Origin of the sequence: Maribacter sp. HTCC2170 (assembly GCF_000153165.2) — a bacterium.
Taxonomy (GTDB): Bacteria; Bacteroidota; Bacteroidia; order Flavobacteriales; family Flavobacteriaceae; genus Maribacter_A.
In genome coordinates this window covers 3,385,758-3,847,130 of the sequence record NC_014472.1, presented here as the reverse complement: position 1 = coordinate 3,847,130, position 461,373 = coordinate 3,385,758, and the positions used below count along the sequence as shown (strand labels likewise).

Below are 461,373 nucleotides of genomic sequence, written 5' to 3'. Positions count from 1 at the left end.
TTTTTTATTTTAAATATTTTTCCAGTCTTTTCTTTTTGTATTCAGGTAGCGCCAGATTATTGATTGCAAGTTTTATAGTATCATAATCTTTTTGTTTGGCATAGAGCAGTTCATAGAATTGCTTTACCGTAAGTGCATTATCAGATTTTTTAACCACTACTAATTCATCCCCTTTTCTTACCTCACCTTCTTCTAAAATTCTTATATAGGTGCCAGGAAAGCCATGATCAATAAATTGTTTGAGGATATTTTGGTTTTCGAAGCGAACTCCTAGTTTATAGCATGGTTCCCTTGGTAGTGAAACCTGAATCAATGCGCTTCCGATTTTATAAATATCACCAATACGCATTTCAGACTCATCAAGTCCCTCAACGGTTAGGTTCTCACCGAACATGCCCCAATCCCAAATCAGTTCAGGGTATAATTCTTTCCAGTATGGATATTGGTTTGCAGAGAATAGGTAACATGCTTTGTGTTCACCCCCATGATGTTTTCTATTTACAACAATATCTTTTAATACATCTGTCTTTCCAAGGAACAAAGGTTCATTTGTTGGGTATTTGTAAATTCCCGTTCGTTCTTCTTTTCCGTTCCAAACGATGGTAGTCGATTTTCCTATGTTTGTAGAAATTACCTTCATTTCATAAAAATATAAAACCACTGTCATTGGGCAGTGGTTTTATACATAATTTTTAATGAAAAGTTGACTTATTCCTCTTTGTCAATTTTTTTGGTCAAGAAGAAACCGACCAATAAACCTGTTCCTGCCATAAGAAATATTGAGCCCGGCATAGCGATTTCCCAATCTACATGTAAATTTGTTCCTAAAATACCCCCAATCATAATTCCTGCTCCAATACCCATTAATAATAAAGCTAGGTTTAAGACCAATACCTTCCAAACCGGTGCGGTTTTTTCACGTTTTCCTTTGACGAATATACTGGCTTCGGCTCCTTTTTCTATTAGTGCTAAACGTTCTTTGTTTCTGGTTGAAAAATGTAAATATGAAATACCAAAAATAACGATGAATAAGCTAATGAAAACAAATACTGTTCCTACCATGATGTGATTCTTTTTTTTAATTGATTAATAAACTCGTTCAAATGGTATGACGACAATAAATTTGTTTAGGTTACACGTTTTACCTTTTTTTTATATTTTATGTAACCAAGTACTTTAATTGTGCGTCATATGTAGCAGATGAACCTTGAACAAGACCAACCTTATATTGAGAGGGCATTAAAAGGAGACATGAATGCCTTTGCTAAGCTAGTGGACCGTTATAAGTTTATGGTCTTTACTTTGGCAATGCGTATGGTCAAAAATAGAGAAGAGGCTGAGGAAATTTCGCAGGATACGTTTTTAAAGGTTTACAATGCTCTGGGAACTTTTAAAGGGGATTCGAAGTTTTCTACATGGGTATACAAGATCGCCTATTACCGGAGTTTGGACTACATTAAAAAAATAGGAAGAACTCCAAATTTGAGCCCGATTGAGGGTTTTGTCGAAAACAGTGTTGTTGATGGGCGGGATGTTATTGATCAATTGGAACAGAATGAAAAAAGAGGAGCTATAAAAGAAGCGTTACAGTTATTGCCAGGCGATGACGGAATATTAATTACTTTGCATTATTTTGAAGAACTTTCACTGAATGAAATCTCTGTGATTATGGGAATCAAAGTAAATAATGTGAAAGTAAAATTGTTTAGGGCCAGAAAACGACTGCACCATATTTTATTGAGTAAACTTGAACCTGAAATAATCAGTAGTTATGCAAGAAGATAGTCAAACAAAATACGACGAGTTTATACTTAAAAGGATAAAAGAGGAAGGATTGGAAAAGCCATCATTGCATTTTACAAATGCAGTTATTTCTAAAATTGAAGCACAAAAGGTTTTCAACGTGGAGTTTGATAATAAGCCTTTAATACCTAAATACTTTTGGTACACAGGTGCGGCAATCGTTGTCTTACTTTTTTCTTACTTGATTTACGGCAAAGTGGATATGGGGATCAATTGGATTCCTGAAGAGCGGATTGAGCAATTGGAGCACTTACGCCTTTTGGAAAGATTACCAAGTATAGATGTATCCAATAGTTATGTTTATGCCTTTATCGGGTTGGCTTTTTTTGTAGGTGTTCAGGTTTATATGCTCAAGACCCACTTTGATAAGCGATATTTTATTAATTGATCAGCAATTTAAACTACTTGAACAAGAATACGAGCCAATAGGTTAAGTAATATTGTCTATTTTAGAGCAATGGCTCTTTTTACATTTCTAATATTTACTGGTTTTGTAGCAATTTATTCCACTTGGAAGTTAAGGAGGGATAAACTCAATTCACAGGATGGGTATTTTCTCGGAGGCAGATCGTTGACGGGTATTGTTATTGCAGGATCTTTGTTACTAACCAATATATCTACAGAGCATCTAGTAGGCATGAATGGTTCGGCGTACAGAAATGGTGCAATCATTATCGCGTGGGAAGTAACATCTGCTTTGGCTTTGGTTATTGCTGCCCTTTATTTTGCTCCAAAGTATCTTAAAATGGGACTCACCACCATTCCGGAATTTTTGGAACAACGATTTGATGGACTGACTCGTACATTAGTCGCTTTGTTACTGATAATATCTTTTGTAGCGACTTTGCTTCCCATTGTTCTTTATACAGGGGCCTTGAATATTGAAGCTATTTTTGAAATTTCTGGACTTCTGAGTGTAACTCAAAAAGAGGGCATTTGGATTACGATTTTAGTAGTGGGCAGTATTGGGGCTGTATATGCCATTTTTGGGGGACTTAAAATGGTGGCTTATACTGATACCATAAACGGATTTGGTTTATTGGTGGCAGGTTTGTTAGTGCCGATTTTGGCCTTATTAAGTATTGGGGACAATAACCTATTGGATGGTATTGTCAAGGTATTTGAGCATAGCCCAGAAAAATTCAATGTTGTGAGCAAGGAGTCTGGCATAGGAGAAGGAGCTAGGACTGCAATTTTACCTTTTGAAGTGTTGTTTACTGGTTTAATGGTGAATCAAATCTATTTTTGGACGATGCACCAATCTATAATCCAAAGGGTCTTAGGTGCGGTAAATTTAAAAGAGGCCCAAAAAGGCCTTTTGTTTACAGGACTCCTTAAGATTTTAGTGCCCTTGGTAATTGTTCTGCCCGGTCTTATCGGATTCTATTATTTTGGTGAGAGTTTGTACGATAATCCAGATAGTGTATATCCATTACTAGTGAAGAAAGTACTTCCACTTTGGTTGACCGGATTTTTTGTTGCAGTTATGATGGGAGCTATACTCAGTACCTTCAATAGTGCTTTGAACAGTGCAGCCACCGTTTTTAGTTTAGGTATTTACAAAAGGTATATCAATAAAACATCCACCGAAAGGAAATTGGTGAAAATTGGTAAATGGACATCAGCCTTGTTGGCGATTTTTGCGATAGGCATTGCCCCATATGTTGCCAATGCGCCGGAAGGCCTTTATCAATTATTACAGCAGCTGAACGGTATATTCTTTATTCCAATTGCAAGCGTTATTATAGCAGGATTCTTATTTCCAAAAGTATCGGCCTTTGGGGCCAAGACAGGACTAGTGTTTGGGCTTATTTTTTACGTCATAACCTACTACGTACTACAATTGAATCTTCATTTTGTACATATATGGGGCATTGAGTTTGTTTTAAATATCGCTGTAATGCATTTGGCATCTGCCTTATTTCCAAAAAGCGAAAAGTACATTATGAAAGATGCTGGTATATTGGATTTAAAGCCTTGGAAATATGCAAAGCCCTTTAGTGTAGGATTAATAACCGTTACCGTTATTTTGTATCTTTGGTTAGGAAACGTTTAGCTGTGCTGATCGTTTGTTATTGTTAGAATTATGGAAGAAAAAACGTTTAGAAATTATGAAGCACCAGATGTTTCGGTCGCCGTAAAAGAGCATTACAGAAAAATGCGCAAAAACCAAACGTTGGATTACGTGCAAAAAATGCATAAAAAGTACTTAAGGTTTGACAAACCAATGGATTTATGGGAAGCTATGCGACATCTTAATAAATTGATTGATGTAAGTGATCCGGATTTGGATATGCCCAATATACAACATTTGATTCAGAGTGCTGAGGGGATACGGGAAGATGACCGACCGGATTGGATGCAGTTAACAGGCTTGATACATGATCTGGGTAAGGTTATGTTTTTATGGGGCAGTGATGAGGATGGCACTAGTCAAGCAGAACAATGGGGCATGGTTGGCGATGTTTTTGTTGTAGGTTGTAAACTACCTGATAGTTGTGTGTATCCTGAATTCAATAATCTGAATGTTGATATGGATAATGATAAATACAATACTGATTTGGGTATTTATGATAAAGGTTGTGGATTAGACAATGTTGATTTGGCTTGGGGTCATGATGAATATCTATATCAGGTTCTAAATAATCATAAAAGCAATAAACTCCCTGAAGAAGCAATGGTCATGATTCGATACCATTCTTTTTATCCTTGGCATACGGGAGGTAGCTATGGTGAATTACTGAGTGAAAAAGATGGGCAATATCTTGAATGGATACGTGACTTCAATAAGTATGACCTCTATACAAAAAGTCAAAAAATATATGATCTTGAGGATGTAATCGATTACTACAGACCTATTGCTGACAAGTATTTAGGAAGTGGTCCTATCTATTGGTAGCCTTGATTTAGCCTAAAAAGACCTTTTTGCCGCTTTCAGCTGACTTATAGATTGCTTCAAGTATTCGTAAATCTTTTTGTCCCTCTCCTCCTGAAATATGGTCAGGAAGTTGTCTGTTTTCGAGAATTACCTTTGCTATCCCATCCATTTGAGTTGCTTGCTGGTTGATTACGGGAAAATTAAATTCACCTTGGCTTGATCGACCTCGAAATGGGCCATAACTAACAGCTGGGCTCAATTCAAAAAAACCATTATCGGCAGAGGCATAAAACCGGTCTACACCACAATTGTTCGTACTTGTTGAATTGCAGATAGCTCCACTTGAAAAATTTAATTGCCATGTTATCGATTCCTCTACCTCTTTGTACAGATCCGGTCTGGTTATGGGACCAAACTGAGCGGTAACCGATATTGGTTCTTCCCCAAGTACATATCTAGAGGCTTGAACACAATACACACCAAGGTTCATCAAAGGTCCACCTCCAGACATAGACTTTTTTAGGTGCCAATCATTTGGGTCTCCACCAATTCTGTATCCTAGCGAAACCTCTATTAGGCGAACCTGTCCAAAAACCTTTTCTTGCCCCAATCTTTTAATTTCAATATGATGGGGTTCGTAATGTAAGCGATAACCAACGGCTAACTGTACTTCTGCTTTTTTACAGACATCTATCATTTCTTGGCAATCTTTCGCGGTAATGGCCATGGGCTTTTCTACAATCACATGCTTACCAGCTCTTGCCGCACGAATGGTAAACTCCTTATGCATTGAATTGGGTAAGACAACATAAACCAGATCAATGCTCATATTGTACTTAATTGCATCAAAATTCTCATAGTTATAAACATTGGTATCAGGGATTCCATAACGTCTTTTCCAGTCAACAGCTTTTGATGGTGTTCCAGTAACGATTCCGGCAAGATTGCAATATTCAGAATCCGCAAAACTCCGAGCCAGAATATTGGCATATCTTCCAAGGCCACATAAAGCGATGTTCAGTTTTTTTCCTGTGTAATTTTTCTTGATCGTTTTAAATGGCAGTTCAAATGAAACAAGGGATGGTAAAATGGCAGTGGAACCCAAACCAAGGCTTAGGCTTTTGACAAAAGTGCGTCTTGTATTGTTCTTCATGGTTAATTTGTTTACATCAACATATTGATATCTATCCAAATTAATAGAAGTTAGAATGGAAAGTTATTTTTTAAGAATGATTTAACGAATATAAAGTCAATTAAATAGGAAAGCGCTCTGATAAGCATTATCAGAGCGCTTTTAATTTGAAAAGGCAGTACATACTAATACTACATATACCAAAGTTCAATAACAATTGATTTATCTTCAATTAATTTGAAAACAGACTTTTTATAACTAGGAATGCCTTTATGGTTATTTGAGTTGCCAACCCCTTCTTTTGGCATGCCGATCCAATTGGTTTTTAATTCATCGTTGTCATCTTCATCATGAAATACCATTATAGCATACTCTCCTTTTGGGAGATCTATTTCAATTGAGGCCCCACCATTTTCAATGAGAATTTTTCCACTTTTAATCGCCTTATCCACATCATTTGGAAATCCTTCTTTGCCAGAAAAAATGGTATAAAGAATTTTTCCTTCATTCGAATTAATACCATTTATTTGGGCACTTAAATGCTGTTCTTGTGCATTGACAAAGCATACAAAGAATATAAAAAGAGCAAAGAAAATATTATTCAAACCTAAAGATATTGGCAGGTTATAAGGCTAATTATTTAACCATATCGTAGCTGCGTTTTATGAAATTGGTTAAATCTTCACCTTTTAACAACCCTTTGGAAAGTTTTGCTAAATCAAGTGATTGACTGATTAATCGCTTGCGTTTCTTTTCGGTTTTGGTATTCAAGATTTCTCCGACCAATTCATGATTGGTATTAACAATAAGATTGTACATTTCTGGCATGCCGCCCATACCGAACATACCACCGCCACCGCCAGTCTGCTGCATTTCTTTCATTCTACGCATAAATTCCGGTTCGGTAATAATGAAAGGTGAGGCATTACTATCCATTGCTTCCATCTGTATGGTATAGCTGCTTTTTTCGCCAAATACAGTCTCTAAATTCGCCTTGAGGCGGTCTTTTTCTTCATCTGAGAGTTTTGAAATCTGTGTATCTTCTTTTTTGATAAGATTATCCAAGTGATCAGCATCAACTCTTGCAAATGATATGTTTTCTTTTGAAGTTTCCAACTTTTGCATCAAATGTCCAATAATGGGAGAATCCATCAATAAGACTTCATACCCTTTATCTTTAGCTGCTTCAATATAACTATGTTGGGCTTCTTTGTCTGAAGCATACAACACTACCAATTTGTCGTCTTTATCAGTTTGCTTCTCTTTTAAGTTTTCCTGTAATTCTTCAAAAGTGAAGAATTTGCCATCTATGGTTGGGTATAATGCAAATTTGTCAGCTTTTTCAAAGAATTTATCTTCTGATAGCATGCCATATTCAATAACTATTTTTATATCGTTCCACTTGGCTTCGAATTCTTCCCTATTGTTTTTGAAAATGGAATTCAATTTATCGGCCACCTTTCTGGTGATGTAAGACGATATTTTTTTAACAGCTCCATCTGCTTGCAAGTACGAACGTGATACGTTCAAAGGAATATCTGGTGAGTCGATCACCCCACGTAACATGGTTAGGAATTCAGGAACAATACCTTCAACATTATCAGTTACAAAAACCTGATTTTGAAAAAGCTGTATTTTGTCTTTTTGCATGTTGAGGTCGTTGCTCAATTTTGGAAAGTAAAGAATACCTGTAAGGTTAAAAGGATAATCAACGTTCAAATGAATATTGAATAAAGGTTCCTCAAACTGCATAGGGTAAAGTTCTCTGTAGAAGCTCTTATAATCCTCATCTTCTAAGTCAGATGGCTGTTTTGTCCACGCCGGGTTCGGATTGTTTATAATATTGTCAATTTCCTGTGTGGGCGCTGGATCCTCCTCTTTTGCATCTTCTGGTTTTGGAAGGGTCTCGGTCTTCATGCCAAATTTTATAGGAATTGGCATAAACTTGTTATACTTGTTTAAAAGCTCTGTTATCCTTCCCTCTTCCAAGAATTCTTGCTCATCTTCCGAGATGTGTAAAATTATCTCAGTACCACGATCTTCTTTTTTTGCTTTCTTTAAAGTAAACTTTGGGGAACCATCGCAAGACCAATGGGCCGCTGGCTCATCTTTAAAACTTTTCGTAATTATTTCTACTTTATCTGCCACCATGAAGGATGAATAAAAACCAAGACCGAAGTGTCCTATGATTCCAGCATCTTTTTCTGCATCCTTATATTTGTCAATAAATTCTTCAGCTCCAGAAAAGGCTACTTCATTGATGTACTTTTTTACTTCATCCTCGGTCATACCAAGACCTTGGTCAATAATATGAAGCTTTTTGCCCTCCTTGTCGATTTTGACCTCAATCATTGGGTTGCCATATTCAACCTTGGCCTCACCAATTGAAGTCAAATGCTTTAACTTCAAAGTGGCATCGGTTGCATTTGAAATCAATTCCCGAAGAAAAATCTCGTGATCACTGTAAAGGAATTTTTTGATTAATGGGAATATATTATCTACTGATACATTTATTTTGCCTGTGGCCATTTTATTTCTTTTTAAGAATTACAACTCATGTCATTCAAAAAAAATACCATACTTTAATACCGTGACAAACTGGCACGCTTTGATGTTATTTAATTAAAAAATCCTGTGGGAATGAATATTGGTCTTGATCAGGTAATTTTTTTATATTAGTTAAATGGTTTTTAAAATTGAAAATAAAAGCCCAATTTGTACCTTTCAAAATAAATTAACCCATATATGTATAACTCGAAAATAACCGGACTCGGGTATTTTGTTCCCGAAAATGTAGTGACAAATGATGATCTATCAAAAGTGATGGATACCAATGATGAATGGATTCAAGAACGAACAGGGATTAAGGAGCGCCGACATGTGATCAAAGGTGAAGATACGACCACCACAATGGGTGTCAAAGCCGCCAAAATTGCCATAGAACGTTCTGGAATTGATAAGGATGAAATAGATTTTATCGTTTTTGCGACTTTAAGTCCAGATTATTATTTTCCTGGCCCTGGCGTATTGGTGCAAAGAGATTTAGGTATAAAAACTGTTGGCGCATTGGATGTAAGAAACCAATGTTCTGGATTTGTTTATGGTATCTCAGTGGCAGACCAATACATTAAATCTGGCATGTACAAAAATGTGTTGGTGATTGGCTCAGAGGTTCACTCTACAGGTCTTGATTTTACTACACGGGGAAGAGGTGTTACGGTTATTTTTGGTGATGGAGCAGGAGCTGCGGTTCTTTCAAGGGAAGAAGACACGACTAAAGGAATTCTTTCTACCCATTTACATTCTGAAGGGCAACATGCGGAAGAGCTCTCTTTGATCGCTCCAGGAATGGGTAAAAGATGGATTACAGATATCATTGAAGAAAATGATCCGGACGATGCCTCATACTATCCTTATATGAACGGCCAATTTGTGTTTAAAAATGCAGTAGTGCGATTTAGTGAGGTGATTATGGAAGGTTTAATGACCAACGATTTAAAAAAAGAGGATATAGACCTACTGGTACCGCATCAAGCTAACTTACGAATATCGCAGTTCATCCAAAGAAAATTTGGTCTGACAGATGATAAAGTCTTCAATAATATAATGAAATATGGTAATACAACGGCCGCTTCGATTCCAATTGCTTTGACTGAAGCATGGGAGCAAGGTCGAGTAAAAGATGGTGATTTGGTTGTTCTTGCGGCTTTTGGCAGTGGCTTTACTTGGGGTAGTGTCATGATTAGATGGTAAAACAACTTAAATTTAAAAAAATAAAACCCTGACGAAATTCGTCAGGGTTTCTTAATTGTCAATGTTTGTGTTGAGACCAACCAACCATTATCCCAACAAATTATGACAATTAATTCTTAAAGAATTCCACCGCCACCTTGCTTGGTGTTGTTGTCTCTTCGCTTTCTTTGAGCTGCTCTATTTTTTCCGCTTCCGAAACGGTATGACAATCCTGCATATAGAGACTGACTTTCCCAATTAAACCTTCCCTCTTGTGCAATTGGGTTTACAGATGTAAATGCGAATCGCATGGTATTGAACACATCATTGAAGTTTAAACTAAAAGTTCCTTTACCTTGTGCAAAACTGTATCGGGCACCTGTATTAACAAAGTACATCGGTTTAACATCAAATTGTATGTTCTCATTGGCTCCTCTATAAAATCCAAATATTTGAAGTGATAATTTCTTGTTCACTTTTATACTGTTGTTCATTCGCATATTCCAAGCCAGATTATCAACCTCTACGTTCTCAATAGTGATGTCATCTATTGTTGCGGCGGAGTTGTCACCAGCCAATCGTTCGGTGATTCCCTGCTGTGTTTGCGAATACAAGTCAAAGCTACCGTTTATACTCCACCATTTTGTGGGCTTATAGTTTCCTGAAATTTCTAAGCCATAAGATGAGGTGTCATCAAAATTGTCAAAGGTTAAAATCGTTTTGTTCAGATCTAGTCTATCTATATATACCGCTCTGCTTATGTCATCTTTTATTGCTCTATAGAAAACCCCAGCGGTAATACTACCTTTTTCCAATCTTCTGGTGTAATTGAGTTCAAATGAGTTGGTAAATTGAGGTGATAGACTTTCGTTGCCTAAAGAAGATATCAAGGGAGTAGACCATTCTCTTATAGGGTTTACTTGGGAAAGCCCGGGTCTGTCAACCCTTCTACTAAAACTCAATTGAAATTGATTTTTATCCGAAGGAGAATAAGTGATAAAGGATGAAGGGTATAACTCGGTATAATCATCAGTGTATGATCGTGTGTCATCTGTATCAGCTGTCACTTCAACATCTTCAACGCGCAGCCCAACTTGATAAGACCATTTTTTGTAATTCTGACCGAAAGTTGCATATGCAGAATAAATATCCATTCCATAAACAAAACCTTTGTCTGGTGTTGGGAGCAAATTGCCAATTTCATTGAACGAAAGACCAGTTGAAGCATAATCAACATTTGTTTCAAATACTCTTGCTTCAACACCAAATTCCAATTTTGATATTGAATCCAAAGGGTTGACGTAATCTAAATTGGCAATTATCTGTGTTCTTTCTGTATCTACAAAATCTTGATAGTTTGGAAAAACTACATTGCCCGAATTCTTAAAATCGGCAATTTCGTCCTCTTCGAACTCATTGTAATCCACTTCAAGTTCCAAATTATGACCCTCCTTGTTGAAATCTAACTTATAGTCAAAATTGTATTGTGAACTTATATTCTCGTTGTCACTTGTAAAGTCTTGGGTTCCATTTAATGAGGGGTTATTATAGTACTGTATGTCAGTCAATCCCCTAAATTTCCCATCATGATTGTTCTGATTTGTAAAGACTGAGATTGTATTCTTGTCATTTAAATAGAAATCTACACCTACTTTGTAAAGATGTGATTTGTCATTCGAAAGAAAATCGAACAACTGTTCTGAATTTTCTGTGGTCCTTAATATTGAGCCATCATTTACATATTTTCCCACGTTTACACCGTAATTGCCGTAAAGATTGAATTTTCCATTTCGGTAATTCAAATCTAGTGAGCTGTTGAATTTTGCCTCTTTAGCCACAGTCAACCCTGTATTTATGTTACCGTTAAATCCGATATTGGCATTTTTGTGCAATACAATATTGATCATACCACTCATGCCTTCAGGGTTATATTTTGCTGATGGATTGGTAATCAGTTCTATTGATTTGATTGAGGTGGATGGAATCTGCCTTAATAATTGTGCCACGGGTACATTAGATAGTTTGCCATCGACCATTACCCTTACATTGGTGTTTCCACGTAAAGATAATTCACCAGATTGGGAATCAACGTTTAATGAGGGAATGTTGTTCATTATGTCTGCTGCAGTAGCACCAGCCGTTGTAAGGTCTTTACCCACATTTATTACTTTCCTATCTATTTTCTGCTCTATTGTTGTTCTTTCGGCAACTACCTCAACACCTTCAAGTTGTTCTGATTCTTCAGTAATGGAGATTGTTCCCAAGTCTATTTTTTTCTTTCTTTTAGATATGGATAAACTTTGTGTATGCGTTTTATATCCAATAAACTGTACTTCCAGTATCAAGTCTCCTTCTGGAAGATCTCTAATCTCAAACGAGCCATCTTCTTGGGTGATTCCTCCTGTTAAATTGGCGCCATCGAGTTGAGATTTAATGACTATGGCCGCGTAGGCCACTGGCTCTTTTAAAGAAGCGTCGATGACCTTGCCATAAATGCTTCCATTCTTTAAGTCTGATGGATCTGTAGGATGGTTTGCTGTAATTGCACCATAGATTAATAGTGCAAAAAGTAGTACTACTTTTTTCATGTTGTTCGTTTTTTGATTTTGCCCTGAGGCAGATTGATTGTTGATTGATGTTTTATACTGGACGAGGAAATGGGAAGAATGTTACCAAATAGTTTGATTTTAACATTCTTTAACTCAAACTCCAGATTGGTTCAAGCGGTAAAATGACAATTTGGACTCTAAACGGAATATATAAAACATAAAACCCTGACGTTACCGCCAGGGTTTCTTTCGCTGATAGGCTATACTAAACACTAACCATTAACTATAAACATATAGCGTTATCAACGACCTTTATTTTGCTTCAGTAAAGATGAACCTAATCTATATTATTATAAAGACGTCTTTTTTATGAAAAAGTTACATTTGTTAAATATATTTAACAAATGAAAGACACTCTTGTTTTTGGGGCTTCTTTGAAACCAGACCGCTACAGTAATATCGCAATAAATCGTTTAGTTGACAAAGGAATTGTAACTAAGGCATACGGATTACAAGTAGGAGTAATTCACGGCGTCCAAATTAATACCAATTTAGATGATATCCAAAATATACATACGATTACTTTGTATTTAAATCCAAAAAGACAAGAAGCATATTATAATGACATTATAAACCTACAACCATCAAGGGTAATTTTTAACCCTGGAACTGAAAACCCTGAATTTTACAGGCTTTTGGAGAAAAACAACATAAAGTTCGATGTGGCCTGCACTTTGGTGCTTTTGGCAACCAATCAATATTAAGAGATACAGATTTAGTTTAAACTAAACAATCGCTTAGATTGTCGACTTTATGGGAATCTACATGGTTGGAGATATATCCAATTTAGATATAGGGTAAATCTTACCCTGAAGTAGTCTAATAGTTGTAATATAAATGAGTATGAAATTTTACATGAGTCCTCAAATACGTCTTATACCTATTTTTTTCGAATAATCATTAAACCTACAAATGTAATCAACCCATTTATGGGTAGGAGCTCATAACCAAAAACATAACCCCCAATACTTTCTGGAGGTAATTTCCCCAGTATATAACTTATTGAAACCGATAGGATGGCCACAATCCAGACATAGTTGTCTTTGACCTTAAACTTTGTGAAGATACCAAAGGCAAAAAGACCCAACAAAGGCCCATAAGTATAGGAAGCTACTTTTAATAAACCGTCAATTACATTGGTATCTAAAATATGCTTGAAAGCAACCACCACAAGAATCAATAATAAGCTCATGCCTATATGTGTTGCTTTGCGAATTTTCTTCTTGCTGTTTTCTGGTTTTTTGTCAATCCCTAAAAAGTCAACACAAAATGAAGTAGTCAATGAAGTAAGTGCACTATCTGCACTACTATAAGCGGCGGCGATAAGACCAAGCATAAAAGTAACAGCAACGGTCATCCCCAATCCGCTGTTCAAGGCAATTTCGGGGAATAGTAAATCTGTTTTTGGCTTACCATCCATTAGCGGGATACCAATTTGAAATTTTTCGGCATAGATAAAGAGTAGTGCTCCCAAAAGCATAAAAACAAAAGTTACAAAGACCAAAACCACACTAAAGGAGACCATATTCTTCTGGGCCTCTTTTAAATTCTTACAAGTTAGATTCTTCTGCATCATATCTTGGTCCAGTCCTGTCATACAAATGGTGACGAACATTCCTCCAAGAAAAGATTTGATCAAATGGTTTTTATCCATAAAATCATCAACGAACAAGGTCTTGCTGTACTTACTAAACTCCTCCGACGCCATAAAATCCATAAAACTCCAGTTCAATTCTTCTAATATGAAATAGATCGAAAGCCCTACAGATATAAGCATAAATAGTGTCTGTAGTGTATCTGTCCAAACAATGGTTTTAATTCCTCCTCTGAAGGTATAAATCCAAATTAATAGGATTGAAAGAGTTACAGTAATTTCAAAAGGAACGTTCCAAGCATCAAAAACAAATTGCTGCAACACAATTGCAACTAAAAAGAGACGGAAAGAAGCCCCAAGAACCCTTGAAACAAAGAAAGAAACAGCGCCAACTTTATAGCTCACAAATCCAAATCGGTCATCTAAATATTCGTAAATCGATGTTACATTTTGCTTATAATATATAGGTAGCAAAACATATGCAGTTACTAAATACCCCAGAAAATACCCAAAAACCACCTGCATATAACTGAATTGAGAGGCGTCAACCCAACCAGGTACAGAAATAAACGTGACCCCTGAGAGCGAGGCACCAACCATTCCGAATGCAACCAAATACCAGGGACTCTGTTTGCCAGCTTTAAAGAAATCGATATTGGAATCATTTTTCCCAGTAAAATAGGATATCAGTAAAAGTAAAATAAAATATGCGCCGATAAGGAGCAAAATATGGGTGGCTGTCATGTAAATAAATTTCAGATGCAAAGTACAAAAAGAAAAAATAGTGTGTAATTTTGTCGTTATGGATTTTTCATCAAAGCTATTGGAGAACGCGGTTTATGAGATGTCTCAATTGCCTGGTATAGGTAAGCGCACCGCATTGCGATTGGTGTTGCATTTGCTGAAACAGCCAACCGAGCAGACCATGAAGTTGTCAGTAGCGTTACAAGACCTTAGAAACACCGTTAAGTTCTGTGCCAATTGTCATAATATATCCGATGTTGAGTTATGTGAAATATGTGCCAACCCAAAAAGGGATGAAAGTATTGTATGTGTGGTAGAGGATATTCGAGATGTTATGGCGATCGAAAATACAGGACAATTCAAAGGGCTTTATCATGTTCTTGGTGGAAAAATATCACCTATGGAAGGTGTGGGGCCGCAAGAATTGACTATCTCATCATTAGTGAGCAAAGCCAAAGAGGGTAAAATAAAAGAAATGATTTTTGCCTTAAGTTCGACCATGGAAGGGGATACTACCAATTTTTACATTTATAAACAGCTGCAAGGATTAGATATTGCAACTTCTACCATTGCCCGTGGGATTGCCATTGGGGATGAATTGGAGTATGCAGATGAAGTTACTTTAGGTCGTAGTATTTTAAATAGAATACCGTTTGAGGGTTCTCTTAAAGCAAACTAGAGTTGCAATTAATTTAGTAAATAGGTGGTTATTTTATTAATTTTGCAAATAGTATAACTAAAAAAGCATTCAAATTAGCAATATGTCAAAGTTTGAACTCAAATTGCCACGTATGGGAGAAAGTGTTGCGGAAGCAACATTGACTACTTGGTTAAAAGAAGTTGGTGATACCATTGAAATGGATGAAGCTGTTTTTGAAATAGCCACAGATAAGGTTGATTCTGAGGTCCCGAGTGAAGTTGAAGGGGTTTTGCTTGAAAGGCTTTTTGAAGTTGATGATGTTGTAAAGGTTGGCGATACAGTGGCCATTATCGAGATGGAAGGAGAAGCCACAGACGAGGTTGATTCAACCACTGAGGTTGAAGAAATTGAGGTTGATGATGAGATAGTTGCCGAGCTAACTTCTACTGTAGAAGTAGCAAAGGAGGCAATTGCCAGTGCACCTCAAGATTTTGGTCTATCCGAACGGTTTTACTCGCCTCTAGTGAGGAATATCGCCAAAAAAGAAGGAATTTCTATAGCTGAGTTGGATGGCATAAAAGGAACAGGAAAAGACAATAGGGTCTCTAAGAACGATATTTTGTCATATATAGCAGAGAAGGGTAATTCTGTTGCCCCGATGGTTGCAACTCCAGCCAAAAAGCTTGAGTCTGAAATTTCCGAACCTAAAATTGAAACCCCTGTAGAGCAAAAACCAGTATCCACGATATCAGCAACAGTTGGCGATGAGGTGATAGAAATGACCAGAATGGGCAAATTAATTGCCAAGCATATGGTAAATAGTATTTCTACCTCGGCTCACGTTCAAAGTTTTATTGAGGTTGACGTAACCAATATTGTGAATTGGAGAAATAAGATGAAGGATTCTTTCTTTAAGACTGAGGGAGAGAAATTAACTTTTACCCCAATTTTCATGGAGGCGGTGGCTAAGGCTTTGAAAAAGTATCCCATGATGAACATTTCGGTTGATGGGGATGCCGTTATTAAAAAGAAAAACATAAATATAGGAATGGCCGCTGCATTGCCCGATGGTAATTTGATTGTTCCTGTTATTAAAAATGCAGATCAATTAAACTTGGTCGGAATGGCAAAGGTTGTGAATGATTTGGCTAACAGGTCAAGAAACAATCAGCTGAAACCTGATGAAGTACAGGATGGTACATATACCGTGACCAATGTGGGTACGTTTGGGAGTGTTTTTGGAACCCCCATCATCAATCAACCTCAAGTAGGTATTCTTGCACTTGGGGCAATTCGAAAGATTCCTTCTGTGATTGAAACAAATGAAGGCGATTTTATTGGTATTCGGAGTAAAATGTATATCTCTCATAGTTATGACCATAGGGTTGTTAATGGTGCTTTAGGCAGTATGTTTGCAAAAGCGGTGGCCGATTATCTTGAGGCGTGGGATATTAATAGAGAAGTTTAGCAAACTCTTTGAATTAGCCTATAGTAAAATAAAAAGCTAGCGAAATCTATTTTTTCGACATACTAAATCACATTGGTCGTTCTATCTGTGTTATTTATCGCAGTACTTTCTTTTCTTGAAGCGGTCAGATTATATTTGTTGGTTTAAACCAACCTAAACTTTTAGTATGATTCGTAACCTTGTAATTACAAGGAATCTCCTGTTTTTCTTAGTGTTTTTGACTATAATTCCATTTTATTCACAAGAAAAACCCACGAATAAGGAATCCATTAAACTTTTTATAGACTGTCGTTGCGAAAAGAGTTATCTACGGCAAGAAATCAATTTTGTTAATCACGTTCGGGATCAAAAATTGGCGAATGTTATTTTAATGATTTATGATATAGCAAACGGAAGTGGCGGAAGAACATATAAACTTGTGTTCAATGGTAGTGGGGTATATCAGGAAATTAAGGATGAGCAATCGTTCGACTCGAACATGAACATGACTTCGGATGAAGTGCGTAAAGGCTTATTGTCAACGGTGAAAAAGGGTCTTTTAAAATATGTGATGGAGTCTGATTTGGCCGATAGTATTGTTTACAAAATTTCAGATTCTGGGTTAGCCGAAAGGCAGGACATTGACTTTGATGACCCATGGAACAATTGGATTTTCGAGGTTTACGGTGAAGCCGAATTGGACAAGGAGGCAAGTAGAAAGGAATTTGAATATGAAGTAGGGTTTGAAAGTGATAAGGTAACTGAAAAGTGGCGTGTGCGGGTCGATTTACAAATGAACCTGGCAAATAACAAATACATACGGGACAATGAAGAATTCACAAGTAAACGCGAAAGGTATTTTGGTTATGGGAGTGTAGTTCGTAGTTTGTCTGATCACTGGTCCTTAGGTGTGTTCGCGGGTGCCAGACATGATACGTATACCAATATAAACTTGGCAACAAGTTTTACACCCGCAATTGAATACAACATTTTCCCTTACCGAGAGGTTTTACGCCGAGAAATTGTTTTTGCCTATAAAATTGGTTATGCACATAATGATTATATAGAAACCACAATTTTTGGCCAGGAAGAAGAAACTATTTTCAATCATTCATTGGACATACAGACAAGATTTAGACAACCTTGGGGTAATTTATATTCACGACTACGTACGTCTACATTTCTTAATGATTTTTCGAAAAATCGGGTGCAATTCAATGGGAGTGTTTCCGTGAGGGTGTTTAAGGGAATGGCAGTAAGATTTTCTGGTTCACTTCAATTAATTCGTGACCAGATTAACCTTCCCGCCGGTTCGGCATCACTTGAGGATGTTTTACTTCAACAAAAACAAATCGCTACCGACTTTGAAACAGGTTTTAGGGTTGGTGTTAGTTACACTTTTGGCTCTGCTTTTAATAACATAATCAATACGCGGTTATAATTGTCATAAGAGCTTTTGTTCATGTTCTTGAATGTAATAAATAGGATTATTCATGCTGTGGAAACTAATCATAAGTTATCTTTGCTCAAACCTTATGAATAATGGAGTTAAAGTTGACTAGACCTATTTGTTTTTTTGATTTGGAAACCACAGGTACCAATGTTGCTCACGATCGGATTGTTGAAATATCAATCTTAAAAGTATTTCCGAACGGAAACAAGGAAAGCAAGACATGGCTTGTGAATCCAGAAAAGGATATTCCGGCAGAAGTGATTGCAATTCATGGGATTTCAAATGAAAAAGTGGCAAATGAACCAACGTTCAAAGAACTTTCAAAAGAGGTTTATCTAATGATCAAGGATTGTGATCTCGGAGGATTCAATTCCAATCGTTTCGATATTCCGCTACTGGCCGAGGAGATGTTGCGCGCCGATGTTGATTTTGATATGAAGAATATGGTTTCTGTGGATGTTCAGACCATTTTTCATAAGATGGAAAAGAGAACATTGGAAGCTGCCTATAAGTTTTACTGCGATAAGGATTTGACCGATGCGCATAGTGCAGAAGCAGACACAAATGCGACTTATGAGGTTTTACTTTCCCAATTAGATCGTTATCCAGAGTTAGAAAACAATGTGAAAAAATTGGCAGAGTTTTCAACACATAAAAAATTGGTTGATTTTGCTGGTTTTATCGCCATGGATGATAATGAGGAAGAGGTTTTTGCCTTTGGCAAGCATAATGGAAAGAAGGTTTTGGATGTGTTGGACAAGGAGCCAGGATATTTTGGCTGGATTTTGAATGCAGATTTCCCACTGTACACAAAGAAAGTATTGACACAGATTAAATTAAGCAGATTGAACAATAAGCTTGGTTGAATGCGATTCTTAGTTCTATTTTTTTCATTTATTGCCATTAATTCAGCGGCTCAGGAGGTTCTTTTTGAAGGTCATGTATATGACCATAAAACAAAAACCCCCATTCCTTATGTGAATCTTAGTTTTTTGAACACCTTGAAAGGTACTTCAACTGATGAAAAAGGTCATTTTTATTTAGATATTCACACACCATATTTAGAAAAACAAGTACATATTTCTTCCTTGGGTTTTAAAGATACCATTGTAAGTGCGAAGACTGTTTTTAAATCCAAACGATTTGAAATGGTGGCTGAGTCATTTGAGTTGGAAGAGGTTGTGGTATCAGGTTCTTCGGGCAACTCAACAGTACTCAATCCGATTGGAAGTTATGATCTTACAAGTGGTTTTTCATCTTCAGCTACACCTTGGATCATGGCGTTATATTTTCCAAATATTGGGGCACAGGATAAGTTTGTGGAGAAGGTGACAGTTTTTTTTCAAAAGAACAAGGATTTCAAAAGACCTTCAGCTAAATTCAGACTTCGTTTTTATGGTGTTGATTCCAATTCAAAAAAACCAGATAAGGATCTTCTTAGGAAAAGTATAGTCCTTGAATCAGAAGTTAAAGAAGCGTTTGTGTCAATTGATTTAAGTGCTCTGCATCTTAAAATACCCAAAGATGGCATATATATTGGAGTGGAGTGGTTGTTTGTCCCCTATAATTGGTATAAGAATTCGTATGAACACCAACTAACCAAAAAGAAAGTAATAGAGGATAGATTCGCCCCTACCTTTGGTGCGGTGTACAACAAGAATCAAAACTTTAAGGCGATGGTTTATGGAATGGGGGAGTGGACTGACTTTAAAGTTAGATCCAGGGATAATTTAAAATACTTGGTACCGGCAATAAGTCTAAAAATATCAAAAGATTAAAAAATGAAAATTATTTGCGTAGGCAGGAATTATACAGACCATATAAAAGAGCTTTCAAACGAACGTCCCGATGAACCTGTTGTATTCATAAAACCGGATTCTGCCATACTCCCCAAAGAGCAAAATTTTTATATTCCAGAGTTTAGTGAGGATGTTCATTATGAAGTGGAAGTCTTGGTAAAAATCTGCAAGGTAGGTAAACATGTTGATGAGCGTTTTGCGCATAAGTATTATGAGGAGGTAGGTTTAGGAATTGATTTTACAGCTCGCGACTTACAATCAGAATTAAAGCAAAAAGGTCTGCCCTGGGAAAAAGCAAAAGGTTTTGACGGTTCGGCCGTAGTTGGTAAATGGTTGTCAAAATTGCAATTTGAAGATCTGAACAATCTTAACTTTAGTCTAATAAAGAATAACAAACCAGTTCAAAAAGGAAATACAGGTTTAATGCTTTGGAAAATAGATGAGCTAATTGCTTATGTTTCAAAATACTTCACATTAAAAAAGGGTGATATAATATTTACAGGAACTCCAGCTGGTGTTGGTAAGATTGCTGCAAATGATTACCTTTCGGGTCAGTTAGAAGGGCAGGAGCTCTTTTCGTTAAAAATAAAATAATGATTTACAATCTTGATAAAATAAATGAAATGGCGGAAGGTGATATGGATTTCATCAATTCTGTAATTTCTGTTTTTTTGGATGAAGTGCCACAGGATCTGGAAGGTCTTGAGGCTGCTTTAGGTCAGCAAAATTATGAACAGGTATATCAACTCGCACATAAAATAAAGCCTAATGTAGATTTATTGGGAATGGAACAAACGCGAGCAGTTGCACTTCAAATAGAAACTTTAGGAAAAAATGAAGCTAATATGAATGAGATTCAGGCAGTTTTCCCTGTATTAAAAAAGGATATTCATCAAGTTGTTTCTGAGCTCAAAAAGGATTTTAATCTATAATGTTTGCCGAAATCATCACTATTGGCGATGAAATTCTCATTGGTCAAATCGTTGATACTAATTCTACCTTTATTGCCAAAGAGCTAAACAAAATAGGTATATCGGTTCATCAAATAACATCGATTCAAGATGAACATGACCATATTCTTACGGCTTTAAACGAAGCTAAATCACGAGCTAACATTGTAATTGTCACCGGAGGTCTTGGGCCGACAAAAGATGATATAACCAAACACACGTTTTGTGAGTTTTTGAATGATGCCTTGGTGAAAAATGAAGAGGTGCTACAGCATATAGAACAGTTGTTTTCCACCTTTACTTCTACACCAATTTCTGAAGTCAATAGACAACAAGCTATGGTCCCTTCAAGGGCAACAGTATTACATAATGCCAATGGTACAGCGCCTGGTATGTGGATGAAATCTGATGATGTGGTTTTTATATCGCTTCCCGGTGTTCCTTTTGAAATGAAGGCATTGATCAGCAATATGGTTATTCCTAAAATAATCAAGGATTTTGACCGACCCCATATTCTTCACAAAACTTTGATTACTTATGGTTTAGGGGAAAGTGCAATTGCTGCAAAAATCGAGGAATGGGAAGATAATTTGCCAAAGTTTATTAAACTGGCGTATCTGCCTAATTTGGGCAAAGTGAGATTACGATTAACAGCAAAAGGACCCGATAGAAAAGTACTGCATGATTCAGTTGAGACAGAAATACAAAAGTTGCAACCATTAATTGGGGATTTGATTTATGGTTATGAAAATGATGAGTCATTAGAAGAGTTGGTTGCAAAATCGTTTACAGCAAAGAAAATGACATTAGCAACTGCCGAAAGTTGCACTGGAGGTAAAATTGCCCAGAAGATAACTGCCTTATCAGGGGCTTCGGCCTATTTCAAAGGAAGTATTGTGAGTTATGCCACAGAAATAAAAGTAGATGTTTTGGGAGTTTCTACTGCAATGATAAACAAGTATACAGTCGTTAGTGCTGAGGTCGCGGAGGCAATGGCTCTTAATGTGAAAAAACTTATGAATACCGATTTTGCAGTTGCCACAACAGGTAATGCAGGGCCAACAAAAGGTGATTCAGATGCTGAAATAGGCACGGTCTATATTGCAATTGCCACCCCCGAGAAGGTGTTTGTGAACAAATTTATGATGGGAAATCATCGGGTAAGGGTAGTGCAAAAGACTGTAAATAAGGCGTTTGAGTTGCTTCAAAAAGAAATCGTAAAAATCTGAGATAGAATTTTGTCCGTCCAATAAAAATGAATTAAATTTGCAGCCTGTTTAAAATGAAAAATTAGGCGCAATGTCAAAAGTTTGTGAAATTACGGGAAAGAGAGCGATGTTCGGAAACAACGTTTCGTTTTCTATCAATAAGACAAGAAGAAGATTTAATGTAAATCTTTCCAAAAAACGTTTTTATATTCCTGAAGAAGATCGTTGGGTAACCCTTAAGGTATCTGCAAAGGCATTGAAAAGCATTAACAAGAAAGGCATTTCAGCTGTTTTAAAGGAGGCTAAAGCACAAGGATTGGTAAAATAATCCTAAAAAGATAGATTACAATGGCAAAAAAAGGGAACAGAGTTCAAGTTATATTGGAGTGTACTGAGCATAAAGCTTCAGGTCAGCCAGGAACTTCTAGATATATAACCACAAAGAATAAGAAGAACACTCCAGAAAGGATGGAAATCAAAAAATTCAATCCTATTCTGAAGAAGATGACAGTTCATAAAGAAATAAAGTAAATTTCCTTAATTGGAAAGACAATAATTAACGCATTAAGTCATGGCAAAGAAGACGGTAGCAAGTTTACAAACAAGTTCAAAAAGATTAACCAAGGCGATTAAAATGGTAAAGTCACCTAAGACAGGTGCTTATGTTTTTCAAGAGTCTGTAATGGCGCCAGAAGCCGTAAATGAGTGGTTGTCTAAATAAAGGATAATTGACCAAATCAATTCTAAAAGCTCCTTTTTACAAGAAAGGAGCTTTTTTATTTTCATATATTTGGTGAAAGTATATCAGGTAGTATGAGTTTATTCAAAAAGATATTTTCTTCCCAAAAGAAGGAGTCCTTGGACAAAGGTCTAGAGAAATCAAAAACCTCTTTTTTCTCTAAATTAAGTAAGGCGGTTGCAGGTAAATCAAAAGTAGATGATGATGTACTTGACAATTTAGAAGAAGTCTTGGTCACTTCTGATGTTGGTGTGGATACTACCTTGAAAATTATTGAGCGCATAGAAGCCCGTGTCTCTGAGGATAAGTATATGGGTACTGATGAACTCAATAAAATCTTAAGAGAGGAAATTGCCGGATTACTTTCTGAAACCAATATAGGTGAAGAAACCGAATATAGTATACCTGCGGATAAAAAACCATATGTGATTATGGTGGTTGGTGTTAACGGTGTGGGTAAAACTACAACTATTGGTAAGTTGGCTTACCAGTTCAAGAAACAGGGACTAAAAGTGGTTTTAGGTGCTGCAGATACTTTTAGAGCCGCCGCCATAGACCAATTGCAAGTTTGGGCCGATCGTGTAGATGTACCAATTGTTAAACAAAAAATGGGAAGCGACCCCGCCTCTGTGGCATTTGATACTTTAAGTTCTGCGGTAACACAAGATGCTGATGTGGTCATAATAGATACTGCTGGGAGATTGCACAATAAAGTGAATTTAATGAACGAGCTTACCAAAGTTAAGCGTGTAATGCAAAAGGTTGTAGACGATACACCTCATGATGTTCTATTGGTGCTGGATGGTTCAACCGGGCAGAATGCTTTTGAACAAGCGAAACAGTTTACAAAAGCTACCGAGGTGACTTCTTTGGCAGTTACAAAGTTGGATGGAACGGCAAAAGGTGGTGTTGTTATAGGTATTTCTGATCAGTTTCAAATTCCGGTAAAGTATATTGGGGTAGGTGAGGGCATTGAGGATCTTCAGGTTTTCAATAAGTATGAGTTTGTAGATTCCTTTTTTAATATTTAAAATTGAAGAAAGTACTTCTCATTACGAGCTTTTTATTTGTGTCAGTTCTAACAGCGCAAATAAATCACCCCAAGGCAAGTCCTTCTTCCACAATTATTCAAGAGGTTGGTTTAACATCAATCCAGGTTGAATATTCCAGACCTGCAGTTCGGGGACGAAAAATTTTTGGTGGTCTTGTTCCCTATGGTAGAATTTGGAGGGCCGGAGCTAATGCCTCAACCAAAATCACATTTGAAAGTGATGTTACTGTAGGATCAGGTTTCCTTCAAAAAGGAACATATGCCCTATACGCTTTTCCAGAAGAAAGTGAATGTCAAATTATTTTTCATAACAACACAACACATTGGGGTGATGGCAGGAATAATTATGACCCAAATGAAGATGCACTCAGAATTAAAATTGTTCCAACTAAAACAAAGTCTTTCCAGGAAAATTTCTTGATTTCTTTTGATGAAATTCAACATAACTCAATTGACTTGATATTGTCATGGGAAAACACCAAAATCTGCATTCCAATCAAGATTGACACCCATAGCCTTATGGAAGCTGAAATTGAAAATAAGCTGGCCGATAACCCTACACCTCAAACTTATTACGAAGCTGCAAGATATTACCAAGAACAAAACATTAAAAAGGAAACTGCTTTGGCTTACTTGAAAACGGCTATTGAAAAAGGAGGCGACACTTACTATTTTCATCGTGTAAAATCTCTGGTAGAGGCCGATTTACAGGATTATAAATCGGCAATTGCCTCTGCGCAAAAATCATTGGAACTGGCAAACTTGGAAGGTAAAGATGAGTTCGTTCGAATGAATCAAAAAAATATTGATTTTTGGAACCAAATCCTTTTGGAAAAAGGGTAGACTAGTTAATCACATCATTTATCTTGCCCCAAAGCTCATTGTCATAGCTAGAAGGCCCCAATTGCATTTCTCCTGCACTTTCTCCGCAGCGAACAATAACTAAACCTTTGCTGGGAACAACATAGATCTTTTGGTCATTTGCTCCAAGTGCAGCGAACATATCGTTGGGAGCATTTGGTACTAGAGGGCCAGGCAAAGAGATGGTAGTAGTGGTTCCCACAACATTTTCCTTACCATTTAACCACCATAGGTATCCGTATGATGTATTAATATCCTGCGAAGTATTGGTCATCTCATTGAAGAAATTTTCACTAACGACTGCACTTCCATCCCAGGTACCTTGGTTTAGCATTAATAATCCAAAACGGGCCATGCTACGGGTACTACTGTTGTATATATTCAATCCCAGACTACTCGTCCAGTTGCCATTCATTCCAATTTTATCGGCAATCTTTATCTTGCTATATTCTTGAAAAGACATACCTGAACTTTGGGTTATCATTTCCTGAAGTAGCATAAAAGCTCCTTGATGATAGGCCCAAATTGTACCAGCATCAGCGGTATATTCCAAACAAATTGGTAATGTACAGACCCAAGGGGCAAATTCTCCAAGATGGGGAGTGAGACCCGTAGTCATAGTCATGTGGTGTTTTACTGTTATCAAATCTTGTTTCTCTGTTGTTAATTGACTCCAATTCTGACCTAAATAGTCTGAGGTTTTATTGTTGATATTTAGTAATCCTTCGTCCTGTGCTATGCCGACAAATGTTGCCGTAAGACTTTTGGCAGCTGAAAACCAGGTCCAGCTTGCATTTTGATTATGCCCGTTAAAGTATTTTTCAATAACGATTCTGCCATTTTTCAAAACAATGAACCCTTTCGTATCTGTAGACTCCAGATAATCATATAGTTCTTCTTCTTTATCAATGTTCCACTCTAATTGTGATGGTGTTACTACTTCCCAATCGTTACCATCTATTTGGGGAAAGAACATTCCCGTTGGCGCTGGAATATCATTTTCATTCGTATCAGAATCATTACTACAACCACAAATCAATAAAAGAACAATTGAAAAGTTAAAGAAAGATCTAGGTTTCATGATGATAATATTTAAACGTTTGGTGATAAAATACATTTATGGTTTAACGTAAAAATCCAAGAAATCGTCTTAAATGGCTATTGTTCCTACATCAAGTTGTATTTTTGCGCTCCATTAAAAAGCTATGCGAACAAAATCTCTTAAGAAGAACAAAATTAATGTAGTTACTTTAGGCTGCTCTAAAAATGTGTACGATTCAGAAGTGCTCATGGGACAGTTAAAAGCCAATAATAAGGAGGTTGTTCACGAAGAAGAAGGTAATGTGGTTGTCATCAACACATGCGGCTTTATAGACAATGCCAAAGAAGAAAGTGTAAATACCATATTGCAATTTGTTGAAAAGAAGGAAGCAGGAGAGGTAGATAAGGTTTTTGTTACAGGATGTTTAAGTGAGCGTTACAAGCCAGATTTACAAAAGGAAATTCCCAATGTTGATGAATATTTTGGGACAAGTGAATTACCCAATTTACTAAAGGCACTTGGTGCTGATTATAAGCATGAATTGATTGGTGAAAGATTAACTACGACACCAAAGAATTATGCTTATCTAAAAATTGCCGAGGGTTGTGATAGACCTTGTTCGTTTTGTGCAATCCCTCTTATGCGCGGGAAACATAAAAGCAAGCCAATAGAGGAATTGGTAACCGAATCCAAGAAATTAGCGGCTAAAGGAGTCAAGGAATTGATTTTGATAGCTCAGGATCTTACTTATTACGGTTTAGATTTATATAAGAAGAGGAACTTGGCTGTACTACTTCAGAAATTGGTAAAAGTAGATGGTATTGAATGGATTCGTTTGCATTATGCCTTTCCTACTGGTTTTCCGATGGATGTGTTGGATGTTATGAATGATGAGCCGAAAATATGTAATTACCTTGATATTCCTTTGCAGCACATTTCAGATGATATTTTGAAGAGTATGCGTAGGGGTACAACCCAAGAGAAGACCACTAGATTGATTCAGGAATTTAGAAACCACGTTCCTAGCATGGCAATAAGGACAACTTTAATTGTAGGCTATCCTGGTGAAACCGAGGCCCATTTTCAAAATTTAAAGAAATGGGTGGGCGAAATGCGTTTTGAGCGTTTGGGCTGTTTTACCTACAGCCATGAAGAAAATACCCATGCATATAACTTGGTAGATGACGTTCCACAAGAAGTGAAACAGGAACGTGCCAATGAAATCATGGAACTACAATCACAGATTTCATGGGAGTTGAATCAGGAGAAAATAGGTAAAACATTCAATTGTATCATTGATCGTAAAGAAGGGAATCATTTTGTGGGAAGAACCGAATTTGACTCTCCTGATGTTGATAATGAGGTGCTCATTGATGCTGCGAAGTTCTATTTGAAACAGGGGGAGTTCGCTCAAATAAAAATTGTTGATGCAGCCGACTTTGATTTGTACGGTGAGCCTGTTTAAGACTAATTTTCCAAAAGAACACTCAATAATTACATTGGTTTCCAAATAGTATTATTTGGTTAATGATATTTTTAATTCCTATTTTTAGGAATACAAATATTGCTTTCCAAACCAGCGATTATGATGTTCATTTTAGCCCTGATTCTATCTTTGGCCTTTATTATTTTAGGTATTGTAAAATGGAAAATTCATCCATTTTTTGTGCTTTTAATTGCTGCCATAGGTTACGGTTTTATTACGGGAATGGAAATCCCCGGAATAATCGACTCTATAAACAATGGCTTTGGCAGCATAATGGGTAAGATTGGCTTGATTATTTTCTTTGGGGTTGTTATCGGTACAGTTTTAGAGAAATCAGGAGGGGCAATGGTGATTGCATCAAAGATGATTCAGGTTATCGGTGAAAAATCAATTCATCTGGCGATGTTGTTGACGGGCTATTTGATGTCTATACCGGTGTTTTGTGATAGCGCATTTATTATGATGAACTCACTCAACAAAGCTTTATCACACAAGGCTAAAAAATCATATGCGGGAACTTCTGTTGCCTTGGCTTTGGGTTTATTGGCCACCCATGTCATGGTTCCACCTACCCCGGGGCCAATAGCTGCCGCTGGTATCTTAAAGGCAGACTTAGGGAATGTAATACTTTGGGGTTTGATAGTGAGTGTATTGGCTTTGATTCCCTGTTATTTTTTTTCAACTAAAATTGCATCTAAAACTACTATTCCAATAAAATTGGATACCATTAAGGAATCGGGATATCAACCTAAATTATGGATTTCTTTATTGTCGATTATTGTTCCCATTATTCTGATTATAATAAAATCAATCTTTGATTATCCAGAGTTTCAGATGAAATCAGGGGCATTGTTTTCACTGGTTTCATTTCTTGGAAGTCCAGTAATCGCCTTACTGATAGGAGTGTTACTTTCCTTATTGATTCCAAAAAAACTGGATGAAAAGGTATTTTCTGCCACAGGCTGGTTTGGGGAGGCTCTAAAAAATGCAGCGCCGATTATTCTTATAACTGGAGCAGGTGGTATTTATGGCGCGATGTTGCAAAATTCGGGAATCGCAGACTTTATAACAGCGAATTTTTCAGGATTGAGTATTGGGTTATTATTACCTTTCTTGTTGGCAGCTTGTCTAAAAACAACGCAGGGATCCTCAACTGTTGCATTGATTACTACTGCATCGATAATAGCGCCCATTTTACCAGCATTAGGACTTGACGGATCATTTATGACAACAATGACAGTTCTGGCCATCGGTGCTGGTTCTGTAGTGGTATCGCATGCCAATGATAGTTTTTTCTGGGTGGTAACCCAATTAACAGGTATGGATGTTAAACAAGGAAATCAAACTTTGACTCTTGGGACCTTGGTGTTTGGGGTATCTGCCATCTTGATAATATATGCTATCACCACGTTGATAGGTTGAAAGTACCCATGATTCTTTCGAATTTTTAATTAAATTTATTTGATGTCTACGACCGAGAAGTGTAAAAATTGTGAAAAATCATTTGATGTATCATTTGATTATTGTCCGTTTTGTGGACAAGAAACAGCGGATAACCTGACTTTTGGAGTATTGTTCAGTAATACGATCAGTAATTATTTTTCAATCGATGCCCGTTTCTTAAAGAGTTTCATTCCACTTATGCTCAAACCTGGAGTATTGGCCAGAAGATTCGTGGACGGTAAGCGCCTATCTTATTTGCACCCTGCACAGTTTTATCTTTTCATTTCGGTAATATTCTTTTTCATTTTTTCATTTAATGTGCGTAAGGCCGACAATGAAGTGACAATGGCTTTAAAAAAGGGTTTTGACAAAGACCTGACCATAGATTCATTGCAACTGAATAAAGATTCCCTGAATCTGGAATTGGCGAAAGATGCTATTAAAAATAATGGTGTTATAGCAGGGATTTCTGACGAAGATTTTATTAAGATGGATTCGACATTCATAGCTGAGCAAAAAGCTTCCAATGAGTCATTCATTAAAAAACGTAAAGCATTGGATTCTTTAATTGCGATAGATGCATCAATGGCCAGTAAGTTAAAAGCGATAGGAATTGACGATGATGAGAGTGCTATTACTCATAAGTTTTTTGAACAAATGCTAAAATTTTATGAGCAAAAGGGCGAAGGGATTCTGAATACTTTATATGATATAATCCCCATTGCCATGTTCTTTATGCTTCCTTTATTTGCTTTTTTATTGAAGCTTTTTTATTGGGGACGGGGCACATTCGCCCATCATATGGTCTTTAGCTTTTATTTTTTCACTTACCTTTTTACCTCATTTTGTTTGTTGATTTTGGTAAATCTGATAATAGAAATACCGCTTTGGATAGAAGTAATCTTCTTTTTTTCCTTTATTTTTTATTTAATATTAGCTCTGCATAATTTTTACAAAAGTGGATGGGTGGGAGCATTTTTCAAAGCTAATGCGATTTCTTTCCTGTATATTATATTTATTGTACCAATAGCGATTTCAGGCATTATCATGGTTTCGTTTATGTTGTATTGAATATGGTTCTCAATTCACCATGAATAGAGCATTTGAAAACAATAATTTTCCATTTTCCCAGAATCCCCTGAACAATGGGTTATCTACCATGTAAATAACTTGTCCCGAGCCGTGGTTAGATACTCCAAACACTAAACTTTTTTCAATTTTACTTTGTGCTTCACTTCCTGCAAAACCGGCTATAGGCTTGTTGTTACCTTCTTCTAAATACACAACAGAACCAGAATCAAGGTAATCGTAAGCATCAGCACCTAATTTTAGGGAAAAATAGCTGTTGTCATAGCCATAGGCCAATGGATGGGTATTATCTACTTTGGTCTTAAAAATGGCACCTGAAATGGTTTGTTTAATATATTCGCGTTGACCTTCATCAAATATTTGCATATTTTCAGAAGTATCTTTTATAACTTCTTTAGTTTTGATTCCAAAACCATCTTCACCTGTCAAACCATTAATAGCATCTCCCATGGCAATAAGCTTGCCTCCATTGGAAACCCAATCTTTCAATCCATCTAATTTATCCTCTTTAAGGAATCCCTTATAGCCGAAACCACCAGGGAGTATGATTATATCATATTTTGAAAGATCTACACCTGCCATGTATTCCGAATCAATAACTGACATGGGGTAATTTAGTTGTTGCTCAAAAAAGTACCAAATTTCTCCAAATCTTAGAGTCGAGGTCGGTTCACCGGAAAGTACAGCTATTTTAGGGGCATTTATCATTTGAACATACCTGGATCCAAAGTCCTTGCCAGAATCAACAAAACCAGTCGAGGTTGGGGTCAATTCAATTTGATGTTTGTTTGCGATTTTCACCAAGGTTTTCAAAAACCCATCATTGTTTTTATTATCACCCTTGGTAATAATCAATGTTCCTCTTTTATGCGATTTTCCTTCAAGCGTAAATGGCTTGTATGAATGGCGCACCTTTATTTTGTTCTGGATTAATTCAGCCAAGAATTTTGCATCTTTCATACTGTTCCATTCAGTCATAAATGCGTAAGCTTTGGAGCTCAATGACCCGTTTGAAATCGATTTTTTGCTTTTCGCAGTGCTTGTGATCAAACTCTGTGAAGCCATAGCGTCCAAACCATAGGCATAAGGTAAAGACCATGCTGTGATGTCATATGTGACCGAATCGCTTAACTTGGCATTGGGTTCAAATAAAACCTTGACTAAGGTACTTTTGGTTTGATCTGTTGAAACCACTAAACTGTTCTCAGAAGTTCTTAAACTTCCTGTTTTACCTGTACTGTATTTAAAACCTTTAATCGTTGCGGACTTACCCCATCCATATTCAATTTCATGTTTGTCCAACAATTGGGTTAATGCATCAATTCTATCTTCATCACCATTCATCACATAACTCTTGTACTTATAGTTCTTGTTTCGGTAAAACTTTTGGAATTCTTGGTTCAATTTGCTTGCATTAGAAGCTGCTACTTCCACAGTTGATAATCCTGTGGTTCTGTGATGATCCAATCGATCTTTTAATGTAAGTGTGTCGCCTATACTAGTTATGATTCCAAGTCCGGCCCTACCGCTTCCGCCTTGTTCGTATGTCATGCCAATTCCTCCATTATATATGGGATAGGTGTCACCATAACTTGGATATAATAAATCGAAGACTTCCTTTGTGAAATAAAACCAGCCATTGGCATCAAAGTATTTTGCATGGTTTTTTCCGATTGTAGTTTGAAATTCTCTTTGAAAAGGAGTAATTACTTCATGGTATGGTTCAGATGCCGGAGCAAAATAATAAGGACTATCTACACCTTGTTCATGAAAATCAACGTGAACATGTGGCATCCATTTGTTGTACACTTTTAACCTGTTTTGACTTTCAATCTGCGTTAACCAAGCCCAATCCCGATTCAAATCGAACATATAATGATTACTTCTCCCGCTCCACCATCCCTCATGGTGTTCCTTGCTATTTGGGTCAATATTATTCGGTGTGTTTTTATATTGGTTATACCAGTTTACATAACGATCACGTCCATCAGGATTAATACATGGATCCATGATAACAACGGTATTCTCCAAATAATTGCTTTTTGTTGTCAATAATTCGTAAATGGTTTGCATTGAAGCTTCAGTACTCACACTTTCATTACCGTGTACGTTGTAGCTTAACCAAACAATGGATTTTGATGCACTACTTTCTCCAGTGGTGCTCTTTAAATGTTCGGTTCTAATATTTTCTAGATTTTTAATGTTGGCGGCAGAAGAAACATAGGCCAATAAAAGGGGTCTTCGTTCATTGGTTTTTCCGTACTCCTTCAATTGAACACGGTCAGAAGCATTTTTCGCCAAATACTCATAATAATCCACTACTTCATGATGTCTTGTAAACTGACTTCCCAATTCGTATCCAAGAAACTCAGATGGTGATTTTAGTTGCTGGGCATTTAAGCTAATGGTTAGAAGTATCGTTGATAAGAATAAAAATTGCTTCATTGTGAAAATTTTGATTTTAAGGTTGCCCAATGTAATAATTAATAGGGACAATCAGGACAATAAACCCTATCAGATACCTAATTAAGCGATAAGAAGAATAAAGTAATTAACGTATTTTTAGGAACAAGAAAATACTAGTGTTATATATTTACTTCGTTTTTTGATTTTTATATGGATATTGACTGTTTACCCTTTAAGCAAACTGGCTATTTTTCGGATTTGATCTGTGATTATATTGATGGTAAGGAAACCCTCAACGCATTTTATAATAGGTTCCCCAGTCTTGAGAATTTTAAGGAACAAATAAATTCAAAAGCAGTTAACTACCCTGAAGAAAACAGAGCAGTCCTTTACGATTCACTTCAAGAGCAATATAAAGGTTTTGCAATTTCAAAAAAAACCAAAGCCAATCTCATACAATTAAAAGAACCCATAACTTTTACCGTTGCAACTGGCCATCAGTTAAATCTTTTTACAGGACCACTGTACTTTTTATATAAGATAATTTCAACCATTAACTTAACAGTTGAATTAAAAAAGGCCTATCCAAAGTTCAATTTTGTTCCTGTTTATTGGATGGCGACTGAGGACCATGATTTTGAGGAAATTAATTATTTCAACTTTAATAACAAGAAACTACAGTGGGACAATGAGGCTACAGGGGGAGTGGGACGTCTTAATACAAAAGACCTCGAAAGTGTTCTCGAAGCTTTTGCAAGCTCACTCGGCAAAGGTAAAAACGCAGAATATTTAATAAAACTATTTGTGGACTCCTATCTTGAACATGAAAATTTGGCCCAGGCAACCCGGTTTTTGGCCAATTCACTATTTGGGTCATACGGTTTGGTGATTGTTGATGGCGATGATCATAAACTTAAAAGGTTATTGGCACCATATGCTAAGAAAGATATTCTTGAAAGTATTTCCTTCTCAAAAGTTTCTGATACCATTTCAAAATTCAGACAACTGCCAGAAAAGTATAATGTACAGGTAAATCCCCGTGAAATAAATTATTTCTATTTAAAAGATAATATACGGGAACGCATTATAAAAGAAGGTGAGGGCTTTAAAGTAAATGATACTGATATTTACTTCACCAAAGAAGAATTATTGATTGAGTTGGACACTTATCCAGAGCGGTTTTCGCCAAATGTTATAACCCGTCCTTTATATCAGGAAATCATCTTGCCTAACCTATGTTATATAGGTGGTGGAGGTGAGCTTGCCTATTGGTTAGAGCTAAAAGAATCTTTCGAAGCCTTTGAAATAGATTTCCCTATTATATTGCTTCGGAATTCTGCATTGGTCGTATCCTCAAAACAAAAGTCCAAATTGGAGCATATGAACTTAGCTGCGCCGGACCTATTTATGGGACAGCACAGTTTCATAAATAAAAAGATCAGGGAAATTTCAAATATCGAAATTGATTTTTCAGAACAAAAAAAACACTTATCTGAACAGTTCAAAGCGTTGTATACTATCGCTGAAAAAACTGATAAATCGTTTTACGGAGCTGTTAAGGCTCAAGAATCAAAACAATTAAAAGGATTGGACAATCTTGAAAAAAGGTTGCTTAAGGCCCAAAAGCGAAAGTTAAAGGATCATGTGCAGCGAATGACTGAAATCCAGAATGAGCTTTTTCCCAATGGGTCTTTGCAAGAACGAAGTTTAAATTTCTCCGAGCTTTATTTAGAGTATGGCGATGAATTGATTCCAATGTTGATGAAAGAACTACTTCCCTTGAAAGCTGAGTTTTCAATTTTGTATCAATAGCAAGATTCTAGTCCTTTTAACGTACGATCACCTATTTTTGCTAAAACTTTTATTCAATGCATAATATTGATATAGAACTGGTGGAAATGACATTGGATGTCATGAAATATGCCATAAATCGTATAACAAAAACATCTCCTGAGTTAGGACAACCCAAGAAAGAAGAAGAATTGCGCGAATTGGTTGGGGAAACTATTACCGACAAAGGTATTGGCGGTGAAAATGCTTTTCAATTGTTCAAAGATGTTTTGGTAAAGGCAACAGTTCCAATTGATCATCCTAGACACCTTGCCTTTGTTCCCGCTGCACCGACGAGGGCAGCGATTATGTTCGATTTGGTTACTTCGGCCTCTAGTATTCATGGTGCGTATTGGATGGAGGGCGCTGGAGGAATTTTCTGTGAAAATGAGGCTATGAAATGGTTGGTTTCCCTAACGGGTTTACCAGAAGGTGCATTTGGAGTATTTACAAGCGGTGGTACGGCTGCAAATCTTTCTGCGATGGTTACCGCCAGGGAATACTGGAGAAGAAACCCGGAAAACAGAGGTGAAAAGGCCTTGGTAATAACCTCTGCAGGAGCCCATTCTTCAATCAAGGCAATGGCAAAAGTGATTGATGCCGATGTATTGCTGGTAGAAGCAGAGGATTTAATGTCTGGCGCAGATTTAGAGAAGAAAATAAAAGAGCTGGATGACCATCAGCGAAAACGACTTTTTGCGGTAGTCGGAACGGGTGGTACAACAAATGCAGGTATCATTGATGATCTAGAAGGTATTGCCCATGTATGTGATAAAGAACAACTTTGGTTTCATGTTGATGCTGCATACGGCGGCGGGGCATTGGCTGCTGATTCAGTTCGCCATTTATTTAATGGAATAGAGAAAGCGGACAGTATTACAATCGACCCTCATAAATGGTTGTTCTCACCTTATGATTGTGGCGCTGTAATTTATAAGAATCCCGAGTTGGCAAAAGCGGCTCATTCCCAAGAAGGTTCGTATTTGGACATTTTCAAAGATGAGGGCGCTAAGGGCTTTAATCCTGCAGACTACCAAATTCAATTGACAAGAAGAGTTAGGGGGTTGCCTTTATGGTTTTCATTGGCAATGCACGGTACAGACCGATATAAATGGGCAGTTGAAATGGGAATAAAATTGGCAAATTTAGCCGGGGAGTTAATTAATGACAGGGGACATGTGGAATTGGTTCGTGAACCAAGCCTTTCCTGTGTGCTTTTTCGTCGCAAAGGATGGTCTCCCGATGATTATAGAAATTGGACCTATAAAAATCACCGTGATGGATTTGCGTTGGTTACTCCTACAAAATGGATTAATGATAAGGTTACCGAGACCGTTGCTCGTTTTTGCTTCATAAATCCTGATACTACAATTGAAGATATAGTAGCGGTTTTGGAAACAATGGAATAGTTGATTAAGGCACTAGGTACTCGCTGGACCAACCTTTATCTGTTTTATCGAATTTGATTTTGGAATGACCATTTTTTTTGAGTTTTAAATACTCGATTCTAAATGGTTCTATCTCAACAATAGAGAAGAAATCACCCTCTTTAAGATATTCCAGATTTTCAGGACTTTTGATTGACGTTCCCGGAGCTTTTTTTGTCAAGTAGTCTTTTTTGGATTCTGCACCTACTTCGGCCCAATTTTTTTTGATTTCAAATTGATCATTATTGATTTTAGCCAGACCTTCTATTCGAAGCTGAACCAATTTTTTGTGATGGTAGAAGAGAAGGCTCACCTTATTGTTCTCCTTTATATGCAACACTTTTTTGGAGCGTTTATCGGTAAAAAATGTCAATTTTAAATCTTCAGAAACATTTCGTAATGCTACTAACCTAAGTCTTGCATATTTATCAACCCCTAAAGTTGCCAGAGTAAAATACTTAAAATAATGCCCTTTTTTAAATGCGCCTTTTTTTAACTCCTGTTTTATTTTTTCAAAAATTCTGTCCGCCATTCCTTTTAATTTATTGAATATAAAGATAGGCATTTGTTATGTTCTTATGGGAATAGATAGCCGCTTAAAAGGGTATTTCAACCTGTAAAAATGGGTGTCTGTATAAATAATTTTCTTTTTTTTTCAAAAAAAACGAAAAACGAGGTAGGGTATTTTAAGGTTAGGTTGTTATATATACAAATTGCTATGAATTAGAAAATTAAGTTTAGTTATTAATTAGTTCATGTGTTTAGGTTGGTTTTTTGATTTTGATTTAGAAAAGCCTCGATGTAGGGTCGAGGCTTTTTCTTTTTTAAATTTTGTTCTTAATCACATGCTACAGCGATCTTAAAAAGAAGTCCATTATTGCTTCTTTGAAATTATAATGTAATTTGATGTAATGTTTTAAATCTTCATAAAGCGAGCGTTTCTCATATTGTATTTTGCCATCAATGTTCTTGTAGTAATCTGCACTGTGAAGATTTCCTAATTTAGCTCTGCAACGATGTAATAATTTTCCAATAGCATCGCGTTCTATCATTATTTTGTTCTGAAAACTTTCAATCTCAATAGAAGATTTGTCAATGCCTTCCCTGGTAATGATTTCCTCAAGTTTTTGTTGAAACATATCCAGTTCGGACATATGAAACTTAAGTTCTCTTTTCCAGATTTCCAAATTAAAGGTCAGGTCACTTGAATATACTGTTTCTGTGTGCATATTGTGTGGTTTTATGTGTAAAATGTATATATCTATTAGTCCTATAAAAATAAGGAATTTATCAGAAAAATCCTTGTGAATTGATGTCAAATATAGTCATGGACGGTATGGTTGATTTTAATTATTTTGGAATAATTAAAACCTTGTTTTAGTCTTGTACTAATGTAAATATCTTCGTTTCCACTTTTCATGTTTATAAGTTTCATGATAGTTGGATAAATATCTTCTTCAGATGCTTTTTTGGTTTTTTCAATTTGCTATTTTTGCGCATGCAAAACAACGTCCTTATTCTTGACTTCGGTTCGCAGTACACACAACTCATCGCTAGAAGGGTTCGCGAATTGAATATTTTCTGTGAAATAAAACCATTCAATAAAGTGCCTAAAGATATGTCGGCCTATAAAGCCGTTATACTATCGGGCTCCCCATTTTCTGTCAGAGCAGATGATGCGCCACATCCAGATCTTTCGCAAATTAAGGGTAAAATGCCTTTACTGGGAGTATGTTACGGCGCTCAATATTTGGCCCATTTCAACGGGGGTAATGTGGCCCCTTCAAATACTAGGGAGTACGGCCGCGCAAGGTTAACATCAATAAAGAGTGACGAACGCTTCTTTTATGAGATTACTGATGGGTCACAGGTTTGGATGAGCCACAGCGACACGATACAGGAGTTGCCTGAAAATGCGGTTATTTTGGCGAGCACGGGAGATGTGAAAAATGCCGCATATAGAATTGACGGAGAAGATACCTATGCTATTCAATTTCATCCAGAAGTGTATCATACCACTCAAGGAAAAATGATTTTGGAAAACTTTTTGGTACATATCGCTGGTGTTAAACAATCCTGGACACCAGATGCTTTCGTAGATAGTACAGTTGCCGAATTGAAAAAGAAGATCGGAGATGATAAGGTCATCCTCGGATTATCTGGAGGAGTAGATTCCACTGTTGCCGCGATTTTGTTGCACAAAGCAATTGGAAAACACTTGCATTGCATCTTCGTAAACAATGGGTTATTGAGGAAAAATGAATTCCAAGATGTATTGGATCAGTATGAGCACATGGGGCTTAATGTAAAAGGGGTTGATGCTTCGGCACGCTTTTTGGATGCATTGGCTGGTGAAAGTGATCCAGAGAAAAAACGAAAAATCATAGGCAAGGTGTTTATTGATGTTTTTGACGATGAGTCACATATGGTTGAAGATGCAAAATGGTTGGCGCAAGGAACCATTTATCCCGATGTTATTGAATCGGTTTCAGCGACGGGAGGCCCCTCGGCGACAATTAAAAGTCACCACAATGTTGGAGGTTTGCCCGATTTTATGAAATTGAAAGTAGTAGAGCCTTTAAAAATGTTGTTTAAAGATGAGGTGCGTAGAGTTGGGGCCAGTATGAATATTGATGACGAGCGATTGGGTAGACACCCTTTCCCAGGACCAGGACTGGCAATTCGAATTTTAGGAGATATCACCCGGGATAAAGTTGCTATTTTACAAGAAGTTGATGCCATTTTTATCAATGGATTAAGGGAATGGGGACTTTATGATAAGGTTTGGCAGGCCGGAGCCATGCTTTTACCCGTAAATAGTGTAGGGGTAATGGGAGATGAAAGAACATATGAAAAATGTGTAGCTTTACGTGCGGTCGAAAGTACAGACGGAATGACGGCTGATTGGGTAGATTTGCCCTATGAGTTTTTGCAGAAAACATCTAATGAAATAATAAATAAAGTACCCGGGGTCAATAGGGTTGTTTATGATATAAGTTCTAAACCTCCGGCTACTATAGAATGGGAATAGTTATGAACCAATTTTTAAAGAATATTGTAGTATTGCTCGTATTTACATTGATAGGATGCAAGGCAACTGCTCAAAAGTTTACTACCCACGCGGTAAAGAAAGGGGAAACCTTAGAAAGTATTGCAAAACATTATAAGGTGACACCTTATAACATTCTCACTTATAACAAAGAAATTAAACAAGGAGATGATGTTACTCCCAATACCATCTTGGTAATCCCTGTTGGTGCGAAAGTTTCTGAAATCAAGGTTGATAAAGATAAAGTAGAAACTGTACGTGTGGCAAATGAAAAACCTGAGCAGGAAGAGCCCATTGGTTTTACTACGCATAAAGTTAGAAAGCGAGAAACATTGTTTGGCATTTCCCAACGATATCACATTACTGAAGATGATATAAAGAAATATAATACGGAGCTATATTCTTCATTGCTTAAAAAAGGGATGCGATTAAAAATTCCTAAATACAAAAGAGTAAGGCCAGACGAAAATGCAATCAATGAAGACGATTTTGAAATTTACAAAGTAGCACCAAAAGAAACCCGTTGGAGTATTGCTCATAAATACGGCATTACGATTGATAGTATGCTTGTGTTAAATCCGGATTTATCCAAAACAACAGATTACTTGGCGGAAGGTCAGGAGCTTAGAATGCCAAAACCCTTGGGCAGCTCATTGGAAAACCAAGAAACGCAATTGTATATATCCTATACCGTACCTGCTAAAATGAACTTTTACCGTTTGGAAAAAGAATTCAATGTGAAGTCAGATGAAATTGTTCGTTTAAATCCTGAGATAGCAGAAAGAGGAGGATTGAAAGAAGGGATGGTGATTCGTATTCCAGAGATGAAAGCCGACCCAGGTGAGGTGAACACAGATAATTTTATTTTTTACGAAGTTAAGCCCAAACAAACAGAGTTCTCTTTAACCCGTAAATTGGGTATTTCTTATGTTGACTTGTTGAAATTGAACCCTGACCTTAGGGATGGTTTAAAAGCGGGAATGGTATTGAAATTGCCGGTGGATCAGACTGGTGATTTTGAAGTTAGAAATTCGTTGGTTTTGGACAAGTTGAACTTATTGGATAGTATTAATCCCATGAATAGGCCAAAATTGGTTTTCATGTTTCCTTTTAGATTAAATCGCTTAGATTTAAATGATAAGGAATCTGTAAAAGAAACCATAGAAAACAAGAATTATCTTAAGTACAGTTTGGGACTTTATTCTGGCGCTTTAATGGCAGTTGACTCCATTGCTAAATTAGGCGTTTCTGTAGATGTAAAAACGTACGACAATCAATTGGACCAAACAAAGACCAAGGAAATTTTGATGCGTGAAAGCCTAACAGATGTCAGTGCCATTGTTGGCCCTTTGGACTTACCTTCCTTAAAGGAGGTCGCGATACAAGCATCACAATACCAAGTGCCTGTTATTGCTCCAATTCCTGCCAAAAGTGATTTGAGTCTAAGTAATGTTTATTTTTCTTATTCATCAGATGAAGTGTTGAGAGAAAGAATGCTGAAATATGTAGAGGAAAAAATCACTGAGGAAAATATTATCATAATAGCTGACGAAAAGAGTAAGTCCGGGAAGGAGTTTATTTTATCAAGATTCCCTGATGCAAAAGTTCTTAACGTAACAGAAGAGGAGAAGAACATTGGTATAAATAGGGAAAAGTTGGCAACCCTACTATCAGAAGAATTTGAAAATTGGGTTTTCGTAGAAACTGATAACTTTAAATTAATTTCAAGCGTTGTGTCCATTTTGAATTCTTTTGAAGATGCACTTTTAGATCCTGAAACCAGTAAGGTTAAAGTTCAAGTGAGAATGTTCACTACCAATAAGAATAAATCATTCGACAACGATATTATATCAAGTACACATTTGTCGAACCTACGTTTTACATACCCTTCAGTGTATAGAGAAGCTAGCAATAGTGCGTTTGTTGAAGCTTATCAAAAACGTTTTGGAGATATTCCCGATCGTTATGCTGTCCGTGGTTTTGATTTGACTTATGATCTATTATTGAAATTGGCTTATAAGAATAATTTGATGGAAGTGTCAAAAATCATAGGAGAAACGGAATACACGGGAAACAAGTTTTCCTATGAAAAAGATATGACCTCAGGATATTTTAATCAGGCATCCTATATAATGGCAATTGATGACCTTAGGGTTGTGGAATTAAAGGATTGATCATGATTTCATAAGTAATAACTTATCCATTGAAAACTTTAGGAAACATTCTTCTTTTTATTGGTCTGTCTGTTGCAGGTGTATGTCAAATGTTTGGGCAAGAAGAAATTTCTTGGGAATCAGATAAAAAGCTTTATTGGAAAGATTTTAAAGGAAAGGTACCTGGTGGATCTAGAGCGGCTGCAACGACTGCAAGTGGTATTAGTTATGAGTTCTCAACTTCATATGAGGGCAATAGAATGTTGGTTGACTATACTGTGAGTACTTTTTTTTATCCAACAAAATCTTGGTATAAACCTGAAAAATGTAATGATGTTACCTTGGCGCATGAACAGTTGCATTTTGATATCTCTGAACTTTTCTCCCGTAAAATGCGCAAGAGAATGGATAATGCCACCTTCACCAAAAATATTAAATCAGAGGTACGTAAAATTTATAAAGAGATTCTAATTGAGTTAAGTGATTATCAAAATAGATATGATGATGAAACTGACTTTTCCAGAAATATTGAACAGCAAAAAGTCTGGATAAAAAAAATCGAAGAGGCTTTAAAAAAGTAAAACCCCTTTTGTTCTAAAGGGGTTTTGTTTTACTGATAAGCTTTATAATTTAAACATCGCAAATAGCTACACCTTGTTTTAAAGCAGCTATTTTATCCTCCCAAGTAGGTACGAATTCTTGAGCTACGTGTCCTTTGAATCCGGTTTCAATAATGGCTTTCATTATAGCAGGATAATATAATTCTTGCGTTTCGTCTATTTCATTTCGCCCAGGATTTCCCCCTGTGTGGTAGTGTCCAAAGTATTGGTGATGTTCCTGAATAGTACGAATGACATCACCTTCCATAATCTGCATATGGTAAATATCATATAAAAGTTTAAAATTATCCGACCCCAACTGTTTGCAAAGCTCCACACCCCATTCAGAATGATCGCACATGTAATCTGGGTGATTCACTTTACTATTTAATAATTCCATCTGAATCATAACTCCATGCTTTTCCGCCAATGGCATAATCTGCTTAAGGCCTTCAACACAGTTTTTAAGGCCAACAGCATCGTCCATACCTCTTCGGTTTCCACTAAAACAAATTAGATTTGTATACCCAGCCTCTGCAACCACGGGAATCATCTTCGTGTAATTCTTAATCAAGGTGTCATGATATTCTGGTTCGCACCATCCTTCAGTAAGACTGATTTCTGCTCCATTGCACATCGAATTATGTATTCCATATTTTTTAAGCAGTGGGTAGTCCTTTGGGCCAATAAGATCAATTGCTGTTACACCCAATTCATTCAAAGACTTTAGAAAATCTTCTAGCGGAATACTGCCATAACACCATTGGCAAACACTATGGTTGATATTATTTTTAAGTTTCATATTGTTTTCGTTTTGGGAAGGCGCGGCATTTACTTGATTACTGGTAATCATTCCAACAGATGCAGCCGCTGATGTCCCTATAAAAGTTCTTCTTTTCATGAATCCTGGAATTAAAAATCTAATTGCTATTAAAGATAATTCATTTAGTTTTATGAAATGGAAATCACTCCTGATTATAAGAAATTAATTGAACTGGCACATTATAAAATGCCAATAGGGAAATTCAAGAACCGATATTTGGTCGATTTGCCAGAACCATATTTAATATGGTTTCAACAAAAAGGATTTCCAGACGGAAAGTTAGGTGATTTGTTAAGATCTATGCTTGAGATCAAAATCAATGGATTAGAACCACTTATTCGGAAAATTCAAAAAGAATTTCCCAAGTAATCCCTGTAAATTGTTAATGCAATTTGTATTTTTGCCTGCGTTACGAACTCAATCGAGCGCTTCATGTCACAGACTAAATACATTTTTGTAACCGGTGGGGTTACTTCTTCCCTTGGAAAAGGGATTATTGCCGCATCTTTGGCCAAATTACTTCAGGCTAGAGGTTACAAAACGACCATACAAAAATTAGACCCGTACATAAATGTTGACCCAGGAACCTTGAATCCTTATGAGCATGGGGAATGTTATGTTACTGATGATGGCGCCGAGACCGATTTGGATTTGGGTCATTACGAACGTTTTTTAAATGTTAAAACTTCTCAGGCAAACAATGTGACAACGGGTAGAATTTATCAAAGCGTAATTGAAAAAGAACGCCGAGGTGAGTTTTTGGGTAAAACCGTTCAAGTGGTTCCACATATTACCAATGAAATTAAAGAACGTGTTCAGATTCTGGGTAAAAGTGGTGAATATGATATAGTCATTACTGAGATAGGTGGTACTGTTGGTGATATTGAATCCTTGCCATATATAGAAGCGGTTCGTCAATTATTATGGGAACTGGGTGATAATAATGGTATCGTTATTCATTTGACACTAGTACCTTATTTATCTGCGGCAGGTGAACTCAAGACAAAACCCACGCAGCATTCTGTCAAAACTTTGATGGAAAGTGGTATAAAGGCTGATATTCTTGTTTGTAGAACGGAACATGAGATTTCCGACGAAATAAAAAACAAACTTGCCTTATTTTGCAACGTTAAGAGAGAGGCAGTTATTCAATCTATAGATGCCTCAACCATATATGATGTTCCAATTCTTATGCAAGAAGAAGGGTTAGACACAGTTACACTTCAAAAATTGGAGCTTCCTGACAATACTATCCCAGATTTAAAGCAATGGGATGAATTTTTGCGTAAGCATAAGAACCCAAAACATGAAGTTACTATAGGGTTGGTAGGAAAATATGTTGAATTGCAGGACTCTTATAAATCAATATTAGAATCGTTTATACACGCAGGTGCTACAAATGAAGTACGTGTAAATGTAAGGTTTATCCATTCTGAGCATATTTCGAAAAAGAACATCGAGAAGAACTTGCATGGGCTTGACGGAGTTTTGGTAGCTCCAGGATTTGGAGAAAGAGGTATTGAAGGCAAAATTGAAGCTGTTCGTCATGCTCGTGAAAACAAAATCCCGTTTTTGGGCATATGTTTGGGAATGCAAATGGCAGTGATAGAGTATGCAAGGAATATTTTAGGACTTACCAAAGCCAACTCTACAGAGATGGATGGCAGCACTACGGATCCGGTAATAAGTCTAATGGAAGAACAAAAGACCATTACCAATAAGGGTGGTACAATGCGTTTAGGTGCTTGGGATTGCCATTTGAATGATGCTACATTGGTACAAGAAGTTTATAACGGCACAAAAGATATATCGGAAAGGCATCGTCATCGTTATGAGTTCAATAATGATTATAAAGAACAATTGGAAAAAGCCGGACTAAAGGCTTCAGGTATAAACAAAGAAACCGGATTGGTCGAAATTGTTGAATTGCCTGACCATCCATGGTTCATAGGTGTGCAATACCATCCTGAATATAAGAGTACAGTGGCAAACCCTCACCCTTTATTTGTTGGTTTGGTAAAAGCGGCATTAAGGCACAAAAAAGAACATTCTAATGCCAGTATGGCATAGTCTGCACATTTGGACATATATTTGCTGACTGTTTAAAACCTTCCCGATAGGCGAGTGGGTTAAAATCATTTTTAAATGGAAGAAAAGAAATTCGATATTAATTCTATCATAGGCTTTGTGCTCATATTTGGTATCCTCATTTTTATGTTTTACCAAAATAAGCCAACAGCTGAGGAGATAGAGGCTAAAAAAGCGGAGCAAGAACAGGTAGAGGCTGCAGCAAAGCAGGATGAGGTTCAAGAAGTGAAGATTGCCGAGCCCGAGACAATAAACTTCCAGGATTCAACTGCGATTGCCAATTACAAAAGTACTATTGGGGCTTTTGGTTATACAGCACCTTCTGAAGCTGTCACCACTTTGGAGAATGAATTGGTTACTTTGAAAATAAGCAACAAAGGAGGGCAGATTGTTGAGGCCACAATGCGAAATTTCGTGACCTACGATTCAGTACCGGTATATTTAGTGAAAGATGGCAATGCTTCTTTTGGATTGAATTTTTCCACTTCCGATAATCGCGTTTTGAACACTAAAGATTTATTCTTTGAGCCATCAATGAGTAACAATGACAACAATCAAGTGCTTTCAATGAAAGCTAAAGTTGCACCAGATAAATATTTGGAATACAGGTATGAAATGAAACCAAATGATTATTTGGTTGATTTCACTATTCGTTCCCAAGGATTGAATGGCGTTATTAATAGTGGTAACCCTATTCATTTAGAATGGAAGTTAAAGGGAATTCGTCAGTCAAAAAGTATTCAATACGAGAATAGGTATACGCGATTGACCTATAATCATGAAGACGGAAAAATAAGTAAGCTCTCTGAGGGCAGTGATGATGAAGAGACCGAGGAAGATATTAAATGGTTGTCGTATAGACAGCATTTTTTCAGTTCAATACTAGCGACTAAAGAAAATTTCAAGAAAGCGGATTTATCTTCAGTAAACCATGTTGAGGAAGAAAGTAGAACCGCTGGTTTTACTAAATCGTATGATTCCAAAATTGAATTGGAATTGAACGGTGGAGAGCTTTCCCAAAATATGCATTGGTATTATGGGCCAACTGATGTTGATGTATTGAGTGATTATGATGAATTAGGTTTGGCCGATTCAATACCTTTTGGTTGGGGTATTTTTGGATGGATAAACCGATATATTTTCACACCTTTTTATTCATTGCTTAGTACATATTTCCCTTACGGTATTGCCATTGTTATTATGACCATACTGGTTCGATTGGCGATGTCTCCAGTAACATATAAGTCATATTTATCACAAGCAAAAATGAAGGTGTTGAAGCCTGAAATTTCTGAATTGGGTGAAAAATATAAGGACAATGCCATGAAAAAGCAACAGGAAACCATGAAGCTTTATAATAAAGCTGGCGTGAGTCCTATGAGTGGTTGTGTGCCGGCATTTTTGCAAATGCCTATATTCTATGCCCTGTTCATGTTCTTCCCAACATCATTTGCTTTACGACAAAAGGCTTTTTTATGGGCAGATGATTTATCCTCTTTTGATACAATTTATCAATTCCCTGAAGGTTTTTCAATTCCTTTTTATGGTGACCATATAAGTTTGTTCCCGATTTTGGCTTCTGTCGCTATCTTCTTTTATATGATGATGACCACTGGTCAGAACATGCCACAACAACCTGGAATGCCTAACATGAAATTCATTATGTACCTAATGCCATTCATGATGTTGTTTTTCTTTAACAACTATGCGAGTGGTTTAAGTTTGTACTACTTTGTTTCTAACCTAATTACAATTGGAATCATGCTGGTCATCAAACGATTTATATTGGACGATGATAAGATACATGCCCAAATTCAGGAGAATAAACAAAAACCTAAAAAGGAGAATAAGTTCCAAAAGAAAATGCGCCAAATGATGGAGCAGGCCGAAGAACAGAAGAAAACAGGAAAAAGATAAGTTGTTGAAAATAAAAATAAAAAAGCCTCCAGTCTTGGGGGCTTTTTTCATTTTATGGGAGATTTCGTGCATTTCATCGATAAGATGAGAAAAATGCAAAATTTATGTTAAAATAGTGTGAACTTCACTTTCAACAATTTAAACGAAGATTGTTATACTTTAAACTTTTTAGTGCTTATGAATTAGAATTTTACTTTTAAAATCCCCCTTTATATTCATTCTAAATTTAGTTTTTAGAACTACAATTTTTGTTCATTGTTGATTAATTAGGCCCCACACTTACTTAATCCTTTGGATAAACAGCTTTGTGCTATGGTATAGACATTAACCAATAAACACTATACCATGGGGAACTCTACTCTCTTTTCTTTTAAGAAATCAATTATTTCATTATCTATTTTTCTGTTTACAGCATTGGGTTTATTCGCCCAAACTGTAACTACGGATAAATTGGATTACATACCTGGACAGACTGCCTATGCTTCTGGTTCCGGTTGGGCACCAAACGAGGCGATTATACTTAATGTTCATGAAGAGCCCGTTTATCATCCAGATGTGGTTACCAATATTACGGCTGATGCTTTTGGTGGTTTTTCAAATGTAGCTATCTACGATTTTGAGGCCCATGATTATGGTTCTAGTTTTACTTTAACGGCCACTGGTCAATCTTCTGGAAATGTTGCTTATGCTTATTTTACAGATGGTGGTAGAGATATTTGGGCTTGGAGAAATCAACCAGGTCCTACACTAGATTCATGGGATGCAAATACTACCATTCAACAAGCAAATTCTGTATACGCCGAAGGTGAGGTTATTCCATTTGTTTGGACTATTCAATCTGGAAACCCCGCACCTCAATTGCAAGAAGGAGTATCCTATACAGTCGAATTGGACTGGGCCTATGCAGGAGGAACTACAAGCCCTGAAAAACTCTTTTTCGATTATCTTACTTCATTCAATGCTACTGAGCCAGCAGATTCTCCATTTGGACCAGGTTCCGACTTAGGGACTGGTTTTACAGGAACATATGTTACAACTGTACCAATACCAAATGACAATGGGGATGGAGCACCTAATCCAGCCACGGTCCCACACCCAGCAGGAGATTTCACACTTTATAATATTGATCCTACTTCAGTGACGTTCAGCTCTTATATAACTGATCCTGAAAATGCAAATCAAGAAGATCGAAAGTTACAAATTACATTTACGCCTTCAGATAATGATGGAATTCCAGGTGAAAATCTTAATGTTGGTATTGCTTGGGGAGGACACTTGGCAAGTCAGATAGATTACGGTTTCGAAAATGGTGCAGCTGATTTTCCTGGGGCATCGCCACAATTTGTTGTCTTTTTAGACCCGGATTTAAGCAATACTCTTAATCCAGAGCAAGAAAATCAACAATCAAATATAAATATCAATCCTAACGCAATTGTTTCACAAGGTCAACTTATCATTGTAAAAGATGCTAGCCCTGACAGTGCTCAGGATTTTGGCTTCACTATAACTGGTCCAACGGGGGCTAATATTACATCCCCTTTTACTCTGGATGATGATGCGGATGGAACTCTTTCAAACCAAGAAACATTTTTCGGATTAATAGAAGGCGAATATATTATCACGGAAAATTCTATATCTGGATGGACACTTGCAAGTATCACGCCAGTTGAAAATGGTGCTGAAGATACAACCACGGCGGATATCTCGAGTACAGATATTGGTGCCAGGACAGCTACTATTACTGTTGCGAATGGAGAGGATTGGGTAGTTACATTTGTTAATGAAGAAGATCAATGTGTCCCACCCGTTATTGATACACAGCCATCTGATGCATCTGTATGTGAAGGATCCCCAGTGCAGTTTTCAGTGATTGCTTCGGGAACTTCCCTTACATATCAATGGAAAGAGAATGGAGTGGATCTTACGGATACTGGAGTTTATAGTGGCACCCAAACAGCTACCTTATCCATTAGCGACGGAACGGGACTTAATGGAAAAACGTATGAGGTGGTGATAACCGAAAGCCTTGATTGTTCAACAACCAGTGAAACGGTTACGCTTACAGTTAACCCTGAATCCACGGCGGATGCAGGAGCAGATCAGACGGTCTGTGGCGATGGTTCGGTCGACATAGCAGCCACGGCAAGTGGAGCGGGCATGTGGAGCGGAGGCGCTGGCACGTTCGGTGATGCTACTTCCGCAACTACGACCTATACGCCTGATGCTACGGAGCTTGGGACGATGGTTACCCTTACCTGGACGACTACGGACCCTGATGGGGACGGACCTTGTGTAGAGGCTTCCGATATGGTCGATATTACCTTTAATGAAGAATCCACGGCGGATGCAGGAGCAGATCAGACGGTCTGTGGCGATGGTTCGGTCGACATAGCAGCCACGGCAAGTGGAGCGGGCATGTGGAGCGGAGGCGCTGGCACGTTCGGTGATGCTACTTCCGCAACTACGACCTATACGCCTGATGCTACGGAGCTTGGGACGATGGTTACCCTTACCTGGACGACTACGGACCCTGATGGGGACGGACCTTGTGTAGAGGCTTCCGATATGGTCGATATTACCTTTAATGAAGAATCCACGGCGGATGCAGGAGCAGATCAGACGGTCTGTGGCGATGGTTCGGTCGACATAGCAGCCACGGCAAGTGGAGCGGGCATGTGGAGCGGAGGCGCTGGCACGTTCGGTGATGCTACTTCCGCAACTACGACCTATACGCCTGATGCTACGGAGCTTGGGACGATGGTTACCCTTACCTGGACGACTACGGACCCTGATGGGGACGGACCTTGTGTAGAGGCTTCCGATATGGTCGATATTACCTTTAATGAAGAATCCACGGCGGATGCAGGAGCAGATCAGACGGTCTGTGGCGATGGTTCGGTCGACATAGCAGCCACGGCAAGTGGAGCGGGCATGTGGAGCGGAGGCGCTGGCACGTTCGGTGATGCTACTTCCGCAACTACGACCTATACGCCTGATGCTACGGAGCTTGGGACGATGGTTACCCTTACCTGGACGACTACGGACCCTGATGGGGACGGACCTTGTGTAGAGGCTTCCGATATGGTCGATATTACCTTTAATGAAGAATCCACGGCGGATGCAGGAGCAGATCAGACGGTCTGTGGCGATGGTTCGGTCGACATAGCAGCCACGGCAAGTGGAGCGGGCATGTGGAGCGGAGGCGCTGGCACGTTCGGTGATGCTACTTCCGCAACTACGACCTATACGCCTGATGCTACGGAGCTTGGGACGATGGTTACCCTTACCTGGACGACTACGGACCCTGATGGGGACGGACCTTGTGTAGAGGCTTCCGATATGGTCGATATTACCTTTAATGAAGAATCCACGGCGGATGCAGGAGCAGATCAGACGGTCTGTGGCGATGGTTCGGTCGACATAGCAGCCACGGCAAGTGGAGCGGGCATGTGGAGCGGAGGCGCTGGCACGTTCGGTGATGCTACTTCCGCAACTACGACCTATACGCCTGATGCTACGGAGCTTGGGACGATGGTTACCCTTACCTGGACGACTACGGACCCTGATGGGGACGGACCTTGTGTAGAGGCTTCCGATATGGTCGATATTACCTTTAATGAAGAATCCACGGCGGATGCAGGAGCAGATCAGACGGTCTGTGGCGATGGTTCGGTCGACATAGCAGCCACGGCAAGTGGAGCGGGCATGTGGAGCGGAGGCGCTGGCACGTTCGGTGATGCTACTTCCGCAACTACGACCTATACGCCTGATGCTACGGAGCTTGGGACGATGGTTACCCTTACCTGGACGACTACGGACCCTGATGGGGACGGACCTTGTGTAGAGGCTTCCGATATGGTCGATATTACCTTTAATGAAGAATCCACGGCGGATGCAGGAGCAGATCAGACGGTCTGTGGCGATGGTTCGGTCGACATAGCAGCCACGGCAAGTGGAGCGGGCATGTGGAGCGGAGGCGCTGGCACGTTCGGTGATGCTACTTCCGCAACTACGACCTATACGCCTGATGCTACGGAGCTTGGGACGATGGTTACCCTTACCTGGACGACTACGGACCCTGATGGGGACGGACCTTGTGTAGAGGCTTCCGATATGGTCGATATTACCTTTAATGAAGAATCCACGGCGGATGCAGGAGCAGATCAGACGGTCTGTGGCGATGGTTCGGTCGACATAGCAGCCACGGCAAGTGGAGCGGGCATGTGGAGCGGAGGCGCTGGCACGTTCGGTGATGCTACTTCCGCAACTACGACCTATACGCCTGATGCTACGGAGCTTGGGACGATGGTTACCCTTACCTGGACGACTACGGACCCTGATGGGGACGGACCTTGTGTAGAGGCTTCCGATATGGTCGATATTACCTTTAATGAAGAATCCACGGCGGATGCAGGAGCAGATCAGACGGTCTGTGGCGATGGTTCGGTCGACATAGCAGCCACGGCAAGTGGAGCGGGCATGTGGAGCGGAGGCGCTGGCACGTTCGGTGATGCTACTTCCGCAACTACGACCTATACGCCTGATGCTACGGAGCTTGGGACGATGGTTACCCTTACCTGGACGACTACGGACCCTGATGGGGACGGACCTTGTGTAGAGGCTTCCGATATGGTCGATATTACCTTTAATGAAGAACCTAATGCTGGTGCAGATAATACAAGTATGGTTTGTGAGGGTACCATTGTTAATCTTTTAGATCTAGCTAATGCACCAGGAGGTAGTTTTAGTGGTGCAGGTGTAAGTGGAACTACGTTTGATACAACAGGTCTAACACCTGGCGAATATATCGTAGAATACACGGTAGAGGGAATGGAGGTATGTCCAGATGATATTGCAATAATTACCATTGGGGTTGCTGAGGACATTATTGTTCAGGAGTGTACGGCGGTAGATGCTAGTTATTGTGAAGATGGTACTAAATATAATTTCTATTGGATAGGACATAGTGCGGTACCAGGAGGTTCAAATTTCTTTGGTTCAAATGAAACTAATAATTTGAGTTTTACGGAATTCAATGATGGTACGGCCTTGGTACAAGGAACTTCCGTTCAAGGAAGTTGTACTGCCGAACTTTATATTAAGCTGATAGGAAAAACCGATTGGGACGGCTGGCAGGCCCAAGGAGGTATGTACAAGGAAATGGGTTGTACAAATCCAGACCCATCTGCACTTGAATATTATGTTATTGATGGGGAATCCAGTACCATTACCGTAACAGGTGGTGATTGCCTAGAGGAAGGGGTGTTTAATGTAATACAAAGACCAGACCCCAATGATTTGGCAACACCACATTTAGGTGTGATTATTGGCCCAGGTGGTGTATTACACGGCACAGATTCAACAGCCGATGGTATTTCAGGTTGGGGATGGATGGGTACCCAGGCAGATCCACAGAAGTACAAAATTGATTTCAATTTTGAGTTGGATTGCCAAGATGCAACGGGTTGCGACTTTGACACAGAAATCTGCGACGGTATTGACAATGATGGTGACGGGGAAATTGATGAAGGTTTTGATGCTGACGGCGATGGTATTCCAGATTGTGAAGATCAAGAAGAATGTGATGGAGTTGATAATGACGGGGACGATTTGGTTGATGAAGGTTTTGATTCAGATAATGACGGAACTGCAGATTGTTATGATATCGAGGAATGCGATGGCATTGACAATGATGGTGATGGTGAGATTGATGAAGGTCTTGATTGCAACGGCATAGAAATATGTGACGGCATTGACAATGACGGTGACGGTGATGTTGATGAAGGGTTTGATGATGTTGACAATGATGGTATTGCTGATTGCGTTGATCCTTGTGACAATAGATATGATGCAGATGGCGATGGTATTCCAGATTGTGAAGACGTTGAAGAGTGTGATGGCGTGGACAATGATGGAGACGACATAATAGATGAAGGTTTCACCGATACTGATGGTGATGGCGTTGCTGACTGTGTTGATCAAGAAACTTGTGATGGTGTTGACAATGATGGTGATGGCGAGATTGATGAAGGCTTTGAAGATACTGATGGAGATGGAATAGCCGATTGCGTAGATCAAGAAGAATGCGATGGCCTTGACAATGATGGTGACGGTGAAGTTGATGAAGGTTTTGATGACTCTGATGGTGATGGAATCGCCGATTGCGTAGATCAAGAAGAATGTGATGGTATTGATAATGATGGTGATGGTGAAATAGATGAAGGCTTCGATTCGGACAATGATGGTATAGCTGATTGTTTTGATATCTGTGAAGGTGGGGATGATAACCTCGATACCGATGGTGACGGTACTCCTGACCATTGTGATGATTGTGATGATGATGGAGATGATGACAACGACGGCGTGAAAAACTGTGATGATATCTGTGAAGGTGGGGATGATAACCTCGATACCGATGGTGACGGTACTCCTGACCATTGTGATGATTGTGATGACGATGGCGATGATGACAACGATGGCGTAAAGAACTGCGTTGATATCTGTGAAGGCGGAGATGACAATATCGATACTGATGGTGACGGTACTCCTGACCATTGTGATGATTGTGATGACGATGGCGATGATGACAACGATGGCGTTAAGAACTGCGTTGATATCTGTGAAGGTGGAGATGACAATATCGATACTGATGGTGACGGTATTCCTGACCATTGTGATGATTGTGATGACGATAGGGATGATGACAACGATGGCGTGAAAAACTGCCTTGATATATGTGAAGGTGGAGATGACAATATCGATACTGATAGTGATGGTATTCCTGACCATTGTGATGACTGTGATAATACAAAAGATTCAGATGGTGATACCATTCCTGATTGCGAAGACATCGAAGAATGTGATGGCATAGATAATGATGGCGATGGTGAGATAGATGAAGGTTTGGATTGTGATGGAGGCCCCACAAGTGGTTGTGAGACAGCATATGCAAGATATGATGCAAGCAATACTTGTTTTATCACCGATGACTTGGGAGGCCCTAATAATAATCGTTGGGGTTGGACAAACTATCTAGAAGCAGAAGGTGAATACACATTAGATCTTTATTCCGCTGCCGGACAGTGTGATTTAACTAAAGGGACTAAGACAGGCGAGGTGACAGTTGACTATTCTGGAGGAGAAGTGACCGTTTCAGTCGAAATGCTTGCGGGTTATGTAATGACTGAAGCCCAATTGTACATTGGTGATACACCTTATCCTTTGAAAAACGGACAGCCAACAGTTTCCAGCGGTCAGTTTCCTTATAAGAAGGAAGGTTTGGACAACGTAACAAACCTACAATTTGATCCAATAGATGTGAGTAGTTCAACAAATGGATTCCATATCATTTTACATGCTGAAACCTGTGCCAATTCCGCTGCGATTAAAGTTGCTGAGACGGCAGTTAAAGCTTATCCAATGACGTTCAAAGATGAGTTAAATCTACAGGTTGATATCAATTACGATTCCAAATTAAAAATAAAAATGTTTGATATGGATGGTCGAATGGTGTTAAGAGATAACAGCAAGTATGTTGTAAAAGGTACAAACCACTTGAATTTTAGAGTAAGTAGTCTAGCACCTGATATGTATATCGTTATTATTAATACTTCAAGAGAAGAAATAATTCGAAAAGTCTTATCGAGAAAATAGAATATTTATTAACCTTAAACCAAAAAGCCCTGACATTTACGTCGGGGCTTTTAGCATTAAATTGGTTTAGTTTGGTAAGATTTGGGATGTCAAATATGGAACTATTTAGGAGTTTTTTAAATTAAAAGTTGTCAAGCACCAAATTTTGTATGTTAACCATATCTATTTTGATGTATGATAATTAATACCCTTACGACCAACGTCTTATTTTGTAAATTTGTATTTGAATTGTAGGAATGAAAAAAGTAGTAATAGGACTTTCAGGTGGAGTAGATTCCAGTGTTGCCGCGTATCTTTTAAAAGAACAAGGGTATGAGGTGATTGGACTGTTCATGAAGAATTGGCACGATGATTCTGTGACCATTTCGGAGGAATGCCCATGGTTAGAGGATAGTAATGATGCTTTGATTGTTGCTGAAAAATTGGGGATTCCCTTCCAAACTGTTGATTTGAGTGTTGAGTACAAAGAGCGTATAGTTGATTATATGTTCAATGAATATGAAAGAGGAAGAACACCAAATCCCGATGTACTTTGTAATCGGGAAATCAAGTTTGATGTGTTTTTAAAAATAGCATTGCAACTAGGAGCAGATTATGTTGCGACAGGTCATTATTGTCGTAAGGGAACATTGGTAAATGATAAAGGAGAAGAAACCTTTCAACTTCTTTCGGGTAAAGATGATAATAAGGATCAATCTTATTTCTTATGTCAGCTTTCACAAGAGCAATTGTCGAAAACACTTTTTCCAATCGGTAATTTGACCAAACCAGAAGTAAGGCAGATTGCTGCTGACAATGCATTGATAACTGCGGATAAGAAAGATTCGCAAGGACTTTGCTTTATTGGTAAAGTGCGATTACCTGAATTTCTTCAGCAAAAACTAAAACCTAAAAAAGGAGTAATCGTAGAAGTGCCATCGACGATTGAAGAATACCAGCATCAAGTACCGAGTTTTTCAAACAAGGAAGAGGAATTATCATTTTATTCGCAAAAGCCTAAGTATGTTATCACTGATGGAAAAATAGTTGGTGAACACCAGGGAGCACATTATTTTACCAAAGGTCAACGAAAAGGCTTAGATGTTGGGGGTACAAAAGAGCCTCTGTTTGTTATAGATACCGATGTTGATGAGAATGTAATATACACAGGGCAGGGCAAGTCACATCCGGGATTGTACCGTAGAACTTTGTTTGTTACTAATGCAGAACTACATTGGGTTAGATCTGATTTAGCTTTGAAGGTAGATGAATCTATGGAAGTAATGGCTAGGATACGATATCGTCAAGCTTTACAGAAGGCCACTATATACAAGATTGACAGCGGGCTGTACGTTGATTTTGAAGAAAAGCAATCCGCAATAACTGAGGGTCAATTTGTTGCTTGGTATTTAGACGATGAATTGATTGGTTCTGGGGTTATTTCTTAAAAATCACTGTTAGTACGAACAGACATATGATATGAAAAATAGAATAACCGAACTTTTCGGAATTGAATATCCAATTATACAAGCTGGGATGATTTGGGCGAGTGGATGGCGTTTGGCTTCAGCTGTTTCAAATGCTGGAGGATTGGGTTTAATTGGTGCCGGCTCAATGTATCCCGAAGTTTTGAGGGAGCATATTCAAAAGTGTCAAAAGGCAACGAACAAACCCTTTGGGGTCAATGTGCCAATGTTATATCCAGATCTTGAGGAAATCATAGATATTATTATTAGAGAAGGGGTGAAAATTGTGTTTACTTCCGCTGGTAATCCAAAGACTTGGACCAATCACTTAAAGGAAAACGGAATTACAGTGGTCCATGTGGTAAGTAGTGTAAAGTTTGCATTGAAAGCTGAACAAGCTGGTGTTGATGCTATTGTTGCCGAGGGTTTTGAAGCAGGCGGACATAACGGTAGGGATGAAACAACTACTTTGGTTTTAATTCCTGCGGTTAAAGACAAAATCAGTATTCCACTTATTGCCGCAGGCGGTATTGCATCGGGACAATCTATGTTGGCAACCATGGTCTTAGGAGCAGATGCCGTACAGGTGGGAAGCAGATTTGTAGCAAGTAATGAAGCATCTTCACATGACCTTTTTAAGCAAAAAGTTGTTGAGGCAAATGAAGGTGATACACAATTAACACTAAAAGAATTGGCCCCAGTACGGCTTATTAAAAACAAGTTTTACAACGATGTCCAAAATGCTTATGAACAAGGAACCCCAATAGAAGGCCTAAAGAAAATTCTTGGTAGGGGTCGTGCCAAACGGGGTATGTTCGAAGGTGATATGGAAGAAGGAGAACTGGAAATTGGCCAAGTTTCAGCTTTGATTCATGAGGTAAAACCTGCAGCCCAAATCGTTGATGAAATGGTTCAGGAATTTAACAAAGCAAAGCAAAAAGTAACCCTGTTATAGTCTAGACATCATATACCTCATGAGAGATTTGCAGCTTATCAGCATTCTCCAAACGAGGTAATCTGCGTTGGTTTTTTCTTTGAAACCGTTCCATACGTCTTAGAATTTTGTCCAACATTTTCACGGCTCTTTGAATATAATAGCCCTTGTTCAGCATAACACATTCAGCCTGTTGGGCCAAAGCGGCATCAGTTATTTCGGCTCGTGAAGGTGTTCCCTTTTTTGCCAAATTTTCTAATACTTGGGTCGCCCAAATATTGGGGATATGGGCAGCAGCACATATACGCATGATTTCTTGTTGTATCGATGCGAAATTTTTCCAACCCGTTTCTATGGCCAAATCACCTCTAGCTGTCATTACACCAATCGGGAATGAACGCATGGCTGTTAATAATATAGAGGGTAGGTTAGAAAACCCTTTTTCGGTCTCAATTTTAAGGATAACCCCAATTTTGGAATCAAGTTTGTCAAGTTCATTATATAAATCCAGAATATCCTCTTTGGAATTTACAAAGGAGAAGTTTACGGCATCTGCATGTTTTGCGATAAATTTTATGTCTTCCCTATCTTTATTGGTCAAGCCACTTATTTTTAAGTCACTCTTGGGTAGGTTTATGCCTTTGTCAGCTTTTAATTTACTGCCTTTGTCTTTAGCATGAGTGATTTTAACAACAATGTCCTCAGCAGTGACTTTTTCGATAATTCCTTCTATTTTTCCATCATCAAAATAAATAGGTTCTCCTTTTTTGGCATCCTCAAAGACCTGAGGTAAGGTACATGAAACATGAGCTAGTTTAATCAATTTTCCATTTTCGTCATGTACCGTGGATTCACCGGGAATACTTTCTTTATGCAGTCTAAGACGATCTTCAGAATGTAGTACGATAAATTGTTCCTTGGGCAAAAGCTCTCCGACTCTAAAGGGTTTTTGATTTTCCTTCGATTTATCTTTATGCAAAAATATTTCTGTGCCAGTTTCAAGGTAGGCGGAGTCTGAACAATAACCCACTCTGGCCTTACCATCTTTCCCTTTAACAATAATCTTACATTTTTTATCTCTTGCATCAGTAAATCTAAGAGTGTCACCTTTCTTGATTTTCGAGAACAGCTTAGGATCTACTGGAATATGTACTTGATAATCCGATAAGATAGGAGGAGGTATGTCAGGAGCGGCAATCCAAATTTTTGATGGATTGACCACTCTACCCAAATCATCTCGTTCAGGGGTAATATGAATTACTTTAGGACCTTCAACCATTGGACCGGTTCTTAATTTAGGCCCTGATAAATCCATTGCAATCTTACATTTTTTACGTTGACGTTTACTGGCTATTTTTAAATTATCAATCATCTTTAGCCAATCTTCGGGTGTATCATGCGCACAATTGATTCGTGCACAATTCATACCATTGGCCAATAGTTTTCGTATAAATCCGAGGTCTTCAGCTGCGGTATTTGGTAAGGTCACCATTATACGGGTAAACCTGTTCAATGATTTATGCCCAAACAATAATGTGGTATTCTTATTCAATAATTTATTGCCTTTCTCAATTGTAAGAATACCATTGGTAGGTAATGTGTCTTTTTCATTCAATAGACTGTTGATAAGGCGCTTCAGGTTGTAAATTCCTTTCATAACATGGCCCTCTGCAGCAGAGAGTGCTGGAAAACCTAACTGCATAAGCTCCTCTTCCATGGCATCAATATCAAAGGTTCTTACGGCTAGATAATGAATCAAGTTTTCGGCACTTTTAAGATGTACGGGATGAACAGCTTCCAGTTCCTCGGCATATTGCATTTCCATCTCCTTTGTCTTTGCTAAAAAGGCATCTAGCTTTGCACTAAGAGCCCTTAATCGTTGCTCTCTATTTCTCATAACGCAGATAATTTACAATACAGAATGAATCAGGATTTTGTTTTAGAAAAATCCATTGTAAAGTTAAACTATAAAGCCCATTTCAAGGACGTTTTAAGGGTAAAATGAGCGCTAAAAATTGGTTATTTCGCATTGTGTTCAAAAAAATAGTTTAGGGGGTAATAGTTTATTAGGATAGTGTTTTTATTTTTACGCCTTTTTTAATAAATCTATGGAGTTATTGGAAGTTGGAGATAAAATGTATACAGTAAAACGTGATGGGTTTGAAGACTTTGCACGCTATACTTTTTCTGAAGTTGTTAGGCTTACAAAAACTCTTGCCATTCTAAAAAATGGTGTCCGACTTGTAAACAAGCCCAAAGAATCATTTATAATGGAGGATGTGGGTTATTCAGTGGCCCGCGATTATGCTAATCATTGGCATAAGGTTTCATTAAAGGCCATTCGAACAGCACAAATTGAAAATCAAAAAATTAAAGTTCATGACTGGTTTGAGCAACGCGAATTTAATCTTGAAGAGAAGCAATTAATATATAAACAGTTTGAAAAATTGAACCGACTTTATATTGTTTCCAATAAAAATAAAGCGGTCTAATTCTCTTTTAGGCTTGAAAGGTATTCAATAAGGTTCCTGAGCTCTCTTTTTGTGATCATTTTACCCATTGCCGGCATAGCGGAAACACTATTTTTTCGCTTGCTTATTCGTGAAACTGCAATTTCCATCGGTTCGGCATCTGAGGTTCTTAAAATAATTTCATGTTTGGTTTCATCTTCTAAAACCCCAGTTATTTCTTGACCATCCTTAAGCGTTACGGTTACGGTACCATAACCTGGTGCCAAACGTGCACTAGGTTCTATTAAGGACTCCAAAATCTCTTCTCGGGAAAGTATATTGGCAATATTATCCAATGGTGGACCAACTTTTCCGCCTGCACCATCCACGGCATGACAACGAACACATTGTGCAGTAGGGTTACTTATAAAAACAGATCTACCAGGCCACCATTCACCACCATACAGCGTTTCTTTGTACGAATCTAAACTTGAGTCATTGTTTTTTAGTTTTTGCATCTTACCTATCAGAGTTTGAGAGCCTGAGGATTCGACCGCTTCTACCAAATCAAGAATGATTCCCTGGTCTAAGGAATTTGTCGTTGCTTGATTGATCAAACTATGTAAAGTGCTTTCGCTTTTCTCCAAAGGAAGGTTACCAAGTACTTCCAACATTTTTTGCTGCTCCCTAGTTGAGCCAGACTTGAATATTGGACCAACAATTGTTGGAAGTTTTTCTTTGGATAATTCCAGTTTGGAAATCAATCCTACTGCCGCAGCACGTACATTTTGGTCTTTGTCCTGCATTCCCATACGAATTGCTGATTCAATACCCGAAGAATTTAATTGACCCAATGCATTTAGTGCAGCCGAACGAACATTGGCCGATTTATGCTTTCTCAAGATGTTATTTAGGGTATTGTTTTGGGATTCTATACCTAACAAGCTTAAGGTTTTAGCAGCACCAACAAGAATTTCGGGATCATTATCCTTCAAAAATACAGCAATCTCATTTTCTATTTTCGATTTCACCAGTTTGGGATCTCTTTTGATTTCACCGCGATAACGCCCATCAACTCTATCCAAAACCGAAGGCTCACCCCAAGTACCTATAGTAGCCAGAGCTTCACCCCTTAAATTTCCGGCAACATCTGATCTTTTGGCAAATGCAATAAGGTTGTTCAACTCCGTTTCGCCGCCAACACGGAGGGCTGCATTAATAGCCCTACGTAAAAGGGGTTCAGAGGCAAACCGCTTTTCCGTTAATACCTCTGCCAAATCTGGGAGTACTTTTTCAATGGACCAATCATCATTAATTGCTCGAGCAGCTTCAGTGACAATAAATTCATCTTCATCTGCTAAGAATAGTGCAACTTGCTCGCTCTGTAACCGACGCAAAACTAATACCGCGGCTATTCGTAGACTTCTGTTCGGATTTTTTGCAAGTTCCGTTATTGGCGAAATTTGCCCTATTCTAGAAAGTGCTAAAACTGCTGCATGCCTCAGATAAATATCTTTATCGGCATTTCTTTCAATAAGCGCCAATAGGGGTTGAATAGCATCCCCATGTTTTATTCTTCCCAATGCCTGTGCTGCGAAAAACTTTACCCTAGCATTATCGTGTTGCAATAGAGGTATGAGATGAGTACCAGACTTGGTAAATCTAATATCTCCCAAAACTTTTGCAGCCTGGGCAATGATTTCTGGATCATTATCTTTTAAAAGGTCAAGCAAAGGTTCTGCCTTGTTTGGATTATTACCAGCTAGTTGCCCAATTCCCCATATCGCATGTATTCTTGCAAATTGATTACGATCTTCAGTTATCACTCTTTTTAACGCTCTATAACCCCAAAACGTACGATTTGCTAATTCAAATTGCGCTTTTTTACGAATGCGCATATCAGTATAGGCAAGCAATGTCACTAAATCGGTTGTGGATTCGTTTTCGTAATCCAATGTCATTAAACGCTTTGTTTCTTGACGTTCTGACTCTAAATCATTTTCGGTTACATCCAACTTCCAAACACGGCCGTAATTTTTTGTGCCCCAACCAGTGATCCAATCCGAAAAATAGAGCGCCCCATCTGGACCAAAGCGAAGACCAGTTGGAAGTACACCACTCATCATATCTTGATCCACACCCAAATCAAAGGAGGCACCTTTGGGCTTCAAATCAAATGACCAGATATGTGACCTGCCGGGGTCCCCAACAAATTCTACCAAAAAGAATTTGTTTAACCAATCTTTACCCAATGCGGTTCCTGGATTATAGGCCATCCCGGTTGGGCCATTGTGAAAATTAACTATTGGTGGAATAATATAAGCGGCTTGTCCGTCCCATCTTGGTTTAAACAATTTTTCATCCATCCAAACCTTATAGCTATTGTTCTTAGGATCCGTATACTTTCCATACTGCCAATTGGCTCTCCAACCAGCATCAGAACCTTCAACAATATGTACTAAACGTTCGCTTTCCCCCCGATGGTCACCGTCATTATCCGAAGAAATAATATTGCCGTACGCATCAAAAACAAACTCATGGGTGTTTCTAAGTCCACGTGCGAAAACCTCAAAATTACTGCCGTCTGGGTTACAGCGTACAATTATACCTTGATTTGGGTAGTGATGTTTGGCCCCATTTACAGTAGTTAAACTAGCCCCGATATCACCTATGCCCCAATAAATTTTTCCATCCGGTCCTTGTATCGCCCCGGACATTCCATGACCACTGAACCCAATGTGTACTGCAAAGCCATTTGCCAAAGATGTTTTTTCATCCAACACCCCATCATCATTCGTGTCCTGCAATCGCCAAAAATCGGGTCCCACGCCCACATAAACATCATCATTGGTCACTAAAAGTGCTCCGGCTACATCTGTAATTTCTTCATTGAAGTCTTCAAGAATACGGGTAGATATATCTGCCCTCCCGTTGCCATTACTGTCTTCCAACATCCAAACTTCATCTTTCTCAACTGCTAAATCGCGCCAGTCATGAATGCTATCATTGTTCAAATCTTTTAACCATTCATTTTCTTCGCTATTTTCTGGCGAAAAAGTGCTTCTCAAAAATGCCCTGCGATCCTCAACTGATTGGAGTGCTATGGAAGGAGTCATCCAATCCCGAAACCCGCGGATATCAAATTCAGAATTTTTCTGGCGATTAGTACGTGTAAGATAGATTCTTCCTTTATCATCAATGTCCATAGCAATAGGGTCAGGAGCCAGTGAATCGGAAGCCCATAGACTTAATTCCAAACCTGGGGCTAAAATAGCTGCAGTGTTTTCTCTTATTTCCTTGGCGTAACTAGCTCCAGTTACAGAATCCTCATATTTCACCAATGGTATCTCAATTGGTTTATTCGAATTAGGACTACATGAAGAGATGACTGTTACTGAGAATATCACCAATATGAGTAAAAGCTGAGATCGACGGAATTTCATGAAAGGTTTTTAAGAAGTGTGGTTGTACTTCTTAAAAATAGGGAATTATACCAAGTATTGGAAAAAGAAAAAATCAATTCTGCCATTAGAACAGTATTATAACAATATACAGAACTTTCATTCTTTTTGTAAAAGAATTATATCCTTGGTGATTCGTTCAATTTCATCACCCATGGTGCCATCATAGACCCCGCGTATGCGTTTCTTTTTGTCGACCAATATAAAATTGGGAGTGTGTATAAAGTCTTGCAATCCTCCGTCACCTTGTTCCACCACAGCAAAGTAACTTTTTCGTGCAAGGTTATAAATGTGTTTTTTATCCCCAGTGGTTATATTCCATTTACCATCAATTGCACCATGTTTTTCCGAGTATTCCTTAAGAATTGGAACACTGTCCAGTTTAGGTGTCACGGATAATGATAAAAACTTGATATCATCATTTTTCATGAATTCTTCTTGCAATTTTTCCATGTTATTGGACATGATAGGGCAGATGCTGGGGCAACGAGTAAAGAAAAAATCGGTAACATAAATTTTGTCTTTGTAATCTTCCTGTGTTATAGTTTCACCATTTTGATTGATTAACTCAAAATCAGCGACTATATGAGATTCTGTTTTTCGTATAGAAATATCTACCAATTCAGGATTAAAATCAGATGGATTATAAACTGGTAGTTGCGCTTCTTCATTTAAAAGAAAAAAGATTAAAACAATAATACCTATAGTGCCAAGCACTATAGGTATTATTGTTTTTTTTGATGTTTCCATTTGTTAAATTAGAGGATTGAATTGTCAATTTGGATGTCAGCATGTTCCCAAGCCTTATCAAACTCCAGTTTAATAACCTTCGCTTCTTGCATTTTACCTTGTGCTTTTAAGCTGTTATGAAGCCCTATTAAGGACCAGCCATTTTGACGTAACACCTTTAAATCTTCTTTATAGATTTTCTCAGCTTCTGCAAACTTTTTATCCTTCATTAAAATCGCTCCCAGGTTTTGACGTGTTGGAATATGCCAGGCAGCAGGCTCTGTATAGGTTAAACCATCTTCAAATATCACAGCATTTTCGAGGTGTTCAATAGCATTTGAAACATCACCTTTCAATGCGGCCAATTCTCCAGCCACTACTTCATAGGCTATATTGGCTATTCGATTGGATGTATTATTCGCAGTAGCTACCAAGGATTCCAATTCTGGATCTTTTTTGAGGGTGGCAATGGCTTCCAATTCTTCTTCGGCCTCTTTCACATTTCCTTTTCTAATAAAAGCAATTCCCCTAGCATAATGTCTCATTAGATTAAGGTGTTTAATATCAGCACTGGGAGCAGGGATTGTCAGAATCTCGTTCCATTTCCCAAACCGTGTATAGGCCAACAATGGCGTAGAGGCAAAATCTTGTAAGAAGGTAAGTGTAGCCAATTCTCCAGTAGGTACTTTTTCAGCGGTTTTCTTGGCAGCGTCTATTGCTATATCGCTATCACCCAATAAACTGGCCGAAGACCATAAAAAATGTATGTTATGTGGATAATAGGCTAGGGGATAAAGGCCTTGTGAGAAACATTGGGCAATATAATCCTCATCGGCCAAAATTGCGGTTTGGTTCACCTTAACCGCGTCTAAATAACGCCCTACTCGAATATAGATATGCGAAGGCATATGTACAATATGTCCGGCTCCTGGCATTAAAGATGCCAATTGATCCGCACTAGGTACCCCAAGATCTGGATAGGGAAGTTCTACCATGTGAATATAATAGTGATGCCCTCCAGGATTCTCAGGTTCTAGTTTCATCGCCTTTTCAAGAGCAGCTTTGGCCTCTGCTATATTCGGAGATGGATTCCCATCTTTATCCCAATAATTCCATGGAACTGTATTCATTACCGATGCGGCATATAGTATTTGTATGTTGGCATCTTCAGGATATTTTTTTACAACCTTTTCCATAGCATGCATATAGGCCATATTGAGTTCTGCAACATCTTTGGTCAGATCTTCACTGTATCTTGCCGATAAGGCCTCAATTAGTGCTTGCTCCTTTGCAGTCGATTTTGCAGCCAAGTTCCTTGCTTTTACCATTGTTTCATTGATTTTGATTTTCCGTTCATCTAATGGTAGGGGGTCGTTGATGTTTGGTCCCAAAGCAAATGCTTGTCCCCAATAGGTCATGGCAGAGTTAGGATCTAAACGCGCTGCTTCCATAAATGAACGATGTCCTTCTGCGTGATTAAAAGCATAGGACAGTTTTATGCCTTGGTCAAAAAATGCTTGCGTGCGTGCGTTGTTTACAGTTACTGGAAAATGTAGATTCCCTAAGTTTTCAAATAAAGGCGATATTTGGCGTGTAGTATCAACCACATCCAATAAATACTTGGTGGGCGTGCATTTTGTAAAGCTAAATGACGCTTTTTGATAATCGACTTTATTGGTCGTTTTCGAATTTTTGTTCATAAAATGAACTAGTAACAATAGAAATAATACTGAAACTCCTAAGCTGATTTTTGTTTTCATTTTGTTCTTGTTTTAGGATTTTTGTATAAATTTTTTGGCTTCTTCAATTTCGGGACGAGTACTATCGGAATTTTTGGTCAAATCAATAAGTTGGTTAAAATATTGATTTGCTTTTTCTAGATTACCAGACTGTTTGGCCGCTATGGCAGCACCGTAAACGCCATTAAATCTTTCTGGATGTTTATTTAGATTCTCTTGGTAAGCAGCTAATGCTTCTTTTGGTCTATTCATGTCTAAAAGCATATCTCCCAATAATTCTATAGCGGGTAAAACGTCACCAGGGGTTACTGGATGTAAACTTGTTTTACGTTCCATCTCAGCGGCTTCTTGCATTAATGCTAATCCGTTTTCTTTATCATTTTTGTTAAACTGTAACCAAGCCTGTGCTGTTTTAACTTGTATCTGAACCTGTTTTACCTGAATAAACTTAGAGCGGTCATTTTGGGCAGCTAAATTCTCATACAATTTTGTAATTATAGCAATCTGTTCTTCAGCCAAAGAGAAATCCTTTGTGTTTGATGCTCCTAATGCTTTAGCAAAATGATGAATGGCTTTTTGCCAAGGGAATTGTTCCCAGTCCAAGTCCATTTCTTGCAATTCAAGGTTTACAGCCCTCTCCCAATTTTTGTTCTCAAGTGCTAACCTTGAAGGTATTGCGGCAATTGGATAAATAACCGCCGTGATGGTGGTAGGGTAAAAGGACCTTAGTTTATTTATTAGTTCATATTGCTCTTCAGCTTTAGCATTATCTCCTTTTTGTAAATAGGCATAGACCAAATAATCTATGGCATGTAGCTCCTCAAAGTAACCTTCATTAATCCCTAAGGCTTGAGTATAACATCTTGAGCTTTCGGCAGACTCAATATTTGATTGTATCGACTCTTCCCAGATTCCCAATCTGGTGAAAATATGTGATGGCATATGCTGGGCGTGAGATGAGGAAGGTGCTATTTTCGCATATCTACGAGCCGTTTCCAATCCTTTTTCCGCTAAAACGGAATTGTCATAATTATGAATTATGTAATGGGCGATGCCAGGATGATCAGGGTTGTCGGCAAAAAGTGATTCAAGGATTTTCCCTGCCTTTATTTCGTTTTTATATTCTTTCCCTACCCTATCTCTGGTAGAGTATAAGGCCAAAGTATAAAAAATGGCAGCTTCAATATCTTCAGGATATTTTAGATAGATTTTTTCCATCTCTTCTTCGAAACGCTTGGCCCTTGTTTTGTGGTCAACATTTTGCCAATCGGAGTAAAAGGAATCAATGGCATTTATATAATCATGTTGCTTCTCGTCCATCGACAGTTGTTTGGCGACCGCTAAAACTTTAGAGCCTTTAATTAAATCTTTCTCAGAAGGAGGAAACCATGCGGCATGATAAATACTCATAGCAACTCCCCAATAAGCCATTGGACAATTGGGGTCGGCATCAATAACTTTTACGAAGGCTTTCTCGGCTTCAGCATATTGGAATGAATGCAGGAGTGCAACGGCAAGGTCAAAATCAGCTCTTGTTTCGTAACTACAGGATAATGAAAATTTAATTTCACCAAATTGACCATCACCACAAAGTAAAAGCTCCCCTCTGACTAGGTCTAGAGACGCTATTGCAGGAGTGGTTTTTTTATCTTTGCATCCTAAACACAAGAGAATTAGTAAAACTAAATTGATTGTGGTTTTCATATTATTGGTTTAAGATTGTTGTATAAACTTTTTGGCTTCTTCAATTTCGGGACGAGTACTATCGGAATTTTTGGTCAAATCAATAAGTTGGTTAAAATATTGATTTGCTTTTTCTAGATTACCAGACTGTTTGGCCGCTAAGGCAGCTCCATAAACACCATTAAATCTATTGGGTCGTCTAACTAAGTTCAATTCATATACAACTAATGCCTCTTTTGGTTTTTTTATAGCCAAGAGCATATCTGCCAAAAGTTCATCTGCTGGTAGTATCTCACCCGGCGTTACCGGATGTTTAGAAGTTAAGCTTTCCATTTCCGCAGCTTTGGTCATTAACTTCAATGCATCTTCTTGATTTCCTTTTTTGAGTTGTAACCAGGCTTCAGCTGACTTTATTTGAATTGCAACTTGATTGGCTTTGTAAGCATCATTTATTGCTTTTAACTCATCCTCAAATGAGCTAAGCAGATCGAGTTGAGATTGGGCACTTTCTAAATCATTTGTATGGATACTTCCTAAAGCCTTAGCAAAGTGTAATAGTGATTTTTGCCAAGGAAATTGTTCCCAATCCAGTTCAATGTTATTTGGTAATTCTATTTTAGAAGCTTCTTCCCAATTTTTGTTTTCAACAGCTATTCGTGCCGGAATGGCCGCTGCGGTATAAGCGATTTTAAAATTTGGAGGAAAAATTTCTTTAAATGTTTTAAAATATTCGTACTGCTCTATAGCATTTACATTATCTCCGGTTTGTAGATAAGAATAAACTAAATAGCCCATCGCATGCACTTCCTCATCCCAATGCGCTCCAGGCGCTATGCTTTCAGCATAACAAGTAGCTGAAGAAGCAGAATTAATATTCGTATCTATAGACTCTTGCCATAGACCTAATCGTGTAAAAATATGAGAGGGCATATGCTGGGCATGTGCAGAATTAGGTGCAATTTGTGCATAGCGCCGGGCTGTATTAAGTCCGAGTTCTGCCAATTCAGGATAATCATACGAATGAATTATATAATGTGCGATTCCAGGATGATTAGGTTCTTTTTCAAATAAACGTTCCAATATTTTACCCGCTTCTTGTTGAATTTTATAGGTTTTATCTGTTGGCAGAGCTGATGCTCTCAAGGCCAACGCATAAAAAACGCCAACCTCGGTATCATTGGTGTTGGCAAGGTACATTTCCTTCATTTTTTGAGCATACCGCTCCTTTCGGGTTTGATTGTCCACGGTTTTCCAATCTTCATAAAAAGCACCAATAGCATCTAAATATTGAGCTGCTTTTTTAGATTTTGGTAAACTTTTCGCAGCATTAATCAATTTATTTCCTTTAATAAGTACATCTTCTGAAGGCGGAGCCCATAGTCCGTGGTATATACTCATGGCCACACCCCAATATGCCATAGGACATTCAGGGTCGACATCAATCACTTGAACAAAAGCCTTTTCAGCTTCGATATACTCAAAAGAGTGTAATAGAGCAATGGCGAGATTAAAAGTCTCTCGAGTTTCATAGCTACAGGATTCAGAGAAACTAACTTCCCCAAATTGACCATCACCACATAATAATAACTCTCCTCTTGTTAGGTCTAAGGAAGCTAACGACGGAGTTGTTTTATCCTTACATCCTATAAAGATTAAGGTTATTAAAAGTAATTTGATTGTTTTTGTCATGGATTTTGGTTTTGATTTAGTCAGTTTGTTTGTAGTTCGCGATGCATTTTATCTCCTTCTCTAACAACAATTTCAATAATTTCTTCTATATCTTTTTGAGAAGTTCTAAAGTTTACAATGCATCCTCTAAGACAATACTTTTCATTGATAATGGCATTTGATAAAAAGACCTCTCCACCTTGTTGTAGTTTGTCCAATATTTTTTCATTCAAGGTGTTTAGGTAGGTTTCACGTTTCTCTTTGTCATTCGGAAGACCTTGTTGCGGAACATACCTAAATGTGGTAATGCTCAAATTTTGTGTTATGGCTTCCAATTCTGGATGGGAAGTTGCTAAATCAAAAAGCAATTGGGACAAAACGATGTCCTCTCCAATCATTTTCTTATAACCCTTTCTACCATTTTGTTGCAAAGCCATCCAAACCTTTAATGCCCTGAAACCTCTTGAGTTTTGAAGTCCGTATTCATAAAAATTAAGAGATTGTCCTTCTTCGTCTTTTGTGAAGTTGTAATATTCAGGATTTGAACTGAAAGTGTCTATTAGGTGTTTTGGGTTTTTAACCAAAGTACAACCCGCTTCAAGCGGTGCATATAGCCATTTATGGGGGTCCAAAGCAATAGAATCGGCCTCTTCTATTCCTAGGAACAGCTCTTTCAACTCAGGAATAATGGCTGCGGGTGCTCCATAAGCCCCATCAATATGAAACCAAAGATTTTGTTCTTTACAGATTAAAGCGATCTCGGTCAGATTATCCACCGCACCGGTGCTTACATCTCCTGCGGTACCAATGACCATAAAGGGTTGGTAACCTTTTTCAATATCTTGTTTTATGGCTATGGAAAGTAGTTCGTTGTTCATTTTATTCTCGGAATCAGTAGGAATCCATCTAACTGACTTTGAACCATGACCAAAAAGGATAGCGGCCTTTTCTACCCAAGTATGGGTGGTTTTGGAACAATAGACCATTAACCTTGAGTTGGAATTCAGTAAACCTTCTTCTTTTAAACTTTTTGGGGCCTTAGCAGTTCTTGCAGCCAAAAAAGCGGTAAAGTTTGCCATGTTTCCACCACTGACCAAAATTCCACCATAACTAGGTGATACCCCAATAAATTCTGCCAACCATTGTATTGTTTGTTTTTCGATTTCTGTGGCCATTGGGCTCAAAATCTGAGCACCTACATTTTGATTTACAGCGGAAGCAAGCATGTCTGCCAAAACTCCAATTGGTGCAGGTGAGGAGGTGATGTACCCCATGAATCTAGGGTGCCCATTGAATAAGGAATGATTTAATAATAGGTTTAAAGATTTTGAAATAATTTCCTCTGCAGATTTTCCTTCTTCAGGTAAATTTGAAGTGCCCAAGACTTTTTGCAATTGGAGGGCTGATTCGCCAGGAGTTACTGGATAGTCATCCACAGCATCAAAAAAGTTCGCAATGATATCAATGAGATTATAGCCGATTTTTTTGAAGTCGGACTTGTGAATTTCAATGGGTGTATTTCTATTTTTGGACATTTATTTTTCGATCTATTCTTAATTACTTTCTAGCCACTCGTTTCAGCTTTTATTGTCTGTAACTGCTAACCATAACCTATAATGTAAGTAGGTAAAACAATCGAAGTTGACAAAATGTGTATTTGGTTGCATATAGGTCATACTTGGCACTAAAATATGTATTAATGCATTAAGATATTTGTGAGCTTCTTTAATAGTTTTTGTTTATTCAGCTGTTGCTGGTCTACATTTTCATAGATAAGTAGGTTAACTTTTGTTATGCCCTGGCCTCAAGGATTAGATTAAAAGGAGTCTCTACTACCTTTTTAAAACTATTGAAACCACCTGAAGTGATTACTTCTTTAAGTCGTTTTTCACCCGCTTGTGCACCCAAGGCTAGGCCAACTTCCTGATTAAGGGAACAAGGGGTACAAAGCATTGTGGAAAATGCATAAAAAGCACGACCAACAGGATTCAGGTTTTCCTCTAAGGAGTCTTTTGCAAAAGGTTCAACCACCATGCAAGTGCCGTCTGGTTTCAGGGCATCTTTTACATGGGCGCATGCCCCAACTGGGTCACCCATATCGTGTAAACAATCAAAGAAAGTAACAAAATCGTAATCCTTGCCAGGGAAATCTTTCGCAGTGGCAACTCTGAAAGTGGCATTTGTGACACCTGCTTCTTTTGCTCTTTGCATGGCTTTTTGAATAGATTTGTCATGAAAATCATATCCAAAAAACGTGGAATTGGGAAATGCTTTTGCCATAATTATAGTGGATGCCGCATGACCACATCCAATATCGGCTACCTTGGCCCCCTTTTCCAATTTTTCGACAACACCATCCAAAGCTGGTAACCAATTTGAAGTTAAATTGCTTTCATAGGACGGACTGAAAAATTTTTCAGTTCCGCAGAAGAGACAGCTATTATGATCTCCCCAAGAAACCCCTTCCCCTGTTTTAAACGCTTTTTCTATTTTGGGTTCATCGTGGTATACCGAGGTAATTGCATAAAACGCTCCAGTCATAAATACCGGACTTTTGGCATCGCCAAATACAGCAGCTTGTTCTGGAGTCATTGAGAAGGTATTATTCTTGGCATCGTACGCAATATATCCAGATGCAGCTTGGGCTGATAGCCACTCACGAACATATCGTTCAGCTGTACCTGTGGCCGAGGCCAACTCGCCAGAAGTCATTGGGCCAGATTCCGACAACGATTTGTACAAGCCGAGTTTGTCACCTAAAGTGACAAGTGGACCATTTGCCGCAGCTCCCATTTCAGTTACTACTTTACCTAATAAGTCGTGTAATTTTTCTTCGTTTAATTCCATGATATTTATATTAATTTGTTAGTACTTAAACAACCGGTGAAGAGTTGTTCTAATTTGTAATATGAGGGAATTATTACGTTTAAATAGTGTGCTGACCTCTTTGTCTTTTAATTCTATTGTGTAATGGCCTACTACAATTTTAGTTATATCATACCAGAATGACTTTCACCATTCATTCATTTCATAGGAGTATTCGTGAATCGCTGCAAAAGGTTGTAATATGGATTATCATTGTTATAAAATCTATTCCCACATTCGAGAACAGTCGATACAATAGATGATTTCACTATTAGTTTCCTTATTATCGTTAATGATTATTTTGAGTTTTTTTGCTCCTTCACCAAGGTTGACAATAGGAAAAGTTATAAGACCCTCTCCTTTTCCAGGATTTTGGAAGCTACTTTCTTCTTCATGTGCCTTAATCCATTTGTCTTTAAAATAAAGTCCTCTATAGGTAATTCGTTTCACACTGTGTTTACCTTTAGGAAGATTTTTAAATCGTGCCATGATATAAATTTCATCTCCTGTTACAAAAGGACCATCTGATGAAATACATTTCGAGTATCCATTTTTGGTTTCAATTTTTTTACAAATTTCCAAACTATATAATGGATCGGACAGCTTTGGAGCTCCAAATGGCGTTACGTATATGCTCAGGAATTCTTCCACAATATTATCGTCCTTTTTAGCTCTTAAAGTATACCTCGTAGTACGTTTTGGTGATACGATTAGGTCTCCGTAATCCTCGACTGGTTTACCGTTAAGTGTAACTTTATCGGCATTGTAAACATTCCATAAAAGTTTTGTTTCTATTCCTCTTCTAATAGTAGGATGACTCGCATAAAAACTTCCTATATCAAGTTGGTTTTGAGCCACTGTAATTTTAAGTTTGCTACTTTCAGCTTTTACCGCCCCTTTTGATGACTTAGAACTGGCCATAAGTACATAGGTTGTGGTTTCATCTATTAAAACAGTTTCCGATCCGCTATTTGGTACACCGCGATACTCTCTTGTTCCCATTCTGCCTAAATTAACTTTTGAAGCATTTTCTGTTTCCCAAGAGAGGGTAACTGCTGTTCCTTTTTCTACAAGAATATTATCTGAAGTAAAAGATATTATTTTTGCTTTGGGAAAAGCTTCAGTTTCATTCCATGACATTATAAAAGGAAACTCTTCACATAATAGGATACTTCTGCTTTCTGTCACACATACTCTTATGCTTTCACTCCTAAAACCTTTTCCTCTAGGTTTTTTGGAAATTTTAAAACTCACTTGATGATTACTAGCTTCTAAAGGTTTCCGGTCTAGAAAAACCTCTTTGTATATATTTCTTCCATCTTTCAAAACAGGATTAGCCTGAATAAATATTTCTTTTGACTCCATTTCTTCAGAAAGAACATAATCAATAGAAATTAAAAGCTCTGAATTGGAAATTTTTTCGGCATTAAAATTACTAAAGCTTATTCCCCCCTGTGCTTCAACCACACCTATGGTAGAAACACAAATAATTAATGTTATAAATAGATTTTTCATTTTTCAAAATTTTGTTTGATAACTTATAAATAGTTCATATTCAAGTTGTGTTCTTTTCTATAACACCTTCTAATCTATATCAAAACGACGAGAAGATTTCTTAACAGGTATAGTAGACTGAACGTGTATTAAATGATACCCTTCATCTCCACTTAAATCAGGTCCACCAACTTTCGTAGTCAGTTGTAAATAGCCTTGAATAGTACCATCGGTTCTTTTAGTAATTTCCACAAACTTTACACCTATATCTGTATCATTTTCTTGCAATTCATTTACGATTAAAAGTTTTTTGTTATCTACTACTAGTGTATGAGATATGCCATTGTCAGAATCTTTTGAGACATCTACATCATCTTTTGTAACAACAAACCTTTTGAGCACTTCACTAATATGCATTTTGTAAGGAAGACCTGAATCTGAAGGGTTTACTATAAAAGCAATTCTAAATTGAGCTGTTAATGGTGGTTCTGCCCAGGGTTTCCAGTTATTAGGTAACAATCCATCCAAATCAAAATCATCTTTACTATCGAACCTATTAGAATCATCTTGTATCAACATCATATAATACCCCCCATTTAATCTCCACCAAATCATTTCTGATGGATGTATTTCTGGTCTGTAATGATGATTCCATTCTCTAACCCAAGGACCATAAAAACACACTTCTTTCCCTTCAAGAACTACGTCTGGATCGCCAACTTTCTTACTTCCTTTTTTAGGGAAAAAGGGATTGTCGTATAAACTTTGGTCAGGGGTAACTTCTGCCTCTAGTTGATATTGACCATTATCATTTTTATGCCAACCATTACTACTCATTAATCTAGTTTCCTTCCTATATGGAAGAGCGTCAGTAATCAAAAATGAAAACTCGTCATTAGGAAGAACAAAAAAATTCCAGTCCATTTCATCACCAAATCCGTCATAGGTTTTAAAATTTTCTAATTTTCCACAGCAAACTTGTTTTTTATAACTTAATGGTATCCAATTATTATTAGAACCAGTACCTGGAATACCTACTATTCTTTTTTCTGATGGTGGATAGTTAATAAAATTGCTAACTGGATCAAACCCTTCAATTCCTAGCATTTTATTTACTATCCTATTCCATTTATTTAAATCTTCTTGAGTACTTCTAGGTGGATTTGTAATCAAGAAGTTATTTTTAGAATCATCTATTGCAACATCAATTTTAGGCGCCTTGTTTTCATATTTCGGGGTTTTAATTTTATACGCATCAATGGGTGACACTATTTCAGTTGAGCTTTTTTTATTTTTAGTAGTTTTTGTTTTGTTGCGATGATCACGTATCACTTGAGCTTCAATTGCACCTATTGTTGTAATACTAATTATTAATGTTATAATGAGATTTTTCATATGTAAAAATTATTATATTGTCTATTGTTCCGGATATAGATAGGCAGCAATGTTTTCAACATAATGGTCTTCTCCTATCGACATATGTCTTTTAGCAGATACTAATATGGGTTGGTCCGCAAATACTCTAACCCATCCGTTTTTATATTCAAACCTACGCATCTCTCCCGCTCTTAACTCAATGGTATGTATTGATTGTGACGTTATGGGAACTCCTTTTCTTTCATAAACCATTCCTGAGTTAACAGAATACCGTACGTTAGCTGTAGATTTATTAGGATTTACAAGAAGTCCCTCAATTCTAATGGATTGATTGTAGCTTCTTGTTCCTTTTTCAAGATGTGGAATTAACCAATTGCGCCATGTAGTCCCTTGTAAGGTGGGAAGTTTTGGCAGTGGTGGCTCCTGATTGGCTGGGTTTAAAACAACTTGTTCTTTAGCTACTTTTTTATTGCGCTGATTACGCCTTATTTGTGATTGTACAAGTGATGTACTTAAAAAGGTTAAAATGCAAAGCGTCAAGAAAATATTGTTCTTGATTAAATCTGACTTCTTTTTTGTTTTCTTAAGTTGAAAGTTTATTAATTCCATTTTATTCAAATTTTGTCTTTCTAAATTCAAGTACCTCTTTTGCCATATCCTTGATTGCAGTACTCTCATCTTGAAGCAATTTTCGTAAATAGGCCGAAACCTGATTATTTTCAATGAGCCGCAGAGCTGAAACCGCTTCTACTTTTAATTCATCTGATGTTCGATCATCATTAATTAAGGATGCTACATATGGAAAAATGTCAAAGGATCCTGTGTTTCCGAGTACTAGCAATTTTTGAATCGTATCTTTTTCGAACCTCATTTCATTCATGAGGAATTTGGTCAAATTATTAGCTTGTAAGGTGTCGTTCTTCTTAAACCTATAGGCCATACCACCCAGGGTCAATTGCGCAGTTGATGTGATGAAATCGTCTTGTGAGTCTTCGGTGTTAAATGCAATAGATTTTACAACCTCCACAGCCTTCTTAGTAGGAAAGGCTGTAGTTGTTAATTCAGGTAATAGTTCTTCAAGTACCTTTTCATTGTTTTTGTTATTGGTGATAATATCAGCAATAACATCTGTGGCTTCCGATGTTTCCGTTCTTGATAAAGCACTACGAAGTACGACTGAGATAACAGAGTTAAATGGTTCTTTTTCTAAAATGGAAACCACATTGTTACAAGTATCTGGATATAAATAAAAAATGGCTTTGAACTTTTCAATTAATAAGTCTTTTTTCTCTTTAGTCAAGTTTTTTGATGCCGATAATCGTTGGAATAATTGCTGCCAATTATCTGACCCTAATGTTCCGGCATGGACCATTTTGGTTACCCTTTCTACTGAAGCAGGAGCACTTAACGTTGTTTGGTTACCGTAATTGGAAGTTTTTTTAATTTTTAAAAGATGTTCTTTCGAGCTGTTTTTTATTTTGGATATTGATGTCAACGATACGGATACCTTGGTGCCAGAAGCGCTTATAGTATCTGTATTGTAAAAAACAATTTGCGCTTCAGAAGTATAAATGCTTTTAATCGTACCATTGGCATCGGTTTCAATCGTAGTAGTATTATCTGTATCAATATTCAGATTTTTTCTTTTTGATTTATACTTCAGATATTTTACTAATTCTTTTTTGTATATATCACCTGTTGAATTGGACTTTGAAATGTGGTAATTGGCCGTGTAGACACCATTGGAGTTTTCTTCTACTGTTTGCCAACTTTTTGATTTTTTTATGGGCTTTACAAATTGCATTCTTCCAATGATATCTTTGAAAATTCCGGCTGCCATGTTGGTCATTGATGAATCAAAAGAAATATGCCCGATTTTTCCATAATTGTCTATCTGAACAAATACTGGTTTCACTAAATCTTCGCTAATAAATTCTGTGTCAGTAATGATTCCTTCATTTTTTATAATGAACGAAGGGTTGGTTAATTGATAACAAACCAACTTACTTTCAGTATTTTGTTTTAAAATAGTTTTTGTTAAATGACTCTTTAAGAGTACTTCTGCTTCCTGTAATGACTCACTTTTGAAGAATGGTTGTTTTGCATTGACCGTATCTGAACTATATAGTTTTTTAATATCATTATATCCAAAACTATCAGAACTATAGGCATAATTAAGTTGGTTTGAAGAGTCAATTACCATACTTCCTTTACATCCTATAAGTAATAGACATAAAGGAAATATGTAATTAAAAAAGCCCATAATGTTTTTCATGATCTTTTATGCTATTGCAGTAAATTAATTGCCCTTCATTTTGAGTTCTTCATCATATTTTGCAATGTTGGCCAATGTATGGGTTATACTACCTTCAGCGATAGTGCCAGATGCTTTAAAGCCGTCCCATTTAAATACATTGTGGGTAAAACGTTTGCAATCTCCACCATAGAATGGAACAAAATCAGGAACACAGGCTTCAGCATAGGCATCAAGTGAGCCACTGAGCATATTAATATCATAACCAAAATAGTGGTTGAAGCCAACTACAATTTCTTGAGAATTTTGATTCCAAATACCTGCGTATGCTTGTAGGTCCAAATCACCCTTGACAAATGAAAGTTCACTCTCAATGCCACCTCCAAATATCTCTGCGAATTCAAGACCAGCCTTTCCATACGCTTGTAGATTCACCAATGGTTTTGCTTCAATCGATGCTATTGTCCTTTCAATTTTTCCTTCATATTCAAATCCTAATTCGCCTTTAACACCAATTAGGCCTACAAAATCTATTCCTGCGATAATTGGAATTTCAAATTCAAAAGAATTGTCGAAACTTTTACTATGTGATTTACTAATTGAGTGTTTTTGTGCAAATGATTTACTTTCATTAACAAGTGCTGTGCCTAGAATTTTTAATTGAATTTTTGTTGTCATTTTTTTTGACACATCTGAGGGTGCGTTAAATTCACCAGATGCATGCAAAATATCCATTGAATTATTTAGAATTGTCCCTTTGACTTTTCCAGTTGCAGATACATTGAATTCAGACTTGTTCTTTTCAGGATTTTCAGAATCAAACGGATAAATTTTTGCATAGCGATGTAACCTACCTTCTATACTGGCCTGAAATGTATTGGGGTGGCCAAAATTCCAATTAGCCACTTTGTCAGTTGGCTTGTGCTCATAAATGGCCGAGAGGTTACCTATTTTTTGGATTCTAAATTTCTGAAAACGGCGAGGAGTAATAAGCTTTTTTGCCATAATGGTACCACCCGATGTTTTTGAATAGTTATATTTATTAACTTCTTTTTTTTCACTCTCAGTGTACATACTATATGGCTTTAGTGTAATTGTCTTTCCTTTTACATTGTTAAATGATGTGACAACACCCACTTTTTTTTCTAAACTCATATACTTTTTGAGGTTAGCACCTTGTTTTCTAGCACCTATAGATTTTGGGGCCTTTAATCTTCTGCCATTCAAATAGTTATTACTTGTATATGTTCTTGAAATCGTTTTTGGAACCTTATTGCGTAATGAATACCCTTGGGCATTTAGTTTTTTTTCAGTTTCGTTCAGTCTATTTATCGCTTCTTGAGCGGTAGTACTTTTTCCATTTTTTAATGTAATATTTCGGTTAGCAGGAACAGCTCTTCCATTTTTATCCTCAAGTTTAAACGGTACAAATTTAATTTTGTCTCTTGATGTTCCTTTCCAACTAGGACTGTTTACGGTTACCTTGACCGGTTTCATTTTAGATTTCAGTACAGACGTTTTTTTTGCTTCCATTTTTAACCTAGTAAAGGGGTCTTCTCCTCCTTTATTTCTATGATCGCGAACAGTTGCATTTTTTTTAGTACGATGATCACGCCTAGTCTGAGCTTGTAACGGGGCGATGTACACCAAGCTTAAAAAGATTATAACAAATGAAAAGAAGGTTCTTTTTTGATTTGATTTTAATTCTGCGTTTGTTTTCATAATTATATATTTAGTTTCCTTTTACTATTTTCCCAGGTATTTTGGCATTATGTTCTTTGGTACAATCCACTATTACACAAGTAGTCCAGCAGGTTGTTTTACCAGCTCCATCGGGGTCATGGCAAAGCTCAGTACAATTAAAGCATGTTGAATTATTGTCGCTGTAAGCTATCGTGTTTGAAGTGCCGTCTTTGATCTTGGGGTTTCTCAAGGATATCTTAGTTATTTCACCTTTTTTTACACTTGCATATATTTTATCGCCTGTGGTGGTTTTGTAGATGTAATTTTCTCCGTTAGAGAGCTTTTTGATGATTTTGATTTGTTTAACATTCCCAATAAATTTTAACCCTGGGTATTTACTTTGGATATCAGTTCTTTTACCAAAAATTGCATCTGCCTCGTCAAAATTTAAGACAGGATTTTTTGATATTTTTATTTTAGTACGTCTATGTTCGCGCACTTTGATCTTAGTGTCTTTACCATCACGTTCCACCTGAGCCTGTATAGGTATAACAAGTGAAAAGATGAAAATAATGGCTAAATGAGAAAGAAATTTAGGTTTAGATTTGAATCTTTTTATTGCTTTCATACCCCTGTTTTTAGTGTTGGGGCTAAAGTATCAAGCATTGCTTTTTTTAACTTGAACTATTTTTTCAAAGGCTAGAAGTAATAATGAATTGCGAAAAATAAGCTTGTACTATTATTGCAGTGAGGATTACTTAAATTAACATAAGTAACTGATATACTATTGTTTAAACCTTTCGCTCGGAGGGTGACCGAATTCTTCTTTAAAAGCCCTGCTAAACCATGAAGGATCGTTGAAACCAACGGCATAAGCAATTTCAGAAACCGTTTTATCAGTGTTTTGTAATTGTTCTTTTGCAGTTTCCAAACGAATGGTCCTTATAAAAACAGCGGTGGATTTTCCTGAAATGGCTTTTAGCTTTCTGTAAACCTGTGATTCGCTTAATCGCAGTTTAAAACTAAGTTCTGAAGTACCAAAAGCCGAATTGTCCAATTCCTCATGAATAAGGTCAATTACTTTGGCAATAAATTTGGTTTCAACATTTTTGGGTTGTTTGGCAATTACTTTGGAGACATGGTCATGTTGGAACTTGGAAATCAACTTTTTTCTTAAAGAGAGCAATTGCTCTAATCTTGCAAAGAGCTCTTCTTTTATAAATGGTTTAGCCAAATAGGCGTCTGCCCCTTGTGTGAGGCCCATAACGCGGTCTTTTGTGGTTACTTTGGCCGTTAGTAGAATAATCGGAATATGGTCTGTACGTTCATCCTCTTTTAGCATGGCACATACTTCGTACCCATCTTTGCCCGGCATCATTACGTCAGAAATAATTATATCTGGAATATGTTCAAAGGCCATCTCAAGTCCTAGAACTCCATTGATAGCGTGGATTGTTTTGTAATGTCCCTTCAAACATTGATCTAAATAATAGGCAACATCTTTATTATCTTCAATAATTAGTATTAAGGGTAACTCGTTATCATTATTTTCTGTGCTCTCTGTCTGAATTTCTGAAAGAGAATATGGAGCGATTGTTTTCTTATTTAACTTTAATGACTCAATACCAATCTTTTCTGCATTTTGTGTGATTGGTAATATTACTTTAAAGACACTACCTTCATCCACTGCGGTGGTCACAGAAATTTCACCACCTAAGAGGTTGACCAACTCTTTGGTCAAGGCAAGTCCAATACCCGTTCCGTCTCTTTTTCTGGTAACCGTGGAATCTGCCTGGTAAAATCTATTGAATATATGGGGCAGTTCGTCTTTTGATATTCCCGTTCCGGTATCACTTACCTTGATTATTAAATGGGTATTATTCTCATTATGTAAATGCAGTACTATTTTGCCCAATGCAGGAGTGAATTTGATTGCATTGGAAAGTAGGTTAGAGATAATGGTTGATAGTTTGGTAGTATCAACATCCATCATTAATTCATCCACTTCTGAATATACCGTGAAATGTATTTCGTCTTCTTGGGCAAAAGATTGAAAACTTTCCCCAAGATACTTTATAAATGGAACAACATTTATCTGCGCCATATTTGTTTCTAAGTGCCCACTCTCAAGTTTTGAAAGGTCTAACATTTCATTTACAAGAGACAAGAGATTGTTTCCATTTCTGCGTATCATTTCAACGGCATTGTTTATTGGCGGTGTTGTCTTAGTATTTAATTCACTCTCCAATGCATCTGTCATTCCTAGAATAACCGTCAACGGTGTTCTAAATTCATGGGTTATATTGTCGTATAAACTATTTTTTAATTGATTCACCTCTTTCAAACGAGCACTTTCTGATACGGCTAGTTTCTTGGAGAGTTGAAAACGGTAGAACCTGTCAGCAATAGCTACCGCTATTCCTGCATATATGAGATACGCCCACCAAGTTGTCCACCAGGGAGGTAAGATTTCTAGGTTCATCTCGAGAGGTGCTTGTTCCCATTCTTTACCTCTCGAGAAACCATTGACCTGCAAGGTGTAATCACCAGAGGGAAGATTTAAAAATTGAATTTCTGGATCTTTTAAAAAAATCCATTCCGAATCAGTAGGTAGTAGTTTGTAGGCATACTCGACGTTTTTGTTAATTCTGTAGTCAATAGAGGAAAACTGAAGAAAAAATGGGAATTCATTGTGTTTAAATTCAAGATGCTCAGTTGTTTTGATTGGTTGCTTTAATATTGACTTTGATCCGTTGTTTACCTTAACTGGATTGCCTTTTACCTGTAAGCCTGAGAAATACAAACTTTGCGGCTTGTCTATTTGTTCAAGATTGTCGGGGTGAAAATAGGTGACCCCTCCAATTCCTCCTAGATAAATTAGTCCGTCATCATCGGTAAATCGCGCATGAATATCAAACTCCTTACTCTGGATACCATCTTCAATATTGAATTGTTTAAATGTATTGTTATGTGGGTTGTACTTTACAATACCTTCATTGGTTCCCATCCAGAGGTTGCCATAGATGTCATCTTGGATGCTATAAACCACATCATTGCTGAACTGTTTTTGTTGGGTCCAAGATCTGAATTTTCCACTTCCGAGATACTGGCTAAAACCACTTCGCGTACCTAGCCAAATGCGGTCTTCCTTATCAATAACAATATCGTAGACAGAATTATGGGCCAGGGAGTTTTCATCACCCTCAATTTTAGAAAAATTGGTAAAGAATGGATTTTGATATGAATTTGAATCAAAACTTAGTTTTGAAAGTCCTGATTGCGTTCCAATCCATATGTTATTTTCTTTATCGAACTTGATACAATTGGAAAAATCATTGATTAAAGAGTTTTGATTTGTTGGACTGTTGTTATATCTAATGATTTCGTAATCTTCATCATTGACATATTCCATGCGAAAAATACCAAGACCATTGGTTGTTCCCCAAAGGTTATTGTTTTTGTCTAGCACAAGATCTCTTAGAAAATCCCCGTTTATGGAATTTGGATTTGTAGGATTGTACTGAAAAATAGAAAACCTAGGATTCTCAGGGTCAAATGTTTTGAGGTCAATCATATTTAACCCGCGTGTAGTGGCCAGCCACAATCTTTTATTTACGTCATCTTTCACTATTGCCCTAACAACAGTCCCTGAAAAACCATTTGGAGTGTTGGGGTTATATTTGAAATAATAGGGTTGTCCTTTCCTAATAAGATTTAATCCGCCGTCTGAAGTGCCAATCCATAAATCACCATCATCCTTTAAAATTGAAAATATTACATTGTCATTCAATAAATGATCGCCTCTTTGGTCCTTTGAAATATTCTTAATATGTGGTTCAGCTAAATCTATTAGATTTGGATAGTTAGCTGTGCCCACTAACATTTGGTCTTTTGAAATTTTCAAAAGGGCTTGTACCGTACCATTGCTAAGACCATTCTTTTTATCTTCTGAATATAGAATCTTGTTTAAGATGCGGCGATTTACCCAATCAAAAAGATATACACCATTTCCTGTACCAATCCATACACTTTGGTGATCATTTTTCAAAAAGGACGAAACATGTCTTGTAGACAATTCTTCACCTGTACTAAGATCAATTAGGTCGACTTGTCTGTTGTCAATGTCATACATGTGAAAACCTAAACCTCCACCAATCAATAAATGATTTGCTGTACGGTGAAATGCTTGTATATTTCCTTGCACCTTTGTTATGGGCTTAGAATTGGATATTTTCGCGGAAGACGGATTTAATTGGGAAATTGTACCTTTGTTATCACCAATCCAAAGCATGTTTTCATCATCGATAAGGGCACTTGTAATAGCTTTCCCCGGCAAGAAATTCTTCTGAATAATATCACCTTGTTCTGAAAAACTTAGTTTATGTAACCCAGATACCCTAGAAGCTACCCATATATTGTTCTGGTTATCTTCAACTAAAGCAGTAATAATTTCATTGCTAATAGATGACTCTTTGAGTTTTACCCGATTAAAAATCTCCAGTTCGGGATTGTAATAATTCAAACCATTGCCAATTGTACCGACCCAAATTTTACCCGTTGAATCTTCAAGAAGTTTGCTGATAAGATTACCTGATAGCGTCAAGGAATCTTGTTTGTTGTATTTATAGTGAATGAATTTGTTTCCGTCAAACTTGTTGAGTCCATCTTGTGTTGCAATCCATATAAATCCTGAAGTATCCAACAAAAGGTCATTGGAGGAAACTTGTGAAATACCATCTTCCAAAGTGAAGTATTTAACTCTTGGTTGATTATTTTGTGAAAAACCAGAATCATGTAAGAAAATGAATAGAAAAATCAAGAAAGAAAATTTAAGACCGTCTTTTATTTTCATCATTTATCTTTGGTTGATATTAAAAAAGTTGTGGTGGAACTAAGAGGGGGAAAGTGATTTCTCTTAAATTTCACAGAAACCTAAGATAATAAATCATAGTTAAAATAATGATATTACCTAAGTAAGGATAATTACATGTTTTATATAGTTAAATGAACCAACTTAATATTTTTAAGAATTAATTGCTAAAAGAGCCTTTTCAAACTCATCTTTATGAACATATATATCTATCTGGCCCAACATAGATGAGGCAAACCCTGCCAGTCTTGCCGATTTCGCTTCGTCTTTGACCACGGCTTCAATTCCTATTTCATGAAGTTTACCTACAACGCGTTGAGCTTCAATTGATTCCCCTGTAAATACTTTTTTATAGTTTGTTTTCATGGTCAATAATTTTGTACTTTGAAGATACCACATTTTTTATTTAGACTATCATCCAAAAACAAAAAAACCATAACAATTGTTATGGTCTTCATCATACTGTCTTTATGATAAATAGGCTTAGGCCATATGCATTGTTTCCATTTGGGGTTCATTGGTTTTAAGAGTAAAATGGAACTCACAGCCTTCTCCTAGGACTGAGTCGAGGTGAATTTTACCTCCCATTTTTTCTATTATTCTCTTAACAGTCGCCAGACCGATTCCGTTCCCACAATTTCCAAATTTATCAGCTGGACCCAAGATTTTGAATATCTGAAATATTTTATCTTGATTTTCACTTGCTATGCCGGGACCATTATCTTTTACTACAAATTCATAATAACCGTGTTTCTTTTCAATTTCAATTTGTATTTTAACTACTGTCTTATCATTATACTTGATTGCATTGGAAACTAGGTTAATCAATATTTGATTCAAAGCCGTTCGGTTAGTATTGATTTTTCTAAGATTGGTTTTTATTTCCAAATTCAGCGCGTTGTCATGTGAAAAGAGACCATTGATGTCATCCTTAAGCTTGGGGATTTCAATATCAGTAACTTCTTCTTTTAATACCGATTCACTTTTGCTATAATCAAGAAGACCATCTATCAGTCCTTTTAATTTGTTCGTGGAGGATTTAATAAATCCCAACATTTTTTTACCATCTTCATCAAATTTTGAGGAATAGCATTCAGTGAATAGCTCTGCGGTTGTGTTTATGGTATTCAAGGGCGATTTTAAATCATGGGCCGCGATATAGGCAAATCGTTCTAATTCAATGTTTTTGTTTTCCAGTTCTTCAACCGACTTTTTCAATAGTATATTACTCTTTCTTAGTTTTAAAAGGTTGATAACTTGATTTGATAAGGCTTTAAGTGATTTGATTTGACTTTGACTAAGCAACTTTGGTTTGTGGTCAATTACACATAATGTTCCAAGAGGAAGACCAGTATCTGAGTAGAGTGAGATACCTGCATAAAAAATAACTCTTGGTTCGCCTATCACTAAAGGATTATCATGAAATCGCTCATCTGTTCTTGAATCTTGAACTATGAAAATGTCATCTTCTTCATTGATTGCATGCGCACAGAATGCATATTCTTTTGGGGTTTCAGAAACGCCCAGCCCATGACGGGATTTGAACCACTGTCTTTTGTTATCCAATAAGCTAACCAAACTAATTGGAGTTCCGCAAATTTCCGCCGCAATAGCTGTTAAATTGTCGTAATCTTCTTCAGGCAGTGTATCTAGAATAGAATAAGATTCTAGGGATGCCAAACGTTCTTTTTCGTTAATATGATCTTTAGGTTCTAACATGGGGGTTTGTGTTTATAATAACCCCATAATATGTTACAGTTAATTTACTGTAAGAATAGGATTACTTTTGAAGTAAACGTCTTTATTTGGTTAATAGTATTCATTAATTATTAAAAAGATTGTTTTAGTAATTTTCAAATTCATAATATCTTAGGGTTCTTTGAGAACTATATAATGAAATGGGCGCTATATTAAATTTTAATAAACAAAGAGTATAATGTAACGTAATGCAATTGTTGAGCGTCATATAAAAAACATTAATCACGAGAAACACTTTTTATCATGAAAAAAACAACCATTCTATTCTTATTCATGGCATTGGCCATAAGCAGTATTCCGGTTTTTGCGCAATCTCAGGAACAGCAGTATGATGCACTTTTAAAAGATACTTACACGAAAGATACACCTGGAATTTCCGCACTGGTATATAAAAACGGAAAGGTTTTATATAGGAAGGCTTTTGGTATGGCGAATTTGGAATATGATATTCCCATGAAACCGGAAAATGTATTTGAAATAGGTTCTATTACCAAACAGTTTACGGCTGTTTCCATTTTAATGTTGATGGAGCAAGGGAAATTGGCATTAGAGGATGAAATCACCAAGTATATTCCTGATTATCCGACTAAAGGAAAAAAGATTACAGTACATCATTTACTAAACCATACCTCGGGTATTAAGAGCTATACCAGTATGCGAAGTTTTATTGCCACGGCAGCTACAGACAAAACACCAAAGGAGTTGATTGATGTGTTCAAGAACGAACCCATGGATTTTGATCCGGGTGAAAAATGGCTCTATAACAATTCGGGCTATATAATATTAGGACACATTATTGAGGTAATCTCAGGGCAATCGTATGAAGAATTTGTTACAGAGCATATTTTTAAGCCACTGCAAATGGAGCATTCTAATTATGGCAGTAAAAGTAGATTGATCAAGAACAGGGCTATTGGTTACTCCCCTGCTGAAAATGGATTTAGAAACGCACGTTATTTAAGTATGACCTTACCTTATGCGGCAGGTTCGCTTATGTCAACGGTAGATGATATGTTGTTATGGCATAAAGCAATACATAATAATACATTGATCTCTGCTAAGTCAAAAGCTCTTGCCTTTACAAATACAAAGTTGAACAATGGGGATGCTACAAATTATGGATATGGATGGCAGATGAATGAAATAGTTGGAGTGCCGAGTATTGAACATGGCGGGGGAATTTTCGGATACGTTACCCAAGGGGTTTATGTTCCCTCTGAGAATGTTTATGTAATAACATTGACCAATCGTGATGGTGCTTCACCGCAGGATGCAACGATAAAAATGGCAGCCATTGCCATGGGAAAACCATATAATTCAAGCGATAAAAATATTTCTCTTTCAAATGATGAACTTAATAAGTGGGTAGGTAATTATGAATTTGATGATAAAGCCTTACGAACCATTTCTTTGGAAGATTCACAATTATATAGCCAACGTGAAGGAAGTAATAAACTAAAGATATATGCGGATTCGGCAAGCAAGTTCCATTTTGATGGCGGACTCACTACTTACGAGTTCAAGATGGAAAATGGTAAGAAAGTAGCACATTTTGTGGCCCGTATCAATTCGTCGAAAGGCATTGAAACAGACAGAAAACCAGACACAGAGAAAGAGGAGGTTAGTATAGATACTTCTACATATGAAGATTACGTAGGTAGCTATGAATTGGTGCCAGGATTCGCAATCACTATCACTACCAAAGACAATCAGTTATTTGCACAAGCTACAGGGCAACAGAACTTTCCTGTTTTTCCAGAGGCAGCTGATACCTTCTTTTATAAGGTAGTTTCTGCACAATTGGTTTTTGAACGAAATGAATCAGGTGAGGTTATTAATGTAACCTTGAATCAAAATGGGCAATCTTTGAAAGGAGATAAGAAATAAGCCCTAAATCTCTATTTTGGTCTGTATGAGGTTTGAGTGTCCTTTGGCAATCATTCTTGTTTTGTCGGCATTCCAAACCTCACATTCGGCATTGATGATCTGTCTACCTTTTTTAATGACATTGGTTTGTGCTATTATGGTGTCACCGGCCTGTGCACGGCTAAAATAATCCACCGATAGACTCACGGTTGTGTACACATGAGAAACTCCTAAAGAGAAAACTGCGGCTCCAATGGCATCGTCAATAATTGCAGCGGTGGTGCCCCCATGAATAATCCCAACAGGATTGGTCATTTCTTCTCTAATAACATAGGAAAATTCCAATTGTCCTGCCTCAGCACTAATTAGTATTGGATTTAACCATTTCATTAGGGGAGAAGGGGAATGGGTGGCATCTTTTCCGATCTGTGTTTTAAAATATTCCAAAGGTTTGTTCATGGGATGAATTTAAATATCAAGCCATAAAGATACGCCTTGAATCTTATTTCTTAAATCAATCACATAACTATGATTTTACTACTTTCTTACCACTTGTAAAGTATAAGCGGTAGAGTTATCAATGTTGACATGTACATAGTAAACGCCAGAACTCTGATTTGATAAATCTAGATTGATTTCTTGATTGTTAACGAAAAGTTCTTCAAAAACCAATTGCTCCGTTGCGCTCACCACCGTAACTTTTGCTTGTTGAAATTCTTCAGCGAACTGAATCGAAAACAAACCATTTGTGGGATTGGGAAACATAACGACTTTAACTCCCTGTAAGTCTAATTCGGGAGGTAACTCTTCCATTGTATAATCTTGCCCAGGGCTCTCACAACTAACCACAGGGTCGCCTTCAGCATATCCATCTGAATCTGTATCAAGATACCAAATCGTATTTGGATTCATCAAAGTGTTTTCATCATCACAATCGGTAGTGGGTAATTCCGTCATTGTATATCCAGTTCCGAGGTTGGTACAACTGGTCATGGTGGTTTCCACAGCAAATCCATCATTATCGGCATCGAGATACCAAATCGTATCTGGATTGATCAGGGCATCCGAATCATCACAATCGGTGGTGGGTAATTCTGTCATTGTATATCCGGTTCCTGGATTGGTGCAACTGGTCATGGTTGTTTCCACAGCAAATCCATCATTGTCCGCATCTAGATACCAGATTGTCCCAGAATTTATCTGGGCATCAGAATCATCACAATCGGTGGTGGGTAGTTCGGTCATCGTATATCCCGTTCCGGGATTCGTACAACTGGTCATGGTCGTTTCCGCTGCAAATCCATCATTGTCCGCATCGAGGTACCAAATTGTATCAGGATTTATCAAAGCATCTGAATCATCACAATCGGTAGTTGGTAATAATGTGGTTGTATATCCTGTTCCGGGATTCGTGCAACTGGTCATGGTCGTTTCCGTAGCAAATCCATCATTGTCAGCATCAAGATACCAAATCGTATCAGGGTTTATCAATGCATCTGAATCATCACAATCAGTGGTTGGTAATACTGTGATTGTATATCCTGTTCCGGGATTCGTACAACTGGTCATGGTCGTTTCCGCTGCAAATCCATCATTGTCCGCATCGAGGTACCAAATTGTATCAGGATTTATCAAAGCATCTGAATCATCACAATCGGTAGTTGGTAATAATGTGGTTGTATATCCTGTTCCGGGATTCGTGCAACTGGTCATGGTTGTTTCCGTAGCAAATCCATCATTGTCAGCATCAAGATACCAAATCGTATCAGGGTTTATCAATGCATCTGAATCATCACAATCAGTGGTTGGTAATACTGTGATTGTATATCCTGTTCCGGGATTCGTGCAACTGGTCACGGTCGTTTCCGCTGCAAATCCATCATTGTCCGCATCGAGGTACCAAATGGTATCAGGGTTTATCAGGGCATCTGAATCATCACAATCAGTGGTTGGTAATACATTTGTTGTGTAGCCTGGTCCTGGACTTGTTTCACTTAATATCGTTGGTTCTATAGCGAATCCATCATTATCGGCATCAAGATACCAGGTCGAATATGAAACCCCCAAATGCTCTTTTCTGGCAATGACCAATGAAGTACCTTTATTGAATGCTACAGAATTGCCTGCCGCATCGGTTTGAGTACTGGAAGAATTACTTCCGTCTGGATGCTGTATCGACATAAAAAGAAAACGGTAATCGGGAGAAAAGGTGATTCCGGTAGGTTCTGCACCTAATGGCGGAATACCAAAAATCTTTACTTTGGGAGAGGCTTGTGTGTGCCCGTTTTCAACGACCCATATATAATTGTTACTGGATGCAAGGTCTTGAAGCACCCATAGGTTTCCTTCCCCATCAAATGCCAAATTATCGCTACCATTACCCCAAGGAACACTCGTTACTCCGTTCGCATGGGTAATATTGTAACTAGTGTTGCCCACAAAGGTTTCCATTTGAGGTACGGTCGTTCCGTTTATGGGGTTTGAATCTTGGAAACGATATACTGTTGCTTCACTCTTAACTGCAAAATAAATCCATCCGTCCGGTCCAATTTCAACATCCTCAATACCATTGAATATTGTTGCCCCTACATTGGCACTCTGGGTCAATGTGCTGTTTCTTTCTGCGGGTGTGGTATTATCAAGGAGTATCCAATTTCCGGAACCACTTTTGGATCCTTTGTATACGTAAAGGGCGCCACTGCTCAAATCCTGGGCTACATCTGCCACGAATTTGTATAAATACCCAGGATTTGAATCCGCACCTTGGTATACTGTTCTATGATTGTTATGAATGACCACATTTTCATGTTGAATATTTCCCAATGCCCATCTTTTATCAATAACCGTTTTGGTGACCGGGTCTATTTCAACACACCATCCCCAATCGTAATATCCATCATTGTTCACATCGGTAGTCAGAATATATTCCTCACAAGAGATAATCGTATTCCATGGGGTTACGGTACCGGAGCAATTCGCTACCGTACCAGCTACGCCGCTAAAATCAACTGCTTTTGAAAAGGTGGTCTGCCATATTTTTGAGGTGGTGTTAAAGTTGATATCCAGAATACTTACCCCACCTGGTACTGCTTCTGCATTGATACTTAAATACCCATTTTCACTACTTCCATTTATTGGTACGTACCCAGTAAAGTCGTTTCTGTTCTTCAAGTTGCCTCCTTGTGTCAAAGGATCCCCTGCTTCTATTATTTTTTGAAATGTATGGGTCTCAGGAATTACAAAATCTGTGTTCTGCGTTGAAGGCTCAACAGATGTGAAATCACCGATATCTTGTTGGGCAAAAACACCCATGTGACATAATAAGAAAAGACCAAGAATGTATCTCATTTGATGCTTAGGTATGTATCTCAAGTAATTACCACCGAAAACGGATAAAACTTCTTAATTATATGGAAGAAATTTAATAAGATGAATCCAGAAAAGAAAATGTATACGCTTAAATACCGAAAATAGGGCTTAACATTGATTTGTAAGGCTTACAAATCATAAGGGCAAGAGGCAAAATACTCCTGAATACTGAATTTTCGGTCCTCGAATTGTTCCTGTAGGATTTTAAAATGCTGAATGCGGTCCACCCGAAAGGCTCTATAGTCCTTGCGAAGATGGCACCATGCAATCAAAATCCATTTTTGATAGGTAGAGAATAGGGCACAGGGTTCAATTCTTCTAAAGGTGATATTGGGATCATCGGCCTTTCGATAATTGATTTCCATATAGTTGAAGTGGGTAATCGCCAATTGGATTTCAGATAGGGCGTTGCTCGAAATACTCTCATACTGGTTATTGAACACATGTATTTTATCATCGAGCAATTCACTTTTTTCGAGGACTGAAGATTTAAAGACCGACTTTATCTTCGTCAAAGCCTCTTCAAAGTCGTTGTTAAAAGAAGAATCGTTACTCTGTTTTACCAAGTGTTGGGCAGTAATCAGGGCATTGGCCTGTTTTTCGGTAAACTGTACGGGAGCTACTGTATAGCCGTCCATTAATGAATATCCACGACCTTCAATTGTAATCACGGGAACACCGGCCTCAATCAATTTTTGGATATCACGGTAAACCGTACGTACACTGATTTCAAACTTATCGGACAGTTCTGTGGCCGTCAAAATCCGTCGTGATTTTAATAGGGTAAGAATACTAATGAGTCTAGATAGTTGTGACATGCATCAATCATTGATTCTCGATAAAAATATGGTTTTAGTAATAAACCTAAGGCGGGATTTTTTGTCATTTCGAGCGGAGCCCAGAATATCAACCATATAGATGGGATTTCTCGACTCCGCTCGAAATGACAGAAATAGGTTTAATTCCAGGAATGCAGCGCCACTCTGTTACCCTCTGTATCTAGGAATTGGGCCATAAAGCCATTTTCACCAATATCGGTCTTTGGCATAATCACTTTACCACCTGCAGCTCCAACACGACCCAAAGGAGCGCTAAGGTCGTCGCCACCATTAAGATAAATGGTGATTCCTTCCGCTGATGGTTTCACGCCTTCCATTTCCACTAATCCACCACCAACACCATTGTTGTCATTGTCATATGGGAACATCCCGTATTGACCTTCCGGCATTGGCATATCGGCGATTTCTATTCCAAGCATGGCGTTGTAGAATTTTTTTGCCCTTTCGTAATCTGTTGCTGGTATCTCGAACCAGTTGATTGCATTTTTCATTTTTTGTTGCTTTTATTGTTAAACGATACCGCAAAGATATGACGCCTTGTGACAGATTATGTCAGGGGTAAAAAAATAAGGGAACTTTTTTGAGTTCCCTTATTCTTAATACTTTATTGATTATTTGTTAAGCCTTCTTAAAGCTGCTTGATCACTTTTTCAAGCAATGCCTTAGTCGCTTTGATACCTTCATCTTCTGAAAGTTCAGCACCTTCATATTCGATACCCACATAACCTTTAAAACCTGATTCTTTAACGATCTTCATGATTTTAAGGAAATCAGAATTCCTTTCGTTACCTGCTTCATCAAATACGTTTGATTTTGCACTCACACCCTTGGCGAAGGGCATAAGCTCCTTCATACCTTTATATCGGTCATATTCTTTGGCACAACCATCTGGACTACGCGCAATACAGAAGTTGCCAAAATCGGGCAGTGTACCAACATTGTCCATTCCTATTTGCCCCATAACACCACTTAACCAAGTGCCATCAGAAGAATAACCACCATGGTTTTCAACAATGATATTTATTCCTTTAGAAGCACCATATTTGCCTAAACTTGATAAACCAACTACAGCATTTTTTGCTACTTCATCAGCAGTTCCTGAACCGGCAGCATTAACACGAATTGAATGTGCACCTAAAAATTTGGCAACATCTACCCATGCATAATGGTTTTCTACGGCCTCTTTTTGTTTTGCTGGGTCAGCATCGCCTAAATCACCTAAAGCATCGCACATGATCAAACCAACAGATACACCAGCATCGTCACATTTTTGTTTGAATTTGGCCCAGTAGTCCATATCATTGGCTTTACTGAAGTAAAAGGTGTTTACCAATTCAATAGAATTAATTCCATATGCCGCAGCCATAGCTGGGAACTCCATAGGGTCTGGACCTTTTAATAGATCATCAGGTGATTCTCTAAGAGTCTTGCCAAATTCTGCCCAGTCCATACTTTCAACCCCGAAAAAGGTTTTGTGCAGTGACCATTGAGCGAGCGAAATTTGAAAATCAGGGCTGGTTTCCGCGTTTTCAACAGTGGCTTCGGCCTCTTCGGTTTTTGGTGCTTTTTCCTTGCATCCAATTGTAAATGATAACATGAAAACGGCAACAATTGCCATTGTCAATGTTTTTTGTTTCAAAGATTCATTTTTACTTTTCATAGTAGAATAGATATTTAGTTTTGAATAGTCAAAGTTGCAGAAAGGTACTACATACCTCTCATTTTACAATGATTTATACCTTCAAAATTAACATGAAATGCCCAAATAGAATGCATATAAAATTGTCATTATTACCCTTGAAAGAAACTTATTTTGATTTTGAGTGTAATATAGGCCAAGAGCTTTACTCTAGAAGGTGACGCAATTAGTTATTGGAAAAAATTAATTCTAAAGAATTTTGAAAAATTACTAAACAAGTATTATCAATGCCTACTTATTTTTTAACTTGATTATTAGGCGATTATTAATCATTTCGTTCACTTTTTTATTAAGCTCTTTTAATTTGGGGTATTCCTCAATTGAAATAAAATCTTTGTTGATTCGATAATTTGATTGAAGGTTTAATCTATTGTTTCCAATTATTTTGGACTCAACCGAATATGACCCAATCTCATTACTGAACTCCAATTTGTATTTTTCAATATCCAAAAGCTCAATATCATCGGTAAAATTCAATATGATCGAGGAGTGGTCTGAGTAATTGTAATCTAGATAGTAGTTTAAATCAATAATATTTTGATCACTCTCCAATTGACTATGTTGAATTAGATTATTTAAAGAGACACTAACCATTGAATCAGTTAAAAAAGATACAGCTTCATCTATATTTCCTTGTCCATTTATTGTAAAGGTAAAAGGTTTTGTAGATCTAAAATGAGTACTGAGTAATGAGTCCATTTTAAACGATGAACCGCTACCTTCATATTCGTTCATAGCGTCATAGAAATCACTAGCCTCCTCATCCTGATTCAACATACTATAAAATCCTCGAACATCAGTTGATAAACCGCCCGAAACCGAAAATTTATATTTGGTCAAAGTGCTTTTCTCATTCAGGTTAATTTCACTAAAATAGAGCTGCTTAATATAATTTTGCTTAACATTTGAACCAGGCAGTTTAATCATATTTATGGCAACAGAATCTACTTCCGCCAGTTTTAGGTCACGGCCAATGAATTTATCTCCCTTTTTAATTTTATGCTCAAAGTATGGTTTTGCTATAATGGCCTCAGAATTGTAGAGAGAAGTTGGAATCTCATTTATTTGATATTTAAAGGCTTCTTCATGCGGATAGAGTAATTCCATACCACCTTTTTCATTTTCGAAAGCGAAAAATATATGGTCATATTCTCCTTTTCTTATATAATAAGGGTCAATTGGTCCTTCCCTTTTACTTCTGGCAAAAACTGCCCAGTAATCAATTTGAAGATCTTCCAATAGTTGACGATATAATCGGCCAACACCAATGGGGTCAATGCGTTTTTCTTTTAGAAAAAACCCACTTGATTTAATCATTTCACGCATTTTTGTTGGTACAATCTCCAAATTCTCAAGTATGTCTTGATGTAGCAACTTAAACTTGTGGAATTTAGAACTGTCCTTGGCTTCCCCTATTACTCTTTTTTTCCATCTTTTGTAGTACGAGATGTTTTCATGATCGAGTGCCATTGGTTGGGTAACCACATTAAACTCAGCATTATAAACTTCTTTCCATGTAATTGGTTCTTTATCTTTTTTTTCTATGGAATAATAGACATAAGGGAGGTCACATGGTAAACAGGTATTCTCATTTGGAACATGGCGATTTACCTTATCCATTTTAAATACGCAGTAGGTCAAAGTGTCGTTTGCGATTACGTCTGGGTTAGGAAAATCATTATAGTTTTTATACCGGACCTGAAGCTCGGGGTTGGTTCTAACAGTATATTCTGTTCTTATGCTCGGCAAATCACTATATAAATTCACAAAATCCTTTAACTGGTAACTTTTTAAATATTCAGTATACTCATATGAAGTTTCTATGGTATCACCGGGTTCAACCCCAGGAATGGGGTAATTGATATCCTGGAAATCCTCATTCTTTTCCTTACGTTGAAATACCAAGCTAGAATCTAGCTCTACCACGGATCCATCTGCCTTTAAAGTCTTTATTTTTATTTTACTCAACTTGTTGGCAACCAATTCAGATAACCTTAAAAATGCATGGTTTTCTACACCCGAGCTATTATTGATGACCACCTTATTGTTTATTGCGGTATGCCTTTTGAAATTGGTCCAATTTTTAGCAATTGAAACATCCTTATAGGAGTATAAAATATATGCCTCCGAATCTTTACATTGTTTTGAAAACTTAGCATCAGGCAAACTGTCTTGGGCTAAGATGTTACTAGTAAAAAGTAATACGAGCACTAAAAGGATAGGGGAATTAATGCTATTTGGAAAGTACAATGGGAACATTTAGTGTTTGTTTGAATTCTTTTAACAACTGATTGGTAAGCGATTGGTTATTCTTATCAATATTCACATAATCAAAATTAAAATCATAATTATATTCGATACTACTATCCGATAGGGCTTTTGTCTTGATTTTCAGTGTAGCACCTTCTTCTTTAAATGAGTGTTCTATTGGGTCGAACATTTGAAAAGATTCAGCCATTTGTATTACGACTTTTACTTTCTTATTAAAGTTGTTGCCAATATGTGTTCCTTTTAAGAGTGATTCTCTTTCGGTGGATTCAAAAAGACGTGGAAGAAAATCTATGAACAAAAGTCTATTATTCCCATCATTGAAAACCTTTCCCAGAATCGAAATATTTCCGTTAATGCTTAAGGCATTACTGTTTTCATTCGTTTCTATTTTGGAAATAGTCCCATTTCCAAAAACAGATTCAAAATGATTTGTACAAGTAACAGCTTCATCCTTTTTTTCTGCGTTTCTAATACGCCGCTTTATGAAATTGCCAGAAATGCCGTTATATGTTGTATTGAATATTCCCTTAAGCGACATTTTATCTGAATCAAAAGCAAGATTTAGTTCATAGTCGATTAAGTTATCTTGATTATCAAAATTCTTGATTTTATGAAATTCGCCCCCTTCCTCATTAATAATAAATATGGATCTATTTTGAAGACTTTCAACGGGAGTAAATGTTGTGTGGATTACGTCGGTTGGATCTAGTATTATAGGCTTGTTGTCAATGTAGGCCACACATATGGCATGATTAGCTGAACTTAGTGAGGGAAAATCACAATCGGAAATATGGTTAAATGTTGAGGCCAGGGCAATATTGCTTTTAATGCCCTTATAATTTAGTGCTTCTACAAGAAAATTGGATAAATCCTTGCAGTCACCTTGTTTGTCGGTGTAGACTTGATTTGTATGAGTTGGGATAAATGCACCCATTCCTATTTCTATGGCAACATATTTGAAATTGGTTCTTACATAATCATATAATATATTCATTGTCTTTATTGCATCTGTTTCCCCTTCGGTCAAGTCATCAATTTTTGTGAGCACCTCTTTTGTAAGGCCTCTTTGGGGTTTTACTTTGTCCAAGTACCAGTCATTCAGATATTCTGACTCAATGTCTTTATAGGAAACTGGAGCAACTATGGTCCTCATAAATGGAATTTTTTTATTCCTATAAATTCCGAAAAGCATCAAAGGGTCGGGGTCAACTTTTAGCGGCACAGCTTCTATTTGGTATTTCGTCTCTTTTGCCAAGTTGATGGAATCAAAGGTTATATGGGACAAAGAATCTTTGTAGATCGTATTATGCGCAAAACTAAAATCGTTTGGTATTGTTAACTTATAGCGTAGTGTATCAATCTTGTTATAGGAGAAAAAACGTAAATCTGAAAAGTACATGAGTTCTTTGCAGTTTACCTTATAGGTTATTTTAGCCTCTGTATCGACCGGAATAATAACAGAAATCATTTTCTTGCTTGCTATATAATCAAGTTCAACATCATCTTCGGTCTTGATGATTTCCTTCATAGGCTTAAAGCGCTTGCCTTTTTTTAAAAGAACCTGAATATCTGAGACGACTTCGAGTTCACTATCGTATAAAATGGGATATGCAATTATGCTTGGGCTTTCTTTTAAATTGACGGATATATCCCTAACAAAGGAGCTGTCTTTCTCAATTTTTATGTGTTCTGATTTAGTACTGATTGAAAGGTCTTGAGCACAAAGGTTAGAAGACTCGGCAAGTAAAATCGATATTAGAATTATTTTAATGGAATTAAACGCAACTAATATTTTTAGAATCTCAATCATAAAGTAAGGTTGTATACTTAACGAAATATAGACGCCGATATTTTGTCTAAATAGCGAATTTTGGAAATACAAGTTACTATTGAATAATGTGAGTTTTATTGATAAATATCATAGAATCAACCCATTTTTCGTTTTGGGTATTATCTCTATATTGACGACTATAACCACTAAAAAATTTGTAGTTTGAATAATATTTTCAGTAGGTCTCTATGCTAAAAAGTCCGACTTACCAAAATTGGTAGGCTGTTCATATACAGCTAATTGGGTGCAATCATTTATAATCTTTTCCCTCTGCACTTTGCTCAACGGTTTCTCTCCAGGCAAAAAGTGCCTGCTTCATTTTAGCCCCTATTTCTGGCTGGTCTTGTATTATATTTTTGGTTTCAGAAGGGTCGTCGATTAAATCGTAGAGTTCAAATGGACCGTCTTCGGAAGTACGAATTAGTTTATACTGATTATCGACCCAAGATAGCTTTTGCTTGTATATAAACCCGATTGGGTTCTCGCGTGCCTTCTCTTCACCTTGTACAACCTCCCAAAGACTTTCCCCATCAACGGGTCTGTTGTCAGGATAGGTTATGTTCAATATGTCAAGTAGGGTAGGGAGGTAGTCCGAAGTAACCGATGGGAAATATGATCGTTGCCCTCCCGTTACATGATTTTTCCAAACCATAAAGGCAGGAACCCGAACGCCGCCTTCGTACAGGCTTCTTTTTCGTTCGCGGAAAACGCCTGCGCTTCCGGGAGTGTCATTTTCGGGACCATTATCACTACAAAAGAATATGATCGTGTTCTCCTGAATGTCCAAAGCTTCAAGTTTGGACCATAGTCTGCCAATCTGCTCGTCCATGGCGGTCAATGTTCCATTATAGATTTGTTGTTGCAAGTCTAGATCAGGATATAGACTACGGTGTGCACTATCACTTACTACGGGCAAATGAGGCGTATGCAGCCAGAGGGTTGAAAAGAAGGGTTTCTCTTCAGTTATGGCCCTGTCAATGAATGGCAATACTCGATCCATAATAACGCGGGAGTTATCGCCTTCAATATTTGTAGTCACTTTTTGGTTCTCACCCGTCCAATAGGCTGTGCCATAAGGTTTTGTGCCTTCATTACTTTCGACTGAACGCCAGCCATACCGCAGACTTTCCCCTTCATCAAAGTTTTCGGGATATATCATAGGGTCATAGGTTGGTACTTTGGACTCGGTACTAAAAAATTCATCATACCCATGTTCGGTAGGTAGGCTGTAATGGGCATCGAATTTTTCTCTGCCGCCTCTATTAGCATCTAAAGTGTCTTTGGTGAGTGTTCCCAAATGCCATTTGCCAAAATGGCCCGTAGCATAGCCTTGCCCTTTGAGTAGCTCAGGTAGTGTTATCTCCTCGGGCAACATATGGCCGCTATTCGCATCGGGGATATTCATACGTAACGGGTTACGACCCGTGATCACACTTGCCCTGGTCGGGGAGCATACGGCTGAGGCCGAATAGAACCTATCAAAAATAACGCCGCCTGCTGCCAATTGGTCCAGCATTGGTGTTTGTATTTGGGTATTGCCATTAAAACCCACATCATTCCAACCTTGGTCATCGGTCATGATCAAAATGATATTTGGTTTTTGGTCCGGGCTTTTGCAGGAGGTTATTCCTAAAAGAATTAGACATACGAGTTTAACCAAATTTTTCATATTGCTACGATTTTCCTGCATGCCTTAAAAGTAGCAATTTGGGCAAGTTTACAGTATAAAAGCAATCAATATATTTTAAAACCAATGCCTAAATGGAATTCATATTAGGTAGCAATTTCGTTTCTTTGAATATGTCAAACTCGAAAATAAAAGTAGGCTTGGTTTCTTATGGGATGAGTGGTCGCATTTTTCATGCACCCTTTATTGAACAGCACCCCAATTTTGAATTAAGATTGATTTTGGAGCGGACAAAATCAAACTCAAAAGAAGCATACCCAAACGCAACAATCGTTCGGAGTTTTGATGCATTGATCAAAACTGATGAAGTGGATTTGATTGTGGTAAACGGACCCACCTATTTGCATTTTGAAATGGCAAAGGCAGCCTTGGAGGCTGGTAAACATGTGGTGTTGGAAAAGCCCATGACAGCTACTGTTCAAGAAGGCGAAGCTCTTATAGCACTTGCCAAGAAGCACAATGTGCAACTTGCCGTGTATCACAATAAACGCTTTGAAGGTGGTTTTAAAACCATACAAAAACTATTGGCCACAGACCGAATAGGAACCGTGCAGGATTGTACCCTGGCAATACATCGATTTCGACCCGAAATAGGACCAAAGGCTTGGAAAGAAGACCCTCATCCCGGTGCAGGAATATTGTACGATATAGGTTCCCATTTAATTGATCAGGTGTTGATGTTGTTTGGTTGGCCTGTGGACCTAAAAGCAGATCTACAAATTCAACGTGCAAACGGGAAAGTGGTCGATTATTTTAAGATCACTTTTTTATATGCGGATTTTAAGGCTACCATTGTTTCAGATATGTTGACCAATACACCCAAGCCTTCAATTTCACTTTTAGGAACAAAAGGTAGTTTTGTTAAATACGGGTATGACCCTCAAGAAAGTAGATTGGCCAAGCATCCAATTGTTTGGGAAGGGATAGGAGAAGATTTAGTTGAGAATTACGGCACATTAACCACTATTAAGACCAACACTACAGAAAAAATCACCACTGAAAATGGCGACTACGGTCAGTTTTATCAAAATGTGTATGAAGTTTTAAATGGGGATGCTGCATTGATTATTCCCCCAGTAGAAGCCCTTGATGTTATAAAAATCATAGAATGGGCCACTGAATCCGGAATAACTAAGAATCAGGTTTGAAATATGACCGTTGTTGTGTCACTATTGGTTAACTGAAATTACAATTTTACCCGTGTGCAGGCCATCTCCAAAGCGTTGAACCGCCCAAGGTAATTTATCAAAGGAATAAGGGCCATCTATGACACATTGTATCTTGCCGTCTTCATAGAGTTGATTGATGTACTCCAAGTCCTGATTCGTTTTTAACATGACCATTTTTACACGTTTCTTGCTGAATAACTTTAGTAGTGGACTCATATAAAGCATTTGCAACAACTTGCCGGACTCACCACCTATTGATATGTATTGTCCTTCCGGTTTTAGCACCTTTAAAAATTTCCAGAGCGATCTATTGGTCTTGCAATCTAGGATCAGGTCATAGTGCTGTCCACTTTTGGTAAAGTCTTCTTTTTTATAGTCGATTACGTGGTCGAACCCTTGGGTTTTCATCGCTTTTAATTTTTCACCCGTATCGACCCCAGCAACAGTTGCGTTGTACATTTTTGCGAGTTGAATGCCAAATGAACCAACACCGCCACCGCCACCATTGATCAATACTTTTTGGCCATCTTTAAGTTGTCCCACATCGCGCAGGCCTTGAAGGGCTAGCATTGCTGCATGCGGAATACTGGATGCCTCCTCAAAACCCATACTATCTGGTTTTAGCGTTAGCGCTTTCTCATCTATGCAAAGAAACTCTGCAAAGCTGCCAAACCCGAAATCTGAGATATCACCATAAACGGCATCGCCAACTTTAATTTTTGAAACATTGGTACCAACCTGCTCCACAATGCCAGCAACCTCCATTCCCGGTATTCTTAATTTTTTCTTGGGACTGAATATGCCAAAGAACAGGCGATACGAAAAAGGCTTTCCGGTCGTAATGCTCCAATCGTAATCATTGATTGTAGTTGCGCGCACTTTAAGCAGAACCTCGGTAGTTGCAGGTTTAGGTTGTTCAACTTCCAAAAGCCTCAACACCTTGTCTGGTGCTCCGTAGTTTTTAATCGTATATGCTTTCATAGGTGCTCCTGTGCCACAACCACGGGGACACTTTTTTTATATAGTCTAAGATACTATAACTAATAGTTAAAATAAAGCGCATTTAAATAAAGATCGCCCCAATGGATTATAGGTATTGTTAGGCACAGTTAATATTTATCTATTTGTATTTCGTTATTACAATGAATCGAGGCTCCTTGTATGTCTGGAAAAAGTGTATTATGATTAATATTCATTCTGTTTAATGATCTTAAAGCAATTTCCCTATCATTATTTGGAATTTTAATTTTAATCATTTTATATATAGTAGTAACATCTTTAAATTTTCTTCTAAACATTTTCTCAATATCTTGGTTGGTCAAAACTTTAACAAATAACCCACTTTGGTTTATTAACCTTGTGTTCTCATCGGTTATTGGATTTACTATTTCTAAATCATTAAAACTATTAATAGCGTTTTCGTCAATTGTATAAACCAAACTATAACCCTTTTTCTCTCGTGGTTCAATCAAAGAAAAATAGGCAGCGACATACGGAGAACTAGTCCAATCAAGAAGGGGAGTTGCCAGCCCGTTATGTTGGCCTAAAGCCCATAATTCATCATCATTTTTATATTTTACCGAATCCTTTATTCTACCTCTTAGCGCATATCTAAATTTCTGTATATGTTCATCTCTGACTTCTTTTAAATTTGCTTTAGTTTTACTTTTAGCAAGTCTATTTAATGTTGGTTCAAGAAGCCATTCTTCAGTTTTATGCCCTCTATAAATATAGTTTCTAAAATCAAGCATTTCAGTATCGATAAATTCGGAAAAATCATTCCAAGAATTAAGGGTGACTTCGCTTATACCATTTTTGATATCAGTATTTGTCCAATTTTCTGCCATATTTTTGCCAAATTGTTCCTAACGGTTCGTGTATGATGTCGTAGCATTCCGAAGGGTGCTATGCACTATACATATTGTTGTGCATTCATTATTTTAGCCCTTCCATGATTTTGTTATTCCTTCAAAATCTACTTTGTCAAACCATTCATCTTTCCATTTTTTTAAATAAGGTATATCATTTGATGAAGGTTCATGTTCACCGCACCTATCTACAATAATTATAGAAGGCATAACTGTTGCCTCTCCGATTAATATAGCTTCACCAGATTGTAGAGATGGTAGAATATCTGTTACTGATCCTAATGAATCTGGTAGAAGTCTTTTTACATAGTTTTGGTCGTCTGGATTTGTCAACCTCATAGCAATAAAATTATTGCATTGCGAAAATATAGTTTCGGAAAGTTCTGAAGGTCGTTGACTAACTATTGCTAAGGATATACCATACTTTCGACCTTCTTTAGCAATACGTTCAATTGAAGACCGAGAAGACTTAAAGCGAGCTAAATTACTTTTTGGCACATATTTATGTGCTTCTTCATATACTAAAAGCAAAGGCATATCATTGTCTCCAACTTGCTTTTTGTAATAATATGAATAATCAAATAACAATCGAGATATTAATGAAACTGTAATACTTAGAACTTCAAAAGGAACACCACTTAAATCTATTATAGTAACATTTGATTTAGCGTTTTTTCTACTTTCTGGATTATAATCATAGCCTAAGAATTGTCTTAAAGTTTCTTCAAAACTTATATTTTTACTCTTATCACCAAAAAGAAATAGTCTCAGTCTTTGAGAGTTTACTTTAGTGTTTAGTCTAGAAATAAATTTGTCTATTGACCCATCACTAAAAGAACCTTTTGAAATTCCATGCCCTGCTGCTGCACTAGCTCTTCTTGGTGATGCAAATTCGTATGTCTTTTTAAAGTAGTGTTGATATTTTTCTGAGTCAGATTTAAATGTTTTATTACCATCTGAAAATTGAATATCTAAATCGTTTTCAGTATGTTTTGTTTCTTTTCTTAAATTCTGTAGACAATTTAATATTTCATCAATGTCAAACTTAAGAGGGCTGTCAAAATAGATTCTTGATTCCGAAGGGTTTTTATAAATTTTGTTTTCGGTAATCAGTGTTCGTAAGAGGGATGATTGATTATAATTATTGTTATCACCTGACTCTAGAAATAACTCCTCTAATTCATCCCCGTTAAGCAACCAATATGGAAGTATTAAATCATTTATTGTTATGCTATTTGATTCTGGGAATGCAGAATTGTATTCCGAATGGATATCGAAAATTATAATATGAGAATTATTTAATCCTTTAAAATTTGTTTTTTTTTCTTGAGTTGCATTTTGTAATATTTTTGCCGTTGTATGTGATTTACCTGAGCCTGTTGAACCAACAATTGCAAAGTGTTTGTTAAAAAACCTATTACCATTAACAGGTACATCAATTCTATCTTTTGATGAATGTGAAAGCCGAGCAAAGCAAAACCATTCATAGTTACTCTCTTTACTTCCGCTCGAATAGATTGCTTTGATATCCTCCGCAGAAGCTGTTGTGGCTTCTTTTGGAGGTAAAGCAATTGAATCACCACCTCTTCTAAAATTGCCATCTTCAATTGTGCCTAAAGGATTGGCTTCTATCAAATACTTTCTTTCTCCACTTTCGATAATTTCAATTAAAAAACTTTCAATAATTGCTATTAATTTAATATCGGAATTCTCATTATCGGCTATTTGAATGTATGAACCTACTTTAAGTTGTTCTGCACCTTTAAAGGCGTTAAGGTCATCTATTTTAATTTTAATCTTATTTGGAAGCACTGCTATTACTTCACCATTTACTTTTTTATCTTCCATTAAATAATATTTTTAATATCATCTACCTTTTGAACTTGGAATTTTAAGTGTTTCTGGGTAAATGATATGGATAGTGGTGTTTCTAAATAGAACTGATATATTTCTCCAGTTCTATCAAGGTTATTTATGATTTGGTTTAACTCTGTAAGTTCATTAATGAATTTGTAAAATAGCTTGCTCTCAAAAGTTGGTCTCTCCTTAATACTTGTTAGATTGAAAGGTGCGTTAAAAAAGTCGTACCCATCACATATTTTATGTCCATCATTTTTTAAATCAGTTTTTAATTCAATTAGTTTATCTGGTTTAATCCCATGAAGTAAAATATATGGTGCAAACCTGTCTGAAGCTGGTATTGCCTTCGTTTTGTTTTTACTCCATTTATTTTTAAGTGTTAGGACTAAATCTTTTATCACAGAAATTTTGGTTGAGCTATTCACTTCTACCACAAAAAATCTTTCATGTGGTTCGTTATTTAATTGACTTTTAAAAAATTGGTTATGCAGTAGTTTTGTTTGTTTGTCAACAGTCAACTCATCATTAAAAGCAGATTTAAAGACTACTTTTTTTCCATCTGAAATAAGTTTGTCCAACTGTATTTTAGAACAAGTTCTTAAGTTCTTACTTGATGGTTGATTATTGATTACAATATCTAGTAAGTGACTAGAAATTATAGAATAGTACAATTTTGCCTCCTCGATAGATTTAGAATATTCTGTTCTAATTTTTCCTATTACATCTTTGTATTGTGTAACAAAATCGTGCGCATGTATTAATGTGAAATTTTGAACAAATGAAGTCTTATCCGAAATAATATAGTCATTACTCTTATTTCCTAATATCGAATCCAATTCTGAAATAGTAAGGTTTTTTTTACTTGGAGTAACTCCTTTTAGATAAATAAAAAGAATGAATTTTTTGGACGTATCTAATTTATACTGATCTAACAACTGTAATAATGGTTTCTTTATTTTTTGCTTCTGTTGAGGTGCTGTATAGTCTGTATCATGATATTTAACTTGAACAAAGTAATTATCAAATTCATAATCTTGAAGTTGTTCTATTCGAACATTTTTTGATGGATTATTAAATATTTCAACAATTGAACGGTCAAATTGATATTTAAACCCTTTTATTGCTACATAGGCTCCATCCATATTTAAGATTTTTCTTTTTTTTAATGATGCACAACAATTGTATATAGTTACTAGTAACTATATTTCTTTTATATACCAACCATGGCAGGAACGATGTTAAGAAAAGAGGAACAGCAATTTACTACTAAAAAATGTAAGATAAGTTGACAAAAGTCATAAAATTAACTAGTATTGAGAAGTTTGGAGGGTTCGTTTTTATTTGTTCAACATTCTATAAAATTCTTTCAATTCTTGTTTTGTCTCATTGTCCAGCCCGTGCCATCTAACCCCTTGTACTGCACCTTCTAGCGCAAATAACATATTCATACAAACGCCACTGTTTGCAAGGGTAGCAATCTTTATGATGGCATTTTTACTTCCCACAACTTTTAATTCATGTTCGGTTTTAATTCCTACAGCAATAAGCTTCGCTGCAAGCGTTTTTCCAATGTTTGGAAGATCGGTCAATTGTTCCATGATCCTAATTTTGAAATTGCATTATAAAAAAAGCAAACTGTATACCGTCATACAGCGCGTAGGAGATAATCAACGGTCCTAACCTACGGTATTTATAAAAGTAATAACTCACAACCACACTTTTAAGTCCTATAGAGATTATCCCAGCGGTGCCTTGGTATAGGTGTGCTACCCCAATTAAGGTAGAAGCCAAAAAGATGGCAGCAATATGCCAATTCTTGTTCTTATTTATATTCCACAGGCATTTTAGTAAAAACACTCTTGATAATTCTTCAAATAGTGCAATACCAATCCATAAAACAGGCCCAAACCAAATAATCAGCAATAATGGGTTATTGGCCAAATCGACCATGGTATCAATCAATTCGGTATTTGGGGGATTACGATTGGGTATCCATTGATAAAGGGTTGCTCTTTCTAAAAAGAACATCGTAAAATATATAGCAGTTAACCCTAAGCCTATGGCAATATCCCAATACCAAGTTCCTTTTCCTGAATTAAATGTTTCTTTAAAAGTTGCTTTTATCAAGTATTTATTCAGAAACCAAATAAGAACGCTTATCCCTCCGCCAATGAGCAAGGGGTAAACAATCATATCAGTTGTCGTGAAATTTTCGGTCTGTGTTAATCGATACCAAATCATGATAATATTGACCGGTAAAATGGCAATACTTATGGCAAGAATATTTCGTGTTGTTTTATTCATAGTTCCTTAAATCACCAATTTAAATCAGCGCCCAAGCGCAATACTTTCCACCCCTGTTTTTCAAGGGTAACATCGTTACAAAATAGAATTAACCCTAAGTTATCACTGGGATAAATTTGCATCATGGTATAGAAACCGGGACCGCCACCGTTATGCTCAAGTTTGTATCCGCTTTTTTCCATATAAACCTGCCAGCCGATCCCTTGCCTATTATAATAGGAGTCCTCATTTCCCTTTGCAATATGGCTATCATTGGTCATTAGTCCAATTGATTTTTCTGAAAGAATACGTTGCCCATCTAGCATACCCTTATTCAAATATGCTCTGACCAGCCGTGCAGCATCCATTGTAGAACCTATTAAGGCTGAGGAAGGCTCTTGATCCGTGTACACACGTTTCATCCACAGTTGCTTATTCGATGTTTCACGTATATATGAACCTATCATTGTATACAATAATGGGGACATAAAACTAAAAGTGGGGTGTGAACCGGCTGCCTCAAAAGGTTCCATTTCCTTGGTGTACACAAAGTCCGTCTGATTCATCTCCAGTGGTTTAAGTATGTGCTGTCTAATGTAATTTCTATAGGGTTGCCCGCTTACTTTCTCAATAATGGCACCCAGAAGCATATACCCAATATTGGTATAGGCCGTGTTTTCTCCAGGTTCAAATGCTAAGGTTGCATATTTTGGAAAAACTTCTTTGATAAATGCCGTCTGATCTACTGAAGGTTCTCCATCATGATGAATCCATTTCGCAAAGCTGAGTCCGCTGGCATCAGGTATTCCTGAGCTATGATTAAGCAACTGCCGTATTGTTATAACACTGCTTTTATCTGATGGATATTTTACCTTAAAAAATGAGAGGTACTTTGAAACAGGGTCATCTAACTGCAGTTTGCCCTGCTCTTGAAGTTGAAGAATGGCAATAGCAGTGGGAATTTTTGTAATCGACCACCAATGATATACGGTCTGCGGTGTAGCTCGTATGTTACGTGGAGCATCTGCCCAGCCAAAGCCTTTGCTGTATACAATGCTGTCATTTTTTACAATAACCATTGAAAGACCTTGTGGAGTGCCTGAATTCACAAGCTTTTCAAGATAAGCGTCAAGTTCGGCAACATTGTTGACCGAGTCCGGTGGTTGCGGAATTTTTGGCCAAGCAGCGTATACCAATGAAATGACCAATACGATAAAAACCAGTAGTACAAATTTCTTCCGTTTTTTTAAATTAAACATTTGTTTATATAAGGATTTAATATTGTCATTGATCATACTTCTTTTAAGCACCCAATAAGGGCAGGAACGATGTTAAGAAAAGAGCATTTCAAGGTATTGCAAAAATTTGTCGGATAAACTGACGAAGATCATATGCTTCATAGTGTAGAGAATTGAGATGTTAGTTTAAAGAGTTTAGTGTTTTCAGTGAGTTAGGAATTTTCGAGTGGAAACACAGAATCAATTAATTATGCACCTTGTTAGGCACCGATTTATTGATTATAATGGAATTGCTTTATCAGAATAAACCGAGCTTTTTTTTAAAAATCTAAATCCAATGAGCACAATCATTACAATGACACATAGCCACCCCATTACATCACCAAATACCGGATACAAAACCTTGATACCTTTAACAGGAACATCAGAATACATAATACCTTCTACGGATTGGTCTGAATCCATATGAGCAAGTACTTTTCCATTATAATCTGCGGCATAAGAATAGCCGTTGTACGTAGGACGTACAAACGAAAATCCATTTTCAATAGTACTTGTCAGATACCATGCGGAGGGACTTTTCGGCCAATCATACGAAGGTGACAGCATGATATCCACCTTATCTTTTGCAGCTTGTCTAATGAAAGAAGGGAAACCCATATCCCTACAAATACTTATTCCTATTGTGCCATAAGGAGTCTTGGTTGATTGAATGATTTCAGGTCCTTTCTTAAATACGCTTGCTTCCCCAAAAGGGCCTATTCCAAGAAGATACCTTTTTGTGTAATCCAATAGAATTTCACCATTCCCATTAATGAAAAGATGTTTGTTCTCTCCTTTTCCTTCTTTAGAAAAATAAGCATAAGTGATGCTTAAATAAGTGTTGTTTTCTTTTGCAATACGTTTATAATGTTCTCTTAGCTTACTTTCATCCACTTGGTTAATAACCATGGCAAATTCTTGAAAAGAAACAATTTTCGCTCCTCCTTTAACTGCTTTTTTTGTTAATCTTTCTATCCTTGATATCGTTTGTTCAAAAGGTGAAGTTGTCCTTGAGTCAAAAATCCTAGACATTGGAATTACTTCTCCATTTTCAGGTATAAGAACAACGGCTGCAATTTTAACAGTATTGGATTTTGGAGCGAATTGCAAAGACGTTTTTACAACACCAAATAGAAAGGTCAATACTATTACAGAAAGATAAGTAATGGCTATTTTTTTGATCTTGATCCACTTGAACTGATTTTCCCATAGGTAGTTAACAATAGCGAATAACCAAGAGTGAATAAAGATCAGGATCCATATTCCCAGCAAAGAACGAACTTGTGTAAACACTAATGTGCTATAACCATGACCAAACGAACTTAAAGTTCCTGAGCCATCATCAAATGGTCCTTCTAGTGATGAAAGGAAGAAAATGGCTGTTGTCAGTAAAGGAAATATCAGGGTTGACCTTGCTCCTTTATTACTGAATTTTGGATATAGTATTCGATCGAGCATAAAAGGCAGAAACCAAATAATAGCCAATATGGTACTTCTTATAAGGCCAAAAACAATGGTCATCCATTTTTCATCGAACTCGAATAATCCCCAAAGGGCAATATTCATACTTAAGATAAAGCCAAGTAATGTCAACCAGATGCCTCTTTTTTTTGGTTGGGTTCTTATAAACCTCAAAATGAAAATTGGAGCTATTACTATGGCAATATCAATTAACGGGACCAATTTGCTCAACCTTGTAAACATAAAAATGGTAAAGCCCAGAAAAAAATAAACTACCGGCAAATGTTTTTTTGTAATACTAAACATGGTTACAAGAGCGGTTAAGCCGGCTAAAATTGAATTTTTCATTATTATTCTATGATCTATTTGTTATTTTAATACATTAGAAAATGAACCATCAAAATCTAAAGCCAACATTCAGACTGGCCTCAATTTTGTAATTAGGTTTTCCTCTTTCAATTGCTGCAAAGGATAAGATGCTGTTTTATGACCCCTTACCCTTTTATAAAATCGCTATTTGCTAACAGTTGTTATTGTTGGTGTATAAATACCACAGGTCAATACAGAAAGTAAACCATTCACAAATGATTGTCTAGTGTGCACAGTGTAATTTTCTGCTCCCTGAGCCATTTCTTTAGAATCTGAAACGTCAACAGGGGCTAAACCACCAATTAAATAATGGTTCCATTCGGTTGTCTCACTATTTTCTTGTGCTCCTCTACCAACAACACTTGTGTATGAATAACAAGAGGTTAGTAACATTGAAGAAGCAAATAAAATAGCTGCCATTTTCATTGTTCTTTTTATCATTTTGCTGTTTTTTAAATTAAACATTTGTTTATATAAGGATTTAATATTGTCATTGATCATACTTCTTTTAAACCCCAAATAGGGGCGGGAACGATGTTAAAAAAAGGCATCCGAAGGTATTGCTAAAATTTATCGCATAAACTGACGAAGGTCATGTGCAAAATAGTGCTGCGGTATGAAGTTAGAAATGCTAGGTTCGAGCTGGGAAGAGTGCATTACAATTGGGTGATTAAAAGTACGAGTAAGGGGGAATATTAGACATAAAAAAAAGGACCCTTGGTTTACAAGAATCCTTTTTACATTTATTTTTTTAGGCTAGCTTATAGCACTGTAACTTCTATTTTACTGCTCGTACTAAAATAAGGGTCAAAATTTGCAGGTAGATACGCTGCCGTATCAAAGCCCAACTCAATTTGCTCCTCCTCAATATAACTTATACTTGCAATATCTGATGGATTTGCATAAGCGTTAAAGTCTGTGGGCAAATAATCGGCTACGTTAAATCCCAACTCGATTTCTTCTTGACCGTCAATGTATTCCACGGCATTAAGATCTACGTACAACTCGTACGGATCAAAACCCTCAGGAAGGTATTCGGTAGTGTCAAAACCAAGTTCAATTTTTGGTTCTTCCTCAATAAAGGCGATTTCGTTAAGGTCTAGTTCTGCATTTTCATTGCAAACAGGATCTACAACGAATACAGGGGATTTTGACCAAAGGTACGTCGCGTCCGTATCAATATCGGCAGCCGATATTTCCTGTGAAACTTCTGAGGTAACATATATGGTTTGTGTCTCTGTAGTGTTATTTAAAACTTCTTGTGCGGGTACACTGCCTAGCAGCATTAGTCCACTTATTAGCATTAATTTACTCATTTTTAGATTGATTTAATTGTTGTATTAAATTGATGTTTTGTGTTTAGTTGCTCATAAGACTATTCAAAAAACTGAATGTTACTTTGCTTGGGAATCTTTTAACAGATTTTGGTCCTTTTTAGCAAAATTTTTGGATAGTTGGGAGGTGGTAGTTCTGAGTTGATGGTTGGAATGGTAATTTCTGACAATCAATTTTTGGAAAAGAATTACTTAATAAAAAAACTTGTTATCCTCATTCATATTCATCCAGGTGAATTATCATCCGTTTGAATACTGGAAGGCATTAAAAAGCGGATAGCTTTTGGTACTACGCTTATGGTAGCAGGTGCAAGGCCTACATATTCGCCATCGGCCTCAATGCCACAAGCCTCGTTGCTTTCGAGAAGTACTTCTTTGGCAGTATGATAGCTAACCTCTGGTAGCTTTATTTTCACCCCTTTTTTTAAATTACCAAGGTTTTTTAGATAGTCCCAAATACTCAAATCCCCAAAAATAGCTACTTGAAACTGCCCGTCGCTAAGTTTGGCATCAGGGGCAATGCAGATGGCATTGCCAAAGTAACGGCCGTTGGCCACTGCCATTTGTAGCAACTTGCCTTTCCACCGCCAGGTGCTACTTGTACAGCTCACCTCTTTTTTGGTATAGGCCCAAAACCCTTTTATAATGTGCTTGTAGTAATTAAAACTAGGACCAAAGCCACTTTTAGATTGGGCAAGGTTTTGAGCCACTTCTGCACCCAAACCAACGCCTGCTATATTTATAAAATAGCGGGTTTCATGGTTCTGCTGCAACACTATTTTTCCAAGGTTTATCTTTTGGGTGGTATTGGATTGGATCAATCTAATCAATTCTTCAATGGAATTGGTGATGCCTGCCGTTCTAGCAAAATCATTGGCAGAACCATAGGGGAGCAATCCTAGAACAGGGTACGCATTGGCTGGTAGGTTAGCTTGCAACACGCCATTTATAACTTCGTGCAAGGTGCCATCGCCCCCAACGGCAATCAAATAATCGCAACTGTTTTCAGTGGCTTGTCTGGCCAATTCAATCGCATGTTTTTCTCGTAGGGTCGAAATGAACTGAACATTACCCATATTCGCTTTCTCGAAGTATTGCTCAAGTTTTGGAAGCACCTTTGCTAAGCGGTTGTTTTTGTTGTTGACTACAAAGACAATGTTCATTAGATCAAGGTAGCATTTTTCTTTGGTTTGGCGTTGGGAGAAGTGAGAGGTACGAGGTACGAAGTTTTAAGGTGGTAATCAGGTAATTAGTAAATACCATGTAACAAAAGCCTATTTTTATAGTCTTCAGGATAGGATTAAAAACTATGATGACCAATAAGCCAACAACACCTCAGACGAATATCAAAGAAGTATATAAGACCCTAGCGCTATTTTTACTTTTACTACTGGTTTTCAGTGCCATTTGGTATTATGCCATTCTAAAATTAAACCCCACCAGTATGTATGTGGGGGCGCTAATGCTGTCACCAGCACTGGCCGCTTTTGTTACCCTAAAAATAAAAGGCAGACCGCTTTCAAGCCTACCATGGAGTTTGAAAAGGCTAAAACACCTAAGGTTATCCTATATTATTCCTGTGCTCTATATCGCAATTGCCTATGCGCTTATTTGGGTGTTCGGTTTTGGTACGGTATGGAATGAGAATACCCTTCAGGATTGGGCATCTACATTAGGTTTTGAAAATAGTGGTAGTTCCAACATAATTATTGCCATGGTCTTTTTGTTTGCAACCGTTGGGGTCGTTAAAAACCTTGGTTCTACATTGGGTGAGGAAATAGGATGGCGTGGGTTCTTTATTTTTGAACTTCGAAAAGTATGTTCTTTTAACGGGGTTGCAATTATCAGTGGATTGGTCTGGGCTGTATGGCACTGGCCTATTATCTGGCTTATGTATAATAGCGGTGGTAACCTGTTGTTTCATATAGGTGCTTTTACCCTTATGATTTTGGGTATGTCGGTTATCTTGGCATATTATACTTTTAAATCGAACAGCTTATGGCCAGCAGCTTTGTATCACTCTGTACATAATATCTACATTCAAAAGATTTTTACCCCCTTGACGGTCACAAATGAGGAATCCACTTTTTGGATTGATGAATACGGACTTATGATTCCTATTGTCACCACCATATTCGCTATTTACTTTTGGCGAAAGGCCAAGCAAGAGCAGTTGTAAGACTCAGTTAGCCATTAGCAATTATCACTACATAATTTTCACCTTTTCTACCAAAGTACATGTGCTAAATTAGGTGAGATATGTTTTTCGTAAATCTGTTTTATTTGGGTCATTTGTTCAGCCGTCAATGCAGGAAATTCAGCTGCCTGTATATTAGATAGCACCTGATCCGTGCTCGAAGCACCTGGAATTACACAACTGACTTCAGGATGCATTAAAATCCATTTAAGGGCCAAGGCCGACAATTTAGTTTCATTTCCAAAAATGCTTTTTATCTCTTCAACGGCTTCAAGACCTTTGGTGAAATCCAAACCTCCGAAAGCCTCGTTATTGCTAAATGCCTCTTTTTCTCTAATTGGGGCACGATGGTCGTCTTTACCGAAAGTTGTTGAGGTAGAGAATTTTCCAGTTAAGAGTCCACTTGCTAGTGGTACTCTTGCCAAAATGCCCACATTTTTTTTCTTGGCCTCAGTAAATAATTTTTCAGAAGGGAGTTGCCTTAACATATTGAAAATAATCTGTACCGAGGTGACATTATCATATTCCATAGCCTTTATAGCCTGGTCCACCAATTTTACGCTGACTCCAAGGTTCAATATTTTCCCTTCTTTCTTTAAATCGTTGAACAGATCAAAAATTTCAGGTCGGTAAAATGTTTCGGTTGGTGGGCAATGCAATTGAATTAAATCTATGGTTTCCAATCCCATATTCTTAAGACTGTCTTCAACATGGTTGCGCAATACTTTAGGGGTATAACCAGCATCATTGTGTGGAGAAATCCGCCGTCCGCATTTTGTGGCCACATAAATACGTTCGCTTCTTGAACGTACAAGACGACCTACGGCTTTTTCGCTTTCACCATCGCTATACACATCGGCAGTATCAATAAAATTGACCCCGTTGTCAATGGTCGCATTCAAAATTGCATCTGCATTGTCGTGACTAAAAGGGTTACCCCATTTTCCGCCAACTTGCCAAGTTCCTGTTCCTATTTCAGTGATTTCAAATCCGGTTTTACCTAGGATGCGTTTTTTCATGTTCACAATTCCTTTAATCTAATTTTTAAAGACCAACCAAGATAGGAGGAAATTAAATACGATTGGCTGACAATGATCATTGAAGCATGACTTTATCAACATCGGCTTTTAGATCTTCATAGGTCTCATAACTGCCAAACCTAAAGTTTCTTTTGTCACCTTTAAGGATTAAGGTTGCAGGGAGAGCGCCATACCAAGAGGTATCTATATTATCTGTCCAGATTCTATAGTTCTGGTCCGTAAGCACCACCACTTCGGGATTTATCTTGTGTTTTTTTACAAAGGGGTAAATATGGGAATCCAACCGTTTTGTCTTTTCCAGGTTCACCAATATAATTTTGAGTCCCTCGCTTTGGTATGCTGTTTCCAACTCATTAAAATGGGGCATTTCTTTGATACAGGGGGCGCAGGTGGTGGACCAAAAATTAAGTACCGTTACTCCATCTTCATTATCATCAATCAAGGTTTGTAATTCTGAATAGGTTTCGAAAACCTCAATAGTGGCATTGGGGTCTTTTTCTTTAGTGTTACAGGAAGTGTTCAGTATAAAAATACCAATAAGAAGTGCTATCAAAAAGCGTTTCATTCGTACGACCATTTTTTAATTGATAGCGCAAGATACGGGCAAAAATGCTATTAAAATGTGATAAATGTTACTTTAGAAAAAGTAGGGGGAAGTAAAATTTTTCGAATTTAAAAAAGAATTTAATCGTTCAACTTGTTCCCAAATTTGGTCAAGGCTTTTCCAATGGCAATCAGTTCTTCAAACCCTTCCTGTTCCAGTTCGGTATTCACAATCAAGATTCTTCCCAACTTGGTTTTCGGATCAAAGAACATATGGGTAGAAACTCCGGGATCACCACCGGAATGACCAATTTGTCCGTTTGCCCTAAAGCCCATGAAAATACCGGAATTGTGCTCGTCTCCCGATTGTTCTTCCCCGTCTTCAGTGTTGTGGTGCGAGGGGTTTAATTGTTTCTTGAATAGTTCGGTATAACTATCTGCCTGTAATAAAGTGCCTTTTCCCGTAAAGCCTTTCATTAATTCATTAAGATATTTCGCCAAATCAGCGCTTGAAGTGGTAAATCCGCCATCAGGATAGGTTATCAATGAATAGAGTGGTAGTGGCGTTTGAATATCGTTATACAAGACGGAGTGATCCTCCAAATTTATGGCATCAAAAGACCAACCTGAGCCGGTCATTCCCAAAGGGTCCAAAATGTGTGTCTGGGTGAATTCAGGAAAAGAGGTTCCCGTGGCAACTTCGATAACCAGGGCAGCAAGAGTTGCGGCACAGTTTGAATATTCATAATGTGCGCCGGGTTGATTGTTTAAAAACCCTTCTTTTTTATATGATGCCCCTTTTTCAGTAAGCATTTTTTCCAAGAAGTCATTTAAGGGAATTCGCGTTTCAGGTCCGTTAAAATAATCTGGAACATTTACTTTGGTGGTATCCAAACTTTGCAAGGGCTCTTTCATCACATAGGACATTCCGTAATAATCGGTATCCAATATAGTTGAGGTATGGGTTGCCAAATGACGAATGGTTATTGGAATTTCTGGGTAATACGGATTTTTGACCGCATAGGGTAAATAGTCATTGATGGGATCATCCAGTTTTAATTTTCCCAATTCCTGCGCTTTAAGCAGTGAAATTCCAATGAAAGTCTTTGATATAGAAGCTATATTCTGAATTGTATTCTTGGTATAGGGTTTATTGGCAGCTACATTAGAAAAACCGAAACCTTTGGTGTATAAAACAGCGGAATCGTTTACAACGGCAACGGAAAATCCGTTAATAAAGCCTTGCCCGTGAATTTTGCGAAGCGCTGTGGTCAGAGAATCGGTGATTGGTGAATTGTTCGTAGCAATTGCTTTAGTGGATTCCCCTTTTTGCTTGCAGGAAAACAATACGGCAATCAGTACAAGTAGTACAATTTTATTTGTTTTCGGAATTAGGTGATGATGGAATTTGATCGATGACATTGGATTAGTTTTTCTATAAAACTAACCTAAAAATACGTTTGTATTGCCTCGGCACCCTTTTTTAGTCTTTTACCAGACTGGCATCACACACCATAGACTGGTTGCCTGTACGACTTACAGTTGATGTGAATTGGAGCTTTGCCTCACTATTTTCATAGTAAAAGAGGTTTTCGGTCACGCCTGATAAAGGAATTACGGGAAGACTCACAGGAATATCGGTTATTTGGGTCTGGTCCTCAAAGCCGTTGGAAAAAATAGTTTCAAATGTATCTCCCACTAATATACCACCTTCCATATCGTCAAAATAGACTTTGGTTCCGCCTGTATTGTCCGGAGCAAAATCCTTGCTTCGTGAGGCATGGGTATAGTAGGTTATGCTAGGTTTGTCAAAAGGTATATAATTGGGATACACCAAGGGAAATCCTGAAATATCCTGAGTGTCGTCCAATCCATTTCCTTCTAATCGAAACGAAATGAATTCACGTTTATTAAAATCGGCAAATATGGTCATCTTGTACCAAACATTAGGAGCGAGATCTATGTTCAAATCATGAATTTCCCATAAATTAGGTTCTGTGGGTGTGCCCAATAGATTTTCAGGTGCACCGATTGGAAACCATAAGATACCTTCACGGGTAATTCCCGCGAAACTCATCCAGTCTCCACCTGAAACATGTATGGGATTGTCCACCCCTTCTATCCATTCCATGTCCAATCCGAAAATAATATCATTGGCCAAATCATCAGGAAATTGAAAAAAACAACTTACATAAGCCTCGGTAGGATTTGCTAAAAAGTCTTGGATACGTTGGTCGGAATGGGTAAAAGCAACAGATGCGCTTAAAATACCATCCATGAGCTCTTTTTCGTCTTGGTCAATTATAGTATCATCACTACTACATCCAAAATGCAATAACACGATACATAGCAAAATATATAAAACCCTCATTTTCAACGTATGTATATTTACTTATACTAACGGGAATTGAACTGTTTTATTGGTCTTTTTATAAATGTGAATACATGCTATAAAAGACCTGTGCCTTGACAGTAAGGTTTTTGGTTTGGGCCGTTGTATGTAATTGATCCGATAAGGTGGTAAATATGTCTGTTGTTCCATACTTCTTGGCAAGCAGGTTGTAATGATCATTATCTGCCAGTAACAGATGGGCCAAATTAGTTGGGCTGATATCGAAGGAAATCTGTTCTTTAGCTTTATGTTCCAGTTTCAATTTTCGGAGTTTCAGGTCCGTAAAATTGGTTTCATGGTCATAGTCCAATTGTTGTTTTGTTGGAGGGATTACTCCAAGCTGTTCAAAAGTATCATTCAATAAAATTTCAAAATCATAGATGATGACTTTAGCCCCGGATTTAGAAACTTTTTCAACCTCTTCGAGTAGCTGTTGGGATTTGCAGTAATACAATACACCGGCGAAGGTAATTACTTCAAAGGTGTTGGGGTTAAATTCTAGATCCACACCATTGCATAATTGATATTCCACTTGGTTATGGGGTATGGCATTTTGAAGCATTGACTCACTTGGTTCAATAGCTATTACTTTATCATATAAAGTGGTCAATGCCACAGCAGATTGACCGGTGCCGCAGCCTACATCCAACCCCAGAGTAAAATAGTCATCGTCCAGCACTTTTTTTAGAATAGGTAAATGTAACGAAGGCCTATATGCTGCGTAATGTTTTGCGGTAATGGGGTCGTATGCTGTTGCCATGGATTAAAAATAGGACTTACAACCGGTTCTCGATACGATTTTCTGTCAAAAATCACTCGAATTGACAACTCACTAATCAGCTTCGGGCAAGTTTTTAAAAAAGTCCCAGATTACATCACAGGCCACAATATCGCGATTGGTTTTACCGATCCAACGTTTGCCTAAATATTGCTTGCCTCCCGGCCAAGTGTGTCCTCCACCATTTATTTTATAAAGCACTAAAGCTCCACCATCTTGGCAGGCTTCATATTCTTCAACACTGACCGTAGTCCCATCATCTGATGTATTTGGTAGTTCAATAGTGTTTTTTTCAACAGTGCACCCATTTTTTCCTTTCCAAAACGTCATATAATCATCGGTAGAAACAATTTCACCCCTGTTTTTTTTAAACACCCTGACTTGACCGCCATCGTAAGGGACCAACGGGTCATCAGTACCGTTCATGACCATTACTGCTACCGGTTTTACCGGGTCACATTTGGGTATATAATCCTTGGAAAGTGAAGCGGTTAAAATAGCACCACCCCTAAATATGTCGGAGGCATCACATAACAATCGGGAAGACATAAAACCACCGTTGGACATTCCTGTTGTGAAGATTCGGGAGCTGTCGATGTTATACTTGTCCTGTAAATTCGAGACTATTTCACGAATAAATCCAACATCATCAATGTTTTCTTTCCATGCTTTTACCTCTTCGAGTTTTCGGCCATCATTCCAATTCTTTTTGATTGCATTAGGGTACACCACGATAAAACCGTCGCGATCTGCCAAATCATTGAAACGATTAAAAGTTAGTCCTGCTGTGCCCTTTGCCGTTCCACCACCACCATGGAGGTGAAAGAGTAGAGGTGCAGGTTTTTGCATTTGGGCTTCTGGGGGTACATGCACTATATAATCGCGCTCGTAGCCTTGAAACTGAATAGTATAGGTTTGATCCTTATTATCCTTTGGGGTATGTTGTGGTCTGCAGGCGTTGAAATTAAATACCAAAAAGGTGAATGATAATACACAAATTGAGATCAATGTTTTCATAATCATCGATATTATTCAAGTAATGATTCTTCCATTAATTTGGGTGGCATATTTCCGATTTTAAGAAGCTTTTCATGAAAATCACTTAAAGAAAAACTATCGCCCATTTTTTGCTTGTACATCTCCCTCATTTTCAAGATTTCGGTCATTCCCATATAATACCCAATAAAATATCCGGGTCTAGCCGCGGAGGAATCAATTTCCAGTTGGGCTGCCCATCGCAAGAAACCGACTTTGTCTGTCATGATACTGATTGCTTGCTCATAGGTCAATCGCCCGGAATGCATACCTACGTCATAAATAACACGTGCGTTTCGCCACAATCTAAGTTGCAATTGCCTAAGATGGATTCTTTTGTCGGGAAAGAAACCGGTTTCACTCATGAGTTGCTCATTATAGAGTCCCCATCCCTCACTGAACAGGGAAAGTCCGTTTTCACGTCTTAGCTTCCTCGGGTTGTGCAGTTGATAAAGGCCCTGCACATGATGGCCGCCATAAGCTTCATGTGGTGCTGTTACAATAATGACGCCCCAATCATGCTCCACAAGGTATTCTTGTTTTGTCTTGTCATCCCATTGATCCTCAAAAGGATTGATCATCCATTGTGCCGTAAAAATACTGTCGGCGTCCTTGCCTTTGGCCCTTGAGAAATTGCCGTAATATGAGGTTTTTCTAAGATACTCAACCCTTGGGACAACCTTTACCTGTTCGTTCCATGGCAAAGGGATTAATTTATTTCTGAGGATATGGGCTTTGGCACTATCTACCCAAAGTTGGTGGGCCGCAATCATTTCATGCGGTTCGGGATACTCATTTTTGATTTCAACCGCCAATTCTTGCCAGGTTTTAGAGGGATCGATCTCTTTGGCCAAAGCCTCCAATTCGGCAATGGTCTCTTTGAATTTCATATTCCCGAATTCCCAAAGTGTAGTATCATCATAATCAAGTAACAGCTCATTTGCGAGAATGGTATTATAAGCTTCCTTTCCCATCGCAAAATCACCTTGAGTCTTCTTAGGAAGCTCGTCAGAGAGGTATGTTACGTAGTCTTCTAAAGCTTCACCAGCACTCTTGACTAAATTTTCAAGATTGTTGTTTGGAAGTTTTGAAATGAAATCGGGGAGGTCTTTATTAAAAAGTCCTCTTGCACTTTCGGCCATGAATAGCCCCAACTCCTGAAATCTGGGTACATAGGTTTCCAATTGTGCTTTTCCGTTGGCCAATTGTATAGGAACCAAGCGTAAACGTTTTTCAAGCTCAATTGCTTTCTTAGTCAAATCCCCAGGTTTGCCAATAAGGTTGTCCAAACTTCTGAATTGCATGTAATCACGTGGGTCTCTTTTCCAGGATTCATGCTTGGATTGGCGAACTTCTTTGCCTTTTAGAATACTCTGCGCAAAACTCCAGTCAATTTTATCTTCGAAGCTCAATTGACTGGTATCAATGGCCATAAGTATTTTGAGTTGATTACGAGTATTCTCTAATTCTGTAGCAAAAGATGCAATGCCAAGGTCACTTATATCACCCGAATTACTTGATACATTAAAGTTCTCAACAAAGGCTTTGAACTTTTCTTCGGAATTTATCTCATCAACTTTTGAGGTACAGGAAAAAATCAAAAGCAAAACAAAAAAAGTATAGAATTTAGTCATGGTTTTTTAGCGATAGGTTACCTTCTTAAAGATACTAAATTGTTTTTAACCAATGTTGTAAAGAATTTGAAATCAAGCTATTGGGCTCGTAAAAAGTTATTCCATAAAATCAATCAAAAGGCACCAAATCTGGTTCCAAAAATGTGCTTTTGGCTGCCGGAGAGTTGAAAATATCAAAGCCGTAATGGCATTCCATCAATCTTCGGAATTCAAATTTAAGTTGAGAGAATTCAACAATAAAACCCTTAAAGTCATTCGACTTGCTTTTTTGCATGAAGTGATATACCGCTTTTACGGCGGCAACGGTCAAGGTAGTATTATACTTGTCGGTTGCCCCTAAATGATTCACATAGGCAACCAACTGCTTGCAGACATTTTCAATAGCTTTTTCTTCCCTGTATTTTTTAATATGGATGTAGGCCAATCTTAAATGTGCTTCATGGCTAAAGAGCTTTGAGTCTAGTTCACAGGATTCAAACTGTTGTTCAAATACGGAATCGGAAAGTTCAAAGTGATTTTCCATAATATGAAAATTGATTATTAAAGATACGACCTCTTAATAAAATAAGAGAACTGTTGATTGAAAAATCAATAGCCGATCGCCCCACCATCAGGTCTGGATGAATCTGCTGCTCCTGTAAACACTTTTTTCACCGGATCATAGGTGATACCCATCAATGCACCTAGATTACTTCTTTCCTGTAGGGTGTGCCCCATGGCTTCGAGAGCTTTGCGCGTATCAGGAGATAGTAAGTGTTTTTCATAGATAATACGGTCAGGTAGCCATTGATGATGTATTTTCAGCGCTTCTATGGCTTTATCGATTCTCATATTAAATTCCAAAACATTGAACACGGTTTGGAAAACGGTATTGATAATGGTTCTACCACCTGGGCTTCCAATAGCCAAATAAGGTTTACCGTTTTTACCAACAATCGTTGGGGTCATACTAGAGAGCATTCGTTTTTCTGGCGCTACTAAGTTTGGCGCGGTTCCAATTTGTCCGTTGCTTTTGGTAATACCAGGTTGGGGATTAAAGTCGCCCATTTCATTATTGAAGATAAAACCCAATTCTGGAGATCCCATTTTTGACCCATACCCATATTCCAGGGTATAGGTAAGGGAGACGGCATTTCCACCTTTATCCATTACGGATAGATGTGTAGTGCTTTTGCCATCATACAATTGCCCAAATTTAGTGGAATCACTAACTGATGCCCTGGTCATATCAATGCCAGCAAATCTATTCTTTGCAAACGCTTTGGAGGTTAATTTGTCCAAGGGCATATTCAGATTAAAATCGGGATCACCCAAATGCTCGGCACGGTCTGCAAATGCCCTGCGCATTGCTTCTGCCACTAAATGCACATAGGCAGTGGAATTGAACTCAATTTCATCAAAATTAGCCTGCTCCATTAAGTTCATCATTTCTACCAGAGCTACACCTCCCGAACTTGGCGGGGGCATAGAGTAGATATCATAACCCTTATAGCTTCCTTTTATGGGTTCCCGTTCAATGGATTCATATTTTCTTAAATCTTTTTTAGTGATTATGCCTCCGTTTGCTTTCATCCATTTAGCAATCTTTTTGGCAACTTCCCCTTTGTAAAAACCATCTTTTCCTTTATCACGAATGAGGGTAAGTGTAGCTGCAAGTGCAGGTTGCTTCCAGAGTTCGTCAGGCTCAAGAACCTTCCCTTTCCCATCTCTAAAATAGGCATCCATGAATGGGCTTTTGTTTCCTTCTTTGGTGAAATAACCAGCGGCCGCATAAAGTGACCAGTTGAAAGGAAATCCGTTTTTAGCTTGATCAATAGCTGGTTGAACCAAAGTGGCCCAAGGAAGTTTGCCATATTTTTTATGTGCTTTGAACAATCCTGCTACCGTTCCCGGCACGCCAATCGCCAAAGCGGAGTGATGGTTACTACCTTCAATAAGAATTCCTTCTTTGTCGAGATACATATCATTAGTCGCTGCCAAGGGTGCTTTCTCCCTAAAATCAAAAGTGGTGGCTTTTCCGTTGGAATCCATATAAACTATGAATCCACCACCTCCGATATTGCCTGCAGATGGTAATGTTACTGCCAAGGAAAAGGCAGTGGCCACAGCCGCATCAATTGCATTGCCCCCTTTTTTTAAAATAGCTACACCTACCTCGGAGGATAAGCTGTTAGATGAAGTAACCATACCATTTTTGGCATAAGTCTGGGCATTTAAGTAAACAAAGTTGAATGCAATGCAAAATAGAAGGGAATAGGCGAATTTTGACTTCATGAAGTACTTGGTTGATTTTTTTTCTTGGTCGTTGAAGATAGGAATTTTATTGTTTGATAACACTTATCCTTATAAATGCAAATGGTTCAATACCGCATAATTGTCCATAACAACGAAAAATTGATGCACTAGGACAGGAAAAAGCTGGAAAAAGTTTATTTATGCATAAAATTGGAAAATCCCTACCAACAATTCATTTGAACCTTGGAAATCATTTTATATGAAAAAGAGAGTTTTATTTGTTTTGATGTCATGTATTTGTGGTATTTCTTTAGCCCAAATAACAATATCTAAAGACAAGCCTTTACATTTTGGTGCTGGTTTTGGTATTGGTGCAGTAGGCGGCTACACGGCGCATCAATTGTTCAATGGTAACCCATATTGGACATGGGCAGGCGCTGTAGGTAGTAGTATTGGCGCAGGTCTAGTGAAAGAGACTATGGATAAGGCCGATTATGGAATTTGGGATAATAGTGATATTGTTTTTACCACCCTTGGTGGAATAGCTTCGGCAGTTGTTCTTGAATTGTTCTTAAAGAAGAGTAAAAAACGAAAGCGGTTTGGTCCTTGTAACTGCTATGCCGTAAAACTGGACTTTTCCAAGGACTCACAAATTAGGTATATAGACGTTGCCAACAGCAGAACACATGATATTATGGCAGCACTTCAGGCGCAGCGCATCCTTGAAATGCCCAGTTTAGAATAATCAAAGAAGTCCACGGGCCTTTATTTCCAAATACTTGTTTATTGTATTTATGGTCAGCTGCTCAGGTCTGGTAAGAATGGTCTGAATGCCATGTTGTTGCAGTTCTTTTTGCATCAACCTTTTTTCCAAGGAGAATTTTTCGGCAATCGTTTTGTGATAGATCGTTTGTAAATCCTCTGCGTCAGACGAAATAAGTTCTTCCAACTCGGTATTCTCAAAGAAAATAACCACTAAAACGTGCTGTTTGGCCATTGCCAAAAGAAAGGGCAATTGTCTTTTTAGTGCAGAAATATGTTCAAAATTGGTATATAGCAATAATAGGCTCCGATGGGTGATCTTACGTTTGACTTGTGCATAAAGCAGCCCAAAATCGGCATCGGTGAATTCGGTGGTTATGTTATAAAGGTTCTCTAAAATGGTATTTAAATGCGTCACTTTTTGGACAGCAGGTACAAATGATTCAATATTTTTCGAAAATGAGATCATCCCTGTTTTATCATTCCTTTTTAGGGCCACATTGGAAAATGCCAAGGTGGAGTTGATGGCGTAATCCAATAGTTTTAATCCATTAAAAGGCATTTTCATTACCCTACCTGTATCTATAATTGAGTAAATAGGTTGTGATTTTTCATCTTGATATTGGTTGACCATCAGCTGGTTTTGCTTTGCAGTCGCCTTCCAATTTACCGTGCGAATATCATCACCAGGAACATATTCTTTTATTTGTTCAAATTCTTGTGTATGGCCTATTCGCCTAATCTTCTTTAATCCGAATTGTGAAAGATTATTACTTATGGCTAAAAAGTCATACTGCTGCATTTGAATAATACTGGGGTAGACAGGTACCATTTGGTTTTTTTGGAAAACAAAACGCCGTTTTATAATCCTTAATGGTGAGGCGGCATAAATATTGAGGTTACCAAAAACATACTCACCTCTATCAACAGGTCTTACGGTATATTCGAACGCTCTTTCCTCGTTTTTTAATAGGCTTGTTCTATGTTCAAAATCACGTTTTTGAAATTGTTTTGGTAATTCATCAATCAATGATATATGTGTTCTAAAGGGGTAATACGATTGAAACTCAACACTTATGGGATTAAAATCGCTATTTGATAATTTTTTAGGAAGAACACGATTTGCTTCAAGGCCTTTGGAATTGGCATATAAAAGATAAATATCAAATAGAAACAGCCCTGCCATGACAAGGGTCAGTACCCATGCAATAGGGTAGAGGACGGGTATCCAATACGACAATATAAAGCAGGCCGAAAGTATGGCGATATACCTAAAAAACGTGTTATGTATGTATAGCGATCTTAAAAATTGCATCGTTTTATCTAGGGATTTCTACAGATTCCGTTATCATATTGACCACGCTGTCGGTTGTCATACCTTCCATTTCACGTTCAGGCGTTAGTATAACCCTATGGTTCAATACCGGAACCAATGCTTTCTTCACATCTTCAGGAATTACAAAATCCCTACCTTGAATAGCTGCAAAAGCCTTTGCTGCGTTCAACGTGGCGATTGAAGCTCTTGGGGACCCACCTAAATACAGGTGGGGATGGTTTCTGGTTTTGGTAATGATATCGGCAATGTATTTGATTATTTTTTCCTCAACCACAACCTCTTGGATTTTCATTTTAAAATCGGTCAGTTGTTTTGAGGTTAAAACATCAGAAATGCTTTCTTGTGGTTTTTCACCTTTACGTTCGTGGTGGGTTTGGATTATTTTTATTTCTTCTTCCGCTGAAGGGTAATCCACTTTTATCTTAAAAATAAAACGATCAAGTTGTGCCTCAGGCAGGGCGTAAGTACCTTCCTGTTCTATAGGATTTTGTGTGGCCAATACCATAAATGGAATATCCATGGGGTAGGTGGTACCGTCCATAGTGACTTGGCGCTCTTCCATGGTTTCGAACATGGCAGCTTGGGTTTTAGCAGGAGCACGATTAATTTCATCAATTAGTATGATGTTTGAGAAAATAGGACCTTTTTTAAACTCGAACTCTGAAGATTTTACATTAAAAATTGATGTTCCCAATATATCGCTTGGCATAAGATCGGGTGTAAACTGTATACGACTGAACTCGGTTTTTAAAGTCTTTGCAAAAAGCTTGGCGGTAATGGTTTTGGCTATGCCGGGAACACCCTCAATCAATACATGGCCGTCTACCAAAAGGGCGACAATTAGTAACTCAATAAAATTATCTTGCCCAACAATGACCTTGGCGAGCTCAGTCCTGATATCGGAAACCGCCTTTTTTAGTTCTTCAAGAGGGATCCTATTGTCAAAATTAAGATCGTTCGTATTTTGCTCGTTACTTTCCATCCGCTTTTAGTTTAAATTTTTCGATTAGTGTATTTAGTTTTTGCAAATCATGATTTTTGATCACAGACCGTATTTTCAATTTTTCCATATAAGAGAACAACTCCTTTATTTCGTCATAAGAATGATTGCTCCGCGATGCAAGATTGTGAAAAAACCCATCATCTCGTTTTAAAGTGTTCAGATGAAAATGGGACCGTATATATTCTAGGAAATACGCTATTTTATGATCGGTTATCGATTTTTGCTCCCCTTTTTTAAAATACATGTCGGCAATGGTTCGTGTAAAAGCCAGTGTCTGGTTTTTTAAAGGGGTTACCACGGGAATTGCCCTTTGTTTGCGTTTGCCCTCGAAAATCACATACAACAAAGCACCAATAAGTACAATGTAATAGGCCCATTTGAACTCCTTGGTATTCAAAAATATATACATGGGTGAGGTATAGAACGATTTTCCTGATTTATAATGGTTGTCCATATAAATGGGTTTGCTATCGTCAATATAAGAAAGTAGACCAGCTGTATAATCCTTATTGTTGTTTTCGAGTAGAAAATAGTTGGTGAAGGCCTTTGGAAAAGTGCTTAATATTATTTCGCCATCTCCAAAAGGTTGCTTTATGATATTGAAATTCGCCGCTTGTTCGTCACTTTCACCTATTTCATAATCTACCTGACCAATGATAATGGCGTTGAGCGTATCGATTTTACTAAAATAAGTGGCATAATTGTCCTTTTTAAACTCATAGAATCCATCATTCTTAAATCTGGAGTGTACTAATTTGTGTTTTTGTTTTTGCTTCTCACCAAAATCGGCATATAACCCGGAGGTTTCAAAATTCAAAGTATCCTGTAATTCATGTTCAAACGCCCCGGAGGCTATGAAAAGGGTGTTTCCTTTTGACGTCCAATACAACAAAGAATTCATTTCGGCCTCACCAAAAGAAACACGATTGTTCACGAATAAGTACGTGCCATTGATTGTAGAGTCCGATTGTAAAAGTTCAAACGGAGGCCTTTGTACCTGCCTCAGATTTTTACCGTACTTTTTTTTCATTAAATCATTCAGAACATAAGTGCCATACGGTATTTTATGTTGTGACACGAAGGAAGGAAACCAATTGACTTCTTTAGGTTTTCCATATTGAAACAACATAAGAAAGGCCAATGTGACCAAGGCAATGACGATATATATTGTGCCTTTTTTACGCATTGACGTCCAAGGTTTTTTGAAGGGATGAAAATTTGCTTTCGGCCTTTAGATATTTGGCCTCATCAATAGGAAAGTCCCCATACCAGATATAGTCATAAAGCTTGGTGATATGGCTAAAGGGCCTTTTTAATTCTTCTTCTCCCAATTCATTTATATAATCATCATTGGTTTTTTGCATTTGCCAATCAATAAGTTCTTTTTCGCTCATTTGCTTTAAGATGAGTAAATAGTAATACCGAATGGCCAGTCTATAATTGTTCTCTTCAAGGGCTTTTTGTATGAGTTGATTAATATCCTCATTTTTGATGATGTGCTCATCTTCGGAAAGGGAGACCAAATTCTCATTTTCTTTGCTATAGAGCAGGGCCCTGGAATTCACGTTCAGAAAGAACTTAATCAATAGAAATAAGAGAATGCCAATAAGTATGTAAGGTAGAATTCGCAGGAAAAAGAATAAATATCCAGAAGCTTTTTCAACTCCGAACAGCCATTCGAAGAATTGGGAAAGTAAATTACCCATCCATGTCTTGAAGTTTTCCCACCATGTAAGGTCGGCCTTTAAGATTTCATAATCGAACTTTGGGTCTTCTTTATAAACTTGAAGATCTTCCTTGGATATCTGTTTTAAATGCAGCTTGCCATCGTCATATTTGATTTGGGTAGAATCTTTTTGCGCAATTAGGGTGCAAGTAAATAGGCCACAAATCAATATAATTAGAAGCTGTTTTAGCATATTAATTCTCTGGAGTTTTGCCTAGGTTTTGAATACGTTCAAATGTGCCTGTAAAATTCTTTTTTTCGTTGAGGTTAAAATAGATAAAAGCACCTGCAATTATCGTTATCAAATTCAATAGAACTTGGGCCAAGGTGCCAATCATATTAAGAATCATATAGATTGGGTCGATAAAACTGTCCATCATATTGGCCGCATCCATTTCTCCGGAGAAAATACCCATTTTCGCATATTGATAAATAACTGCAGGTATACTAAAAGCATAACCGGCAATTCCTACAATAATACCAACTACAAATAGAGTGGCGAAGGTAATCCACCATTCATCCTTAACTAGGTTAAAGCCGTAACTATAAGATTCGCCAATACCTTTTTTCATGAATACCATTATACTGAACGATAGTGATAGTGGAACGGCCAAATATATTCCCGGTAAAAAACAGAATATAAAACCGACCATGATAGATATGACCACAATAATCCCCAGTCCTATAAAGCTCCATAATGAACCGTAGACCTCTTTTTTAATTTCATTGAAATCAATTATGCCATTATGGTTTGTATAAGATTTTATGTAGTGTAACACGGTTGATTGTGAGGTTGCGTAAACCATAATCAACGCAATCATAAAAACAAGGACACTAACAAGCATGCTTATACCACTAAAGAACTCATTTGAGCTTTCAGTATTGAAATCCATTAAGGAGCTGAATGAATTCAAATAAAAACCCATTGCTATAAGTAACACCACCAAATAGGGGCCAACAATCTTAAAATATGTTGATACAAAGGGTTTGAACTGTAGTCGTAAAAAGGCAAAAGTATCGGAGAGTATTTCGCCTAATTCGCGCTGTTTTTTAAATTCAATGAATCTGTCCATTTCGGTTGGCTTTTAAATGTAGTTGATATGGGTATATAACGTAATAAAACAGAATTAGTACTAATGACGCAGTAATAATTAAAATGGCCAACCAGTCAGGCATTTCGGTATGTCGGGTTACGAATCCTTCCAGAAATCCTGCGATAATGAAAAAGGGCACGGTACTCAGCATTATCTTCAGTCCGCTTTTGACACCTCTTTTGAAAGATTCCAGTCTAGTGAATGTGCCAGGAAACAGCATTCCATTGGCCAAAACAAGGCCGGCACAACCAGCGATGATGATAACCGAAATCTCAATGGTTCCGTGAATCCATATGGTGCGGGCAGATTCCCAAAGTAGTCCTTTTTCATAAAAGAAATACTGAAAACTACCGAGCATTATCCCATTTTGCATCATGATCCATAAAGTTCCAATACCGAGCATTATTCCATAGCCGAAGGCCATCATGGCCACACGAATATTGTTTATGGTGATACCCAAAAACATATTGAATTCACCCATTTCTTTGTAAACAGCCATTGGGTCTCCTTTTTCAATATTATCCAAGGTCATGTTCACATAACCATCACCAAGGATTGATCGTACAAAATCACCTTCGTTTGCTGCTGAAAAGGCTCCGACCAAAACGAAAAAGGAGAATACCAAAAAAGCGATCAGCAGTTCGCGCTGATGATGAAAGAACATGGTAGGGAACTCTGTTTTCCAGAATTCAATGATTCGATTCTTCGGTTCCTTTTTTGTCTTATAGATTTTTTGATGTGCCTGGGATGCTATTGAGTTTAGATAGAATTCAGTATTACTGCCAGCATAAAAGGTCTTGGCATAACTAAGGTGGTCAGTAATTTCTATGTAAAGGTCAGACAATACATCAGGCTCTATCTTCGTTTTGTTTGACAGTGCGTTTTCAAAAGTTACCCATTTGTCTTTATTTTGCTTTACAAAGGCGGCCTCACGCATTAATATTGGGTTTATACCCAAAGAAACTAAAATATGGAACAATTTCAAATAGAAACTGCCCAAAATATAAGTATTAGCCAAAATACCGCGCATCTGGGAGACCGTATGCTGGCGTACTTAATAGACAGTTTTGTTATAATTGCCTATACCGTTTTAATGATTTGGGCCTTGCTGGCCATGGATATGGATTTTTCTGATATGTGGGCCGTTTATATGCTTCTGGGCTTGCCTGCCTTTTTATATTATGTTTTGTTGGAAACATTTATGGATGGGAAAACAATTGGCAAGGGATTAATGCATATTCGCGTTGTAAAGCTGGATGGTTCAAAACCTGGATTCGCCAGTTATTTTATTCGTTGGATCCTTCGAATAATAGATGTGGTTCTGACTTCTGGTGGATTAGCAGTTTTGACCATACTTATACGAGGAAACGGACAACGAATAGGTGATATAGCTGCTGGTACCACTGTAATAAGCGAAAAGAAAAGAGTTAGTATAAAAGATACATTACTAAGGGACCTTCCTGAAGATTATGTGCCTAAATATGCCCACGTCACTGTTTTTGATGACCGAGAAATGCAAACCATAAAAGAGCTATATGACCGAGCAAAGCGAAACGGAGATCATCAAATTATTGTTTCTTTGAGCATTAGAATAAAAGAAGTGACCCAGATAGTTTCAGATACAAAACCTATTGAATTTGTAGATCAAGTTATCAAGGATTATAATTATTATACCCAACAGCTCTAGTATATGTTTTATTTGACCATTGATATTTTGGGAACCATAGCCTTTGCCATATCGGGAGTGCTGGTAGCTATGGAGAAAAAGCTTGACTTATTTGGAGTTCTAATCATTGCATTCGTAACCGCCATTGGTGGGGGAACTTTGCGCGATATGCTCATTGGTAATACACCTGTTGTATGGATGCGTGAATCAATCTACATATTTACGATTTTAGGTACTGTGATTTTCGCCATTATCTTTGCCAATCAACTTAAATATTTGCGAAAGACCTTATTTTTGTTTGATACCATAGGTATTGGGCTATTCACCATGGTTGGTATCGAGAAGGGACTTTCGGCAGATCTAATGCCCGTAATGTGCATTATATTAGGAACCATAACGGCTTCTTTCGGCGGAGTAATTCGAGATATTCTGTGTAATGAGATTCCTGTGATATTCCATAAGGAAATATATGCAACCGCTTGTATTATAGGTGGTTTGTCATATTTTTTGTTAGTGCAATTGCCTTTTGACAGTGCCTATGCTTATGTAGCAGCGATATTTATTGTTATCCTGATAAGAGTTTTGGCAGTACGATTTCATATTGCCTTGCCAAATATCTACAAGTTTTCTAAGAAATAAGGAGGTAAATCTAATTCACCACTTCAGCCTTAAGAATATAGATGTTCTTTGATGGCCAATCCCCTTTCCCCACGGGTTGGGCATTGATTTTATCAACAACATCCATTCCTGAAATCACCTTTCCAAAAGGGGTGAAATCGCCATCTAAGTGATAAGAACCGGGTTTTGTGACCACGATGAAAAACTCATAGGGAGAGGCCAACATATGTGGATTGTTGATTTCGCTACTCGGCATAGAAATAATGCCTCGATGATGTTTATACCCTTTTTTTGCATCGGGCGGAAGTAAATACCTACCAATAGCACGTCGTTTATTGCCTGTTGCCTTATCGTCAGAATTTCCTCCTTGGATAATAAAATTTTTCACAACTCGGTGAAATTGGGTATTGTCAAAATACCCTTTCGATGTCAAAAAGATGAAATTAGCTTTGTGGTAAGGAACATTATCAAATAACTGTACGGTAAAGCTTCCAAAAGTCGTGGTTATTTTAACGGTATCATCTTTAAGGGTTTTGTTGTAATTAAAAAAGAAATCTATGGCATTCTCTTCTGTCAACAGGAAGGGTTCCTCTTTTTCTTCAATTTGGATTTCCTCTTCTTTTTCTTCAGGATTTTCATTGGATATTTCTGCAGGCGTATCAACAACACTTTTTGAGAGAGCATCCTTGCATCCTAGTAAAATACCTAAAAATAATAGTGGTAATATTGTATGAGAATTGAAGCTTTTTAGTGCCATGAATTTTGATGAGTTTATCATAAGGAGTTCAAAAATAAAAAATCTACCACTTCCCGGGGAGGCATCTCACTATAAAATGGCCCCAGAAATACGGATCAAGGAGTTAAAAGAAGGGTTTCCAGCAAGAAAAAACGCGAAACAAGCAGCAGTTTTAGCGTTGTTTTATCCCAATAAACGGCAGTCTACCAATCTATTGTTGATTCTAAGAAAGACCTATAAGGGGGTGCATTCCAATCAAATTGGCTTTCCAGGCGGTAAGACTGAGAAGGAAGATGGCGATTTAAAAGAAACCGCATTGCGAGAAACCCAGGAAGAAGTTGGTGTACCTTCAAACAAAGTTGAAATAATAAAATCGTTGAGCCAGATTTACATTCCACCAAGTAATTTTGAGGTGCAACCTTTTATGGGATTTTATCATGACCCTCAACCCTTTATACTTCAAGAGTCGGAAGTTGAGGCATTGGTTGAGGTACACTTACCTGATTTTTTGGATGATAACAAGATTTTCACCCAAAAACTTTCTACTTCCTATGCCAACGATATTCACGTACCTGCCTTTAAATTAAATGGTTATACGGTATGGGGTGCAACCGCTATGATGTTAAGTGAAATCAAAGAGCTTTTGAAAATAGTTTTATAAGGCATAATTCGTAAATTAGCCCCCTATGGCATTATTTAAGGAGAATCCGTTCGGACATATTCTTTTTTTGAAAAAGTGGCTTATACGTATCATGGGTGTAATTACCCATCAACGCTATAAAAGTTTTAATACTCTTGAAATAGAAGGGTCAGACATTATTAGAAATCTGCCAGACACCAATGTACTTTTTGTTAGCAACCACCAAACCTATTTTGCAGATGTGGTTGCCATGTTCCATGTGTTCAATGCAAGTTTAAGTGGGAGGGATGATTCCATTAAAAATGTGGGGTATTTATGGAACCCTAAATTGAATATCTATTATGTTGCAGCTGCCGAAACAATGAAAAAAAGTCTTTTGACCAAGATTTTTGCTTATGCCGGTTCTATCAGCGTGGAACGCACCTGGCGCTCCGAAGGCCAAGATGTAAAGCGACAAGTAAAGATGAGCGATATTTCAAATATTGGGAAGGCACTTGATGATGGTTGGGTGATCACTTTTCCCCAAGGAACCACAACGCCGTGGAAACCTTTAAGAAAGGGTACCGCTCACATCATAAAAAAGTACCGACCTATTGTAGTACCTGTAGTTATTGATGGTTTTAGACGTTCGTTTGATAAAAAGGGGCTACGTGTCAAGAAAAAGGGAATTCTTCAACATATGAGTATCAAGGAACCCTTGGAAATTGATTATGAGAATGAATCTTTTGACTCGATAATTGAAAAATTGGAATATGCCATTGAGCAGCACCCATCGTTTTTAAAAGTTATTCCCAAAAAAGAACTTCTGGCTTACGAAGAAGAGAATAAACAGCGAAAATGGAAGCAGGACAAAACAAAGAAGGACAAATCTAAAAAAGCTTAAATCTCCAATTGCTTTAGGTCATTATAGTTCCTTTTCAATTTTCTTAGCAACAGTCCATATAGTAGAAAGTAGATTCCACCAACGATGGCGGTCATTAATACTCCCATTATTGCCATTGCTATCATAATGGTCACCTTGATTTTTTCCGGAGAGATATGTTCCGATTTCTCCCTTAATTCGCTAAAACTTGAATAGATATCATCGGTAAGGTACACGCCAACAATCATCAATGCCACAATCACAAGAATCATGGAAAGTGAATAAATAATATAGTGCTTTACCGTGGCCCTTGTTTTGAGGATTTTTCGCATCAGGTTTTTTGAATTATCCAATACGGATATTTCTTTGTAACGTCTGTAAAATTGTATAATGAAGTAAAGAGCTACTCCGTAAGTGATGACACTTAGACCAATAAGTATATTGTGCAACCCAAGTTTATCATATATATCCATATTCTCCCTATAGGAAGGAATAAGCAATAATAAGTGAGGTAGGGTGAATTCCAAAATACTGATTATCAATATCCACTTAACAATTGAGGAAGATTTCTTCCAGATCATGTTATGAATCTCATCATATGACAATTTAGGAAGATGCGCCTCCTTCTTTTGCCAGTCTTTTTTTAATAATTCCAGTTCGTCAGTCATAACGTCACGGGTTCAATATGGTTCTTAATTTGTTCTTTATTCGGTTCATTTTTACTCTGGCGTTAACTTCTGTTATACCTAGGGTTTCTGAAATTTCCCGATAATCTTTATCTTCCAAATAGAGGAATACCAACGCTTTTTCTATGTCTCCCAATTGCTTTACAGCCTTGTACATTAATTGCAGTTGTTCCTCTTCTTTTGGATCATACTCATCGGCTGTTATTTTATAAATAACCGCGTCATAGTCTTGAGTTCGTATTCTTTTTTTTGATTTTCTGTAAAGCGTTATAGCCGTATTTAGAGCAACCCTGTACATCCAAGTACTGAATTTTGAGTCCCCTCGAAATTTTGGGTATGCTTTCCATAGCTGTATTGTTATTTCCTGGAACAGGTCTTTGTGGGAGTTCCTGTCATTGGTGTACAATGTACAGACCTTATGAACAATATTTTGATTGTTCTCAAGTTCCGTCACAAATTGATGCTCCAGTTTTTCGTTCACGCTTAGGTTGGTGGGTTGTTATCTGGTTAGTAGTTACTCTTTACAAATTGTTACATGTAAAGCATAAAAAAGGTTTTATATTCAAATTTTTCAACTCGAATTTAAAACCTATATTCAATGTCTTTACTTTCTGTAATCTAAGGCTGGCGCTCTGTCTCCCAAAAGAGGAATGTATTTAAAATCAACTCCTCTACGCTCCAAAAATTCTTTTTTGGCCTTGTCAATCAATTTGTTATCCTGATATAGGTTTATCGCCGTAAGTGCTAAAGTCTTGGCTGCTATCATCATACCTTTATTTCCTATAGATGTTCCTCCTGCTGCAACTGCTTGCCAACTATGTGCAGGTGTTCCTGGAACCCAAGTTGCTGCCCCCATACCAACTGTGGGTACCGTAAAACTTACATCGCCAACATCTGTAGAGCCAAAGGCTTTTGCTTCTGTTTTATAGGGTTGAACTTTTTTGGCCATTTCCTCATTCACGCCCTCATATCCCATGCTAATGGCTATTTTGTCCGCAAATTCTTTTTCCTTGGGAGTGTATTCCATTCCTCCAACTTTAGAAAGATTATCGTGCATTAATTTTTGCAAGGTAAGGTTGGGCAATAATTCATGGACACCTCCTATCATTTCAAAGTCCATAGTAGTTCCAGTACCTAATGCTGCACCTTCAGCCGCTTTGACCATACGATCAAAAACATCAATCACTACGTCCCTGGTATTGTGTCTTGCGTAGTAATAAACTTCCGCAAAATCAGGTACAACATTCGGAGCCTTACCACCATCAGTAATAACATAGTGTATCCTTGTTTTTTCAGGAACATGTTCTCTAAGCATATTCACCATGTTGTTCATTGCTTCAACACCATCCAAGGCAGAACGCCCCTTTTGAGGAGCTGCTGCGGCATGCGCCGATACCCCATAAAACCTGAATTTGGCTGATTTGTTTGCCAAAGCTGCACCTGCGCTAGCCCCATTGACTGAACTTGGGTGCCAATGCAAAGCAACATCAACGTCATTAAAAAGACCTTCACGAACCATATATACTTTTCCCGATCCACCCTCTTCGGCTGGTGTACCATAAAAACGAATTGTACCCTTTGTTTTGTTTGTTGCCATCCAATCCTTGACAGCAATGGCCGCGGCTGTTGATGCCGTACCAAAAAGATGGTGACCGCATGCATGACCCGCAGCCTTACCTGCCGATTTTTTCTCAGGAACTGCCTGTTGTGAAAGACCTGGCAATGCATCATATTCTCCCATAATTCCTATTATTGGTGCACCGCTACCATACTCAGCAATAAAAGCTGTTGGTATGCCTGCTACTCCTTTTTTAATGGTAAACCCAGCATCACTCAAGGTTTTCTGGAGCAAAGCTGAACTTTGTTCTTCTTGGTAGCCCATTTCCGCCAATCCGAATATGGTCTGTGCAATATCACCATAAGATTGGCTTTTAGCATCCAGTTGTTTTAGTACATTGTCCAGTTTTTTCTGGGCGGTTGAAACATTGGCGGCCATTAAGGCAACTACAAATAATAAAATTGATTTTCTTAGGGTCGATATCATTTTCATGGTTTTATTCTAGTTTGATAGTTTTCTTTTTTGAATTTTGGAATTCTTCATTCAGGTTCAATTGGATAATCTTATCATTATCCAATTTAGGGACTAAGATAAACTTCATCTCGGATATATTTATAAATGAAGAATAAAGTGTTCCACCTGTGCGCCCTTCATTATTGGTAAACGGTGATTGAACAGCTCTTGCGGCAGCCGTGCCCACTTTTTTCATATTGGCAGGTTCATTCATGGTTTCAATCATGTTAAGCTCCTTTTCTATTGCATCGAATCTTGGGCAAGGATAATTACCTTTTGATGGGTCAGATAATAGGTAATTGGTCATTACCAATCGGTTTTCTTTAATGTTGATCAGTTTTTCTTTTCCGTTCACCCATTCAATCACAACTGCATTTCCAGTACTGTCTCCAAACATTATATGTGCATCATTCAGCCCAACATTTCTTTTGCGAATCAGGATAATCGCTTCTTCAACCGTTTTACAATTGGCAAGTATATCATCCCCTAGGTTTCCTTTGGCCTTTTTAGCTCCTTTAATAGGTTCTTGTTCGGGGGTTACGGCACCATCAAAGAAAAGGCCATGTTCATTGACTCCGCCTTGGGCAAAATCATCCCAACCATACCAAAGTCTGGCATATTTGTTCTTTGTTTTTGGTGTCAATTGAATATACGCATCAACGTCGTACCAATAATCTTCATTATTGGCCACATATATTTTTCCAGTGTTTTTATCAATGTAATAGATTATAGAACAGGCATGGCCCAAACCAATCCCAAAAAAAAGAAAAAGTACTGGTAGAATTTTTTTGACCGACATCATATAGGCACCCATTGACAATAGTTTGTGCGAACTAAATATACTAAAATCACTAAAGTAAAACACTTATTTCCTTGGATGATATTTATTCATGACATCAGCTAAATGCGTACGGTCAACGTGCATATATACCTCCGTAGTGGTTATGCTTTCATGACCCAGCATTTGCTGTATGGCGCGCAAGTCCGCACCGTTTTGTAGCAAGTGTGTTGCAAAGGAATGTCTAAAGGTATGAGGACTAATACTCTTACCTAGGTCTATTTTAACGGCCAATTGTTTTATAATTGTAAAGATCATGGCGCGTGTAAGTTGTTTGCCGCGTCTATTCAGAAAAAGAATATCATCAAATCCTTTTTGAATTTTTTGGTGTACCCTTATTTCTTTCCTATAAATATTTATATACTTTTTGTTGAAATCGCTTATTGGAACAAAACGTTGCTTATTACCTTTGCCCGTAACTTTTATAAAGTCCTCCTCAAAAAACAGATCTGATATTTTTAGACCGATAAGCTCAGAAACCCGCAGGCCACAACCATACAAAGTTTCTAGCATAGCCCTATTTCGTTCACCTTCTGGTTTTGAAAGGTCAATAGCATCTATGAGTTGATTTATCTCATCCTCAGAAAGAGTATCAGGCAACTTTCTTCCAATTTTGGGAGATTCGAGTAAATCCATTGGATTGTCCTGACGATAATCCTCAAAATTCAGGTAATTGAAAAAACTCTTAAGACCGGATATTATTCTAGCCTGGGACCTTGGATTAATTGTTTTGGCAATTTCATAAATAAAGGCTTGAACAGTTTCCTTATCAATTTTAATAGGGCTAATGACCATATCATTTACGTCAAGAAAGCCTACAAGTTTCTCAACATCCCAAACGTAGTTTTTTATAGAATTGTCCGACAAACCCCTTTCAATACGCAAATAGTGCTGAAAGTCCTGAAGAGCTTGATTCCATTTCATAGTACAAATATTGGGCATTTATCTTCGAAATACATGCTTAAACCACATAATTGTTGCGTTGGCAACATATTCCTACATTTTCACAACGAAAAATCTTTGTATGTTGTATCTTAGAGTAAGTTTGAACTTTCATTAACTAAAATTAAAATTATGAAAAAAGTAGTATTAGTTGCAGCATTGGCATTATTTAGCTTTAGTGTTAGTGCACAGGAAGGCTTTTTTGGTAAGGTTGGATTATCAAACGTAACCGCTAAAGTTGATATTCTGGGAGCAAGTGTCTCTGATTCTGAAATGGGTTTCCTTGCAGGAGTAGGGTACAATTTTGTGGTCGACGATACATTTGAGGTAGAGCCATCGGTTCTTTTTAGTGTTGTCAGTGATTTAAACTCATTGTACATTCCAATTATGGCCAAGTACAAGGTTGCTGAAGAGTTCAGTATTCAAGCAGGTCCTCAGATAAACTATTTGTTGGAAGATATGACTCAGGGCGAATTCGGTTTGGATTTGGCTTTTGGTGTTGGATATAACTTTTCTGATCAATTTTTTGCTGATGCAAGATATGCACTCGAAGTTTCTAGAGATATAGAAGGGTTTAGCTTAAATTCATTACAAATAGGTGTTGGTTATAGATTCTAGAACCAACCAATAATTATAAATGGTATAGCGGAAGCACTTGTGTTTCCGCTTTTTTTTTGCCTATTTTTAGGTTTAGGCATTGTATTTGTTAAAGGTTTAAACAATCTATATATTTGATAAATTAAACTAGACACTATTATGAAAAAATTATTTTTACTCTCACTATTCTCTCTTTTTGTTTTTAACCTATCCCAAGCGCAAAGTTTACCAAAATTTGGTATTACTGGTGGGCTTCTTAATACTAATGTTGACTTTAAAACAGGGAATTCACTATTAAACCTTGTAGGGGTCAATAATTTCGCAAAAATAAATAGTACCGGTTATTACATTGGTGCTTTGGTCGATATAGAAGTTTTGGGCAATTTTCATGTACAACCTGAATTAACATATGGTAGTGCCAAGGATCTTTCGTTCATTTATTTACCGGTTATGGCCAAGTATTATATTGCTGATCAGTTTCATATTCAGGCAGGGCCACAACTTAATTTTTCCTCTAACTTGGATGATATAAAAAAAGCGATTCGTGATACCGAAGAGCTAATTGGCACGAATGGGAATGTTGATGATGTATTGAAAAGTGTAGGGGTTGATATTGGAGTAGGTGCAGGTTACGATGTGATGGATAACTTGACCATACAGGCCAGATACTCATTTGAGCTAACTGATAGATATTCAGGACCAGCAGGTGGTGTTTTGGATATTAAGGGATCTGCCTTCCAAGTAGGTTTGGCATACATGTTCTAAGAAGAATAAAGTTAGTATGATTAAAAAAAACGGCCCACATTGTGCCGTTTTTTATGTTTTGTCATAATGGTTAGCCTAAATTTTCGACCAGATTAATGTGATAGAAGTATAGAATGTGGCCTTGTACAACCTATTTGGGCCATTTTGCAACAAAAATGCACCACCTTTCATTGAAGATTTTAGTTTTGTGTAACAACTAAATAACCTAAACCAATGAAAAATACGCTGTTAGCTATTGTCTTTACTCTTGTAGGACTGGGTGTGCAAGCCCAAGAAGGATTTAAACTCGGATTCCATGGCGGACTCCCTCTCAATGATTTTAACGATGCAGTTACCCTTATGCTCGCTTTGGATGGTGGCTATATGTATGCTGTAAATGAGACAATTGATGTAGGTGTTGCCACTGGTTTTGTTCACGGTTTCGCCGAAAGCTTTAGCTCAGAAGCAATCGAGGCCGACTATCCCAACATGCAATTTGTGCCAATGGCGGCGTCAGTGCGTATCTGGACCTCCAATTCGTTCTCTTTTGGAGTAGATGGCGGTTATGCCATGGGCGTGAATGAAGGTAATGATGGTGGACTTTATTATAGACCGATTATTGGATATTTGATGGGACCTAGTACCGAAGTCAATTTTTCCTATTCCACCGTTGAATTGGATGGGGCCACTTGGAACTCTGTAAACCTTGGTGTATTGTATACCTTTAAATCAAAACGAAGTCGATAGTTTTCAAGAATTTTTTTAAGAATAAAAATACTTTAGGGAGGCTATTAAGCTTCCCTTTTTTTTGTGACTTACAATTCGCTATTTTTACTTTATGAAAATATTGATTATCAATGGGCCCAACTTGAATCTTTTGGGCAAAAGAGAACCCGAAGTTTATGGGAGTACCACATTTGAGGAATACTTCAAAGAATTACAAGGTAAATTCAAGGAAGTTGAATTAACCTATTACCAAACCAATATTGAAGGCGAGCTTATAGATAAAATCCAGGAAGTGGGCTTTTCACATGATGGTATTATTTTGAATGCAGGAGCTTATACGCATACCTCCATCGGGATAGGCGATGCTATTAGGGCCATTACCACACCTGTGATAGAGGTACATATTTCGAACACCTACAGTCGGGAAGATTTTAGGCATGTATCGCATATTTCGCCGGCTGCTAAAGGCGTTATACTTGGTTTTGGACTGCAGAGTTATGATTTGGCCATACGGAGTTTTGAGAATAAATAAAACAAAACGGCTACCCACTTTTTTGTACCAATATGGACGTATAAGATGTATTGATCATCTTTATAAACACGTTTTGCTCCATCTGAAAAAACCAAGCACCTTGAATCATTACCACTTTTCCAACCAAAGAAGTATCCGTTAGGCAATCCACAAAAAATTTGGCCAATCTGTTGAGTGCAATTCTTTTATTAAGGAAACTTTATTAATTTCTTGGGAGAAATAGTCTAAGTTAAGTGCGAAATTTAAAGAAGATTTTAATTTAAGTAGAATAAAGGCCAATTGGATATGAAAAAATTAAGCTCCACCTTATTACCACTTCTTTTCTTCTCGGTCTTTATTTCTGCTCAAGTAAATAGTCCTCTGGATATGGACGAAGAATCCCAAAATAATCTATTTACAAAAGACTGGAGCAGTTTGGACGACTTAATTACTGGTAAGCCTAAAATAGTTCTGAATGATAATCTTCTTGGCTTAAATCTTAGGCCAGACATCAATTTTAACGATCTGATGGTCAATGAAACGCGTTCAGATATTGAAACTAATGTAAAGGCCATTGAAATGCCCATTCACGAACCTTATGGGAATTATAAAATGCGTGTCATAAAAAATGACTCTACAAGTCGATTTTACCTGAAAATTTTTGCGGACAAATAAAACTGCAGCCAACAATATCTATAATTCATAACTCTCCCACTTCTTACCTGAAACATCCTAACGGATTAATCGCAGCGTAATCATAACCGAGCTGTTGGCAACAATTAAAACAGAATAATTATGAAATCAACAATGTTTTTTACAATAGGAATCATAATACTATTTTTTTCTTGCCAACAGAAAAAAGTAAAAGCTGCTAGAGCTAATGTTGTTAGTGAAATTAATTTTTACACTGCAGACAGCATTAAAATAGTTGGCGACTTGTATGAATTGGATAAAAAGGGGAGTACAATCCTATTGTTTCATCAAGGTGGTTCAAACGCAAGAGGAGAATATGATTCAATTATTCCAAAACTGATTGATAAGGATTTTAATGTTTTAGCTATCGACCAAAGAATGGGAGGACAAGTATATGGAAATTATAATAGAACACTTGCAAATATCCCAACCAACAATTTTGAAGATGGTTATAGTTATTGTGATGCATATAATAACATTGAAAGTGCCTTAGACTTTATAATTGAATCTGGTTTCACTGGAAATAAAATTCTTTGGGGAAGCAGTTATAGTGGTTCTCTTGTAATTCAGTTAGCAAGTAAAAGGCAGGATGATATTAATGGTGTATTAGCCTTTTCACCAACAGCTGGACGTTCAATGAAAGAATGTCCATCACATGAATATTTTGAGTCAATAAAGATTCCACTCTTGTTATTAAGACCTCCCAAGGAAATGGAAAATGAAAATTCAAAGATGCAATTTAATTTGGCAAACAAATTTAATCACCAAACATACGTAGCAAAATATGGTGTACATGGCTCATCTATACTTATAGAGGACAGAGTTGGGAATGATGTTGATGATACATGGGAAACTGTTCTGTCATTTATAAATAGTATTGAAAATGAATAAAACTGTTGCCAACACCGTGTAGAATTTATTGCTAATATTCACCTACTCGCGAAAATCCTCGCGGATTTCCTATTCGGTTTGTATTTACTAAATTAGTACATGACGCAGCGAAACCGTACACAAGACCGTTAGCACCAATCAATTCTAAATCAACAAAAATGAAGGTTACAGCTGAAAAAAATGAAAAAGTTGCCAATATGAGCTTTGCATCTATTTACCCTCTTTACTGGAATAGATTGGAAAAACATGGTAGAACAAAAGAAGAGTTCCATCAAGTAATAGAATGGTTTACTGGTTTTGACGAAAATAAATTACAATCGCTAATCGAAGAGAAAGTAACGTTTAGAACGTTTTTTGAGAAAGCAAAAATCCATCCGAATGCATACATTATTAAAGGGGTTGTTTGTGGTTATCGAATTGAAGAAATAGAGGATGAATTTGAATTGTATAAACAATGCAGACAAATGGAAAAGCTTATCGATGAATTGGCAAGAGGTCGTAAAATGGAGAAGATATTACGAGAAGAAAAAAAGTAGAAACAGGTGCTAACATAACCTAAACTGCATTAAAACAGGTTTAGCCAAAACGTTGGACGGCATTAGACAAATATGAACGAAGAAATAATCAAACCAACATACACGAAGAAACCTGATTTTCCGGAACAAGCCATACACAAGACCATTGTGAAACATAAGACCAACATGAAACCATACTCTTTATTCATATTGTTGTTTTTCCTGATTTCATGTAATCAGGAGAAGAAAGTCAAAACGCATGATGCTTCAAATTTCTATAGCTCGAATACAAATCGTGTGGCAGCAGAATGGGAACCTGCCAAAGGCGTTATGTTTGCCTGCCCTCCTATTATCCCAAAAGAACTCATTATCGAACTTGCCAAGGATACTCATATCTATCCCATTGTAGATGGAGAAAAAGAGAAGGCCATAGCCATGGAATGGTTTTCGAAATGGGAGATCGACAGTACGAGAATAACCTTCATAGACCTCAAAATGGACTCTGATATTCCTTATGTTCGTGATTGGGGTCCGGCAGCAGTATTTTTGAAGGATGGAGGATATAAGCTCGTGGATGCAGATTTTGTCAACTCTGACCCATTTACGGATAGAGCTTGTAACGATTCGCTGGAGCTACACATATCAAAAAAAACCGGGATGAACTATCACAGTAAGAATGCAGATAGCTCAATTGTGCCATTGGCTAATCAGCTTGGATCTGAGGTGTTTAAAGTACCCTTTACAAGTACTGGGGGCAATGTTCTGACCGATGGTATAGGCACTGCTTTCTCCACTTGTATATTGCTTACTGAGAATAGATTCAATGGCGTATCTGACGAGCAATTCTACTCTTTGAACGACTCACTATTAGGTTATAACAACTATCATGTGACCTCTAATTTCGAGAGTGATGGAATACAACATATTGATTGTTTCTTGAAGATTATTGATGAACAAACGCTGCTCGTTGCACAACCTCCATTAGACCATGAACTCCATGATGTCTACGAGAATATCGTGGACAACGAATTGTCAAAATTGAAGAACCCCTATGGGCATGCATATACCATCAAGAGAATCAGACTTGGAAGAGTAATAGAAGAATACCTTACTGCGTACACAAACTCTCTAATATTAAATAAAAATGTATATGTGCCCCTGTATGGAGTAGGCTCTGACTCTTTGGCCATTGAAACTTGGAAATCCGTAATGCCTGGTTATACCATAAAAGGCCTTCGTTTTGCTATTGATGAACAGCCTTACTTGGCGAGCAGTCTTTTTGAATCGTTTAAAGAAGATGGAGTGAATACAGGCTGGGGGCCAGATGATGCTTTGCATTGCAGAACCCGTGCTGTTTGGGATAGTGAGGCGGTCTTCATCTCTGTGAACCAAGTCGTTACAGAACTTGCTTTAACAGACGAAGCCATTGTTTATGCCACAATAAGAGACTATAGTGACCAGGGTATAGAAGATCAAGGGATAAAAATCCACTGGCGAATCAAAGGAAATCAATTATGGAATACAGACACTATGTTCAGTAATAACTCAAAACACCATTGGTATTCTATGATTCCAGCGCAAGAAAAAAACACCGCAATTGAGTATTATGTGGAGATAACTTCAAAAGATGGAAAGTCAATTACCAGGCCGATGACCGCCCCAAAAGGATCTTACGAATTCAAATACGTTTCACAGTAACACCAATTAATCCAATGTGATTTATCAGAAAAGATGAAAAACACTAACTTTAAAATGGCGCGATTCTTAAACGGACTATTTTCATTGAAAATGCCCACAACGGAATCATAGCCGAGACTGATGATCTCATATGCTCCTTCGAAGTTACCTGCAAGACTGAAAAAGAAACATGGTATAAAATACAGGATTAAAAATGCAAATTATGTCAATAAGAATTTAAGTAATGAATAAATCAAAAATAATCTTCATTTCATCAATTGCGTTTTTGTTAATAATGCTCGGATGTAACCATGCGAAAAATCAGGTAGAAAGCCCACCTCCGAACATACTTTTCTGTATTGCCGATGATGCTACGTTTAAACATATGAGTGCTTATGGTAGCTCTTGGGTAAAAACTCCAGCGTTCGACAGAGTTGCTGAGCAAGGTTTACTGTTTACCAACGCATATACCCCTAATGCAAAGTGTGCGCCCTCACGATCATGTATCGTGACAGGTCGCAATTCTTGGCAATTGGAAGAGGCTGGCAATCATTGGAGTTATTTTCCTACTAAGTTTAAAACATATGCTGAAACGCTAAATGAAAATGGCTATCATGTTGGCTTAACAGCTAAGGGATTGGCTCCAACGGTGGCATTAACTGAAAATGGGAAAAAAAGACCAGTTTTGGGTAAGGAATTTAACGAAAGGAAAACTACGCCTCCCACAAATGCAATGTCGAATATAGACTATGCAGCCAATTTTGTCGATTTTTTAAATGAGAAAAAAGAGGATGAACCATTTTGTTTTTGGTATGGAGGGTTTGAACCTCATCGTGCATATGAATATGGTAGTGGTATAAATAAAGGCAATAAGAAACTCAAAGATGTAGATGGCATACCAGATTTTTGGCCTGAAAAAGAAACGGTAAAAACAGATATGCTTGATTACGCATACGAAATAGAATACTTCGATTCGCACTTAGGGCGAATGTTAAGAACTCTTGAAGAAAGGGAAATGTTAGACAATACAATTGTTATCGTAACATCAGATAACGGCATGCCTTTTCCACGAGTTAAAGGTCAATCTTATGAGTATTCGAACCATTTGCCTCTTGCAATCATGTGGAAAGACGGCGTAAAACAACCAGGTCGCGCTATTAATGATTTTGTAAGTTTTATAGATTTTGCACCAACATTTCTTGAATTGGCAGGTATTGAACAATTTGAATCACAAATGCAACCTATTGAGGGCAGAAGTTTAACTGATATTTTGTATTCTGAAAATGGAAAAAATATTTTGACCAATAGAGATTACGTTTTAATTGGTAAAGAGCGCCATGATGTTGGACGACCAAATGATTGGGGATATCCAATTAGAGGTATTCGCAAAGGAGATTATTTGCTGGTTCTAAATTTTGAATCTGACCGATGGCCTGCAGGAAATCCGGAAACAGGGTATTTAAACACCGATGGAGGTGCAACTAAAACGCAAATATTGAATGACCGAAGGAAAATGGGTACAGATAAGTATTGGGACCTCTGTTTTGGGAAGCGTCCTGATAAAGAGTTATATGATGTAGTTGATGATCCTTATTGCATAAATAATCTGATTGACCAACCCGATTTGGCAGAAACTGCAGGTAACTTAGAAACACAATTAATTAAAGCGTTAAAAAAACAAAAGGACCCACGTATGTTTGGAAATGGAAGAGTTTTCGATGAGTATATGTACGCTAATAAAACTGACCGTGAATTTTACGAGCGCCAGATGAATGGCGAAAATCCAAAAGCTGGTTGGGTTAACAAAACCGATTTTGAACCGAAAGAGATTATAAAAGAGCTGGATTGAAAATGGAATGATAAAAAAAGAAAGACAATAGGTGCCAATGTATAAAAAATGGCCCTGATAGTGCATAGTTTAAGTGTTTGTAGCCCGAATCAACCCTCGTGATACTCGATTGGAAAGTACTACTCAATTAGCTTCTATTCTTAACTAACCGTTCTCAGCAAGCTATCGGAACTCTATAAGTTAGTCCTGTTATCCAAAAATCGAAATTAATTATATTTAGCAATGAATAAGATTTTTTGAATACGTTAGGCATAGACGAAAATTTAAACATTTAAATATCAAAGAAATATAATAATGAAAGAACACCTACAAAGTAGAAGAGCATTCTTTAAGCAAAGTAGTTTAGGAGCATTGGGATTAACAATCCTTCCGTGGTCGCTAAAAGGTGTAGCTCCGAGCGACACCTTACGTGTGGCCCATATAGGTGTTGGAGGAATGGGCAATAGTCACATTAAATGGTTTGCCAATTTACCGGAGGTAAAGATTGTTGCACTATGTGACGTTGATCAAACACATCTGTCATCAAGTATCAGTAATCTGGCGAAGATACAACCGGATTTGAAAGTTGATACCTACGAGGACTTTCGACACATTTTGGACCGACAGGACATTGATGCCATTACATGTGCCACTCCCGATCATTGGCACGCAACCATTGGCACCTTGGCTTTTCAGGCTGGAAAAGATGTTTATGGTGAAAAGCCATTATCTTATGATGTTCGTGAAGGGCAAAAGATGTTGGCTGCCCAGCAAAAGTATAATCGCATATTTCAATTAGGTACGCAAATCCATGCGGGTGATAATTACCATAGAGTTGCAGAGATTATTCAATCAGGCGTACTTGGTGATATTCATACCGTACGATTATGGAAGACAGGTGGTTCTCCTGAATTAAAAATGACAAAGGGACAACCTGTACCAAGTACTTTGAACTGGGATATGTGGCAAGGGCCTGCGCCGGAAAGAGAGTACTTCCCAGAAAGATGTCATTTCACTTACAGATATTTCTTGGACTATTCAGGTGGGACGTTTGCAGATTTCTGGTGTCATATAGCTGATGTTGTATACATGTCGTTACGACCGAAGGGATTGAGATCCATAAGTGCTCGAGGAGAAAAAGCCAAAGGTCTATCTAACACTCCTGGATGGATAGATATTGATTACGAATTTGATGATCTCAACATTCACTGGACTACTGAACCACCTAATGTACCTGGGGCAAAAGATAGGAGTATTGGCGCCTATTTTGAAGGAGAAAAAGGAACATTGATATGTGACTATGGCACGCGGGAAATTACAATTAATGGAGAAACGGTGAGGGATCTTCCCGAAGTGCCTATTTCAATTCCGCGTTCTCCCGGACATCAACAGAACTTTGTTGATGCTGTTAAATCCCGATTGCAACCAGAGTCCAATTTACAATATGCGCGTGAGATGACACTCCCCATGCATCTTGGACTTATTTCCTGGAGGCTAGGGGAAACATTAAAATGGAATCCTAAAACGGAAAAATTCATTGGTAATAAAAAAGCAAATAGTTTACTCGGTCGCAAGGCGAGAAAAGCTTGGAAGTTGATATAATGAAATTGACAACCTTTTTTTAGCATCAGGTACGTCACAAATCAAAACAGATGAGAAAAAGCCACACTATTCTATTAAATTCTGCCTTAGTTGTCTGCTTTTCCCTATTTTTTTCTTGTACATCATCGGTGAAGAAAGAAAAAGAAGTTGTTGAAAAAAAGTCATTCGAGATATCAAACGAACAATTAGACAATTTAGGTATCACCAATAGAGATTCATTGAGTTCCGCGTCCAAAAGAGCATTAAAATGGCCTAATATTGGCAATGAATGGTTTATTGAATTTAGCGCACTTAAGCCACTCAAAGGCGATTTAGCTTATGAAGAAGGAGTAGTTCGTAGAGATCCAAGCGCCTTAATCTTTGAAAACGGAAAATATTACGTATGGTATAGCAAGAGCTTAGGTGAATCGCAAGGTTTTGGTGGTGACATTGAAAATGATAAAGTATTTCCCTGGGATCGATGTGACATTTGGTATGCAACATCAGTAGACGGTTGGACTTGGAAAGAAGAAGGGCCAGCTATTGTTCGAGGAGTAAATGGTGAATTCGATGACCGGTCGGTCTTTACGGTAGAGATAATGAAATATGAGAATATGTATTATTTGTGTTATCAGACCGTTCAATCTCCCTATACTGTTAGAGTTAAAAACCAAGTAGGATTGGCTTGGTCCGATTCTCCAGATGGTCCCTGGACGAAAAGTAAGCAGCCTATATTAAGTCCAGCCGACAATGGTATTTGGAAGGGTCTTGATCAAAACCGATTTTCGGTTGAAAAAAAAGGGGATTTTGATAGTCATAAGGTTCATGATCCTTGTATTATTCCTTACAATGGAAAATTTTATCTGTATTATAAGGGTGAACAGATGGGTGAAGAGATCACTTTTGGAGGTAGACAAATTAGGCATGGATTGGCAATAGCGGAAAACCCCCAAGGCCCATATATAAAATCGCCTTATAATCCAATTAGTAATAGTGGCCATGAAATTTGCGTGTGGGAATACAAAGATGGAATAGCATCATTAATTACTACTGATGGTCCTGAGAAAAACACCATACAATGGGCCAATGACGGTATCAATTTTGAAATTATGGCAGTTATCAAAGGGGCACCACATGCTATTGGATTAAATCGAAACGTAGATAATGGTAAAAATCCAACAGAAGTTTTACGTTGGGGGCTTTCTCACGTTTACAATAATTCCGATTATCAGAGTATTATGCGTTTCTCATCACAGCTTAAAACTGTTCATACAGCAAAAGGTGAAAAAGCTAAATAGTCCTGATTTCTGTATAGAAAAGATTGGGTCCCAATTTATTAATTTTATAAAATAAACAAGTGTAAACAATTATGTCGCCCACATGACTACACCTCGTTTACGCGAGACCGTTGTAAAATATTATGAACAAAGCAATTTCAATAATATCGATACTAATTGGATTTATTTCATTTGGACAGGAAATACAACTTGACCGAATTGATGAAATGGTAAAATCAATTGAATTGGATTCAACTCAGACTCTAACGGAATTCGACTGGAATGTATTGACTGGTATTACTACTGGGAGTAAAGGAATTCGGAGAATATGGACTAACGGAAAACATACTACTAAAATAGTTGAAGAAATTAAATTTCTTGACTACACAACGTGGACTACCATGTATTTGGAGAATGGAGTACCAATTAAAATTATAGAAAAAGAGGGGGGCTTTGAAAATTCCAAAAATGGACTTGATTACTCAAAACATATAGAAGTATTCTCGGCTGTGGTTTATGTTTTCGATTGGGAGAATGATAAAAGCAAAATCATTCGGAACGGAACGCGAGTCTTTACTGAAGTTAGTTGTTCTACTTTTGATTACGAAACTCTTCTTGAAAATATTCAAACGGAATAAAAACATTTTACAACAACACCAATAATCCATATCGGGTGGGTTTCCTAACAGAAATCCTTAACTTTATTTAATGGCTTGGACCTGGACGGTAAGGTCCTGCGGATATTTTCCGCAACAGATCAGAGCCGTTTACTGTAATTCAAACGCAGAAATGAAAATTAAGACCTTAAAAGGAATAGAAACAAAAGAAATTCTTAATACTTTCAATGAATCCTTTTCAGACTATTTTATTCCGTTTAGGTTAACAGAAGAACAACTGGATTCGAAAATGTTAGCCGATAAAGTAAAACTGAATCTATCAGTTGGAGTTTTCGAGAACGGAAATCTAATCGCTTTTATTCTGCATGGATTCGATGAAATCAATAGTGAAAAAATAGTATACAGCGGGGGAACGGGAGTTATTCCAAGAAAAAGAGGTTTAGGATTAACGAAACAGATGTATGGTTTCATTTTGCCTATTTTAAAAGAAAAAGGAATTGACAAATTATTCCTCGAAGTCATTTCTGAAAATATTCAAGCGATTAAATCGTATAAAAAATCTGAATATAAAATTGAAAGAGAATTATTGTGCTATAAAGGACAAATATCTATATCAAATACCAACAACAATATAAAAATTAAGAGATTACATAACTACAACTGGGATTTAATGGAATCGTTCTGGGATATCACCCCAACTTGGCAAAACTCTAAAAATGTTATAAATGGATTAAGGGATAGCATTGTATCAATAGGAGCATTTATTCAAAATCAGTTAACCGGTTATATTGTTTTCAACCCAAATAACAAAAGAATACTGCAAATAGCTGTCGATAAAAAATTTAGAAAAACCGGTATCGCCTCGACTTTAGTATCACAATTAGTAAAGAAATATGGCGATACACTCTCAATTATCAATGTAGATAAAAGCTCAAAACCTATAAATACTTTTTTAGAAGAAATAGGATTTGAAAAAAATCTGGAACAGTTGGAAATGAAACTGCAGCTGAATTATAGCTCGTGACTTTTGGTTATCTTAGTTTGTTGCTATGAGACCATGTACAATCACGTGAGTTATAATTTTCAGAAAGTGGATACTAATATTCGGGCAAAAGCTTTTTTCCACAACTATATCTTAGTTGAACAGTTAGCCTTCATTACAACCAACTAATAGAAAATATGAAATTCTTTAGAAAAATTAGACAAAAACTACTTACAGAAAGCAAATTCAGCAAGTATATGATTTATGCAGTTGGAGAAATAATACTGGTGGTCATTGGTATTTTGATAGCTCTGGCCATTAACAACCATAATGAAGAGAATAATAACATTGAACAAGAACAAGTGATTCTTAAACAACTTAAAACAGACTACAAAGCGAACTTACTTCAATTGGAGAATAAAATTGAAATGAGACGTAAACTAATCTCGGAAAGTCTCACTGTTTTGGATTTTACTTCAAAAAACATATCCATTAGTCAAGATTCTCTTTCAATGATATTTGCAACTTTTTTTATGGATCCAACCTTTGACCCTATTGAAAATGATTTGATGAATTTAGAAAATATCAAATTGATAAGAAACGATAGTCTAAAACAGCTACTTTCTCATTGGACCTCTGATTTTAATGCCTATAGTGAGTCTGAACAAATCCAACATGACCACTATATTTATGAAATTATACCTTTCATGAAAGAAGTTGGGATAATGCGTAATGCGAACCATGTATTTTGGAAAGAGAAGGAGCTTAGAATGGGGTTTTTGGACAAGGGAAAGAGTGACAAAATATTGACTATGGGAAAAAGTCCTAAAGAAATAGATGTTCAATCCATTTTAAAAGACCCACGTCTCGAAGGCCTGGCAACATTCATTTTTACATTTTCTCAAGTCTGTAATATAGAAGGACAGACACTTAAAGAGAAAATGCAAAAGACAATAGAAATGTTAGAGAACGAAATGGAATAAAAAATAACGAACGGCTGACATCCCCAGATAGTTCATTACGATGAAATTTTCTAAATTGAAATCTCCAACAAAAAGCTATCCTTAAATATGACTAGATTGTTCTAGCAACGAATCATTACAACAAACCTTAGCACAACCATTGAGCATAATTAAAACAAGACCTAATGAACAAAATTGAAACAAGACCTAATGAACAAAATTGAAAACAGATTATCAGAGTTGGGGATTCAACTTCCAGAAGTGCCAAAACCTGTCGCGAATTATATACCTGCAAAACGAACGGGAAACCTAATTTATGTAGCAGGACAAATTCCTGTTGAAAATGGAATCATAAAAAAAGGAAGACTTGGAAAAGATTTAAGTCTAGAAGAAAGTAAATATGCAACTAAACTTTGTGCAATTGGTTGTTTAGCCGCAATTAAGACTATTTGCCCATTAGACAGTGTAACCAGTATTGTCGCCATGCACGGATTAGTTAATTCTACTTCAGAAAACACAGAACAAGCCGATGCTATGAATGGTGCTTCTGATTTTGTTGTTGAAGTATTTGGAGAAATCGGAAAACATACTCGAACGGCAGTTGGAGTAAGTGTACCACACAATATTGCTGCTTCCGTTTATATGGTAGCTGAAGTTGAGGAATAAAAACAATGCTTTAGAGGTGTGCGATGGATTGCTTAAATGGCAATCAGTACAATTCCCTAAATTGGTTCCACACGAAAAAGTGATGAGGGTATAAAAACGCTAGCTAGAAAACGAAAAGAATGAAAAGAGAAGACATGTTCATTAATAGCTACTGAAGAATAGGGCTGCAAACTAGATAAAAGTTCTATGAGGACGACGTATAAAATGTGGAAAGATGGATTTATTCAATAACGAACCTATATCTAACATTCTACCAAAAGACGGGGAAGTAAATTACTATGGTCCGGTTTTGAACGTGGAAAAGGCGCAACATTATTTTGAAAATTTGCTAAGTACCATTCAATGGGAAAATGACAAAGCCATTATTTTCGGAAAATTGATTATTACCAAGCGAAAAGTAGCTTGGTACGGCGACAAGCCATTTAATTATACATATTCTAAAACAACAAAATCGGCTGTACCGTGGACCAAAGAACTGTTGGAATTAAAAGAAATAATAGAAAATAAAACTGGAGAAATTTTTAACTCCTGCCTCTTAAACTTATATCATAGCGGGGAAGAAGGCATGGCATGGCATAGTGATGGTGAAAAGGATTTAAAGAAGAATGGCGCAATTGGTTCATTAAGCTTTGGAGCTGAACGCAAGTTTTCATTTAAGCATAAAACCACAAAACAAACTGTTTCGATTATCTTGGAAAAAGGTAGTTTGTTGGTAATGAAGGGTGCCACCCAAACAAATTGGCTACACCGATTACCACCGACCAAAAAAACCAAAAAACCAAGAATTAATTTGACCTTTAGAACAATAGATTCTTGAGTCTTCACTTTAAGTAAAATGGTTTAGGTTAAACTGAAACTCTTATTTCTTAAACTTCGTTGTTTATTCTAATATCTCTACCGGAGTTAAAAGCTATCTCACGCTTTCTTTAAGCTTGTTCAATCCAAAATTCAATACCTTAATAAAAGCAGCTTTATCCCGAATATCGCAACTATAGCTTATTTTGTCTTTGTACAATAGCGAATTGTTCTTTGTGTTAAATACATAGAAGTTTAGGCTATTGTTGAATTGATTCTTAGAGCTGTAAGTTCTGATTTCGATGAACAATTGTTTTTCTCGATTCGAGGGTATAATGAGTTCACCAATGCTTTTTTCAAGTTTAACAATATGCGGTTTTTTAGGAAACATCTGGTGCATTCCTGGGCGTTTGGATGTAGATTGTTCACTTTGTGGTAAAAGCGAATAAATATTTGAAGTATTAGTCATTACATAGGAGTAATTTCTAACTTTTAATAGTGAATCAGGGAGTATTTCTACATTTGATAACCACTCTTTGACTATTGTTCTAGCAATTTTTGCATTGGTGTGTCTTATTATCTCTCTTTCCAATGAATCTGATCTAACACTTATTATGTTGTACGCATGTGAAAATGAAAGGTCTTTCAAATTCACCAATTCGTTCAATATTGCTTCAGAACTTTCAACATTGGGATTTTCCTGGCAATATTTTAAAGGAGGTAGTTTTGAGAATATTGTTTCTTTTGGTAAAGAACTACATGAGCAAATAAGTATGACAGTAAGAAAGAAAACTAAAAACCCTTTCATTCTGCCTATTTTTTCAAATACTTCTTATCAATATAAAAAGTGCCAAAAGGTAGGAGGGAAGCAACAAATAGAATAATAAATCTTTTAATACCCCATTTGCGTTCAATAGTCAATACAATGGCCAATACCAGGTATAGAACGAATAAAAAACCATGGGCATAACCAATATATTTGTTGGGTTCGCCAAGGCCAGCCAAATATTTTAAAGGCATACTTATAGCAAAAAGCGCCAAGTATGAAATACCTTCAAGAATTGCCGTAAATCTGAATGTTTTGAGCATAGGTCTTCTTTCTAAGGAAAAAGTATTAGAAATATAATGGGAAATAAGAGTCCGGCCAAAGCAAGTTTCCAACCTCTTTTCATAAAGCTGTTCTTTCCTTTGGTGATGAGCATTCCCGTGATTGCAATTATCAACATGGCAATTCCGAAAATATCGGAATACCAGATCCAGAATTTATTTGTGGTTTTATGCAAATACATTGTGTGTCCTAAAAAAGGGACTTTTCGCTTGTATTCTATTAAACCTTTCCCGGTAGTAATATCTGCATCGAGGATTACATTGTCTTTATAGTATATTCTCAAATCGTTATCTCGAATACGATGACTGTCATAGGATTCGGCCAATTCCCAGTTCTCAGATAACTTCGTTATATATTCCTTTGAATCCAATTGAGTCACGTCAGCGGGAATATCAAACTCCACTTCTTTGGTCTCATAGCTATAATCCATCGGATACCAATCCTGCCTGTGGTTTAAAACTATTCCTGAAAAGGAGAATGCCAAAATAAGCCCTAAATAAAAGTAAGCAATATCTCTATGGAGATTCCTGTTGGTAAGCTTCATAGATTATAGGTGGATTACTTCATCATACGCATCTGCAACAGCCTCCATAACAGCTTCACTCATGGTAGGGTGCGGGTGTACGGCTTTTAGCACTTCGTGTCCAGTAGTTTCCAGTTTGCGTGCTACTACAGCTTCTGCGATCATATCGGTTACACCAGCTCCAATCATATGGCAACCTAACCATTCGCCATATTTTGCATCGAAGATCACTTTGACGAATCCGTCAGAAGTACCTGATGCTTGGGCTTTTCCGCTAGCGGAAAAAGGAAATTTGCCAACTTTTATATCGTGTCCGGCATCTTTTGCTTGTTGCTCTGTGAGTCCCACAGAGGCAATTTCAGGGGTACAGTATGTACAACCTGGTATGTTACCATAATCCAATGCCTCAACATGCATTCCTGCTATTTTCTCAACACAAAGAATACCTTCAGCAGAAGCAACATGTGCTAAAGCCTGACCCGGTGTTACATCACCAATGGCGTAGTACCCCGGTATATTGGTTTGGTAATAATCATTGACCAAAATCTTATCTCTATCCGTGGCAATACCAACAGCTTCTAATCCTATGTTTTCAATATTGGTTTTGATGCCAACCGCAGAAAGTACAATATCAGCTTCCAAAATTTCTTCTCCTTTCGCTGTTTTTACTGTAGCTTTTACACCGTCACCAGAAGTATCTACTGATGTAACCTCAGCTGAGGTTTTTATTTTGATTCCGTTCTTTTTAAAGCTACGCTCCAATTGTTTTGAAACATCAATATCCTCTACAGGAACAATATTTGGTAAATATTCAACCACGGTAACTTCTGTACCCATGGCATTGTAGAAATAAGCGAATTCTATTCCTATCGCACCACTACCAACAACAATCATCTTTTTTGGCTGATGGTCCAACGTCATTGCCTCACGGTAACCGATTATTTTTTTACCATCTTGAGGTAAACTTGGCAATTCTCGACTTCTAGCCCCAGTTGCGATGATAATATGATTTGCGCTGTATTCGGTCTCTTTTCCTTCGGCATCTTTAACGGAAAGTTTTTTGCCAGATTTTAGGGTGCCAAAGCCATTAATGACTTCGATTTTATTCTTTTTCATTAGAAACTGAACGCCCTTACTCATTCCTTCCGCCACACCTCGACTTCTTTTGACAACAGCATCAAAATCTTTGTCAACACCATCGGCTTTGAGTCCGTAATCACCAGCATGTTGTAGATATTCAAAAACTTGAGCAGATTTTAATAAGGCTTTGGTAGGTATACATCCCCAATTTAGACAAACGCCACCAAGATTTTCTTTTTCAACGATTGCAGTTTTCAATCCCAGTTGAGACGCACGTATTGCAGTAACATATCCGCCTGGTCCACTTCCCAAAACAATAACATCAAAATTGCTCATATCTATATTCTTTGTTTTCAAATTTGAGGTGCAAAAATACAAAACCAAATGGTAGTATTTCAAATTACAATTCAAAATAACAAATTGTGAAGACTATGGGAAATTGGTAATAAAATTAACCGAAGGCGATAGTTATTTATTGAATTTTGAAGCATTGAACGCTTCTGATTCTCCTTTAGGTATAGACAATGAAATCCAATTTTCGCCTTTTATCATTTTACCCAAAAGAACGAGTTGTCCAACATGACTGGCATAGTGGGCCAATTGCCTGTTGGTGGCTTCTGGAATGGTATGGGCTTCATTTCTAATTTTGATTTTGGTATCAAAATTATCATCGTTCAAGGTGTCAAGAGCGTCGAACAAACACTGCCAGCCCTTTTCCCAAGCCTTAATCATTTCAATTTTGGTGGTAAAAGGGATCTCAAATTCAGTATCTCTGTGTCTCCAAGGTTTTTCACCATCTTCGGTTAGGAAATTGGTCCATCTACTGAGCATATTTCCAGAAATATGTTTTACAATCTGCGAAATGCTATTATCGGTATGTGATGAGGTCCAGAGGATTTCATCATTACCCAGTTGCGCAAAGGTTTTATCGCCCATGGTTTTATAACGACGAAATTCGAAAATCGCACTGTCTAAGTAGTTTCTGGCAAAATCCATATGAATCTTTGGTGTTTTATTTATTGCTTTCCTGAAGGTATAAATTTTAACGAGGCTCCATTAACACAATGCCTAAGCCCAGTCGTTTTGGAAGGTCCATCATTGAACACATGGCCTAAATGACCGCCGCAGGTTGCACAATGCTCTTCGGTTCTTTCATAACCAATGTCATAGTCAACATCATAAGCTACATTTCCTTCAATTTCCCTATCAAAACTTGGCCATCCAGAGCCTGAATCATATTTGTGTTCACTTTTGAAAAGTTCTGTATTACATGCCGCACATACATAAACCCCGGTTTTTTTATTATCCAGAACTGAGCTTGTCCAAGCTCTTTCCGTACCAGCTTTTCTTAATACATAGTATTGTAAATCCGTTAGTTCTTGTTTCCATTCTGAATCACTTTTGGAAACTTTGTACGTCGTTTCATCTTTCTTAGTGCTTGTTTTTTCCTGTGCATTCCCTTTACAACCAACCAATAATACACAACACACTAGTATTATATTCTTTATCATTTGTTTCTTTTTGAATTTTAGACGTGACAGAAACACGTTCCTTTCAAATATAAAACTCTAAAAACAAAAACCCCGCTCTATTAAAGCAGGGTTTTATTATTATCATTATTCTAACTAGTTTAACTTCACTTTTTGCACATCAGTCTCTTGAACTCCTAAAGTGTTCATAACCGCTTTTACATTGGATCTGTCCAATCTACTACCTGCGGCCAATTCTGCCGGTAAAATGGCTATCCTGAATATTTGCCCATCGGTGTCGCCTGAGGGTAAAGTAGCCAAATCAAAATTTGCTTCCATAAAAATGTTCACATCAAAAAAAGTGAAATCATAATTGTATTGTAATATTCCCTGGTCCAATAATCGGGTTTGAGGCAATAACCTCCATATGTCAACAGCCTCGCCATTAGCGTCCTCTGTTTGGTCCCATAAAATGTAAACTAAAACCACATCACTCTCAAAAACTTCAACTGTCTGAGGGAATTCGTAAAAGATACTATAATCGTCGGCAACAAAATCGCCTTCAATATCTATAACGTTTCCTAATATATTGACCCCATCTTGCCCATCTAGGCCATCTCTTCCGTCTAATCCATCTAATCCATCAAATCCTGCGGGCCCTTCACATGCCATAATAAACAACGATAAAAGTGCTCCGAGTACTATACTTATTTTTCTCATAATTGTGGTTTTAATTGTTCGTTTGTTCTGTATTTGAAGTTTCATTCAAAAAGCGTTCCACTTTTAGTCAAGAACAGATTTTTATTCACCGAAAACCTTTGCGAGCCAAAGTAAACACTTAATTATCATGCTCTTTATACAAAGTTGTTTAGTTTTGCCCAAAATACCATCCAATTATGTCGAAAGTTATTGTTCATTCTCTTTTTTCTGAGTTCGATATCGATTTATTTAAATCGGGAAAGCATTTTAAATTATATGAAAAACTTGGCTCACACCCTATCGAAGTAGATGGAAAAAAAGGTACATACTTCGCTGTTTGGGCGCCTACGGCAAAATCTGTTTCCGTGGTAGGTGATTTTAATGGATGGCAAGAAAATGAACATCAACTCAATGTTCGTTGGGATGAAAGTGGTATATGGGAAGGGTTTATCCCAGAGATTGGCCATGGTACACTATATAAGTATTCAATACACTCCAATAATTTTGGTATTGCAACCGAAAAGGCAGACCCATTTGCCAAATTTTGTGAACATCCCCCAAAAACAGCTTCAGTGGTTTGGGAGGCCGATTATAAATGGAAAGACAAAAAATGGATGGATACAAGGGAAGATAAAAATGCCTTGGATAAACCCTATTCCGTTTACGAAGTTCATTTAGGCTCCTGGAAACGAAATGAAAATGGCGATTTCCTATCTTATAAAGAGTTATCTCAAGATTTGGTGAAATATGTTAAGGATATGGGCTTTACGCATGTAGAATTCATGCCGATCATGGAATACCCTTATGATCCTTCTTGGGGTTATCAGCTAACAGGATATTTTGCCCCAACATCGCGCTTTGGGGATCCTGAGGAATTTAAGTTATTGGTAGACAAATTGCACCAGAATGGCATTGGGGTTATCCTTGATTGGGTGCCTTCACACTTTCCGGAAGATGCACACGGTTTAGGGTTTTTTGATGGGTCACATTTGTATGAACATCCCGATAGGAGAAAGGGATATCACCCAGATTGGAAAAGCTTGATTTTTAATTATGGACGAAATGAGGTTCGTGCATTTTTGATTAGTAATGCCCTTTTTTGGTTGGATCAGTATCATGTTGATGGTTTAAGGGTAGATGCAGTGGCATCGATGCTTTATTTGGATTACTCAAGAGAGGAAGGGGAGTGGGAACCCAATATGTATGGTAATAATGAAAACCTAGAGGCAATTTCATTTATAAGGGAATTGAATGAAACGGTATACGGAAGTTTTCCAGGTGTTCAGACCATTGCTGAAGAATCTACTTCATTTTCAATGGTGTCAAAACCGGTGAATATGGGTGGACTAGGTTTTGGGATGAAATGGATGATGGGATGGATGCACGATACTCTAGAGTATTTTAAGAAAGAACCCATCTATAGAAAACATCATCAGAACGATCTTACATTTAGCATGACCTACGCCTTTACAGAAAACTTTATGCTTCCGTTTTCACATGACGAGGTGGTTTATGGTAAAAAATCTCTTCTATATAGAATGCCTGGGGACGAGTGGCAGCAATTTGCGAATTTACGATTGCTGTACGGTTATATGTTCACGCACCCTGGTACAAACCTGATTTTTATGGGGGGCGAGTTTGGACAGAGTTCTGAATGGAATTATAACCAAAGTCTGGATTGGCATTTGACCCAGTATGATTTTCATTCCGGTATTCAAAAACTGATCAAAGACCTGAATAAGATTTATAAGACAAATCCTGCTCTTTATGAGAAGCAGTTCAGTCAAGAAGGATTTCAATGGATAGATTACGGAGATGGTGAAAATTCTGTATTAACATACCTAAGAAAAGGTCATCAAGAGGAAAACAATATAATAGTAGCCGCGAATTTTACTCCTGTGCCACGTAAAAACTATAGAATTGGAGTACCGAAAACTGGTGCATTAAAGGAAATATTCAACAGCGACGCCAAAAAGTATGGAGGCTCTGGGGCAAAGAATTCTGCCGTTAAAACAGAAAAAAAATCGTGTCATGGGTTTGATGATTCTATTGAGATTACCATTCCGCCCTTAGGAATTGTTATTTTTCAATAGCACTAATCAATTATATCGCAATAGTTGACAATTGGTCCCAATTCGTTTCACAATTACACCCTAAAGTGCGTATTTTGTTGCGCTTTAAACTTTAACCAAATATGATTACCAATACAGAATTAGAATATAAAGGGAATCTCTACCCCAACCAAATAGTAGACTTTAAGCAAGATGTAGATAAGTTCTACTTTACCACCAAAAATGGGGTCATTTTACAAATTACCGTGCTAAGAAACAGTGCGTTAAGGTTTAGGTATGCCACAGAGGGTGTCTTTCAACCAGATTTCTCATATGCCATAAGTGAAAATGCCAGTAGGGGATATAATCATTTAGAGGTTAGTGAAACGGAGACCGAGTATTTGATTGAAACCTCTAAAATCAAAGTTTTGGTGGATAAAAAATCGCTTCGTATTCAAATATCCGATATGGAGGGTAATATTATTAATGAAGATGAAATTGGTTTTCATTGGGAAGAAAACTACGAGTACGGTGGTAATACCGTAAAAATGAGTAAAATCACTCAAAATTCAGAGAGTTTCTACGGCATGGGTGATAAGGCAACACACTCGAATTTAAAAGGGAAAAGAGTCAATAATTGGTGTACAGACCAGTATGCATATGGTAAGGACCAGGATCCTTTGTATAAGGCCATTCCTTTTTATTGTGGTCTTCATAAAAACACTGCTTACGGTATTTTCTTTGACAATACTTTTAGAACACATTTTGATTTTGCCCATGAACGTAGAAATGTAACCAGTTTTTGGGCCGGTGGTGGCGAAATGAACTATTATTTCTTTTATGGCCCGGAAATGTCCAAGGTGATAAAGGCGTATACAAATTTAACGGGTACTCCAGAACTTCCACCGATGTGGGCCATGGGATATCATCAATCCAAATGGAGCTATTTTCCGGAAAGCAATGTTAAGGAATTGGCCACCAAGTTCAGGGACCTGAAAATACCTTGCGATGCCCTTTATTTGGATATTGATTATATGGATGGGTTTCGTTGTTTTACTTGGGATAAGGAAAAGTTTCCGGACCCCAAGAGAATGATCGGTGAACTAAATGAAGACGGTTTTAAGACCGTTGTTATGATAGATCCGGGAATTAAGATTGACAAGGATTATTGGGTGTACCAAGAAGCCATGGAAAATGATTATTTCTGTAAGCGTGGCGATGGACCTTATATGAAAGGTAAGGTTTGGCCAGGAGAGTGTCATTTCCCAGATTTCACTAACCCGAAGGTAAGGGAATGGTGGGCAGAGCTTTATAAAGAATTTATGTCTGAATTAGGTGTACATGCGGTCTGGAACGACATGAACGAGCCAGCCGTGATGGAAGTGCCATCAAAAACAGCACCTTTGGATACACGTCATAACTATGATGGTCATCCTTGTACACATCGTAAGGCGCACAATGTCTACGGTATGCAAATGGTAAGGGCTACCTATGAAGGAATCAAAAAATATGTATATCCGAAAAGACCATTCGTAATTACAAGAGCGGCCTATGCGGGTACCCAGCGTTATTCTTCAACATGGACAGGTGATAACGTTGCAACTTGGGAACATTTATGGTTGGCCAATGTACAGATGCAACGTATGTGTATGAGCGGTATGTCATTTGTAGGTTCCGATATTGGGGGATTTGCCGAGCAACCTAACGGGGAATTATTTGCACGTTGGATTCAATTAGGGATTTTCCACCCCTTTTGTCGCGTACATTCCAGTGGTGATCATGGAGACCAAGAGCCTTGGTCTTTCGATAGCGATGTAACTGATATTGTTCGGAAGTATATTGAACTTCGCTACCAATTATTACCATACCTGTATACGATGTTCTGGAAATACTCCAAACATGGTATACCTATGTTGAAGCCTTTGGTTTATTTTGATCAAGAGGATACACAGACCCATTTTAGGACAGATGAATTTATTTTTGGAGAGCAGATTTTGGTTTGTCCTGTTCAAGAACCTAATGCTCAAGGAAGACGAATGTATATTCCACGAGGAAAATGGTACAATTATTGGAACAATGAAATTGTAGAAGGTGGAAAAGAACAATGGGTAGAAGCTGATATTGATATAATTCCACTTTTTGTAAAAGAAGGAGCTATCATACCTAGATTCCCGGTACAGCAATATGTAGGTGAATTGGATATTAAAGAGTTGGATTTGGATGTGTACTATAAATTGGGCACTGAAAACTCAACGGTCTATGAAGATGAGCAAGATGGGTATGATTATAAAAAAGGACAGTATAGCTTAAGAAATTTTAAGTTAAAAGGAAAGGAAAAACGCCTTGTGATCCAACAGTTTAAGGATGGGACATTTGTAACATCGTATGATACTTTCAGGATCAATTTAAGAGGTCTTCCTTTTGAAATAGGAGTAGTTGAAGTAGATAATGAAGAGGTGCCGTTAGATCAGGTAAAACCTAATGGTGGCAATGTTATAGAGGTTAATAAAGATTTTACCCAATTGCTTATTAAAGGGAAATAAATTTTTGTATTTTAACAAAACTAAACACTATAATAAAATGAAAAAATTAGTATTGATAATTGCCATTTTCATGGGAGTGGCGGCTTGTAAGGTTAACCCCTTTACAGGTAAAAAAGTACTTAACTTTTATCCAAACAGCCAAATTTTCCCCATGGCGTTTGCCCAGTATGATCAATTTCTAAATGAGAACAATGTAGTTGAAAATACTGCGGAAGCTCGAATGATTACCAATGTGGGCCAACGAATTTCTTCAGCTGCTGAACGTTGGCTGGCTGCCAATGGACATCCTGGATATCTAAGTGATTATAAATGGGAGTATAATCTAGTTAATGATAAAACGGTGAATGCTTGGTGTATGCCAGGAGGAAAAATTGTTTTTTATACCGGAATATTGCCTATTACCCAATCCGAACGTGGAATTGCAGTGGTAATGGGCCATGAAGTTGCCCATGCCTTGGCAGATCATGGTGCCCAGCGTATGAGTGCGGGTACTTTGCAACAAGTTGGTGCTATTGCAGGGAATATTGCCATTAAAGATGAGCAAACAAGGAATATGTTCAACCAGGCATATGGTTTGGGTTCAACGATAGGTTTAATGCTTCCATTTAGCAGAAGTCATGAAACAGAGGCTGATCTCATTGGTTTGCAGATTATGGCCATCGCTGGTTATGACCCAACTGAGGCTGCTGAACTCTGGAAAAGAATGAAAGCAAATAGTGGAGGACAAGCTCCGCCAGAGTTTTTGAGTACACATCCATCAAATGATACTAGAATTGCCAATTTAACTGAATGGGCACCTTCGGCTAAACAAGAGGCCATGAAATTTGGTGTTACCACATTTAAGTGATTAGGTGATTGAATTGTATTAGTGCAATAATCGTATATTGAAAGCTGTTCTGAAAAGAACAGCTTTTTTTTGACCCTATTTTTTAAGCAAATTTATGACAAGAGCATTAGCCATTAAGGGCAGTAAAAAATTATTGAATGCCTGGGCATTTTACGATTGGGCCAACTCGGTATATAGTCTGGTTATTTCATCTGCTATTTTCCCCATTTTTTATGGAGCATTATTTAGGGTAGCTGGGATTGAAAAGGTAACCATTTTTGGTGGTGAAATAGCGAGGGCACCACTCATAAGTTATGTTACTTCTTTGGCCTTCGTCTTTATTGCAATTGTAACCCCTTTAATCGCTGGTATTTCAGATTATCTTGGGAACAAGAGGTTGTTTCTGAAAATATTCTGTTATCTGGGCGGTATTTCCTGTATAGGTCTTTACTGGTTTTCTTTGGATAATATTTATCTGGGATTGATTTGTTACTTCTTTGGATTGGTTGGGTTCTGGGTAAGTTTTGCAATAAACAACTCCTATTTGCCTGACGTGGCATTCCCGGAACAACAGGACGGAATCAGCGCAAAGGGATTTTCATTGGGGTATACTGGGAGCGTAATTCTTCTTTTATTCAATTTGGCGATGGTAATGAAACCTGACTTCTTTGGAATTGAAAGTGATGCCGGTGGAGCAGCTGAAATAAAGGCAATGAAATATTCCTTTGTGACTGTGGGTATCTGGTGGATCATTTTTAGTCAGTATACGTTTTTTCATTTACCAAAAGGTTTTAAAAAGGAGGGCAAAAGAGATCATATTATTTTAAACGGGTTTAAAGAGTTGAAAATGGTCTGGCATCAATTAGGTAATGAAATAAGATTAAAGCGCTATTTGGCCGCTTTCTTCGTCTATAGCATGGCAGTACAGACCGTAATGTTGATAGCTACTTATTTTGGTGAAGAGGAAATTCAGTGGGGCTCAGATTCTGAGCGCACCACAGGACTTATCGTTAGTATTTTGGTTATTCAGATCGTTGCAATATTTGGAGCTACGGCCACAGCCTTTGCTTCAAAGAAATTTGGGAATATTAAAACTCTTATCGCGGTGAACATACTCTGGGTCATTATCTGTATCTACGCATATTTTGTGATTACTCCACTGGATTTTTACATAGCTGCGGGATGCGTGGGAATGGTAATGGGTGGTATTCAAGCACTTTCTAGGTCAACTTATTCTAAATTCATTCCTGAAACTACCGATACGGCATCATTCTTTAGTTTTTATGATGTAGCCGAAAAGGTAGGCATTGTAATAGGTACATTTTTATATGGATTTGTAGCCCAATATTCTGGAAGTATGCGAAATGCAATTATTTTTCTTGGGCTGTTCTTTTTAGTTGGAATGTTTCTTTTGACAAGGGTGAACAGAATAAAGGAATAAAAAAAATCCCGACGAAACCGTCAGGATTTTTTCTTGATTGTTGTTCGCTTTTTGATTATGCTTTAGTAATATCTCCAGAACCAGAGGTTTTAGTATCTACTTTTTCTGGATTTCCTTTATAATGAATATCCCCAGAACCAGAAACTCTTGCTTTTAACCTTTCTTTGGCTGTAACTTTAATATCGGCAGAACCGGAAACCGTGGCATCAACATTGTCAGCATCTAGATCATAAGCCTTAATATCACCACTTCCAGAAATTGTTACATCAAAGTCAGTTGTAGAACCACTTAAATTAATATCTCCTGAACCAGACATTGATGCATTTATTGAACTGGCTTCGATCGCCAATGTAATGTCCCCTGAGCCCGACATAGAGGTTTTAAATTTTCCGGCCTTGATTGTCTTTTTTCCAACGATATCTCCTGACCCAGAAAGTGAAACAGCATTAATACTCTCAACTGGCACGGTAACGTGAATCCCATCTTTCCAATTTGAAGGTTTCAAATTATAACCTTTTTCAACTTTTATGACCAATTTACCGTCTTTGACTTCTGTCTTGATATGTTCCAATAAATTAGATTCCCCTTTTAAGGTGACATTACCTTCATTACCATCTACAAGATCAACATCAAACCAACCAGATACCGCTACGGCATCATAGTCCCCCGTTGATCTATCTATGGTGACCACCTTACCATTTCCGTTTACTTTTTTGCCCCATTGAGCTGAGCAAGAGACTGTAAATAATACTACTAAACTAAGTGTTGCTAATTTTTTCATGATTGTGTTATTTATGATTGATATAGTTATTTACTGATTCTTTGAGAAAGATACTCCACCGTATTCACTATCTATTGAGACCGAATTGCCACTATTGGCACTTCCATAATAGCCTTTGTAATATCTGTTATTTGATTTCTCAGTACTGATGTTTATTTCAAAATCATCTTTGCCACTTACACCTGCATACTCTGTTCTTATTTCAAAATCAAAATGATACCCTGGGGAATACCCTATTTTAACACCTGTATAATCGGAATTAACACGTAAGTTACCCGCATCTTCTGCCATATTTTTAATCCTAAGGGAGCCATAATCAGCATTTACATCCACATCACCATGTATGGTGCCTAATTTTACGTTGATGTAATCACCATTACCTTCAACATTATTGGCTTCCCCAACTTCAATATTACCATAATCACTTGAGTATTGAAGGTTCTCCATTTGACTAATTGTAGAGTTGGTATAATCTGCATTTACCTTTAAGTCTCCTGCTTTTTCAATAGTGAAGCCTGAATAATCTGCTTTTATTTCACCGCTGTTTATGTATTCTATGCTTGATTTTGAAGTGTAGTCAAAATTCAAATAGTTATTTCTTCCTCTTAGTTCGCCAATTTCTAATCTACCGTAATCACAGTTTATTTTGGCATGTCCATCTACACGGTCCAATATGATATTGCCATAATCATTGTTCAAATGAACACTGTTTTTAATTGGCATTTTTATGGTATAGTTAATTTGCATATTCACATTATTGTTGCCCCAGTTCCAACCCCAACTACTTTTGTTTTTGTTGAATATGGTTTTGGCCGATACCATTGAATTGGAAGCTTCAAAATCAACCGTGATATTATCCAATTTCTTCTGCACCTTATCTTCGTTGTTTCCGCTGGTTTTAATATGAACCTCAATAACAACCCTATCCTCATTCCAAGAAGTTAGGTTAAGGTTACCGTAACTGTTGTTTATTTTCAAAAGGGCATCAGCGTTAACATCATATTCCTTTTTTATGGTTTTTTCCTTAGTGTATTTTCCTTTGATCTTCCCGTTATTGGCAGAAAGAATCATTGGAGCTGTCATAAGTAATACAGCTGCGTATTTAAATAGTAAAGTTTTCATCATTGTAATTTTTTAAATTCTTGATTGTTTCAATTTGATTGATGACGTCTTGTAAGAGGTCTATTCTTGTTTGAAAGTTGGTTATCATGGCGCTTAAAAGCAATTTATCATTACCACCATTGATCAAGTCGGTCTCCAACTGTTTATAATTGGTTTCCAATTTTTTCAATTGGATCATTGTATCGCTAATGATTTTTTGTGCTTCAGGGGAACTTTCATTTTCAAGTAGTTTTATCTGATCTTCTATAAGACTGGCAAAATATACTTGTGTATTGCTTACTTCCGGAGAAATTTGTGCAACTTGTTCATTTATGGTTGGTCTAGAATTGTACATTCCAATGGCCACTAGACAAAGAACAGCTACAGAGGCGGCGATAGATAATGGCCTCCACCAATTCTTTTTCTTTTTTTGCAGCGTTACCACCCCGTTGGCATTATTCAGTTTATTTAAAAACCGTTCTTTATGCCCTGCTTTTGGCTCCTCTATATCAAAAGTACCTTCCAGTCCTTCGAATATGTCCTTAAAATCATCCTTTTCCATTAGTAAGCATTTATCATTTTTTTACGTAAACTTTCCTTTGCCCTTGAAATTGTTGTTCGGCAATTGGCATAACTTATGTTCATTATGGTACTGATCTCTTCATAATCATACCCTTCTATTAAATGTAAGGTCAAAGAAATTCTGTAATTATCTTTTAACCGTTTCATGGTCTCCATCACTTTTTGAGCCTTCTGTTCTGTGAACACATGATCCGAAGCAATTCCGTCATTATCTTCGACCTTGTACATTATGTCATCGAGTGCAACCTCATTTTTCTTTTGTTGCTTTCGGTAATGATATATACTGTTGTTAATAACAATACGTTTTAACCAGGATCCAAAAGTTACTTCGCCTTTGAATGTATGCAGCTTCGTAAACGCGTTCAAAAACGATTCTTGCATTACATCTTCGGCTTCGGCACTGTCTTTTACAATTCGCACCGATGTGTTGTACATGGCTTTATAATAGCGGTTGTAAACTTCCATTTGTGCACTTTGGCTCCCTTCAAGACACAATTGTATCAAGTCATCAGTATGTAATCTCTCGTGGCTCAAAAAGTGATAGATTTTGTTTAATAGATGACCCAATTTAGCCATTGTTACAGTTTCTCGGAAATATTTGCCCCGATTGGCATAACAATTGCAAAATATGGTTGATTATGATGTGTTCTTATGTGCAAAAACAATAGGCATAGGACAATGCGAAGCTTTTAACAAATACTAAAAACGAACCATTGCTGTTAGAGATATGACAGAATGGCTGAAATAATAATATGGGAGATTCCAAATTTTCAAATTTTGACAATATGTCTTTACAAAGTATTGACCAGGATGCTGAGTTGATACCGTTATTGACCCCCGAGGATGAAGAGGAGATGAACAATGAAGGTTTACCTGAAACCTTACCAATTTTGCCTTTGAGAAACACAGTGTTGTTTCCAGGTGTTGTTATTCCTATTACCGCAGGCAGAGATAAATCAATTAAGTTGATAAAAGATGCGAACAACGGTTCAAAAGTAATTGGTGTTGTTGCGCAGAAAGACGAAAAGACCGAAAACCCAGGGGTAAATGATATTCACACCTTAGGCACCGTAGCCAGAATTTTAAGGGTTCTACAAATGCCAGATGGTAATACTACAGTGATAATTCAAGGTAAAAAACGATTCGAGGTAGCCGAGGTACTTACTGAGAAACCTTATATGACAGCAACGGTTAGGGAAACTTTGGAGGAAAGACCAGAAAAGGACGGTCAGGAGTTTTTGGCGATAATAGAATCGATCAAAGATCTTTCTCTAAAAATAATTAGGGACAACCCTAATATTCCTAGCGAGGCATCTTTTGCTATAAAGAATATTCAGAGTAATTCGTTTTTGATAAACTTTGTTTCTTCCAACCTTAATTTAGATGTTAAGGAAAAGCAAGAATTGCTTGAGATTGGTAATCTGCAAGAAAGAGCATTGACCACGTTGAAGTATATGAATGTTGAACTTCAGAAATTGGAACTGAAAAATGACATTCAATCAAAGGTTCGTAGTGATATGGACCAACAGCAACGCGAATATTTTCTTCATCAACAAATGAAAACCATTCAAGAGGAATTGGGGGGTGTTTCATATGACGAAGAGATTGCGGAGATGAGGGTTAAGGCAAAGGATAAAAAATGGGATACTAAGATTGGTGAACATTTTGAAAAGGAATTGGCAAAAATGCAGCGCATGAATCCGCAGGTTGCTGAATATTCCATTCAAAGAAATTATTTGGACTTATTCATTGATTTGCCTTGGAATGAATTTTCAAAAGATAAATTTGATTTAAAGAGAGCCCAAAAGATTTTGGACCGTGATCATTATGGTCTCGAGGACGTGAAAAGACGTATAATAGAATATTTGGCTGTATTGAAACTTCGAAACGATATGAAGTCTCCGATACTTTGCTTATTTGGCCCTCCAGGAACAGGAAAGACATCTTTGGGTAAATCTGTAGCAGAGGCATTAGGTCGTGAATATGTGCGTATGTCATTAGGTGGCCTAAGGGATGAGGCTGAGATTCGAGGACATCGAAAAACTTACATAGGTGCCATGCCGGGACGTATTGTTCAAAGTTTGAAAAAAGCGGGTACATCGAACCCAGTTTTTATTCTTGATGAGATTGATAAATTGGCAAGCAGTCATCAAGGTGACCCTTCGTCGGCAATGCTTGAGGTATTGGATCCAGAGCAGAATTCTGAGTTTTATGACAACTTCCTTGAAATGGGATATGATTTGTCCAAGGTTATGTTCATAGCAACTGCTAACAGTTTGGCCACCATTCAACCTGCGTTACGAGATAGAATGGAGATAATAAATGTATCAGGCTATACTATCGAGGAAAAAGTTGAAATTGCCAAAAGACATTTATTGCCCAAACAATTAAAAGAGCACGGCCTTGGCACAAAGGACCTTAAAATAGGTAAACGACAATTAGAAAAGATTGTAGAGGGTTACACAAGGGAATCTGGTGTACGTTCTTTGGAAAAACAAATCGCAAAAGTTGTTCGTTATGCCGCAAAATCTATTGCCATAGAGGAAGAGTACAACATCAAAATAAGTAATGAGGATGTTGAGAAGATTTTGGGACCCGCGCGTATGGAAAGGGATAAATATGAAAATAATGATGTCGCAGGTGTGGTAACGGGTTTGGCGTGGACACGTGTTGGCGGTGACATTCTTTTTATCGAATCAATTTTGTCCAAAGGAAAAGGTGCCCTGAACATTACCGGAAATTTAGGTAAGGTCATGAAAGAATCGGCTACCATTGCGATGGAATATATAAAATCCAACGCCGACAGTTTTGGTATAGATCCAGCTATCTTTGATAAATACAATGTACATATACATGTTCCAGAAGGTGCAACTCCAAAAGATGGCCCTAGTGCAGGTATTACAATGTTGACTTCATTGGTTTCTTTATTCACTCAAAGAAAAGTAAAGAAGAGTTTGGCAATGACCGGTGAAATAACCCTTCGCGGAAAAGTTTTGCCAGTTGGGGGTATAAAAGAAAAGATCCTTGCTGCCAAGAGGGCGAAAATCAAGGAAATAATCTTGTGTGAAGAAAACAGAAAAGATATTTTAGAGATCAAAGAGGATTATTTGAAAGGACTTACATTTAATTATGTTTCTGATATGAGTGAAGTAATAGACTTGGCAATTACAAAACAGAAAGTAAAAAATGCCAAGAAACTTTAGTTTAGTATGACTCTTTTTTCTGTTTATTTTTAATCATGGAAAAAATCACCATAGCCATAGATGGCTATTCCTCAACAGGTAAAAGCACAATTGCAAAGCAATTGGCAAAAGTGCTGGGTTACATTTATGTTGACACAGGGGCCATGTACAGGGCGGTGACACTTTATGCCATGGAGAAAGGTTATGTGACTGAAAATAAAAGTGATATTGATGGATTGGTTGGTGATTTGAAAAACATCAATTTAAAGTTTATTTATAATGATACTATAGGTTTTGCAGAAATGCATTTGAACAATAAAAATGTAGAACGTAAAATTAGGACGATGGAGGTATCTAGATTGGTGAGTAAAGTGGCTACTATCGAAGACGTGCGTAAAAAATTGGTGCTGATCCAAAAACAAATGGGTCTTGAAAAAGGAATTGTGATGGACGGTAGGGATATAGGTACAGTAGTTTTTCCAAATGCGGAACTCAAGATTTTCATGACAGCCTCTCCTGAAAAAAGGGCAACTAGACGCTATAAGGAGTTGTTGGATAAAGGGGAAGATGTAAGTTATGGGGAAGTACTAAAGAATGTAGAGCACAGAGATTATATTGATACGCACAGAGAAATTTCCCCATTGACAAAAGCCGAAGATGCAATCACCTTTGATAATAGCGATATGGGGCTTGAGGAACAATTTAACCGAATACTGGATTTTACCAATCGGGTAATCAAGAAACAAAAAAGAGACGTTCATTGAACGTCTCTTTTTAATATTAGGATTACCTGATTCTTATGGATTTGGAATCACCAAAACCTGATCAGGATGAATAATATCAGGGTTTTTGAGTTGATCCGTATTCGCAGCAAATATTTGCTTGTACTTCATGGCATCACCATAATAGTGTTTTGCAATCTTGCTTAAAGACTCTCCACTTTTTACTGTATGCCTGTGAAAAACTGAATCATCAGCGACAGTTATATTGGCTTTTAAATCGTAAGGTTGGTCACCACCTATTTCTTTGATTTTATCCCACAATAGATTTTTTTCATATTGTGTTCCGGCCATACCTTTAATTTTCAACACTCCATTTTCTTCGGTAACTTTTCCATCCTGGATGGCCAATGATTCACCAAGATCTAAAACTGCTTGGTATTTTGCTTTAACGCTCATAGTTGTAATTTATTTACGGTTAATATTTATAGGCGGGAAGATAACAATTAATGCACTATTTAACGAAAAAATGGATGAAATACTAGTAAGACATATATCTAACTGTAATACTTGTTTGTAAATAGATAATAAAATCGTAGTTTTGCACTCCTTTTTTGCAAAGAATCAAGAGGAAAAAGGATACAATAGAAAAACATATAACATCTTCTGTGGTAATTGCTTAACTCTTGTAGCACTACAGAATACAAATTTAGATCAGCAAATGGCTGAAGAAAAAGCAACAAAAGCAGTAGAAGAAACTACTGAAGCTACCCAAGAAGTTAAAACAGTAGAAGAGACTACTGAAGCAACTCAAGAAACAAAGGTGGAGACACCAGTACAAGACCCAAAAGAATTTTTAGAAAACTTTGACTGGGAGAAGTACGAACAAGGCATAGAACGTGTAGAAGACTCTAAACTTCAGGAGTTTGAAACATTGGTTGCCGAAAATTTTGTCGATACAGCAGATGAAGAGGTTGTTAAAGGTACAGTAGTATACTTAACAGATCGTGAAGCGATTATCGATATTAACGCAAAATCTGAAGGTGTTATATCTCTAAACGAATTTCGTTACAACCCTGATTTAAAGGTTGGTGATCAAGTAGAGGTGTTGATTGATATTCGTGAGGATAAAAGTGGTCAGTTGGTACTTTCGCATAGAAAGGCCAGAACAATCATGGCTTGGGACAGGGTTAACGCTGCCCATGACAAAGAAGAGATTGTTAGTGGTTTCGTAAAATGCAGAACTAAAGGTGGTATGATTGTCGATGTCTTCGGTATCGAAGCTTTCTTACCAGGTTCTCAAATTGACGTTAAGCCGATTAGGGATTACGATCAGTATGTAAACAAAACAATGGAATTCAAAGTGGTTAAAATAAACCACGAATTCAAAAACGTTGTTGTTTCTCATAAAGCGCTTATCGAAGCGGATATCGAAGAACAGAAAAAAGAAATCATCAGTCAACTTGAAAAAGGTCAAGTACTTGAAGGTGTTGTTAAAAATATTACTTCTTACGGTGTCTTTATTGATCTTGGAGGTGTTGATGGTCTTGTTCATATTACAGACCTTTCTTGGAGTAGAATCAACCACCCGAATGAGGTTGTTGAGCTTGACCAGAAATTGAACGTTGTAATCCTTGACTTTGATGAAAACAAATCAAGAATTCAATTAGGTCTTAAGCAATTAGAGAAGCACCCATGGGATGCGCTTAGTGAAGACATTAAAATCGGAGACAAAGTTAAAGGTAAAGTAGTTGTAATTGCAGATTACGGTGCGTTTATCGAAGTTGTTGAAGGTGTTGAAGGTCTTATCCACGTTTCTGAAATGTCTTGGTCTACGCACTTACGTTCGGCTCAGGATTTCGTGAAAGTTGGTGATGAGGTAGAAGCGGTTGTATTGACACTGGATCGTGAAGATCGTAAAATGTCTCTTGGTATCAAGCAATTGACTCCAGACCCATGGACCGATATTACAACTAAATACCCTGTTGGATCTAAACATAAAGGTATTGTTAGAAACTTCACCAATTTTGGTGTGTTCTTAGAATTGGAAGAAGGTATTGATGGCCTTATTTATATCTCTGATCTTTCTTGGACTAAGAAAATCAAACACCCATCAGAATTTGTTACTGTTGGAGATACTTTGGAAGTTGAGGTTTTAGAATTGGATGTTGAAGGGCGTAAACTAAGTTTAGGTCACAAGCAGACCACTGAGAATCCTTGGGACAAGTATGAAAGCGAGTTTGCTCTTGATACAGTTCACAAGGCATCTATCACAGAAATAGTTGACAAAGGAGCTACTATTGATTTTAATGATGATATTACTGCATTTGTTCCACAACGTCATTTAGAAAAAGAAGACGGGAAGAAATTGGCCAAAGGCGAAGAAGCAGAATTTAAGATCATTGAATTCAATAAAGACTTTAAACGTGTAGTTGCTAGTCATACAGCTATCTTTAGAGAAGAAGAGAAACGTAATGTAAAAGCGGCGGTTAAAAGAGCTAAAGCAAGTGCAGATGAGGCCAAACCTACTTTAGGTGATGCCAATGATGCGTTACAGGCGTTGAAAGATAAGATGGAAGCTGATTCTAAAAAGAAATAAGTTCCATTATTATAGTAATTCCAAAATTAATTGGAATCCAAAGGCCCCGACAAAAATGTCGGGGCTTTTTTTTGGTTATAAATTCAACTTGTAAGGAAAGTGCGAGAATCCTTGATTTTAGTTAATATATTTTTCGTTTTTTAAACCAAATATCTTCTAAACTAAAATTAATTGTAATCAAATGATAATCCTCCTTTACAAGTATATTTTGTATCTGTCCTTTGGAACCGTAACCATAAGAAAGGTTGATTATTGAATTGGTCTTTCTATTTATAGGAAAACCAACACCTGCAGTAATATTGAAACCGTCGATTTTGACCTTGTTAAGGGATAAATAGCCGTTGTCGTAATTAAACCCAGCTCTATATCTAATGCGTTCACCGTACTTAAATCCATAAGGATTCTTTAGATATTCCAAACCGAAAGCATATATGTTTTGATCTGTGTACTCACCTAAGTTTTCCGTCTGACCTGTTGTCTCCCAAAAATTCTTTTTATAATCAGCACTTAGTGTTAAGGATTCAAGGAATTTAGCACTTAGTCCAAACCCCAATTCAAGAGGTATATTAAAGTCAGCAGTGTTATCCGTTTCATTATCCTCAACAGTTATGTTTGAACCATCAAGGTTCTTCAGTACCGATCGCTTTAAATTTCCACTTAAACTGGTGGGGAATTGGATTGTGCTGCCAAAGGTGAAATCTTTATTAATGTCGTATTGCATTCCCAGGCCAAGACGCACACCGCTATAATTTGTTGTTTCGTTTAACTGAAAAGAACTATTGCTAATTAGAAAAGATTCATCTTCCTCAATATTCCCAAAAAGAAAAGAAGCACTTGCTCCTAACCTCAAACCCTGGGTTACCTCATATCCAAGATTGAATTTAAGGTCATTCAGTCCCCCTAAACCCGTTACATTACTTTCAAAGGTTTCATTGGTTCCTTCAATATTGGTTTGAATACCAACAAGGGAATACCCAACATCACTGTATGGTACCATGACAAAACCGGCTCCCAAACCATCAGTTATGCGAAAAGCGAGGGCCAAGTTGGAAAAATTGAAAGTTTTCCTTGTCTCATTGTTTCCTGTATTACTATAGTTGTTATGTTCGTAGGAAATACCCATGTCATAGAAAAAAGAGTTTTTTGGGATTAAGGAAAAATTAGCCGGATTTAGATTGTTGATTTCCGTTTCGGTTTTCAATCCAATTCCGGTATAGCCAATCCCATTTGATTTTCCAATACTTGTCTGATTGATTATGCCTAGACCATATAAAGAATATGGTGAACTGGTCAACGCTTCGGATTGTGCTAACCCCTCGGTATTAAAAGACATTACATTCAATGTCACTAAGATTAAGAATTTAGTTTTCATCTTCATCATAAATAGCATACGTAATTTGTAAAGTGACAAGATCATTAGAATTGTTATTCCCATTCAAAACAAAGCGGTCAACCGTGGAATTGTAATTGTCAGGAAGTAAAACAAGTGCTTCTTTCGTATCCCTTTCTGCTAAAAGCAATTGGTCAATATAACTACCTAAGGGTAGCTCGTAAAAAATGTCATTAAACTCTTGATTGTCTCTATTGAGAATCGCTCGCACTGGCTCAATATCACTAATGAATAATTGTTTGGTCAGATCATTATTTTCGTCGGCTAAAAATACTGACAAGGTGTCTCGAAGAATAACATGGTTATCATATGTTGTGCTCACAGGCCTTATTTTCAAGACGGCATCGAGAATGGTTCCCTCTCCTTGTATTTCATATATAGATTTGACAAAAGGAAATTCAATTCTGGTTGCAATACCTATACCGGATTGTATGAAACTCATATTTTCAGAGTCTGAACTATTTAAATTGATTTCTTTATCGGTTAAGAATTTCAAATATTCATTAGGTTCCTGTGCAGTGACTTGATTGAAAAAAGGAATAGGGGAACTACCGGAATCTATGTAAAAATCAATGTAATTTTGAACGCGATCATTTTCCTCTGAAGTACTAAAATAAAGTCGAATGAAGCTAGATGCAGAAGTTTTTGAAAAACCAATTATAGATCCATTGTCCCCTTCATCAGGCTGTAAACTTATACCCTTGAAAAAAGCTTTGAATTCGTCTAAATGGACAATTGACTTGTCTTGAAACTGTTTAAACAGTTCTCTCCCAAAAACATCCGTTAGTTTTATTTCCAAAGAATCAGTATCCAAAGGTCTTGGCTTGTATGACATTGAGCCCAGATCATCTTCAAAGAACGATGCCTCACTGGTATTATAAAAACCACTATCGTCATTGGGCTTTAGGTTCTCACTTAATTGCTTTACATGTATAGTATTGTTTTGTAATGTATCATTGTAATAGTAGTTGTCGAATTTTAGATAGAAGGCAATACTATCGTATTCGGCCTCGGTATCAATGGAATACTTTGATGGTACCAATTCCATATAGCTTGAACTCTTAACAGTTCCAAAAATGGAATCTGTGTATTTGCCAACCAATATTCTTGAGGATTGAGAGGTAGGGACGCTATCATATTTCATTGTAGAAGATTCAACGGTCATCGTATCAATAAGAATGACCCTGATATTGCTATCTGTAAATATATCTCCAACCACAAAATCGGAATCATTTGGATTTTCCTTGGTGCAGGAGTTTATCCCAATTAATAATGGGCATATAAGCCATAACATTTTTTTCATTACCTCTTTAAGTTTGAAGTAAAAGTATTAGTAGAAGAACAGTTTAAAAACCGCAATAGACGAAAGCAAAATCTTATGAGACCAACACCAATATTATCACTATGAAAAATAATATCAGGTTCGTAGATGAATTTTGGTTTTTTATATGTTAAAAACGGAGTTTTATATATTCCATTTCCTGCTTGAAATAGGTTGATATAGTTTTGGGACAATATGAAACAATACAAATTATTGAAAATGAAGCAAATAGTGAATGGTTTTAAAATAGTGTCGATTTTCGCTATATCGATTTCTTTTATTGTCAGTTGTTCAAATGATAATGATGATGATGATGAGGATATAGGTAATTGGATAGATAGGTCCGTTTTTGATGGAAGCCCAAGGAGCGGCATCTCTGGGTTTACTATTGACAACATAGGGTATATGGGCGTGGGATATGACGGGGATGACTATCTAACTTCTTTTTGGTCTTATGACATGGAGGGAGATTATTGGTCGCAAAAAGCCGATTTTCCTGGCGTAGCTAGAAATGCCGCGGCTAGTTTTGAGATTAATGGAAAAGGTTATTTAGGTTCTGGCTACGACGGGTTAAATGAACTTAATGATTTTTATTCGTACGACCCAAGTTCCAATACTTGGATTGAGGTTACCGCATTCCCCTCAACTCCAAGAAGAAGTGCAGTTGCATTTGGAATTAATGGATTTGGTTATTTTGGAACTGGTTTTGATGGGGAGAATGATCGTAAGGACTTTTGGAAGTATGACCCAAGCACAGATAGTTGGACTGAGTTAGTTGGTTTTGGTGGTGACAAAAGAAGGGCGGCCACGACTTTTACTATAGGAGACAGAGTATATTTGGGAACAGGAGTTTCCAATGGTAGTTATTTGGAGGATTTTTGGGTTTTTGAGGCTGCAACAGAGAGTTGGTCCAAAAAATCAGATCTTGATGAAGAGGATGACTATCAGATTATTAGAAGTAATGCCGTAGGTTTCACGTTGAACGGCTACGGTTATTATGCTTGTGGCGAGATTAATGGCCCTACAAATTCTGTTTGGGAGTATGATCCATCTTCTGATACCTGGGAAGTGAAAACAAATTTTGAGGGGGCAACACGTCAAGATGCTATTGCATTTTCTAACTCAAATAGAGCATTTATTGGGCTTGGAAGAACCGGAAGTTTGTACTTGGATGATTTGGATGAGTTCTTTCCAATGGATGAATATGACGATGAAGATTAACTCTTTTGATTTGATTGGTGTTTATTTAGATAATGGGGCTTGGCTGATTACCACAGCCTCATTTTACCTATTATTTGAACAATATGAGGAAGATTGTTAGTATTACAGTTATATCATTTTTGCTTTTTTTTGCTTTTTATGACTTTATAAAACCATTGTATAAACAAGAAATTAACGGCTCGGGGTACCACTCCAAAGTATTTAAATTGGATTGTGGGTATGGCTATCAAATTCTTCATAATAAAAAAGTACTAATAAAGCAGGAGTATATTCCTGCAATTCAAGAAAAAAAATCTTTTTCGTCATACGAAGATGCGGAACTTGTTGGGAAATTCGTCAGCGATAAGTTTTTAAAAGGGGAAAGCCCAGTAATTACTATTGATGAATTGAACAATTTAGATATTGTTACATTGGGGGAACAATAACAATAGATGTTTTTAAAAAAACAATATATTCGACAAGCTTTGGTCCACTTGGTCTTATGGTCCTCTTTTTTTGGGTTGCTCATGTATCCATTTGTTGCTCAGCTAAGACCTATGCCATCAGATTTCCCCGTTAGGCTTTTGGCTACAATGGCTCTGTATTACTTTAATTATTTTTATCTCCTACCCAAACTGCTTCTAAAAAAGAAAACATTGATCTACATCGTCATTTCGTTGTTGATCATTGTTGTCATTTCATTACTGATACGGTTTTGGTTTCCGTGGGAGTTTCCGAGACAACTCCCGTATAAGGCTTCAAAGAGATTTTATGGCCCACTTGCAAGACAACTTGTTGTTTCCTTGGTCACTTTTGTTATTCCTTTTATCATTAGTGTTGTACTTCGAATTTATGTGGAGTGGAGAAGAAATGATGATTTACGGAAAATAGTGGAAAACGAAAAAATCTATTCGGAGCTTCAATTTTTGAAAACACAATTGAAACCACATTTTCTGTTCAACTCATTGAATGCAATCTATTCATTATCAGTTAAAAAATCACCTGACACATCTGAAGCAATAATCAACTTGTCAGAGTTAATGCGCTATATGTTATATGAGGCTGATAAGGATTTCGTGCCGTTGGTTAAAGAACTTGAGTATATCCAAAATTATGTTCAATTGCAGCGATTAAGATTATCCGATAGTGAAAATGTCACTTTGAAGATTTCAGGAGAAGACAGGGGAAGGATTATTCCACCGTTGCTTTTTATTTCTTTTATAGAAAATGCCTTTAAATACGGAACAGATTACAAAGGCAAGACTAATGTTAAAATAAACCTTTTAATCGCAGAGGAGTCTATACATCTAACTATCTTGAATAAGATTGGAACTTTCAAGAAGAAAACGGAAAGTTCTGGAGTTGGATTGGAAAATGTGAGAAATAGATTGAAGTTATTATATCCTGATTCCCATAAATTAAACGTTAAAAATGATGGGGAAACCTATTTGGTAGACCTGGTACTTAATATAGGTCAAAGAAACATCCAAATCTGAAATTTCACCAAATCATGAAGTGTTTATATAAGCACAATGTAACGATAAAATAGTAGAAACAAAGACATGAAATGTATTATAATAGACGATGAGCCTTTGGCTATAGACCTTTTGCTGGATTATTGTGAAAAAATAGATTTTTTAGATGTGAAAGGAACTTTCACAAACCCTTTGGATGCGATTACTGTGATATCAGAAAAGAAGGTGGATTTAATCTTTTGTGATATTGAAATGCCACAAATCAATGGCATCGAATTCATTAGTTCTTTGGAAACTCGTCCGTTATTTATTTTTACCACCGCTTATTCCCAATATGCCGTTGAGGGGTTCAACCTAAACGCAGTAGATTATTTGGTAAAACCTATACCACAGCATCGTTTTATTAAAGCCGTTTCTCGTGCTAAAGAACTTTTAAATAGCAAGAAAGAACCAGTTGAAGCCAATGTTTTTTCTTCCCATGGTGAAACCAACGAAGCACAAAAATTCATCTTCGTTAAGGCAGAATATGAAAGTATTAAAATAAATTTAGATGATATTAAATACATCCAAGGTTTAAAAGATTATTTAAAGATTCATATTGTCAACACCAATAAAACCATTCTTACATTAATGAACTTCAAGGAGATTTTGGAAAAACTTCCTTCAAACCAATTCCTGAGAGTTCATAAATCCTTTATAGTGAATGTTAGTTTCATCGATACTATCCAAAGAAATAGAATTGTAATTGAAGATGTTAGGATACCTATAGGGGAAAGCCATAAAGCTGATTTTTATGCTGTATTGGGACTTAAATAACCCTCCTTCATCTTAATCATTACACTCTACCTAAATCTTATTGGGTTGAAATTGGACGCACTGGTTAATTTTTTAAAACTGGATTTAAAAAGATTGATTAATGGGTTTGCTTTTGAAACTGTATTTTTCAAATAGTATATTCTTTGATGATAATTCCTTATTTTTGCCAAACAAAAGTGTTGCTGACCTACTATGAGTCAAAAAGTACTACTCTCCTCGAAAGAAATAAATATTATCCTTCATCGATTGGCTTGCCAACTTCTTGAGAATCATCTTGATTTTTCTGATACAGTATTGATTGGTATTCAGCCAAGAGGAACATTTGTTGCCGAAAGACTAACCAAAATTCTTCGTGAGGAATATGGAGTAAAGCATATTGACATAGGCTTTTTGGATATTACATTTTACAGGGATGATTTTAGACGAGGGGATAAGACGCTGGCAGCAACTCAAACAAAAATCGATTTTTTGGTTGAAGACAAGAAAGTTGTCTTGATCGATGACGTATTATATACGGGTAGAAGTATTAGGGCCGCTTTAACGGCAATTCAATCTTTTGGGAGGCCTAAAGAAATTGAATTATTGACCTTAATCGATAGACGGTTTAGCAGACACTTGCCTATTCAACCCAATTATCGAGGAAGACAGGTTGATGCTATTAACGAAGAAAAGGTGAAGGTAATGTGGGAAGAAAATGATGGCAAAGACGTAATCTATTTGATAAATAAATAAACAATGAGCGAACTGAGTGTAAAACACTTACTGGGAATTAAATATCTAAATGAAAAAGATATTCAGCTCATTTTTGAAACCGCCGATCATTTTAAAGAAGTTATCAATCGTTCTATAAAAAAAGTGCCTTCATTGCGTGATATTACGATAGCCAACATTTTTTTTGAAAACAGCACTAGGACCAAACTTTCGTTTGAGTTAGCCGAGAAACGCTTATCGGCAGATGTGATTAATTTTTCAGCTGGGCAATCCTCTGTTAAGAAAGGGGAAACATTGATTGATACAGTAAACAATATTCTCTCCATGAAGGTTGATATGGTTGTGATGCGTCACCCTAATCCTGGAGCAGGAATATTTCTCTCAAAACATGTAAATGCCTCTATTGTAAATGCTGGGGACGGGGCACATGAACACCCAACACAGGCTTTATTGGATTCTTTTTCCATACGTGAGAAATTAGGTGATGTTGCAGGTAAAAAAGTTGTGATTGTTGGTGATATATTACATTCACGTGTGGCTTTGTCAAATATATTTGCCTTAAAACTTCAAGGAGCCGAAGTAAAAGTATGTGGACCTAAAACCCTGATTCCAAAACATGTTGAATCCCTAGGGGTAGAAGTTGAAACAAACTTACGGAAAGCTTTGGATTGGTGCGATGTCGCCAATATGTTGAGAATCCAAAATGAACGGTTGGATATCAGTTATTTTCCAACGACAAGAGAGTATACCCAGCAATTTGGAGTAAATAAAGCCCTTCTTGACTCCTTGGACAAAGAAATCGTAATCATGCACCCAGGGCCAATAAATAGGGGAGTAGAGATTAGTAGTGATGTTGCGGACTCTAAGCAATCCATTATTTTGAACCAAGTGGAAAATGGGGTAGCAATTCGTATGGCCGTTATCTATTTACTCGCTTCGAAAATAAAATAAGACTTTATGATTTTTGATAAAGAGGGAACAACTACCATAATATTTCAAGAGGATATTTCGCTTCAGGAGTTTTTGAAAAACCTTGATAAGAACTATCTAAAGGTCAAGAATGACAATGTCATTATAAATCTTTTTTCCTTTTCAGAACTTTCAGCAGGTGATATATTAGAGTTTTTTCAAATTTCTAACAAACATCGGGGTTTCAAAAAATCGTTTGTTTTGGTGACTGACAAAGTGTCTTTTGACGAGGTGCCGGATGAAATATGTGTTGTGCCAACAATTCAAGAGGCAAAGGACATCATAGAGATGGAAGAAATAGAAAGGGACTTGGACCTGTGAAATTAAATATTCTTGGTTGTTATGCTGCGACACCACGTACCCTGACCAATCCAACTTCACAAGTGCTGGAGATTAAAAACCATATGTTTTTAATAGACTGTGGAGAAGGCACTCAAGTACAACTTCGAAAAAACAAGATAAAATTTTCGCGGATCAATCATATATTCATTTCTCATTTGCATGGCGACCATTTTTTTGGATTACCGGGGTTAATATCAACTTTTCGCTTATTGGGAAGAGAAAAAGAAGTGCATGTTTATGGGCCTAAGGGCATAAAGGAAGCAATTACTTTACTATTGAAATTAGGAGATTCTTGGACTAATTATCCTTTAAGATTTCATGAGTTAACATCGAAAGGCCCTGAACTGATATTTGAAGATGAAAAAGTCACGGTTGAGACTATTCCTTTGAATCATCGCGTGTATACCAATGGTTTTTTATTTAAAGAAAAATTGGGGGAACGCAAATTGAATGTTGAAGCGGTTGCAAAGTACAAGATTGATAAATGCTATTTTCAAAACATTAAAAACGGTAAGGATATTAAATCGGATGACGGGACATTCATACCAAATGCTGAGCTAACTTTTGACCCAACTAAGCCAAAGAGTTATGCCTATTGTAGTGATACAGGATATTATCCAAAAATTGTTGAACAAATTAAAAAGGTAGATGTACTATATCATGAATCAACTTTTTTGGAATCGGAATCCCATCTATCTCCAAAAACAAAGCACGCAACGGCAAAAGAGGCCGCGACCATAGCAAAAAAAGCAGATGTGGGTACGTTGATTCTTGGTCATTACTCAACACGTTATAAATCGATAGAACTTTTTAAAGACGAGGCCGAAACAATCTTCGAAAATGTAGAACTCGCGAATGACGGTAAGGTTTTTGATTTTTAGCTTTATGCTTTTAACAAATTTTCATTGCACATTAGATTTGAATAAAAGCCGTTTAAATCTTCCCATTTCACTAACTTTTATAGAACTTTGTTTATCTTGTTTTTAGAATTTTCGATATGGACAAAGATTTAGGTAGCTATAGAAAATCATATGAAAAAAGTGCCTTGACCGAGGGGGCGATTTCTGACAACCCTATGGAGTTGTTTCAGAAATGGTTTTATGAAGTTGAGAAATCCAATACGGTTGACGAGACCAACACCATGACCATATCGACCATAGGTTTGGATGGCTACCCGAAAAACCGCGTAGTGCTTCTTAAAAAGTATACTTATGAGGGTTTTATATTTTATACCAATTATGAGAGCGAAAAAGGTAAAGCGATTGATGTGAACTCCAACGTTTGCCTTTCTTTTTTTTGGCATTCAATGGAACGTCAAGTGATTATCAAAGGAACAGCAGAAAAAATTTCTAAAAATTTATCAGATGGCTACTTTGAATCTCGTCCCGATGGAAGCAAATTAGGTGCCATTGTTTCTGACCAAAGTGAGGTTATTGCTTCAAGAAAAGTGTTGGAGGAGAAATTAAAAACTTTAGAAGACAAATTTAGGGGGAAAGAAATACCCAGACCTGAATATTGGGGAGGTTATTTGGTGCGACCAGTTTCTATTGAGTTTTGGCAAGGCCGCCCAAATCGATTGCATGATAGAATTCGCTATTCTTTGCAAAAAGATTACGATTGGAAAATAGAGCGTTTGGCTCCTTAATAACAATATCTTATGAAAAATGTAATTCTAGTCAGACATGGTAAATCTTCATGGGAGTATAATGTTAATGATAAGGATAGACCTTTACTGCAGAGGGGGATTAATGATGGTCATTTGGTAGTTGGGGAGTTTAAACAAAAAAAAATTAATATTGATGCCATATATTCAAGTCCCGCAAATAGGGCAATGCATACTTCTTTGATTTTTTTGCGCCACCTGAACTTTCCTTATTCACAATTTAAAATCGAAAACGAACTGTATGATTTCTCAGGTGATTCTGTGCTTCAGTTTATTAAAAGTCTAAATAATTCATTTGATACGGTCATGCTATTCGGTCATAATCATGCATATACCCATTTGGCGAATGCTCTTGGCAACGAATACATTGACAATGTTCCTACCAGCGGGCTGGTGCATTTGACTTTTAACATAAATAAATGGAGTTCAATTGAAAAAGGTACTACAGTCAGTACCATTTTTCCTAAACATTTAAAATAGTAATTAAGGTTAAAAAAAGGAATAAGCTAGTTATCCGTGTACTGTTTCTTTTGTGCCTAAATCTTTCATGATATTAGCCTCGTATTCGAGTAGATCGTTCCATTTTAGGTTTACCTCCTCAAGTTCACCGTACTCCCGGGCAAATTTTAAGAACATAGTATAATGTCCTGCTTCGCTCACCATAAGCTTATGATAAAATTCGGCCAAATCCTTATCTTCAAGCTCCTCAGATAATAAACGAAACCGCTCACAACTTCGTGCCTCAATTAGTGCCGCATATAAAAGGCGGTGTACCAATTGATTGGTTCGGCTTCCTCCTTTTGGGAAGAATTTCATTAATGCCACAACATAGTCGTCTTTCCTATCCCTACCAAGGGTTTGCCCTCTGGCAATAATTCTGTCATGAACCATTTTAAAATGCCCCATTTCCTCACGGGATAGAGCAATCATTTCCTGTGTGAGTTCTGTGTATTCTGGAAATGACACAATCAACGAAATAGCAGTGCTGGCAGCTTTTTGCTCACAATATGCGTGATCGGTAAGAATTTCATCAATGTTCTTTTCAACAATGTTTACCCATCTTGGGTCTGTTGGTAGTTTAAGACCGAGCATACTAATATATTTATCGAACAAAAGTAATAGGATTACAAATTGATTCAAAATCAAATACTTAAATTTGTTATATGGAAAAAGTCTTTAAATTTTCAGGTAGTATTTTTTCGGTTTTATTCTTGATTACTGCTGGACTTCAATACAATGACCCCGACCCAGCTCTTTGGATATCTATTTATCTCATAGCCACGGTAGTGACCCTTGGATATGTGTTCAACAAAGTATCTTTTTTTATCCCAGCCATTTTCGGTGTTTTGGCTTTAATCGGATTCTTTTATCTAATGCCAGAGACTTTTGAAGGTTTTACGATAGGGCAAGGTGATATTAAGAATATCGAAGAGGCAAGAGAAGCTTTTGGATTATTGATTACGGCAATTGTAATGTTTATGTTCGCCCTTAGAATTAGATTTAAGAATAAATCATCATAAATCCAAGTCGAACGTTTTTCTGAGGACATCAATAGCTGGGTTCTTTTCCCTGAGTTTTTGATATTTTTCCTCTGGAGTAAAAGCAAATTTCTTGGCCACTTCCTCATTTACCGTGATTTTAAGTTTTATGAAATGGTTATTGAGTTTTGTGCGCAGATGTTCCATAAGATGAAACTTCTCTCGCTCCAATTCTTTCTTCATGGTGTCATTGGGAAGCTCTATCCAAATAGTAGATTCATTCATTAGTTTAGGAGTGTCCGTATTCAGGATAGAAGCAAGTAATTTTTGTCCGTTGTTGTCTATTTTTTTGACAAAATCAAACCAATGTTTTTGCATATCCTCCTCGGTTAAAGCTTCTTTGGGTAGATCATTTTCATCAATAACAACTTCTATCTTATTGATTTCATGTTGCTTTTTTGCTTTTAAACTAGATATGGAAAGCCCGGAAACCCTTTTTACAGGAGTATTTATGGAAATGGGTTTAGTGATTGTTGTTTCTTGAGTAGCTGTTTGTGAAGTTATATCAATCAAAGGCTCAGCAACTTGGGTAAGGGTATCGGAAACCACTTCTTCTTTGGCCATTCCTTTTTCAGATAAAGGAACGGGAGTTGGTTGAGTGATTGTTTCTATCTTGAGCTTTTGGGACGTATTAACTGTAATTTTTGGCTCAGAAGAAGGTTTCTGCCTGTAAAAAGAGGCGGGAGCAATAAATTCAACTGTATTGTTCGCTAATGCAATGGATTCAGGATTTTTTTTTTCAGCCAAAAAATCAATGGAAGCCAATTTCATTAATGAAAGTTCAACCAGTAATCTTTGATTTTTACTGGTTTTGTATTTGAGATCACATTCATTTGCAATATTAAGAGCCTTTAGCAAAAATGAATTCGAGGTCTGTTTTGATTGTTCTAGGTAGTTCTTTTTTGCAGATTCCCCCACCTCTAATAATTCAATGGTTTCTGCATGTTTGCAAACCATCAAATCTCTAAAATGTGAGGCTAGACCGCTTATAAAATGATGTCCATCAAAACCTAAAGCCAATGTCTTATTGAATAGCAGTAATAAGGAGGGTATGTTATGTTTCAGAATCAGGTCCGTAGCGGAAAAATAGGTGTCATAGTCAAGTACATTTAGATTATCTGTAACGGCTTTTCTTGTTAGGTTTTTACCAGAAAAACTTACGACTCTGTCAAAAATAGATAAGGCATCTCGCATAGCACCATCGGCCTTTTGAGCAATAATATGCAAAGCGTCATCATCAGCGACTATTCCTTGGTTTTTAGCAATATACTTGAGGTATTCGGCCGCATCTTTAACTGTGATCCGTTTAAAATCAAATATCTGACATCGAGAAAGTATAGTTGGTATGATCTTATGCTTTTCGGTAGTTGCCAAAATAAAGATTGCATGCTTTGGCGGCTCTTCCAATGTTTTTAAGAATGCATTAAAAGCCGATTGTGAAAGCATGTGTACTTCATCAATAATATATACCTTGTATTTGCCTACTTGCGGCGGAATACGTACTTGGTCAATTAAATTACGAATATCATCTACTGAGTTGTTCGAAGCGGCATCCAACTCAAAAATATTAAATGCAAAATCCTCATCCTCACGCTCGGTGCCATCTTGGTTTATTTGTTTTGCAAGAATTCTTGCACAGGTTGTTTTGCCTACACCTCGCGGCCCACAAAACAATAAAGCCTGCGCCAAATGATTATGTTCAATGGCATTCAGTAATGTATTGGTAATAGCCTGTTGACCCACAACATCTTTGAATGTCTGAGGTCTATACTTTCTAGCTGATACAATAAATGGCTCCAATAGCAGTACTTTATATGGCATTTTTGATAATACCAAGGCTTCTTTACAAATATAGAAATAGCGGGGTATTCTTCTATTTATTTAAGATGGATTAAACACTTTTTTATCAACAATTCGATTAAATTTGCCCCGAGCAGGCCACCTTATCGCTGTTCGCTGTTCGCGAATGGAGGAAAGTCCGGACACCATAGTGCATCATAGCGGGTAACACCCGTCTCCCATTTTTGGGACGGACAAGTGCAACAGAAAGAATGTACAGATAATGCTGTAGTGAAATCAGGTAAACTCTATGCGGTGAAACGCCATGTAAATCAGTGTTTGAGGGCTGCACGCTCGAGCTGAAGGGTAGGCGGTTAGAACCTATGGGTAACCATAGGTCCAGATAAATGATAAGGAAGGCTTTACGGTCTTACAGAATCCGGCTTATGGCCTGCTTTTTTATTCAAAATTCCCTAAACAAAAGGTTGCTTAATTGAAGGGCTTGGGTCAGAAAACCATTTTGGTCCATTTTCTGTCATATATACGCAATCCTCTAGTCGTACACCAAACTCCCCAACTATTGAAATATTAGGTTCTATACTAAAACACATTCCGGGCTCAATAAGTAGTTCGTTTCCTCGCACGGCATTTCCCCATTCATGACCATCCATTCCAATACCATGACCAGTTCTATGTGGTAATCCGGGGAGTTTGTAATCCGGTCCAAAACCGGCATCGGTCAATACTTTTCGAGCGGCCTCGTCTACATTATGTAAGGGGGCTCCAACTTGTGCTGCGCTATAACCAGCTGATTGCGCTTTTTTCTCTAATACCCATATCTCTCTTTGACGTTCGGTTGGCTCAGCTCCAAAAACGATGGTTCTACTAATGTCAGAATTATAACCGTGAACCGTACAACCACAGTCAACTAAAACAACATCACCTTTCTTTAATATTTGTGGTTTGGTACTACCGTGGGGAAAAGCAGAAGCTTCGGCAAAATTTGCCATTGCAAACGCATGATTAGCTCCTAAAGCTCTATGTGCACTGGCCACTACAGGTGAAAAATCTGACGGACTGGAGCCTACTTTTAAATTCTGAAACCCCATTTGTATAGCCTCTATTGTTATATTGGTAGCCCGCTGCATTAAAGCTATTTCTGCGGAGGTTTTTATAATTCTGCAGGGAATGGTAATTGGGTCAGCACTAACATATTCAAAATGTGGAGCTTCTTTCTTAATGCCATTATAAATGAAAAACCGTAATCTTTCCTCAATGCCAATCTTGCCATTTATGATATTGGATTCTTTAAGCGATACAGCGATTTGTTCATAAGGGCTTTCATCTTCTTGCCAAGCATATATCTTACCTTTCACCTTTAGTATTTCTTCTAAACGATCCTTCTCAAACCCGGGACATATATAACTTAAACTTCCAGAAGCTGGAATTATGGCAACAAGTGGACGTTCACTTGGCCACCACGAGAGGCCTGTAAAATATTTGAGGGAGGTTCCAGCATCTAATATCAGGGCATTCACACCTTGTTCAACCATCAGATTTTGGGCTTTTTGTATTCTGCTTTTTATTTCTCCCAAGGATATTGGCGATACGTCTTTTATCATAGATTTTACTTGATTTGGTTCTTGCTGGCCGATTTTTTCGTTCTTAGAAGTGCATGAAATTGCGCTGGCAGTAATGGCGGCGCCAGCACCTATGATTGATTTATTGATAAAGTTTCTTCTTTTCATCTTTAAAAAGTAAATGAGTTACAATTAGTATTTAAAAATAAGGTATTTAATGTTTTGAAGGATGAATGCGGTAAATAACTATTCTTTATCTATAATTTTAAAAAAACTAAAAACACTACCACCATATCTGCGTTGATTGGCGAAATATTCCAAACCAGAGAGGTCAGTATGTTTTGAATGTTCAACAATCAGGACTCCACCTTCAAGTAGGATACTATTTTTGAATACCAATTCAATTAGTTTAGAAAAATCTTCTAGAGGTAAATTGTAAGGAGGGTCTGCAAAAATAACATCTGCTTTCGTAGAGCATTTTTCCAAGAAACTAAATACATCACTTTTAATGGTGGAAATTTCAAAACCTAACTCATTAGAAATTCTATCGATGAATTTGACACAACCATAATTGGCATCTATTGCCGTGATGTCACCAGTGCCTCTTGAGGCAAATTCAAAACTAATGTTGCCTGTACCCGCAAACAGATCAATAAGTGAAACATCCTCAAAATAATAGCTGTTATTTAATATGTTGAAAAGAGCTTCCTTGGCCATATCGGTTGTTGGTCGAACAGGCAAGTTCTTGGGTGCAGTTATTCTCTTACTTTTATGGGTGCCTGATATTATCCGCATTACAGAGCGTTTAGAACTGTGAAATCTATCGATTCCTCATTATCAGCGGCCATTGGGTAAGAGGTTACGGAGGGAATAAAAATGGATATATCTTTCACATATTGATAGCAAAGGTCATAAACGTCGTCACCTTCCTCAATTGAGCCAAATAATTTCAATTTTGTGTTTTCGGTATCCAATTTTAATTGTTCCAGCGTAAAGAGTAAATAGTAAATAAAATCCTCTTTAGATGTAAAAGTAAAACTGTTATACAAGAGCAGTTTTTTTTGTGCTATAATTGTGATGTCCATTTGTTGGCCATCGACGTGAGCATAACAAATAGGTTCTTTGCTTGTCCCCGAATTATTCAATAGGGCTTGAACAAGAACAGTGCCGTTGTGCTTGTACTCAAACTCACCAAACAAATCAAAAATGTAGTTATTAATGTTGACAAAGGGAACATATACATTGACCATGTCATAATTGTCCAGTTCATCATAAGCAATATGATCGTTGGCAAGTATCTTGGTGTTGAATTTTAAATAGTTCGCCAATTCACTTTCATCAAACAACGACTTTGGAACAAAACTAAAAAGACCATTACTGTGCACGATTACGACTTCAGAAAATTCTTTGGATTTCAAATCATGGGTTTCTAGTAGTTGTTCTAGGTTCTTTTGAATTTCAAAAGGATTCAGATTTTTAGGAAAAGTCAATCTATCGGACTTTAGAATAATATTCCCAATAGTATCCAAGACACAAAAAGAAAGTCCATTCAAGCTAACTTGAATGGACAGTTTGTTAAAATTTTCCAAAGAGTTATCCTCAGTATTATTTATCTTCTTTTTTGTCATAAATCGGTGGCCAGTTACCACTTGTACTAACTTGCTCCATAGAACCAACTTTGATTACATCGCCATTTACTTCTTCAACACTTATCTGTGCATTTTCACGATCAAGTAAATCTTTGGGTTGGTCTCCCAGTATAACGTTCTTTTTTACTTTAACTTCAAATACAGGAGCTTTGTAACCTCCTTTGTCAATAATCGCAGATTTCATTTCAAATTTTTCACCACCAATTGCTCCAGGAACATTCATAAGGCTTTTATAACGATCATCATTCTTAAACAAAGAATCCTTAACCGAAACAAAACCTAAGGTGTCAATGAGTTTTACTTCTCTTAAAAGTTCAATGCCATAGGTTTTATCCATCTCCATATAAGATGAATCTCTTTGCTGTGTAATAGTATATTTGCCAGATTCTACAAAACTAATCAACCTTTTAAAATCGTTGGCATACGTACCATTAACAGTCTTATGAGCTTCTTGTGCATTTCTTATATCCTTCAACTTGGATACAACTTTCGCATAGCGCTCCTGTTTTACCTTCTTAAACTCAATAGGTCCTGTAACTGATTGATAAATAAGGTATCCAAATCCGATACAAGCAATCCAAAGTACAATTTGTATTATGGTCTTCATTTCGTATGTGTTAATTTTAATTTAGTGGTTAACACAAATCTACAATTTTTTTGCAAACTGCCTAATATTTTATTACCAGATTTATGCTGGTCAGTTTTTCGGGAATTTGGATGTTTTTATCCTCTTATATGAAAGCATAATAGGCTTGACGTGTACTGTTTTAGCCCTCTATCATTTATATTTTGGTCAATGTAGCAATTTCTGGTTTTAGCATAGAATATTCTTATTATGACCCTCATCACCAATAATCCTCTTTATATTTGGATTCTATGAACACGCTTACCGACTCATCGTTTTTTGCCATCCTAAAGGAAAAATTTCCACATGAACCTACTCCAAAACAATCTGTTGCCTTGCAACAATTGGCGAGTTATGTGCTGTCCAAGGAAAAAGAACGCTTGTTTTTGTTGAAAGGATTTGCGGGAACAGGAAAAACCACGATTGTCGGTACCTTGGTGAACAATTTATGGCGAAGTACCATGAAAGCTGTGCTCATGGCACCTACAGGAAGGGCGGCCAAAGTGATGTCAAATTATTCAAATACCCAGGCTTTTACAATCCATCGGAAGATATACTTTCCCAAAAAGCAGACCGGAGGGGGAGTTCAGTTTGTTTTGGCACCCAATAAGCACCGTGATACGATATTCATAGTCGACGAAGCCTCAATGATTCCTGATACTCCGGCAGATTCCAAATTGTTTGAAAATGGTTCTTTGTTAGATGACCTTTTGATGTTCACTTATTCAGGACATAATTGTAAGTTGATATTGATAGGGGATACTGCCCAACTTCCCCCTGTGCATTTAGATTTAAGTCCGGCTTTAGACGAAGGTAAATTATCTCTGAATTATAATAAAGAAGTAACCAGATTAGAGTTGGATGAGGTTGTACGACAGTCTGAGGACTCGGGGATTTTGGTTAATGCCACTATTTTAAGGGAGCAATTGCAAGGTACTTTTTTTGATGACTTTAAGTTTGATGTTAGCGCCTATTCAGATATTGTTAGGTTAGTTGATGGTTATGAAATCCAAGAAGCTATAGATGCCTCATATTCTGAAAATGGCAAGGAAGAAACAACCATAATTGTGCGTTCCAATAAAAGGGCAAACCTCTATAATGAAAACATTCGAAGCCGTATTCTTTTTTTGGAAAATGACTTGGCGGTGGGTGATTATATGATGGTGGTCAAAAACAATTACTTTTGGTTAAAACCAACTTCCGAAGCTGGTTTTATTGCAAATGGGGATATAATAGAAATTCTTGAAATTTTTGCTATAAAAGAGCTGTATGAATTCAAATTTGCAGAAGTAAAAGTGCAAATGGTTGACTATCCCAACCAGCGCCCATTTGAAACTGTTTTATTGTTGGATACCATTCAGGCAGTAACGCCTTCTTTATCGTATGAAGATGGCAATAAATTGTATCAAGAGGTAATGAAGGATTATGCTCATGAAAAATCAAAATACAAGAAGTTTTTGGGTGTAAAAAACAATAAATATTTCAATGCGCTGCAGGTGAAATTCTCTTATGCCATAACCTGCCATAAATCTCAAGGAGGGCAATGGGATACAGTTTTTGTGGAGCAGCCCTATTTGCCCAATGGCATTGACAAAGAATATCTACGTTGGTTGTATACCGCAGTTACCAGAGCCAAGAAACAATTGTATCTCATTGGTTTTAAATCTGATTTTTTTCTTGAAACGGAATAACTTAATTTAGTGAAAAGTATAAGAAATGAACTCTGAAACAATAATAAGCATATTCTTGGGTGTCGGCTTGGCCGCATCTGTTGGTTTCCGTGTTTTTCTGCCATTGTTTGCTTTGAGCCTTGCCTCTTATTTTGGGGTCTGGGAGCTTAATGAAAGTTGGCAATGGATAGGGAGTATGGCGGCTTTGATAACGCTTGGAGCAGCAACTTTAGCTGAGATATTTGGCTATTTTATTCCATGGGTAGATAACCTTTTGGATAGTATAGCTATACCGCTAGCTGCGATTGCCGGTACGGCTGTAATGGTCTCAACGGTTGCAAATTTGGATCCTGTAGTTACTTGGTCTTTGGCAATTATTGCTGGGGGCGGTACGGCCACAGCAATAAAAGGAGCCGGAGCTTCAACTAGATTGGCTTCGACAGCAACAACTGGAGGAGTGGCCAATCCATTGGTTTCAACCGTGGAGACTGGAACTGCATTGGTTGTATCTGCCGCTTCGATTTTTGCACCTATATTAGCAGCTTTTTTGGTCATTGTTATTTTGGTATTCGTATTTATGATATATCGAAGATTAAGACCAAAGGCGAAAAGTAATTAATCAATCAAAAGAGAAATAAGTGAAGATTATTGCCATGATTCCTGCCCGTTATGCGGCTTCCAGATTTCCAGCAAAATTAATGCAGGACCTTTCTGGAAAACCGGTAATTCTTAGAACCTATGAGGCTGCTGTCAGTACAAGATTATTTCATGAGGTTTATGTGGTTACCGATAGTGATATCATATATGAGACAATTGTAGAGGCTGGTGGTAACGCCATTATGAGCATTAAAGAGCATGACTGCGGTAGTGACCGTATTGCTGAGGCTGTTATGAATATGAATGTTGACATTATTGTGAACGTACAAGGTGATGAACCTTTTACCGATCGCGAAAGTTTGGCAAGTGTTCTTAAGGTTTTTAAAGAAGATCATACCGAGGAGATAGACTTAGCTTCACTTATGGTAAGGATTAATGATTGGGAGGAAATAAACAACCCTAATACTGTAAAGGTTATTGTTGATAATCGTAATTTCGCACTCTATTTTTCAAGATCTCCAATTCCTTATCCGAGAGATGAGGATATAGAGAATATTTATTACAAGCACAAAGGTATTTATGCTTTTAGAAAACGTGCTCTGATGGATTTTCAGCGATTGCCTATGTTGCCTTTAGAGGCCAAAGAAAAAATTGAAGCTATCAGGTATTTGGAGTATGGCAAGAAAATTAAAATGGTAGAAACTGTTGTTAGCGGAATTGAAATTGATACCCCTGAAGATTTAAAAAGAGCTCAAGACGCATGGAAGTAGATTTTAGCAACATCAAAGTAATTGGTTTTGATGCTGATGATACGCTTTGGGTAAATGAGACTTATTTTAGAGAAACCGAGGAGCAATTTGCGAACTTGTTAGAAGGTTTTGAGACCAAGAATAAAATTGATCAAGAATTGTTCAAAAAAGAAATGGACAATTTGGAATTATACGGTTACGGTATAAAAGGATTTATGCTTTCTATGATTGAATCCTCTCTTGAATTGTCAAATAACAAAGTTTCGCAAGCAACTATTCAGGAAATATTGAATCTTGGAAAGAGAATGATTGCCCATCCTGTCGAATTGTTAGATGGGGTCAAAGAAGTACTAAAAGAACTGGGTGATAAATATCGTTTGATTGTTCTGACCAAAGGTGATTTGTTAGATCAGGAACGAAAGCTCGAAAGATCCAGTTTATCAAATTATTTTCATCATGTAGAAGTGCTGAGCGATAAAAAAGAAGAGAATTATAAAAACCTATTAGAACATCTTGAAATAGAGGTTGATGAGTTTTTAATGATTGGTAATTCCCTAAAATCCGACGTGTTGCCTATTATAAATATTGGGGCCAAGGCTGTCCATGTTCCTTTTCATACCACGTGGCAACACGAACAGGTATCATTTGAGGACGAAGATTATGATTATCTCAAAATAAATAGTTTAAAGGATGTCTTGGACTATTTGAATTAATGCTATGAAATTGAAGAATAAAAAAGGTATTGAAAATACATCCTCAGGTGTTAATGAGAAGTTTAGAAACTTTCCCATGGTACCTCGAGTGGTTTTTGGCAAAGGAAGTTTCAATCAATTAGGTGAAATATTAATGCCAAAACGAAAGCATTCTGATTCTCCATTTATTTTTTTGGTTGATGATGTTTTTGAAGGAAATGAATTAACTCGAAGAATTCCTGCAATATTTTGTGATCAAATTATTTTTGTTTCAACAGCGGAAGAACCCAAAACCCACCAGGTTGATGCTTTGGTACAAAAGATAAGGAATGATTTCTCTGAGATTCCCTCTGGAATTGTGGGAATAGGAGGCGGGTCTATAATGGATTTGGCAAAGGCTGTTGCCATTATGATGAACAATGAAGGTAGTTCTTCTCTTTATCAGGGTTGGGATTTAGTCAATAAACCATCAATATATCATGTTGGAATACCAACAATAAGTGGAACTGGTGCAGAGGTCTCAAGGACAACAGTTTTATTGGGTCCTGAAAAAAAATTAGGAATTAACTCAGATTATACAACTTTTGATCAGGTCGTATTGGATCCAGATTTAACAAAAGGAGTTTCAAGAGAACAATGGTTTTATACGGGAATGGATTGCTATATTCACTGTATTGAATCTCTAAATGGTACTTTTTTGAATGCATTTAGTCAGAGTTATGGTGAAAAGGCCTTTGAACTTTGTAAGGAAGTGTTTCTAGATGACCTTACCCCCTGTGAATCAAGAGATAAATTAATGATGGCATCTTGGCATGGAGGCATGAGTATAGCCTATTCACAAGTAGGTGTTGCACACGCTATGAGTTACGGGTTATCATACCTTTTAGGCGTAAGGCACGGTCTTGGAAATTGCTTGGTTTTCCAGCATTTAGAAGAGTTTTATCCTGAAGGTGTGGCATTGTTCAGGATAATGCGCGAAAAGCACGAAATTCAATTACCTGAAGGGTTATGTAAGAATTTATCGGAGGATGAATTCAATACAATGATTTCTGTATCTATGGGCATGATTCCTTTATGGGAGAATGCTTTGGGTAAAGGTTGGGAAAAAATAATTACACCTGCCAAGCTAAAATCAATCTACCAAAAAATTTAGAAATATTGGATGCATAAACTTGGGAAGTTCATTTATTATAGATTACTGGGTTGGAAAACAGTAGGTGAGTTTCCAAAATTGGATAAATGTGTTGTTGCGGTGGTACCACATACCAGTTGGGTCGATTTTTTTTTAGGATTGTTAATTCGTAGTGTAATTAATCAAGATATAAATTTCATTGGCAAAAAAAGTCTTTTTACCCCCCCTTTTGGCTGGTTTTTTAGGTGGATGGGAGGAGCACCGATCGATCGTTCAAAAAGCAATGATACAGTTACTGCGATAGCCAATATATTCAAGGAGAAAAAAGTATTTCGGTTGGCATTATCACCTGAAGGCACTCGTAAAAAGGTTGATAAGTGGAAGACGGGATTCTATTATATAGCAAAAACTGCAAACGTACCAATCGTACTTGTAGCTTTCGATTATGGTAATAAGCAGATTAAATTTTCTGAACCACAAATTCCTTCAAAAAATTTGAATGAGGATTATAAAACGTATATTTCTTTTTTCCAAGGGGTGGTGGGCAAAATACCTGAGTATGGTATTTGAATTGATTATATCATAACGAATCAAGTAAAACCACGATTCATTTTTATTGTTCTTGGATATTAATTACTCCTCCATTGTATGATACACATTCTGTACATCATCATCTTCTTCGATTTTTTCCAATAGTTTTTCGACATCGGTAGTTTCTTCTTCAGTAAGTTTTTTAGTTACTTGTGGTATTCTTTCAAAACCTGAGGAGAGAATTTCTATTTCCCTTTTTTCCAATTCTTTTTGTATGGCTCCAAAACTTTCAAATGGGGCATAGATCAGAATTCCATCTTCATCAACAAAAACTTCTTCGGCGCCAAAATCTATCATTTCAAGTTCTAATTCCTCTGGGTCAATGCCCTCCGCCGGAATTCGAAAATTACAGGTGTGATCGAACATGAATTCCACAGAGCCAGACGTTCCCAAATTACCATTGCATTTGTTAAAATAACTTCTCACATTGGCAACAGTTCTTGTGTTATTATCCGTGGCGGTTTCTACCAAAATCGCAATACCATGGGGAGCGTAGCCTTCGAACAATACTTCTTTATAATCGCCTAGACTTTTATCTGTTGCCCTTTTAATTGCCCGTTCAACATTGTCTTTGGGCATGTTCACAGATTTGGCGTTTTGAATCACAGCCCTTAGTCTTGAGTTGGAATTAGGGTCAGGACCACCTTCTTTCACCGCCATTACAATGTCCTTTCCAATGCGTGTAAACGCTTTGGACATGGCGGACCATCTTTTCATCTTTCGTGCCTTCCTAAATTCAAAAGCTCTTCCCATTCTATTATTAGTTTATTTCAATGAAAGCAAATTTAATAAAATTTAACCCCTTGACAAGTCTAATTCAATGCTTAACGCTAGTCACTTTCTATTAATGCTTCAATGGTTTGGGCCAATTCAAAATCTTTCATTGTAACACCTTCCGCCTCATGGGTATTCAACCGTATATTTAATGTATTGTAGACATTACTCCAATCGGGGTGATGGTTCTGCGCTTCACACTCAAAAGCAATTCTGGTCATAATTGAAAATGCCTCTTTGAAATCTTTAAATTCAAAAGTGGTTTCTATTGCACCATCAACATACTCCCAACCTTCCAATATCTCCAGTTGTAGTCCAATTTCCACCTCGCTTAGTTTTGTCATAATTTTTGTTTTCACAAAGTTAAGAAAGCTAAATTCTTATGCAGGTCAAAATTAAATCAAAACATGATGGTCAATTATTTCTTGATACGAAGTTTGAAGATTTATGGGGAGTTTGTTGCTTTTGGAAAGCACGGCTAGATAATGATTATCATTGGTTGTATATATTCTTTTGAAGATTGGGTTGAATTTACCAATACGTTCAACAACATCTTTAATAAAATCCTCGTGATGAACCAGGTCTTTACTACCCAAATGAAAAACACCACTTTTGTTTTGGTTGATGAGGTAATGTACTTGTTGGGTCAATTTATCATCATGTGTTACATTCATGATTAGGTTAGGAAAGACTTCGAGTGGTTCATTATCCCATATGCGGTTCTTTATTTCTTTGATTCTTGGTGATGAATTCCCAAAAACCATCGGAACCCTCAATATTGCCATTTTCTGTCTTGGCAACCGTAAAAGCATATTTTCGATTTTGATTTTAAACCGACCATAAATACTTTCAGACAAAGTTTTGTCATTCTCGTAGGAAGGATATTTACTATACGCATCGAAAACATTGGCTGATGATATAAAAAATAATTTGCAATCATTTTCCGAAATATACTCCACCAGATGTTGGTGCGCTTGAATTTGAGCGGCAAAATTTCCTCTTAAGGCCGATATGATAATCTGTGGCCGAATATTTTCCAATAATTCGAAAATATCATCTTCTTCCAAATCATATTTAAAAAACTGTTGATTATTCTCGAAAGATCTTCGAGCGGAATAATAGGTGCCATAGGTGTCGAAATAGGAGCATAGTTCTTTATAGATAGCATTGCCTATAAAGCCACTAGCACCTAAAATCAATATTTTCTTACCGCCTTCCTCCATTAATCAATAATGCTTATTGATTTGTGATTTAGCCTTTGTAAAATGGTAGTTTTATTACCGAGGCAGGGACAGCATTTTTTCGTATTTGGATATTGATTTTACTGCCAACTTCTGTAAATATCTTTGGCACATATCCTAAGCCTATGCCTTTACCCAAGGAGGGTGACATAGTTCCTGAGGTAACTTCTCCAATGGTCTTTCCTTGTCCGTCTACAATATCATAACCCTGACGTGGAATTCCGCGATCGTCCAATTCAAATGCAATTAGTTTGCGCTTGGCGCCATGTTCTTTTTCCTTGGCCAGAGCTTCACTGTTTACAAAATCTTTTGTGAATTTGGTTATCCAACCAAGACCCGCTTCAAATGGTGAAGTTTCATCAGAAATGTCATTTCCGTAAAGACAATACCCCATTTCTAACCGTAATGTATCCCTGGCAGCAAGGCCAATTGGTTTTATTCCAAAATCAGCACCCGCTTCGAAAATCTTGTCCCATACTTGTTTTACTTCACTATTCTTACAGTAGATTTCAAAACCGCCTGAACCCGTGTATCCAGTTGCTGAGATAATTACATGCTCTAACCCTGCAAAATCAGCAACTACAAAATTGTAGAATTTTATAGCGCTTAAGTCTACTGAGGTAATACTCTGCATAGCTTCAACAGCTTTTGGACCTTGAATTGCCAATAAAGAATATCCTTCAGAGATATTCTTCATTTCCGCATTGAATTCATTGTTATATTTTGAAATATGATTCCAATCTTTTTCGATATTTGATGCATTGACAACCAAGAGATATGTTTCGTCTTTTACTTTATAAACGATTAAGTCATCTATGATACCTCCAGTTTCATTGGGTAAACAGCTGTACTGTGCTTTTCCTATGGTTAATTTAGAAGCGTCATTTGAGGTTACCTTTTGAATCAAATCCAAAGCGTTTGGTCCTTCAACCAAAAACTCTCCCATATGTGAAACATCAAAAACGCCAACACCATTTCTAACAGTCTCATGTTCAATGTTTACACCTTCATAAGAGACAGGCATATTATATCCTGCAAACGGAACCATTTTCGCTCCCAATGCTTCATGGGTTTCGGATAAAGCTGTATTCTTCATAAAAACTTGTTTTAAAAGTTGAGCAAATGTATTCAAAAAAACTTGATGATCAATACCTCTTTAATCAAAGTTGGGAATGAAGTAAAAGGGCTCTATTATTGATTTAGCAAGAACTGTTTAAGTTCAGTATACTCGCTGATTTTGACAGATTTTTTTTCCTTACCTATAACCTTTTGTATTTGGGGCGGTATTGCTGGGGAAATATTGATTGTTTCTTCCACAACATCCAAAAATTTAACAGGATGGGCCGTTTCTAAAAAGATACCAAAAGTGTTTGGATGGGATTTTTGATATTGTTTGAAACCCAAATAGCCTACAGCTCCATGAGGATCCGCTATATAACCAGATGTTTGCTTAATATGTTTCATGGCTTCTTTGGTCTCAAAATCTGTAAAAGAATAAGAGCTGAGATTTTTGTTAAGTGCTTCAAAATCATCATTGAACAAATGCCTGATTCTAATAAAATTACTTGGGTCACCAACATCCATGGCATTTGAAATTGTTGCGGTGGAGGGTTTTGGATGATATGTTCCAGTCCTCATAAACTCAGGAACCGTATCATTTACATTGGTGGAGGCTACAAAGTGTTTTACGGGCATGCCCAAACGTTGGGCTACCATTCCTGCGCAGATATTTCCGAAATTTCCGCTTGGCACGGAGAAAACAATTTCTTTGTATTCTGCCTTCACTTGCTTGTAAGCAAATAGAAAATAAAACAACTGGGGTAGCCAACGAGCAACATTGATTGAGTTTGCGGAAGTCAACTGCATATAATCAAGCAAATCCGTATCTATGAATGCTGTTTTTACCATTTTCTGGCAATCGTCAAAAGTGCCGTCAACCTCCAAGGCTGTAATATTGTTCCCAAGCGTTGTAAGCTGTCTTTCCTGTATGTCGCTTACCTTTCCACTGGGGTATAGAATTACTACGTTCACCCCGGCAACTCCAAGAAAACCATTCGCAACTGCCCCACCTGTATCTCCTGAAGTAGCAACCAACACAGTAACCTCATTATTAATACTTTTTGAAAAATGGCCTAAACATTGGGCCATAAATCTGGCTCCAACATCCTTGAAGGCCATTGTTGGGCCGTGAAAGAGTTCTAGAGTCGCAATATTTTCCTCAATTTGGACAAGAGGAAATTCAAAATCCAATACCTCTTTGAGAATTGCTTTTATAGCATCATCGGGAATCTCATCGTAAACGAATTGACGAATGGCTTCAAATGCGATTTCAGTATTAGAGAGCGATTCTATATTTTCAAAAAAAGAACTGGACAAAGGGGTAATGCTTTCAGGAAAATAAAGTCCCTTATCAGGAGCTATTCCTTTTATAACAGCATCTTTGAAAGAAACGTTAGGTGCTTTTTTATTTAGACTGTAAAAGTTCATTTAGTTTAATATTTTAATGCCTTGGGTATTTATTTTAGAGACGTGTACATCATAGTCTATCTGAATATTTTGATAAACTCGAGACATTGCCAGAGCTACCTCTTGCGCAATACTTTCTCCTTTGCTAAAAGCGAAAATTGAAGGGCCAGAACCTGAAATACCACACCCTAAAGCCCCTGCCTCCATAGATTTTGTTTTAACTTCATTAAAACCTGGTATCAGAATAGAGCGAATTGGTTCAACAATATGATCAACCAAAGAGCGTCCTATTAAATCATAGTCCTCTGTAAACAGACCGGCAATCAACCCGCCTACATTGCCCCATTGTTTAATACCATCTTTTAACGAAATGTTGGTTTTTAAAATTTTTCTTGAATCAGAAGTCTTCACCTCAATTTGAGGGTGAATAATCGTTGCGTATAGTTCTGATGGGCTGTTTATTGGAATAATATCTAAAGGGTTATAGCTGCGTACTAAGGTAAACCCACCAAATAGGGCAGGGGCTACATTATCGGCATGGGCTACGCCACTGGCCAATTGTTCTCCTTCCATAGCAAATTCTACCAATTTAGAAGTTGGGAACGGTTCATCCAATAATTGGTTCATTGCCCAAACGGCACCTGTTGAACTAGCTGCACTGCTCCCAATTCCGCTACCTGCTTTAATATTTTTAAAAATCTCAATTTCAAAACCACCTTCGTATCCACTAGCTTCTAAAAGAGCCATACCAGCAACACCAGCAACATTTTTTTCTGTTTCTAAGGGTAGATCCTGTCCTACCAATTTTGTTATCCGAATACCTTTTTTTGCCACTTTATGAATGACCATTTCATCACCAACTGTATCCAAGGCAACACCTAGGACATCAAATCCACAAGAAATATTGGCTATAGTAGCTGGGCAAAAAACTCTAATTGATTTCATGATCTAAAAGTTACCAATTCTAATAATATCAGCAAAAATTCCTGATGCCGTAACATCGGCTCCTGCTCCCGCCCCTTTGATAATCATAGGTAGGTTAGGATAGCGTTCGGTATAGAATAGGACAATGTTATCACTGCCTTCAAGATTATAAAAATCGTGACCCTTTGGAATTTGTTGCAATCCTACTCTGGCCTTTCCATCTTCAAATTGCGCCACATATTTTAACTTACTATCCGCTTCCTGAGCCTTTTTATATAATTCCTGAAACGAAGCTTCATGTTTTTGTAACGAAACAAAAAAGGCATCATTATTGTTTGTATCCAAACTCTCTTGAGGTAAGAATGATTTGTTTTCAATATCATCGATTTCAAGTTGATTTCCACTCTCTCGCGCAAGAATCAGGATTTTCCGCATCACATCGATACCGCTAAGGTCTATTTTTGGGTCAGGTTCCGTATAACCTTCTTCTTGTGCCTTTTTAACCACATCCTGAAATGTTGTTTTATCATCAAAATTGTTAAAGACAAAATTTAAGCTGCCAGAAAGCACAGCTTGTATTTTCTGGACTTTGTCACCTGAAGCAATAAGATGTTTAAGGGTGTCAATTATTGGTAACCCTGCACCAACATTCGTTTCGAATAGGAACGGTGCATTGTACTCCCTGGACAATTCTTTAAGATCTAAATAATTTGAATAGTTAGATGAACAGGCTATTTTATTACAAGTGACTACAGAGATACTATTTTCCAAATACGAATTATAAGTTTCAGAAACTTCTTCACTCGCAGTATTATCAACAAAAATACTATTGCGATAATTCAGTTTATTGACGGTTTCAAAGAATTTTGACTTGTCAGCTTTTTCGCCTTCAGACAAAAGTGATTCCCAATTTTTCAAGGATATCCCGTCTTCATCAAAAACCATGGTCCTTGAGTTAGATATGCCAATAACCCGGGGATTTAACTTTAAGTTCTCTTTCAGGAATTTTTTCTGTTGTTTTATTTGGTCAAGGAATTTGCCTCCAACATTTCCAACTCCCATAACAAAAAGGTTCAGTTGTTTTATGTTTTCTTCAAAAAACTCTTCATGCAGCGAATTCAAGGCTTTTTTTACATCTTCTTTATTAATGACTCCCGAAATATTACGTTCGGAAGCACCTTGTGCAATAGCTCTTATATTCACATTGTTTCTGCCAAGAGTACTGAACATTTTACCGCTTAGCCCTTGATGACTTTTCATGTTATCTCCTACCAAAGCTATAATTGCCAAATTGGATTCAACAATAACAGGCTTTATTTTTCCACCACTAATTTCATAAGCGAATGCATCATTCACACTCTGTTCAGCTTCTGCCACATCATTTGCGGAGACGCCAACACATATTGAATGTTCAGACGAAGCCTGTGTAATTAGGACCACACTTATATTGGATTGGGAAAGCACCTCGAAAAATCGTTTGGAAATCCCTGGAACACCTACCATTCCCGGACCCTCAAGAGAAAGTAGTGCTATGTTTTCCACATGGGTGATTCCGCGCACTGTTTTTCCTTCTTCGTTTCTGTTTTTAGTAATTATGGTTCCTGCGTTTTCAGGATCAAAAGTATTTTTAATTTGGATTGAAATGCCTTTTGATAGTACAGGTTGAATAGTGGGCGGATAAAGTACTTTGGCTCCAAAGTGGGAAAGTTCCATCGCTTCCTCATAGGAAATATGAGGTATAGCTTTCGCCTGTTTTACCAATCTTGGATTTGCAGTATACATTCCACTGACATCGGTCCAGATTTCCAATAATACAGCGTTTATAGCTGCTGCAATGATTGCTGCGGTATAATCTGACCCGCCACGACCTAATGTTGTCGACCCTCCATTCTCTGAGGACGCAATAAAGCCTGCAAGAACAATTATTTTATGAGGTGTTTTAAAGATAAAATCTCTACATAATTCGTCCGTGAGCTTAAAGTTTACCGCAGCTTTACCATTTATTTCATTGGTTTTGATTAGCTCCCTACTGTCTTTTTGAATTACATCCAATCCAGATTCAGAGAAAAACTCTCCTATAATATATGATGACAAAAGTTCACCATAACTTACTATTTTATCAGAAAGCTTAGGAGTAATTTCCCCTATTAAAAAAGCTCCTTCCAAAAGCGTCTCCAAAGTATTGAGTTCACTTTTAACTTTACTTAGAACTCTGCTCTGGGAATTGATTGGTATCAGTTCCTTTATTGTATTTAAATGCCTTTCTTCAACCTCCTGCAAAAAAGATTTATATGAATCATCCTGTAAAGCCGCAAGGTTGGCCGTATTCAATAATAAATCAGTTACTCCACCAAATGCCGATACAACTATTACAGTTTTAGCGCTATCTGAAAGAGAAACAATGTTTTTTACTAGATTGATATTTTGGGCATTGGCAACTGAAGTGCCACCGAATTTTAAAACCTTCATTATATAACTTGATTAACTGAAACTGAGTGATTCTTTGCGGGAAACTGCAAAAACGGACGGATTATATGTAGTGTTTTACCCCAAAGGGGTTGTACGGGTAATCGTAGTATTGCATCCATTGATAAATGCAGAATATAAAGCTGATATGTCCGAATTGTTAAAAGGCATGCTTCGTTGTAAGAACCAAAAGTAGTACTTTTGACTTGCTAATCAAACGTTTCATTCGATTTTTACGGAATCGATAAAATTCGCCAATAATTCTTACTGAATGAAATTTTTTACCTCGGATCAGATATACGCTGCTGACAAATTCACAATTGAAAAACAGCAGATTTCCAGTAATGAACTTATGGAGCGGGCTGCTGTTCAGATATTTAACTGGATGCACTTGAGAATGCAAGGCGCGCAGGTCAAAATCCATCTATTTTGTGGTATTGGCAATAATGGCGGGGACGGAATGGCCCTGGCAAGGCATTTAAAGGATCATGGTTATAATATTGAAGTGAATGTGGTCAATTATAGTGATAAGCGATCCAAAGACTTCTTAATTAATTTAGATAGGCTCAAAGATCGTAAGATTTGGCCCCATTTTCTGGAGAGTGATTGTGAGTTTCCAGTGATTGGCCCAGACGATATTATTGTTGATGCCATTTTCGGAATTGGTTTGAATAGGACTCCCGATATTTGGGTTGCCAACCTAATGAAGCATATCAATGATTCAAGAGCGTTTGTTCTTGCCGTTGATATACCATCAGGGGTTTTCATGAATAAATCCGTTGAGGATGAAGATGCGGTGGTAAAGGCAAACCATGTGCTGAGTTTCCAAGCTCCTAAATTGGTTTTTTTCTTACCAGAAACAGGCGTTTATAGCAATCAGTGGGAGGTATTGGATATTGGTTTGGATGCTGAGTTTTTGAATAAGATAGAAGCGGAATATGAATTAATCGGGAAGAATGAAGTGCTCCCAATGTATATTCCTAGGGAAAAATTCTCTCATAAAGGCACTTTTGGTCATTCTTTGATTATAGGAGGCAGTTATGGAAAGATAGGTGCAGTTTCTTTGAGCGCTAAGGCCTGTTTGAATATTGGAAGCGGATTGGTTACAACGTATGTGCCTCAATGTGGATATTTACCTATTCAGACTTATTTACCAGAAGCTATGGTTTTAACTGATAAGAACGAAAAGATCATAAGTGAAATCAAGTTTGATATGGAGCCATCGGTAATCGGTGTTGGTGTTGGTATTGGAACTGAAAAGGAAACTGCTGATGCTTTTTCCATTTTTCTGGACGCGGTAAAAACGTCATTGGTTGTTGATGCAGACGGATTGAATTTGCTTGCAGCTAACAAAAGTTTGTTGAAGAAACTACCCTCAAAAACGATTTTAACACCGCACCCTAAGGAATTAGAACGCTTGATTGGAAAATGGAAGAGCGATTTTGAAAAGTTAAGGAAGGCAAAGGCATTTTCAAAAAAATATGATGTTATTCTAATTGTTAAAGGAGCCCATACCATAACCATATACGAAAATAAAGGCTATGTAAATACCACAGGCAACCCTGGTATGGCTACAGCGGGAAGCGGAGATGTACTAACAGGAATTGTTACCGGTTTAATAGCACAAGGGTATGATGCTTTAAATGCCGCGATCTTTGGTGTTTATCTACATGGTGTAGCAGGGGACATTGCTGTTGAGCAAACAGGATATCAAGCGCTTACAGCATCAAAAATGATTGATTCAATTGGTATGGCGTATATAGATTTGTTCAAAGTACCTGAGCCACCCGTAGAGGAAACTCCACAGGAGAAAGAATAGTTTTTTTATCTAGGAACCTTTTTTTGCGGCTTTAACACGTTTTTTCACCCAAGACAATGCATTATCATATTCTATGAAGAACTTCATTGGTTTTTTGTAGAACAGTTTCTCGATTTTGAAGTTATGCATATCTATTTCCTTCACGGAAACAATGGCAAATGCCTTCATATTTTCAAGTTCTCTGAGATATGTATATACTGTTGGGTCAACAGCATATGAACTTTTTCGTAAACTAATGTATCCGAAAGGCCTATCTCTAAAATGTATTTCTGAAATTCCAATAATTTGATAAGCTCTTTCAAGAGTTAAAGTTGCTCCTTCCTCAAAAATAGCAACCATATGATTTTTATAAACTTGTACTACACCTATCTCTAAATGGTATTCCCTGACGATTATGGTTTTCTTGGTTGATCCCACGTGCATTTCATCTGTGTTATAGTGTCTGAAACGAATGTAATGGGAAGTGGTACTAAATAATAAAAAATTAGATTAAAGGCCTAAATATCGTATATACTGCCAAAGTTGAATGAACATTGCATTAATTTATTGAATAGAGAAAAATGACAATAAAAAAAGGGAGTCGATCAAATACGACTCCCTTATATTAATATTCTTACTGTTTACTATGTTTTAGAAGGCTTTTTAGCTTTTTTTATTTTTATTGTCAAGGCTTCTTTCTTTTTGTCTAATTCCATAAAAATGCTATCTCCCTCTTCAAGTTTTGAGTTCACGATTTCCTCTGCCAAAGCATCCTCAATATATTTTTGAATGGCTCTTTTCAAAGGTCTAGCACCATATTGTTTATCAAAGCCTTTTTCAGCTATGTAGTCCTTGGCTTCATCAGTTAGGCTCAGGTTGTACCCTATATCCTTAATACGGGCAAAAAGCTTTGCTAACTCAATATCTATGATTTTGTGAATGTCTTCTCGCTCTAAAGCGTTGAATACGATAACATCATCAATTCTATTTAAAAACTCAGGTGCAAATGCTTTCTTCAAAGCATTCTCTATTACACTTTTCTGATGACTATCGGCCTGTGATTTTTTGGCTGCGGTACCAAAACCTACTCCTTGGCCAAAATCTTTCAATTGTCTTGCCCCAATATTTGAGGTCATAATGATAATCGTATTTCTAAAATCAATTTTTCTACCCAGACTATCCGTTAAGAAACCGTCATCCAATACTTGAAGCATCATATTAAAGACATCTGGATGCGCTTTTTCGACTTCATCCAACAGAATAACCGAATAAGGTTTGCGCCTTACTTTTTCAGTTAATTGTCCGCCTTCTTCATACCCAACATATCCAGGAGGAGCTCCTACCAATCTAGAAATCGCAAATTTCTCCATATACTCACTCATATCAATACGAATAAGTGCATCTTCAGAGTCAAAAAGCTCTTTTGCCAAGACTTTTGCAAGTTGTGTTTTACCAACCCCGGTTTGACCGAGGAAAATAAACGAACCTATAGGTTTGTTTGGGTCTTTTAGCCCGGCACGGTTACGTTGAATGGCTTTGGCAACTTTGGCCACGGCTTCATCCTGTCCAATAACATTGGATTTAATAAGTTCTGGTAATTCTGCAAGTTTGTTACTTTCGGTTTGTGCTATTCTATTTACAGGAATTCCACTCATCATTGAAACCACATCGGCGACATTATCCTCAGAAACAACCTCTTTATGTAATTTACTGTCTTCTTCCCATTTTTCTTGGGCAACAGCAAGTTCTTTCTCTATTCTTTTTTCATCATCGCGCAGCTTCGCGGCCTCTTCATATTTCTGTTTTTTGACCACGCTGTTTTTTAGATCCTTTACATCTTCGAGCTGTTTTTCAAGCTCCAAAATCTGTTTAGGAACATCCATATTAACTATATGTACTCTTGATCCTGCTTCATCCAAGGCATCGATGGCCTTGTCTGGCAGAAATCTATCTGTCATATATCTATTGGTCAATTTTACACATGCAACAATGGCATCATCTGTGTACTCTACATTATGATGCTCCTCATATTTTCCTTTAATATTTTGGAGAATTTCAATCGTCTCACTTACAGATGTAGGTTCTACGATTACCTTTTGGAACCTACGTTCTAAAGCTCCATCTTTCTCTATATATTGTCTGTATTCATCTAAGGTAGTAGCTCCAATACATTGAATCTCACCTCTGGCCAAAGCTGGTTTGAACATGTTTGACGCATCTAAACTTCCGGTAGCTCCACCAGCCCCAACAATAGTATGGATTTCATCAATGAAAAGAATAACATCATCATTCTTTTCTAATTCGTTCATGACGGCTTTCATACGTTCCTCGAATTGCCCACGATATTTTGTTCCTGCAACTAGAGAAGCCAAATCCAACGTAACTACACGTTTGTTGTAAAGAATCCTAGATACCTTTTTGTTGATAATACGTAACGCCAAACCTTCAGCGATAGCACTTTTACCAACTCCAGGCTCACCAATTAATAACGGATTGTTTTTTTTACGCCTACTTAATATTTGAGAAACCCTCTCGATTTCTTTTTCGCGACCAACGACAGGATCTAACTTGTTCTCCTCTGCCATCATGGTTAAATCCCTACCAAAATTATCAAGAACAGGGGTCTTTGATTTTTTATTTCCTTTTTGTCCAGATGTTGAACCAAAAGTACTTTCTTTTCCTTCATTCGTATCATCAGAATCACTTGGAAAAGATTCAGAAGTAGGAGAATCAACGATGTCATCATCGCTTGTGATCATAAATTTAAACTGTTCTTTTACCCCATCATAATCAACTTTAAGTTTGTGAAGCAATTTGGTTGTAGGGTCATTTTCATTTCTGAGAATGCACAACAACAAATGAGCTGTATTTATTGAGGAACTCTGAAAGAGCTTGGCTTCGAGAAAAGTAGTCTTAAGAGCACGTTCTGCCTGCCTTGTCAAGTGAAGGTTCTTTTTATCTTTTTGAACACCACTGGGGTTGGGATTCGAAGGACTCAAAATTTCCACTTTTCTTCGTAAGTGGTCCAAGTCAACCTCCAAGGCGTCTAGAATACTTATTGCCTTTCCATTTCCATCACGTAAAAGTCCAAGCATCAAATGCTCTGTGCCAATAAAATCATGACCCAATCGCAATGCCTCTTCTTTGCTGTATGCAATTACATCTTTTACCCTTGGTGAAAAATTATCATCCATATATTCTCCTTATCATCAATAAAATTAGTAAAACTATAGCAATCTAGGTCAAATACCATACCTATAATCGATAAACATATCCTAAATGACGAAAAAAGCCACGAATTACAAAATAATTAACATTGAAATTATCAACCAAAAGAACTGTAAAAGGTGTTAATAAATTCTTGGATAAAGTATTTGATATGTGCATTGAAAGCTTTGAATTTACGTATATTGCCTTGCTTTTTTAACTAAAATAAATAGATAAAATATTAGAATGGCAGAAGGAGAAAAATTGATTCCTATTAACATAGAAGACGAAATGAAGTCTGCCTACATTGATTATTCAATGTCGGTCATTGTGTCACGTGCCTTGCCAGATGTCAGGGATGGTTTAAAACCTGTACACAGAAGGGTTCTTTACGGTATGCATGAATTGGGTGTTCGTTCAAACAGTGCCCACAAAAAATCTGCCCGTATTGTCGGTGAGGTTTTGGGTAAATATCACCCTCATGGTGATACTTCTGTTTACGACTCCATGGTGCGTATGGCACAAGAATGGAGTTTAAGGTATATGCTGGTAGATGGGCAAGGTAACTTTGGATCTATTGATGGTGATAGCCCGGCTGCCATGCGTTATACTGAGGCCCGTATGCGAAAGATCGCTGACGATATGTTGGCGGATATTGACAAAGATACAGTTGACCATCAATTGAATTTTGATGATTCTTTACAAGAACCGACGGTACTTCCGACTCGGGTTCCAAATTTATTAGTGAATGGGGCTTCTGGTATTGCAGTAGGTATGGCCACTAATATGCCGCCACACAACCTTTCTGAAGTTGTTGATGGTACTGTTGCCTATATTGATAATAATGATATTGAAATTGATGAACTTATTACTCATATAAAAGCACCAGATTTTCCAACAGGAGGCATAATTTATGGGTATGATGGTGTTAAGGAAGCCTTTCATACGGGTAGAGGAAGAGTAGTAATGAGGGCGAAAGCCGTTATAGAAGAAGTTCAAGGTCGAGAGTGTATTATCGTAACTGAGATACCTTATCAGGTCAATAAGGCGGATATGATTAAAAAGACCGCTGACTTGGTCAATGATAAAAAAATTGAAGGTATTTCAACTATTCGCGATGAATCGGATAGAAAAGGAATGCGTGTTGTCTATATTTTGAAAAGGGACGCCATTCCTAACATTGTACTGAACATGCTGTACAAGTATACAGCGCTACAATCTTCTTTCAGTGTAAACAACATTGCATTGGTCAATGGTAGACCACAAATGTTGAATGTAAAAGAGATGATCCATTACTTTGTGGAACATAGACATGAAGTTGTAGTAAGAAGAACAAAGTACGAGCTTAAAAAGGCCGAAGATCGGGCGCATATACTTGAAGGGTTAATTATTGCATCGGATAATATTGATGAGGTAATTGCGATAATAAGAGCTTCTTCCAATGCAGATCAAGCAAGGGAGAATTTGATGGAGCGGTTTAAATTGACTGAAATTCAAGCCAAAGCCATAGTTGAAATGCGATTGCGTCAATTAACTGGTCTTGAACAGGATAAGTTGCGTTCTGAATATGAAGAGGTTATTAAGACTATTGCCGATTTAAAAGATATCCTTGATAGAAAAGAGCGTAGAATGCAGATCATCAAAGATGAACTTCTTGAGGTTAAAGATAAATATGGCGATGAAAGACGTTCAGAGATAAACTTTGCAGGTGGTGATTTGAGTATTGAGGACATGATTCCGAATGAGCAGGTAGTTATTACTATTTCACATGCGGGTTATATTAAAAGAACACCATTATCAGAGTACAAAACCCAAAATAGAGGAGGAGTTGGACAAAAAGCATCGTCAACACGTAATGAAGATTTCCTAGAACATTTGTTTGTGGGAACCAATCATCAATATATGCTGTTCTTTACCCAGAAGGGTAAATGCTTCTGGATGCGGGTTTATGAAATTCCCGAAGGTAGTAGAACATCAAAAGGTAGGGCGATTCAAAACCTGATCAATATAGAACAAGATGATAAGGTGAAAGCATTTATCTGTACACAAGACCTTAAAGATGAGGATTATGTAAATAATCACTTTGTGATAATGGCCACTAAAAAAGGTACAGTTAAGAAAACTTCTTTGGAGCAATATTCAAGACCACGTCAAAATGGTATCAATGCCATTGGTATTCGTGAAAATGATGAACTTCTAGAAGCAAAACTAACTACAGGTACAAGTGAGATTTTCCTAGGTTTAAAGTCTGGTAAGGCCATTCGTTTTGAGGAAAGTAAGACTAGACCAATGGGGAGAAATGCTTCAGGTGTTAGAGGAATTAGGCTTGCCGATGATAATGACGAGGTAATAGGAATGGTGTCTGTTAACAACTTCGAGGACAATATTCTTGTGGTGTCAGAAAATGGGTATGGCAAAAGATCCAACATAGATGATTATCGCGTAACTAATAGGGGCGGAAAAGGAGTTAAAACCATTTCCATAACTGAGAAGACCGGTGGTTTGGTATCAATCAAAAATGTTTCAGATGCAGATGACCTAATGATAATCAATAAATCTGGTATCGCTATAAGAATGAGCGTAGAAGATTTAAGGGTTATGGGTAGGGCTACCCAAGGAGTTAAGTTGATAAACATTAAAGGTGCCGATAGTATTGCTGCTGTAGCAAAAGTGATGAAAGATGATGATGCGGTAGAAGAAGTTGACATCATGGATATTGAGGTGAAAACGGAAGATGGCACGGCTATTGATAATGATGCTAATGACGAAACAAAAGAATAATCAATAACACTAATATTTTAATTAAATCGAAATGAAAACTAAAATTTTAATACTTGCGGCAATGTCCTTCACAATGATTGGCTTTTCGCAAAAGAATGAGATTAAAGCTGCTGAAAAGGCCCTTAAAGGTGGTGATTCTGCAGGAGCAAAAACCTCACTTGAGGCAGCTTCTGGAATGATTTCTGGAGCTGATGCCAAAGTTCAGGCGCAATACCATTTTCTACGTGGTAGAATTTATGCTGATTTAGCAAAAAAAGGTGATAACAGCGCTTTTGATACTGCAATCACTTCTTTCAAAAAAGCCGACGAAATTGAAACTACCAGTGGGAAGGCCAAATATGGTAAGCTAATTACCGAGCACTTGGCAACTCTTGCTGGGGATTTGGTAAATTCTGCTGTCGAGGATAACGGAGAAAAAAAATACAAAGAGGCAGGAGAAAAACTCTATATGAGTTATAAACTCAGTCCAAAAGACACCATTTATCTTTATTATGCAGCTAGCAGTGCTGTTAACGGTGGGGAGTATGATCAGGCCTTAGGTTATTATAACGAGCTTAAAGAGTTGAATTATGATGGTGGAGGAATGGAGTACAAAGCCACTAATGTTTCTACTGATGAAGTTGAGGTGATGGATAAAGTCCAAAGAGATTTGATGGTAAAATCGGGAACTTATAAAGATCCACTTGATGAAAAAACTCCCTCTAAGACTGCGGAAATTGTTAAGAACATCGCTTTGATTTATACCCAGCTTGGACAGGATGATAAAGCTTTGGAAGCCTATAAGGCAGCAAGGGTTAATGATCCAAAAGATGTGAATTTAATCTTGAATGAAGCAAATTTACACTACAAATTGGGTGATAAGGAAAAGTTCAAGGCTTTAATGGCCGAGGCGGCATCAGTTGCTCCTGATAATCCAGATTTGCACTATAACATTGGTGTAATCAATATGGAACAGGGTAACATTGAAGATGCAAGGGCATCTTATCGCAAGGCTCTTGAAGTAAACCCAGGTTATACAAATGCTCAATTGAACCTTTCTACTACCTACGTAAACGAGGGTAACGGACTTATTGATGAAATGAATTCTTTAGGAAATTCAAGAGCTGATATAGCACGTTACGATGAATTGAAACAGCAAAAGGATAATTTGTTCAAAGAAGGTGCAATGGTTTTGGAGGATGCTTTAAAGATAAATCCTGATAACCAAGGTATTCTTACCCAATTGAAGAACATTTATGGTGCAATGGGTGACAATGAAAACTTTATGAGGTTGAAAAAACTTCTAGGTGAGTAATCCATTTCTAAGAAGAATAAAAAAACCTGGCCATATGGTCAGGTTTTTTTATATAATCTTTTTTAAGACCCGGAGTTGATGTGTGTATGTTTTGGTGTCGTTATTGAAAATTCCTGTATGGTCAATACGGTCTATCCTAACATGGCCATGAACATGAATAATATAATTATTGTCCATTATCAGTCCAACATGATCTATGATTCCTTCTTTATTGTCAAAGAATGCCAAATCGCCAGCTTCACATTCTTCAATAAAACTCAAAGCGGTTCCCTGTGTGGCCTGTTCAGCTGAATCACGAAGTAGATTGTGACCATTAATCCTATAAACCATTTGGGTCAAACCTGGAGCATCTACTCCAAAAGGGGTCTTTCCTCCCCATAGGTGGGGTGCATTTAAATATAAGAGTGCCGTATTAATAAGATTATCTTTTTCCTGCTTGGACGAAACTAAACTGCCTTCGTGAATATGTTTTGAATTCTTATGGAATACTGATCCAAGAACAATGGGTAAGAGGTTGCCCTTGTCCATCTCAACAAAAGAAACCAGATCAATTGTGTACTGGGGGGAAATATCAGTGTTTAGGTTATTGAACTCCCTTTCGTCCACCAACAATATCTGTAGGTTTTGAACCCAGCCTTCACATTTGTCAAAAGTAGATCTTATTTTGCTCCAATGCTTCCGTTCCTCTAGGACTTTGAAATGTTCACCATATAACAGTTGTGAAATCATCTCCGCAGTTTCTTCTGCTACAGATCTAATGGGGACTATACTTAATTGGCAAATACCGTATTGCATAAATATTGTGAAGGATCGGTTTAGTTTCTTTCCAAAATAATGGCAGATGCACCACCACCTCCATTACAAATTGCTGCCGCCCCTATTTTGGCATTATTTTGTTCCAAAACATTCAGAAGGGTTATCATTATTCGTGCTCCGGAACAACCCAACGGATGACCCAAAGACACCGCACCTCCGTTAACATTTACATTGGCATCATTTAATCCTAACAATTTCATATTTGCTAGGCCTACTACTGAGAAAGCTTCGTTAAATTCAAAATAATCAACATCATTAATTGAAATTCCTGCTTTGTCCAAAGCTTTTGGCAAAGCTTTGGCTGGAGCGGTCGTAAACCACTCAGGTTCGTGTGCCGCATCAGCGTAACTTTTTATTGTAGCAATTGGTTTCAGTTTTAATTCTATGGCCTTTTCAGCACTCATTAATACTATTGCCGCTGCCCCATCGTTTATCGTCGATGCATTTGCTGCCGTTACAGTACCTTCTTTAGTGAAAGCGGGCCTAAGGGCTGGTATTTTTTCAATTTTCACATTCTTGTACTCCTCATCTTCAGAAACAATAATGGGTTCTCCTCTTCTTTGAGGCACTTCTACGGGAATAACTTCATTAGCAAATTTGCCTTTACTCCAGGCATCTGACGATCTTTGATAAGATTGTATAGCAAAATTATCTTGGTCTTCTCGACTGAAGTTATGTTCCACGGCACAAGCATCTGCACAAACACCCATAGCGTTTTGATCATAAACATCGACCAATCCATCTTTTTGCATTCCGTCTATCAAAGAAGTGGGACCAAATTTTTGACCAGTTCTTAAGTGTACATAATGGGGAATTAGGCTCATATTTTCCATTCCACCAGCAACTGCAATCGAGATATCCCCTAGAGCGATTGCTTGCGCCGCTTGCATTACGGCTTTCATTCCAGAAGCGCATACTTTGTTTACTGTGGTACAGGGTACAGTATCGGGTATTCCGGCGAAGATTGCCGCCTGTCTAGCTGGGGCTTGTCCTGTGCCAGCTTGAACAACATTCCCCATAAGAACTTCATCAACAAGCTTTGGGTCTAAGTTAATTTTATCGAGCGCACCTTTTATGGCCGTCGCCCCTAATTTAGGTGCGGGAATAGTTGAAAGTGACCCCATGAAACTGCCAATGGGCGTTCTAACCGCCGAAACTATTACAACATCTTTCATATGTACATATTTTGATGTCCCAAAATTAATAAATTAAAGTGCAATCAAAATGGATGTTGCCGCAAAAGGTCTATTATATTTTCTATTTTTGATGATAGTAATGAATTAGATAAATACGCATTGGAAAAACTTTACAAAAACCAATCACTCATTTACAAGTACTTCTTATACGTTGTATCCATTTTTTGTATTGTTTTTTTCTTCCCAAAAGGAGGTAAATTCAAATATGAATTTCAAAAAGGGAAACCTTGGCAGTATGAAAACCTATATGCCCCTTTTGACTTTTCAGTAAAAAAATCATCTGATGAGATAGCTTCTGAAAGGCAAAAGGTGAATGAACGGCAGTTTAATTATTATAGATATGACGAAAGTGTATCAAACGAGGTTTTTGCCGATTTCGAAATTAAATTTTCTGAGATATTTAAAGATCGCCAAATAAACCAATCTCAGCTTACAGCTTTAAAAAGTGTTGGATTGGATGTTCTCGAAAGAATTTATAAAAATGGAATTCTTCTTAAACCCAATCAAAATGAAGAAGGAAAGCAAGTTTATCTAATAAAGCAAAATGCAGCTGATCAAATCAGTTTTGATGACCTATACAGAATCCAAGACATTGAGAACGTAACAGAAAGTGCTCTTAGAGAGCAGCGATTGGGAGAATATAATGCCACATTGCAATCGCTTTTCTTTGATTTGGTGAAACCGAATGTGGCTTATGATAATGACCTTTCTCAAAAAGCAATGGAGGAGGAGCTTTCTAAGATTTCCTTGACAAGAGGAACAATAGACGAAGGTAAACTTATAATTGCTAAGGGTGAGGTTGTAGAAGCGGATAATTATAATATTCTGGAATCCTTAAAGGATGAATTTGAGTCTGAGTTGTGGGCCTCAAATAATTATTATTTCATATTGGCAGGCTATACGGTATTGGTGGCACTGGTTTTGATGATGCTTTTTCTTTTTCTTAAAAAGTATAGACCTGAAATTTTTGAAAACGGGACCAAGGTTACTTTTATATTCATCAATATTCTATTGATGGTTTTCATTACAACTTTAGTGGTAAAATATAATGAGGCATATGTATTCGTAGTACCCTTATGTATTCTACCCTTGATTCTTAAGACATTTTTTGATGCGAGACTCGGGTTATTTGTGCATGTACTTACAGTGCTGATTTTAGGTTTTGTTGTTCCAAACAGTTTTGAATATATTTTTATCCAAATTATCGCAGGTATTGTTACGATTCTAACGGTATCAGAACTTTATAAAAGGGCAAATCTGTTTATTTCTGTTGGTCAGATAACATTGATTTATGTAGTTGGTTATTTGGCATTTCATATAATCCATGAAGGAAATCTGGACAATATTGTATGGTTGACTTTGGGGTTGTTTCTATTGAATGGAATGATAACCCTTTTTGTACAACCATTGATTTACGTTTATGAAAAGATTTTTGGATTGGTCTCTGATGTTTCTTTGCTGGAGTTGTCGGATACAAATTCCAAGTTGTTAAAAGAACTTTCGAATAAGGCGCCAGGCACCTTTAACCACTCATTGCAAGTTGCGAATTTGGCAGAAGCAGCCGCTAATGAAATAGGGGCAAATGCGATGTTGGTCCGTGTTGGGGCACTCTATCATGATATTGGTAAGTTGGGGAACCCTAATTATTTTACTGAGAACCAGATAACCAATGTAAACCCACATGATGACTTGCCAGCTACCGAGAGTGCAAGAATAATAGTGAACCATGTGATTGAAGGTATTGAAATCGCTCGAAGGAATAATTTACCTGATAGGGTCATTGATTTTATTAGATCGCATCACGGCACCACTATGGTCTATTATTTTTACAAGAAGCAGCAAGAGTCCGGTGAAGAGGTTAATGACGAAGATTTTAGATACCCTGGACCTATACCATTTTCTAAGGAAACGGCAATTCTTATGATGGCTGATTCGGTTGAGGCTGCGTCTAAAAGTTTAAAGAACCCTACCTTTTTGATTATTGATGAGTTTGTTGATAAAATAATAGGAGGGCAAATGGGCGCGAACCAATTTTTAAACGCCAATATTACTTTTAGGGAGATTGAGATCATCAAAAAAATATTTAAACAAAAGCTCACGAACATCTACCATTTGAGGGTGGAATACCCAGAATAGGGCAATTACATAATTCATTAAAAAAAATCAATTAAATAGTTGCTTTATAGCTTTGGAAAAATGTACATTTGCAACCGCTTTACAGCAAAGTTCATTAAAAATATTCAGGAGAGGTGCCGGAGTGGTAACGGAGCAGATTGCTAATCTGTCGACGCGCAAGTGTCGCATGGGTTCGAGTCCCATTCTCTCCGCAATTTTTTTGAAAAAGATAACCTTTATCGGGGTGTAGCGTAGCCCGGTTATCGCGCCGCGTTTGGGACGCGGAGGTCGCAGGTTCGAATCCTGCCACCCCGACGAACCACTTTTCAGGTGGTATTAGAAACCTGCAAATCTATTGATTTGCAGGTTTTTTCATTTTATTCTGTTTATGTATTATCACTGAAAAATAATTTGCTTGAAAGTATCCCTTGAAAGAAATAAAAAAATAATATTCTATGATTCAATAAGGGTACTAATTTATATCCTCTTTGGCTTTCTTGGCATAATATCTACCCGATTTTATGGAGAATGAACTAACGGGCGTGGCATTATCGCCAAATTCCTTTCGGACATAAGTCAGTATTTCGGCAATTTCCTTGTCTTCAAGGTAGTCCATTGGAGGCATGATCCCATCAAAAGGTTTGCCGTTTACCTCAATAGGTCCTTGCAAGCCATTTAAAACTACATTAATAAGATTTTTTTGATCACCTTTGACCCATTTAGATCCAGCAATTGGCGGGAACCGGATTCCGTCTCCTTGTCCGCTACTCATATGACATGAACCACAGTACTTGTTATAAAGTATAGCTCCAGACTCAACTCTCATTGGTGTAAGGTCATCGGTTGTCTCATTTGGAGTTCTGATATGTGGTTGTTTCTTACGTTTTTCCATTTGGGCCAATTGCTCTGGGCCAAAACTCTTTTTATCCCCTTTGTACATCACACGCCAAATCTTCCCATGCTCACTTTCACTTATATACAATGATCCATCTGGTCCCATGGCAATGCCCATTGGTCGGTATCCAGCTTCATCGGTATCGACGATTTTATCTACCTGTACAAAACCATCAGCAAATACTTCCCAATCCCCTGCTTTGCCATTCTTAAAGGGAACAAAACCAACAAAATACCCCGATTGTGGGAATGGAGACCTTATGGTTGACCCATGAAAAGCGATAAAAGCTCCATTCTTATAATGTTTAGGAAATTGATCACCCTTATAAAAATGAAGGTCATTGGGTGCCCAATGACCTGGGAAACCTATTATTGGCTGCACGTTCTCAGCGCCATTGCCTTCTTTAATTCCGTCTCCGCCATACTCTGGATTTAGGACTTTTTTACCCTGTATTTGATCATAGTAATAATAGGGCCAGCCAGCATCACTACCTTCTTTTACTCGCAGAAATTCTTCGGCCGGCAGCATGGCACTTTGCCAGGGCGAATAAATATCTGGCCAATTACGGTTCATATTGTCCCTTCCATGTTGCAGAGCGTACAACGTATTGTCAGTATCATTCCAATCCATACCTACAATACTCCTTATTCCTGTGGCATATCTTTTACCATCTTTCTGTAATTGGTTGGTCCGGTTAGCATCAAATTGCCAGACTCCTGCATGCCACTCAAGCTCTGGACAGGGATACTGTCCCAATGCACCTGGTTTTCTATCAAGATCTCCCGGCTGACAAACATCACTGGGAGAACCAAATGGAATATAGATATGGCCATCATTATCGAATGTTATTGGCTTCGCTATATGCGAATAACCATAGAGCGCATTTTTAAAATCATCGGTGAGAATGAGTTCAGTTTTTGCCTCAGGAACCAACTTGTCAGGTGTGATTTTTTGTCGATAGACCTCACCTGCTGTACTGAAATATAAATAGTCATTATAGATGCGCATCCCAGTGCCATACCATCCTTTTTGGTCATATACGCCAAATCGTTTTATTATATCTGCCTTGCCGTTATTGTCAGTATCCCTAAGTCCTATGTTTTCGCCTTCAGGGTGGGCATAGCGCATTTTTATGTATATATCTCCGTTGTCATTCACGGCGAGGTGACGGGCAGAACCTATACTATCAACTACAACTACAGCTTCAAATCCCTCAGGTAGAATCAATCCTCCATTATCTGGATCTCCTGGAGGTAAAGGCATTTCTTTGTTCTGTTTACATTGAATAAGAAAACCTGCTACAATGAGGAAACCAATACATCTTTTTGTCTGTTTTAGGGTTATCATATTCCTTAATATGTTTTTAATAGCTTAAGACTCAGCTTTAAATATATTAAAAAATGACGAATGGTTTTATGAAACTTATTGGTTAAAACTGGTTAGGGCGGTCAAAATGCCCCCTCTGACGGATGAAAGTGAGCATATCAAATCAGTTGCTCAAAATCGATTCTTTTTAGGTTTGGAATTAGCGCTTATTTCTTAATTTGATTTTGCAGAAGACGAATAAAATTTGCATCATTTTGTGCCATTTTCAACTGGTTTTTTTGTTTTGCTGAATACTATATTAAGTTAATTATTTGCAGGGAAAACTCTTTGGCTAATTTTTCTTTATCCCAACTTTTCTGTTTGAAGAATCTCTGATTATCAACTCAGACTTAAGAATATTCTTGGTAAGCTTTGGTGTCCAATTCTTCTGTTGTACCCTTTTTAAGAATGTCTCTGCGGCTCTTTTTCCGATATCACCACTATGTTGGTTGACTGTAGATATTGATGGGTTTAATAATGAAGTAAATGGCTCATTACTAAATCCTACCAAAGCTATTTCTTCCGGCACTTGTATCCCGTGTTCTTGCATTACTTGTAATGCCCCAAGGGCCGCATAATCACTGGCCGCATATACTGCATCTGGTGGCTCTGGAAGGTTCAATAATGATTCCATTTTTTTTCGACCATCTTCCAAAGTAAGATCACCCTCTAAAATCAATTCATTGTTGGTGGGTAAACCATATTTGTTCAATGCGTCAATAAATCCTAATATCCTGTTTTTAAATATTCGAGTATGTCGATAACCACCAATATGGGCAATTCGTTTACATTTTTGCTTGACAAGGTGTTTTACAACCCGGTGACTGCTATCAAAATCATCAATCCCGATGTAATCAACATCAATATCATTATCACCTCTATCATAGAGAATTAAGGGTATTCCTTTTCTCTTGATTTTTTCAAAATGAGCAAAATTTACAGTTTCATTGGCCAAGGATGCTATGATTCCATCAACTTGGGTATGCAATAATGTATCAATACTTTTACATTCTTTGTCATAAGATTCATTGGATTGGGATATAATTACATTATAACCTTCCTTGTTCAAAACCTCTTCGATATTCTCAAGAACGGAGGAAAAAAAATTACTATTTGCCCGAGGTACAATAACACCGACAAGATTACTTTTGCCTTTGCGTAGGGCAGAAGCCAAGTGATTGGGTTGATAGTTTAGATTTTTGGCAATTTGTTTTACTGCCAATTTGGTTTCATTGCTGATCCTTGGATGGTTATTTAAGGCTTTAGATACCGCAGATGGTGTAATACCCAGTACATTGGCAATGTCTTTTATAGTTGTTTTTTTTTGTTGTTCCAAATTATTTAATATATTTGTTCAATCGATTGAACAAATATAAGAACTTTAAAATTAATGCTCATATTCAATCCATTGATTTTAAATTAAAAATGTTGTTAATCAGTACTTTAATAGTACTTAATAGGTTTTAATCGGAATAGATTAGTATGCTATTCCATTTTTTAAAAAAATGTTGTTCAATCGATTGAACAAAAAAAGAAACAAAATAATTTAACTTAACTAGTATGAAAAAAGTAGTAACATTCGGAGAGATTATGTTGAGGTTGGCACCTCCAGGATTTTTAAGATTTTCACAGACCAATAATTTCGATGTTATCTATGGTGGAGGTGAATCAAACGTTGCTGTTTCCCTTGCCAATTACGGTGTGCCTGTTGATTTTGTGACCCGTTTACCAAAAAACGATATTGGGCAATGCGCTATGATGGAAATGAGAAAGCGTGGAGTAGGAGTGGACAAAATTGTCTACGGTGGTGACCGCTTGGGGATTTATTTTTTAGAAACGGGGGCCGTAAGCAGAGGTAGTAAAGTAGTTTATGATAGAGCACATTCAGCGATTTCTGAAATAAAGTCAGGAATGATTGATTGGGATAATGTGTTCAAAGATGTTGAATGGTTTCATTGGACAGGCATCACACCCGCAATTTCACAAGGTGCTGCGGATGTTTGTTTGGAGGCGGTCAAAGCAGCTAGTTCAAAAGGTATAACAATTTCGACTGACTTAAATTATAGAGCAAAACTTTGGAACTATGGCGGGAATCGAGAAGCGATTATGACCGAATTGACTTCATATTGTGATGTCATTTTAGGAAATGAAGAAGATGCCGAAAAACATTTTGACATTCATCCTGAAGGATTGGATGTTCATAAACATGGTCATGATGTAAAAGCTGAAGCCTTTTTATCTGTATGTAAACAAATGATGAGAAAATTTCCAAGGGCCAAGAAGGTAATTACAACTTTAAGAGGTTCAATTTCTGCTTCACACAATACATGGGCAGGAGTACTTTACGATAGATCTAAAATGTACGAAACCCAACAATATCAAATTACAGATATTGTGGATAGAGTAGGTGGTGGTGATTCGTTTATGGGTGGATTGATATATGGATTACTAAAATACCCTGAAGATGATCAAAATGCTTTGGATTTTGCGGTTGCAGCTTCTTGTTTGAAACATACTATAAAAGGTGATGCGAATTTAGTTACTGTTGACGAAGTAGAAAAATTGATGGGTGGTGATGCTTCTGGAAGAGTTGCACGCTAGCTCTCGTTAAAATTTAACTAACAGATATAAAATAAATAAAACGTATGGCTCAATATTCAAGAATTGAAGTAGCGCAGGTGATGAAAGAAACAGGCATGATTCCTTTGTTCTATCATCCCGATGTCGAACTTGGCAAAGAAGTCTTAAAAGCATGTTATAAAGGCGGGGCTAGATTAATGGAGTTTACGGCCCGTGGTGATTTCGCTTTCGAAGTATTTGCCGAACTCAATAAATTTGCAATTAGCGAATTGCCAGGAATGATAATGGGAGTGGGTTCAATTACAGATGCCGGAGCAGCCTCTATGTTCATGCAGATGGGCGCAAACTTTGTAGTTACACCATCGTTGAGAGAAGATATAGCAATTGTCTGCAACAGAAGAAAAGTGTTGTGGTCTCCAGGCTGCGGTTCTCTGACAGAAATAAATAGGGCAGAGGAATTAGGGTGTGAGATTATTAAACTATTCCCTGGGGATATTTATGGGCCTGGATTTGTTAAAGGAATAAAAGGACCCCAACCTTGGACAAGCATTATGCCTACAGGAGGAGTAAGCACTGAGGAGTCTAATTTGAAAGGATGGTTCAATGCGGGAGTAACTTGTGTTGGTATGGGATCAAAGCTCATAAGCAAGGAAATTTTGAAAAATAAGGATTACAACCAATTAGAGGAGAAGGTAAAAGATACTTTGGCTTTAATAGCTAAACTTCGCGGTTGAACACTTAATATTGAAATCAGTAAGGTTGAATATAAATAGATATGTTTTTATCTAAGTGATATGATAGATTGTTTTTACACTGTATCTTTATAGGTCTAAATCACGTAATAATTCCTAAACTATGAATATGAAAAAATCAGTTTTAAGAAGACATACAAATCTTTTTTTGTCTATTGTACTTTTAATGAGTGTATTAGTCGGTAGCGCTCAAGATAAATATGGCGGTTTGGCACTCTATACGGTAAGAGGCAATATGGGGTCTGATGCAAAGGCAACATTACAATCTGTAGCTGATGCAGGTTATGAATATATTGAAGCTGCAGGGTATAACGATGGTAAATTCTATAACCTTCCACCTAAAGAATTCAAAGCATTGTTGAAAGAACTTGGTTTAAAACCCATTAGCACCCATCAGGGATCGGTTACCCTAGATAATGCTGATGATATGATGGCCGATGTTAAAGCTGCTGGATTCAAATATTTTGTGATTCCCGTACCTCCAATGGGACTTTTTAAGGTTGACCCTGAAACCAGGACACTGGGAATGACCGGTGGTGCTGCCAACCTTGCGAGTATATTGGATACCCTAGGTAAGAAAGCCAAAAAGGCAGGACTTGAATTGTTATATCATAATCATGATTTTGAATTTGTAAAGGATACTGATGGGGTTGTTCCTATTGATTACCTATTGGAAAATTGTAATCCAGCATATGTGAATTTTCAAATGGACTTGTATTGGGTTACTAAAGCGGGTGCTGATCCAGTGGATTATTTTAATAAATACCCAGGTAGATTCATAATATGGCATGTAAAAGATATGGACAATGAAGGAAAGTTTGCCCCGGTAGGAAACGGGCAAATTGATTTTGCACGAATTCTTGCGAACAAAAAATTATCAGGTATGAAATACTATATGGTAGAACAGGACAGAACTTTTACTATGAAGCCACTTGAAGCCATTAATGTAAGTCACAAGGGTTTGAAAAAATTCGGATTCGAATAATTCAATCCATACGAGTTAATCCCAACAAGAATACTTAACCATTGAGTTTTTCATTGAAAAACTCAATGGTTCTTTTCCAAGCCAATTCTGCGGCCTCCCGGTCATACCTAGGAGTTGTATCATTATGAAAACCGTGATTTGCGTTTTTATAGATGTATGCCTTAAACTCTTTTTTATTTTCTTTTAGTGCCGCTTCATAAGCAGGCCATCCTTCATTTACACGTTTGTCCAATTCTCCAAAATGAAGAAGTAAAGGCGCATTGATTTTATCTATATCCTCTTTCGGTTGTCCTCCATAAAAGGGAACTGCCGCTCCTAAATTAGGAACTCTGACCGCCATCATATTCGATATCCATCCTCCAAAGCAGAAACCTACAACCCCAACTTTACCGGAACATTTAGGATGTGTTTTCAAATATTCATATGCTGCTATAAAATCTTCCAACATCTCATTGCGATCCCTTTTCCGTTGCAATTCTCGCCCATCATCATCATTTCCGGGATAACCACCTAAAGGGGTTAAGGCATCTGGAGCCAATGAGATGAAACCATCTAAGCCAGCTCTTCTCCCCACATCTTCAATATGGGGATTCAATCCACGGTTTTCATGTACCACCACAATTCCCGGAAGTTTTTTTTTGGTTTTGGCAGGCCTAGAAAGTAATCCTTTTATTTCTCCACCTCCTTTAGGGGAATCATAAATTATAAACCCTGAATTTAACCTTGGGTCATCTTTTTTTATTTGAATTTTTTTCACATAGTCAGGTGAGATAAAACTTAATAGAGATGGCAGAGTGAGTCCGCCTACCGCATAAGTCGATAGTTTATCCATGAATAATCTTCTACTTACCCTATTATGGGCATAGTCATCATAAAGGTCAAAAACCTCTTGACTAATGTTTTCTTTTTTGATTTTTTTCATAATTGACCGTTTTTACTAACTAGAATTTCATAGGGCTGAGGTTTAAAAGAACCTATCTAAAGATATGAAACCTTTTTTAGTCGCATTCAGAATAAAAGTAGTCATAATCAATCCGACAATAGGGTAATAAAGTGCATAGACAACCATACGATTTATGGCTTCTACTGTGATTTTTTCTATTCAATCACAGTTTTATCTGATTTTGAAAAGGATAAACAAATGATTTGTAAAAGATTGTAATGCAGTGTGTTATAAATATTTTTTTAATTTAAATGGTTGGTTGGGATATGACATAATTTTAAAACCTATGAATTATTACTAGGAGTACCAGTGAAATATTTTCTTTCCTTTGAATCAATAAAGAACCCCAAAATCTTTACACTATGAGAAATACTTTTACCTACTGTACTGCTGTTATTGTTTGTATTGTTTTTTTTAATTCTGGCTTTTTAACGGCTCAAATTATTCAAACCTCAAACAAAGAAAACTCCGAAGCGCTTCGAACCCAAAAAAGAGTTGAGAGTTATTTGAAACTCAAAAAAATGGGTTATGAAGAAAAAGAAATTTTTGAAGATTTAGGGAATGCAAATTTTCTATCTGAGAATTATGACAATGCATTATTTTGGTATGATAAGTTGAAGGGCTATAGTCCGAACGGACAACTTTCAAGCAACTATCAAAAAAGATATCGTTACGCTTTGAGAAAAGCCATGGGAATTGAAGTTTCTTCGATGCCCGAACATCAGGATTGGTTAACGATGATGAAGTCTGATTACCAATTGGAGAGAAACCCATTTGAGAATAGTTCACAGGATTATGTTGCTGAAAATAGAAAGTCAAGAAATATGTCCCTGAAAACTGAATATTTTTCAAATAAACAATCTAGAGATAAAAAGAAGAACTACCCATTAAATTTACAAAAACTAAATCCGGAAAATGTTTACGATTCACCCATAGCCTTAACTTCTGACGGAAATACGGCCTATTTTAGTAAGGCAGTATATCAAAAGCCACTTCATGGAATTTTTTCTAAAAAAGAATTGGTTCATAAGATTTATCAAGCAAGAAAAGTAAAAGGTGAGTGGAAGAACATCAAAGAGGTTGCCTTGTGCCCCAAGTATTTTTCGGCATTGCACCCTACGGTTTCCCATGATGGTAAACGCTTGTTTTTTGCCTCAAATATGCCAGGTAGTTTAGGCGACTACGATATTTATGTAGCAAAGGTAAGTAGTGATGGACATTTAGGTATTGCCAAAAACCTTGGCAAAAAGGTGAATACTGAAAAAAACGACTTATATCCTAATTTGGTCGACCAAAATACTCTGGTCTTCGCATCCGAAGGAAGACAAGGTCAAGGCGGATTGGATGTTTTCATGGTGCAGGTAGAAAGGAATAATGTTGGACTTGCCGTTAACCTTGGTAGCCAAATCAATAGTAAAGAAGATGATTTTTCAATAGGATTTAAGTCCAATGATGGTATGGGGTATGTTATGTCTAATCGCGGAAAGACCAAAGAATCGGTACATCAAGTGGCTTTCTCTTTCGGAAATGAAAGAAATAAGAAATACTTGGATAAAAGAGAATTTGATCTTGCAAAAGTATTGAATAGCAATTCAGACGTAGACTACACGACTTCAGTTTACGAAGATGACTAGGCATCGAATCACAGTTGTATGATATCATTTACAGATGATAATTTGACAAACTGAAATATAATTCCATTCACAAAGGAAATTATACAAGATTTACAGTAAGACATAACCCTTATAATCTTATAACATGACCAATTGTAGCAAAATAATGAAGAAGATAGGTTTGCTAATGGTATTATTCTTGGGTGCAAATATGTATACGGCATATGGCCAAGAAGTAAACCCGAACTTAAATTCAAAAAGTACATATCACAATCAGTTGTTTTTTAATAGGTTCTTAATAAACCCAACATTTTCTTTGGTTCGCGAGAATAAGTCCTATCTAAATATCCTGCATAGGAACCAGTACGCCACTTTTGAAGATAATAATCAGAATTATTTTCTTGGATTTAGCAATAAACTAAATGAGAATACGGCACTAGGTATTGGTGTTTATAGTCAATGGTCTGGTGTAATTCAGGAGTTTGGGTTTAATGCCAATTATGCCACTGCTGTGCGGTTGGGTGATAAAAGCAAATTAACCTTTGGAACCAATGTTACTTATTTTAATGAAGGGTTGGATAAAAACCGAATTATAGTTGCAGAGAATGACCCCGAGATTAGTGAAGCCAAGAAGGAAAGTAAGGTTGCTATTCAGCCTGGGGTTACCCTTTCTGTTGGCAGGTTTGATTTTGGATTGTATGCACATGACTTGTTTAAATATAACCAAACCACTAATGAGTTTTTAACACATTTGAATGATAAGAGTATCCGAGCTTCATTACAGTATACACATACTTTTGGTAATTCAAAAGGACTCTTTGAGAATGCAAGACTAATGCCTTTAGTACAAATGGGCAAAAATGAAGATGGCTCATTGGCCTATCTTGGTTCGGTCTTACTGGATTTGCCCAACTATGGATGGTTACAATCTACACTAGATGATGAATATGGCATATCAATGGGGTTGGGGTTTAACTTAAATAAGAAAATGTCATTGGGTTATTTAATGGAGAAAGATTTTAAGGAAAAGGAAGCTGATCTTGGTTGGAACCATGAATTGTCTTTGGCCTATACTTTTAAAAATGACGACGATAATACAAACAGTTATGCAGACAGTTCAAATGATGCAAAAATAGATCGCATTGTACGTAATTATGAAGAGCAAATTTTAAGATTAACAGCGGAGAATACCGAAAAGAAAAATGAAAAAAGAAAAAAAGTAAATAAAAAAGAAGTGCAACAAGAAAATGTTACGAATGCACTTGCTTTCGAAAACAGATTAATTTTAGATGAACTTATTTTTAGACAGGATTCTATTGAAAGGGCAAGGTCCAAGGATTTTGAAAAAAGGTTTGAGACAATTGTACGCATACTACGAAATGATTTGAAAAAGAGTATTGAACCAAGCCCCAATCTGTTCGATAACAAGCAAAAAGAAATATTGGTAGCAAGTAATACGGTGAAAGAGTTGCCTAAAAAAACAAGCCCTAGTATTAAGAAAAAATATGAAAAGCTTCCAATAAAAATATTGAACCAATCAGATATCATTGGTGTAAAGTCAGGATACTATGTTATCGCAAATGTCTATAAGAGTAAAAAGTACTTAAATGCCTTTATGGATTCGCTGAAAGAGCAGGGTTTGGAGGCTAAAAAATTCTATAACAAAGAGAATGGATTATACTATGTTTATTTAGCAGATTTTAACTATAAAAAAGATGCCCAAACCGCTTTTGTTTCCAATTTGAATGGAAAGTATCAAGATGAAAAATGGATTATGCAAGTAGATAATAACAATGCGACTGCGGCGAATATTTATACAAATTAATATACATAATACTGAAGGTAGTAGCGATAGGCTATGTTAAACCTTATTAAAATATTGGGAAAGGTTTCCAATGAGTTGTTTGATTACTGGGTAAAAGGAGGGATGAGCCATTAAGGTGAATATCCTTCCTTTTTTTTATACCATATATATGGTGTTATTTTTGGAAAAACTTTGGCAACCCTGTGTTTTACTAGTGCATTTCAACGAAAACATGTAAGAAATTTAGAGTGGCATGCAATAATTCTCTATATTTATTTCATATTAAAACCTAAATCAAATAGTATTAACCTCCAAATCCCCCAATGAAAATGGAAACCGTACTTAACCAAAAACATCTAAAAAAATGCCTTAACCAGGTATTGGAACATTCTAGTATTAATTCTCGTTTAGAATGTGATCTCTGATTTAAACAATAGTAATTGGTGTTAAGTGAATAAATGGTCTATCATTTTCACAGCCAATCTACATTGTTCCAAAATTTATTTGCTGGATATTTCATATAACTACTCTGCTGCTTAAAGATCAGATTGGAAGTTATATGGTTGTTTTCTGCACATGATTTTGATAACATTTAAACACCCCAAGTTTTACAATTTTAGTTAACCAAATGAACAATTAGACCTATGTAATTAAAATACTTTATGTTATGAAAACAGACATTCTAAAAATTATTATTGTTGACCATAACTTTGTACTTCACAAGGATTACCGAGCCTATTTCAAAGAATTCCCAGATTTTGATTTAAAGGGAATATATGGGACAACAGAAGAAGCCTTAAATGAGTACGATGCTATTCAGCCCGATATTATTTTATCGGAAGTTGGTGCCTCAGATATTAGAGGTATACATAGTATTAGACTATTTCGGAAAAAGGATAGGCATGTCAAGGTTTTAATGATCAGTGACAAGTCGGATTTTGAAATAATTAAAAATGCCTTTAAGAATGGTGCGAATGGTTATTTGACCAAACCTTTGGATAATAAACGAATTCACAGTGCCTTGAATTCAATAAAATACGAGGGGGCAGCAATGAGCCAGGATATTGTACAGAAAATCATATCTAATTTTCATGTTAAGTCATACACTTCATTCTCTGAACGGGAAAATCAAATCGTCGATTACCTGTGCAAGGGAGCAACCTACAAAGTCATGGCGGAAAAATTATTTGTGACCACCAGTACTATTAATTTTCATATCCAGAATATTTATTTAAAGCTGAATGTAAACTCCAAATCTGAAGCCCTTGTAAAATTGCAGGAGATGGAACTATAAGTTAAGAAATACGGATGGTTGATTTCGGACAATTTTGATTATCCAACATTGAGGACATAAACCCTTCTTAACTTTTAATGTCTTGTGCTATGGCAAAAAAGTTCCAATTTCTGTGATTAATTGAAAAACCTCTGTGAAAACAGAGGTTTTTTGTATTTGGATTGTTGCCTTTGATTTAACTCAGTTACATTCAATTCTTGTCTGCTTCAGGCAAATTGATTCCGTTTTTTAGAAAGGTCAACCCCATTAGCACTAGCCATATTGCTTTTACGTGAAATAAGGGCTTATAAATATCAAAGTTATCAGGAATACTCATGATTATAGCTCCGGCTGCAAACCCCATAATAATGGTCAGCCATCCTAAAGCTTTAGGAACAAGATTCCATTTTACAAATGCTGCACCCAAAATTACCAACCCTACTCCGGAAAATACGCGCCCAAACCTTACAAAACAAGTAACATAGTGATTGGTAAATTGTAGACCGTCCATTATTTGTTGTACTTCTTCCGAGGATTTACCTACGGTTTTTCCAACACCCCAAGCACCGAAGGTATAATAAAACGCAGCGGCAATTGCCAAAGTGAAGGTGCCCACGATAATCATACCAGTTCCAGGATAAATTAGTACGCGATATGGCTTTTTTGTGGCTATTGATGTTAATGCGAACATAGCGATTCCCATTATTACCCAACCAAAGATGTGAATGCGATACATCCAAATCCATGTCCATAAATTTTCATTGACGGCATCGAAATCTGATGCGACAATATATTCCCCTAAATGATGTGGCGAAAAAAACCAACCTCCCCATAGCAAAATGGCAGAAACAATAAAGGCCCATCCAATTATTTTTGTTTCAAAATCTCTTTTCATAATTCTTCGTTTTGTTTTCACTAATATTAAAGGAATTCCATTTCTTTTTATGTAACAATTGTTACACTGGAAAATCATAACACTTCATAAGCACGTTTTTACATCAGATTGAGAGATAATATTAGGTATAGCAAAGCTTTTAGCAAGACCAGATTTTGACTTAAGATGGGTATTATCCTGTTTTATTATATTTATTTCAATACCATTGATTTATATTTGAAAATGGTTTAATTAATTGATAACAAAAGGTCGTATGGGATTATCATTATCTAATCGAAAAGTACAAGCAACTGAATTGGAATTGTATTTTGAGCAATTTAGAAAGCATATTGTTGGTATTGATCACACTTTTAAATCTCCTTATGGAGAACAAAATATTATATATGCCGATTGGACCGCCAGTGGTAGATTATATGGACCTATAGAAGAGAAATTATTAAAGGAGATAGGTCCTTATGTGGCCAATACACATACTGAGACTTCATTTACTGGCTCTGCCATGACCATGGCATATCATAAAGCTAGAAAAAAGATAAAGGAACATGTAAATGCAAACGAGGACGATGTGCTAATTACTGTTGGTACGGGTATGACCGGTGCTGTTAACAAGTTTCAACGAATCTTGGGGTTGAAGGTCACAGAAAACCTAAAGGAACATACCAGAATACCAGAAGATTTAAGACCAATTGTTTTTGTATCACATATGGAGCATCACTCCAATCAAACCTCATGGTTAGAAACCATTGCCAGAGTTGAAGTAATTCCTTGCGATGAAACGGGATTGATTTGTTTTAAAAGCTTCAAAAACTTATTGGACAAGTATAAGGACAGTCCAATTAAAATAGCTTCAATTACAGCTTGTTCAAATGTTACTGGGATTAGAACAGATTACCATAGGATTGCCAAGATGATACATCAAAACAACGGGCTTTGTTTTGTTGATTTTGCATGTTCTGCACCCTATGTAAATATTGATATGCACCCTGGAAATGAAGATGAATATCTAGATGCTATTTTCTTTTCTCCACATAAGTTTTTAGGAGGGCCCGGTGCCTGTGGTGTTTTGGTTTTCAATAAAAAATTATATAAGAACCTTGTTCCCGATAACCCTGGTGGAGGCACGGTTACGTATACGAACCCATGGGGGAATCATGATTATATTGATGATATTGAAACGCGTGAAGATGGTGGTACTCCTGGATTTATCCAAGCTATTCGAACAGCCTTTGCCATACAGCTCAAGGAACAAATGGGCGTGAAAAACATTCATGATCGAGAGGATGAAATAAATACAAGGGTTTTTGAAAGTCTTGTCGAGATTAAAAATCTTCATATTCTGGCCGGAGAACACAAGAATAGATTGGGCATTTTTTCTTTTTATATTGATGATGCGCATTATAATCTTGTGGTTAAATTATTGAATGACCGTTTTGGAATTCAAACAAGGGGAGGTTGTTCATGCGCAGGGACCTATGGACATTTTTTACTTCACGTGAATGAACTGACCTCAAAGGCAATAGAGCAGAAGATTTTAGATGGTTGTTTAATGGAAAGACCAGGGTGGGTGCGAATGTCAATTCACCCCACAACCACAGATCAAGAAGTTGATTTTATCTGTGATGCGATTAAACAAGTTGCTTCAAATTTTGAAGCGTGGGGCAAGGATTATAATCAAAATATAATCAAGAACGAGTTTGAACACGTTGATGGTAACTTTAACGAGCAGCAGTTGGTCAAAAGCTGGTTTGTTGATTGATTTATTTTAAGTTAGATGGAATAACAGTAAAAGAATACTTGTATGGCTTTGGTGAAATAACGTATTTATCATGAACCAATCGGCCCCACGAAGTGTCGCCACCTACCCCCATCTGTTTAAAATCAATGTTCCACTGTACTGTTTCACCTATTTTTATTTCCGCACCATGTTTTTTCGTTACGGGAACCAGTCCCGAGGCTGACTTACCAGCTTCATCACTATTAAAGTCAATTTCAGACATTTCGAAAGGCCATACACTTAAATTCAATAATTCGTTTGAAACCACTTTGAGTTTTATCGAATTTGATGCTAGTTCCATCCAACGCACATCTGTTTTGTTACCTGTTTCCTGAGGTCGAGGATAACGATGGAATTGGTCATGTGTATTTCCTGAATAGAGTCCGGTTTTAACTCCGGTTTTTCGGTCCCAGTAGCTTTCATTGGGCCCATTTCCATACCATTTAACTTCCTGAAAATCTTTGGCCAACGTCATATACATTCCCAATCGGGGAATGTTTGGTAATTCCTTTTTTACCGGTGTGAACTCATAATCCAATTTTATTTCTCCTTTTGGGTTTATCATATACCATACAGCTACTTTAGCACCATTGTCGGGAGTTTCATATTCAACTAGATAGGTGATTTCACCCTTGTTCTCTTTGGGGGATGTAATCAATTTTGCTGTATAATCATAGTTGGCATCTTGCCATATTTTGGCCCATTTATCCATGCCATTTCCTAAATCGTTATCTGTTGGTGGTCTCCAAAAATTGGGTCGAATAGGCTGGGTTGTTACTTCCTTTCCACCATATTTCCATGAGTTGATTTCACCAGATTTAGCATCAATTTTGAGATTGATGTTATTATTTGAGATTTCAATTTCCGTTGCCGAGGAATTAATACTTAAAGCCTCTCCTTTTATAGCTTCTTTGGTACTATGTACCACTTTGTTCAGGATAAACTGGTCCCAAGCAATTTCATGACCTTTGGGAATCAGCTGGGTGGCTTCTTTCTGTATCAAACTTACTTCAAGAATATATTCATTTCCAGATTCATAAACCGTAGGTATTTCGTCAAAATGGATAAGCTTTGATTGTCTTGGTTGAACACTCAAATTGGTTTTTACTTGGTTCTGTGTTTCTTTACCGTTTTTCAATACCTTAATACTGATTTCCTTATCGGATAGATTCGTGAAGAAGTTCTTATTTTCTATAATTACGTTTCCGTTTGGGGTATATGTAAACTGTACTGGCTCATATACTTTTTTTACTTCGGACAAATGCGGATGTGGATTACGGTATGGGTCTACCAACCCATTGTTCAAAAAATTGCCATCTGTTGGTAAATTTGGATGAAAGTCTTGACCATACGCCAAATAAGGTATATCATCTTCATTTTTGTATTCCAAACTCTGGTCAACCCAGTCCCAAATGAAACCGCCTTGTAAATTTGGGTATTTTTCTATGATGTCCCAATAATCCTGCAAATTTCCAACGGAATTGCCCATGGCATGAGCATATTCTATCATAATTGAAGGCTTATCAGAATCTGATTTTCCATGCTCAATCAAATATTCAGGTTTTGGATACATGGGGCAGTAGAGATCCGTATAATCTTCCTTGCCTGCGGGTTCATATTGCACTATTCTATTGTCATCAGCTCGCTTTAACCATTGATACGTAGACCTGAAAATTTCGCCTTCACCGGCTTCATTGCCCAACGACCAGGAATAAATACTAGGATGGTTTCTATCACGGTAGTACATGCGCTGGGTTCTTGATAAATGTGCTTTATACCAAGACAGTTCATTGCCTATCTGCGTTTTTTCGTCAATTGCCAATGGGTGACTTTCAATATTGGCTTCATCAACAACATAAAGACCATAAGTGTCACAGAGATCCAACCAGTAAGGATCGTTGGGGTAATGGGAACTGCGTACGGCGTTGATATTGTTTTGCTTCATCAATTTAATGTCTTTTTCCATAGATTCCCTTGACACCACATGACCAGAGTAAGGGTCTGTTTCGTGCCTATCAACACCTTTGATATAGATGGGTTTGCCATTGAGCAAAACTTGACTGTTTCTGATCTCTACCTTTTTGAAACCAACATTTCTTTTTATAAATTGATTGTTTTTAGGATTGATTGTATCAGTCAAGGATATGTGTAATTGATATAAGTTAGGTTTTTCAGCAGACCATTTTTTAACTCCCTTGATGATGTCTTCGAATACCACATCGGTTTTCGATTGTTTTGGAATAATGAGTTGTTTTTCCTCTTTGAGAACAGGGATTGTCCCATCAAACAATTCCAGTTTTACATTTCTCGTATTAATTAAATTTGAGCGGTTGTTGAACGTAATTGTCCCATTAAAAATACCATCGGTGTAGGTGTCGTCTAAATTGGTATAAGTATGATAGTCCGAGATAAAAACTTTTGGTCTGGAATAGAGGTAAACATCACGTTCAATGCCGCTCATTCGTATCATATCCTGACTTTCCAAATAACTGGCATCACTCCATCTGAACATCTGTATGGCAATCAAGTTGTTGCCTTTTTCAAGGTATTTGGTAATATTGAATTCAGCCGGAGTCTTACTACCTTGAGAATACCCAACATAACCTCCGTTTATATATAGGTACATTGCAGATTTGGCGCCTGCGAAATGTATGATAATATCTTCTTTAAGATAGTCCTCACTTAATTCTATTTCTTTTCTGTAAGTCCCTACGGGATTATAATCATTGGGTATTTGAGGCCATTGAGTTTCAAAAGGATAACGCTCATCTAGGTAAATGGGGTAATCATAACCTTCAACTTCCCAATTGGCCGGTACAGGAATGGTTGCCCATTCTGAGTCATCATATTGTTGATTTTGAAAAGTGGTGGGTCTTTGCTTTGGATCCTTTACAAAATGGAATTTCCAATCCCCATTTAAATTCTTAAACCGTTTTGATAGCTCCTTATTTTCAACATCAATAGTTTCAAATCCAAAAAAGGAGGCTCTTGGGGGTAGCTTGTTTTCCTCAAAAATTTCATGATTGTAGTGGTTTTCTTGTTTCGCAACGGCAATCAAGGGTTCTTTTTTGCAACCGATAAAAATTAAAAAACCAAAAACTAAATAAGCTATTTTTTTCATAAGCACTAAAGTTGCATAAAGTCTTCTCTGAAGATTTTGTCCAAATATAATATCAATTCTTCTGCGTTCTCTTTGCTGAAAACTATTGGAGGTTTGATTTTTAAAACATTATGGTCAGGACCATCGGTACTCATTAGAATTCCATGGTCTTTCATTCTATTGGCGAGATAAGCTGTTTTTTTGGCCAATGGATTCATAGTTGTATTTACCAGTTCTATTCCTAAAAAAAGACCTTGACCGCGTACATCCCCAATGATTGGAAACTCTTCGGCCAACTTCTTCAGTTCCTTTTTTAAGAATTCTCCAACTTCCAGGGCGTTTTTCTGGAGTCCTTCGTCTTTAACCACCCTTAAAACTTCAGTTCCAATTGCGCAAGAAACAGGGTTTCCTCCGAACGTATTAAAATATTCCATTCCGTTTGCAAATTTCTCTCCAACTTCTTGGGTGCAGGCTACAGCCGCGAGCGGATGCCCATTACCTAGTGGTTTGCCAATAGTGACAATATCTGGAATAACATTATGCAATTGAAAGCCCCAAAAGGTCTTTCCAAGTCTTCCACAACCTACTTGCACTTCATCTGAAATACAAATTCCGCCCGCTTCCCGGACATATTTGTATGCTTGCATTAGAAAACCATCAGGCAGTTCAATTTGTCCTCCACAACTTATTATAGGTTCAATAATGAATGCACCAACGCCACGTTTCGCTTCATGTATGATGTTTATCTGGTTTTGTACTTCCCGGGCATATTTTTCTCCTGTATTAGCTCCCCGGTATTTTCCTCTAAATGCATCTGGTAAAGGAAAAATATGTGTATGTTCTGGAGCACCTTTTCCACCCTTACCATCAAATTTGTAGGAACTAATGTCAATGCACATATTAGCATTGCCGTGGTATCCCACTTCAGAAGCGATTATATCTTTCTCACCAGTTACCGCTTTGACCATTCGTATGGCCAGTTCATTGGCCTCACTACCGGAATTGACAAAATGCAATACACTTAACTCTTTAGGAAGTGTTTTGAGCAGTTCTTTAGCCAATAGGTTGATGTTTTCATGTAAGTAGCGCGAGTTTGTATTGATAAGTGCCATTTGCGATTGGCCGGCTTTTACAACCCTTTGGTGTTCGTGACCCACATGTGCCACATTATTTACGGTATCTAGGTAACTACGTCCAAACTGATCCATTAGGTATTGCCCGTTGCCCCGAACCATTTTAATAGGTATTTTATATTGTAGACTAAGGCCTTTGCCCAAATGTTGTTTTCGATAGTTTATTAATTCATCATTTGAAATGACCGGTTTAGCTTCTAATTCTGCAAAATCGAACAGTGAACTAGGGTTAGGGCAGAGGCTTTGCCAAACTTCCAATTGGTTAAGATAGGCTACACCAGGAAAATCCTTGGTGAAATTCAACATTGAAAGCATGAGTTGAAAATGAAGATGGGGCGCCCAATTTCCATTTTCAGGAAAATCACCTAAAACGCCAATTTGCTCACCTGAATTTAATCTCTCACCAATTTTATGATTTGTGGCACTAGCCACCGAAAGATGCCCATAAAGTGTATAAAATGGACGGCTGTCAAAGGCATGTTTTAAAACTACCAATCCGCCATATTCTTTATCCCCTTCGTCATTTACAGCAATAATGACTTCTCCATCAAACATTGTATGCACTGGGGTATTGGCTGGTAACCAAAAATCAATTCCCAAATGCATAGTTCTACATTCCTTTCCATTGTTTCCAATTTTATCATATTCTGAGGAAGTGTATAATGCTCTTGGTTCTAAATAACCACCGGCAATTATTTTTTCTGGATGCTCTTTTTGAAGTTTGTCAATTTTAAACTGAAATAATTCAAGGTCATTAAATTCGTTTTGATGACCAACCCAAGAGCTTGAAACGCTTAAATCCAGTGGAAACACACCATCCACATTACTTGTTGGAAATAATGAATTCAAATCAAAACTGTTGCTATTTGCCCATTTCTTGAATTCTTCTTCATTTGGATGTGGCGCATACCCGCAGGCTGACCTAAAACTATAATGAGCAAAGTCTTCACTTATAATTCTCCATTTTTCAAGTACTTCCCAAGCTGGTTTTTCACTGATCAGAAGATATTCGTTATCTGGTTCTTCAACTTTGTTGAGAGCCGATTTGGTAACCGATATTACTAAGCGCATGGCTATTGCGGTATACAAATGTTCCAGTTCATATTCCTGTAAGGAAAAAGAACTATGATACCCTGCTATAATGGGAAGGGCCGCTTGCAAGGGGTCATTGTGGTTCATTATGGCATAGGCACAGCAAATAGCAACATCATTGATGATCTGGGTTCGTATCGCATCACCATAATCTATGGCGGCCAATACCTTAGGATTATCCAATGAGTTGCTTACTATAACATTATTGTCGTTGGCATCGTTATGAACGACTAATTTTCTCAGATTTGTATAGGAACCTTGCCTTTTTTCAAATTCGTTTTGAAAGTATGTAATGATTTCACTTCTATCTCCCTTAAACAGATTCAAATGTGCCTTTGTCCAAAGTGACTGAGCAACATCCCATTCAAAATCGCGACTGGCCATGGGGTGATTAAAACCAGACAAAGCGGAGGTAAGAAGCCCACATTGTTCTCCCAAACTAAAACGCAGGTCATCCAATTGTGGATTTACGGCACTCCAAATTCTACCTGAAACCCAACTAAGTACTCTAACTTTTCTTATGTTTCCTTCATCATCTTTCCAATCGGCAATCGAATTTCCATGAATATCCTTACTTACTTTAGGTGCTACAACAATCAACTTTTTACTTTCAATATGTTGTAGTAATTTTTGTTGAAAATCAAGATAATCAACATCTTCATTTGGTCTTGACACTTTTAAAACATAACCATTCTTACCATCAATCTTCAATCTAAAATTAAAGTCCAATTCACCTGGTAAGGCATGAGCCTTGGCTTTAATATTAAATAATTTTAAAGCCAGATTTTCGGCTTGAATTGTAGATACTTTTATAGAGGAATAACTGGGCATATTGTTCAATACAAAATATTTTGATTGGTTCTTACAATTCTACGGAATACGAAATAAAACTAAACAATAATAGGATTTAAAACTAATTACCTTTATCGGTTTTATACTAAAAATGGGTTACATTTGAGTAGTATATCTTACAACCAACATTGACGCTTATTATGCTAAAGGAATTACAAGAGAATTACGGACACCTTTTAGAGGAAGAATTGATTTCTGAAATAATTGAAACAGGAACCGTTAAAGAGATTCATGAAGGGCATAAACTTATGGAAATAGGTGATTATGTAAAGTCGATGCCATTATTGATTTCGGGGGTAATTAAAGTACTTCGTGAAGATGGTGAAGGTGATGAGCTGTTGTTGTATTTTCTTGAACATGGGGACACCTGTGCAATGACGCTTACCTGTTGTATGGGGCACACTAAAAGTGAGATTAGGGCCTTGGCAGAAACCGATACCAAATTGATCATGGTCCCTGTTCAAAAAATGGAAGAATGGCTTGCCAAATATAGCAGCTGGCGAAATTTTGTTTTACAGAGTTATCACAATAGGTTAAATGAATTGTTGGAGACCGTTGATAGCATTGCATTTATGAAAATGGATGAAAGACTCCTCAAATACCTTAAAGACAAAGCTCGTGTAAATAATGATAATACTATTACCACTACTCATCAACATATAGCTTATGAGTTGCATACCTCCAGAGTTGTAGTCTCCCGATTACTTAAGAAATTGGAGAACTTAGGCAGGATAGAACTGCATAGAAACCAGATAAAACTTATTGCAAATTAATTACCTATAAATCAGCATTTTAAAGATTTTTGATAGTGTATTCTACTTAATAGCTAAGAGACTGATATTTATCAGTCTTTTTTGTTGGTAAAACGCTGAACTTTGTAACCAATGTTACTTTATGGTAACCAAAACGAGCATAATTTTACAGTTAAATTTTACAGTCATTTTACAATGAGAATTGAACAAATATATACGGGATGTTTGGCCCATGCAGCCTATTATATCGAGAGCAAAGGCGAAGCTGCCATCTTTGATCCATTACGAGAGGTTCAGCCTTATATTGATAGGGCCAATAAGGATAATGCCAAAGTTAAATACGTTTTTGAAACCCATTTTCACGCTGATTTTGTGAGTGGTCATCTGGATCTTAAGAAAAAAACAGGTGCTCAGATAGTATTCGGCCCAACAGCTAACCCAAATTATGATGCCCTTATTGCTGAGGACAATCAAATATTTGAGCTAGGGGATTATAAAATAAAAGTGCTGCATACACCTGGTCATACCATGGAGAGCACAACATATTTGTTAATCGATGAGAATGATAAACAGCATGGCATTATTACAGGTGACACCTTATTTATTGGTGATGTGGGTAGACCAGATTTAGCACAGCATGTGGTTTCTGAATTAACGGAAGAAAAGTTGGCTGGCCATTTGTTCGACTCGCTGCGTAACAAGATCATGCCATTGGATGACAAGTTGATTGTTTATCCGAATCATGGCGCAGGTTCTGCTTGTGGAAAAATGATGAGTAAGGAAACCACCGATACACTTGGGCATCAGAAAAAAGTGAATTATGCCTTGCGAGCAGATATGACCAAGGACGAGTTCATAAAAGAACTTCTTACTGGCCTAACAGCCCCTCCAGGTTATTTTCCTCAAAATGTGTTGATGAATATATCTGGCTATGAAAGCTTGGATGCGATAATTGAAAGAGGCCAAAAACCGCTGTCTCCTGAAGCTTTTGAAATAGCTGCAAATGAAACAGGTGCTTTGATGTTGGATACTCGAAACCCCGATGACTTTGCTAAAGGATATGTCCCTAATAGCATTAATATAGGATTAAACGGCAATTTCGCACAATGGGTTGGTGAAATGATACCCGATGTTAAACAAGAAATACTTCTTATTACCTATCCTGATAAAGAAGAAGAGGCCATGACAAGATTGTCAAGGGTAGGTTATGATCATACGATAGGATTCTTAAAAGGTGGTTTTAAAAATTGGAAAGGCTCGAAAAAAAGGTTTGAAACGATTGCAAGGATTACTTCAGATGTTTACGCAAAAGCGTATCATGCCGAAATGCCCTTGGTCTTTGATGTGCGAAAGAAAAGTGAGTATGATTCTGAACATGTAAAAGGTTCTATCAATATTCCTTTAAATGAAATAAATAAGCATTTACAAGAATTTCCGAAAGAAGTTCCTTTTGTGGTTTATTGCGCCGGTGGTTTCCGAAGTATGATCGCTGCCTCTATATTAAAACAAAGAGGCTGGGATGATTTTGTTGATGTAACCGAAGGGTACGCAGGAATTTCCAAAACCAATATAGATAGAACAGATTACGTTTGTCCTACTACGATGTTATAAAGTAGGAGTTGTTGTTTAACTTGGATATTTGGGGAACGACTGTTTTCAAAAAATGGCCGTTCTCCAAAGACCAAGCAAAAATTAAAATATAGAAATATGTCATTTTTAAGTTCACTTTTTGGCGGTAGCGCCCTTAATTCAGATAAATTCGAAATTCTGGATACCGAGGCGTTTAGGGCTGCGATTAAACAAAAGAAAGTTCAATTGGTTGATGTTAGGACACCAAGAGAATATAAAGGTGGTCACATTGGAAAGGCCATAAATATAGATTTTTTCCAAGGTGGTAGTTTTAAGCAAGCTTTTGAAAAATTGGATAAAAATAAGCCAGTTTACCTTTACTGCAGATCTGGTAGCAGAAGTAAAAAAGCTGCTCAAAAGATATTGGATATGGGCTTTGAAATGGTGTATGACCTCAAAGGAGGGTTTATGGCTTGGTCCTAAGGTTGATATTAAAACTAAAGAAGGTTAAAGAAAAAGAATTAGTTTATGAAGGCTACAATAATTGTACAAAACTTAAAGTGTGGTGGTTGCGCGAGGACCATTACGAACAAAGTATCTGAACTAGAGAATATCTCTGATGTTCAGGTTTTTCCCAACACGTCGACAGTTTCGTTCGCATACGAAGATTCAAGTGATGCAATAAGGGTAAAGGATAAGTTAAAGGATCTTGGATACCCATCTATTGACAGTAAGAATACCATAGCCTCAAAAGCAAAATCTTTTGTTAGCTGTGCTACTGGGAAAATGTCAAAATGATGAATAAAATATTTCCTTTCATTTTAACAATTCTATTTGTTACAGTAAGTTGTAAAGACTCCAAAAAATCGGAATATTCTACTTCAGATAAAGCAGATTCTCAGGAGATCGTTACTACGGAAGAACATCCTGGCAAGAAGATTATGGAAACCGAGTGTTATATCTGTCATGATGCAACTACTCCTGAGGAATCTCGGATTGCTCCCCCTATGATTGCCATTAAGACTCGTTACACCATTGCAAATACCTCTAAGGAGGAATTTGTGGAACAAATGTGGGATTTCGTCAGTGACCCTACCGAAGAAAAAGCCGTAATGTATGGTGCATTAAGTAAGTTTGGTGTCATGCCATATCAAGCTTTTCCCGAGGAAAAAATCAAGTTGATAGCGGAATATATGTACGACAATGAAATTGCCAAACCTGAATGGTTTGAAGAACATTATAGAAAAGAGCATGGAGAAGGCCAAGGACAAGGAATGGGCAGAAGGAAAGGTCAAGGTAAACAGCAGCGAATTGGGCAAAATAAAACAAGTGCCAATTATTCTGACATTGGATTAAAATATGCTTTGTCAACAAAGGCACAACTTGGAAAAAACCTCATAAGAGCATTAGATAAAAAAGGACCCGATGGCGCTGTCGAATTTTGCAACATTGAGGCCATGAAACTCACGGATAGCATATCAGTAATGCATAATGCTATAATTAAGAGGGTGTCAGATAAGCCAAGGAATCCACTAAACAAGGCAAATACCAAGGAGTTAGGTCATATTGCTGCTTTTAAAACAATGCTAAAAGCTGGTGCTGATATAGAACCTATTTTGGAAGAAATAAACGGAGATGTCAATTTCTATTATCCCATAACTACAAATACAATGTGTCTACAGTGTCATGGAACATCCAAAGAGCAAATCAGCACTTCAACTTTAGAGACCTTAAGAAGGTTGTACCCCAAAGATAAGGCAATAGGATACGATGTTGGTCAAGTTCGTGGTATTTGGAGCATTAATTTTGCCAAGAACTCAATTGAATAAGCTTATTTAATTTATCCGTTCTTTTTAGATTTACCAAATCCATAGATATTTTGATGGATAAAATCTTGCGGAAAATCATCATCACCCGGAAAGCCAAGTTCAATCGTTCCACTATCTTCAGGTACGTGATTTGTTTTAAATATGTAATCCCACAGACTTAGACTGATTCCGAAGTTAATACCGTAGGATCCTTTAGGAAGCACATATGCATGATGATACAAATGCATAACGGGATTGTTCAAAATATACTTCAAAGGTCCCCAGGTCAATTTAATATTGGCATGGTTTAAATGACCGATTGAAATTGCAATAAAATGAACGATATAAGCCTGTTCTGGTTCAAAACCGCCTAAAATCATTACGCCCAAAGTTTTTAGTGGCTTATAGATGATGTTTTCCATCCAGTGATAACGCAAATGAGCTGCAAACCCCATTTCTTTGACAGAATGATGTACTTTATGAAATTTCCATAAGAAAGCATACTTATGAAGCAAGACATGGGTAAACCATTGTACAAAGTCAAGAATAATAAAGAAAATTACCAATTGGGCCCATGACGGCAAAGAAGAAAGGTCCAATAGGGTAAGGCTCTTTGAAGAAATGCCTATATCATTGAAAAGTAATCCCAACAATTTGTAGAAACCACTAACGGCAATCGCAAAAAGGAAGAAGTTGAAATACATATAAAAACCATCCAACCAAAAATCCTTTCTAAAGACGGATTGGTTTTTTCTCCAAGGAAAGGCAATTTCAAGACCCCATACGATCAATGAAATGACCGTGAGCCCCCAGAAGTAATTAGTGTACCACGGCACATCAAAAAGTATTGACTTCCAAGTCCAGTCCACGCTACCCATAAATGAGTTGACGAAAGCATCTAAATATTTTTCCATTTCAAAACGATTTAAATTTATAAAAATGTATTTATTCTATTCTTCGAGTATATACCAATCCACATTTCTAAATACTTCTCTGCGTCCCTTTTTGGCTGCAGGATAATTGGTAACTAGATAGTTTACGATGATATCTTCATTTGGCCCTAAATCCCAAAGATTTTGTGTTTCTTGCATCCAACGAATTGTGCTTATCCATCGCTCTTTGTTCATTCTATTTTGGGTGACTAATTTTGCAGAATGGCAGTTGGTACAATTGTTAACCACGGCCATAAGGCCTTCGGCTTCAACCAAACCCGTACGAATGTGTATTCCGTTTTCTATTTTATCATAGTTGTCTTCTACAATAGGAACAGCAGCATATTCAACTTCAGGTTTTGATTTTTTAAATACATCAGGATTTGAAACTAGGTATATAATGGTAAAGGCAGCGATGGCAAAAAGACCAAAGACACCAAGTAGCATTGTATAAATTGCCTTGACCTGTTGTTTGAATTTGCTATGATCTTCCATACTTATGCTAGCTTGATGGCAATTCGATGACAAGCGTTGTTGAGGTACCCTTTAGGGTTCCAACCCGGTAAGAGCATTGGTTGACTCTTTCCTTGCGAATCTGTGGCTCTCGCCCAAACTTCATAATATCCTTTTTTAGGAAATGAAATACTAGCAGAAAAATGTTGCCATGCTAGCCTGTTCTTTGGTTTTTCAATTGAACAATTTGTCCAAGTAGAGCCAAAATCAATTGAGTATTCCATATTAGAAACTTCAAGTTCACCTGCCCAAGCATGACCGCGAATATTCAATTTTTGATTTTCTTTAATAGTTGCTCCAGTCTTTGGATAGGTAATCAATGATTTTACAGGCATAGATTCAATTATGCACATATCTTCATCTTTTACCTTTTCGCCTGGCGCTACGGGATTACATGGAACTCTGTATGCAGTGCCTGTCATTTTGGTACCATCATGAACCTTATTTCTTACACTGATTCTATTGACCCATTTTCCTGAAACAGAGGCAGGCCATCCTCCTGCAACCAATCGTAGTGGATAACCATGTGCCAATGGAATATCCTCACCGTTCATTTTAAACGCAATTAAGGTTTCATCTTGCATGATTTTTGCCATTGGGGCACCACGGGAAATTGGCTCTTTTTTGGGATCTCTACTCAAATGAACATCCGCTGCATGGTATCCGATGTAAACTGCATCATTTTTTATACCTACATCCTCAAGAATATCACGTAATCTAACACCGGTCCAAGTCGCACAAGAAACAGCGCCAATGGTCCATTGGTTGCCTTTTGCAGGTGGGTCATATTCACTCCGCCCATTGCCACCACATTCCAAAGTTAATTGGTAAGTATGTTGCTTGAATTTTGATTTAAGCTCTTTTAGGGTATAACTTTTAGATTGTTTTACAGATTCACCATCAAAAGTCAACGTCCAATTATCCACATCTATGTCTTCCGGAATAATACCATTGTTTCGTATGAACATATATTTATTGGGAGTAATTTTATCATCCAGCAAATGGGCCTTGGCCTCAATATTCCAGGGTTTGTCATTTAAGACAACCATTTCCCCATCCTTATTGAACATCTTGAAAGGGTTAGGATCTTGTAGAGCCAATGGTTGATAACCTTTTGGTAATACATTTCCAAAAACAATTTCGGTACCAATTACAGAAGTCATGGTACCTAAAACTGCTTTTTTAACAAAATTTCGTCTTTTCATTTTAAGGGTTGAAGTTCATAATCTTCTAAAATAAGTATTTTTTGATTTTGTGGTCTGTAACAAAAGTTACACTTAATCCTAAAGATAAATAATTAGTCGTTTTCGCAGTATGATAGGTATCATTGTTTTTAAACTCGGCTAGGATTTGAATTTATTCCCAAATACCATTCGTTATTTCTTTTTCTTAAAATAATGCTTGTTTTGAAAGTATATATTCATCGAACCAATCATCTTTTTATATCATGCCAAAAGTTTTTTGGTTATTAAGCCTAAAAAATTGGGACCTAAGCAATTAATCATGAACGTAAATAAAGAATACAATTGAATCCTAGTTTTATTAAAATGGAATATCTGTAAAATAAAAGAACAGTTTAGCGCTTAAAAGATGTTTTTGAAATAAAAAAAAGGGAACCTTTCAAGTCCCCTTTCTATATAAATAATTCAAGTTTATGGTTAGATAAAAAGAAGATGTGTGCCTTCTTGATCTGCACGGCTATAGAAATCTCCAATAGTAATTATGTCATCGAGTTCATCAATTAGGTCTTCTCTTTTAAGATGGAACATATCTACTGCCAATTTACAACCCCAAAGTTTGCATCCAGAATCAGAGAGAATTTCAAGAAATTCTCCTATTGGTGGCATATCTAATTTCTCCATTTCTTTTTTCATCATTTTCGTTGCCAAGGCTTCAACTCCTGGCAGTCCACCCAACATGGTTGGCATATGCATAGCAGGGTTTCCCACTGTTGCAACGTGCAAATGATTCAATTTTTTCTTTTGAATGGCTTCCAATCCAAAAAATGTAAAGAATATTTCTGATTCAATCCCTTCCATTCGTGCCCCGTTGGCCATTACAAAAGCCGCATATGCATTTTCAATGGTTGCTTTTGAAAGTATGAAAAGCATTTTTTTTACTTTGGTCTTTCCCATGATTTTATTTTTAGTGAAGATTTTTAATGTTATTAAATACAGCTTTTGGGTTTTGGTATCCCAGCGATTAAAGTTGACTTTTTAAGTGGGCCACCTGGAAATAAGCTATAAAACTCTTTTATGTTTATTACACCACTTTTTTTGATACCCCTAATAGAAAGTGGTTCTTCATTGTTGTGTTTTTCATGTATGTATTCTATGACTTCCCAATGTTTTTCCGTCATGCAAATATCTTGCTCATCGGCTAGACATACACATATTTCTTTGCTCCATTGTGAGAATTCGGTCATATATCCCTCTTCATTAACATCTATTTCGGTTTGTGCTATTACTTTTTTCATTATGTATTGAATTATTTGTTATTAATTATTCCTATTCTGCTTTTATATCAAACTTTTTACCCTTGAAACTCATGTTCCTTGAGACAAAAGGTATTGCAATGCCTTTCAATAGCATATTCCAATAAACCCATCTAAAGGCAAGTTTCCCCCAATGGTTGAAAACGCTTTCCTTTAATAACTTTAGTGGTCCAATACCGGCAAAAGGGAATGTCCCGTGAACTGGTTCCTGATCATAGTTAAAGTCAATCAGCAATGCCTTGTTGTTACCTGTTTCTATGAAACAATTCGCATGACCATCAAATTCTTCCTTTAGTTTATATCCCTTAGTGTAAAGGAGAATATTGTCAGTCAGGGTCTCTGCTTGAAAATGGGCTACAGAACCTGCTTTAGATGCAGGTACATTTGTGGCATCACCAATTACAAAAACATTTTTATGGGCTTTTGACTGCAAACTATGTTTGTGTGTTGGAATAAAATTTAAATCATCCCCCATTCCCGAGCGTTCAATAACCTCATCACCCATATTTGTTGGAATAGTGACTAATAAATCAAAAGGGATTTCTTTATCTGCATAGTCAATAATCATTTTGTTATCATTATCCACACGTTCTATGGCAAAATCAATCTCAATATTGATTTGTTTTTCTTCCAAAAGATAATTGAGCGCTTTGGTACAAGTTGGTTTTGTGAATGCACCTGAAAGTGGTGTCACATATGTAATTTCTACCTTGTCCCTCATTCCTTTTTTCCGGAAATAGGAATCGGCAAGAAAAGCAAATTCCAATGGTGCTACTGGACATTTTATAGGCATCTCAGTTAAATGAATCACTAATTTACCACCTTCCCATTCCCGTAGTTTATTTCGAAGAGATAAAGCACCTTCATAAGTATAGAAATCAAAAATGTCTTTTTGCCAAAGGGGGCCTAATAAGCCTTCTGTTTCATCGGGTGCAATTTTAGAACCAGTAGCGACTATCAAAATATCATACTCAAGCGTTTCATCAGAGAGTTCAACTTTATTATCTTCTGGAAAAATTTGTTCTATTTTTTTTTGAATATAATTTACTCCTTTTGGAATGAATTTACCACCTTTCTTTTTTACTTGATCCTCTGTATATGTATCAAAAGGTAGAAAAAGGAAACCTGGTTGGTAATAATGGGTTTTGTATTGATCTACTATGGTGATTTTCCAATCTTTTTTTTGTAGTTTTTTAACCAAATGGTTTGCCATCATCGTTCCTGAAGTACCCGCTCCTAATATTACTAAGTTTTTCATTTTGTTAATTATTGGAATTGAACCAAGTTGTGAAACATTTCTTCAATTATTCAGGTGTAAAATTATTAAGCAAGAGGGGCGTATTTTATGACATTTGTCATAATGACAGGTGCTTTATTGTAACAAAAGTTACAAAAACATTTTTTTAAAATATTGAAAAACAAGTATTTACAAAAATAAAACCACGCTATTAACCAATAAATACTGGTTGACTAGGCGATAATGATCTAGTAAAATACTTTCAATGACATTTGTCATGAAACTTCACTTTTTTCAGGAATAATTTTGAGGTGTTTAAACAATCAATGAATTATGCAGGAAGCTTGTGATATTTAGAAGTGCGAGCTACTGAAAATACTAAAACTCAATAATCATGAGAAAAACAATTCTTAATTTATCGTTTCTATTTTTTGCAACAACGGTCTTAGCTCAGTCTGGTCATATTATGCAAGGTGTTGGGGCTGTTAATATGTCAATGGGAGGAGCGGCGACTGCCCAACCTCTTGATATTTCCGGTGCAATGCAATGGAACCCAGCAGCACTTTCTGTTTTTGACAGTAAAAGTATTAAACTCGATGTAGGTTTATTCTTTTCTTCACCAGAGTTAAGCTCAAGCCTACCTCCAAATATGTTATGGCAACCTGGTGATTTTGGCCCAGGGGCACCTGGTTCACCAGCAGTTAATGGTACAACCATGGATGACAGAGGAATGTCACCAATGCCGGCATTAGCAATGGTTTGGGGAAAAGAGGGGAGTAAGCATACGTTTGGAGCTTCTGCATTTGGTATAAGTGGCTTTGGTGTTACTTTTCCACAGGAAGCCAATTTGCCTATGGACACAAGTGGTAACCCTAATCCAAATTGGAATCCAACAGATTCCAATCCAATTAACTGGCCACAAAGTTTAAATGGTTTTGGACATATTGAATCTGATTACATGTTATTACAAGTAGGTTTGTCCTATGCTTATGAATTGTCTGATAAGTTTTCTTTTGGAATTCAACCAAATATTAATTATGCTGCACTGGAATTAGCACCTAATCCAACAGCAAATCCAACAATGGCAGGTTATCCAACCGCAGATAAAGCTTCGGCAATTGGTTTTGGAGCTCAATTTGGATTATTCTATGATTCTGGATTAGGATTAAAATTAGGGGCATCCTATAAAACAGCTCAAAAATTTGGGGAATTTGAATTTGATAATACTTATTTGGATAATAGTACTGCTAAAAACAATTTTCAAATGGATTACCCCGCTATTTTATCTCTTGGATTTGGTTACTCAGCAGGAGATGTTGATTTAGCACTTGATTTTAGAAGAGTGGATTATGAAAACACAGAGGGTTTTTCTGAAACTGGATGGACTCCAACAGCTTCTGTAGCTGGATTTGGATGGAAAAATATATCTATTTTATCAGCGGGGCTTCAGTATAAGGGAATAAACAAATTACCATTACGTTTTGGTTATACCTATAGCTCAAACCCTATTCCGGAAGAAGTGACATTTTTTAATATTCCAGCAACTGCAATAATTAAAAATGCATATCAATTTGGATTAAGTTATGAAGTAAATAACACTTGGAAACTAGATGCTGTCTATCATTATGGAGATAGTAATGGAGCAACGGAAGGAAAAATCTTAAATCCGATGATGACTTCTCCGAACAATCCTCTAGGTGCAGTTCCTGGGTCATCGGTTTCCTACGAAATGACTACGTCGATGATCATGGTTGGTATTGGTTATACTTTTAATCAATAATTAATTCAAGTATTGATATAATAAATAAGGGGGCTATTGCCCCCTTTATTTGTTTTATAGTTTTTTTCTAGAATTTGTACTGTACAAAAGCAGATAAATTTCTACCAGGATCATTGATTGGTACAGCTTTAAAATTAGCTTGGTTTTTAAATGAAAAATTCAAGTGGTTGTGATAGGTTTCATCAAACACATTTAATGCCGCTACTCCCAATGTAAGATTTTTAATGGGCACAACCCCCAATCTAATATCCATTACTTCATATCCTGCCGTCTGTGTTTCGCCAAACGATTCCGAAATATTATCCTGTTTTGAGGTTAAGGTATAGTTGGCGTTTACCCAAAACTTTTCCTTTTCGAATCCTAGTTTAAACCTGGTGGTCAGAGGAGGTACCAATGGTAAGGATTCATTCAAATCCTTATTTTTAGCATATACATAGGCCAATTCTGTCGTGAAATTGAAATTGTTGAGAAAATCGACCCCAGCAGCAACTTCAAAACCGGTTTTATAAGCTTTATCTAAATTTCTGAAAACCTTGGGATTTCTGGGTTGGGCCATTGGCATAAACTTACGTGTTTGTGTTTCATCAATCACGGCCACTATATAGTTCTCATAGAACGAATAATAGAAAGATGAGCTATAAATAAATCGGTCAGAAGATGTATCGGTAAACGGTAGTTTTCCCTTGAACCCTATTTCAAATTGGTTGTTGACCTCTGCATCCAAATTAGGGTTGCCAATATATTCATAAGAATCCTGACCAACTGTAAAATGGTTGATAACACGTTCTATCATATTTGCTGAGCGTACTCCTCTTCCATAGGCCAATTCCATCATAAACTCAGTAGAGGGAGCGTATTTTATTGATGCTGTACCACTAAAATTATGCTCGGTTGTTTTATCTAAATCCGGATATAAAGCAAGAAAATCTGCTGCAGGATCCTTTATTTTCGAAGTAACCAAATCATAGCGCAATCCTGTAGTCAAAATAGTATGGTCAGTCAATGGATATTTACTTTCTGCAAAAAGACCGATATCATTTATATAAGAATCTTGCCAAACCTTATCAGTAAATTCCATAGGAGTAGGTAAGGGCCCCATCATATTGCGTTTCACCAATCGGGTACGTTCACCATCCCTGCCAATATGCATGGCATCTATACCTGTAAAGAGGGTGAAATTTTCAGAAGGTTTTAGTTTGAATTCGATTTTCCCGCCTGCAGTGGTGGCATTAATCGCGGAAACGGCATCGGTCATCATAAAACTAGGTCTTTTGGCATTGCTCATTACATGATCCACATAACTATAATAGAGTTTTGCATCAATGTTCTTAAGTGTACCGTTTAATCCGGTCAATTTATAATCCAGAGATAGAATACTACTATCATCTAAATCGGTATCCATTGGTAATCCTGCGTGAAGTACATCTCGTCCAAAAGATTGCCTCCAATGTGCTTGTAATCGTTGGTTCGGCGTAAAATTGAGACCTACTTTAACTCCATAATCCAAACTTCGGAAAGAGGATGGGACTTCTGTACCATCTCCATCTTCGTAATTGCCGAAATCCCTTAAACCTACATTCCCTGTAATATCGTATTTTTCAGTAGCTTGTTGTAAACGTGCCATTGAAACCAATGAACCACCGTTACTTTCGTATCCTACATGTACACTACCATGAATTCCATAATCACTGGCATCGGGGACTTGTGTCACCATATTAACAATGCCTCCAAAGGTGGCACCATAACGTACTGTGTATGGTCCTTTGATAATTTCGATTTTTTCAATTTCCTCAGGGATAACATGTGTGGTAACGGGATCCATTCGATTTGGGCAAGCGTGCATAGCTTTAGTGCCACCATCAAATTGCACGTTCAATTGCTCATATTGTGAAGCCCTAAAACTAGGGTCATTGGCATAATTACCCCGTTTTATTAATGAAAACCCGTTGACATCGTTAAAAAGATCAGCGACATTTCTGGGTTGCACAATCTTTTTCACATAGTCATTGGTTTCGACAGTGAAAACAGGATCGGTTTTTGAGTTTCCGGTGACCATTACCCCAGAAATATTGATGGGTGCCTCATCAAGTACAAATGAAGCTCTTTCTGTTTGAGGGGTAATGAAATCTTCAAAAGTCTTATAGCCAAGATATGATATGGCAATGCTTGCTCCTTTTTCAGGAATAGTTAAATCAAAATTACCGTTAGAATCTGTATAGGTTGTAGCCTTATTGTTTACAGTAATATGCGCTTCTTCAATTGGATTGTTTTCATGGTCTAAAACTTGACCTTTAAAATTCTGTGCGTTTATTAAGTGACCGGTAAATATGCATACGGCCACCAAAAGATGTTTTAAATTCATTATTGAATCTTTAAGTTATAAATAGTGTAGGATTGAATCAAAGTAAAACATTGACTCAGTTTGGAAATCTAAAATGTACTAAACCCTGGGTGGCTGAAACTCTTTCTCTAGTAGATGAAAATTGTAGAGGTTAGTGTACTGGTTAATGGTGTTAATATTTTCAGTAATTATCGAAAAGTCATAGTCCACTCTTGATTCAAGGAACAAAATCGTTTCAGTTTTCAAAAAGTCAAGATTTATCGGTGGAGTATCATCATTTGATTCCTGCAACAATATTTTGGAGAGCTCACATTTACCGTCACAGTTTAATTCTGGACGCTCTTTATTTTCACAAAAACGTTCTACAAAATCATCTGTGAATAGGGCATAATATCCTATGGTTCCAGCAATTTTTAGACTGCTGGTCAAAGTCAGAACCAAAAAGAGTATAGATATGATTAAACTCTGTTTTTTCACGCCACAAAACTATTCTCAAAATTTTGTTTAAAACCTGACATTTATCATGAATTTAAGAGGTCATTAACAATAGTTTTGCCAATTAAAGATATAAATGTCTTTTTATCCTTTTTTAACAACCAATTAAATCAACAAAAAATGTTATCCAAAAAACAAGCAAGAGCTTTCTTTCTCGGAGGAACATTAGTAACCTTTCTAGTTTTTATAGGGCTTACTATTTATTCTTTCAGTGTTGAAAATGATCAATCTAACCATGAGAACATTACAGAAGCTGTAGTGAGAGGCAAAAACATCTGGGAATCCAATAATTGCATGGGTTGCCATACCATTTTAGGTGAGGGTGCATATTATGCCCCTGAACTTACAAAAGTTGTTGACCGTATGAACATGAAATATGACGGTCAAGGCGAAGAAGTAATCAAAAGTATTTTAATGTCTCCAGTACCCTGGCAACCCAATGGAAGAAAAATGGTTGCTTATGAGATGACCGAGCAGGAAGCAGAAGATATGGTTGAATTTTTTAAATGGATCGGAGAAATCGATTTAAACGGATTTGACCGAATTGTATCACCATTGGCTAAAGAAGACAACTAACAACTAAACTAAAAAATCATGAAATATAAATCACAAAAAGTAGCCTATTGGTTTTTTGCTTTATCAATGTTATTGTTGGTACTGCAATTGGTATATGGCTTTGTAATGGGTTTTGCCCGAATTGGCTTTGATAATTTACACGAATTTGGTATTCCCTTTAACACTGCACGTGCAGTGCATACTAATTTATTGGTAGTTTGGTTGCTCTCTGGTTTTATGGGCGCAGCATATTATATTATTCCCGAAGAGGCCCAACGAGAGTTGGTAAATGTAAAATTGGCGTATGTACAATTAATTAGTTTGGCCCTTGTTGGAGTAGCTGCAGTCGTTGGTTATCATTTTAACTATTGGGAAGGGCGTAAATTTTTAGAAATTCCTAGACCATTGGACTTCTTGGTAGTAGTTAATGTTTTACTGTTCCTAGGATTGATTCTGGTTACTCTGTTCAAAGGTAAGCGGCGAACAACCACAGCTTTGGTATTATCTATGGGATTGTTGTTTGCAGCTTTATTGTATTTGCCTGGAATGTTACCTTTTGATAGTCAAGTGACTGATTCCTTTTTCAGATGGTGGGTTGTTCACCTATGGGTTGAAGGTGTTTGGGAATTGATTATGGGAGGTATTCTTTCTTTCCTATTGATTAAATTAACGGGTGTAGATAGAGAGGTTATTGAGAAATGGCTTTATGTTATTGTTGGGCTAACGTTTCTTTCTGGAGTATTAGGAACAGGTCACCATTACTACTATATAGGTGTGAACAAAATCTGGTTGATTGTAGGTGGTATATTTTCTGCCTTGGAACCTTTGGCTTTCTTGGCGATGGCATTGTTCGCTGTGAACATGTATAGAAAAGGAGAGAAGAAACATCCAAATAAACTGGCACTGTATTGGACACTTGGTGCGGCGATTGTATCTTTTGTAGGTGCAGGGCTTTTAGGATTTGCACATACGTTACCACAAACAAACCTATATACACACGGTACTTTGGTTACTGCTATGCATGGTCATTTAGCTTTCTGGGGAGCTTATGGTATGATTGTTTTGGCAATTATTAGCTATAGTTTACCTAATATGACCGGTAGAAAATTATACACTAGTTCTACTGGTAGAGCTGCGTTCTGGCTTTCTAACATTGGTATGATAGGTATGACGGTCGCTTTTGGTGTAGCTGGTGTTGTACAAGTGTATTTAGAACGAAAACTTGGTATGGAGTTTATGGAAGTACAAAACGAAACCAAGGTACATTTTGTAGTCCTCATATTATGTGCTACACTCTTTACAACTGGAATAATCATGTACATTGTTGATTTTTATAAACATGGTAAGCCTTCGGACGAGGCTTTGGAAATAAATCAATAATATTAACATAATAAACAACAACCAAATAAATCAATAAAGTATGAGAAATTTGAAATCAATTTTCCATAGGGCAAGTATTGCCCTAATGGGTACTCTTTTAATAGCTAGTTGTAGTGAAAGTGTCCCTGAGGCTAAGGCTTTAAAGGATGCTTCTACAATAGCTATTAAGGGAACCATGAAAGCAGAGTTAACAGCGCCACCTTTTGTACCTGCTCCAGTTGGAGATCGTCCAGCAAAAAAGTTGATAGTAAACATGGAGATTCTTGAAGAGGTAGGAACCATGACTGATGGCGTAGAGTATGTGTATTGGACATTTGGAGGATCTGTGCCAGGAAGTTTTATTAGAACTCGTGTAGGTGATGAGGTAGAATTTACGCTATCAAATCACCCAGATAATAAATTACCACATAATATTGATTTGCATGCAGTAACTGGACCAGGCGGTGGAGCAACTTCTTCGTTTGTTGCACCAGGGCATGAAAAAACATTTTCATTTAAGACATTGAATCCGGGATTGTACGTGTATCACTGTGCTACAGCCCCTGTCGGAATGCACATTGCTAATGGAATGTATGGTTTAATTTTGGTCGAGCCAGAAGGTGGATTGCCAAAAGTAGATAAGGAATATTACATTATGCAAGGTGATTTCTATACCAAAGGGGAATATGGAGAATCTGGATTACAACCTTTTGATATGCAAAAAGCAGTGGATGAAGACGCAGATTATGTAGTGTTTAATGGTAAAGTAGGAGCACTTACAGGCGACAATGCAATAACTGCCAATGTTGGTGAAACGGTTCGATTATATGTTGGTAACGGTGGGCCTAATTTAACTTCTTCCTTTCATGTTATTGGAGAAATTTTTGATAACGTGCATATAGAAGGAGGTTCTATAATTAATAAGGACGTGCAAACAACATCAATCCCAGCTGGTGGCGCTGCTATTGTTGATTTCAAGGTTGATGTTCCCGGAACATTCATTCTGGTAGATCACGCCATTTTCAGAGCATTTAATAAAGGAGCTTTGGGTATGTTAAAAGTAAATGGTGAGGAAGACAAGAAATTGTACTCCGGAGTTATGCAAGAAGGAATTTATAACCCTGAAGGCGGAGCAATACAAAGCATGCCTAATGACGAAACTGAGAAAGCAGTGGCCACAAATAAAACACTTGCACAAAAGATTGAATCTGGAAAGCAGTTATATACAAATACTTGTTTTGCTTGTCACCAAGCAAATGGTGAAGGTATAGCTAGTGCTTTCCCACCATTGGCAAAATCTGATTATTTAAATGCGGATGTTAATAGAGCCATTGACATTGTATTACATGGTAAAACAGGGGAAATCACTGTAAACGGTGTTAAGTATAATAGCGTAATGACCAAACAAACATTATCTGATAGTGAAGTTGCAGACGTGTTGACCTATGTATACAATTCATGGGGTAACAATAAAACAAACATAAGTACATCTACAGTTACACAAAGAAGAAGTGCTCATTAACAGTTAAAATACATTTAATATGAATACTGTTTTAAGACTGATGATTTGCATACTGTTTAGTTGGATAACCAATGTGAATTGTCAGTCTAAAATGGTTTCGATAGAAGGAGGCTCTTATATACCGTTGTATGGCAGGGATTCTATGAAGGTCACCATTGCTGATTTTTATATGGATGTATATCCTGTAACGAATAAAGAATTTCAACAATTTTTAGATGATACTCCGAAATGGAGAAGATCTAATGTGAAAAGACTTTTTGCTGACGATAATTATTTAATGAGTTGGTCGTCGGACACAGCACTCAGTGAAAACCAATCGCTTAAAGCTCCAGTCACCAATGTTTCTTGGTTTGTGGCAAATGACTACTGTGAATGTCAGGGGAAAAGATTACCTACAGTAGACGAATGGGAATATGTAGCAATGGCAAACGAAGAGTTACCAGATGCCCGTACGATAAAAGGCTATAATGAGTATATACTATCGTGGTACGAAAAACCAAAAACTTTTAATAATGAAATTGGGTCAACCTTCAAGAATTACTGGGGTGTATATGATTTACATGGTTTAGTTTGGGAATGGACTTTGGATTTCAACTCAGTTTTAGTGTCAGGAGAGTCACGAAAAGATGTTGACAATGATAGTAATCTATTCTGCGGAAGTGCGGCAATAGGTGCAACGGACCTTATGAATTATGCAGCTTTTATGAGGTATGCCATTAGAGGTAGTGTTAAAGCCAAGTATACAATGAAAAACTTAGGTTTTAGATGCGTGAAGGATAACAACCAATAATAAAAAAATGAATTTCTCTAAATATGTATTATTCCTTTTTGTAGCCTGCATGTCTTTTGCATCATGCAATACAAAAAAAACAAATAAAGATCAGGTGGCTTATCATTGCCCAATGGAGTGCGAAGGTGATAAGACCTATGAATCTGAAGGTAGTTGCCCCGTTTGTAAAATGGATTTGGTCTTATTGGAAAACAAGCCAATACTAGCCAATACAGATGAAATTTCTGAAGAATCAATATTCAATTTAACCTCTAAATGGAACACCGAAGAGGGGAAAACAATTGAATTAAAAGATTTGAAAGGAAAGCCCTTGGTCATGGTAATGATCTATACCACATGTAAGGCAGCATGTCCTAGACTTGTTGCAGATATGCGAAACATATCAAAACAGATTCCTGAAAATAATACTGATGATTTGCAATATGTTTTAATTAGTATTGATCCAGAAACAGATACTCCAAAACGTTTGAAGGCTTTTGCAATTGAAAATCAAATGGACGGCGAGCAATGGACATTTCTTCAAGGGTCTATGAGTGGTGTACGAGAGTTTGCCAATGTATTAGCTGTAAAGTATAAGCAAATATCACCTATAGACTTTTCTCATTCGAATATTATTAGTGTATTTAACGCTGCTGGTGAATTAGTTCATCAACAAGAGGGATTAGGAGTAGATAATAAGGAAACGGTACAAGAGATTAAAAACTTGTTGAAATAACGAAAAAGAATAATCATGATAATTACAGAGAATAAAACCGTAGGCGAAACGGTAACCGAAAATATTAAGACAGCCCATATTTTTAAGAAATATGGTATTGATTTTTGCTGTGGTGGTGGCATAAGTATAAATAAAGCATGTGAGAAAAAGAATGTGGATTTCTCAAAACTAGTAGAAGAACTACAACTTGTTGATAAAACCCAAAAAGCTTATGATTATGATAAATGGGAACTCGGGTTTCTAATTGATCATATTGTAAATATTCATCATGCCTATGTAACTGAATCAATTCCCCTAATTCTTCAATATTCAGCTAGGGTTGCAGAAGTTCATGGTCATCATTATAAAGAAGTTATTGAGATAAACACCCTTTTTGGGGAGGTGTCCATAGAATTAAAAGCCCATTTGAAAGATGAGGAAACCATTCTTTTTCCATATGTAAAGCAGATGGTAAAAGCAGAAAAAGAGGAGACCAGAATCGGACTCGCTGATTTCGGAAGTGTTAGTAATCCAATTAAAACTATGTTCGAGGAACATGAGGGTGCAGGCGATGCTTTTAAAAAAATTGCGCAGTTGACCAATAACTATACTCCACCTCAAGACGCATGTAATACGTTCAGGGCACTTTACGCCAAGTTAGAAGAATTTGAGCAAGACCTGCATCAACATATTCATTTAGAAAACAATATTTTATTTCCAAAAGCCATCCAATTAGAAAAGTCTTTATAAAGGATAATACAACTCTATTTAATACTTACGATTATGAAAAAAATGTTTTTTTTATTCGTTTTGCTTACCCTTTTTTCAAATACAATTTCTGCACAGCAGTTTGATTTATCAGCGGAGGTCAGACCTAGGTATGAGAATACCCATGGGGTCAAGACCCTTATTAATGACGATGTAGATGGTGCAAATTTTATATCACAGCGAACTCGCTTGAATTTTGGATTTAAACAGGAAAAAATAAGATTGGGTGTTTCGTTACAGAATGTTAGAGTATGGGGAGATGTAAGTACTTTATCATCCAACGACAATGCCAATGCCTTACATGAAGCATGGGCTGAAGCCATACTATCGGACAAGCTTTCGTTAAAGCTGGGTAGACAAGAAATTGTTTATGATGACCACCGTATTTTTGGTAATGTAGGTTGGGCACAACAGGCCAGAAGCCATGACGCTTTTGTCTTGAAATTCGTTCCTGATGAGAATAACAAGTTAGATTTTGGATTGGCACTCAATGCAGACAGTCAGGCTGGAATAGATAATCTATACAGTAATGCTGCAGGCTATAAATCACTTCAGTATGTATGGTATCACGGTGCTTTTGATAAATTCGGATTAAGTGTTTTGGCTCTGAATACAGGAATAGAATATTTGGACAGTTCTGATGAACAAACCATTGATTATACAATGACGTTCGGTCCAAGAGTAACCTATAAATCTGGAGATTTCAATGCGGATGGGGCAGTTTATTTGCAGACTGGAAAAACTAGAAATACTGATGTAAGCGCATCGTATTTTTCTGGTAATGTGGGCTATAAGATTAGTGATAATGTTTCACTCGGAGGTGGTTTTGAGTATCTTTCAGGGAAAGATCAAAATGATACAAACGCTGATGTCAAATCCTTTGCTCCATTATTCGGGACTAACCATAAATTTAATGGTTGGATGGATTATTTTTATGTTGGCAATCATGGAGGTTCTGTTGGTCTAACTGATATTTATGCTTCTCTTGGGTTTAGTAAGGATAAGTTTTCAGCCAAAATAATTCCACATATTTTCTCAGCTGCAGCAGATGTATATAATGGGGCAACGAAAATGGATAATGGATTGGGAACAGAAATTGACCTAACAATTGGTTATAAATTGGCCGATAATATTGCATTGAACGCTGGCTATTCAAAAATATTCGCCACAGAAACAATGGAGGTATTAAAAGGAGGAGATAAAGACGCAAATAATAGTTGGGCATGGGTAATGTTTACCTTTAAACCAAAATTATTTTCATATTCACCACAAACAAACTAAGATCACGTGATAGAAGCACCATATTATCATACCATAGGCAAAGAAGTTGAGGTATTCGAACATTCCTATAAGAGTAAAATTCCTTTTTTACTTAAAGGGCCAACCGGTACTGGTAAATCTAGGTTTATTGAGTACATGGCCCATGAGTTGGGCAAGAAATTGCTAACTATTTCTTGTCATGAAGAAACATCTTCTACAGATTTAATAGGTCGTTATATCATTAAAGGAGCTGAGACGGTATGGATGGACGGTCCTTTGACTATGGCAGTAAAGGAAGGCGCTATAATTTATTTGGATGAAATAGCAGAGGCAAGACCTGATGTTATCGTTGCCATACATTCTTTAACCGATCACAGACGCGAATTGTTTATTGATAAACTAGGAGAGACTGTTAGAGCCCATGAAGACTTTATGTTGGTAGCATCCTTTAATCCAGGATACCAACGTGGGTTCAAAGAACTGAAACCGTCAACTAGGCAACGTTTCGTTGCAGTTTCCTTTGATTATCCCGAGGCTAAAATTGAGCAAGAAATATTGGTTTCTGAAACTGAGATTGACGAGGGGACAGCAAAAAAATTAGTGAATATAGCTACCAAAATAAGGAATTTGACTGAACTTGGATTAACAGAAACAGTTTCGACGCGATTGTTGGTTGATGCTGCAAAATTGATTCATAGCGGGCTGCCCAAAAGACTTTCAGTTAGGGTAGCAGTAGTTGAGCCCTTAACAGATGATCTAGAGGTTGTTGAGGCTCTAAAAGATCTGTGCGATTTAATGATCTAATAGTTTTATCAAGGAAGTATGTTTGAGTTTGAACCCGATGAGTATCTCTTCACCAAATTTGCCCACTATTTTAAAAGACGGAAAAAGGCAAAGCAGGAGCAAATTGCGCATACGGTAAAACTAGAAGACCTGAAGCCACGTTTAACCATTTTTGCCCGTGCCATTACCGGCAGAGCAATAGAGATTTATGATGCAGAGCGGGAGGGAGGTTATAGAAATGATAATTTTTTTCTTCCAACTAAGTTTGCAGATTTTCAATCGTCTGATGAAAATATTGCTTTTTACTTATTTCGTATCCTGTATTTATCCGTTCAAAAGAATTTGGATTTGAATTGGAAAGACAATCAAGAATACGAACTCAAAGAATCCCAGAAAAAGTCTTTTGAGAACTCTCAACAGGTATTGAGTTCTTTGTTTGAGCAATTTCCGATAACAAAAGAATACCACGAAAAATTCAAATCATATTATAAGGAGATTTCAAAAAATGAACAATTGGTCGATTATTCCTTTATTTATGGGAAATGGATGCGTGATGTACCGGATAATGAGGCATCAAAACAATTAGAGAATTTTACCGATAAGGTAAAAAAAGCGGAAGAAGAAAAGCCTGAGACCATACTTAAATCAAATGCTGTTGAAGAGATTATTTCCGTACAAATAGACCAAAAACAGATGGATGATGCTGTATTGCAACATCAATTTGAAAAAGTAGAAACAGCAGAGGAATTTGGTGGCAACTTCCGTGACATGGATGGTGATGATGAACTTGACGAACACTCCAATGCGTTAGAGGATTTGAATATGAAATATACCGTTCGTGTTGATGACACCGCACATTCGGTATACCAGGCAGAGTTTATTGAGAATACAACCATCGCAGAAAGTGCAGAGAACAATTCTTCAAGTTATCATGTAACTTACGATGAATGGGATTATTCGACAAGATCTTATAAAGAAGATTTTTGCAAGGTCTATCCCAAGACAAATCTAAAGGCCGATGTTGATTATTACAAGAGAACCATTGCCAAGAACAATTCCACATTAACAGGTTTGCGTAAAATGTTGACTACGGTCAATAATAAATTCCAACAGCAGCGACGACAGACTCAGGGAGAAGAATTTGATATTGATGCTATTACCGATTTGTTCGTTGATGTGCATTCAGGGCATACTCCATCAGAAAAAATTTATTTGTCAAAAAGAAAAAAAGAAAAGGACCTTTCTATTTTGCTCTTATTGGATATCAGTTTATCCAGTGATGGTTATGCTGCCGGCAATAGGGTTATCGATGTAGAAAAAGAGGTTTCTATTTTGTTTGGTGAGATTTTGAACGAATTCAATATTGATTTTTCAATTGATTGTTTTTACTCGAAGACCAGAAACCATTCCACCTATTTGACCATTAAAGGTTTTGATGAAGATTGGAACCGAGCCAAATTCAAGGTGGGTGCTGTTGAACCAAGTGGTTATACGCGTATTGGTGCAGCTTTAAGACATTCTGGCGCCCTATTGGATAAAAGAGACACCAAGAACAAATGGGTAGTTCTAATCTCAGATGGAAAACCCAATGACTATGATAAATATGAGGGTAAATATGGAGTAAATGACGTGAAGCAGGCCCTAAGAGAACTCAATGAACGTCAGATAAATTCCTATGCCTTGGCTATTGAAGCACAGGCCAAATATTATTTGCCACAAATGTTCGGTCAAAACCATTATCAGATTCTAACCACTCCGGTTGAACTGTTACAATCATTGGTAAAACTGTATGAAAAGATTAAACACCAGAGCTAATGAAATCCGGAGCTATTGATCATAAAAGTATTTACTATCCACCGGGCGGCGTTCTTATGTGGATTATAATTTTTTTAGAGCTGCTTACTTTTGGTGCTGCACTAGTCGCGATGGTTTATTATGGTAGGCAAGAATTTGAAATGTTTCATAACTCAAGATTGCAGTTAAATGCATCTATTGGTACCATAAACACCTTGTTTTTGATTTCCAGTGGTTATTTCATGGCGCGTTCGGTAGGCTATTTAAAAAGCAATGAAAAAAACAGGTCTCTATTCTTTCTAAAACTCACGATGTTTGGTGGACTTTTATTTTTGGCATTGAAAAGTGTGGAGTATTACTTTAAGATTGATGCAGGACTCACCGTAGGGCACAATACCTTTTTTACTTTTTATTGGATGTTGACCCTATTTCATGTCATACATGTAATTGTTGGGTTAGTTATTTTGGCTTCGGTTTATTTTGGATTAAAAAAGGAAATATCAACGGTTTCTATTGATGATATGGAGGCCAGTGCTGCATTTTGGCATATGTGTGATTTAATTTGGTTACTCTTGTTCCCTGTAATCTATTTATTGTTTTAATATGGAAAAGACAGCTAAAATTTACACTGGTTTGATTGTGCTAACCGTTTTGTCAATAGTTGCTGCCTATTATGTTAATTATGTTACTGTAATAATGATTTTGGCTGCATTAAAATTTATCGGTGTTTCATTTTACTTTATGGAACTCAAAAAGGCACATATTTTTTGGAAAGTATCACTACTTGTATTTTTAATACTCTTTGTGGTGCTCATATTGTTCCTTTTTGAACAATGACATAATATGTAGAAGCTAAATATTAGCTCAAATTATTTAAAAGGAGTGTCAAATTTTTGACACTCTTTTTTTTATATGTAACAAAGGTTGCAGTACATGTGTTGTTTAAGTTTCAACTTTACAAAGAATTAAAATATTGGTCATTGTTGCTGATGGCCACGGGGAAACCCGAAAAGTTGATCAATGACGTCCATATTTCATTGATTTGTTTGGTTGTTGAAAAAGGCGCCCTTCATATGAAGGGCGCCTTTTTGTGTAACAAAGGTGGCAGTATAGATTTTATTTTAATCCGAATTTTACTGCAAATATTAAGATAATGTCAAGAATTGTTGTTTTGGGAGCGGGTATATCTGGTCATGTGGCCGCATCCCACCTTAGAAGAAAACTTTCCAAAGAACATGAAGTTGTGGTTGTTTCCCCAAACAGTAATTACCAGTGGATTCCTTCAAATATATGGGTAGGTATCGGAAGAATGAAACCTAAGGATATTCTTTTTCCATTGGCACCACTATACAAGAAAAAAGGAATAGATTATAAACAGGCCAAGGTAACCACCTTTCATCCTGAAGGAGATTCAGAAATAAATGATCCCTATGTTGTCGTAGAATATGTAGCAGGTAAAGAAACAGGTAATAGAGAGATGGTAACCTATGATTATTTAATAAATGCTACAGGACCCAAGTTGGCATTTGATATGACAGAGGGCCTTTCTCCAGCAACAAATAAAGCATACTCGGTCTGTACGTATACACACGCTACAGAAGCCTGGCATGCATTGGATCAATTGATCCAAGAATTGAAGCAGGGTAAAAAGGCCAAGATATTAATAGGGACAGGTCATGCAAAATCCACTTGCCAGGGAGCCGCATTTGAATATATATTAAATGTTGAGCAGGAATTACGAAAACATAGAGTGCGGGATAATGTAGAATTGACATGGATAGCCAATGAGCCTAAGTTGGGCGATTTTGGCATGGATGGTATGCTATTGAGTTATGGTAGTAATATTATGAAATCCAGTGAAATGGTAGAAATGGTTTTTGAAGACCGTGGTATCAAATGGATCATTGGGGCAGGAGTGAATAAAATTGAAGATGGTGTCGCCCATTACGAAACTTTAGATGGGGAATATAAATCGGAGACTTATGACTTTGCCATGTTGATACCTGCTTTTTCAGGACATGGATTCAAGGCTTTTGATAAGAATAATTCTGATATTACCGATAAACTATTCAAAGGTTTTATGATCGTAGATGCCGATTATACTCCAAAACCCTATGAAGAATGGTCGGTACAAGATTGGCCGGAAACCTATCAAAATCCAACATACAAAAATATTTTTGCTCCAGGTATTGCATTTGCTCCCCCGCACCCTATATCCAAACCACGGGTTAGTAAGAATGGCACACCAATTTCACCATCACCACCACGAACAGGAATGCCCTCGGGAATTACAGCTAAGTTGGTAGCGGATAATATCATTGACACGATAAAGAATAAGAAACCATCATTACACCATAAAGGCTCAATGGGTAATATGGGGGCTGCTTGTATAGCTTCAGCCGGCTATGGATTGACAAAAGGAAGTGGAATTAGTATAACAACATTCCCAATAATCCCTGATTACAAGAAATACCCAGATACCCAGGGGAGGAAATTAGGTAAAACCTTTGGAGAAATTGGACTGGCAGGACATTGGTTGAAATTGGCATTGCACTATGCATTTTTATACAAGGCCAAAATGAAACCGTTTTGGTGGTTGATTCCAGAATAGGAATCAAACCGAAAAAGGTTGATTCCAGAATAAAAGAGATAAGATATGACACGTAGAATATCTAGAATGAAACGTTTTTACATGATGAACCCGATTATTCAGTTTTTTAAGTTCATCTATTTAAGTTTAAAAGTATTGGTCATTGTTGCTGGTGGCCACGGGGGAACCCGAAAAGTTGATCAATGATGTCCATATTTCATTGATTTGTTTGGTTGTTGAAAAAGGCACTCTCGAAAGACGAGTGCCTTTTTGTAGTTTTACACAAGAATTATAGGCGCCAATGGCGTACTTTAGATGTTAAATTTTCGTGATATGGTTGTGCATCATTTTGAAAAAGAATTTTCAGTTTTAAATCGTTTTATAGCCGAAATCCGTGATGTGGATATTCAGCAAGACCCCATGCGTTTTAGGCGAAATATTGAGCGTATTGGAGAAGTTCTTTGTTATGAAATGAGCAAAACCCTGAATTATGATACCAAAACTGTTCAAACACCTTTTGGCACCAAAGATATTGCCCTACCTATTGATGAACTGGTGTTGTGCTCTGTATTGCGTGCCGGTAATCCTTTACATCAAGGATTGTTGAATTACTTTGATAGGTCTGAAAATGCTTTTATTTCAGCCTACAGACATCACCCCAATGGCGGAAATGAATTTGAGGTCATCGTAAAATATTTTGCGGCCCCATCATTAGGAAATAAAACTTTAGTGCTTACAGATCCAATGCTGGCAACAGGCAGAACCTTGGAAAATGTTCTCGAAGTACTTAAAAGTCACGGAGAACCAAAACAGATTCATATAATATCGGTCATTGGTTCAAAAGAGGGTGTGGAATATATTAAAAAGGTATTTCCTAAAGGCACTCATCTATGGATTGCAGCCATTGATGATGAGCTAACCCGTAAGGGCTATATTATTCCTGGATTAGGTGATGCAGGTGATCTTGCCTTTGGTCCCAAGCTTTAATTACTTGTAGATTACCTAGATAGATTTCTTCTATCCTAGCATACCCAAATCATATTTCCTTGGTAACATAAGTTACTGCCAAGTCTTTTTTGTCCATCTAATTTTGCCACAAATTGAATGGATAATGAAGAAACTACTTTTGATAATGGTACTCTTTGGAACTGCAAATTCTATGCATGCGCAAGAAACGGTGCTTATTACCAAGGATGAGGTGCTATCTAAGGTACTTGCCGAAAACAACACCTTAAAGATTTCGCAGCAGGATGTTCTGGCGGCAAAGGGCGATTACAATCAAACCAATGCCATATTGCTACCGAACATCAGTATTTCCCATACGGGTATTGCAACTACGAATCCTTTAATGGCATTTGGTTCAAAATTGAATCAGGAGATTTTGACATCAGCGGATTTTAATCCAGCATTGCTCAATGATCCAAATCAGATAGAGGATTATGCCACGAGAATCGTGGTTCAGCAGCCTCTTTTGAATATTGATGGAATCTATCAAAGGAAAGCAGCCAAAGCTAAACTGAATGCTACAGAACTGCAAGCTGACCGTAAGCAGGATTATATACAGTTAGAGGTTGACAAAGCATATATGCAGCTACAATTGACTTATAAGACCGTTGAGGTATTGCGAAAGGCCAAAGAAGTGGCAATGGAGAACAAAAGATTGGCAGATAATAGTTTTAAGCAGGGATATCTGCAAAAATCCGATGTTTTGGCTGTTGAAGTACGGGTAACTGAAATTGATAATCAGTTGCAATACGCCAAGAGTAATATTAAAAATGCATCGAACCAATTATCGGTTTTAATGAATGATGATAACTATTTAACCTTACAACCCGCAGATTCATTAGTGGTTGTTTCCAGTGAGGTTAGTGAAAATCTTCCCGAGAACAGAAAAGATATACAAGCAATTTCTAAAGCTTCTGAGGCCTATAAACAAATGCATAAGGCAGATAAAATGAGCTTTCTACCCAGATTGAATGCATTTGGAACCTACGAATTACATGATGATGAAGTTTTCCAAGGTGATGCTGACGGATATCTTTTTGGGGCAGAATTAAAATGGAACATTTTCGAAGGTTCAAAACGAATAGGGAAAGCTCAAAAGAGCAAGGCAGAATACGAGAAATCGAAATTAGAACTAAGTCAATATAAAGCTGAAAGTCAGGTAGAGCTGAATAGGGCCAAACGTATGCTTCAAGATGCCAAGAACAACTTGGAGCTTACGGCCCTAGCCTTACAACAATCAAGAGAGTCGCTTAGAATTAGAACCAATCGTTTTGAGCAAGGTCTTGAGAAAACAACAGAACTTCTTATGGCTGAAGCGCAATACTCCCAGAAGCAATTGGAATATTATGCCACGATATTCCAGCATAATTATGCATTGGCTTATGTACAATTTTTAACAAGGGAATAAAAAACATGCAGTTAAACAACCGAATTAAATAGAAAATAAGAATGAAAACTAAACAACATATAATAACATTTTTTGCAATAGGGTTACTCTTTGCAAATTGTGGTGACGGAAATAAAAAAACGGTAACTGATAATTCCCCCGCGGTTACTGTATCCGTTAGCGCAGTCAATAAAAAAGGCAATAGCTCATTTCTTTCAGCTAGTGGTAAAATAGAAGCCGTGAATAGCGCTAATCTAAGTACACGAATGATGGGACATGTAGATAAGATCTACGTACAGGTTGGCGACAAGGTGCGAAAAGGGCAACAACTCATAAGTATTAGCAATACAGACCTTACAGCTAAACTAGGGCAAGTAAACGCAAGTATTACCGAGGCAAGAGCTGCTTATACCAATGCAGATAAGGACTATAAAAGGTTTACTGCTCTCTTCAATGAGAATAGTGCGAGTCAAAAGGAATTGGATGATATAACTGCCAACTATAATATGGCAAAAGCAAGGCTTGAGGGAGCAAAACAAATGAAAAATGAGGTGAATGCCCAGTTCTCTTATGCAAATATTCGAGCCCCCTTTACCGGAACCGTGACCAATAAATTCATAAACGTCGGTGATATGGCAAACCCTGGAATGCCATTATTGGAAGTTGAATCTCCTGGTAAATTTCAGGTATTGGCCATGGTGCCAGAATCTGAAATATTGCAAATCAAAGCAAATACAGAAGTTGATGTTGTATTAAAGTCACTGGAAGAAACGGTAAAAGGTAAAGTAGTCGAAGTGAGTACCTCTGCAAAAAATACAGGCGGACAATTCATGGTAAAGGTTGAATTGGATAAATCGGATGTTAACATAATGTCTGGAATGTACGCTACTGTACGTTTTCCAGTCGCTAAAAATGAAACTTCCGAAACAGTAATGATCCCGTTGGATGCAATTGTCAATAATGGACAGTTAACAGGAGTTTATACGGTAAGTGAAAGTAATACTGCTCTGCTGCGTTGGTTACGCTTAGGTCGTACCATAGGTGACCAGATAGAGGTGCTAGCGGGTTTAACGGCAGAAGAACAGTACATAGTTTCTGCAGAAGGGAAATTATTCAATGGTGCTAAAATCAGTATCCAGTAAATGAGGTCGCGATAGGGATTGAACCATTGTTGGAGCTCTTTTTGAATAAAAAAGCGACTGGTGAAAGCCCGCCCGAACGCTCTAGAACTTAATAATCAATAGAATGAAAGAAGGATTAGCTGGCAAAATTGCCAAATCATTTATAGGATCTAAATTAACGGTACTCTTAATGGTCGTATTCATGGTCATCGGAGTCTACAGTTCGTTTTTGATTCCGAGGGAAGAGGAGCCACAGATTGATGTGCCAATGGCAGATATTTTTGTAGGATACCCCGGAGCAAGCCCTACTGAGGTGGAATCAAGGGTCACAAAACCCTTGGAAAAGCTGATATCGAACATCAAAGGGGTAGAATATGTTTACTCCACGTTGATGAAAGAGCAGGGGATGGTCATTGTACAGTTTTATGTGGGTGAGGATATTGAACGCTCATTCGTGAAACTTTATAACGAGATCAATAAGCACATGGATATTATGCCTGAAGGAGTTACTTTTCTTTTGGTGAAGACCCGCGGTATTGATGATGTTCATATGTTGGGACTTACATTATGGAGTGAGAGCTATGATGATTATCGCATTAAGCAGATTGCCCAAGAACTGACTGATGAGATTGAGAAAATCAATGATGTTTCGGCCACGCAAAAGATAGGAGGCAGAAACAGACAGTTGCGCGTTGTTCTTGATAAGGAAAAAATGGCAGAAAGTGGTTTGGATTTTCTTTCTGTGGCACAAATGATAAAGGCCAATAACCAACAATTGAGTGGTGGTTCTTTTGATAGGAACGATACTGAATTCATGGTGACCACCGGTGAATTCCTAAAAAGTGTTGATGATGTTGAGAATTTAGTTGTTGGTGTTCAGCAAAATAGACCGATTTACTTAAAGCAGATTGCCAGCGTTCAAGATGGTCCTGAGCTTCCAAAAAATTATGTTTCATTAGGCTTTGGACAAGCAAGTGAAAAGGCAGCTGATTTTAAATCTGAATACCCAGCAGTTACTATTTCAGTTGCGAAGCGCAAAGGCGCTGATGCTATGAAAATATCCGACATTATTTTGGATAAGGTTGAGCATCTAAAAAAGAATTTGATTCCAGATGACGTGCATGTTGAAGTTACCAGAAACTATGGTGAAACTGCTTCTCATAAGGTATCAGAGTTGTTGATGCATTTGATAGGTGCAATCATCGCCGTGACTTTTGTGGTGATGTTGGCCATGGGTTGGCGTGGTGGTTTAGTAGTGTTCTTATCGGTACCCATCACATTTGCGTTGACCTTGTTGAGTTATTATATGCTGGATTATACCTTAAACCGTATCACACTTTTTGCGTTGGTTTTTGTAACTGGTATCGTGGTTGATGATTCTATTATCATCGCGGAGAACATGCATCGGCATTTTAAAATGAAACGCTTGCCTTTTAAGCAAGCCGCCTTATATGCGATTAATGAAGTTGGTAACCCAACAATTTTGGCAACATTCACGGTGATTGCTTCGGTATTGCCAATGGCATTTGTTTCGGGTCTTATGGGGCCTTATATGTCTCCAATGCCCATTGGGGCATCTATTGCCATGTTATTATCACTTTTCGTTGCATTGACGATTACACCATATCTAGGTTATATTTTCTTAAGGGAAAAAGAGAAAAGTGGAGAAAAAGCGAAAGAGGAGAAACCTATGGAGGAATCTTTTATCTATCGGATGTATGAAAAATTTGAAAAGCCACTTATCGAAAACAGAAAGAAGAGATGGTTGTTCTTGGGAATTACTTTCTTGCTGTTGATTTTATCTGTTGGTATGTTCTTTACTAAATCGGTGGCTGTAAAAATGTTGCCATTTGATAATAAGAACGAGTTTCAGGTGGTGATAGATATGCCAGAGGGTACAACCTTGGAAAGAACCGGGGTAGTTGCCAAAGAAATAGCTCAATACCTCTCTACGCGACCAGAAGTAATTAATTATCAATCGTATGTGGGAACATCTGCTCCCATAACTTTTAATGGGCTGGTACGTCATTACGATTTGCGAGGAGGCAGTAATATGGCCGATATTCAAGTGAATCTTATTGATAAGGGTGAACGTAGCGAGCAAAGTCACGAAATAGCGAGTCTATTACGTCCCGAGATTCAACGAATAGGAGCAAAATTTAACGCCAATGTAAAAATTGTTGAGGTACCGCCAGGGCCTCCTGTTATGTCGACTATTGTTGGTGAAATATATGGTCCAGATTATGATAAACAAATTGATATTGCTAATCAAGTCCAAGGTATTTTGAAAAATACTGATGATGTTGTTGATGTGGATTGGATGGTTGAAGCTGATCAAACTGAATATGAGTTCATAATTGATAAGGAAAAAGCAATGCTCTATGGAGTCGTGCCACAACAGATTTCACATACCGTGAATATGGCATTGTCAGAAAGGGCGGTGACCAATTTATATGATGAGGATGCTACTGATCAAGTAGGGTTGATACTTGCCTTGGATGAAAAAGAAAAATCCACTATTAGTGATATTTCCCAATTAAAGGTCAAATCACTACAAGGTAATATGATCACTATTGGTGACTTGGTTGAAATCAGGGAGTCCACAAAAGCAAAAAGCATTTATCGAAAGAACCAAAAACGTGTGGTATATGTGATGGCTGATATGGCGGGTGAGTTGGAGAGTCCGGTATATGCCATTTTGGGTATGACCGACAAATTGAAAGGACTTAACCTCCCTGAGGGTTATTCTGTTGATGAATTGTACATTAAACAACCAGATTTTGAGGACAATTATACGGTTAAATGGGATGGTGAATGGCAAATAACCTTAGAGGTGTTCCGTGATCTTGGCATTGCGTTTCTTGGGGTAATTGTAATCATTTACATATTAATAGTTGGGTGGTTTCAGAATTTTAAGGCACCAATTGTTATGATGGTTGCTATTCCATTATCAATGGTAGGTATTGTTTTAGGGCATTGGTTATTGGGTGCATTTTTCACGGCAACTTCATTTATCGGAATGATCGCTTTAGCTGGAATCATGGTTCGTAATTCGGTTCTTTTAATCGATTTTGTAAATCTTAGGCTTGCTGAGGGAGTACCGATAAAACAGGCAGTTATTGAAGCTGGTGCCGTACGTACAACTCCGATTCTATTGACTGCGGGTACTGTGGTAATCGGTGCATTCGTTATTCTTTTTGATCCTATATTCCAGGGACTGGCGATTTCACTCATGGGAGGTACTATCGTATCGACAGTGCTTACGCTTTTGGTAGTGCCTTTGGTATATTATATGATTGAGCGTAAAAACCATAAATAAGAAAAAATTAAGCATATGAAACTATTATTGGTTACCGTGGTAGAACAATTTGAGAAAGAAGTTATAAAACTTTTTAAAAAGGCCGAAATAGAAAATTTCAGCGGCTCGGAGATTGATGGTTATAAAACCCCAGCCTCCTTGTTGATGAAATCCAGTTGGTTTCCCAATGTGAGGGGAGGAGTAGAATCCAGTTTGTTCTTCTCATTTACTGAGGACGAGAAAATTGATGTACTCTTTGGACTTATCAAGGAGTTTAATATGAAGTTGGAAACCAATAACCCAATCAAGGCAGTTGTAGCTCCCATTGAACGAAGTATTTAATAAGAATTAAAATCGATTAAAATGTTAAATAAGTATTTTAGAATAGCAGTTGGTAGTTTTGTGTTAATCAGCGGATTAGGGGCAATGTTTCATAGCGAGCATTGGCTGTGGTTCACCTTGTTTATTGGAGTCAATATGATTCAATCTGCATTTACCAAATGGTGTTTATTAGAGAAGATATTGGTGAAATTAGGGGCTAAACCTGGGGGCGAAAGCTGTTCGGTTTAAAAAACTTAACCACGATTCAAAGTCTTGGAATCAGTGGAAATGGTTATTATTACTACATTACTTCATCGAAAGTAAGTGATATGGTTGGTCAAGTCTAAATAATTTCATTTAAATTTGATAGACCCACATCACTATTCAATGAGGAACATATTTGCTAAATTCTTAAGATTTCCCAAACCTTTATTCAATACCCGAGCAGCGGGTCTTTACATTTTACTTTTTGCTGCAGCCATAGGTACTGCAACTTTTATAGAAAATGATTTCGGTACTTCTGCGGCCCAAAAAGTAATTTATAAATCTTGGTGGTTTGAGCTTTTACTAGTATTGTTTGGCATTAGTATCATCTACAATATTTTTAAATTTCGAATGGTGCAACAAAAGAAGTGGCCCTTGCTTCTTTTTCATGGTGCCATTATCATAATCCTCATTGGTGCGGGAGTTACCAGGTATTATAGTTTTGAGGGTATTATGCATATACGGGAAAATGCCACTTCAAATAGCTTTCTTTCTTCAAATGCATTTTTAAAATTCAGAGCTGATAAAAACAAAAAAACATACGATTTTAACGAGCCCGTACTTTTCGCTTCCTTAGGCAACAATGATTGGAAAGCGGAATATTTGGTTGATGGAGATTTAGTCGAAGTTAAGGTCAAAGAATTCATTCCTAATCCGAAACAAGTGCTGACCGAAAGTATGGATGGTAGGCCTACACTACAAATTGTTGTTGCTGGGGCCAATGGAAGAGAAGAATACTTCATTAATGAGGGTCAGACGAAAAGAGTACGGAATGTTATCTATAACTTTAAGAATACCCAATTACCAGATGCCATAAATATTATCTTGAAGGATGATGCCTTATTTTTGAATACCAGTAAGACATTGACACAAATGGTAATGGCTACTCAGAAAAGGGATACAATTCACCCCTTAGGAAAATATAACCCTCTTAAATTAAGGTCTTTATATTCTGACGGAGTGAATAATTTTGTTTTTGCTGATTTTAAAGGGCAGGGAAAAGTACATATAGAGTCAGAAGATTCAAAAGTCAGGAACGAAAGTCTAACTGCACTTGTACTTGACGTAACTGTCAATGGTGATACAAAAGAGGCCTATGTTTATGGTAGTCGGGGAGTAGAGGGCAGACCCCAGCAAATGAATTTTGGAGATTTGGGTTTGGCAGTTTCATATGGTGCTAAAAAGCTGACTGTTCCTTTTAACATAAGACTCAACAAGTTCATTTTAGAAAAATACCCGGGCACCAATAGTGCCGCTTCCTATGCCAGTGAGGTTACCTTGAACGATCCGGTCAACAATGTAAATTTGGACTATCGTATTTTCATGAACAATATTTTGGATTATGCTGGGTATCGTTTTTTTCAATCTTCATTTGACAAAGATGAACGCGGAACCTACCTCAGTGTCAACCATGACTTCTGGGGAACATGGATTTCATATTTGGGTTATGTTTTATTGACCATAGGTATGATACTGACATTCTTCAGTAAAAAAACACGATTTTATCAAGTTACCCAGAAAATCAAGAAGTTAAGGGCAAAATCATCAACGTTCATTCTGTTCTTGTTTTTATCCACTTCGTTAATATCTGCTCAAAACACCAATAACGACAATTTTGCAAATAATACTGTTTCAAAGGAACATGCAAAGGAATTCAGTCAATTGGTGGTTCAGGATTTCAAGGGTAGAATGAAACCAGTGCATACGCTTTCACGCGAAATAATGCGAAAATTGGCTCGCAAGGAAAGCATGTACAATTTGACTGCGGACCAAATTTTACTGAGCATGTTCATTAATAAACAAGCTTGGTATAAGACAGGAATAATCAAACTGGGAAAACATAAGGATATTCATAAAAAACTTAATGTGGCCGGTGACTACGCCTCCTATGCCGATTTTTTTGAAACCAATGGAAAATATAAGTTACGCGAAGAAGTTCGCAGGGTTTATGGTCTGGAACCTATTGATAGAGGGATTTATGAAAAAGAACTTTTGAAGATTGATGAGCGCGTGAACATTCTCAGCATGGTTTTTTCTGGCTCGTTGCTTAAGATTATACCTAATCCCAGTGACCCTAATAACACATGGGTTTCCAAACCTACCCACAACCATAGTGCAGATGATGGTCATAATCATAGCACAGTGGCTGATAATTTCTTCAATGCATATACAACTGCACTTCAAAAGGCTACGGTGTCTAAGGATTATACCCATGCAGGCCATTTACTAGATGAATTGGTAACCTTTCAAAGTAAGAACGGTGGTCAAATTATGCCCTCTGAATCAAAGATAAACGCTGAGATTTTACTTAATAAGCTCAACGTGTTTACAAGATTGGCAGGTTTTTATATGCTATTGGGAATAGCCTTTTTGTTCTTCCTTTTCTTATCGGTTTTTAAACCAAAAGTAAATCTGAGAAAAATCTATCTAGTGCTATTCTTTCTACTGATTGTTGGATTTGTACTTCATACAGTCGGATTGGGTTTGCGTTGGTATGTTTCGGGTAGGGCACCTTGGAGCAATGGTTATGAATCCATGATTTATATTGCATGGACATCTACGCTCGCAGGGGTGTTATTTACTAGAAAATCGTTTGGAGGATTGGCGGCGACCATGGTTTTGGCAGCTACAATACTACTCGTTTCTACATTGAGTTTCCTAGATCCAGAAATAACACCTTTGGTACCAGTTTTAAAATCGTATTGGTTGACCATTCATGTTTCGTTGGAAGCGGGTAGTTATGGATTTCTGATGCTTGGAGCCATCATTGGACTCATAAACCTGGTTTTAATGGTTTTCATGAGAGATTCCAACAAAGAACGGGTCAAAAGAATCGTAAAGGAGATGTCCTATATTAGTGAACTTACATTAATAGGTGGTTTGTTTATGGTGAGTGTAGGCACCTATTTAGGAGGCGTCTGGGCCAATGAATCCTGGGGTAGATATTGGGGTTGGGATGCCAAGGAAACTTGGGCACTAGTGACAATATTGGTATATGCATTTATCTTGCATATGCGTCTTATTCCCAAAATAAAAGGACTGTTCGCATACAATGTAGCCACCATTTTCGGCCTGGCCTCTGTTATCATGACCTATTATGGAGTGAATTATTATTTATCTGGATTACATTCCTATGCAACGGGAGATCCGATTCCGATTCCTAGTTGGGTATATGTTGTAGTTGTATCGATTATAATAATAAGTGCACTTGCATATTTTAAAAAGCGAAAATATCCAGTGATATCCTAGGCAGTTGATTTACTTTACCAAAGTGCCGTTTTCAAGAATAAGATCGTATGTGTATCCAGCGCCAAAATCCTTGTTCATTACGACAGTTCCACGTATTGTAATTTCTGACCCTTCTGGAACAAATGTGTTTGAAGTAATCACAAGATCAAAATCATCTTTGCTTCCATCCTGCAAATGAATCCAATTCTTGTCCATGATATTCGGATTCACCTTTACACATTTACCACTTAGTTGAATAGTATGCCCTTCGTATTTTTTCGGATCTTTAACCAGCTCAGCTATTTTAAGTGTTCCTTTATGTTGCACTACCTTATCGGTATGCGTGGGAATGGTTTCTTTTTGAGTGACTGGTTTACTTTTTTGTTTGTTTACGTTTAAATCACCCACATGTTTAGAATGGTCTTGTGATACGAGGCTTGAAATCAAATAAATAGTATCGAAAACCCTGTTATATTCTTTACTTTCAAACCCTGTTTTTAAAAGCCCGCCACGATAGAAATAGGTTTCCCCTTTTTTTACTTCTTGTTTTCTAGTGGCAATCCAAAACTTGGAGTCTCCCTCAGAAACATTTAGATAAACATATCTCGTTGCCGGTAAAACCTCATTGACTGAAACCGTATGTAACTCATTCGAAAAAGATTGATTTGAAGTTGGAATTACCTGAGTGGATGGGTCCGGAGTGAAGATGCCGCTTTTTTGAGGTTCTTCCTGTTCTTCGGAGGCTTGAATCACTTTTGGACCATTATTACAGGCCATTATTAATAAAGAGCCAATTAAAATATGTGCCAACCTGTTTATGTGTTTCATAGGTTCTGATTAAAAACGTTGTATCATTCTAGAGTAAATTCGAATATTGTTCTCGTCATTAAAGGTAGAAAGTTCGCCAGAAATACTGAACAATAATTTTCTATTGATGTTGTATGACAGATTTGTGCCGAAATAATGCTGTTCCAATGAATCCATGCCGCTGGTATAATCATAGAATACCAATCTATAATAAAGGTCAGTATTCAATCTTCCTTTTAAAAAGCTTCTTGAGTATCTGGCAGCACCAATGTTACTCAACAAATAGTTAGACTCGTTTCTATTGTAGGTCAATGACAATCTGCCACCAATTTTCGGTACTTTGGTAAGTGTTGAATAACCGTAAATGTTATCTGATTTATTGTCCCTATCACTTTGAAACCTCTTGCTATAACTACCGCCTGCAAGAATATTTTTATAGGGTCTAAAATTTATTCTTGCCCGTACACCTTGTCTGGCAATATCATCATCCAACAATCGCTCAAGTTCAGTTTGAAAGGTTTCATAATAGATGATTCGTTTTCTAGAATCATAGGAAAGCATCAAATTTAGCTTTCTAGAAAACCTGTATCTCGCGGAAACGTATAAATTGGTAAGCCTGAGGTCGTTTTTGGTCTCATTGTTAATTTTACTGAAAATATCCATTTCCATGGAAGAGAAAACATTCAAGTTTCGGAATAGAGTACTTGAGTGTTGTAAATAGGTATACCTTCTATCAATATCACCATTACCACGCTGCTCGATTGCGCCAAGGGTGGTCTGGGCATAGAAGTTTTCTGTTTTGATGATATTACCTACATACCCGCCATATTGAAGTAAATCGGCATTAAAACCGTAATCAAAGATATCAGGTCGAAAACCGACTATTGCCCCAGCATAATTATTACCAAAATACTTTTCAACTTGCAGACCATCAATCGCTCCAATAGATGATATTTTAGGATTGATGTTTCGACCTAAAGTGATCGACAGGGTGGGAGTTGCATCATATCTTGCACCCAAATTATAAACCCTTAAAAAACTATTGTTTTGTAATGATGAGGTTTCTTTTTGATCAAGGATATACCGATAGTTTAAATAGGTGTTAAAGGAAAATTTAGAACCTTTAATGTGGTCAGCATCCACTGAAAGGCGAGACATAAAGCGATGCCTATCATCCCTGTTGCTCAAAATATTACTATAGGTTGAAGCAGATATTCTACCGCGTATTTTCTCTTTGTATTCAGGTTCTTTTTGTAATTCATCAGCGTCCAAAACAACTGGAGTAAATTCCTTTTTAGGTTCTACTATTTTGACTTCTTTTTTAGGCCTGTTCACAAAGAAGACGCCATCCCCTTTTTGAATTTCGCAATCATTGATGATTTGACTAACAACAGAACTTGATGATTTACTCTTTACAACCAAACAAGAGGTTTTTGTACTACTAAGTTTTAAACTATCACCAATAGCTATGTTTTGGGTATTATCAAATTTAACGTAAATGTTATTCGATGTTACAAATGATACCTTCCCATTAAGTATCGGGTCTTTGGTTTGACCAAATACATTGTAGGTTAGGACTATAAAGACTATTATAAAATTTAATAGATGCTTCATTCATTTTAATTATTGCCATCGGGGTGGCATTGTAGGCACGCTGTGCTTACGTACTCATAATCAGCAACTTCGCTATGGTCATTGTTGGTCTCAGTTTGTCCATGACAGGTAAAACAAGTGAAATCTGCATAACTGGCCGGGTTGGCATGACATTCAATACAATCGTTCCACGCTTCACCTTCTCTATGTTTTCCAGTATAAATGGGGAAGTATTGTCCATCATGGTCAAATTCGGCTGGTGTCCAACCAGGATTTGTTGTGTGGCAGGCGATACAATCTGTTGGGAAGTTAGCCGCTAAATGATTAGGATCATTCGTTTGATCGTAATCATCTTGGTGACAGCTAACACAATCCGGTGAAAGACCAGTGTAGGAACCATTGGTATGGCATTGTGCACAATCCTGAATATCATGTCCCAAAGTCAATGGAAAAAAGTCGTGATTAATCGTTGCAGGCGTCCAGCCAGGATTGGTGGTATGGCAAGTCACACAATCTGTTGAGAACCCTGAAGTTGAGTGATTGGGATCATTAGTTTGATCATAATCACTTTGATGACAGCTTACACAATCTGGCGAAGCATCCGAATAATTATCAGTCGTATGGCACTGCGTACAGTCCTGAATGTCATGGCCCAAGGTAAGTGGAAAAAAATCGTGGTTTATGTTCGCAGGAGTCCATCCTGGGTTGGTTGTATGGCAAGCCGCACAATCCGTTGAGAATCCGGAAGTTGAATGGTTTGGATCACTGGTCTGATCATAATCACTTTGATGACAGCTCACACATTCTGGGGATGCATCTGCATAATTGTCTGTGGTATGGCATTGTGTACAATCTTCAATGTCGTGACCTAATGTCAATGGGAAAAAGTCATGATTGCCAATATCTGCAGGTGACCAACCTGGATTGGTAGTATGACAAGATGCACAATCTGTTGAAAATCCACTGGTTTGGTGATTTGGGTCTTGCGTTGCCATATAGTCATCTTGATGACAGCTTACACATTCTGGTGAAGCATCCGAATAATTATCAGTTGTATGGCATTGTGTACAGTCCTGAATATCATGTCCTTCTGTTAAAGGAAAAAAATCGTGGTTTATACTTTCTGAGTCCCACCCAAACCCTAAAGGATTATGGCATTCAATGCAGTCAGTAGAATAACCAGCAGTTGTATGATTGGGACTTTGTGTACTCGCATAATCATCTTGATGGCAACTTATACAATCATTACCAATTCTATCAAAACGTAATGAGGTTTCGGAAGTATGGCATTCAACACAACTTAAATTACCATGTGACCCTATTAATGGAAAACCGTTTGCTTCATGCAGTTCAGGAATATTGTCGACCAACCAGGTTTCTGAATCATGGCATTGCATACAATCATTTCCAACAGATTGGCTATGCACATCGGTGTGGCATGAGGCACATTCCATAGGTGCTTGATCAAAAACATTGGAACTATGGCACAATTTACAATCGGTTTGTTGGTGGGTTCCTTCTAATTGATAGTCGGTCTTATCGTGATCAAATTGAATGGTTTGCATGTTAATTGTCCAACCCGATGGGTTATGACAACGCACACAGTCCATCTTCAACTGCTCACCATGTGGTGATTGGCCGAGAATGGGGGCAATTCCCATTAACATAACCACTATTATAAGTGACAGTCGATACATCTAAACTTTTGAATTTTATAAATTACTTCAATTTCGCCATTGGCACTGGCAACCTCATGGCAAGCACTACATTGAATTTTTGCATGTTCTCCCTCTAAAGGAAAATCGGTCAAATCGTGATTGAAAGTTTCCGGAAACCAACTGCTGGTCACATGACATCGTGTACAGTCCGTAACGCCGTCAATGGCAAAGGTTTCGTCATGTTTGTTTTCATGACAAGAAATGCACTTTGTATCTAAGTTAGCGAATTTCTGTTCGGTATTTGTCTTATTATCAGCTATTTCGACGAAATGGCATTCCCTACAGGACACTTCAGTATGTTTGCCGGTTAGCTGCCAGCTGGTTTGGTCATGGTTAAAAGCAACAGCTGTCCAGGCATCATTTACATGGCAAATTCTGCAATCATCTTGGGGATAATACTTTTCACTGATATAGCCCTCGTGTATATCTTGGTGACAATCAACACAGGTCTCACCCAGGTTTCTGAATGTCCATCTATCGTCATCCTCACTTACATGGCAGGCAAAACAAGGAGTTGCATTGTGTGCACCTTCAAGAGGGAATTTTGTTTCCTGGTGTTGTTCCAAAGTATAAAGGCTGTAATCAAATCCTTTCTCCAAGGAATGACATTGTACGCAATCGGGTGACACATCATTTTCCTTGAAATCACCTCGGTGATAATCATCATGGCAATTGGTACATGCAGTAAAATCAATGGGTGTGGTGAACCTTTTTTTATGACATTGCTTGCAATCAACTTCAATATGTTTTCCTTCCAGTGGGTAGTCAGTTACTGTATGATCAAAGAAATCCATGGCGCGCAAAGACAAGAAACTACTTTCCTTATGGCATTTTACACAGTCCGTACCGAATTTTTCGTCATGAACATCTTCGTGGCAGCTTACGCAGTTATTTTCATTAAAACTTCGTTGGTCCTGAAAAACATCCAGAGGATCACTGGTTTTGGAATGACAGCTAAAACAATCTTCGGTTTTATGCTTTCCCCTTAATGTGAAATCGGTAAGATTATGGTCAAAATTCCCTTTACCAACGAAATCGGAAAAAGCCGATTCAGTATGGCATTGAATGCATTGTCCTTCCAGTTGATTGTTATGTGGATCATCATGACATGAAATACAATCATTGAATGACAAATCGGTAAATTCTTGAAATTCCTTGCCGTTTTTAATAGTTTTTTGATGACATTCAAGACAATCTACATTGTCATGTTCCCCTTTTAGTTGAAATTGAGCCTCATCATGGTCAAACTTTGGAGCTGGCTTAAAACCTTCCATACCATGGCAATCAACACAAGTGTTGGCCAACGTATTCTGATGATAATCATCGTGGCATGATAGGCAGATTTCATCAAGCCCTAAAAAAGTATTTTTTCTTTTCTTGATTTCTGAATCAGCGATGTTTTCTGAAACATGACATTTTCTACAATCCATTTGCTCATGTTTGCCCTCCAGTTTATAACCCGTAAGATTGTGATTAAAGTTATCTTCATCAAACCGTATCATATCAAATTTACGCCCGTGATGATCACTATGGCATTCAAAACAATCTTGTGCTTTTACAGTGGATTCCGCATGATAACCACTATTGATATTAATAAGTGATTGAATCTCAGTATGACATTCCAAGCATTTTTTATCGGACACTTTATCCCCTAGATCGTGACAAAGGGTGCAATTGCTCATTCCTTCAAATTGGGCATGGGAATTGGTAAGGTCACCAGGCGAAATTTGGCCATATGAAAGGCTTACAGCCAGAATAAATAAAAACGATATGTGCTTTAGGTCAATGCTCAAATAATTATCAATGTTTTTTCAATATATGCCCGTGCCGTTTTGTGATTTCTATTCCGGCATTTTGTAAAAAGTTGGTTGGCAACTCTCCGCCGGCAAAGATATAGACCATGTCATTCTCAAATTCAAGGGTTTCGCCATCTTCCATTTTAATCAGAACGCTTTGCTCATTAATGGACATTAAGTTGGAATTATATACGACCTGAATCGAGTTATCGGCTATTGCCTGTTCCATTTTTTCCCTGTTCTTTGGTTTGAGTCTTGAAAACTTATCCTTTCTATAGGAAAGTGTAACCTCATTTTCATTGGTTAGGAGTAATGCTGACTCAATGGCAGAATCCCCTCCACCAACAACAATAATTTTTTTATTTGAAATAAGTTCAGGTTCCAATAAGCGATATGCTACTTTTTGTATATCCTCACCAGGTACTCCAAGTTTTCTTGGTGTTCCTCTACGACCTATTGACAGTAGTACTTGATTACATAAATACTCCTGATTGGTATTCGTTGTTATTTTAAATGTTTCATCCGCTGATGGAACAATGCTTTCTACTTTGGTATGTTCTATTATTTCTAAATCGTGTTCGGCAATCACTTTTTTCCATAATTGAAGTAATTCATCTTTTGAGGTATCATATAATTTTGCTTTTCCATATAGCGGAAGGTTCATTGGTGCTGTCATGACGATTTTAGATCTTGGAAAAGTATAAACCGTACCTCCTAAGGAATCTTGCTCCAATGTAATGGCCGATAACCCATGTTCTTTAGCGGCAAGAGTTGCGGAAATCCCTGCTGGTCCTGCCCCGATGATTACTACATCGAGAACATTTTCTTTGGATGGCTTTTTGTTTTTGACAATACTTTGCATTGCCTGTTGCCCTTGTTCCACGCTATTTTTAATCAATCCCATACCACCTAATTCTCCGGCAATGTACATGCCCTTGATGTTGGTCTCATACTCCTCGCTAACATGCGGTAGGTCAATGCCTCTTTTTTCTGTACCTATCCTAAGTGAAATGGCTTCCACGGGACAAGAATGAAAACATGCACCATGTCCAATACAGTTAGAGGTGTTGATGACTGTTGCAATTCCGTTTTCAATACCGAGAATGTCTTTTTCAGGGCATGCAGTAATACAAGCCCCGCTTCCAATACACTCATTTAAATCAATATAGGGATATAGGGAAACAGGTTCAAAAAGCCCTTCTTCTTTTGCGACAACTACCTTTTTGACGGTTTCCATCGTTTTGTTTTTCTTCCTCTGGAGATAAATATAGACGGTCAGGCCACATAGTAAGAATACTGTGCCGTAAACGAGCAATTGTTCCAATAAAACGTCATTCATCGGATTATGTGTTAGGTTGTGTTAACTAAACAACTTAAATAGAGATTACCCTACCTAATTAGAATATCCATTTATAACCAAAAGCCAATGTTACTCCTATATGGATTACAACAATGACCAGCATAATCAATGCAAATGGCATATGGGCAACATGCCAATATTTAAAAAGCTGTTGCATTGATTGTAATCTTGATATTTTTTTGGAAAGTGAAATTTCATTTTTCACCATTTTGAGGATGTTGTTTCTGTCTGATTTGGGAAGGTCTTTTCTATTCAATACTTTTTTCAGATAGCTTAATTTTTTTCTATTGTCAGTAGTGTTTTCTTCACTCATTAAATCAGATATTATATCCAAAGTATTTGATTCCAGATTGAATTTTTGGTGCAGTACTACAGCCAAATCCGTTTTCATTTCCTTGAGTTCATTCATTGTCATTTGCCTTCCTTCAATGGTTTTCGGAATTTGGTTATAGATAAACCTACCGGCAACACCGCTAAGAACCACGGCCACCATACTCCAAAATGCTACTGAAACAATTCCACCGAACTTGAATGCGGTATGGAATAAGACCAAAATAGGACCTAGGGTACATAGAAAGATATGAAACTCCAATAAATATTTTAGTCGTATATGTTTTGACAAGAATCCATAGCGCTTTCGAGCAATATAGATAGTTACCCCGAAGAGAATCATTAGGGTGCCAACTATTCCTAAACCTTGGCCATAAATGCCACTTGGTTTAAACCAAGTATGGTTAGGGTGGTAAAATCGTTCTTCAAGCGAGGTATTATAATAGTTGAACCCTACATAAAATAAGTAGATAGTCGCGAATACTGTAATAACGACCATGATCGTTATATACGCAATATGTACGGACTTTTTCACAAAAATATAAACTGATAAATGCCAAAAATGTTGTGTGTAAAAGGCTTAAATCTGAATTCAAATTATTCAACTGCAATACCATTAAAACTAATGATCATTCGGGTGGGGGTGTTCCCATTGTTTCCTATATGGTCTTTGTAATAATTTTGTAGCTTCGGGGTCATTCATTACTATAAGTTTTTTAGAATCGTAAACCAGCGGCCTTTGAACTTTCATTGCCATATTGGCTAAAATACAGCTAGCAGAGGAAATATGCCCCTCTTCAATATCAGCGATTGGTTTAGTTCCCTTGTCAATAGCAGCTAGAAAATCTATCATATGCAACCTTGTGGCAGGTGCGGCATTCAATTCAATATCCTTTTCCGTAAGGTCTTCAGGGTATTTTTCTTTTTCATAAATCACATCAAAATGAATTGGATTTCCTTCACCATGTGGTATAAAGTCAGCTTTCATTGTACTTCCCTTAAAAGTGCCTTTTTCACCATAAAGCTTAAATGACCAGGGATATTCTGGATCTGCAGGCGTACCCCATGTTCTGTGGTTCCAAACACAATTGAGATTTTCATATTCAAATATTGCGGTTTGAGTATCGGCAGTATTCGATTTACCATTTTTTTGCACATAAATACCTCCAGACGAAGTAATTCGTTTAGGCCAACCTAAATCAAGCATCCAACGAACTGTATCGAACATATGGACGCACATATCCCCCATAATGCCATTGCTGTATTCCATAAAAGTTCGCCACCACCCACGATGTGGTAAACCATCAAAAGGTCTTAAAGGAGCTGGGCCTGTCCACATTTCATAATCAAAATAATCTGGGACCGGCTGAATAGGAGGGTTTCCATTTGCTCTCATATGATAATAACAACACATTTCAACATGTGATATTTTACCCAACAAACCTGTATCCACAATTTGTTTTTTTGCTTCGATTAAATGTGGCGTACTTTTTCGTTGTGTGCCTACTTGAACCACTCGGTTATATTTTCTTGCCGTTGCAACCAAAGCTTCACCTTCAATCACATCTACACTAATAGGCTTTTGAATATATACATGTGCACCAGCTTTCATGGCTTCAATACCTTGAAGTGCATGCCAATGGTCTGGACTCCCGATGAGTACGATGTCCAAATCCTTTTCTGCTAGCATTTTACGATAATCAGAATAGAGTCGAGGTTTTTTACCAGAACTTTGTCTAAGACTTACCAAATTAGCAGCATCGGTCAAGAGATTTTGATCAACATCACAAAGGGAAACTACCTCTACATTGGCTACTTGAATTAATCTAAATAAATCACTCTTGCCATACCAACCTGTTCCTATAAGCCCGACACGTAGAGGTTTGCCGGAATGCATTAAATCAAGGCCATAAGCACCGAATGATGATAAAATCAACGAAGCTGAGGTGCCTTTTATAAAATTCCGACGATTAATTAAGAAAGGAGTAGAATCCATGATATTGTTTTTAAATCATCTGTCTTAAAGATACCTAAAAAGAATCAATAGAAACTAGGGTAGAAAAACCATAAAGGAATTATATTTAAAACAAACAACACCTCCTTAGGTGTATCGGAGGTGTTGTGTTTAAACAAAAAAACTAACTCAATAAACTATTTTAAACTTAGACTTATTCCATTTTGTCACAATAGGCTTCACTTTTACTTATGCTAAGCCGTATTCTACTCATATATTGGCAAATACTGCGCAAATTGTATACAACAGATATATTACAATAAGTGACTATAAATTCAATATTTTATTGAATAATTGGCTATTTTGCCCACTTAATAGTGCATATTGATGACATACCTAAACCAAATTTAATTAAATAGTCACTATTTAATTGATAGAATATTGTCATATGAACAGCAAATAGAATCAAAATAAGAAGTGTGGATATACTAAAAAAAATTCATAGAGAAATAGTTACAATGTCGTCCGAGGATAGTTTTTTGGTAGAGGATAGAACCAAGGAATATTTTGATTATCCGATACACTATCACCCAGAGTTCGAATTGAATTTTGTTCTGAACGGTAAAGGGGTACGCAGAATCGTAGGTGACAGTATGGAAGAAATTGGGGAGATCGAGCTTGTTTTAGTTGGGCCCAACCTATATCATGTTTGGGAACAACATGAATGCACCAATAAGAAGATCAGAGAGGTGACCATACAATTTCACAATGATCTGTTTGTGGATTCATTGCTTAATAGGAGTGTTATGCGGCCAATTAAGGATATGTTTGAGCGCTCTTCACATGGTATTTTGTTCTCTGAGGAAGTTTCCAACTCTCTGAAAAATAGATTGCTCAAAGTTTCAAAAATGGGAGGAATGGACAATTTTATGGAACTGCTTTCTATTTTATATGATTTAGCTATCTCACGAAATCAAAGATTGTTGTCAACATTAACGCCCCAACCACCCAACTTTGAACATAGCAACAAAATAAAGAAGTTATACGAGTTTGTACAAAAGAACTATTCTAGAAAAATAACCCTAACAGAAGCTGCCAATCTAGTGAATATGAGTAATGTTTCATTCAATAGATTTGTAAAGAAAAGAACAGGTAAGACCTTTGTTGATTATCTTAACGAAGTACGTATTGGCTATGCCTCTAAGTTTTTAATTGAGCAGGATCTAGGTATTTCTGAAATCGCTTTTATCTGTGGGTTTAATAGTATAGCCAATTTCAATAGAGTTTTTAAAAAGAATAAGAGTAGGACCCCAACCCAGTTCAGAGGCGATTTTCAAGGTATAAAGAAGGTGTTGTAATTGTTTTAGACGGAAAGTTTCTTTAGGACCTCAATTAAAGCCCGGCTATTATGATAAGGGCCTTTCCAAGGTCCAACTTTGTCTTCAAAGGCATAAGGTTTACCTTCTGGGTTTACTCGAAAGAACCATTCGCCATTTTTATGGTCAATAATATGTTTTTTTATATAGCGCCAAATCTGAATTGCTGTATTATAATAAGTCTTGTCTTTTGTGATTTTCCAAGTATAGATTAGTCCAACCATTGCTTCAGCCTGGGGCCACCAATGTTTGTCCATGTCGACCTCGCCATTTGTCCCATCTTTAGAATTCCAAACTCCATAATCTTCGTCCAATGCTTCAGCAATGAAGGTATCCGAGATATTGATTAATTCATTCTTGTTTTTTTCAACCAATACAGAATCATTTATAGTTTCTGCTGCTTTTAATAATAACCATCCAACTTCAATATCGTGACCAAAAGAAATTTCTGAAGAAAGTGTTTGCCATTTGGTGTCAAAGAACAATTTCAATTGATGATTTTTTGTGACGATATGTTTTGTGAACATACTCATCAATCCCTTTAAAGTTGTTTTTATTTCTGGATTTTTAGAAACTTCATACAGTGTGGTATATGCCTCTAGGATATGTAAATGTGTATTTGTAGTAATGGGCGCATTTAGGTCCTTCTCACTCAATCGTAAATCCTCAATTGGGCTCCAATCTTTGTCAAACGCTTCAATATATGCATCAAATTCAAGACTATAGGCTTTTGTTTCAAGCAATTGATAAATTTCCAAAGCCCAGCTTAACGCCTTATTATTTCTGGAGTACTTGTAATACTCAGCAAGGGCATAAATGCAAAACGCTTGGGCATAACTTTGTTTTCTTTTATTGGCTGGGTTCCCCTCATAATCTACTTCCCAGAAAACTCCTCCATATTCCTTGTCGTTAAAATATTGAAAAAGATAATTGAACGCCCTTTTGCATTCGTCATCATATCTTTTGTCACTATAAAAATTACTGGCCCTCGAAAAAGTCCAAAGTATACGAGTGTTTAAGATTATTCCTTTATTGGCTTTTTTAATTACTTCGTTGTCATTATTAATTTGACCATGAAAACCACCAAATTGGGCATCTTTCGTATTGTTTTGCCAATAGTCAAGGATGTTTGTCAGTTCTATTTCCAATTGTGCGGAAATCTCGATGGAATCATCTAAGGTCATGGAAATAAAAGCTTTTAAGTTTCTTAGTGGAATCCTTTGTTATTATCGATCAATTCAAGGATATTTTCGACCGATCCATTTGAAGTAAGTTTGTCCTTTGGTGTATTCATACAATAATCAACTAGAATATCGATGGTTGTTTTGGCTACGTGCATTCGCGTATCAGAAGAGGCGTAGTAGATAAACACATCACCATTTTCATCTTCAATCCAACCGTTAGAAAAGAGGACATTGCCAACATCCCCAATAATTTCCTGGCTATCAGGAGCCATAAAATAACCACCGGGTTGATAGGTTACCTCAGTTAGGTTCTCTAAATCTGTCATGAACATATAAAGAACATAACGCAATCCAGCAGCGGTATTTCTTACCCCATGTGCCAAGTGAAGCCAGCCATGATTGGTTTTCAAAGGAGAAGGTCCCTGACCATTCTTCAATTCGTAAATAGTGTGATACGCCTTGGGATTGATAATAAATTCTTCATCAACCCGAGGTACTGTCATGTCTTCTATATACCCAATGCCAATTCCACCGCCGGCTCCAGTTTCAATAAAACCATCTTGAGGTCTCGTGTACAGCGCATATTTTCCCTGTACGAATTCGGGATGTATGGTAACATTTCGTTGTTGGTTCGAGCCAGAAATTAAATCGGGTAGACGTTCCCAAATCATTAGATCTTTTGATCTAATGATTCCCGCATTAGCAATTGCGGAAGAAGTATCCCCCGCTGGGGCATTTGGGTCTTTGCGCTCGGTACAGAAGATGCCATATACATAACCGTCTTCATGTAGGGTAAGCCTCATATCATAAACATTCACATCAGGGTCTTCCGTTTGGGGCAGTAGTATAGGTTTGTCCCAAAACTTAAAATTATCAATGCCATTATCGCTTTCTGCAAGAGCAAAAAATGATTTACGGTCTTTACCTTCCACTCTTAAAGCTAAGACGTATTTATTTTTCCATTTGATGGCGCCAGCATTGAAAATTGCATTAACACCAATACGTTCCAATCCTTTTGGGTTAGTCTTTGGATCGAGATCATAGCGCCAATGTAACGGAATATGTTCCGCTGTCAATATTGGATATTTATACTTTTTGAAAATCCCGGATGGATGTGAAATTTCTAGATTCTTCCTTTTTTGCAATTCATTATGTTCATCATATAAATCCTGAATTGATTCAGTTATATTTTGGTTGTTTTGATCGGGCATGGTAAAACGTATATTTTTATTTAATTCTATTTTATTTGACTCAGAGCTTTAAGAAAGAGAACATTTTCTTTGGCATGGAATTTTATAAAATCTTCACTGCTTTTTTGTCCTTTAAATGGAGCGAAGTAGTGATCTGGCCATGCATTCCGCCAGAAAAGTGCCCAAGATATACCTTTGTTCGCAATATTCTTATGAAGAACCTCCGTCCACCAGCTTTCTTCACTGACCATATTCAAACCACCTTCGGTCATGGCGTAGGGTTTATTTTTTTTGCTTTCCTAATTTTCCAAGAAGGTCGAGATTGGTATTCAATATTTCTATGTATTCCGATGTGCCGTTCTTGTGATAGAGGTCCATTCCGAGAATATCAACATAATCGTCGCCGGGATAAAAATCCAAATACTCTTTTTCACTCTTCACTGCATCACTTGAGTAGCAATAAAGGAGGTTATGTACATTATGGGTGTTCGTAAAAAACTCAAATGTTTCTCGCCATAACAGTTTAAAATCCTTAGGAGTGCAATTACCTTGTCCCCACCAAAACCAGGAACCGTTCATTTCATGATAGGGTCGAAATACGACAGGGATAGATTTTCCCGATTTGGTTTTAAGGCTTTTTATAAAACCAGCGATTCTGGTCAACCAAGCTCTGTATTTGGGGCTTAGTAGACCTCCTTCCAATACTTGTGAAACTGCAGGAGAAGGGTCCCATGCTGATTTTTTGGTCACGGGATTATCTGGATGCCAGCTGATTGTAATAATCCCACCATCATTGTGTGCCTTTTTAATAAGCTTTCGCATTAAGTCAAAATTGACTGTGTCCAGATTATGGCTATGGCCTAATTCAAGATGTCCCAATTCAAATCCGTAAATGGCAGGATGGTCACCCACAACTTCATGAACATCACTTTTATAAATATCTCCCTCATTTTTCCAGCCCATTCCGTAAGCAGTTGCATCTTGATGACCAAATGCATAACCTGAATTTGGGATTGCCCTAATTCGTTGCATCAAATATCTTGATGAAATATCAGCTTGTTTATCAGCCAATTCAATACTTTTAGCTTGTTTCAATAGAGCTGTTTTACAGGAGATGAATGTTGTTCCCAAGACAATGATTAAAGCGTATTTATACAAAACTCTCAGCATATTTAAAATTAAATGATCGACTAAGATCTATTCAATACTATTCTATCATATTATTGGTGAAAATATGCAGTTGTTATTGGCTGATCGACTTTTTATCCAAATATCGGATAATCCATAGTATACTATTTTATAATCCAATTTCATTTTTTTTAGCTTTAATATGCGATTGGTTTGGTCTATTCTTTTTTGTCAATAAGTACTCATTTTATATCAATTCTATCCTGAAGTTGTGTAGTTAGCTAAAAATTAAGCCAATTATTGGTTTTAATTTTTAACTTCGGAAAATAACTAATCAGGTAATATGCAAATAAAAGAATCATCAGAAATATACGATGTCATTATTGTAGGTTCGGGTGCAGGAGGTGGCATGGCTACCAAACAATTGGCCGATGCCGGTTTTAACGTAGCTGTTGTTGAGGCAGGTCCGTTTTTTGATCCGGCAAATCCTGAACAGCAAACCCAATTGAAATGGCCTTATGAATCGCCCCGTAGAGGTGCATCTAAAACCCGTGCCTTTGGTGAATGGGACATGGCGTACGGTGGCTGGGAGATTGAAGGTGAGCCCTATACACATGCTGAAGGAACAAAGTTCGATTGGTTTCGTTCCCATATGTTGGGAGGGCGTACTAATCACTGGGGACGTATCTCGTTGCGTTTTGGTCCGAAGGATTTTAAAGGTAAAACCCGAGATGGCCACGGCGAGGATTGGCCTATTGGTTACGAGGATATAAAGCCTTACTACGATAAGGTAGACAAATTAATAGGGGTTTTTGGAACAAATGAGGGGAGAGAGAATGATCCAGATGGTTTTTTTCTGCCTCCACCAAAACCTAGATTACACGAATTGTTTTATATCAATGGGGCAAAAAAATCTGGAATACCGGTTATTCCAAGTAGGATGTCAATGTTGACAAAAAAAATCAACAATGACCGTGGTACTTGTTTTTATTGTGGACAATGTTCAAGATCATGTTCTGTTTATGCGGATTTCTCTGCTGGCAGTTGTTTGATATTTCCAGCACAGAAAAGCGGAGGTCAGGTGAAAATTTTTGTTAACTCTGTTGTTAGGGAAGTGACAACGAATGAAGAAGGTAAAGCTACCGGGGTTTCTTATATAAGTAAAGATGATAGAAAAGAATATAAGTTAAAGGCAAAGGTTGTTGTATTGGCCGCTTCTGCCTGTAGTTCAGCTCGCATACTTCTAAACTCAAAAAGTAAGCAACATCCAAATGGTTTGGGTAATAGCAGTAATCATGTGGGCAAATACCTTCATGATTCCACAGGTGCTAGTAGAGCAGGTTTTATTCCTGGACTAATGAACAGAAAACCATCATATAATGAGGATGGCGTTGGCGGTATGCACGTTTATTCGCCGTGGTGGGGTGATAATAAAAAATTGAATTTCCCTAGAGGGTATCATATTGAAATTTGGGGAGGAATGGGTATGCCAAATTACGGCTTTGGTTATAGTCCAAATGAATTCAATAAGTTCTTTGACCTACCTGTTGGTGGATACGGTGATTCATTGAGAGATGATGTTAAAAAGTATTATGGTTCTGTTCTCGGTTTTGGTGGCAGGGGAGAAGCAATCGCAAGAAAAGATAATTACTGTGAAATAGACCCGACGACTTTAGATCAGTTTGGTATTCCCGTACTTAAATTCCATTATAAATGGACGGATTTTGAAATAAACCAGGCCAAACATATGCAAGATACTTTTGAAGAATTACTGCATAATATGGGAGGCGAACCTTTAGGTGAAAAACCAGGAGAAGAGAGTGATCATGGCCTGTTAACGCCTGGAAGAATAATTCATGAAGTAGGCACAACCCGTATGGGGAACGACCCTAAGACCTCCGTTACAAACAAATTTCAACAATTACATGATGTAGACAATGTGTTTATTGTAGATGCAGGACCTTTTGTTTCCCAAGCAGATAAGAATTGTACGTGGACCATTTTGGCTCTTTCTTGGAGGGCGTCAGATTTTATTATTGAACAATTGAAACAGCAAAATATCTAAGAAATGGATAGAAGAAAAAGTTTACAGACTATTATTCTTGGAGCCGGTGCAGCCTCTACCGGTTTGGTTTTTCAGGGATGTAATCCCGAGGAAGGACCTACAGTTGAGGAAAACATCAGCAAGGGAGCAGAAAAGTTTTTTGGAAGAACTCCCGAAGAATTGGAACTGATTGATAAATTGAACTCCGAACAGTTGTTCAATGCGCATGAAATGGAAACAATTGCTGTTTTGACCACAGTTATACTTCCACCCAAAGAACCAAATGGTGGCCCTATTGAGGCAGAAGTACCGGCATTTATTGAATTCATAGGCAAGGATTATCCTGAAATGCAAATGACCCTGCTAGGTGGTCTTATGTGGTTAGATCATAAATGTAATACTGAATTCAATCTTGAATTTAAATCAGCAAGTCTTGAACAGCAAAAAGGTATATTGGATACAATTGCTTTTCATGATGTTGAGGTTCCACTGGAAAAACAACCCCTTGAAATACAGTTTTTTCATTTGATGAGAGGACTTACCGTAACCGGATATTATACTTCCAAGGTTGGTATTGCAGATTTAGGGTATAAAGGCAATATGCCCAATGTTTGGGATGGTGTTCCAGAGGATGTTTTAGAGCAACACGGAGTGGCTTATGACACTGATTGGATAGCAAAATGTGTAGATCAAAGTAAAAGAGGCATTATTGCCGAGTGGGATGATGAAGGAAATTTATTAACGTAAATCGGATTGAAAATGAAAAACAAAATAATAGTAATTCTTGCATTGATTGTATCGCAAATAGGTATTCAACAATTAGCTGCCCAAGAATTTGGAATCCAATTGTATAGTTTAAGAAATCAATTCAAAAAAGATGTTTCAGGATCATTAAAGACGATTAGTGAGTGGGGGTTGACCAATTTGGAAGGTGGTGACACCTATGGTCTCTCTTTTGAGGAATTTGATGGTTTGCTAAATGAATTTGAATTGGATGTTGTTAGTGTGGGAGCATCATATGATGATTTAAAGAATAAATCCGAAGAGGTTTTGGCAAATGCCAAGAGGTTCAGTGCAAACTTTGTAATGTGCCCTTGGATTCCACATAAAGGAAATGAATTTAATATAGAGAATGTCAAAGAAGCGGTGAAGGTTTTCAATAATGCAGGAAAATTATTTAAAGAAGCAGGGATTACATTAGCCTATCATGCCCATGGTTATGAATTTAGACCTTACAAAAATGATACACTATTTGATTATATGGTCGAAAACGCCCAATTTTTTGCTTTTGAAATGGATGTGTTTTGGGTACAACATGGCGGTGTAGACCCAATGGCGTTGCTTAATAAGTACCCTGAAAAATTTGTTCTTTTTCATTTGAAAGATATGGCCAAAAGTGTGGTTGGCAATAACACAGGTCATGAAGATGTAGAAACCAATGTGGTTCTGGGAACCGGTCAGGTCGATATTGAAGGTGTTGTTAAAAGAGCTAGGGAAATCGGAATCGCTAAATATATGTTCATTGAGGACGAGTGTTCAAGAGTGATGCAACAAGTGCCAGAAAGTCTTGAATTTATTAAAGGTATTGAGTAATGGAATCCCCCAGGGTTATTATTGCCTCATATCTTTGTTTGCTGTCCTTGATGTTAGGAGCTTGTACAAGCAATGCTGAGGAAAAAAAGGAAAACAGGCCACCGAATATCATTTGGTTGGTAGCCGAGGATCAGTCCCCTGATTTTTTTCCGATGTACGGGGATAGCACTATTTCATTACCGAATATTGAATCACTTGCGACAGACGGAGTAATTTTTGACAATGCCTTTTCACCCGTTCCGGTATGCGCCCCGGCCCGTAGTGCTTTGATAACGGGTATGTACCCTACAACTTTAGGTACACATAATATGCGGACTTACAAAGCATGGGGCAATGAAAATGAACCCACAATTAAAATTCCTAACTATTCGCCAATTGCTCCTGATGGAGTGAAGATGTTCACAGAATATCTTAGAAAAGAAGGATATTACTGTGCCAACGGCCCAAAGGAGGACTATAATTTTGCTAAGACAGAAGGTTCATGGGATGAGAGTAGTAAAGATCGTCATTGGAAAAATCGGAAGCCAGACCAACCTTTCTTTACGGTATTCAATTTTGGAGTTTGTCATGAATCGCAAATTTGGAAAAGAAGAAAGGATTCTCTTTTTGTTGATCCAATGGAAGTTCCCGTTCCGCCATATTTTCCTGATACAGATGTTGTTAGACACGATTTAGCTGTAAATTATAGTAATTTAAAACGATTGGATGATCAGATTGGTGTTGTCATACAGCAACTCAAAGAGGACGGCCTTTATGAAAACAGCATCATTTTCTTTTATGGTGATCATGGCGGGCCTTTTCCACGCCATAAAAGAGCCCTTTATGATACAGGAATCAAAGTGCCGCTGACCATAAAATTCCCCAAAAATGATAATGCAGGGAGTCGAGATGATCGTTTGATCAGTTTTATTGATTTTGCACCAACAGTTCTTTCTTTGGCTGAAATAGAACCACCAAAAGTCATGCAGGGAAAAGCGCAACTCGGTGAATTTGAAGTAACAAAAAAACCAGGTTACACCTTTCATTCTTCTGACCGATTTGATGAATTGTATGATCGCCTAAGAGCAGTAAGATCAAAAAGATATAAGTATATAAAGAGTTTTGACACAGAAATCAGTCATGCCATACCTGTTTCGTATCGTGAGCAAATGCCCATGATGAACGAACTTCGAAAACTATATGCTCAGGGATTATTGAATGATGAACAGGCCTTTTGGTTAAATGATACAAAACCTGAAGAAGAGTTGTATGATTTGAAAAATGACCCTTACGAGTTGAATAATTTGGTTGGGCATCAAGAATTCGGGGATACACTCAGGGTTATGCGAAATGTCTTAAAAGAATGGATTGATAAAACCAAAGATCTTGGCCAATTTGCAGAAACTGATTTAATCGAAAAATGGATACCAAATGGAAAACAGCCTCAGCTACCTCCTTTGGAGATGGAAGAAAATGATAAAGGAATCAGATTGATTTCAAAAAAAGCTGATGCAACCATTGTTTGGAAGCACCCAAAAGATACAGTTTGGAACATCTATGACAATCTTATTTCGAAAGGTGTTGAATTTGAAGCCAAAGCTGGTCGCATTGGATATCAGGAAAGTGAACTGTTGATTAATGATTAATATCTAATCCAATCGCTTAAATAGTAGTAAACGTACATCAATAACGGCGCTACCTTTTATTTCAAGGGCCTTTAAAGTCAATTTACCTTTTCCGTTGTTAAGTTTTATTTTGCCCATTTTCATAGACTTAAAGTCTTTAACGTAAGATTCAATCCGCGGGTCCCGATCATTTTCCATCCCTGTTAACGGTGGGTCATGGGGCTCGGTTATTGTGGTTGAAAGTTCGTTTTTATTATGGGTGAGCTTTAATGTTGCTCCAACATTTTCGGCTGCACAGGTGTAGTAAAGCTCAACCTCAAATTCACCATCGGCTAAAACTTCCACATCCCAGGTGATTTTATCGTCAAGACTGGTCCAATTGGTAAAAAAGGTATTATTGGGATGGCGATTACTTCTTTTAATATTCCCATGGGGAATCCCATCTCTTGCTGGTATTTGTGTATATATAAAATCAGGATGCCCCAAGGTAAATGGACGTTTATTTTCTGGTTTTACAGTGACAGCATCTTTAAGCCATATATTTTTGATATTTACCAAAGAATCCGTTAATTGGGGTAATTCAGATGATAGATCTGTCCTTTGCCCAATATCATTTTGCATGTCATAAAGACGATTTTCATTGTCTAGTCGGTACTTCTGGGTTCTAATACTTGTTTTGCCTCGCCAATGATTAACAATATGTCTCGACTCCCAGGTAGGGTTTTTATCAGCAATGAGTGTTTTTAGATCTTTTCCGTCAATTGATTTAATTGTTGGTTGGTTGATGCCAGCTAAACTGGTCAAAGTTGGTAGAATATCAATTGCCCCGGCTATTTGAGAAATCTTTTTATTCTTGGGAATAGTGTTTTTCCATTGTATGAAAAAAGGAGAACGTACACCACCTTCGTCTGTTGATCCTTTTCTGCCTCGCATTCCACCATTCCAACGCCATCCATTAGGTCCATTATCCGAGAGGTATACGATTATCGTATTTTCCTCAAGTCCCAATTCTTTTAATTTATTGGTTAATCTACCCATATTAAAATCAATATTTTCTACCATGGCCAACGCAGCTCTTGTAAAATTTTCAGATTCTTCTTCGTTTCCTTGATAACGCATGTCAAGCTTTTTCTTTTCAAAGCGTTCCCAATATTCATTTGGCACTTGCATTGGGCTATGTGGGGTGTTGTAGGGTAGGTATAAAAAGAATGGATTGTTTTTGTTTTCAGTAATGAAGTCAAGGCCTTTATTGGTAAGGTCATCAACCAAGAAACCCTCTCCTTTTACAATTTCTCCATTGTGCTCGAGCATTGGACTAAAATAATTCCCCCAGTGACCTGAAGTGAATCCATAATAATCATCAAAGCCCCTTGAATTGGGGTGATAAGGTGGTTGCATACCACTATGCCATTTACCATAAGCTGTAGTTTTGTAACCTGCTTTTTTAAAGATTTCCGCGATTGTAGTCTCTTTACTATTGAAACGTTCTCCACCTGTTGATGTTGAATACACCCCTAATCGTGCTGCATACTTGCCAGTTAAAAGCTCTGCCCTAGTGGGTGAGCATACAGGTTGAACATAAAAGTTTTGAAAGGACGCACCATTTTTGGCAATGGCATCAATGTTTGGTGTGGATAAATTGGTGTTGCCATTGAAGCTTAAATCACCCCAGCCTTGATCGTCGGTCATGATTAAAACAACATTTGGTTTTGTTTGAATCTCATTTTTTTCCTTGGTTTTCTTTTCACAGGAAACAATGAATAAAGTTAAAAGCAGAATAAAGATATTACGCATATCAATCTTTTTTGATTGCAAGACCTACCATTGAATCAGCTGTGCCATAGTATAAGAACCATTTGTCTTGGAAATAGACCAAGCCTTCGATAAAGGTTGTTCCAGCTTTATACTGTCCTGTTATTTCATGTGGCAGATCTGGGCAGATAAAAGGTGTTTCCAACCGGTCAAGAACTTTAGTTGGCTCATTTTTATCGAATAATACCTGACCTCCACAATAGGTTCCTTCGGCGACTTTAGTTGTTGCTCCCTCACCACTTAAATTTTTTCCGTTGTAAAGAAGTAGGATTCCATTTTCGGTATAAATAGCGGGTGGCCCTGGTTCGGTCAAATGACTATCAAATTTCTTTAGAGACGGTTTGAACACGTGCATAAGTTCTCCGGCTGATTCCAGAACTGGTTCCCAATCTATTCCATCATCAGACAGCGCCAAATTTACAAAAAGCTCCCCCCAATACATATGATACTTACCATTGATTTTTTTTGCAATCAATCTTCCATCTTTTAATTCGGTGACGATTGAACCTGATTTACTCCATATATTCAAAAATCTACCTTGGTGGGCACTTTCAAATACAGGACCGTGCTTTGTCCAATTCCTCAAGTCTGTGGAACTTGCACTTGAAAGTCTGGCAACATCCTTGTTCCAACTTGTATAGAGCATAATATAAGTGCCGTCTGGGGTTTCAACAATTCGAGGGTCTTCTATTCCCCCCGGTTGGTCCCATTTGCTGAAATCATCATTATCAGGATATAGTACAGGCTCTGGATACTTAGTAAAGTTTATTCCATCTAAACTATAGCCAAGGCCTATTCTTGATGTTCTTCCTCCCAGAATAGCTTCGGGATTATCCTCGGCCCTAAATAGCATGAAAACTGTATCATTTCTTACGATAGCTCCAGGATTGAAAACATCGGCCTTTTGCCATTGTACATTTACTTGGGTGATTGGGTCGATAAATGAATAGCTGGAATCAGCTACCATTATTGGATTGATGTCGGTCTTTTCAAATCCAAGCATCCATTTTTCATTTGGCACTGCATTATTTGCAGCCGCGGCAGGTTTTTCTTGTTTACAAGACAATAGACTAATTGCAGTAAAAAACACGAGTAGAGCTCTTAAATTCATAGAGGTTTCATTTAAATTCGGTGACTTTGGTTGTTCACAAAACAAAGAAATATATGTAACTTGACTTTTCTTTTTATAATTATTTAAAGATAACGGATTCGAAGTATCAATAGGAAAGATGAGTAGATTTATTTTATTATTCTGTTTGATTTTAATCGGGGGATGCAAAGAGCATCCAACTAATAAAAATCTTGAACCTTCAACAAGGGCCATAACGGTTGATTCTATCAAAATTGAAAAGGTAATTGAAGAGAAGTTCAAAACTTATAATGGACTGGCCGATACCACGTTTGTTCGATTGGCAGATTTTAGTGTCGGTTTCGCTTATGATATGCGCTATGCCACTAAAAATAATTTTTTAAAAGAGAAAGTCTATGATTGCGCCGAATGCTATACCCGTGTAAAAACTGCAAAAGCCTTGATAAAAGCGAATAAGGCATTTAAGAAAAGTGGTGTCAAGATAAAATTCTTTGATTGCTATAGACCAAATTCAGTTCAGTATAAAATGTGGGAGCTTGTGCCCAACCCACAGTATGTGGCCAATCCAGTAAAAGGTTCAATACATAATAAAGGAGGTGCGGTAGATATAACTTTGGTCACCCTTCAAGGCGAAGAATTGGATATGGGGACCGATTTTGATTTTTTTGGTAAAAGAGCATATCACGATAATTTAGATTTACCCAAAGAAATTCTGGATAATAGGAAGCTTTTAAAAGAGACCATGGAAAAGCACGGATTTTGGTCAACAAGAACAGAGTGGTGGCACTACAATTTGCAAGGAGCCCACAAAGATCCAATTGCAAATTTTAAATGGGATTGTTCAACAGAAAATTAAAGATTTATGAAAAATATAGTTTTAGTATTAATGCTTACAGTGGGTTCAATGAATGCGCAAGATACTATTGTTCCACTTTGGCCGAAGAATAGTGTTCCAAATTATATTGAATCTGAAGAAAGAGAGGTTCTTGTTCGAGGAGATGATCTTGACCGAATAAGTAAAGTACAAGAACCCACTATTGAGGTTTATTTACCTGCAAAGGCTAATGCCAATGGGCAAGCCATGTTGATTTTTCCTGGTGGGGGCTACCAAATTTTAGCATATGATTGGGAAGGAACGGATATTGCTAAATTTTTAAATGGAAAAGGAGTCGCAGGAATTGTAGTAAAGTATCGAATGCCTTCTTCAGTTTCACAAAAAGACAAGCATCTGGTACCATTGATTGATGCACAACGAGCTATTCGCTTGGTTAGAAATATGTCCAGTGAATTGAATATTGAAACAGATAAAATCGGAATAATCGGGTTTTCTGCAGGTGGGCATTTGGCATCTACTTTGGGCACCCATTTTGATGAAAAAGTATATGAATCCATTGATGAAATAGATAAAATAAGTGCCAGACCAAACTTTATGGCTTTAGGGTACCCAGTTATATCAATGAAAAGTATGATGACTCATAAAGGGTCTAAAGAAAAATTGGCCAACAAAAATGCAAAGCCTTCCATAGTAGAGTATTTTTCCAATGAAGAACAGGTAACTGAAGATACACCGCCTACCTTTCTATTTCATGCATCTGATGACAAAGTTGTTCCCGTTGAGAATAGTTTGGCCTTTTATAGGGCGTTGATAGAGAAAGGGGTTTCAGCAACAATGCATATCTATCCAAAAGGAGGACATGGATTTTCTTTAGCTCGAAACGATTTACACCTAAGGGGATGGACAGAGCGAATGTTCGAGTGGATTGAAAGTTTGGAATGAGAGTTATTTTTTCAAAAAAGATAGATCGTTATCAATTCTACTTTTATATTTTTGCAATCCAATTTCGGGATGTAGCGCAGTCCGGTAGCGCACTCGGCTGGGGGTCGAGTGGTCGCAGGTTCAAATCCTGTCATCCCGACGATCCATTTTTCAAGTATAAAAAAACCCCGTTAATCAGCTGATTAACAGGGTTTTTTTATGAATTTACCTATTATCACAATATACCCAGTAAACATGGTAAATTCAATTAGTTGTTTTTTAATATAAGAGTGGTCTGCCCTTGTTTGCTATTATGTAGTTGATTATTTGAACCATGATCTGAATAACGAGCTGTCAAAACAAGAATACTTTTTTCATGATCTGACCCAGGTTGTTCCATTGTTTTGATAGTCCCTGCAATTCCAGTTAAATAGTTTTTGTCTGAATCGGAATTATTTTCCAAAATCCAATATACCATTTCCTGCACTTGGTCAACCTTCAAATCTGGGTGGGGAGGCATTTTTTCATCACCCCAAATAGAAGTGCCCCCGGCAATTATTTTTTCAGTGAGAAATTCTATTGCTTTTTCATTCTTTTTGTATTTCGTAGCAATTTGTTCAAACGAAGGCCCAATTAGTTTTCCTTTGGCACTGTGACAACTAAAGCATGTTGAACGACTCATCTCGACTAACGAGCTATAGTTTGTCTTAGATTCTTTGGTCAAATATGGTTTTATCTCTGAAGAGCTTTTCAGATACTTCGCTATTAAAAGAACTTCAGTTGGATTAATCTCGTCGTATTCCGAATTACCATCCTCATAATCTGAAACGTGTATGATATAAGGTAATAAGGAGTTCCGACTAAATGAGCTAAAGTCTTTTGGAGCAACAAACTTAACTATTGGAGGACTGTTTTCCTGTATTTGAAACTGCGAAAAACCAATGGTAAAATAGAAGAAAACAAAAAGAATTACCGCTATGATATAAAATCGTTGCATTTTTATATAAATCAAAGCATGTCAATAGTTTCCGCGACCCTGTTGCCTGATCGCGTGGCAGCCTCGGTACCCCAATTGAGATTATCAGCATAAGCACCTGCAAAATGTATTCGACCATGAGATTGTATTATGTGCGGCCAAAATTTATGAAGTTCCCCAATTGGAAATGCTGTTCTTTCACAATTTGATGAATATTTTTGTTTGGTCCAGTCCCTACCAACAGCCAATTCGATAGAATCACCATTTCCTGGATAGGATGCACGAAAGGCGGCCAACGCCCGCTTTGGGGACACACCACCCGGTCCTGTTCCCAAAACAATCACCCTATGAGTATCCACTTCTTCGGCAGATTGCCATACCTCCCATAAATCAGGATGCCCCAAACTCATGTTAATGTCTTTATAACCATCTTTTTCCCAAAACCTTGAACTCGCCTGAAAAACAAAACGCTGGTATGAATCATAGGTTATATTTTCATTGACGAATTGCTTTTCTTTTGGCAAAGCCGGCTGAATAGGTATATTTTTGAGGGTAGGAAGAGGAATACAATTCACAAAATAATCAGCGGTAATTTCTTTTACCTCCCCTTGTTGTTTATATTTTACACTTACACTGGTTTCCCCATTTTCAATAGAAGTGATAGGACAATTCAACCACACTCTAGAACCCAATCTTTTTGCAAAGGCATTTGGCAACATCTGGTTTCCTCCTTTTAAACGAAAAACCTCTGTTGGGTATGTGGCAACTCCCCTCATTTTTAGTATGGCGGCATACCATAGTTCGTAAAGAGCAGAGGAATTATTCCCGCCCAAAAACTTTAATGCTGTCTCTGATGCCCCTTCCTTTTTATAAATATCAGACATTGGAATATTGTCCAAGGCATCATGGCCAACTCCGAAAGGTTGGTATTCATCTTTGAATGCATCCAAGTACGGTTTCGTGAAGAGTGATTTTAACTCTGGCCATGGATTCTTGGATAGATGTTTTATTTCTCTTTTATTAAAACCAAAGTTTTTTAACACAGAAGGGTCCTTGAGCATCTGTTCTGTGTAGAATTTCCCATTTATTTTTCTTTTTAGATTTTTTCTTCTTGGGTAGGGCAGGGCTGTAATATCGAATTCATCAAGATAATTCCAATATCTTTCATAGCCTGGTTTTACAATATGTTCCTGTCCAAAATCTCCATATAGTCCATCTGAAAGTTCGTCCCTTGTAGTATACACATGGCCTCCATGTCTACCTGATGCTTCCAATACAATTACTTCGTGCCCCTTTTTCATTAATTCATATGCACTGCATAACCCACCAATCCCTGCGCCGCCTACAATGACTTTTTTTGAAACTCCTGAAGGTTTTGATTTGAACTCAAATTCTTCCTGTGCCTCATTGGCGGCTAATGTATTAATAGGTAAGACAGTTGCCCCAACTCCTGCGGTTACCACATTTTTCATAAAAGTTCTTCTTTTCAGATGGCTCATAAATTGGGTGTTAGGTTATAAAAAGGTTTTTAATGTCTTTGATAAAAAGGAAAATACAAATTTTTAGACATATATGGTATCCTTTCACCAGCTTTTCCATTTATTCCAATAGCTTCAATGTTCTCAGCTACAGCATTTTAATAGGTGTCTCACTTGGGGGTAATTGGACCATATTGTCTTAAAAGACCAAATCCCTAGAATTAATAGAATTGATTGTTCTACTTCGAGTATTTGCAATCAAATCTATATTATTAAATAGGTTTTCAGTAGAGGCCCATAAAAACTGTTATCTTAGGACGTATAATTAAAAAAAAACAAAAATGCCATGGCTAATCACTATATCGACCTGGATACCCTTAAATTTATACTTTATAAGGTACATGACCTTCAAAGTGTTTTAGATCAAGACCGTTATGCTGATTATGATCAGGCCTCAGTAGAGCTTTTGTTGAATTCTGTTAAGGATTTTTCTGACAGGGAGTTATTTCCTTTCTTCAAGGAGATGGATGAAAATCCCGCGCATTTCAAGAACGGAGAGATTGTTGTGCATCCGCAGATAACTAAATATATGAAGGATGGGGGCGATATGGGTTTTATTGCTGGGTCTTTTTCCTATGAAAATGGGGGTATGCAATTACCCGGAATGGTGTCCCATGCATCTGCTTTTATTCAGGATGCTGCCAATAACCACATGCCTGGGTATATTGGTTTGACAGTAGGTGCTGCGGAACTGATTACTCATTTTGCCAACCAAGAATTGAACGATACCTATGTGCCCAATATGCTTTCCGGGCAGTGGGGAGGCACCATGTGTTTAACCGAACCACAAGCGGGTAGTTCGTTATCTGATATTGTTACTTCTGCAACTCTTGATGGAGATTCATATAAGATTCATGGGCAAAAAATCTTCATTTCAGGAGGGGACTATCAAGGCGCCGAAAATATTGTGCATTTGGTGTTGGCCCGTATTAAAGGTGCACCAGCAGGTACGAAAGGAATATCTTTGTTTGTCGTTCCTAAAAAAAGACCGATTGATGATGATTTAATCCCGAACGATGTAACGACCGTCGCCGATTTTCAAAAGATGGGTCAGAAGGGTTATTGCACCACGCACTTGTTTTTCGGAGATAAGAATGATTGCCAAGGTTGGCTTGTAGGTGAGGCCAATAAAGGATTAAAATATATGTTCCTGATGATGAACGGGGCAAGAATCGGAGTAGGTAGAGGTGCAGCTGCGATTGCTACGGCCGCCTATCATGCTTCATTGAATTATGCGAATGAAAGACCACAAGGGCGTCAATTAACAAGAACGGGCAAGAAAGATGTAAATCAAGAACAGACCTTAATAATAAACCATCCAGATGTTCGACGAATGTTGCTGCTGCAAAAAGCAGTTTCGGAAGGTTCTTTGAGCCTGGTCTTGTTGACTGCAAAGTATCATGATCTTTCGATTGCAAGTGCAAATGCTGATTTACGTGAAAAATATAGGTTGTTGTTGGAAATAATGACTCCAGTAGTAAAAACTTATCCATCAGAAATGGGGAAATCTGCTGTTGATAATGGAGTTCAGGTTTTAGGAGGATATGGTTTCTGCTCTGATTACATCTTACAACAATATTTGAGGGACATCCGAATTTTTGCCATTTACGAAGGAACAACGGGAATCCAATCCCAAGATTTACTAGGCCGAAAAATCACCATGGATAATGGGAAGGCCTTGCAATTGTTATCCGAGGAAATTCAGGGTTCCATAAAAGAGGCGATGGCGCATGAATCCTTAGTACCCTATGCCAAAAAGTTGGGCGGGAAACTTGCATTGACGCAGCAAGTATTACAATCCCTGATGGGCTTTGCCATGAAAGGGGATTATCAGCGTTTCTTAGCAGATGCCACTCCCTTTATGGAGTTCTTTAGCAACATCCTAATAGGATGGTTGTGGTTGGATACGGCCCGTGAAGCTCAAAATGCTTTGGTAAATGGGAGTAAAGAACATAGCACTGATTTCTATGAGAGTAAAATCCATACTATGGAATTCTATTTCAAATATGAACTCCCGAAAACAACAGGCCTAGCCGAAATCTTAATGGATAAGCAAGCCTTGACCCTAAACACTGATAAAAAGATTTTTGAATAACTTAATCTTTAAATATATCCACTATCAAGAGGGATTTAGGAATGTGAAAAATCCAAAATAAATAATGAAGAACTAAAGAAATGATAAAACAAAAATTCGACCTCACCGGAAAAGTGGCCATCATAACTGGTTCCAGTAAAGGAATAGGCTTATCAATTGCCAGAGGATTAGCAGAGAATGGAGCTAAAGTTGTTATCAGTAGCAGAAAACAAGATGCAGTTGATACAGTTGCTGAAGAATTCAGGGATGCAGGTCTAGAGGCAGTTGGAATTGCCTGTCACATCGGAGATGGGGAACAACGTAAAGCATTGATTGAAAAGACGATGGATAAGTATGGTCGAATTGATATTTTGGTAAACAATGCGGCAATAAACCCCTATTACGGCCCCTTGGAAGGTTCTGATGAAGTGGTGTTCGATAAGATTATGGAAGTAAATGTCAAGGCACCTTGGTTGCTTTCAAATTTGGCCCTCACGCACATGAAAGAAAAAGGGGGTGGTAGTATTATTAATATTTCCTCAGTAGAAGGTTTACGCCCAGGATTTGGTTTAGGACTTTACAGTGCTACTAAATCCGCTTTGATCATGCTTACAAAAAACCAGGCAAAAGAATGGGGTCGTTATGGGGTCCGTGCAAATGTACTATGCCCTGGTCTAATCAAGACCAAATTTAGCCAAGGCCTTTGGGCAGACGAAAAATTGGTCAGCGGGTTTACCAAAGCTTTACCATTGAATCGTATAGCAGCTCCTGATGAAATGGCGGGCATGGTTATGCTTTTGGCTTCTGATGCAGGATCTTATATGACAGGCGGGGTATATGTTGCTGATGGAGGTTATATGATTTCAGGATAACTTTTAACGGTTGTAAAATAGCGATACTATGAATTTTGAATACAGCGAAAAATCCATTGCCTTGCAGGAAAAGCTAAAGCTTTTTATAGCAAATAACATACATCCTTTTCAGGAGGAGGTCAAGGCATTCCACTACAACCCGGTAAATGCATGGAAAAAATGGCCAGGCCTTGATACATTAAAAGAAAAGGCAAAAAAAGAAGGGCTATGGAATTTATTTTTACCCAAAAACTATGGTGACTTGAGCCCAGGACTTACCAATCTCGAATATGCGCCATTGGCAGAAATTATGGGTCGAATTCTTTGGTCTTCGGAAGTATTTAACTGCAGTCCACCAGATACTGGAAATATGGAAGTATTGGCCAAATATGGTAATCAAAAACAAAAGGATGAATGGCTAAACCCTTTGATGAACGGAGTAATCAGATCCGCATTTTTGATGACTGAACCTGATGTGGCTTCCTCTGATGCTACCAATATTGAAACGGCCATTGTTGCTGATGGAGATGATTATGTGATTACCGGAAAAAAATGGTGGTCCTCAGGGGCGATGGATCCCAATTGTAAGATTGCTATAGTCATGGGGAAGACCGATTTTGAGGCACCAAGGCATCTTCAGCAAAGTATGATATTAGTTCCCATGGATACTCCAGGATTAACGATTGTACGTCCATTAAGTGTTTTCGGATACAACGACTCCCCAGAGGGACATGCAGAAATAATCTTGGATAAAGTTCGCGTGCCCAAAGCAAATCTCATATTGGAAGAAGGGAAAGGATTTGAGATTGCCCAAGGGCGATTGGGGCCTGGACGAATACATCATTGTATGCGTTTGATAGGGATGGCACAAAAATCTATGGAATTGATGTCACAAAGAGCTTCTGAACGAAGCCCGTTTGGTAGAACCTTGGATACCTATAGTAGTATACGCCAAGAAATTGCACAGTCGCGATGTGAGATTGAGCAAACAAGACTTTTGGTGCTGTCGGCAGCTGATAAAATGGACAAGGTTGGTAATAAGGAAGCTAAAGACCTGATTGCCATGATTAAAATTGTGGCACCCAATATGGCTTTGAATGTGATTGATAGAGCCATTCAAATCATGGGAGGTAAAGGGGTTTGCAGTGATACACCTCTTGCACATTTTTATGCTTCAGCAAGAACCTTGCGATTGGCAGACGGACCAGATGAAGTACACATGAGTCAACTAGGAAAAAACACAATAAAAAAATATTCGAATACATAAGATGTCTGAAAAAGAATTGACCAAAACAGTTCGTAAAGGGGAAGAACTTCAAGAAGAAAACTTGAAGCGGTTTTTGGTACAACAAAAATTGATCAATACGGAAAATAGTCAATTGATTGTAAGTCAGTTCTATAATGGGTATTCCAATCTAACCTATTTACTAAAAATAGAAGAAAAGGAATATGTACTACGTCGCCCGCCTTTTTCGGCCCCAAAAAGGGGACATGATATGGGCAGGGAATTTAGAGTACTACATAATTTACATAAGATTTTCAACAAAACACCAAAGGCCTATGTGCATTCAAATGATGTGGAAATACTGGGCGCGCCTTTTTATATAATGAGCAAAGTAGAGGGAATCATTTTAACGGCTAACGAGGCTCATGAACGCAAGATAACTCCCACTGATTTTAAAACCATAGCGGATACTTGGTTAGATACCTTTGTAGAACTACACCAAGTGGACTATAGAGCAGCCGGACTTGAATCTTTGGGCAGACCTGAAGGTTATGTCGAAAGGCAAGTGACGAACTGGGGAAAACAATATCTTGCAGCGGCAACGGAAAAGGTTGATTCTGCACACAAGGTCATGAAGTGGATGCTGGACCAGCAACCCAAACAATATGATTTTAGCCTGATCCACAATGATTATAAATATGACAATATTGTTTTTTCCGATGATAAATGGAAGAAAGTAGAAGCTATATTAGACTGGGAAATGTGCACTTTAGGAGACCCATTAATGGACCTAGGAACTTCTTTGGCATATTGGACAACCTCAAAAGACGCTGATTTTATAAAACACGGTCTACCTTCCCCAACGGTTATGGAAGGCAACCCTTCCCGCTCAGAAATAGTGCAACAGTACGCACTAAAAAGCGGTAGAGATATAGACCATTTGACCTTCTATTTTGCCTACGGACTTTTTAAGATTGCTGTGATTGCACAACAAATTTATTATCGTTTTAAACATGGGCATACCACCGACCCTCGCTTTGCCCAGTTGAACAAAGTCTCGGCCTTATGTTGTGATACGGCTTGGCAAGCGATTCAGAAAAAACGAATTGACAATCTATACTAAAGTTTTAATACCTATGGAATTGGAAAACAAAGTGGTAGTCATAACAGGTGCGGGCAGTGGAATTGGAGCAGCAACGGCTTCGTTGTTCGCAGCACAAGGGGCAAAAGTCATAGTAGCGGACCTTAATATGGAAAGAGCCCAGGATGTGGTTGGCAGGATCAAAAAAGCCGGCGGTACCTCATTGGCCTTTAAAACCAATGTTACAAAGTTTGATGAAATCGAAGTCTTGATATCCAAAACCATAAAAGAATATAGCCGATTGGATGTTATGGTAAATAATGCAGGCATTGGGGGTGAAAATCAAAAAAAGACAGCCGACCATACTCATGAAGATTGGCACAATGTCATTGCTGTGAATCAAACGGGGGTGTTTTATTGCATGCAAGTGGCTTTACGACAAATGATGAAGCAAGGCTATGGCAACATAGTGAATGTGGCCTCCCTGGCTGGTCTAAAACCATCAGGATACAACCTTTCTTACAGTGCTAGTAAATACGCAGTTGTAGGCATGACCAAATCGGCTGCCCTAGAATATGGACGTAAAAATATAAGGATCAATGCGGTATGCCCAGGATATACCAATTCCGCACTTCTGAAAAAATTATTGAGCTCGAAACCGAATATGGGAGATAGGCTAAAACGACTCATTCCTATGGGCAGGTTCGGAGAGGCGGCAGAGATTGCAGAGGCCATTGTTTGGCTAGCTTCTGACAATTCTAAATATGTTACTGGCCAAACCATTACCCTAGACGGAGGAACTTCTTTGCATTAACTATTAGGAATAAATCTAAAATGAATACACTCAAACTCATAAAAAAAGAAGATTATAGTATTGTTCAAATGAATCGTGGAAAGGTGAACGCCATTAATCATGAAATGGTAAAAGAACTTAGACAAACGTTCCAAGAATTTAAGAATGATCCGGAAGTCAAAGGTGTAATCCTTACGGGGCAGCCACATTATTTTTCTGCCGGTTTGGATCTAATCGAACTAATTCAGTATAATGAACATCAAATCAATGATTTCTTTGGAGACTTCGGAACACTTTTTCAGGAACTCGCACAGTTCCCAAAACCTCTTATTTCAGCAATTACCGGTCATTCCCCGGCAGGAGGTTGCGTTCTAGCCGTAACATGTGATAATCGCTATATGGCAAAAGGGGATCAATATGTAATTGGGCTCAATGAGGTTGCTGTAAACATTCAAATTTCCCAAAACTTGACTGAAGCTTATGCTTTTTGGATGGGGGAAGGTTTGGCAAATCGCTATATCTTGGAAGGTAAATTGCTCTCAGGAAAGGAAGCTGTATCCGCTGGTTTGGTTGATGATTTGGTTCCTTTAGAACAAGTACTTGGCCATGCAGAACTTAAAATGCAGCAGTATATGAAGGCGGATCAAGAAATATGGGTCAATACTAAAAAGAAACTTAGAAAACATTGGCTTGCCAAGCTTGACCAGGACCCGAATACGTCGCTTAAGGAAGCAGCAACTTTGTGGTGGAAACCCGAAATTAGAACGAAGATGGAGGCTTATGTAGAAAGCTTTTCCAATAAAAAGAAAACATAAAAGACATGAATAAACAATTACTATTTGTAAAAAGACCGCAGGGCCAGGCTGATGCTTCAACCTGGTCATTGGAAACCAATCCTATTCCCGAAATAAACGAGGGTGAGATTTTGGTGAAGCAACATTTTATTTCATTAGACCCTGCCATGCGTGGCTGGATGAATGAAGGTAAATCCTATATTGAACCCATGGCTATAGGTTCGGTCATGCGGGCCGGGTCTGTAGGGGAAGTTGTAGCGGCAAAAAATCACCCAAAATTTAAAGTGGGTGATTATGTCTCTGGCTTTGGTGGCGTTCAGCAATATGCAGTATCAGATGGTAATGGTCTATATTCTGTTGATCCCAAGTTAGCACCCCTTCCCACATATATCGGTACCTTGGGAATGCCTGGGATGACCGCCTATTTTGGTATTCTGGAAGTTGGTAAAATCAAAGAAGGAGATACTGTAGTTGTTTCTGGAGCAGCAGGAGCCGTAGGGAGCATAGTGGGGCAAATTGCTAAAATCAAAGGATGTACCGTTATCGGAATTGCCGGTGGTGCGGATAAATGCAAATATATTGTGGAAGAATTGGGCTTTGATGGAGCCATTGACTACAAAAACGAAGATGTAAATAGTAGATTGAAAGAAGAATGTCCTAAAGGTTTAGACGTTTATTTCGATAATGTGGGTGGTGAGATTCTTGACTGTGCACTTGCCAGATTGCGAATGAATGCTAGGATTGTTATCTGTGGAGCCATTTCACAGTACAATAATAAGACGGCAATAAAAGGGCCTAGCAATTATCTTTCCTTATTGGTCAACCGTGCAACAATGCAAGGTATGGTCGTATTCGATTGGGCAAATAGATATGGCGAAGCCGCCATGGCCATGGGTACCTGGCTTGCGGAAGGAAAATTGAAAAGTCGTGAGGCAATATTTAATGGGATAGAAAATTTTCCGCAAACCTACAACAGACTTTTTTCTGGGGATAAACTAGGTAAATTAGTATTAAAGGTAATAGAAGATCAATAACGGATGAAGGCTATACGATGCAAAAAATATGGTCCGCCGTCATCTTTGATACTGGAAGAAATGGCAAGTTTAGAGCCTGGGGCCAAAGAGGTTGTAGTAAGTGTTAAAGCTTGCGGAATAAATTTTCCCGATACTTTGATCATCCAGGGATTATATCAACTTAAACCAGAATTACCATTTACTCCAGGTAGCGATATTGCGGGAATCGTAAAAGAAGTTGGGGAAGGGGTAAATCACCTTACCGTCGGGGATGAAGTTTTCGGATTTGTGGCCTATGGAGCGTTTGCTGAAGAGGTTATTGTGCCTTCCAATGCTTGTTTTCCTAAGCCCAAAAAAATGGATTATCCAGTGGCGGCATCGTTTATGATGGCATACGGTACTTCTTATCATGCCCTGAAAGATCGTGCTAAGTTAAAAGAGGGTGAAACATTATTGGTATTAGGCGCTGCTGGTGGCGTTGGTCTTGCGGCAGTTGAGTTGGGCAAGTTGATGGGAGCTGAAGTAATTGCGGCCGCTTCAACAGATGAAAAATTGGAACTGTGTAGTGAATATGGTGCTGATGAGACTATCAATTACAGTAAACAGGATTTGAAGGCCACTATAAAGGAACTCACTGGGGGCAAGGGGGTCGATGTAATTTATGACCCTGTTGGTGGGATATACACTGAAAAGGCTTTTAGGGCTATCGCTTGGAATGGAAGATTCCTAGTTGTTGGTTTTGCGGCAGGAACTATCCCCAAGATGCCTCTAAACCTTCCTTTGCTAAAAGGGGCTTCTATTGTTGGGGTGTTCTGGGGCGGTTTTGCTATTGGTAATCCAAAGGCGAATATGCAGAATACCAAGGCTTTGATGCAGCTTTATGAAGAAGGAAAAATAAAACCCCATATCCATAGAATTTATAAACTTGCCGATGCACCAAAAGCCCTTGAAGAGATGATGAATCGTAAAGTACGGGGTAAGCTTGTAGTTCAAATGGAATAACTTTTGTTCGATAGAAAAATATAAGTAATAATTGTAAAAACACATTATATGAGATTAAAAGACAAGATTGCTGTTGTTACGGGTGGCGCTCGTGGTATTGGTCAGGCCGTATCCGAACTATTTGCTAAGGAAGGGGCCACGGTAATAATCATGGATCTTTTACCTCAGGGACAGGCGGTGGCAGAAGGCATAATAGCATCAGGTGGAAAGGCGGAATACCATTCGCTTTCGGTTACGAATAAGTCTGACGTCGAAGGGGTTTTTTCTAGTGTAAATGATAAATATGGCAAGATTGATATTCTAATCAATAATGCTGGAATCACACGGGACCGTACACTGGAAAAAATGAGCGAGGCCGAATGGGATGCCGTTATTGAGGTAAACCTTAAGGGTGTTTTTATATGTACGCAAGCCGTAGTACCTTATATGAAAGCCAGCAAATACGGTAGAATTGTCAGTGCAGCATCCAATGTAGGACTTCGTGGTAATTTTGGACAGACAAATTATGCTGCGACCAAAGCGGGGGTTATTGCCATGGCCAAAACTTGGACTGTGGAATTTGGGAAGTACGGTATTACAGCCAATGCTATTGCTCCTGGTTTTACCATGACCGATATGGTGAAGCAAATACCAGAGGAGCATTTTGAAGCAATAAAAGCAAGTATACCACTGCGTACGGTAGCACAACCCATAGATATCGCTTATGGTTATCTCTATCTCGCTTCTGATGAAGCACGGTTTGTTTCAGGTATTTGTCTTACCATAGATGGAGGAACGTCTAGATAAAAAGAGAATTATGGCAAAACTGGAACTAGAAAATTTCGAATCTTTTAAGGCATTGGAAGGTAAGCCATTCCCGAATGGAGATTGGCTTGTTGTCACCCAGGAAATGATAAATGATTTTGCAAAAGCAACCATGGATTTTCAATGGATTCATGTTGATGTGGAAAAGGCTGAAAAACATTCTCCTTTCAAAAAACCTGTTGCACATGGTTTTATGTCAGTTTCTCTATTGTCAAAACTACTTAGTGATATAGTGTATATAAAATCTGTCACTATGGGGGTAAACTATGGTTTGAATAAAGTCCGTTTTCCAAGCCCTGTTCTAGTGGATAGCCATGTTCGATTAACAGGTGGTATTCAAACAATTGAACCTTACCGGGAAAATGGTTTAAAAGTTATTTGGAACTGTGAGGTGGAAATAGAAGGAAGTGATAAACCGGCCTGTGTGGCGGAATTTATCTCTCTTATGTTTGAGTAGAGGATAAGGAAACTGAAAGGGCTTAAGGACTTATATTTTTTTTGTAAATTCAAAGAAACCAATCATATACCAAACAAATGACTCGTCTTTTTGATCTCCTCTACCATCAATTACAAAACCATCCTTTAGAAGCTGCCGTTAGTGGGCGTGATGCCACAGGTAATTGGAAATCGTATAGTACCCAAGAACTCTTTGATGCCTCGGAACAGGCGGCTTCGGGTTTATTAAAGTTGGGGCTACAACGTGGAGACAAAGTTGCAATTGTGGCTTATAAAAATAGGCCAGAATGGTTGATTATGGATTTTGCCGTACAAATGGCTGGCATGATCAGTATTCCATTATACCCGACAATAAGTAGTTCGGAATATGAGTATATTTTAAATGAAGCGGAGGTCAAAGCTGCATTCTGTGGTGGTCTTGATCTTTATAATAAGTTGTCGAGTGCACAAAAGAGTGTTCCCAGTTTAATTCATATTTACACTTTTGATGAAGCAAGTGGAAACCCTTTCTGGGAATCTATATTTGATACTGAAAGCTTGACTGAAGTAGAAAAGATTAGGCGGACGATAAAAAGTGAGGACCTGGTTACCATTATTTACACTTCTGGTACCACAGGCAACCCAAAAGGAGTCATGTTATCGCATGGTAATATAATGCATGTAATTATTAAAACAGGGGCACTTCTACCTACTAAAGAGGGTGAAAAAGTAATCAGTTTTCTACCATTGTGTCATATTTTTGAAAGAGCAGTTTCGTTCGCCTACTGTTATAGAAATGTATCTGTTTACTTTTGTGGCACAGACAATCTTAGTGGCCCGAACGGTGATTTAATCGATGTTAGGCCGGTTGCCTTTACTACGGTACCCAGACTTCTTGAAAAAATTTACGAGGCCATTTATAATAAGGGCCTGGCTTTGGAAGGGATTAAAAGAAAGTTATTCTTTTGGGCGTTGAGTCTTTCCGATGCCTATGAGCTTGAACAAAAACTTTCTTTTACAGCTAAAATCAAATGGAAAATTGCTGATAAATTGATTTTTAGTAAATGGAGAGATGCGCTAGGAGGAAATATAAAATTGATTTTTACAGGAGCAGCACCTTGCCCCTTAAAGATTATGCGGGTCTTTTGTGCTGCGGGCATCTCAATACGGGAAGGTTATGGTCTTACGGAAACTGCGCCGACCTTGACCGCAAATAGTATAGATCCCAATGGTGCTGTCCTAGGTACCGTAGGAACAGTAATTGAGGGCGTGGAGTTACTAATCGATAAATCGGATGGCAACTACAATGAAGATGAAGGTGAAATTCTGGTCATTGGACCTAATGTTATGTCTGGTTATTATAAAAAACCTGAAATCAATGCGCAGGTTTTTAAAGAAATTGATGGCAAAAAATGGTTTTGTACCGGGGACATTGGTAAATTGGTCAAAGGCCCCAATGGGCAAGACTTTTTAAAGATAACGGATAGAAAAAAAGAATTATTAAAGACATCAGGAGGTAAATATGTTGCTCCAGCTCCCATAGAGAATAGAATCAAAGAAGATTTCCTGATTGAACAAATGATGGTTGTGGGCGACAAACAGAAATATGTTTCTGCACTCATCGTTCCTGCCGAAGAAGCCTTAAAAAATTGGTGTCAACATAAAAAATTGGAATGGACCAACCTACAAGAAATGGTATCGCATAAGAAAGTAATTAAAAAGTATCAGAAAATAATCGATAAATACAATCCGGAATTTAGCCATATTGAACAAATCAAGAAGTTTTGCTTGGTCTCTTCTCCATGGTTACCCCTGCATGAAGATCAGTCAGAAGCAGAATTGACCCCAACATTAAAACTGAAAAGAAGGGTAATACGTGAGAAGTTCAAAGCTGAAATATCTGAAATATATATTTAAGAGTTCTAAAGCAGGACATTTCAAATATTTCTTTAATTCCTAATATTATATCTCCATCAAGAGTTAGTGTGAATATTTAGTTTAATAAAGATAAAAACCCAGAATACCCAGCAAATCATTTATGGATTGTTTCTAAGTTCACCCAAAATAAAAAGAACTAAACTACTTTAACTATGAAAAAAGCGGTAATTGTTTTTATTGCACTTGTCCCACTGTGCATGCTAATGTCATGCAGTTCAGATGAAGAACTTAGCAGACCTATTATAAGATTCAATTTTAACGATAATGTAAGTAGTGAAAAATACCAGTTAAATGGTACTGATCATAATTTTGAAAAAGGAATTGATGGGCAGGCGTTGGTTCTAAAAGAAGATAAAGGCCATTATAGTCTGAATTTGGACAGTTTAGCTCTCGACGGGAGTAAAGACTTTTCTGTTCAATTTTGGATAAAGACAAATTCCAGTAAGCCTACGGTTTTTCTTTCACAAAAAGACTTCACCAATAAAGGAATTATAGCTCAGAAAAATCCGGGATGGGCATTGTATAGCTCAGGTGGAACTTTTGGTTGGAATATTGGTTCAGGAGAACGAAGAATAAACTACGAAAGAGATAATGGCGGACAAATGCCCATTAATGATGGAGAGTGGCATCAGTTGACCATTACTTATAGCAAAAAGTTTTCCGAAATGCGATTGTATTATGACGGTAATAATAAGGCGATATATAAGGTAAATTTTGATTTTTCCAATGATAATGCATTGGTTTTGGGTGCAATTGAAAACCAATTTGACTACGACAATACATATTCTCCTGATATTATAAGTGGGCGGGCAAATCTTCAAGTATTGGTAGATGAGTTCAATGAATTAGGGTTGGAACCTTTAAAAAATGAAGAGTTTTTAGATCTTATTGTAGATCCAGAAGCGCTGCTTAAAACCAAATTAAAGCAACAGAACAAAAGAATTAAACTTGAACAAAATGTGCTATCCAAAGTTTTGGATGTTAGAAAAAAAATGGCAGAGAATCCTTATACCGTTTTTCAGAACATGAAATTAACTGTACTTAAACCTGTAAGCAAAATATATAGTTTACTGGGTGGAAAGGTTGTTGTGAATGCTGATTCAGGAATGTCCTTCACCAAAAGTGAGCAATTATATGCATCGAACTTTTCGATGGACAATTTGTCAATTTGGGACAACATTTTAAGTTCAAAAGCTATTCTTAAAAGTTTTGAGAAGTATAAAAAAACGGAAACAAAGAAAATTATAGACCATCTTAAAGATTATACTGTTGGGGTTTGGAACATATGGCATGGCGGAATACACTGGTCAATGGATAAGGATGGTTGGGATTCTAGAATGAGGATTGTAGAAATAATCAAAGAAAAAAACTTGGATGTTATTCTCATGCAGGAGACCTATTCAAATGGGGATTTTATCGCCGCCGAACTAGGGTATTATTTCGCAACAACATCTGATTGGGATTACAAATATCAGGGTGCAAATATTTCGGTGATTAGCCGGTATCCAATTACCGAACTACAAGTGTCAGAAGAAACAGAGTTCAATAATGTGGCGGTTAAGTTAAAAATAAGCGAAACTCAAGAAATTTGGGCGATGTCTAATTGGTATGGTATGAGCAACTTCAATAAAGTATTTGATTATAATAAATCGAGATTTGATAATTCAGATAGTATTCCTGTGTTTTTCGGTGGGGATTTTAATGCCGTGCCACATGAAGATGGTGGAGAAAACCTGGCTTCGGAAAAAATGTTGGTCGAGGGCTTTACAGATGCGTATAGAAGTTTATACCCTGATGTTGAGAAACATCCTGGATTTACGCATCAAAGTGATGTTAGGATCGATCAATTGTATTACAAAGGAAGAGGACTAATGAATACCTCAACTAAAGTTATCTCGACATGGCCTTCTGGTTTCCCCTCAGATCATTTTTTAATCGTATCAAAATTTGAATTAGACTAAGTACTGATTTTTTTATTAAATGTTGAGATAAACTATAAAAGCCATATTGCATAACTAAATCATAGTCGTAAATTTGCTCTCTTAATTTACTGGGTAATGAAAAAGGTATTTATTAGAATTATTTTCTTTGCGATTTTATCAATAGGTAATTTGGCTTGGGCCCAAGTTTCGATATCTGGTGCGGTCAAAGATAATTTGGGAAACCTTTTGGTTGGAGCCCATGTTTCTCTTAGCCCGGGAAATCATTTTGCAACTTCTAATGATCAAGGTCGTTTTAGTGTTTCAAATTTAAGATCTGGTGAGTACTTACTATCAATTTCTTATTTAGGGGTTAAAACACATATAGAATATATCAATGTTGAAGAGCAAGATATTGAATTCAATATTATTTTGGAGGATGATCCTTTGGCCTTAAATAGTGTTGTTGTCACAGGTACTTTTGAACCACGAAGTAAGTTATCATCAAGTACCGCAATAACGACTCTGGAAACAAAATCTTTGAAACAAGCTTTTCCTAGAGGCGCCGCTGATTTACTACAATCTGTACCAGGAACATTTACTGATCCGTCAGCAGGCGAGGTATTTACAAGAGTTTATACTAGAGGAATTAGTGCCTCGTCAGAGGATGATATGGGATGGTATTATGTTTCACTTCAAGAAGATGGTTTACCAGTAAGCTTAGTGCAACATTCTTATTATGGCCCTGATATTTTCCATCGGGTTGATATAACAACCGAAAGGGTTGAGGCCATTCGAGGGGGTAGCGCTGCTATTACCGCCTTAAATGCACCAGGGGGAATTTATAATTTTATTTCCCGGACCCCGACTGATGTATTCGGCGGAGAAATACGACTTCAAGGTGGAGTGCAGGGAGAAAATAATCCATTGTACAGAATTGAAGGCAACCTTGGCGGACCACTAGGCAACGATTGGTTTTTTAATCTAGGAGGTCATTACAGAAAAGATGATGGGGCTCGCAACACCGATTTTACATTTAGTAAAGGGGGGCAATTGAAGTTCAATGTTATTAAGAAACATAGTAAAGGATATATTAAGTTTTACGGTAAACTACTTGATGATTTTACAAACAGGTATACCGGAGTCGCTGCTACAAACTGGGATGATCCCAAAGCTGCCTTTAGTCAAGATTTTAGTACAACGGCTTTGATGATGCCTGCTTTTTCAGCGAATATTCCTGACGGAAGAAGAATTAATGAAGGCGCCACGAATCGTTTTGACCCTTCTCAGGGGGTACATGCCCAGGATAAGGCCTTTGGCGTTGATATTTTACAAGACCTCGGAAATGATTGGTCTGCAAGGCTGAATGTTAAACATTCCCATAAGAACGCCAATTGGCAGACAGCTATAAGCAATGCATTTGTTTCATTGGACAATCCGTTGGCCTATTTTATAAGTGGCGCCCAATTTCCAATTGGTCAAGTAGTATTTAGAGATGCTGCTACTGGTTCAGAATTAGCTCGATTGGATAATAGTGGAATTTTGGCAGGGGAATCAATCCAATATCTTGGAAATGGGACACTACCAAATGATGCCATCATGGGAACCGCTTCATGGCTGAAACAAAATAGATCCGATGAATGGATGAATCAATTGACTTTTAGAAAGAGGTCTGTTAACCATGATTTGACTTTTGGATTTGGATCAGGATTTTCAAATACCTCGCTTTATACACAAGGTAGTTTTGGTTTTGTGACTTATGAACCAAATCCCAGAATGTTAGAGGTAACCCTGGAAAACCCTGGGCAGCCAGTTTTGGCTTTATCCGATTCAAACGGTTTAAGTAACTATGGAGGTTTGTTTTTTGACAATTCTAGGGCTGATGTAAGTCAATTCGCTTTTTTTGCCAATGACCGATGGAAATTAGAAGATCGCTTGCATTTAGATGTTGGTTTACGATATGAATCAATTGGGCACAAGGGTAGTAAAGACCAAGCTGCACCATTACAACGGGGTGGAGGATATGATGGGGACCCAACTACAGCATATGATAACGGAATATTAACACCAACCGGTGCAAGGGATAATTTTGATTTCAATTATAGTTATCTGTCTTATTCTGCAGCCTTGAATTATAAATTCAATGATCATACCGCCATTTTTTCTCGCTTTTCATCAGGAAATAAAGCTCCTGAGTTGAATTATTACTTTAATAATTTTTCAGGCGTACCTATTAATAAAGAAGGAGAAGTACAGGAAATTACCCAAGCTGAAATTGGATTAAAATATAGTAATAATCGATTTTCAGCCATGACCACGGCTTTTTGGAGTCAGCTGAAAAATATTGGTATTGCTGATTTCCAGTTTGATTCGGACGATGGTAGTGTTTTTTATGCACCTGTTCAATTCAATGATTCTCGAACCATTGGTTTGGAATGGGAGAGTGCATATACCCCGGTTTCGTATCTGACCTTTAGTTTCAATGGAACAATCCAGAATCCGAAAGCTACTAAATGGACGGTCTATGATGCCGCAGGATCGGTTGACTCTTCTGATGATACTATTACCGACTATTCAGATAATACACTCTCGTTTAATCCAAAATTGATGTTCAATCTTGGATTTGATTACCAAAAAGACAAGCTAAATGGGTTTTTCAAATGGCAATTTCTTGGGGAAAGAGAGGGTAATATTGCCAATGCATTTCAACTACCGGCTTATAGTGTATTTAATGCGGGACTTGGTTATGATATAACCCAAAATTTATCGGCAAACGTGGTGGTAACCAACCTTTTTAATTCTGAGGGACTTGCAAACTTTTTTGGGGCAAACAGTTTTGGGGCCAGTGCAAACGGTGCGACCACTGATTTTATTCAATCAAATCCCAATACCAGTTTTGTCGTGGTACCTATTTTGCCAAGAGGGACTATGTTGAGTTTGGGCTATCGTTTTTAATTTGTAGTTGTATTTTGTTGAAAGTAAGAACCTATTCGGCTTAAGTATATTTTCATATTTTTAGGTAAATAACCTTATTGGGAGATAATCTTGTTATTTCCGCACAAAATTTTATCTAAAAATGAATAATCAATCTTCCGCCACCTCTAAATTCAGTTCATTTTTTGCAATATTAAAAGTGCCCTTTGGACTTTTTCTGGTTGCAATACTTCTTAGCGGTTGTCAAACTGAGGTTCGAACCGAATCATGGGATTATGAAATCGCCACGGAAGATGAAGCACAACAAGGTGTTCTCCGGTTTAATAGTAAAGAGGGAATTCAACAAGTTTCCTTAGTATCATTTGATCGGGGTACTATGGTTTTGACAGATGTTAGATTGTCCTCCAAGGAGCTATCTGGCAATTTTGAGCTTTTTGGGGAGGAAGCTTTTTTAGAGGGTATTTTTAAAGAAAATAATTTTTCAGGAACCATTTCACTCAATGATGAGAAACTGTTGATAACAGCAAAAAGACAGTCAGAAGAACCTGTGACGGTTAATCGGTCTAAAGTTACCTATGTGTTAACGGAAGCGGACTTACCAGAGTCGGAAAAAAACATTGACCATGCCGGAATCATTGCTGATGCAGATAGAGAAAGTTATAGAAGGGGAGAACGAATCTATAGTTCTAATTGTATCAACTGTCATGGAAATGAAGAAATAGAAGGTTCTATTCCTTTATCGACCAAATTTTGGGAACAAGAATTAAAGTCAGGCAACGATGCATATTCCATGTATCTAACGATTACAAGGGGCTATGGTTCCATGCCACCACAGCCTGTGCTAACACCTCAAGAAAAATATGATGTTATTGCCTATATCCGTCAAAAATTCATCCAAGAAAATACGAAGGTAAAACTAATTGCCAGCACTCCAGGTTATTTGAAAAACCTGCCGGTAGGGACGTCTAAAGGACCAAAAACTAAACCGTATCAACCTTGGGCTGATATGGATTATGGAAACTTCTTCATCAATACTTATGAATTGGTAGATGAAGAAACAGGCCTTGAAAGATACCATTCCCCTAGACCAATACCTTATCCCGATGAGGATTATTCGAATAACAATTTTGCTTACAAGGGTATAGCTGTGCGATTGGATGAAGGTAAAGGAGGAGTCTCCAGAGGAAAGGCCTGGATGATATTTGATCATGATCTAATGCGGGTCGCTGGAGGGTGGACCGGCGATGGCTTCATCGATTGGAATGGTATTTTGCTCAACGATAAACATGAGACATATCCACGTACGATAGGAAAATTGCACTTTGAAACCCCAGTAGGGCCTGGATGGGCAAATCCAGAAACCGGTTCTTTTGAGGATCCAAGATTTAGAGCAAGGGACGGACGGGCCTTTGGGCCACTTCCAAAGAAATGGTCCGACTATAAAGGCCTATACCATCATGGCGACAATATTATTATATCCTATTCGGTCGGAAAGTCAAATATTCTGGAAAAATTAGGAAGGGAAAAAAGTGGCAATCAAACCGTGTTTACTAGAACGTTGAATATGAGTCCATCTTCGTCCCTCCTAAAAATGAAAGTTGCTCCAGTTTCCAATAATGTAGCAATTACTGGTGAAGGTGCTTTCTTATCCAACGAAGATGGATTTGTGATGATGACTGTACAAAAGTCAAAAGCGGCGAAAGTGAAATTATTTATAACTGATGGCTCCTTTTCAAATTTGGTTGGTTTTGCCTCTAAATCTATCTTGCCTGAGGATTTAAGTCAATTTACAAAAGGTGGTCCTGCACATTATCAGGAGAAAATAAAAAGTGTGATAACAACTGGTTCGGAAGATGGTATTTTCGCTATTGATCAATTCACCCCGCCTTTTGACAATCCATGGGCCTGCAGAATGAAACTTAGTGGAATCGATTTTCTGAATGATGCCAACAAGGCCGTAGCGTGTGCGACGGATGGGGATATTTGGCTAATTACTGGGTTAACGGATGGTTCTAATGAACTTTCTTGGCAACGGATTGGGTCTGGACTTTTTCAACCCCTAGGGATTAAGGTCATAAATGACAAAATTTATGTGATTTGCAGAGATCAGTTGGTGTTGCTCCGTGATTATAATGGAGATAATGAAACCGATTTCTATGAGAGTTTTAATCATGACCATCAAGTTACTGATCATTTTCATGAATTCGCGATGGGTTTACAGGCAGATAAACAGGGAAATCTCTACTATGCCAAAAGCGGAAGGCATGCACGTGAAGCATTGATACCCCAACATGGAACCTTGTTGAAAGTTAGCCGCGACGGTTCAAAAACTGATATTATAGCGAGCGGGTTCAGGGCTGCAAATGGGGTGTGTATTAATCCAGATGGGAGTTTTTTGGTCACTGATCAACAAGGTTTTTGGAACCCTATGAATCGCATTAACTGGGTTGATGGCAAGGGTAAATTCTATGGAAATATGTGGGGTTACGATACTCCAAAGGATTCGACAAGACTAGCAATGGAACAACCCATGGTTTGGGTTGATATGAAATTTGATCGCTCACCCTCTGAATTATTGTGGATTGATAGTGAAAAATGGGGGCCATTAAATGGTGGACTATTGAGTTTTTCATATGGCTTTGGAAAGATTCAACTAGTACTACCTGAAAAAGTAAAGGGTCAGATGCAGGGTGGAGTTATCGACCTACCTGGAGTCAAATTTTTAACAGGTGTGATGAGAGGTAGATTTAATCCAAATGATGGCCAACTTTATGCGTGCGGAATGTCTGCCTGGGGTACGAATCAAATGTTACGGGGTGGTGGTCTGTATCGTATTCGGTATACTGGTAAACCCCTTACGGTTCCCACGGGATTGAGTACTTCAGTTTCAAGTGTATCACTAAGTTTTGTAGATTCTCTGAATTTGAAAAAAGCAGGTGATGTGAAGAATTATGAAATTAATACTTGGGATTTGGTACGAAGTAGTTCCTATGGCTCAGATCGTTATAATGAACAGAACTTAAAAATAGCCAAGGTTGAAGTAAATGGAAATACAGTAAAGCTTTATTTAAAAAATATAAAGCCTGTAGACGTAATGACGATTTCTTATAATCTAATAGATACGAGTGGTAACGCTTTGAAGGGTACTGTACAAAATACCATTCATAACCTAAGTAAAAACTCTATTTCAAATTAGTAACTTTCATTTGTTTTTGTTGCCAAAATTCATCTTTCTTGAATCCATAGGATGAAGGGGTGAATTCTCCAACTAAATCAACATTGGCGTTTTTAGGAACTTCTGTGTTCATGGCCCAAAAAACACCATTGACCAATAGCCTTCTAACTCCTTTGTTCAGCATATCTGAAGCTGAACCTATGGTAGAAGCAAAAGCCCTACCTTGTTTGCCTTCTGGTAATTGATAACTCTTGGTCCAAGCGATAGGCATAAGAATATCATTGACCTTGGTACCATTATTATTTTCTTTGGCGAGTTCATCGTCAGTGGATTTCATTCCAAAAAAGACATCATTCTCATCAAATTCTCCTTTTCTGTTTATAACCTGACCCAGTATTATGGGTTGTGAATCATCAGGTAATGGCAATCGAACACCATAAACATCAGTAGCTCCCCAAATATCTCCACTTTCAATACCGTTTGTGATTGCATGGGATTCAGCACCTTCAGCTATGGCCCCTCTTGTACTTTGGTGTTTATGATGCCCGTGATGACTAATCCATTTCTCGCCCAATACCAAACGGCCAAACCCATCGGCCCATTCTTTTTTGTCTCCAGAATATCCGTTACTATAATGAACATAATTGCTAATGGAATCTTTCCCAAAATTAAAAGCATGAGTTGCCGTACGGATACCCAAAACAGGTTTTCCTTCTTTTAAGTAATTGTCAATATGTTGCATTTGCTCATCTGGTAAAGCACGGAATCTCGTGAAAATAACCATCATATCTGCAGAAGACAAAGTTTCTAATCCAGGAATATTGTGAACATTATTTGCATTTACAATTCCCGGGTTATCAGAATCTTGCGCAAACAATACAGTGCACTTAAAACCATGATGTTTAGAAAGTATTTTGGCTAATTGAGGCAGGGCTTCTTCTGACCTGTATTCCTCATCTCCTGAAACTAAAACAATGTGCTTTGAATTTTCATTACTACCCTCAAAAGTCAACCATTGACTATGTTCTTCTTTGGCCTTTTGCACAAATTCTTCGGCTTCTTTTTTTTCTTTACAAGTAGTAAATAGGGTTATGCAAATGAAGATGTAGATCAGTCTTTTCATAAATTCGAAATTATGGTTGGCGGGGTTAAATTCCCATACCTTGTTTTATAAATTGTAATCCTTCGGTATAAATTTCATCAGCAGGAGAAAAATCTCGCCAAACATTTATGGCATTTGCGAAATCTGGGTCTAAACGACTAAAGGCCTCTATGGTCAACCAGCCATCATAGTTGATTTCTTTAAGTGAAGAAAACACTTCATCCCAATTCACTTGTCCGCTTCCTGGAGTTCCCCGATCATTCTCACTTATATGCACATGCTTTAGATGGGGAGCTATATGCTGAATGGCACTTGACTGACTTTTTTCTTCAATATTGGCGTGATGAGTGTCATACATTGCACCAAGATTTGGTGAATCTACCTGTTTTACCAAAGACGTCAGGTCTTCCATAGTGTTGTATAAATAGCATTCAAACCTATTTAAAGCTTCTGGTGTTAGGATTAACCCAGAGGGTAAGGCATATGCTGCGGCTTTTTGCAACATCTCTATGCTCCATTTATGTTCATCAGATGTGGGTGGTTTACCAGTGAATAGAGAATTGGTTGAATGATATGGTCCGCAAAGTACTTCTGCACCAAGTTCATTACACATATCTATGGCCCATTTTAATTGGTCTAACCCTGCTTCTCTAAATTCTTTTTTTGGACTTGCTATATTTGTTTCTGGCGTCAAACACGTCACACAAGTGACTCCCATATCCATTTCCGAAAAATGCTTACCATGGGAGGAGTATAGTTTGGAATCTCCAGCACCCAAAAACAATTCAATGCCATCATACCCGGTTTCTTTTAAAGTATCAACTATAATATAATGCTCTTGGGTAACGTGGGCCGTCCACACCAACATGTTCATTCCAATTTTCATAAAAAAGCCTTTATGTTTCTAATATTCTGTCATAGGTAGTTCACCTTGATGAGGCGCATTTTTTATTTTCAACTTCTTAGTCCAGAAGAATAGGATAATAAAAAGGATGATCAAGATGCCGGGAAACAGGGTCATTGTTTTGAGCGTTTCTTGCCCAGATACCAATTCCAATTCATCACCGGTCAACCCCATGGCGGTTGCTTTTTCTCTAGCATTATCTATCCAAATACCGAATATTGGTTGCATGTTTGCCGTCATGAACATACCTATTGCTCCTACAACAGACATACCCAAAGCTCCACTTTTTGGGATTTTCTCAGCGACAAAACCTATCATATTAGGCCAGAAGTAACATACACCTAGGGCAAAAACTATGGCAGCCACATAAATCATGGTTCCAGTTTGTGTACTAAGAAGAAATATGCCTAAAGTAGCCAATATCGCCGATGTTAATAAAACACCCGTTTGGTCAAACTTATGTACGAAATCACCCCCGAAATACCTGCCGATTGCCATTATACCGGTAATCAAAGCCAAAATTAGCATAGGTTCGGCACCGCTTTTCGCCAGCACTAATTGTACCCACTGTGAAGGAACAAATTCTGTAATAGCCGTCAATGCCATACAGATTGCGATAAATATAAATACTGGTGTGGCCATTCCTTTCAAATTTCCTTTTAGTGAAGCTGCTTCTTGAACATTAGGTTTAGGAAATGTTTGCCCGAAAAATATAAAAGCATAAATCAAGGTTGGTACAAGTATAATCCATATTTGTACTTGCCAACCCAAATTCATTTCGGTCATTGCATAACTAATCAAACTGCCTAACACAATTCCCCCAGGGAACCACATATGAAATCTATTTAACAGGGTATTCATTTTTTTGCCAGAGGCACTATCCGCTATCATTGGGTTACAGGCTGCTTCTGTACATCCATTGCCTAGACCAATAAGTAAAGTTGAGACAATTAACCCCCAATAACCTCCTGAAAAGATGGTTAAAACTATTCCTAAAGTGTGTGCGAAAAATGCAAATTGCATGATTTTTTTAGGTCCAATGGTGTGATACGTTAATCCACCAATAATCATTGCAATTGGAAACCCAAAAAACCACATAGAATTAATGTCACCTAATTGTTTGGCCGTTAGGTCAAAGGCCTCTCCTAGTTCAGGTAGTACCCCTGCTCTTAGACTAAATGAGAATGCGGTGGTGATCAAAGCGAAACAGCTCCCATAAAACAGTCTATTTGCATTTGGTGCTTGTGTATTGTTATTCATAATTTGCATTTGGTATTAAAAGGTTTGGTTGATTATCTAAATTCTAGTTTTAGAATTAGCGAATTAATTTAGCCCCTTTTCATTTAATATCATAATAAAATTGCTTAACTGATGTTTTACCGTTAAAAAAGTTACATTTTGTATTAGAATTCTTTAATTTAAGTTTGCATCAAAATTTTATTTAAATTAGGTGGATTAGAAAATCTATTTCATTTCGCTTGCTTTATGAGATTCTTGATTTTCAATTATCACTAACTTTTACCTAATTATTAAGTATAATGCAGAAAAACAATTATCCTAAATTACACAATGCATCTTGGCCTGGGGTAGTGGGCAAAGGACCAGATTCAGAACCGCCCATTGATTTAGATACCATGTTAGATTTAACATCGAAAGCCGACGTAGGTGGTCAAAAATTCGATGGTATCGATTTGTTTTTGGCCGATCCTCATGTGAGTATTGACTCTTCTGATGATGATTTAAAGCGATTGGTTGATAAGGTAAGTTCTTATAATTTGGAAATCGGAAGTTTTGTGGCCCCGGTTTGGGCAGGTACTGGCGGCGGTTCTGCTATGGGATCCGTTGAAGAACGACAAAATTTCGTTACTCAAGTGCGTAAGGCTTGTGCCATTGGAAAGAAATTGAGGGATATGGGCATAAGACCCAATGGAGTGATTCGAATAGATTCATCAGTTGATCCTGAAAGTTGGGCGAAAGACGAAACTGGAAACACAAAATTAATTGCTCAAACCTTTCGTGAAGCTTGCGATGTTGCCGCTGAATACGGAGAGTCGTTGGCAGCCGAGGGTGAAATCTGTTGGGGTGGTATGCACGGATGGAAAACCATGCTCAATACCTTAGAGGCAGTAGACAGACCAAACATCGGATTTCAAGCCGACATGGCGCATACATTACTATACCTATTAGGGTATAATAAAGAGGATGAACGCATTCTACCACAAGATTTTGATTGGAAGGATAGAGCAACCTTAACCGAAGGACTAAAAACCTTAACAGCTGCTTTGCGACCATGGACAATCGATTTCCATGTAGCACAAAATGACGGAACTGTCTTCGGCTCAGGTGACCATGATAAAACAGGAAGACATTGCCAAGCCACCGACCCCAATGGAAAGTTGGATATAGCTGTAGATGCAGGTCATTGGCTTCGTGATGAAAACGGATTGCTGACTAAAAAGTTTAAGCATATCTGTTGGGACGGCTGTATGTTCCCCAATGATGTAATGATGCAATCCAAAACTTGGAATGATGTTCTAGGTGCAATGATTAAAGTTCGTGAACTTCACGGATGGTATGAGGCTGAATAATTTTCTGAATAACCAGACACTGATATGAGTAACAAAAAAGAACTAAGAATTGGTTTAGTGGGCTATGGATTTATGGGTCGAACGCATTCCAATGCCTATAAAAGAGTAGGCGATTTTTTCCCTGAACTAAAATACAAGCCTGTTTTAAAAGCCGTTTGTGCGAGAAACGAAGAACGCGTCAAGGCATTTGCCGAACAATGGGGTTATGAATCCATTGAGACGGATTGGAAAAAATTGGTTGAACGTGATGATATTGACGCTATTGATATTTGTACTCCAAATAATATGCATGCGGAGATTGCAATAGCCGCAGCCGAAGCTGGAAAAATGGTACTATGTGAAAAGCCTTTGGCCCGCACTGTTACTGAGGCCCAACCAATGGTCGATGCAATTGAAAAAGCAGGGGTGCCCAATACTGTTTATTTTAATTATCGCAGAATACCGGCGGTGACTCTGGCAAAACAACTAATCGATTCTGGAAAGTTGGGCAAGATTTTTCACTTCCGATCTAACTTTTTACAAGATTGGACCATAAGTCCCGAACTTCCCCAAGGTGGTGAAGGTCTTTGGCGCTTGGACAATGATGCGGCCGGTTCTGGAGTAACAGGAGATTTATTGGCGCATTGTATTGATACAGCTATGTGGTTGAACGGAGGAATCAAAGATGTTTCCGCGATGACCGAAACTTTCATCAAAGAAAGAGTTCATACTGGGACGGGAGAAAAACAAAAAGTGGGTATCGATGATGCCTGTATCTTTCATTGCCATTTTGATAATGGTTCTTTAGGGCTCTTTGAATCCACAAGATATGCACGAGGCCATAAGGCCCTGTTCACTTTTGAAATCAACGGTGAGCATGCTTCCATTAAATGGAATTTACATGATTTAACGCGCTTGGAATACTTTGATCATCGGGATGAATCCATTGAAAGAGGATGGCGTTCCATTCATGTAACTGATGGCGACCAACCTTATATGGACAAGTGGTGGGTCCCTGGATTATCGATAGGCTATGAGCACAGTTTTGTGCACCAAATAGCAGATTTTTTAGAGAATTTAGGTGAAGGAAAACCATGTTCTCCTACATTTCGTGAAGCTCAAGAAACCCAAAAAGTCTGTGAGGCAGTATTAGAATCAGCTAAATCAAAAAGCTGGAAAGATACCGGTGTGAGCTGGCGGTAGGCAGTTGCCCAAAGTAGTTTTTGAAACCAACAACGAACAACCATCAACGAACAAGTAGTTTAAAGAATGAGTGAACCAATAAAAGGCTTTTGTTTACAAGGCAAAGAAAAAATATATCCCAATTCTGGAGTTTCGGTAACAATTAATACAGCCGTGGTTGATATGGAAATTCCGGAATTAAAAGAAGGTGAAATTCTTGCCAAGACCTTATATACAGGAATATGCGGTTCCGATAATAGTGCGTCCATAGGAAAGGCGAATTTTGATTGGGTTCAACGACCTAGAGTGATCGGCCATGAATTTAGTGCAGAAGTTTTGGAATTGGGTCCAGGAGACCATGGTGAAGTTAAGGTTGGTGATGTCTTCACACCTTTAGCAATGTTAGGATGTCAAGATGAAGAATGTCCTGCTTGCAGTGTTGCCAAATGGAACCTTTGTCCGCAAAAACAGATTATTGGGTTTCACAGAAATGGAGGCTTTGGACAACGTGTAATTCTAGAATCCGACCGGGTTGTTCCCTTGATGAAAGGATTAACTGCTGCCCAAGGAGCTTTGGTAGAACCGCTATCCATTATTACAAATGCACTTTATAATAAGTGTGATATCAAACCGGGGCAAGATGTAATTGTTACAGGATGTGGAATCATAGGCTTAATGTCAGCGGAGGTTGCACGAGCTTCTGGTGCAAGAGTCGCTGTTACAGGAATTGTTCATGACAGGGATATTAGACTGAAAAAAGCAAAACAAAGAGGTTTTATAACCTTGGAAGTCTCGCCAGAAAACACGTTGACATCTCAATTACAAAACGGAGTTACAGATGAAAATGGAGTACCTTTCGGAAGCAATGGTAAGGTAGATTTACTTATTGAATGCTCGGGAGTTCCTGTCGTACTTACAGAGGCTATTGATCTGGTACGACCAGAAGGCGATATTTGTGTTATTGCTACTTATGGCCAAGATGTCCCAATTAATGCGACGCATTTGACCAGAACTTCCCTTAATATGAGAGGTTCAATGGGATCTTGTAGGGATGATTATAATTCAGCAATGAAATTGATGGTAACCGGTGTATTTCCTGCTGAACACTATACCGATCATTATGACTTTGAAGATGTTACTCAAGCTTTTGAAGATTCTATCAAAGCCAATAATATGAAGGCAGTAGTGAAAATGAACTAAGAATTATCTTCCAATCAAGGAAAAATATATGCATACAATATTTGTTACAGGTGGAACCGGTTGTATTGGGTCGGTCACCATTTATAAACTTTTACAATACCAAGAAGTTGGTAAAATTGTTATAGCCACACGATCTAATAATGTAGAACCACTAAAACTGTGGTTAGTGGATTATATTGACCCGAGGCTAGAATTTGTCACTTTGGATGTGTCTGATTATAAAGCGATTGAGGAGGTTGTTTTAAAGGTTAACCCTACACATATTATTCACTTAGGAGCATATCAGAGCCCGGATTGTGCCAGAGATCACATTGGTGGGATGGAAATAAATACCGGTGGTACAATGGCGTTATTCGATGTCGCTGAAAAATTACCGCTACTCAAAAAATTTGTTTTTGCTAGTTCGGCAGCAGTATATGGAATGAGGTCGATGTATTCTCAAGACACTATAAATGAAGATGTACAATTAGCTCCACCTAATCATTATGGCATATGGAAATTGGCGGGAGAACATTTGGGAAGGTTGTTTCACAAAAAGACAAAAGTTCCAACGGTATGTTTAAGACTTAATACCACCTATGGTAAAGGAAGAGATAAAGGAATGACCTCTGCTCCGACCAATGCACTTAAGGCAGTTGCAATGGGGGCTATTTCCGATGAATTGATTCATTTTGAAATGCCTTATCAAGGGCGAGAAAACTATCATTTTGTTGAAGATGTGGGAGCTCAGTTTGCCGCTTGCACATTACAACCCTATGAGGGTTTTGGAGCTTTTAATATTAAGGGGGAAACCATTGAAATAAGGAAGTTCCTTGGTATAGTTGATGAACAGGCTAGAGATTTAGGATTAGGGGATTATTCAAAGTCAACAGTTATGGTAGATGCTCCTCCAAATCTTTTTGTTTGTGATTTGGAACATGAAAAAATTAGTAGAGCATTTAAAAATTTGCCCCAAACCACTATTGAGCAAGGTGTTCGCAAATCTCTTGAGGAATTTCTAGATATGGCTAAAAAAGGAATTTTGGATTATTCAAAAGCAAGTTCATGAAAAAAATAGGTATTGGATTTATTGGTGCGGGGGACATAGCAAATTTACATGCAGAGGCCATTAATGGGATGGACAATGCCGAATTGATTGGCCTTTGGAACAGAACTTTTGAAAAAGGGCAAATTAAGGCAAGTCAGTTTGGCTGTGAAAACTTTAAATCCGTTAATGATTTATTTAAAGACTCGAGAATCGATGCAGTTTTTGTGCTTACCAATATGGAAACGCATTGCGAGTATACCATTATGGCAGCCCAGGCCGGGAAGCATATATTGGTAGAAAAACCGGCTGCATCAAGTATTGATGAATTGCAAAGAATGCAATCGGCCATAATTACTGGTGGTGTTAAGTGCATGCCAGTTCATAATTATATTTATGAACCAGGTATTGAACGTGCTAAATCAATGATCGAAAGCGGAAAACTAGGTGATATCACCCAGTTTTATATGATGTATAATATTCATCATTCAGACGAGATAAGAGCAAGATATCCCGGGGTTATTAGGCAGATATTAACCCATCATTCATATTCAATGCTATATTTGGCAGGGAAGCCCATAACAGTTTCATGCTTTAAAAATACGGTAGATGATACATTAGCTCCTCAAGAAAATGTTGCCATGGCAAATATTCTGATGGATAATGGTACTCTTAGTCATTTATGCGCAAGTTTTGCGAATGATGATCATGCCGGGGATCCTTGGTCATGTATCATTAAAGTTATAGGAACAAAAGGTAGTACCCGATATAGTTATAGGGATTTTGTGATAAATGAAAGAAACGGTGCACATTCCCAAACCTATCAGTGTTATCCAGAATCTATAAAAAATACAGCCACCCATTTCATAAGCAATGTGTTGGGGAAAGGATCGGCACCATTATCAACTATTGAAGATGCGATTACGTGCCAGCGAATTATTGAAGCTTGTGAAAAGTCCGTTGAGGAAGGGATACATGTTAAATTATAACAAACGAGTACAAACAAAAACAAATTGATATGGGATTTATGAAGGATAGTTTTTTTAGAACAGTAATTCTATTGTTTTGTTTTTTTGTGATAGGCTGTAAGGAAAAAGGTGACTCACTTGAGATTAGAAAAGATTCAAGCATTGTAATAATTGGTAATAACCTAGGTTCTAGAATGCTCTATTTTGGACACTTTGAGACCGAGATGCATTTACGTTACCCTGATAGTACATTATTTATTCGTAATATGGCCGATGGCGGTAATACGCCAGGTTTTCGACCACATTCTTCACGTAAATCTCCATGGGCCTTTCCAGGTGCTGAAGAATTCCAAAATGAACTAGCAAATAAATCGGGGAGCATTGGATTCTATCCTACCGAGGACGAATGGCTTTCCCAGTTAAATGCAGATGTGATTATTGCTTTTTTTGGCTATAATGAATCTTTTGAGGGTGAGACAGGATTGGAGAATTATAAAAATGAACTGCATGCCTTTATTGGGCATACAAAACAACAAAAATATAATGGTTTGGAACCACCAAAGTTGGTTTTGATTTCACCAATAGCCTTTGAAGATTTATCTGATAAAATGGATCTGCCCAATGGCGAGAAAGAAAACAAGAACTTGGCATTGTATACCCAGGCGATGCAAGAAGTTGCTACAAAGAATAGTGTTTTATTTGTTAATGCTTTTGATGTATCAAAGAAGTGGTTTGCGTCTGAATCAGAAGATTTAACCTCAGATGGCTTCCAACTAAATGACTTTGGTTATCAGAAATTTGCGAAACTATTGGCTGATTCTGTTTTTGGGGAAACAAAAGCAAAGGCAAATGAAAATCGAAAGTTGGTTCATGAAGCAGTAATGGAAAAAAATTGGTTTTGGCATAATGATATTAAGCTACCCAATGGCGTGCATGCCTGGGGTAGACGATACGATCCTTTTGGACCAGATAACTATCCATTTGAAAAAGAAAAAATTAGGCAAATGACTGAGATTCGTGATACCGCAATTTGGCAAGCGAATCAAGGTATAACAATGGATTTAACTGAGGCGGATGCTAAAACAAGAGAACTTCCGGTAGTGAAGACCAATTACAACAAAGGTCAGGGTGATGCAAGCGAAGGGTATTTGTACGGAGAAGAGGCATTAGGACGTATAACGGTAGCTGAGGGTTATAAATTAGAATTGTTTGCATCAGAAAAGGAATTCCCAGATTTAGCTAATCCAGTACAAATGTCATTTGATAATCAAGGACGACTTTGGGTAGGTGTTATGCCAACATATCCCCATTATAAGCCCGGTGACAGTAAACCCAACGATAAATTAATTATTTTAGAAGACACTGATAATGATGGTAAGGCAGATAAGCAAACGACCTTTGTAGACAATTTGCACTTAACCATTGGTTTTGAGTTTGCACCTGAAGGGGTTTATGTATCACAGGGAACCAATCTTGTTTTATTAAAAGATACGAACGGAGATGATAAGGCAGACGAAACGGAAATAATTCTTAGTGGTTTTGATGATCACGATACGCATCATACGGCAGGCGCTTTTACGGCAGATCCGTCAGGTGCTATCTATATGGGCGAAGGTGTGTTCTTGCATACGAATGTTGAAACTGCATATGGTCCTGTTCGAGGAACAAATGGAGGCTTCTATCGTTATAGCCCACAAAGACATCATTTGGAGCGTACCGCTCAACTATCAATACCAAACCCTTGGGGAATTGCATTTGACGAATGGGGACAAAACTTCTTTGCCCATACCTCGGGCCCAGATATGACGTGGATGATGCCGGGAACAATAAAACCTCGTTATGGTATGAGGTCTCCATTACCAAAAAATTTGATAGAAGATGCACACCGAGTAAGACCTACTTCCGGGCTTGAATTTATTTCAAGTAGACATTTTCCCGATGAGGTTCAAGGAGATCTAATCATTAATAATACGATTGGGTTTTTGGGAACAAAGCAGCATACAATGTTGGATGACCCTGAAAGTTCAGGATACATAAGTAAACATCGACAGGATCTAGTCACTTCTTCGGATACAAAGTTCCGTCCCGTTGATATGGAATTTGCTCCTGATGGGTCTTTGTATTTGGTTGATTGGCATAATGTATTGGTGGGCCATATGCAGCATAATGCCCGTGATCCATTACGTGACCATGTTCATGGTAGAATTTATAGAATTACTTATCCATCTCGACCTTTGGTTAAACCCGCAAAAATAGTTGATGCTTCAATCGAAGAACTTTTAGATAATTTGAAGCTTCCAGAATACAGAACACGCTATCGAACCAAAAGAGAATTACGAGGACGTAATTCAAAGGAGGTATTGGCTAAACTTAAGGATTGGGTTAATGGCTTAGACAAGAATGAACCAGGATACGAACACCATGTACTTGAAGCTTTGTGGGTAAGTTGGGGGTTAAACGCTATTGATAAGGACATCTTACAATTAGTTCTGACGGCGAATGACTATAGAGCAAGAGCAGCGGCTGTAAAAGCCTTAAGATATGTAGGACACCTTGTTCCAAATCAGGCCGAATTATTGATGGATGCGGCTAAAGATGAAAACCCAAGAGTACGGTTAGAGGCATTTGTTGCAGCTTCTTGGCTGGATAAGGAAGTTGGACTCCCAATTATTGAGGAGGCAGGTAGACTTCCATTAGACGATTGGATGGCCAAGCCATATGAGGCGGCCTTGGCACATATTAATGACCATAATTTAGGAGAAGCTCCAGAGGGTGGAGCCAAGACCAATTTGAAAGGACAAGCGAAGAAATTGTTTGTAGAAGGAGAGAAAATTTATAGTAGAGAAGGATTCTGTATTACCTGTCACCAACCAGACGGGAAAGGACTTAGTGCTTCACAATTCCCGCCCCTGGCAAATACAACCTGGGTGCTTGGTAGTGAAGAACGTTTGATCAAACTTACATTGAAAGGCATGATGGGTCCAGTAGAAGTATTGGGAAAAAAATATCCTGGACAAGTACCAATGACACCATTTGGAGGTATGTTAAATGATGAAGAAATAGCTTCAGTATTAACCTATGTTCGGAACTCTTTTGGAAATAGTGCTTCTGCAATTTCTCCCGAAAAAGTCAAATCCATCCGTGAGGATATAAAAAGTAAAGAAGGGTTTTATTCAGCAGAGGAACTACTAAAAGAGCACCCAATGAAATAGATTTACAGAATAATTTATTCGGTAGGAAATACAAATATTTTATCCATTGGCAACCATTTTTCCCCAGGCTTTGCTATTGGTAAAGCTTGTTGATATTGCCACATAAGTACTTCCCAATCTTGGACTTTTGCGTTATTTTCATCCATTTTAGCTTTGTTCTCAAAAGAGAAGTCGTCAGCCACTTCAATTATCATAAATAATCTATTCGAAATGCGATAGATTTCCATATGTTGAATTCCCGAATCACTTAAGCTTTGTAATACCTCAGGCCATACATTCTGGTGGTATTCTTCATAAGCTGAGATTAACTCAATATCATTTTTTAAATCAAGTGCTAAACAATGTCTTTTCATTTCAAGATTATTTGAGCCTAATTTACGAAAACGTTTTATGATTACATATATCAAGGATAGTAGAGAAAAGCCTATTGTAATTAAGGTTTCTGGGTTTGGGTCAAGAGGTCAATTCTTACAAGATGTTCATTGTCAATACTTTTTAATAAGTATCCCTAAAATAAATGGCAAAAAACGATAGATTTGCCACAATAATTTTTAAAGAAAAAGACTGGATAACCACAGTTGAAAAAACAAATCTCAGAAACAACATCAAATGAGCAAAGAAATTAGTTTGCAATCTGCCGATAATATTCGGGCTCTGGCAGTGGCAATGGTAGAAAAGGCAAAATCAGGTCACCCTGGTGGTCCAATGGGAGGAGCCGATTTTATGCACATCCTTTACACAGAATTTTTCAATTATGATCCTACTGATATGACTTGGCCATTTAGAGATCGATTCTTTATGGATGCCGGGCATTTATCTACATTGATGTATGCACAGTATTATCTATTGGGTAATTATGCAAAGGAAGATGTTGCCAATTTTAGACAATGGGGCTCAATAACACCTGGTCATCCTGAAGTTGATGTTGCAAGGGGTATTGAAAATACATCTGGACCACTGGGACAGGGACATACTATGGGTATTGGTGCAGCGGTTGCCGCAAAGTTCTTGCAAGCTCGATTTGGTGATTGGATGAACCATAAAATCTACGGATTTATTTCTGATGGAGGTATTCAAGAAGAAATTTCTCAAGGCGCCGGGCGTATTGCTGGGCATTTAGGATTGAACAATTTTATTATGTTTTTCGATTCAAATGATGTACAACTTTCTACGATGACCGATGAGGTTACCACAGAAGATACTGCAATGAAGTATGAAGCTTGGGGTTGGAAGGTAATCACCATTGACGGGCATAACCATGATGAGATAAGAAAAGCACTTACCACAGCAAATGCTGAAACGGAAAAACCAACATTGATTATTGGTAAAACCATAATGGGCAAAGGTTGTGTTACAGAAGATGGTGGTATGTTCGAAGGGCATTGTGAGCTTCATGGTCAACCAATTGGTAATACAGGTGCTGATTATGCCAAAACACTTTTAAACTTGGGAATGGATCCTGATAGTCCATTCGAGATCTATCCTGAAGTAAAAGCATACTACAAAGATATTCTTGCTAGAAAGGAAACTACCGCAGCACAGAAAAAGGCAGAAATTGATTCTTGGAGAAATGCCAATGAAGATTTGGCAAGTAAGTTGGATCATTTCCTTTCTGGTGAATTACCTGAATTAGATTTCGAATCCGTTGCTCACAAAGATGGTTTGGCCACTAGGGCGGCATCATCAAATGTGTTGGGTTATATGGCCGAACATGTTGAGAATATGATTGTCTCATCTGCCGATTTGTCGAATAGTGATAAAACAGACGGGTTCTTGAAAAAGTCATCAGCATTGAAAAAAGGTGATTTTTCAGGAGGGTTTTTACAAGCGGGTGTAGCCGAATTGACCATGGCATCTATGGCAAATGGTATTGCTTTGCATGGTGGTGTCATACCGGTTGTAGCAACGTTTTTTGTGTTCTCTGACTATATGAAACCGGCGATTAGACTGAGCTGTATTCAAGAACTTCCGGTTAAATTCGTTTGGACACATGATGCGTTTAGAGTAGGGGAAGATGGGCCAACTCATCAACCTGTTGAGCAAGAAGCACAAATTCGTTTATTGGAAAAGTTGAAAAACCACAGTGGAGATCAGAGTTTTGTGGCCTTACGACCAGCAGATTCAACAGAAACAAGTGTAGCTTGGAAAATGGCGATGGAAAACACTAAAACACCAACTGGACTTATTCTATCTAGACAGGGTGTCCAGGATGTTCCTGCACAATCTGGTTCAAGATTCGCATCTGCAATCAATGCTGAAAAAGGCGGTTATTTGGTAAAAGAAACAGCAAATGCTGATGTGATTTTGGTAGCCAACGGATCTGAAGTGTCTACTTTGATAGAGGCTGCTACATTATTGGAAGAAAGAGAAAACTTAAAAATAAGTATTGCCTCAATTCCTTCGGAAGGTATTTTTAGGCAACAGTCCAAAACATATCAAACAAGCGTCATTCCGATAGATAAACCTGTTTTCGGTCTTACAGCAGGTCTTCCTGTTAATTTGGAATCGTTGGTGGGAGCAAATGGTAAAGTTTTTGGTTTGGATCATTTTGGATATTCGGCACCTGCCAAAGTACTTGATGATAAATTCGGCTTTACAGGTGAAAAGGTGAGTAAAGAAGTTTTGAGTTTTCTCAATGGATAGTTTTAAACCTAATAATAGATTAAAAGGGATTCATCGTGAAAGATGAATCCCTTTTTTTATCACTAAATGGTACTCATTTATCACTTTATGACTGTGTTACAATTCCTGTTTGAATTTTTAACCTATATTCAAACAAGAAAAACAACCAACGCCTATTTTAGGTGTAGCACAAAACTTATTTGATAATATGGATGCATTTATTGACTTTTTTGCTAACCTGACCAGTCTTCAAAAGTTGATTTGGATTATTAGTATGATGACAATTTTTTGGGTGCTTGAAGGAGCCTATCCACTTCGAAAATTCGATTATAAAAAATGGGAGCATGCCAAACCCAATTTTATTTTGTTGGCGACTACGATTTTTATCAATGTATTATTTGGGCTAGCGACTGTAGGCGTCTTCAATTGGTTGGATGAAAGTCAATTTGGACTGTTGAACATGGTAGAATTACCCGTGTGGGTAGAAATGATATTGGCCGTCTTATTATTGGATTTTCTAGCGCAATATGTAGTACACTATATGCTGCATAAATTGCCTTTTATGTGGCGTTTTCACACGGTTCACCATAGCGATACCAATGTGGATGTAACTTCGGGGACGCGGCATCACCCGATTGATTTTATTTTTAGGGAAACTTTTGCCTTACTGGCAATTGTAATAGCCGGCCTTCCTTTGTCTTTTTACGTATTCTATAGAATTTTAACCATTCTTTTTACATATTTTTCACATGCCAATATGAAGTTACCACTATGGCTTGATAAGGCTATAAGTTTAGTGTTTATATCTCCAAACACCCATAAATTTCACCATCATTATGAGATGCCTTGGACTGACACTAATTATGGGAATATCTTTTCGATCTGGGATAGAATATTTGGAACGTTCATTTATCATAATCCGTATGATATTGTCTATGGCCTTGATATATTGGACAAAGAAAAATCTAACGACATCATATACCAACTAAAAATACCTTTTACCTATTCCAAAAAGGATGCATAACAATATTGTGATTTTTATTGAAATGTAACAAAAAAGGGAGGCTAACATGCTGACTTTTTGGCATTTTATGATTAATTTCACAGGTGTTCCCTTATAAAAATCAGGACCGTTTAATTAAATCGATAATATGAAGAATACGAACAAAGACAAGAACAGGGTTCTTGCAAATGAAAATTCAAGAAGAACCTTTGTAAAAAATACAGCTTTACTCTCTGGAGCAGCAATGGTATTACCAACTTTTCAAATGGATGCAATGGTAAACGTATTTAATGATAAGAAACTTAAAATCGCTTTAGTAGGTTGTGGTGGTAGAGGAACCGGAGCTGCTGTACAAGCATTGAAAGCTGATGAGAACGTTGAGCTTGTTGCAATGGCCGATGCTTTTGAAGATAGATTAAAAGGTAGTCTTATGAACATTTCCAAAGAAATGGGAGAGACTAAAAAAGTAAATGTAAAGGACGAACATCAATTCGTTGGTTTTGATGGCGCCAAAAAAGCTATGGATTTGGCCGATGTTGTAATATTGGCAACTCCTCCTGGTTTTAGACCCGAACATTTTGAATATGCCATAAACAATGGCAAACATGTTTTTATGGAAAAGCCTGTTGCTACTGATGTTCCTGGAGTTCGTAAGGTATTGGCGGCCGCTAAAAAGGCAAAAGAGAATAAATTGAATGTTGTTGTGGGTCTTCAAAGACACTACCAGTCAAGTTATTTGGCTGCAATGGAACAATTGAAACAAGACAAAATAGGTAAGATTGTTTCCGGTCAGGTATATTGGAACAGTGCAGGGGTTTGGGTACGTGAAAGACAACCTGGACAATCTGAATTGGAATACCAAATGCGAAACTGGTATTACTTTAACTGGTTATGTGGTGATCATATCTTAGAACAGCATATCCATAATATTGATGTGGCAAACTGGTTTATTGGTGAAACTCCAATTTCTGCACAAGGCATGGGTGGAAGACAAGTAAGAACTGGCAAAGATCATGGTGAGATTTTTGACCATCATTTTGTTGAGTATACATATCCAAGTGGGGCAGTTATTGCCAGCCAATGTAGACATCAACCAGATACTATGCGTAAGGTTTCAGAGTTCTTCCAAGGAACTAAAGGCACGGTATCCACAGCAGGTGACAGGGCTGAATTGAAAGATTGGGATGGTAACTCTCTCTTTAACCACAGAGGAAAAGATGATCCTAACCCTTATCAAGTTGAACATGACAAATTATTCGCTTCAATAAGAAGTGGTGGAGTAATCAGTGATGGTGAACATGGTGCTAAGAGTACCATGAGTGCGATTATTGGTAGAATGGCTACCTATTCTGGTCAAGTAATTACTTGGGAAGAAGCAATGAAATCTGAATTGGTACTAGTTCCTGACGGTTTGACCTGGGATTCTCCAGCACCAGTACAGCCTAATGCCGAAGGATGGTATAACATTCCAACCCCAGGAAAATCAATCGTTATGTAATTATTTCGTTAATAGATTTTATGAATGTATCTAAACAGCTATTGTCCCTACTTTTGGTAGGGACAATTGTTTTATCCTGTAAGGACAGAACACAAGAGGAAAAACAAACAACGAAAGTTGAAAAGCCAAACATCATTTACATTTTGGCAGATGATTTAGGTTATGCCGAGGTTGGCGCCTATGGTCAAGAAAAGATTGAAACACCCAATATTGATGCACTGGCTAAAAACGGAATGATGTTTACACAACATTACTCTAGTGCACCTGTTTGCGCACCTGCCCGTTATATGTTAATGACAGGACAACATGCTGGTCATGCCTACATTCGTAGCAATTCAGAGTGGAAAGAAAGGGGAGAAGTCTGGAATTATCGGGCTATGGCCAAAGATTCTACTTTGGAAGGTCAAGGGCCTATGCCGGCCAATACCATCACCATGGCAAAAAGATTGCAGGATGTTGGCTATACAACTGGATTGGTAGGTAAATGGGGACTAGGAGCACCTCATACAGAATCAATTCCCAACAATATGGGATTCGATTTCTTCTATGGTTACAACTGTCAAAGACAGGCACATACTTATTATCCTTTGTTCCTATACAAAAACCGTAACAGAGTGCATTTGGAGAACGATACAGTGGCACCAAATACTAAATTGATAAAAGGGGCCAATCCCAATGATCCAAAAAATTATGAACCTTTTACCTTAAATGAGTATTCTCCTGATCTAATGTTCCAAGAGCTGACCAATTTTGTTGACAATAATAAAGAGAAACCTTTCTTTTTGTATTGGGCTACGCCTATTCCTCATGTTGCTTTACAAGCGGACAATAAGTGGTTAGAACATTATAAAGAAAAATTTGGTACTGAAGAACCTTATTTGGGTCAAATGGGATACTTTCCGCATCAAAACCCTAGAGCAGCATATGCGGCAATGGTTTCTTATTTGGATGAGAATATTGGTAAACTGATTCAACAGTTAAAAGATGAAGGCATCTATGACAATACATTGATTGTTTTTACTTCAGATAATGGCCCATCATATGCAGGTGGTGCCGATCCTGAGTTTTTTGAAAGTGCGGAACCTTTTGAAGGTGAGTATGGTCGTGGAAAAGGTTATTTATATGAGGGTGGTATTAGAGTACCAATGATTGCTTCTTGGGCCGGTAAAATTGAACCAGGTAGTAAAAGTGATCATATTTCGGCACACTATGATATGTTGGCCACTTTTGGGGATGTTGCTGGATATGAATTACCAGAAGGTTCAGATGGTATAAGTATCTTACCATCATTACTTTCAAAAGATAAACAAGAAGAACATGAATACATGTACTGGGAATTTCCAAGCTATGGAGGACAAATAGCAATTAGAATGGGCGATTGGAAGGTTATTAGACAAAACTTGAAAGATAAAAAGAAAGAGGCCACCATTGAATTGTACAACCTAAAGGACGACCCAACTGAAACTACCAATATAGCTAATGAACATCCGGAAATTTTAGCAAAAGCCGCTAAAATATTTGATCAGGACAGAACTTCTCCAGAGTTGGAACATTTTAAAATGCCTCTTGTTGCAGATGGTTTGTTAAATGAATAACTGACTATTTTACCGAAAATTTATAAACACAAATTGAAGAATATACTTCCCCAGGCTCTAATAAGGTTGAGGGGAAGTTGTTCTTGTTCGGAGAATCTGGAAAATGTTGGGTTTCTAAACAAATAGCTCCTCTGTAATCATAGCTACCCCCATTCTTACCTATTGTTTTTCCATCCATGAAATTACCTCCATAGAACTGTATGCCAGGTTCGCTTGTGAAAACTTCTATAATGCGACCACTCTCTGGTTCATGAACCTTTGCAGCTATCAATAAGCCTTCGTTATTTTTTTTAGACTGATCCAAAACAAAATTGTGGTCATAACCACCGCCCAAATTCAATTGTTCATGTTCTTTGTCAAGCCCTGATTGAATGGTTTTAGGAGTGTTAAAATCGAAAGGTGTACCCGCAACAGACATTAATTCACCGGTAGGTATCAATCCTTTATCTACAGCTGTAATGCTAGAAGCGTTTATTTGTAAAATATGGTTATTTATAGAGCCATTGCCCTCACCTTTTAGATTGAAAAATGAATGGTGAGTAAGATTTACATGTGTCTTTTTATCTGTTGTTGCAGCGTATTCAATTCGTAGCTCATTATCATCAGTCAAGGTATAATCAACACTTACTTTTAGGTTCCCAGGATAACCTTCTTCCATATCTGGTGAGGTTCTTTTAAAACGGATAAAATTTTGGGAGACCGAGTCAACATTCCAAACTACTGATTCAAAACCTTTTAGACCACCATGAAGGTGATTACCGTTGTTATTTTGAGCTAGTTCGTATTCGATGCCGTCAATTTTAAATTTGCCTTTAGCTATTCTATTACCATACCTGCCAATTACCGACCCAAAATACCCGCCGTTTCCTTCCTGGTATTTGTCCAAAGTGGAATAGCCCAAAACAATATCCTCCATTTTTCCATTTTTATCTGGAGTTAAGAGGGTTATCAAACGTTGGCCATAATTTGAGAATGTCGCTTCGACACCATTCTTGTTTTTCAAAACATAAAGCCCTGTATCTATACCATCAATTGATGTTTCAAAATCATTAAACGTTATTCCAGAATCCGTTATATTTTCTTTGCTTGAATTTGTTTTGCTCGTTTTCTTTTTTTCACCACAACTTCCAGTAGACAATAGAATAAAAAAAATACTTATATAAATAATAGTGTTATTTTTCATTGATTTCTTTTTTGGTATATGAAGATATAAATATCTTTACAATTCTTGTTCGACTTAATGAAATCAATATTTATAATATCCTGTTTTTGCCTTTTCTTCGTCTTTAGGCAATGGTAATTGTTCTATTGCTTCAATTATCGAATCTCGGTGGACTGGAAAAACGTATTGCCTCTTAATTTGGAGCAATAGAGGTCACTTATTTTACCTTTTTGAACAGGATTTCATGAAAGAATTAAAAATTAATAGCTTATGCAGTTTTTAGAGAGTTTTAGTCCGGATCTTACAGTTGATTCGCCGGGCCGAATAAATATTATCGGAGAACATACTGACTATAATATGGGGTATGTATTGCCAACTGCAATTGAAAATAAAATTACCTTTCAATTTCAGAAAAACGGATCCGAAAAAACATGCCATGTATATAGTAAGGGCTATGATACAGGTTTTGAACTTTCATTAGATAATCTTGAAATAAGTAAGATAGAATGGGAGAACTACATTTTGGGTGTTTTAAATGAGATTTCTAAGCGAACTGATAAAGTAAGAGGCTTTGATTGTGTCTTAGAAAGTCATGTTCCTATAGGTTCTGGTGTAAGTTCCTCTGCGGCTCTGGAATGTGGACTTGCTTTTGGACTCAATGAAATGTTCGATTTAGGATTAAGTAGAATGGATATTGTGGAACTTTCCCAGGCCGCTGAACATACATATGCAGGGACCAAATGCGGTATCATGGATCAATTTGCTTCAGTCATGAGCAAAGAGGGTCATGTGATTCTTTTAGATTGCGAATCCATGGATTATTCGTATATACCTATTAACATTCAGCCGTACAAAATTGTGTTGTTGAACACGAATGTTTCTCACAATTTGGCCTCAGGAGAATATAATGTTAGAAGAGCGCAATGTGAAGAAGGGGTAGCTATACTTCAGAAAAAATATCCCGAAGTAAAATCTTTGAGAAATGCCGATATGGATATGTTGAATTCAGTTAAAAATGAATTGAACCCTGTAGTTTATAATCGCTGTTCTTATATAATTAATGAGAAAACCCGTGTATTGGATGCTGTTGAAGCTCTCAAAAACGATGACCTGGAAAAAGTGGGGGAGTTGTTGTACGAAACGCATGAGGGGCTTAGCAAAATGTACGAGGTAAGTTGCCCTGAGCTAGATTTCCTTGTTGAGTTTTCTAAAAAATATGATACTGTATTGGGAGCAAGGATGATGGGCGGTGGTTTTGGAGGTTGTACAATTAATCTTGTTCATGAAGATGCAATTGAGGCATATGTTAGTGAAGCTTCAAAGGCTTATAAAGAAGCATGTAATTTAGATTTAACTTCGTTCGAAGCTAGTCCCAGCCGTGGAACGTCAATCTTAAAAAAATAATATGGATATTGATTTCAACGAAAACCCGCATAGAAGGTTCAATATATTAACCGGGGAATGGATATTGGTTTCCCCCCATAGAACCAAAAGGCCATGGCAGGGAAAGACTGAAAAAGCCTCGTTGGATTCCAAACCAAAATATGACCCAAAATGCTATCTGTGTCCCACCAACGGTAGAATGGGTGGAGCTAATAATCCCGATTATAAAAAACCATTTTCATTTGTGAATGATTTTTCGGCTTTATTGCAAGATGTTGAGGAAAAAAAATATAAGAACGGATTGCTGTATGCAGAGTCTGAGTCTGGCATATGTAAGGTGGTTTGTTTCTCTCCTGACCATTCGCTTACCTTGCCTTTGATGTCTACCGAAGAAATTGCTGATGTGATTTCACTTTGGCAACAGGAATATAAAGAACTTGGTGAGAATGAGAGTATTAACCATGTACAGATCTTTGAAAACAAAGGGGATGTCATGGGATGCAGTAATCCTCATCCACATGGTCAAATATGGGCGCAACGTAATGTGCCACAAGAAGTACAAAAGAAATCAAATAGATTATTGGACTATTGGCAAGAAAACAACCGAAGTATATTAGAAGATTATCTTGTGCAAGAACTTGAATTGGATGAGCGAATACTCTTGGAAAATGAGCATTTTGTGTCATTGATTCCGTACTGGGCAGTTTGGCCTTATGAAACCATGATTGTTCCCAAAAGACGAATTCCCCATATTGGAGACCTTTCAGAGGATGAAAAACAATCCTATGCAGAAATCTTACGTAAAACAACAATTCGTTTAGATAACATTTTCCAAACTTCATTTCCGTATTCTGCTGGTATTCATCAAGCGCCAACAGATGGGGAAGAGCATCCTGAATGGCACCTTCATATGTCATTTTATCCGCCTCTTTTGCGATCTGCGACCGTTAAGAAATTTATGGTAGGGTATGAAATGTTTGCCAACCCACAACGTGACATAACCGCTGAGCAAGCGGCGAATACCATTAAGGCTTTATCAGACGTGCATTATAGTAAGTCTATATAGTCTATTTTCCACATTTATTTTCCAGTAATGATATTTGTCATGGTTTGTGATTGATAAAGGTTTTAGCTTTATATTAATCTTAAAACCATTTAGACTATGACAATAGATATTCAATATGTTCAAATGCCTACTAGTGAAGCTATGAATGAGCTTCTATCTGCTAAATTAGACCGACTAGCTACAAAATATGATTGGATTATTAGAGCCCAGGTTCATTTTAAACAGGAAAATGATCCAACAGGAAAAGGGAAGATTTGTGAAATGGAATTAAGTGCTCCAGGCCCTAGGATTTTTGCCCAATCAAATGAAGATGATTTTGAAAAGGCCGCCGCCAAAACTATTAAGGATTTGGAAAAACAATTGAGTAAAAGAAAAGCTATAATGAATAAACGCTAGTATCTTGAAATAGAATTAACCCAAAAATTCAATGTCATGAAAAAAATACTTATACCTATAGATTTTTCCGATTTTTCAGAATATGCCCTAGAAGTTGCAGCCAAATTGGCGAGAAAGTTCAATGCTGATTTAGTGGTTCTTCATATGTTAGGACTCTCAGAAGCAGTTTTCACAAAGGATGAAGCCCAAGAGTTCATGGAAGCTCAATATTACATGAAATTGGCCAAAAAGAGGTTTGATGAATTTTTGGATAGACCCTTTTTAAAAGGAATCCGGGTTTATGAAACTGTCCAGAATTATAAAGATTTCAATGAAATAAACAATATAGTAAAAGAACAATTTATCGATTTAGTGGTTATGGGATCCCATGGTACCAGCGGGTTAAATGAATTGTTCCTAGGTTCCAATACCGAGAAGGTGGTACGCACCTGTGATACTCCAGTTTTGATCATTAAAAAAAGGAGAAAGGATTTTAATATTAAGGAAGCCATTTTCGCCAGTGATTTCGAAGTTGAAAACATTCCGGCTTATACAGAGGCCATGAGATTTTTTGATAAACTTGAGGCCAATGTTCATTTGGTTTATGTAAATCGGGCCAACCAATATTTTAGAAGCTCTGAAGAAATAGATAAACAGATGCAACTGTTCTTGAGGACAGCTCATCACAGCTCAATTCCTGAAGGCCGAAAGGTGAAGGTAGTCAACGATTATAGTGTTGAAGAAGGTATTTATAATTATGCCAAAAATATAGACGCCAATATTATTGCATTGCCAACACATGGTAGAAAAGGGCTTTCACACTTTTTTAAAGGCAGTATAGGTGAGGATATAGCAAATCATGCAGATTTGCCGGTGCTTACTTTTAAGCTCTAATACTCACTTTGGAGTAACATTTTAAGTTTAGCCAATAATACCAATTCAGACTTGTTTTTCTTGGCATATGAGGAAGCGATTGCCTGCGCAGTATGCCAAATAAGTTTTCTAAGCTCTTCATTGAATACATCTTGATGTTCGATAAAGAAAAGACGGAATTCCTTAAAACAATTGTTACTTTCGGCATTTGTTTGTTGTAGTTTGGTAAAAACAGATAGAATCCCATATTGTGCCTCCAAATTAGATTCTTTTGAATATGGATTCGCAATATGCCAGTTTTTCAAAATTGCAGATTTCAATGATGCTATTTCTTCTGGGGTGATTCTTTTATCTGCCATAGCTACTGAATAAAAGAGTTTCCCTAGATTTAGGTCTAGTAAGTCATTGTTGTTTTCTATTGAAGGACTTAGTTTATTCATATATAACTTTTTAAAATGACACTTCAGGTGTGTTTTCTTTTATGAACGATTTTTCAATTGGAAAACCAATGCGCCTTAATTCTCGCTTCACCTTGTTTAACGCTTTAACGCTTTTATAGACAAACGATAAGGTGTTGCTTTTAGGGTCAACTTCTAGAATTTTTATCTCCAGTATCCGACTAAGGTTTCTAACAATAACACGCTTGCATTTGTCCGAATTAAGCTTTTCGATTTTTGCTGTTGCTTTCATAATTTTTTTTGGGAAAGTTATAATACAATAAAAACCATGAAATTGGTATGATTTGCATCAGGCCAAAAATGAAGGTATTTTAATTCATCTGTAGCTTAATCACATTAGAATGAATATAGTTCTGGCTATTGATTTAGGAAGTACTTTCGCTAAAATTGGGATTATCTGCGAAGAAGGAAAAATTGTGGTACCGAACGAATATGGCGATTTATGGACCGTCCGCCGGTAGCTAGGACACAATTTGAGCAGAAAAAGTAATTTAACCCTGGATTAAATGCGCCAAACTTTCACTATCAACTATATGTTCTGTTATCGAAAAAACCTTCTTGCGGTTCTTTCTTACGGTTTTATAGAATTTGGCAATATCATCCTCAAGTTCTTGATGCTCGTCCCTAAATATTCTTGAATCATGTTTAAATGGGTCATCTATTGTTTGGGCAATGTGAGTAAGGTGCTCATCAACTCTTTTTAGCAAATCCTTGCCCATTTTTTTATCATTCAAAATGCTTTGACCGATTGATTTTACGGCATCAAGATTCTCTTTTTTGGTAATCCAGATGAAGTATTTGTTCAATAGATTATTAAGAAATCGCAAATCTTGTTTATAAAAGGTCAAATCGGATTTCCAATGTTTGGTCAATACATATAATTCGTTCCAATCAGTATCTTGTATGTAATTTCCTTTGGGTCTGGGTCTATAGTTTTCCATTATTATCACTTTTGATTATCACTATTAAAGTTAGTGTCAACTGGACATATTTTTCATGACATTTGTCACTAAAACATGAAATTTAAGATTGTTATTGGCTAATTATATGACCGTCGCCCATTTCAATAATACGGTCTGTATTATCGGCAAAATCGTGATCGTGTGTCACAACCAATAGGGAAAGGTTCCTTTCCGCTGCGAGATCTTTGAAAATTCTCATAACATTTTGCGAATTATGACTGTCCAGGTTTCCGGTTGGTTCATCGCCCATTATAATTGCCGGGTCATTAATCAGTGCCCTTGCAATTGCCACACGCTGCTTCTGCCCACCAGAAATTCTGGACGCCAATTTTAAAGCTTGATCCTCTATATCCAGTAACTTCAGCTTTTCCATAGCATCATGCTCTATTTCCTGCAATGATTTTAGCCCCAACTTTTTAGCTGGTAGCATTACGTTTTCCAATACCGTGAATTCTGAGAGCAAATAATGAAATTGAAAAACGAAGCCAATATTCTTGTTTCGAATTTTGGCAAGTTCTTCATGATGCTTTCCTGTAACTATTTCCCCATTTAAAAAAAGATTGCCCTCATAATCGGTATCCATTGTGGAAAGAATGTACAATAGCGTTGATTTACCACAGCCCGATTTACCCATTATAGATACAAACTCCCCATGTTTTATAGTGAAGTTGATATCTTTTAATACATGGAAAAGAACAGGTTCCCTAAAGTACTTGTTAATGTTTTGCGCTTCCAATATTATGTTGTTCTCCATACCTATTGTCCTCTAATTATTTCAACCGGGTCTATTTTCCGTGCTTTTTTAGAAGGTAGATAGCCTGCCAAAAACGTTGAAATCATCGCAAAAGTGATTCCTATTATGTAGTACCAAGGATTGTAATTCACGGGGAAGGTTTTAATTGTTGGCAGTGCCTCTGTTTCAAAGGGCAGGTTGTCTATAACCACTGAAATTGAATAACCGATAACAAGCCCAAGAACACCACCAACTAAACCTATGAGTATTGCTTGACTGATAAAAATATATTGCACATCGCGACCTGAGAACCCGGTAGCCTTTAAAATGGCTATATCATTCATTTTTTCATAAATGAGCATATTCAAAATATTGTAAATGCCGAAACCAGCTACAATCAATAAAGTTATCGATACCGCATAGGTAATAAGATTTCTGATGGATGTTCCTGTTTCAAATTGGGCATTTGCGGCTTTTATATCAACTGCAGTTAAGTCAAACTGATTTTCAATGTTCCGTGCCATTGGAACTGCATTTTCAATGTCAAATAATTTAACATTGATATCGGTAAAATAGTTCTTAGGCTCGCCCAAAAGCTTTTGTACTGTTTTTAGGGTTGCAAAGCTCTGAATATTGTCTATATCGGCCAACCCACTTTGATAGATCCCGACTATTTTAAGCGGAAACAGATCTCCACGTACGGTGCTTACCTGTACGGTATTACCAATATCCAAAGACATTTTTTTGGCAACACCAGCACCTATTAAAATACCATTGTCATAATTGTTCAGTGCTTCTGGGCTTCCTTTTACAATATAATCCCCGAAATTGAAAAGGCGTACTTCTTCCAACACATCAATACCTACAAGATTACCGCCCAATTCAATAGATCCCGAAATGTAAAAAATCTGCGACTTTAATTGGGGAATTGCACCTTTTACATCAGGATTGCTTTTTAACGTCTGCATAAGAGGAAGGGCATTGTGAATTTTTGATTGGGTGAATTTTGGCTTAATCGAGTAGATGATTTTGAAACTGTTCTCTATTTTATCGTAAAGGTCAAGTGGTTGGGTTACCGAGGGCTTAATTTCATTGTAAATATGAACATGGGGCGTTCGGTTCAAGATGAGCCCATCCAACAATCCATTCAGACCCGTCATGAAACTTACTAAAATGATAAAAGTCCCTATGCCAAAGGTAACTCCCAATGCGGCAATACTCGATTGTTTGATCCTGGTTAGGAGGTGGGTTTTAGAAATATTCAATATGACCTTCCAATTGATCATTCTTCGGGTTTTAATATTTCTGTTTGCTCATCTAGTCCTGAAAGTATTTCAACCTCCTTTAGATTTCTAACCCCGACGGTGACCTGTTTTATACCATCAGACGTATTTACCTTATTGTCTTTCATTAAATAAGCCAACGGTATTGTCAAAATGTTTTCTTTTTTTGAAATAATAATATTTGCCTCACCAGCAAGCCCTGGGTACAGTGTTTTTGGTGCATTGTCGAAAAAAGCTTCAACCTTAAAGGTTTGGGTGCGCTCATCTTTTTTAGGATAGATTTTGAATATTTTTCCCTCGAAAACTTGACCCCCATAGGCATCTAATGTGATGACTACTTTTTGGTTGGTTTTAAGCTTTACAATATCCACTTCGTCAACTAATAATTCAATCAGGAAATCATCTGTACTTCCTATACTGGCGAGAGGTTGCATAGTGGTTATTATTTCGCCGATATTATTGTAAATGGCATAGACACGACCATTTATTTTACTGGTTATAGTAAAATCCTTAGTGGTTACAACGGCCGCTTGGTATGTATTATTTGCTTGTTTAACCCTATTGTTTAATTCATTTTTGGTCCTGTCGAAATTATTCTGCAATACTTTTAAATTGTTGAATGAAAGTTCGTAGTTCAGTTTTCGCAGGTCATATTCTGCCTTTGATCCAATTTCCTGTTTCCATAATCGATCCTGCCTGGTGAAATTGATTGAGTCGTTGTGTAGTTTTAATTTAGCCGTCAAAATTTCCTTTTGTAGACCTTCCAACACTGTAGCACTTCCATTGTATTCGGCTTGTGCCAGTTGAAGATTAATTTTGGCATTTTCTCTATTCAAGGCAGGTGTTTTATTGAATATTTGAAATAGTGCACCTCCATTTAAAATAGTATCGCCTTCATTCACATATTGTTTGTCTAAAATTCCAGCAACCGCAGAATACACTTCGTAAAGACTGTCTGGTTGAATTATGGCCGAAGCATAAACTGATTCTACCAGCGTTGATTTTTTAGGTTGAATACGCTCTTTGTCAGAACCACAGGACCACATAAGGGAAATAAGAAGTAAAACGAACAGTCCAAATCTCATGATAGTTGTCTTTAACACTAAAAATACAAAACTCTCTTTCAAGGTTTTGTCTTGTTGATTAAAGTTGATATATTACCATCATTATTGTTTTTTTAAAATGATAATTGTCATCTTTTAATGCCTTTTGTTAGGCTAGATTAGCGCGCAAAAATAGAATATGAAAGAAATGGTTATGAGGATTGGGAATAGAGTGTCAATAAATTGCCTTCCCTGTGTGTGTATTGGTATTGTATATCTATGGTTTGGTATGTTGAAGTTTTTTCCTGGAGTGAGCCCAGCTGAAACTATTGCACTGGATACCATTTCTGAACTCACTTTAGGAGTTGTTACTCCAGATGTGTCAATCATATTGCTGGCGCTATGGGAAACCATTATTGGCGTTTTATTAATTATAGGATTGTTTAGTAGAGCAGCATTGAATCTGGCCATTGTTCATATGATACTTACCTTTACCCCATTTTTATTCTTCCCGGAATTAACATTTACCAACGCTCCGTTTGGTTTAACCCTTTTAGGACAATACATTGTAAAGAATATAGTGTTCCTTGCCATTATGATTTACATTCTTTCTAAAGAGCGTAAAACAGAAAGGAAACTTTTTAGTTAACCCATTACATTATATATTCTTATTCATAATTACTAAGTTTGTTTTTTAGCATTATAATCTCGTTTTGTTTTTTTTCCAAACGCCCAAGTAAATCGTGGATCACTTGAATGCCTTCCAAGTTTATGTCTAAGTCAGAGTATAACCGAATGATTTTTTCAGCCTTCGCTATTTCGTTGAGCGCGAGATATTGCAAATCTTTGACATGAATTAGTTCAATCAACCCGAATTCATGCAATTCAAGCATAAACTTAGTCTCAATTCCGTGTCCAAGACAAAACTTCCTAACTTCTACATATTCATACTTTTTCATTTGTTCTTTCTTAATGAGGCCAATTCTTTAAAAAGATCTTTCTCCTGATTTGATAGGTTTTTAGGATTTTTGATACTATAGGTTATAAAAAGATCTCCATACTTTCCATCTCTCTTGTAAATGGGGAATCCTTTCGATTTCAGTTTGATTTTGGTTCCGTTTTGAGTTTCGGGTTTAACCTTTAGTTTAACTTTTCCATCAAAAGTATTAACGGTTATATCACCTCCTAAAAGTGCGGTATAAAGATCAAGTTCAACCACTTTATATAGATTACCACCATCTCTTGTGAAATTGGTATTGTTAATTATTGAAAAGGTGATGAATAGATCACCATTTGGCCCGCCGTTTCTGCCGGGACCACCGTGTTCTTTTATTTTAATAGTTTGCCCATTTTCAATTCCTGCCGGTACAGTGATACGAATATTTTTGTTATTGACCGTTAGAGTACGTTTATGGGTTTGATAAATATCGGTCAATTGCAACTGTAGTTCGGCATTATAATCCTGACCCCTAAATCTTACTTGGCTCTGCCCTGAACTTGCCGATGAATGCCCACTTCCGAACATTGATTCAAAAAAATCTGAAAAATCATCTTCTCCAAAACCTCCTGATTGTTGTGTGCGATATCCTCTTTGTTGTTGCTGGGCTTTTTTTGCTTTTTCTATTTCATCGGCATGTTGCCAATCTTTACCGTATTGATCATATTTTTTTCGTTTATCAGTATTACCCAATACTTCATGTGCTTCATTGATTTCTTTAAACTTACGTTCTGCATCAGTATCATTAGGGTTTACATCAGGATGATATTTTCTTGCGAGCTTACGATACGCTTTTTTTATATCGTTCTGTGTTGCTCCTTTTTGAATACCCAAAATACTGTAGTAGTCAATGAACTTCATGATCTACAAAAATTAACTATGAATATAAAACTAACCTGTGTTCCTTTCCTTAGGAATTGTAGCTGAAACTTTCATTATCTTTTTTCACCTGTAATACATGGTCGGCAATGGTTAATATCTCTTTTTTCACCATTTTAAAATCTCCCATTAAAGAAGTTTTACTCTTTTCAATACTGGATTGTTCAAGTAATAAGGCTTCATGGGATAGTGATTTTTCGCCTTTCATAAGGTCAATCAGGCGCTTTTGCTGATCTTTCACTCTCTTTTTTAAGCGGTCACAATTGTAACAAAGATCTTGAAATCGCATTAGGCTTTCGCGCATTTCATCAAGATTTTCATTTTGCACCATTTCGTCGAAATATCTATCTAAAAGTTGTTGTAAAAAACGAAGGTCTTTAGAATAGAACATCAACTCCGTTTTAAGATCTTCGCATTTTGAGTAATTCAATTGCAAGTCAATGGGCTTCTTCACAATATCAGGATTGGATGCAATATTTTTCATGATGAAATGATTTTTACTAAAGTTACAGTCATCTATAATTTGAAAATATGATTTATGTCATATGACTACAATTGTCCTTGAATTAACTTACTTAATAGTATAAAGGGCCTATTTCGATGGTTGGGGCTAATTAATAAATTATTCATTCATGAGGGTATTTGCGAGGAACAATAACATTTTCAAGCTGCTTTCCGAGGCTGTATCAGAGGGTTTGTTGGTAGTGAATAGAGAAAGGTTGATTGTAGCCACCAATAGAAAGGCAGATAGGATGTTTGGATACTATCGAGAAGAATTGATTGGAAAGCCATTGAAAATGCTGGTTCCCGACCCTTATAAGAAAGGACATGACAAACATGTTGACGAATATTTCAAAAATCATAAAGCTCATAAAATGGCTGTTGAACGCAGTCTTTATGGCAAACGTAAGAACAAAGAACAATTCCCTATTGAAGTAAGTCTCAATCCATTTAGAATTTATGATGCGGATTATGTATTGGCGCTTGTCTTTGATCAGACCGAAATAAGCAAGCGGGATATTAAAATCAAAGAACTGAATGACCATTTAGAAAAGAAGATCAAAACTCGTACTCTTGAGTTAAGGGAAACCGTAGCTAAGCTAAAAAAAGAAATCCGTAGACGAAAAGAAGCCGAAAAGAAAATAAAGTTCGCCTTACAACGAGAGCGTGAATTAAATGAATTAAAAACCAAATTCCTTTCCTTGGTCTCGCACGAGTTTAAAACTCCATTAAGTGGTATTCTTACTTCGGCCACTTTGGTCGGTAAGTATAAAGGTTCCGAACATCAAGAAAAAAGGGATAAACATTTGAAAACGATAATCGGTGAAGTTAAGCACCTAAATGCAATATTGACCGATTTTCTTTCAATAGAACGACTCGAAAAAGGAAAGGAAATATATAAATTCACAGAGTTTTCTTTGAGCAAGGTCGTAAATGAAGTGGTCTATAATGCGAATATGCTCCTAAAAAGTGGTCAACACATAAATTATCCCCAAAATATTGATGATGTTGTTATTTATCAAGATGAAAAGATTGTTACACTGATTATCACAAATCTCTTATATAATTCAGTAAAGTATTCTCCCGAGGATTCGGATATTGATATACTTATAGCTATTGAAAATGATATGATGATTTTGAATATCAAGGATCAAGGTATTGGTATTCCTAAAAAAGACCAAAAACATATTTTTGAAAGATATTTTAGAGCTGAGAATGCGCTCTTGAGTCAAGGTACTGGGATTGGCTTGAATATTATTAAAAGTCATATAGAGAACTTGGGAGGTGAAATTAGTTTTATAAGTGTTGAGAACAAGGGGTCAACCTTTACAGTAAAACTTCCAATAGGAATTAAAATCGATGTATAATTAAATTGATCATTATGCGAAAAGTATTATTGATTGAAGATGATACGGTACTAAGGGAAAATACTGCCGAGCTTTTAGAATTATCGGATTATGAGGTAATCACCGCTTCTAACGGAAGAAAAGGTGTGATAGCAGCGAAAGAACATATGCCAAATGTTATAGTATGCGACATCATGATGCCGGTTTTGGATGGCTATGGTGTGCTTAAGGAATTGGGAGAAGATGAAATGACCAAGCATATACCTTTTATCTTTTTATCAGCCAAAACGGAGAAAAAAGATGTACGAAAAGGAATGAACCTAGGTGCTGACGACTATGTGACCAAACCTTTCGAAGAGACTGAACTTATTAATGCCATAGAAAGTAGATTGGCGAGAGCTGCAATTTTAAATGAATTTGGGAAGCCTGTAGAAAATGAAGAAAATACAGATGACAGTGGCATAAAAACCATTCACCAGTTTAAAAATTTTATGGATGACAATGGTGAGGAAATGCAATTTTCACAAGGTGAAGAAGTATATCGTGAAGGTGGTAATGTGCACATGGTATACTTGGTGTTGAAGGGAATTGTAAAGACATATAAATTAGATGAAAGTGGTAAAGAATTGATTACAGGAATATATAACGCTGATGAGTTCTTTGGTTTTTCATCATTGACTGCAAATGAAGTTTATGAAGAATTCGCCACAACTATGGAAGATACCAAGCTTGTAGGTGTAAACAAGGATAAGTTACGTTTGGTTTTAAAGGAAAATCAAGACTTGGCAATGGAACTTATGCATGTTTTGGCGGAAAACCTAACAGAGGTAAAACAACAATTATTGGAAATGGCCTATGGATCCGTCAGAAAGAAAACTGCAAGTACGTTATTAAAGTTTGCAGATAAACTTAAGCAGGATAAAGATGGCAATATGCACATTCTCAGAAGCGATTTGGCAAGTGTTGCTGGCATGGCCACAGAAACTTTGATACGCACACTTTCAAGTTTTAGGAAAGAAGGGCTCATTGGGATGGAAGATCACAGTATAAAAATTCTTGACGCCAAAGCCTTGGCCAGTATTTATTAAGGGTATGCTTTGTTTATTTGTACATGATACTAATCATTTTTTTTCGTGCTATGGGGTACTACATTTAGGCCTTTAACCAAAATGAACTGAATGATGTTGCATATTTTAGTACCTACCGATTTTTCAGAGAACGCCTGGAACGCTTTAAAATATGGGCTACAGTTATATAAAGATTTTAACTGCACTTTTTATCTTTTACATGTAAATCCGATTCCTAAGTATTCGGGCGCAGGAACAGCGGTCAAAGGGTCTTCAAGAATGGCCCATGAAACTATATTAAAAGAAACCAATGAAAATCTTGAAGACTTGTTGTCCAAAGTTGAGAAGAATTACGTCAACACTAAGCATTCGTTTGTAACTATAGGTTTGTATGATTTTTTTGTTGATTCAATCAAACGGGAAGTAGAATCAAAAAAAATAGATTTGATAATAATGGGTACCAAAGGATCATCAGGTCTTAAGAAGGTTACCATGGGCAGCAATACTGGGGATGTAATAACAAAGGTCAAATGTCCATTATTAGCAGTGCCAGAGAATACAATATTCAAAAGACCAATCGAAATAGCTTTTCCTACAGATTATCATTTAGGTTATGATTTAAAAGTTTTGGACACGCTTATTGATATGGTAACAATGAACAAATCTGACTTGAGGGTTCTTCATATTTCCAAAAAAGGTGAGGGGTTAAGTGAAGAACAGCAAAAAAACAAGGAATTTTTGAACGATTACCTACAAGATGTAGAACATAGTTTTCACTCACTCACGGGTACTGACATAGAGGCTGCGGTACAATGTTTTACAGAGAGTAGGAATACTGATATGATTGCGATGGTTGCAAAGAACCTGAATTTCTTTCAACGTATACTATTTCGGCCTAAGGTTGAGCAAATTAGCTATCATACCGATATACCATTTCTTGTTCTACACGAATAAAACAAAAATTGTTTCAGTTTTGGGATTGTATTATTTCAATAATATCATTTTTTTGAAGAACACCTGATTGCCGCCAAACCTGCTTTCCATTTTTAAACAGGAGCATTGTGGGTACTCCTCGCACATTGTATTTCGAAGCTATTGATTGATTCTTATCAACATCTATTTTTACAATTTTTACGGTATCGCCCAGTTCCTCTTTTACATCTTTCAAGATAGGGGCCAGCATCTTGCACGGGCCACACCATTCCGCAAAAAAATCTACCAAAACGGGAATATCTGAACTGATTAATTTCTTAAAACTACTCTTCATGACTCAATTTTACAGTGCAAATTAATAAAACGCCTATTGGCGCAAACTGACCAATATCATGGTTTAAAACTAGAATCTCGTTTAACTTTGGTAAAACTAGTAAATCTTGAGTCATGAGAAAGATTTTGGTGCCTACGGATTTTTCGGAAAACGCTTTCAATGCATTAAAATATGCGTGTCAGGTTTTTAAATACGAGAAAAGTGAAATCTTTATTATGCACGCTTATGCAGATGAGGTTTATCAACAAGATAGGCTAACAAAACGATCTCAACTTGAACAGTTAAAAGAGGAAACATCCCAACGCTCAGAGAGGCGCTTAAAAAAAGTTCTTGATGAGGTTGAGTCCCATTACCCAAATCCTCATCATAATTATAGAATTGTATCTGCTTTTGGTTCACTTATAGATGAAGTCAATGATTTGGTGAATCAAGAAAACATGGATATTGTTGTGATGGCCACAAGAGGAGAAACCAACAATCGCAGTATTACTTTTGGAAGTAACACCTTGCAGGTACTAAAATATATCAGTTGTCCGGTTTTGGCAATTCCTGAAGGTTTTGAGTATCATGCCCCTAAAGAAGTACTCTTTCCTACCAATTATTTAGTCCCCTATAAAAGACGTGAATTAAAATTACTTTGCGATATGTCAGGATCTTTTAGATCCACAATACATATGCTTTATATTGATCCCGTTCAAAAATTATCACTGCGGCAGGAGGACAATCAACAATTTTTAAATGATTGTTTGCCAAAGGCTAAACTGGTATTTGAGACGACCCAAGAAAAGGATAAGACGATTGCTATTACCAAGTACATTGTTCATAAAGATATTGATATGTTGGTTTTGGTGAACTCTAGACACTCTTTTCTTGAAGATATGCTCTGTCAATCAACTATTGATAAAATAGGGCTGCACATAAAAATTCCGTTTTTGGTAATGCAAAACTTATATAGATAATTAAAATCATGAAAAATGAAACGTATAATTCTACCTACCGATTTTTCAGACAATGCATATAATGCGATTTGTTACGCCCTTAACCTCTTCAAGGATGAAGAAAGTACATTTTATCTTTTGCATACATATACTCCGGCAATTTATCAAGCAGAGTATGTGCTTCATAGTCCAGGACAAATAGGCCTTGGTGATATTTATCAGGAAAATTCTTTGACACAATTAGAAGATTTAAAAGCGCAATTAAAAACCGAGTTCAATAATAAAAAACACACTTTCATGGTCCATTCGGCTTTCAACACTTTGGTCGATGAGATTGTTGAGACTTCAAAAAGTGAAAATGCCGATCTCGTTATTATGGGCACCCAAGGAGCAACAGGGGCCAAGGAAATTTTGATAGGAACCAATACGGTACATGTGATCAAAAAAGCCTGTTGTCCTGTAATCGCCATTCCACCGAAGTTTAAATACGAAACTCCAAAAGAGATACTATTTCCTACGGATTTAGAAATTAATTTTCAAGAAGAACAGTTGAAAGAGCTCAATTTTTTGGCTAAAAACCATATTTCTAGAATAGATGTTATACATGTATCGGCAGGTTATGATCTTAGTAAGACCCAACTAAAGAATAAATCAAGATTAGATGATATTTTTAGTGGTATTGCGCACTTGTTTCATGAACTTCCAAATCAAGAAGTCATAACGGCGATCAATAATTTTCAAAGTAAGCATAAAGTAAACTTATTGGTAATGATACAGAATAGACATACATTTTTAGAGAGACTTTTTATTGAACCTGTCATTAAGAAGTTAGGCTTTCATGTAACTATACCATTTATGGTAATTCCTCCACATAAAAACAATTGACAATGCAAAATATCTTAATACCTACCGATTTTTCAAATGATGCGTATAATGCTCTTTACTATGTGTCAAAGCTTTTTAAAAGCAAAGCCTGTAATTTTTATCTTTTAAATGTCTATGACGAAGGCACGCCACTAATAAGTCGAAAGGTAGATAATGGCCATGGTGAACATAAAGGATTGCTAGAACAGCTTAGTGATGAATCCCACGAGGAGCTAGATCATACCTATCATAAAATTAATCTTGACCATAGGTGCCCTAACCATAAGTACAAAATGATATCGAAAAAAATGGATTTGGTTGAGGCGATCAATATAGTTATTGATGATCACGATATAGATCTTATAGTAATGGGTAATAAGGGCGCAACACAGAGGTTGGGTGTTTTTTGGGGAAGTACCACCACTAAAACCATAGCATCTGTTAAAAGGTGTCCAATTCTTGCTGTGCCGATGAATTCAGATTTTAAGGTGCCTTACGAAATTGCTTTTGCTACAAACTATAAAAGATTTTATGATGCAGAGGTTCTTGAGCCTCTTAAACAAATGGCCACAAATTGTGGAGCAGCCGTACGTGTAGTGCATATAAATGAGGAAGAGCAACTGACCAAAACCCAAGAAGGGAATTTGAAAACTTTAAGGGCATATTTAGATCCAATGGAAAATTCAGTACACTGGATGCCTAATTTTACTAGTAAAGCCAAGGCCATACAAGTTTTTTTAGATGAGTTGGGCATAGGCATGTTGGTCATGGTTAATTATGAACATAGTTTCTTGGAAAATTTATTACATGAACCCGTTATAAAGAAATTGACTTTCGATATTGAAACTCCATTTTTGGTAATTCCTGGAAACAACTGATTTTAGTCATTGTTAAAACCCATGGAATTTGACATTTTTAGAACTAACATTAAAATCGTTTTTCATGAAAAATATTGGTATTTGGTTAGACAAGGAGAAAGCTCTAATTGTAACAATTAAAGAAAGTTTTGAAGAACTGGAAACGGTGAATTCAGATATTGAGGTTTTTCGTCCTAGTGGCGGTTCAGGGACCAAATCAGCAAAATGGGGCCCCCAAGATGTCGTTCAGGATAGTAAATTTTTAGAACGGGAAAAGCATCAATACAAGTCCTATTTTAAGAATTTGATAGGTAAAATCAAAAAGGGGGATTCCATTGCACTATTCGGCCCGGCTGAATCCGCAACTAAATTTAAAAAGGAACTGGATATTAATTATCCACTGTTAGCTGCCAAAATCAAGACCGTTAAAAAAGTGGATAGCATGACCAATAATCAAGTGAAAAAAATGGTCCGTGAGTTTTTTGGGAAGCCTGCTTATTAATTTCCATTCAAAGTTTTCTTTGGTATAGGTTTAATTTAAATAGTATCAATGGTAAGTCAGGAATTTCAAGTTGTTAAGTCATCTGGGGAAAGAACAAGGTTTTCATTGACCAAGCTTAGAAAGTCTTTGGTAAGGAGCGGGGCCGATGAAGCTTTGGTAAGTCGAATTCTGGATCAAGTTCGTGATGAACTTTATCAAGGTATATCCACCAAGGAAATATATAATCGTGCTTTTACCTTATTGAAAAAGAAAAAATCGGTCTTTGCCTCAAAATACAAACTTAAAAAGGCAATCTACGAACTCGGACCTACAGGTTTTCCGTTTGAGAAATTTGTAGCGGCTTTGTTGGAGTATTCTGGATATAATACTGAAGTAGGTAAAATTCTCCAAGGCAAATGTGTGCCGCACGAGGTTGATGTCTTTGCACGAAAAAATGGTAGCATATCTGTGATTGAATGCAAATTTCATGGGGATGAGGGGCGCAATTGTAACGTGAAGGTTCCATTGTATATCCATTCCCGATATGAAGATATCTTGGCACATTGGACAACTAAAAAATCCAACAAAATTCCGTTGGAGAAAGGGTGGGTGGTAACCAATACGCGATTCACCAAAGATGCAGTTAAATACGGCCAGTGTGCAGGGTTGTATTTATTGAGTTGGGATTTCCCCAAGGAAGATGGTTTAAAAGCCAGGATAGATCGTTTGGGTCTATACCCAATAACAGTATCTGCATTATTAAGCTCACGCGAAAAACAGTTTTTACTAAGCAGGGATATTGTTTTATGTCGACAATTGTTGAACGACCATTTTTTTCTTGATCATCTTGAGATTGGTGGCAAAAGAAAAGAAAAAATACTAAAAGAGTTACAAACACTATGTAATTGCTGAAAATGAACAAAGTAAAAATTCATTTCTTGGGCGCAGCCGGAACGGTAACAGGCTCTAAGTTTTATCTAGAAACACCAGAGCTAAATCTTATGATAGATTGTGGTATGTTCCAAGGTTTAAAGGAGCTTCGCGAATTTAATTGGTTGCCGTTACCAATTGATGCGAATAAGATTGATATGGTATTATTGACGCACGGCCATTTGGATCATACAGGTTACCTGCCACGACTTGTTAAGGAGGGCTTTAAAGGGCAAATTTTGGGCACAGCTCCCACCTTGGCAATAACATCGATTATTCTAAAAGATAGCGCCAAAATTCACGAGGAAGAAGCGGAAAAAGCAAATAAGGAAGGGTATAGCAAACACAGACCAGCACTGCCGTTTTACACTGCAGAAGATGCCAAAGAGGCGATTAGACTTTTTGAGTCCATTGAAAAAGATGTATGGATAACCCTGTCAACCAATATTAAGTATAGGAGCGTTTTTAACGGTCACATTATTGGCGCCACATTCATAGAGCTTGATATCTTTGGGAAACGTTTTGTTTTCTCTGGAGACATTGGAAGGTCAGATGATATATTGCTTTTACCTCCTAAGAGGCCTAAATGGGCAGACTATTTGTTTATTGAAAGTACATATGGTAATAAAAACCATCCTGAAGAGAAAGTTGCAACTAAACTCACGACTTTGGTCAACAAAACAATACACGACCGCGGCAACCTAATTATACCATCCTTTGCAGTTGAAAGATTACAGTCATTAATGTATCAACTCTGGTTATTGTATAAGAAAAACAAAATTCCGAATATTCCGATTTTTGTTGATAGTCCTATGGGCAATAATGTATTATCGGTTTTTGAGCATTTTCCCGATTGGCACAAGTTATCCATGAAAGAATATTATGCCATATGCGAGCATATTACGATAATCAGCTCTTATAAGGAGACTTGGGAAACCATTGATGACCCAAGACCAAAAATCGTTATTGCAGGAAGCGGTATGGTAACAGGAGGTAGGGTACTCACCTATTTAAAACAGCTGGTAGATGTTAGTAGTACCAATGTTCTTTTAGTGGGTTACCAAGCTGAAGGTACTAGGGGAAGACGACTTTTGGAAGGAGCACATGAAATAAAACTATTTGGCAAATATTATCCAGTGAAAGCTCAAATAGCACATCTGGAAAGCCTTTCTGCCCACGCAGACCAAGCGGAATTGCTACATTGGTTGAGTGATATAAAAAACGTACCGGAACAAATATTTTTGGTACATGGGGAACCAACTTCTTTGGATGCCTTTCGAAGTAAGATTTCTGATGAACATAATTGGAATGTGAAGATTCCAAAATTATTTGAGCAAGTTGAAGTATTGGTTTGATTCAAGGGCTGATCTTCATCATATGTAAATTCGCATGTCATTGATAGTTTTATTCAAATTCAATGATTATGATTTCTGATAAAAAATATACAAAGACAGATCAAACTCGAAAAATTGAGGAACTCTATCGTGATTCACAACAATGGAAATCGCATTTGCATCTTATGCAAGACGAACTCACATTCATTGATCATTTACTTAATTCATATATTTTTGAGCCAAATACGCCAAATTTATTTGAGCGATTGCAAGATTTTCTTCAAAGGTTAATAAAGGCCAAGAACAATAAACAAGGGATTTGCGAAATGATAAGTAAGCATGAAAAAGATTTAGGAGGAATGATTCAATGCACCAATGACTCTTGTGATAATACGTATTATCAAAAGCATGAAAAAATGAAGGCCGAGACAGTAAGTTGTATAGAGGACTTTAGAAGTTTAAAAACTGAAATATTCGAATACGCCGGGGGAATATTGAAAAAAAGAAAACCAAGTAAATAGCTATTTGGGATAATAGTGTCAATTGACAATCAAAATCTTTTCCAATTCATCTTTTCTTAGTCTACTCATAGGTAGTTTAGTGCCATCAATCTCTACTTTACTGCTACTCCAGTTATCTACTTTGCTCACATTAACTATGAAAGATTTGTGGATTCTCACGAATTTGTTTTCTGGCATTCTATTTAAAAAGGCCTTCATAGTTGATAAAACCAGGAAATTACCCTCACTGGTTACCAGTTTAATATAGTCACCTAAAGCTTCAATCCATTTAATTGTATTTAGAAAAACCTTCTTTTTTTGAAGATTAACGGTGACATAAACAAAATCCTTCTGTTCTTTAATGCCAATCAAATCTTGTTGTTTAGAGACTGCACGATCAATCGCCAGGGTAAAACGTGCTTTGTCCAAAGGTTTTTGCAAGTAATCAATTATATCATAATCAAAGGCCTTAAAAGCATAATCAGCCTTGGTGGATATTAGAATTATCTGTGGTGGTTTTTCAAGGGATTCTAACAAGTCAAAGCCGCTTACGATGGGCATTTCAATATCTAACAGAACTAAATCAACCTTGCTTTTTCTAATGCCATTTAGAGCCAAGATGCCATTTTTGTATACCCCTAATAAATTAAGGTTAGGGTTGTCATCCGCCAATTTAGATATTATGGCCCGTTGTGTCTCGGAGTCTTCAACAACAATTGTATTCAAAGCTTTATTTGTCCTCATCGCTTGTTTTACAAATTTATCATTTCAATACTGAATAAAATCAATAGTCAAACACGTCTAGATATCGATAGATATTGGTAGTGTGTAACAAATTCGGGTGTCAAAAATACAGTAAAAAAAGGGCAAAGAGCGTGTTTTTTGTCATATAATTTCTACAGATTAAGTAGAAATTTGGATTTATGATTTGTCCAAAAACATACGGGAAGAACCAAGACTGATTTAAATCATACCAAAAACTCGGTAAATGGGATAACTTGAAATTGAAAACCAGTGATGAGGACAAATACAGGTTTGTTTCTATTATTTGTTAATAACAATCTCTAAAATCAAAAAAATGAAAACTAAAAAGCCCATATACAGGTATTTAGAGTGGAAAAGTCCGGAAGAGATGCACCAGACTTCTTTGGAATGGCTTTCTGAATTGAGATTCATTAAAGATGAAAAGTTATTCTTGGATGATTTGATGAAATCATATACGCTTCAAATAACAAGTCTTGGCTTGTTTGAGGAAAGTAGAAAGTTGGTTACATCTATTTCCAATTCCGAAGTAGAACTTGAGAAATTACTAAAAAGGGTACAGACACATGAAAATCAGCTATCAATTATGTTAGATGATGTGGATCAGCCAATTATGGAAAAAGCTTACACTGAAACACATAGAAGTTTAATTCTTACAATTGATAACTTTTTATCAGACTATAGAAAGTTAAAGGGAAGTTTATTCCAAATGATTTCAAAAGTCATGAAGAAAGAAAAGCAAAAAAGACTTTTGAACTAATCGCTAATCAACACCTATTATCATGAAAAAGTTTAGTATAGTTTTATTATTGGCCTTAATGGGCTGTTCATCAGCCGAATTGGTAGAAAATTGGAAGAATCCTGATATTGTGATTTTTGACGCACATAAAGTTTTGATAGTTGGTATGACCCAAGATGATAGTGCTAGGGAGGATTATGAATCTAAATTGCAAAAAGAATTTAAGCAGCGAGGTGTTGAATCTATGCGTAGTATAGACCTGTTCGATGTTGAATTTACATCGGCAAAAAGATCCGAGCAAGAATTGGCCGATGTTGAACAGCAATTGTTGGATAAAGATTTTGATGCCATCTTATTTACAAAAGTTATTGGTATTGAAAATGTCGAAGACTTTAGAAAATCCATTGATAAATTAGATAATTATTATGGAGGTTTTGATGATGATTATCTTGGTCATCAGAATATTTACTATGATCCTGAATATTATGATAGTTTCACTATATACCATGCAGAGACCTCATTGTATTGTATCTGCCCAGGAAAAGAAAGAGAATTGATTTGGCGTGGTTCAATCGATATAACCGATCCCATTGATGTGAAAAAAACAATAAATGACTACGTAAAGTTGGTCGTTATGGCCATGGAAGAACAAGACCTCATTTTTAGAAAAGAAACCAGAAATGAAGTTACTAGTTTATAGCGCTAAGGATTTTGAAATTCCTTTTCTTGAAAAGGCGAATTCCGCGCAGCATAAAGTAAGGTACATTCCTGAAGCTCTGGATTCAAATACTGCTATCAAAGCTATTGGTTTTGAGGCAATAAGTATTTTTTCAGGGGATGATGCTAGTCTGGTTGTTCTAGAAAAGTTGAGAGATTTGGGCGTAAAGTATATAACGCTTCGTTCTGCCGGGTATAACAATATTCAAATAAAGGCTGCAAAGCGTTTCGGCCTAAAGGTTGCCAATGCTCCAGATTATTCACCAAATGCGATTGCAGAGCTTGCAGTGGCATTATTAATGACCATCAACAGGAAAATCATTGTAGCTGACAAGCAAGTACATGCCCATAACTTTGATCAAAAGAACCTTTTAGGTTGTGATTTGGTTCATAAGACTGTAGGGGTCATTGGAGTTGGAAGAATCGGTTCGGTCATGGTAAAGATAATGCATGGTTTTGGTTGCAATATTCTTGCGCATGATTTGCAACCAAATGGTGATCTTGTCGAGAAGTACCAAGTGAAATATACAAGCCTTGAAGAGTTATATGCACAATCAGATATTATTAGTCTTCACGTACCATTGACACATGAAACACACTATATGGTGTCAGAAAATGCCTTTAACTTAATGAAACCCACTGTTGTGCTTTTGAACACAGCTCGTGGTGCCGTCGTTGACACAAAAACCCTGATCAAAGTTTTAAAAGAAAAAAGAATAGCTGGCTACGCCACCGATGTATACGAAAAAGAAAAGGGAATATTCTTTAAAGACCATTCCGCTAGGGGCATTCAGGATGAAAGATTACTGACCCTACTTTCTTTTGAAAATGTACTGCTTACCCCTCACCAAGGTTATGTCACCAAAGAGGCCCTTAAAAATATTGCGGATATCACCTTTGCAAATCTTAATTGCTGGGCAGATGGCGAGGAATGTAAAAATGAACTGGGATATGAAACCTTGGTTTTATAAAAGTGGGCTAAAGACCTTTGCAAATCCCTCTTTTAGTTTATCAAAATATGGTCGGTCTTTAAAAGTCTCATAATTCAATTGAATACTATGTTCCACATCGTTTAAAAAATCATTTTTTAAAAGTGTGGCAATATATTCATCGTAAACCACGGCATTTACTTCATAATTCTGTTCGAAACTGCGAATATCCATATTAGCCGTCCCAATTGAGACTAGTTTATTATCGGAAACAATGATTTTGCTATGTAAAAAACCATCTGGAAAAAGATAAATTTTGACCCCCGCCTTTAACAGGGATTCAAAATAGGATTGCACACTCCATTTTACTAGGGTGCTATCGGCTTGGGCAGATACCAATAGACGAACATCAATACCACTATTGGCAGCGACCTCAAGCGCTTTTAAAATTGCCGTGCCAGGAATTAGGTAGGGGTTGGTAATGTAGATGTACTCTTTTGCATTATTGATCATAGAAAAATATGCCTGTCCAATAGGTGAAAAGTAATCATCGGGACCTCCATAGATAATTTGTACAAGTTTATTGCCTTTGGCTTTAGGGATTGCGGGTAGTTTTGTTTCCATTTCAGACGTATCACCAGATACCAAGAACCAATCTATTATGAAGACCACCTGTAGATCCAAAACCGATGGCCCTTTTAATTGTAAATGCATATCGTGCCATTTCCCCAAGACCAAATCGCCTTTCAGATATTTATCAGAAATATTAATTCCTCCGGTGAAAGCGACCTTCCCATCTACAATGATTATTTTTCGGTGGTTTCTATAGTTTATAGAAGCAAGAAAACGACCAAATTTGAAGGGAAGAAAAGGATAAACTTCAACGCCAATAGATTTAAGGTTTTTAATGTACTTCTTGCTTAGAGTATAGCTACCTACCCCGTCATATATGATTTTTATTTTTACTCCTTGAGCGACTTTTTCTTCGAAGAGCGTCATAAGACGCTCTGCCAATTCACCTTCCTCAAAAATGTAATAAAGTAAATAAATATAGCTGTTTGCAGCTTCTAGCGCCTCGAATATAGCATCGAATGTTGCCTTACCATCTTTCAGTAGTACTACCTCATTTTGACTGGTGGGTATAAAACCTGAATTTTTTGCTATAAGTCTGGCAACTTTATTGCTTAAACGAACATTGGGCTCAAATACCGCTTTATTTCTCTCTGCCTCAAGTCGTTCTAAATACGCTGTGATTGCCCTATCTTCCTGTAAGTCTTTCCAAGAGTATTTTCTTCTATTTCGACCTAACATCCAATAAAGCAGAATTCCACCAACGGGAATAGTGAAAATGGTAAGTAGCCAGGCTAAAGTTTTGGCTGGCTTAATTCCATTCACAAGAAGACTAATGACCATGCCAATGGCAATGATTAGATAAAGAATAAGTGCTATTATCCAGTACATTTATTACTTCTAGAGTATATTGTATAAAATTACTCAAAACAATACCTTCAATTTTATGACTCTTGTCATATCACGTTGTTTTATGGAAATTACGATGGTAATTTTTATTGATTTTGGCATAATAACTTTTGATAACTTTCGATGTAAGGTTTTTTGCAAAAAAGCTACTTTTGTTTTATAATCTTTATAGAAGTAATAGAATATGTCTGAGAAAGTAGAAAGAGTAAAAACATTGATTATCGGGTCTGGCCCCGCAGGTTATACTGCAGCAATTTATGCATCCCGTGCTGACCTTAAACCGTTATTGTATACAGGAATGGAACCTGGAGGGCAGTTGACCACCACTACCGAAGTTGATAACTTTCCTGGATATCCTGAAGGAATAGATGGTCCTACAATGATGGTTCAATTACAACAACAAGCTGAACGTTTTGGTACTGAGGTTAGGATAGGAATGATTACGGCTGTTGAATTGAGTACTGAAGTTGGTGGTATTCATAAAGCAATTGTGGATAACGACAAAACTATCGAAGCTGAGACTATAATAATTTCAACGGGGGCAACTGCCAAATATTTAAATATTCCAAGTGAACAGCGCTTACGTGGAGGTGGAGTATCTGCCTGTGCGGTTTGTGATGGTTTCTTTTATAAAGGTCAGGACGTGGCAATTGTAGGGGCAGGTGATACTGCAGCAGAGGAAGCATCATATTTGGCAAATATCTGTAATAAGGTTACCATGTTGGTACGTAAAGATTATATGAGGGCTTCAAAAGCTATGCAACATCGTGTAAATAGCCTACCTAATCTTGAGGTTAAATACAATACTGAAGTAGATGAGGTTCTGGGCGAGCAGGTTGTTGAAGGTTTAAGAATGGTCAACAACCAAACCAATGAAAAAGAAGATATTGCGATAACAGGACTTTTTGTTGCGATTGGCCACAAACCAAATACTGATATTTTCAAAGGTAAGATTGATATGGATGATACCGGTTATATCGTGACGAAAGGAAAATCAACAAAAACCAATTTACCAGGTGTTTTTGCGTGCGGAGATGCGCAAGATAAGGAATACAGACAAGCTGTAACAGCAGCCGGTACCGGTTGTATGGCGGCCTTGGATGCGGAACGTTATTTGGCTGCGATTGAAGCACCAGAAGAGGTAGCCTAGGTATTTAGTCAATTCATAAAATTAAAAAGGGCTGCATTGCAGACCTTTTTAATGATTTAAATGATAATCTAATCTATTCTTTTGTAGTTCTCAGAAAAAATCCTATTTCCTTCGCCGTCAATATTTATCTGACTGTACATATCATCTTTTAGCCAAAGTTCAAATACAAATGTACGAACAGAGTCTTTACCTGTTAACATACCCTCATCACCATATTCTATTACTTCAATCAATTGGTTATCAGTAATTCTGTAAGTGCCATAACCGAATTTTCCAACCACATCATTACCATCAGCATCCTTAGTGTCTTCTGCCGTTGTCCTCGACCACATAATCCTTCCATTGTAATACATTTTAACCTGTCTATAACCAACATCGGTTAGTAAGGTATCAACAATATCCTGGCCATCGAAGTTGTAGAAGCTTTGAAGCTCCCATGTACCTTCTATGGTATGCATCGTATCTGGTTTCGTAGATGTAAATCCTATTAAGGAAATAAAAATCAATAGTAAGAAAACCGAGCCAAATAATTTTTTCATGGTGGTGTTTTTTAGGAGTTAAACAATTAACAAAATATACTAAAAATTCTGTTAAATTCATAATTTATGAACCCATAATCAGGTATAAGATACTTCATTACCTGTTAAAAAAAGAATGTCTCAAATAAATTGATTTATAGTATCTGTCAACAGTTTAATATCGTTTTTATGGTGGTGACTGCTTAAAACAATCCTACTCATTACCGTTGAGCTTTCCTCAGGGTAATTGAAATTGGTGAGCATGAATCCATGCTCTTCAAGATATTGACTTAGGTCCTTGTTCTCAAAGCCAAAGGATGGATGATCTTCCATGAAACTGAATGTATTAATCTTTTTAACTAGTCTTCTGAATAATTCAATATTTGACCGAAGTTGTTTGCGCTTAGATGTATAGATAGATTGCGCCTCAATGAAGGTCGCCAAACTGCAAGGTGCTGCTGGACTTGCCCCACCAAAAAAAGCGCTATTTTGAAGTTTGTTCACCCTATTAATTGAACCCAGTACGACCCCAGCTTGAATTCCGAAACCTTTACCAAGAGAACAACATACTACCAATTCTTTTGTATTATATTTTTTAAGGGTTTTATAAACGCCACTCCCATTTTCACCTATTACCCCAATTCCGTGTGAATCGTCAACCACAAGTATAGTCTGATCTAGCGGAAGTATTTTGAGTTCTTCAAAATGCGGGTAATTACATCCATCAAAGTCAATGGAATCTATGAACACTACAGGCGTTACTTCTTTATTCTTGGAAAGATGCTCAGTTATCGCCTTTCCAAGCATTTCGAAACTTGTATATGGCTTATTGTAATTATTATATAAAGCGGAATGTGTATTGGGTGCATAAAAAAGTTTGTATGCCGACTTGTTAAAATGTTGAGCAATAAATTGGCCTGCCAAATAACCAGAGGAAAGTGTGAGGGCCGATTCACAGCCGGTCAGATCAGCCAACAATTGTTCGGCTAGTTCAAATACCTTAAGTCTGATATTCGATTTTCTTGAAGCGCCATAATTCGTGCCATATTGTCTCACCTTAGCGATAAACAAGTCTTGAAACTCTACATCAGTTTGAAGCCCTAAATAAGAAGTTCCTCCAAAATAAAGATACTTTTTATGATCAATGCTCAATTCTCGACCAGGAAAGCCATCAATATAATGTGTCATTGGTTTAGGGTTACGCCGCTACCTCCTAAAGTTGGGAACACTACACTTCCATCTTCACCAATTCGAACTCCGTTGGCAATATCTCGCTTTAAGAGGATAGCACCATCCATGTCAACATAGTCTAATTGAGGCAGTAATTGGGCAATTGCAGAAATACCCACAGAGGATTCAGTCATGCAACCTACCATCACTTTTAATCCCATTAATTTTGCTTTTTTGATCATACGTAGGGCAGGAGTGAGGCCGCCACATTTCGTAAGCTTAATATTTATTCCGTTAAAATGTAAACCACACTTTTCAACGTCTGATTCAACGATACAACTTTCGTCCGCAATCACTGGTAGAACGCATTGGTGCATTACCTTTTCCATACCGGCCCAATCATCGGCCTGCAAAGGTTGCTCTAAAAACTCGACCCCCAATTCTTTTAATTGAGGAGCGTTGGCTATAGTTTCTTCTGCCGACCATGCACAGTTGGCATCAATTCTGAACGTTGCGGTTGTATGTTTTCTTAGTTCTCGAATAATTGCCACATCATTGTCGGTACCTAATTTGATTTTATAGATTGGCCAAGGTTTTTCTTTCATTTTTGCCACCATTGTATCTAATTCGGCAATTCCAATAGTATAGTTCGTTGTCGGGTATTGGTCATTATTAGTGCCCCAAATCTCATATAATGGTTTGCCCAATAATTTTCCATACAGGTCATGTGCAGCTAAATCTAGTGCGCAGATGGCAAAATTGCTCAACTCTTTTTCTTCAAGAAAACTGTGAAAAGATTCCGGTGTAGTAAACTCAAAAGATTCAATTTCGTTTTTGATTCCTTCGATTTCTTTAATCATGCTTTCTGCCGTAATCTTGTAATACGGATTTGAAGTTGCTTCACCATAACCGGTCTTTCCGTTGAGTGTAAGCCCAGCGATTAAAGTATCCTGAAAATCATGGGATTCGCGTGAGATACTAAAGGTGTGTTTAAGCTCAAGCGTATATTTTTTTAAGCTAATCTGCATGCCAATAAAGTTTGTACTAATATAGATAAACCAACGTGACAAAAAAATGAAAAAGCCACCGAATTTATGGTGGCTTTGACAGCGTTGGTTTTTAATTGATTTTTAGTTCTTATGTACACTTCCTGATACCGATTTCTTCTTGGTAACCCTAGGTTCACCAGAGTAAGAGATGTTTCCACCACTGCTTGCATCGGCAGTTAAATCTTTAGAGACGTTTACAGAAAGGTTTCCGCCGCTGCTTGCACCTGCAAGACAAACTTCTGACAATAACTTCTTGGCATTAATGTTAGCCCCCGAACTAGCATCTATAAATACGGTACTTGCATCACCAGACAGACTTAAGTTTGCTCCGCTACTGGCATCAATATCTACTTCACTTACTTCCATTTCAATGTTAAGATTGGCTCCACTACTGGCATCAATCTCCAATTTATCTGAATGTACTACATTTTCTGTGCTTAAATGGGCACCACTAGAGCTTCTTAAACCTCTAACCTCGGGTAATGTAACATAAACTTTTTTCGTAGCTCTACCAATGTTTTCCTCAGCATGAATACGTAATCTATCATTTTTGATATCTGTAGCGATAAGATCAATAATATTCTCATCTGCCTCCACTGTTATTTCAAATTCATCACCATCGGTTACATAAACGTCAAGACCTTCTGAAGCAGAAACTACGGTAAAATCCCCGGTAACTTCCCTTGTTTCACTTGTTACTACTCCGTTGCCTTTTTTTCCACTTCCAAAATCTCCAAAATTAATGTCAATTCCACATGAACTTAGGAATAACGACATGATCAGTGCGATTGTAATTCTTACTAGTGTTGTCATGATTGTTTTTTTAGGTTTGCCCAAAGGGCTTTTGATTGTTGTTAATTGATGTCTAAATATCTATTTTATTTATTGTTTTCACTATTCTTTTCAGCCCAGTTGTTGATTATTGATACTGAGTTGTAATTAATCTTAGTTGTCCTTGGTTTTTATTTCGACACCCTCCTCATCGATATTCATTTTGAGTCCGTCGCCTTCACCATTCAAATCAATGTTCAAGACCTCGCCATCAGCATTGTCATCTGCCTTGATTTTGACACCATCTTCATTAATTTTCATTTCGAATGAATCTCCATTGTCCTTTATATCGATATCTATGCCTTCACCATTTATGATAATATGGTTGTCACCTTCTTCATCTTCATCCTCAATAATCTCTGGACAATCTTGGCATTTGAGTTCTCCGTCACCACCCATGGTCCAAATATGGTCAGGTACATCACAACGGCCCATATCCCTATCATTTCGGGTGCCCATTCTAATACAACGGACAGATTCATTGTCAAATTTGATTGTTTTTCCTTCGGGAACATAAAGAGTTACCCATACTTCTTGATCTCTGAATTTATTGTTCATCGAAGTAATCAAGAAATCATCCAAAACAATGGTGTTTCCTTCTACAGCGTAATCATACTCGATATTGCCAGCAATTTCCTTGGCCTCGTTGAAAGAACTACCATTGGCATCTTTTCTAATTTTGATTCGAACAACGCTGTCTTTAGACTTTTTAAGTGAAAGACGTACGTCATCTGATACCATTACTTCTTCTCCAGATTCATTAGCTGTTACCATGACACCATCAATAGCCATGTTTCTTCTTTTTTGATATAATTCAGAAGAATTCATACTGATCTGCAAGGTGTCACTCGGTACTTCGAAGTTAATGGTCTGCTCAGTTGAAACGCTATCTGAATATGCCTGGGCTGCAGCTTGTCTTATTCCTAAGACCACTAACGTTATCAATGATATCAACCAAAGCCCCAGTAAGGAGAATTTAGGAATATTTCCTATAGATTTAAGGTTGTTCACCAATATTTTCAGTCCTAAATAAAGAACGAAAAAGAAAGGTATACCTACTACAAAGAATGCCAGTAAAGAAACTACCCAAACCGGTGCACTTGTAGAGTTCACCATATTATAGAAATCAACACCTGGAATATGAATCATGTCTAACACGCCCACAGTGAACAAGCCTACGAATAATCCTATTAAAGTTGCCGCTCCAATGATGATCAATAAAATACCGATGAACTTTCCTAAAACTTTGAAAAGAAACATTATAACATCTCCAAGGGTGTCGAAAAAGGTTTTACTACTGCTTTTGACCTTATTCCCCATTTTTTCATAATCTACACTTTTCACTTTATCAGCAACGTCATCAAACCCTTCTTTGACTTTACGCTCTATATTGCTGATATTCACGGCCTTTCCCGTCATATCCAATTTTTGGGATGTAGTTACGGCCTCTGGAACCAAGATCCATAGTAAAATATAGGCAATGAACCCAAAGCCAGTGGTGACCGCTAAAAGAATGAATATCAATCGAATCCATAGGGCATCAAAACCAAGGTAATGCTCCAAACCGGAGCAAACACCGCCAATATACTTATGTTCAATATCTCTATAGAGTTTCTTTACTCTGCCTGTTGTTGATTTTGAAGTTTTTGATTTAGGTTGTGGCTCATCATCAAAAATGTCCTCATCGATCATATAATCTTCAGGCTGACCCATTACTGCAATTACTTCATCTACCTCTTTTATGGTAATGACCTGTCTTTCATTTTCTAGTTTCTCATAAAAAAGTTCAGCGATACGAGCTTCTATATCTGCTTGTATTTCATCGCTTCCAGGGGTATTGGCGAATGAACGTTTTATGGCTTCCAAATAACGACGCATTTTGTTGAATGCCACTTCGTCCATATGAAATAGCCTATTTGCGAGATTTATGTTTATTGTCTTGTTCATTATTACTTATTTTTTTTGTTGGTTACCACATTGGTGGCCATTCTTAATTCGTCCCAAGTTGTGTCAAGTTCTTTTAAGAACAACTTACCTGTTTCTGTCAACGTATAATATTTTCTTGGTGGTCCTGAAGTTGACTCTTCCCAACGATAGTTGAGTAAGCCAGCGTTCTTTAACCTTGTAAGAAGGGGATAAATGGTCCCTTCTACTACGAGCATCTTTGCGTCTTTTAAGGTAGCAAGAATCTCAGATGCATATTTGTCCTCTCCGTTAAGAATGGAAAGTATGCAGTATTCCAAAACCCCTTTGCGCATTTGTGCTTTTGTGTTTTCTACATTCATAATTTCATGATTCTATTAATTTAACTGTTCGCTTTTCCTGTCCTGTACACTTTTCATATTGTGACATTTGATTAAGATGTTCTGAAACGAATTCAGGACAGGTTTTGATTGATGAATAAACTCCTTTGGTGTGATGAGTACCAAATATCACTGATTTTGTTTTTTGATTAATGTAAACTTATTACCCTGCTTATTTTATAACTTTTGTCCTCTTGTCTCCAAATTGTAATGAACTTACTTGGTTTAGAAATGGTATTGGGTTCCTGATTGTTATGAAATTTGTGCATACCTATTTGTACGGCACCAAAATTGGCGATAGGATAAACCTCAATACTTCCTTCGACAAGTTCTCTAGTAACTTTTCCGCAAATGTTTCTTTCTAAACTCTCCAGCAATTCCGTTTTAGAAGTGGCCAAACCACCTTTATCATGATAAAACTCAATATCCTCATCGTATAAATCTGCTTGGGTCTCCATGTCACAAGTGTTGTATGCGGTAAAGTAAATTCTGTCCATCTCAACTATATCGTCATACAGTGCATTGTCTTCTTGAAAAGTATCTATTTTTAGGTCTTCTATGGGTCTGAAAGAAAAGAGCCCAAATACGACTGTAAGAATAGCGACTATTGCTAGTGTTTTTTGATTGTGATTTTTCATTATTTGATGAATTTTATGGTGAAAGGATATTCGAAAGTCTGTCCTTCACTGGTTCTTAAAGTTGCAAGTATGGTATATACTATATTGAAAATAAAAAGTGCGCCATGTAATAGGCCTGCTATACCAATAGGGAATATCCATGAACCAAAAGGCATGTCATCAAAATCAAAATCAAAATTAAAGTTGTTAAAACTGTTTAAGTTGCCCAGGCCAAAACTACCATGATCGAACAATTCAGGAATAAACCCTAAAAAGAAAGGAATACTCACTGCACCTAAAAGAATGGAGTAGAGGAGTATACTAATCTGAAAGTTCAAAGCCTGTTTCCCGTTGTGATCTACAAACTCATATTCCTTTTTATTGGCTGTCCATAATACCAACGGAATTATAAAATTTCCAAAAGGAATAAAGAACTTACTGAAGGTCGACGCATGTATAATTGCGGATAAATTTCTCTCGTGTTTTGATAAGGTCTCTGTCATCACATATTATTTTCTTATACAAATATATATCTAAAAGCAGGTACTATGCAACACATAGTACTATTAATTAACATAACTTTAACATTTAATACTTCGATTATTTTGTCTATTTTTAGTGAAAATTATAATGAATATGGGCATTTCGGTAGGAAAATTCAATTCGTACACTTTTTTTAAATTACCATCGGCTTGGTGGTGTGGTGTGCGGTTAAAATATATAGATAAGCAAAAAGCAGTGGTAACTATTAAGCATAGATGGTTCAATCAGAACCCATTTAGATCTATGTTTTGGGCAGTACAGGGCATGGCGGCAGAGTTTGCGACAGGTACTATGGTTATAGACCAAATAAAAGAAAGCGGACATAATATCTCGATGTTAGTTTTGAACAATACTGCCAACTTTTCCAAAAAAGCCACAGGCAGGATTACTTTTACTTGTGAAGATGGCCATCGTATAAAAGATGCATTGGATAAAACCATTGAGACAGGAGAGGGGCAGACTGTTTGGATGAAATCTGTTGGTGTTAACGAAGAAGGGGTAGTGGTGTCAACTTTTAAATTTGAATGGACCGTGAGATTGAAGAAAAAATAGTCATTATAATTTGTGGCGATACTGATTGTAACAAATATCCCAAAGTATCAACTAACAATCAAAACCTAAATACTATAAAAAATGAACGCACACGAAATAGATTACGAGATTTTTGGAGAGGAAATGCAATATGTTGAAATAGAGTTGGATCCTCAAGAAGCGGTTGTTGCCGAAGCAGGAAGCTTTATGATGATGGATACTGATATAAAGATGGACACTATTTTTGGGGATGGTTCTAATCAGGATAACAGTGTACTTGGTAAAATATTCTCCGCAGGAAAAAGAATCCTTACAGGTGAGAGTCTATTTATGACGGCATTTTTGAATATTGGTCAGTCAAAAAGACAAGTCAGTTTTGCAGCACCATACCCAGGTAAAATAGTACCTATTGACCTATCTGATAAAAACGGAAAGTTCATTTGTCAAAAAGATGCATTTTTATGTGCTGCTAAAGGAGTTTCAGTTGGTATAGAATTCTCAAAAAAATTGGGAAGGGGACTATTTGGAGGCGAAGGGTTTATCATGCAAAAATTAGAAGGTGATGGTATGGCATTTGTCCATGCGGGAGGAACCTTGGCAAAAAAAGAACTTGCGGCTGGTGAAGTAATGAAAGTTGATACCGGATGCATTGTAGGTTTTAGTCAAAATGTGGACTATGATATTGAATTTGTGGGAGGTATAAAGAATACAGTATTTGGAGGCGAAGGATTGTTTTTTGCGACCTTAAAAGGACCCGGGACAGTTTATGTACAGTCTTTACCATTCAGTAGGTTGGCAGGTCGTGTATTGGCGTCCATTCCACGAGGAGGAAAGGATAAAGGAGAAGGTAGTATTCTTGGTACTATAGGTGACATTGTTGGTGGGGATAACCGCTTCTAAAAACGTAACAGAATTGAAAAAAGGAAGCATTAGGAATATAAAGACCGAGTTATTATCAGATAACTGGTATACTTTAAATAAGATAAGTTTCGAATACGAAAAAGAAGACGGTACATGGGAAACCCAAGTACGGGAGGCTTATGATCGCGGCAATGGTGCAGCGATTCTTCTTTACGATCAAAGTAAAGGTACTGTGGTATTAACACGACAGTTTAGAATGCCAACTTATGTAAACGGTAATAATGACGGTATGATGATAGAAGTCTGTGCGGGGTTGTTGGATGGAGACCACCCCGAGGATTGCATCAAAAAAGAGGCAGAGGAAGAGACCGGTTATAAGGTTGAAAATGTACAAAAAGTGTATGAATCCTATATGTCGCCGGGTTCGGTAACCGAGATTCTGTATTTTTTTGTGGCAGAATATGAAGATACCATGAAAGTAAGTGAGGGTGGAGGAGCAGAGGATGAATCTGAAAACATAGAAGTTCTGGAAGTTGGGTTCCAAGAGGCTTTGAATATGATAAAGACAGGAGATATCAAGGATGCCAAGACCATTATGTTATTACAATATGCCCAAATAAACAAACTGTTGGATTAGGTAAATCAATTTAATAGTTATCCCGAATTTCTTCAAAAATGGTTTGCATTCTTTCTTTTATAACCGAAGAGCTTTCCATAAAGTGATTGTTCATAAAGCTGAAAACCAATGTTTTACCCGAATTTGTAATTAGATAGCCACTTAAACAGTGATTATTGCCCAAACTACCGGTTTTGGCATAAATATAGGGTTTAGTATTTCCAGCATACCAATCTTCAATGGTTCCCGACACCCCACCTGTTGGAAAGAATTGAAACAAGCGCTCTTTGGGAATTTCACTATACAATTTTTGAAGTATATGTACCATTGATTCGGGCGTGAAAAGATTATAGCGTGAAAGGCCAGACCCATCTACCCAACGTGGTGGTTGTCTTAAGCCAGATAGATGATTTTTAAGAATAAAATCTCTAGACTTTTTACTGTTTAAAGTATCCGATAGGGTAGAGGAGCCAACTATTAAGAGTTGCTCAGCCAGAAAATTATCGCTCACCTCCATCATTCTTCTGAACACTGAATCGGATTGAATACCATATAACACTTTCTTTTCGCCGCTTGGCATCCCAGAAACTAATCGAACTTCTTTTTTGAGGATATTCTCCAGCAGATTTTTTGTCAATCCTTTCTGGACCATAAGAGGAATCTCGACAGTATCTTTTTGAGTGGAATTGAAGTAAAAGGTGTTTTGTTCTAACTCTCTATTAATATAGTATTCCTTGTCGATGATACTATCCTGAAAAAACGATGGCAAAATATTCAACGAATCGCTATTTTGAATAGTTAAGATATTTCCAAAGACTGGAAATCCATTTCGTTCAGCAGAATAATAATAGTGATAATCATCCCAGGACCAACCAGGGCCAAATTTGGCATCATTGAAATTGTCTAAATGTAGAGCAACATTATCGTGTTTTTCAAGAAATTTGAAAGCGGTACTATCATTGAGCGAAGGGTGCAAAAAAGAAGGATCTCCCGTACCCTCTACAAACAATGTATCTTTTTTTTCTATATACTTTAATGCTGGTATGCGTTCTGGCAATAGTTTTAAAGATGTATATAATGTAAAAATTTTAGTGTTGCTTGCTGGTGTAAAGTACTTGGTGCTGTTTACATTGTAAATAGTATCCCGGGATTCTATGTCCACTAATAAAAACCCAGTAAACTGATTGTTGTAATCATCAGAATTGATTGAGGAATCAATCTTTTTGACCAAACTTTTACGAGCACTTGAGCACCCAATAAAAAGGAAAGAAAACAGAAGTATTACAACGATTTTTTTCATACTCTAAACGGGAAAATTACCAATTTCTAGTTTGGTAAACTATTTTAACAATTAATTATTGAATTTTTAACGATTTGGGGACAATATCGTATGTGTTTTTATGGTTAACTTTAGAGAATACAACAACTAATTAAAAACATTTTGGAATATGGCAAGAGCTATGCTTGAGTACACTAAAACTGTGCTTAAAAAAGTTAGTTTTGATGCAAGACTCTTTTGTAAAGAGCTGAAAAAGGCAGTAGAAAGACTACTACCGGCTGAAATAGACGAATTGAAACACTGGTTACAACAATTCATAACTGATAAGCCGCAACTACAAGAAAGTCTTATTTATTTAAAAGCATAATACTAAACCACTCGAAAGGGTGGTTTTTTTATGAAAATAAGCAACCTAATTTGCTTCTCTGCCTCTTACAGCAAAGTCTCATTCTATGAAGAACATACTCCCAATCTTGTCTATTATGTTTTTAGCTTGCTCTTCGGATAAAGATATCAATGATGTTGAAATTGATTATGAAATTATTGGTCAATGGCAATTGGATGCAACTAAAATAAGCCCGGGTGGTATAGTGGACTGGTCTAGTGTTACTAATGGCGAAATTTATGATTTCAAAAGCAATGGTACTTTTGAGCTTTCGAACACAAAACAATGTAGTGAGGTCATAATAGGCACTTTTAGTATAAAAGATGACCAATTGTCATTTCAATACCTGTGCGACTCAGAACAACGAAACCCTAGCTACAATATGTGGTTTGAGGATGGGAAACTAACCCTTGGTTTTATTGGCTGTATTGAAGAATGTTCTTATAGATACAGACCCTTGAATTAAGTTTTATTTATTGATGGGGCTAATTATCTTAACGTCCTGGAATGCAATTGCGCCTCTTACTATTCCGGCAATAACATCTCTAATAGCTTCGGTTATTTGAATTTTTAATTCACTCTTGTGGTAGATTAAGCTAACTTCCCTCGCAGGCGAAGGTTTATTAAAATACTTTAGATTTTGTTTTTTGCCTTCGTCCAATTCCAAAGTGTTCAAATAAGGTAATAAGGTCATTCCAAGACCTTCGTTTGATAAATTGACCAAAGTTTCAAAACTGCCACTTTGCAATTGAAAATGCTCCTCACCATAGTCTTTGGGTGCATTACATATGTTAATCACTCCGTCTCTAAAACAATGCCCATCTTTTAAAAGTAAAATATCTGATATGTCTAGGTCTTCTGGATTTAGATTAGATGTATTTGCCAATCTATGATTGTTTGGAACATAACCTACAAATGGCTCATAGTATAAAGGACGTTCTTTAATGAACTCAATTTCCAAGGGCGTTGCGGCTATTCCAGCATCTAAATGTCCATCCTGAATGTTCCGAATCATATTTTCGGTACTCTGTTCCTTAATGATCAGATTTACTTTTGGGTACTTATTAATGAAACTCTTAAGGAACATGGGTAATAAGGTGGGCATTATCGTGGGGATGATACCTAGGGTGTAATCACCACCAATGAATCCCTTTTCCTGGTCAACAATATCTTTAATGCGTTCCGCTTCGTTCACAATATTCTTGGCCTGTGCGACTATTTTTTTTCCTACTTCTGTGATTGAAATTGGCTTTTTACTGCGATCAAAAATCAGAACATCCAACTCATCTTCAAGTTTTTGAACCTGCATACTAAGTGTGGGCTGTGTAACGAAGCTTTTTTGGGCAGCCAGCGTAAAATTTTGATATTCGGCAACGGCCAGAACATATTGCAATTGGGTAATGGTCATTCGTAGTAATTTATAACTATAAAATTATGGAAATTTGACCTAAAGTAACATATGAATCCTAATCAAACACGATATCAGCAATTTTTAGTTTTTCATCTTCAAGGAAATCATATAGCGTTAATTTTCTAAGTATATAATAATTTGCCCAAAACTCCTCCAATGATTTAAGATATTCAAGTACCGCTTTATCTTTTTCTTGTTGTGCTAAATTCAAATCGGTAATGGTGATTTTCCCAAGAATATATCGTTCCTTGGTAATTTCATAACGTTTAAGGGCAATTTCTTGCGCTTTTTCGGCTGTGGCTAAAAAGTCGCGTTGACTTGACCAATTTAGGGTGTGTAAGTATATTTCCTGCTCAAATTCTTGTTGCTCCTGATCGATGTCATTTTCTACTAAACTTAAATCAGCTTCTGCGATTTTACGTCTTGACTTGGATACACCCCAATCAAAAATGGGAATCCCAACACTTACGCTGACACTCTGTTGCTGGTCGTAATCTTGAAATAGATCATTATAATCGCCAGCCCGCCTATTTAATCCAAAGTTGCCGCGCACATTTATTTCCAAACGATTACTTCCTTTAACCCGCGCTAATTCCTGTTCTGCTTCCAAACGTCTGCGTCTAAACTCAATAACAGATTTTCTGTTTTTTTCGGCCTCCTCCATGGCTTTTTCAAAACTAACTACAAAATCTTCTAATTTTTCAGGAATTGCTAATTCAATCGATTCTGTTTCCAATTCTAAAAAGCGAGCTAGATCTTGTGAGGTTCTTTTTAGTAAAACGGTATTGGTGGTAACATTGTTTTTAGAATTTAAATGACTCAGTTCAATCTGTAATAGTTCATTTTCTGCGACTTTACCAATCTTAAATCTTCCTTCCGTAATTTGAAGCAAGGTATCCTGGTTCGATAGATTTTTCTTTGCAATATCCAAACTCACTTGGGCTTTTAATAAACCAAAATAAAGTTGACAGGTAGATAGGGAGATATCTTCCATTCGCTCAATAATATTACGTTGGGATTCCTCATATCTCAAGGGCTCTATTTTACGGTCCCATTTGTAGGGGTTATAAAACAAGGAGTTTTGAAAATAATTAATTGAAAAGGGTACAAATGAATAGTTGGTAGATTTATCTACTCCTAATCTATTAACACGATCTAATTTGGTATTGATAAAAAATGCTCCACCTGTAAAAGGTACTCTTTGTTGAATTCTTAAGCTAGTCTCAATTGCAGATTGATTTTGTTTCACAAAAATATATTGACCTTCATCATTGAGGATTCTGGTAGCAGAATTCGAATATTCTGGCAAGGTTGCGTCTAAACTTACTTGGGGTAAGAAATCAGCAATATGATTTCTGTATCTCCAATAACTTCTTTGGTGGGTGTTTAAGGCTCTTTTGTACTCTGGAGACTTTTTTTGAGCTATTTTAATAGCTTCTGTCAATTGTATTTTTTTGGATTGTCCGTAGGTACAAATGTTGACAATCAGAAAGCCCAAAAATAGTATTCTTCTCATTTTGTATTTTTTTCAGTGATAGGAAAATTGTAATAATTTAAATAATTGAACGCGCTATTTTATCGGCTAAATTCATTCATGTCTAATAGCTTCAATGGGATTTTTTTGAGCTGCTGATTTTGCAGGAAATACTCCGAAAATAAGGCCAATAAAAGTGGCCACAAAAAAGGATAAAGTAATGGAGCCAGCAGTTATAACGGTTTCAATATCAGTAGCCAATTGCAATCCGTAAGAAGCTATTATACCTAAAAGGACACCAATAATACCCCCACCTAAACTGATTAAAACAGATTCTGATAAAAATTGTAATATGATGTCCTGTTTAGTGGCGCCTATGGCCTTCATTATGCCTATCTCTTTTGTTCTTTCAAGAATCGAGGCCAACATAATGTTCATAATACCAATACCGCCTATTAACAATGATATCCCGGCAATAATACTCAAGACAATATTGAATATTTGTTTTGTTTTCTGTTGTTGTTTTAATAGGTTTATGGGAATAGTGATTTCAAAATCCAGCATATCATTATGCTTTCGTCTGAGCATTTTGCTAACAACTTCGGCAGTGGATTTTAATTCATTTGAATTGTTGACCTGGATAGTTAACTTATCTATTTGATGATAATTTCCCCTTGGTATACGCTTTTTAGGACCACCTTGTTGCCCAAACATTTGATTATAATCTATCGGTTGGTCACCAATTACCTTACGGTCCTTGTACCGCACTAAAAACGCTTTTATGGGAATATAGACATCTTGATTTAAATCTCGGATACCCAAATTCTCTTGGGCGGTTTCCGAAATTAGTTTTTCCTCAATGACGCCAACCACCTTAAGCCAAACATCTTTGACCTTAATTTGCTTGCCTAAGGCACTTTCACCTGTAAATATTTTTTTTTCAACTTTTTCCCCAATGACACATACTGGCATAGCATGCATGGCTTGTTTTTCCGAAAAGTTTCGCCCCCTACCTATATTAATATTTGAAGTTTCAAAGAACGCATTGGTAACTCCGATCAATTTAACAGAATTCTGTTTCCCGGCATTTATCACATAAGTATCCATAATAACCTCAGGGCTTACCTGCTTAACCGTTGGAATAGTATTTAGTATACTGTTAACATCCAATAAATCCAATCCCTTCGAAAATCTCTTGATTTCTGCTGAACTGCCATCTTCATTATCTTGGGAATCATCTTCTTCGGCTTCTTCCGGTATAGGTGTAACGACAATATTGTTTACACCGACTAATTCCAATTGTGCGAGAATTTCTTTTTCGGCTCCCTTTCCAATAGCAAGCATGGTAATTACTGCTGCAACCCCAAAAATGATTCCTAAGGCCGTCAATAATGTACGTACCTTGTTAGCTAGAATTACACGAATTGCCTCTTTCAGATTAGATTTAACCTGTTCAATAAGTATTTTGTCTATCATGTACTACTTATTTAATAGTGCAATACTTTTTTCCTCAAGGCCATCGGGTTTACTTAAATAAACCACATCATTTTCTTTTAAACCGTTTTTAACAACCACAGCATCAAAGTTAGAATCTCCTAGTTCTATTTCCTTCTTTGTAATTGAAAATCCAGACTTTGTATATACGTAGCTAACGGAATCCTTGGAAAAAATGGCCTCAAGTGGTACGGTTAATACATTTTCTTCCTCTTCAATTAGAATTCGATTAGAAGTGGTCATACCTGGCCTTATATTGGTATTGGTCTCATTTAGTTTTACCATGACTTGAAATAGATTGATATCAGATCCCCTCTTTTTTTCACCAACATTAGCAACACTGGTAACGGTGCCTTCTAGCATTACATCAGGGAAGGCATCAAAACCAATAGTAACAGACAAGTCCTTTTTTATTTTCCGAATATCAACTTCATTGGCATAAGTCTTCGATTCCATTTTTGTTAAATCCGGCAATGTGGCAATGGTTGGATCCCACGGTGCAATGCTGGACCCAACTATTCTTTTAGAACCATCTCTATTCTTCATATAAGTAATCATTCCATTTGCTGTAGAATGAATTGTAAAGGACTTTTGAAGTTCAAGAAGGCCATCCAGTTTCTTTCTAATTTTAGAAACTTCAGTACCAACCTCGACCATTTTGGCTATGGCCTTTCTCTTTTTTATGGAATAATCTTCTTTTTTCTCTTTTAAGTCCCTCTCTGCTCTTTCTATTTTTATTTCTAATTGTCTAATGGTAACGGGAGATTCGTATATGGACCGCTTCAATTCCAGTTTATCCTCTTCTATATTGAATTGGATATCTTTGATAGAGGTTCTTTCCTGTTTTAGGGTAAGGGTGGTATCCAATTGTTCTTGTGTATACTTTGACTCGGCGCTTTCGAGATTTAATTGGGCATCTAAAATTTGTCCATTAATACCAGAAGGATCTAATTTGCCAACATAGTCCCCTTCTTTAACGACGGTACCTTCCGGTACTAAATCCTGGATTTTCACATCATAGAGACGATAATTTCGAAGCTCTACAGGCGCATCTATTTTCTTTAGACTAGTGGATTGTGCTTCTCCAGAAATAATAACCTCATTTAAAAAGGAACCTTTTGTGACTTTAGCAGTGATGGCAATGTCTTCCTCGGATGTTCCTCCGAAGAAAAGGTATAAAAGGAAAGCAATAATTACGGGGGTTCCAAAGAGGAAGAGTTTTTTCTTATTCATGTTTTCGGTGGTTGTTATGACAATCAAATCTAATTATTTATTAACCACAAAAACCAAACCAGTTGTTATTGTTTTCCTAATTTTTGAAAGTAAAAAGAGACAAAATATAAGTTCGGTTTAACCAATAAGAAAAGTATAGTACAACTCAATAAAGGAATAAGAACTATCAATGAAATCTATGAAAATGATATAAATCAATTGAATAATTTTATACAACATTTAAAAACAAAAACAATGATATTAAATAGTATAGGCTTAAATGCGGATAAATCGAAGGAGTTGAGCCATGAATTGAATGGACTTTTGGCCAATTTTCAACAGTATTACCAAAACCTTAGGGGAATACATTGGAATATTAAAGGGAAACGTTTTTTTGACCTTCATGTGAAGTTCGAGGAATTATATGACGATGCAAACTTAAAGGTAGATGAAATCGCAGAACGTGTTTTGACATTAGGAGGAGTGCCGATGCATACATTTGAGGATTACATTGAAAGTGCCAAAGTCCCAGTTGGAAAGAACATAACGAAAGATGAAGAAGCGATTCGTCTGATAGTGGGCTCACTTACACAATTACTGATAATTGAGCGCGGAATTTTAAACGCTTCTGATGATGCTGAAGATGAGGGTACAAATTCAATGATGAGCGATTTTATCACCCAACAAGAAAAAACGGTTTGGATGATGAAAGCTTGGTTGGCAGAGGAAATATAATCCAGTATGCTTCAAACAAAAAGGGCTTGCCAATGGCAAGCCCTTTTTGTTTAGTGATATTTATTAAAACCTGATGCTAAACTCCAAATCTTCATTGGTAACCTCAAATTTGGAAGCCTTGAAGGTCGGTGGACCATATAGTTCCATCTCTCCCGAAGTTGCATATGCCTCTTTGGGCATTCCGTTGGCCTCAAAATCCATTCTATTATTTTCATTTCCGTCGTGTAGTAGCATAATCGCAAAAGTGCCTGGTTGTACATTTTTGAAAGTAAGGGTGATATTTCCCTTACTGGCTTTAAGTGTCTCATTAAAAAGACCAGGTCCTTTCATAAAAGTTTCTTCTGTGTGCAAAGCTCCAAGTATTTGGCCTTCGTCAGAAAGAACATTTTCAATGTTCACCGTTACAGTACTGCCATTTGTTTCTTGTGCATTCATTGAACTTGTTAATGCAATTTTTACAATAATGATTAAGGTTTTAAGTGTTTTCATAATGTTAAGGTTTTATTGTTATTCATTGGTTCAAATCTCTGAAATAGCAATTCTCAATCGAAAAACAATTTACCCAGTTGTTGAATTTTTGGTGTGAATTGTAACCTCGATTTCATCTCACATTTCATCCTTTAAAAATGACACTTCGGTCAAATGATTTGGTTCTAGATTTAAAAACGGGGCAGTTTTGTCCTATAAAATCAACAATCAAATAAAATGAAACAATTAGTCTTAATTACTGTAATTCTCATATCTACGATTGCCCATTCCCAAACCAAAGTATCAGGTACCGTTACTGATTCAAAAAACAATCCTGTTATAGGGGCAAACGTTTATTTAGAAGGAACTTATGATGGATCTTCGACCGATGATAATGGAAACTTCGAATTTGAAACCATGGAAAGCGGGTCACAAACATTGATTGTTTCCGCTATTACCTATGAAACTCATTATGAAATGGGAGATGTATCTTATTTCAAAGATTTGAAAATTAAAATGATCGAAGCGATAAATCATTTGTCCGGGGTTACCTTGACAGCTGGTTCCTTTGAGGCAGGTGATAATTCGAAAGTATCAGTTCTTAAACCACTGGATATTGTTACTACGGCAGGTGCGGCGGGAGATTTCGTGGGAGCGCTGCAAACCTTACCGGGAACAAGTACAGTAAGTGAAGACGGCCGATTGTTTGTACGTGGTGGAGCTGCAGGTGAAACGCAGGTGTTCATTGACGGGTTAAGGGTTTTTCAACCTTTTAGCGCAACGGCCAATAATATTCCTACTAGGGGAAGGTTTTCACCATTTCTTTTTAAAGGAATCACTTTTAGTACTGGGGGTTATTCTGCGGAATATGGTCAGGCGCTTTCAAGTGTATTATTGTTGAATACTACTGATGAGCCCGAGCAAGAGAAAACAGATATTTCTGTAATGTCTGTTGGAGGTGGAGTAGGGCATACAGAGATTTGGGGAGACGAATCATTGAGTATAAATACCTCATACATTAATTTAGCCCCTTACGAAAAATTGGTTCCTTCCACTCAAGGAACAAAATGGAACAGGCCCTATGAATCTATTTCTGGAGAAGCAGTATTCCGTAGTAAAGGGGAGAAAAATATATTTAAACTGTATACAGGTTTTAATCATAGTAATCTTGATATTTCACAGGAAGACATAAATTATGAAGACTTCGTAAGGTTTAAATTAAAGAACAACAACCTCTACTTTAATTCATCATACAAGCATTATTTGGAGAATGACTGGACCCTTTCAACTGGTGCAAGTATATCTATGGATAAGAATAAAATTGAAATTATTTCCGATGATATTGAAACCAAGGAAATAGGAGCACACCTTAAACTTAAATTACGCAAGAACTTTAGCAACCGGTTTCAATTAAATTTTGGTGGTGAGTATTTTAATATGAATTATGATGATTTATTTACTACCCAGAACGGCTCTAGCTTTGAAAGTAAATTCAACGATGATTTGTTCGCGGTATTTAGTGAGGCCGACATATTTTTCAGCAATAGATTTGCCATGAAATTGGGTTTACGGGCCGAAAACTCAAATGCGATGAATCTATTCAATGTTTCACCACGAGTTTCTTTAGCCTACAAGAGCAGTGATAAGGGGCAATTCTCTTTGGCCTATGGGGATTTTTATCAAAACCCTTCTGTAGAATATTTGAAATTTGATGAAGCTCTTGATTCCGAAAAGACTTCACATTATATCTTTAATTACCAGTATTTGGATAATGGCAAAACTTTTAGGGCAGAAGCCTATTACAAAGATTATGACAAATTAGTGAAGTATAATACATTACGACCACAGTTCAACTCAGAATACAACAACCTGGGGAGTGGTTATGCAGCAGGACTTGACGTTTTTTGGAGGGATAATAAAAACATCAAGAATCTGGATTATTGGGTGTCATATTCTTATTTAGATACAGAGCGTGATTATTTGAATTTTGAAGAAAAGGCAACCCCCAACTTTGCACCAAAACATAACCTTTCGCTGGTGACCAAGTATTGGGTAGAAGACTTACGTTCACAAGTAGGATTCTCCTATAATTATGCTTCGGGCAGACCATATAACAATCCAAATTCCAACACATTTCTAACTGGAAAAACCAAATCATACAATAATTTGAGTTTCAATTGGGCGTATCTTGTCTCTCAACAGAAAATACTTTATTTCTCTATTAACAATGCTCTGGGTTTCAATAATGTAAACGGATATCAATATGCTAATGAAGCTAAAATGAATGGAGTTTTTGAACGGAGAACAATTAGACCATCTGCAGAAACTTTCTTCTTTGTAGGGTTCTTTTGGACCATTAGCAACGATAAAAACAGTAACCAGTTAGACAATTTATGATTGTTATGCTAGGCACTGATTATTAAAAACTATCTTGGCATATAAAAACAGGTAATTATTTATATGTTTCAAGTAATACGGATTATTTGTGGGATTCTAATAATGATATTACTAGGTAATACATCATTGTTTGCGCAGAAATCATGGGCCAAAAAGGCTCCGGGAATAGGGACATTCTCTTCTCCTAGGATCACTGATTTAAACAAAGATGGAATTGGCGATATTGTTCTTGGTGCTGGCCGAAAAGAGTTTCAAGCGTGTGATTCCGCCGTGATTGCCTTGGATGGTAGGTCGGGAAAAATGCTTTGGAAAGTGGGTGCCAAAGATCAAATTTTTGGCTCTGCAGCGTTACACGATATTACCAACGATGGAATTATGGATGTTTTTATTAATGGACGGTCAGCAGAATTAATCGCCATAAATGGTAAAACGGGTGAGGTCATTTGGAGATTTGAAAAGCCTATTGGTCAAGAAAAGGAATGGTTTAATTTTTATAATCCGCAGTTTATACCAGATCAGAATGGCGATTTTCAGGATGATATATTAATATCAAATGGAGGAGATGTTCTAGCTGAACCTCATGATCCCAATAGGGCACCAGGTCATCTGGTAATAATCGATAGTAAAAACGGAAAAATTCTCAGCAGGGCAAAAATGCCTGATGAGGGTGAAATTTACATGTCAGTTTCCGTATTACCCAATATGCCTTCTGACTATAAGAATGTAATTTTTGGAACAGGTGGTGAAACCATAGGAGGCCATTTGTACGTTACTTCTATTGACGAAATATATTCTGGGGATTTATCCAATTCGATTCAACTTGCAAGAAGTGAAAAAAAAGGTTTTGTAGGCCCTGGTGTTTGGGTTGATATCAATAGTGATGGCACTTATGATATTGTTACAAACGCGGTTGATGGTAGGCTTTTAGCATTTGATGGAAAATCCTATGAGCCAATTTGGTCGGTTAGTGTGCCAAACACAGAAGCCTATAGTTCTGTTGCTGTGGGCAGATTCACAGATGACGACATACCTGATTTTTTTGTCTCCTATGCTCAAGGGGTATGGCCAGACTTAGAATGGTCTAAACAAGTAATGGTAAATGGTAGCAACGGAAAAGTTGAGTATGAGGACACATTAGGCTTTTATCAATTAAGTACACCAGTGGTGGTTGATTTAACTGGTGACGGAAAGGATGAAGCGTTACTTCCCATGAATTATCAAATTACCAATGAGTATCAGATGAAATTCTTTCATAACAATATTATGGCGGTTGAGTTCACTGAAAAAGTTTCGGCTGAATTGGATTTACAAAATGAAGGAAATAATCTTTCATCCACTCCTTGGATTGGTGATTTGGACGATAATGGCTATTTAGATATCATTTATGTACATGGAACCAATGTCAAGCAGACATATACATTTGATGGGCTGCAGATCAACAGAATTGACACAAAATTTCCGATTGTAGGGGAAATCAAATGGGGTTCCTATATGGGCAGCCAATATAATGGGGTTTATAAAAAATAATTTATGTGTGGTTCCAATTCTCTGGGTTATCATTCTCCTTGGGTGATAAACCAATAATATCGCCTTTAGTGTTAACTCCTAGCCCTAAAACACTTCTGTTTACATAATTAAAATAACTCGTAACCTGATTGATTTCTAAAATTTCACCATCCGAAAAACCCACATCCTGAAGTGTCGTAAAATCATGTTTTAGAATCTTATTTGGTGATAAGGTCAGCTTTTTAACGTATGCCATTCCAGAAAAATATGTCGGATCAAAAAATGATTTGAGCTTATCATTTTCAATAGATTCCATAAAACGGTAATATTTCTCATCATCATTCAGCAATCGTTTTAGACCAGCTGAGTGATGTTCTACGCAATAGGCGCAATCATTCAAATAACTAACATAAACACCAATGGACTCTAAATACCATTTAGGCAAAGTGTTTCCGGTATGATGTAAAACACTTTTATAAAGTGTCATATGGCCCAATAGGGTATGAGGCCTTAAGCTATGAAGCATTAATACATTGTCTATATTGTTATCTGGCCCTTTTACTCTTTTGTAAATGCTTTTTAACTGAGCAGTTGCTTTCGCGTAGGAAATTGTTTTAATCCAACTCATGCAATCATTTATTACTCTTCATTATCCTGAACAATTAAACATAAAAGGGCAGCAATGAACATAGAAACACCACCAATAATCAAGGCATAGATAGAATCATTTTCAAAAAACGATTTTAACATAAACCCAAGTATACCGGCTGCGACAATTTGCGGAATTACTATGAAGAAATTAAAAACCCCCATATAATATCCCATTTTATTTGCAGGGAGAATGCTCGATAGCATTGCATAAGGCATAGACAAAATGCTGGCCCAAGCGATTCCAACACCTATCATTGAAATTAAGAGCATATTAGGGTCGGTGATAAAGTAGATTGAGATCAATCCTATTCCCCCAAGGACCAAGGCCATTAAATGGGTTACTCTTCGACTTGTTTTTTTCGCGATTACAGGAAGTAGAAAAGCCACTACTGCGGCAATACCATTATAAATGGCAAAACAAATTCCAACCCAGTCCGCACCTTCATTGTAAATCGTAGAGGTAGTGTCCGACGTACCGTAGACATGACTTGTTACCGCTGATGTTGTATAAATCCACATTGCAAACAAAGCAAACCATGAAAAAAATTGTACAAAAGACAACTGTACCATGGTTTTGGGCATATGAAAAATTCCCATAAATGATTCCTTTAACCCAGTGAAAACTCCGGTCTCGGCATTCTCCGCTTTTAGTTGTTCCAAATCGTCCGGTGGGTATTCTTCTGTTTTGATGACAGTCCACATTACTGCACAGAAGTAGGCAATTCCACCCAAATAGAACGACCATTTAACTGAATCGGGAATACCACCATCAGGGGCTATATTACTTATACCAAACCAGTTGGTAAAAATATAAGGTAGGGCAGAGGCTACAATTGCGCCTATCCCAATAAAGAAGCTTTGCATGGCAAAACCACTGGTTCGTTGTTCATTGGGTAACATATCACCTACAAAGGCTCTAAAGGGCTCCATACTTATGTTGATTGAGGCATCCATTAACCAAAGCATGATAACGGCCATCCAAAGTGCCGTGGAATTTGGCATTGCGAACAATGCTATAGTAGCTAGGATTGCGCCAATAGCAAAGAATGGTCTTCTTCGTCCCCATTTTTTATGCCAAGTACGGTCACTATAATATCCGATTATTGGTTGAACCAAAAGACCTGTAACAGGCGCCGCAAGCCATAGAATGGGAAGCTCATCTTTAGAAGCACCGAGGGTTTCAAATATTCTACTTACGTTGGCGTTTTGAAGTGCAAACCCGAACTGGATTCCTAAAAATCCGAAACTCATATTCCAGATTTGCCAAAAAGATAATCGTGGTTTTTGCGAACTTATCGAAACTTGAGACATATATTGGTTTTTATTTGGTGGTTTTGGTATCACCAATAAAAATAAACTATTCCCTATTAGTTCGCAACATACGAACGCCCAATAAAATCAAGAGAATGATAAGGACGATAAAAAACAACGATGTTGAGAAACTTTTTAATAAAGTCAAACCTAAAATCAGATTGATCAGTAGCGATATGATTTCAAAAACATACATCTCAGAGTCAGTTGTAAGTCTTCCTCCCCAAGTTATTTCATAGGGGATTATTTTTAATAACAGTTTTTGAGTTCATTTTATAACACACGAGCTTTTTTAAACATATTTTCTGCTTGTAACAAATGTCTTTCGTTATGAGCGGTAATAAATCTAAACGTATCTCCTAATCTGAGTTTTAAAAGTTTAGAAAAACTAATTGCTGTCTTCGTTTTAGAAAGGTTTACATTTTTTGATTCTTCAATTAAATGAAGACATTCGTTTTGTTGTTTTATGAACCGGTCTAGAACATTTTTATTCAAATGACTACCTAACGGATTATTTTCCTTTAAGGTCTTCATTTTATTCAATTTCTCTTTAGGAGCTATAAGGTTGACAAAGTAGTTTCCAATCACACCGCTTTTGAATATTTTGCTTGATGCCGTAGATGCTTTTTCAATACTTTCTCTGATGGCTGCGTTATAAAAATCTCCATAGATATTCAAATGTTCAATACATTCTAAAGCGCTCCATTCGTCGTTGCTTTCTTTATAATTTAATTCTTTTTCAGAAAGTTTTTTAAACCCTTCAACTTTATGGGTGTTACTTCTTGTTCTTTCTAGTAACTCCGTTATCAATGTTGTTGTTATAATTATCATTTGTTTGATATTAAATTAGACCACGATGCATATCGTTGATAGCTTCAATAATAGTATTACCATATCCTCTAACGATGTCATATCCAGATAAATCATTAAGACTTACCGTATAGGAACCATTATTTATTTCAAACTTTAGATATTTGAGATGGATGAATTGACCAATAATTTCTCGTTCTGTTGTATTTAGTTTATTCATAGTTTGTTATTACTAATTATCATTTATGACAAATTCGTTCTGTACTGGTTCTCCCTTTTCGATTAAAGTGTTATTGGCATAATAATTTTGAAATTGGGCTGGCAAACCATAACCTTCAAATGGATTAGCCGTCGTTTGCAGGTGATAATGCAGATGTGGTTCGCTTGAGTTGCCACTGTTCCCAGCTTTTCCTAGTTCCTGTCCTTTTATAACTGTGTCCCCAACCGATACTAGTATTGATCCTTGTTTGAAATGGGCCAAGATTGAAAATTCACCATTTTCGTGATCGATAATAACGCGGTTACCTGTTGGAATGTCTCGGTTAAACTGACCTGGAATATTGTCAGCTATCGTATTTACAATATCAACAATTTTTCCGCTTCCAGGAGCATTCAAAGATTTTCCAAAACAGTAATAATCTTCATTCTTAGAACCATTTCCAGAATGTGTGCTTCCATTGACTTTTCGCACAATATCTAAGGCAAACCTTTGTTCTTTGTATGCCGCATGATAATTTTCAGCAACACCTCGTCCTCCCCAAAAAATCCACCACTCGTCATTGAATGGAAGTTCTAGTTCCGTTTTTGTTTCATAGTTTAAATAGGCACTATACGCAGCATCTGGCAACTTGTCCTTTTCACAGTTTAAAACTGTAAATAGAAGGACAACAATGATTGTGCTTTTTAATAAATTTTTCATTGGTCTTTTTTTTGATTTGATTGATATTTATGTTTTGAGTATTTAGTCTACTAAAAAGCCTATTGCCTCTAACACTAATTGGGGCTCATCAACTTGAATGTAGTGACCACTATTCTCTGTGGTAATATGAGTGAAATCAGTTACGTTATCTCCAAGCGTGGCATGCACATTTATCCAGCGTTCTTCATTTTCTCCTTCACGGTCACGTATACTTGTAAGTACCACAGTAGGTACATCTGGCAATGTGGCTAATGCCCTGAGAGTTTCAAAATTTTCGATAAATTGTTCAGCTTCATTTGCTATCTGCAAAAGGCCTTCTCCTGTAAAAAATTGGACCATTTCATCTTCTTGGGCCTGTGTCATTACCTCGAAATCTTCATGACTAGGATCAACAAACACAATTCCTTCTACCATTTCTGGGTGCTGAACAGCATAATATCTGACAACCGCACCTCCTAAGGAGTGACCCACAAGAATGACTTTATTGTTTTTTGATTTACTTAGGATAACTTGATGAAGGTCTTCTGCCAATTGCACAATACTTCTTTCATTAGTTGCAACTTCTGAAGGTTCATAGCCTGCCCTATTATAGGCTATTACCTGGTTGGTCTCTGCAAGTCCCAATAGCTTGAACCAACTTTCGTAATTGTCTCCAAGTCCTGATTCGAACACAAGTGTATGTGCACCATCGCCTGCGGTTTCTGTAAATAATTTGTAGTTACCTACATCTACCAAATTTGTTGGCGTTAAAATTTGGTCATCGTCCTTGTTGCATGAAATTGCAATAAGGCTAGCTAGAGCTAGAAAAATTGATACTCGTTTTGATGTTTTCATTTTTGATTGTTTTTAAATGTTTATATGTGAATGATTATTCTGCAGTAAAATATTTACAGAGCAAAAGTATTCTCAGGAATTTGTTGTAGCCTTCGGAATTACAATTCAGAACACATTTAGATTTCTCAGTTCTTTTTTGATTGTTTTTAATTAATGAATAAACTCTTAAAGCTTTGACAAAGATGAAGTGCAGTTGAGAAGCCTAAGACCTAGCTTTCAAGTATGACGTACCGGCTTGTAAGGTGATACATTTATATCTCTGAAAATCAACTCATTAAAATTTTCGTTTTATAAATAGTGACAAGTGCGAGATTATAGGCACTTGGCCGTTTTTGAAGTCTTAATTATGAAGCTCTTTATCTATTAAACCAGTGATTACTTCAATCTCATGTAAGGCCTCATGATACACTTTGTCCTTTTCTTCCATGACTTTTAGCAGCGATAGAACCAAGTTTTGAAACTCATAGGTGTATACTAAATCCGGTTTTTGGATCTTTCCATCTGAAAACTTTAGAACCGGGTTTACAGCAGTGATTACATGTGAAATCATTGCATCGTAATGAATGTTTTCCATTCTGTTCAAATAGAGGTATTTTTCTTCCAAAAGCCGAATACCATTTATGATATCATGATTGCGCAAAAGTTTGACTTCCCCACTGTTTACCATGGTTTCATATATATTACCCTGACGGTCAAAATCAGAATACTCCAGAAGGTTGCGAACGATAAGTCCTAAGGTATCTATTCGGCTTCGATCATCAGATTCCAGGATCTCGTAGGCATATTTAAATTGCGTCGTATACTTATTATTGAAATCTATTTGCGTGTGGATTAATCTTCCATCATCCGTTATTTGATCCCGAATATTTTCATAGTAACTTATCTCAGCATTTCCTTTTATTCGATTGTCGTTCCAGTTATTCACTTGAAATGCCAGGCTTATCCCAATCATGACCAATAGAATTTCACCTAAGGCATAAAGTAGGTACCGTTTTAAGTTTCCTTCTTTGATGAGCGTCTGCCGTATTTTTCTAAATAGTTTCATCTTGTGTTTTTTTTGGTTGAACTAAATTATTTGTCAAATACTGGTGCTTTGCTCAATTCGGTAGCTATCGAACTTTCTTTTTTTGGTTTTACCTTCATGCCAAAGGCAACCCTTAAGACATTGAACTTTCTAATAATAAACCAATAGAACCCTATACTAGAAACCAATGACAGTAGGGTTATTAATAGTGCTTGCAATCCATAAGGTATATCCCATTGCAATACCACATAGCCTACAAAAATCAAAGCGGGTTGATGTAATAGGTAGAAAGGGTAAATGGCTTCATTCAACACTTTTCTAGAGCTATGGTCTTTATTGAAATAGTTCTTGAAATAGCCTATAGCAGTCAATCCGCAGGACAATGAAATAACCATTTCGGTAATTCCCCGAGAATAATCCTGAACCATTGAAGGCTCTCCAAAAATTGAAGGCAACGAAAATAGAATTACTGTAAATACGATGGTTTGGTACAAATACAACCTTCTGTTATTGGCTAACGAGTTGATTACTTTATCACTAGTAAATAATATAAACCCGCTTAAAAAGAATAACAAATAGTATGTGAAGTAGGCCCAATCATTATATAAGGCATGTGTGCTATTTGGGAAATACTGTCTTAAAATTAACTGAGATAGAATGATGATAGGTAGCAACCAATTGAGTCCCATTTTTTTTGAGGCAATGTTTATTAACTTGCCTCTTACCATATTGTAATGTCCACTTTTAGTATAATTTAAAAATGGGGTAATCAAGAGCGATATGATAAACAAATACAGAATAAACCATAGGTGGTGCCATGAGATGTTACCTGCGGGATAGGGGCCACCATCAAACATGTGTGGAATATAATCCAAGAATGAACGGTATAAGTCAATTCGTTCTACATAGATCATTAAGGGTACTAGTGTGAAAAAACCAATAGTAAATGGAATGTACAGCCTAGTAAAACGCTCTTTCAAATATTGCCAGCTGGTTCTATGGCCAATTGCATAATAGGTGCCGACTCCTGAAACTAAAAATAATAAGGGCATTCTCCATAAATGCAGCCACCACATGATAGGGTCTAAAAAAGGAAACGATTCCGCGCTGTTTACATGCCACTGTTCAGGTCTAAAAATCATTCCGACATGGAAAAAGAAGACGCTGATAATAAGGCCAATTCGCAACCAATCTATGAAATATTTTCGTTCGTTTTTTGATTTGATTTGTGTGTCCATAAAAATTTTGTTTTTTGATTATGAAACAAAGCTATGTACACAGAGCACCGCACAAAGAATCTCCCTATAAGTACGGTGTTCGTCCTTATCGGCACGTGCAAAATGTATTTGATTATCAGGCGTTTACGAATTTCTAAACATAGAGGGTGTCTGAGAGGTAATTTTCTTAAATGCGGTATTAAATGCCGATTTTGAGTTATAACCCACTCGTTCTGCGACTTCTTCGATGGTTATTTTTTTACCCAATTCAGTATTTAAAATTGCTTGCGCTTCTCGAACCCGGTAGGTGGCCATAAGTTCAAAAAAAGATTGCCCAAGGTTTTCATTAATAACTTGAGAAACATGATGCGGGGATTCATTAATTGACTTAGCCAAACCGGATAAAGAAGCTGTGCTCTTTAGAAAAAATCTATCATTTTCCATTTTAGAAACAATGTTGTTGAGAATAACATTTTTTTCTTCATCATCGAGCGATGACTTTTTGTATTTTAAACTTGGTACTTCTAGAAAGGTGGATACTTCGTTGAAATAATCAGATTTATTCATGATTTGGGCAACCGTCAAGAAAACCATAAATGTCACATACAAATAGATGAAATAGTCGCCAACATCATTTTTAAAAACCAATTTCACCACTATAAAAATGATGATTATAATGACGAAATGGTAGAGCGAGTTTCGTATTGTTTTCAATGTCTGATTCGAAGTGTTGAAGATGGTCTGCCCTAAGGATTTTGACTTTATAAAAATCAATCTTAAAATCAGCATATTATAAATCACAAATGATATTCCTGTTGCTATATTTATAAAAGGCCTAATGTTCAAAGGGTCATCGAAAATTTTGCCCGTGCCTTTGACCCTTGGGTAATCCAGTTGCATTACTTCAATAGTGGAACTATATTTCATCTCGTTCGATTGAATGAAAAAGAAGAAACAATAGCCCAACCAAAGGACAAATGGAATAAAATGCAACCAATAGTTCCTTTTATTGAAATCCTTAAATTGGGATGCGACAAACAAAAAAATTAAGGGAGCAATTATAAAATTAGTCGGTTCTGAAAAATTGGTCAACCATAACACCTTGAATACAATGTTTGTATAATTCAACCACCCCTCCATCATGCTTAGTCCAATTGCCAATAGAAAAAGGCCCATGAAGAGGTTTGGTAAGTTCGCACTCCACGATTTTTTAATAAGAAAGTACGAAGTGAAAATACTTAAAAATGAACCTAATAGTATGACTATGGCAATAAAATCAATGTTCACGGGTATATCTTGCATAGCCTAAATTTAGGTTTTTTTAGCTTATTGAGAAGGAAAACTTAATGCATAACAAAGGGGTTAAGTAATCTTGAGCAAGGATTTTTTGATAATAAAGTACGATATAAAGACTCCTAGAAAAATCCCTAAGAGTATTACTATGGCTATTAAGTCAATTTTAATTATTGGCTCCATCAAATCAAATATACTTATAAAAAAAGGGGATATATTTTATTAAAATATATCCCCTTTTTTTATTCGGTTGATGTTCTATTTCCCTAAAAGCGGTCAGTTGGAGATGACCATCGAATTGTCCCATATTCCTTAAATGATACGAATATTTCAATTTTTTTAGATGCCCTTGGTGATTGATTGATGAATGTTTTCATGATTTTGTTTTCTGATTGTGGATTGGCCTTATCTATTAAAGTTTCTGTATTGGGCCCATTGTATTCTTTTACTTCCCCTAAAAGAAGAAAAGTACTGTCCAGTTTTTGATTCTGTAATTGTTCTGTTAATTGATGCTTTCATGGTTGTATTTTTTAAATGTTGCTATTAATTATGGTGTAAAATTGCTCTTAATAGATTAAAAGATAAAATTGTTGTTTCCCAATTGTAATTTTTATAGGACCAACTGTAAATAATGGTAATTGGGTTACAAGTTTCCTATATTTATGAAACTATGTTACGACCCAGATTTAAAAGGCATTTAAGACAAATTATTCCGTTTGGCCTTATCTGGCTCTTTTTTGGATTCTTATACGCTGTTATTGAGGTTGGCCTTCTAGGTGAATCAAAATTGTATCCATCAACGGGAAACAAGTATAGTTTTCAATATTCACTAATTACTATTGCTGTTGGCAGTTTTATAATGGGACTACTTCAGGGCTGTGCTGAAGTGCTTTGGTTTAAAAAGTGGTTTGCAAAAAGTCCTTTATGGAAAAAAATGGCATTTAAAGGAACATTCTACACCATTGTGGTCATTTTGTTCTTGACTGTACTTACTATACTTGCAAACTCCCTACATTATGAAACCCATATTCTAGATGAGAAAGTTTTGACAAGCACACGAGCTTTTATGGGCAAGTTTGCTTTCTGGAGTGTTATTCTTTATACTGGAGCTATTTTGGACATTGCCTTGTTTTACTCAGAAATTGAGGCCTATTTAGGCAATGGAATCATGTCTACTTATTTGGGGAAATATCACAGACCAAGAAAAGAGGTTCGGATATTCATGTTTTTGGATATGAAGTCTTCTACAAGTATTGCCGAGAAAATTGGACACGAAAAGTACTTTGAATTACTTAAGGAATATTATGCTGATATGACCGAGGCCATTTTAGAAACAGCTGGGGAAATTTACCAATATGTCGGAGATGAAATTGTAATTACCTGGACCAATAAAACTGGGGTATACAATAATAATTGTATTGAGTGTTTTCGAAAAATTTCGATAATTTTAGATACTAAAAAGGAAGATTACCTGGGCCAGTTTGGTGTGATTCCAGAGTTTAAGGCCGGCTATCACATTGGAGAAGTGACCACAGGAGAAATTGGAATTATTAAAAAAGACATGATTTTCACAGGTGATGTTTTAAACACAACAGCCCGAATACAGGCTGAATGCAATATGTATAATGCCAAGGCCCTTGTTTCAGGAGAATTGTTTGACGAGCTTCAAAAGGAAAATCCAATTTCATTTACACAAATAGGAAGGTTGGCACTTAGAGGAAAAGCAAATCCTATTCGATTGTACAGTGTTAATTTTTGAACTAAAACTTATTTAAGCTTAGAGTTTTCCAATCACTATAGCTCTGACCAAATGTGCTCTATTAAATTTTTAGTGGCTTTGATCCCTTCAGTAGGGCTTAATCTTTCGCCTTCATATTCAATTCCAATATAACCTTTAAAATCAGAATCTTTAACTGTTTTAAGCAATCGACTATAATCCATTATGGTTTCGTTCCCAAGCTCATCAAAATCATAACTTTTGGCACTTACACCTTTGGCGTAAGGCAAGAATTCTTCTAACCCTTTATAGCGATCATAAACATCGGTACATGCATTATTTTGAGTACTTCCCCATTCTTTGTTCAAACACCAATTCCCAAAATCGGGCAATGTACCTAGGTTTGGGTTGTTCACTTTTTTAATAATGTCAACTATAAAATTGGCATTGGAGGTATGTAATCCATGATTTTCAATAAGTACATTAATTCCTTCTTTTTGGCCATATTCTGAGAGTGCACCCAATCCATCTACCAGTGAATTGCCCACAGTTTCGTTGTCCCCTTTTCCAAATGCATTTACTCGAATAGAGTGACAGCCAAGAATTTTTGCCGCATTTATCCATTTGTAGTGATTTTCTACAGCTTTTTTTCTTTCACTTTCGTTCGGATTGCCTAAGTCACCCTCGTCATCGACCATTATCAATAAACTCTTTACATCTTCATTTTCAGCATTTTGTTTTAGATTGTGCCAAAATTTCTCATCATTCCCAGAATCCCTGTAAAATGCATTTACATATTCTATGGCGCTGATGTTATAATCCTTTCTTGCAATGGAAGCGAATTTTTCGGGATTTAATTCCCCAGCAAAAAAGGCTTTGTTTAATGACCATTGGGCCAATGAAATCTTAGGATTTATGCGCTGTGAGGAACAAGAAGCAAGAGTTGAAAAAGGTAGAAGGGTTGCGGCCGTTGTTCCAACAGCCGATTTTTTGATAAAAGATCTTCGAGTCGTCATTTGATTGCTTTAAGGTAAGTTATCAAATTACTTCATTTATTTCTAAATTCACGATCTGTTAGTCAAAAGTTTAAAATTTTCATTATGAAGGTATTGTTTGTTGGAGGTACAGGTAATATTAGTTCTGCATCTAGTAAATTGGCCGTTTCACAGGGAGTTGATCTTTATCACCTTAACCGTGGGACAAACAATGTTGGGATTCCTGGGGTGAAAACAATAAAAGGTGATATAAACAAAGTAAACGAGCTTGTTGAACTGAAAAAACATGAGTGGGATGTCGTTGTTAATTGGATTGCATTCACTCCTAATGATATAGAACGCGATATCTCCCTTTTTAAAGGAAAAACAAGACAATACATTTTCATTAGTTCCGCTTCTTGCTATCAAACGCCCTTAAGTTCCCCTGTGATTAATGAATCTACTCCATTGTGTAATAACCTTTGGGATTATTCAAGTGATAAAATCAAATGTGAAGATCGATTAATGCGAGCTTACCGTGAAGAAGGGTTTCCTGTAACCATTGTGAGGCCGTCGTTGACCTATGATACGGTAATCCCGATAGCTATTGGGGGTTTCAAGGAATTTACCACTGCAGATAGAATTTTAAAAGGAAAAGAAATTATTGTACATGGTGACGGAACTTCATTATGGACCGTTACACACTCAGATGATTTTGCAAAAGGTTTTGTTGGTTTATTAGGCTTGACCCAGGCTATAGGGCATGCTTTTCACATTACATCCGATGAGATTCTAAGCTGGAACATGATTTATAAAATCCTAGCTGATAGTTTGGGAAGAGAGGCAAAAATCGTACATATTGCCTCTGACTTTATTTGTAAAATAGAGCCTTCATTTACGGGGACTCTGTTGGCCGATAAGGCTGAAAGTGTAATTTTTGACAATACCAAAATAAAGACCTTTGTACCCTCTTTTAAAGCCACAATACCTTTTGCTTCGGGAATCAAACGAACGCTAAAATGGTTAGATGAAAACCCAGATAAAAAATGGATTAGTCCAGAAAAAAATCTAAAGATTGAGAATATTTTGGCAGTATATAAAGCGCTTTAATCGCTTTTCGGTAAATTCTTTATTGCTGAAGCAATTGCCTTGCTTCCTGAATTTTGGGTTTCATTTAATTCGGTGACAATCTTAGCATGATCATGCTCGCGGCCTTGAGATAGTTTGTAGGCAGCCTGTATATTATCAATTTTGATTTGAAACCCCACAACACCCTTTATCTGACGCATTGTCTTCTCTGAAAAATTAACCACAGAAACGGGATTTTTGGAGTTGGCTTCATATTTATCAACTAATTTATGTAGTGATACCAAAACTTCGGCTTCATTCAAAATCTTGATTTTACCATATATATGAACTGCGACGTAGTTCCATGTAGGAACTTCTTCCTCTTTGTACCATGAGGATGAGATATAACTATGAGGACCATTGAAAATACATAGGACCTCACTCTTATCTTCAAAAGATTTCCATTGCGGGTTTGCTTTGGAGATGTGACTCACTAAAATGTCATTTCCTTCTTGATCAACATCCAATTCCAAAGGAATATGGGTTGCCCAAGGTTTTCCATCAACTTGGTTCACTAGTATGCCAAAACTGTTCTTTTTTAGGAACTCCTTGACTTCATTTAGGTTCTCTTTTTTATAGCTGTGTGGTATGTACATGGGTTAATATTCTATATGTATCAATACGGGTAAATGATCTGAAATATGTTTGTTGTTTTCCATACGATCATCAATATGTGTATAGCTTTTAACCTTGATATTCTTGACGAAAATATAGTCAATTCTATTATCCAATTTCATTGTCGGGTTGAAGCCATTGAATGTGCCACTTGGCCCATAGAAAGGTTTTTGTGTAGCATCAAGGCCATCGACCATTACCTTTTTTATACTTTTTATAGGTTTTTCTACTGGATTTAAATTGAAATCCCCCATTAAGATCACCGGAAGATTACTCGAGTTGATTTTCTTGATTTTTTTAAGGATAAGCTTGGCTGATTTTTCTCTTGCTTTTTTGCCCCTATGATCAAAATGTGTGTTGAAGACATAAAACGTATTACTGGTCTCTAACTCTTCAAAAAGCCCATAGGTACAGATACGTTCCATAGATGCATCCCAACCAACAGATATTTTATTGGGGGTTTTTGACAACCAGAAGGTGTTGCTCGATAGTACCTTGTATTTAGTATGGTTATAATGAATTGACGAGTATTCCCCTTTTTGCTTACCATCGTCCCTACCAACACCGATAAAGGAGAAATCAGGGAGCTCTTCATCAATATACTTTACTTGATGGTGTAATGCTTCTTGCGTTCCAAAAATTGAAGGTTCGTAATGGCGGATCAATCTAACCAAGCTTGCTTTACGGTCATTCCAGTTGTTTACTGTATCTTTTTTATTATCATATTTTATGTTATAGGTCATTAGTTTAAAATCCTGCCCAAAGCCAGAGAAGAATATGGTAAAGACAACAAGTAGAATTAGCTGATTTTTCAATTGAACTATTATTTTGTAAATTAATTCACAAGGTAATTATATAATAGCAGATAATTCTTATGAAAGGATTTTTACACCAAATTCACCCTGTGCTTCCGGTAAAAGATGTGGTCGAAGCTCTTGATTTTTATGTAAATAGATTGGGATTTAAGATTGCCTTCGCAGATGATAGCAAAAAACCTACTTACGCTGGGATTATTCGGGATGGAATAGAGATACATCTTCAATGGCATGATTCATCGGAATGGGATAAAAAAGTAGATCGTCCTATGCTGAGAATCGTCACCCAGAATATTGAATCACTTTATAATGAATACGCAAAAAAAGATGTTTTTCATGCCCACACGCTTTTAAGGGAAACAGCATGGGGTACTCGTGAATTTGCCTTTTTTGATCCTTTTAAAAACGGATTAACTTTTTATAGGGATATTTAAATGGGCATCCAAACCACAAGTATTGACTGAATAATAAAAAAGACAAGGAAAGGAAATACTAAATAACCCATAATATCCCTCGCTTGTACATTTATGCCAGAAGCCATTATTGGAATGACTAATAATAGGTAAAATGGCTGTAAAAGATTGGTAAGGGCTTCACCGTAAGCTATGGCCAAGGAAGCCCTTGCGGTCATTTCTGTTAATTCACTAGCAGGTAATCCCATGCCAATTTGATTTACTGCATTAATTACACTGGGACCAATTACGGCAAATTCACCACCTCCTGAGGGAATTGCAAAATTTACCATACCCCCCAGCAAGTATGCAAAAAACGGGTAGGAATCAACTGTAGCATTAGTAGCAAGTACTTGTCCTATTTTTTCACCCAAGCCAGTAAAAGTCATTATTCCCATTATCCCGGCATAGAATGGAAACTGAAATAAAATACCGGAAATGTTATTGCTTGCCCGCTTCATTGATATGCTGAATCGCATTGGGGTTTTATGTAAAAAGAGCCCCAAGATCAGGAAAACAAAAATCATAATGTTCAGATTAAGATCTAAGCCTTTGGTGCTAAAATGAAAGATAATATAGATTAACCCCATAAATGCAATAATCCATTGCAATAGGATACTATTGTTCAATTGATCTGAAAGTGTTTTAAAAGGTAGATTAAAACTATCCGCCTCCTGTTTTATGGTAGGTTTAACGTCATTGACCGATTCCCCTAATAGCGTTTTCAATTCTTTATGATTTTTGCCCTTTGGAACCAATAGTAACATCAACAAAGGCCCTATAACCAGAAATAAAATGATCATACTTAGGTTCATGGGGGATCCTAAAGTAAATGATGTAGGGATAACGGATGATAAAATCCCAGCTTCGATCATATAGTTTTTTTCGGTGTTCAATAATAAGGGTATTGAACTTGATAGGCCAGTTACCCAAGAGATGGACGAAAAATAGACACAGGCAATTAAATAAGCATAATTTATTCCTTTTACCCTAAGTGCCAATTCCCTTGCAAGTAATGCCGTAATAACGAGCCATCCCCAACTTATCATGGAGACTAACATTCCAAATAAAACCACTAATAAATATACCTTCAGCGGTGTTTTAAGATAACGTGTAAGATAATTAATACCCTTTTCCACAACTGGGGATAAGGCGATACTATAGCCAGTTATGATCAGTAGGACCATTTGCATGCCAAAAGTAAGGAGGCTCCAGAAACCATCATACCAGGATTGAATAATTTTTAATGGTGTACTGCCCACCCAGAAAAAAGCTGTTAGGCCAACTATCAAGGTCAAGACCAATGCAAAAACAAAAGCATCAGGCATATTCTTTCTAAAAATCTCGGTAAATTTTTCTCCTATTTTGGTTATCATATTTTAAGAAGTTATCAATCTGGACGTATTTGTTTTTTAAATGTAAAGAAATTAGTTAATAAAGTGAATACCCTCCAAAAAGCAAAACCCAACATTAATTGGGTTTTACTGAAAAGAGCGTGCTAAGTAATAAACACAAAATTATATTTGCGACCTAGAATCTGCCTTTTATATTTAGGTTAGTCTATGATTAACTTGAACAATTATTGGCCCGTGGCTGCCGCGACTTTGGCATTTGGTCCACTAAGGTCTTTTCGAAGAACCCAAACTTCAGAATCTTCGCCATTGGTAGTAGCCTCCAGATCAGCCAAAAATTGGACAAAACTTCCTTCACCGTGGACTGCTTCAAAGTCTTTTGGAAAACTATCTTCTTTGCCTAACCATGCAGAGCTGTCAAAAAACTCGACCCATCCAAAGTCCTTTCCATCCATATTTTGTAACTCATTGGAGTAAACCCCATATAATTGGTCAGGCTTTTTTTCTTTGTAGACCTTAACTACCTTTTTAATCACTTTGTCATAGAAGTCCATATCTTTAAAGCGCTTTATATCAATCATAAACACGGATACTTTATTTATTTCAAACTCTCGGGAAAAGTTAGAAAGTTCAGGATGCATTTTCATATAATTTACCTCGACCTCAGCCGATAAATACGGATTCACATTTTTACTCATATCCTCATTGTGGGCATCGCTATGTGGCCTACCGTCAATCGCACTCCAAGGGAGAGGCCCCATGATATTCATATATTTACCCGCGTTCTTACCATTCATGATATTATAGATCCTAACCCCGTATGGGCCATCTGCATGGAATTTCTTATTGTGGTCTGCAATACCAGCCTCAAATTCTGCTGTTTTTCCTGGAAGAGGTGAAAACATGACATTTTCAATGATCAAGCTTTCAGTCGAACTTTGAGCAGCAATTAATAATGGGGCGAGCAGCAAGGTGAATAATATTTTTTTCATTGTTTCTATAATTTAGAGATTAATAGTCTATTATTTATTAATGGCATCATGAAGCTGTTTGGTATCTACATACTGCTGAAAACGGATTACTTTGCCATTCCTAAGTGTCCAAAGGTGGGCGGCCTGCGCATTTATTTTGGCTCCGTTTGCTTTAAGTTTGCCGTCGTATCGCAGCGTGGCAAGAACTTCATCATTGGCCATTTCGTGTAATTTGATGTTTTTAAGATGAAAAAATTCATAATCATCTCCGATACGCGTGAATATTCCGTTCAGTACAGCGTCCGGACCTTGGTACGGGTTTCCATCGGCATACGCATTACCTTCAGCTTCCATCCAAACCACGTTGGGATCCAATGAAGCAAGTACTGAAGGAACATCTCCTTTGGCAAAATTCTGATACATACCATTTACGACAGCTCTGTTTTCTTCAGGAGGCAAGTTATTCATGATCTCTATTTCCTGCATTGCCGATACCAAGGCTCCAGAATCCCAATGTCCATGCTCCCTTACTATTTTACCATTCTCAAATTGATAAGTAAGATGAATGGGTATATTATATTCTTTGTTGTTTCCGACTAAGGTGCCTTTCCAATCCAACCAACAATTGACCCAAGTATTGCCATCATCAGTAAGGACCATTTCATATTCTTGATCCTCGTCGAGGAAACCTCTTGATTTATATACCTTGTCAGTTTCTTGGTGATATGCCATCGTCTCACTTGGCGACATTGAATTCTTTTTTGTGTTATAAAATGTCTTGGACGTATCGGTATACATACTGGTGTCGTACGATTTACTATTGTAATTGGCTATCAATTTCTTCACCGTATCTATTTCAGGTGAATTTTGCGTGTAACGTTCTGCTCCTTGCTGGCACGAACTGAAACCAAAAATTATGGCAATTATTAGAATGAATTTTTTCATGATTATTTTGATTTAATTTTTTGTATGAATAGAGGTAATACTTTATTATTTTGGAGAATAGGCTAGATCTGGTCGCATTCTACCTTCATAAACTTCATATTTCAATAAATTGGCAAACAATGCTTGCATGGCGTTATTCCCTTCCTCTCCTAATAAAGCATCATTTTCTTTGGAGATTTGAGCTTGGTCTAGTGGACTTTTAGATGCAATTGCTACCATATAAAATTCTCCTCTAGCTCCAAAACCACTTTTGTAAACACGATAGTACTCTTTAGATCCTTTTTGCTCAAAAAGATCTTTTATGGCCTTCATTTTCTTTTTGACAGTAGATCGGTTGGCGGGAGTAACATGGAGGTAATGAAACTTTCTAAAGTCTTTACCCTCTGGTGTTTGCGTAATGCCTTCTGGCATATAGGTCAACTCCTCATCTAAATGAATTATATAATCATGCTCTATGTCATAACATTTATCCATCCTATCAAAAAGTTCTCCTAGAGCTTCCTTTCCCATTTTTTCGACTAAAGTGGAAAAATTGTGATTATCCAAATCAGCCATGTTCTTTATTGGTTCAACATATAAGTAGCGAGAATCGGCCAAATTGGTCACTATCATACTTATTTCTTGTATTTCATGTTTCTTTAAATGACCAACAAACTCTTTAACTATAGATTCATATTCACCCACCATTGATGGTTTTACAACATCTTCATGAATGTGAAATGACCTTCGTTCGCCTGAATCCTGTCCTAAGATCATTGTAATTGGCATTAACAATGTTGCCAACAATAAAAGTTTCATTCTTTTTGTTCTCATTTTATTTAATTTAGGTTAGACATAATTTATTCCACTACGGGCTCAACCAAGTTGTATCCTAGTTGCTGTAGGAGCTGTAGTTCATTGTAATAGATTTTTTCGTGTGATATTTTACCCATATCATCAAAAGTGAGTTCAGAGTAGCCGCTGACAACAGCATGCTTTCCTGTGGCAGGAGTTTCCCCGAAAACTCCGGTATTCGTACCTTCAAAGGTCCACTGGACGAATAGCTGGTTATCTTTGGCCACAGTGTTCATAATTGATATTTCTAAATTGGGAAATCCATTGAAATAAATGTTCATATTGGCTTCCAGTTCATTAATGTTTCCCGCGACGTTTATACCATTGAGTTGACGAGTATAACCTGGAGCAGATACGGTTTTAAGACTATCTATGTTTTTTTTGTTCCATGCATTTTCAATGAAACTTTTAAAATTTTTTAAGATCAGCGCGTTCTTTTTTTCAATTTGTTGCGTCTCTTGATTGCTTTGACATGAAAATGCCAATACTGTAATCAAAAAAAATAATGCGCTTGCCCTTTTCATACCCCATTTAAAATTCCAACAGTAATCAGTAATTAATCACCTCTAATGAATTGATTTTAATGGTTTAAATAAAACAGTCAAGGACGAATAGCTTATAAAAGTGTCCGAACCTGATATATTAGTTTTCAAACTGTCTTATTTGAAAATTTGTATATTTAGAGAACTCATTTCCCCCGATTATAAATTCATTGAAATGAGAACGCGTTTTTTGAGTTCTAGCTTTCTTCTTTCCTTTTCTTTATTGAATTGTTATATCGGCGTTTCCCAAATAGTGGATTTTCGCAGCGAAAACCCTTACAAAAAGGTCTTTGTTGATTCTGATAACTTCGGCGCATCTTACCTTAAAACATTGGAAGATTCGTACCATTTAACCGAGACAGATACACTTAAATTTTCGATGTTGAACGATCTGGCCTATTATTGGCATACCCGTAATTTAAAAACATCGCTAAAATTTACCCTTGAAGGACTTAAACTTACAAAAGAGAAGAGCGATACGCTTTGGGAAGGACGATTTCAGATAACACATGCAGCTGTTCTTTTGCGAATGGAAAAATTGGATAGTGCTTTCAATGTGCTGAAACAAGCAAAGAACAAAGTTTTGGAAAGAGATTTGCCGTTTCTTTACACACAAATGGGCTATGTTTTTGAGCGAAGAGGGCAATTAAGTCAGGCCGCGGATTATGCCTTGGTCTCTTTAAAGCTTGGAGAGGAACTTGCAGATAAAAAGGTAAGAGCACTGGCATATAGTGACTTGAGCAATTTGTTTTGGAAACAATCGAAATACGAAACTGGTTTGGAATACGGATTGAAAGCGATAAATATTTTTGAGGAGCGAAATATTAATGACCTTGATTATGATTTTACGCTTTATGTTGTTGGGAACAATTATTTGGGACTAAAAAATTATGAACAAGCGTTGAATTATTTTGAGCGTTCAAGGGCCATAGGTGAGCGGTATGGTTTTTATAACAATCTATCTGATGTTTATATTTCTGAAGTTGACCTTTATACATATTTGAATGAGTTTGAAAAAGCCGAAAGTGCTGGAAAAAACGCGATTAAATATGCCCAGTTACTGGACAATGATTTTATGATGATGCGCTCTTGGTTGTCAATTGGTAAATCCCAAAATATTCAGGGTAAATATATCTCCGCTATTGAGAGCTTAAAGAAAAGTATAGCAATCGCATCGGAAGATTTTGGAGATGAATTTTATCTAAGTCAAGCTTATGAAACGCTTGGTAAGGCATTTGCGGGCAATCACAATTATCAAGAGGCTTACCAGGCTTTTGCTGAGTATGACAATCTTAAAAAACAGATTTTTACGGCCGAGGCCGACCATAGGATTTCACTTATCAAGACTGAGTTTGATGTGGCAAACAAAGAGAGTATTATACAATTACAGGAAAGTCAAATTGTAAAGCAACGGACAAGGCAAACATTGATAACCATTGTTGTTGTACTGTTGATCATGTATTTGATCTTACTTTTTAAGACGGTCAAAACCAATAGTAAAAAAAACAAATTACTTGAAGAACAGAATAAGGAGAAAGAGTTTTTATTGAAAGAGATTCATCACAGGGTAAAAAACAACCTTGAAATAGTATCCAGTTTGTTATCCCTTCAATCTGCCGAAATAGATGACAAAAAAATTGTTGATGCCATGCAGAAAAGTAGACACCGAATACAAAGCATGAGTATGGTTCATCAAAAGCTCTATCAGGAAAAAAGCTTGTCATCCATAGAAATGAAATCCTATTTTGAAAACTTGGCCAATTACATTGTTAATGTTTTTGACGCACAAAATAGAATAGAAATAATCTTTGAAATGGAAGAAATTGAGTTGGATGTTGATAGCGCAATCCCAATTGGGCTTATAGTGAATGAATTATTGACAAACTCAATGAAATATGCTTTTCCCGATAATGCTAAGGGTATGGTATCAGTTCATTTAAAGAAAAAAGAATCCCAATTGTTTTTGAAAGTTTCAGATAACGGGATAGGTAAAAGAGGCAGTGATAATATTGGAACCGGATTTGGCACTAAGTTGATTCAATTGTTAACCAGACAATTGGATGGTAAGATGGATTTGGATATTGAAAATGGAACAGTAGTATCTTTTGAATTTCAGCATTTTAAAGCAGCATAATAATGGAGGATAAGGTAAAGGTTTTAGTGGTAGAAGATGATATGATCATAGCAGCTAATATTTGTTTGCAGCTGACTAACTTGGATTATGAAGTAACTGGAATTGAGACAAGGGGAGAAGAAGCAATAATCCACGCACAAGTGAATACACCCGATATAATTTTGATGGATGTTAATTTAAAAGGTGAACTAGACGGAATTCAGACCGCAAAAAAAATTCAAGAAAAAAATAGTATACCTATCATTTATCTCACTGCAAACACTGATGAAACTTCATTTGCCCGAGCCAAAGAAACCCGACCTTTTGCATTTATCCCCAAACCTTTGAATACGGTTCAATTACAGCGCACGTTTGCTTTAGCAGTTGAACAGTTAAAGGAAAAAAACAACCCGATAGAAAAGGAAACCATGACTTTAAAAGTTTTGGAAGACCGCATTTTCGTTAGGCACAACGGGAAAATGGTAAAGCTATTATTGGCAGATATTCTTTATATAGAAGCCGATCGTAACTATTGTCGAGTAGTTACCACTTCGCATCAATATTTGTTGACTACGACACTAAAAACAATGGAGGAAAAGTTGCCAAAGCATTCGTTTTCGCGAGTACACAGGTCGTATATGGTTAACATCGCAAAACTCGATGTGGTTGCCGATGGCCATTTAGAGATTAACCGGAAAGTAATCCCCATGGGGAAGATGCATAAGGGTTCACTTTTAAAGAGACTCCAAACAATTTAGCTGCTCTACTAATTCCGATAATTTTTAACTGCCTTTCGGACAGTTACCAATACCTTTCATCCTAAAGTATAGGTTTTTTTATGATATGAGTATTAATATGTGGTACACTAACCTAAAATAGGCTAGTAATAACCACAAAATCATGAAATGATGAAAAAGCTATTAACACTTGTTGTACTTATTTTAGTTGGAAATTTAACCATAGCACAGGAAAACCTTCATTTGATATTTGAATTTATGAAAGTTGACGAATCCCAACAAGGGGCTTATGGAGAAACCGAGAGTTTCTGGGAAAAAATTCATGAGCAACGTGTTAAAAGTGGTGACATAATAGGATGGGATTTGTGGGCTCTTGGACCAGGTGGGGAAGATCAGGGATTTCAATACCTAACTGTAACTTTATTTAGCGACCCTGTGAAAATGCTTGAGGGGGGAGATTTTGGAGCCGCTTTAAAAGCAGCATATCCCAATATGTCTGATGATGAATTAAATAAAACCTTTGATAAAACTTCAAAGGCTAGAGACCTTGCTGTACGAATATTCAGTAAAGAAATATCTTCAACCACCCAGCAATTTGATATGCCTTTGGGTTGTATTGCACAGATTGATCTTATGAAAGTCGCATTGAGCAATTATGGCATTTATGAAGAAGCAGAGGAAAAAGTTTTTAAACCCCTTCATCAACAAGCAGTAGATTCAGGTGGGAAGGAAAGTTGGGGATTGATTCGATTTATGTCCCCCATTGGTAGTGATACCTATGCATCCCACATGACCGTTAGTATGTACAAAGATTATGCACAAATGTTAAGTGCTAACATAAACTACACTGAAGGTTCAACACCTGCCCAAACAAAAATGATGATGGACGGTTTAGCAGCAAGAGACATGAAGTATGTATATACAGCGAGGCTTATTCGCAAAGTGCGCTGAATAACCAATACTTGTAAAACTTCGAAACCTGTAGTCATTGGCTACAGGTTTTTTGTGCTTAATAAATTAATTAAATCTAAATTTTTGATAATTTTATTACTTAATCAACTTATTTACTATAAGCATTAAACCCTACTGGAAGGTAGTTGTCAGTTTTAAACCCTAATACTATTTCTTCCTCATCTTCGATATAGATGATTTCATTTAAATCTAACTCTGCTGTTGCATGAGCGTTGAAGTCCAATGGTAAGTAGTCAGCGGTGTCAAAACCCAAATCTATCGTTTCTTCGTCTTCAATATATACAATGTCGTCCAAATTAAGTTCTACAGTTGCATAAGGATCAAATCCTATGGGTAAGTATTTCTGGGTATTAAAACCTAATTCAATTTCCTCTTCAATTTCTGCATACTCAATGTCATTTACATCAAAACTCATTCCTTCGTATGCATTGAATCCTTCTGGTAAGTATTCTTTAGTATCGAACCCTAATTCTATAGTATCGTTTTCATCGATATATATCAAACCCTCAAGAATGCAATCATCGGTATTTAAAATTAGATAAGGATCATTCTCGTAATTGGCATAAGAAATAATATGGTTGTTAGAATGGTCATTGCTTTCATTCTCTTCTGAGCAGTGATTTGTTGTTGTGAAGGCGAAAATGAGGGCCATAATTCCGGTACTTAATAAAACTGTTGCTTTTTCCATGATATATATTTTTTAAATTGATTGTTGAACTATTTCTTTGTTATTTCTGAAGCAAATGTAGCCGAGGACTTTTCACTTTCGGAGAAATTTTAACTGAAGCGTCTTATTTGATAGGTGAATTGACTTTTTTGTAAACTGAAGTATTTAATAATTGTTTAAAATTGAAAATAATCGAATTATTAAGTTGGTTATCAATAAAAGTTTTGTTGTTTTTTGGATTATTTTTACAATTGAAAAGAATTAATAGAATCAGCCATTAAGGTAATCTAGTTAAAACAAGAAATTATGTCTCGAAAGAAAGAATATGTAGAAGATTTAGTGGTAGAAAAGGCCATGCACACTTTTTGGGCCAACGGGTTTAGTTGTACTTCTGTTCGTTTGCTTGAAAAAGAAATGGGTATAAACCAATTTTCAATATATTCTAGTTTTGGTAGTAAAAATGGTCTTTTTCTGGAGGTTCTCAAGAAATATAAGAGTCATATCAAAGCTACATTTCTTAAGGATTTACTGTATTCAAAGGGCCACTTAGATGATTTGCGGTTTTTTTTATTGGCTTATGGTCATGGTATTCAATCCGGTGAAAATCCCTATGGTTGTTTAATGATGAACACGGGAATGGAAGTAGGAGAAAAAGATCCTGAGATAGCCATTGAAATTGATAATCATTTCGCATTTCTTAGAAAAACCTTCTATGACTTATTTGAAAAAATAAAGTTCAATGAAGAGTTGCCAATACAGTTTGATAGTGTTAAATATGCTGCCTATTTATTAGGTAGTATTCAAGGACTTTCTTTATTCGCAAAGAATCATTCTATAAAGGCAGTAGACGACTATATTGATACTGTCATGAGCAATTTTAAGTAATCATGTTGATTTTAGGGCTTGTACGCCCTACCTGAGCTTCGATTTTACATGGTGTTTAACCTAAAATGCCCAAATGGTTTCTCAAATTATCCCATTTGTAGGTGCTTTTCATCTCATGCATTAGTCTTGACACCTCTAATCATTGTAATAATAAAAATGGCAGTTACTAATCTCTTCCACTAGACTTGTTCCTGTTATCGTTTCTCTTCCTTCGATTGTTTTTATTGCCTCCTCGATAATTTGATTTTCTTCTGTTTTGAGATGAGGACCTATTTCGATTACCTGAATTCCCCTTATTTTGTTTGGGATTAAGCACTTCCGTTGAATCATCGCTGATGAACGGATGTTCTGGCATTCTTGGCACTTGTTGTTTAATAAGCTTTTCAATATCACGTAGATAAGGTTGTTCATCCCTATCACAAAATGAAATGGCAATACCACTTGCGCTTGCCCTTCCAGTTCTACCTATTCGGTGCACATAGGTTTCCGGAACATTAGGTAAATCAAAGTTCACTACCAAGGCCAGGTCATCAACATCTATACCTCGGGCGGCAATGTCGGTGGCAATCAATACTTTTAGTTCTCCGGCCTTAAAATCACCTAAGGCTTTTTGTCTTGCCGTTTGTGATTTGTTCCCATGAATAGCGGCTGAGGCAATATCAGCCTGTCCTAATTTTTTAACAATCTTGTTTGCTCCATGTTTGGTTCTTGAGAAAACCAAAACTGAACTATTCGGCCTGTTCTCCAGTAGATGTACCAGTAATTTAACCTTGTTCGATTTATTAACGAAGTATACCAGTTGTTCTACTTTTTCTGCTGTAGCTTGTTCGGGTTTTATGGTAACACGCTCAAAATCACCTAAAATGGTTCGTGATAGTGCTACAATATCTTTGGGCATAGTAGCTGAAAAGAAAAGTGATTGTCTTTTTGGAGGTAATTTGGCAATGATTTTTCGAATGTCATGAATAAAGCCCATATCCAACATTTGGTCTGCCTCATCAAGAACAGCATATTCTATATCTCTTAATGAAATAAAGCCTTGGTTCATTAAATCTAACAATCGTCCTGGTGTTGCAATTAATATATCAACTCCGTTTTTTAGAGCCTGCGTTTGCTTTCCTTGTTTTACTCCACCAAAAATGACTGTATTTCTAATTCCTGTGAATTTGCCATACGCAGTAAAACTCTCACCTATTTGAATGGCCAATTCTCGTGTTGGCGTTACAACCAATGCCTTGATTTTTCGATGACGGTCATTTGATTGCCGGTCATTATGGATTTGTTGAAGTATGGGGATAGCGAACGCAGCAGTTTTTCCGGTACCGGTCTGTGCGCAGCCTAAAAGGTCTTTGCCTTTTAAAAGTATGGGAACAGCTTGCTCTTGAATGGGCGTTGGACTTGAATAACCTTCTTGCCCCAGAGCTTTAAGGATGGGTTCTATTATGCCTAAATTTTTGAATGTCATGTAGTGTGAAAAATTAGCGGCAAAGGTAATGTAATAGTTGGGATAATTTTTTTCCGTTCATTTATACTAAAGACCACGTATCGCAGCCTCTGCACAACGTTCACCATCCATGGCGGCCGAAACGATACCGCCGGCATAACCACCGCCTTCACCACAGGGGAAAAGTCCTTCAATTTGAATATGTTCCAAGTTGTCATTTCTGGGAATCGTTACTGGGGATGAAGTCCTTGATTCTACTCCAACTATATTGGCCTCGAGGGTATGATAGCCATGCATTTTCTTTCCGAATTCGGAAAACCCTTTTCTAAGTCTACTACCAATTAATTTGGGCAATAATGAATGTAGGGGAGCAGATTTTAATCCTGGTTGATAAGATGTGGGGTTGAGGTCATTGGAAAGCTTTCCTTCAACAAAGTCAGTTAATCGTTGGGCCGGGGCAACTTGGCTGCGCCCTCCAGCAGTAAATGCGAGTCGTTCCAAATCTTTTTGATATTCCAAACCTTTTAACACACCAAATTTTTCGTATTTCGGAATATCTTCATCAACATTTATTTCGACCACAATACCAGAATTGGCGAATAGATTATTTCGTTTTGAAGGCGACATGCCGTTTACAACGACTTCTCCTGGAGCTGTAGCCGCTGGCACTATGAATCCACCTGGGCACATACAAAAAGAATAGACACCTCTATTTTTCACCTGTTGAACCAAACTATATGCCGCAGCTGGCAATAATTCATTTCTTTCCCCTTTACAATGGTATTGAATAGAATCTATTATTCGCTGGGGATGTTCAACCCGAACGCCCATTGCAAAAGATTTTGCTTTTAAGGCTATTTCTTTGTTTTTCAGTAGATAGAAAATATCCCTCGCTGAATGACCTGTGGCAAGAACCACCCGTTTTACATTCAATTCCTTTCCATTTTGGAGAGCGATTGCCACAAGTTTTTTATTCTTGATAACAAAATCGGTAACTCTGGTTTCAAAATGGACTTCACCTCCAAATTTGATTATGGTTTCACGAATATTTTGAACAATTTTTGGGAGTTTGTTAGTACCAATATGGGGATGGGCATCAATTAGTATCTGTTCGGTTGCTCCGTGATGCACCAAACTTTCGAAAATACGTTTTACGTCTCCTCTTTTTAAACTTCGTGTATATAATTTACCATCAGAGTATGTACCTGCACCGCCTTCTCCAAAGCAGTAATTGGAGTCTTCGTTTACAATATGGTCTTGGTTTATGGCCTTTAGGTCACGTCTTCGCTCCTGAACTTTTTTCCCGCGTTCAAGTACAATTGGTTTGTAGCCCAATTCAAGGCATCTTAGTGCAGCCCACATACCAGCAGGTCCAAACCCAACTATATGTACCTCCTTCGCTTTTGATACATCTTTGTAATCAAAAGCATATGTGGGTTTTTCGTTCGGCTGTTCCCGAATGTAGACCTCCATCTTATAATTAAAATAAATGGTGGATTTTCGGGCATCAATTGATCTTCGTAAAACCTTTATGGTCAGGTCCTTTTCTGGTTCACTCAGATATTTTGCGACTTTTTTTAATAGAATATCTTTTTGGGATTCTTCCTTTAAAGAAACCCTAAGTTGAATTTGTCTGACCATGGGTCAAAATTACTTTAAATAAAGTCAAGAAATAAATTGGGTATACAACCCATCCACCTAAAACTACAATTGGGTATTTCTTTTTTTTTGTATTCAAGCTAATAATTCAATTTTGGGCCATTAATAATTAAAAACTAAAATCATGAAAAAAGGAATTACATTAATGCTATTATTTGTTGCCACTATCTCAATGGCTCAGGATAGATACACCAACGGAATGGAAAAAGCATTTCAATTATGGGGTGAAGGTAAAAACACTGAGGCTGCAAATATGTTTGAAAGAATCTCATCTGCTGAACTTGATAATTGGTTGCCTGCCTATTATGCCGCACAAGTTAATACCGTGGCATCCTTTGGGGAAAAAGACAAAGAGAAACTAACCCAGCAGTTAGAGAAAGCGCAGGAATTCATTGATATAGCAAAGGCTATATCTCCCGATAATCCTGAAATTTTGGTGCAACAGGCCATGATCTATACGGCGTGGGTGGCATTTGATGGGGCTACATATGGCATGTTATATTCTGGAAAGGTCGTAGCCTTGTACCAAAAAGCTTTGCAATTGAATCCAGAGAACCCAAGAGTTTTGTTCTCCAAAGCTGAATGGGACATGGGGTCAGCCAAATTCTTTGGGCAGGACACAACTCCCTTCTGTAAGGATATTGAACGATCCTTGGAACTTTTTGCTAACTTTAAACCGGAGGCACCTTTTCATCCGAATTGGGGCCAAGATAGAGCTATTGAAGTATTGAAAAATTGTAAGTAATTATATGAAGGAGTTTTGGAAATTATTGAAAATCAGTATTGTTGTTACCTTGGCTATAGGCTTGGTATCAAGGATTGTTTATTGGAATACCGAGTTTGAATTGCTCGAGCAACTCGAATTCATGGGATGGAACTTCGTTTTTGCTTTTTCGTTGACTATGGTGAATGCCTATTACAATAAATATATTTCGAAAAAGTACAGTTGGGAGACACAGGCCACAAAAAGGCTATTGGTTGGCTCAATTGGCTCCATTATAATAACTGTGATTACTTATGGGTTGATTCGGATGTTCTTATCAGTTGTTATTTATGGCAAGACTTTGGGGCAGTTTATTGCAGGTGAGAAGCTAAATTATTACCTGATAGCTCTGGCAATTGCATTAATTGTAACACTTTTCTTTCATGCATTCTACTTCTATAGAGCCTTACAGGATAAAAAGGTCAAGGAACAGAAAATAATTGCTGGTACAGCTTCAGCAAAATTTGATGCCCTTAAAAACCAACTGGATCCACACTTTCTATTTAATAGTCTGAATGTTTTGACCAGTTTGATAGAGGAAGATCCGTATCAAGCTCAAAAGTTCACAACTTCATTATCAAAAGTGTATAGATACGTGCTGGAACAGAAAAACAAGGATTTGGTCTCAGTTGATGAAGAGTTTCAATTTGCCAAAACCTATGTTAAGCTTTTAAAAATGCGGTTTGAGGATAGTATACATCTTGATATACCAGATCAAAGTATTAATCCAGAAGCTAAAATTGTTCCCCTTTCATTACAATTGTTGTTAGAAAATGCTGTAAAGCATAATATTGTGACGTCTGCAAAACCATTGTATTTAAAGGTTTATGAAGAAGAAGGTATGCTAATAGTTGAAAATAACCTCCAGGCAAAACAGGTAGTAAAAAAGAGTAGTGGAGTAGGCTTGCAAAATATTCAACAACGCTACGGAATATTAACAGATAGGCAAGTGGAAATCACAAAATCAACTAATGATTTTAGAGTAAAAATCCCCTTGCTCACAAAACAAGTATCAGTAATGGAAACACAACAAACATATATAGATGACAAACGCTATGAAAAGGCCAAGGAGCATGTAGAACAACTTAAAGGGTTTTATGGCAATCTTACGGCATATTTAATTGTAATCCCCTGTCTGGCTATTCTCAATTACAATACAACCAGTTTTCCTTGGATAATTTTCCCGACTTTGGGTTGGGGATTTGGAGTGACAGTGCATGGGATGGAGGTTTTTGGTTATAACCCTTTATGGGGGAAGGGCTGGGAAGAACGTAAGATTAGAAAGTTTATGGATGACGATCAGTTCTAATTAATCAATCCATCCACGAAAAATGACAATTGGGTAATGAATGTTTAATAAATGGTAGCCTACATTATACTTTTGAAGTAATAAATAAATGGAAAAAACCAACAAGAAAATGGAAACTTCAGAAAAAGACAGAAAGTATTTTAGAGCAAAAGAGAGAGTAGATTGTATTAAAAAATTCTATACAAATCTAATGTCGTATATATTCTTCATAGCCTTTTTGGCCGGTATTAATTATTGGACCGATGAATGGAGGTACCCTTGGTTTTTATGGGCCGCTTTTGGTTGGGGTATAGGCATTATATTTCACGCGCTTAAAGCGTTTGAATTAAACCCGTTTTTTGGTAGAAATTGGGAAGAACGTAAGATTAAGGAGTATATGCAGGACGATGAAAAACAAAGGAGATGGAAGTAATAGACGACAACAACGATAGAGGTAAATTAAAACGAGCCAAAAAAAGAGTAGAGGAGTTAAAGGGGTTCTATATTCATTTAACTGTTTATATTATGGTGAACACCTTTATTACTACAATGAAGATTATGAGCGATTTAGGGGAAGGTAAAAGTTTTACTGATGTGTTTTTTGATTTTGGAACATTTGCTGTATGGTTCTTTTGGGGTATTGGTGTATTCTTTCATGGTGCAAAAGTCTTTTCGCACAATCCTATTTTAGGTAAAAATTGGGAAGAAAAGCAAATTCAGAAGTATATGGAAAAAGATAGGAACGAAGCTGAAAAATATAGGTAATGGAGGAGAATATAAATGGAAGAGTACTGTTAAAGAAGGCCGAAAAGAGAGTGGATGGTATTAAGAGGTTTTACAGGCATCTCAGTGTATATATTGCTGTTAATATCGTACTAGTTGGGGTTTATGCAACCTTATATAACCAGTTTAATTGGCAAGACATTATTGATCCTGATTTTCACTATTGGTGGATGATCAATTTGGTCAGCACACCGCTGCTATGGGGGGTAGGAGTATTGATTCATGGGCTTTTTGCTTTCAATGTTATAAAATCGAATAAAACAAAATCTGCTTCCGGCTTCATCAAAAAATGGGAAGAAAGACAGATCAAGAAATACCTTGAAAAAAATAATTAATTCTAATTGAGTACAAAAATTATCTGAATTGTATGAATGTAATTATAATAGAAGACGAAAAACCTGCGGCAAGAAGACTTAGTCGATTATTATCAGAGTTGAATGTTGAGGTGTCAACGATGCTACATTCTGTAGAAGAATCAATTACCTGGTTTGAAGCTAATGACCATCCAGACCTTATTTTTCTGGACATACAATTATCAGACGGACTCTCCTTTGAAATTTTTGATCATGTAGATGTTCAGAGCTCAATAATTTTTACAACTGCATATGACGAATATGCGTTGCAAGCTTTCAAATTAAATAGCATTGATTATTTATTGAAGCCGATTGATGATGAGGAATTGGAAAGTGCAGTGAAAAAGTTCAAAGCGTTAAAACCAACATCACAAAAATTGTCATTGGATTTTGACGACATAAAAAAGTTGTTGGTCAACCCAATTGAAAGAGAATACAAAAAAAGATTTACCACTAGGGTAGGGCAGCACTTGAAAATTATAAATGCCGATGAGGTAGAGTGTTTTTATAGCGAAAATAAAGGTACCTATGCTGCTACTTCTGATGGTAGGAATTATTTACTTGACACCACTTTGGAAAACTTGGAATCTGAACTTGAACCCAAGATTTTTTTCCGGGTGAGTAGAAAATATTACATCAATATTAACCATATCCAAGACATCATTTCTTACACAAATTCGCGATTGAAAATCAAATTAAATCGCTATATTGACCAAGAAATCATTGTAAGTAGGGAGCGAGTCCGAGACTTTAAGTTATGGTTGGAATAATAGTAATTAAATATCTGATTTATAATTAATTAACATATATCATAGATATTTCTTATAGTGTGTATTTCATAAGAAAAAGCTTATTTTTTGTCAATTCTGTTCTCGTCAAAGGATGATGGTAACAACTTCGGAATTAATTTTATGAAAATGGGTAATAAAACGGCTCCACCTGGTAGCATAAAAATAGCGAGGGATGGTATGCTTTTAAAAATATCCAACAACTGACTTTGTACTTTTTTCTTCTCTTCTGAACTCAAATCCCTAATGGTTGATTTTGAAATTAGAGCTACTAATTCCTTACTTTCTGAAAGCTCTTTTTGAAGCCTTTTACTATTCCTTAAAATTAGTTTGTTCACAATTTTTGACATACTTTCATAAAATTTGAAAGCTAAATTGTGGTCTTTTATGTAAGGAATCACCTCCGAATTTTCCTCAAAAAAGCGAGCAATTTCATCAAGGGAATTTGCAATTTCGTTATCATTGAACTTTAGATCTTTTCCAATTCCGTAGATGAATTCAGACTCTAAATAGTGCACCGATTGATCTTCCCAAATAGTTAATGATGCAATATCTAGAAAATATTGATTCTCTAATACCGACAAATTCGCAGCTATTTTTTCCCGATAATTATCATCATAAGTTTGTTCATAACCATCAATATAGGTTAATGAAGCTTCAAATAAATGGGCCAATTTATGATCACTCTTGTTTTTCTCCTTTGAATTAAGCGTATGATAAATAATGTTCATAGCAATATATTCCAAATTTTCGGCATATTCCTCAACTGAATCTCGAGTACTCAGATAGTGCTTGAAAGTGAGTACATCAATATAAAGTAGTGAGTTGGTTATAATACTATTGAAGGTCTTACTAATGACATTATCTTCTAGATAAACTCTTGTATCTATCAACTTTTCAAGCTGATTTGAAGTTTTGCTACCGATAAAGAGTTTTTTTAGAAATGAAATTTGATTTAATCCTAAATCTTGATAAAAACCAAACACCTCATGTAAAAAAGACTCGAAGTCGGGGTTTTTCTTTTCAAAACGGTAGGTGAAATATAGTGCTGCGAGTAGATTGATTTTTGCTTTTTCGTCTTCCGATAGCTTATGTTCAGGGGTAATAAACCTTGGGATTCTAATATTCATTCCATAGACAAACCCTGTTTTTTTTAAGGCGTTGTATAGGTCTTGGTAGTCTTTGTAGTTATCCATCTGGTCTTTGACCAGGTATCCAAACTTGTCTATCCAGCCAGAGGAAGAAGGGTTCATAGAAAATGATTAACGCCTCAAATTAAAGGAAATTAAAGGACATTGAGTGAATAGAGCTTTTTTTTTACAAAGATTTGACAGATTATTGATTTTTTGATAATATTTTGAGCGAATCAAAATCATAGATAATCCTGAGAACGCATAAAACAAAAAAAAGTCGCCTAAAGCGACTTTTAAATTTTGAGAAGACAAATGGTAATGCCCTCTGATTTTCCTATTTGTTCTTATTTAATTGCACTTGAGCCTGCACAGCGACGTCATTCCAAGTTTTTGAAACACCATCTTTTCCAGTATGCAATTCTTTGCAAGCTTCATTCAAAGAGGCAAGAGCATCAAGAGCTTTCCAGTCTTCTAGGTTCAACTTACCATTAAAGGTAATGTTGGTTTCTGAATCTATGGTAAATTCCAAAGGGATGTTGGCTGTTTCACCATTCATGGTCACATCAATTGAGCATGTATTATCCGCCCCGGTTTTGAACACTCCTGATATTAAATCTGTATTTTTCATAACTCCAAAAAAGAACTCCAAAAGTTTGGGGTCCCTAGTCCCTGTTGCATCATTCGTGAACAAACTTCTAACTGGAATACTAAATGATGTTCCGTTTAATGCTTCCATTGCGGTTACTCCACTTTTGGTTTCTTTGAAATTAACCTCAAGAAATTTGCCTCCTACAGGTAGCTTTTCCGAGGTTTTATAAGCGGTAAAACTCACTTTTGTGGAGTCTTTTATAATGGTGAAACTATCTTGGGTGATTTCCTTGACCTCTTTTGCTTTTTCCTTTTTAGCATCCTTACAATTATAACCTACTAATAAAATCAGGCCTAATGCAAGTATTTTGATTTTTTTCATTTGTCTTTGTTTTTGGATTTTGATCTAAAGTTAATTAATAATTCGAGGAGCGCAAGATTCGTCAAGGTATTGGACCGTATGCATTTAATTATAAAGCAATTTGGCCAGGTTTAGCCGCCTTGCGACTTTAGAGAATTAGTTTGCTTATTATCTGAGTATCACTGTGAAGTGTTTTGTGAACGGGGCATTTATCAGCAATTTGTAAGAGACGTTCCAACTGTTTGTTATTCAAGTCACCCTCAATTTTAATCTCTTTATTGAACGTATCGATTTTAGCTGAAGGCGATTCACAATCTTCACAATCCTTAGCATGCGTTTTGCTATATGTGGTATGCACTTCAACATTGGTTATTTGCCAATTCTTGCGCTTAGCATACATCTGCAAGGTCATTGCCGTACATGCCGAGAGTCCGGCTGAAACTAGCTCATATGGTGAAGGGCCAAAATCATTGCCACCAAAGCTAATTGGTTCATCGGCTACCATAAAATGACTGCCCACTTTCATTTGGGTGGTGAAACCGTCTTCATAATCCAAACTGGCTACAACTTGATGTTTGGTTGTGGGTCGGCTTTCTAATGAATTTATATTCAAGTATCTTTTCGCCCAACCGGATATGACTTCACCTACATATGTTGAATCATCCTTACCGGTTAATAGGTGATCCGCTCCATCCAAAGACACAAAACTCTTTGGATGCCTTGCTGCTATATAGAGTTCTTCAGCATTTTTAATTTCAACAGTGGTGTCTTGAGGAGAATGTAAAATTAGGACCGGTTTTCTAAGTTTTTTTAGCGTTTCTGGCAGTGTTTTATGTTCAAGGTCATCCAGGAACTGTTTTTTAATGGTGAAATCGCGGCCGCTAAGATTTACAATTGCCTTTCCGCTATTTTCAATTTCTTCAACGCTGTTTTGCAACAAATGTTTTACATGCCTCGGATTGGAGGGGGCGCCAATTACTGCTACTGCTTTAATCGATTCTACTTGTGATGCAGCATAAATTGCTGCGGCACCTCCGAGCGAATGCCCAATAATCAGGGAAGGAGTCTTATAGTTTTTCTTTAAAAAATCAGCTGCGACCACTAAATCTTCAACATTGCCTGAGAAATTTGTATCTGAAAAATCACCCTCACTCTCTCCCAGGCCGGTAAAATCAAAACGAAGCACCCCAAAACCACTTGAAATTAGCGCTTTGCTAATATTTCTCACCGCAGATAAATTTTTATTACAGGTAAAGCAATGAGCGAAAATGGCATAATTGTGCGGATGTTGATTTACCGGAAGCTCTAATCTACCGATTAGAGATTCGCCATTTTTATTTTTGAAATTAACTTTTTGCAAATTCATTCAAATCTGGTTTTTATGATTTGAATGGTTGGTCGTGGATCAATGGAAATACTTAATTCTTTAATTCTGGTTTGCTCTTTTTACGAAGATCAGTGTTGAATAGGATTCCTATTCTGAAAATATCAATGTCACTGGTTGAGAAGTAGTTTTTTAAGTAGCCTAATTCCAGTTTAAGATCCGAACTGAAAACATACCCAACCCCCATTTGCAGCCTATCTTGATTGAAAACGGATTCTTTGAGGTTAAGGAATAATTCGTTCATTGCCATAAGATAAACGCGTTCAGATAAAGGATGTTTAATCTGAAAACGATACCGTAGTCTATGTTTAAAATCAGTATTTCCTTCTTTGTTTATCCATCTATGCTCTATTCGATATCTGTGAGCTATTTTGAATTTTTTATAATTGCTTTTAAAAGTGATTTCCTCATAGGGCCTATTTTCTGAAACACTGATGTCGTTAAGTGTTTCAGAGTATTGATGAATGTACCCCGCAGTTACTGAGATGCCTGATGTTAGTTGATAGTCAAGTCCTGTTCTTATGAACTGATTGTCTAGATCGTTGAATAATTCAAAGTGGTGAACTCTAAATTCTGTAATTATTTTGAAGTCATCAGCTATTCTATTGGTGCCATACAGCATAATCCAAGAACCCCAATTATCTTCATTGGTATTTTGAGAATTAGATGTAATTGTGAGCAGTAGCGAAATAAGCAAGAGGGCTTTTTTCATGATTGTTGTTTGGTTTGTTATTGCTCCCAAAATAATATACGGTTGGGAGTTTACAAATGTACTAGTGAGCTGTATGGGAAAACCTGATAAAAATCAAGTTTTTGTAAAATTTTATGCTTTTTTAAAGGGTCAAAAAGTCTAACTTATTACTAATAAGTATTTATGTTGATGAAAGAAAAATAGAAACATGTAATAAATAAAAACCCCTCAAATTTATAACTAGAGGGGTTATGGTTCTGTATTTTTTAAATAGTTTTTAGTCCAAACTAAAGGTTTCGACCTTTTTAAAAGGACTAAATTCTTGTTTTTCAATGTCCTCTCTATAGGCCTTCCATTTATCATTAAAGAAAGCATTCGTTTTTTCAAGGGCACTTCTAAGCTCTTCTTCAGCAAAATGAATAAGTCTCTTTTCAGTTGCGGTAATTCCTGTTTTACGGGTAGCAGAGTAATAATTGGCATTGCCAAGGCGCTGCATTACCGTAATTTCAGGATTCCGGGTAATCCCCTGTCTTTTGTCCTCTTTACCTATATAGAGTGCAATAACAGAATCTATTTGTATTACAATATCCTTAGAAGCTTTTATTTGATCTTTATATTTATCATCATCTAACTCTTTAAGTTCTTTTTGATATTTGGTTGCTACATTTTTACTCTCAACCAATTGTTTAACAGCGTCGGCTGCTTTTTGGGTGAAGTCACTGATTTTTTGTGAAGTTTCGTAAACTTCGTTGATTGAGGTTGAAGAAACATCTATTCTTGGGTCTGATTTTACTTCAATGCTCGTTTCATCGCTCATTTCACCAAAGCTTACTTTAACCTTAAACTTCCCAGGTTTTACATCGGCACCACCTCTCTCATTTTTGCTTTTGGAGATTTTACGTGAAGGACTGTCTGGACCTTTCTCATCCATGTTCCAATAAATTCTATGGAAACCAGCTTTTTCTGGAGTCTTTTTCTTTATAGTCCGAATTAAACGTTCACCATCATAAATCTGAAACATTACGGAATCTTTTTTCTGAACTCCGGTCAATTTCTTTTTTTCCTCCGAGCTATCCGATTTTTCTTCTTCTTTTTTATCGTTTTTGGCGCTATCATCTTTTTCTTTTTTCTTTCCTTCTTTCAGGTAATAAGTAATCATTGCACCTGATTTCCTGTTTTCAGCATTATAAAGAGCATCACCACCGAACCTACTGCCAGTAGGTTGTTGATACGCTGCTTGGTAAGCGGTAGGAGGGGAGAAAACCTCGATTTCTTTTTTTAGAAATGAGGCATCGCTGGCAACTGCTCTTAGAGGGCGAATATCATCTAAGACCCATGCAGCGCGGCCAAAAGTACCAATCACTAAATCTTGTTCTCTAGGGTGAATTACTAAGTCTTTGGTTGATACGGTTGGGAAGCCTTCTGTCCATTTTTGCCATTTTACACCAGCGTTGAAGGAAATGTACAGTCCATCGTCTGTTCCTAAAAACATCAAATTTGGATTCTCAGTATCTTCAACAATAGAAAGAGTATAGCTTTTTACATCTGTACCATCAACAATACGCTCCCAGGTCTTGCCATAGTTTTTTGTTCTATAAGCATATGGGGTGTAGTTGAATCTTCTATAGTCGTTAGCAATCAACAGGGCTTCGCCTTTATTTTTTTTCGATGCTTTTATTTGAGCAACCCAACTACCCTTTGGTAATCCTTTGATATTTTGTGTCACCTCTGTCCAATTGGCACCGCCGTTTTGTGTATAGTGCACCCTACCATCATCACTGCCCGTCCACATCATATCTTTTTCTAACAGAGATGGTTCAATCACCAAAATGGTACAATGGTTCTCTGCTCCGGTGGCATCCATGGTCAATCCGCCACTTTCACTTTGTTTTTGTTTTTCTGGGTCATTGGTGGTTAAATCAGGGGAAATAACGGTCCATGTCAGGCCCTTATCAGTAGTTTTGTGCACAAACTGACTGCCAAAATACGCTGTGCTATTATTAAAAGGATCTTGGCCAATAGCCGCGTTCCAATTAAAACGTAGCTTCGTTTTTGCATCTGGTGGAGTTGGGCGTACGATATAATTATTACCGGTTTCATGATCGTAACGTTGTACAAACCCTTGTTGACTCATAGTATAACCATATCTTGAATCCTCTAGGTCCGGTACAACATCAAAGCCATCACCGAAACTAATTTCTTGCCAGTAACTGTTGCGAATCCCCTGCGATCTCCAAACGTATGCAGGTCCTCTCCAAGAGCCATTGTCTTGCATACCTCCATATACATTGTACGGGTATTCATTGTCTGTGTTTATGTGATAAAACTGTGCAACAGGAAGGTTGCCAATAAAACGCCATGATTGTCCACCATCTCTAGTAATATTAAGCCCTCCGTCATTACCATTCACCATAAATTGGCCATTTTCAGGATGTATCCACCAAGCATGGTGATCCGGGTGAATGCCGTTGTCAACTCCATACGCAGGCATTAATTCCTTGAAGTTTTTACCACCATCCTGAGATACATTTACATAGGTAAATACTGTATAAAGCCTATTTTCATTTTGGGGGTCAACATAAATCTCAGAATAATAAAAAGGTCTATTGCCTATTCCTGGTTTATCATTTATTTTTTCCCATTTAAAACCACCATCTTCGGACTTGTACAGTGCATTCTTTTTTGCTTCGACCAAAGCATAAACAATGTTTGGTTTACTTGGTGCTATGGCAACACCTATTCTTCCAAGTTCGCCTTTGGGCAGGCCATCTTTTTCTGATAGTTTTTTCCAATTTTTTCCTCCATCATGGGTCATGTACAAACCACTGCCTTTTCCACCTGACTTGAAAAACCACGGATCCCTTTTATGTTCCCACATGGCTGCAATGAGTTTATTCGGATTGGTGGGATCCATTATCAAATCTGCGACTCCGGTTTTGTTATTTACGAAAAGGATTTTTTCCCAAGTTTCTCCTCCGTTGGTAGTTTTGTAAACACCTCGTTCTGCATGTTCTCCCCAGGGTGAACCAATGGCCCCAACATAAATGGTATTTGGGTCAGTTGGGTCAATTTTGATTCTATGGATATGCCGGGTTTTTTCCAATCCCATTGATTTCCAATTCTTGCCACCATCAAGTGATCTGTAGATTCCATAACCTCCATTTAAGCTATTTCTAGGGTTTCCTTCCCCTGTACCAACCCAAATCACAGACGGATTGGACTGCTGAATCGCAACAGCACCTACTGAAGCGGTTACTTCCTTATCAAAAATAGGTTCCCATTTAATTCCTCCAGAAGTAGATTTCCAAAGCCCGCCAGAAGCTGTACCCGCGTAAATTACATCAGGATTATTGTGAACAACATCAATTGCGGTAACACGGCCACTCATTCCTCCAGGCCCAATATTTCGGGGTTTCATATCCTGGACCATGTCCATCTTAAAATCTTGTGCAAAAAGTGAAATTGATGCAAAGAGCATCACTACGGAAAGTAATTTTTTCATTTTGTTTCTATTGTATTTTCTATATATTCTAATTGTGACCTATATGGCAACCGCAGCCAGGTCTGGTAAAACTTTGGGCCTCTTCATGCCAAGGAAATGAGCCGTTATACTTATTGTTTTCAAACCAAAACATACCACGATTATTGGTGTTATTTCCAATTTCATGCATGGTATCGGTATCGTACAATCTACCATTGGCCATTGTGTATATTACACTTTCGGTATTCCGTATATCCTCCAAAGGATTGTTTTCTAATACAATCAAATCTGCCAACTTACCTTCTTTTAAGGATCCTATTTCTTTTCCTGCCCCTATATAATTAGCCCCATTAATAGTAGCTGTCTGTAGTGCCTCATGATTGGTCATTCCACCTTGATGTAGCATCCAAAGCTCCCAATGAGCACCAAGACCTTGTAATTGCCCGTGAGCTCCTAAATTTACCTTGACTCCGGCTTGGGAAAGATCGGTTACTGTTTTTGAGGTTAGTATATGACCATTCTCGTATTCTTCATCAGGAACCATAACCCTGTGTCTTGATCTGGCATCAATAATCGCTCTAGGAGTGTATTTCAACAATTTTTCATTTTCCCAGACATTATCTTTTTGGTAGAAGTAATATTCTCCACTCATGCCTGCATAATTCACAATCAATGTTGGTGTATAGCCCGAACCACTCGTTTTCCATAATTCAATTACATCTTTATAAACAGGGGCTACGGGAATATTATGTTCAATCCCTGTATGCCCATCCATAACCATTGTCATATTCGCATAGAAGGTAGAGCCACCTTCTGGAACAACATTTATTCCCAATTCACGTGCTGCCTGTAATATTTGTTGACGTTGTTCTCGACGGGGTTGATTATAACTCTTTACCGATTTAGCACCAAAGGCTTTGGTACGTCTTATTGCTGATTTGGCATCTTCTAAATTGTTGACAACAGCTTTGAAATCCCCATCGGCACCATAAAGAATAAAGCCGGTGGAATAAATTCTAGGTCCTACCATTGTTCCGTTTTTGACCATTTCTGACATTGTGAAAATACTCTCTGTATTGGCAGATGGATCATGTACAGTGGTAACACCAAAGGCCAAATTGGCATATAATTGCCAGTGTTTTTGTGTTGCCAAACCATACCTAAAACCACCTATGTGGGCATGGGCATCAACTATGCCTGGCATAATGGTCTTTCCTTCCACATCATAGATTTTTACTCCAGAAGGAATCTTGATATCACCTGAATTGCCCAATTTTTCAATTCGGTTTTCATGAATTAATATAGTGCCGTTTTCAATTACTTCATCACCTTCCATTGTAATAATCCTGGCATTGGTAAAAGCTATACGACCTTCAGGCCTATCCGTTTTACCGGTAAGACCAATTTTTAGTCCTACAGAGTCCATAGCTGTAACTTTTTCAGGTGAGCCAGGTAAAAAAGTATAACGATCCTTGATATTGTTGGAAAAGTATTCATCTCCCAAAGTCCAGAAAATCGTTTTACTGTCTTTAGACCAATGAAGATTAATGCCGGCATCTTTAGCAATTTGTGAAACTGGAACTGATTTAGAATTATTATCTAAATCAACAGTTTTTCCGTTCAAGTTTAATGGTGCAATAAAGGCTTTGTGTAAATTGGTGAATGCAACCCACTTATTATCAGGGCTAGGTACTAGTAAATTGGCATATTTTGATTTAATATGATTTCTTTTATCCTTTCCATTAAGGTCTATAGAATGAAGTGTTTTGGTCAAATTACCGAAGTAAGTTCCTCCTGTTCTGTAAAAGATGCGTTTTCCGTTGGCTGTAAACTGTGGATATTCACCTTCTTTTGAAATCCATTTAGGGTTTGTTCCGTTAGCACTCATGGTATATAACCCCGATTTCTTAGAAAAAGTTCGCCCCTGATCATTGTTGCCAGACTCTTTTCCATAAACAATCATTTTACCATCTGGGCTATAAGTAGGAGTTCTGTAAATTCCTTTTTGAGTCGTTAATTTGGAGGGGGTTCCTCCCGTTACTGGAATTGAATGTATTGCCCCCAAACTCTCATCGTTCCATGATACGTATACTAGTTTTTTTCCATCAGCTGAGAACGACGGTTCAAATTCTAAATTCTCAGATTTGGTCAAACGTTTTGGTTTGCCATTTGGTAATCTTTTGGTCCATAAATGTCCCAATGCACTAAATACCAAGGTTTTTTTATCTGGTGAAGTCACAGCATGTCTAATAACCTTAGCGGAAAATTCTTCTGGCGCAACGGGCGAATCAAAATGAACGGTTTCGGCGATTTTTATTTTAGCATCAACTGTGAACGGAATATTTGTAACCACCAAGGTATTTATATCAACCTTGTGAATCTTTCCTTTGTTCCAAAAAACAATGCCCTTGTCATTAGGTAACCAACTAAAGCTAGGGTAAACACCAAAAATGGCCCATGCCTCCTGCTGGTCTTTGTTAAGTGAATCAATTACGGGCCACTCTTCCCCCGTTTCCAAGTCATGAATGAATAATACTGTTTTTGTTCTAACCCTTTTAATAAAAGCCAACTTTTTCCCATCACGAGAAACTTGAGGTCTGGCTGCACCTCCCGGTCCTCCGGTTACAATAATGGTCTTGCCTGTTTCAAAATCATATCGTTTTATAACATAGATTTGTTTGTTTGGGTCTTTGTTGTATTGAAAATATCCACCAGGATAAACATCTTCACTATAATACATATACTTACCATCAGGAGAAATATTGGGCTCGTTTACGTCTTGCTGATCATTTTTTCGTTTGGTAAGTTGCAACCCAGAACCACCTGAAATATGATATTGCCAAAGTTCACCTGCTCCTAAGGACCGCTGTGATGTAAAATGCTTCCTGGCCACAAAATAGTTTCCATCGGGCATCCAACTTACATTATTCAACAACCTGAATTTTTCTTTAGTGATTTGCTTGGCATCACTACCATCGATATTCATGGTCCAAATATTATCGCCACCGCCTGCATCACTGGTGAAGGCAATTTTTTTTCCATTAGGACTAAATCTTGGTTGTATCTCAAAAGGAATACCAGTTCGCAAAATTTTTGCATTTCCTCCAGTAATGGGTATACTGTAAATATCTCCTAGAAGGTCAAAGACAATGGTTTTTCCATCTGGGCTTACATCAAGGTTCATCCATGTACCTTCGTCTGTCTTAAATTGATGTTCAATATAATTAAACTGCCCCTTCGGGTTTGAGATATCCCATTTTTCCTTTGTTTTTGTATCTTTTTTGTCTTCTTGGCCAAATAAGGAAATAGATGCGAACAGCACCAGTGTGAGGAGTAATTTTTTCATTGGTTGTAAGGTGGGTTAATTAGTCGCATAAATATACCTAAATCTTTGCGACAATGTCTTAAAATGATGTTAATGGGAAGAAGCGATAAATTCACCTTTTACTCAGGCTAGTTTTTTTCTTTTCCCTATCTTCCGAAACTATTTTTAATTCAGGAATCAATCATGAAAATCAGAACATTTTACTTCACCTTTCTTCTTAGTACATTTTTTGCATTTGCCCAGATAAATCCGCAATGGGTTAGATACCCATCTATTTCGCCGGATGGGTCAGTTATTGCTTTTACGTATAAAGGCAACCTTTACAGTGTTGCAACAAGTGGTGGTGATGCCACGCAACTTACTTTTCATGAAGCACATGATTATGCAACTATTTGGAGCAAGGATGGCAAAACCTTGTCATTTGCATCCAATAGGTATGGTAATTTTGATGTTTTTACTATGGATGCCAAAGGAGGGCCTGCAACAAGGCTAACGTTTCATAGTAATAACGAAAGGCCCTATACTTTTTCTGCAGACGATAGTGAGGTGTTTTTTGGAGCTCAGCGCCAAGATGACGTCGCCCATAGACAATACCCTACAGGATCTCAACCGGAATTATACGCAGTATCTAAAGAAGGGGGAAGGGTGCGTCAAGTACTTACCTTGCCTATAGAAGATGTACAAGTGAATAATAATGGTTCGCAATTGATCTATCATGATAAAAAAGGATATGAAGATGAGTTCAGAAAACACCATGTATCTTCAATTACAAGGGATGTCTGGACGTTTGATGTGTCTTCGGGAGAACATAAAATGATTACCTCATTTGCCGGGGAAGATCGTAACCCTGTTTATTCACAAGACCAAAACACCGTGTACTACCTGAGCGAGGAAAGTGGCACTTTTAATGTGCACAAAATGAGTTTAGAGAACCCAACCCAGAACGAAAGGCTAACAAGTCTGGCTAAGCACCCGGTACGTTCCTTGAGTATAGGAGCAGGTACAATGGCCTTTAGTTATGACGGAGAATTGTATACATTGAAGGATGGTGAGGAGCCAAATAAGGTGCAAATCAATATTCGAACACAGGCCGGTACTAATTCTGATAAATTCGTTTCGATAAAAGGAGGTGTGCAGGAAATGGATATATCTCCCGATGGCAAACAGATTGCCTTTATCTCGAGAGGAGAGGTTTTTGTGACTTCAGTTGAAAATTCATTGACCAAAAGATTAACTAATACACCAGAACAAGAACGCTTTGTGAAATTCACCCATGATGGAAAAGCAGTTGCCTATTCTTCTGAAAGAAATGGTAAATGGAGTATCTACCAAACCAAAAAAGTCCGAAAAGAGGAACCTTTCTTTTATGGGTCAACTTTGGTAAAAGAAGAAACCTTAGTGTCAAGTAATATGGATGTTTATCTACCTGAGTTTTCCCCTGATGGTAATTCAGTGGCGTTCATAGAAGGTAGACGAACACTAAAAGTCATGAACCTGAAAACAAAAGAGACCAAAACATTGTTGACGCCCAAGGACCTGTTTCATATGTCCGATGGCGATAAATATTTTAAATGGAGCCCTGATAGTAAGTGGTTATTGGTAAGTTGGGCTGCTTCATTGAGCAATGGGGAAATTCTAATGTTGGCTGCTGATGGAAGCAAAAGAGAAAACCTAACCGAAAGCGGTTATTATGATTTTTATCCTAAATGGGTGAATGGTGGCGAGCAGATGATCTGGTTTGCCAATCGTCATGGTTTAAAAAGCTACGCGACCAGTGGTCGTAGTCAAGCTGATGTCTATAGCATGTTTTTAACTAAGGAAAGTTGGGATAAGTTCAAGATGACCAAGGAGGAGAACGAGCTGAATAAACAGATTGAAGAAATAAACAAAGAAGACAAGGATAAAAAAGAAGTTGATAAGGGAAGTAAGAAAAAGAAGAAAGATGAGGATAAAGACAAAAAAGAAGAAGCTGTAAAAACCTTGAAATTTGATTGGGAAGACTTAAAATCAAGAAAATCAAGATTGACCATACATTCCTCTCGATTGGCAGATGCCGTGCTTTCCAAAGATGGAGAGAAGCTTTATTATCTGGCACAATTTGAAAAAGGATTGAACCTTTGGGAAACCGAGTTGCGAACAAAGAGTACAAAAATGCTTGTTTCACTTGGCGCCAAGTCTGCTAGTTTGCAATGGGATAAAAAGCAGGAAAACTTATTCCTTTTGAGCGATGGTAAAATTTCTAAAGTTGACCTAAAGGCAAAAAAGACCAAAGCTGTGAAAATAAACTCAGAAATGGTTTTGGACGCAGATGCTGAAAGAAGATTCATGTTCGATCATATTTGGTTACGAACCAATGCTATTTTCTATCATTCTAATTTTCATGGAATAGATTGGAAACAAATGCGAACGGAGTATGAGAAATATTTGCCACATATTGGGAACTCCCATGAGTTTGCTGAAATGATTTCGGAATTTTTAGGTGAATTGAATGTTTCCCATGCTGGTGGAAGGTATAGAGGTTCAATACCTAATGGTGACGCAACTGCGTCTTTAGGTATTTTTATGGATTATTCACATTCTGGAAATGGGATTAAAATCGCAGAGATACTTAACGGAGGTCCGTTAGACAAAGCATCCTTGAAATTAAAGAAAGGAATGGTTATTGACAAAATCAACGGTGAAACCATTATGCCTTCAAAAGATGTTGCCACTTATTTAAATAGGATAGCAGGTAATTTTACTTTGCTTGAGGTTTTGGATTCTAAAGGGGCAAGAAGACAGATAACGGTAAAACCAATTTCCTTAGGCGAAGAAAGAGGTTTGTTATACAAACGTTGGGTAAAACAAAATGAGAAAGAAGTTGAAAAGAAAAGTAACGGTACTTTAGGGTATGTTCATATTCCGGGGATGAGTGATGGTCCTTACCGCACCATTTATGAGCGAATGATGGGTAAATTTTCTGATAAGAAGGCGGTTATTGTAGACACAAGGTTCAACGGAGGAGGGGATTTAGTGGCAGATTTGGCCATGTTCTTCACAGGTGTACCGTTTATATCTTATGAAACTGAAAGTAGAAGAGTTGGAGGAGAACCAACATCAAGATGGACCAAGCCTACCCTGGCCATGTATAATGAATCTATGTATAGTGATGGCCATTGTTTTGCTAGTGGTTATTCCGATTTAAAGATTGGTAAGACTGTTGGTATGCCAGTTCCTGGGACCTGTAGTTTTGCAGGATGGGAACGTTTACCCAATGGCGGTGTTTGGGGAGTAGTACCTGTAAGTGCTAAAAACAAGGCTGGTGAATGGATGGAAAATAACCAGACTAATCCTGATATTAAGGTAAAGAATATGCCAGGGGTAGTTGATAAAGGTAGGGATGAGCAACTTGAGAGATCTATTGAAGAGCTAATGAAAGAGGTAAAATAATATAAATCTATATAAATCAAAAAAGACCCTTCGCAATATCTGAAGGGTCTTTTTTTTGAATAGCAAAGAACTTAATCAATCAAGTACGTTGTTTAATATTTGCTTCGCAAAGCTTAATAATTTCTTTGATTCTTTTTTGTTGAGTTTCCTCCCTTTTTGCCTGTTTTAACCAATAGAGGTAACTTTTTCGTTGCCCGAAAGTAAAATTCTGGAAATGTTTGAATGCTATAGGGCTTTGTTTAAATGCGTTTTGTAGGTTTTTAGGAACAATACCATTTTCAACATCATCTAAGAGTGTCCAAGAACCATTGCTTTTGGCAGAATTAATGGCCTTCAAACCACTTTCATGCATTAACCCCAATTTTGTCAAGTCTTTAATATGAAGTTTATTTACTTTGCTCCAAGTGCCTTTGGGCTTTCGTTTACAAAAATACTGCTGCCGTTTCCCATCGCCTAAACTTTTTACTGTACTGTCTATCCATCCATAACATAACGCTACCCTAACGGCCTCTTCCCAATTCATACTTTCTTTCTCATGACCTTTTTTATAAAATATGAGATAAACACCACGAACCGTTAAATGATTTTTGTCCAGCCATGCGCGCCATTCTTTGTCATTTTCAAAATAATAGTGATCAATTTCATTCATTATTATCTCCTATTTTGTCATTCAATTGTTCTATTTGTTATAACATTTGGTGAATCATGATCACTATTGCTATATTTAGCCTTATCTGGTATGAACTAAAGATAATATTTAATGATGAGAAAGGTATTCTTGTTGTCTATGGTGATTTTTGCTATAGTCATAAGTAGTTGTAATAATAAAAGAGATGGCGAGCCAAGAGTATTGGTTTTTTCAAAAACTATGGGATTTAAACATGCCTCAATTCCCAACGGAATAGCGGCAATTCAAAAACTGGGAGCTGAAAATGGCTTTGCCGTTGATACTACCAAAAATGCGGCTTTATTTACCGATAAAAATCTTAAGCAATACTCATCCATTATTTTCTTGAGTACAACTGGAAATATATTGGACCATTACCAAGAAGCAGCTTTTGAGCGCTACATACAATCTGGAGGAGGTTTTGTAGGAATCCATGCAGCAACAGATACCGAGTATGATTGGGGTTGGTACAATAAATTGGTAGGAGCCCAATTTTTAAGCCATCCGGCAGGGACACCAAACTCAGATTTTATAGTAAAAGATAATTCGTTCATTGCAACAACGCATTTTACTGATTCCATTTGGAATAGAGATGATGAACTCTACAATTTTAAGAACATTAATTCTGATGTCAATGTCTTGATAACCGTGGATGAAAGCACCTATGAAGGCGGAGAGAATGGAGAGTTCCACCCAATGAGCTGGTATCACGATTATGATGGCGGTAGAGCTTTTTATACCGCTGCGGGTCACACGGACGAAAGTTTTTCCGAAGAGAAATTTTTAAAACATGTTTTGGGAGGAATACAATATGCCATTGGAGAGAATCTGAATTTGGATTATGGCAAAGCAACTTCACAAATGCCCCCAGAAATAGATCGTTTTTCAAAAGTCACATTGACTTCAGGTAAATTTTTTGAACCGACCGAAATGGCTGTATTACCAAACAATGATGTATTGATCGCCCAACGCAGGGGAGAGGTGCTACTTTTTGATGCAGAGGCAAATGAACTAAAGGAAATAGCAAAGTTAGATGTTTACTATAAAACACTGAATACGCCCGGAGTTAATGCCGAAGAGGGTTTAATGGGATTACAGAAAGATCCGAATTTTGAAGTGAACAATTGGATTTATCTGTATTATAGCCCTACAGGTGATGAATGGATCAATCGCTTGTCACGATTTAAATATGAAAATGGTGTTTTTGATTTAAGTTCTGAACAAGTAATTTTAATTGTTGATAGTCAGCGCGAAATATGTTGCCACACGGGAGGTTCTATCGCATTTGGTCCTGACAACCTTTTATACTTTTCAACAGGGGATAATACTACGCCATTTGACGAGAAAGGTGTCAAATATGTGAATAATGGATATGCACCATTAAACGACCTTCCAGGAAAAGAGCAATATGATGCAAGACGCTCGTCAGGAAACACAAATGATCTTAGAGGTAAGATTATGAGGATAAAAGTCAATGAAGATGGTTCTTATGATATTCCTGAAGGAAATTTGTTTCCGGTAGGTACAGAAAAAACGAGACCTGAAATTTATACTATGGGTCATAGAAATCCATATCGAATTTCGGTTGACCCTAAGAAAGGGTATCTCTACTGGGGCGATGTTGGTCCTGATGCGGGAAAAGATGATATTGCAAATCGGGGCCCTAGAGGTTATGACGAAATGAACCAAGCCCGAGAAGCTGGTAATTTTGGATGGCCTTTATTCATTGGCAACAACAAACCTTATAAAGATTATGATTATAGTACAGGGGAGAGTGGTGCAACTTTTGACCCGCTAAAACCTATCAACGATTCAAATAACAATACGGGGCTTAATGAGTTGCCACCAGCACAAGGGGCATATGCGTATTACCCATATGCAGAAACAGGGGATTTTCCCCAAGTTGGTACGGGAGGAAGAAATGCTATGGCTGGGCCAACCTATTATTCTGACCTTTATCCAAATGGTGGGGGCTTACCAGCATATTATGATGAAAAGGTCATAATCTTTGATTGGATGCGTGGTTGGATGAAAGCAGTAACCTTGTTTGAGGATGGAACCTTCAATAAAATGGAGCCGTTTGCTTCTGATATAAAAGTCAATAATTTAATTGATATGGAAATGAGCCCAGATGGTCGGGTTTATTTATTGGAATATGGTAGTGGTTGGTTTCAACAAAATGAAAATTCAAACTTGGGTTATATTCAATTTAATGGCGGGAACAGACCTCCTGTAATTGAAGGAATTACGGTTGATAAGACTTCCGGGAAACTTCCCCTAACAGTAAAGGCGAAGGTAAATGCCAGAGATCGTGAAGATGATTCAATGACTTATGTATGGGATTTAGGAAATGGTGAAACAAAAGAAACCAATATTCCTGAATTAAAATATACATATACCGAAGGAGGTGCGTACAAAATTACTGTTGAAGCAAAAGATGACAAAGGCGAGAAGGCCTTAAGCCAGGTAGTTTCTGTAACAGCAGGTAATTCAAGACCTGAGGTCGCCATTGATTTTAGTGGAGGAAATTCTTCTTTCTTTATTAAAGGAATACCTATTAAGTATAGCGTTTCAGTTAAAGATGCAGATGAAGAGACAATTGATGAGTCAAATATATTTGTATCGGTTGACTATATGTCTGGGATGGATGAGGTGAACAAATCTCAGGGTCACCAACAAGTGTCAGCGGCAGCAATGGGTAAAGCGTTGACCCAAGCAATGGATTGTAAAGCTTGTCATAAAGAAATCGGTGCTTCAATTGGTCCAGAGTACAAAGCTGTGGCGGAAAAGTATAAAGATAACCCAAAGGCCGTGGCGTATTTGCAAAAGAAAATTGTTGAAGGCGGGACAGGAGTTTGGGGAGAGGTTATGATGCCAGCTCACCCTAATGTGACCAAAGATGAGACTAGGCAAATAACATTGTACATACAATCTTTGGTTAGCAGTGGTGCTCAGAGCAAGACCTTACCTACGTCAGGAAATATTATTCCGGATCCTACTGAAGGAGATAATGTAATGGTAATCACCGCCAGCTATACCGATAGTGGCAATGGTAATATACCACCATTGACGGGAGTTAGTTCCAAAGCGCTTCAAGGTAGTACGGTGCCATTTACGCCAACAACGAAAAATAAGGGGTTTATGCCCGTTTCCTTTGGTGGGAGTGACCTATTGTTGGCTCCAAAAGATGAAGGTTGGTTTGTATTTGAGAATATTGATTTAAAAGGTGTAAAGGCAGCCTACATAACAGCTGGGTGGCAAGCTCCTCCAAAAGCTGGAGTTCACTTTGAAATGAGGTTGAATGCCCCGGACGGAAAGGTGATAGGTTCTGGTAGCATGCCAACTCCGGTACCAGGTCAGCCTGGTGGTATGATAGCCATAGTCTTTAATAAACCATTGGATGTTAAGGCAAATGAGATTTATTTTGTTCACGTACCGAAAAAAGGAGAGGATAGGGGTGATGCCCCTGTGGCACTGGTCAATGTGCGTTTTGAATGAGATTTATTAAGTGTTTTAAAGAAAAAGGAAAGTGGCTTAATACTTTCCCTTATTTATTCTTTTGCAATGGTATTACCTTGTTCGTCTAACGCTAAAAACGGGTTAAAAGCAATTTCCCATAGGTTTTCGTCCAAATCCGCAATATATCCACTATAACCACCCCAAAAAACTTCCTCGGGTTGTTTTATGATTTTGACACCTTTTTGTTCTAATTCTTTAAAAAGTGCATCTACTTCTTCTTTTGTTCTAGTGTTATATGCTAGAGTAAATCCCTTAAAACCATTACCCTTTGCGTTAATGTGGGCATCTTCAGCAAGTTTTTCCCGGGGATAAAGCGATAATAGGATTCCATTTAATTGAAAAAAGGAAATACTATCATTGCTTGAATCCATGAGTTCCCATCCAAATTTTTCTCTATAAAAGTTGGTGGAAGCCACTAAGTCATTTACCCCCAAACCTACTATTGTGGCTCTTTGTTCCATGTTTATGTAATTTTTTAAAAGATTGTTTTATTATTATGAGGTCTTTTGAGACTTTCAAGAGATTGATGTTTATTCAGCGTGCAGACTATGTTCTAAAATGAAATTTACAATCGGGGTAGGGTCTTCCAAGCTATGTGGATGGTGACCTATTCCCTTTTTTCTAATAATTTTAATATTACCTCCTGCAAGCACAAAATTTATTGCTAACCGTTCTGTGTTTTCAAAATGGGGAACCACTTTGTCATTATCACCATAAACATGAATTACAGGGATTTTTGCCTGGGCCACTTTAACACTCGTATTTATCGGGAATTCACTAAAATCTGAAACAGACTGTTCATCAAGTCCGTAGGCATTTAAACACTCTTGCCATTCTTTAGGGCTTCCGATCCCAGTATATAATCCACCAGGCCAACTTTTGATATCGCAGACAGGAGCATCGGCATAAATGCACGCCACTTTATCAGTATTCTGTGCTGCCCAGTTGTAAATGATTAGTCCGCCTCGACTCAAGCCTTCTAGAACAGCTTTTGAATTGAGTTCATATTTTTTTGTTACAAAGTCATAAAAGTCATTCCATACCTGAACAGCTTTTTGGTTACCATAAAGTCCAGCAACATCAACATATACTAGATGATATCCTTTATCAAGCAAAGCCTCGTCAACCTGTGGCTCATGACCCCAAAAACGTGCACGCCACACCCATTTTCGCGAAGCATTCACGAGGTTTGGAAAAACTACTTTGGCATTTCGACCTTGAAATTCAAACTCTTCAATCTTATATGTTTCAAATGCCTGCTCTTGCGCATTTGCTTCTTGTTGGGTTGACCCTATATAGAGGCAAAAGAAAAAGAGAATTGCGATACCATCAATTTTATTTTTTATCATAAACTAAAATTACGATTTGTTATTAAAAAGCATGAGTTTAGGTATTAACTTTTTTGTAGATAAGATTTCTAATTTGTTTTTAGTGGAATATAGTAAGTGATATGGAAATTTATGAAAAGAACGATTTGTAAAAGTCAATCAGAATTCGCATAACCAATCTAAAGCTTTTTTACTATTTGGGAACATCTTGGCAGTCCATCCCATTCTTTCCATTGCCATTATATAAAATGTCACTAGTGCCTCAGATTGAGAATCTTTAGGTTTTACCATAGCGAAATAAGAACTTGAGCTTATATCATGACTTGGATATAAGTTTGAGATAATCTCAAAAACAACAGAACGATTAATGTCCAAAACCAATAGTGAAGAATCAACAAGAAACTTTGAACTATTGTACTTTTTGCCCGCTACTAATTGTGCTTCGTTTGCTTTGATGGTAGCTTCAGTGTTAAATATGCCTTTGACAGTCATCTTAAGCACCGCTTCATCTTCAAAAAATTCTATTTTCCAATTCATTTAAATAATAATAATAACCCTATAGAAATAGTAGACTAAAATATAAATTTGAAATTAAACCATAAAAAAAGGATAATAAATCAATACACTAAAAGTACATAGAGCTATGACTAAGTTTCTTGCAACCATAATATTGCCTTTCTACCTGAACTGAATATTTCTGCTTGCCACCCAAGATTATTGGTTGCCAATATGTAAAAATGCGCCTTTGCTTTTGTATGGGTCTCTTTGGGTTCAATAATGGCAATTTTGGTCGTGGGATTTAAATTCCATAAACTATATAACTTATTGGGAAGCTCAAACAACTCTGCCCTGCTGGCCCTGACAATCAATTCACCTGAATTTACAAGCCAACCTAGCGAATTATATTTTTCGGACAATTTTATGGCTTCATAGGTTACGTCATATACATCCTGAGCAGTATTTATTCCAACTAATTTTATCTCCACCAGATTTAATTCTGGCTGATAAGTAACTTTTCTACTCGTGTTCATTATTTTATAAAATAAATCTTAAATCTGTTGAACAAGACAACTAAAAATATAAATTTTTGATAGAAGAACACTTATGAAATAAGGTATTTACTTACAAACTCATTCTTTTGAACAGATTAATAACAATACTTCCTAATTGAGTTAAATTATTTTTTGTAATTACGCTTTATGAAAAAAAGCATAATGGAGTTGGAAGATATCTCACGTAAGTTGGAACCAGTTAATAACAAAAGGGCACATTGGAATACTTCTGTACAGAAGTATGCTGACAATTTTCTGGATGAATTCAATCAAAATAACACCTTTGTCGTTTCTGAAAATATGGGTAAAGGTATCCTAGATTTATCTATCGAAGATGAAGGTAAACCCATTGAGGAGGTTTTGCAATGCTTGAAAGAAAATGTGGATACCCCCAATATAAACCCAGCATCTGGTGGTCATTTTGGATACATTCCTGGTGGAGGTGTTTTTACCACCGCTCTTGGGGATTATCTAGCCGCGATAACCAATCGTTATGCTGGCATTTTCTTTGCCTGTCCTGGGGGTGTGCGTATGGAAAATATGTTGCTTCGATGGATGTGTAAGATGGTTGGTTATCCGGTCACGGCCTTGGGTAATTTGACTTCTGGAGGTTCCATTGCTAACCTTTCGGCTATCACTACGGCTAGGGACGCAAAAGGAATTAAGGCTAAAGATGTTGACAGGTGTGTTATTTATATGACCAAGCAGTTACACCATTGTGTGCAAAAATCATTACGGGTTGCTGGAATGAAGGAAAGTATCGTGCGATATATTCCTATGGATTCAAGTTTTAAGATGATTCCTGAAAAACTAAACATCCAAATTGAACAAGATAAAGCAAATGGTTTATTGCCATTTATGGTTTTTGGTTCAGCAGGGACCACAGATACAGGAGCCATTGACCCATTGAAAAAAATAGGGGGTATAGCCAAAGAAAACAAATTGTGGTTTCATGTGGATGCTGCTTACGGAGGGTTTTTTATGCTTTCCAATAGAATAAAGCCTGCTTTTAAGGGCATAGAATTATCCGATTCTATTGCCATTGATCCACATAAAGGTTTGTTTTTGTCTTATGGTATCGGTGCGGTTTTAATAAAGGATACAGACGCTTTGTACCAGACACATCATTATACAGCGAACTACATGCAAGATGCGTTTAACCTAGATGAAGACCCCTCACCTGCAGACCTTTCTCCTGAGCTAACCAAGCATTTTCGTGGACTTCGTATGTGGATATCCCTTCAGTTATTGGGGGTAGCACCTTTTAGGGCCGCTTTGGAAGAAAAAATACTATTGTGCCAATACTTTTATGAAGAAATACAAAAACTGGGCTTTGAAGTGGGGCCAGAGCCAGACCTGTCAATAGCTATCTTTAGATATGTTCCCAAAACCGAAGATGCCAATGCTTATAATTTGAAATTAGTGAAGCAAATTATGCAAGACGGCCGTATTTTTCTGTCATCCACAACAATTGATGGCGCCTATTGGATACGTTTTGCTGTACTATCTTTTAGAACTCATTTGAAGCAAGTTGATTTAGCATTACAATTATTGGGGAACCTTGTAAAATAATTAAAGAAAATTTATTCAGGAATGGATGTTACAATAGCCGCATCGTTTGGATTCAATTGCACCAACAGATAAGAATATTCATTACCATGCTTAATTTCTTGTTTGCTTTTCTTTTTGTTGCCGTTTATATATAAAAATTCATGTCGTCCAGGAATTTGGGCTTTCCACCATATAATTTCTCCTTTAATATTGCCAACTTTAGATTTGTTCAGACCTGTATGAGTAACGGATATTTTATTCGAAAGAATTGGTATTCCCCTCATTTCTGCAGTAACAGAATCATTTTCCAATCGAGAAATTGTTGAAAATGTGTTCATTTCTGCATGTCCATTTATTCCCATTAAACCACGGGTTATATGTTCAATCACCGTAAAGGAATTTTCTGGATAATCCCTTCTTTTATTATTGGGGCCACATAGGTCAACAATCATTTTATTTGCCATTGCCGTATCTCCATTTTCATAGAACATGATTGGTAAGTAAGATTTTAACTCAACAATTAGTTTGTCAAAATTATCTCGGTAATTCTTGATGACTCCATTGATTTTTGATTGATTTTCAATTGCGTCGAAATAATACAAATAATGTAAGAAAGCTTGATCTTCCCCTACCATAAAATAGTCAAAACTACTACCTTTATAAAGTATAGAACGGTACTCCTGTTTTTTAGAATCCCACCAAAACCTTTTCATGAACTCACGTTCCTCTAAAGCCTTTTTCTCATGCAATTTTGATTTTAAAGAATCACCGGAAATTTTTAAAATCTTCGCATAGGATTCATGAGCAGCAATCAGTGATGCGGTCATATCTATACCTAGTAATGTTTCTCCTCTCCCGCCTTCATTGTAAGTAGGGATGCCGCGTTTATTTCCAAATCTTGGTTTTGAGTTCTCTTTTTTTATATGCATAGATCGGTCTCGTGCTAAAACCTCATCGGCACCTAAATCCCAATGATCAATATATTGGTTCATGCTAAGGTCATAGAAATTTTGAAAATCGGGATGCTCTAGATATTCCTTATTTCCTGTCCATTCATAAAGGCGGAAAGCATTAAAAAGCACATCAAAATTTGCAGGAAGATTGTACCAAAAATCTGTTTTACTTTCATAATCTACCGGTGCAGGCCTATTATGTCTATTTATTTCCCAATAGGAGCAATAATCCATTTCAGGATCTATGTTTTGAGCAAACTTCAAAAACATATTGTGATTATGTTTTCCTAAACCTAGGATTTCTGCACCTATTGCTTGATGTGATACATCTCTCATACAAAAAGCCTCTCTATTAGGTAGAGCAGCTTCATACCACGCTCCCACGGGATCGTTATTGTCATGTGTAAAAGACAGTGCTTTGTCTTTGGCCCAATAGAATGCATTTTCAAGCTCTTTGTTGGAAGAACTAAAAGTTAATTCAATTGATTTAGAAGATTCAATTTGATTTTTTGGTTTTTCTGTGGAGTTTCTGCAAGCAATTAAAATCAATACTATTAAAACTGTTAATGTAACTTTATTCCTCATTTTTTTGCCTATTTCAATTTCAAGAGATTATAACATGAAATTTTATATTCTCAATACATTGTATTCTTATTTTCCGAACTTTTTGGGATTTCTTGCATAGCATCCCAATGTTCCACGATTTTTCCATAACGATCAAAACGGAAAAAATCCATTGTGACATATTCCATATCATCTGGCCAAATTTGATGTGTATGTAATGCAACTAGATCACCTTCACTAATAACACGAACAAATTCTATGGATTTTTTTGGGTATTCATTTTGCATTCTTTCAAAATAAGCGATGAAAGGCTTTTTGCCATCTCCCACAAGCGGATTATGTTGTATGTATTCATTCCCTACAAACAATTCAACCGCTCGCTTGGGGTTACCTTCATAAGCCATTTTATAAAATGCGATGGCGTTTTTCTTATTCTGGTTTAAATTATTGCTCATAATTTGTTTTTAAAATGACTTCAAGCTCTTCAATTTTTCCATCAATATTAGAAGGGATTTCTAAATCCAATATTCTGCACATTAAAGGATAAATGTGAATATTCTTTATAGATGGTAAGGCATAACCTTTTTTAAAAGCTGGCCCATTTGCGTAGAATATTCCATGCATATCTTTATGAACAGGGTCATAACCATGAACTCCAACTGTTGTTATGGGAAGATTCTTCAATGCTTCGATTTTCTGTTTTTTTGAAAAGTAATATCCAAAATCTGGTATGACCTGTATGGTTCCCCAATTCTTGTTTTTTGGGTTATACTCGAAGCCTGGTGTATTTTCGGTTTTATATATTTTGAAGTTATGTTCTTTGGCTTTTAAATAGTTATAAACGGAATCAGTAGACACATCTTTTTTTGGGTGAACATTAACGATGGCACCATTGTTAATAGTTGAATATAAACTTGTATTCATGATATCTTCTACGGCTATATATTTAGAAGTTGATAGTGCAGACATACCGTGATCAGAAACTACCAAAAAGTTAATAGGGAGGCCTGTCTTTGCTGCACCTTTGAACAAATTGCCCAAATGATTATCCAGGTCAAATAATGCTTTTTTGAGTTTTTCATCATTGTTTGGTCCAAAATCATGACCAACATCATCCATATCAGAAAAGTACATGGTAATAAGATGTGGCCTTTTTTTCTCAGGTAAGGCTAGCCACTTTAAGGCTTCTTCTACCCGTACATTATTTTTTATACTTCCGTCATAAGTATGATAATAGGTTGGTCGTATTCCTTGCACATCTGCTTCCGAGCCTACAAAGAAGTAACTGGCAGACACCATATTGGCTTTATCCGCCTGTACCCATATGGGCGATCCTCCATAAAAAGACCCGTCCTCGACCATTTCACGATTCCCTATTTTGTACGTAACATCCTTTTCATTGCTATAGAAAGAGTTTCCCAATATACCATGATTGTCAGGGTACATACCTGTGACTATGGTATAATGGTTAGGGAATGTTTTTGACGGGAAAGAAGAAATCAATGACTCAGCCTGTACACCATTTTTTATAAAGTTGCTCAAATTGGGAGGATTGTACCGCTCAACGTAGTCCCAACGAAAGCCATCGAGGGAAATTAAAACCAAATAAGGTTTTTCAATTGCAGTTTTTGAATTAGTAGTTGGCTTTGAATCAACCACACTTGTTTTGGATTTGCAGGAGGAAAAAACTAGGGTAGCTATTACTAAAGTGAGTACTCGTTTGAAAATCGTTTTTACCATTTACTTCTGATTTTTGGTTGCAATATTAGATTTGTCAATGTCAAGCTCCTATGAGCTTAAGTCAACCTTAAAATTAGCCATTTGATTTCGTATAATAAAAACATAGATCATGATAAATGTTAGCTTTTATATCTTGAATAAAGGATAAGTTTGTCCTAATTAATTAAACATTGAAATTATGAGTACCAGTAAAGAATGCCTTGTTTGTAAGAAATCTGCAAATGAAATTCCGGTAACAAAGTTTTATCATAAAGAAACAGAGTTTTATATCTGTCCACAACATATGCCCGTTATAATTCACAATCCACAGCAATTGGTTGGATTATTGGAAGGGGCAGACGAGATGGAAGGTGTTTAAACATAAAATCACCTAACAACCAAATTTCGGTGGTCTGAAGATATTTTATTGATTCAACTTTCTGGTTATTATCCATTCCTCCATAGCCTGAGGGGACATGATTGAAGGGTCTCCGAGGTCTTTGTCCTCAACATCTATAAGTTCTTCGGGTAAGTGGTTTATCAGTAGTTCTAAATCATGGTGACTTTCTATTTGCTCCATCACTACTTTTGCCATTTCTTCGTTATGGGAAATATTTCTTGCACGAACCGCTTTTACCAAACCTTTCAATAAGGTTTCCCAAGTGGTCATGGGTCCCTGTACGATGGAAGCAGATTCGGCAAAGGAATCTATAAACGCAAAAGGGACTTTTGCAAACTCTTCTTCCATTGCTATGACACAGGCTATCCAATCTGAATCGAATGAAAAATCGTAAACAGATGGATTCTTCAGTATTTCTGATAAAATATCTTTGTGATACAATTTAAAAGCTGCTTGGGAATCGCGGATATCCCTTGAAAAGATGCTTACCCCAATCATGCGTTGCATGTGCCGCAGTGCTTTAATACCAATTCCCCATCGGTTCTCTTGTTTTACCAAAACTGCGTTAGGGTCTTTTCTGTTGCCAAGGACGACTTTGTAACCATGCTCAATATGTGGTCTTAGAAGTAGTCCTGTCTGCGATAAATGAACAGAATTATCAGCATCCGTATAAACAATGAGGTCAACGCCGTCTTCCAACGCTTTTGAGCACCCCAATAAAATGGCACCTCCTTTACGGGAATCCTTGGCAGACGCCAAGTTTTTCAACGGAGGCTTTTTTGAGGGTAAATTATTTTCTAAGAACAGTACTTTAATTTTATCTGCATGCACAGATTCTTTTTTTATTTTCTCCGCCATCGTGCCACTGCCATGCGGGCAACCATCATCTACAGCGTATAATTTCCATGCTATTTCAGAATCTTTAAATAGCCAATTGAGTTGTTCTAATTTTACGTTCAATAAATCTTCCCCATTTGGATTGTCATCACTTTTCTTTTGTAGGCGATTTTGTTCCCCCCACATAGCGAATACCACACCTATTTTCAATTTGCGATTACAAGAATCAATGTACTGTTTGGAATCTGCTATTTTCGCTGCAATGCGAAACGACAAAGGGCTACTTTTTTCATTTCCCAACTTTAAGGTATCAGCAATGGAAAAACTTTTAATTTGGTCAACAAGGTCATACAAATAGACCTGATCTTCTGCCGATGTCAAATCAAAATTTTTCTTACTTGATTCACATATTTGGGCGAGTGATGTATTCATAGGGGCATGAGAAATTTAAACCCAAAATTACGGAGGTTCTGCTTTTTATGAAACTAAGTATGTATAGAATTTAAGTATTTTCACTTTTCGAGCTTGATTGTAAAAACGGGAGAACATCTTTGATGCTTTCCTACTTGTAATTTAATTGTCTGGTTTAATTTCAATATAAAAGTTCTTGTCTATTTGTAGGGTTGAAAGATCACCTTCAATTGATGTAGTTTGCCAATCTTGGGTTGGGTCTATCCATTGCACTTCTCCATCTATAAAAAGACGTATGGGCATTTTAAACTCATCTACAACGTTGGTATATCTATATTCAAGATTTTTGCCATCTATTTTATATTCCAATGTCGGTATCATAATAGTACGCAAGTATTGATCAAAAATAGTGGAGAGATCAATGCCTGTTTTATCTATTAAATATTGCTCTATTTGGGCAGAGGAAACGGTCTGGTGATAAAAATCTTTATTCAATCCTCGTAATATCTGGCGCCATTTCTCATCATTATCAACCAGTTGACGAATGTTATGCAACAAATTCGACCCTTTATAATACATATCTCCTGATCCTGAATTGTTCACATTATAATGCCCAATAACCGGACGGTCATTCTGAATGTTTTTACGTAGGCCAATTACATACTCTTCAGCGGCCTTTGTGCCAAAATGATAATCCAAATACAGGTTTTCAGAATAGGAGGTGAAGCCCTCATGTACCCACATATCGGCAATATCAATATCAGTGATATTATTGGCAAACCATTCGTGGCCACTTTCATGAATTATTAAAAAATCAAAGAGTAATCCCCAACCGGAACCAGATAGATCTCTTCCCAGATAACCATTTTGGTAATGGTTGCCATAAGTTACCGAACTTTGATGTTCCATACCCAAATAAGGTACTTCAACCAATTTAAAACTATCTTCATAAAAAGGGTAGGGGCCAAACCAATGCTCAAAGGCCCGCATTGTCATTGGTGCTTGCTTAAACTGTTCTTTTGCCTTTTCTAGATTATCTCGTAATACGTAATAATCCATATCCAAAATGCCCTTCTCTCCTTTATATTTTTCACCAAAATGTACATATTCACCTACATTCACATTTACCCCATAATTGTTGATTGGGTTGGCAACAAACCAATGATAGGTATTGGTATCCTCTTCTACTTTAAGTAAACGACCATTGGAAACATTCATGAGTCCTTTAGGTACTTTAACACTCATGGCCATACTATCGACCTCATCGTACATATGATCTTTATTGGGCCACCAAACACTCGCTCCCAGACCCTGACAGCTCGTGGCGACAAAGTGTTTGCCGTTTTCATCTTTTTTCCAAGAGAATCCGCCATCCCATGGTGCTCTTTCAGCTTCTTTGGGATGGCCCGAATAATGAACGATAATCTCATTAAAATCCCCTTTCTTCTGTTTCTTTCTCAGTTTAATGAAATGGGCATTGCCGTTGGATTCTACTTTCAGTTTTTTTCCATCTTGAGTGACTTTCTCTATTTGTAATGGTGGTTGTAAGTCAATCTGAAGAACTTTTTCCTCCTCTAACACCTTATAACGAATAAGGTTAGTACCTGAAATATATTTCTCATCAGGTTTCACTTCAATATCCAAATGGTAATAGTTTAAATCCCACCAGGCACGTTCTGGGGTAATGCTTCCGCGGAGTGTATCCTGTTCGGTAAACTCTTGTGCTGGTAGTCCTAATACCACTAGGAACATGAATATTGATAGAAAATGCTTTTTCATATATTATCTCATTATTGCATTAGGGAATACTACTGGACTTTCAAAACCATCTTTACCAATTGCTGAAACACCAAAGAGGAAGTTATCAATTACAATTCCTTCTAATGTGAATTCGGTTATATCACCCACATCTCTGCTGTGCTCCCAATTTGGTGCAGTAGTATCTCTCCAGTAGATTTTATAGCTGACCGCTCCATCAACTTTACTCCATAACAATCTTGCCGAAGGCTCCACAATGCCTCCTATTTTTACTTTTTTTGGTGCCGGAGGGGCCCAGGCAATCGATGCCAGGTTTATAGCATTTACGGCAGTTAATTTAGTTGCATAATCAAAATTTACATGCTCTAGAACATCCCCATAGTTTATACCATTTTCAGTTCTAATATCTTGATGCTGCTGAGTATAGTTCTCATGAGCCTCCATAATTCTAATCCCAGCATAACCAGCATCATTAAAAGGTCTGTGGTGACCACCGCGGCCAAACCTGTCCAGTCGATATATCATTTTAGGATTCATTTCTGGCATATAAGTTTTTGTGGTCTTATAAACATACCGAGCCAATTGTCTTGAAATTCCGTCCACTTCCCCACCATAAAATCGTCTTGCATTACGTTGTTCCTTGGTTTCGGTAGGTGGGACAGGTTCAGAAAAAATACGGAACTCACGGTTATTTATAACGCCGTCTACTCCAGTTATATTCCCGATCATATCATTGTTCATGATTCCTATAATCTCCCAGCCTTTCTCTTTGGCATAAGCAGCCAATCCTTTACCACCAAAAAGGCCTTGTTCTTCACCTGAAAGCCCAACATAAATAATGCTGTTTTCAAATTTGTATTTTGATAATACTCGTGCCGCCTCCATTGTTCCAGCCATTCCGCTGGCATTGTCGTTGGCACCAGGCGAGTCTGAAGTGAAATTGTTGGGGTCACTTACCCGAGAATCAATATCACCACTCATTAAAATATAGCGATTTGGGTATTTGGTGCCACGCTGAACAGCAACAACATTTACAACCATCACATCATGAACAATACGTTCTCCTGTTCCTTTTTTCACGAAATCTTTTTGATAGAACACCTCAAGGCAATCGCCACAAGCATCTGAAGTCTTTTCAAATTCACTTCTGATCCAACGCCTTGCTGCGCCAATTCCCCTGGTTTTGGAAACCGTATCACTTAAAGTATGTCGTGTTCCAAAATGGGCTAGTTTGGTGATGTCAGATTCAATACGTTCCATAGAAACAGCATTGATAATATCATAGATTCGGGAATCGGTTTGAGAACATACTAAGATTGGGATAAGTAGAAATAAGGGGAATAGTGATCTTTTCATTTTCAAGGGTTGTTATTTAAGGTTTGAAGTTAATTATTTCTTTAACGAACAAAGGTGACTTTAACAATTTTGCCGTTTTCTATTTCGTAGATTGCAATGGCACTAAAATTGTTTCCGTCCATAGTGACAAGTTCTTCATCAATGATTTTGTTTCCTATTATCATGCGATTTTTAATTTCGCAATGCAAATCTGGTGTGGACTCAAAAAATGGTCCATATTGCTCTCTCATTTTGTTAATTCCTTCAAATCGCAATTCATTAGGGAAATTGTAAACCTTAACATCGTCGGAATATGTGTTTGAAAACGATTCAATATCTCTCGCATTGTAGGCATCCAATTGGTCTTGCACTACTTTTTCTACATCTGTTTTGGTAGGATTGTCATGAATGAATGTCATGCTGGATATTCTTCCGTTTGCTACTTCGTAAATAGCAACTTGTTTATGTGATTTGCCTGACACAGTAGCTAATTCCTCATCTATTACTGTGTTGTTCAATATAATACGCTTTAAGACTTTAACTTTGGAGTTGGGATTCTTACTAAAAAACCGCTCATAGCCTGCTTTCATTCTTTTCTTTCCCAAAGATATAGTGTCATTTGGGAATCTTCGTACCAGTACATTTTCTGAATAGCAAGAGACGAAGGCATCAAGATTTCCGCTGTTAAAAGTTTCCACTTGTTTTTGTACTATATATTCTGGGGATTCCTCAGCGACCAACACCAATTTAGAATTGTCACTGTTTGCCGCCATTCTACTGATATTATTGATGTTCTTATTCGTGAAATGGGCAATGTTGTTCCAATTTTCATCCGTTTTAGGATTGAATTTTAATAAGGTTTTACCATAACCAGTTAAAAGTGTTCCATCATTCAACCAACATACGTCCTGCGATTTTGGAGTGAGGTTGATGATTTTTTTGGCTTCTCCAGATTCAATATCGTAAGACATGAGCACATTTGTCTTGTCCCCAATCATCACAAAACTTATTAATTTGGAATTGGGGATTTTGTGCAATGATCTTCCCACTTTTTCGTACACAGTTTGGTGTAAGTTATCTTTTAAATTGATTACGATTAAATCCATTCTATTTTCAATTAAAACCGTGGCAATCAACATATCTGGGGCGTACCATAAATGATATCCAATTTTTAGGTCTTTGATCAGTTCGGTTGAATTTCCGTTTTCGGAATCATAACTGTACAATCGCTGTAATCCTGTGGTGTCCAATCGAATGGATGAAAATGCTTCTTTGTTTGGGACTTTAGTGGGCGAGTATTCGCTGCCAATTTTAGTGTCATTTAACCAAGTACTGTTTTTAGAAATAATATCATATTTGGCAACATCGGTTTGTTCATTTCGTGTAGAAGCAAACAACACTGTATGATTGTCATAAAATGAAGGTTGATTGTCATAACCTTCATTATTACTTATGTTAATGGCATTAACAAATTCTAATTGATCATTGGGTTTTTGAATATCCACCAAAAAGAGATCGGTATTCGTTTGGCAATAGACGAAAAGATGAAGTAGAAAAAAAGTTAAGGTACAGGCATATTTCATTTCAGGAAGATAAAAAAATCCTATCATATACTTCAAATCAGCCTTTTTGTTTTTCAATCCGTAAATCGCTTTAGCAAATCGCGCACGGGCTTAATACCATTAACATAGAACCTAGCTTGTGTCTTTTGTCTTCCAACCTTAACGGTGACAGTGCTTTCGGGAAGTTCTTGGAACATGAATTCGTCGGTCCAATCATCACCAATGGCAAAGACAAAGTCATAATCATCTTCCCCCATTACACGCACCGTCGCGCGCCCTTTATTCACATTGCTGCTTTTAATCTCCATGACTTTGTTCCCATTCAAAACACTTAGGTCATCATTAGCAATTAAACTGGTCAATACGGTATTTAATTCATTTGCTCTGAGGTTGCCGAAATCTGGATCGGTTTTGCGGTAATGCCATGCAAGGGAATAGTTTTTTTCTTCGATGAAACTTCCTGGAGTTCTATCAACGAATGACTCAAGTACCGGACGTATTTTTTCCATCCAGTCGTTTTTTACATTTTCGAGCATTCTAAAATCTTCTCCGTCTTGCGAAATCCAGACTCCGTGCTCAACAATCATATTGTACTTTTTATGCAGGAACCATTTGGTGAAGGTGTCCTTGTCTCGGCCACTGACCAAATAAAGGTCTGTGTTTTCCATACTATTTAGTGCATCAAGCAATCCGTAAAGTTCCTTATCTGGACCAGCTTTTTGTGGATCTACATGAAATCCTGCCAAAGTACCGTCATAATCAAGAAAAAGGAGTCGTTTTTTCGCTTTAGAGAAATCCTCCAATACTGTATTAAGCCTGTGTTCCGTCAATCTTTTTGAAACATTTGCCGCATCCCTATCTTTTTGTGCCTGTAATGACGACATAAAATCATTGGCCCATTGCTCTACATTATATCTTGCCAGTCTTTTTTGTAAATGGGTATTCCGCTCTTGTTGTTCTTCAATGGGCATATTGATGGCTTGATTAAGAGAATCAGCAATCTGCTCAAAATTATTAGGGTTTATAAGAAGGGATTCGTTCATTTCGTTTGCGGATCCAGCCATCTCACTAAGAATCAAAACCCCAGTTTTATCGGTTCGTGTAGCTATATATTCTTTAGCCACCAAATTCATTCCATCTCGCAATGGAGTTAACCAGGCAATATCACTTGAAGTGTAGAGGTCAATAAGGTTCTCAAATGGTACAGAACGATAAAAGTACCAAATGGGTGTCCAGCTTACTGTGGAGAAATCGCCATTGATTCTACCCACCAATTCATCAATTTCTTTTTTCAATAATTGATATTGGGGTACATTGGAACGGGATGGAACCGCCAAAATGATAAGCCGCACTTTCTCTTTGTATTGAGGATACTTATTTAGAAAATATTCGAATGCGTTCAAACGTTTGGCAATACCTTTAGAATAGTCCAAACGGTCAATAGAAAGGATTAATTTGGCATCAGGTGTTGAGCGTTTATGGTCGTTTAAACGTTGCTGAAGGTCAGACTGCTGTGCTGTCGTATTTTTTTGATGTTCTTTTGCCGCATTACTGAATTTCTTATAATCGATGCCCATAGGGAAAGAATCTACCTTAATAATCCTATTATCAAGATAGATGTCATTGAAACTAACCTCTAATCCTAATAACCTCCTTACAGAACTAAGAAAGTGCCGTTCATAATCATAGGTATGAAAACCTATTAAATCAGCCCCTAAAAGCCCTTGCAGCAAATCTTCGCGCCAGGGTAAAGTCCTGAAAATCTCAAATGAAGGAAAAGGGATATGAAGAAAGAAACCAATGGAAATATTCGGGCGTTTTTCGCGTACCATTTGCGGAACCAACATTAATTGATAATCATGAACCCAAATAGTGTCATCATCGTCGGCACTTTCTAAAATGGCATCTGCAAATTTTTGGTTTACCGCTTTATATATATTCCAGCTATCTAACTCAAACTCAGAATATTCGAGGAAATAGTGAAATAATGGCCAAATAGTACGGTTACTGAACCCAAAATAGAATCCATCTACCTCCGCAGAACTCAAATTAACTTTTGAGGAGCCATGTTCAGCCAGTGCCTCATCAATTTTGGGAGCCAATTCCTTGGGAATTTCTTCATCGGTTAAACCACTCCAGCCAATCCAAAGACTATCACCCCCGGAGTGAACAGATTTCATTCCTGTAGCCAAACCTCCTACACTTGGTATCGCGGATATGGTTCCATTGCTGATTTGTAATTGAACAGGTAGTCTATTTGAGATTATGATAGTTTTAGCCATAAAGAGGATGATTTTGACGTGTTTTGGCGATTGTTTCTTTAAATTTCGTCAAATTGCATGGTAAAAACAATAATTAAGGGGCTTTTAGTGGATAATTGATATATGGACAATTTAGATTACGGAATTATTGGAAATTGTAGGAGTGCGGCATTAATATCGAAAACCGGTTCACTGGATTGGTGTTGTCTTCCAGAGTTTGATTCTTCATCGGTTTTTGCTAAACTATTGGATGAGGAAATAGGCGGAAGCTTCGAGATTAAAGTAGCTGATAATTATACTATTGAGCAGCGTTATAAAAAGAATACTGCAGTATTGATTACGAAGTTTTCGGATGATGAGAACATTTTTGAAGTACACGATTTCATGCCTCGATATTACAATGAAAATGGGGGTTATCATTCACCCCCAGAATTGGTACGCTATATAAAACACATTAAAGGTAAACCGAGCTTCAAGGTATTTTACGATCCTAAATTGGAGTATGCCCAAGGTGAGACGACAACTTACGTGAAAAGGAATTTTGTAGTAAGCAGAACCAATGCAGTGAAATTCGATACCATTTTTCTATACACTTCCTTTAATAAGAACGCAGTGGTCGAAGGCAGAGAGATAGATGTTACTGAAAACGGTTATTTTCTTTTAGGATATAACGAGAAAATCCTGCAGCCTACAATTCGGAAAATCTATTTGGACCTTGAACGAACAAAAGTTTATTGGTTAAACTGGACGAATAGGACGCCAACCTATAAAAAATACAATGACGAAATACTAAGAAGCGCAATCACATTAAAATTATTGAGCTATGATAAAACTGGAGCGGTTTTGGCAGCGGCTACAACATCTTTGCCGGAGACCATTGGTGAAGTAAGAAATTGGGATTATCGTTTTTGTTGGATTAGGGATGCCTCAATGGTCATTAAAGTGATGGGAGGTCTTGGTCACAAGAATGTTGCGGGTAGATATTTGCAGTTCATTATTGATTTGATTCCTGATAAGGATGAAAAATTACAGATAATGTATGGTATCAATAAAGAAAAGAAGTTAACCGAGGAAACTTTGGATCACTTAAGCGGTTATAAAGGGTCAAAGCCAGTTAGAATAGGGAATGCCGCATATAAGCAAAAACAAAATGATATTTACGGAATTTTAATGGATGTCATTTATGCCCAATTAGCAAAATTTAGTACTGATATTGAAAATGGAGAGGAGTTATGGGGAATTACCAAGGGCATAGTTTGGATTGTTTCACGGCATTGGCAGGAGCCTGATAAGGGTATTTGGGAATTTCGAGAAGAAGATCGGCATTTCACCTTTTCCAAAGTACTTTGCTGGGTGGCAATTGATCGAGCAATAAAAGTGGCGCGTATATTAAAGAAAACCAGGAAACTGGAAGCTTGGACAAAATTGGAGCAGGAAATTAAAGCTGATATCCATGAAAATTCTTGGAACAATGAGGTAAATGCCTTTACGCAATCCTATGGTTCCACACATTTGGACGCATCAGTTCTACTTATGGAATCTTATGGGTTTATTCATGCAAAGGACCCTAAGTTTGTACAGACTGTAATGGCCATTGAAAAGGATTTGAGCAATGATGGTTTACTGTATAGGTATAAAAACAAAGATGACTTTGGTTTGCCTTCATCATCTTTTACAATCTGTACATTTTGGTTTATCAATAGTTTGTTTAAGATAGGTGAGGAAGTGAAAGCTATGGCCCACTTCGAAAAATTATTAAGTTATAGTAACCATTTAGGTCTCTTTAGTGAAGATATTGATTTTAAGACAAAAAGATTACTAGGAAACTTTCCTCAAGCGTATTCCCATTTGGCATTAATCGAATGTGCGGTTAACTTTTCAACAAAAGATACAGAGGAAAGAATCCTCGAATCTATGAGAGAGTAATACCGTTCTTATCGGAATAGCGAAAGGGAATAATTTAGGATTTCAATGTAAGTGCGATTCCTTTTATTATTTCCAATAACTGTTCTAGATGCTCACTTGTGGTAAACGGGTTCATTATTGTGGTTCTGAGGTAATGAACTCCATTCACTTTGGTTTGAACTATATAATATTCACCTTCTTCCAATAGCTGTTGCCTAATGGTTGCGTTAAGTTCATTCAACTCAATATTGTTGAGAATATCATCGATGTATCTAAAACAAACAATGTTTGACATAGGTTTTATGGCCAATTCAAATTGCGGGTTTGCCAAGATTAATTCACCAAACTGATGCCCAAGGTCGTACAAAGTAGTAACATATTCATTAAAAATACCTTCACCATAAGTTTTCAGTAAGGTAAACCACTGAATACTCATCATGGTTTTGGTACATTCAAATGTTCGTTTGGCGTAATTGTACCAATCTTCATCTTCTGATTGTTGCAAAAGGTAATCTGCCTTTTGACTAAACGTCGAATGTGAATGATTTCCATTTTTATAAAGTAGGGCAGTGGTGATGATTGGCATCATCATCATTTTGTGACCATCAATAACAACTGAATCGGCCCGATCTATTCCTTTTACCGTATGTTTATATTTTGGTGAGAAGATAGATGCACCTCCGTGGGCACCATCAATATGAAACCAGAGATTGTGTTTCATACTAAAATCAGCTATGGCCAATAAGTCGTCATACATTCCGGTAGCTGTTGAGGGTGCACTACCCACGATTGCAAAAACGTGGATGCCTTCTTTTTGTGCTTTTTGATAGTGTTCCTCTAATTGGGAAACATCCATATTATAGCTTGAACTTGCCGGAATTTTAATAACACCTTTATCACCAAGGCCCATTATTCGAGCAGCCCTATCTACGCAGTAATGGGCTTCCTCATAAACCATAATGCCCAAAGATTCCTGATGTCCGTCATTCCAAATATCATGCTCAACTTTCACTTTTCTTGCGGTTAGTAATGCGGTCAAATTTGCAAGTGTACCTCCTGATGTCAAAAAGCCTCTTGATTGTTCGTCATACCCAATTTTGGAACAAATAAACTCAGTGATTACTCTTTCTATTGCTGAGGGAGCCATGCCCATTTCATACACCGCCATCCCGTTATTCAATAAAGAGCTAATGAGTCCTCCTAAGGAAGCCAAGGGTGCAGCTGGGCTCACTTGATGTCCAATATACTTGGGGTTATGAACGTGAGTGGTTCGTTTTACTATTTCCGTAAAAAGTTGGGAGCTCTCTCCATTTTCTAGAAAACCATTCCAAAAAGCATATTCATCTTCTGGCAAGTTCCAATTTATAACCTTCTTTGATTTACCATTTAGAGTAGCATCCAAATGGTCTGCCAATTGGTCGACTAACTCATGACCTCTTTTTCTAAAACCTTCTGGTGAATATGCAATTTTCAATAAAGATTTGTCCATAAGCCTAAATTATGAAGTAGTTAAATATAAATGAAATCTAACCATGTAAATTATGAACAAAACCCATAAATAGACTAATAACTTCTTGTTATAAATGAGTATGATTTCGTAGATGTTTGTTAAATTTGATGTGCTAAATAAAACGCATTTATCATCATGAAAATAAAACATATATTAAGTGTATTTCTTGTTATTGGTCTCTTATGGTCGTGCAAAGAAAAAACAGAAGAACCTGAACAGGTTATAGTAGAAGAGAAGTTCGATTACCTAGTTGACCAATTTGCAGATATTAAGATACTCCGTTATCAGATTCCGGGATTTGATGAAATGACCTTAAAGGAAAAGCAATTGTTGTATTACATGACCCAAGCTGGTCTGGCGGGTAGAGACATTATGTGGGATCAAAACTATCGCCACAATCTAGAGATAAGAGACGCTCTTGAAAATGTTTATACTTCCTATGCAGGTGAAAAGACCGGCAAGGATTGGTTGGCGTTTGAGGAATACCTGAAAAGAGTATGGTTTTCAAATGGAATACATCATCATTATTCCAATGATAAAATCAAACCAAAATTCAATGCTGATTTCTTGACCTATTTATTAAAAGAAACAGATACTAATCTTGAAGGGGAGGCCTTTGATGTTATTTTCAATGAAAAGGACGATAAAAAGGTAAATAAGAAAAAAGGGGTTGATAATGTAGCGTCTTCTGCAATCAATTTTTATGACCCATCAATAACAGATGCAGATGTTGAGGCTTTTTATGCCACGGCCGATAAAGGTCCCAAAGACAGACCTATTGAAGCAGGTTTAAACTCTACATTGGTCCGCGAAAATGGAAAAATCGTTGAAAAAGTCTGGAAATCAGGTGGAATGTACGGTACTGCTATCGATGAAATAATAAAATGGTTAGAAAAGGCCAAGAGTGTCGCTGAAAATGACAAGCAGGCCAAAACATTAGGTCTATTGGTTGATTATTATAAAACTGGTGATTTAAACATTTGGGATCAATATTGCATTGAATGGGCAACTTCCACAGAAGGTAATATTGATTGGATCAATGGCTTTATTGAAGTTTATAATGACCCAAAAGGCTATAGAGGTTCTTATGAAAGTATTATTCAAGTGAAAGATTTTGAAATGTCCAAACAAATGGCGGTCCTTTCTGAAAATGCACAATGGTTCGAGGATAATGCCCCATTAATGGATTCCCATAAAAAGGATAGTGTTGTTGGTATTTCTTATAAAACTATTAATGTCGCAGGTGAGGCAGGAGATGCGTCGCCAAGCACTCCAATAGGAGTGAACCTACCAAATAACAACTGGATTCGTCAAGAGCACGGCAGTAAATCTGTTTCATTAGGGAATATCATTGATGCCTATAATAATGCAGGTGGAAGTGGTAGATTAAAGGAATACGCATATGATGCCGAGGAAATAGAGCTTGAGGAAAAACATGGAAAATTGGCCGATAAATTACATACAGCACTACATGAAGTAGTTGGCCATGCTTCCGGACAGATTAATCCAGGAATTGGCCAGCCTAAAGAAACCTTAAAAAATTATGCTTCCACTATGGAAGAAGGTAGAGCTGACTTAGTTGGACTTTATTATTTAATGGATCCCAAATTACAAGAACTTGGTTTAGTTGAAAATTCGGAAGAAATAGGCAAAGCTGCTTATGATGGCTACATTAGAAATGGTCTAATCACACAATTGGTACGTATTAACCTCGGTGATGATATAGAGGAAGATCATATGGTAAACAGACAATGGGTATCTGCTTGGGCTTTTGAAAAAGGGGCAGCTGATAATGTGATAGAGAAAATCGAAAAAGATGGTAAAACCTACTATAACATCACTGATTATGCCAAGCTACGGGATTTGTTCGGCCAGTTATTGAAAGAAACACAACGCATAAAATCCGAAGGCGACTTTAAAGCCGCCCAGGATTTGGTTGAGGGCTACGGCGTAAAAGTTGATCAAGCATTACATGCTGAGGTTTTAGACCGTAATCAGCAATTTAAATCAGCACCGTACAGTGGTTTTGTAAACCCTGTTTTGGTTCCTGAGACCAATGATGCTGGAGAGATTGTGAATATTAAGGTTAAACAACCAGAAAGCTTTGAAAAGCAGATGTTGAAATATGCTAAAATGTATAGCTTTTTAGATTGATTAATACTTACATATAATAATAAAAAGCCGCTCCTTTTGGGAGCGGCTTTTTTAATTGTACAAGGTGTTTACTTTTATTCAGTGACAGCGCGATAGGCGTTTACCCTTCCTTTACCGTGGTAAAGACTGGCTCCGTTACCGTCTACTTTATCAGCAGTATTCGTTATTTGTTGGGTCACTTCGTGTGGATCCATCGAACCACCATTCTTGCCAATAATCAAAGCAGCTACTCCCGCAACATGTGGCGATGCCATACTGGTGCCCGCACTCCAAAACCAACTCCCACCAGGATTAGTGCTAAGGACCATATCATATACATAAGTAGAAGTAAACCCATCGTAATAGGCATCAAAATCTCCTCCTGGAGCAGAAACCGTAACATGACTTCTGCCATAATCTGAATAATGAGCTGGAATATCCAAATCACTTGAAGGGTATTCAAACAGGTTATAGGGTGCTGTTGCAGAAACGGAAATTACATTATTGAGACTCGCTGGTAGTTTAACTGCGGAGCCATTACCATCAAGGTTAGTGCCGTCATTACCTGCGGCAACAACAATAGTTGTACCATTCCTATATGCAAAATTGATGGCTCTTTGTTGTGCGTGCCTAATTTCAGCAATGTATTTCCCAGGAACTTTGATAACCGATCCATCATCAAGGGTTATAAAGCCGTTTTTATTAAATGTGGCTCCTAGACTCATATTTATTACATCAGCATCTATAAGAGCTGCATATACAATACCATTGTTGATACTGCTAAAAGCTCCTGACCCAGTAAACTCTGAAAGTACCTTTACGGCAACTAATTCTGCATTAGGTGCCACACCTATCACTCCGAATTGATTGTCAGCAGCAGCGATGGTACCGGAAACATGGGTGCCATGATTAAAATTGCTATTAGATTGCCAATCTTCAAGTATACCATTTTCATCATAAACAAATGACCTACTAAGATCTGTATTTAAGTTTGGAGCCAAATCAGTATGACTAGCATCTATCCCAGAATCCAAGACCGCAACTCTAACTCCAGTTCCAGTCTGGCCGGTATTCCATGCTTCAGGTGCATCTATGGCATCCATTCCCCAAAGTTCGTTAAAGAACCATTCGTCACTTCCGATACTTGGAGGTGATGCTTGCTGATGCAATTGTGGATCAATCCACTGTACATTATAATCAGGTACCACGGAGCGAACCATTGATAAGGATTCAATGGATTTACTAACCTTATTACTCGACGAAACCACAACAACTCCAATTTCTGGAGAGACAGATTTGACCGTAGCTCCCATATCTTGCAGATGAGCTTCGAATCCAGCAGAAATACTTTCCTTTTTAAGTATTACCATGTAATCCTTTTTTGAGGAGGATTTTGCATAAACAGCATTGATTTCTTCGCTCTCAAAAATTTCGGTTTCAGTTGAATCAGTTGAACATGATGTTAAAAATAATGATGCCATTAATAATGGCATCCAGCTTCTTTTTAGTGGGGTTAAACTTTTTTTCATTTTCTAATGGTTTTTATAATTTATCGGTTGAAAATATTAATATAATTTAACAAATGCTAAAAAAATTGTGATATAATTAAGAAATGTGCAAATTACTATGTTTGGCATCAAAAAGTTGGTTCAATTAGCCTGAAAACAAAAAAACCACCCTCGTACGGGTGGCTTTTTACTTCAGAATAATCAAAAATTTCAATCTGAATTAGTCAAAGGTGTAACCGTTGTCTGCAGCAATCTTATCAGCAATCTGAGTGCGTAAAGCAACTACATTTGGGTTATTGGTATATTTTGTGAAACGCTTAAGTCCCATTAACATCATACGTTGCTCATCACCTTCAGCAAAAGAAATTATGGCTTCTTTTCCTTTAGAAATGGCTATTTCAACAGCATTGTACAAATAAAGTTTAGACATTGCTATCTGAGTAATCTGTGCTTCTTCACCAAAACGTTTGGCATTCTTTTCAGTTCTAAGAATGGTTGATTCCGCCATATAGATTTCGATTAGGATATCTGCGGCACACATCATCAATTGTTGGTGTTTTTCCAATGCAGGACCAAATTTTTGGACAGCACTACCTGCGACCATTAAGAACACTTTTTTTAGTCTGGCCACCAAATCTTTCTCTTCAGCGAACAATTCTGAAAAATCTGGAGCATCGAAAGAAGGAATCCCCATTAATTCTTCGCCAACTTTGGTTGCTGGGCCTAAAAGGTCAACATGACCCTTCATTGCTTTTTTAACCAACATACCTACTGAAAGCATTCGGTTGATCTCATTGGTGCCTTCATAAATTCTTGCAATCCTTGCATCTCTCCATGCCTTTTCCATAGGTGCATCGGCACTAAAGCCCATACCGCCAAAGATTTGTAGTCCTTCATCGGTGGTACTCTGTACATCTTCTGAAACCGCAACTTTTAGAATAGAACATTCAATGGCATATTCTTCAATCCCTTTTAATTCAGCCTCTTGATGTGAATTACCAGCAGCAACACGGAGTGCAATCCGATCCTCTATATTTTTTGCAGCTCTATAACTTGCTGATTCCCCAGCATAGGTATCAGTAGCCATATCTGCAATTTTGCCTTTTATCGCCCCAAAATTGATTATTGGTGTTTTGAATTGAATTCTTTCGTTTGCATAATTAACTGCCTCACCAATGATTCTTCGTTGCGCTTCCAAACAAGCAGCGGCCAGTTTTATTCGTCCAATATTCAAGGCGTTCATGGCAATCTTAAATCCGTTGCCACGCTCAGAAAGCATATTTTCAGCGGGTACTTTTGTATTGCTAAAGAAAACTTGGCGGGTAGAGGAGGAGTGAATACCTAATTTTTTCTCTTCATCACCCATAGTAATTCCATTTTCTGGGTCATTCTCTACAATAAAACCTGTAATGTTCTTGTCGTCTTCAATTCGAGCAAATACAATGAACATATTGCAAAAACCAGCATTTGAAATCCACATTTTTTGACCGGTGATTGAGTAGTGTTTGCCATCCTCGGATAGAACCGCTTTGGTTTTTCCTGAATTTGCATCAGATCCTGCACCTGGTTCTGTTAAGCAATAAGCTCCGAACCATTCACCAGAAGCCAATCTAGGGACATATTTTTGTTTTTGCTCCTCAGTGCCATAAAGTGTAATCGGCATGGTGCCAATACCTGTATGAGCACCAAAGGCAGTACTAAATGAACCTGTGGCACCAGAAATATAGTCACATACCAACATTGTGGATACAAAGCCCATACCCATTCCGCCATAAGCCTCCGGTACAGC

Annotated in this window: 397 protein-coding genes, 3 tRNA genes and 1 other RNA gene (1 of these 401 cut by a window edge); 200 read left to right on the top strand and 201 right to left on the bottom strand. The window is 37.2% G+C overall.

Annotated elements, in window-relative coordinates:
- Positions 1 to 4 precede the first annotated feature (4 nt).
- Positions 5 to 667 carry an MOSC domain-containing protein gene (locus FB2170_RS16870; RefSeq protein WP_013307824.1) on the bottom strand — a complete coding sequence of 221 codons (663 nt, stop codon included), beginning with the start codon at positions 665 to 667 and terminating at the stop codon, positions 5 to 7.
- A 41-nt stretch (positions 668 to 708) separates the two neighbouring features.
- Positions 709 to 1,062 (bottom strand): DUF6249 domain-containing protein, encoded by a 354-nt coding sequence (locus FB2170_RS16865; protein ID WP_013307823.1) that lies wholly within the window; start codon positions 1,060 to 1,062, stop codon positions 709 to 711.
- Positions 1,063 to 1,200: 138 nt separating this feature from the next.
- On the opposite strand from FB2170_RS16865, the gene FB2170_RS16860 reads away from it, so the two are divergent.
- The 4 genes from FB2170_RS16860 to FB2170_RS16845 all read left to right on the top strand — a co-directional run bounded on the left by FB2170_RS16860 (position 1,201) and on the right by FB2170_RS16845 (position 4,702).
- The gene (locus FB2170_RS16860; protein ID WP_013307822.1) at positions 1,201 to 1,785 is read left to right on the top strand and encodes an RNA polymerase sigma factor; all 585 of its coding nucleotides are present in this window, start codon (positions 1,201 to 1,203) and stop codon (positions 1,783 to 1,785) included.
- Entirely contained in the window at positions 1,772 to 2,191 is a 420-nt protein-coding gene (locus tag FB2170_RS16855; protein ID WP_013307821.1) for a hypothetical protein, read from the top strand. The genes FB2170_RS16860 and FB2170_RS16855 overlap by 14 nt, the downstream gene beginning before the upstream one ends.
- A 69-nt stretch (positions 2,192 to 2,260) precedes the next feature.
- Positions 2,261 to 3,859 carry a solute:sodium symporter family transporter gene (locus FB2170_RS16850; RefSeq protein ID WP_013307820.1) on the top strand — a complete coding sequence of 533 codons (1,599 nt, stop codon included), beginning with the start codon at positions 2,261 to 2,263 and terminating at the stop codon, positions 3,857 to 3,859.
- A 30-nt stretch (positions 3,860 to 3,889) separates the two neighbouring features.
- On the top strand, positions 3,890 to 4,702 hold the full coding sequence (locus FB2170_RS16845) for an inositol oxygenase family protein (RefSeq protein WP_013307819.1): 813 nt from the start codon (positions 3,890 to 3,892) through the stop codon (positions 4,700 to 4,702).
- Positions 4,703 to 4,709: 7 nt separating this feature from the next.
- On the opposite strand, the gene FB2170_RS16840 is transcribed toward FB2170_RS16845, so the two are convergent.
- The 3 genes from FB2170_RS16840 to htpG form a co-directional block, all read right to left on the bottom strand.
- Entirely contained in the window at positions 4,710 to 5,834 is a 1,125-nt protein-coding gene (locus FB2170_RS16840) for a Gfo/Idh/MocA family protein (RefSeq protein WP_041632927.1), read from the bottom strand.
- A gap of 170 nt (positions 5,835 to 6,004) precedes the next feature.
- Positions 6,005 to 6,418, bottom strand: a complete 414-nt coding sequence (locus FB2170_RS16835; protein ID WP_013307817.1) for a DUF2141 domain-containing protein — start codon at positions 6,416 to 6,418, stop codon at positions 6,005 to 6,007.
- 31 nt (positions 6,419 to 6,449) lie between these two features.
- Positions 6,450 to 8,342, bottom strand: a complete 1,893-nt coding sequence (gene htpG, locus FB2170_RS16830; protein ID WP_013307816.1) for a molecular chaperone HtpG — start codon at positions 8,340 to 8,342, stop codon at positions 6,450 to 6,452.
- Between the two features lie 216 nt (positions 8,343 to 8,558).
- Here htpG and FB2170_RS16825 point away from each other — a divergent pair, with 216 nt between their 5' ends.
- Positions 8,559 to 9,566 carry a 3-oxoacyl-ACP synthase III family protein gene (locus tag FB2170_RS16825; RefSeq protein ID WP_013307815.1) on the top strand — a complete coding sequence of 336 codons (1,008 nt, stop codon included), beginning with the start codon at positions 8,559 to 8,561 and terminating at the stop codon, positions 9,564 to 9,566.
- A 116-nt stretch (positions 9,567 to 9,682) separates the two neighbouring features.
- Here the strand turns inward: FB2170_RS16825 and FB2170_RS16820 are convergent, their stop codons facing one another.
- A complete protein-coding gene (locus FB2170_RS16820; protein WP_013307814.1) occupies positions 9,683 to 12,133 on the bottom strand; it encodes an outer membrane beta-barrel family protein in 2,451 nt (816 codons plus the stop codon).
- 365 nt (positions 12,134 to 12,498) lie between these two features.
- On the opposite strand from FB2170_RS16820, the gene FB2170_RS16815 reads away from it, so the two are divergent.
- Positions 12,499 to 12,858, top strand: coding sequence for a CoA-binding protein (locus tag FB2170_RS16815; RefSeq protein WP_013307813.1), 360 nt, complete (start codon positions 12,499 to 12,501; stop codon positions 12,856 to 12,858).
- Between the two features lie 176 nt (positions 12,859 to 13,034).
- Here FB2170_RS16815 and FB2170_RS16810 read toward each other — a convergent pair whose 3' ends face one another.
- Positions 13,035 to 14,492 (bottom strand): sodium:solute symporter, encoded by a 1,458-nt coding sequence (locus FB2170_RS16810; protein ID WP_013307812.1) that lies wholly within the window; start codon positions 14,490 to 14,492, stop codon positions 13,035 to 13,037.
- A gap of 58 nt (positions 14,493 to 14,550) precedes the next feature.
- On the opposite strand from FB2170_RS16810, the gene recR reads away from it, so the two are divergent.
- The 13 genes from recR to FB2170_RS16750 all read left to right on the top strand — a co-directional run bounded on the left by recR (position 14,551) and on the right by FB2170_RS16750 (position 24,622).
- Positions 14,551 to 15,171 carry a recombination mediator RecR gene (recR, locus tag FB2170_RS16805; RefSeq protein WP_013307811.1) on the top strand — a complete coding sequence of 207 codons (621 nt, stop codon included), beginning with the start codon at positions 14,551 to 14,553 and terminating at the stop codon, positions 15,169 to 15,171.
- Between the two features lie 82 nt (positions 15,172 to 15,253).
- Positions 15,254 to 16,600, top strand: a complete 1,347-nt coding sequence (locus tag FB2170_RS16800) for a dihydrolipoamide acetyltransferase family protein (RefSeq protein ID WP_013307810.1) — start codon at positions 15,254 to 15,256, stop codon at positions 16,598 to 16,600.
- Between the two features lie 166 nt (positions 16,601 to 16,766).
- Positions 16,767 to 18,020: a DUF481 domain-containing protein gene (locus FB2170_RS17110; protein WP_013307809.1), complete on the top strand. Its 1,254-nt coding sequence runs from the start codon at positions 16,767 to 16,769 to the stop codon at positions 18,018 to 18,020.
- 101 nt (positions 18,021 to 18,121) lie between these two features.
- Positions 18,122 to 18,898: a 3'-5' exonuclease gene (locus FB2170_RS16790; protein ID WP_013307808.1), complete on the top strand. Its 777-nt coding sequence runs from the start codon at positions 18,122 to 18,124 to the stop codon at positions 18,896 to 18,898.
- The gene (locus FB2170_RS16785; RefSeq protein ID WP_013307807.1) at positions 18,899 to 19,810 is read left to right on the top strand and encodes a carboxypeptidase-like regulatory domain-containing protein; all 912 of its coding nucleotides are present in this window, start codon (positions 18,899 to 18,901) and stop codon (positions 19,808 to 19,810) included.
- A 3-nt stretch (positions 19,811 to 19,813) separates the two neighbouring features.
- The gene (locus FB2170_RS16780; protein WP_013307806.1) at positions 19,814 to 20,425 is read left to right on the top strand and encodes a fumarylacetoacetate hydrolase family protein; all 612 of its coding nucleotides are present in this window, start codon (positions 19,814 to 19,816) and stop codon (positions 20,423 to 20,425) included.
- Entirely contained in the window at positions 20,425 to 20,763 is a 339-nt protein-coding gene (locus FB2170_RS16775; RefSeq protein ID WP_013307805.1) for an Hpt domain-containing protein, read from the top strand. Before FB2170_RS16780 ends, FB2170_RS16775 begins: the two co-directional genes overlap by 1 nt.
- Positions 20,763 to 22,010, top strand: coding sequence for a competence/damage-inducible protein A (locus FB2170_RS16770; RefSeq protein ID WP_013307804.1), 1,248 nt, complete (start codon positions 20,763 to 20,765; stop codon positions 22,008 to 22,010). Before FB2170_RS16775 ends, FB2170_RS16770 begins: the two co-directional genes overlap by 1 nt.
- Before the next feature lie 70 nt (positions 22,011 to 22,080).
- Positions 22,081 to 22,317 (top strand): 50S ribosomal protein L28, encoded by a 237-nt coding sequence (gene rpmB / locus FB2170_RS16765; RefSeq protein ID WP_013307803.1) that lies wholly within the window; start codon positions 22,081 to 22,083, stop codon positions 22,315 to 22,317.
- A gap of 20 nt (positions 22,318 to 22,337) precedes the next feature.
- Positions 22,338 to 22,520, top strand: a complete 183-nt coding sequence (gene rpmG / locus FB2170_RS16760) for a 50S ribosomal protein L33 (protein ID WP_013307802.1) — start codon at positions 22,338 to 22,340, stop codon at positions 22,518 to 22,520.
- 40 nt (positions 22,521 to 22,560) lie between these two features.
- Positions 22,561 to 22,710, top strand: coding sequence for a DUF4295 domain-containing protein (locus tag FB2170_RS17265; protein ID WP_013307801.1), 150 nt, complete (start codon positions 22,561 to 22,563; stop codon positions 22,708 to 22,710).
- Between the two features lie 92 nt (positions 22,711 to 22,802).
- On the top strand, positions 22,803 to 23,759 hold the full coding sequence (gene ftsY / locus FB2170_RS16755; protein ID WP_013307800.1) for a signal recognition particle-docking protein FtsY: 957 nt from the start codon (positions 22,803 to 22,805) through the stop codon (positions 23,757 to 23,759).
- A gap of 2 nt (positions 23,760 to 23,761) precedes the next feature.
- On the top strand, positions 23,762 to 24,622 hold the full coding sequence (locus FB2170_RS16750; protein WP_148232125.1) for a DUF2911 domain-containing protein: 861 nt from the start codon (positions 23,762 to 23,764) through the stop codon (positions 24,620 to 24,622).
- Position 24,623: 1 nt separating this feature from the next.
- On the opposite strand, the gene FB2170_RS16745 is transcribed toward FB2170_RS16750, so the two are convergent.
- Complete coding sequence (locus FB2170_RS16745; protein ID WP_041633301.1) at positions 24,624 to 25,721, bottom strand: serine hydrolase domain-containing protein; 1,098 nt, start codon at positions 25,719 to 25,721, stop codon at positions 24,624 to 24,626.
- A gap of 124 nt (positions 25,722 to 25,845) precedes the next feature.
- Between FB2170_RS16745 and rimO the strand changes: the two genes are divergently transcribed.
- The 3 genes from rimO to FB2170_RS16730 all read left to right on the top strand — a co-directional run bounded on the left by rimO (position 25,846) and on the right by FB2170_RS16730 (position 29,682).
- Positions 25,846 to 27,147, top strand: a complete 1,302-nt coding sequence (gene rimO, locus FB2170_RS16740) for a 30S ribosomal protein S12 methylthiotransferase RimO (RefSeq protein WP_041632926.1) — start codon at positions 25,846 to 25,848, stop codon at positions 27,145 to 27,147.
- A 120-nt stretch (positions 27,148 to 27,267) separates the two neighbouring features.
- Entirely contained in the window at positions 27,268 to 28,590 is a 1,323-nt protein-coding gene (locus tag FB2170_RS16735; RefSeq protein ID WP_013307796.1) for a GntP family permease, read from the top strand.
- 42 nt (positions 28,591 to 28,632) lie between these two features.
- Positions 28,633 to 29,682, top strand: a complete 1,050-nt coding sequence (locus FB2170_RS16730; protein ID WP_013307795.1) for a DUF3667 domain-containing protein — start codon at positions 28,633 to 28,635, stop codon at positions 29,680 to 29,682.
- Positions 29,683 to 29,691: 9 nt separating this feature from the next.
- Here the strand turns inward: FB2170_RS16730 and FB2170_RS16725 are convergent, their stop codons facing one another.
- Complete coding sequence (locus tag FB2170_RS16725) at positions 29,692 to 32,145, bottom strand: M14 family metallopeptidase (RefSeq protein WP_013307794.1); 2,454 nt, start codon at positions 32,143 to 32,145, stop codon at positions 29,692 to 29,694.
- A 171-nt stretch (positions 32,146 to 32,316) separates the two neighbouring features.
- On the opposite strand from FB2170_RS16725, the gene bshC reads away from it, so the two are divergent.
- Positions 32,317 to 33,918 (top strand): bacillithiol biosynthesis cysteine-adding enzyme BshC, encoded by a 1,602-nt coding sequence (bshC, locus tag FB2170_RS16720; RefSeq protein ID WP_013307793.1) that lies wholly within the window; start codon positions 32,317 to 32,319, stop codon positions 33,916 to 33,918.
- A gap of 56 nt (positions 33,919 to 33,974) precedes the next feature.
- Positions 33,975 to 35,345 carry a pyridoxal phosphate-dependent decarboxylase family protein gene (locus FB2170_RS16715; RefSeq protein WP_013307792.1) on the top strand — a complete coding sequence of 457 codons (1,371 nt, stop codon included), beginning with the start codon at positions 33,975 to 33,977 and terminating at the stop codon, positions 35,343 to 35,345.
- Between the two features lie 4 nt (positions 35,346 to 35,349).
- On the opposite strand, the gene FB2170_RS16710 is transcribed toward FB2170_RS16715, so the two are convergent.
- Both FB2170_RS16710 and FB2170_RS16705 read right to left on the bottom strand, forming a co-directional pair.
- A complete protein-coding gene (locus tag FB2170_RS16710; RefSeq protein WP_041633300.1) occupies positions 35,350 to 35,895 on the bottom strand; it encodes a pyridoxamine 5'-phosphate oxidase family protein in 546 nt (181 codons plus the stop codon).
- A 316-nt stretch (positions 35,896 to 36,211) separates the two neighbouring features.
- Positions 36,212 to 36,592 carry a hypothetical protein gene (locus tag FB2170_RS16705; RefSeq protein ID WP_013307790.1) on the bottom strand — a complete coding sequence of 127 codons (381 nt, stop codon included), beginning with the start codon at positions 36,590 to 36,592 and terminating at the stop codon, positions 36,212 to 36,214.
- A gap of 269 nt (positions 36,593 to 36,861) precedes the next feature.
- Between FB2170_RS16705 and guaA the strand changes: the two genes are divergently transcribed.
- From guaA to FB2170_RS16690, 3 genes are read left to right on the top strand one after another with little or no spacing between them, the layout of a single operon-like run.
- Entirely contained in the window at positions 36,862 to 38,394 is a 1,533-nt protein-coding gene (gene guaA, locus FB2170_RS16700; protein ID WP_013307788.1) for a glutamine-hydrolyzing GMP synthase, read from the top strand.
- A gap of 2 nt (positions 38,395 to 38,396) precedes the next feature.
- Positions 38,397 to 40,586 carry a LysM peptidoglycan-binding domain-containing protein gene (locus FB2170_RS16695; RefSeq protein ID WP_148232124.1) on the top strand — a complete coding sequence of 730 codons (2,190 nt, stop codon included), beginning with the start codon at positions 38,397 to 38,399 and terminating at the stop codon, positions 40,584 to 40,586.
- A 29-nt stretch (positions 40,587 to 40,615) separates the two neighbouring features.
- Entirely contained in the window at positions 40,616 to 41,146 is a 531-nt protein-coding gene (locus FB2170_RS16690) for a hypothetical protein (protein WP_041632925.1), read from the top strand.
- Positions 41,147 to 41,195: 49 nt separating this feature from the next.
- Here the strand turns inward: FB2170_RS16690 and FB2170_RS16685 are convergent, their stop codons facing one another.
- On the bottom strand, positions 41,196 to 42,065 hold the full coding sequence (locus FB2170_RS16685; RefSeq protein WP_013307785.1) for a hydroxypyruvate isomerase family protein: 870 nt from the start codon (positions 42,063 to 42,065) through the stop codon (positions 41,196 to 41,198).
- A gap of 57 nt (positions 42,066 to 42,122) precedes the next feature.
- On the opposite strand from FB2170_RS16685, the gene FB2170_RS16680 reads away from it, so the two are divergent.
- From FB2170_RS16680 to FB2170_RS16655, 6 genes are all read left to right on the top strand, one after another.
- The gene (locus FB2170_RS16680) at positions 42,123 to 42,356 is read left to right on the top strand and encodes a DUF3820 family protein (RefSeq protein ID WP_013307784.1); all 234 of its coding nucleotides are present in this window, start codon (positions 42,123 to 42,125) and stop codon (positions 42,354 to 42,356) included.
- Positions 42,357 to 42,419: 63 nt separating this feature from the next.
- Positions 42,420 to 44,057 (top strand): CTP synthase, encoded by a 1,638-nt coding sequence (locus tag FB2170_RS16675; protein WP_013307783.1) that lies wholly within the window; start codon positions 42,420 to 42,422, stop codon positions 44,055 to 44,057.
- Positions 44,058 to 44,132: 75 nt separating this feature from the next.
- A complete protein-coding gene (gene yidC / locus FB2170_RS16670) occupies positions 44,133 to 45,992 on the top strand; it encodes a membrane protein insertase YidC (protein WP_013307782.1) in 1,860 nt (619 codons plus the stop codon).
- 345 nt (positions 45,993 to 46,337) lie between these two features.
- On the top strand, positions 46,338 to 53,645 hold the full coding sequence (locus tag FB2170_RS16665; protein ID WP_013307781.1) for a T9SS type A sorting domain-containing protein: 7,308 nt from the start codon (positions 46,338 to 46,340) through the stop codon (positions 53,643 to 53,645).
- A gap of 236 nt (positions 53,646 to 53,881) precedes the next feature.
- On the top strand, positions 53,882 to 55,072 hold the full coding sequence (gene mnmA, locus FB2170_RS16660; RefSeq protein WP_013307780.1) for a tRNA 2-thiouridine(34) synthase MnmA: 1,191 nt from the start codon (positions 53,882 to 53,884) through the stop codon (positions 55,070 to 55,072).
- Positions 55,073 to 55,103: 31 nt separating this feature from the next.
- Entirely contained in the window at positions 55,104 to 56,045 is a 942-nt protein-coding gene (locus tag FB2170_RS16655; RefSeq protein ID WP_013307779.1) for an NAD(P)H-dependent flavin oxidoreductase, read from the top strand.
- A 1-nt stretch (position 56,046) separates the two neighbouring features.
- Here FB2170_RS16655 and FB2170_RS16650 read toward each other — a convergent pair whose 3' ends face one another.
- On the bottom strand, positions 56,047 to 57,921 hold the full coding sequence (locus FB2170_RS16650; protein ID WP_013307778.1) for a pyruvate kinase: 1,875 nt from the start codon (positions 57,919 to 57,921) through the stop codon (positions 56,047 to 56,049).
- A gap of 211 nt (positions 57,922 to 58,132) precedes the next feature.
- Between FB2170_RS16650 and FB2170_RS16645 the strand changes: the two genes are divergently transcribed.
- Complete coding sequence (locus FB2170_RS16645; protein WP_013307777.1) at positions 58,133 to 58,516, top strand: hypothetical protein; 384 nt, start codon at positions 58,133 to 58,135, stop codon at positions 58,514 to 58,516.
- On the opposite strand, the gene FB2170_RS16640 is transcribed toward FB2170_RS16645, so the two are convergent.
- From FB2170_RS16640 to FB2170_RS16565, 16 genes are all read right to left on the bottom strand, one after another.
- On the bottom strand, positions 58,513 to 61,917 hold the full coding sequence (locus FB2170_RS16640; RefSeq protein WP_041632923.1) for a HEAT repeat domain-containing protein: 3,405 nt from the start codon (positions 61,915 to 61,917) through the stop codon (positions 58,513 to 58,515). The two genes, FB2170_RS16645 and FB2170_RS16640, sit on opposite strands and share 4 nt — an antisense overlap.
- A 117-nt stretch (positions 61,918 to 62,034) precedes the next feature.
- A complete protein-coding gene (locus FB2170_RS16635) occupies positions 62,035 to 62,685 on the bottom strand; it encodes an SCO family protein (protein WP_013307775.1) in 651 nt (216 codons plus the stop codon).
- An 8-nt stretch (positions 62,686 to 62,693) separates the two neighbouring features.
- On the bottom strand, positions 62,694 to 64,424 hold the full coding sequence (locus tag FB2170_RS16630) for a tetratricopeptide repeat protein (RefSeq protein ID WP_013307774.1): 1,731 nt from the start codon (positions 64,422 to 64,424) through the stop codon (positions 62,694 to 62,696).
- A 12-nt stretch (positions 64,425 to 64,436) separates the two neighbouring features.
- Entirely contained in the window at positions 64,437 to 66,107 is a 1,671-nt protein-coding gene (locus FB2170_RS16625) for a tetratricopeptide repeat protein (protein ID WP_013307773.1), read from the bottom strand.
- A gap of 9 nt (positions 66,108 to 66,116) precedes the next feature.
- Positions 66,117 to 67,775 carry a tetratricopeptide repeat protein gene (locus FB2170_RS16620; RefSeq protein WP_013307772.1) on the bottom strand — a complete coding sequence of 553 codons (1,659 nt, stop codon included), beginning with the start codon at positions 67,773 to 67,775 and terminating at the stop codon, positions 66,117 to 66,119.
- Positions 67,776 to 67,795: 20 nt separating this feature from the next.
- Positions 67,796 to 69,289 carry a pyridoxal phosphate-dependent decarboxylase family protein gene (locus FB2170_RS16615; protein WP_013307771.1) on the bottom strand — a complete coding sequence of 498 codons (1,494 nt, stop codon included), beginning with the start codon at positions 69,287 to 69,289 and terminating at the stop codon, positions 67,796 to 67,798.
- A 256-nt stretch (positions 69,290 to 69,545) separates the two neighbouring features.
- Entirely contained in the window at positions 69,546 to 70,601 is a 1,056-nt protein-coding gene (locus FB2170_RS16610) for a class I SAM-dependent methyltransferase (protein ID WP_013307770.1), read from the bottom strand.
- A 243-nt stretch (positions 70,602 to 70,844) separates the two neighbouring features.
- Positions 70,845 to 72,134: a hypothetical protein gene (locus tag FB2170_RS16605; RefSeq protein ID WP_013307769.1), complete on the bottom strand. Its 1,290-nt coding sequence runs from the start codon at positions 72,132 to 72,134 to the stop codon at positions 70,845 to 70,847.
- 69 nt (positions 72,135 to 72,203) lie between these two features.
- Complete coding sequence (locus FB2170_RS16600) at positions 72,204 to 73,508, bottom strand: hypothetical protein (RefSeq protein ID WP_013307768.1); 1,305 nt, start codon at positions 73,506 to 73,508, stop codon at positions 72,204 to 72,206.
- Positions 73,509 to 73,529: 21 nt separating this feature from the next.
- Entirely contained in the window at positions 73,530 to 74,099 is a 570-nt protein-coding gene (locus FB2170_RS16595) for a hypothetical protein (RefSeq protein WP_041632922.1), read from the bottom strand.
- 1 nt (position 74,100) lies between these two features.
- Complete coding sequence (locus FB2170_RS16590; protein WP_013307766.1) at positions 74,101 to 75,765, bottom strand: hypothetical protein; 1,665 nt, start codon at positions 75,763 to 75,765, stop codon at positions 74,101 to 74,103.
- Between the two features lie 24 nt (positions 75,766 to 75,789).
- A complete protein-coding gene (locus tag FB2170_RS16585) occupies positions 75,790 to 77,466 on the bottom strand; it encodes a hypothetical protein (protein ID WP_013307765.1) in 1,677 nt (558 codons plus the stop codon).
- Positions 77,467 to 77,476: 10 nt separating this feature from the next.
- The gene (locus FB2170_RS16580) at positions 77,477 to 78,055 is read right to left on the bottom strand and encodes a hypothetical protein (RefSeq protein WP_013307764.1); all 579 of its coding nucleotides are present in this window, start codon (positions 78,053 to 78,055) and stop codon (positions 77,477 to 77,479) included.
- Between the two features lie 156 nt (positions 78,056 to 78,211).
- Entirely contained in the window at positions 78,212 to 82,282 is a 4,071-nt protein-coding gene (locus FB2170_RS16575) for a hybrid sensor histidine kinase/response regulator transcription factor (RefSeq protein ID WP_013307763.1), read from the bottom strand.
- A 168-nt stretch (positions 82,283 to 82,450) separates the two neighbouring features.
- Positions 82,451 to 82,663 carry a putative signal transducing protein gene (locus FB2170_RS16570; RefSeq protein WP_041633298.1) on the bottom strand — a complete coding sequence of 71 codons (213 nt, stop codon included), beginning with the start codon at positions 82,661 to 82,663 and terminating at the stop codon, positions 82,451 to 82,453.
- Between the two features lie 117 nt (positions 82,664 to 82,780).
- The gene (locus FB2170_RS16565; RefSeq protein WP_013307761.1) at positions 82,781 to 84,016 is read right to left on the bottom strand and encodes a sensor histidine kinase; all 1,236 of its coding nucleotides are present in this window, start codon (positions 84,014 to 84,016) and stop codon (positions 82,781 to 82,783) included.
- Positions 84,017 to 84,298: 282 nt separating this feature from the next.
- On the opposite strand from FB2170_RS16565, the gene FB2170_RS16560 reads away from it, so the two are divergent.
- Positions 84,299 to 85,942, top strand: coding sequence for a serine hydrolase (locus tag FB2170_RS16560; RefSeq protein WP_013307760.1), 1,644 nt, complete (start codon positions 84,299 to 84,301; stop codon positions 85,940 to 85,942).
- Positions 85,943 to 85,945: 3 nt separating this feature from the next.
- Here the strand turns inward: FB2170_RS16560 and FB2170_RS16555 are convergent, their stop codons facing one another.
- The 8 genes from FB2170_RS16555 to FB2170_RS16520 all read right to left on the bottom strand — a co-directional run bounded on the left by FB2170_RS16555 (position 85,946) and on the right by FB2170_RS16520 (position 97,599).
- A complete protein-coding gene (locus FB2170_RS16555; protein WP_013307759.1) occupies positions 85,946 to 86,380 on the bottom strand; it encodes a PaaI family thioesterase in 435 nt (144 codons plus the stop codon).
- A gap of 78 nt (positions 86,381 to 86,458) precedes the next feature.
- Positions 86,459 to 89,269: an alkaline phosphatase PhoX gene (locus FB2170_RS17105; protein ID WP_083802972.1), complete on the bottom strand. Its 2,811-nt coding sequence runs from the start codon at positions 89,267 to 89,269 to the stop codon at positions 86,459 to 86,461.
- 149 nt (positions 89,270 to 89,418) lie between these two features.
- Positions 89,419 to 90,108 carry a helix-turn-helix transcriptional regulator gene (locus FB2170_RS16545; RefSeq protein WP_041632920.1) on the bottom strand — a complete coding sequence of 230 codons (690 nt, stop codon included), beginning with the start codon at positions 90,106 to 90,108 and terminating at the stop codon, positions 89,419 to 89,421.
- A gap of 140 nt (positions 90,109 to 90,248) precedes the next feature.
- Positions 90,249 to 90,620: a VOC family protein gene (locus tag FB2170_RS16540; protein WP_013307756.1), complete on the bottom strand. Its 372-nt coding sequence runs from the start codon at positions 90,618 to 90,620 to the stop codon at positions 90,249 to 90,251.
- Positions 90,621 to 90,757: 137 nt separating this feature from the next.
- Positions 90,758 to 91,789 (bottom strand): sugar phosphate isomerase/epimerase family protein, encoded by a 1,032-nt coding sequence (locus tag FB2170_RS16535; RefSeq protein WP_013307755.1) that lies wholly within the window; start codon positions 91,787 to 91,789, stop codon positions 90,758 to 90,760.
- A 270-nt stretch (positions 91,790 to 92,059) separates the two neighbouring features.
- Complete coding sequence (locus tag FB2170_RS16530; protein ID WP_013307754.1) at positions 92,060 to 94,087, bottom strand: DUF3857 domain-containing protein; 2,028 nt, start codon at positions 94,085 to 94,087, stop codon at positions 92,060 to 92,062.
- Complete coding sequence (locus FB2170_RS16525) at positions 94,062 to 95,909, bottom strand: transglutaminase-like domain-containing protein (protein ID WP_013307753.1); 1,848 nt, start codon at positions 95,907 to 95,909, stop codon at positions 94,062 to 94,064. The genes FB2170_RS16530 and FB2170_RS16525 overlap by 26 nt, the downstream gene beginning before the upstream one ends.
- Positions 95,910 to 96,180: 271 nt before the next feature.
- The gene (locus FB2170_RS16520; protein WP_041632919.1) at positions 96,181 to 97,599 is read right to left on the bottom strand and encodes a sulfatase; all 1,419 of its coding nucleotides are present in this window, start codon (positions 97,597 to 97,599) and stop codon (positions 96,181 to 96,183) included.
- 92 nt (positions 97,600 to 97,691) lie between these two features.
- On the opposite strand from FB2170_RS16520, the gene FB2170_RS16515 reads away from it, so the two are divergent.
- A complete protein-coding gene (locus FB2170_RS16515; RefSeq protein WP_013307751.1) occupies positions 97,692 to 98,765 on the top strand; it encodes a Gfo/Idh/MocA family oxidoreductase in 1,074 nt (357 codons plus the stop codon).
- Between the two features lie 21 nt (positions 98,766 to 98,786).
- On the opposite strand, the gene FB2170_RS16510 is transcribed toward FB2170_RS16515, so the two are convergent.
- The 11 genes from FB2170_RS16510 to FB2170_RS16460 form a co-directional block, all read right to left on the bottom strand.
- On the bottom strand, positions 98,787 to 99,767 hold the full coding sequence (locus tag FB2170_RS16510; protein WP_013307750.1) for an NAD(P)-dependent alcohol dehydrogenase: 981 nt from the start codon (positions 99,765 to 99,767) through the stop codon (positions 98,787 to 98,789).
- 128 nt (positions 99,768 to 99,895) lie between these two features.
- Positions 99,896 to 100,633: an FRG domain-containing protein gene (locus FB2170_RS16505; protein ID WP_013307749.1), complete on the bottom strand. Its 738-nt coding sequence runs from the start codon at positions 100,631 to 100,633 to the stop codon at positions 99,896 to 99,898.
- 93 nt (positions 100,634 to 100,726) lie between these two features.
- The gene (locus FB2170_RS16500) at positions 100,727 to 102,502 is read right to left on the bottom strand and encodes an ATP-binding protein (protein ID WP_013307748.1); all 1,776 of its coding nucleotides are present in this window, start codon (positions 102,500 to 102,502) and stop codon (positions 100,727 to 100,729) included.
- Complete coding sequence (locus FB2170_RS16495) at positions 102,502 to 103,656, bottom strand: hypothetical protein (protein WP_013307747.1); 1,155 nt, start codon at positions 103,654 to 103,656, stop codon at positions 102,502 to 102,504. The genes FB2170_RS16500 and FB2170_RS16495 overlap by 1 nt, the downstream gene beginning before the upstream one ends.
- A 195-nt stretch (positions 103,657 to 103,851) precedes the next feature.
- Positions 103,852 to 104,112, bottom strand: coding sequence for a TfoX/Sxy family protein (locus tag FB2170_RS16490; protein ID WP_013307746.1), 261 nt, complete (start codon positions 104,110 to 104,112; stop codon positions 103,852 to 103,854).
- A gap of 4 nt (positions 104,113 to 104,116) precedes the next feature.
- A complete protein-coding gene (locus tag FB2170_RS16485; RefSeq protein ID WP_013307745.1) occupies positions 104,117 to 104,818 on the bottom strand; it encodes a CPBP family intramembrane glutamic endopeptidase in 702 nt (233 codons plus the stop codon).
- Between the two features lie 11 nt (positions 104,819 to 104,829).
- Positions 104,830 to 106,056 carry a serine hydrolase domain-containing protein gene (locus tag FB2170_RS17100; protein WP_158306101.1) on the bottom strand — a complete coding sequence of 409 codons (1,227 nt, stop codon included), beginning with the start codon at positions 106,054 to 106,056 and terminating at the stop codon, positions 104,830 to 104,832.
- Between the two features lie 258 nt (positions 106,057 to 106,314).
- Entirely contained in the window at positions 106,315 to 107,643 is a 1,329-nt protein-coding gene (locus FB2170_RS16475; RefSeq protein WP_158306100.1) for a carbon-nitrogen hydrolase family protein, read from the bottom strand.
- 408 nt (positions 107,644 to 108,051) lie between these two features.
- Positions 108,052 to 108,348, bottom strand: coding sequence for a Bor family protein (locus FB2170_RS16470; protein WP_041633293.1), 297 nt, complete (start codon positions 108,346 to 108,348; stop codon positions 108,052 to 108,054).
- 320 nt (positions 108,349 to 108,668) lie between these two features.
- Positions 108,669 to 109,223, bottom strand: coding sequence for a hypothetical protein (locus tag FB2170_RS16465; RefSeq protein ID WP_013307741.1), 555 nt, complete (start codon positions 109,221 to 109,223; stop codon positions 108,669 to 108,671).
- A gap of 242 nt (positions 109,224 to 109,465) precedes the next feature.
- A complete protein-coding gene (locus FB2170_RS16460; RefSeq protein WP_013307740.1) occupies positions 109,466 to 110,404 on the bottom strand; it encodes a diacylglycerol/lipid kinase family protein in 939 nt (312 codons plus the stop codon).
- Between the two features lie 146 nt (positions 110,405 to 110,550).
- On the opposite strand from FB2170_RS16460, the gene FB2170_RS16455 reads away from it, so the two are divergent.
- Entirely contained in the window at positions 110,551 to 111,420 is an 870-nt protein-coding gene (locus FB2170_RS16455; RefSeq protein WP_013307739.1) for a CPBP family intramembrane glutamic endopeptidase, read from the top strand.
- Positions 111,421 to 111,467: 47 nt separating this feature from the next.
- Here FB2170_RS16455 and FB2170_RS16450 read toward each other — a convergent pair whose 3' ends face one another.
- The 9 genes from FB2170_RS16450 to ggt form a co-directional block, all read right to left on the bottom strand.
- Positions 111,468 to 112,457 (bottom strand): aldo/keto reductase, encoded by a 990-nt coding sequence (locus FB2170_RS16450; protein ID WP_013307738.1) that lies wholly within the window; start codon positions 112,455 to 112,457, stop codon positions 111,468 to 111,470.
- A gap of 76 nt (positions 112,458 to 112,533) precedes the next feature.
- Complete coding sequence (locus FB2170_RS16445) at positions 112,534 to 113,043, bottom strand: TlpA family protein disulfide reductase (protein WP_013307737.1); 510 nt, start codon at positions 113,041 to 113,043, stop codon at positions 112,534 to 112,536.
- Between the two features lie 119 nt (positions 113,044 to 113,162).
- Positions 113,163 to 114,443 carry a serine hydrolase domain-containing protein gene (locus FB2170_RS16440; RefSeq protein WP_013307736.1) on the bottom strand — a complete coding sequence of 427 codons (1,281 nt, stop codon included), beginning with the start codon at positions 114,441 to 114,443 and terminating at the stop codon, positions 113,163 to 113,165.
- A gap of 61 nt (positions 114,444 to 114,504) precedes the next feature.
- On the bottom strand, positions 114,505 to 115,392 hold the full coding sequence (locus FB2170_RS16435; RefSeq protein WP_013307735.1) for a hypothetical protein: 888 nt from the start codon (positions 115,390 to 115,392) through the stop codon (positions 114,505 to 114,507).
- 58 nt (positions 115,393 to 115,450) lie between these two features.
- The gene (locus FB2170_RS16430) at positions 115,451 to 116,173 is read right to left on the bottom strand and encodes a class I SAM-dependent methyltransferase (protein ID WP_013307734.1); all 723 of its coding nucleotides are present in this window, start codon (positions 116,171 to 116,173) and stop codon (positions 115,451 to 115,453) included.
- A 72-nt stretch (positions 116,174 to 116,245) separates the two neighbouring features.
- Positions 116,246 to 117,208, bottom strand: a complete 963-nt coding sequence (locus FB2170_RS16425) for an alpha/beta hydrolase family esterase (RefSeq protein WP_049782658.1) — start codon at positions 117,206 to 117,208, stop codon at positions 116,246 to 116,248.
- 11 nt (positions 117,209 to 117,219) lie between these two features.
- Entirely contained in the window at positions 117,220 to 118,860 is a 1,641-nt protein-coding gene (locus tag FB2170_RS16420; RefSeq protein WP_013307732.1) for a DUF885 domain-containing protein, read from the bottom strand.
- A 109-nt stretch (positions 118,861 to 118,969) separates the two neighbouring features.
- Positions 118,970 to 119,383 carry a hypothetical protein gene (locus FB2170_RS16415; protein ID WP_013307731.1) on the bottom strand — a complete coding sequence of 138 codons (414 nt, stop codon included), beginning with the start codon at positions 119,381 to 119,383 and terminating at the stop codon, positions 118,970 to 118,972.
- Between the two features lie 65 nt (positions 119,384 to 119,448).
- Positions 119,449 to 121,134, bottom strand: a complete 1,686-nt coding sequence (ggt, locus tag FB2170_RS16410; RefSeq protein WP_041633289.1) for a gamma-glutamyltransferase — start codon at positions 121,132 to 121,134, stop codon at positions 119,449 to 119,451.
- Between the two features lie 220 nt (positions 121,135 to 121,354).
- On the opposite strand from ggt, the gene FB2170_RS16405 reads away from it, so the two are divergent.
- Positions 121,355 to 121,840 carry a hypothetical protein gene (locus FB2170_RS16405; protein ID WP_013307729.1) on the top strand — a complete coding sequence of 162 codons (486 nt, stop codon included), beginning with the start codon at positions 121,355 to 121,357 and terminating at the stop codon, positions 121,838 to 121,840.
- Here FB2170_RS16405 and FB2170_RS16400 read toward each other — a convergent pair whose 3' ends face one another.
- The 6 genes from FB2170_RS16400 to FB2170_RS16375 are packed head-to-tail and all read right to left on the bottom strand — an operon-like array spanning position 121,841 to position 127,953.
- Entirely contained in the window at positions 121,841 to 123,172 is a 1,332-nt protein-coding gene (locus FB2170_RS16400) for a DUF58 domain-containing protein (RefSeq protein WP_041632917.1), read from the bottom strand.
- 4 nt (positions 123,173 to 123,176) lie between these two features.
- Entirely contained in the window at positions 123,177 to 124,175 is a 999-nt protein-coding gene (locus FB2170_RS16395) for an AAA family ATPase (RefSeq protein ID WP_013307727.1), read from the bottom strand.
- Complete coding sequence (locus FB2170_RS16390; protein WP_013307726.1) at positions 124,165 to 125,382, bottom strand: DUF4350 domain-containing protein; 1,218 nt, start codon at positions 125,380 to 125,382, stop codon at positions 124,165 to 124,167. The genes FB2170_RS16395 and FB2170_RS16390 overlap by 11 nt, the downstream gene beginning before the upstream one ends.
- A complete protein-coding gene (locus tag FB2170_RS16385; RefSeq protein ID WP_013307725.1) occupies positions 125,375 to 126,115 on the bottom strand; it encodes a DUF4129 domain-containing protein in 741 nt (246 codons plus the stop codon). The genes FB2170_RS16390 and FB2170_RS16385 overlap by 8 nt, the downstream gene beginning before the upstream one ends.
- Position 126,116: 1 nt before the next feature.
- Positions 126,117 to 126,995: a hypothetical protein gene (locus tag FB2170_RS16380; protein ID WP_013307724.1), complete on the bottom strand. Its 879-nt coding sequence runs from the start codon at positions 126,993 to 126,995 to the stop codon at positions 126,117 to 126,119.
- Positions 126,979 to 127,953, bottom strand: a complete 975-nt coding sequence (locus FB2170_RS16375) for a stage II sporulation protein M (RefSeq protein ID WP_041633287.1) — start codon at positions 127,951 to 127,953, stop codon at positions 126,979 to 126,981. The genes FB2170_RS16380 and FB2170_RS16375 overlap by 17 nt, the downstream gene beginning before the upstream one ends.
- Before the next feature lie 33 nt (positions 127,954 to 127,986).
- Between FB2170_RS16375 and FB2170_RS16370 the strand changes: the two genes are divergently transcribed.
- Entirely contained in the window at positions 127,987 to 128,703 is a 717-nt protein-coding gene (locus tag FB2170_RS16370) for an RDD family protein (protein WP_013307722.1), read from the top strand.
- A 3-nt stretch (positions 128,704 to 128,706) separates the two neighbouring features.
- Positions 128,707 to 129,321 carry a trimeric intracellular cation channel family protein gene (locus tag FB2170_RS16365; protein ID WP_013307721.1) on the top strand — a complete coding sequence of 205 codons (615 nt, stop codon included), beginning with the start codon at positions 128,707 to 128,709 and terminating at the stop codon, positions 129,319 to 129,321.
- 10 nt (positions 129,322 to 129,331) lie between these two features.
- Here the strand turns inward: FB2170_RS16365 and FB2170_RS16360 are convergent, their stop codons facing one another.
- Positions 129,332 to 130,057, bottom strand: coding sequence for a peptidylprolyl isomerase (locus FB2170_RS16360; RefSeq protein WP_148232123.1), 726 nt, complete (start codon positions 130,055 to 130,057; stop codon positions 129,332 to 129,334).
- On the opposite strand from FB2170_RS16360, the gene FB2170_RS16355 reads away from it, so the two are divergent.
- Together FB2170_RS16355 and FB2170_RS16350 are read left to right on the top strand one after the other, a co-directional pair.
- Positions 130,056 to 130,697 carry an NUDIX hydrolase gene (locus FB2170_RS16355; RefSeq protein ID WP_013307719.1) on the top strand — a complete coding sequence of 214 codons (642 nt, stop codon included), beginning with the start codon at positions 130,056 to 130,058 and terminating at the stop codon, positions 130,695 to 130,697. The two genes, FB2170_RS16360 and FB2170_RS16355, sit on opposite strands and share 2 nt — an antisense overlap.
- 25 nt (positions 130,698 to 130,722) lie before the next feature.
- Positions 130,723 to 131,559 (top strand): lysophospholipid acyltransferase family protein, encoded by an 837-nt coding sequence (locus tag FB2170_RS16350; protein WP_013307718.1) that lies wholly within the window; start codon positions 130,723 to 130,725, stop codon positions 131,557 to 131,559.
- On the opposite strand, the gene FB2170_RS16345 is transcribed toward FB2170_RS16350, so the two are convergent.
- The 5 genes from FB2170_RS16345 to xerD form a co-directional block, all read right to left on the bottom strand.
- A complete protein-coding gene (locus tag FB2170_RS16345) occupies positions 131,556 to 132,206 on the bottom strand; it encodes a hypothetical protein (RefSeq protein WP_013307717.1) in 651 nt (216 codons plus the stop codon). The genes FB2170_RS16350 and FB2170_RS16345 overlap by 4 nt on opposite strands.
- Positions 132,207 to 132,210: 4 nt before the next feature.
- The gene (locus tag FB2170_RS16340) at positions 132,211 to 132,705 is read right to left on the bottom strand and encodes an RNA polymerase sigma factor (protein WP_013307716.1); all 495 of its coding nucleotides are present in this window, start codon (positions 132,703 to 132,705) and stop codon (positions 132,211 to 132,213) included.
- Between the two features lie 123 nt (positions 132,706 to 132,828).
- Complete coding sequence (locus FB2170_RS16335) at positions 132,829 to 134,274, bottom strand: amidohydrolase (protein WP_013307715.1); 1,446 nt, start codon at positions 134,272 to 134,274, stop codon at positions 132,829 to 132,831.
- Positions 134,275 to 134,278: 4 nt separating this feature from the next.
- Entirely contained in the window at positions 134,279 to 135,109 is an 831-nt protein-coding gene (locus tag FB2170_RS16330) for a carcinine hydrolase/isopenicillin-N N-acyltransferase family protein (RefSeq protein WP_013307714.1), read from the bottom strand.
- Between the two features lie 51 nt (positions 135,110 to 135,160).
- Positions 135,161 to 136,057 (bottom strand): site-specific tyrosine recombinase XerD, encoded by an 897-nt coding sequence (xerD, locus tag FB2170_RS16325; RefSeq protein ID WP_013307713.1) that lies wholly within the window; start codon positions 136,055 to 136,057, stop codon positions 135,161 to 135,163.
- A gap of 150 nt (positions 136,058 to 136,207) precedes the next feature.
- Here xerD and FB2170_RS16320 point away from each other — a divergent pair, with 150 nt between their 5' ends.
- The 16 genes from FB2170_RS16320 (at position 136,208) to FB2170_RS16245 (ending at position 151,159) form a co-directional block, all read left to right on the top strand.
- Positions 136,208 to 136,693: a porin family protein gene (locus FB2170_RS16320; protein WP_013307712.1), complete on the top strand. Its 486-nt coding sequence runs from the start codon at positions 136,208 to 136,210 to the stop codon at positions 136,691 to 136,693.
- Between the two features lie 138 nt (positions 136,694 to 136,831).
- A complete protein-coding gene (locus FB2170_RS17095) occupies positions 136,832 to 137,437 on the top strand; it encodes a porin family protein (RefSeq protein ID WP_013307711.1) in 606 nt (201 codons plus the stop codon).
- Between the two features lie 213 nt (positions 137,438 to 137,650).
- On the top strand, positions 137,651 to 138,163 hold the full coding sequence (locus tag FB2170_RS16310; protein WP_013307709.1) for a hypothetical protein: 513 nt from the start codon (positions 137,651 to 137,653) through the stop codon (positions 138,161 to 138,163).
- Positions 138,164 to 138,254: 91 nt separating this feature from the next.
- The gene (gene aroQ, locus FB2170_RS16305) at positions 138,255 to 138,674 is read left to right on the top strand and encodes a type II 3-dehydroquinate dehydratase (RefSeq protein WP_013307708.1); all 420 of its coding nucleotides are present in this window, start codon (positions 138,255 to 138,257) and stop codon (positions 138,672 to 138,674) included.
- A 285-nt stretch (positions 138,675 to 138,959) separates the two neighbouring features.
- A complete protein-coding gene (locus FB2170_RS16300; protein WP_013307706.1) occupies positions 138,960 to 139,328 on the top strand; it encodes a hypothetical protein in 369 nt (122 codons plus the stop codon).
- A gap of 120 nt (positions 139,329 to 139,448) precedes the next feature.
- Positions 139,449 to 140,237, top strand: a complete 789-nt coding sequence (locus tag FB2170_RS16295; RefSeq protein ID WP_013307705.1) for an alpha/beta hydrolase family protein — start codon at positions 139,449 to 139,451, stop codon at positions 140,235 to 140,237.
- Positions 140,238 to 140,395: 158 nt separating this feature from the next.
- Positions 140,396 to 140,773 carry a DUF2200 domain-containing protein gene (locus FB2170_RS16290; RefSeq protein WP_013307704.1) on the top strand — a complete coding sequence of 126 codons (378 nt, stop codon included), beginning with the start codon at positions 140,396 to 140,398 and terminating at the stop codon, positions 140,771 to 140,773.
- Positions 140,774 to 140,845: 72 nt separating this feature from the next.
- Positions 140,846 to 142,450, top strand: a complete 1,605-nt coding sequence (locus FB2170_RS16285) for an agmatine deiminase family protein (protein ID WP_013307703.1) — start codon at positions 140,846 to 140,848, stop codon at positions 142,448 to 142,450.
- Between the two features lie 223 nt (positions 142,451 to 142,673).
- Positions 142,674 to 144,278 carry a sulfatase gene (locus tag FB2170_RS16280; protein ID WP_013307701.1) on the top strand — a complete coding sequence of 535 codons (1,605 nt, stop codon included), beginning with the start codon at positions 142,674 to 142,676 and terminating at the stop codon, positions 144,276 to 144,278.
- A gap of 294 nt (positions 144,279 to 144,572) precedes the next feature.
- A complete protein-coding gene (locus tag FB2170_RS16275; protein WP_013307700.1) occupies positions 144,573 to 145,859 on the top strand; it encodes a Gfo/Idh/MocA family protein in 1,287 nt (428 codons plus the stop codon).
- Between the two features lie 128 nt (positions 145,860 to 145,987).
- On the top strand, positions 145,988 to 147,136 hold the full coding sequence (locus FB2170_RS16270) for a glycoside hydrolase family 117 protein (protein WP_013307699.1): 1,149 nt from the start codon (positions 145,988 to 145,990) through the stop codon (positions 147,134 to 147,136).
- A gap of 122 nt (positions 147,137 to 147,258) precedes the next feature.
- Positions 147,259 to 147,753 carry a hypothetical protein gene (locus tag FB2170_RS16265; protein ID WP_013307698.1) on the top strand — a complete coding sequence of 165 codons (495 nt, stop codon included), beginning with the start codon at positions 147,259 to 147,261 and terminating at the stop codon, positions 147,751 to 147,753.
- Between the two features lie 151 nt (positions 147,754 to 147,904).
- On the top strand, positions 147,905 to 148,756 hold the full coding sequence (locus FB2170_RS16260) for a GNAT family N-acetyltransferase (protein WP_013307697.1): 852 nt from the start codon (positions 147,905 to 147,907) through the stop codon (positions 148,754 to 148,756).
- Between the two features lie 155 nt (positions 148,757 to 148,911).
- Entirely contained in the window at positions 148,912 to 149,697 is a 786-nt protein-coding gene (locus tag FB2170_RS17090; protein ID WP_013307696.1) for a DUF6090 family protein, read from the top strand.
- 189 nt (positions 149,698 to 149,886) lie between these two features.
- Positions 149,887 to 150,342 carry a RidA family protein gene (locus FB2170_RS16250; RefSeq protein ID WP_013307695.1) on the top strand — a complete coding sequence of 152 codons (456 nt, stop codon included), beginning with the start codon at positions 149,887 to 149,889 and terminating at the stop codon, positions 150,340 to 150,342.
- Positions 150,343 to 150,556: 214 nt separating this feature from the next.
- Complete coding sequence (locus FB2170_RS16245; RefSeq protein ID WP_013307694.1) at positions 150,557 to 151,159, top strand: alpha-ketoglutarate-dependent dioxygenase AlkB family protein; 603 nt, start codon at positions 150,557 to 150,559, stop codon at positions 151,157 to 151,159.
- 93 nt (positions 151,160 to 151,252) lie between these two features.
- On the opposite strand, the gene FB2170_RS16240 is transcribed toward FB2170_RS16245, so the two are convergent.
- The 7 genes from FB2170_RS16240 to FB2170_RS16210 all read right to left on the bottom strand — a co-directional run bounded on the left by FB2170_RS16240 (position 151,253) and on the right by FB2170_RS16210 (position 156,037).
- Positions 151,253 to 151,945 (bottom strand): hypothetical protein, encoded by a 693-nt coding sequence (locus FB2170_RS16240; protein ID WP_013307693.1) that lies wholly within the window; start codon positions 151,943 to 151,945, stop codon positions 151,253 to 151,255.
- A 5-nt stretch (positions 151,946 to 151,950) separates the two neighbouring features.
- The gene (locus FB2170_RS16235; RefSeq protein ID WP_013307692.1) at positions 151,951 to 152,226 is read right to left on the bottom strand and encodes a DUF3817 domain-containing protein; all 276 of its coding nucleotides are present in this window, start codon (positions 152,224 to 152,226) and stop codon (positions 151,951 to 151,953) included.
- An 11-nt stretch (positions 152,227 to 152,237) separates the two neighbouring features.
- Positions 152,238 to 152,789 carry a PepSY-associated TM helix domain-containing protein gene (locus tag FB2170_RS16230; protein ID WP_013307691.1) on the bottom strand — a complete coding sequence of 184 codons (552 nt, stop codon included), beginning with the start codon at positions 152,787 to 152,789 and terminating at the stop codon, positions 152,238 to 152,240.
- A gap of 3 nt (positions 152,790 to 152,792) precedes the next feature.
- The gene (gene lpdA, locus FB2170_RS16225) at positions 152,793 to 154,184 is read right to left on the bottom strand and encodes a dihydrolipoyl dehydrogenase (RefSeq protein WP_041632915.1); all 1,392 of its coding nucleotides are present in this window, start codon (positions 154,182 to 154,184) and stop codon (positions 152,793 to 152,795) included.
- A gap of 132 nt (positions 154,185 to 154,316) precedes the next feature.
- On the bottom strand, positions 154,317 to 154,844 hold the full coding sequence (locus FB2170_RS16220; RefSeq protein ID WP_013307689.1) for a DUF1572 domain-containing protein: 528 nt from the start codon (positions 154,842 to 154,844) through the stop codon (positions 154,317 to 154,319).
- A gap of 20 nt (positions 154,845 to 154,864) precedes the next feature.
- Positions 154,865 to 155,359: a peptide-methionine (R)-S-oxide reductase MsrB gene (msrB, locus tag FB2170_RS16215; protein ID WP_041632914.1), complete on the bottom strand. Its 495-nt coding sequence runs from the start codon at positions 155,357 to 155,359 to the stop codon at positions 154,865 to 154,867.
- A gap of 114 nt (positions 155,360 to 155,473) precedes the next feature.
- Positions 155,474 to 156,037 carry a hypothetical protein gene (locus tag FB2170_RS16210; protein ID WP_041633283.1) on the bottom strand — a complete coding sequence of 188 codons (564 nt, stop codon included), beginning with the start codon at positions 156,035 to 156,037 and terminating at the stop codon, positions 155,474 to 155,476.
- A gap of 176 nt (positions 156,038 to 156,213) precedes the next feature.
- On the opposite strand from FB2170_RS16210, the gene glgB reads away from it, so the two are divergent.
- From glgB to FB2170_RS16190, 4 genes are all read left to right on the top strand, one after another.
- On the top strand, positions 156,214 to 158,109 hold the full coding sequence (glgB, locus tag FB2170_RS16205; RefSeq protein ID WP_013307686.1) for a 1,4-alpha-glucan branching protein GlgB: 1,896 nt from the start codon (positions 156,214 to 156,216) through the stop codon (positions 158,107 to 158,109).
- 101 nt (positions 158,110 to 158,210) lie between these two features.
- A complete protein-coding gene (locus FB2170_RS16200; RefSeq protein WP_013307685.1) occupies positions 158,211 to 160,610 on the top strand; it encodes a glycoside hydrolase family 31 protein in 2,400 nt (799 codons plus the stop codon).
- Positions 160,611 to 160,647: 37 nt separating this feature from the next.
- Positions 160,648 to 161,457, top strand: a complete 810-nt coding sequence (locus FB2170_RS16195) for a M48 family metallopeptidase (protein WP_013307684.1) — start codon at positions 160,648 to 160,650, stop codon at positions 161,455 to 161,457.
- A 94-nt stretch (positions 161,458 to 161,551) separates the two neighbouring features.
- The gene (locus tag FB2170_RS16190; protein WP_013307683.1) at positions 161,552 to 162,877 is read left to right on the top strand and encodes an MFS transporter; all 1,326 of its coding nucleotides are present in this window, start codon (positions 161,552 to 161,554) and stop codon (positions 162,875 to 162,877) included.
- A gap of 55 nt (positions 162,878 to 162,932) precedes the next feature.
- Here FB2170_RS16190 and FB2170_RS16185 read toward each other — a convergent pair whose 3' ends face one another.
- The 4 genes from FB2170_RS16185 to FB2170_RS16170 are packed head-to-tail and all read right to left on the bottom strand — an operon-like array spanning position 162,933 to position 165,917.
- A complete protein-coding gene (locus FB2170_RS16185; RefSeq protein WP_013307682.1) occupies positions 162,933 to 163,658 on the bottom strand; it encodes a head GIN domain-containing protein in 726 nt (241 codons plus the stop codon).
- A 30-nt stretch (positions 163,659 to 163,688) separates the two neighbouring features.
- A complete protein-coding gene (locus FB2170_RS16180; RefSeq protein ID WP_041633282.1) occupies positions 163,689 to 164,780 on the bottom strand; it encodes a hypothetical protein in 1,092 nt (363 codons plus the stop codon).
- The gene (locus FB2170_RS16175; protein WP_013307680.1) at positions 164,761 to 165,321 is read right to left on the bottom strand and encodes a hypothetical protein; all 561 of its coding nucleotides are present in this window, start codon (positions 165,319 to 165,321) and stop codon (positions 164,761 to 164,763) included. The genes FB2170_RS16180 and FB2170_RS16175 overlap by 20 nt, the downstream gene beginning before the upstream one ends.
- Positions 165,321 to 165,917, bottom strand: coding sequence for an RNA polymerase sigma factor (locus FB2170_RS16170; protein WP_013307679.1), 597 nt, complete (start codon positions 165,915 to 165,917; stop codon positions 165,321 to 165,323). Before FB2170_RS16170 ends, FB2170_RS16175 begins: the two co-directional genes overlap by 1 nt.
- A 176-nt stretch (positions 165,918 to 166,093) precedes the next feature.
- On the opposite strand from FB2170_RS16170, the gene lon reads away from it, so the two are divergent.
- Together lon and cmk are read left to right on the top strand one after the other, a co-directional pair.
- Positions 166,094 to 168,544 (top strand): endopeptidase La, encoded by a 2,451-nt coding sequence (gene lon / locus FB2170_RS16165; protein ID WP_013307678.1) that lies wholly within the window; start codon positions 166,094 to 166,096, stop codon positions 168,542 to 168,544.
- Positions 168,545 to 168,579: 35 nt separating this feature from the next.
- Positions 168,580 to 169,287: a (d)CMP kinase gene (cmk, locus tag FB2170_RS16160; RefSeq protein ID WP_013307677.1), complete on the top strand. Its 708-nt coding sequence runs from the start codon at positions 168,580 to 168,582 to the stop codon at positions 169,285 to 169,287.
- Between the two features lie 33 nt (positions 169,288 to 169,320).
- On the opposite strand, the gene FB2170_RS16155 is transcribed toward cmk, so the two are convergent.
- Positions 169,321 to 169,701 (bottom strand): LysM peptidoglycan-binding domain-containing protein, encoded by a 381-nt coding sequence (locus FB2170_RS16155; RefSeq protein ID WP_013307676.1) that lies wholly within the window; start codon positions 169,699 to 169,701, stop codon positions 169,321 to 169,323.
- A 262-nt stretch (positions 169,702 to 169,963) separates the two neighbouring features.
- On the opposite strand from FB2170_RS16155, the gene rpsA reads away from it, so the two are divergent.
- A complete protein-coding gene (gene rpsA, locus FB2170_RS16150; protein WP_013307675.1) occupies positions 169,964 to 171,841 on the top strand; it encodes a 30S ribosomal protein S1 in 1,878 nt (625 codons plus the stop codon).
- A 121-nt stretch (positions 171,842 to 171,962) separates the two neighbouring features.
- Here the strand turns inward: rpsA and FB2170_RS16145 are convergent, their stop codons facing one another.
- Together FB2170_RS16145 and FB2170_RS16140 are read right to left on the bottom strand one after the other, a co-directional pair.
- Complete coding sequence (locus tag FB2170_RS16145; protein ID WP_237701145.1) at positions 171,963 to 173,213, bottom strand: OmpP1/FadL family transporter; 1,251 nt, start codon at positions 173,211 to 173,213, stop codon at positions 171,963 to 171,965.
- Positions 173,203 to 174,534: a DUF4270 family protein gene (locus tag FB2170_RS16140; RefSeq protein WP_013307673.1), complete on the bottom strand. Its 1,332-nt coding sequence runs from the start codon at positions 174,532 to 174,534 to the stop codon at positions 173,203 to 173,205. Before FB2170_RS16140 ends, FB2170_RS16145 begins: the two co-directional genes overlap by 11 nt.
- A 237-nt stretch (positions 174,535 to 174,771) precedes the next feature.
- Here FB2170_RS16140 and FB2170_RS16135 point away from each other — a divergent pair, with 237 nt between their 5' ends.
- From FB2170_RS16135 to FB2170_RS16090, 10 genes are all read left to right on the top strand, one after another.
- Complete coding sequence (locus FB2170_RS16135) at positions 174,772 to 175,773, top strand: Kelch repeat-containing protein (RefSeq protein WP_041633280.1); 1,002 nt, start codon at positions 174,772 to 174,774, stop codon at positions 175,771 to 175,773.
- Positions 175,774 to 175,856: 83 nt separating this feature from the next.
- Positions 175,857 to 176,198, top strand: coding sequence for a DUF4907 domain-containing protein (locus FB2170_RS16130; protein WP_013307670.1), 342 nt, complete (start codon positions 175,857 to 175,859; stop codon positions 176,196 to 176,198).
- Between the two features lie 6 nt (positions 176,199 to 176,204).
- Positions 176,205 to 177,248, top strand: coding sequence for a sensor histidine kinase (locus FB2170_RS16125; protein WP_013307669.1), 1,044 nt, complete (start codon positions 176,205 to 176,207; stop codon positions 177,246 to 177,248).
- Between the two features lie 66 nt (positions 177,249 to 177,314).
- Positions 177,315 to 178,043 (top strand): LytR/AlgR family response regulator transcription factor, encoded by a 729-nt coding sequence (locus tag FB2170_RS16120; protein WP_013307668.1) that lies wholly within the window; start codon positions 177,315 to 177,317, stop codon positions 178,041 to 178,043.
- Between the two features lie 192 nt (positions 178,044 to 178,235).
- Positions 178,236 to 178,775 carry a bifunctional pyr operon transcriptional regulator/uracil phosphoribosyltransferase PyrR gene (gene pyrR / locus FB2170_RS16115; RefSeq protein ID WP_013307666.1) on the top strand — a complete coding sequence of 180 codons (540 nt, stop codon included), beginning with the start codon at positions 178,236 to 178,238 and terminating at the stop codon, positions 178,773 to 178,775.
- Positions 178,776 to 178,778: 3 nt separating this feature from the next.
- Entirely contained in the window at positions 178,779 to 179,705 is a 927-nt protein-coding gene (locus FB2170_RS16110) for an aspartate carbamoyltransferase catalytic subunit (protein ID WP_013307665.1), read from the top strand.
- Between the two features lie 6 nt (positions 179,706 to 179,711).
- On the top strand, positions 179,712 to 180,044 hold the full coding sequence (locus tag FB2170_RS16105; protein WP_013307664.1) for a hypothetical protein: 333 nt from the start codon (positions 179,712 to 179,714) through the stop codon (positions 180,042 to 180,044).
- Positions 180,041 to 180,946: a ribonuclease Z gene (locus tag FB2170_RS16100; protein ID WP_013307663.1), complete on the top strand. Its 906-nt coding sequence runs from the start codon at positions 180,041 to 180,043 to the stop codon at positions 180,944 to 180,946. Before FB2170_RS16105 ends, FB2170_RS16100 begins: the two co-directional genes overlap by 4 nt.
- 116 nt (positions 180,947 to 181,062) lie before the next feature.
- Complete coding sequence (gene pdxH / locus FB2170_RS16095; protein ID WP_013307662.1) at positions 181,063 to 181,710, top strand: pyridoxamine 5'-phosphate oxidase; 648 nt, start codon at positions 181,063 to 181,065, stop codon at positions 181,708 to 181,710.
- 12 nt (positions 181,711 to 181,722) lie between these two features.
- Positions 181,723 to 182,208, top strand: coding sequence for a SixA phosphatase family protein (locus FB2170_RS16090; protein ID WP_013307661.1), 486 nt, complete (start codon positions 181,723 to 181,725; stop codon positions 182,206 to 182,208).
- Positions 182,209 to 182,238: 30 nt separating this feature from the next.
- On the opposite strand, the gene FB2170_RS16085 is transcribed toward FB2170_RS16090, so the two are convergent.
- A complete protein-coding gene (locus tag FB2170_RS16085) occupies positions 182,239 to 182,820 on the bottom strand; it encodes a tRNA-(ms[2]io[6]A)-hydroxylase (protein WP_013307660.1) in 582 nt (193 codons plus the stop codon).
- Between the two features lie 71 nt (positions 182,821 to 182,891).
- Here FB2170_RS16085 and FB2170_RS16080 point away from each other — a divergent pair, with 71 nt between their 5' ends.
- A complete protein-coding gene (locus FB2170_RS16080) occupies positions 182,892 to 183,248 on the top strand; it encodes a transmembrane 220 family protein (protein ID WP_013307659.1) in 357 nt (118 codons plus the stop codon).
- On the opposite strand, the gene FB2170_RS16075 is transcribed toward FB2170_RS16080, so the two are convergent.
- Positions 183,243 to 185,087, bottom strand: a complete 1,845-nt coding sequence (locus FB2170_RS16075) for a DNA polymerase III subunit gamma/tau (RefSeq protein ID WP_013307658.1) — start codon at positions 185,085 to 185,087, stop codon at positions 183,243 to 183,245. The genes FB2170_RS16080 and FB2170_RS16075 overlap by 6 nt on opposite strands.
- A 109-nt stretch (positions 185,088 to 185,196) precedes the next feature.
- Here FB2170_RS16075 and rnpB point away from each other — a divergent pair.
- Positions 185,197 to 185,507, top strand: an RNA gene (rnpB, locus tag FB2170_RS17115) — RNase P RNA component class A.
- Between the two features lie 11 nt (positions 185,508 to 185,518).
- Here rnpB and FB2170_RS16070 read toward each other — a convergent pair.
- From FB2170_RS16070 to FB2170_RS16055, 4 genes are all read right to left on the bottom strand, one after another.
- Positions 185,519 to 186,793: a M24 family metallopeptidase gene (locus FB2170_RS16070; RefSeq protein ID WP_013307657.1), complete on the bottom strand. Its 1,275-nt coding sequence runs from the start codon at positions 186,791 to 186,793 to the stop codon at positions 185,519 to 185,521.
- Between the two features lie 78 nt (positions 186,794 to 186,871).
- Complete coding sequence (locus FB2170_RS16065) at positions 186,872 to 187,420, bottom strand: RsmD family RNA methyltransferase (RefSeq protein WP_013307656.1); 549 nt, start codon at positions 187,418 to 187,420, stop codon at positions 186,872 to 186,874.
- Positions 187,420 to 188,253, bottom strand: coding sequence for a DUF3822 family protein (locus FB2170_RS16060; RefSeq protein ID WP_013307655.1), 834 nt, complete (start codon positions 188,251 to 188,253; stop codon positions 187,420 to 187,422). Before FB2170_RS16060 ends, FB2170_RS16065 begins: the two co-directional genes overlap by 1 nt.
- Positions 188,231 to 188,881, bottom strand: coding sequence for a hypothetical protein (locus FB2170_RS16055; RefSeq protein WP_013307654.1), 651 nt, complete (start codon positions 188,879 to 188,881; stop codon positions 188,231 to 188,233). Before FB2170_RS16055 ends, FB2170_RS16060 begins: the two co-directional genes overlap by 23 nt.
- Positions 188,882 to 189,150: 269 nt before the next feature.
- Here FB2170_RS16055 and FB2170_RS16050 point away from each other — a divergent pair, with 269 nt between their 5' ends.
- From FB2170_RS16050 to FB2170_RS16025, 6 genes are read left to right on the top strand one after another with little or no spacing between them, the layout of a single operon-like run.
- A complete protein-coding gene (locus FB2170_RS16050; RefSeq protein WP_013307653.1) occupies positions 189,151 to 190,590 on the top strand; it encodes an ATP-dependent RecD-like DNA helicase in 1,440 nt (479 codons plus the stop codon).
- A 25-nt stretch (positions 190,591 to 190,615) separates the two neighbouring features.
- Entirely contained in the window at positions 190,616 to 191,188 is a 573-nt protein-coding gene (locus FB2170_RS16045) for a DUF4126 domain-containing protein (RefSeq protein ID WP_013307652.1), read from the top strand.
- Positions 191,189 to 191,222: 34 nt separating this feature from the next.
- A complete protein-coding gene (gene kdsB, locus FB2170_RS16040) occupies positions 191,223 to 191,936 on the top strand; it encodes a 3-deoxy-manno-octulosonate cytidylyltransferase (protein ID WP_013307651.1) in 714 nt (237 codons plus the stop codon).
- Positions 191,927 to 192,628, top strand: coding sequence for an HAD family hydrolase (locus FB2170_RS16035; protein ID WP_013307650.1), 702 nt, complete (start codon positions 191,927 to 191,929; stop codon positions 192,626 to 192,628). Before kdsB ends, FB2170_RS16035 begins: the two co-directional genes overlap by 10 nt.
- Before the next feature lie 4 nt (positions 192,629 to 192,632).
- Positions 192,633 to 193,760 (top strand): iron-containing alcohol dehydrogenase family protein, encoded by a 1,128-nt coding sequence (locus FB2170_RS16030; protein WP_013307649.1) that lies wholly within the window; start codon positions 192,633 to 192,635, stop codon positions 193,758 to 193,760.
- A gap of 9 nt (positions 193,761 to 193,769) precedes the next feature.
- Positions 193,770 to 194,309 carry a 1-acyl-sn-glycerol-3-phosphate acyltransferase gene (locus FB2170_RS16025; RefSeq protein ID WP_013307648.1) on the top strand — a complete coding sequence of 180 codons (540 nt, stop codon included), beginning with the start codon at positions 193,770 to 193,772 and terminating at the stop codon, positions 194,307 to 194,309.
- Positions 194,310 to 194,372: 63 nt separating this feature from the next.
- Here the strand turns inward: FB2170_RS16025 and FB2170_RS16020 are convergent, their stop codons facing one another.
- From FB2170_RS16020 to thrA, 7 genes are all read right to left on the bottom strand, one after another.
- A complete protein-coding gene (locus tag FB2170_RS16020; RefSeq protein ID WP_013307647.1) occupies positions 194,373 to 195,083 on the bottom strand; it encodes a YebC/PmpR family DNA-binding transcriptional regulator in 711 nt (236 codons plus the stop codon).
- 77 nt (positions 195,084 to 195,160) lie between these two features.
- Positions 195,161 to 195,448, bottom strand: coding sequence for a 4a-hydroxytetrahydrobiopterin dehydratase (locus FB2170_RS16015; protein ID WP_013307646.1), 288 nt, complete (start codon positions 195,446 to 195,448; stop codon positions 195,161 to 195,163).
- 51 nt (positions 195,449 to 195,499) lie between these two features.
- On the bottom strand, positions 195,500 to 196,327 hold the full coding sequence (locus FB2170_RS16010) for a sugar nucleotide-binding protein (protein ID WP_013307645.1): 828 nt from the start codon (positions 196,325 to 196,327) through the stop codon (positions 195,500 to 195,502).
- 28 nt (positions 196,328 to 196,355) lie between these two features.
- The gene (gene gcvT / locus FB2170_RS16005; protein WP_013307644.1) at positions 196,356 to 197,441 is read right to left on the bottom strand and encodes a glycine cleavage system aminomethyltransferase GcvT; all 1,086 of its coding nucleotides are present in this window, start codon (positions 197,439 to 197,441) and stop codon (positions 196,356 to 196,358) included.
- Between the two features lie 95 nt (positions 197,442 to 197,536).
- Positions 197,537 to 198,832, bottom strand: coding sequence for a threonine synthase (thrC, locus tag FB2170_RS16000; protein WP_013307643.1), 1,296 nt, complete (start codon positions 198,830 to 198,832; stop codon positions 197,537 to 197,539).
- Entirely contained in the window at positions 198,833 to 199,756 is a 924-nt protein-coding gene (locus tag FB2170_RS15995; RefSeq protein ID WP_013307642.1) for a homoserine kinase, read from the bottom strand.
- A gap of 3 nt (positions 199,757 to 199,759) precedes the next feature.
- A complete protein-coding gene (thrA, locus tag FB2170_RS15990) occupies positions 199,760 to 202,204 on the bottom strand; it encodes a bifunctional aspartate kinase/homoserine dehydrogenase I (RefSeq protein ID WP_013307641.1) in 2,445 nt (814 codons plus the stop codon).
- 268 nt (positions 202,205 to 202,472) lie between these two features.
- Here thrA and FB2170_RS15985 point away from each other — a divergent pair, with 268 nt between their 5' ends.
- The gene (locus tag FB2170_RS15985) at positions 202,473 to 204,020 is read left to right on the top strand and encodes a bifunctional ADP-dependent NAD(P)H-hydrate dehydratase/NAD(P)H-hydrate epimerase (protein ID WP_013307639.1); all 1,548 of its coding nucleotides are present in this window, start codon (positions 202,473 to 202,475) and stop codon (positions 204,018 to 204,020) included.
- Positions 204,021 to 204,029: 9 nt separating this feature from the next.
- On the opposite strand, the gene FB2170_RS15980 is transcribed toward FB2170_RS15985, so the two are convergent.
- Positions 204,030 to 204,443, bottom strand: coding sequence for a hypothetical protein (locus FB2170_RS15980; RefSeq protein ID WP_013307638.1), 414 nt, complete (start codon positions 204,441 to 204,443; stop codon positions 204,030 to 204,032).
- 200 nt (positions 204,444 to 204,643) lie between these two features.
- Positions 204,644 to 207,193: an ATP-dependent Clp protease ATP-binding subunit gene (locus FB2170_RS15975; RefSeq protein ID WP_013307637.1), complete on the bottom strand. Its 2,550-nt coding sequence runs from the start codon at positions 207,191 to 207,193 to the stop codon at positions 204,644 to 204,646.
- Positions 207,194 to 207,452: 259 nt separating this feature from the next.
- Here FB2170_RS15975 and gyrA point away from each other — a divergent pair, with 259 nt between their 5' ends.
- On the top strand, positions 207,453 to 209,987 hold the full coding sequence (gene gyrA / locus FB2170_RS15970) for a DNA gyrase subunit A (RefSeq protein WP_013307636.1): 2,535 nt from the start codon (positions 207,453 to 207,455) through the stop codon (positions 209,985 to 209,987).
- A 31-nt stretch (positions 209,988 to 210,018) separates the two neighbouring features.
- On the top strand, positions 210,019 to 211,281 hold the full coding sequence (locus FB2170_RS15965) for a tetratricopeptide repeat protein (RefSeq protein ID WP_013307635.1): 1,263 nt from the start codon (positions 210,019 to 210,021) through the stop codon (positions 211,279 to 211,281).
- Positions 211,282 to 211,329: 48 nt separating this feature from the next.
- Here the strand turns inward: FB2170_RS15965 and FB2170_RS15960 are convergent, their stop codons facing one another.
- Together FB2170_RS15960 and FB2170_RS15955 are read right to left on the bottom strand one after the other, a co-directional pair.
- Entirely contained in the window at positions 211,330 to 212,076 is a 747-nt protein-coding gene (locus FB2170_RS15960; protein ID WP_013307634.1) for an NlpC/P60 family protein, read from the bottom strand.
- A gap of 20 nt (positions 212,077 to 212,096) precedes the next feature.
- Positions 212,097 to 213,272: an acetyl-CoA C-acyltransferase gene (locus tag FB2170_RS15955; protein ID WP_013307633.1), complete on the bottom strand. Its 1,176-nt coding sequence runs from the start codon at positions 213,270 to 213,272 to the stop codon at positions 212,097 to 212,099.
- 120 nt (positions 213,273 to 213,392) lie between these two features.
- Here FB2170_RS15955 and FB2170_RS15950 point away from each other — a divergent pair, with 120 nt between their 5' ends.
- From FB2170_RS15950 to FB2170_RS15940, 3 genes are all read left to right on the top strand, one after another.
- A complete protein-coding gene (locus FB2170_RS15950) occupies positions 213,393 to 215,429 on the top strand; it encodes an HD family phosphohydrolase (RefSeq protein ID WP_013307632.1) in 2,037 nt (678 codons plus the stop codon).
- Between the two features lie 107 nt (positions 215,430 to 215,536).
- Positions 215,537 to 215,620, top strand: a tRNA-Ser gene (locus FB2170_RS15945).
- Positions 215,621 to 215,648: 28 nt separating this feature from the next.
- A tRNA-Pro gene (locus tag FB2170_RS15940) sits at positions 215,649 to 215,723 on the top strand.
- Positions 215,724 to 215,880: 157 nt separating this feature from the next.
- Here the strand turns inward: FB2170_RS15940 and FB2170_RS15935 are convergent.
- The gene (locus FB2170_RS15935) at positions 215,881 to 217,650 is read right to left on the bottom strand and encodes a PQQ-dependent sugar dehydrogenase (RefSeq protein WP_013307631.1); all 1,770 of its coding nucleotides are present in this window, start codon (positions 217,648 to 217,650) and stop codon (positions 215,881 to 215,883) included.
- 310 nt (positions 217,651 to 217,960) lie between these two features.
- The gene (locus FB2170_RS15930) at positions 217,961 to 219,004 is read right to left on the bottom strand and encodes a LacI family DNA-binding transcriptional regulator (protein WP_013307630.1); all 1,044 of its coding nucleotides are present in this window, start codon (positions 219,002 to 219,004) and stop codon (positions 217,961 to 217,963) included.
- Positions 219,005 to 219,228: 224 nt separating this feature from the next.
- On the opposite strand from FB2170_RS15930, the gene FB2170_RS15925 reads away from it, so the two are divergent.
- From FB2170_RS15925 to FB2170_RS15915, 3 genes are all read left to right on the top strand, one after another.
- On the top strand, positions 219,229 to 220,269 hold the full coding sequence (locus tag FB2170_RS15925; protein ID WP_013307629.1) for a sugar kinase: 1,041 nt from the start codon (positions 219,229 to 219,231) through the stop codon (positions 220,267 to 220,269).
- A gap of 44 nt (positions 220,270 to 220,313) precedes the next feature.
- Positions 220,314 to 220,982, top strand: a complete 669-nt coding sequence (locus FB2170_RS15920) for a bifunctional 4-hydroxy-2-oxoglutarate aldolase/2-dehydro-3-deoxy-phosphogluconate aldolase (protein WP_013307628.1) — start codon at positions 220,314 to 220,316, stop codon at positions 220,980 to 220,982.
- Between the two features lie 121 nt (positions 220,983 to 221,103).
- Complete coding sequence (locus tag FB2170_RS15915; protein ID WP_013307627.1) at positions 221,104 to 221,985, top strand: sugar phosphate isomerase/epimerase family protein; 882 nt, start codon at positions 221,104 to 221,106, stop codon at positions 221,983 to 221,985.
- 34 nt (positions 221,986 to 222,019) lie between these two features.
- On the opposite strand, the gene FB2170_RS15910 is transcribed toward FB2170_RS15915, so the two are convergent.
- Positions 222,020 to 222,907 carry a dienelactone hydrolase family protein gene (locus FB2170_RS15910; RefSeq protein ID WP_013307626.1) on the bottom strand — a complete coding sequence of 296 codons (888 nt, stop codon included), beginning with the start codon at positions 222,905 to 222,907 and terminating at the stop codon, positions 222,020 to 222,022.
- Between the two features lie 383 nt (positions 222,908 to 223,290).
- Between FB2170_RS15910 and FB2170_RS15905 the strand changes: the two genes are divergently transcribed.
- From FB2170_RS15905 to FB2170_RS15895, 3 genes are all read left to right on the top strand, one after another.
- Complete coding sequence (locus FB2170_RS15905) at positions 223,291 to 224,562, top strand: PD40 domain-containing protein (protein WP_013307625.1); 1,272 nt, start codon at positions 223,291 to 223,293, stop codon at positions 224,560 to 224,562.
- 145 nt (positions 224,563 to 224,707) lie between these two features.
- Positions 224,708 to 226,366 carry a PorP/SprF family type IX secretion system membrane protein gene (locus FB2170_RS15900; protein WP_237701144.1) on the top strand — a complete coding sequence of 553 codons (1,659 nt, stop codon included), beginning with the start codon at positions 224,708 to 224,710 and terminating at the stop codon, positions 226,364 to 226,366.
- A gap of 646 nt (positions 226,367 to 227,012) precedes the next feature.
- The gene (locus tag FB2170_RS15895) at positions 227,013 to 227,639 is read left to right on the top strand and encodes a response regulator transcription factor (protein WP_013307623.1); all 627 of its coding nucleotides are present in this window, start codon (positions 227,013 to 227,015) and stop codon (positions 227,637 to 227,639) included.
- Positions 227,640 to 227,829: 190 nt separating this feature from the next.
- Here FB2170_RS15895 and FB2170_RS15890 read toward each other — a convergent pair whose 3' ends face one another.
- The gene (locus FB2170_RS15890; protein ID WP_013307622.1) at positions 227,830 to 228,513 is read right to left on the bottom strand and encodes a hypothetical protein; all 684 of its coding nucleotides are present in this window, start codon (positions 228,511 to 228,513) and stop codon (positions 227,830 to 227,832) included.
- Between the two features lie 253 nt (positions 228,514 to 228,766).
- Here FB2170_RS15890 and FB2170_RS15885 point away from each other — a divergent pair, with 253 nt between their 5' ends.
- Positions 228,767 to 230,269, top strand: a complete 1,503-nt coding sequence (locus FB2170_RS15885; RefSeq protein WP_013307621.1) for an aminotransferase class V-fold PLP-dependent enzyme — start codon at positions 228,767 to 228,769, stop codon at positions 230,267 to 230,269.
- 1 nt (position 230,270) lies between these two features.
- Here the strand turns inward: FB2170_RS15885 and FB2170_RS15880 are convergent, their stop codons facing one another.
- Both FB2170_RS15880 and FB2170_RS15875 read right to left on the bottom strand, forming a co-directional pair.
- The gene (locus FB2170_RS15880) at positions 230,271 to 233,408 is read right to left on the bottom strand and encodes a glycoside hydrolase family 2 TIM barrel-domain containing protein (RefSeq protein WP_013307620.1); all 3,138 of its coding nucleotides are present in this window, start codon (positions 233,406 to 233,408) and stop codon (positions 230,271 to 230,273) included.
- Positions 233,409 to 233,413: 5 nt separating this feature from the next.
- The gene (locus tag FB2170_RS15875; protein ID WP_013307619.1) at positions 233,414 to 236,443 is read right to left on the bottom strand and encodes an aminotransferase class III-fold pyridoxal phosphate-dependent enzyme; all 3,030 of its coding nucleotides are present in this window, start codon (positions 236,441 to 236,443) and stop codon (positions 233,414 to 233,416) included.
- Positions 236,444 to 236,604: 161 nt separating this feature from the next.
- Here FB2170_RS15875 and FB2170_RS15870 point away from each other — a divergent pair, with 161 nt between their 5' ends.
- From FB2170_RS15870 to FB2170_RS15850, 5 genes are all read left to right on the top strand, one after another.
- Positions 236,605 to 237,237 (top strand): Crp/Fnr family transcriptional regulator, encoded by a 633-nt coding sequence (locus tag FB2170_RS15870; RefSeq protein WP_013307618.1) that lies wholly within the window; start codon positions 236,605 to 236,607, stop codon positions 237,235 to 237,237.
- Positions 237,238 to 237,411: 174 nt separating this feature from the next.
- Positions 237,412 to 238,827: an MBL fold metallo-hydrolase gene (locus tag FB2170_RS15865; RefSeq protein WP_041633275.1), complete on the top strand. Its 1,416-nt coding sequence runs from the start codon at positions 237,412 to 237,414 to the stop codon at positions 238,825 to 238,827.
- A gap of 96 nt (positions 238,828 to 238,923) precedes the next feature.
- Positions 238,924 to 239,268 (top strand): rhodanese-like domain-containing protein, encoded by a 345-nt coding sequence (locus FB2170_RS15860; protein ID WP_013307616.1) that lies wholly within the window; start codon positions 238,924 to 238,926, stop codon positions 239,266 to 239,268.
- A 45-nt stretch (positions 239,269 to 239,313) separates the two neighbouring features.
- Positions 239,314 to 239,583 (top strand): heavy-metal-associated domain-containing protein, encoded by a 270-nt coding sequence (locus tag FB2170_RS15855; RefSeq protein WP_013307615.1) that lies wholly within the window; start codon positions 239,314 to 239,316, stop codon positions 239,581 to 239,583.
- Positions 239,580 to 240,614, top strand: coding sequence for a DUF3365 domain-containing protein (locus tag FB2170_RS15850; RefSeq protein WP_013307614.1), 1,035 nt, complete (start codon positions 239,580 to 239,582; stop codon positions 240,612 to 240,614). The genes FB2170_RS15855 and FB2170_RS15850 overlap by 4 nt, the downstream gene beginning before the upstream one ends.
- An 11-nt stretch (positions 240,615 to 240,625) precedes the next feature.
- Here the strand turns inward: FB2170_RS15850 and FB2170_RS15845 are convergent, their stop codons facing one another.
- The 6 genes from FB2170_RS15845 to FB2170_RS15820 all read right to left on the bottom strand — a co-directional run bounded on the left by FB2170_RS15845 (position 240,626) and on the right by FB2170_RS15820 (position 245,790).
- On the bottom strand, positions 240,626 to 241,507 hold the full coding sequence (locus tag FB2170_RS15845) for a sterol desaturase family protein (protein WP_013307613.1): 882 nt from the start codon (positions 241,505 to 241,507) through the stop codon (positions 240,626 to 240,628).
- A 36-nt stretch (positions 241,508 to 241,543) separates the two neighbouring features.
- On the bottom strand, positions 241,544 to 242,020 hold the full coding sequence (locus FB2170_RS15840) for a hypothetical protein (protein WP_013307612.1): 477 nt from the start codon (positions 242,018 to 242,020) through the stop codon (positions 241,544 to 241,546).
- A 2-nt stretch (positions 242,021 to 242,022) separates the two neighbouring features.
- A complete protein-coding gene (locus FB2170_RS15835; RefSeq protein WP_013307611.1) occupies positions 242,023 to 243,243 on the bottom strand; it encodes a sulfite oxidase in 1,221 nt (406 codons plus the stop codon).
- 453 nt (positions 243,244 to 243,696) lie between these two features.
- Entirely contained in the window at positions 243,697 to 244,173 is a 477-nt protein-coding gene (locus FB2170_RS15830) for a DsrE/DsrF/DrsH-like family protein (RefSeq protein WP_013307610.1), read from the bottom strand.
- A gap of 32 nt (positions 244,174 to 244,205) precedes the next feature.
- Positions 244,206 to 244,514 carry a TusE/DsrC/DsvC family sulfur relay protein gene (locus FB2170_RS15825; protein ID WP_013307609.1) on the bottom strand — a complete coding sequence of 103 codons (309 nt, stop codon included), beginning with the start codon at positions 244,512 to 244,514 and terminating at the stop codon, positions 244,206 to 244,208.
- A gap of 31 nt (positions 244,515 to 244,545) precedes the next feature.
- Complete coding sequence (locus FB2170_RS15820; RefSeq protein ID WP_013307608.1) at positions 244,546 to 245,790, bottom strand: NAD(P)/FAD-dependent oxidoreductase; 1,245 nt, start codon at positions 245,788 to 245,790, stop codon at positions 244,546 to 244,548.
- Positions 245,791 to 246,163: 373 nt separating this feature from the next.
- Between FB2170_RS15820 and FB2170_RS15815 the strand changes: the two genes are divergently transcribed.
- Complete coding sequence (locus FB2170_RS15815; RefSeq protein WP_013307607.1) at positions 246,164 to 247,549, top strand: OmpP1/FadL family transporter; 1,386 nt, start codon at positions 246,164 to 246,166, stop codon at positions 247,547 to 247,549.
- A 67-nt stretch (positions 247,550 to 247,616) separates the two neighbouring features.
- Here FB2170_RS15815 and FB2170_RS15810 read toward each other — a convergent pair whose 3' ends face one another.
- Both FB2170_RS15810 and FB2170_RS15805 read right to left on the bottom strand, forming a co-directional pair.
- The gene (locus FB2170_RS15810) at positions 247,617 to 249,911 is read right to left on the bottom strand and encodes a TonB-dependent receptor domain-containing protein (protein ID WP_013307606.1); all 2,295 of its coding nucleotides are present in this window, start codon (positions 249,909 to 249,911) and stop codon (positions 247,617 to 247,619) included.
- A gap of 78 nt (positions 249,912 to 249,989) precedes the next feature.
- Positions 249,990 to 250,367, bottom strand: a complete 378-nt coding sequence (locus FB2170_RS15805; RefSeq protein ID WP_041632912.1) for a hypothetical protein — start codon at positions 250,365 to 250,367, stop codon at positions 249,990 to 249,992.
- Between the two features lie 138 nt (positions 250,368 to 250,505).
- Here FB2170_RS15805 and FB2170_RS15800 point away from each other — a divergent pair, with 138 nt between their 5' ends.
- From FB2170_RS15800 to ccsA, 20 genes are all read left to right on the top strand, one after another.
- Positions 250,506 to 250,961: a c-type cytochrome gene (locus tag FB2170_RS15800; RefSeq protein ID WP_041632911.1), complete on the top strand. Its 456-nt coding sequence runs from the start codon at positions 250,506 to 250,508 to the stop codon at positions 250,959 to 250,961.
- 18 nt (positions 250,962 to 250,979) lie between these two features.
- Entirely contained in the window at positions 250,980 to 252,320 is a 1,341-nt protein-coding gene (locus tag FB2170_RS15795) for a cbb3-type cytochrome c oxidase subunit I (protein WP_013307603.1), read from the top strand.
- Positions 252,321 to 252,360: 40 nt separating this feature from the next.
- Entirely contained in the window at positions 252,361 to 253,821 is a 1,461-nt protein-coding gene (gene nirK, locus FB2170_RS15790; protein WP_013307602.1) for a copper-containing nitrite reductase, read from the top strand.
- Between the two features lie 19 nt (positions 253,822 to 253,840).
- Positions 253,841 to 254,611, top strand: a complete 771-nt coding sequence (locus tag FB2170_RS15785; protein ID WP_041632910.1) for a formylglycine-generating enzyme family protein — start codon at positions 253,841 to 253,843, stop codon at positions 254,609 to 254,611.
- 7 nt (positions 254,612 to 254,618) lie between these two features.
- Positions 254,619 to 255,326: an SCO family protein gene (locus FB2170_RS15780; protein WP_193363979.1), complete on the top strand. Its 708-nt coding sequence runs from the start codon at positions 254,619 to 254,621 to the stop codon at positions 255,324 to 255,326.
- 15 nt (positions 255,327 to 255,341) lie between these two features.
- On the top strand, positions 255,342 to 256,055 hold the full coding sequence (ric, locus tag FB2170_RS15775) for an iron-sulfur cluster repair di-iron protein (protein WP_013307599.1): 714 nt from the start codon (positions 255,342 to 255,344) through the stop codon (positions 256,053 to 256,055).
- Between the two features lie 33 nt (positions 256,056 to 256,088).
- Positions 256,089 to 257,354, top strand: a complete 1,266-nt coding sequence (locus tag FB2170_RS17305) for an alginate export family protein (RefSeq protein ID WP_013307598.1) — start codon at positions 256,089 to 256,091, stop codon at positions 257,352 to 257,354.
- 6 nt (positions 257,355 to 257,360) lie between these two features.
- Positions 257,361 to 258,137 carry a CbbQ/NirQ/NorQ/GpvN family protein gene (locus FB2170_RS17300; RefSeq protein ID WP_013307597.1) on the top strand — a complete coding sequence of 259 codons (777 nt, stop codon included), beginning with the start codon at positions 257,361 to 257,363 and terminating at the stop codon, positions 258,135 to 258,137.
- A gap of 18 nt (positions 258,138 to 258,155) precedes the next feature.
- Positions 258,156 to 259,931 carry a nitric oxide reductase activation protein NorD gene (locus FB2170_RS15760; protein ID WP_013307596.1) on the top strand — a complete coding sequence of 592 codons (1,776 nt, stop codon included), beginning with the start codon at positions 258,156 to 258,158 and terminating at the stop codon, positions 259,929 to 259,931.
- Positions 259,931 to 260,512 (top strand): cytochrome c oxidase subunit 3, encoded by a 582-nt coding sequence (locus FB2170_RS15755; RefSeq protein ID WP_013307595.1) that lies wholly within the window; start codon positions 259,931 to 259,933, stop codon positions 260,510 to 260,512. Before FB2170_RS15760 ends, FB2170_RS15755 begins: the two co-directional genes overlap by 1 nt.
- Position 260,513: 1 nt before the next feature.
- Positions 260,514 to 260,747 (top strand): cytochrome C oxidase subunit IV family protein, encoded by a 234-nt coding sequence (locus tag FB2170_RS15750; protein ID WP_013307594.1) that lies wholly within the window; start codon positions 260,514 to 260,516, stop codon positions 260,745 to 260,747.
- Positions 260,748 to 261,063: 316 nt separating this feature from the next.
- Entirely contained in the window at positions 261,064 to 262,521 is a 1,458-nt protein-coding gene (locus FB2170_RS15740) for an NAD(P)/FAD-dependent oxidoreductase (RefSeq protein WP_013307592.1), read from the top strand.
- Between the two features lie 45 nt (positions 262,522 to 262,566).
- A complete protein-coding gene (locus FB2170_RS17395; protein WP_158306099.1) occupies positions 262,567 to 262,707 on the top strand; it encodes a hypothetical protein in 141 nt (46 codons plus the stop codon).
- 126 nt (positions 262,708 to 262,833) lie between these two features.
- Positions 262,834 to 263,487, top strand: coding sequence for a uracil phosphoribosyltransferase (gene upp / locus FB2170_RS15735; protein WP_041633273.1), 654 nt, complete (start codon positions 262,834 to 262,836; stop codon positions 263,485 to 263,487).
- A 124-nt stretch (positions 263,488 to 263,611) separates the two neighbouring features.
- Positions 263,612 to 264,913: a TolC family protein gene (locus tag FB2170_RS15730; protein ID WP_013307589.1), complete on the top strand. Its 1,302-nt coding sequence runs from the start codon at positions 263,612 to 263,614 to the stop codon at positions 264,911 to 264,913.
- 41 nt (positions 264,914 to 264,954) lie between these two features.
- Positions 264,955 to 266,034, top strand: a complete 1,080-nt coding sequence (locus FB2170_RS15725; RefSeq protein WP_013307588.1) for an efflux RND transporter periplasmic adaptor subunit — start codon at positions 264,955 to 264,957, stop codon at positions 266,032 to 266,034.
- 103 nt (positions 266,035 to 266,137) lie between these two features.
- Positions 266,138 to 269,332, top strand: a complete 3,195-nt coding sequence (locus FB2170_RS15720) for an efflux RND transporter permease subunit (protein WP_013307587.1) — start codon at positions 266,138 to 266,140, stop codon at positions 269,330 to 269,332.
- A gap of 15 nt (positions 269,333 to 269,347) precedes the next feature.
- Entirely contained in the window at positions 269,348 to 269,653 is a 306-nt protein-coding gene (locus FB2170_RS15715) for a hypothetical protein (protein ID WP_013307586.1), read from the top strand.
- Positions 269,654 to 269,674: 21 nt separating this feature from the next.
- A complete protein-coding gene (locus tag FB2170_RS15710; protein ID WP_013307585.1) occupies positions 269,675 to 269,881 on the top strand; it encodes a DUF2892 domain-containing protein in 207 nt (68 codons plus the stop codon).
- Between the two features lie 138 nt (positions 269,882 to 270,019).
- The gene (gene ccsA, locus FB2170_RS15705) at positions 270,020 to 273,145 is read left to right on the top strand and encodes a cytochrome c biogenesis protein (protein WP_013307584.1); all 3,126 of its coding nucleotides are present in this window, start codon (positions 270,020 to 270,022) and stop codon (positions 273,143 to 273,145) included.
- Positions 273,146 to 273,154: 9 nt separating this feature from the next.
- Here ccsA and FB2170_RS17085 read toward each other — a convergent pair whose 3' ends face one another.
- From FB2170_RS17085 to FB2170_RS15670, 7 genes are all read right to left on the bottom strand, one after another.
- On the bottom strand, positions 273,155 to 273,952 hold the full coding sequence (locus FB2170_RS17085) for a hypothetical protein (RefSeq protein WP_013307583.1): 798 nt from the start codon (positions 273,950 to 273,952) through the stop codon (positions 273,155 to 273,157).
- Positions 273,953 to 273,961: 9 nt separating this feature from the next.
- Entirely contained in the window at positions 273,962 to 275,545 is a 1,584-nt protein-coding gene (locus FB2170_RS15695) for a hypothetical protein (RefSeq protein ID WP_013307582.1), read from the bottom strand.
- A gap of 5 nt (positions 275,546 to 275,550) precedes the next feature.
- A complete protein-coding gene (locus tag FB2170_RS15690; RefSeq protein WP_148232120.1) occupies positions 275,551 to 277,221 on the bottom strand; it encodes a cytochrome c3 family protein in 1,671 nt (556 codons plus the stop codon).
- Positions 277,200 to 278,924: a cytochrome c3 family protein gene (locus FB2170_RS15685; RefSeq protein WP_158306098.1), complete on the bottom strand. Its 1,725-nt coding sequence runs from the start codon at positions 278,922 to 278,924 to the stop codon at positions 277,200 to 277,202. The genes FB2170_RS15690 and FB2170_RS15685 overlap by 22 nt, the downstream gene beginning before the upstream one ends.
- A gap of 118 nt (positions 278,925 to 279,042) precedes the next feature.
- Positions 279,043 to 280,377: an NAD(P)-binding domain-containing protein gene (locus FB2170_RS15680; RefSeq protein WP_041632907.1), complete on the bottom strand. Its 1,335-nt coding sequence runs from the start codon at positions 280,375 to 280,377 to the stop codon at positions 279,043 to 279,045.
- Between the two features lie 58 nt (positions 280,378 to 280,435).
- Entirely contained in the window at positions 280,436 to 281,263 is an 828-nt protein-coding gene (locus tag FB2170_RS15675; RefSeq protein WP_041632906.1) for a hypothetical protein, read from the bottom strand.
- A gap of 87 nt (positions 281,264 to 281,350) precedes the next feature.
- Positions 281,351 to 282,724 (bottom strand): Gfo/Idh/MocA family protein, encoded by a 1,374-nt coding sequence (locus tag FB2170_RS15670; protein ID WP_013307577.1) that lies wholly within the window; start codon positions 282,722 to 282,724, stop codon positions 281,351 to 281,353.
- 437 nt (positions 282,725 to 283,161) lie between these two features.
- Here FB2170_RS15670 and FB2170_RS15665 point away from each other — a divergent pair, with 437 nt between their 5' ends.
- Positions 283,162 to 284,040: an AraC family transcriptional regulator gene (locus FB2170_RS15665; RefSeq protein ID WP_237701143.1), complete on the top strand. Its 879-nt coding sequence runs from the start codon at positions 283,162 to 283,164 to the stop codon at positions 284,038 to 284,040.
- Between the two features lie 5 nt (positions 284,041 to 284,045).
- Here FB2170_RS15665 and FB2170_RS15660 read toward each other — a convergent pair whose 3' ends face one another.
- Genes FB2170_RS15660 through FB2170_RS15650 form a run of 4 tightly spaced genes read right to left on the bottom strand, consistent with a single transcriptional unit; the run spans position 284,046 to position 287,602 of the window.
- Positions 284,046 to 285,242, bottom strand: coding sequence for an AGE family epimerase/isomerase (locus tag FB2170_RS15660; protein WP_013307575.1), 1,197 nt, complete (start codon positions 285,240 to 285,242; stop codon positions 284,046 to 284,048).
- A 23-nt stretch (positions 285,243 to 285,265) separates the two neighbouring features.
- Positions 285,266 to 286,453, bottom strand: coding sequence for a glycosidase (locus tag FB2170_RS15655; RefSeq protein WP_013307574.1), 1,188 nt, complete (start codon positions 286,451 to 286,453; stop codon positions 285,266 to 285,268).
- Positions 286,454 to 286,479: 26 nt separating this feature from the next.
- Positions 286,480 to 286,704 (bottom strand): hypothetical protein, encoded by a 225-nt coding sequence (locus FB2170_RS17080; RefSeq protein ID WP_049782657.1) that lies wholly within the window; start codon positions 286,702 to 286,704, stop codon positions 286,480 to 286,482.
- A 10-nt stretch (positions 286,705 to 286,714) separates the two neighbouring features.
- Positions 286,715 to 287,602 carry a glycoside hydrolase family 26 protein gene (locus tag FB2170_RS15650; protein ID WP_049782656.1) on the bottom strand — a complete coding sequence of 296 codons (888 nt, stop codon included), beginning with the start codon at positions 287,600 to 287,602 and terminating at the stop codon, positions 286,715 to 286,717.
- Positions 287,603 to 287,903: 301 nt separating this feature from the next.
- Between FB2170_RS15650 and FB2170_RS15645 the strand changes: the two genes are divergently transcribed.
- From FB2170_RS15645 to FB2170_RS15630, 4 genes are read left to right on the top strand one after another with little or no spacing between them, the layout of a single operon-like run.
- The gene (locus FB2170_RS15645) at positions 287,904 to 289,625 is read left to right on the top strand and encodes a GMC family oxidoreductase (RefSeq protein WP_013307573.1); all 1,722 of its coding nucleotides are present in this window, start codon (positions 287,904 to 287,906) and stop codon (positions 289,623 to 289,625) included.
- 3 nt (positions 289,626 to 289,628) lie between these two features.
- Positions 289,629 to 290,351: a gluconate 2-dehydrogenase subunit 3 family protein gene (locus FB2170_RS15640; RefSeq protein ID WP_013307572.1), complete on the top strand. Its 723-nt coding sequence runs from the start codon at positions 289,629 to 289,631 to the stop codon at positions 290,349 to 290,351.
- A gap of 12 nt (positions 290,352 to 290,363) precedes the next feature.
- Positions 290,364 to 291,197: a sugar phosphate isomerase/epimerase family protein gene (locus FB2170_RS15635; protein WP_013307571.1), complete on the top strand. Its 834-nt coding sequence runs from the start codon at positions 290,364 to 290,366 to the stop codon at positions 291,195 to 291,197.
- Positions 291,197 to 292,822, top strand: coding sequence for a sulfatase (locus FB2170_RS15630; RefSeq protein WP_013307570.1), 1,626 nt, complete (start codon positions 291,197 to 291,199; stop codon positions 292,820 to 292,822). Before FB2170_RS15635 ends, FB2170_RS15630 begins: the two co-directional genes overlap by 1 nt.
- A gap of 3 nt (positions 292,823 to 292,825) precedes the next feature.
- Here FB2170_RS15630 and FB2170_RS15625 read toward each other — a convergent pair whose 3' ends face one another.
- On the bottom strand, positions 292,826 to 294,595 hold the full coding sequence (locus FB2170_RS15625) for an arylsulfatase (RefSeq protein WP_041632905.1): 1,770 nt from the start codon (positions 294,593 to 294,595) through the stop codon (positions 292,826 to 292,828).
- A 1-nt stretch (position 294,596) separates the two neighbouring features.
- Positions 294,597 to 295,724 (bottom strand): glycoside hydrolase family 130 protein, encoded by a 1,128-nt coding sequence (locus FB2170_RS15620; protein WP_013307568.1) that lies wholly within the window; start codon positions 295,722 to 295,724, stop codon positions 294,597 to 294,599.
- 118 nt (positions 295,725 to 295,842) lie between these two features.
- On the opposite strand from FB2170_RS15620, the gene FB2170_RS15615 reads away from it, so the two are divergent.
- From FB2170_RS15615 to FB2170_RS15605, 3 genes are all read left to right on the top strand, one after another.
- Complete coding sequence (locus FB2170_RS15615) at positions 295,843 to 296,559, top strand: M15 family metallopeptidase (RefSeq protein ID WP_013307567.1); 717 nt, start codon at positions 295,843 to 295,845, stop codon at positions 296,557 to 296,559.
- A 6-nt stretch (positions 296,560 to 296,565) separates the two neighbouring features.
- The gene (locus tag FB2170_RS15610) at positions 296,566 to 297,480 is read left to right on the top strand and encodes an alpha/beta hydrolase (protein WP_013307566.1); all 915 of its coding nucleotides are present in this window, start codon (positions 296,566 to 296,568) and stop codon (positions 297,478 to 297,480) included.
- A 65-nt stretch (positions 297,481 to 297,545) separates the two neighbouring features.
- A tRNA-Pro gene (locus FB2170_RS15605) sits at positions 297,546 to 297,619 on the top strand.
- 108 nt (positions 297,620 to 297,727) lie between these two features.
- Here FB2170_RS15605 and FB2170_RS15600 read toward each other — a convergent pair.
- Both FB2170_RS15600 and FB2170_RS15595 read right to left on the bottom strand, forming a co-directional pair.
- A complete protein-coding gene (locus tag FB2170_RS15600; protein WP_013307565.1) occupies positions 297,728 to 298,456 on the bottom strand; it encodes a c-type cytochrome in 729 nt (242 codons plus the stop codon).
- Positions 298,457 to 298,467: 11 nt separating this feature from the next.
- Positions 298,468 to 299,934, bottom strand: coding sequence for a flavin monoamine oxidase family protein (locus FB2170_RS15595; RefSeq protein WP_041632904.1), 1,467 nt, complete (start codon positions 299,932 to 299,934; stop codon positions 298,468 to 298,470).
- 325 nt (positions 299,935 to 300,259) lie between these two features.
- Here FB2170_RS15595 and FB2170_RS15590 point away from each other — a divergent pair, with 325 nt between their 5' ends.
- From FB2170_RS15590 to FB2170_RS15525, 14 genes are all read left to right on the top strand, one after another.
- Positions 300,260 to 302,068, top strand: a complete 1,809-nt coding sequence (locus FB2170_RS15590; protein WP_013307563.1) for an acyl-CoA dehydrogenase — start codon at positions 300,260 to 300,262, stop codon at positions 302,066 to 302,068.
- A gap of 80 nt (positions 302,069 to 302,148) precedes the next feature.
- On the top strand, positions 302,149 to 302,919 hold the full coding sequence (locus FB2170_RS15585; RefSeq protein ID WP_013307562.1) for a glucose 1-dehydrogenase: 771 nt from the start codon (positions 302,149 to 302,151) through the stop codon (positions 302,917 to 302,919).
- Between the two features lie 28 nt (positions 302,920 to 302,947).
- On the top strand, positions 302,948 to 304,165 hold the full coding sequence (locus FB2170_RS15580; RefSeq protein WP_013307561.1) for an acyl-CoA dehydrogenase family protein: 1,218 nt from the start codon (positions 302,948 to 302,950) through the stop codon (positions 304,163 to 304,165).
- A 1-nt stretch (position 304,166) separates the two neighbouring features.
- The gene (locus FB2170_RS15575; RefSeq protein ID WP_013307560.1) at positions 304,167 to 305,246 is read left to right on the top strand and encodes a phosphotransferase family protein; all 1,080 of its coding nucleotides are present in this window, start codon (positions 304,167 to 304,169) and stop codon (positions 305,244 to 305,246) included.
- 13 nt (positions 305,247 to 305,259) lie between these two features.
- A complete protein-coding gene (locus tag FB2170_RS15570; protein WP_013307559.1) occupies positions 305,260 to 306,018 on the top strand; it encodes an SDR family NAD(P)-dependent oxidoreductase in 759 nt (252 codons plus the stop codon).
- 20 nt (positions 306,019 to 306,038) lie between these two features.
- The gene (locus FB2170_RS15565; protein WP_013307558.1) at positions 306,039 to 306,812 is read left to right on the top strand and encodes an enoyl-CoA hydratase/isomerase family protein; all 774 of its coding nucleotides are present in this window, start codon (positions 306,039 to 306,041) and stop codon (positions 306,810 to 306,812) included.
- Positions 306,813 to 306,817: 5 nt separating this feature from the next.
- On the top strand, positions 306,818 to 307,825 hold the full coding sequence (locus tag FB2170_RS15560; protein ID WP_013307557.1) for an NADP-dependent oxidoreductase: 1,008 nt from the start codon (positions 306,818 to 306,820) through the stop codon (positions 307,823 to 307,825).
- Between the two features lie 3 nt (positions 307,826 to 307,828).
- Entirely contained in the window at positions 307,829 to 308,806 is a 978-nt protein-coding gene (locus FB2170_RS15555) for an NADPH:quinone oxidoreductase family protein (RefSeq protein ID WP_013307556.1), read from the top strand.
- 48 nt (positions 308,807 to 308,854) lie between these two features.
- Entirely contained in the window at positions 308,855 to 309,592 is a 738-nt protein-coding gene (locus tag FB2170_RS15550) for an SDR family NAD(P)-dependent oxidoreductase (RefSeq protein ID WP_013307555.1), read from the top strand.
- 10 nt (positions 309,593 to 309,602) lie between these two features.
- Positions 309,603 to 310,067: a MaoC family dehydratase gene (locus tag FB2170_RS15545; protein WP_041633270.1), complete on the top strand. Its 465-nt coding sequence runs from the start codon at positions 309,603 to 309,605 to the stop codon at positions 310,065 to 310,067.
- 77 nt (positions 310,068 to 310,144) lie between these two features.
- Positions 310,145 to 311,962, top strand: coding sequence for an AMP-dependent synthetase/ligase (locus tag FB2170_RS15540; protein ID WP_013307553.1), 1,818 nt, complete (start codon positions 310,145 to 310,147; stop codon positions 311,960 to 311,962).
- 173 nt (positions 311,963 to 312,135) lie between these two features.
- Entirely contained in the window at positions 312,136 to 313,944 is a 1,809-nt protein-coding gene (locus FB2170_RS15535; RefSeq protein WP_013307552.1) for an endonuclease/exonuclease/phosphatase family protein, read from the top strand.
- A gap of 96 nt (positions 313,945 to 314,040) precedes the next feature.
- A complete protein-coding gene (locus FB2170_RS15530) occupies positions 314,041 to 316,857 on the top strand; it encodes a TonB-dependent receptor (RefSeq protein WP_013307551.1) in 2,817 nt (938 codons plus the stop codon).
- A gap of 121 nt (positions 316,858 to 316,978) precedes the next feature.
- Positions 316,979 to 320,032, top strand: a complete 3,054-nt coding sequence (locus FB2170_RS15525; protein ID WP_013307550.1) for a DUF6797 domain-containing protein — start codon at positions 316,979 to 316,981, stop codon at positions 320,030 to 320,032.
- On the opposite strand, the gene FB2170_RS15520 is transcribed toward FB2170_RS15525, so the two are convergent.
- The 3 genes from FB2170_RS15520 to FB2170_RS15510 are packed head-to-tail and all read right to left on the bottom strand — an operon-like array spanning position 320,019 to position 323,286.
- Positions 320,019 to 321,134, bottom strand: a complete 1,116-nt coding sequence (locus tag FB2170_RS15520; RefSeq protein WP_013307549.1) for a ThuA domain-containing protein — start codon at positions 321,132 to 321,134, stop codon at positions 320,019 to 320,021. The two genes, FB2170_RS15525 and FB2170_RS15520, sit on opposite strands and share 14 nt — an antisense overlap.
- Before the next feature lie 25 nt (positions 321,135 to 321,159).
- A complete protein-coding gene (locus FB2170_RS15515) occupies positions 321,160 to 321,999 on the bottom strand; it encodes a sugar phosphate isomerase/epimerase family protein (protein WP_013307548.1) in 840 nt (279 codons plus the stop codon).
- A gap of 18 nt (positions 322,000 to 322,017) precedes the next feature.
- Positions 322,018 to 323,286, bottom strand: coding sequence for an MFS transporter (locus FB2170_RS15510; RefSeq protein ID WP_013307547.1), 1,269 nt, complete (start codon positions 323,284 to 323,286; stop codon positions 322,018 to 322,020).
- A gap of 269 nt (positions 323,287 to 323,555) precedes the next feature.
- Between FB2170_RS15510 and FB2170_RS15505 the strand changes: the two genes are divergently transcribed.
- From FB2170_RS15505 to FB2170_RS15480, 6 genes are all read left to right on the top strand, one after another.
- Entirely contained in the window at positions 323,556 to 324,605 is a 1,050-nt protein-coding gene (locus FB2170_RS15505; RefSeq protein ID WP_013307546.1) for a sugar phosphate isomerase/epimerase family protein, read from the top strand.
- 24 nt (positions 324,606 to 324,629) lie between these two features.
- A complete protein-coding gene (locus FB2170_RS15500) occupies positions 324,630 to 325,787 on the top strand; it encodes a Gfo/Idh/MocA family protein (protein ID WP_013307545.1) in 1,158 nt (385 codons plus the stop codon).
- Between the two features lie 66 nt (positions 325,788 to 325,853).
- The gene (locus FB2170_RS15495; RefSeq protein ID WP_013307544.1) at positions 325,854 to 326,966 is read left to right on the top strand and encodes a zinc-dependent alcohol dehydrogenase; all 1,113 of its coding nucleotides are present in this window, start codon (positions 325,854 to 325,856) and stop codon (positions 326,964 to 326,966) included.
- Between the two features lie 28 nt (positions 326,967 to 326,994).
- Positions 326,995 to 328,014 carry an NAD-dependent epimerase/dehydratase family protein gene (locus tag FB2170_RS15490; protein WP_013307543.1) on the top strand — a complete coding sequence of 340 codons (1,020 nt, stop codon included), beginning with the start codon at positions 326,995 to 326,997 and terminating at the stop codon, positions 328,012 to 328,014.
- Positions 328,011 to 328,979 (top strand): Gfo/Idh/MocA family protein, encoded by a 969-nt coding sequence (locus tag FB2170_RS15485; protein WP_013307542.1) that lies wholly within the window; start codon positions 328,011 to 328,013, stop codon positions 328,977 to 328,979. Before FB2170_RS15490 ends, FB2170_RS15485 begins: the two co-directional genes overlap by 4 nt.
- A 29-nt stretch (positions 328,980 to 329,008) precedes the next feature.
- The gene (locus tag FB2170_RS15480; protein WP_013307541.1) at positions 329,009 to 332,170 is read left to right on the top strand and encodes a PVC-type heme-binding CxxCH protein; all 3,162 of its coding nucleotides are present in this window, start codon (positions 329,009 to 329,011) and stop codon (positions 332,168 to 332,170) included.
- Between the two features lie 14 nt (positions 332,171 to 332,184).
- On the opposite strand, the gene FB2170_RS15475 is transcribed toward FB2170_RS15480, so the two are convergent.
- Positions 332,185 to 332,523 (bottom strand): L-rhamnose mutarotase, encoded by a 339-nt coding sequence (locus FB2170_RS15475; protein WP_013307540.1) that lies wholly within the window; start codon positions 332,521 to 332,523, stop codon positions 332,185 to 332,187.
- A 256-nt stretch (positions 332,524 to 332,779) separates the two neighbouring features.
- On the opposite strand from FB2170_RS15475, the gene FB2170_RS15470 reads away from it, so the two are divergent.
- The 4 genes from FB2170_RS15470 to FB2170_RS15455 all read left to right on the top strand — a co-directional run bounded on the left by FB2170_RS15470 (position 332,780) and on the right by FB2170_RS15455 (position 338,888).
- Positions 332,780 to 334,813 (top strand): transketolase family protein, encoded by a 2,034-nt coding sequence (locus FB2170_RS15470; RefSeq protein ID WP_013307538.1) that lies wholly within the window; start codon positions 332,780 to 332,782, stop codon positions 334,811 to 334,813.
- A gap of 187 nt (positions 334,814 to 335,000) precedes the next feature.
- Positions 335,001 to 335,816 (top strand): sterol desaturase family protein, encoded by an 816-nt coding sequence (locus FB2170_RS15465; RefSeq protein ID WP_013307537.1) that lies wholly within the window; start codon positions 335,001 to 335,003, stop codon positions 335,814 to 335,816.
- Between the two features lie 127 nt (positions 335,817 to 335,943).
- On the top strand, positions 335,944 to 337,293 hold the full coding sequence (locus FB2170_RS15460; RefSeq protein ID WP_013307536.1) for a Gfo/Idh/MocA family protein: 1,350 nt from the start codon (positions 335,944 to 335,946) through the stop codon (positions 337,291 to 337,293).
- 20 nt (positions 337,294 to 337,313) lie between these two features.
- On the top strand, positions 337,314 to 338,888 hold the full coding sequence (locus tag FB2170_RS15455) for an arylsulfatase (protein ID WP_013307535.1): 1,575 nt from the start codon (positions 337,314 to 337,316) through the stop codon (positions 338,886 to 338,888).
- 4 nt (positions 338,889 to 338,892) lie between these two features.
- Here the strand turns inward: FB2170_RS15455 and FB2170_RS15450 are convergent, their stop codons facing one another.
- Positions 338,893 to 340,071, bottom strand: a complete 1,179-nt coding sequence (locus tag FB2170_RS15450; RefSeq protein WP_013307534.1) for an aldose epimerase family protein — start codon at positions 340,069 to 340,071, stop codon at positions 338,893 to 338,895.
- Positions 340,072 to 340,320: 249 nt separating this feature from the next.
- On the opposite strand from FB2170_RS15450, the gene galK reads away from it, so the two are divergent.
- From galK to FB2170_RS15430, 4 genes are all read left to right on the top strand, one after another.
- A complete protein-coding gene (gene galK, locus FB2170_RS15445) occupies positions 340,321 to 341,454 on the top strand; it encodes a galactokinase (RefSeq protein WP_013307533.1) in 1,134 nt (377 codons plus the stop codon).
- Between the two features lies 1 nt (position 341,455).
- Positions 341,456 to 342,499, top strand: coding sequence for a UDP-glucose--hexose-1-phosphate uridylyltransferase (locus tag FB2170_RS15440; RefSeq protein WP_013307532.1), 1,044 nt, complete (start codon positions 341,456 to 341,458; stop codon positions 342,497 to 342,499).
- Between the two features lie 96 nt (positions 342,500 to 342,595).
- The gene (gene hpf / locus FB2170_RS15435; protein ID WP_013307531.1) at positions 342,596 to 342,895 is read left to right on the top strand and encodes a ribosome hibernation-promoting factor, HPF/YfiA family; all 300 of its coding nucleotides are present in this window, start codon (positions 342,596 to 342,598) and stop codon (positions 342,893 to 342,895) included.
- Between the two features lie 36 nt (positions 342,896 to 342,931).
- Positions 342,932 to 343,768, top strand: a complete 837-nt coding sequence (locus FB2170_RS15430; protein ID WP_013307530.1) for a universal stress protein — start codon at positions 342,932 to 342,934, stop codon at positions 343,766 to 343,768.
- Here FB2170_RS15430 and FB2170_RS15425 read toward each other — a convergent pair.
- From FB2170_RS15425 to FB2170_RS15400, 6 genes are all read right to left on the bottom strand, one after another.
- On the bottom strand, positions 343,765 to 344,187 hold the full coding sequence (locus FB2170_RS15425; protein WP_013307529.1) for a hypothetical protein: 423 nt from the start codon (positions 344,185 to 344,187) through the stop codon (positions 343,765 to 343,767). The two genes, FB2170_RS15430 and FB2170_RS15425, sit on opposite strands and share 4 nt — an antisense overlap.
- Before the next feature lie 10 nt (positions 344,188 to 344,197).
- The gene (locus FB2170_RS15420; protein ID WP_013307528.1) at positions 344,198 to 344,437 is read right to left on the bottom strand and encodes a hypothetical protein; all 240 of its coding nucleotides are present in this window, start codon (positions 344,435 to 344,437) and stop codon (positions 344,198 to 344,200) included.
- A 259-nt stretch (positions 344,438 to 344,696) separates the two neighbouring features.
- Positions 344,697 to 345,146 (bottom strand): hypothetical protein, encoded by a 450-nt coding sequence (locus FB2170_RS15415; RefSeq protein WP_013307527.1) that lies wholly within the window; start codon positions 345,144 to 345,146, stop codon positions 344,697 to 344,699.
- Between the two features lie 91 nt (positions 345,147 to 345,237).
- Positions 345,238 to 345,921 carry an ABC transporter ATP-binding protein gene (locus FB2170_RS15410; protein WP_013307526.1) on the bottom strand — a complete coding sequence of 228 codons (684 nt, stop codon included), beginning with the start codon at positions 345,919 to 345,921 and terminating at the stop codon, positions 345,238 to 345,240.
- Positions 345,922 to 345,923: 2 nt separating this feature from the next.
- Positions 345,924 to 347,186, bottom strand: a complete 1,263-nt coding sequence (locus tag FB2170_RS15405; RefSeq protein WP_013307525.1) for an ABC transporter permease — start codon at positions 347,184 to 347,186, stop codon at positions 345,924 to 345,926.
- The gene (locus FB2170_RS15400) at positions 347,183 to 348,268 is read right to left on the bottom strand and encodes an efflux RND transporter periplasmic adaptor subunit (RefSeq protein WP_041632902.1); all 1,086 of its coding nucleotides are present in this window, start codon (positions 348,266 to 348,268) and stop codon (positions 347,183 to 347,185) included. The genes FB2170_RS15405 and FB2170_RS15400 overlap by 4 nt, the downstream gene beginning before the upstream one ends.
- Positions 348,269 to 348,425: 157 nt before the next feature.
- On the opposite strand from FB2170_RS15400, the gene FB2170_RS15395 reads away from it, so the two are divergent.
- A complete protein-coding gene (locus FB2170_RS15395; RefSeq protein WP_041632900.1) occupies positions 348,426 to 348,875 on the top strand; it encodes a DoxX family protein in 450 nt (149 codons plus the stop codon).
- Positions 348,876 to 348,894: 19 nt separating this feature from the next.
- On the opposite strand, the gene FB2170_RS15390 is transcribed toward FB2170_RS15395, so the two are convergent.
- From FB2170_RS15390 to FB2170_RS15380, 3 genes are read right to left on the bottom strand one after another with little or no spacing between them, the layout of a single operon-like run.
- Positions 348,895 to 349,185 (bottom strand): chaperone modulator CbpM, encoded by a 291-nt coding sequence (locus tag FB2170_RS15390; protein WP_013307522.1) that lies wholly within the window; start codon positions 349,183 to 349,185, stop codon positions 348,895 to 348,897.
- On the bottom strand, positions 349,182 to 350,084 hold the full coding sequence (locus FB2170_RS15385; RefSeq protein ID WP_013307521.1) for a DnaJ C-terminal domain-containing protein: 903 nt from the start codon (positions 350,082 to 350,084) through the stop codon (positions 349,182 to 349,184). Before FB2170_RS15385 ends, FB2170_RS15390 begins: the two co-directional genes overlap by 4 nt.
- A 49-nt stretch (positions 350,085 to 350,133) precedes the next feature.
- On the bottom strand, positions 350,134 to 350,586 hold the full coding sequence (locus FB2170_RS15380; protein ID WP_013307520.1) for a hypothetical protein: 453 nt from the start codon (positions 350,584 to 350,586) through the stop codon (positions 350,134 to 350,136).
- Positions 350,587 to 350,734: 148 nt separating this feature from the next.
- Here FB2170_RS15380 and FB2170_RS15375 point away from each other — a divergent pair, with 148 nt between their 5' ends.
- The 3 genes from FB2170_RS15375 (at position 350,735) to FB2170_RS15365 (ending at position 353,970) form a co-directional block, all read left to right on the top strand.
- Positions 350,735 to 351,970 (top strand): PAS domain-containing sensor histidine kinase, encoded by a 1,236-nt coding sequence (locus FB2170_RS15375; RefSeq protein ID WP_013307519.1) that lies wholly within the window; start codon positions 350,735 to 350,737, stop codon positions 351,968 to 351,970.
- Positions 351,971 to 351,984: 14 nt separating this feature from the next.
- Complete coding sequence (locus tag FB2170_RS15370; RefSeq protein WP_013307518.1) at positions 351,985 to 353,037, top strand: response regulator; 1,053 nt, start codon at positions 351,985 to 351,987, stop codon at positions 353,035 to 353,037.
- A 90-nt stretch (positions 353,038 to 353,127) separates the two neighbouring features.
- Positions 353,128 to 353,970: a universal stress protein gene (locus FB2170_RS15365; RefSeq protein WP_013307517.1), complete on the top strand. Its 843-nt coding sequence runs from the start codon at positions 353,128 to 353,130 to the stop codon at positions 353,968 to 353,970.
- Between the two features lie 13 nt (positions 353,971 to 353,983).
- Here the strand turns inward: FB2170_RS15365 and trxA are convergent, their stop codons facing one another.
- Entirely contained in the window at positions 353,984 to 354,283 is a 300-nt protein-coding gene (trxA, locus tag FB2170_RS15360; RefSeq protein ID WP_013307516.1) for a thioredoxin, read from the bottom strand.
- Positions 354,284 to 354,396: 113 nt separating this feature from the next.
- On the opposite strand from trxA, the gene FB2170_RS15355 reads away from it, so the two are divergent.
- The 7 genes from FB2170_RS15355 (at position 354,397) to FB2170_RS15325 (ending at position 360,208) form a co-directional block, all read left to right on the top strand.
- Positions 354,397 to 355,242 (top strand): universal stress protein, encoded by an 846-nt coding sequence (locus FB2170_RS15355; protein ID WP_013307514.1) that lies wholly within the window; start codon positions 354,397 to 354,399, stop codon positions 355,240 to 355,242.
- Between the two features lie 15 nt (positions 355,243 to 355,257).
- Positions 355,258 to 356,106, top strand: coding sequence for a universal stress protein (locus FB2170_RS15350; protein WP_013307513.1), 849 nt, complete (start codon positions 355,258 to 355,260; stop codon positions 356,104 to 356,106).
- 2 nt (positions 356,107 to 356,108) lie between these two features.
- A complete protein-coding gene (locus FB2170_RS15345; protein ID WP_013307512.1) occupies positions 356,109 to 356,963 on the top strand; it encodes a universal stress protein in 855 nt (284 codons plus the stop codon).
- 64 nt (positions 356,964 to 357,027) lie between these two features.
- Entirely contained in the window at positions 357,028 to 357,444 is a 417-nt protein-coding gene (locus FB2170_RS15340; protein WP_013307511.1) for a hypothetical protein, read from the top strand.
- Between the two features lie 48 nt (positions 357,445 to 357,492).
- Positions 357,493 to 358,335 carry an ATP cone domain-containing protein gene (locus tag FB2170_RS15335; protein WP_013307510.1) on the top strand — a complete coding sequence of 281 codons (843 nt, stop codon included), beginning with the start codon at positions 357,493 to 357,495 and terminating at the stop codon, positions 358,333 to 358,335.
- Between the two features lie 2 nt (positions 358,336 to 358,337).
- A complete protein-coding gene (locus FB2170_RS15330; RefSeq protein ID WP_013307509.1) occupies positions 358,338 to 359,708 on the top strand; it encodes an MBL fold metallo-hydrolase RNA specificity domain-containing protein in 1,371 nt (456 codons plus the stop codon).
- Between the two features lie 68 nt (positions 359,709 to 359,776).
- On the top strand, positions 359,777 to 360,208 hold the full coding sequence (locus FB2170_RS15325; RefSeq protein WP_148232119.1) for a hypothetical protein: 432 nt from the start codon (positions 359,777 to 359,779) through the stop codon (positions 360,206 to 360,208).
- A gap of 18 nt (positions 360,209 to 360,226) precedes the next feature.
- Here the strand turns inward: FB2170_RS15325 and FB2170_RS15320 are convergent, their stop codons facing one another.
- On the bottom strand, positions 360,227 to 360,931 hold the full coding sequence (locus FB2170_RS15320) for a LytR/AlgR family response regulator transcription factor (protein WP_013307507.1): 705 nt from the start codon (positions 360,929 to 360,931) through the stop codon (positions 360,227 to 360,229).
- Positions 360,932 to 361,265: 334 nt separating this feature from the next.
- On the opposite strand from FB2170_RS15320, the gene FB2170_RS15315 reads away from it, so the two are divergent.
- From FB2170_RS15315 to FB2170_RS15305, 3 genes are read left to right on the top strand one after another with little or no spacing between them, the layout of a single operon-like run.
- The gene (locus FB2170_RS15315) at positions 361,266 to 361,709 is read left to right on the top strand and encodes a hypothetical protein (protein WP_013307506.1); all 444 of its coding nucleotides are present in this window, start codon (positions 361,266 to 361,268) and stop codon (positions 361,707 to 361,709) included.
- 22 nt (positions 361,710 to 361,731) lie between these two features.
- Complete coding sequence (locus tag FB2170_RS15310) at positions 361,732 to 362,388, top strand: hypothetical protein (protein ID WP_013307505.1); 657 nt, start codon at positions 361,732 to 361,734, stop codon at positions 362,386 to 362,388.
- Positions 362,369 to 363,376, top strand: coding sequence for a 2-hydroxyacid dehydrogenase (locus FB2170_RS15305; RefSeq protein ID WP_013307504.1), 1,008 nt, complete (start codon positions 362,369 to 362,371; stop codon positions 363,374 to 363,376). Before FB2170_RS15310 ends, FB2170_RS15305 begins: the two co-directional genes overlap by 20 nt.
- Here FB2170_RS15305 and cls read toward each other — a convergent pair.
- Positions 363,371 to 364,795 (bottom strand): cardiolipin synthase, encoded by a 1,425-nt coding sequence (cls, locus tag FB2170_RS15300; RefSeq protein WP_013307503.1) that lies wholly within the window; start codon positions 364,793 to 364,795, stop codon positions 363,371 to 363,373. The two genes, FB2170_RS15305 and cls, sit on opposite strands and share 6 nt — an antisense overlap.
- A 202-nt stretch (positions 364,796 to 364,997) precedes the next feature.
- Between cls and trxB the strand changes: the two genes are divergently transcribed.
- Entirely contained in the window at positions 364,998 to 365,963 is a 966-nt protein-coding gene (trxB, locus tag FB2170_RS15295) for a thioredoxin-disulfide reductase (RefSeq protein WP_013307502.1), read from the top strand.
- Positions 365,964 to 366,031: 68 nt separating this feature from the next.
- On the opposite strand, the gene FB2170_RS15290 is transcribed toward trxB, so the two are convergent.
- The 8 genes from FB2170_RS15290 to FB2170_RS15255 form a co-directional block, all read right to left on the bottom strand.
- Positions 366,032 to 366,502: a hypothetical protein gene (locus tag FB2170_RS15290; protein WP_013307501.1), complete on the bottom strand. Its 471-nt coding sequence runs from the start codon at positions 366,500 to 366,502 to the stop codon at positions 366,032 to 366,034.
- A 120-nt stretch (positions 366,503 to 366,622) separates the two neighbouring features.
- On the bottom strand, positions 366,623 to 367,669 hold the full coding sequence (locus FB2170_RS15285; RefSeq protein WP_013307500.1) for an 8-amino-7-oxononanoate synthase: 1,047 nt from the start codon (positions 367,667 to 367,669) through the stop codon (positions 366,623 to 366,625).
- Positions 367,666 to 368,679: a dipeptide epimerase gene (locus tag FB2170_RS15280; RefSeq protein ID WP_013307499.1), complete on the bottom strand. Its 1,014-nt coding sequence runs from the start codon at positions 368,677 to 368,679 to the stop codon at positions 367,666 to 367,668. Before FB2170_RS15280 ends, FB2170_RS15285 begins: the two co-directional genes overlap by 4 nt.
- Positions 368,680 to 368,781: 102 nt before the next feature.
- A complete protein-coding gene (locus FB2170_RS15275) occupies positions 368,782 to 369,513 on the bottom strand; it encodes a head GIN domain-containing protein (RefSeq protein WP_041632898.1) in 732 nt (243 codons plus the stop codon).
- 132 nt (positions 369,514 to 369,645) lie between these two features.
- Positions 369,646 to 371,478, bottom strand: coding sequence for a PspC domain-containing protein (locus FB2170_RS15270; protein ID WP_041632897.1), 1,833 nt, complete (start codon positions 371,476 to 371,478; stop codon positions 369,646 to 369,648).
- A gap of 2 nt (positions 371,479 to 371,480) precedes the next feature.
- Positions 371,481 to 371,816, bottom strand: coding sequence for a PadR family transcriptional regulator (locus FB2170_RS15265; RefSeq protein ID WP_013307495.1), 336 nt, complete (start codon positions 371,814 to 371,816; stop codon positions 371,481 to 371,483).
- A gap of 167 nt (positions 371,817 to 371,983) precedes the next feature.
- Positions 371,984 to 372,472: a nuclear transport factor 2 family protein gene (locus FB2170_RS15260; protein ID WP_013307494.1), complete on the bottom strand. Its 489-nt coding sequence runs from the start codon at positions 372,470 to 372,472 to the stop codon at positions 371,984 to 371,986.
- Positions 372,472 to 372,954 (bottom strand): DUF4870 domain-containing protein, encoded by a 483-nt coding sequence (locus FB2170_RS15255; RefSeq protein ID WP_013307493.1) that lies wholly within the window; start codon positions 372,952 to 372,954, stop codon positions 372,472 to 372,474. The genes FB2170_RS15260 and FB2170_RS15255 overlap by 1 nt, the downstream gene beginning before the upstream one ends.
- Positions 372,955 to 373,087: 133 nt before the next feature.
- On the opposite strand from FB2170_RS15255, the gene FB2170_RS15250 reads away from it, so the two are divergent.
- From FB2170_RS15250 to nudK, 3 genes are all read left to right on the top strand, one after another.
- Positions 373,088 to 373,546 (top strand): DUF4442 domain-containing protein, encoded by a 459-nt coding sequence (locus tag FB2170_RS15250; RefSeq protein ID WP_041633266.1) that lies wholly within the window; start codon positions 373,088 to 373,090, stop codon positions 373,544 to 373,546.
- 81 nt (positions 373,547 to 373,627) lie between these two features.
- Entirely contained in the window at positions 373,628 to 374,425 is a 798-nt protein-coding gene (locus FB2170_RS15245; RefSeq protein WP_013307491.1) for a TIGR00266 family protein, read from the top strand.
- A gap of 13 nt (positions 374,426 to 374,438) precedes the next feature.
- On the top strand, positions 374,439 to 375,023 hold the full coding sequence (gene nudK / locus FB2170_RS15240; protein ID WP_041633265.1) for a GDP-mannose pyrophosphatase NudK: 585 nt from the start codon (positions 374,439 to 374,441) through the stop codon (positions 375,021 to 375,023).
- A 10-nt stretch (positions 375,024 to 375,033) separates the two neighbouring features.
- Here the strand turns inward: nudK and FB2170_RS15235 are convergent, their stop codons facing one another.
- On the bottom strand, positions 375,034 to 376,302 hold the full coding sequence (locus FB2170_RS15235) for a D-alanyl-D-alanine carboxypeptidase/D-alanyl-D-alanine-endopeptidase (protein ID WP_013307489.1): 1,269 nt from the start codon (positions 376,300 to 376,302) through the stop codon (positions 375,034 to 375,036).
- 148 nt (positions 376,303 to 376,450) lie between these two features.
- Here FB2170_RS15235 and FB2170_RS15230 point away from each other — a divergent pair, with 148 nt between their 5' ends.
- The gene (locus FB2170_RS15230; protein ID WP_013307488.1) at positions 376,451 to 376,648 is read left to right on the top strand and encodes a hypothetical protein; all 198 of its coding nucleotides are present in this window, start codon (positions 376,451 to 376,453) and stop codon (positions 376,646 to 376,648) included.
- An 85-nt stretch (positions 376,649 to 376,733) separates the two neighbouring features.
- Complete coding sequence (locus FB2170_RS15225; RefSeq protein ID WP_148232118.1) at positions 376,734 to 377,132, top strand: lipocalin family protein; 399 nt, start codon at positions 376,734 to 376,736, stop codon at positions 377,130 to 377,132.
- Positions 377,133 to 377,135: 3 nt separating this feature from the next.
- Here FB2170_RS15225 and FB2170_RS15220 read toward each other — a convergent pair whose 3' ends face one another.
- The 4 genes from FB2170_RS15220 to FB2170_RS15205 form a co-directional block, all read right to left on the bottom strand.
- Positions 377,136 to 378,074, bottom strand: a complete 939-nt coding sequence (locus FB2170_RS15220; RefSeq protein ID WP_013307486.1) for a LysR substrate-binding domain-containing protein — start codon at positions 378,072 to 378,074, stop codon at positions 377,136 to 377,138.
- A 58-nt stretch (positions 378,075 to 378,132) separates the two neighbouring features.
- Positions 378,133 to 379,593, bottom strand: a complete 1,461-nt coding sequence (locus tag FB2170_RS15215) for a TolC family protein (protein WP_013307485.1) — start codon at positions 379,591 to 379,593, stop codon at positions 378,133 to 378,135.
- A 72-nt stretch (positions 379,594 to 379,665) separates the two neighbouring features.
- Positions 379,666 to 381,027 (bottom strand): ABC transporter permease, encoded by a 1,362-nt coding sequence (locus tag FB2170_RS15210; protein ID WP_013307484.1) that lies wholly within the window; start codon positions 381,025 to 381,027, stop codon positions 379,666 to 379,668.
- A 3-nt stretch (positions 381,028 to 381,030) separates the two neighbouring features.
- A complete protein-coding gene (locus tag FB2170_RS15205; RefSeq protein ID WP_013307483.1) occupies positions 381,031 to 382,278 on the bottom strand; it encodes an efflux RND transporter periplasmic adaptor subunit in 1,248 nt (415 codons plus the stop codon).
- A 234-nt stretch (positions 382,279 to 382,512) separates the two neighbouring features.
- On the opposite strand from FB2170_RS15205, the gene FB2170_RS15200 reads away from it, so the two are divergent.
- Complete coding sequence (locus FB2170_RS15200; protein ID WP_013307480.1) at positions 382,513 to 382,992, top strand: Dps family protein; 480 nt, start codon at positions 382,513 to 382,515, stop codon at positions 382,990 to 382,992.
- Between the two features lie 63 nt (positions 382,993 to 383,055).
- Here the strand turns inward: FB2170_RS15200 and FB2170_RS15195 are convergent, their stop codons facing one another.
- Entirely contained in the window at positions 383,056 to 383,481 is a 426-nt protein-coding gene (locus tag FB2170_RS15195) for a DUF2141 domain-containing protein (protein ID WP_013307479.1), read from the bottom strand.
- A 216-nt stretch (positions 383,482 to 383,697) separates the two neighbouring features.
- On the opposite strand from FB2170_RS15195, the gene FB2170_RS15190 reads away from it, so the two are divergent.
- On the top strand, positions 383,698 to 385,857 hold the full coding sequence (locus FB2170_RS15190) for a TonB-dependent receptor (protein WP_013307478.1): 2,160 nt from the start codon (positions 383,698 to 383,700) through the stop codon (positions 385,855 to 385,857).
- A 102-nt stretch (positions 385,858 to 385,959) separates the two neighbouring features.
- A complete protein-coding gene (locus FB2170_RS15185; protein WP_013307477.1) occupies positions 385,960 to 387,384 on the top strand; it encodes a PQQ-binding-like beta-propeller repeat protein in 1,425 nt (474 codons plus the stop codon).
- 1 nt (position 387,385) lies between these two features.
- Here the strand turns inward: FB2170_RS15185 and FB2170_RS15180 are convergent, their stop codons facing one another.
- The 8 genes from FB2170_RS15180 to FB2170_RS15140 all read right to left on the bottom strand — a co-directional run bounded on the left by FB2170_RS15180 (position 387,386) and on the right by FB2170_RS15140 (position 395,431).
- A complete protein-coding gene (locus FB2170_RS15180) occupies positions 387,386 to 387,991 on the bottom strand; it encodes a carboxymuconolactone decarboxylase family protein (RefSeq protein WP_013307476.1) in 606 nt (201 codons plus the stop codon).
- Between the two features lie 11 nt (positions 387,992 to 388,002).
- Positions 388,003 to 389,265 (bottom strand): MFS transporter, encoded by a 1,263-nt coding sequence (locus tag FB2170_RS15175; protein WP_013307475.1) that lies wholly within the window; start codon positions 389,263 to 389,265, stop codon positions 388,003 to 388,005.
- Positions 389,266 to 389,598: 333 nt separating this feature from the next.
- Positions 389,599 to 390,156, bottom strand: a complete 558-nt coding sequence (locus FB2170_RS15170; RefSeq protein ID WP_013307474.1) for a DinB family protein — start codon at positions 390,154 to 390,156, stop codon at positions 389,599 to 389,601.
- Positions 390,157 to 390,367: 211 nt separating this feature from the next.
- Complete coding sequence (locus FB2170_RS15160; RefSeq protein ID WP_013307472.1) at positions 390,368 to 391,054, bottom strand: M23 family metallopeptidase; 687 nt, start codon at positions 391,052 to 391,054, stop codon at positions 390,368 to 390,370.
- Between the two features lie 42 nt (positions 391,055 to 391,096).
- Positions 391,097 to 391,888 carry an alpha/beta fold hydrolase gene (locus FB2170_RS15155; RefSeq protein ID WP_013307471.1) on the bottom strand — a complete coding sequence of 264 codons (792 nt, stop codon included), beginning with the start codon at positions 391,886 to 391,888 and terminating at the stop codon, positions 391,097 to 391,099.
- Positions 391,889 to 392,228: 340 nt separating this feature from the next.
- A complete protein-coding gene (locus FB2170_RS15150; protein WP_013307470.1) occupies positions 392,229 to 392,933 on the bottom strand; it encodes a DUF6090 family protein in 705 nt (234 codons plus the stop codon).
- 26 nt (positions 392,934 to 392,959) lie between these two features.
- On the bottom strand, positions 392,960 to 394,150 hold the full coding sequence (locus tag FB2170_RS15145) for an acyltransferase family protein (RefSeq protein ID WP_013307469.1): 1,191 nt from the start codon (positions 394,148 to 394,150) through the stop codon (positions 392,960 to 392,962).
- A gap of 123 nt (positions 394,151 to 394,273) precedes the next feature.
- Entirely contained in the window at positions 394,274 to 395,431 is a 1,158-nt protein-coding gene (locus FB2170_RS15140) for a helix-turn-helix domain-containing protein (protein WP_083802971.1), read from the bottom strand.
- A 661-nt stretch (positions 395,432 to 396,092) separates the two neighbouring features.
- Between FB2170_RS15140 and FB2170_RS15135 the strand changes: the two genes are divergently transcribed.
- Entirely contained in the window at positions 396,093 to 397,181 is a 1,089-nt protein-coding gene (locus tag FB2170_RS15135; RefSeq protein WP_041633262.1) for an adenylate/guanylate cyclase domain-containing protein, read from the top strand.
- A 35-nt stretch (positions 397,182 to 397,216) separates the two neighbouring features.
- Here FB2170_RS15135 and FB2170_RS15130 read toward each other — a convergent pair whose 3' ends face one another.
- The gene (locus tag FB2170_RS15130) at positions 397,217 to 398,155 is read right to left on the bottom strand and encodes a sugar phosphate isomerase/epimerase family protein (RefSeq protein ID WP_013307465.1); all 939 of its coding nucleotides are present in this window, start codon (positions 398,153 to 398,155) and stop codon (positions 397,217 to 397,219) included.
- An 84-nt stretch (positions 398,156 to 398,239) separates the two neighbouring features.
- On the opposite strand from FB2170_RS15130, the gene FB2170_RS15125 reads away from it, so the two are divergent.
- Entirely contained in the window at positions 398,240 to 399,223 is a 984-nt protein-coding gene (locus FB2170_RS15125) for an NAD-dependent epimerase/dehydratase family protein (protein ID WP_013307464.1), read from the top strand.
- On the opposite strand, the gene FB2170_RS15120 is transcribed toward FB2170_RS15125, so the two are convergent.
- Positions 399,220 to 399,837: an FMN-binding negative transcriptional regulator gene (locus tag FB2170_RS15120; RefSeq protein WP_013307463.1), complete on the bottom strand. Its 618-nt coding sequence runs from the start codon at positions 399,835 to 399,837 to the stop codon at positions 399,220 to 399,222. The genes FB2170_RS15125 and FB2170_RS15120 overlap by 4 nt on opposite strands.
- 3 nt (positions 399,838 to 399,840) lie before the next feature.
- Entirely contained in the window at positions 399,841 to 400,671 is an 831-nt protein-coding gene (locus FB2170_RS15115) for an endonuclease/exonuclease/phosphatase family protein (protein ID WP_041632894.1), read from the bottom strand.
- A 59-nt stretch (positions 400,672 to 400,730) separates the two neighbouring features.
- Here FB2170_RS15115 and FB2170_RS15110 point away from each other — a divergent pair, with 59 nt between their 5' ends.
- Complete coding sequence (locus tag FB2170_RS15110) at positions 400,731 to 401,105, top strand: glyoxalase superfamily protein (protein WP_013307461.1); 375 nt, start codon at positions 400,731 to 400,733, stop codon at positions 401,103 to 401,105.
- On the opposite strand, the gene FB2170_RS15105 is transcribed toward FB2170_RS15110, so the two are convergent.
- The 5 genes from FB2170_RS15105 to FB2170_RS15080 form a co-directional block, all read right to left on the bottom strand.
- Entirely contained in the window at positions 401,102 to 402,499 is a 1,398-nt protein-coding gene (locus FB2170_RS15105) for a short-chain fatty acid transporter (RefSeq protein ID WP_013307460.1), read from the bottom strand. The genes FB2170_RS15110 and FB2170_RS15105 overlap by 4 nt on opposite strands.
- 203 nt (positions 402,500 to 402,702) lie before the next feature.
- Positions 402,703 to 403,467: a hypothetical protein gene (locus FB2170_RS15100; protein WP_013307459.1), complete on the bottom strand. Its 765-nt coding sequence runs from the start codon at positions 403,465 to 403,467 to the stop codon at positions 402,703 to 402,705.
- A gap of 30 nt (positions 403,468 to 403,497) precedes the next feature.
- Positions 403,498 to 404,391, bottom strand: coding sequence for a nuclear transport factor 2 family protein (locus FB2170_RS17490; RefSeq protein WP_013307458.1), 894 nt, complete (start codon positions 404,389 to 404,391; stop codon positions 403,498 to 403,500).
- A gap of 45 nt (positions 404,392 to 404,436) precedes the next feature.
- The gene (locus tag FB2170_RS15085; RefSeq protein ID WP_013307457.1) at positions 404,437 to 405,204 is read right to left on the bottom strand and encodes a hypothetical protein; all 768 of its coding nucleotides are present in this window, start codon (positions 405,202 to 405,204) and stop codon (positions 404,437 to 404,439) included.
- Positions 405,205 to 405,230: 26 nt separating this feature from the next.
- Entirely contained in the window at positions 405,231 to 405,749 is a 519-nt protein-coding gene (locus tag FB2170_RS15080; RefSeq protein ID WP_013307456.1) for an ester cyclase, read from the bottom strand.
- 193 nt (positions 405,750 to 405,942) lie between these two features.
- On the opposite strand from FB2170_RS15080, the gene FB2170_RS15075 reads away from it, so the two are divergent.
- The 3 genes from FB2170_RS15075 (at position 405,943) to FB2170_RS15065 (ending at position 409,568) form a co-directional block, all read left to right on the top strand.
- Positions 405,943 to 407,901: a sensor histidine kinase gene (locus FB2170_RS15075; RefSeq protein WP_013307455.1), complete on the top strand. Its 1,959-nt coding sequence runs from the start codon at positions 405,943 to 405,945 to the stop codon at positions 407,899 to 407,901.
- A gap of 2 nt (positions 407,902 to 407,903) precedes the next feature.
- Positions 407,904 to 408,638, top strand: coding sequence for a LytR/AlgR family response regulator transcription factor (locus FB2170_RS15070; protein ID WP_013307454.1), 735 nt, complete (start codon positions 407,904 to 407,906; stop codon positions 408,636 to 408,638).
- 150 nt (positions 408,639 to 408,788) lie between these two features.
- Positions 408,789 to 409,568 carry a hypothetical protein gene (locus FB2170_RS15065; protein ID WP_148232116.1) on the top strand — a complete coding sequence of 260 codons (780 nt, stop codon included), beginning with the start codon at positions 408,789 to 408,791 and terminating at the stop codon, positions 409,566 to 409,568.
- A 109-nt stretch (positions 409,569 to 409,677) separates the two neighbouring features.
- On the opposite strand, the gene FB2170_RS15060 is transcribed toward FB2170_RS15065, so the two are convergent.
- The gene (locus FB2170_RS15060; protein WP_013307452.1) at positions 409,678 to 410,277 is read right to left on the bottom strand and encodes a hypothetical protein; all 600 of its coding nucleotides are present in this window, start codon (positions 410,275 to 410,277) and stop codon (positions 409,678 to 409,680) included.
- 285 nt (positions 410,278 to 410,562) lie between these two features.
- Between FB2170_RS15060 and FB2170_RS15055 the strand changes: the two genes are divergently transcribed.
- On the top strand, positions 410,563 to 411,141 hold the full coding sequence (locus FB2170_RS15055; protein WP_013307451.1) for a TetR/AcrR family transcriptional regulator: 579 nt from the start codon (positions 410,563 to 410,565) through the stop codon (positions 411,139 to 411,141).
- Positions 411,142 to 411,307: 166 nt separating this feature from the next.
- Here the strand turns inward: FB2170_RS15055 and FB2170_RS15050 are convergent, their stop codons facing one another.
- A complete protein-coding gene (locus FB2170_RS15050) occupies positions 411,308 to 412,606 on the bottom strand; it encodes a DEAD/DEAH box helicase (RefSeq protein WP_013307450.1) in 1,299 nt (432 codons plus the stop codon).
- 66 nt (positions 412,607 to 412,672) lie between these two features.
- Positions 412,673 to 414,226, bottom strand: coding sequence for an NAD(P)/FAD-dependent oxidoreductase (locus FB2170_RS15045; RefSeq protein ID WP_013307449.1), 1,554 nt, complete (start codon positions 414,224 to 414,226; stop codon positions 412,673 to 412,675).
- A 142-nt stretch (positions 414,227 to 414,368) separates the two neighbouring features.
- Between FB2170_RS15045 and FB2170_RS15040 the strand changes: the two genes are divergently transcribed.
- The 6 genes from FB2170_RS15040 (at position 414,369) to FB2170_RS15015 (ending at position 418,201) form a co-directional block, all read left to right on the top strand.
- Positions 414,369 to 414,989: a hypothetical protein gene (locus FB2170_RS15040; RefSeq protein ID WP_013307448.1), complete on the top strand. Its 621-nt coding sequence runs from the start codon at positions 414,369 to 414,371 to the stop codon at positions 414,987 to 414,989.
- Positions 414,990 to 414,993: 4 nt separating this feature from the next.
- Positions 414,994 to 416,316 (top strand): 2TM domain-containing protein, encoded by a 1,323-nt coding sequence (locus FB2170_RS15035; protein WP_013307447.1) that lies wholly within the window; start codon positions 414,994 to 414,996, stop codon positions 416,314 to 416,316.
- Positions 416,317 to 416,404: 88 nt separating this feature from the next.
- A complete protein-coding gene (locus tag FB2170_RS15030) occupies positions 416,405 to 416,728 on the top strand; it encodes a 2TM domain-containing protein (protein ID WP_013307446.1) in 324 nt (107 codons plus the stop codon).
- Positions 416,719 to 417,060, top strand: coding sequence for a 2TM domain-containing protein (locus FB2170_RS15025; RefSeq protein ID WP_013307445.1), 342 nt, complete (start codon positions 416,719 to 416,721; stop codon positions 417,058 to 417,060). The genes FB2170_RS15030 and FB2170_RS15025 overlap by 10 nt, the downstream gene beginning before the upstream one ends.
- On the top strand, positions 417,060 to 417,413 hold the full coding sequence (locus FB2170_RS15020) for a 2TM domain-containing protein (protein WP_013307444.1): 354 nt from the start codon (positions 417,060 to 417,062) through the stop codon (positions 417,411 to 417,413). The genes FB2170_RS15025 and FB2170_RS15020 overlap by 1 nt, the downstream gene beginning before the upstream one ends.
- 32 nt (positions 417,414 to 417,445) lie before the next feature.
- Positions 417,446 to 418,201 (top strand): LytR/AlgR family response regulator transcription factor, encoded by a 756-nt coding sequence (locus FB2170_RS15015; RefSeq protein ID WP_013307443.1) that lies wholly within the window; start codon positions 417,446 to 417,448, stop codon positions 418,199 to 418,201.
- An 80-nt stretch (positions 418,202 to 418,281) separates the two neighbouring features.
- Here the strand turns inward: FB2170_RS15015 and FB2170_RS15010 are convergent, their stop codons facing one another.
- The 6 genes from FB2170_RS15010 to FB2170_RS14985 all read right to left on the bottom strand — a co-directional run bounded on the left by FB2170_RS15010 (position 418,282) and on the right by FB2170_RS14985 (position 429,203).
- Positions 418,282 to 419,472, bottom strand: a complete 1,191-nt coding sequence (locus FB2170_RS15010) for an LETM1-related biofilm-associated protein (protein ID WP_013307442.1) — start codon at positions 419,470 to 419,472, stop codon at positions 418,282 to 418,284.
- A gap of 214 nt (positions 419,473 to 419,686) precedes the next feature.
- Positions 419,687 to 420,322, bottom strand: coding sequence for a YceI family protein (locus FB2170_RS15005; protein WP_013307441.1), 636 nt, complete (start codon positions 420,320 to 420,322; stop codon positions 419,687 to 419,689).
- Positions 420,323 to 420,449: 127 nt separating this feature from the next.
- A complete protein-coding gene (locus FB2170_RS15000) occupies positions 420,450 to 421,667 on the bottom strand; it encodes a bifunctional alpha/beta hydrolase/OsmC family protein (RefSeq protein ID WP_013307440.1) in 1,218 nt (405 codons plus the stop codon).
- 52 nt (positions 421,668 to 421,719) lie between these two features.
- Positions 421,720 to 422,397 (bottom strand): DUF2490 domain-containing protein, encoded by a 678-nt coding sequence (locus FB2170_RS14995; RefSeq protein WP_013307439.1) that lies wholly within the window; start codon positions 422,395 to 422,397, stop codon positions 421,720 to 421,722.
- 256 nt (positions 422,398 to 422,653) lie between these two features.
- Positions 422,654 to 425,878, bottom strand: coding sequence for a WD40/YVTN/BNR-like repeat-containing protein (locus tag FB2170_RS14990; protein ID WP_013307437.1), 3,225 nt, complete (start codon positions 425,876 to 425,878; stop codon positions 422,654 to 422,656).
- Positions 425,879 to 425,906: 28 nt separating this feature from the next.
- A complete protein-coding gene (locus tag FB2170_RS14985) occupies positions 425,907 to 429,203 on the bottom strand; it encodes an amidohydrolase family protein (protein WP_013307436.1) in 3,297 nt (1,098 codons plus the stop codon).
- Positions 429,204 to 429,365: 162 nt separating this feature from the next.
- Here FB2170_RS14985 and FB2170_RS14980 point away from each other — a divergent pair, with 162 nt between their 5' ends.
- Positions 429,366 to 432,611, top strand: coding sequence for a S41 family peptidase (locus tag FB2170_RS14980; RefSeq protein WP_013307435.1), 3,246 nt, complete (start codon positions 429,366 to 429,368; stop codon positions 432,609 to 432,611).
- A 79-nt stretch (positions 432,612 to 432,690) separates the two neighbouring features.
- Here FB2170_RS14980 and FB2170_RS14975 read toward each other — a convergent pair whose 3' ends face one another.
- Positions 432,691 to 433,260, bottom strand: a complete 570-nt coding sequence (locus FB2170_RS14975; protein WP_013307434.1) for a YdeI/OmpD-associated family protein — start codon at positions 433,258 to 433,260, stop codon at positions 432,691 to 432,693.
- Positions 433,261 to 433,371: 111 nt separating this feature from the next.
- On the opposite strand from FB2170_RS14975, the gene FB2170_RS14970 reads away from it, so the two are divergent.
- Positions 433,372 to 436,776 (top strand): ThuA domain-containing protein, encoded by a 3,405-nt coding sequence (locus FB2170_RS14970; RefSeq protein WP_013307433.1) that lies wholly within the window; start codon positions 433,372 to 433,374, stop codon positions 436,774 to 436,776.
- 53 nt (positions 436,777 to 436,829) lie between these two features.
- Here FB2170_RS14970 and FB2170_RS14965 read toward each other — a convergent pair whose 3' ends face one another.
- The 4 genes from FB2170_RS14965 to FB2170_RS14950 all read right to left on the bottom strand — a co-directional run bounded on the left by FB2170_RS14965 (position 436,830) and on the right by FB2170_RS14950 (position 439,156).
- Positions 436,830 to 437,258, bottom strand: coding sequence for a VOC family protein (locus FB2170_RS14965; protein WP_013307432.1), 429 nt, complete (start codon positions 437,256 to 437,258; stop codon positions 436,830 to 436,832).
- 69 nt (positions 437,259 to 437,327) lie between these two features.
- Complete coding sequence (locus FB2170_RS14960; RefSeq protein ID WP_013307431.1) at positions 437,328 to 438,146, bottom strand: alpha/beta hydrolase family protein; 819 nt, start codon at positions 438,144 to 438,146, stop codon at positions 437,328 to 437,330.
- Positions 438,147 to 438,284: 138 nt separating this feature from the next.
- The gene (locus FB2170_RS14955) at positions 438,285 to 438,662 is read right to left on the bottom strand and encodes a hypothetical protein (RefSeq protein ID WP_013307430.1); all 378 of its coding nucleotides are present in this window, start codon (positions 438,660 to 438,662) and stop codon (positions 438,285 to 438,287) included.
- A gap of 110 nt (positions 438,663 to 438,772) precedes the next feature.
- The gene (locus tag FB2170_RS14950; RefSeq protein ID WP_013307429.1) at positions 438,773 to 439,156 is read right to left on the bottom strand and encodes a hypothetical protein; all 384 of its coding nucleotides are present in this window, start codon (positions 439,154 to 439,156) and stop codon (positions 438,773 to 438,775) included.
- A 168-nt stretch (positions 439,157 to 439,324) separates the two neighbouring features.
- On the opposite strand from FB2170_RS14950, the gene FB2170_RS14945 reads away from it, so the two are divergent.
- Entirely contained in the window at positions 439,325 to 440,749 is a 1,425-nt protein-coding gene (locus FB2170_RS14945) for a pyridoxal phosphate-dependent decarboxylase family protein (RefSeq protein WP_013307428.1), read from the top strand.
- A gap of 11 nt (positions 440,750 to 440,760) precedes the next feature.
- On the opposite strand, the gene FB2170_RS14940 is transcribed toward FB2170_RS14945, so the two are convergent.
- The 3 genes from FB2170_RS14940 to FB2170_RS14930 are packed head-to-tail and all read right to left on the bottom strand — an operon-like array spanning position 440,761 to position 443,985.
- Positions 440,761 to 442,266 (bottom strand): hypothetical protein, encoded by a 1,506-nt coding sequence (locus FB2170_RS14940; RefSeq protein WP_013307427.1) that lies wholly within the window; start codon positions 442,264 to 442,266, stop codon positions 440,761 to 440,763.
- 50 nt (positions 442,267 to 442,316) lie between these two features.
- Positions 442,317 to 442,700 carry a nuclear transport factor 2 family protein gene (locus FB2170_RS14935; RefSeq protein WP_013307426.1) on the bottom strand — a complete coding sequence of 128 codons (384 nt, stop codon included), beginning with the start codon at positions 442,698 to 442,700 and terminating at the stop codon, positions 442,317 to 442,319.
- Complete coding sequence (locus tag FB2170_RS14930; protein ID WP_013307425.1) at positions 442,690 to 443,985, bottom strand: ectonucleotide pyrophosphatase/phosphodiesterase; 1,296 nt, start codon at positions 443,983 to 443,985, stop codon at positions 442,690 to 442,692. The genes FB2170_RS14935 and FB2170_RS14930 overlap by 11 nt, the downstream gene beginning before the upstream one ends.
- Positions 443,986 to 444,163: 178 nt before the next feature.
- Here FB2170_RS14930 and FB2170_RS14925 point away from each other — a divergent pair, with 178 nt between their 5' ends.
- On the top strand, positions 444,164 to 444,343 hold the full coding sequence (locus FB2170_RS14925) for a hypothetical protein (RefSeq protein WP_013307424.1): 180 nt from the start codon (positions 444,164 to 444,166) through the stop codon (positions 444,341 to 444,343).
- Positions 444,344 to 444,388: 45 nt separating this feature from the next.
- Here FB2170_RS14925 and FB2170_RS14920 read toward each other — a convergent pair whose 3' ends face one another.
- The 5 genes from FB2170_RS14920 to FB2170_RS14900 form a co-directional block, all read right to left on the bottom strand.
- A complete protein-coding gene (locus FB2170_RS14920; protein WP_013307423.1) occupies positions 444,389 to 445,633 on the bottom strand; it encodes a glycosyltransferase in 1,245 nt (414 codons plus the stop codon).
- Between the two features lie 141 nt (positions 445,634 to 445,774).
- Positions 445,775 to 447,391, bottom strand: a complete 1,617-nt coding sequence (locus tag FB2170_RS14915; protein WP_041632893.1) for a M1 family metallopeptidase — start codon at positions 447,389 to 447,391, stop codon at positions 445,775 to 445,777.
- A 3-nt stretch (positions 447,392 to 447,394) separates the two neighbouring features.
- Positions 447,395 to 448,726, bottom strand: coding sequence for a M28 family metallopeptidase (locus tag FB2170_RS14910; protein WP_041632892.1), 1,332 nt, complete (start codon positions 448,724 to 448,726; stop codon positions 447,395 to 447,397).
- A gap of 41 nt (positions 448,727 to 448,767) precedes the next feature.
- Complete coding sequence (locus FB2170_RS14905) at positions 448,768 to 450,345, bottom strand: nuclear transport factor 2 family protein (RefSeq protein ID WP_013307420.1); 1,578 nt, start codon at positions 450,343 to 450,345, stop codon at positions 448,768 to 448,770.
- On the bottom strand, positions 450,342 to 452,549 hold the full coding sequence (locus FB2170_RS14900) for a bifunctional alpha,alpha-trehalose-phosphate synthase (UDP-forming)/trehalose-phosphatase (protein WP_013307419.1): 2,208 nt from the start codon (positions 452,547 to 452,549) through the stop codon (positions 450,342 to 450,344). The genes FB2170_RS14905 and FB2170_RS14900 overlap by 4 nt, the downstream gene beginning before the upstream one ends.
- 102 nt (positions 452,550 to 452,651) lie before the next feature.
- On the opposite strand from FB2170_RS14900, the gene FB2170_RS14895 reads away from it, so the two are divergent.
- Positions 452,652 to 454,454, top strand: a complete 1,803-nt coding sequence (locus tag FB2170_RS14895; protein WP_013307418.1) for a glycoside hydrolase family 15 protein — start codon at positions 452,652 to 452,654, stop codon at positions 454,452 to 454,454.
- Between the two features lie 34 nt (positions 454,455 to 454,488).
- Here FB2170_RS14895 and FB2170_RS14890 read toward each other — a convergent pair whose 3' ends face one another.
- On the bottom strand, positions 454,489 to 455,922 hold the full coding sequence (locus FB2170_RS14890) for a pyridoxal phosphate-dependent decarboxylase family protein (RefSeq protein ID WP_013307417.1): 1,434 nt from the start codon (positions 455,920 to 455,922) through the stop codon (positions 454,489 to 454,491).
- A gap of 156 nt (positions 455,923 to 456,078) precedes the next feature.
- Here FB2170_RS14890 and FB2170_RS14885 point away from each other — a divergent pair, with 156 nt between their 5' ends.
- Positions 456,079 to 458,097: a dipeptidyl-peptidase 3 family protein gene (locus FB2170_RS14885; protein ID WP_013307416.1), complete on the top strand. Its 2,019-nt coding sequence runs from the start codon at positions 456,079 to 456,081 to the stop codon at positions 458,095 to 458,097.
- A 74-nt stretch (positions 458,098 to 458,171) separates the two neighbouring features.
- Here the strand turns inward: FB2170_RS14885 and FB2170_RS14880 are convergent, their stop codons facing one another.
- Positions 458,172 to 459,605: a S8 family peptidase gene (locus FB2170_RS14880; protein ID WP_013307415.1), complete on the bottom strand. Its 1,434-nt coding sequence runs from the start codon at positions 459,603 to 459,605 to the stop codon at positions 458,172 to 458,174.
- 199 nt (positions 459,606 to 459,804) lie between these two features.
- Positions 459,805 to 461,373 carry the 3' portion of an acyl-CoA dehydrogenase family protein gene (locus tag FB2170_RS14875; protein ID WP_013307414.1) on the bottom strand. The gene runs 243 nt beyond the window's last position, so the window shows 1,569 of its 1,812 coding nt (coding positions 244-1,812); the start codon falls outside the window, past its right edge; its stop codon occupies positions 459,805 to 459,807.

Bases quoted from the DNA above. Each gene is read 5' to 3' on its own strand.
- FB2170_RS16620 (WP_013307772.1), bottom strand. From the start codon at position 67,775: ATGACAAAAACAATCAAATTACTTTTAATAACCTTAATCTTTATAGGA.
- FB2170_RS15045 (WP_013307449.1), bottom strand. From the start codon at position 414,226: ATGGTCAGACAAATTCAACTTAGGGTTTCTTTAAAGGAAGAATCCCAA.
- FB2170_RS15695 (WP_013307582.1), bottom strand. From the start codon at position 275,545: ATGAAGCATCTATTAAATTTTATAATAGTCTTTATAGTCCTAACCTAC.
- FB2170_RS16505 (WP_013307749.1), bottom strand. From the start codon at position 100,633: ATGGCAGAAAATTGGACAAATACTGATATCAAAAATGGTATAAGCGAA.
- FB2170_RS16540 (WP_013307756.1), bottom strand. From the start codon at position 90,620: ATGAAAAATGCAATCAACTGGTTCGAGATACCAGCAACAGATTACGAA.
- FB2170_RS15250 (WP_041633266.1), top strand. From the start codon at position 373,088: ATGGGCATTTCGGTAGGAAAATTCAATTCGTACACTTTTTTTAAATTA.
- kdsB (WP_013307651.1), top strand. From the start codon at position 191,223: ATGATTCCTGCCCGTTATGCGGCTTCCAGATTTCCAGCAAAATTAATG.
- FB2170_RS16460 (WP_013307740.1), bottom strand. From the start codon at position 110,404: ATGAACATTGTCTTTGTAGTCAACAACAAAAACAACCGCTTAGCAAAG.
- FB2170_RS15895 (WP_013307623.1), top strand. From the start codon at position 227,013: ATGAAAACAGACATTCTAAAAATTATTATTGTTGACCATAACTTTGTA.
- FB2170_RS16680 (WP_013307784.1), top strand. From the start codon at position 42,123: ATGGAAATCACTCCTGATTATAAGAAATTAATTGAACTGGCACATTAT.
- FB2170_RS15425 (WP_013307529.1), bottom strand. From the start codon at position 344,187: ATGAATAAACTAAGTCCTTCAATAGAAAACAACAATGACTTACTAGAC.
- FB2170_RS14950 (WP_013307429.1), bottom strand. From the start codon at position 439,156: ATGAACACGAGTAGAAAAGTTACTTATCAGCCAGAATTAAATCTGGTG.
- FB2170_RS16105 (WP_013307664.1), top strand. From the start codon at position 179,712: ATGATTTTTGATAAAGAGGGAACAACTACCATAATATTTCAAGAGGAT.
- FB2170_RS15875 (WP_013307619.1), bottom strand. From the start codon at position 236,443: ATGCCCAGTTATTCCTCTATAAAAGTATCTACAATTCAAGCCGAAAAT.
- FB2170_RS16120 (WP_013307668.1), top strand. From the start codon at position 177,315: ATGAAATGTATTATAATAGACGATGAGCCTTTGGCTATAGACCTTTTG.
- FB2170_RS16350 (WP_013307718.1), top strand. From the start codon at position 130,723: ATGGCATTATTTAAGGAGAATCCGTTCGGACATATTCTTTTTTTGAAA.
- thrC (WP_013307643.1), bottom strand. From the start codon at position 198,832: ATGAACTTTTACAGTCTAAATAAAAAAGCACCTAACGTTTCTTTCAAA.
- FB2170_RS15275 (WP_041632898.1), bottom strand. From the start codon at position 369,513: ATGACAACACTAGTAAGAATTACAATCGCACTGATCATGTCGTTATTC.
- FB2170_RS16820 (WP_013307814.1), bottom strand. From the start codon at position 12,133: ATGAAAAAAGTAGTACTACTTTTTGCACTATTAATCTATGGTGCAATT.
- FB2170_RS16815 (WP_013307813.1), top strand. From the start codon at position 12,499: ATGAAAGACACTCTTGTTTTTGGGGCTTCTTTGAAACCAGACCGCTAC.
- FB2170_RS15680 (WP_041632907.1), bottom strand. From the start codon at position 280,377: ATGAATGACGTTTTATTGGAACAATTGCTCGTTTACGGCACAGTATTC.
- galK (WP_013307533.1), top strand. From the start codon at position 340,321: ATGCAGTTTTTAGAGAGTTTTAGTCCGGATCTTACAGTTGATTCGCCG.
- FB2170_RS15545 (WP_041633270.1), top strand. From the start codon at position 309,603: ATGGCAAAACTGGAACTAGAAAATTTCGAATCTTTTAAGGCATTGGAA.
- FB2170_RS15525 (WP_013307550.1), top strand. From the start codon at position 316,979: ATGAATAATCAATCTTCCGCCACCTCTAAATTCAGTTCATTTTTTGCA.
- FB2170_RS15265 (WP_013307495.1), bottom strand. From the start codon at position 371,816: ATGAATGTAGAAAACACAAAAGCACAAATGCGCAAAGGGGTTTTGGAA.
- FB2170_RS15320 (WP_013307507.1), bottom strand. From the start codon at position 360,931: ATGAGGACAAATAAAGCTTTGAATACAATTGTTGTTGAAGACTCCGAG.
- FB2170_RS17265 (WP_013307801.1), top strand. From the start codon at position 22,561: ATGGCAAAGAAGACGGTAGCAAGTTTACAAACAAGTTCAAAAAGATTA.
- FB2170_RS14910 (WP_041632892.1), bottom strand. From the start codon at position 448,726: ATGAAAAGATCACTATTCCCCTTATTTCTACTTATCCCAATCTTAGTA.
- FB2170_RS16555 (WP_013307759.1), bottom strand. From the start codon at position 86,380: ATGAACAAACCTTTGGAATATTTTAAAACACAGATCGGAAAAGATGCC.
- FB2170_RS16185 (WP_013307682.1), bottom strand. From the start codon at position 163,658: ATGAAAAAATTAGCAACACTTAGTTTAGTAGTATTATTTACAGTCTCT.
- FB2170_RS15510 (WP_013307547.1), bottom strand. From the start codon at position 323,286: ATGCAAATTATGAATAACAATACACAAGCACCAAATGCAAATAGACTG.
- FB2170_RS15030 (WP_013307446.1), top strand. From the start codon at position 416,405: ATGGAAAAAACCAACAAGAAAATGGAAACTTCAGAAAAAGACAGAAAG.
- FB2170_RS15560 (WP_013307557.1), top strand. From the start codon at position 306,818: ATGAATAAACAATTACTATTTGTAAAAAGACCGCAGGGCCAGGCTGAT.
- FB2170_RS15725 (WP_013307588.1), top strand. From the start codon at position 264,955: ATGAAAACTAAACAACATATAATAACATTTTTTGCAATAGGGTTACTC.
- FB2170_RS16210 (WP_041633283.1), bottom strand. From the start codon at position 156,037: ATGAGAAAAATAAGTATAGTACTCGGAGCACTTTTATCGTTGTTTATT.
- mnmA (WP_013307780.1), top strand. From the start codon at position 53,882: ATGAAAAAAGTAGTAATAGGACTTTCAGGTGGAGTAGATTCCAGTGTT.
- FB2170_RS16025 (WP_013307648.1), top strand. From the start codon at position 193,770: ATGCATAAACTTGGGAAGTTCATTTATTATAGATTACTGGGTTGGAAA.
- FB2170_RS15710 (WP_013307585.1), top strand. From the start codon at position 269,675: ATGTTAAATAAGTATTTTAGAATAGCAGTTGGTAGTTTTGTGTTAATC.
- FB2170_RS15410 (WP_013307526.1), bottom strand. From the start codon at position 345,921: ATGGAGAACAACATAATATTGGAAGCGCAAAACATTAACAAGTACTTT.
- FB2170_RS15175 (WP_013307475.1), bottom strand. From the start codon at position 389,265: ATGAGTTTCGGATTTTTAGGAATCCAGTTCGGGTTTGCACTTCAAAAC.
- FB2170_RS15430 (WP_013307530.1), top strand. From the start codon at position 342,932: ATGAAAAAAATACTTATACCTATAGATTTTTCCGATTTTTCAGAATAT.
- ftsY (WP_013307800.1), top strand. From the start codon at position 22,803: ATGAGTTTATTCAAAAAGATATTTTCTTCCCAAAAGAAGGAGTCCTTG.
- FB2170_RS15065 (WP_148232116.1), top strand. From the start codon at position 408,789: ATGAAAAAGCTATTAACACTTGTTGTACTTATTTTAGTTGGAAATTTA.
- FB2170_RS15155 (WP_013307471.1), bottom strand. From the start codon at position 391,888: ATGAAAACATCAAAACGAGTATCAATTTTTCTAGCTCTAGCTAGCCTT.
- FB2170_RS15975 (WP_013307637.1), bottom strand. From the start codon at position 207,193: ATGGATGATAATTTTTCACCAAGGGTAAAAGATGTAATTGCATACAGC.
- cmk (WP_013307677.1), top strand. From the start codon at position 168,580: ATGGAAAAAATCACCATAGCCATAGATGGCTATTCCTCAACAGGTAAA.
- FB2170_RS15965 (WP_013307635.1), top strand. From the start codon at position 210,019: ATGAAAACTAAAATTTTAATACTTGCGGCAATGTCCTTCACAATGATT.
- FB2170_RS15025 (WP_013307445.1), top strand. From the start codon at position 416,719: ATGGAAGTAATAGACGACAACAACGATAGAGGTAAATTAAAACGAGCC.
- FB2170_RS16220 (WP_013307689.1), bottom strand. From the start codon at position 154,844: ATGGATTTTGCCAGAAACTACTTAGACAGTGCGATTTTCGAATTTCGT.
- FB2170_RS15000 (WP_013307440.1), bottom strand. From the start codon at position 421,667: ATGAATTTGCAAAAAGTTAATTTCAAAAATAAAAATGGCGAATCTCTA.
- FB2170_RS15885 (WP_013307621.1), top strand. From the start codon at position 228,767: ATGGGATTATCATTATCTAATCGAAAAGTACAAGCAACTGAATTGGAA.
- FB2170_RS16320 (WP_013307712.1), top strand. From the start codon at position 136,208: ATGAAAAAAGTAGTATTAGTTGCAGCATTGGCATTATTTAGCTTTAGT.
- FB2170_RS15785 (WP_041632910.1), top strand. From the start codon at position 253,841: ATGAATACTGTTTTAAGACTGATGATTTGCATACTGTTTAGTTGGATA.
- FB2170_RS15810 (WP_013307606.1), bottom strand. From the start codon at position 249,911: ATGAATTTAAAACATCTTTTGGTGGCCGTATGCATATTTACCGGTCAC.
- FB2170_RS15355 (WP_013307514.1), top strand. From the start codon at position 354,397: ATGAGAAAGATTTTGGTGCCTACGGATTTTTCGGAAAACGCTTTCAAT.
- FB2170_RS16090 (WP_013307661.1), top strand. From the start codon at position 181,723: ATGAAAAATGTAATTCTAGTCAGACATGGTAAATCTTCATGGGAGTAT.
- FB2170_RS15220 (WP_013307486.1), bottom strand. From the start codon at position 378,074: ATGACCATTACCCAATTGCAATATGTTCTGGCCGTTGCCGAATATCAA.
- FB2170_RS15365 (WP_013307517.1), top strand. From the start codon at position 353,128: ATGATGTTGCATATTTTAGTACCTACCGATTTTTCAGAGAACGCCTGG.
- FB2170_RS15645 (WP_013307573.1), top strand. From the start codon at position 287,904: ATGCAAATAAAAGAATCATCAGAAATATACGATGTCATTATTGTAGGT.
- FB2170_RS15530 (WP_013307551.1), top strand. From the start codon at position 314,041: ATGAAAAAGGTATTTATTAGAATTATTTTCTTTGCGATTTTATCAATA.
- FB2170_RS15400 (WP_041632902.1), bottom strand. From the start codon at position 348,268: ATGAGATTTGGACTGTTCGTTTTACTTCTTATTTCCCTTATGTGGTCC.
- FB2170_RS16135 (WP_041633280.1), top strand. From the start codon at position 174,772: ATGAAGCAAATAGTGAATGGTTTTAAAATAGTGTCGATTTTCGCTATA.
- FB2170_RS14970 (WP_013307433.1), top strand. From the start codon at position 433,372: ATGATGAGAAAGGTATTCTTGTTGTCTATGGTGATTTTTGCTATAGTC.
- FB2170_RS14915 (WP_041632893.1), bottom strand. From the start codon at position 447,391: ATGAAAAAGCATTTTCTATCAATATTCATGTTCCTAGTGGTATTAGGA.
- FB2170_RS15485 (WP_013307542.1), top strand. From the start codon at position 328,011: ATGAAAAAAATAGGTATTGGATTTATTGGTGCGGGGGACATAGCAAAT.
- FB2170_RS15350 (WP_013307513.1), top strand. From the start codon at position 355,258: ATGAAACGTATAATTCTACCTACCGATTTTTCAGACAATGCATATAAT.
- FB2170_RS16335 (WP_013307715.1), bottom strand. From the start codon at position 134,274: ATGAAAATGATATCGACCCTAAGAAAATCAATTTTATTATTTGTAGTT.
- FB2170_RS15125 (WP_013307464.1), top strand. From the start codon at position 398,240: ATGAAGGTATTGTTTGTTGGAGGTACAGGTAATATTAGTTCTGCATCT.
- upp (WP_041633273.1), top strand. From the start codon at position 262,834: ATGGTTGTGCATCATTTTGAAAAAGAATTTTCAGTTTTAAATCGTTTT.
- FB2170_RS15280 (WP_013307499.1), bottom strand. From the start codon at position 368,679: ATGCAGATTAGCTTAAAAAAATATACGCTTGAGCTTAAACACACCTTT.
- FB2170_RS16495 (WP_013307747.1), bottom strand. From the start codon at position 103,656: ATGGATGGAGCCTATGTAGCAATAAAAGGGTTTAAATATCAATTTGAC.
- aroQ (WP_013307708.1), top strand. From the start codon at position 138,255: ATGAAAATATTGATTATCAATGGGCCCAACTTGAATCTTTTGGGCAAA.
- FB2170_RS16870 (WP_013307824.1), bottom strand. From the start codon at position 667: ATGACAGTGGTTTTATATTTTTATGAAATGAAGGTAATTTCTACAAAC.
- FB2170_RS15910 (WP_013307626.1), bottom strand. From the start codon at position 222,907: ATGAAAAAAATCAAAAAAGAAAACATTAGTCAAGAGGTTTTTGACCTT.
- FB2170_RS16645 (WP_013307777.1), top strand. From the start codon at position 58,133: ATGGAGTTATTGGAAGTTGGAGATAAAATGTATACAGTAAAACGTGAT.
- FB2170_RS16245 (WP_013307694.1), top strand. From the start codon at position 150,557: ATGGATTTATTCAATAACGAACCTATATCTAACATTCTACCAAAAGAC.
- FB2170_RS15865 (WP_041633275.1), top strand. From the start codon at position 237,412: ATGAGAATTGAACAAATATATACGGGATGTTTGGCCCATGCAGCCTAT.
- FB2170_RS16180 (WP_041633282.1), bottom strand. From the start codon at position 164,780: ATGAAAACTTTACTATTTAAATACGCAGCTGTATTACTTATGACAGCT.
- FB2170_RS15630 (WP_013307570.1), top strand. From the start codon at position 291,197: ATGGAATCCCCCAGGGTTATTATTGCCTCATATCTTTGTTTGCTGTCC.
- FB2170_RS16430 (WP_013307734.1), bottom strand. From the start codon at position 116,173: ATGGCAACAGCATACGACCCCATTACCGCAAAACATTACGCAGCATAT.
- FB2170_RS15740 (WP_013307592.1), top strand. From the start codon at position 261,064: ATGTCAAGAATTGTTGTTTTGGGAGCGGGTATATCTGGTCATGTGGCC.
- thrA (WP_013307641.1), bottom strand. From the start codon at position 202,204: ATGAAGGTTTTAAAATTCGGTGGCACTTCAGTTGCCAATGCCCAAAAT.
- FB2170_RS14920 (WP_013307423.1), bottom strand. From the start codon at position 445,633: ATGAATACATCACTCGCCCAAATATGTGAATCAAGTAAGAAAAATTTT.
- FB2170_RS15130 (WP_013307465.1), bottom strand. From the start codon at position 398,155: ATGACGACTCGAAGATCTTTTATCAAAAAATCGGCTGTTGGAACAACG.
- FB2170_RS16630 (WP_013307774.1), bottom strand. From the start codon at position 64,424: ATGAAAACAAAAATCAGCTTAGGAGTTTCAGTATTATTTCTATTGTTA.
- rpsA (WP_013307675.1), top strand. From the start codon at position 169,964: ATGGCTGAAGAAAAAGCAACAAAAGCAGTAGAAGAAACTACTGAAGCT.
- FB2170_RS15715 (WP_013307586.1), top strand. From the start codon at position 269,348: ATGAAACTATTATTGGTTACCGTGGTAGAACAATTTGAGAAAGAAGTT.
- FB2170_RS15215 (WP_013307485.1), bottom strand. From the start codon at position 379,593: ATGAGAAGAATACTATTTTTGGGCTTTCTGATTGTCAACATTTGTACC.
- FB2170_RS15935 (WP_013307631.1), bottom strand. From the start codon at position 217,650: ATGATAACCCTAAAACAGACAAAAAGATGTATTGGTTTCCTCATTGTA.
- FB2170_RS15980 (WP_013307638.1), bottom strand. From the start codon at position 204,443: ATGCACGTGGGATCAACCAAGAAAACCATAATCGTCAGGGAATACCAT.
- hpf (WP_013307531.1), top strand. From the start codon at position 342,596: ATGACAATAGATATTCAATATGTTCAAATGCCTACTAGTGAAGCTATG.
- FB2170_RS16590 (WP_013307766.1), bottom strand. From the start codon at position 75,765: ATGAAAAACATTATGGGCTTTTTTAATTACATATTTCCTTTATGTCTA.
- FB2170_RS16230 (WP_013307691.1), bottom strand. From the start codon at position 152,789: ATGAAGCTTACCAACAGGAATCTCCATAGAGATATTGCTTACTTTTAT.
- FB2170_RS16580 (WP_013307764.1), bottom strand. From the start codon at position 78,055: ATGAAAGCAATAAAAAGATTCAAATCTAAACCTAAATTTCTTTCTCAT.
- FB2170_RS15015 (WP_013307443.1), top strand. From the start codon at position 417,446: ATGAATGTAATTATAATAGAAGACGAAAAACCTGCGGCAAGAAGACTT.
- FB2170_RS15055 (WP_013307451.1), top strand. From the start codon at position 410,563: ATGTCTCGAAAGAAAGAATATGTAGAAGATTTAGTGGTAGAAAAGGCC.
- rpmG (WP_013307802.1), top strand. From the start codon at position 22,338: ATGGCAAAAAAAGGGAACAGAGTTCAAGTTATATTGGAGTGTACTGAG.
- FB2170_RS15450 (WP_013307534.1), bottom strand. From the start codon at position 340,071: ATGAAAAATAACACTATTATTTATATAAGTATTTTTTTTATTCTATTG.
- FB2170_RS15380 (WP_013307520.1), bottom strand. From the start codon at position 350,586: ATGAAAAATATTGCATCCAATCCTGATATTGTGAAGAAGCCCATTGAC.
- FB2170_RS15370 (WP_013307518.1), top strand. From the start codon at position 351,985: ATGCGAAAAGTATTATTGATTGAAGATGATACGGTACTAAGGGAAAAT.
- FB2170_RS15730 (WP_013307589.1), top strand. From the start codon at position 263,612: ATGAAGAAACTACTTTTGATAATGGTACTCTTTGGAACTGCAAATTCT.
- FB2170_RS15040 (WP_013307448.1), top strand. From the start codon at position 414,369: ATGAAAAAAGGAATTACATTAATGCTATTATTTGTTGCCACTATCTCA.
- FB2170_RS16455 (WP_013307739.1), top strand. From the start codon at position 110,551: ATGATGACCAATAAGCCAACAACACCTCAGACGAATATCAAAGAAGTA.
- FB2170_RS16810 (WP_013307812.1), bottom strand. From the start codon at position 14,492: ATGACAGCCACCCATATTTTGCTCCTTATCGGCGCATATTTTATTTTA.
- FB2170_RS16285 (WP_013307703.1), top strand. From the start codon at position 140,846: ATGAACGAAGAAATAATCAAACCAACATACACGAAGAAACCTGATTTT.
- FB2170_RS16490 (WP_013307746.1), bottom strand. From the start codon at position 104,112: ATGGAACAATTGACCGATCTTCCAAACATTGGAAAAACGCTTGCAGCG.
- FB2170_RS14980 (WP_013307435.1), top strand. From the start codon at position 429,366: ATGAAAATCAGAACATTTTACTTCACCTTTCTTCTTAGTACATTTTTT.
- xerD (WP_013307713.1), bottom strand. From the start codon at position 136,057: ATGAAATGGAATCAAGCTCTTCAGGACTTTCAGCACTATTTGCGTATT.
- FB2170_RS16510 (WP_013307750.1), bottom strand. From the start codon at position 99,767: ATGAAAGCATATACGATTAAAAACTACGGAGCACCAGACAAGGTGTTG.
- FB2170_RS16520 (WP_041632919.1), bottom strand. From the start codon at position 97,599: ATGAAAAATTTGGTTAAACTCGTATGTCTAATTCTTTTAGGAATAACC.
- FB2170_RS16145 (WP_237701145.1), bottom strand. From the start codon at position 173,213: ATGAAAACTAAATTCTTAATCTTAGTGACATTGAATGTAATGTCTTTT.
- FB2170_RS15850 (WP_013307614.1), top strand. From the start codon at position 239,580: ATGATGAATAAAATATTTCCTTTCATTTTAACAATTCTATTTGTTACA.
- FB2170_RS15995 (WP_013307642.1), bottom strand. From the start codon at position 199,756: ATGAAATCAATTAGAGTTTTTTGCCCAGCTACTATAGCCAATATTTCT.
- FB2170_RS15595 (WP_041632904.1), bottom strand. From the start codon at position 299,934: ATGAGCCATCTGAAAAGAAGAACTTTTATGAAAAATGTGGTAACCGCA.
- FB2170_RS15375 (WP_013307519.1), top strand. From the start codon at position 350,735: ATGAGGGTATTTGCGAGGAACAATAACATTTTCAAGCTGCTTTCCGAG.
- FB2170_RS16370 (WP_013307722.1), top strand. From the start codon at position 127,987: ATGGAACAATTTCAAATAGAAACTGCCCAAAATATAAGTATTAGCCAA.
- FB2170_RS15540 (WP_013307553.1), top strand. From the start codon at position 310,145: ATGACTCGTCTTTTTGATCTCCTCTACCATCAATTACAAAACCATCCT.
- FB2170_RS16110 (WP_013307665.1), top strand. From the start codon at position 178,779: ATGAGCGAACTGAGTGTAAAACACTTACTGGGAATTAAATATCTAAAT.
- FB2170_RS15440 (WP_013307532.1), top strand. From the start codon at position 341,456: ATGGATATTGATTTCAACGAAAACCCGCATAGAAGGTTCAATATATTA.
- trxA (WP_013307516.1), bottom strand. From the start codon at position 354,283: ATGAAGAGTAGTTTTAAGAAATTAATCAGTTCAGATATTCCCGTTTTG.
- FB2170_RS15860 (WP_013307616.1), top strand. From the start codon at position 238,924: ATGTCATTTTTAAGTTCACTTTTTGGCGGTAGCGCCCTTAATTCAGAT.
- FB2170_RS15245 (WP_013307491.1), top strand. From the start codon at position 373,628: ATGAACGCACACGAAATAGATTACGAGATTTTTGGAGAGGAAATGCAA.
- FB2170_RS15855 (WP_013307615.1), top strand. From the start codon at position 239,314: ATGAAGGCTACAATAATTGTACAAAACTTAAAGTGTGGTGGTTGCGCG.
- FB2170_RS15640 (WP_013307572.1), top strand. From the start codon at position 289,629: ATGGATAGAAGAAAAAGTTTACAGACTATTATTCTTGGAGCCGGTGCA.
- FB2170_RS16825 (WP_013307815.1), top strand. From the start codon at position 8,559: ATGTATAACTCGAAAATAACCGGACTCGGGTATTTTGTTCCCGAAAAT.
- FB2170_RS16685 (WP_013307785.1), bottom strand. From the start codon at position 42,065: ATGAAAAGAAGAACTTTTATAGGGACATCAGCGGCTGCATCTGTTGGA.
- FB2170_RS15035 (WP_013307447.1), top strand. From the start codon at position 414,994: ATGAAGGAGTTTTGGAAATTATTGAAAATCAGTATTGTTGTTACCTTG.
- FB2170_RS15315 (WP_013307506.1), top strand. From the start codon at position 361,266: ATGAAAACTAAAAAGCCCATATACAGGTATTTAGAGTGGAAAAGTCCG.
- pyrR (WP_013307666.1), top strand. From the start codon at position 178,236: ATGAGTCAAAAAGTACTACTCTCCTCGAAAGAAATAAATATTATCCTT.
- FB2170_RS15780 (WP_193363979.1), top strand. From the start codon at position 254,619: ATGAATTTCTCTAAATATGTATTATTCCTTTTTGTAGCCTGCATGTCT.
- FB2170_RS16735 (WP_013307796.1), top strand. From the start codon at position 27,268: ATGATGTTCATTTTAGCCCTGATTCTATCTTTGGCCTTTATTATTTTA.
- FB2170_RS16600 (WP_013307768.1), bottom strand. From the start codon at position 73,508: ATGAAAAATCTCATTATAACATTAATAATTAGTATTACAACAATAGGT.
- FB2170_RS17490 (WP_013307458.1), bottom strand. From the start codon at position 404,391: ATGAAAAAATTCATTCTAATAATTGCCATAATTTTTGGTTTCAGTTCG.
- FB2170_RS16420 (WP_013307732.1), bottom strand. From the start codon at position 118,860: ATGACTAAATTCTATACTTTTTTTGTTTTGCTTTTGATTTTTTCCTGT.
- FB2170_RS16440 (WP_013307736.1), bottom strand. From the start codon at position 114,443: ATGTCATCGATCAAATTCCATCATCACCTAATTCCGAAAACAAATAAA.
- FB2170_RS16855 (WP_013307821.1), top strand. From the start codon at position 1,772: ATGCAAGAAGATAGTCAAACAAAATACGACGAGTTTATACTTAAAAGG.
- FB2170_RS15840 (WP_013307612.1), bottom strand. From the start codon at position 242,020: ATGGAAGATCATAGCAAATTCAAACAACAGGTCAAGGCAATTTATACA.
- FB2170_RS16710 (WP_041633300.1), bottom strand. From the start codon at position 35,895: ATGGCGGACAGAATTTTTGAAAAAATAAAACAGGAGTTAAAAAAAGGC.
- FB2170_RS15470 (WP_013307538.1), top strand. From the start codon at position 332,780: ATGAGCAAAGAAATTAGTTTGCAATCTGCCGATAATATTCGGGCTCTG.
- FB2170_RS17080 (WP_049782657.1), bottom strand. From the start codon at position 286,704: ATGACCGAAGGTGGTTTGAATATGGTCAGTGAAGAAAGCTGGTGGACG.
- FB2170_RS16010 (WP_013307645.1), bottom strand. From the start codon at position 196,327: ATGGAGGAAGGCGGTAAGAAAATATTGATTTTAGGTGCTAGTGGCTTT.
- FB2170_RS15330 (WP_013307509.1), top strand. From the start codon at position 358,338: ATGAACAAAGTAAAAATTCATTTCTTGGGCGCAGCCGGAACGGTAACA.
- FB2170_RS16865 (WP_013307823.1), bottom strand. From the start codon at position 1,062: ATGGTAGGAACAGTATTTGTTTTCATTAGCTTATTCATCGTTATTTTT.
- FB2170_RS15815 (WP_013307607.1), top strand. From the start codon at position 246,164: ATGAGAAAAACAATTCTTAATTTATCGTTTCTATTTTTTGCAACAACG.
- FB2170_RS16075 (WP_013307658.1), bottom strand. From the start codon at position 185,087: ATGCCATATAAAGTACTGCTATTGGAGCCATTTATTGTATCAGCTAGA.
- FB2170_RS16640 (WP_041632923.1), bottom strand. From the start codon at position 61,917: ATGAAATTCCGTCGATCTCAGCTTTTACTCATATTGGTGATATTCTCA.
- FB2170_RS15060 (WP_013307452.1), bottom strand. From the start codon at position 410,277: ATGGAAAAAGCAACAGTTTTATTAAGTACCGGAATTATGGCCCTCATT.
- FB2170_RS16080 (WP_013307659.1), top strand. From the start codon at position 182,892: ATGGAAAAAGTCTTTAAATTTTCAGGTAGTATTTTTTCGGTTTTATTC.
- FB2170_RS15205 (WP_013307483.1), bottom strand. From the start codon at position 382,278: ATGAATAAGAAAAAACTCTTCCTCTTTGGAACCCCCGTAATTATTGCT.
- trxB (WP_013307502.1), top strand. From the start codon at position 364,998: ATGTCTGAGAAAGTAGAAAGAGTAAAAACATTGATTATCGGGTCTGGC.
- FB2170_RS16800 (WP_013307810.1), top strand. From the start codon at position 15,254: ATGTCAAAGTTTGAACTCAAATTGCCACGTATGGGAGAAAGTGTTGCG.
- FB2170_RS15005 (WP_013307441.1), bottom strand. From the start codon at position 420,322: ATGAAAAAAATCAAAATACTTGCATTAGGCCTGATTTTATTAGTAGGT.
- FB2170_RS16845 (WP_013307819.1), top strand. From the start codon at position 3,890: ATGGAAGAAAAAACGTTTAGAAATTATGAAGCACCAGATGTTTCGGTC.
- FB2170_RS16330 (WP_013307714.1), bottom strand. From the start codon at position 135,109: ATGGGTGCCTATATGATGTCGGTCAAAAAAATTCTACCAGTACTTTTT.
- FB2170_RS16445 (WP_013307737.1), bottom strand. From the start codon at position 113,043: ATGAAACGCTTTTTGATAGCACTTCTTATTGGTATTTTTATACTGAAC.
- FB2170_RS16265 (WP_013307698.1), top strand. From the start codon at position 147,259: ATGAACAAAGCAATTTCAATAATATCGATACTAATTGGATTTATTTCA.
- FB2170_RS16360 (WP_148232123.1), bottom strand. From the start codon at position 130,057: ATGGCACTAAAAAGCTTCAATTCTCATACAATATTACCACTATTATTT.
- FB2170_RS15200 (WP_013307480.1), top strand. From the start codon at position 382,513: ATGATATTAAATAGTATAGGCTTAAATGCGGATAAATCGAAGGAGTTG.
- FB2170_RS15395 (WP_041632900.1), top strand. From the start codon at position 348,426: ATGAAAGAAATGGTTATGAGGATTGGGAATAGAGTGTCAATAAATTGC.
- rpmB (WP_013307803.1), top strand. From the start codon at position 22,081: ATGTCAAAAGTTTGTGAAATTACGGGAAAGAGAGCGATGTTCGGAAAC.
- FB2170_RS16530 (WP_013307754.1), bottom strand. From the start codon at position 94,087: ATGTTCCCATTGTACTTTCCAAATAGCATTAATTCCCCTATCCTTTTA.
- FB2170_RS14960 (WP_013307431.1), bottom strand. From the start codon at position 438,146: ATGATAAAAAATAAAATTGATGGTATCGCAATTCTCTTTTTCTTTTGC.
- FB2170_RS15500 (WP_013307545.1), top strand. From the start codon at position 324,630: ATGAGTAACAAAAAAGAACTAAGAATTGGTTTAGTGGGCTATGGATTT.
- FB2170_RS15845 (WP_013307613.1), bottom strand. From the start codon at position 241,507: ATGGAAAAATATTTAGATGCTTTCGTCAACTCATTTATGGGTAGCGTG.
- FB2170_RS15475 (WP_013307540.1), bottom strand. From the start codon at position 332,523: ATGAAAAGACATTGTTTAGCACTTGATTTAAAAAATGATATTGAGTTA.
- FB2170_RS16055 (WP_013307654.1), bottom strand. From the start codon at position 188,881: ATGAAGACCATAATACAAATTGTACTTTGGATTGCTTGTATCGGATTT.
- FB2170_RS15465 (WP_013307537.1), top strand. From the start codon at position 335,001: ATGGATGCATTTATTGACTTTTTTGCTAACCTGACCAGTCTTCAAAAG.
- FB2170_RS16585 (WP_013307765.1), bottom strand. From the start codon at position 77,466: ATGAAAACAAACGCAGAATTAAAATCAAATCAAAAAAGAACCTTCTTT.
- FB2170_RS16525 (WP_013307753.1), bottom strand. From the start codon at position 95,909: ATGATTGAGATTCTAAAAATATTAGTTGCGTTTAATTCCATTAAAATA.
- FB2170_RS15565 (WP_013307558.1), top strand. From the start codon at position 306,039: ATGAATACACTCAAACTCATAAAAAAAGAAGATTATAGTATTGTTCAA.
- recR (WP_013307811.1), top strand. From the start codon at position 14,551: ATGGATTTTTCATCAAAGCTATTGGAGAACGCGGTTTATGAGATGTCT.
- FB2170_RS16695 (WP_148232124.1), top strand. From the start codon at position 38,397: ATGAACCAATTTTTAAAGAATATTGTAGTATTGCTCGTATTTACATTG.
- FB2170_RS16840 (WP_041632927.1), bottom strand. From the start codon at position 5,834: ATGAAGAACAATACAAGACGCACTTTTGTCAAAAGCCTAAGCCTTGGT.
- FB2170_RS16355 (WP_013307719.1), top strand. From the start codon at position 130,056: ATGAATTTTGATGAGTTTATCATAAGGAGTTCAAAAATAAAAAATCTA.
- gyrA (WP_013307636.1), top strand. From the start codon at position 207,453: ATGGCAGAAGGAGAAAAATTGATTCCTATTAACATAGAAGACGAAATG.
- FB2170_RS16715 (WP_013307792.1), top strand. From the start codon at position 33,975: ATGCATAATATTGATATAGAACTGGTGGAAATGACATTGGATGTCATG.
- FB2170_RS17110 (WP_013307809.1), top strand. From the start codon at position 16,767: ATGATTCGTAACCTTGTAATTACAAGGAATCTCCTGTTTTTCTTAGTG.
- FB2170_RS16615 (WP_013307771.1), bottom strand. From the start codon at position 69,289: ATGTCCAAAAATAGAAATACACCCATTGAAATTCACAAGTCCGACTTC.
- ggt (WP_041633289.1), bottom strand. From the start codon at position 121,134: ATGAAGTCAAAATTCGCCTATTCCCTTCTATTTTGCATTGCATTCAAC.
- FB2170_RS16425 (WP_049782658.1), bottom strand. From the start codon at position 117,208: ATGAAAACATTGATCTCAATTTGTGTATTATCATTCACCTTTTTGGTA.
- FB2170_RS15685 (WP_158306098.1), bottom strand. From the start codon at position 278,924: ATGAGCAATTGCACCCTTTGTCACGATCTAGGGGATAAAGTGTCCGAT.
- FB2170_RS17095 (WP_013307711.1), top strand. From the start codon at position 136,832: ATGAAAAAATTATTTTTACTCTCACTATTCTCTCTTTTTGTTTTTAAC.
- FB2170_RS15150 (WP_013307470.1), bottom strand. From the start codon at position 392,933: ATGAAACTATTTAGAAAAATACGGCAGACGCTCATCAAAGAAGGAAAC.
- FB2170_RS16045 (WP_013307652.1), top strand. From the start codon at position 190,616: ATGAACTCTGAAACAATAATAAGCATATTCTTGGGTGTCGGCTTGGCC.
- FB2170_RS15580 (WP_013307561.1), top strand. From the start codon at position 302,948: ATGAATTTTGAATACAGCGAAAAATCCATTGCCTTGCAGGAAAAGCTA.
- FB2170_RS16390 (WP_013307726.1), bottom strand. From the start codon at position 125,382: ATGCGTAAAAAAGGCACAATATATATCGTCATTGCCTTGGTCACATTG.
- FB2170_RS15305 (WP_013307504.1), top strand. From the start codon at position 362,369: ATGAAGTTACTAGTTTATAGCGCTAAGGATTTTGAAATTCCTTTTCTT.
- FB2170_RS15825 (WP_013307609.1), bottom strand. From the start codon at position 244,514: ATGAAAAAAGTAATAGCACAAACCGAAATAGATGTTAATGAAGAGGGA.
- rimO (WP_041632926.1), top strand. From the start codon at position 25,846: ATGCGAACAAAATCTCTTAAGAAGAACAAAATTAATGTAGTTACTTTA.
- FB2170_RS16605 (WP_013307769.1), bottom strand. From the start codon at position 72,134: ATGAAAAATCTATTTATAACATTAATTATTTGTGTTTCTACCATAGGT.
- FB2170_RS15210 (WP_013307484.1), bottom strand. From the start codon at position 381,027: ATGATAGACAAAATACTTATTGAACAGGTTAAATCTAATCTGAAAGAG.
- FB2170_RS15310 (WP_013307505.1), top strand. From the start codon at position 361,732: ATGAAAAAGTTTAGTATAGTTTTATTATTGGCCTTAATGGGCTGTTCA.
- FB2170_RS15070 (WP_013307454.1), top strand. From the start codon at position 407,904: ATGGAGGATAAGGTAAAGGTTTTAGTGGTAGAAGATGATATGATCATA.
- bshC (WP_013307793.1), top strand. From the start codon at position 32,317: ATGGATATTGACTGTTTACCCTTTAAGCAAACTGGCTATTTTTCGGAT.
- FB2170_RS15550 (WP_013307555.1), top strand. From the start codon at position 308,855: ATGAGATTAAAAGACAAGATTGCTGTTGTTACGGGTGGCGCTCGTGGT.
- FB2170_RS15455 (WP_013307535.1), top strand. From the start codon at position 337,314: ATGAATGTATCTAAACAGCTATTGTCCCTACTTTTGGTAGGGACAATT.
- cls (WP_013307503.1), bottom strand. From the start codon at position 364,795: ATGTACTGGATAATAGCACTTATTCTTTATCTAATCATTGCCATTGGC.
- FB2170_RS15080 (WP_013307456.1), bottom strand. From the start codon at position 405,749: ATGAAAAGGGCAAGCGCATTATTTTTTTTGATTACAGTATTGGCATTT.
- FB2170_RS16545 (WP_041632920.1), bottom strand. From the start codon at position 90,108: ATGTCACAACTATCTAGACTCATTAGTATTCTTACCCTATTAAAATCA.
- FB2170_RS15185 (WP_013307477.1), top strand. From the start codon at position 385,960: ATGATATTACTAGGTAATACATCATTGTTTGCGCAGAAATCATGGGCC.
- FB2170_RS15585 (WP_013307562.1), top strand. From the start codon at position 302,149: ATGATAAAACAAAAATTCGACCTCACCGGAAAAGTGGCCATCATAACT.
- FB2170_RS15325 (WP_148232119.1), top strand. From the start codon at position 359,777: ATGATTTCTGATAAAAAATATACAAAGACAGATCAAACTCGAAAAATT.
- FB2170_RS16675 (WP_013307783.1), top strand. From the start codon at position 42,420: ATGTCACAGACTAAATACATTTTTGTAACCGGTGGGGTTACTTCTTCC.
- FB2170_RS15760 (WP_013307596.1), top strand. From the start codon at position 258,156: ATGTTTGAGTTTGAACCCGATGAGTATCTCTTCACCAAATTTGCCCAC.
- FB2170_RS16860 (WP_013307822.1), top strand. From the start codon at position 1,201: ATGAACCTTGAACAAGACCAACCTTATATTGAGAGGGCATTAAAAGGA.
- FB2170_RS15075 (WP_013307455.1), top strand. From the start codon at position 405,943: ATGAGAACGCGTTTTTTGAGTTCTAGCTTTCTTCTTTCCTTTTCTTTA.
- FB2170_RS16575 (WP_013307763.1), bottom strand. From the start codon at position 82,282: ATGATGAAAATAAAAGACGGTCTTAAATTTTCTTTCTTGATTTTTCTA.
- FB2170_RS15385 (WP_013307521.1), bottom strand. From the start codon at position 350,084: ATGAAGTTCATTGACTACTACAGTATTTTGGGTATTCAAAAAGGAGCA.
- FB2170_RS15655 (WP_013307574.1), bottom strand. From the start codon at position 286,453: ATGCCCGATCAAAACAACCAAAATATAACTGAATCAATTCAGGATTTA.
- FB2170_RS16535 (WP_013307755.1), bottom strand. From the start codon at position 91,789: ATGAAAAGTAAAAATGAATCTTTGAAACAAAAAACATTGACAATGGCA.
- FB2170_RS15750 (WP_013307594.1), top strand. From the start codon at position 260,514: ATGGAAAAGACAGCTAAAATTTACACTGGTTTGATTGTGCTAACCGTT.
- FB2170_RS15415 (WP_013307527.1), bottom strand. From the start codon at position 345,146: ATGGAAAACTATAGACCCAGACCCAAAGGAAATTACATACAAGATACT.
- glgB (WP_013307686.1), top strand. From the start codon at position 156,214: ATGTCGAAAGTTATTGTTCATTCTCTTTTTTCTGAGTTCGATATCGAT.
- FB2170_RS15610 (WP_013307566.1), top strand. From the start codon at position 296,566: ATGAAAAATATAGTTTTAGTATTAATGCTTACAGTGGGTTCAATGAAT.
- FB2170_RS16295 (WP_013307705.1), top strand. From the start codon at position 139,449: ATGAAATCAACAATGTTTTTTACAATAGGAATCATAATACTATTTTTT.
- FB2170_RS15195 (WP_013307479.1), bottom strand. From the start codon at position 383,481: ATGAAAACACTTAAAACCTTAATCATTATTGTAAAAATTGCATTAACA.
- FB2170_RS15100 (WP_013307459.1), bottom strand. From the start codon at position 403,467: ATGAAAAAAATATTATTCACCTTGCTGCTCGCCCCATTATTAATTGCT.
- FB2170_RS16130 (WP_013307670.1), top strand. From the start codon at position 175,857: ATGAGGAAGATTGTTAGTATTACAGTTATATCATTTTTGCTTTTTTTT.
- FB2170_RS16375 (WP_041633287.1), bottom strand. From the start codon at position 127,953: ATGCGTGAGGCCGCCTTTGTAAAGCAAAATAAAGACAAATGGGTAACT.
- FB2170_RS15520 (WP_013307549.1), bottom strand. From the start codon at position 321,134: ATGAAAAGACTGATCTACATCTTCATTTGCATAACCCTATTTACTACT.
- FB2170_RS16275 (WP_013307700.1), top strand. From the start codon at position 144,573: ATGAAAGAACACCTACAAAGTAGAAGAGCATTCTTTAAGCAAAGTAGT.
- FB2170_RS16240 (WP_013307693.1), bottom strand. From the start codon at position 151,945: ATGAAAGGGTTTTTAGTTTTCTTTCTTACTGTCATACTTATTTGCTCA.
- FB2170_RS15870 (WP_013307618.1), top strand. From the start codon at position 236,605: ATGCTAAAGGAATTACAAGAGAATTACGGACACCTTTTAGAGGAAGAA.
- FB2170_RS15120 (WP_013307463.1), bottom strand. From the start codon at position 399,837: ATGTACATACCACACAGCTATAAAAAAGAGAACCTAAATGAAGTCAAG.
- FB2170_RS15340 (WP_013307511.1), top strand. From the start codon at position 357,028: ATGAAAAATATTGGTATTTGGTTAGACAAGGAGAAAGCTCTAATTGTA.
- FB2170_RS16400 (WP_041632917.1), bottom strand. From the start codon at position 123,172: ATGCAATTTTTAAGATCGCTATACATACATAACACGTTTTTTAGGTAT.
- FB2170_RS16200 (WP_013307685.1), top strand. From the start codon at position 158,211: ATGATTACCAATACAGAATTAGAATATAAAGGGAATCTCTACCCCAAC.
- FB2170_RS16140 (WP_013307673.1), bottom strand. From the start codon at position 174,534: ATGAAAAAAATGTTATGGCTTATATGCCCATTATTAATTGGGATAAAC.
- FB2170_RS15590 (WP_013307563.1), top strand. From the start codon at position 300,260: ATGGCTAATCACTATATCGACCTGGATACCCTTAAATTTATACTTTAT.
- FB2170_RS16035 (WP_013307650.1), top strand. From the start codon at position 191,927: ATGGAAGTAGATTTTAGCAACATCAAAGTAATTGGTTTTGATGCTGAT.
- FB2170_RS16485 (WP_013307745.1), bottom strand. From the start codon at position 104,818: ATGAATAAAACAACACGAAATATTCTTGCCATAAGTATTGCCATTTTA.
- FB2170_RS16475 (WP_158306100.1), bottom strand. From the start codon at position 107,643: ATGAATATTGCCCTTTGGGGATTATTCGAGTTCGATGAAAAATGGATG.
- FB2170_RS15335 (WP_013307510.1), top strand. From the start codon at position 357,493: ATGGTAAGTCAGGAATTTCAAGTTGTTAAGTCATCTGGGGAAAGAACA.
- FB2170_RS16500 (WP_013307748.1), bottom strand. From the start codon at position 102,502: ATGGAAGATAAAAAAGTAAATGGTGAAGTAATAGCAGTGCTTCCAAAT.
- FB2170_RS15345 (WP_013307512.1), top strand. From the start codon at position 356,109: ATGCAAAATATCTTAATACCTACCGATTTTTCAAATGATGCGTATAAT.
- FB2170_RS15795 (WP_013307603.1), top strand. From the start codon at position 250,980: ATGAAATATAAATCACAAAAAGTAGCCTATTGGTTTTTTGCTTTATCA.
- FB2170_RS14895 (WP_013307418.1), top strand. From the start codon at position 452,652: ATGGACAATTTAGATTACGGAATTATTGGAAATTGTAGGAGTGCGGCA.
- FB2170_RS16470 (WP_041633293.1), bottom strand. From the start codon at position 108,348: ATGATAAAAAGAACAATGAAAATGGCAGCTATTTTATTTGCTTCTTCA.
- FB2170_RS16435 (WP_013307735.1), bottom strand. From the start codon at position 115,392: ATGAGGGTTTTATATATTTTGCTATGTATCGTGTTATTGCATTTTGGA.
- FB2170_RS15890 (WP_013307622.1), bottom strand. From the start codon at position 228,513: ATGAAAAGAGATTTTGAAACAAAAATAATTGGATGGGCCTTTATTGTT.
- FB2170_RS16125 (WP_013307669.1), top strand. From the start codon at position 176,205: ATGTTTTTAAAAAAACAATATATTCGACAAGCTTTGGTCCACTTGGTC.
- FB2170_RS16060 (WP_013307655.1), bottom strand. From the start codon at position 188,253: ATGACAAAAAAGAAGATAAATAATACTGAGGATAACTCTTTGGAAAAT.
- FB2170_RS15670 (WP_013307577.1), bottom strand. From the start codon at position 282,724: ATGGATTCTACTCCTTTCTTAATTAATCGTCGGAATTTTATAAAAGGC.
- lon (WP_013307678.1), top strand. From the start codon at position 166,094: ATGGGAGATTCCAAATTTTCAAATTTTGACAATATGTCTTTACAAAGT.
- FB2170_RS17100 (WP_158306101.1), bottom strand. From the start codon at position 106,056: ATGTTTAATTTAAAAAAACGGAAGAAATTTGTACTACTGGTTTTTATC.
- nirK (WP_013307602.1), top strand. From the start codon at position 252,361: ATGAGAAATTTGAAATCAATTTTCCATAGGGCAAGTATTGCCCTAATG.
- FB2170_RS16195 (WP_013307684.1), top strand. From the start codon at position 160,648: ATGAAAAAATTAGTATTGATAATTGCCATTTTCATGGGAGTGGCGGCT.
- ccsA (WP_013307584.1), top strand. From the start codon at position 270,020: ATGAGGAACATATTTGCTAAATTCTTAAGATTTCCCAAACCTTTATTC.
- gcvT (WP_013307644.1), bottom strand. From the start codon at position 197,441: ATGAAGAATACAGCTTTATCCGAAACCCATGAAGCATTGGGAGCGAAA.
- FB2170_RS15460 (WP_013307536.1), top strand. From the start codon at position 335,944: ATGAAGAATACGAACAAAGACAAGAACAGGGTTCTTGCAAATGAAAAT.
- FB2170_RS15985 (WP_013307639.1), top strand. From the start codon at position 202,473: ATGAAATTTTTTACCTCGGATCAGATATACGCTGCTGACAAATTCACA.
- FB2170_RS15635 (WP_013307571.1), top strand. From the start codon at position 290,364: ATGAAAAACAAAATAATAGTAATTCTTGCATTGATTGTATCGCAAATA.
- FB2170_RS15955 (WP_013307633.1), bottom strand. From the start codon at position 213,272: ATGAAAGATGTTGTAATAGTTTCGGCGGTTAGAACGCCCATTGGCAGT.
- FB2170_RS15270 (WP_041632897.1), bottom strand. From the start codon at position 371,478: ATGAACAAGACAATAAACATAAATCTCGCAAATAGGCTATTTCATATG.
- FB2170_RS15570 (WP_013307559.1), top strand. From the start codon at position 305,260: ATGGAATTGGAAAACAAAGTGGTAGTCATAACAGGTGCGGGCAGTGGA.
- FB2170_RS16070 (WP_013307657.1), bottom strand. From the start codon at position 186,793: ATGAAAAGAAGAAACTTTATCAATAAATCAATCATAGGTGCTGGCGCC.
- FB2170_RS16385 (WP_013307725.1), bottom strand. From the start codon at position 126,115: ATGCTAAAACAGCTTCTAATTATATTGATTTGTGGCCTATTTACTTGC.
- FB2170_RS16565 (WP_013307761.1), bottom strand. From the start codon at position 84,016: ATGTTAGAACCTAAAGATCATATTAACGAAAAAGAACGTTTGGCATCC.
- FB2170_RS14940 (WP_013307427.1), bottom strand. From the start codon at position 442,266: ATGAGGAATAAAGTTACATTAACAGTTTTAATAGTATTGATTTTAATT.
- FB2170_RS15230 (WP_013307488.1), top strand. From the start codon at position 376,451: ATGGCAAGAGCTATGCTTGAGTACACTAAAACTGTGCTTAAAAAAGTT.
- FB2170_RS15405 (WP_013307525.1), bottom strand. From the start codon at position 347,186: ATGATCAATTGGAAGGTCATATTGAATATTTCTAAAACCCACCTCCTA.
- lpdA (WP_041632915.1), bottom strand. From the start codon at position 154,184: ATGAGCAATTTTGATGTTATTGTTTTGGGAAGTGGACCAGGCGGATAT.
- FB2170_RS14930 (WP_013307425.1), bottom strand. From the start codon at position 443,985: ATGGTAAAAACGATTTTCAAACGAGTACTCACTTTAGTAATAGCTACC.
- FB2170_RS17395 (WP_158306099.1), top strand. From the start codon at position 262,567: ATGACACGTAGAATATCTAGAATGAAACGTTTTTACATGATGAACCCG.
- FB2170_RS16415 (WP_013307731.1), bottom strand. From the start codon at position 119,383: ATGGAAAATCACTTTGAACTTTCCGATTCCGTATTTGAACAACAGTTT.
- FB2170_RS16785 (WP_013307807.1), top strand. From the start codon at position 18,899: ATGCGATTCTTAGTTCTATTTTTTTCATTTATTGCCATTAATTCAGCG.
- FB2170_RS15160 (WP_013307472.1), bottom strand. From the start codon at position 391,054: ATGAAAAATTTATTAAAAAGCACAATCATTGTTGTCCTTCTATTTACA.
- FB2170_RS14955 (WP_013307430.1), bottom strand. From the start codon at position 438,662: ATGAATTGGAAAATAGAATTTTTTGAAGATGAAGCGGTGCTTAAGATG.
- FB2170_RS15050 (WP_013307450.1), bottom strand. From the start codon at position 412,606: ATGACATTCAAAAATTTAGGCATAATAGAACCCATCCTTAAAGCTCTG.
- FB2170_RS15010 (WP_013307442.1), bottom strand. From the start codon at position 419,472: ATGAACCCTTCTTCCTCTGGCTGGATAGACAAGTTTGGATACCTGGTC.
- FB2170_RS16560 (WP_013307760.1), top strand. From the start codon at position 84,299: ATGAAAAAAACAACCATTCTATTCTTATTCATGGCATTGGCCATAAGC.
- FB2170_RS15690 (WP_148232120.1), bottom strand. From the start codon at position 277,221: ATGTATCGACTGTCACTTATAATAGTGGTTATGTTAATGGGAATTGCC.
- FB2170_RS15755 (WP_013307595.1), top strand. From the start codon at position 259,931: ATGAAATCCGGAGCTATTGATCATAAAAGTATTTACTATCCACCGGGC.
- FB2170_RS15620 (WP_013307568.1), bottom strand. From the start codon at position 295,724: ATGAATTTAAGAGCTCTACTCGTGTTTTTTACTGCAATTAGTCTATTG.
- FB2170_RS16635 (WP_013307775.1), bottom strand. From the start codon at position 62,685: ATGGAAACATCAAAAAAAACAATAATACCTATAGTGCTTGGCACTATA.
- FB2170_RS16310 (WP_013307709.1), top strand. From the start codon at position 137,651: ATGAAAAATACGCTGTTAGCTATTGTCTTTACTCTTGTAGGACTGGGT.
- FB2170_RS15660 (WP_013307575.1), bottom strand. From the start codon at position 285,242: ATGACCTTAGATGATTCCATCGAGATTTCCGCACAATTGGAAATAGAA.
- FB2170_RS15235 (WP_013307489.1), bottom strand. From the start codon at position 376,302: ATGAAAAAAATCGTTGTAATACTTCTGTTTTCTTTCCTTTTTATTGGG.
- FB2170_RS17085 (WP_013307583.1), bottom strand. From the start codon at position 273,952: ATGAAACACATAAACAGGTTGGCACATATTTTAATTGGCTCTTTATTA.
- FB2170_RS15925 (WP_013307629.1), top strand. From the start codon at position 219,229: ATGAAAAAAGTAGTAACATTCGGAGAGATTATGTTGAGGTTGGCACCT.
- msrB (WP_041632914.1), bottom strand. From the start codon at position 155,359: ATGATAAAGAATATAATACTAGTGTGTTGTGTATTATTGGTTGGTTGT.
- FB2170_RS16395 (WP_013307727.1), bottom strand. From the start codon at position 124,175: ATGGAAAGTAACGAGCAAAATACGAACGATCTTAATTTTGACAATAGG.
- FB2170_RS16170 (WP_013307679.1), bottom strand. From the start codon at position 165,917: ATGGCTAAATTGGGTCATCTATTAAACAAAATCTATCACTTTTTGAGC.
- FB2170_RS15625 (WP_041632905.1), bottom strand. From the start codon at position 294,595: ATGCGTAATATCTTTATTCTGCTTTTAACTTTATTCATTGTTTCCTGT.
- FB2170_RS15225 (WP_148232118.1), top strand. From the start codon at position 376,734: ATGAAGAACATACTCCCAATCTTGTCTATTATGTTTTTAGCTTGCTCT.
- FB2170_RS16020 (WP_013307647.1), bottom strand. From the start codon at position 195,083: ATGGGAAGAGCTTTTGAATTTAGGAAGGCACGAAAGATGAAAAGATGG.
- FB2170_RS15835 (WP_013307611.1), bottom strand. From the start codon at position 243,243: ATGAAAAGACGAAATTTTGTTAAAAAAGCAGTTTTAGGTACCATGACT.
- FB2170_RS15600 (WP_013307565.1), bottom strand. From the start codon at position 298,456: ATGCAACGATTTTATATCATAGCGGTAATTCTTTTTGTTTTCTTCTAT.
- FB2170_RS16290 (WP_013307704.1), top strand. From the start codon at position 140,396: ATGAAGGTTACAGCTGAAAAAAATGAAAAAGTTGCCAATATGAGCTTT.
- FB2170_RS16015 (WP_013307646.1), bottom strand. From the start codon at position 195,448: ATGACAAAACTAAGCGAGGTGGAAATTGGACTACAACTGGAGATATTG.
- FB2170_RS15900 (WP_237701144.1), top strand. From the start codon at position 224,708: ATGAAGAAGATAGGTTTGCTAATGGTATTATTCTTGGGTGCAAATATG.
- ric (WP_013307599.1), top strand. From the start codon at position 255,342: ATGATAATTACAGAGAATAAAACCGTAGGCGAAACGGTAACCGAAAAT.
- FB2170_RS16850 (WP_013307820.1), top strand. From the start codon at position 2,261: ATGGCTCTTTTTACATTTCTAATATTTACTGGTTTTGTAGCAATTTAT.
- FB2170_RS15830 (WP_013307610.1), bottom strand. From the start codon at position 244,173: ATGGGAAAGACCAAAGTAAAAAAAATGCTTTTCATACTTTCAAAAGCA.
- FB2170_RS16250 (WP_013307695.1), top strand. From the start codon at position 149,887: ATGAACAAAATTGAAAACAGATTATCAGAGTTGGGGATTCAACTTCCA.
- FB2170_RS15480 (WP_013307541.1), top strand. From the start codon at position 329,009: ATGGGATTTATGAAGGATAGTTTTTTTAGAACAGTAATTCTATTGTTT.
- FB2170_RS16450 (WP_013307738.1), bottom strand. From the start codon at position 112,457: ATGAAAAAACGCATCCTAGGTAAAACCGGATTTGAAATCACTGAAATA.
- FB2170_RS14985 (WP_013307436.1), bottom strand. From the start codon at position 429,203: ATGAAAAAATTACTCCTCACACTGGTGCTGTTCGCATCTATTTCCTTA.
- FB2170_RS15495 (WP_013307544.1), top strand. From the start codon at position 325,854: ATGAGTGAACCAATAAAAGGCTTTTGTTTACAAGGCAAAGAAAAAATA.
- FB2170_RS15135 (WP_041633262.1), top strand. From the start codon at position 396,093: ATGTTACGACCCAGATTTAAAAGGCATTTAAGACAAATTATTCCGTTT.
- FB2170_RS15110 (WP_013307461.1), top strand. From the start codon at position 400,731: ATGAAAGGATTTTTACACCAAATTCACCCTGTGCTTCCGGTAAAAGAT.
- FB2170_RS15020 (WP_013307444.1), top strand. From the start codon at position 417,060: ATGGAGGAGAATATAAATGGAAGAGTACTGTTAAAGAAGGCCGAAAAG.
- FB2170_RS15960 (WP_013307634.1), bottom strand. From the start codon at position 212,076: ATGCAATACGGTATTTGCCAATTAAGTATAGTCCCCATTAGATCTGTA.
- yidC (WP_013307782.1), top strand. From the start codon at position 44,133: ATGGAAGAAAAGAAATTCGATATTAATTCTATCATAGGCTTTGTGCTC.
- FB2170_RS16155 (WP_013307676.1), bottom strand. From the start codon at position 169,701: ATGAGCGTTAAAGCAAAATACCAAGCAGTTTTAGATCTTGGTGAATCA.
- FB2170_RS14975 (WP_013307434.1), bottom strand. From the start codon at position 433,260: ATGAATGAAATTGATCACTATTATTTTGAAAATGACAAAGAATGGCGC.
- FB2170_RS16345 (WP_013307717.1), bottom strand. From the start codon at position 132,206: ATGACTGACGAACTGGAATTATTAAAAAAAGACTGGCAAAAGAAGGAG.
- FB2170_RS15170 (WP_013307474.1), bottom strand. From the start codon at position 390,156: ATGATAATTATAACAACAACATTGATAACGGAGTTACTAGAAAGAACA.
- FB2170_RS15905 (WP_013307625.1), top strand. From the start codon at position 223,291: ATGAGAAATACTTTTACCTACTGTACTGCTGTTATTGTTTGTATTGTT.
- FB2170_RS16570 (WP_041633298.1), bottom strand. From the start codon at position 82,663: ATGAAAACAAACTATAAAAAAGTATTTACAGGGGAATCAATTGAAGCT.
- FB2170_RS14925 (WP_013307424.1), top strand. From the start codon at position 444,164: ATGAGTACCAGTAAAGAATGCCTTGTTTGTAAGAAATCTGCAAATGAA.
- FB2170_RS16780 (WP_013307806.1), top strand. From the start codon at position 19,814: ATGAAAATTATTTGCGTAGGCAGGAATTATACAGACCATATAAAAGAG.
- FB2170_RS15255 (WP_013307493.1), bottom strand. From the start codon at position 372,954: ATGACAGAGACCTTATCAAAACACGAGAGAAATTTATCCGCAATTATA.
- FB2170_RS17105 (WP_083802972.1), bottom strand. From the start codon at position 89,269: ATGAGATACATTCTTGGTCTTTTCTTATTATGTCACATGGGTGTTTTT.
- FB2170_RS15260 (WP_013307494.1), bottom strand. From the start codon at position 372,472: ATGAAAAATCACAATCAAAAAACACTAGCAATAGTCGCTATTCTTACA.
- FB2170_RS15190 (WP_013307478.1), top strand. From the start codon at position 383,698: ATGAAACAATTAGTCTTAATTACTGTAATTCTCATATCTACGATTGCC.
- FB2170_RS16280 (WP_013307701.1), top strand. From the start codon at position 142,674: ATGAATAAATCAAAAATAATCTTCATTTCATCAATTGCGTTTTTGTTA.
- FB2170_RS14945 (WP_013307428.1), top strand. From the start codon at position 439,325: ATGAAAAAAAGCATAATGGAGTTGGAAGATATCTCACGTAAGTTGGAA.
- FB2170_RS15720 (WP_013307587.1), top strand. From the start codon at position 266,138: ATGAAAGAAGGATTAGCTGGCAAAATTGCCAAATCATTTATAGGATCT.
- FB2170_RS16300 (WP_013307706.1), top strand. From the start codon at position 138,960: ATGAAAAAATTAAGCTCCACCTTATTACCACTTCTTTTCTTCTCGGTC.
- FB2170_RS16745 (WP_041633301.1), bottom strand. From the start codon at position 25,721: ATGAAACCTAGATCTTTCTTTAACTTTTCAATTGTTCTTTTATTGATT.
- FB2170_RS14900 (WP_013307419.1), bottom strand. From the start codon at position 452,549: ATGGCTAAAACTATCATAATCTCAAATAGACTACCTGTTCAATTACAA.
- FB2170_RS16405 (WP_013307729.1), top strand. From the start codon at position 121,355: ATGAAAAAGAGAGTTTTATTTGTTTTGATGTCATGTATTTGTGGTATT.
- FB2170_RS15920 (WP_013307628.1), top strand. From the start codon at position 220,314: ATGGCTCAATATTCAAGAATTGAAGTAGCGCAGGTGATGAAAGAAACA.
- FB2170_RS16515 (WP_013307751.1), top strand. From the start codon at position 97,692: ATGGAATTCATATTAGGTAGCAATTTCGTTTCTTTGAATATGTCAAAC.
- FB2170_RS15800 (WP_041632911.1), top strand. From the start codon at position 250,506: ATGTTATCCAAAAAACAAGCAAGAGCTTTCTTTCTCGGAGGAACATTA.
- FB2170_RS16085 (WP_013307660.1), bottom strand. From the start codon at position 182,820: ATGCTCGGTCTTAAACTACCAACAGACCCAAGATGGGTAAACATTGTT.
- FB2170_RS16465 (WP_013307741.1), bottom strand. From the start codon at position 109,223: ATGAGTAAATTAATGCTAATAAGTGGACTAATGCTGCTAGGCAGTGTA.
- FB2170_RS16260 (WP_013307697.1), top strand. From the start codon at position 147,905: ATGAAAATTAAGACCTTAAAAGGAATAGAAACAAAAGAAATTCTTAAT.
- FB2170_RS16705 (WP_013307790.1), bottom strand. From the start codon at position 36,592: ATGCACACAGAAACAGTATATTCAAGTGACCTGACCTTTAATTTGGAA.
- FB2170_RS16610 (WP_013307770.1), bottom strand. From the start codon at position 70,601: ATGGAATTAAACGAAGAAAAATTACACGACTTATTAGGTAAAGTAGTA.
- FB2170_RS16190 (WP_013307683.1), top strand. From the start codon at position 161,552: ATGACAAGAGCATTAGCCATTAAGGGCAGTAAAAAATTATTGAATGCC.
- FB2170_RS15880 (WP_013307620.1), bottom strand. From the start codon at position 233,408: ATGAAAAAAATAGCTTATTTAGTTTTTGGTTTTTTAATTTTTATCGGT.
- FB2170_RS16065 (WP_013307656.1), bottom strand. From the start codon at position 187,420: ATGCGGATAATATCAGGCACCCATAAAAGTAAGAGAATAACTGCACCC.
- FB2170_RS15085 (WP_013307457.1), bottom strand. From the start codon at position 405,204: ATGAGAACAAAAAGAATGAAACTTTTATTGTTGGCAACATTGTTAATG.
- FB2170_RS15535 (WP_013307552.1), top strand. From the start codon at position 312,136: ATGAAAAAAGCGGTAATTGTTTTTATTGCACTTGTCCCACTGTGCATG.
- FB2170_RS16650 (WP_013307778.1), bottom strand. From the start codon at position 57,921: ATGAGAAATAGAGAGCAACGATTAAGGGCTCTTAGTGCAAAGCTAGAT.
- guaA (WP_013307788.1), top strand. From the start codon at position 36,862: ATGCAAAACAACGTCCTTATTCTTGACTTCGGTTCGCAGTACACACAA.
- FB2170_RS15615 (WP_013307567.1), top strand. From the start codon at position 295,843: ATGAGTAGATTTATTTTATTATTCTGTTTGATTTTAATCGGGGGATGC.
- FB2170_RS16595 (WP_041632922.1), bottom strand. From the start codon at position 74,099: ATGGAATTAATAAACTTTCAACTTAAGAAAACAAAAAAGAAGTCAGAT.
- FB2170_RS15105 (WP_013307460.1), bottom strand. From the start codon at position 402,499: ATGATAACCAAAATAGGAGAAAAATTTACCGAGATTTTTAGAAAGAAT.
- FB2170_RS16790 (WP_013307808.1), top strand. From the start codon at position 18,122: ATGGAGTTAAAGTTGACTAGACCTATTTGTTTTTTTGATTTGGAAACC.
- FB2170_RS16380 (WP_013307724.1), bottom strand. From the start codon at position 126,995: ATGGACAGATTCATTGAATTTAAAAAACAGCGCGAATTAGGCGAAATA.
- FB2170_RS15820 (WP_013307608.1), bottom strand. From the start codon at position 245,790: ATGAAAAACTTAGTAATATTAGGAGCGGGTACTTCAGGAACGATGATG.
- FB2170_RS15915 (WP_013307627.1), top strand. From the start codon at position 221,104: ATGAATATGAAAAAATCAGTTTTAAGAAGACATACAAATCTTTTTTTG.
- FB2170_RS16775 (WP_013307805.1), top strand. From the start codon at position 20,425: ATGATTTACAATCTTGATAAAATAAATGAAATGGCGGAAGGTGATATG.
- FB2170_RS16235 (WP_013307692.1), bottom strand. From the start codon at position 152,226: ATGCTCAAAACATTCAGATTTACGGCAATTCTTGAAGGTATTTCATAC.
- FB2170_RS15285 (WP_013307500.1), bottom strand. From the start codon at position 367,669: ATGACACATTATATTGATGGCTTTCCTGGTCGAGAATTGAGCATTGAT.
- FB2170_RS15420 (WP_013307528.1), bottom strand. From the start codon at position 344,437: ATGAAAGCAACAGCAAAAATCGAAAAGCTTAATTCGGACAAATGCAAG.
- FB2170_RS17305 (WP_013307598.1), top strand. From the start codon at position 256,089: ATGAAAAAAATGTTTTTTTTATTCGTTTTGCTTACCCTTTTTTCAAAT.
- FB2170_RS15390 (WP_013307522.1), bottom strand. From the start codon at position 349,185: ATGAAAAAGTATGAATATGTAGAAGTTAGGAAGTTTTGTCTTGGACAC.
- FB2170_RS16050 (WP_013307653.1), top strand. From the start codon at position 189,151: ATGAACACGCTTACCGACTCATCGTTTTTTGCCATCCTAAAGGAAAAA.
- FB2170_RS15145 (WP_013307469.1), bottom strand. From the start codon at position 394,150: ATGGACACACAAATCAAATCAAAAAACGAACGAAAATATTTCATAGAT.
- FB2170_RS16625 (WP_013307773.1), bottom strand. From the start codon at position 66,107: ATGAAAACCACAATCAATTTAGTTTTACTAATTCTCTTGTGTTTAGGA.
- FB2170_RS14965 (WP_013307432.1), bottom strand. From the start codon at position 437,258: ATGGAACAAAGAGCCACAATAGTAGGTTTGGGGGTAAATGACTTAGTG.
- pdxH (WP_013307662.1), top strand. From the start codon at position 181,063: ATGGACAAAGATTTAGGTAGCTATAGAAAATCATATGAAAAAAGTGCC.
- FB2170_RS16655 (WP_013307779.1), top strand. From the start codon at position 55,104: ATGAAAAATAGAATAACCGAACTTTTCGGAATTGAATATCCAATTATA.
- FB2170_RS15180 (WP_013307476.1), bottom strand. From the start codon at position 387,991: ATGAGTTGGATTAAAACAATTTCCTACGCGAAAGCAACTGCTCAGTTA.
- FB2170_RS15555 (WP_013307556.1), top strand. From the start codon at position 307,829: ATGAAGGCTATACGATGCAAAAAATATGGTCCGCCGTCATCTTTGATA.
- FB2170_RS14995 (WP_013307439.1), bottom strand. From the start codon at position 422,397: ATGAAAAAAGCCCTCTTGCTTATTTCGCTACTGCTCACAATTACATCT.
- FB2170_RS16030 (WP_013307649.1), top strand. From the start codon at position 192,633: ATGAAATTGAAGAATAAAAAAGGTATTGAAAATACATCCTCAGGTGTT.
- FB2170_RS16770 (WP_013307804.1), top strand. From the start codon at position 20,763: ATGTTTGCCGAAATCATCACTATTGGCGATGAAATTCTCATTGGTCAA.
- htpG (WP_013307816.1), bottom strand. From the start codon at position 8,342: ATGGCCACAGGCAAAATAAATGTATCAGTAGATAATATATTCCCATTA.
- FB2170_RS17090 (WP_013307696.1), top strand. From the start codon at position 148,912: ATGAAATTCTTTAGAAAAATTAGACAAAAACTACTTACAGAAAGCAAA.
- FB2170_RS15650 (WP_049782656.1), bottom strand. From the start codon at position 287,602: ATGCTGAGAGTTTTGTATAAATACGCTTTAATCATTGTCTTGGGAACA.
- FB2170_RS14890 (WP_013307417.1), bottom strand. From the start codon at position 455,922: ATGGACAAATCTTTATTGAAAATTGCATATTCACCAGAAGGTTTTAGA.
- FB2170_RS14935 (WP_013307426.1), bottom strand. From the start codon at position 442,700: ATGAGCAATAATTTAAACCAGAATAAGAAAAACGCCATCGCATTTTAT.
- FB2170_RS14885 (WP_013307416.1), top strand. From the start codon at position 456,079: ATGAAAATAAAACATATATTAAGTGTATTTCTTGTTATTGGTCTCTTA.
- FB2170_RS15575 (WP_013307560.1), top strand. From the start codon at position 304,167: ATGTCTGAAAAAGAATTGACCAAAACAGTTCGTAAAGGGGAAGAACTT.
- FB2170_RS15515 (WP_013307548.1), bottom strand. From the start codon at position 321,999: ATGAAAATTGGAATGAACATGTTGGTGTGGACGGCCCACGTTACCCAA.
- FB2170_RS14990 (WP_013307437.1), bottom strand. From the start codon at position 425,878: ATGAAAAAATTACTTTCCGTAGTGATGCTCTTTGCATCAATTTCACTT.
- FB2170_RS15290 (WP_013307501.1), bottom strand. From the start codon at position 366,502: ATGAAAAAATTATTTGGCTCGGTTTTCTTACTATTGATTTTTATTTCC.
- FB2170_RS16365 (WP_013307721.1), top strand. From the start codon at position 128,707: ATGTTTTATTTGACCATTGATATTTTGGGAACCATAGCCTTTGCCATA.
- FB2170_RS15490 (WP_013307543.1), top strand. From the start codon at position 326,995: ATGCATACAATATTTGTTACAGGTGGAACCGGTTGTATTGGGTCGGTC.
- FB2170_RS16665 (WP_013307781.1), top strand. From the start codon at position 46,338: ATGGGGAACTCTACTCTCTTTTCTTTTAAGAAATCAATTATTTCATTA.
- FB2170_RS16175 (WP_013307680.1), bottom strand. From the start codon at position 165,321: ATGGAAAAGGATGATTTTAAGGACATATTCGAAGGACTGGAAGGTACT.
- FB2170_RS16725 (WP_013307794.1), bottom strand. From the start codon at position 32,145: ATGAAGCAATTTTTATTCTTATCAACGATACTTCTAACCATTAGCTTA.
- FB2170_RS15140 (WP_083802971.1), bottom strand. From the start codon at position 395,431: ATGCAAGATATACCCGTGAACATTGATTTTATTGCCATAGTCATACTA.
- FB2170_RS16730 (WP_013307795.1), top strand. From the start codon at position 28,633: ATGTCTACGACCGAGAAGTGTAAAAATTGTGAAAAATCATTTGATGTA.
- FB2170_RS14880 (WP_013307415.1), bottom strand. From the start codon at position 459,605: ATGAAAAAAAGTTTAACCCCACTAAAAAGAAGCTGGATGCCATTATTA.
- FB2170_RS15505 (WP_013307546.1), top strand. From the start codon at position 323,556: ATGCAGAAAAACAATTATCCTAAATTACACAATGCATCTTGGCCTGGG.